405 protein-coding genes, 2 tRNA genes, 4 pseudogenes and 1 riboswitch (2 of these 412 cut by a window edge) are annotated in these 461,373 nt (G+C 47.5%); of the genes and pseudogenes, 190 read left to right on the top strand and 221 right to left on the bottom strand.

The genetic code is table 11. The annotated features are described in order from the left end of the window. Positions 1–139 carry the final stretch of a D-alanyl-D-alanine carboxypeptidase family protein gene (locus FH974_RS19055; RefSeq protein WP_207104077.1) on the top strand. It extends 1,073 nt beyond the left edge of the window, so only the last 139 of its 1,212 coding nucleotides appear in the window; its start codon lies beyond the left edge, outside the window; its stop codon occupies positions 137–139. 168 nt (positions 140–307) lie between these two features. Here FH974_RS19055 and FH974_RS19050 read toward each other — a convergent pair whose 3' ends face one another. Together FH974_RS19050 and sgrR are read right to left on the bottom strand one after the other, a co-directional pair. Next, positions 308–451, bottom strand: a complete 144-nt coding sequence (locus FH974_RS19050) for a hypothetical protein (RefSeq protein WP_157038311.1) — start codon at positions 449–451, stop codon at positions 308–310. Positions 452–708: 257 nt separating this feature from the next. Then, on the bottom strand, positions 709–2,415 hold the full coding sequence (gene sgrR / locus FH974_RS19045; protein ID WP_047884477.1) for an HTH-type transcriptional regulator SgrR: 1,707 nt from the start codon (positions 2,413–2,415) through the stop codon (positions 709–711). A gap of 317 nt (positions 2,416–2,732) precedes the next feature. On the opposite strand from sgrR, the gene FH974_RS19040 reads away from it, so the two are divergent. Beyond that, positions 2,733–3,200: a GNAT family N-acetyltransferase gene (locus tag FH974_RS19040; RefSeq protein ID WP_107193836.1), complete on the top strand. Its 468-nt coding sequence runs from the start codon at positions 2,733–2,735 to the stop codon at positions 3,198–3,200. A 155-nt stretch (positions 3,201–3,355) separates the two neighbouring features. On the opposite strand, the gene FH974_RS19035 is transcribed toward FH974_RS19040, so the two are convergent. The 4 genes from FH974_RS19035 to norV all read right to left on the bottom strand — a co-directional run bounded on the left by FH974_RS19035 (position 3,356) and on the right by norV (position 7,886). Continuing rightward, positions 3,356–3,775 carry a hypothetical protein gene (locus tag FH974_RS19035; RefSeq protein WP_047884478.1) on the bottom strand — a complete coding sequence of 140 codons (420 nt, stop codon included), beginning with the start codon at positions 3,773–3,775 and terminating at the stop codon, positions 3,356–3,358. A gap of 445 nt (positions 3,776–4,220) precedes the next feature. After that, positions 4,221–4,580, bottom strand: a complete 360-nt coding sequence (locus FH974_RS19030; RefSeq protein ID WP_047884479.1) for a hypothetical protein — start codon at positions 4,578–4,580, stop codon at positions 4,221–4,223. Positions 4,581–5,163: 583 nt separating this feature from the next. After that, positions 5,164–6,327, bottom strand: a complete 1,164-nt coding sequence (norW, locus tag FH974_RS19025) for an NADH:flavorubredoxin reductase NorW (RefSeq protein WP_207104076.1) — start codon at positions 6,325–6,327, stop codon at positions 5,164–5,166. 2 nt (positions 6,328–6,329) lie between these two features. After that, the gene (norV, locus tag FH974_RS19020) at positions 6,330–7,886 is read right to left on the bottom strand and encodes an anaerobic nitric oxide reductase flavorubredoxin (protein ID WP_207104075.1); all 1,557 of its coding nucleotides are present in this window, start codon (positions 7,884–7,886) and stop codon (positions 6,330–6,332) included. Positions 7,887–8,098: 212 nt separating this feature from the next. Here norV and norR point away from each other — a divergent pair, with 212 nt between their 5' ends. After that, entirely contained in the window at positions 8,099–9,694 is a 1,596-nt protein-coding gene (gene norR, locus FH974_RS19015; protein WP_207104230.1) for a nitric oxide reductase transcriptional regulator NorR, read from the top strand. Positions 9,695–9,902: 208 nt separating this feature from the next. On the opposite strand, the gene fdhF is transcribed toward norR, so the two are convergent. Then, on the bottom strand, positions 9,903–14,096 hold the full coding sequence (gene fdhF, locus FH974_RS19010) for a formate dehydrogenase subunit alpha (protein WP_207104074.1): 4,194 nt from the start codon (positions 14,094–14,096) through the stop codon (positions 9,903–9,905). Positions 14,097–14,485: 389 nt separating this feature from the next. Between fdhF and FH974_RS19005 the strand changes: the two genes are divergently transcribed. Then, on the top strand, positions 14,486–15,433 hold the full coding sequence (locus FH974_RS19005; RefSeq protein ID WP_047884483.1) for a chemotaxis protein CheV: 948 nt from the start codon (positions 14,486–14,488) through the stop codon (positions 15,431–15,433). Positions 15,434–16,014: 581 nt separating this feature from the next. Here FH974_RS19005 and FH974_RS19000 read toward each other — a convergent pair. Genes FH974_RS19000 through FH974_RS18990 form a run of 3 tightly spaced genes read right to left on the bottom strand, consistent with a single transcriptional unit; the run spans position 16,015 to position 17,423 of the window. After that, a complete protein-coding gene (locus FH974_RS19000; RefSeq protein ID WP_047884485.1) occupies positions 16,015–16,308 on the bottom strand; it encodes a hypothetical protein in 294 nt (97 codons plus the stop codon). Positions 16,309–16,356: 48 nt separating this feature from the next. After that, positions 16,357–17,112 (bottom strand): sortase-associated OmpA-like protein PdsO, encoded by a 756-nt coding sequence (gene pdsO, locus FH974_RS18995; protein WP_047884486.1) that lies wholly within the window; start codon positions 17,110–17,112, stop codon positions 16,357–16,359. After that, positions 17,109–17,423, bottom strand: coding sequence for a hypothetical protein (locus FH974_RS18990; RefSeq protein WP_157038313.1), 315 nt, complete (start codon positions 17,421–17,423; stop codon positions 17,109–17,111). Before FH974_RS18990 ends, pdsO begins: the two co-directional genes overlap by 4 nt. Before the next feature lie 66 nt (positions 17,424–17,489). Between FH974_RS18990 and pdsR the strand changes: the two genes are divergently transcribed. The 3 genes from pdsR (at position 17,490) to FH974_RS18975 (ending at position 21,697) form a co-directional block, all read left to right on the top strand. After that, positions 17,490–18,176: a proteobacterial dedicated sortase system response regulator gene (gene pdsR / locus FH974_RS18985; protein WP_047884487.1), complete on the top strand. Its 687-nt coding sequence runs from the start codon at positions 17,490–17,492 to the stop codon at positions 18,174–18,176. Between the two features lies 1 nt (position 18,177). After that, complete coding sequence (gene pdsS / locus FH974_RS18980; RefSeq protein WP_242551961.1) at positions 18,178–20,478, top strand: proteobacterial dedicated sortase system histidine kinase; 2,301 nt, start codon at positions 18,178–18,180, stop codon at positions 20,476–20,478. Positions 20,479–21,055: 577 nt separating this feature from the next. Continuing rightward, positions 21,056–21,697: a hypothetical protein gene (locus FH974_RS18975; RefSeq protein ID WP_047884488.1), complete on the top strand. Its 642-nt coding sequence runs from the start codon at positions 21,056–21,058 to the stop codon at positions 21,695–21,697. Positions 21,698–21,701: 4 nt separating this feature from the next. Here FH974_RS18975 and FH974_RS18970 read toward each other — a convergent pair whose 3' ends face one another. The 3 genes from FH974_RS18970 to FH974_RS18960 all read right to left on the bottom strand — a co-directional run bounded on the left by FH974_RS18970 (position 21,702) and on the right by FH974_RS18960 (position 24,550). Next, positions 21,702–22,118 (bottom strand): hypothetical protein, encoded by a 417-nt coding sequence (locus tag FH974_RS18970; RefSeq protein WP_207104073.1) that lies wholly within the window; start codon positions 22,116–22,118, stop codon positions 21,702–21,704. 304 nt (positions 22,119–22,422) lie between these two features. Continuing rightward, complete coding sequence (gcvT, locus tag FH974_RS18965; RefSeq protein WP_047884837.1) at positions 22,423–23,541, bottom strand: glycine cleavage system aminomethyltransferase GcvT; 1,119 nt, start codon at positions 23,539–23,541, stop codon at positions 22,423–22,425. 373 nt (positions 23,542–23,914) lie between these two features. Further along, the gene (locus FH974_RS18960) at positions 23,915–24,550 is read right to left on the bottom strand and encodes a helix-turn-helix domain-containing protein (protein ID WP_047884490.1); all 636 of its coding nucleotides are present in this window, start codon (positions 24,548–24,550) and stop codon (positions 23,915–23,917) included. A 579-nt stretch (positions 24,551–25,129) separates the two neighbouring features. Between FH974_RS18960 and FH974_RS18955 the strand changes: the two genes are divergently transcribed. The 3 genes from FH974_RS18955 (at position 25,130) to gcvP (ending at position 29,898) form a co-directional block, all read left to right on the top strand. Then, positions 25,130–26,425, top strand: a complete 1,296-nt coding sequence (locus FH974_RS18955) for a serine hydroxymethyltransferase (protein ID WP_047884491.1) — start codon at positions 25,130–25,132, stop codon at positions 26,423–26,425. 87 nt (positions 26,426–26,512) lie between these two features. Beyond that, positions 26,513–26,893, top strand: coding sequence for a glycine cleavage system protein GcvH (gene gcvH, locus FH974_RS18950; protein WP_047884492.1), 381 nt, complete (start codon positions 26,513–26,515; stop codon positions 26,891–26,893). A gap of 125 nt (positions 26,894–27,018) precedes the next feature. Next, complete coding sequence (gene gcvP / locus FH974_RS18945) at positions 27,019–29,898, top strand: aminomethyl-transferring glycine dehydrogenase (RefSeq protein WP_047884493.1); 2,880 nt, start codon at positions 27,019–27,021, stop codon at positions 29,896–29,898. 262 nt (positions 29,899–30,160) lie between these two features. Here the strand turns inward: gcvP and FH974_RS18940 are convergent, their stop codons facing one another. The 9 genes from FH974_RS18940 to FH974_RS18900 all read right to left on the bottom strand — a co-directional run bounded on the left by FH974_RS18940 (position 30,161) and on the right by FH974_RS18900 (position 37,566). Continuing rightward, positions 30,161–30,544: a VOC family protein gene (locus FH974_RS18940; protein ID WP_047884494.1), complete on the bottom strand. Its 384-nt coding sequence runs from the start codon at positions 30,542–30,544 to the stop codon at positions 30,161–30,163. A gap of 430 nt (positions 30,545–30,974) precedes the next feature. Then, entirely contained in the window at positions 30,975–31,349 is a 375-nt protein-coding gene (locus FH974_RS18935; RefSeq protein ID WP_047884495.1) for a GreA/GreB family elongation factor, read from the bottom strand. A 705-nt stretch (positions 31,350–32,054) separates the two neighbouring features. Next, positions 32,055–32,474: a GNAT family N-acetyltransferase gene (locus tag FH974_RS18930; protein ID WP_047884496.1), complete on the bottom strand. Its 420-nt coding sequence runs from the start codon at positions 32,472–32,474 to the stop codon at positions 32,055–32,057. A gap of 23 nt (positions 32,475–32,497) precedes the next feature. After that, the gene (locus FH974_RS18925) at positions 32,498–32,965 is read right to left on the bottom strand and encodes an OsmC family protein (protein WP_047884497.1); all 468 of its coding nucleotides are present in this window, start codon (positions 32,963–32,965) and stop codon (positions 32,498–32,500) included. A gap of 178 nt (positions 32,966–33,143) precedes the next feature. Then, positions 33,144–34,385: an NRAMP family divalent metal transporter gene (locus FH974_RS18920; protein WP_047884498.1), complete on the bottom strand. Its 1,242-nt coding sequence runs from the start codon at positions 34,383–34,385 to the stop codon at positions 33,144–33,146. A gap of 322 nt (positions 34,386–34,707) precedes the next feature. Then, positions 34,708–35,382 (bottom strand): P-loop nucleotide/nucleoside kinase family protein, encoded by a 675-nt coding sequence (locus FH974_RS26460; protein ID WP_047884499.1) that lies wholly within the window; start codon positions 35,380–35,382, stop codon positions 34,708–34,710. Positions 35,383–35,412: 30 nt separating this feature from the next. Continuing rightward, a complete protein-coding gene (locus FH974_RS18910; RefSeq protein ID WP_047884500.1) occupies positions 35,413–35,982 on the bottom strand; it encodes a pyridoxamine 5'-phosphate oxidase family protein in 570 nt (189 codons plus the stop codon). A gap of 292 nt (positions 35,983–36,274) precedes the next feature. After that, complete coding sequence (locus tag FH974_RS18905; RefSeq protein WP_047884501.1) at positions 36,275–36,943, bottom strand: glutathione S-transferase family protein; 669 nt, start codon at positions 36,941–36,943, stop codon at positions 36,275–36,277. Between the two features lie 11 nt (positions 36,944–36,954). Then, entirely contained in the window at positions 36,955–37,566 is a 612-nt protein-coding gene (locus FH974_RS18900; RefSeq protein ID WP_047884502.1) for a glutathione S-transferase, read from the bottom strand. A gap of 107 nt (positions 37,567–37,673) precedes the next feature. Between FH974_RS18900 and FH974_RS18895 the strand changes: the two genes are divergently transcribed. Next, the gene (locus tag FH974_RS18895; RefSeq protein ID WP_047884503.1) at positions 37,674–38,249 is read left to right on the top strand and encodes a TetR/AcrR family transcriptional regulator; all 576 of its coding nucleotides are present in this window, start codon (positions 37,674–37,676) and stop codon (positions 38,247–38,249) included. A 167-nt stretch (positions 38,250–38,416) separates the two neighbouring features. Here FH974_RS18895 and FH974_RS18890 read toward each other — a convergent pair whose 3' ends face one another. Further along, on the bottom strand, positions 38,417–38,947 hold the full coding sequence (locus FH974_RS18890) for an HPP family protein (protein ID WP_047884504.1): 531 nt from the start codon (positions 38,945–38,947) through the stop codon (positions 38,417–38,419). A gap of 268 nt (positions 38,948–39,215) precedes the next feature. On the opposite strand from FH974_RS18890, the gene FH974_RS18885 reads away from it, so the two are divergent. Next, positions 39,216–39,794 (top strand): TetR/AcrR family transcriptional regulator, encoded by a 579-nt coding sequence (locus tag FH974_RS18885; protein WP_047884505.1) that lies wholly within the window; start codon positions 39,216–39,218, stop codon positions 39,792–39,794. Between the two features lie 170 nt (positions 39,795–39,964). On the opposite strand, the gene FH974_RS18880 is transcribed toward FH974_RS18885, so the two are convergent. Next, positions 39,965–41,170: an MFS transporter gene (locus FH974_RS18880; RefSeq protein ID WP_047884506.1), complete on the bottom strand. Its 1,206-nt coding sequence runs from the start codon at positions 41,168–41,170 to the stop codon at positions 39,965–39,967. Positions 41,171–41,311: 141 nt separating this feature from the next. On the opposite strand from FH974_RS18880, the gene FH974_RS18875 reads away from it, so the two are divergent. Beyond that, a complete protein-coding gene (locus FH974_RS18875; RefSeq protein WP_047884507.1) occupies positions 41,312–41,899 on the top strand; it encodes a TetR/AcrR family transcriptional regulator in 588 nt (195 codons plus the stop codon). Positions 41,900–42,072: 173 nt separating this feature from the next. Here the strand turns inward: FH974_RS18875 and FH974_RS18870 are convergent, their stop codons facing one another. After that, positions 42,073–42,603: a GNAT family N-acetyltransferase gene (locus FH974_RS18870; protein ID WP_047884838.1), complete on the bottom strand. Its 531-nt coding sequence runs from the start codon at positions 42,601–42,603 to the stop codon at positions 42,073–42,075. 393 nt (positions 42,604–42,996) lie between these two features. Here FH974_RS18870 and FH974_RS18865 point away from each other — a divergent pair, with 393 nt between their 5' ends. Together FH974_RS18865 and FH974_RS18860 are read left to right on the top strand one after the other, a co-directional pair. Continuing rightward, positions 42,997–43,896: an EamA family transporter gene (locus FH974_RS18865; RefSeq protein ID WP_047884508.1), complete on the top strand. Its 900-nt coding sequence runs from the start codon at positions 42,997–42,999 to the stop codon at positions 43,894–43,896. 9 nt (positions 43,897–43,905) lie between these two features. Further along, on the top strand, positions 43,906–44,502 hold the full coding sequence (locus tag FH974_RS18860; RefSeq protein ID WP_047884509.1) for an NADPH-dependent FMN reductase: 597 nt from the start codon (positions 43,906–43,908) through the stop codon (positions 44,500–44,502). A 206-nt stretch (positions 44,503–44,708) separates the two neighbouring features. Here the strand turns inward: FH974_RS18860 and FH974_RS18855 are convergent, their stop codons facing one another. After that, positions 44,709–45,020: a hypothetical protein gene (locus FH974_RS18855; protein ID WP_047884510.1), complete on the bottom strand. Its 312-nt coding sequence runs from the start codon at positions 45,018–45,020 to the stop codon at positions 44,709–44,711. Between the two features lie 332 nt (positions 45,021–45,352). On the opposite strand from FH974_RS18855, the gene FH974_RS18850 reads away from it, so the two are divergent. The 4 genes from FH974_RS18850 (at position 45,353) to FH974_RS18835 (ending at position 48,623) form a co-directional block, all read left to right on the top strand. Further along, positions 45,353–46,057 (top strand): HAD family hydrolase, encoded by a 705-nt coding sequence (locus FH974_RS18850; protein WP_107193834.1) that lies wholly within the window; start codon positions 45,353–45,355, stop codon positions 46,055–46,057. Between the two features lie 358 nt (positions 46,058–46,415). Beyond that, positions 46,416–46,949, top strand: a complete 534-nt coding sequence (locus FH974_RS18845; RefSeq protein ID WP_047884511.1) for a cytochrome b — start codon at positions 46,416–46,418, stop codon at positions 46,947–46,949. A 1-nt stretch (position 46,950) separates the two neighbouring features. After that, a complete protein-coding gene (locus FH974_RS18840; protein ID WP_047884512.1) occupies positions 46,951–47,520 on the top strand; it encodes a YceI family protein in 570 nt (189 codons plus the stop codon). 353 nt (positions 47,521–47,873) lie between these two features. Continuing rightward, entirely contained in the window at positions 47,874–48,623 is a 750-nt protein-coding gene (locus FH974_RS18835) for a DUF2076 domain-containing protein (protein ID WP_047884513.1), read from the top strand. Positions 48,624–48,704: 81 nt separating this feature from the next. Here the strand turns inward: FH974_RS18835 and FH974_RS18830 are convergent, their stop codons facing one another. Next, entirely contained in the window at positions 48,705–49,148 is a 444-nt protein-coding gene (locus tag FH974_RS18830) for an Lrp/AsnC family transcriptional regulator (RefSeq protein WP_047884514.1), read from the bottom strand. 114 nt (positions 49,149–49,262) lie between these two features. On the opposite strand from FH974_RS18830, the gene FH974_RS18825 reads away from it, so the two are divergent. Next, complete coding sequence (locus tag FH974_RS18825; RefSeq protein WP_047884515.1) at positions 49,263–49,850, top strand: LysE family translocator; 588 nt, start codon at positions 49,263–49,265, stop codon at positions 49,848–49,850. A gap of 809 nt (positions 49,851–50,659) precedes the next feature. Then, a tRNA-Ser gene (locus FH974_RS18820) sits at positions 50,660–50,750 on the top strand. Between the two features lie 101 nt (positions 50,751–50,851). Here FH974_RS18820 and FH974_RS18815 read toward each other — a convergent pair. Then, positions 50,852–51,868 carry a manganese-dependent inorganic pyrophosphatase gene (locus tag FH974_RS18815; protein WP_207104228.1) on the bottom strand — a complete coding sequence of 339 codons (1,017 nt, stop codon included), beginning with the start codon at positions 51,866–51,868 and terminating at the stop codon, positions 50,852–50,854. 648 nt (positions 51,869–52,516) lie between these two features. Between FH974_RS18815 and FH974_RS18810 the strand changes: the two genes are divergently transcribed. Next, positions 52,517–53,830, top strand: a complete 1,314-nt coding sequence (locus FH974_RS18810) for a phospholipase D family protein (RefSeq protein WP_242551959.1) — start codon at positions 52,517–52,519, stop codon at positions 53,828–53,830. A gap of 213 nt (positions 53,831–54,043) precedes the next feature. Here FH974_RS18810 and FH974_RS18805 read toward each other — a convergent pair whose 3' ends face one another. From FH974_RS18805 to FH974_RS18790, 4 genes are all read right to left on the bottom strand, one after another. Beyond that, positions 54,044–54,940 (bottom strand): 6-pyruvoyl trahydropterin synthase family protein, encoded by an 897-nt coding sequence (locus FH974_RS18805; RefSeq protein WP_207104072.1) that lies wholly within the window; start codon positions 54,938–54,940, stop codon positions 54,044–54,046. Between the two features lie 71 nt (positions 54,941–55,011). Continuing rightward, complete coding sequence (locus FH974_RS18800) at positions 55,012–55,686, bottom strand: porin family protein (protein WP_146149681.1); 675 nt, start codon at positions 55,684–55,686, stop codon at positions 55,012–55,014. Positions 55,687–55,819: 133 nt separating this feature from the next. Then, positions 55,820–56,215 carry a SpoIIAA family protein gene (locus FH974_RS18795; RefSeq protein WP_047884517.1) on the bottom strand — a complete coding sequence of 132 codons (396 nt, stop codon included), beginning with the start codon at positions 56,213–56,215 and terminating at the stop codon, positions 55,820–55,822. A 384-nt stretch (positions 56,216–56,599) separates the two neighbouring features. Further along, positions 56,600–57,052 carry a methyltransferase family protein gene (locus FH974_RS18790; protein WP_047884518.1) on the bottom strand — a complete coding sequence of 151 codons (453 nt, stop codon included), beginning with the start codon at positions 57,050–57,052 and terminating at the stop codon, positions 56,600–56,602. A gap of 216 nt (positions 57,053–57,268) precedes the next feature. Here FH974_RS18790 and FH974_RS18785 point away from each other — a divergent pair, with 216 nt between their 5' ends. Continuing rightward, positions 57,269–57,787: a M48 metallopeptidase family protein gene (locus FH974_RS18785; RefSeq protein ID WP_047884519.1), complete on the top strand. Its 519-nt coding sequence runs from the start codon at positions 57,269–57,271 to the stop codon at positions 57,785–57,787. Between the two features lie 234 nt (positions 57,788–58,021). On the opposite strand, the pseudogene FH974_RS18780 reads toward FH974_RS18785, so the two are convergent. The 6 genes and pseudogenes from FH974_RS18780 to FH974_RS18755 form a co-directional block, all read right to left on the bottom strand. Then, a pseudogene (locus FH974_RS18780) lies at positions 58,022–58,411 on the bottom strand (methyl-accepting chemotaxis protein); the annotation flags it as partial. Between the two features lie 92 nt (positions 58,412–58,503). Then, positions 58,504–59,169 carry a PAS domain-containing protein gene (locus tag FH974_RS18775; RefSeq protein ID WP_207104071.1) on the bottom strand — a complete coding sequence of 222 codons (666 nt, stop codon included), beginning with the start codon at positions 59,167–59,169 and terminating at the stop codon, positions 58,504–58,506. Between the two features lie 385 nt (positions 59,170–59,554). Beyond that, positions 59,555–60,031 (bottom strand): nucleoside deaminase, encoded by a 477-nt coding sequence (locus FH974_RS18770; RefSeq protein ID WP_047884521.1) that lies wholly within the window; start codon positions 60,029–60,031, stop codon positions 59,555–59,557. A 128-nt stretch (positions 60,032–60,159) separates the two neighbouring features. Then, positions 60,160–60,681, bottom strand: coding sequence for a GNAT family N-acetyltransferase (locus FH974_RS18765; protein WP_047884522.1), 522 nt, complete (start codon positions 60,679–60,681; stop codon positions 60,160–60,162). 63 nt (positions 60,682–60,744) lie between these two features. Next, positions 60,745–61,188 carry a GNAT family N-acetyltransferase gene (locus FH974_RS18760; protein ID WP_047884523.1) on the bottom strand — a complete coding sequence of 148 codons (444 nt, stop codon included), beginning with the start codon at positions 61,186–61,188 and terminating at the stop codon, positions 60,745–60,747. Between the two features lie 27 nt (positions 61,189–61,215). Further along, complete coding sequence (locus FH974_RS18755; RefSeq protein ID WP_047884524.1) at positions 61,216–61,728, bottom strand: DUF2938 domain-containing protein; 513 nt, start codon at positions 61,726–61,728, stop codon at positions 61,216–61,218. Between the two features lie 173 nt (positions 61,729–61,901). On the opposite strand from FH974_RS18755, the gene FH974_RS18750 reads away from it, so the two are divergent. After that, the gene (locus tag FH974_RS18750; RefSeq protein ID WP_047884525.1) at positions 61,902–62,315 is read left to right on the top strand and encodes a helix-turn-helix domain-containing protein; all 414 of its coding nucleotides are present in this window, start codon (positions 61,902–61,904) and stop codon (positions 62,313–62,315) included. A gap of 110 nt (positions 62,316–62,425) precedes the next feature. Here FH974_RS18750 and FH974_RS26535 read toward each other — a convergent pair. Further along, a pseudogene (locus tag FH974_RS26535) lies at positions 62,426–62,521 on the bottom strand (DUF3820 family protein); the annotation flags it as partial. 123 nt (positions 62,522–62,644) lie between these two features. Here FH974_RS26535 and FH974_RS18740 point away from each other — a divergent pair. Next, positions 62,645–63,058 carry a VF530 family protein gene (locus FH974_RS18740; RefSeq protein WP_047884526.1) on the top strand — a complete coding sequence of 138 codons (414 nt, stop codon included), beginning with the start codon at positions 62,645–62,647 and terminating at the stop codon, positions 63,056–63,058. Between the two features lie 148 nt (positions 63,059–63,206). Here the strand turns inward: FH974_RS18740 and FH974_RS18735 are convergent, their stop codons facing one another. The 7 genes from FH974_RS18735 to FH974_RS18705 all read right to left on the bottom strand — a co-directional run bounded on the left by FH974_RS18735 (position 63,207) and on the right by FH974_RS18705 (position 70,410). Beyond that, positions 63,207–64,457 (bottom strand): DEAD/DEAH box helicase, encoded by a 1,251-nt coding sequence (locus tag FH974_RS18735; protein WP_047884527.1) that lies wholly within the window; start codon positions 64,455–64,457, stop codon positions 63,207–63,209. Positions 64,458–64,742: 285 nt separating this feature from the next. Next, complete coding sequence (locus FH974_RS18730; protein WP_047884528.1) at positions 64,743–64,958, bottom strand: DUF3820 family protein; 216 nt, start codon at positions 64,956–64,958, stop codon at positions 64,743–64,745. A gap of 203 nt (positions 64,959–65,161) precedes the next feature. Then, a complete protein-coding gene (gene cyaB / locus FH974_RS18725; protein ID WP_047884529.1) occupies positions 65,162–65,701 on the bottom strand; it encodes a class IV adenylate cyclase in 540 nt (179 codons plus the stop codon). A 44-nt stretch (positions 65,702–65,745) separates the two neighbouring features. Continuing rightward, a complete protein-coding gene (locus FH974_RS18720) occupies positions 65,746–66,384 on the bottom strand; it encodes a fumarylacetoacetate hydrolase family protein (protein ID WP_047884530.1) in 639 nt (212 codons plus the stop codon). Positions 66,385–66,741: 357 nt separating this feature from the next. Further along, complete coding sequence (locus FH974_RS18715) at positions 66,742–67,329, bottom strand: YceI family protein (protein ID WP_047884531.1); 588 nt, start codon at positions 67,327–67,329, stop codon at positions 66,742–66,744. Positions 67,330–67,375: 46 nt separating this feature from the next. Then, the gene (locus tag FH974_RS18710) at positions 67,376–69,343 is read right to left on the bottom strand and encodes an alkaline phosphatase D family protein (protein WP_047884532.1); all 1,968 of its coding nucleotides are present in this window, start codon (positions 69,341–69,343) and stop codon (positions 67,376–67,378) included. Positions 69,344–69,522: 179 nt separating this feature from the next. Then, on the bottom strand, positions 69,523–70,410 hold the full coding sequence (locus tag FH974_RS18705) for a LysR family transcriptional regulator (protein WP_047884533.1): 888 nt from the start codon (positions 70,408–70,410) through the stop codon (positions 69,523–69,525). A gap of 150 nt (positions 70,411–70,560) precedes the next feature. On the opposite strand from FH974_RS18705, the gene FH974_RS18700 reads away from it, so the two are divergent. From FH974_RS18700 to guaD, 6 genes are all read left to right on the top strand, one after another. Next, a complete protein-coding gene (locus FH974_RS18700; protein ID WP_047884534.1) occupies positions 70,561–71,913 on the top strand; it encodes an MATE family efflux transporter in 1,353 nt (450 codons plus the stop codon). Positions 71,914–72,142: 229 nt separating this feature from the next. Continuing rightward, entirely contained in the window at positions 72,143–72,874 is a 732-nt protein-coding gene (locus tag FH974_RS18695) for a GntR family transcriptional regulator (protein ID WP_047884535.1), read from the top strand. Positions 72,875–73,314: 440 nt separating this feature from the next. Then, positions 73,315–74,763: a xanthine dehydrogenase small subunit gene (gene xdhA / locus FH974_RS18690; RefSeq protein WP_047884536.1), complete on the top strand. Its 1,449-nt coding sequence runs from the start codon at positions 73,315–73,317 to the stop codon at positions 74,761–74,763. Continuing rightward, entirely contained in the window at positions 74,756–77,149 is a 2,394-nt protein-coding gene (gene xdhB / locus FH974_RS18685) for a xanthine dehydrogenase molybdopterin binding subunit (protein WP_207104070.1), read from the top strand. The genes xdhA and xdhB overlap by 8 nt, the downstream gene beginning before the upstream one ends. Before the next feature lie 128 nt (positions 77,150–77,277). Beyond that, complete coding sequence (xdhC, locus tag FH974_RS18680) at positions 77,278–78,129, top strand: xanthine dehydrogenase accessory protein XdhC (protein ID WP_207104069.1); 852 nt, start codon at positions 77,278–77,280, stop codon at positions 78,127–78,129. Between the two features lie 37 nt (positions 78,130–78,166). Further along, entirely contained in the window at positions 78,167–79,501 is a 1,335-nt protein-coding gene (gene guaD / locus FH974_RS18675) for a guanine deaminase (RefSeq protein ID WP_047884539.1), read from the top strand. 246 nt (positions 79,502–79,747) lie between these two features. Here guaD and FH974_RS18670 read toward each other — a convergent pair whose 3' ends face one another. Beyond that, entirely contained in the window at positions 79,748–80,722 is a 975-nt protein-coding gene (locus FH974_RS18670; RefSeq protein ID WP_047884540.1) for a zinc-dependent alcohol dehydrogenase family protein, read from the bottom strand. A gap of 168 nt (positions 80,723–80,890) precedes the next feature. Here FH974_RS18670 and FH974_RS18665 point away from each other — a divergent pair, with 168 nt between their 5' ends. Further along, positions 80,891–81,775, top strand: a complete 885-nt coding sequence (locus tag FH974_RS18665) for a LysR family transcriptional regulator (protein WP_047884541.1) — start codon at positions 80,891–80,893, stop codon at positions 81,773–81,775. Positions 81,776–82,118: 343 nt separating this feature from the next. Here FH974_RS18665 and FH974_RS18660 read toward each other — a convergent pair whose 3' ends face one another. From FH974_RS18660 to aldA, 4 genes are all read right to left on the bottom strand, one after another. Next, the gene (locus FH974_RS18660; protein ID WP_207104068.1) at positions 82,119–83,807 is read right to left on the bottom strand and encodes a GMC family oxidoreductase; all 1,689 of its coding nucleotides are present in this window, start codon (positions 83,805–83,807) and stop codon (positions 82,119–82,121) included. After that, the gene (locus tag FH974_RS18655; RefSeq protein ID WP_047884542.1) at positions 83,786–85,018 is read right to left on the bottom strand and encodes a mandelate racemase/muconate lactonizing enzyme family protein; all 1,233 of its coding nucleotides are present in this window, start codon (positions 85,016–85,018) and stop codon (positions 83,786–83,788) included. The genes FH974_RS18660 and FH974_RS18655 overlap by 22 nt, the downstream gene beginning before the upstream one ends. Positions 85,019–85,021: 3 nt before the next feature. Further along, positions 85,022–86,314, bottom strand: coding sequence for an MFS transporter (locus tag FH974_RS18650; RefSeq protein WP_047884543.1), 1,293 nt, complete (start codon positions 86,312–86,314; stop codon positions 85,022–85,024). 78 nt (positions 86,315–86,392) lie between these two features. Then, positions 86,393–87,817, bottom strand: a complete 1,425-nt coding sequence (gene aldA / locus FH974_RS18645; RefSeq protein ID WP_047884544.1) for an aldehyde dehydrogenase — start codon at positions 87,815–87,817, stop codon at positions 86,393–86,395. A 138-nt stretch (positions 87,818–87,955) separates the two neighbouring features. On the opposite strand from aldA, the gene FH974_RS18640 reads away from it, so the two are divergent. Then, entirely contained in the window at positions 87,956–88,714 is a 759-nt protein-coding gene (locus FH974_RS18640) for an IclR family transcriptional regulator (protein ID WP_047884545.1), read from the top strand. A 22-nt stretch (positions 88,715–88,736) separates the two neighbouring features. After that, positions 88,737–89,405, top strand: a complete 669-nt coding sequence (locus tag FH974_RS18635; protein WP_047884546.1) for a glutathione S-transferase family protein — start codon at positions 88,737–88,739, stop codon at positions 89,403–89,405. A gap of 228 nt (positions 89,406–89,633) precedes the next feature. Here FH974_RS18635 and FH974_RS18630 read toward each other — a convergent pair whose 3' ends face one another. The 8 genes from FH974_RS18630 to puuE all read right to left on the bottom strand — a co-directional run bounded on the left by FH974_RS18630 (position 89,634) and on the right by puuE (position 96,498). Then, positions 89,634–90,092, bottom strand: coding sequence for a MamS/MamX family magnetosome protein (locus FH974_RS18630; protein ID WP_047884547.1), 459 nt, complete (start codon positions 90,090–90,092; stop codon positions 89,634–89,636). Positions 90,093–90,474: 382 nt separating this feature from the next. After that, positions 90,475–90,849: a RidA family protein gene (locus tag FH974_RS18625; protein WP_047884548.1), complete on the bottom strand. Its 375-nt coding sequence runs from the start codon at positions 90,847–90,849 to the stop codon at positions 90,475–90,477. 33 nt (positions 90,850–90,882) lie between these two features. Beyond that, positions 90,883–91,857 (bottom strand): restriction endonuclease, encoded by a 975-nt coding sequence (locus FH974_RS18620; RefSeq protein ID WP_047884549.1) that lies wholly within the window; start codon positions 91,855–91,857, stop codon positions 90,883–90,885. A gap of 163 nt (positions 91,858–92,020) precedes the next feature. Beyond that, entirely contained in the window at positions 92,021–93,283 is a 1,263-nt protein-coding gene (locus FH974_RS18615) for a urate hydroxylase PuuD (RefSeq protein ID WP_047884550.1), read from the bottom strand. A gap of 2 nt (positions 93,284–93,285) precedes the next feature. Continuing rightward, positions 93,286–93,864: an ureidoglycolate lyase gene (locus tag FH974_RS18610; RefSeq protein WP_047884551.1), complete on the bottom strand. Its 579-nt coding sequence runs from the start codon at positions 93,862–93,864 to the stop codon at positions 93,286–93,288. 20 nt (positions 93,865–93,884) lie between these two features. Further along, positions 93,885–94,880 carry an allantoicase gene (gene alc / locus FH974_RS18605; protein ID WP_047884552.1) on the bottom strand — a complete coding sequence of 332 codons (996 nt, stop codon included), beginning with the start codon at positions 94,878–94,880 and terminating at the stop codon, positions 93,885–93,887. A gap of 134 nt (positions 94,881–95,014) precedes the next feature. Next, the gene (uraD, locus tag FH974_RS18600) at positions 95,015–95,530 is read right to left on the bottom strand and encodes a 2-oxo-4-hydroxy-4-carboxy-5-ureidoimidazoline decarboxylase (RefSeq protein ID WP_207104067.1); all 516 of its coding nucleotides are present in this window, start codon (positions 95,528–95,530) and stop codon (positions 95,015–95,017) included. Positions 95,531–95,562: 32 nt separating this feature from the next. Next, positions 95,563–96,498 carry an allantoinase PuuE gene (puuE, locus tag FH974_RS18595; RefSeq protein ID WP_047884554.1) on the bottom strand — a complete coding sequence of 312 codons (936 nt, stop codon included), beginning with the start codon at positions 96,496–96,498 and terminating at the stop codon, positions 95,563–95,565. 354 nt (positions 96,499–96,852) lie between these two features. Between puuE and uraH the strand changes: the two genes are divergently transcribed. From uraH to FH974_RS18570, 5 genes are all read left to right on the top strand, one after another. Further along, on the top strand, positions 96,853–97,206 hold the full coding sequence (uraH, locus tag FH974_RS18590; RefSeq protein WP_047884555.1) for a hydroxyisourate hydrolase: 354 nt from the start codon (positions 96,853–96,855) through the stop codon (positions 97,204–97,206). 242 nt (positions 97,207–97,448) lie between these two features. Further along, entirely contained in the window at positions 97,449–98,792 is a 1,344-nt protein-coding gene (locus FH974_RS18585) for an NCS2 family permease (RefSeq protein ID WP_047884556.1), read from the top strand. A 289-nt stretch (positions 98,793–99,081) separates the two neighbouring features. Beyond that, positions 99,082–100,557, top strand: coding sequence for a nucleobase:cation symporter-2 family protein (locus FH974_RS18580; RefSeq protein WP_207104066.1), 1,476 nt, complete (start codon positions 99,082–99,084; stop codon positions 100,555–100,557). Between the two features lie 201 nt (positions 100,558–100,758). Further along, complete coding sequence (locus FH974_RS18575) at positions 100,759–102,129, top strand: 8-oxoguanine deaminase (RefSeq protein WP_207104065.1); 1,371 nt, start codon at positions 100,759–100,761, stop codon at positions 102,127–102,129. Positions 102,130–102,640: 511 nt separating this feature from the next. After that, on the top strand, positions 102,641–103,258 hold the full coding sequence (locus FH974_RS18570; RefSeq protein WP_207104064.1) for an HAD family hydrolase: 618 nt from the start codon (positions 102,641–102,643) through the stop codon (positions 103,256–103,258). A 182-nt stretch (positions 103,259–103,440) separates the two neighbouring features. On the opposite strand, the gene FH974_RS18565 is transcribed toward FH974_RS18570, so the two are convergent. From FH974_RS18565 to gcl, 5 genes are all read right to left on the bottom strand, one after another. Continuing rightward, the gene (locus FH974_RS18565) at positions 103,441–104,061 is read right to left on the bottom strand and encodes a TetR/AcrR family transcriptional regulator (protein WP_047884560.1); all 621 of its coding nucleotides are present in this window, start codon (positions 104,059–104,061) and stop codon (positions 103,441–103,443) included. Positions 104,062–104,324: 263 nt separating this feature from the next. After that, a complete protein-coding gene (locus FH974_RS18560; protein WP_207104063.1) occupies positions 104,325–105,719 on the bottom strand; it encodes a glycerate kinase type-2 family protein in 1,395 nt (464 codons plus the stop codon). A gap of 244 nt (positions 105,720–105,963) precedes the next feature. Continuing rightward, the gene (locus tag FH974_RS18555; protein ID WP_047884562.1) at positions 105,964–106,863 is read right to left on the bottom strand and encodes a 2-hydroxy-3-oxopropionate reductase; all 900 of its coding nucleotides are present in this window, start codon (positions 106,861–106,863) and stop codon (positions 105,964–105,966) included. A 75-nt stretch (positions 106,864–106,938) separates the two neighbouring features. Further along, positions 106,939–107,715: a hydroxypyruvate isomerase gene (gene hyi / locus FH974_RS18550; RefSeq protein ID WP_047884563.1), complete on the bottom strand. Its 777-nt coding sequence runs from the start codon at positions 107,713–107,715 to the stop codon at positions 106,939–106,941. Between the two features lie 251 nt (positions 107,716–107,966). Further along, positions 107,967–109,760 (bottom strand): glyoxylate carboligase, encoded by a 1,794-nt coding sequence (gene gcl / locus FH974_RS18545; RefSeq protein WP_047884564.1) that lies wholly within the window; start codon positions 109,758–109,760, stop codon positions 107,967–107,969. A gap of 317 nt (positions 109,761–110,077) precedes the next feature. On the opposite strand from gcl, the gene aceB reads away from it, so the two are divergent. Then, the gene (gene aceB / locus FH974_RS18540) at positions 110,078–111,703 is read left to right on the top strand and encodes a malate synthase A (RefSeq protein WP_047884565.1); all 1,626 of its coding nucleotides are present in this window, start codon (positions 110,078–110,080) and stop codon (positions 111,701–111,703) included. 23 nt (positions 111,704–111,726) lie between these two features. Further along, positions 111,727–112,164, top strand: coding sequence for a GlcG/HbpS family heme-binding protein (locus FH974_RS18535; protein WP_047884566.1), 438 nt, complete (start codon positions 111,727–111,729; stop codon positions 112,162–112,164). Positions 112,165–112,309: 145 nt separating this feature from the next. On the opposite strand, the gene FH974_RS18530 is transcribed toward FH974_RS18535, so the two are convergent. From FH974_RS18530 to FH974_RS18495, 8 genes are all read right to left on the bottom strand, one after another. After that, complete coding sequence (locus FH974_RS18530) at positions 112,310–113,734, bottom strand: hypothetical protein (RefSeq protein ID WP_047884567.1); 1,425 nt, start codon at positions 113,732–113,734, stop codon at positions 112,310–112,312. 8 nt (positions 113,735–113,742) lie between these two features. Beyond that, a complete protein-coding gene (locus FH974_RS18525) occupies positions 113,743–113,979 on the bottom strand; it encodes a hypothetical protein (RefSeq protein WP_242551958.1) in 237 nt (78 codons plus the stop codon). Between the two features lie 603 nt (positions 113,980–114,582). Next, positions 114,583–115,110, bottom strand: coding sequence for an NADPH-dependent FMN reductase (locus tag FH974_RS18520; protein WP_047884568.1), 528 nt, complete (start codon positions 115,108–115,110; stop codon positions 114,583–114,585). A gap of 495 nt (positions 115,111–115,605) precedes the next feature. Further along, entirely contained in the window at positions 115,606–116,811 is a 1,206-nt protein-coding gene (locus FH974_RS18515; RefSeq protein WP_047884569.1) for a NupC/NupG family nucleoside CNT transporter, read from the bottom strand. A gap of 389 nt (positions 116,812–117,200) precedes the next feature. Then, the gene (locus FH974_RS18510) at positions 117,201–118,139 is read right to left on the bottom strand and encodes a LysR family transcriptional regulator (protein ID WP_169776017.1); all 939 of its coding nucleotides are present in this window, start codon (positions 118,137–118,139) and stop codon (positions 117,201–117,203) included. A 168-nt stretch (positions 118,140–118,307) separates the two neighbouring features. Next, a complete protein-coding gene (locus FH974_RS18505) occupies positions 118,308–119,873 on the bottom strand; it encodes a tripartite tricarboxylate transporter permease (RefSeq protein ID WP_047884570.1) in 1,566 nt (521 codons plus the stop codon). Positions 119,874–119,876: 3 nt separating this feature from the next. After that, positions 119,877–120,350, bottom strand: a complete 474-nt coding sequence (locus FH974_RS18500; protein ID WP_047884571.1) for a tripartite tricarboxylate transporter TctB family protein — start codon at positions 120,348–120,350, stop codon at positions 119,877–119,879. A gap of 243 nt (positions 120,351–120,593) precedes the next feature. Then, positions 120,594–121,577 (bottom strand): tripartite tricarboxylate transporter substrate binding protein, encoded by a 984-nt coding sequence (locus FH974_RS18495; RefSeq protein ID WP_047884572.1) that lies wholly within the window; start codon positions 121,575–121,577, stop codon positions 120,594–120,596. Positions 121,578–121,769: 192 nt separating this feature from the next. Here FH974_RS18495 and FH974_RS18490 point away from each other — a divergent pair, with 192 nt between their 5' ends. The 7 genes from FH974_RS18490 to FH974_RS18460 all read left to right on the top strand — a co-directional run bounded on the left by FH974_RS18490 (position 121,770) and on the right by FH974_RS18460 (position 129,075). Next, the gene (locus FH974_RS18490; RefSeq protein WP_047884573.1) at positions 121,770–123,449 is read left to right on the top strand and encodes an ATP-binding protein; all 1,680 of its coding nucleotides are present in this window, start codon (positions 121,770–121,772) and stop codon (positions 123,447–123,449) included. Between the two features lie 20 nt (positions 123,450–123,469). After that, on the top strand, positions 123,470–124,159 hold the full coding sequence (locus tag FH974_RS18485) for a response regulator (protein ID WP_047884574.1): 690 nt from the start codon (positions 123,470–123,472) through the stop codon (positions 124,157–124,159). A 237-nt stretch (positions 124,160–124,396) separates the two neighbouring features. Further along, the gene (locus tag FH974_RS18480; protein WP_047884575.1) at positions 124,397–124,972 is read left to right on the top strand and encodes a hypothetical protein; all 576 of its coding nucleotides are present in this window, start codon (positions 124,397–124,399) and stop codon (positions 124,970–124,972) included. Positions 124,973–125,015: 43 nt separating this feature from the next. Further along, entirely contained in the window at positions 125,016–125,513 is a 498-nt protein-coding gene (locus FH974_RS18475; protein ID WP_047884576.1) for a copper chaperone PCu(A)C, read from the top strand. Positions 125,514–125,691: 178 nt separating this feature from the next. After that, positions 125,692–126,603: a sensor domain-containing diguanylate cyclase gene (locus tag FH974_RS18470; protein ID WP_047884846.1), complete on the top strand. Its 912-nt coding sequence runs from the start codon at positions 125,692–125,694 to the stop codon at positions 126,601–126,603. A 340-nt stretch (positions 126,604–126,943) separates the two neighbouring features. Further along, entirely contained in the window at positions 126,944–127,693 is a 750-nt protein-coding gene (locus FH974_RS18465; RefSeq protein ID WP_207104226.1) for an MBL fold metallo-hydrolase, read from the top strand. Positions 127,694–127,840: 147 nt separating this feature from the next. Further along, positions 127,841–127,940, top strand: a riboswitch (purine riboswitch). A gap of 118 nt (positions 127,941–128,058) precedes the next feature. Then, positions 128,059–129,075, top strand: a complete 1,017-nt coding sequence (locus tag FH974_RS18460) for an adenosine deaminase (RefSeq protein ID WP_047884577.1) — start codon at positions 128,059–128,061, stop codon at positions 129,073–129,075. A 111-nt stretch (positions 129,076–129,186) separates the two neighbouring features. On the opposite strand, the gene FH974_RS18455 is transcribed toward FH974_RS18460, so the two are convergent. The 6 genes from FH974_RS18455 to FH974_RS18430 all read right to left on the bottom strand — a co-directional run bounded on the left by FH974_RS18455 (position 129,187) and on the right by FH974_RS18430 (position 133,858). Next, a complete protein-coding gene (locus FH974_RS18455) occupies positions 129,187–130,530 on the bottom strand; it encodes a sigma-54-dependent transcriptional regulator (RefSeq protein WP_047884578.1) in 1,344 nt (447 codons plus the stop codon). A 297-nt stretch (positions 130,531–130,827) separates the two neighbouring features. After that, positions 130,828–131,337 carry a hypothetical protein gene (locus FH974_RS18450; RefSeq protein WP_047884579.1) on the bottom strand — a complete coding sequence of 170 codons (510 nt, stop codon included), beginning with the start codon at positions 131,335–131,337 and terminating at the stop codon, positions 130,828–130,830. Between the two features lie 8 nt (positions 131,338–131,345). Then, positions 131,346–132,020, bottom strand: a complete 675-nt coding sequence (locus FH974_RS18445) for a C39 family peptidase (RefSeq protein ID WP_047884580.1) — start codon at positions 132,018–132,020, stop codon at positions 131,346–131,348. Positions 132,021–132,135: 115 nt separating this feature from the next. Continuing rightward, positions 132,136–132,702, bottom strand: a complete 567-nt coding sequence (locus FH974_RS18440; protein ID WP_047884581.1) for a hypothetical protein — start codon at positions 132,700–132,702, stop codon at positions 132,136–132,138. Positions 132,703–132,887: 185 nt separating this feature from the next. Continuing rightward, positions 132,888–133,223, bottom strand: coding sequence for a hypothetical protein (locus FH974_RS18435; protein WP_047884582.1), 336 nt, complete (start codon positions 133,221–133,223; stop codon positions 132,888–132,890). 44 nt (positions 133,224–133,267) lie between these two features. After that, complete coding sequence (locus tag FH974_RS18430; protein ID WP_047884583.1) at positions 133,268–133,858, bottom strand: hypothetical protein; 591 nt, start codon at positions 133,856–133,858, stop codon at positions 133,268–133,270. A 428-nt stretch (positions 133,859–134,286) separates the two neighbouring features. Between FH974_RS18430 and FH974_RS18425 the strand changes: the two genes are divergently transcribed. The 3 genes from FH974_RS18425 to FH974_RS18415 all read left to right on the top strand — a co-directional run bounded on the left by FH974_RS18425 (position 134,287) and on the right by FH974_RS18415 (position 136,337). After that, the gene (locus FH974_RS18425) at positions 134,287–135,309 is read left to right on the top strand and encodes a transporter (RefSeq protein WP_047884584.1); all 1,023 of its coding nucleotides are present in this window, start codon (positions 134,287–134,289) and stop codon (positions 135,307–135,309) included. A gap of 106 nt (positions 135,310–135,415) precedes the next feature. Next, a complete protein-coding gene (locus FH974_RS18420) occupies positions 135,416–135,811 on the top strand; it encodes a DUF2750 domain-containing protein (protein WP_047884585.1) in 396 nt (131 codons plus the stop codon). Then, entirely contained in the window at positions 135,774–136,337 is a 564-nt protein-coding gene (locus FH974_RS18415) for a HopJ type III effector protein (RefSeq protein ID WP_422894368.1), read from the top strand. The genes FH974_RS18420 and FH974_RS18415 overlap by 38 nt, the downstream gene beginning before the upstream one ends. A gap of 75 nt (positions 136,338–136,412) precedes the next feature. Here FH974_RS18415 and FH974_RS18410 read toward each other — a convergent pair whose 3' ends face one another. Beyond that, a complete protein-coding gene (locus tag FH974_RS18410; protein ID WP_047884587.1) occupies positions 136,413–136,745 on the bottom strand; it encodes a hypothetical protein in 333 nt (110 codons plus the stop codon). 425 nt (positions 136,746–137,170) lie between these two features. Between FH974_RS18410 and FH974_RS18405 the strand changes: the two genes are divergently transcribed. Together FH974_RS18405 and FH974_RS18400 are read left to right on the top strand one after the other, a co-directional pair. Beyond that, positions 137,171–137,959: a RelA/SpoT domain-containing protein gene (locus tag FH974_RS18405; protein WP_047884588.1), complete on the top strand. Its 789-nt coding sequence runs from the start codon at positions 137,171–137,173 to the stop codon at positions 137,957–137,959. A gap of 535 nt (positions 137,960–138,494) precedes the next feature. Further along, the gene (locus FH974_RS18400; protein ID WP_047884589.1) at positions 138,495–138,782 is read left to right on the top strand and encodes a Rho-binding antiterminator; all 288 of its coding nucleotides are present in this window, start codon (positions 138,495–138,497) and stop codon (positions 138,780–138,782) included. A gap of 192 nt (positions 138,783–138,974) precedes the next feature. Here FH974_RS18400 and FH974_RS18395 read toward each other — a convergent pair whose 3' ends face one another. Both FH974_RS18395 and mrcB read right to left on the bottom strand, forming a co-directional pair. Then, entirely contained in the window at positions 138,975–139,526 is a 552-nt protein-coding gene (locus tag FH974_RS18395) for an NUDIX hydrolase (RefSeq protein WP_047884848.1), read from the bottom strand. Positions 139,527–139,675: 149 nt separating this feature from the next. Then, on the bottom strand, positions 139,676–142,066 hold the full coding sequence (gene mrcB, locus FH974_RS18390; RefSeq protein ID WP_242551957.1) for a penicillin-binding protein 1B: 2,391 nt from the start codon (positions 142,064–142,066) through the stop codon (positions 139,676–139,678). 276 nt (positions 142,067–142,342) lie between these two features. Here mrcB and FH974_RS18385 point away from each other — a divergent pair, with 276 nt between their 5' ends. Further along, positions 142,343–142,795: a hypothetical protein gene (locus FH974_RS18385; RefSeq protein WP_047884590.1), complete on the top strand. Its 453-nt coding sequence runs from the start codon at positions 142,343–142,345 to the stop codon at positions 142,793–142,795. A 226-nt stretch (positions 142,796–143,021) separates the two neighbouring features. Here the strand turns inward: FH974_RS18385 and FH974_RS18380 are convergent, their stop codons facing one another. Next, the gene (locus FH974_RS18380) at positions 143,022–144,731 is read right to left on the bottom strand and encodes a phospho-sugar mutase (RefSeq protein WP_047884591.1); all 1,710 of its coding nucleotides are present in this window, start codon (positions 144,729–144,731) and stop codon (positions 143,022–143,024) included. A 313-nt stretch (positions 144,732–145,044) separates the two neighbouring features. Then, on the bottom strand, positions 145,045–146,973 hold the full coding sequence (locus FH974_RS18375; RefSeq protein ID WP_047884592.1) for a DEAD/DEAH box helicase: 1,929 nt from the start codon (positions 146,971–146,973) through the stop codon (positions 145,045–145,047). A gap of 762 nt (positions 146,974–147,735) precedes the next feature. On the opposite strand from FH974_RS18375, the gene FH974_RS18370 reads away from it, so the two are divergent. Then, the gene (locus FH974_RS18370) at positions 147,736–149,799 is read left to right on the top strand and encodes an exoribonuclease II (RefSeq protein WP_207104062.1); all 2,064 of its coding nucleotides are present in this window, start codon (positions 147,736–147,738) and stop codon (positions 149,797–149,799) included. Positions 149,800–149,993: 194 nt separating this feature from the next. Next, a complete protein-coding gene (locus FH974_RS18365; protein WP_207104061.1) occupies positions 149,994–150,557 on the top strand; it encodes a DUF1415 domain-containing protein in 564 nt (187 codons plus the stop codon). 832 nt (positions 150,558–151,389) lie between these two features. Here FH974_RS18365 and malG read toward each other — a convergent pair. From malG to malE, 3 genes are all read right to left on the bottom strand, one after another. After that, a complete protein-coding gene (gene malG, locus FH974_RS18360) occupies positions 151,390–152,280 on the bottom strand; it encodes a maltose ABC transporter permease MalG (protein ID WP_047884595.1) in 891 nt (296 codons plus the stop codon). Positions 152,281–152,293: 13 nt separating this feature from the next. After that, on the bottom strand, positions 152,294–153,847 hold the full coding sequence (gene malF / locus FH974_RS18355; protein WP_242551992.1) for a maltose ABC transporter permease MalF: 1,554 nt from the start codon (positions 153,845–153,847) through the stop codon (positions 152,294–152,296). Between the two features lie 117 nt (positions 153,848–153,964). Further along, positions 153,965–155,146 (bottom strand): maltose/maltodextrin ABC transporter substrate-binding protein MalE, encoded by a 1,182-nt coding sequence (gene malE, locus FH974_RS18350; RefSeq protein WP_047884596.1) that lies wholly within the window; start codon positions 155,144–155,146, stop codon positions 153,965–153,967. Between the two features lie 605 nt (positions 155,147–155,751). Between malE and malK the strand changes: the two genes are divergently transcribed. Together malK and FH974_RS18340 are read left to right on the top strand one after the other, a co-directional pair. Beyond that, positions 155,752–156,861, top strand: a complete 1,110-nt coding sequence (gene malK, locus FH974_RS18345) for a maltose/maltodextrin ABC transporter ATP-binding protein MalK (protein ID WP_047884597.1) — start codon at positions 155,752–155,754, stop codon at positions 156,859–156,861. Between the two features lie 403 nt (positions 156,862–157,264). Next, positions 157,265–157,444 carry a hypothetical protein gene (locus FH974_RS18340; protein ID WP_047884598.1) on the top strand — a complete coding sequence of 60 codons (180 nt, stop codon included), beginning with the start codon at positions 157,265–157,267 and terminating at the stop codon, positions 157,442–157,444. A 196-nt stretch (positions 157,445–157,640) separates the two neighbouring features. On the opposite strand, the gene FH974_RS18335 is transcribed toward FH974_RS18340, so the two are convergent. Then, on the bottom strand, positions 157,641–158,843 hold the full coding sequence (locus tag FH974_RS18335; RefSeq protein ID WP_047884599.1) for a potassium/proton antiporter: 1,203 nt from the start codon (positions 158,841–158,843) through the stop codon (positions 157,641–157,643). 1,014 nt (positions 158,844–159,857) lie between these two features. Here FH974_RS18335 and FH974_RS18330 point away from each other — a divergent pair. The 3 genes from FH974_RS18330 (at position 159,858) to FH974_RS18320 (ending at position 164,078) form a co-directional block, all read left to right on the top strand. After that, the gene (locus FH974_RS18330) at positions 159,858–161,099 is read left to right on the top strand and encodes a maltoporin (RefSeq protein ID WP_047884851.1); all 1,242 of its coding nucleotides are present in this window, start codon (positions 159,858–159,860) and stop codon (positions 161,097–161,099) included. A gap of 148 nt (positions 161,100–161,247) precedes the next feature. Continuing rightward, complete coding sequence (locus tag FH974_RS18325; protein ID WP_047884600.1) at positions 161,248–162,069, top strand: MalM family protein; 822 nt, start codon at positions 161,248–161,250, stop codon at positions 162,067–162,069. A gap of 62 nt (positions 162,070–162,131) precedes the next feature. Beyond that, positions 162,132–164,078 (top strand): glycogen debranching protein, encoded by a 1,947-nt coding sequence (locus FH974_RS18320; RefSeq protein ID WP_047884601.1) that lies wholly within the window; start codon positions 162,132–162,134, stop codon positions 164,076–164,078. Positions 164,079–164,340: 262 nt separating this feature from the next. On the opposite strand, the gene FH974_RS18315 is transcribed toward FH974_RS18320, so the two are convergent. From FH974_RS18315 to hppD, 4 genes are all read right to left on the bottom strand, one after another. Continuing rightward, complete coding sequence (locus FH974_RS18315; RefSeq protein ID WP_047884602.1) at positions 164,341–164,871, bottom strand: MltR family transcriptional regulator; 531 nt, start codon at positions 164,869–164,871, stop codon at positions 164,341–164,343. A 154-nt stretch (positions 164,872–165,025) separates the two neighbouring features. Continuing rightward, positions 165,026–166,171 carry a mannitol-1-phosphate 5-dehydrogenase gene (locus FH974_RS18310; protein ID WP_047884603.1) on the bottom strand — a complete coding sequence of 382 codons (1,146 nt, stop codon included), beginning with the start codon at positions 166,169–166,171 and terminating at the stop codon, positions 165,026–165,028. Between the two features lie 118 nt (positions 166,172–166,289). Further along, a complete protein-coding gene (locus FH974_RS18305; protein WP_047884604.1) occupies positions 166,290–168,293 on the bottom strand; it encodes a PTS mannitol transporter subunit IICBA in 2,004 nt (667 codons plus the stop codon). Between the two features lie 722 nt (positions 168,294–169,015). Next, entirely contained in the window at positions 169,016–170,092 is a 1,077-nt protein-coding gene (gene hppD / locus FH974_RS18300) for a 4-hydroxyphenylpyruvate dioxygenase (RefSeq protein ID WP_047884605.1), read from the bottom strand. A gap of 316 nt (positions 170,093–170,408) precedes the next feature. Here hppD and FH974_RS18295 point away from each other — a divergent pair, with 316 nt between their 5' ends. Together FH974_RS18295 and FH974_RS18290 are read left to right on the top strand one after the other, a co-directional pair. Further along, positions 170,409–171,380: a CHAD domain-containing protein gene (locus FH974_RS18295; protein WP_207104060.1), complete on the top strand. Its 972-nt coding sequence runs from the start codon at positions 170,409–170,411 to the stop codon at positions 171,378–171,380. A 903-nt stretch (positions 171,381–172,283) separates the two neighbouring features. Further along, positions 172,284–173,843, top strand: coding sequence for a methyl-accepting chemotaxis protein (locus FH974_RS18290; protein ID WP_207104059.1), 1,560 nt, complete (start codon positions 172,284–172,286; stop codon positions 173,841–173,843). A gap of 221 nt (positions 173,844–174,064) precedes the next feature. Here the strand turns inward: FH974_RS18290 and FH974_RS18285 are convergent, their stop codons facing one another. Further along, a complete protein-coding gene (locus FH974_RS18285; protein WP_207104058.1) occupies positions 174,065–174,547 on the bottom strand; it encodes a glutathione peroxidase in 483 nt (160 codons plus the stop codon). Positions 174,548–174,699: 152 nt separating this feature from the next. Here FH974_RS18285 and FH974_RS18280 point away from each other — a divergent pair, with 152 nt between their 5' ends. Next, entirely contained in the window at positions 174,700–175,326 is a 627-nt protein-coding gene (locus tag FH974_RS18280; RefSeq protein WP_053061771.1) for a hypothetical protein, read from the top strand. Between the two features lie 130 nt (positions 175,327–175,456). Here FH974_RS18280 and FH974_RS18275 read toward each other — a convergent pair whose 3' ends face one another. Next, a complete protein-coding gene (locus FH974_RS18275; RefSeq protein WP_047884609.1) occupies positions 175,457–175,909 on the bottom strand; it encodes a universal stress protein in 453 nt (150 codons plus the stop codon). A 93-nt stretch (positions 175,910–176,002) separates the two neighbouring features. Here FH974_RS18275 and FH974_RS18270 point away from each other — a divergent pair, with 93 nt between their 5' ends. Continuing rightward, complete coding sequence (locus FH974_RS18270) at positions 176,003–176,920, top strand: bestrophin-like domain (protein ID WP_242551956.1); 918 nt, start codon at positions 176,003–176,005, stop codon at positions 176,918–176,920. Positions 176,921–177,533: 613 nt separating this feature from the next. Here the strand turns inward: FH974_RS18270 and FH974_RS18265 are convergent. The 9 genes from FH974_RS18265 to FH974_RS18230 all read right to left on the bottom strand — a co-directional run bounded on the left by FH974_RS18265 (position 177,534) and on the right by FH974_RS18230 (position 188,513). After that, the gene (locus tag FH974_RS18265; RefSeq protein ID WP_207104057.1) at positions 177,534–177,854 is read right to left on the bottom strand and encodes a hypothetical protein; all 321 of its coding nucleotides are present in this window, start codon (positions 177,852–177,854) and stop codon (positions 177,534–177,536) included. 193 nt (positions 177,855–178,047) lie between these two features. Further along, positions 178,048–179,922: a propionyl-CoA synthetase gene (locus FH974_RS18260; protein WP_047884612.1), complete on the bottom strand. Its 1,875-nt coding sequence runs from the start codon at positions 179,920–179,922 to the stop codon at positions 178,048–178,050. Between the two features lie 43 nt (positions 179,923–179,965). Next, positions 179,966–181,156 (bottom strand): 2-methylaconitate cis-trans isomerase PrpF, encoded by a 1,191-nt coding sequence (prpF, locus tag FH974_RS18255; protein ID WP_047884613.1) that lies wholly within the window; start codon positions 181,154–181,156, stop codon positions 179,966–179,968. 11 nt (positions 181,157–181,167) lie between these two features. After that, on the bottom strand, positions 181,168–183,753 hold the full coding sequence (acnD, locus tag FH974_RS18250; protein WP_047884614.1) for a Fe/S-dependent 2-methylisocitrate dehydratase AcnD: 2,586 nt from the start codon (positions 183,751–183,753) through the stop codon (positions 181,168–181,170). Positions 183,754–183,870: 117 nt separating this feature from the next. Continuing rightward, positions 183,871–185,037 carry a bifunctional 2-methylcitrate synthase/citrate synthase gene (gene prpC / locus FH974_RS18245; RefSeq protein ID WP_207104056.1) on the bottom strand — a complete coding sequence of 389 codons (1,167 nt, stop codon included), beginning with the start codon at positions 185,035–185,037 and terminating at the stop codon, positions 183,871–183,873. Between the two features lie 223 nt (positions 185,038–185,260). Beyond that, the gene (locus tag FH974_RS26360) at positions 185,261–185,386 is read right to left on the bottom strand and encodes a hypothetical protein (RefSeq protein ID WP_273860389.1); all 126 of its coding nucleotides are present in this window, start codon (positions 185,384–185,386) and stop codon (positions 185,261–185,263) included. Positions 185,387–185,478: 92 nt separating this feature from the next. After that, positions 185,479–186,351, bottom strand: coding sequence for a methylisocitrate lyase (gene prpB, locus FH974_RS18240; RefSeq protein WP_047884616.1), 873 nt, complete (start codon positions 186,349–186,351; stop codon positions 185,479–185,481). Continuing rightward, positions 186,348–187,064 (bottom strand): GntR family transcriptional regulator, encoded by a 717-nt coding sequence (locus FH974_RS18235; RefSeq protein ID WP_047884853.1) that lies wholly within the window; start codon positions 187,062–187,064, stop codon positions 186,348–186,350. Before FH974_RS18235 ends, prpB begins: the two co-directional genes overlap by 4 nt. 558 nt (positions 187,065–187,622) lie before the next feature. Beyond that, positions 187,623–188,513, bottom strand: a complete 891-nt coding sequence (locus tag FH974_RS18230; protein WP_047884617.1) for a DMT family transporter — start codon at positions 188,511–188,513, stop codon at positions 187,623–187,625. A gap of 432 nt (positions 188,514–188,945) precedes the next feature. On the opposite strand from FH974_RS18230, the gene FH974_RS18225 reads away from it, so the two are divergent. Further along, positions 188,946–189,398 (top strand): hotdog fold domain-containing protein, encoded by a 453-nt coding sequence (locus FH974_RS18225; RefSeq protein ID WP_207104055.1) that lies wholly within the window; start codon positions 188,946–188,948, stop codon positions 189,396–189,398. Between the two features lie 132 nt (positions 189,399–189,530). On the opposite strand, the gene FH974_RS18220 is transcribed toward FH974_RS18225, so the two are convergent. The 3 genes from FH974_RS18220 to FH974_RS18210 form a co-directional block, all read right to left on the bottom strand. Continuing rightward, positions 189,531–189,980 (bottom strand): hypothetical protein, encoded by a 450-nt coding sequence (locus tag FH974_RS18220; protein ID WP_047884618.1) that lies wholly within the window; start codon positions 189,978–189,980, stop codon positions 189,531–189,533. 198 nt (positions 189,981–190,178) lie between these two features. Next, positions 190,179–190,739, bottom strand: a complete 561-nt coding sequence (locus tag FH974_RS18215) for a 3'-5' exonuclease (RefSeq protein WP_047884619.1) — start codon at positions 190,737–190,739, stop codon at positions 190,179–190,181. Between the two features lie 89 nt (positions 190,740–190,828). Beyond that, positions 190,829–193,693, bottom strand: coding sequence for a M16 family metallopeptidase (locus FH974_RS18210; protein ID WP_207104054.1), 2,865 nt, complete (start codon positions 193,691–193,693; stop codon positions 190,829–190,831). Positions 193,694–194,039: 346 nt separating this feature from the next. Here FH974_RS18210 and FH974_RS18205 point away from each other — a divergent pair, with 346 nt between their 5' ends. The 5 genes from FH974_RS18205 to FH974_RS18185 all read left to right on the top strand — a co-directional run bounded on the left by FH974_RS18205 (position 194,040) and on the right by FH974_RS18185 (position 197,301). Beyond that, entirely contained in the window at positions 194,040–194,552 is a 513-nt protein-coding gene (locus tag FH974_RS18205) for a GNAT family N-acetyltransferase (protein WP_047884621.1), read from the top strand. Positions 194,553–194,663: 111 nt separating this feature from the next. Further along, entirely contained in the window at positions 194,664–195,179 is a 516-nt protein-coding gene (locus FH974_RS18200) for a GNAT family N-acetyltransferase (RefSeq protein ID WP_207104053.1), read from the top strand. Positions 195,180–195,638: 459 nt separating this feature from the next. Then, positions 195,639–196,019, top strand: a complete 381-nt coding sequence (locus FH974_RS18195) for a YbbD-related protein (protein WP_047884622.1) — start codon at positions 195,639–195,641, stop codon at positions 196,017–196,019. Between the two features lie 85 nt (positions 196,020–196,104). Then, entirely contained in the window at positions 196,105–196,437 is a 333-nt protein-coding gene (locus FH974_RS18190) for a hypothetical protein (RefSeq protein ID WP_047884623.1), read from the top strand. A gap of 174 nt (positions 196,438–196,611) precedes the next feature. Continuing rightward, on the top strand, positions 196,612–197,301 hold the full coding sequence (locus FH974_RS18185; RefSeq protein WP_047884624.1) for a DUF4336 domain-containing protein: 690 nt from the start codon (positions 196,612–196,614) through the stop codon (positions 197,299–197,301). A 159-nt stretch (positions 197,302–197,460) separates the two neighbouring features. Here FH974_RS18185 and FH974_RS18180 read toward each other — a convergent pair whose 3' ends face one another. Further along, positions 197,461–198,444 carry a DUF4382 domain-containing protein gene (locus FH974_RS18180; RefSeq protein ID WP_207104052.1) on the bottom strand — a complete coding sequence of 328 codons (984 nt, stop codon included), beginning with the start codon at positions 198,442–198,444 and terminating at the stop codon, positions 197,461–197,463. A 247-nt stretch (positions 198,445–198,691) separates the two neighbouring features. Between FH974_RS18180 and FH974_RS18175 the strand changes: the two genes are divergently transcribed. The 3 genes from FH974_RS18175 (at position 198,692) to FH974_RS18165 (ending at position 202,441) form a co-directional block, all read left to right on the top strand. Next, a complete protein-coding gene (locus FH974_RS18175) occupies positions 198,692–199,483 on the top strand; it encodes an AraC family transcriptional regulator (RefSeq protein ID WP_047884626.1) in 792 nt (263 codons plus the stop codon). Positions 199,484–199,962: 479 nt separating this feature from the next. Continuing rightward, positions 199,963–201,918, top strand: a complete 1,956-nt coding sequence (locus FH974_RS18170; RefSeq protein WP_047884627.1) for an alkyl/aryl-sulfatase — start codon at positions 199,963–199,965, stop codon at positions 201,916–201,918. A gap of 46 nt (positions 201,919–201,964) precedes the next feature. Beyond that, positions 201,965–202,441 carry a hypothetical protein gene (locus tag FH974_RS18165; RefSeq protein ID WP_047884628.1) on the top strand — a complete coding sequence of 159 codons (477 nt, stop codon included), beginning with the start codon at positions 201,965–201,967 and terminating at the stop codon, positions 202,439–202,441. On the opposite strand, the gene FH974_RS18160 is transcribed toward FH974_RS18165, so the two are convergent. Continuing rightward, on the bottom strand, positions 202,438–203,406 hold the full coding sequence (locus FH974_RS18160) for a LysR family transcriptional regulator (RefSeq protein ID WP_047884629.1): 969 nt from the start codon (positions 203,404–203,406) through the stop codon (positions 202,438–202,440). The two genes, FH974_RS18165 and FH974_RS18160, sit on opposite strands and share 4 nt — an antisense overlap. 73 nt (positions 203,407–203,479) lie before the next feature. On the opposite strand from FH974_RS18160, the gene FH974_RS18155 reads away from it, so the two are divergent. Beyond that, positions 203,480–204,511: a DMT family transporter gene (locus FH974_RS18155; protein WP_242551955.1), complete on the top strand. Its 1,032-nt coding sequence runs from the start codon at positions 203,480–203,482 to the stop codon at positions 204,509–204,511. 263 nt (positions 204,512–204,774) lie between these two features. Here FH974_RS18155 and pepE read toward each other — a convergent pair whose 3' ends face one another. Both pepE and dcuC read right to left on the bottom strand, forming a co-directional pair. Further along, a complete protein-coding gene (gene pepE, locus FH974_RS18150) occupies positions 204,775–205,506 on the bottom strand; it encodes a dipeptidase PepE (protein ID WP_047884631.1) in 732 nt (243 codons plus the stop codon). A 191-nt stretch (positions 205,507–205,697) separates the two neighbouring features. After that, on the bottom strand, positions 205,698–207,065 hold the full coding sequence (gene dcuC / locus FH974_RS18145; protein WP_047884632.1) for an anaerobic C4-dicarboxylate transporter DcuC: 1,368 nt from the start codon (positions 207,063–207,065) through the stop codon (positions 205,698–205,700). Positions 207,066–207,533: 468 nt separating this feature from the next. Here dcuC and FH974_RS18140 point away from each other — a divergent pair, with 468 nt between their 5' ends. The 5 genes from FH974_RS18140 to FH974_RS18120 all read left to right on the top strand — a co-directional run bounded on the left by FH974_RS18140 (position 207,534) and on the right by FH974_RS18120 (position 214,263). Then, positions 207,534–209,462: an endonuclease/exonuclease/phosphatase family protein gene (locus FH974_RS18140; protein WP_047884633.1), complete on the top strand. Its 1,929-nt coding sequence runs from the start codon at positions 207,534–207,536 to the stop codon at positions 209,460–209,462. A 184-nt stretch (positions 209,463–209,646) separates the two neighbouring features. After that, entirely contained in the window at positions 209,647–210,216 is a 570-nt protein-coding gene (locus FH974_RS18135) for a sugar O-acetyltransferase (RefSeq protein ID WP_047884634.1), read from the top strand. 100 nt (positions 210,217–210,316) lie between these two features. After that, entirely contained in the window at positions 210,317–211,627 is a 1,311-nt protein-coding gene (locus FH974_RS18130; RefSeq protein ID WP_047884635.1) for a DASH family cryptochrome, read from the top strand. Between the two features lie 85 nt (positions 211,628–211,712). After that, positions 211,713–213,278: a cryptochrome/photolyase family protein gene (locus tag FH974_RS18125; protein ID WP_047884636.1), complete on the top strand. Its 1,566-nt coding sequence runs from the start codon at positions 211,713–211,715 to the stop codon at positions 213,276–213,278. A 136-nt stretch (positions 213,279–213,414) separates the two neighbouring features. Next, positions 213,415–214,263, top strand: a complete 849-nt coding sequence (locus FH974_RS18120; RefSeq protein WP_047884637.1) for a hypothetical protein — start codon at positions 213,415–213,417, stop codon at positions 214,261–214,263. Between the two features lie 221 nt (positions 214,264–214,484). Here FH974_RS18120 and FH974_RS18115 read toward each other — a convergent pair whose 3' ends face one another. Both FH974_RS18115 and FH974_RS18110 read right to left on the bottom strand, forming a co-directional pair. Next, entirely contained in the window at positions 214,485–216,581 is a 2,097-nt protein-coding gene (locus FH974_RS18115; RefSeq protein ID WP_207104051.1) for a prolyl oligopeptidase family serine peptidase, read from the bottom strand. Positions 216,582–216,905: 324 nt separating this feature from the next. Next, complete coding sequence (locus FH974_RS18110; RefSeq protein ID WP_047884638.1) at positions 216,906–218,417, bottom strand: CoA-acylating methylmalonate-semialdehyde dehydrogenase; 1,512 nt, start codon at positions 218,415–218,417, stop codon at positions 216,906–216,908. Between the two features lie 679 nt (positions 218,418–219,096). Between FH974_RS18110 and FH974_RS18105 the strand changes: the two genes are divergently transcribed. Beyond that, positions 219,097–220,269, top strand: coding sequence for a Gfo/Idh/MocA family protein (locus FH974_RS18105; protein ID WP_047884639.1), 1,173 nt, complete (start codon positions 219,097–219,099; stop codon positions 220,267–220,269). Positions 220,270–220,597: 328 nt separating this feature from the next. Here the strand turns inward: FH974_RS18105 and FH974_RS18100 are convergent, their stop codons facing one another. Then, a complete protein-coding gene (locus tag FH974_RS18100; RefSeq protein ID WP_047884640.1) occupies positions 220,598–221,431 on the bottom strand; it encodes a MurR/RpiR family transcriptional regulator in 834 nt (277 codons plus the stop codon). A gap of 451 nt (positions 221,432–221,882) precedes the next feature. Here FH974_RS18100 and FH974_RS18095 point away from each other — a divergent pair, with 451 nt between their 5' ends. Beyond that, positions 221,883–222,737: a MurR/RpiR family transcriptional regulator gene (locus FH974_RS18095; RefSeq protein WP_047884641.1), complete on the top strand. Its 855-nt coding sequence runs from the start codon at positions 221,883–221,885 to the stop codon at positions 222,735–222,737. Here FH974_RS18095 and FH974_RS18090 read toward each other — a convergent pair. The 8 genes from FH974_RS18090 to iolD form a co-directional block, all read right to left on the bottom strand. Continuing rightward, on the bottom strand, positions 222,728–223,453 hold the full coding sequence (locus tag FH974_RS18090; protein WP_047884642.1) for an exonuclease domain-containing protein: 726 nt from the start codon (positions 223,451–223,453) through the stop codon (positions 222,728–222,730). The genes FH974_RS18095 and FH974_RS18090 overlap by 10 nt on opposite strands. Beyond that, on the bottom strand, positions 223,450–225,312 hold the full coding sequence (locus tag FH974_RS18085) for a DUF294 nucleotidyltransferase-like domain-containing protein (RefSeq protein WP_207104050.1): 1,863 nt from the start codon (positions 225,310–225,312) through the stop codon (positions 223,450–223,452). Before FH974_RS18085 ends, FH974_RS18090 begins: the two co-directional genes overlap by 4 nt. A gap of 149 nt (positions 225,313–225,461) precedes the next feature. Further along, entirely contained in the window at positions 225,462–227,159 is a 1,698-nt protein-coding gene (locus FH974_RS18080; protein ID WP_207104049.1) for a solute:sodium symporter family transporter, read from the bottom strand. Between the two features lie 113 nt (positions 227,160–227,272). After that, positions 227,273–228,259, bottom strand: a complete 987-nt coding sequence (iolG, locus tag FH974_RS18075; RefSeq protein WP_047884645.1) for an inositol 2-dehydrogenase — start codon at positions 228,257–228,259, stop codon at positions 227,273–227,275. Positions 228,260–228,706: 447 nt separating this feature from the next. Then, positions 228,707–229,471 (bottom strand): sulfite exporter TauE/SafE family protein, encoded by a 765-nt coding sequence (locus FH974_RS18070; protein ID WP_084712516.1) that lies wholly within the window; start codon positions 229,469–229,471, stop codon positions 228,707–228,709. Between the two features lie 96 nt (positions 229,472–229,567). Next, positions 229,568–230,458 (bottom strand): myo-inosose-2 dehydratase, encoded by an 891-nt coding sequence (iolE, locus tag FH974_RS18065; protein WP_047884646.1) that lies wholly within the window; start codon positions 230,456–230,458, stop codon positions 229,568–229,570. A gap of 34 nt (positions 230,459–230,492) precedes the next feature. Continuing rightward, positions 230,493–232,403 carry a bifunctional 5-dehydro-2-deoxygluconokinase/5-dehydro-2-deoxyphosphogluconate aldolase gene (locus tag FH974_RS18060; RefSeq protein WP_207104048.1) on the bottom strand — a complete coding sequence of 637 codons (1,911 nt, stop codon included), beginning with the start codon at positions 232,401–232,403 and terminating at the stop codon, positions 230,493–230,495. 402 nt (positions 232,404–232,805) lie between these two features. Next, positions 232,806–234,740: a 3D-(3,5/4)-trihydroxycyclohexane-1,2-dione acylhydrolase (decyclizing) gene (gene iolD, locus FH974_RS18055; RefSeq protein WP_084712517.1), complete on the bottom strand. Its 1,935-nt coding sequence runs from the start codon at positions 234,738–234,740 to the stop codon at positions 232,806–232,808. Between the two features lie 434 nt (positions 234,741–235,174). Between iolD and iolB the strand changes: the two genes are divergently transcribed. Beyond that, positions 235,175–235,999, top strand: a complete 825-nt coding sequence (gene iolB / locus FH974_RS18050; RefSeq protein ID WP_207104047.1) for a 5-deoxy-glucuronate isomerase — start codon at positions 235,175–235,177, stop codon at positions 235,997–235,999. Positions 236,000–236,010: 11 nt separating this feature from the next. Then, positions 236,011–236,190: a hypothetical protein gene (locus FH974_RS18045; RefSeq protein WP_146149680.1), complete on the top strand. Its 180-nt coding sequence runs from the start codon at positions 236,011–236,013 to the stop codon at positions 236,188–236,190. A 9-nt stretch (positions 236,191–236,199) separates the two neighbouring features. On the opposite strand, the gene hemB is transcribed toward FH974_RS18045, so the two are convergent. Continuing rightward, positions 236,200–237,186 carry a porphobilinogen synthase gene (gene hemB / locus FH974_RS18040; RefSeq protein ID WP_047884649.1) on the bottom strand — a complete coding sequence of 329 codons (987 nt, stop codon included), beginning with the start codon at positions 237,184–237,186 and terminating at the stop codon, positions 236,200–236,202. Positions 237,187–237,445: 259 nt separating this feature from the next. Next, a complete protein-coding gene (locus FH974_RS18035; protein WP_053061773.1) occupies positions 237,446–238,345 on the bottom strand; it encodes a LysR family transcriptional regulator in 900 nt (299 codons plus the stop codon). Positions 238,346–238,516: 171 nt separating this feature from the next. Here FH974_RS18035 and FH974_RS18030 point away from each other — a divergent pair, with 171 nt between their 5' ends. The 5 genes from FH974_RS18030 (at position 238,517) to FH974_RS18010 (ending at position 243,271) form a co-directional block, all read left to right on the top strand. Beyond that, complete coding sequence (locus tag FH974_RS18030; protein WP_207104046.1) at positions 238,517–239,332, top strand: putative hydro-lyase; 816 nt, start codon at positions 238,517–238,519, stop codon at positions 239,330–239,332. 35 nt (positions 239,333–239,367) lie between these two features. After that, positions 239,368–240,123 carry a 5-oxoprolinase subunit PxpA gene (locus FH974_RS18025; RefSeq protein ID WP_047884651.1) on the top strand — a complete coding sequence of 252 codons (756 nt, stop codon included), beginning with the start codon at positions 239,368–239,370 and terminating at the stop codon, positions 240,121–240,123. Continuing rightward, complete coding sequence (gene pxpB, locus FH974_RS18020) at positions 240,120–240,893, top strand: 5-oxoprolinase subunit PxpB (protein ID WP_242551954.1); 774 nt, start codon at positions 240,120–240,122, stop codon at positions 240,891–240,893. The genes FH974_RS18025 and pxpB overlap by 4 nt, the downstream gene beginning before the upstream one ends. Then, the gene (locus FH974_RS18015) at positions 240,890–241,855 is read left to right on the top strand and encodes a 5-oxoprolinase subunit C family protein (protein WP_207104045.1); all 966 of its coding nucleotides are present in this window, start codon (positions 240,890–240,892) and stop codon (positions 241,853–241,855) included. Before pxpB ends, FH974_RS18015 begins: the two co-directional genes overlap by 4 nt. 138 nt (positions 241,856–241,993) lie before the next feature. After that, a complete protein-coding gene (locus tag FH974_RS18010) occupies positions 241,994–243,271 on the top strand; it encodes an NRAMP family divalent metal transporter (protein ID WP_084712518.1) in 1,278 nt (425 codons plus the stop codon). A gap of 118 nt (positions 243,272–243,389) precedes the next feature. Here the strand turns inward: FH974_RS18010 and FH974_RS18005 are convergent, their stop codons facing one another. From FH974_RS18005 to FH974_RS17965, 9 genes are all read right to left on the bottom strand, one after another. Further along, a complete protein-coding gene (locus FH974_RS18005; protein WP_047884653.1) occupies positions 243,390–244,010 on the bottom strand; it encodes a hypothetical protein in 621 nt (206 codons plus the stop codon). Positions 244,011–244,095: 85 nt separating this feature from the next. Beyond that, positions 244,096–244,869 (bottom strand): hypothetical protein, encoded by a 774-nt coding sequence (locus tag FH974_RS18000; protein WP_047884654.1) that lies wholly within the window; start codon positions 244,867–244,869, stop codon positions 244,096–244,098. Further along, the gene (locus FH974_RS17995; protein ID WP_047884655.1) at positions 244,859–246,160 is read right to left on the bottom strand and encodes a hypothetical protein; all 1,302 of its coding nucleotides are present in this window, start codon (positions 246,158–246,160) and stop codon (positions 244,859–244,861) included. Before FH974_RS17995 ends, FH974_RS18000 begins: the two co-directional genes overlap by 11 nt. Positions 246,161–246,181: 21 nt before the next feature. Beyond that, complete coding sequence (locus FH974_RS17990; protein WP_047884656.1) at positions 246,182–247,582, bottom strand: hypothetical protein; 1,401 nt, start codon at positions 247,580–247,582, stop codon at positions 246,182–246,184. Beyond that, the gene (locus FH974_RS17985; protein WP_047884657.1) at positions 247,564–248,742 is read right to left on the bottom strand and encodes a hypothetical protein; all 1,179 of its coding nucleotides are present in this window, start codon (positions 248,740–248,742) and stop codon (positions 247,564–247,566) included. Before FH974_RS17985 ends, FH974_RS17990 begins: the two co-directional genes overlap by 19 nt. Further along, entirely contained in the window at positions 248,742–249,434 is a 693-nt protein-coding gene (locus FH974_RS17980; protein ID WP_047884658.1) for a hypothetical protein, read from the bottom strand. Before FH974_RS17980 ends, FH974_RS17985 begins: the two co-directional genes overlap by 1 nt. 5 nt (positions 249,435–249,439) lie before the next feature. Beyond that, complete coding sequence (locus FH974_RS17975; RefSeq protein WP_146149678.1) at positions 249,440–250,288, bottom strand: hypothetical protein; 849 nt, start codon at positions 250,286–250,288, stop codon at positions 249,440–249,442. Between the two features lie 806 nt (positions 250,289–251,094). Then, positions 251,095–251,628: a hypothetical protein gene (locus tag FH974_RS17970; RefSeq protein WP_157038316.1), complete on the bottom strand. Its 534-nt coding sequence runs from the start codon at positions 251,626–251,628 to the stop codon at positions 251,095–251,097. Positions 251,629–251,719: 91 nt separating this feature from the next. Further along, on the bottom strand, positions 251,720–252,622 hold the full coding sequence (locus FH974_RS17965; protein ID WP_207104044.1) for a LysR family transcriptional regulator: 903 nt from the start codon (positions 252,620–252,622) through the stop codon (positions 251,720–251,722). Between the two features lie 157 nt (positions 252,623–252,779). Between FH974_RS17965 and FH974_RS17960 the strand changes: the two genes are divergently transcribed. Both FH974_RS17960 and FH974_RS17955 read left to right on the top strand, forming a co-directional pair. Continuing rightward, positions 252,780–253,499: an SDR family oxidoreductase gene (locus FH974_RS17960; RefSeq protein ID WP_207104043.1), complete on the top strand. Its 720-nt coding sequence runs from the start codon at positions 252,780–252,782 to the stop codon at positions 253,497–253,499. Positions 253,500–253,751: 252 nt separating this feature from the next. Continuing rightward, positions 253,752–254,729 carry a nucleoside hydrolase gene (locus FH974_RS17955; protein ID WP_207104042.1) on the top strand — a complete coding sequence of 326 codons (978 nt, stop codon included), beginning with the start codon at positions 253,752–253,754 and terminating at the stop codon, positions 254,727–254,729. 234 nt (positions 254,730–254,963) lie between these two features. On the opposite strand, the gene FH974_RS17950 is transcribed toward FH974_RS17955, so the two are convergent. Both FH974_RS17950 and FH974_RS17945 read right to left on the bottom strand, forming a co-directional pair. After that, positions 254,964–255,317: a VOC family protein gene (locus FH974_RS17950; protein WP_207104041.1), complete on the bottom strand. Its 354-nt coding sequence runs from the start codon at positions 255,315–255,317 to the stop codon at positions 254,964–254,966. Between the two features lie 151 nt (positions 255,318–255,468). After that, complete coding sequence (locus FH974_RS17945; RefSeq protein ID WP_047884665.1) at positions 255,469–255,864, bottom strand: H-NS family histone-like protein; 396 nt, start codon at positions 255,862–255,864, stop codon at positions 255,469–255,471. 680 nt (positions 255,865–256,544) lie between these two features. Here FH974_RS17945 and FH974_RS17940 point away from each other — a divergent pair. Both FH974_RS17940 and FH974_RS17935 read left to right on the top strand, forming a co-directional pair. Continuing rightward, on the top strand, positions 256,545–257,693 hold the full coding sequence (locus tag FH974_RS17940) for a trans-sulfuration enzyme family protein (RefSeq protein ID WP_047884666.1): 1,149 nt from the start codon (positions 256,545–256,547) through the stop codon (positions 257,691–257,693). A gap of 9 nt (positions 257,694–257,702) precedes the next feature. Next, the gene (locus FH974_RS17935; RefSeq protein WP_207104040.1) at positions 257,703–259,136 is read left to right on the top strand and encodes a Na+/H+ antiporter NhaC family protein; all 1,434 of its coding nucleotides are present in this window, start codon (positions 257,703–257,705) and stop codon (positions 259,134–259,136) included. 97 nt (positions 259,137–259,233) lie between these two features. On the opposite strand, the gene FH974_RS17930 is transcribed toward FH974_RS17935, so the two are convergent. Next, complete coding sequence (locus FH974_RS17930; RefSeq protein ID WP_207104039.1) at positions 259,234–259,719, bottom strand: putative signal transducing protein; 486 nt, start codon at positions 259,717–259,719, stop codon at positions 259,234–259,236. Positions 259,720–260,123: 404 nt separating this feature from the next. Here FH974_RS17930 and FH974_RS17925 point away from each other — a divergent pair, with 404 nt between their 5' ends. After that, positions 260,124–260,435, top strand: coding sequence for a hypothetical protein (locus tag FH974_RS17925; protein ID WP_047884669.1), 312 nt, complete (start codon positions 260,124–260,126; stop codon positions 260,433–260,435). A gap of 367 nt (positions 260,436–260,802) precedes the next feature. Next, on the top strand, positions 260,803–261,453 hold the full coding sequence (locus FH974_RS17920; RefSeq protein WP_207104038.1) for a DsbA family oxidoreductase: 651 nt from the start codon (positions 260,803–260,805) through the stop codon (positions 261,451–261,453). Positions 261,454–261,573: 120 nt separating this feature from the next. Here FH974_RS17920 and FH974_RS17915 read toward each other — a convergent pair whose 3' ends face one another. Both FH974_RS17915 and FH974_RS17910 read right to left on the bottom strand, forming a co-directional pair. Then, a complete protein-coding gene (locus FH974_RS17915; protein ID WP_207104037.1) occupies positions 261,574–262,476 on the bottom strand; it encodes a DMT family transporter in 903 nt (300 codons plus the stop codon). A gap of 207 nt (positions 262,477–262,683) precedes the next feature. Then, the gene (locus tag FH974_RS17910; RefSeq protein ID WP_207104036.1) at positions 262,684–263,667 is read right to left on the bottom strand and encodes an EamA family transporter; all 984 of its coding nucleotides are present in this window, start codon (positions 263,665–263,667) and stop codon (positions 262,684–262,686) included. 245 nt (positions 263,668–263,912) lie between these two features. On the opposite strand from FH974_RS17910, the gene FH974_RS17905 reads away from it, so the two are divergent. After that, entirely contained in the window at positions 263,913–265,337 is a 1,425-nt protein-coding gene (locus tag FH974_RS17905; RefSeq protein ID WP_207104035.1) for an aminotransferase-like domain-containing protein, read from the top strand. On the opposite strand, the gene FH974_RS17900 is transcribed toward FH974_RS17905, so the two are convergent. Next, on the bottom strand, positions 265,316–266,236 hold the full coding sequence (locus tag FH974_RS17900) for an AraC family transcriptional regulator (protein ID WP_047884673.1): 921 nt from the start codon (positions 266,234–266,236) through the stop codon (positions 265,316–265,318). The two genes, FH974_RS17905 and FH974_RS17900, sit on opposite strands and share 22 nt — an antisense overlap. Before the next feature lie 80 nt (positions 266,237–266,316). Between FH974_RS17900 and FH974_RS17895 the strand changes: the two genes are divergently transcribed. Continuing rightward, the gene (locus FH974_RS17895) at positions 266,317–267,075 is read left to right on the top strand and encodes a glutamine amidotransferase-related protein (protein ID WP_047884674.1); all 759 of its coding nucleotides are present in this window, start codon (positions 266,317–266,319) and stop codon (positions 267,073–267,075) included. A 97-nt stretch (positions 267,076–267,172) separates the two neighbouring features. On the opposite strand, the gene FH974_RS17890 is transcribed toward FH974_RS17895, so the two are convergent. From FH974_RS17890 to FH974_RS17865, 6 genes are all read right to left on the bottom strand, one after another. Further along, the gene (locus FH974_RS17890; protein ID WP_047884675.1) at positions 267,173–267,721 is read right to left on the bottom strand and encodes an META domain-containing protein; all 549 of its coding nucleotides are present in this window, start codon (positions 267,719–267,721) and stop codon (positions 267,173–267,175) included. Between the two features lie 255 nt (positions 267,722–267,976). Beyond that, positions 267,977–268,945: a Csu type fimbrial protein gene (locus FH974_RS17885; RefSeq protein WP_053061775.1), complete on the bottom strand. Its 969-nt coding sequence runs from the start codon at positions 268,943–268,945 to the stop codon at positions 267,977–267,979. Then, the gene (locus tag FH974_RS17880; RefSeq protein WP_053061790.1) at positions 268,942–271,296 is read right to left on the bottom strand and encodes a fimbria/pilus outer membrane usher protein; all 2,355 of its coding nucleotides are present in this window, start codon (positions 271,294–271,296) and stop codon (positions 268,942–268,944) included. Before FH974_RS17880 ends, FH974_RS17885 begins: the two co-directional genes overlap by 4 nt. A 118-nt stretch (positions 271,297–271,414) precedes the next feature. After that, on the bottom strand, positions 271,415–272,173 hold the full coding sequence (locus FH974_RS17875; RefSeq protein ID WP_047884676.1) for a fimbrial biogenesis chaperone: 759 nt from the start codon (positions 272,171–272,173) through the stop codon (positions 271,415–271,417). Between the two features lie 21 nt (positions 272,174–272,194). Continuing rightward, a complete protein-coding gene (locus FH974_RS17870) occupies positions 272,195–272,722 on the bottom strand; it encodes a Csu type fimbrial protein (RefSeq protein WP_242551953.1) in 528 nt (175 codons plus the stop codon). Between the two features lie 3 nt (positions 272,723–272,725). Next, positions 272,726–273,280 (bottom strand): Csu type fimbrial protein, encoded by a 555-nt coding sequence (locus FH974_RS17865; RefSeq protein ID WP_242551952.1) that lies wholly within the window; start codon positions 273,278–273,280, stop codon positions 272,726–272,728. Between the two features lie 361 nt (positions 273,281–273,641). Here FH974_RS17865 and FH974_RS17860 point away from each other — a divergent pair, with 361 nt between their 5' ends. From FH974_RS17860 to FH974_RS17840, 5 genes are all read left to right on the top strand, one after another. Further along, the gene (locus FH974_RS17860) at positions 273,642–274,727 is read left to right on the top strand and encodes a zinc-binding alcohol dehydrogenase family protein (protein ID WP_207104034.1); all 1,086 of its coding nucleotides are present in this window, start codon (positions 273,642–273,644) and stop codon (positions 274,725–274,727) included. Positions 274,728–274,802: 75 nt separating this feature from the next. Then, a complete protein-coding gene (locus tag FH974_RS17855; RefSeq protein ID WP_242551951.1) occupies positions 274,803–275,195 on the top strand; it encodes a putative quinol monooxygenase in 393 nt (130 codons plus the stop codon). 57 nt (positions 275,196–275,252) lie between these two features. Further along, positions 275,253–276,164, top strand: a complete 912-nt coding sequence (locus FH974_RS17850; RefSeq protein WP_242551950.1) for a LysR family transcriptional regulator — start codon at positions 275,253–275,255, stop codon at positions 276,162–276,164. A gap of 235 nt (positions 276,165–276,399) precedes the next feature. Then, positions 276,400–276,708, top strand: a complete 309-nt coding sequence (locus FH974_RS17845; RefSeq protein ID WP_207104033.1) for a DUF1330 domain-containing protein — start codon at positions 276,400–276,402, stop codon at positions 276,706–276,708. Positions 276,709–276,775: 67 nt separating this feature from the next. Further along, positions 276,776–277,618 carry an SDR family NAD(P)-dependent oxidoreductase gene (locus FH974_RS17840; RefSeq protein ID WP_047884680.1) on the top strand — a complete coding sequence of 281 codons (843 nt, stop codon included), beginning with the start codon at positions 276,776–276,778 and terminating at the stop codon, positions 277,616–277,618. Between the two features lie 206 nt (positions 277,619–277,824). On the opposite strand, the gene FH974_RS17835 is transcribed toward FH974_RS17840, so the two are convergent. Continuing rightward, positions 277,825–279,402, bottom strand: coding sequence for an alkaline phosphatase (locus FH974_RS17835; RefSeq protein WP_047884681.1), 1,578 nt, complete (start codon positions 279,400–279,402; stop codon positions 277,825–277,827). 548 nt (positions 279,403–279,950) lie between these two features. After that, positions 279,951–281,747, bottom strand: coding sequence for an amidohydrolase (locus tag FH974_RS17830; RefSeq protein ID WP_047884682.1), 1,797 nt, complete (start codon positions 281,745–281,747; stop codon positions 279,951–279,953). Positions 281,748–282,373: 626 nt separating this feature from the next. Between FH974_RS17830 and rsgA the strand changes: the two genes are divergently transcribed. Continuing rightward, positions 282,374–283,423 (top strand): ribosome small subunit-dependent GTPase A, encoded by a 1,050-nt coding sequence (gene rsgA, locus FH974_RS17825; RefSeq protein WP_207104032.1) that lies wholly within the window; start codon positions 282,374–282,376, stop codon positions 283,421–283,423. A 258-nt stretch (positions 283,424–283,681) separates the two neighbouring features. On the opposite strand, the gene FH974_RS17820 is transcribed toward rsgA, so the two are convergent. Further along, positions 283,682–283,852, bottom strand: coding sequence for a hypothetical protein (locus FH974_RS17820; RefSeq protein WP_207104031.1), 171 nt, complete (start codon positions 283,850–283,852; stop codon positions 283,682–283,684). A 352-nt stretch (positions 283,853–284,204) separates the two neighbouring features. Here FH974_RS17820 and FH974_RS26235 point away from each other — a divergent pair, with 352 nt between their 5' ends. The 3 genes from FH974_RS26235 (at position 284,205) to FH974_RS17805 (ending at position 288,572) form a co-directional block, all read left to right on the top strand. Then, on the top strand, positions 284,205–286,100 hold the full coding sequence (locus tag FH974_RS26235; RefSeq protein ID WP_242551949.1) for an SgrR family transcriptional regulator: 1,896 nt from the start codon (positions 284,205–284,207) through the stop codon (positions 286,098–286,100). A 235-nt stretch (positions 286,101–286,335) separates the two neighbouring features. Beyond that, positions 286,336–287,691: a DEAD/DEAH box helicase gene (locus FH974_RS17810; protein WP_207104030.1), complete on the top strand. Its 1,356-nt coding sequence runs from the start codon at positions 286,336–286,338 to the stop codon at positions 287,689–287,691. Between the two features lie 293 nt (positions 287,692–287,984). After that, entirely contained in the window at positions 287,985–288,572 is a 588-nt protein-coding gene (locus FH974_RS17805) for an AAA family ATPase (RefSeq protein WP_207104029.1), read from the top strand. A 56-nt stretch (positions 288,573–288,628) separates the two neighbouring features. Here FH974_RS17805 and FH974_RS17800 read toward each other — a convergent pair whose 3' ends face one another. Further along, on the bottom strand, positions 288,629–289,264 hold the full coding sequence (locus FH974_RS17800; RefSeq protein WP_207104028.1) for a LysE family translocator: 636 nt from the start codon (positions 289,262–289,264) through the stop codon (positions 288,629–288,631). A gap of 418 nt (positions 289,265–289,682) precedes the next feature. Between FH974_RS17800 and FH974_RS17795 the strand changes: the two genes are divergently transcribed. From FH974_RS17795 to FH974_RS17765, 7 genes are all read left to right on the top strand, one after another. Beyond that, positions 289,683–290,072: a universal stress protein gene (locus FH974_RS17795; RefSeq protein WP_207104027.1), complete on the top strand. Its 390-nt coding sequence runs from the start codon at positions 289,683–289,685 to the stop codon at positions 290,070–290,072. A gap of 439 nt (positions 290,073–290,511) precedes the next feature. Next, on the top strand, positions 290,512–290,862 hold the full coding sequence (locus FH974_RS17790) for a GlpM family protein (protein ID WP_047884687.1): 351 nt from the start codon (positions 290,512–290,514) through the stop codon (positions 290,860–290,862). Between the two features lie 207 nt (positions 290,863–291,069). Then, positions 291,070–291,864 carry a phosphotransferase enzyme family protein gene (locus FH974_RS17785; RefSeq protein ID WP_242551948.1) on the top strand — a complete coding sequence of 265 codons (795 nt, stop codon included), beginning with the start codon at positions 291,070–291,072 and terminating at the stop codon, positions 291,862–291,864. Between the two features lie 402 nt (positions 291,865–292,266). Next, positions 292,267–294,942: a PKD domain-containing protein gene (locus FH974_RS17780; RefSeq protein ID WP_207104026.1), complete on the top strand. Its 2,676-nt coding sequence runs from the start codon at positions 292,267–292,269 to the stop codon at positions 294,940–294,942. A 23-nt stretch (positions 294,943–294,965) separates the two neighbouring features. Next, positions 294,966–295,373, top strand: a complete 408-nt coding sequence (locus FH974_RS17775) for a hypothetical protein (RefSeq protein ID WP_207104025.1) — start codon at positions 294,966–294,968, stop codon at positions 295,371–295,373. Positions 295,374–295,622: 249 nt separating this feature from the next. Then, a complete protein-coding gene (locus tag FH974_RS17770) occupies positions 295,623–296,183 on the top strand; it encodes a prepilin-type N-terminal cleavage/methylation domain-containing protein (protein ID WP_207104024.1) in 561 nt (186 codons plus the stop codon). Between the two features lie 488 nt (positions 296,184–296,671). Next, entirely contained in the window at positions 296,672–296,869 is a 198-nt protein-coding gene (locus FH974_RS17765; RefSeq protein WP_047884691.1) for a hypothetical protein, read from the top strand. A gap of 179 nt (positions 296,870–297,048) precedes the next feature. Here FH974_RS17765 and phnP read toward each other — a convergent pair whose 3' ends face one another. The 9 genes from phnP to phnG all read right to left on the bottom strand — a co-directional run bounded on the left by phnP (position 297,049) and on the right by phnG (position 304,463). Further along, on the bottom strand, positions 297,049–297,864 hold the full coding sequence (phnP, locus tag FH974_RS17760; protein WP_207104023.1) for a phosphonate metabolism protein PhnP: 816 nt from the start codon (positions 297,862–297,864) through the stop codon (positions 297,049–297,051). Next, the gene (phnN, locus tag FH974_RS17755) at positions 297,861–298,406 is read right to left on the bottom strand and encodes a ribose 1,5-bisphosphokinase (protein WP_207104022.1); all 546 of its coding nucleotides are present in this window, start codon (positions 298,404–298,406) and stop codon (positions 297,861–297,863) included. The genes phnP and phnN overlap by 4 nt, the downstream gene beginning before the upstream one ends. A 49-nt stretch (positions 298,407–298,455) precedes the next feature. Further along, positions 298,456–299,586: an alpha-D-ribose 1-methylphosphonate 5-triphosphate diphosphatase gene (gene phnM / locus FH974_RS17750; protein WP_207104220.1), complete on the bottom strand. Its 1,131-nt coding sequence runs from the start codon at positions 299,584–299,586 to the stop codon at positions 298,456–298,458. A gap of 96 nt (positions 299,587–299,682) precedes the next feature. Continuing rightward, a complete protein-coding gene (phnL, locus tag FH974_RS17745; RefSeq protein WP_207104219.1) occupies positions 299,683–300,372 on the bottom strand; it encodes a phosphonate C-P lyase system protein PhnL in 690 nt (229 codons plus the stop codon). A gap of 11 nt (positions 300,373–300,383) precedes the next feature. Beyond that, positions 300,384–301,166: a phosphonate C-P lyase system protein PhnK gene (phnK, locus tag FH974_RS17740; RefSeq protein WP_207104021.1), complete on the bottom strand. Its 783-nt coding sequence runs from the start codon at positions 301,164–301,166 to the stop codon at positions 300,384–300,386. Between the two features lie 2 nt (positions 301,167–301,168). Then, the gene (locus FH974_RS17735) at positions 301,169–302,122 is read right to left on the bottom strand and encodes an alpha-D-ribose 1-methylphosphonate 5-phosphate C-P-lyase PhnJ (protein ID WP_207104020.1); all 954 of its coding nucleotides are present in this window, start codon (positions 302,120–302,122) and stop codon (positions 301,169–301,171) included. Positions 302,123–302,134: 12 nt separating this feature from the next. Beyond that, the gene (locus tag FH974_RS17730; RefSeq protein WP_207104019.1) at positions 302,135–303,310 is read right to left on the bottom strand and encodes a carbon-phosphorus lyase complex subunit; all 1,176 of its coding nucleotides are present in this window, start codon (positions 303,308–303,310) and stop codon (positions 302,135–302,137) included. 2 nt (positions 303,311–303,312) lie between these two features. Continuing rightward, the gene (gene phnH / locus FH974_RS17725; protein WP_207104018.1) at positions 303,313–303,987 is read right to left on the bottom strand and encodes a phosphonate C-P lyase system protein PhnH; all 675 of its coding nucleotides are present in this window, start codon (positions 303,985–303,987) and stop codon (positions 303,313–303,315) included. Beyond that, a complete protein-coding gene (phnG, locus tag FH974_RS17720; protein WP_207104017.1) occupies positions 303,987–304,463 on the bottom strand; it encodes a phosphonate C-P lyase system protein PhnG in 477 nt (158 codons plus the stop codon). Before phnG ends, phnH begins: the two co-directional genes overlap by 1 nt. 203 nt (positions 304,464–304,666) lie before the next feature. Between phnG and FH974_RS17715 the strand changes: the two genes are divergently transcribed. Further along, on the top strand, positions 304,667–305,674 hold the full coding sequence (locus FH974_RS17715; protein ID WP_207104016.1) for a LysR substrate-binding domain-containing protein: 1,008 nt from the start codon (positions 304,667–304,669) through the stop codon (positions 305,672–305,674). A 204-nt stretch (positions 305,675–305,878) separates the two neighbouring features. On the opposite strand, the gene FH974_RS17710 is transcribed toward FH974_RS17715, so the two are convergent. Further along, positions 305,879–306,778 (bottom strand): LysR substrate-binding domain-containing protein, encoded by a 900-nt coding sequence (locus FH974_RS17710; protein WP_207104015.1) that lies wholly within the window; start codon positions 306,776–306,778, stop codon positions 305,879–305,881. A 148-nt stretch (positions 306,779–306,926) separates the two neighbouring features. Here FH974_RS17710 and FH974_RS17705 point away from each other — a divergent pair, with 148 nt between their 5' ends. Both FH974_RS17705 and putP read left to right on the top strand, forming a co-directional pair. After that, positions 306,927–307,313: an ectoine synthase gene (locus FH974_RS17705; protein WP_047884700.1), complete on the top strand. Its 387-nt coding sequence runs from the start codon at positions 306,927–306,929 to the stop codon at positions 307,311–307,313. Positions 307,314–307,369: 56 nt separating this feature from the next. Next, on the top strand, positions 307,370–308,821 hold the full coding sequence (gene putP, locus FH974_RS17700) for a sodium/proline symporter PutP (protein WP_207104014.1): 1,452 nt from the start codon (positions 307,370–307,372) through the stop codon (positions 308,819–308,821). A gap of 374 nt (positions 308,822–309,195) precedes the next feature. On the opposite strand, the gene FH974_RS17695 is transcribed toward putP, so the two are convergent. After that, the gene (locus tag FH974_RS17695; RefSeq protein WP_207104013.1) at positions 309,196–311,961 is read right to left on the bottom strand and encodes an AAA family ATPase; all 2,766 of its coding nucleotides are present in this window, start codon (positions 311,959–311,961) and stop codon (positions 309,196–309,198) included. A gap of 536 nt (positions 311,962–312,497) precedes the next feature. Between FH974_RS17695 and FH974_RS17690 the strand changes: the two genes are divergently transcribed. After that, entirely contained in the window at positions 312,498–313,148 is a 651-nt protein-coding gene (locus FH974_RS17690) for an FMN-binding negative transcriptional regulator (RefSeq protein WP_207104012.1), read from the top strand. A 217-nt stretch (positions 313,149–313,365) separates the two neighbouring features. Here the strand turns inward: FH974_RS17690 and cyoE are convergent, their stop codons facing one another. The 6 genes from cyoE to FH974_RS26355 all read right to left on the bottom strand — a co-directional run bounded on the left by cyoE (position 313,366) and on the right by FH974_RS26355 (position 319,644). After that, entirely contained in the window at positions 313,366–314,232 is an 867-nt protein-coding gene (cyoE, locus tag FH974_RS17685) for a heme o synthase (protein WP_207104011.1), read from the bottom strand. A 6-nt stretch (positions 314,233–314,238) separates the two neighbouring features. Continuing rightward, positions 314,239–314,553 carry a cytochrome o ubiquinol oxidase subunit IV gene (gene cyoD, locus FH974_RS17680; RefSeq protein ID WP_047884711.1) on the bottom strand — a complete coding sequence of 105 codons (315 nt, stop codon included), beginning with the start codon at positions 314,551–314,553 and terminating at the stop codon, positions 314,239–314,241. Beyond that, a complete protein-coding gene (gene cyoC / locus FH974_RS17675) occupies positions 314,553–315,155 on the bottom strand; it encodes a cytochrome o ubiquinol oxidase subunit III (protein ID WP_207104010.1) in 603 nt (200 codons plus the stop codon). Before cyoC ends, cyoD begins: the two co-directional genes overlap by 1 nt. Further along, positions 315,145–317,184 (bottom strand): cytochrome o ubiquinol oxidase subunit I, encoded by a 2,040-nt coding sequence (gene cyoB, locus FH974_RS17670; RefSeq protein WP_207104009.1) that lies wholly within the window; start codon positions 317,182–317,184, stop codon positions 315,145–315,147. Before cyoB ends, cyoC begins: the two co-directional genes overlap by 11 nt. Positions 317,185–317,191: 7 nt before the next feature. After that, a complete protein-coding gene (gene cyoA / locus FH974_RS17665; protein ID WP_207104008.1) occupies positions 317,192–318,130 on the bottom strand; it encodes a ubiquinol oxidase subunit II in 939 nt (312 codons plus the stop codon). 1,028 nt (positions 318,131–319,158) lie between these two features. After that, positions 319,159–319,644: a type II secretion system protein gene (locus FH974_RS26355; RefSeq protein WP_207104007.1), complete on the bottom strand. Its 486-nt coding sequence runs from the start codon at positions 319,642–319,644 to the stop codon at positions 319,159–319,161. A gap of 368 nt (positions 319,645–320,012) precedes the next feature. Between FH974_RS26355 and FH974_RS17655 the strand changes: the two genes are divergently transcribed. Continuing rightward, positions 320,013–321,200, top strand: a complete 1,188-nt coding sequence (locus FH974_RS17655) for an acyltransferase family protein (protein WP_207104006.1) — start codon at positions 320,013–320,015, stop codon at positions 321,198–321,200. Positions 321,201–321,666: 466 nt separating this feature from the next. On the opposite strand, the gene FH974_RS17650 is transcribed toward FH974_RS17655, so the two are convergent. The 6 genes from FH974_RS17650 to FH974_RS17625 all read right to left on the bottom strand — a co-directional run bounded on the left by FH974_RS17650 (position 321,667) and on the right by FH974_RS17625 (position 326,127). Then, positions 321,667–322,080, bottom strand: coding sequence for a hypothetical protein (locus FH974_RS17650; RefSeq protein WP_207104005.1), 414 nt, complete (start codon positions 322,078–322,080; stop codon positions 321,667–321,669). 493 nt (positions 322,081–322,573) lie between these two features. Further along, the gene (locus tag FH974_RS17645) at positions 322,574–323,206 is read right to left on the bottom strand and encodes a glutathione S-transferase family protein (protein ID WP_207104004.1); all 633 of its coding nucleotides are present in this window, start codon (positions 323,204–323,206) and stop codon (positions 322,574–322,576) included. Between the two features lie 23 nt (positions 323,207–323,229). Then, entirely contained in the window at positions 323,230–324,273 is a 1,044-nt protein-coding gene (locus tag FH974_RS17640) for an NADP-dependent oxidoreductase (RefSeq protein WP_207104003.1), read from the bottom strand. Positions 324,274–324,365: 92 nt separating this feature from the next. After that, the gene (locus FH974_RS17635) at positions 324,366–324,953 is read right to left on the bottom strand and encodes a TetR/AcrR family transcriptional regulator (RefSeq protein ID WP_207104002.1); all 588 of its coding nucleotides are present in this window, start codon (positions 324,951–324,953) and stop codon (positions 324,366–324,368) included. A gap of 106 nt (positions 324,954–325,059) precedes the next feature. Beyond that, positions 325,060–325,572, bottom strand: coding sequence for a cyclin-dependent kinase inhibitor 3 family protein (locus tag FH974_RS17630; protein WP_207104001.1), 513 nt, complete (start codon positions 325,570–325,572; stop codon positions 325,060–325,062). A gap of 126 nt (positions 325,573–325,698) precedes the next feature. Beyond that, positions 325,699–326,127 (bottom strand): hypothetical protein, encoded by a 429-nt coding sequence (locus FH974_RS17625; protein ID WP_207104000.1) that lies wholly within the window; start codon positions 326,125–326,127, stop codon positions 325,699–325,701. A gap of 62 nt (positions 326,128–326,189) precedes the next feature. On the opposite strand from FH974_RS17625, the gene FH974_RS17620 reads away from it, so the two are divergent. Then, positions 326,190–326,396, top strand: coding sequence for a hypothetical protein (locus FH974_RS17620; protein WP_207103999.1), 207 nt, complete (start codon positions 326,190–326,192; stop codon positions 326,394–326,396). A 191-nt stretch (positions 326,397–326,587) separates the two neighbouring features. Here the strand turns inward: FH974_RS17620 and FH974_RS17615 are convergent, their stop codons facing one another. The 8 genes from FH974_RS17615 to FH974_RS17580 all read right to left on the bottom strand — a co-directional run bounded on the left by FH974_RS17615 (position 326,588) and on the right by FH974_RS17580 (position 333,371). Then, positions 326,588–327,163, bottom strand: a complete 576-nt coding sequence (locus FH974_RS17615; protein WP_207103998.1) for a c-type cytochrome — start codon at positions 327,161–327,163, stop codon at positions 326,588–326,590. Beyond that, positions 327,164–327,631: a cytochrome c family protein gene (locus tag FH974_RS17610; RefSeq protein WP_207103997.1), complete on the bottom strand. Its 468-nt coding sequence runs from the start codon at positions 327,629–327,631 to the stop codon at positions 327,164–327,166. It lies immediately after the preceding gene. Then, positions 327,631–328,140, bottom strand: a complete 510-nt coding sequence (locus FH974_RS17605) for a methylamine dehydrogenase light chain (RefSeq protein ID WP_047884723.1) — start codon at positions 328,138–328,140, stop codon at positions 327,631–327,633. Before FH974_RS17605 ends, FH974_RS17610 begins: the two co-directional genes overlap by 1 nt. Further along, positions 328,140–328,757 (bottom strand): redoxin domain-containing protein, encoded by a 618-nt coding sequence (locus tag FH974_RS17600; protein WP_207103996.1) that lies wholly within the window; start codon positions 328,755–328,757, stop codon positions 328,140–328,142. The genes FH974_RS17605 and FH974_RS17600 overlap by 1 nt, the downstream gene beginning before the upstream one ends. 1 nt (position 328,758) lies before the next feature. Further along, a complete protein-coding gene (locus FH974_RS17595; protein WP_207103995.1) occupies positions 328,759–329,295 on the bottom strand; it encodes a MauE/DoxX family redox-associated membrane protein in 537 nt (178 codons plus the stop codon). 2 nt (positions 329,296–329,297) lie between these two features. Then, on the bottom strand, positions 329,298–330,551 hold the full coding sequence (locus tag FH974_RS17590) for an amine dehydrogenase large subunit (protein WP_207103994.1): 1,254 nt from the start codon (positions 330,549–330,551) through the stop codon (positions 329,298–329,300). A gap of 21 nt (positions 330,552–330,572) precedes the next feature. Further along, entirely contained in the window at positions 330,573–331,997 is a 1,425-nt protein-coding gene (locus FH974_RS17585; RefSeq protein WP_207103993.1) for an aldehyde dehydrogenase family protein, read from the bottom strand. A 459-nt stretch (positions 331,998–332,456) separates the two neighbouring features. Beyond that, positions 332,457–333,371, bottom strand: a complete 915-nt coding sequence (locus FH974_RS17580) for a LysR family transcriptional regulator (protein WP_207103992.1) — start codon at positions 333,369–333,371, stop codon at positions 332,457–332,459. A gap of 83 nt (positions 333,372–333,454) precedes the next feature. On the opposite strand from FH974_RS17580, the gene aptA reads away from it, so the two are divergent. From aptA to FH974_RS17565, 3 genes are all read left to right on the top strand, one after another. Then, a complete protein-coding gene (aptA, locus tag FH974_RS17575; RefSeq protein WP_207103991.1) occupies positions 333,455–334,795 on the top strand; it encodes an omega-aminotransferase AptA in 1,341 nt (446 codons plus the stop codon). 24 nt (positions 334,796–334,819) lie between these two features. Further along, the gene (locus FH974_RS17570) at positions 334,820–336,316 is read left to right on the top strand and encodes a CoA-acylating methylmalonate-semialdehyde dehydrogenase (RefSeq protein WP_207103990.1); all 1,497 of its coding nucleotides are present in this window, start codon (positions 334,820–334,822) and stop codon (positions 336,314–336,316) included. Positions 336,317–336,734: 418 nt separating this feature from the next. After that, complete coding sequence (locus tag FH974_RS17565) at positions 336,735–337,253, top strand: RNA methyltransferase (protein WP_207103989.1); 519 nt, start codon at positions 336,735–336,737, stop codon at positions 337,251–337,253. A gap of 257 nt (positions 337,254–337,510) precedes the next feature. Here FH974_RS17565 and FH974_RS17560 read toward each other — a convergent pair whose 3' ends face one another. Then, positions 337,511–338,488 carry a sigma-54 interaction domain-containing protein gene (locus tag FH974_RS17560; RefSeq protein ID WP_207103988.1) on the bottom strand — a complete coding sequence of 326 codons (978 nt, stop codon included), beginning with the start codon at positions 338,486–338,488 and terminating at the stop codon, positions 337,511–337,513. A gap of 228 nt (positions 338,489–338,716) precedes the next feature. On the opposite strand from FH974_RS17560, the gene FH974_RS17555 reads away from it, so the two are divergent. The 5 genes from FH974_RS17555 (at position 338,717) to FH974_RS17535 (ending at position 343,246) form a co-directional block, all read left to right on the top strand. After that, a complete protein-coding gene (locus FH974_RS17555; protein WP_207103987.1) occupies positions 338,717–339,292 on the top strand; it encodes an RBBP9/YdeN family alpha/beta hydrolase in 576 nt (191 codons plus the stop codon). A 196-nt stretch (positions 339,293–339,488) separates the two neighbouring features. After that, positions 339,489–340,505: a sulfate ABC transporter substrate-binding protein gene (locus tag FH974_RS17550; protein WP_207103986.1), complete on the top strand. Its 1,017-nt coding sequence runs from the start codon at positions 339,489–339,491 to the stop codon at positions 340,503–340,505. After that, positions 340,506–341,354: a sulfate ABC transporter permease subunit CysT gene (cysT, locus tag FH974_RS17545; RefSeq protein WP_207103985.1), complete on the top strand. Its 849-nt coding sequence runs from the start codon at positions 340,506–340,508 to the stop codon at positions 341,352–341,354. Between the two features lie 41 nt (positions 341,355–341,395). Further along, the gene (gene cysW / locus FH974_RS17540; protein WP_207104218.1) at positions 341,396–342,226 is read left to right on the top strand and encodes a sulfate ABC transporter permease subunit CysW; all 831 of its coding nucleotides are present in this window, start codon (positions 341,396–341,398) and stop codon (positions 342,224–342,226) included. A gap of 3 nt (positions 342,227–342,229) precedes the next feature. After that, on the top strand, positions 342,230–343,246 hold the full coding sequence (locus FH974_RS17535) for a sulfate/molybdate ABC transporter ATP-binding protein (RefSeq protein ID WP_207103984.1): 1,017 nt from the start codon (positions 342,230–342,232) through the stop codon (positions 343,244–343,246). A 499-nt stretch (positions 343,247–343,745) separates the two neighbouring features. On the opposite strand, the gene FH974_RS17530 is transcribed toward FH974_RS17535, so the two are convergent. Beyond that, positions 343,746–343,820 (bottom strand) — tRNA-Gly (locus FH974_RS17530). A gap of 346 nt (positions 343,821–344,166) precedes the next feature. Here FH974_RS17530 and fhuF point away from each other — a divergent pair. After that, positions 344,167–345,057, top strand: coding sequence for a siderophore-iron reductase FhuF (gene fhuF, locus FH974_RS17525; RefSeq protein WP_207103983.1), 891 nt, complete (start codon positions 344,167–344,169; stop codon positions 345,055–345,057). 157 nt (positions 345,058–345,214) lie between these two features. Here the strand turns inward: fhuF and FH974_RS17520 are convergent, their stop codons facing one another. Together FH974_RS17520 and FH974_RS17515 are read right to left on the bottom strand one after the other, a co-directional pair. Further along, positions 345,215–345,394: a hypothetical protein gene (locus FH974_RS17520; RefSeq protein ID WP_047884738.1), complete on the bottom strand. Its 180-nt coding sequence runs from the start codon at positions 345,392–345,394 to the stop codon at positions 345,215–345,217. A gap of 123 nt (positions 345,395–345,517) precedes the next feature. After that, a complete protein-coding gene (locus tag FH974_RS17515) occupies positions 345,518–347,866 on the bottom strand; it encodes a glycosyl hydrolase family 18 protein (protein ID WP_207103982.1) in 2,349 nt (782 codons plus the stop codon). Between the two features lie 415 nt (positions 347,867–348,281). Between FH974_RS17515 and FH974_RS17510 the strand changes: the two genes are divergently transcribed. Together FH974_RS17510 and FH974_RS17505 are read left to right on the top strand one after the other, a co-directional pair. After that, positions 348,282–349,199, top strand: a complete 918-nt coding sequence (locus FH974_RS17510; protein WP_207103981.1) for a chemotaxis protein — start codon at positions 348,282–348,284, stop codon at positions 349,197–349,199. A 352-nt stretch (positions 349,200–349,551) separates the two neighbouring features. Further along, positions 349,552–349,860: a hypothetical protein gene (locus FH974_RS17505; RefSeq protein ID WP_047884740.1), complete on the top strand. Its 309-nt coding sequence runs from the start codon at positions 349,552–349,554 to the stop codon at positions 349,858–349,860. Positions 349,861–350,014: 154 nt separating this feature from the next. Here FH974_RS17505 and FH974_RS17500 read toward each other — a convergent pair whose 3' ends face one another. Next, the gene (locus tag FH974_RS17500) at positions 350,015–352,477 is read right to left on the bottom strand and encodes a response regulator (RefSeq protein ID WP_207103980.1); all 2,463 of its coding nucleotides are present in this window, start codon (positions 352,475–352,477) and stop codon (positions 350,015–350,017) included. 78 nt (positions 352,478–352,555) lie between these two features. Between FH974_RS17500 and FH974_RS17495 the strand changes: the two genes are divergently transcribed. Next, positions 352,556–353,305 (top strand): substrate-binding periplasmic protein, encoded by a 750-nt coding sequence (locus FH974_RS17495; RefSeq protein WP_207104217.1) that lies wholly within the window; start codon positions 352,556–352,558, stop codon positions 353,303–353,305. A 66-nt stretch (positions 353,306–353,371) separates the two neighbouring features. On the opposite strand, the gene ribA is transcribed toward FH974_RS17495, so the two are convergent. The 4 genes from ribA to hdfR all read right to left on the bottom strand — a co-directional run bounded on the left by ribA (position 353,372) and on the right by hdfR (position 356,923). Next, positions 353,372–354,424, bottom strand: coding sequence for a GTP cyclohydrolase II (ribA, locus tag FH974_RS17490; protein ID WP_084712523.1), 1,053 nt, complete (start codon positions 354,422–354,424; stop codon positions 353,372–353,374). Positions 354,425–354,859: 435 nt separating this feature from the next. Continuing rightward, positions 354,860–355,012, bottom strand: coding sequence for a restriction endonuclease subunit S domain-containing protein (locus FH974_RS17485; RefSeq protein ID WP_373689519.1), 153 nt, complete (start codon positions 355,010–355,012; stop codon positions 354,860–354,862). Positions 355,013–355,543: 531 nt separating this feature from the next. Beyond that, positions 355,544–355,702, bottom strand: a complete 159-nt coding sequence (locus FH974_RS17480; protein WP_169776019.1) for a hypothetical protein — start codon at positions 355,700–355,702, stop codon at positions 355,544–355,546. A gap of 360 nt (positions 355,703–356,062) precedes the next feature. Further along, positions 356,063–356,923, bottom strand: coding sequence for an HTH-type transcriptional regulator HdfR (gene hdfR, locus FH974_RS17475; RefSeq protein WP_047884744.1), 861 nt, complete (start codon positions 356,921–356,923; stop codon positions 356,063–356,065). A gap of 162 nt (positions 356,924–357,085) precedes the next feature. Here hdfR and FH974_RS17470 point away from each other — a divergent pair, with 162 nt between their 5' ends. From FH974_RS17470 to FH974_RS17460, 3 genes are all read left to right on the top strand, one after another. Further along, entirely contained in the window at positions 357,086–357,433 is a 348-nt protein-coding gene (locus FH974_RS17470; RefSeq protein ID WP_047884881.1) for a MaoP family protein, read from the top strand. 115 nt (positions 357,434–357,548) lie between these two features. Further along, positions 357,549–358,577 carry a glutathione synthase gene (gene gshB, locus FH974_RS17465; protein WP_047884745.1) on the top strand — a complete coding sequence of 343 codons (1,029 nt, stop codon included), beginning with the start codon at positions 357,549–357,551 and terminating at the stop codon, positions 358,575–358,577. After that, the gene (locus tag FH974_RS17460; RefSeq protein WP_047884746.1) at positions 358,561–360,543 is read left to right on the top strand and encodes a flavohemoglobin expression-modulating QEGLA motif protein; all 1,983 of its coding nucleotides are present in this window, start codon (positions 358,561–358,563) and stop codon (positions 360,541–360,543) included. The genes gshB and FH974_RS17460 overlap by 17 nt, the downstream gene beginning before the upstream one ends. 52 nt (positions 360,544–360,595) lie before the next feature. On the opposite strand, the gene FH974_RS17455 is transcribed toward FH974_RS17460, so the two are convergent. Further along, entirely contained in the window at positions 360,596–360,991 is a 396-nt protein-coding gene (locus FH974_RS17455; protein WP_047884747.1) for a VOC family protein, read from the bottom strand. A 207-nt stretch (positions 360,992–361,198) separates the two neighbouring features. On the opposite strand from FH974_RS17455, the gene FH974_RS17450 reads away from it, so the two are divergent. Next, positions 361,199–362,410 (top strand): YdcF family protein, encoded by a 1,212-nt coding sequence (locus FH974_RS17450; RefSeq protein WP_207103979.1) that lies wholly within the window; start codon positions 361,199–361,201, stop codon positions 362,408–362,410. Here FH974_RS17450 and FH974_RS17445 read toward each other — a convergent pair. Both FH974_RS17445 and FH974_RS17440 read right to left on the bottom strand, forming a co-directional pair. Continuing rightward, positions 362,407–362,862 (bottom strand): c-type cytochrome, encoded by a 456-nt coding sequence (locus FH974_RS17445; protein WP_047884748.1) that lies wholly within the window; start codon positions 362,860–362,862, stop codon positions 362,407–362,409. The two genes, FH974_RS17450 and FH974_RS17445, sit on opposite strands and share 4 nt — an antisense overlap. A 199-nt stretch (positions 362,863–363,061) precedes the next feature. Beyond that, entirely contained in the window at positions 363,062–363,901 is an 840-nt protein-coding gene (locus tag FH974_RS17440) for an isopenicillin N synthase family dioxygenase (protein ID WP_047884749.1), read from the bottom strand. A 402-nt stretch (positions 363,902–364,303) separates the two neighbouring features. On the opposite strand from FH974_RS17440, the gene FH974_RS17435 reads away from it, so the two are divergent. From FH974_RS17435 to FH974_RS17415, 5 genes are all read left to right on the top strand, one after another. Then, a complete protein-coding gene (locus FH974_RS17435; RefSeq protein ID WP_415721911.1) occupies positions 364,304–365,893 on the top strand; it encodes a methyl-accepting chemotaxis protein in 1,590 nt (529 codons plus the stop codon). A gap of 263 nt (positions 365,894–366,156) precedes the next feature. Then, positions 366,157–368,082 (top strand): RecQ family ATP-dependent DNA helicase, encoded by a 1,926-nt coding sequence (locus tag FH974_RS17430; protein WP_207103978.1) that lies wholly within the window; start codon positions 366,157–366,159, stop codon positions 368,080–368,082. 191 nt (positions 368,083–368,273) lie between these two features. Continuing rightward, positions 368,274–368,624, top strand: coding sequence for a DUF3316 domain-containing protein (locus tag FH974_RS17425; protein WP_047884751.1), 351 nt, complete (start codon positions 368,274–368,276; stop codon positions 368,622–368,624). 289 nt (positions 368,625–368,913) lie between these two features. Continuing rightward, positions 368,914–369,216 carry a YfcZ/YiiS family protein gene (locus tag FH974_RS17420; protein ID WP_047884752.1) on the top strand — a complete coding sequence of 101 codons (303 nt, stop codon included), beginning with the start codon at positions 368,914–368,916 and terminating at the stop codon, positions 369,214–369,216. A gap of 326 nt (positions 369,217–369,542) precedes the next feature. After that, a complete protein-coding gene (locus FH974_RS17415) occupies positions 369,543–369,707 on the top strand; it encodes a hypothetical protein (RefSeq protein WP_169776020.1) in 165 nt (54 codons plus the stop codon). Positions 369,708–370,152: 445 nt separating this feature from the next. Here FH974_RS17415 and FH974_RS17410 read toward each other — a convergent pair whose 3' ends face one another. After that, positions 370,153–370,437: a DUF1496 domain-containing protein gene (locus tag FH974_RS17410; protein ID WP_207103977.1), complete on the bottom strand. Its 285-nt coding sequence runs from the start codon at positions 370,435–370,437 to the stop codon at positions 370,153–370,155. A gap of 371 nt (positions 370,438–370,808) precedes the next feature. Here FH974_RS17410 and FH974_RS17405 point away from each other — a divergent pair, with 371 nt between their 5' ends. From FH974_RS17405 to FH974_RS17390, 4 genes are all read left to right on the top strand, one after another. Further along, on the top strand, positions 370,809–372,179 hold the full coding sequence (locus FH974_RS17405; RefSeq protein ID WP_047884753.1) for a glutamine synthetase family protein: 1,371 nt from the start codon (positions 370,809–370,811) through the stop codon (positions 372,177–372,179). A 77-nt stretch (positions 372,180–372,256) separates the two neighbouring features. Continuing rightward, entirely contained in the window at positions 372,257–373,678 is a 1,422-nt protein-coding gene (locus tag FH974_RS17400) for an aldehyde dehydrogenase family protein (protein ID WP_047884754.1), read from the top strand. A 21-nt stretch (positions 373,679–373,699) separates the two neighbouring features. Then, complete coding sequence (locus FH974_RS17395) at positions 373,700–374,458, top strand: glutamine amidotransferase-related protein (RefSeq protein WP_047884755.1); 759 nt, start codon at positions 373,700–373,702, stop codon at positions 374,456–374,458. 98 nt (positions 374,459–374,556) lie between these two features. Beyond that, on the top strand, positions 374,557–374,871 hold the full coding sequence (locus FH974_RS17390; RefSeq protein ID WP_047884756.1) for a DOPA 4,5-dioxygenase family protein: 315 nt from the start codon (positions 374,557–374,559) through the stop codon (positions 374,869–374,871). Here FH974_RS17390 and FH974_RS17385 read toward each other — a convergent pair. After that, positions 374,868–375,770, bottom strand: coding sequence for a DMT family transporter (locus FH974_RS17385; RefSeq protein WP_047884757.1), 903 nt, complete (start codon positions 375,768–375,770; stop codon positions 374,868–374,870). The two genes, FH974_RS17390 and FH974_RS17385, sit on opposite strands and share 4 nt — an antisense overlap. Positions 375,771–376,134: 364 nt before the next feature. Between FH974_RS17385 and FH974_RS17380 the strand changes: the two genes are divergently transcribed. Both FH974_RS17380 and FH974_RS17375 read left to right on the top strand, forming a co-directional pair. Continuing rightward, positions 376,135–376,407, top strand: a complete 273-nt coding sequence (locus tag FH974_RS17380; protein ID WP_047884758.1) for a hypothetical protein — start codon at positions 376,135–376,137, stop codon at positions 376,405–376,407. Positions 376,408–376,425: 18 nt separating this feature from the next. Beyond that, positions 376,426–376,965, top strand: a complete 540-nt coding sequence (locus FH974_RS17375; RefSeq protein ID WP_207103976.1) for a GNAT family N-acetyltransferase — start codon at positions 376,426–376,428, stop codon at positions 376,963–376,965. A gap of 278 nt (positions 376,966–377,243) precedes the next feature. Here the strand turns inward: FH974_RS17375 and FH974_RS17370 are convergent, their stop codons facing one another. The 4 genes from FH974_RS17370 to FH974_RS17355 all read right to left on the bottom strand — a co-directional run bounded on the left by FH974_RS17370 (position 377,244) and on the right by FH974_RS17355 (position 379,467). After that, positions 377,244–378,119, bottom strand: a complete 876-nt coding sequence (locus FH974_RS17370) for an aspartoacylase (protein ID WP_047884759.1) — start codon at positions 378,117–378,119, stop codon at positions 377,244–377,246. 108 nt (positions 378,120–378,227) lie between these two features. Continuing rightward, positions 378,228–378,671, bottom strand: a complete 444-nt coding sequence (locus tag FH974_RS17365) for a hypothetical protein (RefSeq protein WP_047884760.1) — start codon at positions 378,669–378,671, stop codon at positions 378,228–378,230. 100 nt (positions 378,672–378,771) lie between these two features. Next, positions 378,772–379,185: an alternative ribosome rescue aminoacyl-tRNA hydrolase ArfB gene (gene arfB / locus FH974_RS17360; protein WP_047884761.1), complete on the bottom strand. Its 414-nt coding sequence runs from the start codon at positions 379,183–379,185 to the stop codon at positions 378,772–378,774. A 114-nt stretch (positions 379,186–379,299) separates the two neighbouring features. After that, positions 379,300–379,467, bottom strand: coding sequence for a DUF2256 domain-containing protein (locus FH974_RS17355; protein ID WP_084712525.1), 168 nt, complete (start codon positions 379,465–379,467; stop codon positions 379,300–379,302). Between the two features lie 184 nt (positions 379,468–379,651). Between FH974_RS17355 and FH974_RS17350 the strand changes: the two genes are divergently transcribed. After that, positions 379,652–379,984 (top strand): DUF3392 domain-containing protein, encoded by a 333-nt coding sequence (locus FH974_RS17350; RefSeq protein ID WP_047884762.1) that lies wholly within the window; start codon positions 379,652–379,654, stop codon positions 379,982–379,984. Between the two features lie 75 nt (positions 379,985–380,059). On the opposite strand, the gene FH974_RS17345 is transcribed toward FH974_RS17350, so the two are convergent. Continuing rightward, positions 380,060–381,775 carry an NAD-dependent malic enzyme gene (locus tag FH974_RS17345; protein WP_047884763.1) on the bottom strand — a complete coding sequence of 572 codons (1,716 nt, stop codon included), beginning with the start codon at positions 381,773–381,775 and terminating at the stop codon, positions 380,060–380,062. A gap of 1,141 nt (positions 381,776–382,916) precedes the next feature. On the opposite strand from FH974_RS17345, the gene FH974_RS17340 reads away from it, so the two are divergent. Together FH974_RS17340 and FH974_RS17335 are read left to right on the top strand one after the other, a co-directional pair. After that, a complete protein-coding gene (locus FH974_RS17340; RefSeq protein WP_047884764.1) occupies positions 382,917–384,266 on the top strand; it encodes an endonuclease/exonuclease/phosphatase family protein in 1,350 nt (449 codons plus the stop codon). Positions 384,267–384,403: 137 nt separating this feature from the next. Beyond that, a complete protein-coding gene (locus FH974_RS17335) occupies positions 384,404–385,195 on the top strand; it encodes a TOBE domain-containing protein (protein ID WP_047884765.1) in 792 nt (263 codons plus the stop codon). 59 nt (positions 385,196–385,254) lie between these two features. On the opposite strand, the gene FH974_RS17330 is transcribed toward FH974_RS17335, so the two are convergent. Next, positions 385,255–385,500: a hypothetical protein gene (locus tag FH974_RS17330; RefSeq protein ID WP_146149677.1), complete on the bottom strand. Its 246-nt coding sequence runs from the start codon at positions 385,498–385,500 to the stop codon at positions 385,255–385,257. 346 nt (positions 385,501–385,846) lie between these two features. On the opposite strand from FH974_RS17330, the gene rbsD reads away from it, so the two are divergent. The 6 genes from rbsD (at position 385,847) to FH974_RS17300 (ending at position 391,999) form a co-directional block, all read left to right on the top strand. Then, positions 385,847–386,266, top strand: coding sequence for a D-ribose pyranase (gene rbsD, locus FH974_RS17325; RefSeq protein WP_047884766.1), 420 nt, complete (start codon positions 385,847–385,849; stop codon positions 386,264–386,266). Between the two features lie 42 nt (positions 386,267–386,308). Further along, positions 386,309–387,814, top strand: coding sequence for a ribose ABC transporter ATP-binding protein RbsA (gene rbsA / locus FH974_RS17320; protein ID WP_047884767.1), 1,506 nt, complete (start codon positions 386,309–386,311; stop codon positions 387,812–387,814). Continuing rightward, the gene (rbsC, locus tag FH974_RS17315) at positions 387,811–388,794 is read left to right on the top strand and encodes a ribose ABC transporter permease (protein ID WP_047884768.1); all 984 of its coding nucleotides are present in this window, start codon (positions 387,811–387,813) and stop codon (positions 388,792–388,794) included. Before rbsA ends, rbsC begins: the two co-directional genes overlap by 4 nt. A gap of 66 nt (positions 388,795–388,860) precedes the next feature. Beyond that, positions 388,861–389,739: a ribose ABC transporter substrate-binding protein RbsB gene (rbsB, locus tag FH974_RS17310; protein ID WP_047884769.1), complete on the top strand. Its 879-nt coding sequence runs from the start codon at positions 388,861–388,863 to the stop codon at positions 389,737–389,739. Positions 389,740–389,997: 258 nt separating this feature from the next. After that, positions 389,998–390,918, top strand: coding sequence for a ribokinase (gene rbsK, locus FH974_RS17305; RefSeq protein ID WP_047884770.1), 921 nt, complete (start codon positions 389,998–390,000; stop codon positions 390,916–390,918). 61 nt (positions 390,919–390,979) lie between these two features. After that, positions 390,980–391,999 (top strand): substrate-binding domain-containing protein, encoded by a 1,020-nt coding sequence (locus FH974_RS17300; protein WP_047884886.1) that lies wholly within the window; start codon positions 390,980–390,982, stop codon positions 391,997–391,999. A gap of 183 nt (positions 392,000–392,182) precedes the next feature. Here FH974_RS17300 and FH974_RS17295 read toward each other — a convergent pair whose 3' ends face one another. The 5 genes from FH974_RS17295 to FH974_RS17275 all read right to left on the bottom strand — a co-directional run bounded on the left by FH974_RS17295 (position 392,183) and on the right by FH974_RS17275 (position 397,982). Next, the gene (locus FH974_RS17295) at positions 392,183–392,503 is read right to left on the bottom strand and encodes an AzlD domain-containing protein (protein ID WP_047884771.1); all 321 of its coding nucleotides are present in this window, start codon (positions 392,501–392,503) and stop codon (positions 392,183–392,185) included. Further along, the gene (locus FH974_RS17290; protein WP_047884772.1) at positions 392,500–393,195 is read right to left on the bottom strand and encodes an AzlC family ABC transporter permease; all 696 of its coding nucleotides are present in this window, start codon (positions 393,193–393,195) and stop codon (positions 392,500–392,502) included. Before FH974_RS17290 ends, FH974_RS17295 begins: the two co-directional genes overlap by 4 nt. A 48-nt stretch (positions 393,196–393,243) precedes the next feature. Further along, positions 393,244–394,074 (bottom strand): helix-turn-helix transcriptional regulator, encoded by an 831-nt coding sequence (locus FH974_RS17285; protein WP_207103975.1) that lies wholly within the window; start codon positions 394,072–394,074, stop codon positions 393,244–393,246. A gap of 253 nt (positions 394,075–394,327) precedes the next feature. After that, positions 394,328–396,829, bottom strand: a complete 2,502-nt coding sequence (locus FH974_RS17280; protein ID WP_053061782.1) for a purple acid phosphatase family protein — start codon at positions 396,827–396,829, stop codon at positions 394,328–394,330. Between the two features lie 418 nt (positions 396,830–397,247). Then, complete coding sequence (locus FH974_RS17275) at positions 397,248–397,982, bottom strand: beta-ketoacyl-ACP reductase (RefSeq protein ID WP_047884888.1); 735 nt, start codon at positions 397,980–397,982, stop codon at positions 397,248–397,250. Positions 397,983–398,237: 255 nt separating this feature from the next. On the opposite strand from FH974_RS17275, the gene FH974_RS17270 reads away from it, so the two are divergent. Next, on the top strand, positions 398,238–399,206 hold the full coding sequence (locus FH974_RS17270; RefSeq protein ID WP_047884773.1) for a LysR family transcriptional regulator: 969 nt from the start codon (positions 398,238–398,240) through the stop codon (positions 399,204–399,206). A gap of 56 nt (positions 399,207–399,262) precedes the next feature. Here the strand turns inward: FH974_RS17270 and astB are convergent, their stop codons facing one another. The 5 genes from astB to FH974_RS17245 all read right to left on the bottom strand — a co-directional run bounded on the left by astB (position 399,263) and on the right by FH974_RS17245 (position 403,881). After that, positions 399,263–400,597, bottom strand: a complete 1,335-nt coding sequence (gene astB, locus FH974_RS17265; protein ID WP_047884774.1) for an N-succinylarginine dihydrolase — start codon at positions 400,595–400,597, stop codon at positions 399,263–399,265. A gap of 498 nt (positions 400,598–401,095) precedes the next feature. Next, positions 401,096–401,428 carry an SMR family transporter gene (locus tag FH974_RS17260; RefSeq protein ID WP_373689507.1) on the bottom strand — a complete coding sequence of 111 codons (333 nt, stop codon included), beginning with the start codon at positions 401,426–401,428 and terminating at the stop codon, positions 401,096–401,098. 114 nt (positions 401,429–401,542) lie between these two features. Then, a complete protein-coding gene (locus FH974_RS17255) occupies positions 401,543–401,929 on the bottom strand; it encodes a hypothetical protein (RefSeq protein WP_047884776.1) in 387 nt (128 codons plus the stop codon). A gap of 316 nt (positions 401,930–402,245) precedes the next feature. Next, positions 402,246–403,169, bottom strand: a complete 924-nt coding sequence (locus FH974_RS17250) for a cation diffusion facilitator family transporter (protein WP_047884777.1) — start codon at positions 403,167–403,169, stop codon at positions 402,246–402,248. 124 nt (positions 403,170–403,293) lie between these two features. Beyond that, the gene (locus FH974_RS17245; RefSeq protein WP_047884778.1) at positions 403,294–403,881 is read right to left on the bottom strand and encodes a DNA-3-methyladenine glycosylase I; all 588 of its coding nucleotides are present in this window, start codon (positions 403,879–403,881) and stop codon (positions 403,294–403,296) included. Positions 403,882–404,288: 407 nt separating this feature from the next. Here FH974_RS17245 and FH974_RS17240 point away from each other — a divergent pair, with 407 nt between their 5' ends. Then, positions 404,289–404,567: a hypothetical protein gene (locus FH974_RS17240; RefSeq protein WP_047884779.1), complete on the top strand. Its 279-nt coding sequence runs from the start codon at positions 404,289–404,291 to the stop codon at positions 404,565–404,567. Between the two features lie 155 nt (positions 404,568–404,722). Here FH974_RS17240 and FH974_RS17235 read toward each other — a convergent pair whose 3' ends face one another. Next, the gene (locus tag FH974_RS17235; RefSeq protein WP_107193830.1) at positions 404,723–405,223 is read right to left on the bottom strand and encodes a hypothetical protein; all 501 of its coding nucleotides are present in this window, start codon (positions 405,221–405,223) and stop codon (positions 404,723–404,725) included. Positions 405,224–405,352: 129 nt separating this feature from the next. On the opposite strand from FH974_RS17235, the gene FH974_RS17230 reads away from it, so the two are divergent. Next, the gene (locus FH974_RS17230) at positions 405,353–406,012 is read left to right on the top strand and encodes an HD domain-containing protein (protein WP_047884780.1); all 660 of its coding nucleotides are present in this window, start codon (positions 405,353–405,355) and stop codon (positions 406,010–406,012) included. Between the two features lie 122 nt (positions 406,013–406,134). Here FH974_RS17230 and FH974_RS17225 read toward each other — a convergent pair whose 3' ends face one another. The 5 genes from FH974_RS17225 to FH974_RS17205 form a co-directional block, all read right to left on the bottom strand. Further along, complete coding sequence (locus FH974_RS17225; protein WP_047884781.1) at positions 406,135–407,325, bottom strand: cystathionine beta-lyase; 1,191 nt, start codon at positions 407,323–407,325, stop codon at positions 406,135–406,137. Positions 407,326–407,554: 229 nt separating this feature from the next. Further along, positions 407,555–408,307, bottom strand: a complete 753-nt coding sequence (locus FH974_RS17220; RefSeq protein WP_207103974.1) for a hypothetical protein — start codon at positions 408,305–408,307, stop codon at positions 407,555–407,557. Positions 408,308–408,749: 442 nt separating this feature from the next. Next, the gene (secF, locus tag FH974_RS17215) at positions 408,750–409,649 is read right to left on the bottom strand and encodes a protein translocase subunit SecF (RefSeq protein ID WP_207103973.1); all 900 of its coding nucleotides are present in this window, start codon (positions 409,647–409,649) and stop codon (positions 408,750–408,752) included. Beyond that, complete coding sequence (gene secD / locus FH974_RS17210; RefSeq protein ID WP_047884783.1) at positions 409,649–411,472, bottom strand: protein translocase subunit SecD; 1,824 nt, start codon at positions 411,470–411,472, stop codon at positions 409,649–409,651. Before secD ends, secF begins: the two co-directional genes overlap by 1 nt. Positions 411,473–411,648: 176 nt before the next feature. Further along, positions 411,649–412,320, bottom strand: coding sequence for a hypothetical protein (locus FH974_RS17205; protein WP_053061783.1), 672 nt, complete (start codon positions 412,318–412,320; stop codon positions 411,649–411,651). 222 nt (positions 412,321–412,542) lie between these two features. Between FH974_RS17205 and FH974_RS17200 the strand changes: the two genes are divergently transcribed. After that, positions 412,543–413,424, top strand: a complete 882-nt coding sequence (locus FH974_RS17200; protein WP_047884784.1) for an NAD(P)-dependent oxidoreductase — start codon at positions 412,543–412,545, stop codon at positions 413,422–413,424. Between the two features lie 97 nt (positions 413,425–413,521). On the opposite strand, the gene FH974_RS17195 is transcribed toward FH974_RS17200, so the two are convergent. After that, a complete protein-coding gene (locus tag FH974_RS17195) occupies positions 413,522–414,730 on the bottom strand; it encodes a NupC/NupG family nucleoside CNT transporter (RefSeq protein ID WP_047884785.1) in 1,209 nt (402 codons plus the stop codon). Positions 414,731–415,589: 859 nt separating this feature from the next. On the opposite strand from FH974_RS17195, the gene FH974_RS17190 reads away from it, so the two are divergent. From FH974_RS17190 to FH974_RS17170, 5 genes are all read left to right on the top strand, one after another. Continuing rightward, positions 415,590–416,915 (top strand): S41 family peptidase, encoded by a 1,326-nt coding sequence (locus FH974_RS17190; RefSeq protein WP_047884786.1) that lies wholly within the window; start codon positions 415,590–415,592, stop codon positions 416,913–416,915. Positions 416,916–417,361: 446 nt separating this feature from the next. Then, positions 417,362–417,937 (top strand): hypothetical protein, encoded by a 576-nt coding sequence (locus FH974_RS17185; RefSeq protein WP_242551946.1) that lies wholly within the window; start codon positions 417,362–417,364, stop codon positions 417,935–417,937. 1,042 nt (positions 417,938–418,979) lie between these two features. Beyond that, a complete protein-coding gene (locus FH974_RS17180) occupies positions 418,980–419,426 on the top strand; it encodes an SRPBCC family protein (protein WP_047887725.1) in 447 nt (148 codons plus the stop codon). A gap of 144 nt (positions 419,427–419,570) precedes the next feature. Beyond that, positions 419,571–420,116, top strand: a complete 546-nt coding sequence (locus tag FH974_RS17175; protein ID WP_242551945.1) for a GNAT family N-acetyltransferase — start codon at positions 419,571–419,573, stop codon at positions 420,114–420,116. Positions 420,117–420,957: 841 nt separating this feature from the next. Further along, the gene (locus tag FH974_RS17170) at positions 420,958–421,269 is read left to right on the top strand and encodes a hypothetical protein (RefSeq protein ID WP_047887723.1); all 312 of its coding nucleotides are present in this window, start codon (positions 420,958–420,960) and stop codon (positions 421,267–421,269) included. A 53-nt stretch (positions 421,270–421,322) separates the two neighbouring features. Here FH974_RS17170 and FH974_RS17165 read toward each other — a convergent pair whose 3' ends face one another. Beyond that, a complete protein-coding gene (locus tag FH974_RS17165; protein WP_047887722.1) occupies positions 421,323–421,892 on the bottom strand; it encodes a hypothetical protein in 570 nt (189 codons plus the stop codon). Between the two features lie 299 nt (positions 421,893–422,191). On the opposite strand from FH974_RS17165, the gene ovoA reads away from it, so the two are divergent. The 5 genes from ovoA to FH974_RS17140 all read left to right on the top strand — a co-directional run bounded on the left by ovoA (position 422,192) and on the right by FH974_RS17140 (position 426,938). Beyond that, the gene (ovoA, locus tag FH974_RS17160) at positions 422,192–424,318 is read left to right on the top strand and encodes a 5-histidylcysteine sulfoxide synthase (RefSeq protein WP_047887721.1); all 2,127 of its coding nucleotides are present in this window, start codon (positions 422,192–422,194) and stop codon (positions 424,316–424,318) included. Between the two features lie 102 nt (positions 424,319–424,420). Further along, a complete protein-coding gene (locus tag FH974_RS17155) occupies positions 424,421–424,726 on the top strand; it encodes a DUF1289 domain-containing protein (RefSeq protein WP_047887720.1) in 306 nt (101 codons plus the stop codon). A 181-nt stretch (positions 424,727–424,907) separates the two neighbouring features. Next, positions 424,908–425,249 carry a hypothetical protein gene (locus FH974_RS17150; RefSeq protein ID WP_146149676.1) on the top strand — a complete coding sequence of 114 codons (342 nt, stop codon included), beginning with the start codon at positions 424,908–424,910 and terminating at the stop codon, positions 425,247–425,249. A 113-nt stretch (positions 425,250–425,362) separates the two neighbouring features. Continuing rightward, a complete protein-coding gene (locus FH974_RS17145; RefSeq protein ID WP_047887719.1) occupies positions 425,363–425,812 on the top strand; it encodes an META domain-containing protein in 450 nt (149 codons plus the stop codon). 73 nt (positions 425,813–425,885) lie between these two features. Beyond that, complete coding sequence (locus FH974_RS17140) at positions 425,886–426,938, top strand: hypothetical protein (RefSeq protein WP_047887718.1); 1,053 nt, start codon at positions 425,886–425,888, stop codon at positions 426,936–426,938. Between the two features lie 108 nt (positions 426,939–427,046). Here FH974_RS17140 and FH974_RS17135 read toward each other — a convergent pair whose 3' ends face one another. Further along, on the bottom strand, positions 427,047–428,810 hold the full coding sequence (locus FH974_RS17135; protein WP_047887717.1) for a lysophospholipid acyltransferase family protein: 1,764 nt from the start codon (positions 428,808–428,810) through the stop codon (positions 427,047–427,049). Positions 428,811–429,008: 198 nt separating this feature from the next. Between FH974_RS17135 and FH974_RS17130 the strand changes: the two genes are divergently transcribed. The 4 genes from FH974_RS17130 (at position 429,009) to FH974_RS17115 (ending at position 432,309) form a co-directional block, all read left to right on the top strand. Beyond that, positions 429,009–429,158, top strand: a complete 150-nt coding sequence (locus FH974_RS17130) for a hypothetical protein (RefSeq protein WP_207104277.1) — start codon at positions 429,009–429,011, stop codon at positions 429,156–429,158. 58 nt (positions 429,159–429,216) lie between these two features. After that, positions 429,217–429,693, top strand: coding sequence for a CreA family protein (locus FH974_RS17125; RefSeq protein WP_061898004.1), 477 nt, complete (start codon positions 429,217–429,219; stop codon positions 429,691–429,693). A 79-nt stretch (positions 429,694–429,772) separates the two neighbouring features. After that, the gene (locus FH974_RS17120; RefSeq protein ID WP_158108812.1) at positions 429,773–431,086 is read left to right on the top strand and encodes a type II toxin-antitoxin system HipA family toxin; all 1,314 of its coding nucleotides are present in this window, start codon (positions 429,773–429,775) and stop codon (positions 431,084–431,086) included. Positions 431,087–431,274: 188 nt separating this feature from the next. Beyond that, positions 431,275–432,309 (top strand): IS110 family RNA-guided transposase, encoded by a 1,035-nt coding sequence (locus FH974_RS17115; protein WP_031858084.1) that lies wholly within the window; start codon positions 431,275–431,277, stop codon positions 432,307–432,309. A 291-nt stretch (positions 432,310–432,600) separates the two neighbouring features. Here the strand turns inward: FH974_RS17115 and FH974_RS17110 are convergent. Continuing rightward, a pseudogene (locus FH974_RS17110) lies at positions 432,601–433,060 on the bottom strand (group II intron maturase-specific domain-containing protein); the annotation flags it as partial. Between FH974_RS17110 and FH974_RS17105 the strand changes: the two are divergent. Then, a pseudogene (locus FH974_RS17105) lies at positions 433,056–433,826 on the top strand (IS3-like element ISVpa4 family transposase); the annotation flags it as partial. The pseudogenes FH974_RS17110 and FH974_RS17105 sit on opposite strands and share 5 nt — an antisense overlap. A gap of 180 nt (positions 433,827–434,006) precedes the next feature. Here FH974_RS17105 and FH974_RS17100 read toward each other — a convergent pair. Further along, on the bottom strand, positions 434,007–435,383 hold the full coding sequence (locus tag FH974_RS17100) for a hypothetical protein (protein ID WP_158108813.1): 1,377 nt from the start codon (positions 435,381–435,383) through the stop codon (positions 434,007–434,009). A gap of 734 nt (positions 435,384–436,117) precedes the next feature. Here FH974_RS17100 and FH974_RS17095 point away from each other — a divergent pair. From FH974_RS17095 to FH974_RS17085, 3 genes are all read left to right on the top strand, one after another. Then, positions 436,118–436,993, top strand: a complete 876-nt coding sequence (locus FH974_RS17095; protein ID WP_207103972.1) for a UvrD-helicase domain-containing protein — start codon at positions 436,118–436,120, stop codon at positions 436,991–436,993. After that, positions 436,945–437,784, top strand: coding sequence for a 3'-5' exonuclease (locus tag FH974_RS26455; RefSeq protein WP_422894372.1), 840 nt, complete (start codon positions 436,945–436,947; stop codon positions 437,782–437,784). Before FH974_RS17095 ends, FH974_RS26455 begins: the two co-directional genes overlap by 49 nt. A 528-nt stretch (positions 437,785–438,312) precedes the next feature. Further along, on the top strand, positions 438,313–438,588 hold the full coding sequence (locus FH974_RS17085) for a hypothetical protein (RefSeq protein WP_242011104.1): 276 nt from the start codon (positions 438,313–438,315) through the stop codon (positions 438,586–438,588). Positions 438,589–438,811: 223 nt separating this feature from the next. On the opposite strand, the gene FH974_RS17080 is transcribed toward FH974_RS17085, so the two are convergent. Continuing rightward, on the bottom strand, positions 438,812–439,084 hold the full coding sequence (locus tag FH974_RS17080; RefSeq protein ID WP_207103971.1) for a hypothetical protein: 273 nt from the start codon (positions 439,082–439,084) through the stop codon (positions 438,812–438,814). Positions 439,085–439,099: 15 nt separating this feature from the next. After that, positions 439,100–439,471: a hypothetical protein gene (locus FH974_RS17075; protein WP_207103970.1), complete on the bottom strand. Its 372-nt coding sequence runs from the start codon at positions 439,469–439,471 to the stop codon at positions 439,100–439,102. Positions 439,472–439,651: 180 nt separating this feature from the next. On the opposite strand from FH974_RS17075, the gene FH974_RS17070 reads away from it, so the two are divergent. The 13 genes from FH974_RS17070 to pglZ all read left to right on the top strand — a co-directional run. Continuing rightward, positions 439,652–440,092, top strand: a complete 441-nt coding sequence (locus FH974_RS17070) for a hypothetical protein (RefSeq protein ID WP_207103969.1) — start codon at positions 439,652–439,654, stop codon at positions 440,090–440,092. A 575-nt stretch (positions 440,093–440,667) separates the two neighbouring features. Next, positions 440,668–443,010, top strand: a complete 2,343-nt coding sequence (locus FH974_RS17065) for a DEAD/DEAH box helicase family protein (protein ID WP_207103968.1) — start codon at positions 440,668–440,670, stop codon at positions 443,008–443,010. A 72-nt stretch (positions 443,011–443,082) separates the two neighbouring features. Further along, complete coding sequence (locus FH974_RS17060; protein WP_242011106.1) at positions 443,083–443,568, top strand: hypothetical protein; 486 nt, start codon at positions 443,083–443,085, stop codon at positions 443,566–443,568. Between the two features lie 155 nt (positions 443,569–443,723). Next, on the top strand, positions 443,724–444,152 hold the full coding sequence (locus tag FH974_RS17055; protein ID WP_207103967.1) for a hypothetical protein: 429 nt from the start codon (positions 443,724–443,726) through the stop codon (positions 444,150–444,152). 186 nt (positions 444,153–444,338) lie between these two features. Next, entirely contained in the window at positions 444,339–445,244 is a 906-nt protein-coding gene (locus tag FH974_RS17050) for a WYL domain-containing protein (RefSeq protein WP_043045765.1), read from the top strand. After that, entirely contained in the window at positions 445,237–445,833 is a 597-nt protein-coding gene (locus FH974_RS17045; protein ID WP_207103966.1) for a DUF1819 family protein, read from the top strand. Before FH974_RS17050 ends, FH974_RS17045 begins: the two co-directional genes overlap by 8 nt. Then, on the top strand, positions 445,833–446,420 hold the full coding sequence (locus FH974_RS17040) for a DUF1788 domain-containing protein (RefSeq protein WP_005444575.1): 588 nt from the start codon (positions 445,833–445,835) through the stop codon (positions 446,418–446,420). Before FH974_RS17045 ends, FH974_RS17040 begins: the two co-directional genes overlap by 1 nt. A 64-nt stretch (positions 446,421–446,484) precedes the next feature. Further along, the gene (brxC, locus tag FH974_RS17035) at positions 446,485–450,162 is read left to right on the top strand and encodes a BREX system P-loop protein BrxC (protein ID WP_207103965.1); all 3,678 of its coding nucleotides are present in this window, start codon (positions 446,485–446,487) and stop codon (positions 450,160–450,162) included. Between the two features lie 69 nt (positions 450,163–450,231). After that, positions 450,232–453,930 (top strand): BREX-1 system adenine-specific DNA-methyltransferase PglX, encoded by a 3,699-nt coding sequence (pglX, locus tag FH974_RS17030; protein WP_207103964.1) that lies wholly within the window; start codon positions 450,232–450,234, stop codon positions 453,928–453,930. A 58-nt stretch (positions 453,931–453,988) separates the two neighbouring features. Beyond that, a complete protein-coding gene (locus FH974_RS17025; RefSeq protein ID WP_025525719.1) occupies positions 453,989–455,917 on the top strand; it encodes a DUF262 domain-containing protein in 1,929 nt (642 codons plus the stop codon). A 16-nt stretch (positions 455,918–455,933) separates the two neighbouring features. Then, complete coding sequence (locus FH974_RS17020; protein ID WP_207103963.1) at positions 455,934–457,394, top strand: hypothetical protein; 1,461 nt, start codon at positions 455,934–455,936, stop codon at positions 457,392–457,394. Then, complete coding sequence (locus tag FH974_RS17015) at positions 457,381–459,165, top strand: acetate and sugar kinases/Hsc70/actin family protein (RefSeq protein ID WP_207103962.1); 1,785 nt, start codon at positions 457,381–457,383, stop codon at positions 459,163–459,165. Before FH974_RS17020 ends, FH974_RS17015 begins: the two co-directional genes overlap by 14 nt. Before the next feature lie 127 nt (positions 459,166–459,292). Then, positions 459,293–461,373: the 5' portion of a BREX-1 system phosphatase PglZ type A gene (gene pglZ, locus FH974_RS17010; RefSeq protein ID WP_207103961.1), read on the top strand. Its footprint extends 619 nt past the window's final position; the window shows 2,081 of its 2,700 coding nt (coding positions 1–2,081); the start codon lies at positions 459,293–459,295; its stop codon lies off the right edge, out of view.

The raw sequence follows: 461,373 nt of genomic DNA, 5'->3' as shown, positions 1-461,373 counted from the left end.
TGCTGAGCGTCCCTTACTGGCCAAGGAAGCATCGGAAAAAGCGCCGTGGTACAAATCCATGGTTGATGTGGTCTGGCGCCCCATCAACGAGTGGTTCAGCAGTCAGGACTGGGAGCCCAAACCTGTGACTGAACAGTAGTGATGAATAGTAGTGATGAATAGTAAACAGATGAATTGCGTGCAGCCACCCGTTAATGAACGAGCCGTGAATATGGCATTGACAAGGTGGCTGCCTGTGGACCACAAAGCCTACTTACTCAAAACGGATGCCAATAAACACACTCTACACTGAATCAGACCTGGAGCTTCAGTCCAGGTCGTCGTCAAAGTCTTCCGTATCAAACAAGTCGCTGTTAAACCGATTTTCGCAATCACTGTCCTTTCGGTATTCGTCCCAGGGTTCACCTTCAAGGGGCTCAATCTCACCGGGTTCAAGGTAATCAGGTAACATCCTACACCTCCTGTATGACTGTTGCAGCTAGCTCTTTCAAACTGTGCCAGATGCCATCGCATCTCTTGTCCCTTACCCTTTTTAAAAGCATGGCATGTCAATCAGGTGAATGCCGCATGGCGATTCAATGAAGGAGCACTTTCTCTGCCCTTTGGGTGCCCGTTTTGCGATGTTCTTCGAGCATCCCGCACACCAACTTAACCCGAATCTAAAAATCACCTATATAGCAATACCTTATTGAACTTCAGACGTTAGCCTCAGTGGGTATCCAGCTCAGGCTTCATCCACACAGATTTAAAGTCAAACCAACCCATTGAGTTAGACTGCATACCCTGTACGGCTCCGGTGTCATCAACCCCCAGCCAGTTGTGGAACAAAGGCAACACCTGACCAAACTCTACCAACTTCGCCCCCAATTGCTGGCACGGTGCAATAGTGTCACGAGACTGACGCCACAACGCGACTTCATTCTCCAATGCATCAAACTCAGTTTCCGGCATTGCCCGGGCAATATGGTCAAAGTTAAAGAACCAGGACAACAACGCATCATCACGGTGGTTCATCAAACTCATGCCCCCCAGCCAGATATCAATTTTCCCCGCATGTTTACCCAGTGCAATTTCCGTTGTGGTTAATTCCAGCATTTTCAGTTTAATGCCGTCTTCTGCCAGTAATTCCTCGATAGCAGTCGCCACGTGCGGATACACAGGATGCTGGCACGCAAATGCAATGGTGACTGATTTAGGCTTCGGCGGTGCAGGAACAGGATGGCGGCTTAACGGAACATGTGCCCAACCCGGTAATAAGCCATAAGCGTTAGTCAGGCGAAAATCGCCGATTTGCTCTTTATTGAGTCGCTGCAAAATATTCAATGCGTTCAGTTTGGCCAGAAAGTAAGTCAGCCATTCAGGATCACTTGCCAGTCCCTCGGTTCGGTTGAACAGCAGGAAGTTGCATCCTTCATCAAGTTTCAGGCGAGTCGATACACTCACATCCCCTACCTGAGAGATGTCTGAGGCCGGTTGAAGGTAACAAGAGGCCACTTCAGACAACATCCAGATATCCACCACGTCAATCAGTGCCCGGAAGCCAAAATACTGATCAAACGCTTCCAGTTTAAAACGCTTGGTATCGTTCTGAATCACCTTGTAGGGGCCGGTACCAATCGGAAACAACTCGTTGGAATTATCCATGTCGGCTTCTGCCGGTTGAATCATCGCAATCAGGTTACTGAGCAGATCAGGAAAACGGTGATCGTCGTAATGCAGGTGAAAATCAATGGTATGGTTAAACGGAGCATCGATTCGTTCAATGTGGTTGAACAGTCTGTGCCTTTTGACTTTATCGAATGTCGCGATGATATCCTCACTTTCCAGCAGGCTGCCATCATGAAATCGCACTGACGGACGAATATAGAACCGCCAGTGTCGTGGAGTCAGCGCTTCCCAATGATGTGCAAGATCCCCTTCGACTTCCTCTTTTTCCTCGTTTATCCGGGTCAGACCATTAAAAATTTGCCGGACCAGATGCTGCTCAGAACGGCGCAACGGCTGGAGCGGGTTCAGGTTGGTAAACTCACGATAATAAGGTAACCGTACAATTTGCTGGCCGTGATCCGTTGTATGACCCAGCTGCTCTTGAATAATCTGTGCCAGTTTATCAGCATTATAATCGAGGGCTTCCAGCGCCGGTTCCAGTTTGCCTTCCGCCACCAATTTTCGGGCATGAAGTTGCTGTAGCTCACTGTCGGTACTATGAAATGTGAGACGGGACAACTTACCCCGCCCCACCGCCGGATCCCAGTCAATCCAGCCGTTTTCGGCCATTTTATTCATCACCATGCGCACATTACGCCGGGTGCAGAACAGGACTTCCGAAATCTCTTGCAGGGTCGTGTCACTGTCTTGCCCATTAAAGTGACTGAAGAGGCGCTGGAACTGAGATTTTAGCCGTTGACCGCTCATAAAAGAGGAACCTTATTTTCTTATTTTTTCTGTTTTAGGTTTCCTATTTTAACGTAAAAATAGCGATGTACCCAACGGGTATGGGCGGCATAGGCAGAAGTTATTCCTACCAGGTGAGCGATAGCTCTTACCTGACAGATTCCCCCGTCTTAACTCCTGAGTGAGACTATGCCGCTCTTGTTTCCGCCGTTGTGTGGGACTCAGTCACAATAAGCGCGATAACACATATCCATATGGACTCTGATACGCTATCTTTCGCCCGCATGCTGCATAAACCCGCGTAGTACAATGCCTAGCAGCATAAGGCTTATCGACATATGCTGACAGGAAAACAAGAAGGACCTTCAGTGATCAGATTGCATCCATCCTCAGTGACTGAGATTGCCCAGTTCTGCACCTTTGAAAGCCTCTCTGATGTCCGAAATTTTATTATTCCTTACTCCCCTGACAAACATCTGGCGGAAATGGCCAATCCTAAGCGGGTTTACCTATCAATTTATAAACAAACTCAACTTGTTGGATTCATTATTCTGGCATTGGATGGTGAGAAAAGCGTCGAGTGTCGCCGTGTTGTTGTAGCAGAGCAAGGTCACGGCATAGGTCAGGCCGCTATGCTTGCCATGGAGGCGTACTGTACACAGCAGTTAGACCGACACCGAATCTGGCTGGATGTATTTGCCTTCAATACACGTGGTCAACACATCTACCAAAAAATGGGTTACAACCCTTTTTCAAAAACGGAATTCGACGGAAAGCCGCTGCTCCTGATGGAAAAAGAGCTTTGAAAGGCATGAGGGGGGATTTCTATGAATTGCTTATAGCCGTGATTGTGATAGCGAGGAAGCTTTAAGCTGATTGCAGCGTGAACACCAGATAACAACAATCATAAAAACCAATTTATAACCACCATGAAAACAGTCATGATGAGCCATAATAGTATTTAATTATATTTATCACCCGAACTAGGGGCCGCCAACTTCTTACTGTCTTTCAGACGAACGTGCTTGTATCCACCACTACCGTAATATTCCCGGCAGGATTCCAGTACCCAGTCACGATAGTTATGTAACTGCTCGCCATTAAACTGATGCGTTGAGATGATCCCTTCGGCCCAGGAAAGCGCCATAAAGGAGACCAGTTCCCACTGCGAACCTGCCAGCAATTTTGCCTGCTTTTTAAAATGTTCTTCCAGCCCCAGCAAGTTCTTAAATTCGCTCTCAGTGTAGTCTTCTTTGTCCACCAAATTAGGCGGTAAAACAATGATATAACAACGAGACAATTCTTTTGCCTGGCCAAAGTCATTAGCAACAGCGATGTGGCTAAAGAACAGTAGCATGAGCAGGGCAAAAGTGGTCTTCATTGGCTATACCTTTGCAAGTAAGAATCATGGGACACATCCACTTTCTTGTGTTCCCGTTCATGATGGCGGCTTTACACCTTCACTTCATGTAACGACTAATGCAAATACCACGCCTGAATTTGGCGGCACTTAGGCTAAGATTATTCAACAGCCACTTCGCAACGGCGTTCCTTATTATAAGAGCTTCCCAGAGTTTTATAAGCACTTCCACGCATAACAGCTGTGGCACGTCTGAATTTTCAGACTGCAAACACTAAAAATTCAGATGCAATTTGCAAATTGCATGGCCCGACACAGATCCCCTATCTCGATCTATTGATCCAGGTAACGTCAAGCCGCTAATTTGTTTCGAAAATAGAAGGATCCACACGATCACAAATGGCAGATATCAAAAAACGGGCCAAAGCCCGTTTTTTGTCAATACAATAGTGGATAAAGCGGCGCATTAAGCCGCTTTAGCTACAACCAGACGTGACATCTGGAACTCTCGCAGCTTGGCGTACAGATACGTCGCAACAATAGAGAAAAACAAGTACGACAAAGAGAATACAAATGGTGAGCTGATCAAGTTCGCTTCAAGCCCCCACATTACGCCAGTTACTGTTACACCAATTTTGGCCGCTGCTCCCATCATCAACATCAGCACCGCCAGTTGCGGGTAGCGTGTTGAACAGCGAAATGCCAGCCAGTAACCCGTACCGACAGCCAGAGCAGCAACACCGAAACCAACCATGAATGAGTGAAAATGCTCACCAGAAAGCACACCCGCTAGCGCGGACAACAACAAAATTGACAGAAATTTCATATCTACCTCACGACAAAAACAGGATAAAGCGTCCTTTCTCTGTGATTTAACTGCACAACGCTATTTTCCCACTTTTTGTTCAAGAAGCATACAGGTCAGAAATCTTGTTGCTTTCACGAAAACCTCAATATTTCATAAGTTTACATTTTGTAACACTCTAACTCCCTATCACCTAATGAATTACAACTTAATCGTTAAAACTTTGTTAAAAACAGTGTGTTTTGTAAGAAATGTTATCAAACCACAAGTTTCCAAATTTTTAATCTTTGTTTCCAAGTTTGGTATGAATTTACACGAAATTTAATCCATCGTTTTGATGCTTATTTAGCTTTAAATATGGAATTTAAGGTTGCTGAAATTAATTGATCTATTTTGTGATCCAACAAAAAAACCGGTATCACAATACTGAGTTTCTGGCCATGTTGAGTGTCACCCACGGTCATAAAACAAGACTCAGCATCTGAGTGATACCGGTTGTACTGGTGTGCCTAATTCATATTTATAAGATCGAGATTTCAGAGTGGCTTTCGTTTTTTACAAAAGTCCAACTTCTTCAGAATCAGCGGGTTGCCTGTCTATTTCGCTACTCAGTCGGTAAGGCTTTCAATAACGGCAAAGCCTGTGAAACATGCTCGCCCGTTACAACAAAACCTTTTATCTGCCCAGCGTCGTTCAACATTCTTGCCGTACAGCCTTGAGGATCGACGTCCATCTGCCAGCGCGCATTGTCAGGTAGTGTCCCACTGGATGGTTGCGCAGCACTCCCTAACTGAACAGGAAAATGCGGTGTTTTCACTTTTATCATCATCGGCGGCAGAGCCAGTCGGCCTGGCTGACCCAATAACGATTTTGCCAGCGCATTGGCACTCAGTAATGCAGGCTGTAAATAGGCCAGTACCTTCCCCTGTATTTCGGCACAATCTCCGAGGGCGTAAATATCCTGCGCCGAGGTTTGCAGGGTATCGTCCACGACAATGCCACGCCGAATATCCAGCCCGGCTTGGCTTGCAAGTGATACATTGGGCACTAACCCAGCCGCCGAGATAACAACATCGGCCTGTAGACAGTTACCGGAGGCCAGCGTTACTGTCATGCCATGACTCCCATTGCACTCCAACTCAATCACGCTGTCTGAAAGATACATATCAACATTCAGGTGTCGCATCACGGCCTGCATTTTCAGGGCGAGGTATTCCGGAAGTAAATTACCCATCAGGGTCTGGCTTGGCTCGACAATAACAACACTTTTCCCTGCCCCAGCTAAATCCATCGCCAGTTCAGTGCCGATCAGCCCGCCTCCCATCACTAATACCCGCTTCGCTTGATGTAATTGCTGCTGAGCGGCTTCGTACTCCGACAAGCTGTTCAGCGTGACAATCCGGTCTGCAGCACTCCCTGTAACATCAGGCACGAATGTACGGGCACCCGTTGCCAACACCAGTTTGCTATACGTCAATGCGCATCCTTCAGCGAAAACCTGATGAGCGTCGGGATCGATAGCTTCGACGCGGCAGCGGCTATGCAGTTCTATCTGGTATTCCTTTGCAAAGTCTTCGCCTGTCATACGAATCAAATCACCGGCGGTCTGCAGCCTGGTGAAGACGTGGCTTAGATCCGGCTTGTTGTAGTCATGGCCATCGTCCGCGGTGAAAACATGAATGGGAATCTGCTGATCGGCACGACGAATCGCTTTGACTAATTGGTAAGCGGCAAAGCCGCTACCAATAATAACCACTGGATATGTCATAGTTATACGCCTCGTACCGGCTCAAAAACCTCTTTCCCCAAACCGCATTCCGGACATAAAAAAGTCGCCGAAATATCAGACCAACATGTGCCAACGGCAACGCCTTGATTAGGTTCTCCCATCGCAGGGTCATAAACCCAGTTACACACGGTGCACACCATCTTCTGAGAGACCGTGGAGCTCGGTATGGCTGGTTTTACGCCACGTTCAGGTGTTTCACGGGCTGTCAAAGCCACGACAGCTACCTCATCTGACCTATTACTCGCGTGTGGTACGGCATAGCTACCAGTCTTCTCACTCATCACATCATCCTGGTGAGACGCCTGTGATATTCCAGGTGACGCTATTTCTGATATTGCTTTGGGGAACGCCCATTGTCTGGCTATCATCTGACCATGCGCCCGACATTCACGCATCGCTTTTCCGTCCGGCTTCCATTTAGTTTTCATGCCAATGGTGGTTTCAAATCCGGCATCGGTGAGACGGGAGTGAATGCGATCAACAGCGCCACCATTCCAGCCGTAGCTACCAAACGCCCCGGCCTTTTTATTTTTGAATCGCAAGCCGGTGATCTCTTCCAGCATACCGGCCACTTTTGGCATCATGACATTATTCATGGTTGAAGATCCGACCAGAATGCCTTTAGAGCGAAATACATTAGCGAGAATTTCGTTTTTATCCTGACGCGAAACATTAAAGACTTTCACCGCCACACCTGGGTCAACATCGTGGATGCCCTGAGCAATGGCGTCTGCCATCAAGCGGGTGTTATTCGACATCGAGTCATAAAAAATCGTAATGCGATCTTCCTGGTAATTGTTTGCCCATTCCAGGTACTGGTGAATAATCTGGGTTGGATTATCTCGCCACACAATACCGTGCGACGTCGCAATCATATCTACCGGCACATTAAAGCTGAGCACTTCGTGGATTTTGGCCGTAACCAGATTGCTGAATGGCGTCAGAATGTTGGAGTAATAACGCAGGCACTGCTCCATCAGCTCATTCTGATCCACCTCATCATTAAACAGGTGCTCATCACAATAGTGCTGACCAAACGCATCATTACTGAACAGTACCGCATCGCCTGTCAGGTAAGTCATCATGCTGTCAGGCCAGTGGAGCATTGGGGCTTCAATGAAGATTAGCTGTTTGCCGTTACCGACATCCAGTGTGTCACCGGTTTTGACCACGTTGAAATTCCACTCAGGGTGGTGGTGATGGCCGACAATCGAATCCACCGCATTCTCAGTGCAATAAATAGGTGTGCCGGGAATGCGTGCCATCAATGCGGTTAATGCCCCGGAATGATCTTCCTCAGCATGATTGATAACAATGTAATCAATGTCAGCCAGATCGATTTCCATCTCAAGATTTTGAATAAACTGTGCGCTGAAACGGTGATCCACGGTGTCGACCAGTACCGTTTTCTCTTCACGAATCAAATAACTGTTGTAACTGGTACCTTTTGTCATTTTGTATTCAGTACCGTGAAAGTCCTGTACTTCCCAGTCGCGTTGACCTACCCAATGGATGTTGTTCTTAACGTGAATTGTCATTTCAATACCTTTAGTGATTCCCAGAGCGAACAGCTTGCTCTGTCTTTGCTTTAGGTAATGCACTGACCATACCAAGTTTTCATCTCATTGTTTTTAAATCATTTAATATATTTATCGATAGGTTTATTGTCATTATGACAATCCATTAAAAGTGTCATAATGACAACTTGAGTGTCATAATGACTGTCAATGTATATATGGTTGAGGCATTCATGAAAAACACGCCAAAAGAACTCGCGCAGTTAGCACTGGATCTGACTCAGGTGCTCTCAAGTCAGGATCGTTTTGCACGGTTACTCAGCGTCATCAAAACCCTGTTCAGTTGTGATGCCTCGGCCCTGCTGGCCTTCAGGGACCAACACTTTTCACCTTTGGCCATTAATGGCTTATATGACGAGGTTATGGGGCGCCAGTTTTCAATTGCCGATCACCCCCGGCTGGAAGCTATTGCCCGAGCGGGTGACATTGTGCGTTTTCCTCACGACAGTGATCTGCCGGATCCATATGACGGCCTGATTCCCAGCCATCAGGGAAATCTGCATGTCCATGCCTGTGTCGGCTTACCCTTGATCGCGAACGATACCCTTATCGGTGCGCTGACCATCGACGGATTCGATCCTCACCAGTTTGATCGTTTCAGCAACGAGGAGTTGCGAATCATTAGTGCGCTGGCAGCGGCCAGCCTGCAAACAGCCCTGCTAATGGAGCAGCTTGAGCGCCAGGCGGTCGATGTCCCGCAAGCATCAGGAACATCTGCCCCCGGCAAAGGGGCCGTGAACATGATTGGTCACTCTGCGGCCATGCGTGAACTAAAAAATCAGATTCAGGCTGTGGCGGGTACAGACCTGACTGTGCTGGTATCCGGTGAAACCGGCGTAGGGAAAGAACTGATTGCCGCTTCCATTCACCAGTCGTCCCAGCGCAGTCAGCAACCACTGGTGTACCTCAACTGCGCGGCGTTACCGGAGTCGGTCGCTGAAAGTGAGCTATTCGGACATGTCAAAGGTGCCTTTACCGGTGCCGTCAGCGATCGGAAAGGAAAGTTTGAGATGGCTGATGGCGGTACCCTGTTTTTAGATGAAGTGGGTGAACTCCCGCTTGCCTTGCAGGCAAAACTGCTGCGGGTTCTGCAATACGGTGATCTACAACGGGTGGGTGATGACAGACACCTGAAAGTGGATGTACGCATTATCGCCGCGACCAACCGACAATTGCATTCTGAAGTGAAAGCCGGAAAGTTCCGGGCAGATCTGTATCACCGTCTGAGCGTATTCCCGATTGTTGCCCCTCCGCTGCGAGACAGAGATAACGATGTGGTACTACTGGCTGGATTTTTTATTGAACGCTGCCAGACCAAATTAGGGGTAAAAACGATCCGCCTTTCTGCTGATGCTCGTCAAATGCTGAAAGCCTATCACTGGCCGGGAAACATCCGTGAACTTGAACACGCCATCAATCGCGCGGCTGTGATTGCACGTGCCAGATTTGCCGCTTCAGCACGATCCACCGAGTCGCCCGTTATTGAACTGGTCCCTGAAGATTTTGATTTAGTAACCATGTACGCCGTCGCTGATTTAACAGGCACGCCACAGACGGAAAAAGCTGATTGCAAGTCAACGGCCACTGGCGATCTGGTCAATCGCCGGCTCAGTGATGCCAGCCTGAAAGATGCCACGGACTCATTCCAGAGTCAGCTCATTCTGGAAACCTATGAGCGCTGTAATCAAAACTGGGCGGCGGCGGCTCGTGCCCTGAAGCTGGACACGGGGAATCTTCATCGTCTGGCCAAACGCTTAGGCGTGAAATGACGTCAGCGGTCACTTTCCTCATCGTGCCAAGACGTTACGGTATGGCAACCTCAAAGCCGTAAACCTTTGCAAAAAAGCCCGGCGTACACATTCACTGGATATACATACGTACGTCGGGCTAATGCGTACATCGGACTTTGGTGTCACTTACCGTTTAACATGACAGATTAAATGCATCAGGCAAATGCTCAGGCACCACACTCGCACACTAACACGCCACGACTTCTGTTTGTGACAGTTTCTCGACCCTGACGGCAGCCACTTTAAATTCCGGGATCTTGGCATGGGGATCGGTTGCTGAAATGGTCAATTTATTTGCCGCAGACTCCGCAAAGTGGAATGGCGTAAACACCACACCGGGCTGCATCCGTTTCGTGACAAATGCTGGGGCTTCAATACTGCCACGACGGGTCACCAGGCGAATCATCTCGCCGTTCGTAATCCCTATCTTCTCAGCATCCACGACTGAAATCATCGCCCGCGGTCCGGCCAGATTATCCAAGCCTTTGGTTTTACGGGTCATTGTACCGGTATGGAATTGTTCCAGCAGACGACCTGTCGTCAGCACCAATGGGAAATCGGCATCCGGCATTTCTGCCGCGTAACGGAACGGCGTCACCACCATTTCAGCCTTGCCCCGCACAAATGTGTCCTGATGAAGCACTCGGGTACCCGGATGATCTTCATGCGGACATGGCCATTGCAAGCCATCAGGGCCGACACGCTCCCAGGTAATTCCGGCATATTGCGGAGTCAACTGGTTGATTTCACGAGTAATGTCCGCCACGGAGTGATATTGCCAGTCACTGCCCATGGCATTCGCAATAGACTGAATAATCTGCCAGTCTTCTCTCGCTTCTCCCGGCGCTTTTACAGCCGGTTGGAGCCGTTGAACACGACGTTCAGTGTTGGTGAAATGGCCTGATTTCTCCGCAAAGGCGAAAGAAGGCAGCACGACATCGGCTAGCTGAGCGGTTTCAGTCAGGAAAATGTCCTGCACCACCAGAAAATCAAGCGCATGGAGCCCTTGCAGTACATGGTGCTGATCCGGATCACTGAGTACCGGGTTCTCCCCCATCACATACAGACCACGCACCTGCTTCTGGCAGGCTGCATCAATGATTTCCGTCAGTGTTAACCCCGGTTGATCCGGCAAGTCAGAGCAATTCCATGCCTGTGCAAATTTCTGATGAACTTCCGGATTGGTCACTTTCTGATAACCCGGGAAATTGTCCGGCAAAGCTCCCATATCGCAGGCGCCCTGCACATTTGACTGCCCTCGCAGCGGGTTAATGCCTCCGCCTTCAACCCCAATATTGCCGCACAGCAGCTGCAGGTTGGCAATGGCCCGCACATTGTCGTGACCTGTTGTGTGCTGGGTAATACCCATGGCGTAATACACTGCCGTGTGCTTTGCCTGTCCGATCATTTCGGCCAGCCGCATCAGGTCTGCCTGTTTCACACCAGTCACCAGTTCCACTCTCTCCGGCGAATAAGCGTCACGCATCACTTCAGCTTCAAACGCCTCAAAGCCCGTAACACGCTCATGGAGATAGTGTTCACTGTGCCAGCCATTCACAAGAATCTGCTGCATAATGCCATTCAGCAGCATCACATCGGTTCCGGGACGCTGTGCCACATACAACTCAGCATGATCGGCAATGTCTACCCGTTTTGGATCGGCCACGACCAGACGCGCAGTGCCCTTGCGAATCGCCTGCTTGATATGTGATGCGATGATCGGGTGCGCTGCTGTGGTATCCGAGCCAATGATAAAGATCAGATCCGAATGGGCAATACTCGGAATATCATTGGTCATGGCCCCGCTGCCCAGCGATGCCTCCAGCCCAGTCACCGTACTGGCATGACACAGCCGGGCACAATGATCGACATTGTTAGTACCCAGCTCACGCCGGATAAACTTCTGGAACGCAAAGTTATCTTCGTTGGTGGTTTTGGCCGATGAGAATCCCGCCAGGGCATTGCCCCCAAACAAGGTTTTGATTCGGTTGAACTTACTCGCCACCAGCTCAATGGCCTCATCCCAACTGGCAGGCTGCAACTCACCGTTTTGACGAATTAAGGGTTGGGTCAGGCGCTCTTTGCTGTGAATAAAATCAAAACCGAACCGGCCTTTCACACAGAGCATTCCCTGATTAACCGGAGAGTCTTTAGCCCCTTGCACATACCGGATCTGATTTCGGCTTTCATCGACAAACAGAGTCACTTTGCAGCCGACGCCACAATAGGTACAGATGGTTTCTGTCGGCTTTAGCATCTCAATCCGCCCCTGCGATTTATCCCTCGCATCCACCAGCGCTCCGGTCGGACACACCTGCACGCAAGCCCCGCACTGTACGCAGGCCGAATCACCCATGCTGTATCCCTGTTCAAAACCGGGACGGCATTCCGGTCTGCTCGCACCAGAGCCATCCGGGTTGCGGGAAAAACTCAAAACACCATGTACCGCCTGCTCGTTACAGGCAGCCACACATTGGCCACAGCTGATACAGCGGTTGGCATCGAACACGATAAACTCTGCGCTATTATCCACGACGAATTTCTGGCAGTCAGCGGTATCCAGCTCCTCGCGCTGAACCCCGTATTCCGTCGCATAGTCCCGCAACTGGCAGTCGGTATTCGCCTGACACCCACACTCAAGGCAGCGTGCCGCTTCCACCATTGCATCACTGGTAGAAAAGCCTGTCTCCACTTCGGCAAAGCTCCCCTGCCGCTCATTGGCAGACAACTCCGGCATTACTGCACGCACCGCTTTCTGAATGGCAGTATATTGCGTCAGATCGATGTCTTTTACCCGCGATGCTTTCTTAGCATCAAAAGGGGCGACAGCAGCCGTCACGGACTGCCCTTGCAGGAACCGGTTTATCGCTTCGGCGGCCAGTCGCCCATCAGCGACGGCCTCAATGGCGGTCGCCGGCCCGCGTCGTAAGTCACCGATACTGAAGACGTTCGCCACACCGGTATACAAAGAGCGTGAATCCGCGTCCACGGTTTGCCAACGCGTAACGGGTAATTCAATGCCAGCCTGCTCCAGAAAACTGAGATCAGGTTGCTGAGAAACAGCGGCGATTACGGTATCAAACGCTTCAGTAACATACTCACCGGTTGGCTCAGGTCGGCGGCGTCCCGATGCATCCGGCTCCCCCAACGCCATTTTTTCCAGTTTTACGGCGTTGACCCGACCAGTCTCATCCGCCAGGTTCTCAACCGGGTTTGTCAGAAAGTGGAATTTCACCCCTTCATGCTCCGCTTCGACAATCTCATAGTCTTCAGCCGGCATTTCATCCCGGGTACGGCGATAAATCAGCGTGGTGTCGGCACCGGCTCTTATCGCCGTGCGGGCACAGTCAATCGCGGTGTTTCCTCCTCCAATCACTGCCACTTTCTGTCCGGTGGTGTAAGTTTTGTCGGTGACAAAATCTTTAAGGTAATCAACCCCAAGATAGCAACCATCCAAATCACTGCCGGGATAGGTCATTGCCACCGCTTTCGACGCGCCGACCGCAAGACACACTGCGTCATATTGCTCAATCAGTGCTGTCAGCGGCATGTCTTTGCCCAGTGCCGTATTGGTTTGAATCGTCATCCCGTTGCGGCACATCAGTTCAATTTCTTTGTCGAGAATCGCTTTCGGTAAGCGGTATTCCGGAATCCCATATCGCAGCCATCCGCCGGGCTGCGGCATCGACTCCAACACAGTGACGTTGTAACCTTCAATGCTCAGGTAATAGCCGCAGCTCAACCCGCCAGGGCCACTACCAACAATTGCAATACGCTTCCCCTTATCCGCCTTACGTGGTGGAATATATTGCTCCTGCGCTTCCAGATCGCAGTCTGCCGCATGCCGTTTAAGCTGACGAATTGCCACCGGCTCATCAACAATGCCCCGGCGGCATTCCGCTTCACAAAATGCCGGGCACACACGGCCAATAGAAAGCGGCATCGGTAGGGTGCGCTTGATAACTTCTACCGCTTTTTGATGATCGTTCTGGGAAATGTGATACAGGTAGGACTGAATATCGACGCCGGCCGGACAAGCCGTCTGACACGGGGCCAGGCAATCGGCATAATGATCAGACAAAATACGTTTCAGTGCCTGCTGGCGTTGTGTGCTCAATGCTTCGCTATGAGTCCGAATCGTCATACCCGGCTCCGGAACAACTTCACAGGCACGAACGGTAGTTATGGTGGACTGAAGAGAAGCCTGATGGTGTTCATGCTGGTACGCGACTTCGACCACGCACAGCCCGCAAGGCACTTTTTCCCCGTTTTTGTTTAATCCGCACAGAGATGGAATCTCAATGCCGTTCGCCTGAGCGACCTCAAGAATCGTCTGTTGGTTGTCAGCTGACAGCACTTGTCCGTCTATAGTGACATGCATCTTCATTGCCTCATTCTGTTGGTGTCACCGGGCTTTATTTTGTCTGACGCCATTATTTTTTTGGGGCTCTGGCCGCCTTTATTTATCTGGGAGCTGCTTCTAAAGCGACTGCCCATGCCCGATGCACGGAGTGATAACCAGTCTCCTGTCATGAACACATTCAGCAGGGACACGGAAAATCCTCTTTTTTAGGTATTCGGCTAGATTATCAGCCGCAGAATTTAATTCCTTGATTTGGAACATTCTGAATATTTATTTAGGAAATGAAGGAAGTTGTTGCCTATCAGGCAGTGCACTATTTTGCCTTTAGCGCTAAATCAGCGTGACATTTCTGAAAATCAGCTTATATAATCCACTGATAAATTTAATAATTAGGAGTACCGGGCAGTATGGCAACACTTCTCGATTCTGTCGATCAACGTACCCAGCTTGTGGGGGAAAACCGCCTTGAGCTGTTGATTTTTCGGCTGCATACCGGTCAGCTTTTTGCCATCAATGTATTCAAGGTTAAAGAAGTCGTAAAACTGCCCAAACTGAACATGCTGCCAGGCTCGCACCCCAATATCAGTGGGGTCGCCAACATTCGTGGTGCTTCTATTCCGGTCATTGATTTACGCCGTGCTATCGGGATGTCCGGCGGCAGCGAGGCCAGTGAACGAAATATCATTATTACTGAATATAACCGTACCGTGCAGGCGTTCATGGTGGGGGAAGTCATGAACATCGTTAATTTGACATGGCGCGATATTCAGCCGCCACCCGAGCAAGTTGGCAAGAATAACTATCTCACCGCCATTACCAAAGTTCAGCGTGACGGCATGGATCGGCTGGTCAGCATCATCGACGTCGAGAAAGTACTGGCAGACATCGTCAACTACAACGTGCGAATTTCCGTTGGTGTACTGGATACTGCGATTCTGAATCATTTTGACGGGCGCAAAGTGCTGATTGTCGATGACTCGTCAACAGCTCGTGCACAGATGCGTGAAACCCTGACCCAGCTGGGGCTGACTGTCATTGAGGCCCATAATGGCCGCAAAGCGTTAGAGCTGCTGAAACGCTGGTGTGATGAAGGCAAAAATGTGACAGATGAGATTCTGATGATGTTCACCGACGCCGAGATGCCAGAAATGGACGGTTATAAACTCACCCATGAGATCCGCGGCGATAGCCGAATGCATACCCTGCACATTGCGCTTAACACATCCCTGAGCGGCAGCTTCAACGAGGCAATGGTGAAAAAAGTCGGTTGCGACCGTTTTATTTCGAAATTCCAGCCTGACCTGCTGGTCGAAGTGGTTCAGGATCGTTTGCGGGACGTTCTCGGCACTTCATAGCCAGCGCCTTCACCGGACTCTCCCCCTGCCAGTGCCACAATACCGCTGCGAAAACTCGCCTTCTGGCGAGTTTTCTCTGTCTGCAACATCACGCCTCCTGTCTTCATGATCTCAGGCCCCCAAAAATCCAGCTTAGAAAGACGCCTGTATTGACTCACGTTAACCCACCTTCGTCAGGCCACTGTGATTGCCAGACTAAACATTCGATACACGACTTGTTGATAATTCAACTGATGAATAACTCTACGAATCAACAATACACCAGACTCAAGTGCAACACGGAGAGTTTAAACAGTGCTTCAATCCAGCGTGATTCATCCCACGTCTGAGCCTTCCAGCACCATGAGTCAGCATCCACTTTTTCAACATATCGTCTCGCAGAGAGTCTTTTCTCAAAGAGCCTCTTCTTAAAGGGCCCGTTCTTAAAGAAGTCATCAGAAAACCTGTTGAAGGTGTCCCTCTGTTCTGAAATCCAGTTTGTGACCAGACGGTGCGTCAATTGCACATGTCCCGATAACCCGTTAGCGAATACCCTTGTCATCCGTTATCCCCGTATTAGCTGTTTGTCTATTCATCCTGCGTTAAAAGCGATAATTGGCTGTTTGCGCTTTCATTGGCGGAATGTGGCGGTCTACATTGTTAGGGTCAGATTCCCAGTCGGCTTCCCGGCTTTGCTCCCAGTCACTTTCCCAGGCATAGAGCACCTGACCATCCGTTAATGTGATACTTGGAGCACCTGACGATTCCGGTCGGGCTTCACCCCAGGTTTCATCCGCTTTGACATTCACCTGTACGGTCAACATCAGAGTGAGGCAAAAGGCGAGCACCCAGCAAGGAGCCCCCTCACTGCGTTGTTGATTTATATATTTTGACATTCTCGAACTCCTGCTTTGTACATCTCGGTCCCGACAACAATCCTTGCCTTATGGATGTCCTGCGGTTTGTACTGATGCACTGCTGCTACGCAGGGTAACGCGGCGGTCGAAGAAATCGTCTTCAAAGTTCTGCTCTGTTTTCAATGGACTTTGATCACCATACGCGGCCACATCAAATTGCTCATGGTCGACACCACGCTCGATCAAATAATGTTGTACGGCTTCTACCCGGCTCTCTGACAGCGAAAAGTTGCGTTCGCTGCTACCACGGCGGTCGGCAAACCCTTCCAGTACCCATTTCACTTCCGGTGCCTGCTTCATGACTTCCGCCAGTTCATCCAGCTGGGCTTTAAACAAAGGTTCAATCTCCGCGGACCCCGTTCGGAAATGGACATTCATCTCCAGTGCCAAATCAACATCCGTTGGTTGAATATTCATCAGTTCAAATTTTTCCTGCTCCAGACGGGCGATTTCAAGCTGTGCCTGATTGTATTTATGGCTGATTCGCTCCAATTCTGTATTGCGGGCCGCAATTTCAGTGATTTCCTCATCCTGAGCCTGAATATGCTGGTCTTGCCCGACGGCTGTGCCGACAATTCCACCGACCATTGCCCCCACAACCGCGCCAATCGGGCCACCGACAATCGCCCCCAGTGCCGCGCCAGAACCCAATCCGACCAATTGTTCCTGCTGACCGACGGTGTAGCTGTCATCACCCAACTGAGTATCCGCCATTGCAGACGGCGTGCTGACAGATGCCAATAGTGATGCGGCGATAAGAGTGGTAATTAGCTGCTTTTTCATGGTGTTTTCCTCTGCTTATTTTTTGTGCTTATTTTTTGTACTTGTTTTCGATGATGGTTATTCGCAGCGACGTTTCCCGGTGCAAGCTTGTTGTTTTCAGCGCTATATCGTCGTATGCCGTATGTTCGCTGAACGTTGGGAATCGCCGTTTCGATGAGGTTATTAAACCAAGCAGTTCTGGCACTGGCAGGGACAAAAAAAGGCAATGTGATGGTCAATTGTGGCAAAAAAATGGCAATTGCCCGAATCCCCGAAAGTGGCCTTTCATCACTTGAGATTTCTTGTATAGTCACTGCATTAACAGTGTTCACAATCGTTTTTCTGCAATGAATCGCTTGGTGTTGTGACGCAGTATTGGATTGGCAGGAATACAACCTATGAAAAAAATTGTCATTGTCGAAGATGAAACCGCGATTCGCGAAAACTACATGGACGTGCTGAAAAAACACGGTTATGACGTCAGAGGCTACGAGAATCGTCCTGATGCACAGGCTGCATTTGAACAACAGCTGCCCGATTTAGCCATTATTGATATCGGCTTGCAGGATGAAATTGATGGCGGCTTCACCTTGTGTCAGTCACTTCGTGCTATGTCGCCGACCGTTCCGATTATCTTCCTGACCGCCAGAGACAGTGATTTTGATACCGTCTGCGGTTTACGTATGGGGGCCGATGATTATCTGACCAAAGACATCAGCCTGCCACACCTGATGGCGCGTATCGCAGCACTGTTTCGCCGCAGCGAGCTGATGGCCACCCCGACCGTACAGGACACCTTGCTAGAGCGAGGGCCCCTCACCATCGACAAAAACAAGATGCAGGTTTTCTGGCAGCAACAGCTGATTGAACTGACAGTCACAGAGTTCTGGATGGTTTATGCGCTGGCAAAACGCCCGGGCCATGTCAAAAGCCGTCATGATCTGATGGACGAAGCTCGAGTAGTGGTCGACGACAGTACAATCACCTCTCACATCAAACGGATACGCAAGAAATTTATGCTGTTCGATAACGATTTCGACTGTATTAACACCGTCTACGGTATGGGTTACCGTTGGGGAGCCTGATGTGAAAAAGTCTCGGTTAAATATGCCCTTCATCAGAGCAACGCCGCCACACGGTTCAGGGCTAAAAACCTCTCTGTTGAAACGCTTTCGGTTACTCATATCATCGTTAAAAGCGTGGCAGTTTAAGCCGGCATTTGGTCTGCGTACAAAAGTGATTCTTATCGCCAGTTTGCTGCTAGCTTTACCCTGGTTAGGTTACAACTATGTGCTGGAAATGGAAAAGCTGCTTCGTCAGGGACAGGAGCAGACACTGATTGGTACGACCCGAGCTGTGGCGACCGCACTGAATGAGCGGCCTAACCTGTTCAACGAACAAGCCAGCGCCTTGCAGTCGGTTCAAAAAGGCAGGGATCTCTACGCGTATGCGTTGACATCTCCTGTTACGCTCGATGGCGTTCTGGACGACTGGACAGACGGCACCGATAAACTGCTGTCTTATGGCCGGGATGATGTGCAGTTCAGCCGCGGTATTTATAACGCAAATAGCATCCGGTTCCGCCATGGAATTGGCCGGCATGGGGATTATCTTTATGCCGCGTTTGAGGTATCAGATCGACGCCCGGTTTTGCGCCGCCCGGATTCTGTTCGGATTGATCGCAATGATCACCTGATCGTCGCCATGACAACTCCGACGGGCGAACTACAGCGTTTTGCGGTGACGGCTCTCACCGAAGGGAAAGCTGAAATCTGGTCGCTTCAGGGCGAAATCAGTAATGCCGAGGCGGTGATTCCAACAGAGGAAATCAGTGGTTACTGGCGTCAGACCGATAATGGCTACAACATCGAACTGCGCCTGCCTTTAGCCATGCTGGGCAACAAACTCGGCTTTGCCTTTTATGATGTGAACAACAGCCAGAACCGCGAAGTGGAAACCATTATCGGCACATCCAATACCAATCACCTAAACCGATTGGGGACCGTCCTCGTACCTTCACCGGATATCGAAAACATCCTGAAAGGTATGGGGCATACCAGCACCCGACTTTGGGTTATTGACCGCCACCAGCGGGTATTGGCCAAATCCGGCGATATTCAGGAATCCAACGGTGTATGGTCTACCTCGGTCAAATATGGCAACAACGACAACTCCTGGTGGTCAGCGTTTGAAGAAAAATGGCTGCACCCAATTTATTACCGTTACCTGCTCAATGAGCCACAGGCGTTTGACGATCAGATTAAAGATTCGGCCCAGTTACAGGGAGTGCATATATACCAGGCTCTGCAAGGACGCGGCTATTCACAATGGCGGCGTTCCGAAGACGGAAAAGCGATGATTCTTGCTGCGGCCTACCCTATCTGGCTCAGTGACAACGTCATGGGCGCGGTAGTGGCAGAAGAATCTACCGTCGGCATTCAGACCCTCAAAAACCGTGCACTGGAAAAACTGCTGAACGCAATGCTGGCCGTGATACTGATAGGTACCGTGACCTTGCTGTTATTTGCCTCGAAAATATCGGGCAGAATCCGTCGCCTTCGTGACGAAGCAGAACAAGCAATAGATAGCCAGGGGCGGATCTGCCAGCCTATTACCCCTTCTGCAAACACCGATGAAATTGGTGACCTCAGCCGTAGTTTGGCGGCAATGGTCAACCGGTTAGGTCAATACAATCACTATCTGGAAAATTTATCATCGCGTTTATCGCATGAACTGAGAACACCGGTGGCTGTGGTTCGCTCGTCGATTGAAAACCTGTCGTTGCAAAATCAGGATGAAGACAGTCAACGTTATATTGCCCGTGCTCAGGAGGGTGTCCAGCGCCTGAGTACCATTCTTTCGAGCATGACAGAGGCAACCCGCATTGAACAAAGCCTGCAAGGTGCCGAAAAAGAAGTCTTCCCGTTCAATGAACTGGTGTCGGGATGCATGCAAGGCTATCAAATGGCGTATCCTGAACAGGCATTTTCAGTGCGAGCTGATGACGTTTTGATGATTGATGGCGCACCAGATTATCTGGCGCAATTGCTGGATAAGCTTATCGCTAATGCGGTTGATTTCAGCCAAAATGATCAGCCAATTAGGGTAACTTTGACCCGTCATGGCACGCAGGTCAGACTGGTTGTCAGCAACAAAGGCCCGTTACTGCCCAAAGGCATGGAAACCCAGTTGTGTAATTCAATGGTGTCGATCCGGACACAGGATAAACAGGACAAACCCCATCTCGGACTGGGGCTGTTCATTGCAGGGCTGATCACCAATTTTCATGATGGCCAAATTGTACTGCAAAATAATGTGTCGCTTAATGGCGTTGACGTTGTGGTCACCCTGCCGCTCTGTGATCACCACCGCTCAGACGTTGACTGACAAGCCCGTCAACACTTCCTCCCCGGCCTCTGCTGCCTCAGTCACGTCGCCGGGAGAGATAACTCTCATCACAGCGCGAACAAACAGCCGTCCAGGCAACGCGAAATCATAAACAAAAAAGCACCGCTAGGTGCTTTATGAAGATGCAATGACGGCGGAAAATAACCCTACCGCAGCTGCGATCGCTACTAGTGCTAGCGCTATTTCAAATATTAACTCTCGCATATCATTTCGCTCTCGGTCCACACGCTTGTCACCTGAATTACTTTCGGTCAATACCGCTACCTGTTTTGCTTTAACCTCAATAAACAACGAAATGGTAGCAGCATAAAATGGAATAGATCTGACCGGGAAATTTCATCATACATTTCTCGGCTAGATATAACCTGAACAATTTCGGCTCCGCCAGTTATAAATCCGCGGCTTCGATCATGTCCACATAACCTGAATAATCCTATGAAATAAAAAGATTTAATTGATGAACAGATCGCATTATTTTTCACCACCAATTGTGCTCACGTTCTTTCCCTTATAAATGTTCAGAGTTTGGTACAGGTGCGATTCAGGAATAATGGCGATGAAATGGCTGACAAGATTAAATGCAATCTGCTGTTTATTTTTTTCCGTCTCATTAATGAGTCAACCTTTACCCATTAATCAATTTAATGCCCTGCAAGTGTTATCACACTTCAATGTCAGTACCATTGAACTCCCCGTTTATATTGAGCGTAATGAAGCAAACCTCTATGGACAGGATGCCAACCACAATTCACTGAGAGATGATTTCGAACAATATATCCTGGAGCATTATCAACAACCTGAACATGTAGCGATGGCCATACTGGCTGCCCAGACCTGGAAACGGTTACTGGAAGTAACAGCATCACAGCAAAGCGGAAGCTTCACCCGATTGAAATTAATTTCAGAAATTCAGGCAATTAAGCAATGTTTTCGTCAACTGGAAACCCATCAGCCGGAGTTTCATTCCGCGTCGTTTGCCTATTTCAATACCCCGCAACGCGCCGATGCCAGAAAACAAGCCGAGCAGCACCTGTCCAGCTGGCGCCAGCAATACCGGCAGGTGAAATTAATCGAAGATTCTCAACCACCCTGCCAGGTATTTAAACGGCTCATGCAGCAATTTTTGCCCGCGACGCAAGAAACTCTACACCTGGCCGCAGACAGTGTAATGGAGCCAACGCCCCACCTCACGCAATAAATTGTCAGCGATTGTCCGGCTGAGACATTTCATCATTCTGACTGCGGTTCTTTTCACTCAATGAAGTATTGCCGTCCGATGAAATACGCTTGTTTTGAGAAGCTTGGGAGGGTGACGGTGAGGACATCTGTGTAGATATACCCGTTACGGACTGAGAAACCTCAACATGCGCCATGAGATCCTGTTCTTTTTTCTCAATGGCTTGAAACTGCGCATCGCACACACTGCGTGTCACTTTGTCTTCGCCGTAAGTGCTCATACAGCGATCCATATATTCTTCATAGGTCATGAGCAGCGGTTCAGCGGTCACCACGCCAGCGCTAAGGCATAACGCAGAGCATAAAGCAGAGTATCGCCCAGTGTTCGGCCATCGGAAGGGCACATACGCGGCCAAAGAATGGAAATTCAGGTGCAGGCTCATACTCATCACCTCTCAAAACAGGGTTCGGCTTTGCACATGACGCCTGAGACATCACGATATTGAAGCCTGTCTGTTAAGAAAAGCTGATTTCTCCCTCTTATGCCAACCTGAATCTGAGACAAAAAAGAGCCTGCTTAATGCAGGCTCTTTTGCGGTCTCTGGCTAACAGAACGCTCATCTTGACGTAGAAATACGTGTTTGAGGAAGCGCTTGACGGTCATGCCCATCCCCATAGGTTACTGGCAGTCAGTGGCTGCAGACCCACGTTCCACAAGCAACTCGGCAGTCAGCCAGAATAAAGGCATTAACCACGGTGGTAGTTTTGTGGCACAAATGGCATTTTTTCTACAACCATCGCCAGCTTCTTACCACGAACTTCGGCAAACACTTCGGTACCCAGTGCAGCCAGATCAGACTGAACATAGCCCATTGCCACAGGTGCCCCTTTAGTTGGGCCGAATGTACCACTGGTAACAATACCGATTTCGTTATCATTGGCATCGAACAGTTTGCTGCCTTCACGAACAGGCGCTTTGCTCAGACCAATAAGACCAACGCGTTTACGGGCAACATCTTTCGTCGCAATTTGCTCAAGAATAATATCCGCGCCAGGGAAACCACCGGCACGCTCACCGTCTGCACGGCGTGGTTTGCTGATACCCCACAGCAGGCTGGCTTCAACCGGCGTTGTAGTTGTATCGATGTCGTGACCGTACAGGCACAGACCACATTCCAGACGCAAAGAATCACGCGCGCCCAGACCAATCCATTCCACTTCTTCATAGCCCAGCAGTTCACGAGCCAGCGCTTCAGACTTATCAGCAGGCACGGAGATTTCGTAACCGTCTTCACCGGTGTAACCAGAACGGCTGATCAAACACTCCACACCCATCAGATCAAGCGTGATCGCATCCATAAAGATCATATCTTTAACGGCAGGGTTAAGACGAGCAAGAACTTCAGCAGCTTTCGGGCCTTGTAAAGCCAGCAACGCACGATCTTCGATCAGCTCTAGGGTCACATCTTCCGGCAGGTTCGCTTTCAGGTGCGCGATGTCCTGCTCTTTACAGGCCGCGTTAACCACAACAAACAGGTGATCGCCAAAGTTAGTGACCATCAGATCGTCAAGAATCCCGCCCTGCTCGTTCGTGAAAAAGGCATAACGCTGCTTACCAGTCGGCAGATCGATAATATCGACAGGTACCAGTGCTTCGAGAGCTTTGGCCGCATTTTCACCGTGTAAACGCAATTGGCCCATGTGAGAAACATCGAAAAGACCGGCAGATTCACGGCAGTGGATATGTTCTTTACGCACACCCAGCGCGTATTGCACTGGCATATCGTAACCTGCGAAAGGAACCATTTTCGCGCCCATTTCGATGTGTAGTGCGTGCAGAGGTGTTACCTGTAACTCTTGAGACATACTTTTATACTCCATACACCGCTGATATCGCGGCGATCTTCCTTATCAGATGTTTCAACTGTGTTAACTATAGTTTCTTATAGTAAACAAAGTTTCCAACCTTTCAAACCGTGCTTCATCACAGTTTGAGTGAATTCCATCAGCAGGGATTTTTACCCTGTCGTAACAAAAACACGTTCGTGACCGGTTTGCCTCAAATCACGTCATTCACGCAAACATTAACAAACCAACCATTTTATTAACCCAATTTGCACCCGTGATCCGCTCCTGGTCAGCGGACAATATACAAACGACACAATGTACGCATTCACATACATGACTTGAAAACAGGCTGCGGTTAACAGCTGTGCTAACAGTCAATCAATCGGAAAAATTAAGACGCCGTCACCCATAAAATATGGGCGTCCTCTTCACTGACCGAAACCAGCATATGACCCATATTGGCGTCGTAGTAAACCGAGTCCCCTTCTGCCAGATTGACCGGTTCATAAAATTCCGAAAAAAACGTAATCTCACCACCCAGCACCAGCAGGAACTCTTCACCGTCATGACGAATCCAACCAGAATAATCCTCAAATGCCCGAGCCCGTACCCGTGACTTAAAAGGCATCATCTTTTTATTCGTCAGCTGTGTAGCCAGGAGTTCATGTTCATAGGTCGTCGTCGGATGCGGCTTTCCTTGTTCGTTACGGGTAATGTCGCGACGCCCTGTTGCGGTAATTTGCTTAGGAGGAGCAAAAAGCTGAGGAATATCAATGTCTAAACCAGTTGCCAGCTTTTGCATCGCCTGGAAGGTCGGTGATATTTGTTCATTTTCAATCTTTGACAGCGTTGAGCGAGCTAGACCTGTACGCTTACTGGCCTCTTCCAGTGTCAAACCCAGTGTCATGCGAATTTCTTTTAATCGCTTGCCTAACTGTAACGGCTCAATATGTTCCGTTTTATCTGATTCCTGCTCTTTGACTACTGTCATGGACGGGTATACATCCACCCGTTGTTCCTCGTTCATACCATCCTTCCTTGGTTACTGCAGTCATTTCATTCTGGCATAGCCAATCGGAAACTCAAAAGCCGTCGCAGGGTAAAAATATGACCTGTGCGGCATTATTGAGAATTTGTTTCCTAAAGGAAACCTGACCATTTTTTGTCGCATTTTCCTTGCCTGAAATAGCATACAACCGCAAAGCCACTCCCTGAGCAAACCACTTCCAAATTCGGACTACATTTGTATAAATCACTTGCTATGCAAGGGGTAAGCAACATTTGTAACGTTTTAAAAACACCCTGACCAGCACACAATATTGTGAAAAAGTTAGCGCTATTGTAGAAATTCAGGTGACAAAAGGCAAACGTTTGCGTAAGATTGCCGCCATTAAAGTACATCGTATTCCACTATTGGAAATTTTTGTTTAATCGGCTATCTATAATGAAGTATGTTACGCAGTTGTAAGATCTCGGGGCCACACTCAACCGATACGGTCTACCCGGTACAGGCAACCCGCGGCAAACATTATCCATAACGAACAACACGCTTTGGCTCGGAACAAGGAACCTCCCTTACAAGAGCGCGATTAGAGGATAACGTGAAATGAAAGCTTCATATCAAAACCACGATTTAGAGATGTTTTTCTCCACCAACCTGGCACAGGTTGATGGTGCCGTGAATGCCGGGATTGCCGCAGAGCTTGACCGTCAGAACCAGCAAATCGAGCTGATTGCTTCTGAGAACATCGTCTCTAAAGCGGTAATGCAAGCCCAGGGTAGCTGCCTGACTAACAAATATGCAGAAGGCTATGCCGGACGCCGTTACTACGGTGGTTGTGAGCACGTTGACGAAGTCGAGCGCATCGCGATTGCCCGCGCCAAACAACTTTTCCAATGCGAATACGTAAACGTACAGCCACACTCAGGCGCACAGGCAAACGGCGCAGTAATGCTGGCACTGCTGCAGCCGGGTGACACGATTCTGGGTATGTCACTGGATGCCGGTGGCCACCTGACTCACGGTGCACGCCCTGCACTTTCCGGTAAGTGGTTTAACGCTGTTCAGTACGGTGTGGATAAAGATACCTGCGAAATCAACTATGAACAGGTTCGAGAGCTGGCACTGGAAAGCCAGCCTAAGCTGATTATTGCCGGTGGTTCAGCCATTCCTCGTCAAATCGACTTTGCTAAGTTCCGTGCGATTGCAGATGAAGTCGGTGCTTACCTGATGGTCGACATGGCACACATTGCCGGTTTAATTGCAGCAGGTGAGCACCCAAGTCCGATTCCCCATGCTCACGTCGTAACTACGACGACACACAAGACACTGCGTGGTCCGCGTGGCGGGATGATTCTGACGAATCACGAAGAAATTAATAAGAAAATCAACTCTGCGGTTTTCCCTGGCCTGCAAGGCGGTCCGTTGATGCATGTCATCGCGGGTAAGGCCGTCGCACTGGGTGAAGCGCTAGAGCCGGAATTCAAGCTTTATATCAAGAATGTGATCAGCAACGCGAAAGTCTTGGCCGAAGTGCTGCAAGCTCGCGGGTGCGATATCGTGACCGGCGGTACAGACACGCACCTGATGCTGGTAGACCTGCGTCCTAAAGGTCTAAAAGGCAATCAGGTTGAAGAAGCGCTGGAGCGCGCCGGTATCACTTGTAACAAGAACGGAATCCCGTTTGATCCTGAAAAACCGATGGTGACATCAGGTATCCGCTTGGGTACGCCTGCGGGTACAAGCCGTGGCTTTGGTCAGGATGAGTTCAAACAAATCGGTGAATGGATCGGTGATGTTCTGGACGGTCTGGCAGCAAACCCGGAAGACAACAGTGCGGTAGAGCAGCAAGTGAAGCAACAGGTACAGAAACTGTGCAGCCGCTTCCCGCTTTACCACTAAGTATAAAGAAACGGAATAACAACACCGGCTGGCTACCGGCCGGGAAAACTAACAATATCTGCGGAAAGATTGCGCAAGGAGTTATACATGGAAAATACACTGAAGTTCACTGAAAGCCACGAGTGGGTACGCGACAACGGTGACGGCACTATCACTATGGGTATCTCTGACCACGCTCAAGGTCTACTTGGTGATGTTGTATTTGTTGATCTGCCAGAAGTTGGTGACACAACGGAAGCCGGCGAATCTTTCTCACTGGTTGAGTCTGTAAAAGCGGCGTCTGACATCTATGCACCGGTTTCAGGTGAAATCGTTGAAATCAACGAAAACCTGGAAGACAGCCCAGAGCTGGTTAACGAAGAACCTTATGAAGGCGGCTGGATTGCTAAAATCAAGATCTCTGACGTTGCAGAGCTTGAAAAACTGATCGACGGTGAAAAATACCTAGCCACTATCGACGAAGATTAATTGAGTCACCGGTTTTTAGGCTTAGCCTGAAAGCCGGTCTTCCATCTACACAACTCAATTTTTCGATGACCCGTCTGATGCATGATGCTCACAAGCATCAGATAGTAACTGTTCAGGAAAGAACCATGACCGACATGACTCTTCTAAATGCACTGAGTGACGACAAGGAATTTGTAGCTCGTCACAATGGCCCGGATTCAGCACAACAAAAACACATGCTGGAAACCATTGGCGTCGCTAGTCTCGAGCAGCTGATTGCTGAAACTGTACCGGCTGCTATTCGTCTGCCAGAGCCAATGAAGCTAGACGCTCCACTGAGCGAAGCAGATTTGCTGTCATCGCTGAAAGCTATTGCCAGCAAAAATATCATCAATCGCAGTTATATCGGTCAGGGTTACTACAACACCTACACCCCTAACGTAATCCTGCGCAACGTGCTGGAAAATCCAGGCTGGTATACCGCTTACACACCATACCAACCTGAGATCTCACAAGGTCGTCTGGAATCACTGCTGAACTACCAGCAGATGGTGATGGATCTGACGGGCATGGAACTGGCCAACGCTTCCCTGCTTGATGAAGCAACCGCAGCGGCAGAAGCCATGACCCTGTGTCAGCGCGCCAGCAAGAACAAGAGCAAAGCGTTCTTCGTTTCTAACGATCTACATCCGCAAACTGTTGATGTTGTTCGTACCCGTGCCGGTTACATCGGCATTGAAATCATTTCCGGCAGCATTGACGAGCTGGATAACCACGATGTCTTTGGTGCACTGGTTCAATACCCAGGCACAACAGGTAACATCGTTGACCTGACAGAAATCATCGAAAAAGCGCACGCGAAGAAAACACTGGTTGCTGTTGCTTCCGACCTGCTGGCACTGACCCTGCTGAAATCGCCGGGCGAAATGGGTGCAGACGTTGTCATCGGTTCTGCCCAGCGCTTTGGTGTACCAATGGGCTTTGGTGGTCCACACGCTGGTTTCATGGCAACTAAAGATGCTCACAAACGTACAATGCCAGGCCGCGTTATCGGTGTCTCTAAAGATGCGCGTGATAACCAGGCACTGCGTATGGCAATGCAGACGCGTGAACAGCACATCCGTCGCGAAAAAGCGACCTCTAACATTTGTACTGCGCAGGCACTGCTGGCCAACATGGCTGCTTTCTACGCGCTGTACCACGGTCCGGAAGGGCTGCGTAAGATCAGCCGCCGTGTCCACCACCTGACAGCAATTCTGGCTGCGGGTCTGCGTAATACCGGTATCGAACTGGCAAACGACACCTTCTTCGATACTCTGACTCTGAACACTGGCAAGAAAACAAACGAATTCTACAAGAAAGCGTTGGATGCGGGCATCAACCTGCGTAAGTACGATACGCAACTGGGTATCAGCCTGGATGAAACAACCAAAGTTGAGCACGTTGAGGAACTGCTGGCTCTGTTTGGTGGTGACAACCTGAAAGCATCCATGTTCACAGCTGATATCGCGAGCGATGAGTTTGCCGCGATTCCTGAAAGCTGTCGCCGCAGCAGCGCATACCTGACGCACACTGTGTTCAACAAGTACCACAGTGAAACGCGCATGATGCGTTACATGAAGAAGCTGGAAAACAAAGACTACTCACTGACCCACGGTATGATCCCACTGGGCAGCTGCACCATGAAACTGAACGCGGCCGCTGAGATGATTCCAATTACCTGGCCTGAGTTTGGTGCGCTTCACCCGTTTGCTCCTGCAGAGCAAACCAAAGGCTACGCAGAACTGACCGACAAGCTGTCTGAAATGCTGTGTTCAGTGACTGGCTACGATGCATTCTCACTGCAGCCTAACTCTGGTGCTCAGGGTGAATATGCCGGTCTGGTTGCGATTCAGCGCTACCACGAAGCGAACGGCGAAGGCCACCGCAACGTCTGTCTGATCCCAAGCTCAGCGCACGGTACTAACCCTGCTTCAGCTGCCATGGTATCAATGAAGGTCGTTGTTGTTGGTTGTGATGCAAACGGCAACATCGACGTTGAAGATCTGAAAGCGAAGATTGAGAAGCACCGTGATAACCTGTCGTGCATCATGATCACCTACCCTTCCACTCACGGTGTCTACGAAGAGACCGTACAGGAAGTTTGTGAACTGGTACACGCAGCTGGCGGCCAGGTTTACCTGGACGGCGCGAACATGAACGCACAGGTTGGTCTGACTAACCCAGGTTTCATCGGCTCTGACGTTTCTCACCTGAACCTGCACAAAACGTTCTGTATCCCACACGGTGGCGGCGGTCCGGGCATGGGTCCAATTGGTGTGAAATCTCACCTGGCACCATTCCTGCCTGGCCACGTTGAGAAATCAGAAAGCGACAAGCCTCAGTACGCGGTTTCTGCTGCAAACTTTGGTTCAGCGTCGATTCTGCCAATTTCTTATGCTTACATCGCGATGATGGGCGAAGAAGGTCTGTCGAAAGCAACAAGCCTGGCAATCCTGAACGCGAACTACGTGATGGAACGTTTGCGCCCACACTACCCAGTACTCTACCGCGGTACTCACGGTCGTATTGCGCACGAGTGTATTATTGACATCCGTCCAATCAAAGAAGCGTCAGGTATCTCTGAAGAAGATGTTGCCAAGCGCCTGATGGACTACGGTTTCCACGCGCCAACCATGTCATTCCCGGTTGCCGGCACCCTGATGATTGAGCCGACTGAATCGGAAGACCTGACTGAGCTGGATCGTTTCTGTGATGCCATGATCTCAATCCGTCACGAAATTGCCCGTGTTCAGGATGGTGAGTGGGATCTGAAAGATAACCCACTGGTTAATGCACCTCACACTCAGGCTGACATTATGGATCCAGAGTGGAACCGCAGCTACAGCCGCGAACTGGGTTGCTACCCATCAGCACACACGAAAGAGTCGAAGTACTGGCCAACCGTTAACCGTGTTGACAACGTGTACGGCGACCGTAATCTGGTGTGTTCTTGCCCAAGCATCGAGAACTACATCGAAGATTAATAGATACTTTTTCTGATATACCAGAAAAACATAAAGGCGAACCTCAGGGTTCGCCTTTTTACTTTCTTCGGCAGCAAATTCTTAGACGGCCTGGCGTCAACATGCAGAATTCGGGATCAAAAAAGCGAACCGTTAGATTCGCTTGATCAATGACTTTACTACCCCAACGGGTTAACACGTGGTCACTATAAGGGTTGATACCAGCTTCTAATGCCTACATGTTGCCACTTATTGAAGGTTTAACGCTGTTGTCTACCGAGGTTCAGGCCTGAACACGGTACATGGCACAAAGCTTATTACCGTCCGGATCACGGAGGTAAGCCAGATAAATTGCGCCAAATGGGGTATCACGCACGCCTGGTGGCTCTTCAATAGACATGCCGCCATTCTCGACACCGGCAGCATGCCAGTTGTCTACGGCTTCCTGCGTCTTGGCATAGAAACCAATGGTGCTACCATTCGCTGACGTTGCTGGCTGGCCATCAATCGGGCGAGTAATGGCAAAGAAACCTTTGTCATTCGAATACACATAACGCTCATCGCCGACACTGACTCCTGAACGGTAGCCCAATGCGCCAAAAATAGCGTCGTAAAAGTGCTTTGATTTTTCCAGGTCATTGCTACCAACAAAAACGTGGCTGAACATGACGCTCTCCTGTTTCACTAGATTAATAATATTTTCACCTTATTACAGTTCTTACATGCTTAACGCTTGCTTAATAAGGCTGTCTTTAAGACGGGTGAATAATAACGCTAAATCAGTGAAAAGTTTATGATCGTCTTATCAATATATCATTTTCAACACAGCTATCATTTCCGCGTTGTTCAGTGCTTAACCGTTCATTACAGAATAAATAATAAAAAGCCAGTATGAAATCATACTGGCTATATGATGAAAATACGTATTTATAATTACTTTTTACGGCTTTTACGTTGTTTTTCGACAGTGTTTTCAGCGGCTTTCTCCTGTTTTGCTTTACGTTTTTCTTTTAAACTTAACTGCGGTTTTTTCAAATCTTTTTTACTCATTTTAACTCCTTACCAAAATGGTCTTGCTAAAAAGCTTATACAAGTTCTTAAATGGTTTTTTTCGGCATGACGGTAGTAACTTCAAACCGATGCACTCTGCCCCACACATAGATCTCAAACTGATCGCTTTGCGAAAGCCCGAGTAACATTCCTCCTAAGTACGAATACGATGATATCAAACCATGTTCCGGTTCACTGTGTTGTGATGAAACCAGGATGACATGAGAGTATTCGTTAGTGACTAAGTTTAAAAAACTGATTCTGTCACCAACCGCGATTTTTCTTCGGCAAGGTGACAGCTTATTTTTTTCATGTTTTTCCAGAAGATGTTGTAAAAACAGAGGGGACTGATAAGTCACCACATCACTGGTTAAAATAAAACGTTGCAATAATGCAGCAACAAGCTGAATTATTTTAAGCACTATTTCCTCTTAATTATCCATAAACTACTATTTAGTACCTTACGAAAATATCAACTTTATTTTTATCTGTTATAAATCGTATTTAATGCTTTGACTCTATCAAACAAAAAAGATAAATCAACTAGAGATAAAGCCCATTAAGTAGCAAGGACTTTAAATAAACATAAAGCAGCGCTAACAACTATTTAAATAAATCATTGTGAGATTAAAGTTCAACATCATTAACAAATTTAGACGAAAAAATGATTGTAACCAATTGCTTCATAATATTAAAAATGTACTAAAATATAATTCGTCTAATAGATTTTATATTCAAATTTCGTCATAAAATCAGATAAACAATACTAAAACATCAATTATAAAAATTAATATTAAGATATCGGCAAAATTAATGAATTTTATTTTCAACGGATGTTGGTCCACAAAAAAGCATCTCTGACAACTAAACATCATGCGTCAAAAACTGTGTAGTCATAGATAAAAAGAAAATTTGTCCTCCCTTAATCAACAGATACTGCGCGCAAAAATGGAAAAAATAAGCGTGCATGAGATAAATGAGTGTAGAAATAGTTTAAACAATCAGAAAAACAGGGAGTGGTGTCACTCCCTGTTTATTTTGTCGCAGCCAACGGATACGAACCAAACAGATCAGCACTGGCACTAAGCTCTTTTATACGCAAAAGTACCGGTGCGAGAAGATGGCTATCAGGTGTGAGGAGACTGAGGTAGAAATTTTTTTGTCATTCCCTCGCTTCGGGGAGCGGTTAGCCGATACCCCAGTTTTTCATAGAATGAGGGTTCGTCAGCAATCATCGAAACATACGAGCCTTCCAGCACTGTGCGCTGTAAATAACGGTCGATATGATGCATTACTTGTTTGCCAAGCCCCTGCCCCTGATATGCAGGGTCAACCGCGACATCGACAATTTCAAAATTGCATGCGCCGTCCCCAACGACACGCCCCATTCCTACCAGTTTGGTGTTATCACGAATACACACCATGTACAGTGAGTTGGGTAGCCCAATTTTTGCCGCTTCCAGGGATTTGGCTGACAGCCCGGCTGTCACCCTAAGCGCCACGTATTCTTCCGTTGCCGAAAGTGTTTCTGTAATTTCAAGATTCATGTTTCCACCGAATCAACCTTGGTTCAAACCAAAATTTCTGTTGTCACTTCCGTTTTCACGGAATTAGCAATAAAGCAGTTTTCGTGTGAAATATGATGGAGTTTTTCCAGTTGCTCAACCGTTGGCTGACGTTCCCCGGAAAATGTGATTTTGGGTCGTAAAGTCACTTTCGAGACAAAGGTCCGACCGTTTTCATCATCTTCCATGATACCAACAGCATTATCGACATAAGACTCGACCACATAATTCCGCTTGGCAGCAATCGATAAGAACACCAGCATATGGCAGCTTGATAATGCAGCCACCAACGCTTCTTCGGGATCCACATTGGCTTCCACAGAGTAAGGTAGCGGTACAACATGGGGAGAGGATGACGCAGGCACGGTGACACCGCCATCAAACGACCAGGTATGGCCGCGACTGTATTTATTGTCGCTGAAGGCTTCATCCTTGCCGCGTGTCCATTTCACTTCCGCCGTATATTCTGCCATCCTGGCTCTCCGTTAATGCGTTGATTGTTCGTTTATCCTGAGATAACGAGCAGAGACACGAAATCACAGGTCTAAGGCCCGCTAACCCTATCATAATTTTCAGATTTTACTCAACAGAAACAAAAAAGGCACACCATGAGGGCGTGCCTTTACATTTATTTAAACAAGCGCTTTAACTTTACGCGCCGAAGAATTTGCCGATGAAGTTACTGATGTTGGTCGCACTGGCAGCGCCCATGACCAATACAATCGCACTTCCCATCAGAGTCAGCCACATTGGGTGACGGTAATCGCCAACGATATCTTTACGTTTCGTTGCTACCAGTACTGTCGCCAACACAATCGGCAGAATAAGACTGTTCACCAGGCCCGCCAGCATTAACAGCAAAATCGGCATGTTCATGAACACCGTGCCTAGGCTGGTTACCAGAATAAAACCGACACACCAGGCTTTCTCATTACGGGCAATGGCCGGAAACAGGGTTTTCACCAATGAGATAGCCATGTAAGAGTTACCCACCACAGAGGTGATAGAGGCAACAAAGAGCACCAGACCGAAAATGAAATAACCCACCTCGCCAGCTCCGTGACGGAATGCATCAGCAGCCGGATTTTTCGCGTCCAGAGTAACGCCGGTTACCAGCACACCAAGAATCGCCATGAACAGCAGAATACGAATGACCACGGCGATGGAAATACCCGCCCATGCAGCACGTTTAATGTCTGCTACATTGGCTTCGCCTTTCAGGCCGATATCAACCAGACGTTGTGCCCCCGTGTAATAACCGCCCACAGCGCCACCAACAATGGTCAGTGTCGGCAGCAACAGGTTACCGTAATCAGAAGGGGCTACCGCAGCAATTGCTGTTGGCATCAGCGGCGGCAGACTGGTCATCGCAACATAAGCAATCAGCACAATCATGAATAACCCAAGGTAACGAGCCATTTGATCCATTCGTTTTGACGCATTATGGATAACAAACAGCAGGCTACCGATAATACCGGTAAACAGCGCTCCCCATCCGGTATCCACTCCCGTCAGTACCTGAATACCCAGAGCCGAGCCGCTGACATTACCAAAGTTAAAGGCAACGGCACCCAAAGCCAACAGGATACCAATCGGGTAACCCAGCCCCGGCGCGACGCGGTTGGCGATGTCCTGAATCCGCAGGCCGGATACGCCGACAATGCGCCACAGGTTCATGACAATACCAAAAGTGATGAACATGGAAGCAAACACAGGAAATGCCATGTCAATCTGATACATGTTGGTAAACACGGCAGTTTGCGTCAGGAATCCCGGCCCCACAGAGGTGGTTGCCATGAGAAACGCTACGCTGAGAATGGCTTTGGTCTGCCAGCTGGTTGACTGATTGACTGACTGGGCTGAAGATTCAACCGATGGTGTGACTGATGACATGATTCTGATCCTTTTTGTGTCTCCCTCTTTTAGAAAAAAAGAAAGACAACTGACAGAATCAGTTGTGCAATAAAGGTGGTCTGCTGACCGACTTTGTTTTTCGGAGCCGGATGATATCGATTACGCAAACGGTTGTCCAGTCTTAATGATAAATTTATTCATTTTTGTCAGACAAAAATGTTCATGCGTATTGTCCCTGTATCCCGGCCGCACCAAAACGCAGATTGGAGAGCCCTGTTTGAGCTTTGGAGGTATAACTTTGGAGGTGTGGCTGAGGTATAGCTTCGAGAGATGGCTTAAAAGTATGGCTCTCTTAACCAAATCATTTAACGTCTTTAGCAAGCTCCAATCCATGCTGAGCTAAAGCAGCCAATAAGCTCTGAAATGCTTCTTCCTCACTCCGATGGCTGGTGTCGATATGAATGACCTCTCCTGACCAGGGATGGTATTCCCGGTTCTGAATTTGCTCCCAATCCGGTAAGGAGAGATTATCGATCCAATGAATACGCTCACCAACCCGTTGTTCCACTCGGCGACGATGTTCGCCCTTGTCGGAACAGCAAATTTCGATATCGACAAAGGATATTCGGGCTTCGTCCTCTTCCCCATCAGCCATTCGTGCACCGAAAGCGACTTGCATATCGATTTCCGTTTCGATTTCAGGCGATGTACTGTCTTTAGGAGCCGATGTTGCCCAAAAGATCCGTTCTTCATCGGCATCAAGCGCTACCTGCTGCCACTCTTTTCGAGTCAACCAGATAGGATTGCAGGAATCGGCAACAACCGAATTCCCGAGCAACAGGTTGTCTCTGGCAATACGGTAACTGAGCCGATACCCTTCACCTTCGACCTGAATATGACAAAGGTCACGTAACCCTTGCTCAATAGTATCTATCCTCAAATAGGTAGCCTGACAATGCTGAGCCAACATCTTAGCAAGCGTCGTTTTGCCTGTCGCAGGCAACCCCGAGAATATAAACAGAATGGGAGCACGCAAAGAATCTGTCCTATATGGCGTGAATTACCGCTATTCCTTCGGACTTTGCAAACCGGCACGCTCGACAATCTCAGTGTCAAAACCGTCGATACTCTGCTGATTTTTTTTAACCCAGTAATCCTTGATACCGGCTTCACCGGTTCGTTCAAACCAGTTGTTTAATTCCTGCCGATCGCCCTGATAGTCGTAATAAGGCACAGACATTCCGCAAGACGATTGTACTTTTTCAATGTCCAGCACATACACTTGCCGCGCGGCGACACTGGGCGGGAACAAATCCAACAAACTCGACCAGGCACCGTCGCTGGCATGGACTACCCGCGCCTGCCCGTAAGCCCTCAAAATCAAAGGCTCTCCTTCAAAAGCACAGAACATGATGGTCATGCGGGGGTTACGCAGCACATGCGCAGCCGATTCATTGCCACTTCCGGTATGGTTGAGCCAGGCGATAGTATTTTCATCAAGTACACGCAGCGAATCTCCGCCTTTGGGCGAAATATTTACAGTACCAGTTTCTGCCGCCGTCCCGACAAAAAATATTTTCTGCTGTTCAATGAAATCAATCTGTTTGTCTGTCAGTTCTGAATAAAGTTTTCCCATACAGTGCTTCCTTAACGTCCTTTCGATTCGACTCGCATGCCAAGAGTGGATTTTATGCTTTTCACAGAGGGCAACCACATACGCTGGAAAACACTCACGCTCTCCCTTAAGTGATGTATTTAGTTTATCAACATGCTGCATGCCTTTCGTAAACATTCCATCAATCTCAGCAGCAAACACTCAAAATAAGAGTGATGTCTCATTCTTATGCGCCATATAAAATAAAAGCGAACCCTGGGGTTCGCTTTTGCAGACTCTGACAATTGTTTAGTCACGCCGACCAAGTCACCGATTACTTGGTCACCATTTTACTGATCTGTTTTGCTTTTTCTTCCGGATCAATATCTTCTGACGGCGGAGTGTTAATGCCTTTAATACACGCCGGACGCTCAGCCAATTCGTTCATCCAGCGTTGAAGGTGATCCAACCCTTCAATGTCAATCCCGCTCCAGTCATAGATTCGAACCCATGGCCAGGTCGCCATATCCGCAATGGTATAGTCCTCCCCGGCAAGATAGCGATGCTTAGCCAGCTGTCCGTTCATCACTTCAAACAAACGCCGGCCTTCCTTCTGGTATCGGTCGATAGCTGGCTGAATTTTTTCTGGAAAGTAGCGATAAAAGACATTCGCCTGACCCATCATAGGGCCTACACCTCCCATCTGAAACATCAGCCACTGAATAACCTGAGAGCGTGCTTTTTCGTCTTTAGGCAGAAACTTACCGGTTTTCTCGGCGAGGTACAGCAAAATAGCCCCAGACTCAAACACAACAAAATCGTCATTGCTTTTGTCGATAATCGCCGGAATACGGCCATTGGGATTGATGGCAATAAAGGCAGGCTCTTTTTGCACATTTGTCGACAAATCCAGAGCATGCACAGTATAGTCGAGCCCCATTTCTTCCAGTGCGATAGAAATTTTGTGCCCGTTCGGCGTTGCCGCTGTATAAAGTTCAATCATATCAGTACCTGTTACTGAAACGCGGGACGTGCTGCTACCGTTTCAAACCAGCGGGCAATATTTGGGTATTGCTCGAGCACGCTAAACGCCAATCCGTTGATTGCGAAGTTCACAAAAATAAAGGCCGTAATATCAACAATTGTGAAGCGGTCAGAAACCACATAAGGACTTTCTGCCAATTGCTTATCCAGTAGCGGTAAAAAGGCACCAACACGCTCTTTGGATTCCTGCCCCCACTCGGCAACACAGTTTTCCCGGTCACTGTAAATAGCAGTGATGTTCCTAAACGCCTGAAAAGCAGCGTAAAGCCCCTGAAACTCAACAACTCTGTGCCACATCTCTACCTTGGCTTTTTCCACAGCCGTACGGCCAAAAAGCGCCAGGTCATTCTCCACCGCTTCATCAAAATACCGGCAGATTGCCACACTCTCACAAATTGTTGTTCCGTCATCCAATTCCAGCAACGGTACTTTGCCATTCACGCTTTTGGAGCTGAACGCAGGCTGCAGGTTATCCCCTTCTCTGACATTCAACGCGATTCGGTCCACCTCAACCCCAAGTTCTTTCAAAAAAATTGAGACACGCTTACAGCTCGGTGTCATGGCCGTTTCATAAATCTTCATTTGCTGGTCCTTATGCTTTTTCTAACCGATCGTTTAGGTTATACTTTAGACAGTTTCAGAACGTTCGGTCAAGAATAAATTACAAGCTGTTTCAGAGTAGGTGTGCGATGGCAAGAAAAGCGAATTTCGACAGGGATGAAAAGTTGATGGAAGCGATGGCGCTTTTCTGGCAGAAAGGTTATGCCAATACCGCGATTTCAGATTTGGTGGATGCACTGAATATCAATCGCTTCAGTCTTTACAATGCATTTGGCGATAAGCAGCAGTTGTACTACGAAGCATTGGATGCCTACCTCAATAAAATTTCTTTTCCTTCATTGTCTGAATTAACAAAGGAAACATCTTCAATGCCGGATCTGGAATCTTTTCTGAAAAGGTTTGCGGCTATTCAACGGCAAAACACAAGCGGATGCTTTATGCAAAATGCGCTGGTTGAACATGCTGGTGAAGATCAGCACGTGCTGACAAAAGGCAACGCGTTGTTTGACCAGTTATTGCTTGTGATCACGCATGCAATACTAAATGCACAGCAAAGCAATGAAATAAAATCGTCTCTGCCTGCAGAGGATCTGGCTCGTCTGATTTTAAATCACATGCAGGGGATGCGAGTTCTGGGAAAAAGTAAACGTTATGACGACCTGGATACCGCACTGAATTGTCTGCTGACATTGCTTCGCAGTTAATCTCTTTATTGCGCGATAAATTGTGTAGCTCATCTGTTAACTGCGCAGATCTTTTGTTGACTGCACCGCCTCTCTACTGAGGGGGCAGCCCTTTCGATATCACGCCTCTGGCTATTTCCTGATTGACCAGCAAGCCAACAAACTGGCTTGCTGGTTTATCCAAACAATTAGCTCTTCTGCCTGGAAACACCATGCCAGTAAACCGGCCAGCGGTTTTCTTTGCCAAGATTATTAACAAAGGACGCGATTAGCACCAGCATCACACTACCCACCAGCACTGGTGTGATCAGAAAATCAAAACCGACGGCTTGCTGACCAGCAAGAATCACAGCTAATGGGTTTGCGCCCGCCGGCGGATGCACCACCCTGAAATATTGCATTAGCATAATGGCGACACCCACAGCAAGTGCCATTACCAGCATCGAATCCCCGAAAGTGTACAACGCAACCAACCCGACTGCCGCAGTAACAAAATGGCCACCAATCACATTTCTCGGCTGCGCCAGCGGGGAGTCAGGCACGGCAAACAATATGACGCAGGTTGCACCGAAAGGTGCCATCAGCCATGCACTTCCCGTCGTTTGTGTGAGTAATCCCAAGGTTAATATGCCCAGAAACCCACCTATCAGGCCTTTTAGTAGCTGAACATTACTTGGTTTTGGCGGCAACGATCCGCCTCCTTTTAGCTTTTTCATCATCATCTCCTGAGAATTTATCGAGCCAAATTTTTGAAGCTCTTCTGGCAGCTTTAATCAAAGCTTGTATCGCGAAACATTTGTAAACGTATTTCGTGTCATCCACATGGCTTAAAGACGAACCGTACAGCGCTTTCCACCCCTGAGTAGTGTAACCTCACGGGTGTACAGATCTGTACACAACAAAAAGAATACAGATCTGTACACCTGAGCGCAAGAATCTTTTATGATAGGCGTTAAATTATTTCGGAACGCCTGAGGAGGATGAGCCGTGAGTAAGAAAGATCACATCCTGAATATCGCTGAAGCGCTGTATAACGAATTAGGATATACCGCCGTTGGCGTAGATTTGATTCGGGATAAAGCCGCCGTATCGAAGACATCGATGTACCGCCACTTCGGTTCGAAAAACAAACTCATTGAAGCCGTCTTAATTCGCCGCCATCAGCGCTTTGAGGAAGAACTGCAAGCGGTGACAGATGCACAGCCAGAACCGTTTAGTAAACTTGATGCCTTATTGGACTGGCATTTTTCGTGGTTTCACGCTTCCGACTTTAAAGGCTGTATGTTCATGCATGCCCTGGCGGAGTTCAAAGGCCATGATCAGGCAATTGCCGAGCACGCACTTGCCCATAAAGCGTGGTTGAAAACATTAATGCAATCTCTGGTGCTAGCGCTAAATGATCGTAATGATCAAGAAGATCTCACCCACTGGGTCCATGAGCATGCCGAAATATTGCTGACATTCCTTGAGGGAATGATAGTGCGAGCAGAATTTGGAGACAGTACTTCTTATGAATCGTCATACCGGAAAACGATGAACAGCCTGCTTCGTCAATCCGTGAAATGATTAAACGCGCTTTTTATTTACGCATGATTGAAAAAACCAAGTTAGCGCCAAGCCCCTAACTTGGTTAGATAAAACCAGTACTCTCAACTGGCGTTTTGTCGTTCTGATCCCCTAAGAGGCTAAGCTCCTAAGAGTATGAGTTCCTAAACTTATAAGCAGCGAAAAGAAAATTAAAACTTCTGTGAGACTGTCGCAACGGCTCGATTCCTGCCAGTAAACTGATACAAAATCGCCAGCAAAAAGACCAAAATACCGGAAAAGACAGCCAGCAGAAAACCGGAAGATATACCGTGCTGATCAATAAACCAGCCACCTAAAGCCGCTCCCGTCGCAACGCCAATACTCAAACCGGTAATCATCCAGGTTAACCCTTCGGTGAGCTTGGTTTGAGGCACCATTTTTTCGACTATCCCCATCACAATAATCATGGTTGGTGCGAAAAAGATTCCTGACAGGAAAAGTACGCCAGCCAGCATCCATAAATTACTGACATACATCAATGGTAAGGTTGTTAACGCTGTTGCCGTTGCCGCGATGGCCAACTGATGATTCAAAGTTCGCTGTGGCTTCATTGCACCAAAAGCCAGCCCCGCCAGGCATGAGCCAATGGCATAAACAGAAAGTACAAAACTTGCCGCGACTTGCTGTCCTTGCTGCTCCGCAAAGGCCACGCTGATGACATCAATAGAACCAACAATTGTCCCTAGAGCAATCAACACCAGAATAAGTGTGATAAATGCAAATGATGTTAATAGTGGCGGGCTGTCATCGATTGGTTCAGGCGTAACTTTTGGTTCGGTTTTCTTCTGCATGACAAACGCCGTCACTCCAACGGCAAGAAGCAGGCTCGCAACCAAAGGACCAGCTTCCGGTGCGACGATTACACTTAATCCTACGGCCAGCGGCGGGCCAAGAATAAAACAGACCTCATCCAGTACTGATTCAAGCGAATACGCGGTATGCAAATCCGGTGTATCCCGTAAAATTTCCGTCCAGCGAGCTCTAACCATCGCAGGCATACTTGGCATTAATCCGGCTAAGGATGCCAGAACAAATAAAATCCAGTCCGGCACGCCCATCCTGACTGAAAGTAATAACAACCACATTGCCAGTACACTAACGACAGTGACATAAGGTAATACTGTAGATTGCCCCAAACGATCCACTGCCCGCGAAATTTGTGGAGCCGCAAATGCCATTGTGAGCGTAAAGGTCGCGGCTAACGCACCTGCTAACCAATAAGAATCGCGCAGTTGGGCCACCATTGTAATGATTCCAATGCCCACCATCGAAATTGGCATTCTTGCCACTAACCCTGCCAAAGTGAAAGCCACAGTCCCCGGCTTTTTAAACAATAATCGGTATGGATTGGCCATATTTTCTCCTTAAAAATCCATTTATCGAAATTTGCTGCATTCCCAACACATTCACATACGCAGCGTATATTAAAATATTTGACATACACAGCGTATGTCAAATATTTTAATACCCGACATTTGTTCAAAAAGGACTGCATGATGACACGCCGAACCCGTGCCGAAATGATGGAAGAAACACGGTTAAAACTGTTAAACACAGCTCGCCAGCACTTTGCGAATGCTGGCTTTTTTGAGACGGTGATGGATGATCTAACCGCACAGGCAGGACTGACACGCGGTGCTCTTTACCATCATTTTGGTGATAAGAAAGGGTTATTTTTTGCCGTATTACAACAAGTTGATGCGGAAATGGATGAGCGACTAGCGGCCATCGCCTCAGAGATTCAATCACCATGGGACGCCTTTCTGGCTCGTTGTCATGCTTATCTGGCCATGGCGACCGAACCTGAAATTCAGCGGATAGTGCTGCGCGATGCGTATTCTGTTTTAGATGCAGAACAATTACACAGCATCAGGCTCAATTGCATCAGCGCCATATCCGACAGACTGCGTACTTTAATGGATCTAGCCATTATTAAAGAAAGCGACCCGGAACTTCTGGCCCGATTTATAAACGGTGGATTGATGGAGTCTGCTCTCTGGATATCCAGACATGACCAGCCCGATGCAGCATTGCACCAAGCTATTGAGAGCACAAACCTATTTCTTGAAGGACTGCTTGCTTGAAGAGTTAATTGCTTAAAGATCTGCTTTCCCAGTGACAGAAATGAGCCTGATGCTGGCTGACTAACTCCGTGAACCGTTCTTCACGGAGTGTCAATCGCCTCTCGTACAACAATCAGTGTTATGCAGAGATAATTCTGGGACAATGCGGGAACTATGCTGGAACTACGCAGGAGCTATGCCGGCAATTTACAATAAATGAGGGTATTACCCAGTTCTCCGTTGGGTAACCGACGGGCATTGAGTAATGTCGCTTCATGGTTGTAACCGCAACGTTCTGCGATAGCGCGACTTTTTAGATTTTTATCTGCCATACAAATCTGAATACGGTTGGCATTTAACGTTTCAAATGCATAATGCTCCACCAGCTTAACCGCTTCTGTCATGTAACCTTTACCTACAGCTGAGTTTCGTAACCAGTATCCGATTTCAAACGAAGGCACGGTTTTATCCAGGATCGTTAACCCTAACACCCCCAATACACGCTCGGTCTCTTTGCAAATTAGGGTGTAACGCAACTCACCTTCAAACTTTTCTCTGTTTGTGATCGCTTGCTGCATGTTCTCAGCAATATCATCTAAAGATGACACAACATGTGGCCACGGCATAAACCGCCCCAGTACTTCCCGACTCTCTTCGAACGCCTCATACATGGATTCAACATGACACATATTGGGTAATTCAAGTCTTATTCGATGATTTTCCACCACTCCGGCCTCCGTAACGTTTTGTTTCTTTCCTTCCTCGTTGATGCAAAATCAAAGCCTGCATCATTACACAAACATCAAAACAAACACCGAAATGCATTGATTTGAATATAAAAATCATCTTACCAGACAAATCCATAACCTCCAGCGCCTATTTAACACCTTACTTCTGTGAATTATCCCTTAACTATCTTTAACAAAAGATACTTGACCATAACAAACCAACCCGCTAGATTAAAAGTATCTCTAATGTGAGATACTTTTAATCATCATATTCACGTTAACCCAGTCAGGACATCGCGATTAACTGCCTAGCAGATCGCTGGCAACAATTTAACTGCTCGCACTCAGTTAACTGTTCGCACTCAACAAGTGCGTCATCAAGGAGAAGTCATGGCCAAGCACACATTACTCTTAAATTTGCTGATTACAGCACTTGCACCGATGGTTTGGGGCAGTACCTACATTGTAACGACGGAACTGTTGCCGCCGGATATGCCCCTACTGGCTTCAACACTGCGGGCTCTACCTGCCGGATTGATTCTGTTAGCCTTGTGCCGGACGGCTCCCCGCCGTGGATGGTGGGTACGAGTGGCCATACTCGGCATCCTGAATATTGGCGCTTTCTTCTATTTTCTCTTTGTCGCTGCGTATTATTTGCCGGGAGGAATTGCCGCTCTGGTCATGTCATGCCAGCCATTGATTGTGATGTTCTTCAGCGTCATGCTGCTTAAAACCAGACTCAGTTTTCACCATGCGCTGGCCGCGGTGTTTGGTATCACAGGCGTCGCTATGCTGGTTCTCAATGCCAGTGCAGGAATCAGTTGGCAAGGCATTCTGGCCGGAGTTGCAGGCTCAATCTGTATGGCTGGCGGTATTGTGCTGACCAAATACTGGGGGCGTCCGGATGGACTGTCACTGCTCAGTTTTACCGGCTGGCAGCTCACTTTCGGTGGTTTGTTCCTGCTGCCTCTGACGTTGTTACTGGAAGGGCTCCCATCAAGTCTGACAGTGAATAATGTCTTGGGTTACAGCTACCTGGCATTAATCGGCGCAGTATTCAGCTATATGATCTGGTTCCGAGGCATCGAAAAGCTGCCGACAGTCACCACATCTTTCATTGGTTTCCTTAGTCCTGTTTCTGCCTGTCTGTTGGGGTTCTTTATCCTGGGTGAAACATTGTCTCAATACCAGTTACTCGGCGCGTTCAGCATTGTCATTGCACTGTATTTCTCCCTGCCCCGACCTCAGGCAGCAACCACAACCACTTTAACGACTCAGCTATCAAAATAGGACAATACCATGAATGTATTAATTATCTCTGGCAGTCAGCGCGAAGCATCTCAGAGCCTGCATGTGGCAAATTACTTAAAAACTCAGAGCCTGAAGCAAGGCTTTACACGCGCAGATGTTCTGGATCTACATGATCTGGCACTGCCTTTCTGGAATGAAGGATTTTGGTCAGGCTCCGAGGAGTGGAACGGCTGGCAGCCAGTGGCTCAGACACTCCAAGCAGCCGATGCAGTAATTCTCATCACGCCTGAGTGGCATGGTATGGCGACACCCGCCCTGAAAAATTTCCTGTTACTTTGTACAGATAAAGAGCTGGGACACAAGCCGGTGTTATTGACCAGTGTGTCTGCCAGTATCAATGGCGTGTATCCCATTTCGGAGTTGCGTATGACGGGTTCGAAAAACAATCACGCCTGCTTCATTCCTGATCACCTTATCTTCAGACAGTCGGAAGCGTTAATTACGCAGGATCTCCAATGCAGCGATCATCATTTTTCGGAACGCTGTAGCTACACCTTACACCAGTTGAATGCCTACGCTCAGGCCCTGAAAGATGTACGTCGCTCCCTTGATGGTTTATCAGAAAAATTCCCATACGGAATGTAACCAGCCACCATTAATTCAGCGATCGTTGCTACAACGATCGCTGCTACAGTGACCATCTGATACTAAACTGTCGGTATCTCTCTTTAACAAAAGTGCACGCTTTTATTCAAGTACTCTTTCTCGAATTGTGCCTTGTTTTTCTGCTGCTCTGAGTATCCGTGCACAGCCCTCAAAGAATACAGGTGAAATAGCGTTACCACAGAGAGTTACTGAGGGACCAAAGTAAACCAGCACACCAGTCCGCCACTGGCGAGACATGCTGACCAAGCATAAAAATGATCAAACTGCGCACTCTTAATGATGACTAAATAAGCAAGGCGCAGTACAAAAACCAGTTCCACCAGTAATTGCAATGGAAACAATGACATACCATATACATTTATCAGCAGTGAAGCCGAGGAATCACTCACCTCAGCAACATTTTCTCCTTGGGTATGTAACCAGAGAAATTTGTATAAAACCAGAAACAACACAAAGAGCAGATGGTTAGCGGTCAATATCAGCAGTGTCTTTTTCATTGTCCGCGCTCCTTGTTCCTAATAGTAAAACAATGCATGCCTGCGCGTAGAAAGGCATATAAGTAGATAGATATATTGTTGATTTATTAAATCTATAGGCAGAAATGGAACAAAGATCCAACTCCAGTTATCAGGTTTATGAAATACAAAGAATGAGGTGTCGGGAGGTTAGCACGCCCTCACCCTGCCCTGATTTTGACTTTCTCCTGCCGACTTAAAAAGTACATCTTGTCGCAACATAAGTGTCACACATCTTGCATAGGCTTGTTGCAAACTGAGCGGATGCCAGTAGAAACTGAATATTAGTACTCACAATAAAATAGGAACAGACGTTGATCTCCAGTATTCCTACAGCAAAAGCCAATCCTTACCTCGCTGTGTTTGACCTCGATGAAACCCTCATCGCCGCTGATTCCGCCAGCTTGTGGATTGCTTACCTGGTTGAGCAAGGTATCGCTCCCGCTTCACTGCTTGAGGAAGAGCAGGAAATGATGAAAGCCTACGCAAAAGGTGAAATGGATATGGATGCTTATATGGCAGCCACCTTAAAGCCAATCGCGGGCATGGACTACCAGGCTCTCAATGCCTTGGTTGACGACTTCATCGAGAAAAAAATCAAGCCAGCCTTATATGATGACGCCATTGAACGCATTCAATGGCACAAAAAGCGGGGAGATAAAGTGCTGATCATCTCAGCAACTGGCGAACACCTGGTCAAACCCATTGCTGCCATGATAGGCGCAGACGATGCCATTGCCATAAAACTTGAACATATCAACGGTATTTTAACCGGAAAGACCTCAGGAACTCTGACCTATCAACATGGAAAGGTGATAAGGATGAAAGCTTGGCTGGATGAGCAGGACACCCAATTTAAGGGCAGTTATGGCTACAGTGACTCCATTAATGATTTACCTATGCTGGATGCGGTAGACCGTCCTTTCGCGGTAAATCCGGATCCGGCACTGGCGCTCCATGCACAAATGAATGAGTGGACCATCATGGACTGGCGCCACGAAAATAACATTTTGCGTTAATGCGGATTGAGAAAAACATTCCGCGCAGAAAAAACGGTCTCCATGCAAAAAGTGCCCCTTGAAATAGAGCTTTCCGGGGCCACGCCAAAAACCATATCCAGAGCCGTAACTGCATTGCAGGTACGGCTCATTTTTTCTCACACCATTTTCAATGAGACTTCTATCTCATTCTGAAACAAATACTTTTCCGTCAAACCGATCATAAAATTTGTCTTTTTTACCGTCATATCGCTAACTTAGGCATCAAATGGAAAAGGTTCATTCAAATTATTCGATGTTGTTGTTCAACTACGACACCTTATATTCTTTTTCAGACAATCTAAAATAGTAATCATTCATAGTGATGAGTGTGCCGGTCATGAAACAAAAACAAGTTTACGACCCATTAACGGTCATTATCCATTGGCTGACGGCAATCGTTGTCATTGGGCTCTTTGCAGTAGGCTTCTGGATGGTAGATCTGAATTACTACTCAAAATGGTATCAAACCGCACCGTTCTGGCATAAGTCAGTCGGTATCTGTCTGGCAATTGTCACGGTTTTTCGTTTGTTGTGGAAATTATTAGCAAAATCACCCGTAATCGAAGGTGCACGCTGGGAAATAGTGAGCGCTAAAATCGCCCATTTTCTGCTTTACCTGATGATGTTTGGCATTTTTATGTCTGGGTATCTGATTTCGACTGAAGACGGGCGAGCTATTGACGTTTTTAATTGGTTTTCTGTACCCGCGATGGGCGAACTGTTTCCAGATCAGTCTGACATTGCAGGCGAAATCCACGAATACCTGGCATATGGCCTGATAGGACTCGCAGTAATCCATGCTTTGGCTGCGTTAAAGCACCATTTCATCAACAAGGACAATACATTGAAAAAAATGTTGGGAGTTAAATAATATGAAGAAACATTTGATTGCTTTGGGCTTAATGGCGGCAGCCTCTGTACCAACTATTGCCAACGCCGCTGACTACGTGATTGATACTAAAGGCGCGCACGCTTCAATCAACCTGAAAGTTAGCCACCTGGGTTACAGCTTCATTAAAGCACGTTTTAATAAATTTGACGGCTCATTTAGCTATGACCCGCAAGATCTGGCTGCATCCAAAGTAACAGTCAATGTTGATACTTCAAGTTTTGACAGTAACCACGCTGAGCGTGATAAGCACGTTCGCAGTGGTGATTTTCTTGACGTTAGCAAATACGGTACCGCGACTTTCACATCAACAAAAGTAGAGCCTAAAGCAGATGGTGAAATGACCATTTATGGTGATCTGACACTGCATGGCCAGACAAAACCTCTGGAAATTGATGCTAAATTTGTTGGTGCAGGTGAAGACCCGTGGGGCGGCTACCGTGCCGGTTTCACAGGCTCAACCCGTATTGAACTGAAAGATTTCGGTATTCAGGTAATGGGTACATCCAGCTATGCTGACCTTGAACTGCATGTTGAAGGTATTCGCCAGTAATACTGACGAAATCATGACTTGCCGTCACTTCTGCAAAGCTTTAAAAATCCGGCTAAGGCCGGATTTTTTATTCCATTTTCGGCTTTCGCCAGGTAGCCTTTGAGCTGTATTGCCTCTTACCCAGTAAGTCTGGCTGTGAGTTTTTGCAAATGCCAAACGCTAACGGAACAGTCCGCCCTGAACTTCTGGTTCACTCCTCCACCATACCGTTTGCTTCTCATCCTATTATCACTCAGTTACGTATAGTTACAGATTTAAATAGGAACCCTCGGCTACGATGGTGGTCATAAATCCAAATATTAACTAAAGTGCTACTTCAAGTGCAATCCGTACATATTTAGAGAAGGTAAACCATGACTCCACAAGAAAAAGAGCTCATCTTAAATGTTGCCAACAAACTGAAGCAAAGCCCGAAAAAGAACAAAGATGCTGATGCTGAAAGCCTGATCAGCAATGAAATTGCTTCACAGGAAGATGCCATTTACAAACTGACTCAGGCTGTACTGGTTCAGGAGATGGCGCTTAAAGAGCTCAAGCAAAAGAACGACTACCTGGAGCAGTGCGTTGAGCACCATAAAACGGAAGCTAATCGCGGTGCTCTGAGTAAAATGATGGGGGGCAGCCGCCCTGAGCCGATGCCACCTCGCCCTGTTCATCAACCAAGTGCCTTCGGCAGCTTCATGCAGACTGCTGCCAGCGTAGCCGTTGGTATGGTTGCAGGACACATGATCAGCAATGCCCTGTTTGGCAATGATGACCCAGCAGCAGAAACTGCAGCTGCGGACACGGCATCGGCAGATGCTGCGGCAGCCGATACCGCAACAGCTGATTCTGTCACTGAAACAGCATCCACTGATGCCGCACAGGAAAACACTGGTGGTTTCCTGGATGACAGCTCAAGCTTCGCATCAGATTACACCGATGGCAGCACAGGTTTCGGAAACGCCGGATTTGAAGAAAGTGGTTTCGGCAGCGCCGGTTTCGACGACAGTTTTGCCAGCGCGGATCCAACCCGATTTGGTGGTGATAACTTTGGTGAAGGCGGCTTTGGCGAAGATAGCTTTCTAGGCGGAGACGATTTCGGCTTCGACGAAGACGTGTAAATAAGACCACAGACTTAGATCTAGGCCGCCCTGCATAGCATACTGGGCATTAAAGATAAAAAGGCACCATTGGGTGCCTTTTTATCCTCGCTCATCTTTCGGCGTATCCATCACCACCATGGTCGTAATGGTGTTAACCTGTGGTATTTCACCGAGCTTTTCGGAATGAAAGCGCTTATAAGACGCCAGATCCGCAGTTTCAACCCGTATCAGGTACTCACTACTGCCTGTTATATTATGACATTCCACAACTTGCTCTGAATCCATAACCTGCAGTTCAAAATCACGCTGAGACTTGCGGCTGTGATCTGACAACCCAATTGACACATAGGCCACAAACCCTACTCCCAGCTTGTTTCTGTCGAGTACAGCTCGGTATCCGCTGATGACTCCTTTTTTTTCCAGTTCCTGTACCCGTCTTAATGTTGCCGATGGTGATAAACCCACCCGCTGGGCGAGGTCAACATTCGAGAGTCGACCATTGGCTTTTAGCTCATGCAATATTCTTTCGTCAAATCTATCCATAGCACAACTTCATTGTGAATTATTTCAGTTTCAAGCACATTCAGACAGATAATTTAATGAGATTTAAATTAATATTCAAGCATAGAAAAACACTTGAACGGGAAGATAATAACCATGGAATATCAACAGCTTGCAGCACTTGTCACTTTTGCCTTTGTTTCCTGCGCAACACCGGGACCGAATAACATCATGCTCATGACCTCTGGTGCCAACATCGGCTTCATGCGCACGATTCCACACATGTTAGGCATTATTTTCGGTTTTAGTTTCATGGTCATTCTAGTGGGGATCGGGCTGGTTGGCTTTTTTGAAGCCTACCCCGTGTTACAAGATATACTGAAAATCGCTTGCTCCGTTTATCTGGTATATCTTGCCTACGCCATTGCGAAAAGTAAGCCAAGCACCTCGCAAGCATCAGATTACCAACCTATGACATTTTTGTCAGCAGCCGGTTTTCAATGGCTCAACCCCAAAGGATGGTCAATGGCATTATCTACAGTGAGTGTTTTCAATCTGTCACAAAACTGGCAAGGCATTGCAATCATTGCTGCAGCCTATGCCTTCGTTAACGTGCCCGCGGTCAGTATGTGGACCTATGCCGGACAGAAAATGCAATCAGTCCTTAATGAAGAAAACAAACTACGCTGGTTTAACTACGGAATGGCGGCCCTGCTACTGGGCTCTCTGGTACAGGTGATTTGACCCGTACCAACGGTGCACTGAATGACAGAATTGCTTAAATCAAAAAGCCTCCGACATGGAGGCTTTCGTTACTTTGTTGACGTTACTATTTTTTCTTTGCATCTATACACTGCTTTAGATGTAATACTGAAAAGCCATCTGTTAAAAAGCTGTATTTTTGAAGATTTATATTAAAAGCTATCTAAACATTATATGTAGAAGCTTATCTTCAGCAAAGACAAGTCAGAATGAAATAGTCACTTCTTGGATTTTGCTTCATCCAAAATTTCACGGATACGTTTGTTAGAGACGCGTTTAGCCATAATATTTACTCCTTGTTAATATTTACTTACCTCGGACTAAATCTATGCCCACAACGAATTATGGGTACTTCTCTGGAACAACTACAGGAAGGCTAACTTCCAGAACCACAGTGTTGTTGGGCTCCTGAACCAATATACGCAACTTCACAGTGATGTGAAGAGTACAGAGTAAAAGAAACACGATTATCACTACTCTGTGAAATTAACAACCTCCAAAGAAAGACCTTTCATCCGAATATTTTCCTGCAACCATCAACGAATACCTGATTAAATTCATCTTTAATGCCACTAGTCATCACAATATTCACATTCAATAATTGTGATGTATGTCAATATTTAACACCTACATAACAAAATTTATTTTGTAAGCAAAGTATTTTAATGACACCTGAACGGTATTTTGCAGACTAAAAAGCACCAAACCTGATTGCTTTTTGAGTGAATGGTTGCGTTTTCTACATTATTGCTTTACAGCACATGCTAGTCTGGGTAATATTCGCGACCTACGGAGAGATGGCTGAGTGGTTGAAAGCACCGGTCTTGAAAACCGGCATACGTTAATAGCGTATCTAGGGTTCAAATCCCTATCTCTCCGCCACATTCAAAGCCCCAGCAGTTATGCTGGGGCTTTTTCGTAATACGCATTCAAACCAGAAGAGCAATATGAGTCACTTGTTATTCAACGAGTACAAGTGTGGGTTATTGTGCCTCAATGGATTTCTGAATGGCAGGACCGATTTGACGCTTGCGGGACGTCACGCCATCCATAACCAGAATGTCTCCTTTGATAGCAGTACCGAAAGCGTCCGCCAACACTTTTTTATCCTGACTGTCTACCCAAAGAATATTGGCACGCTTGTTTTTCGTATCTGTGATTGAAAAGAACAGATAATCGAGCCCCTGTTCTTTTTTGAAAGATGTCATTGCTGTAAGAAATTCTGATTTTCTGTCAATTAACTGCTGAGCGGTCAGCGTTTCTGCAACGCCAATGCCCACCTTCTTCCCGCCGAATTCGAAATTTTTGTAGTCCATCGTCAAAATACTTTCAGCAGAGAAATGACTGAGATCCGACTTCGCCACCAGCATTTGTTGGCCAAATTCCTGAATATCCTTAATACCTGCAATTTTTGCCAGTTTGTCGGCATAACGTTTGTCATAGTCCGTTGTGGTTGACGACTGAAAAACTACGGTATCAGAAAGAATAGCCCCAAGTCCCACACATGCTATTGCTTTCGGGATATCGACTTTTAACCTTTCTGCACTTTCAGTCAGGATCGTCGCGGTCGACCCCCACGCCCGAATATCCATACTCACAATTTGCGGTAAACGAATCGGGGAGCTTCCCAATGCATGATGGTCAATAATCGCTGTGATTGATTCCGGCTGAATAGAGGCAGCTAATTGCGTTGACTGATTAAAGTCCAGCAAACCTATTTGGTATGAAGAAAAATCCGTTTTTACCTGTGGAGCATCAATTCCACAATAATTCAGTACAAACTGACTTTCCGGGTTAGGATTTTCAGTGATCGCAGGAATGCCGCCATAGAGGTGTGCCGCCATAATTGCTGACGCAACACTGTCGGTATCAGGACTAAGATGTCCTACCCACACCAGGTTATCTGTATTGTTATTAGACAGGGTATGTAAATCCAATGCGCCTTCTGCAACGCAATTAAACGAAGCCAAAAGGGTCAAACCAAGTAGTGAGGGTTTCATTTTTGTCCTTACAATAAATCGAGTTAATTTGCAGTACAGTTTGCTGCCTGCAGAACGCAATTTAGTGTCGCCTGAAAATGAATTCACCTTATATTTGTAAGCGATTTTGTTTTTTTCGACAAACAACACAGTTAAGATATTTTCCTTAAAAATCATGACGTTTAATGATTTACAAATGTGTCAATGTTCACCTTTTTGCGATTCAGGTTGCAGCGTCAATGCAGCTGTTATAACGAAGGTGTAAGTGCATACGCAATGTTCGCTTTAAAACACCACTTTCCCTTTTTCCGTATCCCAATAACAGCTAAAGCTCAAAGCAAGCAATTGAAAACAAACCCTCTGCTGCATACACTGTTGGTATTCAGAGCAAAATGACACTTGTCTATGCCATTGATCCCTGCTTTTCTTCGGTCGAAAACAACCCGGGACTTTTCCTTGGTACCCTGCCGCAGACTACAATTAAACTTATTTTTAGCGACATCTTTGTTTATGTTTGGATGTAGCCATGCCCCAAGTAACGATAAGCATCCGAGCCAGGCGATGTCTGCTGACACCAACAGCAGACTTGCAAAGGTTGCTCAACCTTATGTGGACAGCCATCCTGAGTTAACCGGTTTTTACCCTCTAGCTGATGGACAGGAAGCCTTTTTGGCAAGACTGGCACTCATCCACAGCGCCGATAATAGTATCGACCTTCAGTACTACATATACCGCGACGATGCCACCAGCTCTCTCCTCACTTATGCCTTATATAAAGCGGCAGAGCGTGGCGTGCGGGTGCGGGTGTTACTCGATGACATGCAGTCTCGCGATGACGCTGTTATGGCCTCGCTATCCAGCCACCCGAATATTGAAGTACGGCTCTTTAATCCATTTCGTCAGCGTGTCAGTCGTGCTCTGGGGTTTATTGGTGACTTTGACCGTTTAAATCGTCGTATGCACAACAAAGCGCTTATTGTCGACGGGACTTTCGGTATCGCGGGCGGACGCAACATCGGGGATGAATATTTTTCGGCTAATGGGGAGGTCGATTTCGGGGATTTTGATCTCCTGATGCTCGGAAATATTATTCCTCAACTCTCCCTTGAATTTGATACTTACTGGAACAGTAAGCCAGCTTCACCAATCGAAGATTTGGTGGATAACTATGCGCCGGTTTCTCAGGCACAACTGGATAAATGGGAAGCCATGCTGCAACAGGCAATTGAAACTCAGTCGCCGTATGTCGCTCAACTGTCGGAATTACCTCTTGCAAAGAAAATTCAAGACAAATCCCTGTCCTTTTACTGGGGTGAAGCTGAACTACATTACGATCCACCAGAGAAAATCTATCAGAGCGCAAACAGTGACTTACTGCTCCATGAACTGGATGCCATTTTGTCGCAAACGCAATCTGAACTGTTTTTGGTATCCCCTTACTTTGTGCCAACGCGAAAGGGAACCAATGCATTAACCCGAGCGGCTAATAAAGGCATTACGCTCACCATCATTACCAATTCACTGGCATCTAACGATGTCTTTGCCGTACACGGCTGGTACGCAAAATACAGAAAATCGCTCTTGGAAGCCAACATCCGACTGTACGAAGTCAAAGCTGACCGCCTGCATAAGCGAGAACGATCATGGTTGGGGAGTTCCCGAAACAGTCTGCATGCCAAAACATTCATCATTGATAAACAGGATGTATTTGTCGGATCGTTTAACTTTGACCCGCGCTCTGCCTACCTCAACACCGAAATGGGTGTACTGGTGCAATCTCCTGCCTTTGCTGATGACGTGTACCAGGGTATAGAGCAACATATGCCGCAGTTTACCTATCGCCTTGAACTGAATGAAAGTGGCGAGATCGTCTGGTTTGATGATGCGACCGGCAAGCAATACTCAACCGAGCCTGATGCCAGCATGTGGCTACGGATCGCGGCATGGTTCTCCGGTATTCTGCCTATTGAGAATCTACTCTGATGCTCGCCCGTTAAGCCTGAACCACCGTTGAAAAGCAGCAAACTGTCATACTAAAAACAGCCGAGTTTAAGAGTTGCCAAAAAACGTAAGGCAAGAAAAAGCCCCTGTCTTGAAACAGGGGCTTTAGAAAACTATCGTTGAGCTGTGTGCGTTTGTAGTCGGAGCCCAAAGACAAGTAAGCTTCTGAACATCCACCTTGGGCGACAACCCGAATTACGCGCTTTTACGTCCGGGCATTGAAGCCATCGCACCTTTGCCTACACCTTCATATGCCACAACGTCCAGTACACTACTTTCATTGACTTGCAGACTAACCTGCTCGGCAATGTATTGTGCCAGTAACTCAACCGTTGTATCAGTCGGAATCATTTCCGTTTCACAACGAGCAATGGCCAGTTGGAACTCACCCTGAGGTGCGGTGTAGCGAAAAGCAAAATGACTTTCTTCTTTCGCGGCTTTTGCTTCCGGACTCAGATCAAGTTCATTCAACGAACAGTAATCTTCCTGAGTACCCAGATAAATGTCATGCCAACGCTCAGCCCACTGCTGTTCCAATGATGCATCACGCTCACCATCAACCAACAACTCAATCGGAGAACGATGACCATGGGCAATACGCTGACAGTTACCATCGTGCTTTTTCAAACCATGGCTGTAATGATAGAACGCCCCGGGAATCGCTTCATGTCGCAGTGTCAGTTCGAGACCCTGTACATTTTCCGGTAATTGACCTTTGAGCACATCATAAATGTGCTGAGTAACCAACTCAATCGTGACTTCATTGGCATCAATAAAGCAGTACGCCTCATCAGGACAGTTCAGGTAAATACTCTTTTCGCCGCGTAACAGGTCAACCGTTGAATAGCCCAATTGGCTTTCAGCAATGCGAATCGCCGCACTTTGACGAGGCACAATCAGTCGATGGTCAACAAATTCATCAACAAGCTGCTTGATACGTTTTTTCACGCGGCTGAAATCAAGCACCATGCTCATTTCATTCAGTTCGCCCGACATGACCACATCAAGAATCCAGCTCTCTCCTACCATTCCGCGCTGCTCACACAGGTACGAGGCATCGATAACGGTTAGATCTCTTACAAATAGCTTCAAAGTGAAGTCCTTATTGGTTCTGGTTGCGGCAAGGCATTATACGCAGCTATTTTTCTGAGTAAACCAGCGGCTTAAAATCGGTAACTTGCGCCCAGATACGCCGAAGAAACCCCAGTGAGTTGCGTTTCGACGTTAACAGGTTGACCCTGGCTGTCTTCTGCTGACCAGTTGGTGCGATCTGACGGTAACACACTATGTCGCAGACCCAGTTCAACAGCAACACTATCAGAAATTCTCCAGTCTACCCCTGCCTGAAAACCAAAAACGAATCCATCGTTTTCATATTTATCATTAAAGCGAGAATCCGATTTTGCAAACGCATAACCAAAATGAAGTCCCACAAACGGCTGGATACTTGAATCAGGCCGGAATATACGATCAGCACTCAGCATGTGTAGATGGGCGTTAATGTCGTACGCATCATCCCCTTCAAACTCTGTCGTCGAGGTGTGGTATTCATAACTGTAATACATGCGAGTGTTCCACTTTTGGCTGTACACTCCAAAGTCCAGACCACCAAAGCCTGCATAACTACTGTCATCAGAAGTAAAAAGCCCGCCATTCACAAGGGTCGCTTTATCATCATTACCCATTTGACTGGCACCAGCACGCAAACCAACAAAATACCGCAGATCTGAAGCAGGCTGAATGTCTGTCAATCCCTGACTCGCATTTTCACACCATACCGTCGCCGGAAACAGCGAAAAGATGAATCCGGCAAGGGTTATTCTTTTTCTCATGTCCACCACACCTTCAACGCAAGGCAAACGGGTTTTTGCCTTATTATTTTTTTGAGTGGTTATATTAAATCAATCTAATATTCAATACTATACACTCGGTTCCAAGACATTCAGTTCAAGGATACAAGGCTATAGTGAATCAGCTTGCAGATTTATCTGCTTCCCGAAGCCAGTTAATGGCTTCAATAGAATCTTCGAAATAGCGCACTTCACCACTGATAAACCAGCTTCCGACTTTGGACATAATCGATTGCCACCGTTCATTACCATAGAACGCTATTTTGTTAAATTTTCTCCCATGGCGCAGCCCGAGTTTAAGGTCGTCCCACGCAGCATGCAGATCCCAGCCTTCAAATTCTGTCCCATCGAAGAAAACATTAACGACAGGATCCGTTGTGCCTTCCAGGGCTGTTTCCAATAATGGGGTGATTTTTTCATAATCTTCATGAGTCAGCGTGCCGATTGCTTTCATTTCCATGAAAATTTGGTTCTCATTTTGTTCAATTTCAACATGCACACCATGTAAATAGCTCATTGTAATTCCCTCTTTTTTGCCTTTATCAAACAAGTGTAGACCGACGACGCCTATCGTCAGTGCCTTTATGAACGCAAACTGCCCCTGTACATTTCGAATAAGCACAACCATATTGCAGGGCGTGGATGCAAGTGCAAGTGCAAGTGCAAGTGCAAGTGCAAAAAATCAAAACAAGTGGAAAATCATGTCAGAAAAGATTCATTTGGCGGGAAAATAAAGCATTCAATGCAGGGAAATATCATGTCAGCGTGGTTTCATCATGCAATGAAACCACGCCTAAATATATGAATTCATTTTAATGAATGACCATTGCCTCAATAGCAATGAGTTGGGATGGTGCCAGTTCAGAGCAACTATTCAAAACCACGTCAACACAAAAAAACTTTAACACCAGCGTCTTACACGATGACAGTATTTCTCATACCGCTCACCAAACATGGCTTTCAGGACTGTTTCTTCCTGCGCAATCTGGAAATGGTTCATGTACATAACAAACACGCCGATCATCAGCACCGCTGATAGGGCCGAAAAGTAAATGAAAGCCGCCATGAGAAGACACAGTAAAGCGAGGTACATTGGGTTGCGAGAGATCCGGTAAATACCCGTTGTGACAAGGGCTGACGTTTTTGCGGGTTTATGTGGGTTAACCGTTGTTTTCGCTCTGGCAAAAGACATGACTGCAGCCAGTCCAATAAGCGTCCCCGCCAAACAGAACATTAGCATCAGCATACGCTGCCCGGCAAAGTGAAATTCGTACAAAGGCATTAATTGTGCCAGCAAATACATGCCAAAAACCGACAGCAGTAAAACTAAAGGGGGTGGCAGCCGTAAATACATAGTGCGCTCCTTATTGGTACAAAGCTCTGACTAATCAGCATTTTCGATTGCTTCTGCTTATAAGTATGGGCGAGAACTCTCAGTTCTGACAACGTCCATCGTTCTGAATTTATTGCACTAACAATTAAATGGCTACTGGCCACCGTACTTAATCCATTGCAGTCGCACTGCGCTCTGGCTAGAATCACCGCTTTGATCTGCTTCTGGTATTCTCTCATGCACGAACTGAAATATTTACAGGGTTATCCTTCACATCTAACTGACCAGATCAGCACCCTTATTCGAAATGATAAGCTAAAGGCTTACTTGTTGAATAAATACCCTGAAGCACATCAGGTTCAATCTGAGAAATCGCTGTATGATTTTGTTATGGCACTCAAAAATCAGTACCTTCGAAAATCTGCCCCCATCAGTAAAGTGGCCTACGACAGCAAAATTCATGTTGTTAATCATGCTTTAGGATTACACAGCTTTGTCTCTCGCGTGCATGGCAATAAAGTAAAAGCGAAAAATGAAATTCGGGTTTCGACCTTGTTTAAACAAGCCCCTGAGCCAATGCTTCGTATGATCGTGGTACATGAGCTGGCTCACATTCGTGAGAAAGAACACAACAAGGCGTTTTATCAGCTTTGTTGCCATATGGAACCGCACTACCACCAACTTGAGTTTGATACCCGTTTGTTGCTGACCCAGATGGATCAGGACGGATCGATATACTCAACCGCCGACTCTTAAATGTGACATTTTGGCCGTTTGATTTATAGCCGCGGCATTTATCCACTACGATTTTTGGCGCAGCTTTTGACGCAGCAGCAAGCCCAAACTGCATAGCAATACGGACACGCCCAACCTCGTCAAAGCAGTTGGGCGTGTCTGACTAAGTAGCAGTCGTTAACAGACTATCAAGATAATTGAACGCGAGTCAGATAAAAACCTGCGGAAGATCAGGACTCAAACAACCATGCTTTGCTATCCTGTCGCCGACAATCGTTGAATCGCTGCCACAACGTCATTGATACTTTTTTCAATATCCTGAATCGCCTCATTCGCCGCCTTAACCCTTTCCATACTGCTTCGGGCACTGGCAATGATTGTCGACATAGAATCCACGGCTTGAGAGGTCACTTGGCTGTTTTGCTTAACAACATCTTCAATTCTGACGGTGGATTCATTGGTACGAGCCGCCAACTGTCTCACTTCATCGGCAACCACTGCGAAGCCTCTTCCCTGATCTCCAGCTCTAGCCGCCTCAATTGCCGCATTAAGCGCTAATAAATTGGTTTGATTAGCAATCGCCGAAATAGTGTCTACCATACTGGTGATAATCTGGGACTGAGCCTCCAGTTGCGAAATCACGTCTGAAGTTGCATTCAGGCCAGCAACCATTTCGGACATTTTCGCAATTGCCTGATGCCCCGACTCACAACCTTCGGCCGACAGCTGGCAGGTTTTTACGGATAACTCGTAAGCCAGTTGATTATTTTTGCCCAAAATTGCTGATACTCCCTAGACTGAGCATATTCCGGTGAAACGAACATACGGTGATGATGTCCCTGTATTTCTTCCAGGCGGTATCCAACGGCCCCGAGAAAATTTTCGTTGGCAAACAGAATATTGCCGGACAGGTCGAACTCAATGATAGCCATCGATCGAGAAACCGCTTTCACCTGGCTTTCTAAATGGTGATGGGCCATAACCCGCTCGGTGACATCGGTCGCCACCTTGATGATTTTACACACCCGTCCTTCCTGATCATGCACCGGGCAATAACTGGCTTCTAGCCAGACTTCCCGACCACTTTTTGTTACCCGTTGGAATAATCCATTAATCGGGACACCCGACGCCAATTGGTGCCAGAACTCTCTGTATTCCTGGCTATTCCGGGTATGCTCAGTACAAAACATACGGTGGTGTTTACCTTCTATCTCATCAATCGAGTATTCCATCACGCTCTGAAAAAGTGGATTAGCCAAAAGGATCTGACCGGATGGGGTAAATTCAATAGAGGCAAATGAGTCTGTAATTGCAGTCAATAACTGATGAGATTCATGGTAAAGATGGGTAACGGATAAAAGTGTTTCCTGAGAAACCGTATTGCGTTTCAATAGACCAAACATCGGACATTCCCTGTCATCTATACATCTAAATAACAATATAGATGAACAAATGATTCCTTATGGGAATTTTATATAAAAGGAACGTGTTGAGATTTAATGACTCTTGGGATTTAAAATGCGTCTACTACAATATGGCTATGCTTTAAATCCAGTTATAAACATGATTTATCCTTATTGACACCTTTATTTTTAAACTGATTATCTAAAACCACATTTTTTGACCGAGAACTGGCTTACTTGCCGGCACGTTTAACTACCCAAAAATGCTTTAACCAGTTTTCATTTTTGTGACCTGTCACGAACTATCACATTAATCATAGAAATCGTTTCACAAAAAAAGCGCCATCATTTTGGCGCCTCATGCACTCTCTTTCTTTCAAATAAATTAAACCTGGTAAAAACGACGATGCAGTTCCTGGATATCATCCGCTAATTCCAGTACTGGGCCTTCCACTTGAGCACCTGGTACTACATCCTGAATGGGTAATGCTTTTACAGGCGCTGAGGGGACATTCCACTCCTGCAGCCATGTCGATAACTGTGCCGATGAACTGACATAGACAATACGTCCCAGCCCTACCCAGCCATGTGCTGCCGCACACATCGGGCAGTGTTCACCGGAGGTATATACTGTCGCTTTTTCTCGCGCTTCAGGCGACATGTTTGCTGCTGCCCAGCGAGCAATAGCAAACTCAGGATGCTGGGTACGATCGCCCCCGGCCACACGGTTACGATCTTCAAATAAAATGGTGCCATCTTCTGCCACCAGCAAAGAGCCAAACGGTTCATCTCCGGCGTCCAAGGCTTCCTTAGCTAAGGATATACAGCGTTGCAGATACAGCAGATCATTTCCCGTTATCATGTCTCTCTCCAGAGTTTAGGTAAGATGGTATAGGTATCAAAATGAAAGCCAACAACAGAATGAATGATGGCTGCTAGTGGAAATTGATAACTGGAATGACTATCCCAATCACGCCATTTACAAACCATTTAACGCTTCATACCATTAATTTGCTTATAAAATAGCACCGTCGCGTCGAGTTGTCCGTCAGAGCTTCGCGCAAAGGCCGGTATCTGACCTGCTTCGGTATACCCAAGCTGACGATATAGTGTGGAAGCGATATCACCGAGTCGGGTGTCCAGCACCAATAGTAGCAGTTCAAGCGATACAGCCACCTCTTCCAGTGACGCCATTAGCTTTTTGCTAATCCCTTTTCCTCGCGCTGAAGTATGCACCATCAACTTTTCTACTTCACCACGATGCGAACCATTCGCTTTGGAACACAACCCCAGCTGAACTGCGCCCACTACCATACCATTTTCTATTGCCACCCAGAGTTTTCTTGTACCATTCGCTAATCCGCCCTGAACATCCTGCCAGTAGCTGTTTGCTTCAGCATGTGCTATTGGCGCAATAAAACCCACAGATGCACCGCTGCCGACGCAGTCCTGTAATAACTCCCGTAGTTGATTTTCGTAACCATCAACGGAAGAAAGAGCAATGATATTCATGAAAACAGTCCTTGTTGTAATTGAAAGCGTAACGCTATTAAGAGCGACCATTGAGCCTGGCCATCAACAATATATCGATACGAACACGGCCTGTTTTTTCGCACCTTCAAGCTCAAAACCAAAGGTGTTATACAGTCCTAAAGCAGCTTCATTATTGGCATGAACTTCCAGTTCAATACGCCTCACATTCAGCCAGTTATCACAATAATCGATAAGGTGTTGCATGAGTTGTCGCACTACACCTTGCCCCCTACTGCGTTTAGAGACCGCGATTCCAAAAGACACAACATGTCGGGTCCTCGGCTTATTTGATCCGATGATAGCCAGATGACCCAGTATTTCACCATCATCAGCACAACAGACAAAATTGTATTGATCATCTATAAACATGGCTTCAAAACAATTGCGAGAGCTGTAAGGTAAAAAACGATTATTCGCGACAACCTCCAAATCTGAATAAATAGCATACAACGCGTCAAAGTCTGCTGGCAGCCAGCTTAAGTCCATCAGCTTTATCCGGCTGCAGGAACAGTATTAGAAACTATCAGATACATATTGCATCAGCAATGCTGTCAGATACAGACCCAAGCCATATATAACATGGGTGATAACACTTCTGATTCTGGCTTTTAAGGGAGATGGCATCTTCGCAGCCGCTACCCCTAATCCAAATGCGGGCTGCATAATCAAAAAAGGAGCCGACACACTGATAACGCCAGCCATCACAGCCGGCCACAATGTAGGGGCCGATAACCATTTTTCGCCGACCACTGCAATCAAAATTGCGGCGAACAAAATGCCAATCAGATAATGGGCTCCCCATCCGAGTACGGTTTCACCTTTCACATCTGACGCGTCAGCAATCGAAGCATGCGCAAATTCACCATAGGTCATTCTCCCCAGCCACCGCCCGACCATTGCATAGTTCAGCGTCGGAACGCCCAGCACATGACGCTGAAACAACGCCCATGCATCCATCACCACTGTCGCGCCCACACCCAGAATCACAGCCTGAACAATGAATTCATTCACCCCAGATATAACCATTCCCTGCTCCTTTGATACAGTGTTACCGTTGTAAGATTGATTCTGCAGCCATACCTCTCACCCGATTCTCAGCGAAACTGTCACGATCTATTCAATTAGATCTAACCATTGGGATCATGTGCATATCCTGCTACAGTTGCATCGTACAACTTAAAGTCAGATTGAGGTCAAGTATGGAATGGCTCGATATTGGTGAAGTCACCAAGCAGACAGGATTAAAACCCTCAGCTTTGCGTTATTACGAATCCCGTGGATTAATCCGGGCAGTTGGCAGAAAAGGATTACGAAGACAATATCACCCCAAAGTGATTCAGCAGCTATCGCTTATTTCACTCGGAAGAATGGGAGGCCTGACACTGGAAGAGATCCGTGAAATGTTCACTGATGACGGCCATCTGGATATTGATCGCGCCGTACTACTGAATAAAGCCAATGCACTCGAACAAGCAATCCGCCAATTAACCAAAATTCAGTTAGGGTTACGGCATGTTGCTGAATGCCCTGAAGAAAACCATTTACAATGCCCGTCTTTTCAAAAAATGCTGAAAGATGTGACTCATGCGGAAGACCCATTGTTCCTGAAATAAATTCAGTACTTTCAGCCCCCTTTCAATCTATCAGTTGTTGAGTCAGTGTGACTCTACGTGCAAGTTTCTTCTGAACGATAACAAATAGCCAGTAAGAAGAAACATCATACTCAACGTTTCAGCGATTTGACGACACTGTCAAGCCCTTCAATCTTAAGTGCCAGTGCCATCAGTAAACCCAACTCACCTTCCGAGAACCCTTTCTTTCTGAGCCCAAAGAAAGCAAATTTCTTCTGGCGTTTCTACTCAAACCATCGCGGCCTAACTATAGATATCTCTGCACTGTATACTTTGCTAAACTCCGCCCTTTGATGAGTAAGGCCCCTGAAATGATGACTGACGAAGAGAGAATCGAACTGCAACAAAACAACCCACTGCACGGGTTAAAGCTAGAGACTATGTTGCAAGAGTTGGTGGATTTTTATGGCTGGGACATTCTAGATACAGCCATGCGCTTTAATTGCTTTAACACTAAACCCTCGATTGCAAGTAGCGTGAAGTATTTGAAGAAAACCGAATGGGCGAGAGAAAAATTAGAAAACTTTTACCTTTATCGCTTTAAGCGCATGCCACGCGCGAGCGAAGAAGAATACAACTTACCACCGAGAGCTCGAACTTTTCCTCATGGTCTTGAACCTAAAGAGCCGATGCCGCTAACCGTTGACTCTATTCTTAAGTCACAAGCTAAAGCAGCATCCTCATTTAAAAAACGCTCATCTCGTGACCGTCCGACACGTCGCTAGTACACTTCCTTAGAAAGCAATAGAGCCCTGCTGACGGATCCAGCAAGGCTCTATTGTTCTTTAAACGGGTCAACGGCAGCGAGTGGCCAACTGGTTAATCTACGCCCAAGAAACTCTCGTAATTCGACTAACTTGTAGGTTACGTCTTCTACTGATTACGCTTTTTCTTCTTTTTACCCGTTCCTGCCGGCTTTGCACGCGGCTTCATCGGTAAAAAGTAGGCTTCACTTTGGTCGTCTTCCACTTCAAAGCCTTCTACCTGCTCGCGTTCAAGCTGGAACTTGTTTTTCTTTTCTATCACTTTAAAGTGGTGGTAGTCATCGTAATCGATAAGAGATAACCCTAGACCCACTTCACCTGCACGACCACTACGCCCGATTCGATGCATATAGTCGGCAGGACTGCGCGGAAGATCGAAGTTAATCACCACTGGCAATTTTTCAATATCGAGACCGCGCGCTGCGATATCGGTAGCAATCAGTACTTGAATCTCACCAGACTTAAAACCCTCAAGAACGCGAGTACGAGCGCCTTGCCCTTTATCGCCATGAAAAACTTCGGCAGTGATGCCGCGTTTTGACAGTTTCTGAGCTAGGTGGTTACAGGCATTCTTAGCATTCACAAAAATTAAAGTCTGGCGCCATTGATGCTGTTTGATTAGATGTGCGAGTACCGCCGTCTTTTCACCTTTATTGACACTAAACACGCGCTGCACCAAAGTGCTGGCTTCTGCACTCTGTAACTGAACTTCAACAGGATCGTTAAGTAAGTGCTGAGCCAAAGTCGTGACTTTCTCAGGGAAAGTGGCAGAAAATAGCAGCGTCTGCTTATTCTCAGGCAGTAAAGCAAGAATCTTATTGAGTTCTTCGGTAAATCCTAGGCTCAACATACGGTCGGCTTCATCAAGCACGAGCGTTTTTACTTGGTCTAGCTTAATCGCGTTACTCGATACCAGATCAAGTAGTCGTCCCGGCGTTGCAACAATGATGTCACAGCCACCACGCAGCGCCTGCATTTGTGGGTTCACGGATACACCACCAAATACGGCAACCGTTTTGATCTTATCTCTAAGATGGTATGAGTAGGATTTAACGTTGTAAGCCACCTGCGATGCCAGCTCACGAGTAGGAACCAAAATCAGATGAGAAACGAAGTTGCCACGACGAGCATTTGATTCACCTTGCTGAAGAATTTTCTGCAAAATTGGCAGCGAGAAAGCGGCGGTTTTACCTGAGCCCGTATTGGCTCCGCCTACCATATCCCTGCCGTCAAGCACATGCGGGATGGCATGAGATTGAATAGGTGTTGGTTGGCTATATTCTAACACTTCTAGTCGCTCGACTAAGGCTGGAATCAGGCCAAGGTCGGCAAATGTCGCTTGCTGTGTTTTATCTGTCATTACGATGAGTGGCTCAGTACTGGGTAAAGGCCGAGTATCTTATGCTATTTAGCGCGAGGGTGTTAGCGATAATGAGCCAAACAGAAGATTGGCTAGAGAAGAACTATCGGGTCAGGTATTTCCTTTAGCTAGCATGAGTTAATGTTTTTTATAACCAGAACTCTACTATTCACTATGGAGGCGGTCGCGACTCACTTTAGGGCAAAAAGGAGTCAGCCAGACAGTCTTACTCTTTTGAAGAAAAACACATTGTATAGTGGGAAAAATTAAGGTTACCGATGTAGGTCACATCCGCTTCAAAGGTTTCACGACGCTGTCCAGCCCTTCAATTTTCAACGCTAAACACAGCTTTAATAGGTCACCCAGCTCGCCACTCGGCCAGCCTTTTTTATCGAACCAAAGCAGATACTCTTCAGGCAGATCGATGATGACACGCCCGCTGTACTTTCCAAACGGCATTTTTACATTAGCCAGTTTTACTATTTGCTCTTTATCAAACATGTGAGTCACTACTTTTGCATGTTGTTTTCAATCGGTCTGATCATATCAGAAAAGACATCTTTAAGCCTTAGTATGCGGAATGTCACTTAGTGTCTTAACACAGTGCTTCAGCCTCAACACAGAGCCTCAACTTAGTGCCGTAACATGGAGCCTTAACATAGGCAACATATAAGCTGAAAAATGTAGAATTAGCCTGATAGGGCTCAGGCTTGCATGTCTCGATAAGAACGGCATTCCCGATCACTATCCTGCAACCCGAATTGCGCAGCCATAGTCGTCAGCTGTTCACGGTAACCATCCAGTTTGGCTTCATCGTCAGTCATAATGGCAAACTCCGCAAAGTCGCCAATACCCGCAAGACTGTCGACTGTAATATGAAACTCCCCCAGAAAATAAATACTGCGTGTTTTGCTGGTCTGAAGCACAGGATCAAGCCCCATCGTCAGGAGCATACTGCAGGCTTTATCGGCATCGGTAATATTGACCGCTTCACAGCGATCCGGCTCAGGCCCCTTCACAATCCATAGCTGAATACCGGAAGGCGACATGCTGCGGATAGACACCAACTTTCCCTGTTTAGCATAAGTCCGGGAAGGTGTATCAAAAAAGGTATCCGATTCAACATTTTCTTCCAGCATCACTTCATGTGGCATCTGTTTCAGCTGTGCCAGAAAAGCAGACTTGGATGCCAGTCGGTATTTTAACTCAACTTCGTATTTCCCTTGAAAATGCTCACTACTCACGGGATACCTTCTTTAAATTGTCGTTACTTAATGATTTGGTCAGGTTACGCTGCCGCAGTCCATTCCACAGATGTCAGTATGTGGTCACCACATACCACTGCTGCACTGAACACTGCGCCAGCATTAATTTTCCCCACCCCTGCCGGAGTCCCCGTCATAACGATATCGCCATTTTCCAGCGTCATGAATTTCTGTATCTCAGCCAGAACGACGTCAGGTTTGTAAATCATGAGGTCTGTTGTACCACTTTGCGTGAGTTCACCATCAATATGAAGCGTCAGACCCAATGGCGTTTCCTGCAATGCATCACTGCTCACTGCGGGACTGATAGAAACAAACGGACTGAACAGAGCCGCGCCGTCAAATGCCTTGCAACGATCCCACGGCAGCCCCTTTTCCTTAAGCTTGTTCTGCACTTCACGCTTAGTCAGATCCAGCCCCACGGCAACAGCAGAAAAAACACCATCCTGATAAAGGTAAGCCAGTTCAGCTTCGTAATGTAACTCATCGCCATTGTGAGAAGCGGAAAGTTGATTTGTTATTGCAGAATTTGGTTTGGAAAACAGCACCATTTCATCGGGGATATCATTGCCAAGCTCATGGATGTGAGCGACATAGTTTCGGCCAACACAAATAATTTTACCGGGGGAGACAGGTGTATTTTCAACGACTACTGTTTTCATTGGGCATCCTTGTTTACTAATCACAGTGCTAAATAATCCAGGCTCTGGATGATTTAAATATTCGAAATATCAGTATCTTGGAAGATTCACCCATGCACAGGTAGCCTCAAGTCTGGAAAACGACAGCTATCACTTCGGCTAAAACTACAGCAATAAAGCCTCAGGCATGGATCACGCCAAGCATGTAAAAATTCGCGGCGGTGACAGTTCTTGTTATCAAGTGCTATGAGCCAAGACAACCGTCAGAATCAATCCACAGTTGTCTGTTCACATAACTCAAGCTGCTAAAATCAGCAACGCCAAAAGCAATAAGGCCGGCATCGTGCCGGCACTTAAGGTTGTTTCGCTATTCTACTGTTACTCAGAGAGAAATACTAAGTTTGCATTCACAGGAACTGAAAGCAAGATAGAATTCAGTTTGGCAATATCACGTAGTTTGTCCACACCGCCATCCAGCCCAAATGCCCCTGCTTTTACTTCCACAGGTTTAATCGTCGAAACCAGTAAACCTCCATTTTCCAAACCGGTAATTTGTACTGATGCGACCAGGCGTTCATTTTTGCCATGCAGATCTAACGCAAATTCAACATCGGTCACTTCTGTTTTACCCGGCGCCAATGCTTTCAGCTTGGCGACGTCGACTTTCGCCATAGCTGTTGTGAAAGGGAATTTTTCAGTGTCGAACAGCTCTTTTTTCATCCTCTCATCGCGGATCTGAATATTGGTATCAACACTGTTCAGGTCAATGGTCAGTTTTACTTCGCCATCGTCAGAAATGGAACCGCTCAGGTTACGGAATCCGTGTTGCTCAAACACCGCGTCATTTTTAACGGAAGAGAAGCCAACGCTGGATTTGCTGCCATCCAGATTCCAGCCTGCAAACGCAGGTACACTGCCCGCCAGCATCAAACCAGCCACGGCTAACCCGCATATTGCCTTTTTCATCCCTAAAGCCATCATTCACCTCGTTTTTTGGTTTGCAATCCTAGAACTATAGGCCAGCTTTACCTCGTCGGTTAATGGGGGGGAAAGAAACTCGCTTCCCTTCTGCGGTTAAGATCGCAATATCAATCGGTTTCCCCTTGTCATCCAGGCGAACTTCTCCGATGGCGCTGCGGTTGATAAGGCGATGATCGTTATCCAGATCCGGATCGCGTTTGTATATTTTCAATCGCTTACGTTTGGTGAACCAGTTTAGTGGCGACCGCGGGCTGTACAGAATCCGATCCAGAAAGTCGCAGATACGTAACAGTCGTTCAGGAAATTCATTCTTAATGCCGCTGGCGGTAATCTGATAGATGTTCGGGCTACTTTTTCGAAAACGCAGCTTCACGTCATAGGCAAACGAGTAATGAACATCTCCGGACAAAATCACAAAATTCGTCGGCGTTTTTGAATGCGTAAATATGCTGATCATGGTATTGGCCGACCCCGGATGCGCCATCCAGTTTTCCGCATCCACGATTAGCGGACGCCCCAGCCAGGTCATCAGACGCTGTAACGTCTCGATGAATTTCACCCCAAACATCGGTGCCGCCGATACCACAATCACCGCCGACTCATCGATCAACTCCTGATGAAATTCCAGCAGCGCTTCCCAGTCCATCAGCCCCGAGGGTTTATTCATTGTTGACTCAGAGCGCCAGCGTCGGGTGCGGGTATCCAGCACCACCATTTTCGGCGTCGTGGCAACGGTATAGTGCCAGCCTTCAAAGCGATAAAGATAATCAATGAAGCTATCCTGATTATCACTGTCAGGCTCATCAAAATAACGCATAGCGTGAGTCAGAAAAGTCTCATCAAACTTCTCAGGTGCGTTCCCCCATCCCTGACATAACCAGTAACTGACCAGGCCATTCCCGATAATACGGCGGGAAAATGGATCGCTGTATGCTGCCTGTTCCCAACCCACTGTCAGGTTCCAGTCATCAGTAATGTCGTGATCATCGAAAATCATATATGTCGGCAAATGCGCCAGCAGTCGTTGAACCTGCGGCAAGCCTTCAACAAACGCGGTAATTTCCGGGGTTTCTTTCATCCAGAGCTGCTGCCATTGGGACGGCAACGTTTCTCCACCCCAGTTGAACTGGGATTCTTGCAGGCGCAGCGGATTAACACATCGCCATAAAACCGGCGACCAAACTAACAGATACATCGCCATGAATTCACTCAGCGAGATCAGGTGGTTCCCTGATTCGCGCGAGCTGAAAACCGGCACCCGGCGTCGCAGCCAGCGGCCAAGCGCTGGCAACTTATCAATAATTTCTTCTCCGCCTTCGAAATAATGCGGCAGAATTTTGTCACGCAGATAAAAGTTATACGGATGCTGGTACAACTCGGAGGCACTCTGAATTCTGGCTTTCTCAAACGTCTCATCATAGAGCCCCAACCGTTCAATGACTTGCTGGATTGCATCCAGCATGGCGCCTGCCACGTGATCGGCATAAATCTGATCGCCACTGAGCATCAGCAGTGATGGACGTTCTTCAATAGCCTGGCTTTCCAGTTGGGTATCCGCTGCCACCAAGCTGTCTTTACTTGGATAATGAGGGTTTCGGCAAGAGCCATGCAGAATATAATCTGCCCGCGGTTTGATGATGAAAGAAACCCGTTGCTCTGTACCATAAAGCAAAGAAGGTTGTAATTTCGCCAGTGAACCAGATTGCGTCAGCAAATCATATTCCAGTGGCGTGTTCGCCGGGAATTCGCCGTGAAACGTTACCTGATATATCCAGGCATGTTGCCCAATTCGAACATGATGTCCGGATGCCAGATCCGCTTCAAAACAGGCTTCCTCTTCACTGGCACGGTGAAGTGTAAACGTGCCATCCAGTGGGGAAGAAACGGCCAGCCACAGCGTTATTTCCTGCGGTGTCACTTTACGTAACACCGGGCCCGCAAGAATCAGCGGCAGATCAGATACAATCGTTTGTAGTTGTTCTTGTGATGTTTCAGGCATAACCAGATGACTCTTTTATTCTTTTTTAATCACAGTACCAATAATGCGCGTGACGATCTATCCTCTGCCTGGGCAGAATCACATAACTTGACACCGTTTTTACCCAGCAGCTTCACTCTGTGGATTGCTCGCAGATACTGTTGCTCAGTCTTAAGTGGACCTAAAGCAAATAAGTACACTTAGCGCCCATTTTGCTGAAACAAGCGTGCCAGTTCTGTGTACAACCAGTTCATCACCCGTCCCTCACCTTTGTCTCGACGTTTGACCACTCCCATCTCTACCATCAGAGGCTCAGGAATCGCTTCCGTTGACAGCTCAACCAGATAAGGCGCATACCAGTCCTCCCGAATCACATGTTCAGGCACCAAAGCCCATCCAATGCCTCGAATCACCATTGAGGAAATCAGATAGTAGCTATCGATATGCCAGTAATTCGCCGATAGTGGCTTACCTTGACTTCGTCCCATACGATCTCGGATCACCAACTGGCGATAGTCGGTCAACTCACTAATTGTAGGGGCTGGATTTTTCGCCAGCGGATGATGCGGGGCCACCACCAATGCATGTTTAAACTGGCCGATGGAGGTGAATTCCAGGCCGTCCGGTAACGCAGACTGATGGAACACCACTCCGATGTCGGCTTTTTTCTCCGCAACCCACTGTGCAATGTCCTGTTGGGAACCATTTATCACCGTTAGTTTCAGCAGAGGAAAACTCTCTCCAAGCTGCGCAAACAGGGATTCGAACACAGTGATCGGCACAGCTTCGTCCATCGCGATAGTGAACGCACTCTCCTCCCCTGCCGCCATGGTCAATGCCCGTGACTGTAACCGCTGACACTGGGCCAATACGGCCTGAGCTTCTACATACATGTCCTCGCCGCGTACCGTTAAAACGGGCAGCTTGGCACTGCGGTCAAACAGATCAAACCCTAAATCCAGCTCCAGATTGGTAATTGCTGTGCTGACACGAGACTGCGCTTTGCCTAACTTGCGGGCAGCAGCAGTGAATGAGCCTTGCTGTACCGCACTGACAAAGGCTTCCAGTTGGTCAAGAGTCCAGTTCATTCAGTATCTTAGCTCTATCAATTTGAAAACGACTGAGGTGAGTGTAGTGAAGTTTGCGCGCTTTATCCATCCGATTTTCGGATGGTAACTAACTTTGAACAATCCGATTTATGGACATAATGGCCGCATTGAAACTAACCGAGTACAAATATGCAATTACAAGAACACTCAATCGGCAAGAATTTCTGGCGTTTTGCCATTCCTTCTATGGTCGCCATGCTGGTTAATGGTATGTATCAAATCATTGACGGCCTCTTCGTTGGCCACTACATCGGCTATGAAGGCTTAGCTGCCATCAACCTTGCCTGGCCGGTGATCGGTATCTTGACCGGTATCGGCGTCCTGATTGGTATGGGCGCTGGCACGCTGATGTCGATTTTCCGCGGAGAGCAAAACCGCCATCAGGCACGTCATGCTTTGTTTTCCGGCATCGTGCTGACTGTGATTGCCGGACTGCTGATGACCGGTTTGCTCAGCATTACCCGCACTTGGTTAATGACTCAGCAAGGCGCTGAAGGCCACCTGCTAGCAATGGGTGAAGTATACCTAAGGGTATTCAGCACTGGCGCCATTTTCACTATCGCGGCAGGTGCGATGCCAATGTTGGTCAGAAACCTGGACCGTCCTAACCTTGCGACCGGGCTTATGGCTACAGGCGCCGTGTTGAACATTGCACTGGATTATGTGTTTATCGGTGTGATGCAGTGGGGACTAGAGGGCGCAGCGATTGCCACTATCATCGCGCAGGCACTGATTACCATCGCCGCTGTCGGCTACTGTTTTACCCGTCACTCACCGCTCAAATTGACTGCCTCGGCCTGCCGTTTCAAACTGCCTCTGGCGAGTCAGATTGTCAAACTTGGCGTATCACAGTTGTTTATGTATGCCTATTTCAGCTTCGTACTGGCCATCCATAACACCTTATTCATGAGTTATGGCACGCCAGTTCATGTCGGGGCATTTGCAATCATAGGTTACCTTGTCACGCTGTATTATTTGCTGGCAGAAGGTATTGCGATGGGTATGCAGCCACCAGTCAGCTACTATCTGGGTGCGAAGCAGCACGACCGTATCAAGGCCACCGTCATCCTTGCCAGCAAAGTCGTTGTATTCATAGGCATTGCCGCCGTCAGCCTCCTGAACCTTTACCCCGACTTACTGGCGAACCTGTTTGCGCACGGAGACGCGGCGCTGATGGCTGAAACGGTACACGGGATTCGTCTGCATTTATTCGGGTTATTTCTGGATGGATTCATTGTTCTGTCTGCCGTGTACTTTATGGCGATGAATCAAGGGGGGAAAGCATTGTTTATCTCAGCCGGTAATATGATGATTCAGCTCCCATTCCTCTACTGGCTACCAAAAATGCTGGGAATCGATGGGATCTGGCTTGCCATGCCGTTATCCAATATCGCACTGGCAATGATAGTAATTCCAATGATGTGGCACGATTTGCACCGAAAGCCCGCCGTGGTTGCACAAAGCACGTGCACGGCAAGCTAACCCGCCAGATCTGATTCAATTCCCCCAAACACAAGGCGTTAAACGGATTTTTAGTTTAGCGCCTTTCATGTGTACAAAACTTTCCGATTTAATTGTGCACAATAATGGTGATTTTTTTCATCAGGCTGTAAAATGCGTCACACTTCTGAATACCCGTCGCCATCAGTGAAAGCAAAGTCAGTATGATGGTTTTAATAGGGAAATAAAAAGGTTGAAGGTTATAGCGCTGATGGGAAGCCTTAAAAGTTCGATGAAACCAGCCACAAAAACTAAAACTGCCGGTCAGTCACAAGATGATGTCGTTTATTGCCACATCTTTGATGCCATTCTGGAACAACGTCTGCCACCGGCAACCAAGCTCAGCGAAGAAGCACTGGCTGAGATTTTTGGCGTAAGCCGCACTATCATCCGCCGTGCTCTGTTACGTCTGTCTCTGGAGCAGGTAGTTGTCATTCGCCCAAACCGCGGTGCAATGGTAGCCTCACCAACAGTAGATGAAGCAAGGCAAATCATCAAAGCCCGCGAAGTCATGGAACTTGCCATCACAGAACTGGCCGCCGAAAACGCCACCAAAGCTCAGATAGATGAATGCCGCAAGCTGGTCGCAAAAGAAAACAAAGCTTTTGAGCAGGGTGATTACGGCAGTGGTCTTCGCTTGTCTGGCGAGTTTCACATCAAGCTGGCTGAAATGGCAGAGAACGCACCATTACTGGCATTCCAACGCAGCCTGGTTTCTCAGACTTCACTGCTGATTGCCCAGTATGAAACCAGCAATCATTCAAACTGCTCGCAAGATGAACACAGTGCCCTGCTGAATGCCATCGAGTCCGGTGACAAGGAGAAGGCACTGGCTCTGATGCAGGAGCACCTGGATCATATCCGCTCGAAACTGAATCTGGATGGCCGTACAGCATCAAGCGACCTGCATGTGGTTTTCTCTAATGTACTGAAAAATCGCTGAGACTGAGATTTCCCCTTATCAAATCAAGCCACCTTTTTTGGTGGCTTGTTTTTTACAGCATCCTATCAGCCCCCCCTGACACAACTCTCGTAAACTTGCTCCCATCCAGTCTTTTCCTCATATTTACAACTTTTACCTACTCAAAACTGGTTACTTTCGTCCGCCATTTTCTGGGCTAGATTTGTGTCCCAACACAAATTTGAAACAAAATTGTATACAGTTATTGTATCCAAATTACTCAGAGACAGCAGAACATCCTCAAACTTCTATTGAGTGTATCAACAATAAAGATCTGCATTCAGCCCATTTCTTGGTTTTTCCACACCACCAAATGTTATCAACTTGTGAAAAATAAAGTTGACCAACAGGTCAGATTGACCAATTATTGACCCAAAGGTCAGAAAAAATCGAATTAGTGAGTCAATGTACAAGGAGGTCTCTTGATTACTTTTCTGCTCAATCAAGAAATCCGACAAGAAGAGAACTTGTCTCCCAATATGACCGTGCTGAATTATCTACGCACCGTCCAAAAGAAAACAGGTACAAAAGAAGGTTGTGGTTCAGGTGACTGTGGCGCCTGTACCGTTGTGTTAGGCGAACTGGTCGATGGTCGGCTGGAGTACCGTTCGGTCAACTCCTGCCTGACATTTGTATCAGCGCTGCACGGCAAGCAGCTAATCACCGTAGAAGATCTGCAAAACAAAGATAAATCCCTGCACCCGGTACAGCAGGCTATGGTCGAGTTTCACGGCTCGCAGTGCGGTTACTGCACCCCGGGTTTTATCATGTCAATGTTTGCGCTGAGCAAGAACAAGCCCGCCGCAGACAAAGCCGATGTCATGGAATCACTGGCCGGCAACCTGTGCCGTTGTACGGGTTACCGTCCAATTGTTGATGCCGCGTTGTCCCTGTCCTCCGATCAGCCATTGCGGGATCAGTTTGTAGAACTTGAGCGTGAAACCATTGCCAAGCTCAAAGCGATGCAAGCAACGCCTGCTTCCTTGACTGACGGGCGACTGAAAGCATTTTCTCCTCGCACGACCGAAGAACTGGCGAGCCTTTACCAGCAATACCCAGAGGCAAAACTGGTTGCCGGTGGCACAGATTTAGCGCTGGAGGTTACCCAGTTCCACCGCGAAATAGAGACGCTGATCAGCGTGAACCTGGTGCAGGACATGAAAGTCTGCGCTGAAACTGATGATGCATTGATCATTGGCGCTAACGTGCCGATCAGCGATGCTTATCAGCTTCTTGCTACGCATTACAGTGACTTTGGTGAATTGTTACATCGCTTTGCCTCTCTGCAGGTTCGTAACCAAGGCACACTGGGCGGCAATATTGCCAACGCCTCCCCCATTGGTGATGCACCACCGTTACTGCTGGCACTGGGAGCCAATATTAAACTGCGATGCGGCGCCAACACCCGAACCATTCCGCTGGAAGATTTTTTCATCAGTTACAAAGTGACTGCCCGTCAGACCAGTGAATTTATTGAACAGATCATCATTCCTAAGCCCGCAGCCAATACACAGTTCCGTGCTTATAAGCTGTCAAAACGTCTTGATGATGATATTTCTGCGGTTTGCGGTGCCTTTCAAATCACTATTCTGGACGGATCGGTTTCAGACGCCAGAATTGCCTTCGGTGGAATGGCCGCCATTCCCAAGCGAGCCAGTCACTGCGAGGCCAGCCTGACAGGTAAACCCTGGAACAGTGACACCATCAGCAAAGCCATGCAGGCACTGACTCAGGATTTCCAGCCGCTGTCTGATTTTCGGGCCAGCCAGGAGTACCGCACCCTGACAGCTGCCAACATGCTACGCCGGTATTTCATTGAGCAGCAGAACCAGGATAACCACATCGAAACAAGGGTAACGTCTTATGTCTAATGCGAATCACAACACCATGAGCCATGAAGAAATGGTCGCCATCGCGAAGCAGGATCTGAAAACCGGTGTCGGGAAAAGCGTGAAACATGACAGTGCCCCGAAGCAAGTAACCGGTGAAGCGATTTATATTGACGACCGACTGGAATTTCCAAATCAGCTGCACGTGTACGCGCGGCTGAGTACGCATGCCCACGCCAATATCACAAAGCTGGATGTTTCGCCTTGCTATGAGTTTGAAGGTGTTGCGATTGCAATTACCAGCAAAGATATTCCCGGTCAGCTGGATATCGGTGCCGTATTACCGGGCGATCCCCTACTGGCGGACGGAACAGTGGAATACTACGGTCAGCCAGTGCTGGCTGTGGCCGCCAATGATATGGAGACGGCCCGTAAAGCAGCGATGGCGGCAATTGTAGAGTACGAGCCGCTGCCCGCCATTTTGGATGTCAAAGACGCTCTGGCCAGAAAACATTTTGTCTCCGCTAGCCATCAGCAAAAGCGTGGGGATGCTGCCAGCGCGATTGCCGCGGCTAAGCATGTCATTGAAGGTGATCTGGACATTGGCGGTCAGGAACATTTCTATCTTGAAACCCAGGTCAGCAGTGTCATGCCAACCGAAGACGGTGGAATGATTGTCTATACCTCTACCCAGAATCCGACTGAAGTCCAGAAACTGGTCGCCGAAGTGCTCGGCGTTCCCATGCACAAGGTCGTCATCGACATGCGCCGCATGGGTGGCGGCTTTGGGGGGAAAGAAACCCAGGCGGCAGCACCGGCCTGTATGGCTGCAGTCATCGCCCACCTGACAGGACGCCCGACAAAAATGCGCCTGCCTCGTAACGAAGACATGACCATGACAGGTAAACGTCACCCGTTTTATAACCAGTACCGTATTGGTTTTGACGACAATGGTGTGATTCAAGGGGCGGAAATTACCGTATCCGGCAACTGCGGTTATTCGCCGGATTTATCCAATTCCATTGTTGACCGAGCCATGTTCCACTCAGATAACGCCTACTACCTGGGCAACGCCACAGTAACTGGCCATCGTTGTAAAACCAACACGGCCTCGAATACGGCGTACCGTGGTTTTGGCGGCCCGCAAGGCATGATGACGATTGAACACATCATGGATGAAATTGCTCGTTATCTGAAAAAAGATCCGCTGGAAGTACGCAAAGCCAATTACTACGGCGGTGAAGGTCGCAATGTCACCCATTATTATCAGACCGTGGAAGACAACTTTTTGCCGGAAATCACCGAGCAACTGGAACAGAACAGTGACTACCATCATCGCCGCCGCGAGATTGAAGCTTTCAATCGTACCAGCCCGATCCTGAAGAAGGGTCTGGCGATCACCCCGGTAAAATTTGGGATCTCATTTACGGCGACGTTTTTGAATCAGGCCGGTGCGCTGATCCACATCTACACCGATGGCAGTATCCACCTGAATCACGGCGGCACCGAAATGGGGCAAGGTCTGAACACCAAAGTGGCACAGATCGTCGCACAGGAATTTCAGGTTGACATTGATCGCATTCAGATCACCGCGACCAACACCGATAAGGTGCCGAATACCTCACCGACAGCGGCTTCATCCGGCACAGATCTCAACGGTAAGGCGGCTCAAAATGCAGCACAAAACATCAAGCAGCGCCTGATTGATTTTGCTGCCGGTCACTACAAAGTGACACCTGAAGAAGTCACGTTTAAAAACGGCATGGTGATCATTCGTGATGAAATAATCACCTTTGAGGCCTTTGTTCAGCAGGCTTATTTTAATCAGGTCTCGCTGTCTAGCACTGGTTTCTACCGTACCCCGAAAATTCACTATGACCATGAAAAAGCCCGTGGCCGCCCGTTTTACTATTACGCCTACGGCGCATCATGCTCAGAAGTGATCGTCGATACGCTGACCGGGGAATACAAGATCCTGAGGGTCGATATTCTTCATGATGTGGGGGCGTCCCTCAACCCAGCCATTGATATCGGCCAGATTGAAGGTGGTTTTGTTCAGGGGGCTGGCTGGCTGACCACGGAAGAGTTGGTCTGGAACCATGACGGACGCCTGATGACCAACGGCCCGGCCAGTTACAAAATTCCGGCCATTGCCGATATGCCGATCGATTTCCGTACCCATCTGCTGGAAAACCGCAGCAACCCGGAAGATACCGTCTTCCACTCCAAAGCCGTGGGTGAACCGCCCTTTATGCTGGGGATGTCGGTATGGAGTGCGCTGAAAGATGCCATTGCTTCCGTCGCTGTCAATGGAGCGATTTCGAAACTCAATACCCCCGCGACACCAGAGCGCGTGCTAATGGCTATTCAGGCTGTCAGCCAGGGGGCAACTGAGCCAAGCAACAAGGATGAAACCGTGGCGGCGTAACGGAGGAACATCACGATAGTGATTAACCGTGGGCATAACGTGACGTTACAAAAAGCCTCATACCGGAAATTCGCGCAACAGCAACAGCAACAGCAACAGCAGTAAACAGACACAACAAGGGGAACACTATGTTTAAGGACAACTGGATTCACGAGCTGGCAAAATGTGAAGCGAACTGCGAGCCCTGTGTCATCGTCACGGTCTTGGAGGATCGCGGTTCCGTCCCTCGGGATGCCGGTACAAAAATGCTGGTGACCCGCGATCGGGTTATCGCGACCATTGGCGGCGGCCATCTTGAGCATGTCGCTACCCAACAGGCCCGTGAAATGCTGTTGGCTGATGCAAGCACCCTGAAAATTGAGCGCTTTAATTTAGGCGCTCGGCTGGGGCAATGTTGCGGCGGGATGGCGACACTAAGCTTCGAACCCATCGGCACGCAGGAAAAACACCTTGTGCTGTTTGGTGCCGGGCATGTCGCCAAAGCTTTAGTCGCGATACTGGCTACCCTGCCGTTTCGCATCACATGGATAGATTCACGCGCCGAAGAATTTCCGGAAACCTTACCTCACGGTGTCACAAAAGTCGTCAGCGATGATCCGGTTGGTGAGGTCAACCAGCAGCCGCCCAATAGCTACTACCTAGTCATGACACATAATCACCAACTAGACTTTGAGTTAGCAAAATCGATTATCGACCGAGCCGACAGCCGCTATTTCGGCCTGATCGGCTCACTGACCAAACGTAAAAAATTCGACATGCGACTGGCTCAGCGTGGCTACACCCAGACACAGATTCACACCATGATCTGCCCTATCGGCATCAGCATGGTCAATGGTAAACATCCGGCTGAGATTGCCGTTTCTGTTGCCGGTGAACTGATCGCCCATTATCAGGGCCACCCACTTGAACAAAAACGCCCGCAGCCAGACAATGAATCTGAGTCAGTGAACGACGCTGGGCTGGAAGAAAAAATCGCCTAGCCCTTCCTTATGCAAGGAAGTAGAAGGAAAGACACATATGAACACCCATCGTAAGGCCTATCGAGCCAGTATTTTACACAGTCTTGCTGACCCCGCCGTTGTCGGGCAGGAAGCGTCTTACCAGTACTTTGATGACGGTATCCTGGTGGTGGAAAACGGCCACATCACCGACATTGGTGAAGCCGACGAAGTATTAGCAAGGCATCAGAACAATCTCAACGTAACCGAGTACCATAACAAGCTGATCACCGCTGGTTTCATCGACACGCACATTCACTACCCGCAAACGGGTATGATCGCGTCTTACGGTGAACAGCTGCTCGACTGGCTGGAAAACTACACATTTCCGGAAGAACGCCGATTTAAAAACCCGGTCTATGCCCTGAAAGTTGCCCGCCTGTTTTTTGATGAGCTGGCCCGCAACGGCACTACCACAGCACTGGTATTCGGGACCGTCCACAAATCGTCCGTCGATGTATTTTTTGAAGAGGCCGAAAAACGCAACTTGCGCATGATTGCCGGTAAAGTGCTGATGGACCGTAACGCGCCGGACTATTTAACCGATACGCCGGAATCAGGCTACGCCGACTCCAAAGCACTGATTGAGAAATGGCATAAACGTGGTCGCCTGCTGTATGCCGTTACGCCCCGGTTTGCACCAACCAGTACTGATGAACAACTGGCCATGGTCGGCAGACTGCTTAAAGAATACCCTGATGTTTACCTGCACACGCACCTGTCAGAAAACAAAAAAGAAATTGAGTGGGTACTGGAGCTATTTCCTGAACGGGAAAGTTACCTCGACGTTTACGATCACTATGGCTTACTGCACCAGCGGGCGGTGTTTGCTCACGGTATCCATCTTTCAGATTGTGAGTGCCAACGTCTCGCTGAAACCGATTCGGCCATCGCTTTCTGTCCGACGTCTAATTTGTTCCTTGGTTCGGGCTTATTCAACCTGCCAAAAATGGAAGCGTTTAAGATTAAAGTCGGAATGGGCACCGATGTCGGAGCCGGTACCAGCTTCTCACTGCTGCAGACCATGAGTGAAGCCTATAAGATCATGCAGTTACAACAGAAAAAACTGCATCCGTTCAAGTCATTGTATCTGGCGACACTGGGCGGAGCGCATGCTCTGAGCCTGGACGATAAGGTTGGCAATCTTGAGGTCGGTAAAGAGGCCGATTTTGTTGTTCTCGACCTCCATGCCACTCAGTTAATGCGCTTTAGAATGGAGCAGACAAAAACTCTGGAAGAAAAGCTGTTTGTTCTGATGAGTCTGGGCGGGGAACAGGCCGTGTACCAAACCTACATCTATGGCGATCTGGCCTATTCAGCCAATGCTGAAAAGACCAAACAAATCGCCAGCTAAGCACCGTGTTTTACCTCGGCGCTTCGTCTGTGTTCTCGTCTCCTTACCAGCGAAGCGCCACCTTCTGCAACCCAGCCAGCCAATATCCGTGTCCCTCATAAGGTCTAGGATTTAGGTATAGGCTGCGGCCTCAGAACCGTTTAACGTCACTCTCTTTGAAAACGATTGGTGTTCATTCAGCGAACGCCAACAACACTGAACGTAAAAAATCACAGGGCTTCTAAGACCGCGGTTTAACCACGAGCACTACACTTCCAGCACCACTTTGCCGATAGCTTTTTTCGACTCCAACCGTTCATGCCCTTTAGCCACATCCCAGATCGTGAAACGGGATTCATCCAGCAATGGTTTCAGCAACCCGCGATCAACCCAGACTGCGATCTGACGTAAGATCTCGCCATGACGAAATCGCTCAATGCCTTCAGTCATCGGAATTAGCATCAACACGCTGTGAAAACTCAGTCCTTTCAGCGCAACCGGTAAAGTATCGTTAACCGGCAGAATCGTCGCGACTTTGCCGTTAAAGCGCACGGCTTCAAAGCTATTTTGAATATGTTCGCCTGCGATGGTATCGAACACCGCATCAAACCCTTTTCCGTCAGTACACAACCCAACATAATCACTGACCGTCGTATCAGTAACATCAATCACGTAATCAGCACCCAGCGTCTGTGCATGATCGTATTTATGAGGACGAACCGTGGCCGCAACGGTTGCTCCCAGAGCCTTCCCGATTTGTACCGCAATATGCCCGACACCGCCTGTTGCACCGTGAACCAGCAGGGTTTCACCCGGCTGAATATTCATTTTTTCTACCAATGCTTCCCAGGCTGTAATGGCCACCAAAGGCAGAGCTGCTGCTTCTCGCATCGTCAGTGATGCCGGTTTTAGTGCAATCAGCGATTCATCCACCAGCATTTTTTCAGCCAGAGCGCCGTTCATGCCAGCGATACCGCCAGCACAGCCATACACCTCATCGCCAACTCTGAAACGGCTGTTTGGGCTGGTTTCAATCACCACACCGGCAAAATCACCGTGCAAAATTTCCGGCAAATTTTGCGACCAGGGTGTTTCCGAAGCGCGCAGCATCGTATCGATAGGGTTAACACTGGTTGCTCTGACTTCAACAATCACGTGTCCGTCAGTAATTATCGGATCCGGGCGATCTTGCTCTTCAAAAACAGTTACGTCACCCAGACGGGTAAGAATCATGGCTTTCATCGTTTACTCCTGTGGAGATTGCTCTTGAAAATGGCAATTGGAAATGGTTTCAGGAAAAGCTTTTAGGCACAGCTTCTGGAAACGGCTCCCTGCATTCTATGGATTGCCTGTGACGCAACAATATCTCTATAATCAAAACACTTTTGTCTTTTAAGCAAAACTGAATCCATGAGTTTATTTACCCGCCTAATGTACTTTAACTGTGTGGTTGAGCACGGCAGTATCTCGAAAGCCAGCCGTCAGTTCGATGTCCAACCTTCATCCATTTCCCGCCAGTTGGCTGCACTGGAAAATGATTTGGGGGTTCGACTGCTCGATCGGACAACGCGCAATGTCGGGTTGACCGAAGCCGGACAAACGTTTTACCAATATGCCAAACGCATTGTCAGTGAATTCGATGAAGCGCGGGAAGCTGTCAGTGATCTGCACCACAACCCGAGAGGTCAACTGAAAGTCAGTACCACAGTCGGTTTTGGCGAGAGTAAAATCTTGCCGCTGTTGCCACTGTTTCGAAAGCAGTATCCGGATATTGATGTGGCCATTGAACTGACAGAACGCGTGGTAGATATGATTGAGGAAAACGTCGATATCGCGATTCGCAGCGGTCACCTTCCGGACTCGAATCTGATCGCCAAGAAGCTGATGAACAACGATTTTATTCTGTGTGCCAGCCCCGGCTACCTGTCACACAGAGGAACACCTGAACACATTGATGATCTGGCCATTCACGACTGTATTTTGTATGGCTATAAAGGCTGGCACGACTGGTTCGTGATGAACAGCAAGCCGGTCAAACTGGATGTAAACGGCTACATGACCGTCGATTCAGTCAACGGGCAAAAACAGCTGATTCTGCATGGTGGCGGTATCGCCCTGATTCCATTCTGGGCGGTCGAGAAAGAGTTGGCTTCAAGTACGCTGGTGCAGGTTCTGGATAAACACACCTTCAGCCCCTGCGAACAACTGACCGCAACGTATGCGATTTATCAGCACCGTCATTTAGTCTCCAGCAAAATCCGGGCTTTTCTGGACTTTCTGTCCGGGCATTTTTGATGACTTCTACGAGTCCGCGACGTTGATACCACCTTCAGCCTTGCGCTGAAGAAGCGAGGAAACCCAGCAACAAACCAGCATTTACAGCAAAAGGCTCTGGAGCCATTTCGGCAACAGAGCCCGGCAGGAACATTTCATCCTTTGCTCTTTCTGGGAAATTGCCTTTATGCCCTCAAAACGATACAAATCCATGTACAAATAAAAAGGCACATAAAAATAAAACCACGCGAACATAAAAAGCCACATGTGTCTAAAAAAGCCATGCGTCAATAACGCATAGCTTTTTATATACGCCTAGCTTTTTATATCCGTATTGCTTTCGATGTTACTCCAGCACGCTGAATCAGGCACAGTCCTTCATGCTGCCACTTTGTTGGCCAGGAACAGGTTCCGCTGATGCCTGCAAAATTAAATCAGCACCTTTTTCCGCAACCATCATAACCGGAGCGTTGGTATTGCCGGAGGTGATATTCGGGAAAATAGACGCATCAACAACCCTCAATCCCTGAATACCATGCACTTTCAATTCATGATTTACCACCGCATCAACTTCGGTTGGCCCCATGGCACATGACCCACACAAGTGGTAAATCGAGCCACCATTTTCACGAAAATAGGCAATCATTGAGGCATCATCATGCACCAAACCGGCAGGCTTTACTTCTGAGTCGGACAAAGATTGCAGCGCAGGCGAACTCATTATGTTGCGAATCAGCTTGCTGCCCTGAATCACCTCTTGACGATCTTTTTCCGTGCTCAGGTATTTAGGCCTTATTACCGCAGCGTCTTCCGGGTTAGCCGATTTCAGCGCGATCTCTCCCCGACTGCTTGGGCGACAAGAGTTAAAGGCTACCAGAAAACCTGAATATGGATCAGGGACTAACTTCGCATTGGGATCTTTCGGAATCTCGTAAGACAATGGATTGAAGTACAGCTGAATATTCGGATGCTCTTCGTCTTCCCCACCTTTAAAGAATCCCCCCGCCTGATTTACACTGAGCGCCAGCGGCCCTCTGCGATTTAGCAAATACTGAACCCCGGCCTTTGCTTGTCCCCACCAGCTCGTCAGATCATCGTTAAGCGTTTTTTGGTTCGCGCGGTAAAAGAAGCTCACACACACGTGATCCTGCAGGTTCTGGCCGACTGCAGGCAATTCTTTAATAACGTTAATGCCCATAGTTTCTAATTGTTGGCGGTCACCAATGCCGGATAACATCAACAGCTTGGGAGAATCCACCGCCCCGGCAGCCAAGATAACTTCTTTTCGGGCATGAAACACTTTCCGCACGCCGCTGACGTCTACTTCAACCCCCGTTGCTCGCAAATGCCCATCAATGAGCACTTTACGTGTTTGGGTATGATGCGAAATAGTCAGGTTTGAACGTTTCTTTGCCGGTTCCAGGTAAGCGAAACTACTGGAATCTCGCATGCCGTTACGAATGTTAGTTTCGTAAATACCAGCACCTTCAAACTGCGCCCCATTGAAATCATCGTTTAACGGGTATCCCAGCTCTTCACATCCTTTCAGGTAATAATCGCAGATTTTATGCGCATCATGCTTCATCTGTGTGATACCAATCAGCCCTGTTGAGCTGTGATATTCAGTGTCACCCAATGGATGCTGCTCAAGTTTCTTAAAATAAGGCAGAACATCATCATAGCTCCACCCCGGATTGCCCTGTTGTGCCCAGTCATCATAGTCTTTGCGCTGACCACGAACATAGATCATGGCATTGATGGAGCCTGAGCCACCCTGTACCTTACCGCGTGGCGCATAGATTGACCGGCCAGCCATTTCCACTTCTGGCTCACTGTAGTACATGTAATTGTACTTAGGGTGATAATAGGTTTTGGCAAAACCAACCGGCAATTTAAACCAAGGATTGATATCTCTCCCCCCAGCTTCAATCAGCAAAACGGAGTGCTCCCCGGACTCACTCAGTCGGTTAGCAAGTATACATCCTGCCGAGCCTGCACCCACTATGATGTAATCGTACTGCTCCATATTCATTACTCCGGTTTCACTTTCCATGATGTTGAGGATTCTTGGGTGACATCGTAAGGTTTAGAATCCATCGATAAATGCAGTGCGCGCCCTTTGTATGGCGACATGGCTTTAACGACATCCATATTCAGCTCAACACCCAGCCCCGGTTTCTCTGATGGAATGATATAGCCCTTCTCCCAGCGAATGGGTTCCTGCAACACGTCGGCATGGAAACCGCCCCAGGTCATGATACTTTCCTGAATCAGGAAGTTAGGCGTTGCCGTCGCAAGCTGAATGCTGGCTGCGGCGCCTACCGGACCGTTATAAAGATGTGGCGCGATCTGGGCGTAATGCACCTCGGCCAACGCGGCGATTTTCTTCGCCTCCAGAATGCCACCCACACGCCCCAGATTCATTTGCAGGATTGAAGCGGAATGATTGCGCAAAACTTCATGGAATTCATATTTCGTTGTCAGACGCTCTCCGGTCGCAATGGGAATCGACGTTTTGGCGGCGACCCTAGCCATGGCCTCATGCTGACCCGGTGGCACAGGCTCTTCAAACCAGAGCGGGTCAAAAGGCTCAAGCCGCTTTGCAAGCCTGACCGCTGAAGAGACACACATCTGGCCGTGAGTGCCGAACAACAGATCACATTGATTGCCAACCGCTTCACGAATACGGGCACAGAATTGGGCGGACTTATCCATGGCCTCTAACGTCAGTTGATGACCGGAGTACGCGGAGTAAGGGCCTGCGGGATCAAATTTGAGTGCAGTGAACCCCTGCTCCATGTTTTTGATCGCACACTCTACGGCCAGATCTACGCTGTTGTAATCATATTCCCCACGCTTATTCTCCGGATAGAGATACGTATACGAACGCAGTTTGTCATGGACCTTTCCGCCAATCAGTTCATAGACAGGTTTCCCGGCGGCTTTACCTATGATGTCCCAGCACGCCATTTCCAGTCCGCTCACGACCCCCATCATGGTAAGGTCAGGCCTTTGCGTAAAGCCACTGGAGTAGGCTTCGCGATAGAAACGTTCAACATGGTGAGGATTGTGACCTTTCAGATATCGCTCAAAGACATCCTCAATCGCCATCTTCATCACTTCAGGATGGAAAGAGGCAGCGTAAACTTCACCGATCCCTTCAATGCCGCAATCTGTGCGGATTTGAACAAAAATCCAGTACATTCCACCAATATGAGGAGGTGGCGTCGCCACAATATGGGTTTCTAAATGTGTGACTTTCATAAATTAAGCTCCCTGCTTTGCATCAATCATTTGTTTCAATTTCATACAGGCAACCGCGCCAACAAAACCCATCACCGCGATATAGCCAAAATAGAGGTGGTAAACCGTCAATCCTTCGTAATTTTCTGCCAGGTAGCCGTTTAGCATGGGGAGGAATATATCCGGTGTATATGCAATCAGCGATATAACCCCAACAGCCAGACCGGTAACCTGTGGTGGCACTTCGCAGCCATCCAAAATGGCCCAGTACAGACCGCGGATTGCATAGGTCAACACACCAATAAACAGCACCAGCAACAGAAGGAAGAAGATACTTTGCATGCCGGGTAAGACAATCATCAGCAGCAAACCGCAAGATGAACCGACTAACGACACAGCAAGCACATTTTCAATGCGGTACCTGTCCCCAAGAAATCCGGCACCTATCCCGCCAATTGGACGCATCCATAACTTAGCCACAGTGATAAACCCGGCTGTCACGGCTGTGACCTCGTAACTTTGCTGCATGTAGGCTGAAAAGGAGTACGTTGCCCAGAACAGTTGGTAGCCACAAAAGATGACCCCGGCCACCAGCCACATTTCAGGAATTGACGCGAGAAACTTCAGGTTGCTCAGCAAATTGCCTTCGCGAACATTTTTTACTTCTTCGACTTCATTTTTGTTTTTGAAGAACAGGAAGATCACAACCGCCAGCGTCAGACAGGTATAGGCATACAGGTGAATAACCTGCTTTAAGGCCACAGTGGTGGAGTCACCATTGGTTTCAATCATATAGGCAAACAAACCCACGGCGATGGTGGCCAAAACTGCCTCAACCAGACCCCGTCCCCCATCAAGGATTCCAAAGAACCGGCCTTGTTCATTTTTACCGGCCAGCATTTTGACCCCTTTAATCAGTGATGCCCAAAAAGTAAGTCCGGCTGCCAGCCCCCAGCCTAAAAAGATGTAAGGCAAAACTGCTTTGGAAGGAATCGTGGCAAACCACAGGCCAAGTCCTCCTGTTGCTGCCATTGAAAAGGTAATAAGTAAACGTGGGGAAAACTTATCCGCCAGCCAACCGCTAGGCAGGTAGCACACCATGTACATCACGCCCAGAGCGGAGTAATAGCTACCAAGCTCTGAAATGGTGATATTGAACACCTCCAGAATAGAAACCTCGAAGTTTTGGCGCAGATACAACAGCGGGTAAATCGCTCCGCCCGCCAGTAACAGCAGAAGAAATTGAAAGTAGCGGCTAATGCGTTCTTTTTTGGATGTAGGAGTGCCTACAACGTTTTCTATCGTTGCATTTGACATGATTCAGTCCTTTTGTGTTTGCAGGCGCACTTTGTGTCTTTTTATCTGTCGTGCGCCTTTCCGGAGGTAAGCTAGCGATTAGTACTTCGCGATAACTAACCGTGTCTGGGTGTAGTCGAGCATTCCGTGCTTGCCGTCATCACCGCCCAGCCCCGAGCGCTTCCAGCCCTGGTGATACCCCTGATAGGGGTCGGCAGGAATCCGGTTAATGTAGAACTCACCGGCCTCGATGTTATTGGCAACTTTCATCGCATCGCGGTAATTCTCGGTATAGATGAGTGAGGCAAGACCAAACTGATGGTCATTGGCCAGTTCAATGGCTTCATCAATAGTTTTGTAAGTCAGAATTGGCAGCACAGGCCCAAAGATTTCTTCCTGTACGATTTCCATATCCTGACGGCACTGAGTCAGAATCGTAGGCGGGTAAAAATGCCCTTTTCCTTCAGGTATATAACCACCCGTCAGCAGATGCGCACCATCATCGATGGCACGTTCTACCATCTGATGAATATTCAGGCGAGCATTCTCATTCACTAACGGCCCCATGTTGGACGGCTTCAGAGAGCGGGCACCAAACGAGATACTTTCCATTTCCTGTTTCAGTCGCTGAATAAACTCAGCCTGAATAGATTCATGAACATATACACGTTCAACGGCAGTACATAGCTGTCCACAATTTGATGTTTTTGAAATCACAATCTCACGTGCCGCCTTCTCAAGATCAGCGTCAGGAGTAACAATTGCCGGAGTTTTCCCACCGAGCTCAAGTGACGATTTAGCGATGTTCACCTGAGAATATTCCAGCACTTTACGACCCGCCCCGACACTGCCGGTTAAAGTGATCATGCCCACTTTAGGATGTGTACACATGGTTTCTGCCGTGGTGTGATCCATGGTCAGGATGTTTACCACCCCAGCAGGGAGTTCCGCTTCCAAAATGGCCTGGGCAATGGCAAACGCTGAGCAGGGAGTATTATTGCTAGGTCTGACAACCACAGTGTTGCCTGTGATGAGTGCCGGCGCGATTTTACGCAGCAGCGTGTACACCGGGTAATTAAATGGAATGAGACAAGCAACCACCCCGATAGGCTCACGGTGCAACAACAGGTTTTCATCCGGTGTGTCGCTGGGAATAATTTCGCCTTCAATACGTCGAGCCCATTCTGCATGGTAGCGAGTGATATCCGCGGCATAGTGAGTTTCGTTTGTTGCATCTTCTACGCTTTTTCCTGACTCCAGCGCGAGAATCTGACCAATTTCGTCAGCCTTCTCCGCCAACTTATCCGCCAGTTTTTTTAAGTGTTCCCCTCTTTGGATACTCGTCAACTTACGCCAGGTCTTTTGTGCCTGGTTGGCAATGTTCACCGCTTCAAGCACATCGGCTGATGTTGCTGCCGTCACCTGAGCGATCGGCTCTTCGTTCTCAGGGTTGTACACCGTAATCAGATCACTGACGGATGTTTCCTGAAACTGATTGTTTACAAAGTTACGTTCCACTCGCATAAAGTCTCTCCAAGGTGTTTTCACGAATCTTATTGAGCTTTATATAAGTTGGTCAAATGTGAACAATGTAAAAGAATTGTTTTTCCATATATGGAAAAGTATCTGTGACTTCATCTGAACTTACGGGACACAATCTCGATGCCACACACCCACTCTAAAGCCCCTGCTGTTGATGGCGCCATCCAGGTTTTGCAGCTGCTGGCACGCTCATCAAGCTCGTTAACCTTGTCTGAAATTGCAGAAGAGACGGGCCTGGCATATTCAACCACACACAGGCTGATTGACTCTCTTCTGCAACACAACATGATTAGTCTCGACCCGAGTACTAGGAAAAAATACTGCATGGGTGCCACCATCTTTCAGCTGGCTTCAACCGTTTTCAGCCGACAAGATTCCATATCGATTTTTCACCCTATTGCTGAAATTTTGAAGAATGAAACCTACCAGTCAGTGTATTTGAACATTGAAGTAGGCAGCAGAATTGTCGTGATTGCGAAAACCGAATCTTCGATGGCGAAAGTATCCAATGTCTATATAGGTACGACATTCCCTGTTCACGACGCGGCAGCAGGGAAAGCGATTCTCTCCACACGCGATGAAAAATATCAGCGAGAATACCTTTCTCACATATTGCCTAAAGGACTGGATCTCAACAAACGACTGAACATCAAAATAGAAGAACTGAAACAGGCATACCGACTGGGTTATGCCATCGCTGAAGGCGAGTCTGAAAATGATCTTAATTTTATTGCTGCACCGGTTTTAAGCCAAAACAATACAGCCATTGCAGCTATCAGTTTAGGCGTAAATAAAACTGACTTTACTAAGCAAAATATACGCATGTTGTCAGCACATTTAATTCAGGCAACCCGTCAACTTTCGTCTCGATTACAGTGACCTTCACCTAACAGGAGATTTTATGTATCAGCTATATTACTACCCAAATAATGCCAGCCTGGCACCGCACTTTTTGCTATATCACATGGGGCTTGAGTATGAGCTGTTACTGGTGGATAAAAAATCCAATGCTCAGAAATCGGCTGATTATCTTAAACTCAACCCGGCGGGCCGTATTCCAACCTTAATAGATAATGGTATGGCCATTTTTGAAAGCCCAGCCATTTGTATTCACCTCTGCGAACAACACCCTGAATACGGATTGATTCCCCACCTGGGTACGCCAGAACGCCCACTTTTCTTCCAGTGGCTGGCTTACCTCAATAACACCCTGCAAGCCGAACTGATGGTACGTTATTATCCGCACCGTCATACGAATGATGAGTCAACCATTCCCAATATCATTGCCGCACAAGATGAACGCATTTCTGAAGCGTTGACCGTCATTGATGAACAGTTAGCAGGAAAGCCCTATTTACTTGGTGAACACCTGACCGCTTGTGACTTTTTCTTGTTTATGCTCGCCGAATGGTCGCTACCGGTTAAGAAGTCTCCGATGCATTTCCCTCACCTATCAGCTTTCCTGATGAAAATGGCTGCTCACCCGACCGTTCAGGCCGTATGTACGATAGAGGAAATGGATTTGACACCGTTTAATGGTGATGGAGGTGGTGATAGTGGTAAAAATTAAATTGCTTTCTATATGAACGAATTTAAAACTGCTTTTAGGATAAAACATCGCATAAAAACAATTTCCGCTTTCACAGCGGGGTGGTCATCAGCTGTTAAACATTAAACAAACTCCGGCTAATAGTCGGAAACGATTTCAGGAAGCGGATAACAGACGAGCATTGTCGTTATCCGCCTCCCCGAGCATTACCAGAAACCGGCGTTTCGCTGGCTTCAGATGATTTTAAGCCTATTGACGCTTCCATCCACTCCAGACAGGATAACCCTCAGGATCTCGCAATGTCAGCACTTCGTTGCCTTTTCGTACTTCAATCGCAATCATGGCCGGTTGCCCGTCAAACGTAATACGGGAACCTTTTATCGTGACTTTATCATTGGGGGTGATTTTCACATCCTGATTTTCAATGTACCACGCAGGACCAAGATGGACGGAGACGTTACCCTCCGCGGTTTTCACCGTCAGGTGAACACCATAATGCATCCCGTGCATGAGAGTGACTTTATCAACAGAGACTACATCACCGCTGATCGACTCTATAGTTTGCGGGTCATACATCATCCCATATTGAGAACCATGTCCCCATCCACCACTCCCGTGCCATGACATGCCCTGCTGGGCTATCGCTTCACTGGTAAAAGTCACATTCAACAAAATAGCCATTGATATCAACATCATGATGCTTTTCATTCCAGGACTCCTTTTACTGCATTTATCCCACGGTTTATAACAATGAAAGAACAAAACCAGCCCTCAGCACCTGCTTAAAGCAAGCGTCTATGCATGGCGGCCTTTCATTATCCTTGCAAGTTTAGTGGTTAATCTATACCCGCTAAGATCATAAAAATGTGATCAGCTGTACTTGATGAAGAATTAAACACCTTGCAGCGAGAATGAGTCAGCCTGATGCATTCACATTCTTGGCGCAATCTACAGTTAGCCAGGAATGCCAGCTCAGATGTTTCGGGTTAACCTGTCGGGTGTCTGCCTCACAAGTGCAGTTCGACAATAATGGGATAAAAATATCGTCCAAGAATATGCTGGCTGAAAAGACGGACTATAAGTATTTTCACTAAGACAGCGCGACAACCGCCTCGATTTCAATCAGTAGATCCGGATGAATCAGATTAGAGACTTCAACCAATGAACAAGCCGGTAAGAAACTCTCATAAAACCCAAAAAGTTGTTCGCGTATCAATGAGAGTTGACTAATATCCTTAACAAAAATGGTCAACTTGACCAAATCCTCTTTACAGCGTTTTTCGGTTTTCAGTATTTGAGCCAGTTGAGCAAGAATCACTTCGCTCTGTGCAATTAATGGGTCTGACTGCGCTGATGTACCAAAGGCGGTTAGCCCTGACACATACAAGGTATCCTTGTGCTTTACCGCATGCACATAAGGCCCTGCAATAGTCGGCAAATATTCATAGTTCACTCTTTCTGGCATAAAAACTCCTAGTTAAAAATAGTATTATTAATGTTATGCCAAAACACCCATATCAAAAATAAGGTCGGGAGCATACTTGATAACAAATCTAGCAACATCATCACCCGATAGTATATCTATTGGGCACCCAATATTATCAGAAACTTCCATTGCTTTTTTTTCCAAGCTTTCAGTTTTTTCACCTGTCGTAATTAATAGACCGATATCCCCATTATACTTTTCTAAACCTGTTCTAATTTGGTCAATTGCTGATAAGTCAGTATGGTCACCTGAGTACGACTTTATTTGAATAATCATTTTAGTTTCCATATCACTTAATACTAATTGTGACTTAACCGTTACAATGAGATCAGCCCCATAATCAGTACCCCAACCGAATCCGTTTTCTTCGACATCAATGACATTTGGCATTTTTCTAAATACCTTAGCAAGAAATCGTTCAAGATTCTTACTTTTATTCATAGACTGTATTAATACCGTCAGTTCTTTAAGATAGGAATATGTACTCTGCTTTAAATGATATTCTTCTTTGTTTTCTCCTTCAGACAGATTAACTTTGTTACTTTTTATATTATTTATTGATGTATAAAAATCTTCTTGAGCATGAATTCTGTGATATCTATATCGTGGATTTAAGTTAACAGTTGGTAAAACATTAGGATCACGACGTTCAAATTCAATAATTGATTCAATATCTATACTAAAAAAATGCCTAAAATCCGTTCCCCAAGAACATTCAAGCCCTTCGTCAAAACCATAGCGGCTAACAACCTTTGCAGCAACACATCTTCCCCAAGTTGGGACATTTATATGGACAATCCAATCATCTTCTTTTATTTCTAATAAAAATAGCTGTCGCGAGTGCCAATCTGTCCAATTATTTTTAATCAGCAGATTGTGGTTTTCATCTTGAGACCAACCAAATCTGGATTTCCCTGCTTTCAACGAACCTAGTAGCAACCCTTTTTCTTTATTTTCATTACATCCATTAAAAGCCCAAACTGTCATACATCCTGCTCCACAAAATATGAACTCAATATCTTATAACAGGGAAGATACAGTGTTAAGCATGGGGATCATTCATAAAAAAAGCCCCGGACAGGGACCGGGGCGAACACCTAACAGGCGATTAAGAGATTGTTGATTGCAATCTAAGTGGACACTAAGGGACTCATTGCAGTAACGCGCCTTGTTGTACCCATTTGCCGATGAGAGAGCGCTCATCATCTGTCATCTGGGTCAAGTTCCCTAATGGCATCACCTTGGTTTGTACCGCCTGAGCGACGATGCGAGGTGCGTTAGTCTGAATTTCTTCTGCAGTATCCAGAATCACACCGGCAGGTGCAGTTCTGAATGCGGCGTTGGTCGGTGTCGCTGAATGACATTCAGTACACCGGTTGTTTATAACGTCCTTCACTTCAGCAAAAGCAATCGCGTCAGCCGACGAAGGGGTTGCCGAATCCGTTACTGATGCCGAGTTTGAGTCTACGACATTGGATACGGTGGCAGCTTTAGCCGTTACCGACACACTTGGCTGATTGGCATATGGCGATGTCACAAACGCCAGCGCAATCATACCCAACGCGGCAACAGGCACAGTCCAGGCATATTTCTGGCCGTCATGTCGGGTGTTGAAGTAATGGCGCACCAGTACACTGAATACCGCCAGTCCCGCCAGAATTAACCAGTTGTATTCCGAGCCGTAGGTGCTTGGAAAGTGGTTACTGATCATAATGAACAGCACTGGAAGCGTCAGGTAGTTGTTATGGCGCGAACGCAACAGACCTTTTGCTGGCAACTCCGGATCCGGCTCGCGGTTTTCCTCAATCGCTTTCACCAGGCCACGCTGTGCTGGCATGATGACACGGAATACGTTTCCCACCATGATGGTACCGATGATTGCACCCACATGGATGTACGCACCACGGCCACTGAACACCTGTGCCAGGCCGTATGCCGCCCCAACTAACCCGAGGAACAGAACCAGTCCGAGCAGCGCTGGTTTTTTACCCAGTGGCGAGTCACACAAGAAGTCATACACCAGCCAGCCAGCAACCAGGGAACCGATACCAATTGCGATTGCAGTTGATGGTGCCATATCCGCACCCGGTGCAATCAGGTAAATCTTCGCGTTCAGGTAGTAAACGATGAACAGCAGGCAGATTCCAGATATCCAGGTAAAGTAGGCTTCCCACTTAAACCAGTGAAGGTTTTCCGGCATTTTGGGTGGTGCCAGTTTGTATTTTTCCAGGTGGTAGATCCCCCCACCGTGGATTGCCCAAAGGTCTCCGGAAAGGCCGGTTTTCGGATTAACCCTGTTAAGGTTGTTTTCCAGCCATACGAAGTAGAAGGATGCACCTATCCATGCAATCCCGACAATCATATGAATCCAGCGTACTGCCAAATTCAGCCATTCCGTGATATGTGGATCCATTTTTAACTCCTTGACAGCAACTGAGCCGTGTTTGCTTGATGCTGTTTAATGATGGTGTCGCAATGCGGTATGTCCTCTAAATGCAGTGATACCAGCTCGTTTTCAAAATAGACTTCGTCGCAGTTGTTCCCATTACCGGCACGGTCAACAATAAGGAACTGATCCTGTTCGGTCAGTGCCAGCACCGGGTGATGCCACACACCTTTGTGGTAGTTAACACCCTGGCGCCCATTGCTGAGAAACGCGCGGCTCTGGGAGAGCTGCGGGTCGTCTCCTTTAGGGGCAACCACAATTAAGTATGGTTGCCCGAGTAATGGAATAAACGCCTGTGAACCTAGCGGATGACGTTCAAGCATGGATATCGTCAGCGGGTATGTCAGGGGTGTTGCCTGAAAAATGCTGATGATAGCCCTGCCACCCTGCTCTGCTACATCGGCCTGCGCCAGCTGGTGATAACGGCGGGTTGAGCCATTGTTGATCATGAAGTAGTCACGGTTTTCCACTTCAATCACATCGCCAAACGGTGCGAAGGCATCTTGTGTCAGTGGTTCAATCGTTAAACGGCGTAATCCATTACTCATTCTTTATTCCTTCCTGATGGTTATGCTTTTGTCGTGGCTTTGGTGCCAAACAGACGCAAACGGCTGATACCACCATCAGGGAAGATGTTCAGTCGAACGTGTGTTACCGGGCCAATGTCATTGATCTCATTGCTGAATTCATGAATTTCATGCGCACTCAGCTTTTGAGATGGCAACAGTTCACGCCAGAACAGGCTCTGGGTCGCGACTTGCTCGTCAGTACCGCCCTTCACATAAGCAGCCTGGATTGAACAGCTGTCAGGGTAGTTCCCCTTAAAGTGTGCGGTATCAACGACAATACGGTCGATCGTACCGGCATGACCCAGCGCCACCAGCACCCAGTCGTTACCTGGTGTACGACGGCGCGCAGTTTCCCAACCGTCCCCCATGTTTTCGCCACGGCCCGGGCCTAAAATGTTCGATGTTTTACCGTAGTGCTCATCACTACAGGCCACAGCTCGACCACCATTTTCCACTGCTGCCAGATCAACCTGCTGCTGCGGGTCAATACGATCCCAGTCAACGGCTGGCTGGCCGTATACGCGCAGGCGGGCTACCCCACCGTCCGGATAGATATTCAGACGAACGTGGGTATAAGTTTTCTCGCTGCTGATTGCCTGCAGATGATGGCTGTTACCCTGAAGACTCAGTGACGGGACAATTTCGTCCCACTCAGTGCTGTCATCCGGTGTACCATCCGGGCTGTAGCAGGCATCCAACGATGCAGAAGGCGGGAAATTCCCGGTAAAGAAAGAGGTGTCGATATCCACACCGGCAATCACACCAGACAGAGCCAACTTCACAACGCAGTAGTCGTAACCTTCTGAACGCTTGCGGCGAGTTTCCCAGCCATCCATCCATTTACCGTTGTCGTCAAATACGCCTTCTTTCCACTCAGGCGCTTCACGGCGCAGGAGTCGGCTTTTATCTGCGAAAAAATCATCAGTTGCGAATAGCGCTTCTGCGCCCAGTTTTTCATCAGCCAGATTGACGTATTGCGAAAAATCTAAGGACATGTCTTGTCATCCTTTCCAATTAAGTAGTTAATCAATAAACAACTCAGTGTGTGTCTGGCTACCCCTGCAACCACCAGGTTTTCACCTGTGCATGTGCCAGAGAGGGTTCCGGGAACGGTTGTCAGCGAAGTGACTTACATATCCCAGAGACGTAAAAACGCGATTTTGTTAATTTCTTTGATGGCGGTTTCAAATTCTGTCTCACCGTCATTGGTCAGGCGCTTTTCAAACGCATCAAGGATCTGATGTCGGTTTGCACCTTTCACTGCCATGATGAACGGGAACTTGAAACGCTCTTTGTAGCGATCGTTATAGGTCGTAAACTTATCGAACTCTTCCGGAGTACACTGATCAATCCCGGCCCCGGCCTGCTCTTTTGTCGATGCTTCTGTCAGCTCACCATTAATTGCGGCACGTCCGGCTAAATCCGGGTGCGCATTAATAAGATCAAGCTGCGCTTGTTTGTCAGCCCCCAGCAGTACCGTCGCCATTTTCAGGTGCAGGGTTTCAATTTGATTGTCTTCAGCCTGAAGCCCTTGTTCGAACACGGCTTCCGCGACCCACGGACTGTGCTCATAGATATCGCCGAATGCTTCCACAAAGTGCTCGCGGCTCATATCAGAAGGCTTACAGAAACGAAATGCAGTCATAAAAAGGTTCTCCTTCCTTGGTCGAGCCGGCGTCAGGCACCGGATCCTTTCGTTGGTTTACCCCGGTAAGGGTGGTGTTCATGCCAGTGGCGAGCAATGTCGATGCGACGGCACAACCAGACGTCATCGTGACGTTTCACATAGTCCAGGAAGCGACGCAGTGAAGCGATACGACCCGGACGGCCAATCAGACGGCAATGCAAACCGACCGACATCATCTTTGGCGCCGTTGCTCCCTCGGCATATAGGGTGTCGAAGGTGTCTTTCAAGTACTGAAAGAACTGTTCGCCTGAGTTAAAGCCCTGAACCGTTGCAAAACGCATGTCGTTCACGTCTAACGTGTAAGGGATAACCAGCTGTGGCTTACCCACTTCCGTGTGCCAATAAGGCAGATCATCATCATAGGCATCAGAGTCATACAAAAAACCGCCCTCTTCCGCGATAATCCGACGGGTATTTGGCCCTGTGCGGCCGGTATACCAGCCGTAAGGACGTTCTCCGGTCACTTTACGAATGATGTCGATCGCTTTGAACATGTGATCGCGTTCTTCTGACTCATCCATGTACTGATAGTCAATCCAGCGATAACCATGACTACAGATTTCGTGCCCCGCTTCGACCATGGCTTTGGCGACATCCGGGTGACGTTCAAATGCCATTGCCACCGCAAACACTGTTAAAGGAATGTTATATTCCTCAAACAATCGTAACACCCGCCACACGCCAGCACGACTGCCATATTCATAGATGGACTCCATACTGATATGTCGCTCACCTTTTATTGGCTGTGCGGAGGGGATCTCCGACAGGAATGCTTCCGATTCATCGTCACCATGAAGCAGGCACCGTTCGCCCCCTTCTTCATAATTCAAGACAAATGACACCGCGACTCTGGCGCGATTTGGCCATTTCGGATCAGGTGGATTTGCCCCGTACCCGATCAGATCTCTTGAATATTCCGTTTCCATCCAAGTTCTCCTTACGCTCAGTCATGTATTTCTGTAATACATGAACCAATCATTTTGTACTAAACATTGTATACAATAAAATTCGATCTTGTAAAGAATTTGTTTCAACAAAACATCTTTATAACAACACACCCATTTTCAGTGGCTTAGCGGGATAGTGCAAATTGCCACAAGTTTTAAATGGCTCACGGTCTTGGAAATTCTGCAAATTCATAATTAACATTTTAGTAACAGTGTGCTTTACTAACCAAGTACATTGTGTACATATAAGATCCAAATCAAGGCAAGAGCCAACGGCACTTGTACACAAATAGGAAAGGAAAACACAAGGAGAACGCACAGCGTTTACAGCTTATGGGCAAACTGACAACACATGTTTTGGATACAATGAGTGGCTTTCCAGGCGCGGAAATTAAGGTAGAACTGTTTCGTCTGAATGGCGAACAGTGTGAAAAGGTAAAAACCGTCACGACCAATGCCGACGGCCGGACAGACGGTCCGATACTGGAAGGCGCGGCATTTAAAGCCGGTAAATATCAGTTGGTGTTTCATGTTGCTGACTATTTCACCCAAAAAGGGGTCACGCTTGACGACGTCCCTTTCCTGGATGATGTCGTGATTCGTTTTGGTCTGAATGATGAGCAGGCGCACTATCACGTGCCGCTGCTGGTTTCGCCATACAGCTTCTCAACCTATCGGGGCAGCTAAATCTGAAGCAACCGCTGTTCATCCATAGCAGATACAGCAAGAGGCCAGTGGCTCACAACCCGCCGTTAGAGGAACAGCATCCCGACGGCATGGCCTTCCATCCATAAAAACTATTACACGTTATATACACGCAATCGTTGCAAACACAGCCATTGCAAACACAACAATAAAACAGCAGATGGAGAATTGAAGTTTGGTTGTATTCAATTTGCTGAAACGAACATAGTAAAGGTTTGCTGAAAATGAGTGAAAGCAAAACGGAAGTACTCAATGAATCGGGATCGGAAGGGATCCTTGAGCGCTTTTTCCGATTAAAAGCGCACGGCACCAGTGTTAAGAATGAAATGATTGGCGGCATAACCACTTTTGCCACCATGGCGTACATAATTTTCGTCAATCCGAACATCATGGCCGTCTCCGGGATGGATAAAGGTGCCGTTTTTGTCGCAACCTGTATTGGTGCGGCGCTGGGCTGCCTGCTGATGGGCCTGTTTGCGAACTGGCCGGTTGGCCTCGCTCCGGGCATGGGACTAAATGCCTTTTTCTCTTTTACCGTTGTCAACGAAATGGGTTATAGCTGGGAGGTCGCTTTGGGGGCGGTTTTCCTGTCCGGCCTATTATTCGTCGGCATGAGTTTTTATAAGGTAAGGGAGTGGATTATCGACAGTATTCCCCCCAGCCTGCGGTTTTCCATGACTGCCGGTGTGGGTCTGTTTCTGGGCCTGATTGGTCTGAAAACAGCAGGGATCGTTGTCGATAACCCGGCGACGCTGGTCTCATTGGGCGACTTTACCCGCCCCGAGGCGCTGCTGGCAGCCATCGGCTTTCTGATTATCGCAGTACTGAGCGAGCGTAAGGTGTTCGGTGCCGTCCTGATCGGCATTCTAAGTGTCACACTCATCGGCATGATGCTGGGGCTGGTCACCTATAACGGCTTCTTTGCCGCACCGCCGAGTCTCGCACCGACCTTCCTTGCTATGGACATTAGTGGTGCGTTTCAGATCTCGATGATCAGCGTGATTCTGGCATTCCTGTTTGTCAATATGTTCGATACCGCAGGTACCTTGATGGGGGTGGCTGAGCGAGCTCACCTGATCAACCACGAAACAGGCAAAATTGAAGGACTGAGCAAAGCGCTCAAAGCCGACAGTGTTGCCAGTGTCGCCGGTGCCTGTGTGGGTTGCCCTCCGGTCACCAGCTATGTAGAAAGTGCGGCCGGTGTGGCGGCAGGTGCACGTACAGGCCTGTCGGCTCTGGTAGTAGGCGCCCTGTTTGTTGCCGCAATCTTTCTTTCTCCCGTTGCAGGCATGATTCCGGCCTATGCAACTTCCGGAGCCCTGATCTATGTGGCGTTTGTCATGATGGGCAGTATGCAGCATGTGAATTGGAAGTCGTTCACTGATTCTGCCCCGGCAGCAATTACCGCGTTAATGATGCCACTGACATTTTCCATTGCCAACGGAATCGCACTGGGCTTTATCACCTATACCGTGCTGAAAGTTTCAACCGGACACAACAAGGATGTTTCTGTCTCAATGTACGTTCTGACAGCACTCTTTATCGCCAAACTGGTCTACATCGGCTAGCCGCGGCACCCCTGAGACGGCAGTCCATATTTCGCCGCTCAGCACATAAAACGCAGTACGCAATACAGTCACACACAAGGTGCACGCACCGAGCACTGATAACCCGTCATAGAGGACAACGCCTGTCAGCTCTATCGGTTTCGTGCACCTTGTTTTCAGCCAACGCTGGTCCGGTCAGCAGAGTTTTTTCAGCGTTGGATGACAAGGATGGCCCTGCCCCGGATGTAGCGGTCGTTAAACTACAAACCACAATGAGCCCGGACGGAAACGGCTCTGAGAGGAACAGTCAATGAAACTACTGTATACCTTAAACGAACGACCACCTTATGGATTAACGTTTTTACTCGCTCTGCAACACATGCTGGCCTCAATAGGTGGGATCGTTGCAGTCCCCTTAATTGTCGGCTCTTCCATTGGCCTGCCCAATGGAGAAATTGTTTCACTCATCAATGCCGCCTTACTGGCTTCCGGCATCGTGACCATTGCCCAGTGTATCGGCTTCGGCCCGGTAGGCATCCGATTACCGGTTGTGATGGGCTCCAGTTTCGGTTTTCTGGGCGTCGCCATCAGTATTGGTAAAGACGGCGGTGTCGGCAGCATTATGGGGGCAGCACTGGTTGGATCCTTCTTCGTGATTTTTGCCAGTTTCTACATGGACAAAGTCCGCAAGCTGTTTCCCACCGTCGTCAGCGGAGTGGTAGTGACCTTAATTGGTCTGACTATCCTGCCCGTGGCCATGAACTGGGTCGGTGATGCGCCTGCCGTCAGTCAGGAATTTGCCACTCTGCCGAAACTCTTCCTGGCCGCGATCTCACTGGGTATTGTGGTTATCGTATCGGTGTACTGCAAAGGTGCAGTGGCAGCTTCAGCCATTGTGATTGGTCTGGCGGGTGGCTATTTGGTTGCACTGTCACTGGGCATGGTGGATCTGGAGCAGATCGCGGCAACTCCCTGGGTCGGTGGCCCTGAACCACTGAAATATGGCCTGACTTTCTCAACCGGAGCCATCATCAGCATGAGCCTTGTCTACATTGTGGTGATCGCAGAAGCCACCGGGGACTTCATGGCACTGGCCAACAACTGCCAGACCCGCATAGACGGTAATGACCTGAAACGTGGTCTGCTGGGCGACGGTCTGGGCAGCACTCTGGCATCTCTGCTAACCGCAATGCCTTTGGCATCATTCAGCCAAAATGTCGGTATCGTAGGTATCACCGGTGTTGCCAGTCGCTACGTGGTTGCAGCGACCGGCGGATTGCTGATTCTGGGCGGCCTGTTCCCGAAACTGGCAGCTATTGCCGTGACCATCCCGAAACCGGTACTGGGTGGTGTTGGCTTCATCATGTTCGGCATGATTGCCTACGCCGGTATCCGCATGCTGATTAAAGCGGCAGATACCAAACGTAACGCGCTGGTAATTTGTGTTGGTCTGGCATCGGGCCTGGCTGTGACATTTGAACCACGCCTGCTGCAGCACCTGCCGCATGACCTGTCGAACTTCCTGCACTCCGGAATTACGACGGGCACTATCGTGACAGTCATTCTGAACCAGCTGCTGCCAAGAGCTTCTCGTAAAGAGGAACGCGAAGCGCTGGTTGAGAGCCAGACCCAGGTTGAACTTGAACTGGCTGAGCATGACAGTGAACACCCTGCGCCTGGTTTGGCAAAAGAAGCGGGAGCAACAAAAGAAGCGTTACCGGTACAAGATAATAAAAAATCAGCGCGGGCTCCGCAGCCTCAGCAACTGAACATCCAGCAAGACTAAATCTGACAGCCGCTCTGCGATTTCGGTGATGAACACCCACAGATGGCAGATGAGGCTGACTACCCGCCGGTCACAAATAATATGCACGTGACCGGCACTTTTAACACCTGAAACACAACGCAAAAAACCTATTTTCAACCACTATCAAAACATCAAGACCCTCTCCCCTGCAAAGGCAGAGATGGCTAAGGAATAGCATGAATGGACACCATCTGGATTAAACATCCACTCGCCGTTTACACCGGCAACACTGACGATGCCCGTGGCGGTATCGTGGTAAAAGGCGATAAAATTGTTGAACTGCTCGCCCTCAACCAGTCCCCTTCCATCCCCGTCGATTACACGGTTGATGCCTCCCGGCATGTGATCACTCCGGGACTGGTCAATGCCCACCATCACTTTTATCAGACCCTGACCCGGGCCTACCCGGATGCTCTCAACAAGGAGCTGTTTCACTGGTTGCAAAGCCTGTACCCGGTGTGGGCAAACCTTGATGAAGAAATGATGCAGGTTGCTACTGAACTGGCCTTAGTGGAACTGATGATGTCAGGCTGTACCACCGCATCCGATCACCATTATCTGTTGCCCACAGGGCTGGAGCATGCCATTGACCTGCAAGTTGAGGCGGCAAAAAATTTGGGAGTGCGGGCTATTTTCACTCGTGGCTCGATGAGTCTCGGTGAAGACGATGGCGGCCTGCCGCCAAGACACACGATTCAGACTGAGCAGGCAATTATTGATGACAGTACCCGTCTGATCCGCGAATACCACCAGAACCATGACGGTGCAATGACCCAAATTGCGCTGGCTCCTTGCTCTCCGTTTTCTGTTACGACTGACCTGATGAAAGAAACCGCCTACCTGGGTAAAGAGTATCAGGTCATGCTGCACACCCATCTGTGCGAAACACTGGATGAAGAGGATTTCTGTATTGAACGCTTCGGCCTGCGTCCGGTGGACTATTTAGAAGAAGTGGGCTGGCTGAACGATCGCACCTGGCTGGCCCACGGCATCCACTTCAACAAGCAGGAAATCGAACGTCTGGGCAAGGCGGGCGTCGGGATCTGTCACTGTCCGACATCTAACATGATGCTGGCCTCCGGCATCTGCAAAAATCGTGAACTGGAAGCCGCTGGCGTCAAAGTTGGCCTCGGCGTTGATGGTTCCGCCTCGAATGACGGTTCCAACCTGATTGCAGAAGTCAGAATGGCCATGTATCTGCAGCGTCTGCAATACGGCTCGGCGAATGTGACCCACTTTGATGCCCTGCGCTGGGCGACATCCGGTTCCGCGCGGGCAATGGGACGTACCGATATCGGGGAAATTGCCGTCGGCAAACAGGCCGACCTGGCCATGTTCTTGTTAGATGACATCCGGTTTTCTGGCAGCCACGATCCGCTGGCCGCTTTGATTCTGTGTGGAGCGCAGCACGCTGACAGAGTCATGGTTGCTGGAGAATGGCGCGTGCTGGACGGTACTGTGCGAGGTGTCGACATGGAGTTGTTGCTGCACCGACACCGTGCAGCGGCCAAACGCCTGGCGCAAAAAGCACAACAGACCATTCGCCGATAAAGGTTCTTAATCGCAAATATGACTGCTGTATATCGCCCATTGGAAAACCGTCCCGAGGCGAACAGCACTCACCAATAACGTTTACTAACACAATAAAAGAACATGTCTAATTAAAAGACCATGTCACGATAAAGACTTTGTCCTTTCCGCCCTGACAGCTTCAACCTGCAGGGCGGTTTTTTTATTGTCGCTGAAAGTGCGATAGCGTTGCTTTTCCTGAGCGACCAATCCTGAATTTACCGCGCCGATGCAGCAAGATAAAAAACCATTCTGTTTATCGCTTTATCGCTTTATCGCTTTATCGGAAAGTAAATCGAAATCAGTGAGACTGGTCGCATATACCATCAATGTATGACTTTGATGCCAAGGCATACCTTCCAAGTCCCTCTTTGCCTGATACATACTATTTGCCAGATACATCCTAAAAGCGGCATCAAGACATACCTATCTGATGCAGGCCCATTAAATACGGTAACTTATTTTGCAAGCAGGCTAAGAGACAGGAGTAAAAATGGAACGTAGTAGCATTAAGAACGTGGTCTTTGATGTAGGCAATGTCATTGTCCGCTGGGCACCGCAAGAGATTGTGCGACTCACTTTTGGTGACGTAGAATCTCCCGAACAATTAGGTAGCACGATTTTCAGAAGCGATACGTGGCTAGACCTGAATAAAGGTCTGCTGACTGAAGCTGAAGCCAAACAGCATTACCAACAAACGATTGGTTTATCTGAATTAGAATGTGAACGCCTCTTTTACTACGTAAAACAAACCCAGATACTGCTTTTTGGCTCCGTAGACTTACTCCAGCGAGTTAAAGCGGCAGGCTATGGTGTTTACGCGCTCACAGATAACGTGACCGAGATTGTGGAATATCTCCAGTCAACTTATTCCTTCTGGGAACATTTTGACGGAGCCACAGTCTCAGCCGAGCTGGGACTGTTAAAACCTCAGCCTGAAATCTACCATTCCTTGTTAGATCAGCACGCCTTGTCAGCGTCGGAGACCGTTTTTATCGACGATATGCCTCATAATGTCAGAGGAGCAGAATCAGTCGGTATCACAGCCATTCAATTTGAGAACGCGGCGCAGTGTGAACAAGCATTGAGGGCACTCGGTTTATCGTTTTAACCAGTATTCCATGGTACGTTAAACCGCAGATAGCACGGAAACCATTGTCACGTTTTCAAATGTCGCTTTAAACGCTGAAGAACGGACTGGACTTAAAATTCAGCTTGAGAGATGGCTGGATTCCTGTATTGCCAGATTTTTTGCAGCCAGACTCTTTGTGGCTCGGCATGACTGAGCCGCACTCATACCTGAGTGTGGCTTTTCACTCCGCAGCCTTTGATGACTAATTGGGTCAGAAACTGCGCTGCGTCATCGTAATCGTCGTGAGTGAGTGCATTTTTGTTCATCACATTACAAATCTGCCAGCTGAAATCAGCATATGTCTGAGTGGCTGACCAGATCATAAACATCAGGTGATGAGCAGACACTTTATCCATCAGCCCCTGTTCGCTCCAACTGGTGAACTTTCCGATGATCATCTGAGACTGCAGAAACAGCTCTTCACGAATATCATCCGGCAATGCCTGACCGCCTGACATCACCTCACTGGCAAACACGCGGGATGCATGGGGATGATCACGGGAAATCATCAGCTTCGTCTGAATGTAACGGGTCAGAGCTTCAACCGGGTCATCCAGCTCTTCAATGGGGCGCGACGCTGCCAGCAAAGGTTTTGTCACGGTTTCCAGCACGGCAAAATACAGCTTATCTTTCGAACTGAAATAATAGAAAACATTGGCTTTCGGGATATCCGCTGCCCTGGCGATATCCACCATTTTGGTCGCTGAGTAACCGTGTGTTGCAAACTGCTCACTGGCGACCTGAATGATGAGCGCCTGATTTTTTTGCCTGATCCGGGTCATTGCCATGTCCTGGCTGAAACTTGATTCATTTAGTCTAAAGAAATCAACGATAAACACCAACGAGAGGGAAGTAAAAATGGTGCTCAGGTCAACTTTGCCTCTGTCTTTAATCAATGATGTCAGCGTGACAAACACACCGACATAAACATTTGGCAGAAGGAAGGGGCCAGGCCAGTTTGACAGGCGTAAACTCAGTGACTGAGGATGAGGTTACTCTGGCATAGCCCCTTAACTGGCGTGGCTCCCTCACCAACGAGGACGGGTTACACAATCAGAATGGCACGGAAATCGTTCACATTGGTTAACGTAGGCCCGGTAAAGATAAGGCTCTGCGTCTTTTCGAAAAACGCGTAGCTGTTGTTATTGTCGAGGTAACTGTCCAGGTTCAATTCCAGTGCCCGTGCCCTCGCCCAAGTTTCGGGGGTTACCCACGCACCAGCGTTATCTTCAACGCCATCGATACCGTCTGTATCAGCGGCAATGGCATAAACCCGATGTAACCCTTTTAACTCGTTAAGTAAGCTGAGCAAAAATTCACAGTTGCGCCCCCCTCGCCCTTCACCTTTTACGGTCACAGTAGTCTCGCCGCCAGAGATCAGCACACACGGTGTCTGAAAGGGTTGCTGGTGTGAGACAATCTGACGCGCTAACGCAGCATGCACTTTGGCGACATCCCGGGCTTCACCTTCCATACTGTCACTGAGAATATAAGCCGGAATCCCCATGCCTTCAGCATCTGCCGCCGCCGCTTCCAGCGCCAGCTGTGGGGTCGCAATCAGATGGTTCTGACACCGTGACCAACACGGGTCATTCGGTTTCACCGTTTCAGACTCCGGCTGATTAAGCCACTGAAACGCTGAAGCCGGAATGTCGATCTTGTAACGTTCCAGAATGGCCAGTGCATCAAAGCGAGTGGTATTGTCGGGCACTGTCGGGCCGGAAGCGATCACGCTCAGGTCATCACCCGGAACATCCGAAATCGCCAGCGTGATCACCTGAGCAGGATACGCCAGCTTCGCCACCCGACCGCCTTTCAGGGCAGACAAGTGCTTACGCACACAGTTCATTTCATCAATCGCCGCACCGGAACGAAGTAACGATTTGTTGATCGCCTGCTTTTCGGCCAGCGTAATGCCCGGAGCCGGTAAACTCAACAAGGCAGAGCCGCCACCTGAAATCAGGCAGATCAGGGTATCTTCTTCGTTCAGACCAGACACCAGCTCAAGCACACGCTCACCGACTGCCATCCCCATAGCATCCGGCACCGGGTGTGAGGCTTCAATGACTTCAATCATGTCACACGCAGCTGTGTGCCCATATCGTGTCACAACCAGCCCTTCCAGCTTGCCACCCGTTGACTCGACCACGGTCTCTGAATCATGGCTCTGCTTTGCAGCGGCTGAAAACTTTGACACTGCTTTTGATGACGCCTCAGACGACAGATTTGCTGGCACCTTCTGCCGCCAGATCAGTTCCAGCTCCTGTGCCATAGAAGCCGCCGCTTTACCGGCACCAATCACCACGGTTCGCCCGCGTTTGTTACCAGCTTGCGTAAAAAGTGTATCCGGCAGATACGCAGCCATATTGCCTTTCGGCAAAGCCTGCTTTACTGCACTGTCATAAAGTATGCGCAAAAACTGTTTTGCATCGATATCCATCTGCAACTCCTTGTCGACAGATAAAACGTGAGAGAGTGAGGAAAAGATCCCGCTGCCAGTCAGCGGCAGGCCTGCATGCCAGAGTCCTGCCAGTTTTCACCGACACCTGACCCCGTACCGTTCAGGACAGCGGGAACGCGCGATAAAGGAGACAAAAGCGCGCGGTTTAGTAAGAATTCTGATATCACCGAGATAGGCAGCTTAGCATGCCCCTGCTTAACTGCCTTTTAGCATAGTCAGGCTATCAGCCGCGAATCGAATGACCCGCACGCTTTTCAATGGCCTTAATCAATGCTGAGTGGTCCCAGTTTTCACCACCCAGTGCCACACACTCGTCGAACAAGACTTGTGCGGTCTCTGTATTCGGCAAAGACACACCCAATGCTTCAGCTCCGCTCAGTGCCAGGCGCAAGTCTTTCTGGTGCAGTGCGATTTTGAACCCTGGGTTAAAGGTGCCTTTAACCATACGATCACCATGCACTTCCAGAATTTTCGAACTGGCAAACCCACCCAGCAGAGCTTCACGCACTCGAGCCGGATCCGCTCCTGCCTTAGAGGCAAACACCAGTGCTTCCGAAACCGCTTCAATATTCAGTGCGACAATAATCTGGTTCGCGACTTTACACGTTTGACCGGCGCCGTTATCCCCCACCAGCGTGATGTTCTGGCCCATGATGTCAAACAGAGGTGCTGCTTTGTCAAACGCCGCTTGAGCACCGCCGACCATGATACTCAGCGTACCGTTAATCGCGCCCACTTCGCCACCGGATACCGGCGCATCCAGATACTGGGCCCCGCTTTCTTTGATGCGAGCAGCAAATTCTTTGGTGGCAATTGGGGAAATCGAACTCATGTCGATGACCAGCTTGCTGGTCGCATCACCACTGGCCTGAATACCCTGCTCAATGCCGTTTTCACCAAACAGCACCGCTTCCACCTGTGGTGTGTTTGGCACCATCAGAACGACCACGTCGGCAATCTTGGCGGCTTCGCTCGGTGTCCGGCAAACCAGTGCACCCGCGTCGACCAGATCCTGTGGTGGCTTACTGTAGTGATCCGACAGTACCAGTGTATGACCGGCTTTTTGCAGATTTTCCGCCATAGGTTTACCCATGATACCGGTACCGATAAATGCGATTTTCATCCCTAATTCTCCTTAATCTTGAATGTATTCCGAACTCACTGAAATCCGATGATGTACTGTGGCTGTATTGCCAGACTAGCGGTACTGATTCAGCCAGTTGAGTCCTTCCAGCGTGGTCGTTTTCGGTTTGTATTCGCAGCCGACCCACCCTTCATACCCCAGCGAGTCCAAGTGGCTCAGCACGAACGGGTAGTTGATTTCACCGGTACCCGGTTCATGGCGACCAGGGTTATCTGCCAGCTGTACGTGTCCAATCTGCACCAAGTTATCAGTCAGGGTGGTTGCCAGATCCCCTTCCATGATCTGCATGTGATATATGTCGTACTGTAGTGAAAGATTAGTACTGCCCACCTCTGCAATCACGGCTTTCCCCTGCTCAGTTGTGTTCAGGAAAAACCCCGGAATATCACGGGTATTAATGGCTTCAATCACCAGACGAATACCTTCGGCTTCCAGCGCCTGAGAAGCAAAACGCAGGTTGTCGACAAAAGTACGATGTGCCTCCTGTGCACTGACACCTTGCGGCACAATACCGGCCAGACAGTTGACCTGAGTGCAGCCCAGCGCTTTGGCATACGCGATCGCTTTTGGTACACCATCGCGAAATGCTTGTACCCGAGACGGGTCAACCGCTATCCCGCGCTCGCCGGCATCCCAGTCACCTGCAGGCAGATTAAAAAGCACTTGTTGCAAGTGGTATTCTGACAGTCGAGCTTTAATTTCTTCCGCCGGGAAATCGTAAGGAAACAGGTATTCAACCCCGTCAAACCCGGCTTTTGCGGCGGCTTCAAAGCGATCCAGAAAAGCATGTTCGGTAAACAGCATGGATAAGTTTGCAGCAAATTTTGGCATGGTTCTGTCCTTAAAATGTGTATCCATTTCTGTGGCTCTACCACTGAGCCACTGCTTCTAAGCAAGTCCGGTACTTTGCCGGTTATCGTGACCAGCAAAGTACGATATTGTCAGCGTGGGAACGCTATTTCCTGAGTTGGCCAGTCAACGTTAAGAGAGCCGTTCCTGGCAGCGGCTGCCCAAACAAAGAGTCCGCAGCCACTTACCTTTCTAACTTTCTAAACTTGCAATCCAACTCATATTCAGGCTGCTCAAGATGGGTCAGACGTCCCGGCCTGATGAGCCAGCGCAGTTGGAGCATCTGCAATGCTATCAGCCAGCGCTTCAAACTCATTGATGGCGTTAATCTCAACACCCATCGCGATATTGGTCACACGCTCCAGAATGACTTCCACCACAACCGGCACTTGGTGTTTGTTCATCAGCTCACGGGCTTCAGCAAACGCCGTCGGCAACTGATCCGGATCGGTGACACGAATGGCTTTACAGCCCAGACCTTCCACCACCGTGACGTGATCGACCCCATAGCCATTAAGCTCTGGTGCGTTCTGGTTCTCAAAGGCCAGCTGAACACAGTAATCGATATCGAACTGACGTTGAGCCTGACGAATCAGCCCCAGGTAGGAGTTATTCACCAGCACATGGATGTACGGCAGATTGAACTGCGCCCCTACCGCCAGTTCTTCAATCATGAACTGGAAGTCATAGTCACCGGAGATAGCCACCACATCACGGCTCGGATCCGCTGCTTTCACTCCCAATGCTGCAGGTGTTGTCCAGCCCAGCGGGCCAGCCTGACCACAGTTAATCCAATGGCGCGGTTTGTACACATGCAGGAATTGGGCTGCGGCAATTTGCGACAGACCGATTGTGCTGACGTAGCAGGTATCACGGCCAAAGACTTTGTTCATCTCCTCATAGACGCGCATTGGTTTAATCGGGGTATCAGTAAAATGGGTTTTGCGCAGCATCGTGGATTTACGCGCCTGACATTCCCCAACCCACTGACTGCGGTCAGCCAGTTTCCCGGCAGCACGCCATTCGCGAGCAACGTCCACCAGCAATTCAAGTGCGGCCTTCGCATCAGAAACAATCCCCAGATCCGGACAGAACACCCGACCAATCTGAGTGGGTTCAATATCAATGTGAACAAACTTGCGGCCTTCGGTGTACACATCCAAAGAGCCGGTATGACGGTTTGCCCATCGGTTGCCAATGCCCATGACAAAATCAGCATTGAGCAGTGTTTCGTTACCGTAACGGTGTGCCGTTTGCAGACCCACCATACCGACCATTAACTCGTGATCGTCCGGAATCGAGCCCCAGCCCATCAGGGTCGGAATAACAGGAACACCGGTAATTTCAGCAAATTGCTGCAAAAGATCAGATGCGTCCGCATTGATGATCCCGCCACCGGCGACAATCACTGGTTTATCCGCAGCACTCAACATCGCCAGGGCTTTCTCAACCTGCGCACGGGTAGCCTGCGGCTTATAGGCTTCTAGTGGTTCGTAACTGTCAATATCAAACTCAATTTCCGCCAACTGCACATCAATCGGCAGGTCAATCAGCACCGGGCCAGGACGGCCTGAACGCATCAGGTGGAATGCTTTCTGGAAAGCTCGCGGTACCTGAGCCGGTTCCAGTACTGTGGTCGCCCACTTAGTGACAGGCTGAGCGATAGACTCAATGTCCACGGCCTGAAAATCTTCTTTGTGCAGTCGGGCACGTGGTGCCTGGCCGGTAATACACAAAATCGGAATAGAATCTGCCGTGGCCGAATACAGACCGGTAATCATGTCTGTCCCCGCCGGACCTGACGTACCTATACATACACCGATGTTACCTGCTGACGTACGGGTATACCCTTCCGCCATGTGGGATGCCCCTTCTACGTGACGGGCCAGAACATGATCAATGCCCCCCAATTTTTTCATTGCCGCATACATAGGGTTAATTGCCGCACCGGGAACACCAAAGGCGATATCTACCCCTTCACGTTTCAGTACTTCAACCGCGGCTTCGATTGCTTTCATCTTTGCCATTCAGACCTCCATTTCATTGTATACAATTTTCAATCATTTTGTGTACTATGGCTGATATACAGAATTTCGCAACCCTCGAAAAAACATTTTCTTAACAACAACGCCATTTCTTTTTCACCCCAACAGCGGTAAGCCCCTGTCTTTGCAGCGATTAATTTTACATCTCGTTGATAAAAATATTTTTTGCCCTTTTTAAAATGAAACAAGATTGTTAAAATAACCTTTGATTGTTTACATAAATTCCAATATAAGTATTTACGTATCTTATTTTTTGTACACAAAATCGTAAGATATTGTTTAAAGGAGACGATAAAAACATGCTTACAGAAAATACGGACAGAGCCTTGAGTGCCTGCTTGGAAGTACGAGGATGTACCGCCGACAGTCAATACCAACAAATCCTCTCTTCAGAGGCGCTGAATTTTTTATGCTTGCTGGTGAGTGAGTTTGGCGAACGACGCAATCAGTTACTGACTGAGCGCGAACGTAAACAAAAACGATTTGATGCCGGTGAATTACCGGATTTTCGTGAAGACACAAAAGCAATTCGTGAAGATAAAAGCTGGAAAGTCGCAGCCCTTCCCGACGCATTGAAAGACCGCCGGGTAGAGATCACCGGTCCGGTTGACCGCAAAATGGTTATCAATGCCCTAAATTCCGGCGCCAAAGTTTTCATGTGCTGCTTTGAAGATGCATCTTCCCCGACCTGGCAGAACATGGTTGAGGGACAGATCAATCTGCGCGATGCCAATTTGGGTACCATCAGCTACTATGACAATCAGAAAGATAAACACTATTCGCTGAATGCCAACCCTGCGCTGCTGATTGCTCGTCCGCGTGGCCTGCACCTGCCTGAGCAATCAATTACCTTTAATGGCCAGCCAATTCCCGGCTGTCTGATGGATTTTGCCCTGTACTTTTTCCACAACTACCTAGTTCGTGCCGAAAAAGGCCTGGGCGTTTACTACTACATTCCGAAGCTGGAATGCATGGAAGAGGCCCAATGGTGGGATGATGTATTCCGCTTCACTGAAGATCACTTCAGCGTAGAACGGGGCACAATTCGTGCCACAGTGCTGATTGAAACCCTACCGGCCGTTTTCCAGATGGAAGAAATGCTGTATGCGATGAAGGATCACATCGTCGCCATGAACTGTGGCCGCTGGGACTACATTTTCAGTTACATCAAGACCCTGAAAAATCATACCGACCGGATCCTACCGGATCGCCACGGCGTTGGCATGGATCAGCCATTCCTCAAAGCCTATAGCCAGTTACTTGTGCGTACCTGCCATGAACGAGGCGCACTGGCGATGGGCGGAATGTCTGCTTTCATTCCGGCTAAAGATCCTGCTGAGATGGAAAAAGTCACCGCCAAAGTCATCGACGATAAAGAGCGTGAAGCCCGTAATGGCCACGATGGTACGTGGGTCGCACATCCGGCGTTAGTCGATCTGGCCATGTCCGTTTTCGACGCACACCTGAACGGACAGAAGAATCAGCTCAACTTCCAGAGTCCAGAAAGCCCGATTTCTGCCGAGCTACTGCTCCAGCCTTGCCAGGGTTCCCGAGATGAAGCTGGGGTCAGAAAAAATATTCGCATCGCCCTTTACTACATCGAAGCCTGGATTCAGGGCATGGGCTGCGTGCCAATTTACGGCCTGATGGAGGATGCTGCGACAGCAGAAATTTCCCGCGCCAATATCTGGCAATGGATCCATCACGGCGTAACGCTGGACGATGGCCAGCGTTTTACCGCAGAACTTTTTCACACCTGGCTCTACCAAGAGCTGGATACCATAAAACAGGAAGTTGGTGAGCCTCGTTATGCTGCCGGACGGTTTGAAGAAACCGCTGACCTTTTTTATAAACTGTCTACAGCTGACGAATTTGCCAACTTCCTGACTCTACCAAGTTATGCGCTGCTGAAAGGAGCAGCCTAAGTTAACAAAAATCAGGAGTTAACATGGGAAGTTTAAGTCTACAACAAGCGTTAGCCATTATTGATGGCACATTTCAGGCCGGTAAACAGTGCAACTGCGCACCACTTACCGTCGCGGTGCTCGACAGCGGAGGAAAATTGATCACTCTGCAACGGCAGGATGGGGCCAGCATGATGCGCCCGGACATTGCCATCGCAAAAGCCTGGGGAGCGCTGGCGCTGGGTTGCTCATCACGTAAGCTGGCGCAAGATGCAGACACTCGTCCCGCGTTTATTTCTGCCGTAAACGTTCTGGCTCACGGCAATATGGTGCCGGTACCCGGCGGTCTGCTGATTCGAGATGCCAGTAAAACGGTACTGGGGGCAGTTGGTGTAAGTGGTGATCTCTCTGACATTGATGAACAATGCGCCATCAATGGTATCGGATTTGCTGACTTGTACAGCGATGAAACAGCCGCCTGAGCCATTACGGAGGCACTTTCCGGATGTACAAGTTCGGCAATCATCAGATGCCAAGCAATCCGGCATGCCGAGTCCGTAAAACAGACGTACAAAAAAGGTCGCCTCGGCGACCTTTTTTGTTTCTGACTTAATCTCCGCACGCGTCTTAATACAGAATACTGTATGGCTCCGACCAACGAAACCGCTGACTCAACTCAGCTTTCAGTTCCTGATAACGGGATGAATTTACCAGTTGAGTCACCTCACTAGGTGTCAACAGCTCCTCTTCTCCCTGTGGATGCTGATTACGCACATACAAAATATCTTTGGCGCTCTGTTTATATGCCGTCACCGGAAACTCATCGCCGTTGCTGTTGATGAAATGGGTATACACTTTCGGCACCGTCCCGTTTTCATGCTGCTTACAATCATACATTGACGGTAGCCATGAACCTGTTCCGTCTTGGGTGAGATATGAGGTCACCGGGCGATCCTTGGCGATATCTTCTATCATGCAGTATGTCGGGCTGAAACTAACAAGATGGTGCGTGTTATTGAACGCATGGCTTACCCATTCACCGCTACTGGCAGCATCTGTGCCGCGTTCAGGATCATACGGGGTTTCATCCATATATACCCCGCTGTCGTAAGGGCCTGTCAGCGATTGATCTATTCGGAACGTTTGCGGATCAGACACAAAATACGCCGTTTTTCCATTTTCCAGAGTATATGCTTTTACGAAATCCCGGTTGATCTGGTAAGTCGGACTCGTTGTAACCAGATTGCGCCCACGATAGTCCGCATCCACAAGGCTGACGGTATAGAAACGGGTGTTAACTAAATGTTTTGCCGACGAACCTTGCGCAGTATCTTCTTCACTGTCTGAGAGATAGTACGGCGTTTCACTGTAAAGTAAGCTTTCGCCACCTGAGAGTATTCCTGATCGCGGGCCGGAATACCCATAACTAGCCACATCGTATGTGGGTGTCTTTTCCCCTGAACTAAGAGTTGTTTCGCTTTTGTTTATACGCACAACTGTACCAATCCAGCGCCCTTCAAATTGCAGCAGATAGTCCAGGGTCAATGTTTCAGACTGATCAGTGTAATCGTAACTTTGAATATCAAAATGCGGCTGATTATTGTCGAAATCCCAACGACGCATAAAAGACACTTTGTTGCCTTTTTTACTCATAGCCATTGGCTGCTGCTCATAATGTTCGGAGCAGTTATCACGACCATTAGCAAAATAAGCAACCTGAGTACCCTGACTATCGACCCGACAGACAGACTGATCCTGAAGACCATTCGGACTGACTTTAGTCAAAATCCGCGTAAACTCATCCTCGTTTACATCAGTATTGTTAGCCTGGAAATATCCCAACGCATCATTGGAGGTAATCCACAGCGGTTGTGACTGAGCCGGTTTCGTCAATGCAAAGTCGAGCATGAAAAATTCCGCTTTGTTCTGCTGAATTTTTTCCGTGGTATACGTAATCAGCTCTTTCGCCTGGTAATAACCTTGAACTGATGGAGCCGCATTGACTTGCGTGCAGACAGCCAATACTGCCGAGCCAATAATCAATTTTTTCATCATATTACCTATTTTTTGAAATTATCCGGCGTAGAGATCCCCGCACCACCATTGGAGGCATATTTCACGTTCTGCAGCGCCTGTAGATCATTCTGATCAATATTCAGCGTCATCTTATATCCATGCGGAGCACGTGATCCGCTGTCCACTGTAGGTTGCGAAGGTGTGTCATCTCCGCTCCCTCCCCCACAGGCGGTCAGGCCGAGTACTAAAACAGGCAGCAAGTGTAATTTCAATAATTTCATAATGGATTCCAAATCGCAGGCAAAGAACGACCTTCCGCTTTGACAAGCTGGAATAAAAATGGGGAATAGTGTTTAAAACTCTATCGTATAAAACAGTGTTGTGTACGGCGGAATTATATAAGGTTGACTAAAAGTCTCAACACACAACTGAGCAATATTTGGCCACAATGATGTTTGAGTTAGTCATTTGGTATGAAGAAACTGGTTTAAAATCCTTAATATTCAGACAGATAAATAAAAGTAAATAATTTAAAATATTTTGAAACCTTTTGAAATAAACTGTCAAATAAGAAGCAATTCGCATTCTGATAAATATATTTATTGTAATGAGTGTGACTGAATCAACGGTAGTTGTAATTATTTAACTTTTAAAAATAACAAAGAGAAAATATGACATATAAAATAGTTCTTATATTTTCCCGTTCCTCTTGTCGTAATTCGAGACTATGGATTGCTGCTCTTTATACCAACGGCTGCTATTCATCACCGCCGTCAACAGATGAAACTGAGGGGGTGAATCAAAGCAGCCGCTAAAGTTCAGCATCCAACACCTGGAACGGTTATGTCGTGATCATCGTTCACAACAGCGTGACAGGAATTGCATTAGGCTAACAGTTGTTGCATTGCAGAATGTAGTCGGTCATCCCATTCAGGATTGATCATGCGCTGGTTTTCGGTGTCGAAATTGTCAAAAAAATTCGGTACTGACAAGGACGCTTTCACCTCAGCCCCAAAATATGGCATTGAGCCATTTGCCGCCGCCAGTACACTCTGTGCACCACCCGCTCCCGGTGACGTTGCCAGCAGTACCATAGGTTTGCCTTGATACACCTTATGCTGAATACGAGAACACCAGTCAAAAACGTTCTTATAAGCCACAGAGTAAGATCCGTTATGTTCAGCAAATGAAATGATAATGGCGTCGGCATCATTCAGTTTGTTCAAAAACTGCTTGGCCAGTTCTGGGTGACCCGTCGCTTTTTCCCGATCTTCGCTGTATAGCGGCATTTCATAGTCATTCAGATCCAGCAGCTCCACCTCAACATTACCGAGGAGCGATACCGCATAGCTAACCAGTTGTTTGTTGATAGATGTCGTGCTGTTTGTTGCAGCAAAAGCAATAACTTTCATCCAGATATCCTTTTCATCGTTCCGCATTAATCTCTGTCTTGATTGAGCCACAGGCCCCGATTCAACCTCATTAACGCAAGGTGGTATCAGATAACCGGTACCCATTGGGAGCACACGGTTCGTTCCACAACGCTGTTGCAGCTCTTCTTAATACTCACGCTACCAAAACCCATCGATTAAGTAAATTTTTAAGTTTACTTAAAAGGAAATATGCAACACAGATTATATTTTCACTGTTGGAGCCTCTGGTTTGAGACATACTGCTGAACGGTAAGCTGACACGATTTACAGTGTGGCAGACGTAAGCCCTGGCTCCCTGTCCCCATCTGAACGGCTACTCCATCAGAATAGCTACTTCACCTAAGTACATAACGTAATCATTTAATCCAGCAGGCTTTGCGAACGCCTATCGGCTCAACACCCGTTCGAGAGGCACAAAAAAGGGCCCGAAGGCCCTTTCTGGTTTAACGTATTAACGGGTTGGAGCGGTGTAAATCAGAAAGACAAAATGGCTCCGGCCACCGCAGCACTCATCAGGTTAGCCAGTACGCCTGCCGCAATTGCACGGAAGCCCATTTTAGAAATGTATGAGCGACGTTCAGGAACCATACTGCCAAGGCCGCCAATCAAAATGGCCATCGTACCAATATTGGCAAAACCACACAGCGCGAAAGTCACAATTGCCTGAGAGTGCTCACTCAGCTGATCTTTCACTTCCATCATCTGAATAAATGCCACGAACTCATTGACCACAATCTTATTGCCAATCAGTGAGCCGGCAATGCTGGCTTCATTCCAGGGAACACCCAGTAAAAAAGCGACCGGCGCGAATACGTAGCCCAGCAACTTTTCAAAACTCAGAGACAGACCGAACAGATCACCGGCCGCTCCCAGTAACCCATTCAGCAGGGCAATAACACTGATGAATGCGAGCAGGGTCGCACCAACGGTCACCGCTAAACGAAGGCCTGCAATTGCGCCATCCGCCAGCGCTTCCACCACGTTGGTGGCGCGTGGAATCTCAACCGAGGTTACTTCGTCATCCCCGCTCTGTTCAGCGGATGGCGGAACCATCATTTTTGCCATTAGCAAACCTGCCGGTGCTGACATAAACGCGGCAGCGATCAGGAAATTCAGTTCAACACCCAGAGAGGCATACCCCACCAACGTGCCGCCGGCTACAGAGGCCAGACCGCAGGTCATGACAGCAAAAAACTGAGAATCACTCATTTTTTGCAAATACGGTTTGATCACCAGCGGCGCTTCTACCATACCGACAAAAATATTCGCGGTGGCCGACAGCGATTCGGCACGTCCGGTACCCAGAAAACGTTGCAGCCCGCCGCCAATCACATTAATGACTTTTGGCATCAGACCGATATGGTACAGGGCAGAGATCAAAGCGGAGAAAAAGATGATGATACCAAGAACATTAACGGCAAAAACGAACCCGACACTGCCTGTAGCCAGACCACCAAACAGAAATGAAATCCCTTGCTGACCATAATCGATTACGCTGGAGACCGCAGAAGTAACCTGGCTGAGTGCTTCCTTACCGGCGGGTACGTAAAGCACCAGTAAGGCAAACAACACCTGAAGGGTGAAAGCCAGACTGACCGTTTTCAGCGGAATATTCCGGCGATCTGTCGATAGCAGGTATGCAAACAGCAGAATCGCAGCAATACCGAAGAGGGAAGACATAGTAAAACCTTACGTTCAATGAAGAAGCGGCGCATTCTATAGCGCAAAGGTTTGCCTTCAAGATCCTTTTGCTGCCGGTTTGTTACTGAGTTTCTTACCTCACCTGTCGAGAGTCTTCAACAAATTGATAGTATTGAAAATATTGGAGTTCCAAAGGAAATTTTTTCCATATGGAAAAAATATTTCTGTCAGCGCGAACAATCTTTTCAGGGAGCTGCTGAAAAAAACCACACTGACCTGTATTTACTCTAACCACTGCCTGTTTTGTACTGATACGAATATGCTGAAAAGTCTCGTACTAAAAGCCGAGCCTAGAAATAGCTCTTAATCGTAGGATGCCCATCCTTGTCATTCACTTTGCTATTTTCGTATCTGGTTGGATCACGGCCTCAAAGCTTAACCCAAGGCATCAGCGCTTTATCCCAGTAAGGCTGTTCGCCGATGTGATGTTTGAAGAAGTCAATCGCCGCCGTGATCTTGCGCGGCAAATGCTTACGGCTCGGATAAACCGCGTAAAATGGCATACGTTGCGCTGCCTGCCAGTCAGGTAACAACTGAATCAACTTACCGTCCCGAAACTCATCGCGCAGCAAGTATGTGGCCAGATAAGCTACCCCCCACCCAGCCACGGCGGCATCTCGTACGGCTTCTGCCAGATCCACCCGATAATTGCCGGAAACATTCACCGTGGTAGCCTCACCGTCTTTTGCAAACTCCCAGCAACTGTAGTTTCGCTGTCGGCTCTGATAAGTCAGGCAATTGTGGTTGACCAACTCTGACGGGTGGTATGGCACTTCTCGCTTCAGCAGATACTTTGGTGATGCAGCAACAACAAAGCGAGTATCAGCCAGTCGCTGTGCAACATAGCCCTGCGGAATATTTTCATAGTTGGTGATCCAAAGATCCAACCCATCAGCCAGCATATCAGCCTGATGGTCAAACAAGCTCAGCTCAACCTGCAGTTCCGGATATTTTTGCTGCAGAATTTCAATGGCGGGAATGATGTGCATGGTGCCGAAAGACTGGGATAACCCTAGACGCAGCACCCCGGCCACGTCATCACGCTCGAACGCCATAGAGTCCGTGGCATTATTAACGGCTTCTACAACCTGGCGGGCATAAATGGCAAACTCCTGCCCCGCATTGGTGAGAGTAAATGTCCGGGTCGTCCTCTGCAGCAGCTTTACGTTCAACGCTTCTTCGAGCGCGCCCAACTGCTTGCTGACATGAGAGGTCGAGACACCCAGCTGTTTGGCGGCAGCGGTAAAACTTCCGGCCTGCAATAAGGTATCAAAAATCACCATTTGGCTGGCTTTGTCATGGGTCACTGGGCACTCTCCCGAAAGCGTTAACAAGGACTGAGTCGATCGGGAAAAAGCCTTTTAGCAAGGCTCCATCCCAATAAATCAACGGAGTGTAGCGACAATAAAAAATCCCGGCAAGTCACCGGGATTTTAAATGTGTATACCTTTTAAAGGGCTTGTCTGAACTACAGCTTATTCACCCGCTTTGAGCCTGGCTTCGCCATCGTTCAGTTCCGTTAAGGTCGCCTGAGCAGACTTTTGCTTGCGCTTCTCCAGCACCGCAGTTACCAACGGCATCAGCAGTGCCAGCGCCGCGATGATCATGATCGACAGTGTCAGTGGGCGCTCCCAGAGGAAAGAGTAGCTACCGTCACTCAATGTCAGTGATCGACTCAGGTTCTTCTCCAGAATATCCCCCAGAATAAAGCCAAGCAGCATCGGTGCCATCGGGAAATTCAGTAACTTCAGGAATGTCGCAATCACGGTAATGATAACCATCATATGAATATCAAACGCATTGAAGCTAACCAGATATACCCCTGTGATAGAGAAGAACAGGATCAACGGGATCAGAATCGGACGCGGGATCACCAACAATCTAGAAATGTAAGGGATCAACGGCAGATTCAGAATCAGCAGTACCAGATTGCCGAAGTACATCGAGATGATCACTGACCAGAATACATCCGGATTATCGACAAACAGACGCGGGCCCGGTTGAATCCCGTAAGCAATCAGCGCTCCCAGCATAATAGCAGTGGTACCTGACCCAGGAATGCCCAGTGTCAGCAAAGGGACAAACGAACCAGTAGAAGCCGCATTGTTCGCTGACTCCGGTGCTGCCAGCCCGCGAAGTGCGCCTTTCCCGAATTTCGCTTTCTCCGCTTTTGGTGCCAGGTTTCGCTCCATACCGTAACTCAGGAAAGAGGCGATAGTTGCACCAGCACCCGGCAGTACACCAACCAGAAAACCGAACACCGACGAGCGCGCAATAGTCGGCGCAACATGCTTCACCTCTTCTTTATTCAGCTTCATACTGCCGAGGGAATTCATGTCCATCTGCGGCTCTTCTTCTTTATGCTCGCCACGCAGTACCGTCATAATGACTTCTGTCAGGGCAAATGTTGCCATTGCCAGCAGCAGGAAGCTGATGCCATCAATCAAGTTGATATTATCGAAGGTAAAACGTGGGATGCCGGTCATCACATCGTTGCCGACCATCGCAATCATCAGGCCAAAAACCGTCATCATCAGGGCTTTCAGCACCTGCCCCTTCCCGGAAAAAGCCGCTACCGCCGTTAACCCCAGTACCATCAGTGCAAAGTAATCTGACGACTGAAAGCTCAGCGATACTTTTGCCAGAGCCGGTGCGGCAAACAACAGAATAATGGCGCCAACCGTACCACCGGTGAAAGAAGAATACGCCGCCAGTGCCAGTGCTTTGCCAGCCTGATTTTTTTGTGCCAGCGGATAACCGTCGAACGCAGTCACCACAGTACTCGCGCAGCCCGGCGCATTGATCAGGATCGACGAGGTTGATCCCCCGAAAATAGCGCCATAATACACCCCGGCCATCAGAATAATACCCGAAGAAGGATCAAGCCCGTAGGTAATCGGGATCATCAGCGCAATAGCAGAAATAGGACCCAGTCCCGGCAGCATGCCGATAAAAGTACCGGCAAAACACCCGACGACAACCATCAGTAAGTTGAAGGGCATAAACGCAGTTGTCAGCCCTGACATCATTCCATCAAACATGGTTTAGCTCCCCAACATCATTGTCCAGACCCGGCCCGGAGCCAGATAAATATCTAACAGTTGCGTCAGGACATACCAAAACCCGACAGCAAAAGGTACAGACGCCAACACGACAATCCTGATTCTTCGCTCACCCAGCAGCCAGTAGCCACCAGCCAGGAAGAAAATGGTTCCCACCATAAAGCCCAGCCATTCCAGTGACACGGCAAACAGCACCATCAGAACCAGTAACTTAGCCACCAGCGAAAAGTCGTAACCGGTTAGCTTCAGACATTCTTTCTCTTTTTTACTGGCCGTCAGTAGCTGACACACCGCCAGAACGGCTCCCATTAAAGCCAGGGCTGTTGGCATGGATCTGGCATTGAAGGGTTCAAATTCATCACCGGGAAACAACACGATTTCATTGGCGTAGTAGCCGTAGGCGATGGAAAAACATAAAAACACCAGACCGCCGATATGATCTTTCGTTATCGTCATTGGTGATCCCTCTTTTCTTTAGTTAAAACATGTCGTTAACTAAAACATGACCTGAGCAGAAACATGTATTTAGTGAGAACATGATCAGCACGTGAACTGAACAGGTTAGATTGATTTCGAACAGCGCCCGGACAAGGCACAAGGCGGGATGCCAACCTGTAGTAACGAACCAGCGCCGCAACAGATGGCGCCCCGGATAAATCTCTCATCGAAGAACAGAACATCCGGGTACGCCGTTGAAGATTACTTAAGGAAACCCAGCTCGCGCATCAGGCCGCCCACTTCTTTTTCCTGTTGCTCCAGGAACGCCATAAACTCTTTGCGAGGCTTGTAGATTTCAGTCCAGCCGTAGCGGTCACGAACGGTTTCCCAAGCTTTGGTTTCGTACATTTTCTTCAGTACATCAGCAAACTCATCGGCCTGCTCATCGCTCAGCCCCGGAGCACCGAAGAAGCCACGCCAGTTGACAAAGGTAGCGTCGTAGCCCAGCTCTTTCAGCGTCGGGACATCAGGTGCTGCAGTAGAACGCGCATCACCTGTCATCGCAAGAATGCGGATCTCACCGGCTTCAGCCAGGCTCAGCGCTTCACTCAGACCGGTAGAAAGCACTTGTGTTTCGCCAGACAGCAAACCCGCCATGGCTTTACCACCAGCATCGTAAGCCAGGTATTTCAGTTTACGTGGTTCACCACCTGCCGCTTTGAAAGCCAGTGCCGCAACCAGATGATCCATGCTGCCGCGAGCAGAACCACCAGCAACAGAAACTGAGCGAGGATCTTTCTTGTAAGCTTCCGCCAGTTCAGTGAACGAGTGGTAAGGAGAGTCTTTTGCCACGACAAACGCGCCGAAGTCGCCAACCGTCGCAGCGACAGGAGTCAGATCACGGAAAGACTGTGGAAACACGTTAGACAGAGATCGGATGATGATCGGTGTGGAGTTGACCATCAGCGTGTCTTGGGACTGTTCAGCGGTCTTGATCAGGTAAGCAATCGCTTTACCACCACCACCACCGGACATGTTTTCGTAGGAAACTTTATCAACCAGCTCCGATTTTGACAGGGCTTCGCCAATGCCACGGGCTGTGCTGTCCCAGCCGCCACCAGCGCCACCTGGAACCAGGAAATGAACCTCTTCAACTTTGGCCTGAGCGTGCCCAACACTCAATGCCGACGCCATAAATGCTGCAAGTACAGTAACACGTTTGCGGGAGATGAACTGAGTAAGCATAAGATGTCCTCTTAAAATAGTTATGTGTTCCTCCACCGCTAAAGTTATGCCAGCGTCATCCCGATTAACAGATTGTAAATTTATTGTGAATAACGAAGTTAAACATCATTTTGTTCATAATGTTCACAGCAAAGCTGAACAGAAAACGGTAAAGTAGTCCCCCTGCACGTTCTGGTGGAAGGATTCACCCACATGACCCAATTATTATCGCTGCGCCACCTACAGTTAAAAACACGTATGGTGTTGATTTTAGGCGTCATTGCGGTATCACAGACAGGTATTCTTGGCCAGTTCGCGATACGCTATCTCGATACAGTATTAGAAGAACAAATTGGCCACCAGGCCATGCGAGTCGCACAGGCCATTGCAGCCTCCCCCACGCTGATCGATGCCGTTGAAACAAGAAACACCGACATACTGCAACCTTTAAGCTACAAGATAGCAAAATCTGCCGAAGCAAAATTTGTCGTCATTGGAGACCGGGATGGCATCCGCCTCGCTCACCCATTTCCGGAGCGTATTGGGAAACCCATGTCTGACGATGACGGTGATACCAATGCACCAGCGCTTATTGGAGGAATACCTTATGTATCCAAAGCGTTAGGCAGTATCGGTTGGTCGGTACGCGGCAAAGCCCCGATTTTCAATCACACAGGCACTCAAATTATCGGCGTTGTGTCCGTTGGTTATCTACTTGATACCGTTGAACAATTAGTCAGTAATCATCGCTTGTCCATGATGCTGGCCATCGCCGCGGCCTTTGCTTTCAGTGTGTTCACCGCTATCTGGTTTGCCCGTCACTTTAAGAAAGCGATTTTTGATTTAGAGCCGGAGCAGATCGGACAGATGTTTGAAGAGCGGAATGCCACACTGGAAGCGGTGCGGGAAGGCATTGTTGCCATCAACCAGAAAGGCATGATTACCACCTTTAACCATGCGGCAATTCGGACGTTAGAACTACCGGAAAACGAGCAGTATATTGGTAAACATATTATGGAAGTACTGCCAGATACCGGCATGCTGCACGTTCTGCGAAGCGGTCAGCCACAGTTCGATCAAGAAATCTGGCTGCACAATCATCTGCTGATTGCCAGCCGCATCCCACTTCGCCAGGACGATAAGACCACGGGTGTCGTCACCAGTTTCCGACTGAAAAATGAAGTCGATCTGGTCAGCCGGAAGCTGACCCGCATCAAGCAATACGCTGACAGCCTTCGTAGTCAGGCACACGAATACAACAATAAGCTCCACACTATTGCCGGGCTCATTCAGATAGACGCTAAAGACGAAGCGTTGGCGGTGATCGGTCAGGAAACATCCAGTCATCAGGCTTTTATACAGCAGTTGATGAGCGTGACTTCTGACAGTGTGTTGGCCGGGTGCCTGCTGGGTAAATACAACCGCGCCAAAGAACTGGGCCTGACGCTACACATTGAGCAGGAAAGTCAGATGTCGGCACTGCCTGATGCCTTGCCGCGAGAGCAGTTAGTCAGCATTTTAGGTAACCTGATCGATAACGCGCTGGAAGCCACACTGGCACATTATGGTCGGGGCGGATCCGTGACATTGTCACTTTCTGATTATGGTAAAGAGTTGATTTTTGAAATCGAAGATCAAGGGCCAGGCGTCGCGGAAAGTGACCGTGAGAGAATATTTACTAGGGGCTTTTCTACCAAGTCTCAACCCGGCCATGGTATCGGGCTCGACTTAGTGAAAAGCCTGACCGATCATTTAGGCGGCATGATCACCGTCGAGCCTATTTCGCCATATGGCAGCCGCTTCACCTTATATTTACCGAAAGAACTGAGTGAGTTACTACGCGGTAAAGATTTAAATGCCGGTCCAATCCCCTTTTCAGGGCCAGCAAACTGATAGAAACGAAAGGAATTCAAATGACAACCCCAATAAGCCTGGTCATCATTGAAGATGATCAACAAATCGCAGAAATTCAGCGACGTTTTGTCGAAAGGATCGACGGCTTTCATGTGGTTGGTATCGCCCACAGTCTGAACGACGCACGTGATTTAATTGAGGTATTTCAACCTCAGTTGCTGCTGTTAGATAACCAGTTCCCGACCGGGACGGGGCTGGACTTGCTCCGGGAGTTACGCGCCGATGGTTGCAACACTGACGTGATTCTGGTTACCGCAGCCAAAGAAGTCGAGACCTTACGCACCGCAATGCGTTACGGCATTTTTGACTATATTCTCAAACCATTGGTTTTTGAGCGCCTGCAGGCGTCACTAGATAAGTTTCGTGGTCAGCTCAGCAAACTTTCCGACATGGAATCTCTGGTACAAAGCGATGTGGATGGCCTGCTTCAATCAGCGACAATCCAGCAAAATACATCTGGTGCCCCTCGCCTTCCCAAAGGCATTGACAGCATTACCCTGGACAAAATTCGAGCGGTATTCAAAAGCAGCCACAATGCCCTTAATGCCGAAGAAGTCGGGCAGTTAATCGGTGCCAGCCGGACGACAGCACGCCGCTATCTGGAATTTCTGGTCAGTACCGACGAGCTGAATGCTGAAGTGTCTTACGGCACTGTCGGTCGTCCTGAACGTCGATACCATCCGCTGTGAATCATCTGACTACGTTTAGGCAGCTGATACTTTTAATGATCACAATACACAGGCACGGGCACAGGCACAGGCACAGGCACAGGCACAGGCACAGGCACAGCAGGCTGACCCAATTATTCAGGTCAGCATAACAAGCGTTAGACAGATCTCAATTTCCCAACGTCTATGTAACAACTTTGATTACAAGTATATGTGTGACTGTTAATATTCACGCCCAAAAAGTCCTACACTGAAAAAATGTCAGTCAACCACCATACATTGTTTCCCATACCCAAAAGCCTGCACACTGGTCTTTGTTACCTGGTGGTGGTGTCGATCATCGTATCGGGTTTACTTTCTTCACTGGTGGTGTTCAATGTCGGCCTGCTACCGGGTGCCAGCGCCGGATACCAAGAAACTGGATACCAAGAGACTGGCTACCAAGAAGCAGTATCCCAAGTAAACGAGCATCAAAAAAACGCATATCTAAGCAACGTGCCACAAAACTGGCAGACACGGGACAAAGTGTTGATATGCACCAGTCAGGGACTGAAGTGGGTTTCACTCAGTAGCCTGCAATCCAGCCAGGCTGAATCAGATACAAAAACTGACCACCAGACTCTCCTGAAAAGCCACTGTCCGGTGTTTAAACTGCATCCTGGCAACCACTTCAATCTGGAAGGGGCATTTTTACTGATCATGGCGCTGGTCAGTTATCGTCGGCGTGTTAAGCCTGTTTCCTCTCCCTTTACGATTAGTAAACGTTTTTACCGCTTTGCGCCCAAACATTCTCCACCACTGGATCACGTTAACTCAACTCAGTATTCAATGTGATTATTACCGCTGGATTGACCTTCCAGCCTTAAGGAGAAAAATTATGACACTTAAAAATGCCTTCATCTGCGCCACAATGTTGCTTGCTACACAATTTACGTTTTCTGGTATCGCGTCAGCCCATGAATACAAAGGGGGAAATCTGAACATTGATCACCCGTGGTCAAAAGAAGTCCCACCGACCTCACAGGTTGCTGCCGCTTTCTTTACTATCGATAATCACGGCAAAGAAGCGGACACCCTGCTCAGCGCCAGCTCTCCGATCGCCGGAAAAACCGAGTTGCATGCCCATGTGAATGAAAATGGCATGATGAAAATGCGGGAAGTACAAGAAATCACCATTCCTGCAGAAGGCCAGCAGAACCTTAAACCCGGCGGACTGCACATCATGTTCTTTGATTTGAAGAAAACCCCGGCACTGGGTGAAAGTTTCCCGCTCACTCTGAACTTCCAACATGCCGGTACCGTAGAAGTTGAAGTGAAGGTTGAAAAAGCGACTTATCAGTCAGATGCGATGAAGATGGATCATAGCGGTCACTGATAGCGAAATAACAAAATCATAATTAAATAAGCTGCCAAGTTGGCAGCTTATTTTTTCATTCATAATATGAATTGTTTCACAAATTCATCCAGACAGAATAATTTAAACCCACATGCGTTAATTTGAGATATAGAATCTTACTATCATTCCCCCTATTTCATCCTTTCACATGGAAAAAATGATACAAATTGAAGATAGTGAGCTTACTATAAATAATGTAAACACAATATTTGAAAGTGTCTTAAATCATATGGGCGCATATGTGTATATTAAAGATGTTTATGGAAACTATTTATACGTTAACCAATTAATTTGCGATCTTTTTCATTGCACGCCAGATGACATTATAGGAAAAAGTGATGAAAGCTTTTTTACCTCCAGTCATTTACAGGGGATTTTAGACAGTGACAGGCGCGTTATTGAAAAGAAGCAATTGGTCGAAATTGAAGAAAGCGGTTACCTGATTTCCCAGCAAGTGCTTCGCGTCTTTAAAACAGTCAAAGCGCCAATCTTCGGCAAAGACAAACAAGTGATCGGCTTATATGGTGTATCAACCGATATCACTGCGTTGCATAAGCTGAAACTGAAACTCGAAAATCAAGCCAATACAGACTATCTGACCAAACTGGCCAACCGGCGCTGCTTCTTCTATCAGGCTGATAAAGCTTTCTCATTCTCCAAGCGCCATGGTGTTCCTCTCTCGCTGCTGATCGCTGACATTGACCACTTCAAAAAAATCAACGATACCTTTGGTCACCATGCTGGTGATGAGGTGCTGAAAGCCCTCAGTATTTTTCTGAGCAACAACATTCGCAATGAAGATACGATCAGTCGGATCGGTGGAGAAGAGTTCGCATTTTTATTACCCGGCACCCCGCTCGATGCGGCACATTTACTAGCAGATCGTTTATGTGAGGCCGTCAGCAAGCACTTATTCAACGTCGGTAAATCACATATCAATTTAACCCTGAGTATTGGTGTAACAGATCTGTCAAATGATGACACAAAGTTTCATGCACTATTTCACCGTGCTGATGATGCGCTTTACAATGCTAAAAACAAAGGACGAAATCAGGTTATCGCCATATAAATCTCTATTCTATATTTAACAATATTAAACGACATAGATACTTGGAAAATCTCATACATCAGTTGCCCCTAATGTAACCATTCTGCTTACCCTATTTCTACAATTTACAATGTAGACATTTATATTTTCTATTTATTTAAATGACTTATCGACGCGCTATAGTCAACCAAGGTGCTGAGCCGCAAATATCATCAAGCCGTCATTTCTGTTCTGCTGTCTTCCTTGTCCTTTCTGAGCGATTGACTCATTTCTCACCACCGCAACTTGTCGCACGATAAAAAATGGGCATAATTAAATTTAAACGGATGTTTACATAAGGACGCAGGACGTGTCATCAATGATCAAACTTCACAGAATTGAAGGCTACATACAGACCATTTATCTGGCGGAATACCGCCGCGGCCTGCTTCTCCTTGACGGCTGCTGCCGGGCAGATATCCCTCTTATCAGAAGTTACATCACCCACACACTGCAGCGTGCATTCAGTGATTTATCCCTGGTGATTGTCACGCATATGCACCCTGACCACGCCGGGGCTGCACACCGCTTACGAACACTAACAGGATGCCGAATTGCCTCGGCAAATGTTCCCGGCCAATGGTACAGCGGACTTGACGGACAGTTGATGCATTGGGCCGATCTGGTGCTGGCAGACTGGGTTGCCAAACGTATGGGCAAGCCGCGTCGTTTTCTCTGGTACTCCGCCAAACTCAAACCTGACTTTCTGCTAGATGACGGCGAAAAGATTCCCGGTTTTCCAGATTGGCAAGCCATTTCAACTCAGGGCCATACAGATCGTGACTTGTCTCTTTATCACCAACCATCAAGAAAAGTCTATGTGGCCGACTTGATGGTAAAAGTGAAGGGGCGCTCCATCCCGCCATTTCCCGTATTCTACCCTAACCGTTACCGCGCCTCAGTACAGCGTATTATGGCACTTGAACCGGATGCCATCATTCTTGCTCATGGCGGAGAAATTACACCGTCCCCAGAAGACTATCAGCATGTGCTGGAGCGCGCCCCACGCAAACCGATCACTCACTGGCGAGCCGTGAAAAGTAAAATTAAGCGAGCCCTACGGCGACGCTGAAGCTGGGTCTGACAGGCATCTAAAACCGCGTACGTATCAATCCACTATTGATAAACTACGTTGCAAGGTCAGCCACTTTATGCAATCATCGCCCGCCTGTATATCGTTATTGTTTTGCTATTCAGTAAGATCGATGTCTAGACTTACTCCATAGCTGGCAGAACACTTCGTATAACCCCATTAATAAGGTATGGGGGTTTCTACCAGAATCCGTAAAATTCTGATTACGAAGAGTGAAGCGCAAATGTGCTTTTCTCTTTGTAATTCTTTCACTACTCAGCAGAAAAGTACCTTAGCGCTAATCTCCTCCTTCTGGCCATGTACCGGAAACAGATTTAACTCTATGAGAAGAATAAGGGCTTACTATGAAAGACTTTATCAACGGATTACCTAAAGTTGAACTCCACCTCCATATCGAAGGTTCTCTTGAGCCAGAGCTGATGTTTGAATTGGCGACACGCAACCAGGTCAGAATTCCTTTTGAAAGTCCTGAAGCCGTTCGGGCCGCCTATCAGTTCACCAATCTCCAATCGTTCCTGGATATTTACTATCAGGGCGCCAATGTACTGATTCACGAACAGGACTTTTACGATCTGACCTGGGCCTACATGCTGCGCTGTAAGCAGGATAATGTGATTCACACAGAGATTTTCTTTGACCCTCAAACCCACACCGAACGCGGAATTCCTTTTGATACCGTCATTAACGGTATCAGCCGCGCCCTTGATCAGGCGAAGAAAGAGCTTGGTATAAGCAGCCAGATCATTATGTGCTTCCTGCGTCACCTCGATGAAACATCGGCGTTCAAAACCCTTGAAGAAGCATTGCCGTTTAAAGACAAAATCGTGGGTGTTGGTCTGGATTCATCCGAACAAGGCAACCCGCCAGAAAAATTTGCTAGGGTCTTTAAAACCGCATTGCAGGCTGGGTTCAAAACAGTGGCCCACGCTGGTGAAGAAGGTCCGGCACAGAACATTTATGACGCGATAGAAATGCTTGGCGTTTCGCGGGTTGACCATGGCGTACGCTGTATCGAAGACGAAACCCTGGTCAGCCAGCTGGCTGAATCGCGAATGCCACTGACTGTCTGCCCACTCTCAAACATTAAGCTCAAAGTGTTTAAGACCATGGCCGAACACAACATTACGGATTTACTGGATAAAGGGCTTTGCGTCACCATCAATTCTGATGATCCTGCCTATTTTGGCGGGTACATGACAGACAACTTTTTAGCCGTGGCGCAAGCCCATCCACTCAGCAATTCACAACTCGCGCAGTTTACCCTGAATGCGATTGAAGCCAGCTTTATCTCCGATGAGGATAAAGCCAACTATTGCTGGCGTGTAGAAAACTACCTGAGCCAGCATGTTCGTACCCATTAATTCATAAACTTCACAAAGGCCGCTTTCACGCAGAGCAGAGAACAGAACAAAGATAAAATAAAGAAGAAGCCCCCATTTGGGGGCTTCTGATTATCTGGGTATTGCCTCAGTTCAGTCTCTGATAAACCCATTATTGTAGTGACGGGAATCTGGCACAATGTTGTGTTTATTCAACAAGCGATACATTGTTGCTCTTGAAACCCCCAGGTCTTTGGCTGCAGAAGCGACCTGACCACGATGTGTTTCCAGTACCGCAACCAGAACATCTTTTTCAGCTTCATCTTTAATATTTCGCAGACTTTGCTTCAGGTTTGCCTTACTAGGCAGATCAAAATGTTCTGCTCGTACTTCGCTGCCTTCTGCCAGCAATGCCGCACGTTTGACCTGATTAATCAACTCACGCACATTACCCGGCCAGCTGTAGCGAAGCAGTAGCTGTTTGGAATCTTCCGAAAACGAAGCAGCCATTGTGCTGTACTCGCGAGCAAACTTGGTCAAAAACGTTTCTGCTAAAAGGAAAATATCTGACCCACGTTCACGCAAGGTTGGTACTTTGATATGGAACACATTTAACCGGTAGAACAGCTCTTTACTGAATTCTCCGCTTGCCACAGCCGCCTCTAGATCAGCACTGGAAGTGGCAATGATTCGTATATCAGCCGCATCTTCTCCATCCAGTGTTTCGCTGGCCGGCGCTTGTAAATAAGTCAGCAGATCTTCTTGTAAGTCTTTTGACAGTTCTTCCACGTTATCGAGCATTAATGTGCCGGTAAAACGCGTACCATCTTCCTGACGATATGAACCGTCCAGCAGTGACATTTTGTCATCGTCACGATTTAAAGAGGCACAGTTTACGACAGTAAATGGTGTATTTTTACGCTTGGACAGGTTGTGAATCGATTTTGCTATCAACTCTTTACCTGTACCGTTTTCCCCTGTCAGGAATACATTCACTTCGGTCATTGCAACACGACGAACCATATCCCGTAATTGTTTAATAGATTTCGATTCACCAAACAGGCCCATATCATGCTGTGAGGTTATCTCGACCCAGGTACGTGATTCAATTTCCAACATTCCTAACTGGTGTCCGACCGTGTCAAGCAAATGACTACCCGGAACCGGAACGGTGAAATAATCAACGCAAAAGTTATTGATAAATTGGCAGATGGCATCCGTTTTCAGCTGCTCTTTTTTAATAATCGCAATCCATTTAACTTGTTTAGTTTTATTTGCCCTCAAAGAAATGCTATTCAAACTAAAGTCGTTATTGCTTAAATCAACGACACAGATGCATGGACTGTACTCTTCAAGAATTGAATCTGCAGTACGCAGGTCATAACAACAATGTGTTTTCCAACCTGATTGTTCAAGCAGCGCAATCCAAGGTTCATAATTACATCCAATTGCAACTAAACGACCAGTCATTGATTTATTTTGACTTTGAGCCACCATCGAAGTCACCTTCTATCAATTTATACTTATTATCAATGTAATAAAAATATAGGCAAAAAATTCATTTTTGGTAGAGTTTCAAAATTAAGAAATGCTTAAAACCCTAAAACAAATAAACAATTAATTACTTAATATCAACATTATCATTAACTTATCAGTGGTGAAAAAAGACAAAAAAAACTGAACTTTTTATTGTTTACGCCAAAAGAGATGCAAATAAAAAAGGTATTGCATTAGCAATACCTTTAGAATGGACAAAAAAGTGATAATATGACAAATTTTTACTATAAGACTAGTTTAATATCCATTGTAAAGAATGGAGTTTTCCAATCGGGTTTTAAAGAGAGTTTGTTGATTAAAGCTTTTAATATCAGCTTCAATATCCAAAACAGTCTGGTTGTTAATAACGGTGTTATCTTTTGAGTTCTGGACAAAGACACCCATCACATCAGATCCTGGCTTACCTTTAACAATATTATTATAGCCATGAGAAATGATTTTTACCGGGTCACCGTAATCATAGGTGTCCCTGCCATCCCGGCTGGTCAATATACCATTATTAATCGTAAAATCGGCGATGTGAGTGGAGTATACAGTTTCGCCATTAATAGCGGTACTGATTGATAGCCCTATGTTGATTATGTTGTCGCTGATAGAGACAAATCCCCCTCTTAATGAGGACATTTCACTCTCACTCAAGGAGGTTAAGCCCAATTCATCAACGGATAGATAACTGATAGAAGCATGCGCTAACAGCGCAGTACTCCCAAATGCCGTAGCGACAAATAACCGAGTTAACCTTTTCATACTAGCCTCTAATATTCATTCGACCCAGGTAGAGTAATGCTGAATGTCGATAACGAGTCTCTGACAACCGCTTCTGACGAGGGTGAAGGTGTATAAATATTGTAATTATCTGCAGTAATAAAGCTTTCGCGACCAATTTTCGCTCGGTTCTTCACAAGTAGCACAGCGCCTTTATAATAGTTTTTGAAATCATCTATTGGCATCATAAGTGTACCACGAGATGGATCACCGAGAATCACATTCTTTTTATTCATCCCTTTAATAACAACAAAGTGCATATATCCATCAAAGTTCACAATTGTAATTGCTGGAATGCGTATTTTTTGAAACCGTTCAAGCGGGATATTATACCCGTTCGCATCAAGCCCAAGAGAATCCAGATATTTTTTCATGTCTAACATTGAAAATCCCTGTTTTTCAATTTTTTTCTTATCACCATTTTTAAACATGAAATCAAAAATCGTATTTTCCTGCGCATCAATACCATAATGAAACCTCAACAGCGATGCCAGGGCAGCTGAACCACAGCTAAAGTCATATTGTTGTTTAAAAACATCACCAAAAAGTTGTTCTTGATAACTCTTTACTTGAACGTTGTACCCGCCGCGACTAGGGAAATAGTCCAGTGCCAATACATGTGTTGATGTAAACAGGCCGATAAGCAATAAAGTTGATCTTTTCATACGCTTGCCGCCTACCTGAAAACTGAAGTTATAGTTACTATAGTGAATCTGCAGAAGTCACAAATATCAGATTTGATAACCCGAAATAAAAAGGGCCTTACGGCCCTTTATATTTTTAGTAGGAACCACCACTACCTGAGCCAACAAGCGCTGCGTTTGTGCTTGAAGTTTGTTGTACAAGGGAGTTGTTACCCACGTTCTGACCCGCGATGTTAATACCTGATGCACTACCGTAAGACATGTGCATGTTGTTCGCATGGTCAACCATGACATCAGTTGATGAGCCTTTACAGCATGCCCCACCGTAAGTAACACTCGTATCCATAACAGAACCATATAGTGTTGATTCTGCAAGGTATTTGTTGACTTCAACATCAATATCTACATCTTTTGAAGCATCCTTGTAAGAATTATCTTCATAGTCAAACTCGTGAGTATTACCCACATTTTTCATTTTCAGATAATCATCATCTGATGAACTGTATTTGCTGTAATTGACAGTCTTATCGTATGAAAGATCAACGTCAACATTTGTAGTTTTGTTATAGCTACCATCAATGGTGACGTTATCATAATCGTCATAGCCATTATCGTAACCGCCGTAACCACCATATCCGCCGTCAGCCAGTGCAAGAGGTGACGCAATAATTGCTGCTAGTAGCATAATTTTTGTATTACGCATGATCATACTCCAAATTAATTATATATATTTATTCAGATAAATCCGTTTCAAATGGTAATCAATTATCTTTGAGGATAATGATAAAAACCAAGATCTTAGAAGATTTGTTATGCCCTGCGAAACCAACATATTTCTATTGTTATTTGTTGGATACTAACTTTCAGTTAGCGTAGATAGACTAACAATTACTTCAATGTCAGGTTTACCACTGTTGCATTCTGAATTAACACATTGTTACCTGTGTTTTGGACTATATTAAACACGCCAGATGAATTACTTAATGAACCTGCATCAATCAGGTTATCACCTGTTGTATTGTTATAGGCCGCGTTTCCTGCAACATCACCATTCATTTCCGAACTGGCGTAAAGATTATCCAACTTCAGCTCATACTCCCCTCCCCTTGAAACAGACATCATTTCGGACGAGAGCTGTTCGGAATTTGCTAGAATATCCAACTCATCAGCAGCAAAAGCACTGGTTGTTGCTATCATTGCCGCTATCAGCGTTAAATATTTCATGACATCCTCCTGAGGGCTGACTTGCAGCCCTCAGTTATACTTGATTAATTACCTGCTAACATGGCGTTGGTGCTAGCACTTTGCTGAACCAAGGAGTTGTTACCCGCATTCTGACCAGCAATATTGATACCTGAAGCACCGCCAAATGCACCGGACATATCATTAGTGTGGTTAACAGTCAGTGTTGAACCTGAACCATAGCCACCACCGTAACCACCGCCGTAGCTGCCGTAACCATGGCCACTGTCACAGCAAGCACCGCCGTAAGTCACTTCACTGTAGGTGACTGCACCGTCTAGGTGAGAAACAGCCTGAACGTCGTTGTACTCTAAATTGATATTCCAATCCTGGCTGTAATCATGTGAGCTGTTATCAGTCCAGGTTTTTTTGTACGTGTTATTCACGTCGTACATTTTCAAAACATCGTCATCAGACTTGTAAGTCTTTTCGATGTTGTACTCTTTATTTACGTCTACATACAGACTGGCGTCTAAAGACTTGTTGTATGAGTCAGAAACTGTTTTATCACTGCTGTCATAACCACCGTATGGGTTATAAGGGTCATAATATGTATTTGCTAGCGCAAGAGGTGAAGCTACGACTGCTACTAATAGTGCGATATGTGTTTTACGCATGATAGTACTCCAAATATATTGAGAGTTATTTTCTTATAATCACTCGCACGTGTTTGCGAGATAACTTAACTATAGCGATGGCAAGTTTGGCTTCTGTATTATTTTTAATAAAAATAGAATCAATTAAATCATTAAATTTCCTTTTTAATTACCTCTATTTATATCGTAAACATATTGAAATTTTGTCTCACATTTTCAATTGTCAGAGCACCTTTTTATTTTTAAGAAAAATTTAACCTGTTTCTCATTTTATAGAAGGATATGGTTTGTTCTCATTACTAAGACTTATTCTGAGAATCTCAGTTACCACCTTATTCTCACCTCGACTATGATTTTCTTAACAGTTCGTTTCACTTTTTTATTCATAAAAGAAGCCTACTGCTTTTATACCTTCAGGGGTTAGCCGTTTAGTAATAAGTGAGGAAATCGTGACTACTTTCAATAACAAAAGCCTAATCGTGCTTCTTGCTTTGGTGTCCGGAGGTGTAGCAGCAGAAGAACCTGCTGAAACAGCTCCAGACAAAAAGCCGAAAAGGGTTCAAACGGTCGCTGACATTTTTGAACAGCCAGGCGTTCTGACCCCTAAAGGATCCTTTGTTCTGGATACCAGTCTTTCCTTTACCCAGAACTCATCCAATACCGTATCTGTCGTAGGTTACACCGTTTTGCCGTCTTTGATTGTTGGCCTTATCGAAGCCAATGACACTGACCGAACAACACTCACATTCGGTTTAACGGGCCGTTACGGGATCACCAACCGACTGGAAGTAGAAGCCAGAATTCCCTGGGTATATCGTTATGATTCGATTTCTCGTCGAAGCGTGAATGGCTCAGGCAGTGATGCGCCTGAACTCAGAACCTTTGATAATAGTGATCTTGGCGATATAGAAGCGGCCTTTAAGTATCAAATTAATATGCTAGAAGCGCCTTACTGGATCGCAGGTGTCCGTTTTAAAACAACCACAGGTTCATCGCCATATGATGTGCCTATTGACGATCAGTTCGGTTTTGCAGAACTGCCTACGGGCTCTGGATTTCCAAGTATAGAGCCGAGCATGACAATGATTATGCCCATCGACCCGGCGGTTATTTATGCCAACCTGAGCTACATCTGGAATATTGAAGATGATGTAACGGTTGAACAAGACGGTGAACGGACTAAAACCAGTATTGACTTAGGTGATACCATTGGTTTCAGCGCCGGTATGGGTTTTGCCGTCAATCCCCGTTTTTCATTCAGCCTGGGCCTTAGCCACAAAACCATCTTCAAATCAGAAGTGAATGGTTCTACCCCGGCGGATGCCAAATTGCTGCAACTGGACTCTATTTCGATGGGTGCCAACTACGCCATTAACCGAGATACAACACTGAACGTCGGTGTGACAGCCGGTTTAACCGCTGACGCCCCTGACTTCCAACTTTCTGTCCGCATTCCATATACGCTGAAATAACGCGCATCTGTTCCCCGTCAGTTCACTGGCGGGGAATCCTTCAATGACTAAAGTCTAATTTTCCTCTAAGCTATAACGCTATTACTATGAGTGACAGGAAAATTGCATGTCTACGCCACTAGACCCAAGCCAAATTGCGACAATCCAAAATTATGATTCAGAGAAACGCTACCAGTATCTGCTGAAAGAAGTGGTAGCCAATCGAGAAATTTGGATTCTGACTGACGAACATGGCTGCGTCATGCTGAATACAGAAGATGATGACTGTGTACCGGTTTGGCCTAACCGTGAGTTTGCAGAAGCCTGGGCAACCGGAGACTGGGAGTCCTGCAAGGCTGAATCAATTTCGCTGAATAAATGGCATAGCCGCTGGACTTATGGCTTAGCGGATGATCAACTGGCTGTTGTCGTCTTTCCGAATGTGGACGAAGATGGCTTAGTTATCGATCCTGAAGAGCTGGATTTTGAACTGCGTCAGCAGGAAAAGAAACAATCCCGCTAAGTTGCGATTATTGCTCCTGCGAATTTTTGGGCAACCCGCTCTCAAAATTGCTGACACCAATAAAGAGGGAGTGTTTGACTCCCCCTTTTTTACCATCACTTCCTACAGAAACTGCGTTAACTTTACGAGGAATGTTGCCATGGAGGCATTTTTTACCCAACTCAAACAGCAGCCGGAATCAGTAAGTTTCAGCCAGGTCATGCAGGTTATCAACGACAACTACGCATATGCCCCTGTGACCTTCTCAAACGGTTTAGGCAAAGAAACGTTGACTAATCCAGCCGGTACGAATGAAGGCTCCTGCCGCATCTTTGCCTTCGCTCAACTGAACAAACTGACAGAAGCTGAAACACTCGCCTGCTTTGGTGAGTTTTACCGTAATGATGTTTTGCAACACCCAGCTGGCAGCGATCATCAGAACATTCGCCATTTTATGAAGTATGGCTGGGCCGGGATTAAGTTTGACGACTGCCCTCTGACCACCAAACCCTTATGTTTCGAGCTTTTTATTACATCAACAACATAAGCAATAAAGCTTAAACAAACGCCCGCAAAAGAAAACGCCCGATCATCACTGAATACCGGGCGTTGTTTAGAATGCTTAATGCAGCGGCTTTTTACAGTGCGAGCACGTTGATGGCGGCTTCATAAAAAATGGGCTGCGGCTCGGGTGTGCGCAGGCATCACAAAAACGTGTTGAACGAATGGTAAGCCAGGTCAAAGGCACCATAAAAGCCAGCAATCCCAGCATCATGGTGAATGGCGGTTGCATGTAAACAATCACCGCAGCAATCACGACATTACTGACGATCGTGTACACCGGCCACAACTTACGTTTTTTCGCAACGTCTTTTCCCCGATGAAACAGCATAAAGCTGCCCAGCGCCATACCAAGCCATACGGCCGCAAAAATGATTAATAGATCTTGTTGCATATTTTACCCTGGCAGTTGTGCTCGCCTGTAGATGTTAAAAAAGCAGATGTAGCGTCTCATCTGCTCACGCCATTCCGATAGCGTCATAGCAGCCATATCTCGTGTGTAAGGCACTTATCCAGGCGCTTTTTCCTGACTCACCTCCCGCTATCAGGCCAAAATTTTATCATTAAACACGTCAGATCCTTTCGGAATGATAAGGAATGTTACAAATCACTTCACAGAATCGATGATTTATCACCAATGTGATCGATTTCACTTCACGCTGACGTAAAATTCATGTGTCGTTCAGATAAAGTTGATAATCTCATTACTGAAGAAAATCATTCGGCAACACAACTGGATACGTCGCTTTTGCATGGGGCTACCCATCATTTTAACGTTTTACGTATCAGCCAGAAATCTGGCGAAACAGGAGTTGTTTAATGGATATTAAAGGCGTACTACGTACCGCATTTATTCTGTTCTGTGTGATGGGTCGAGGCTCTGCCATTGCCTCCCCGACACTGAATGACTTTGACCGTCTGGATTATGAGGTCTCATCCAAGCAATCCGAGACTAGCAAGAAATCGTTTCAGCGCAGTCTGAGTGGCCTATATAGCATCAATAGTTGGCGCTCATCAGACATTCGACAGCCTTACAGCCACTTTAATGCGCTGTATCAGGTCGCTCCGCATGCACAAGAAGAGCTAAGCAACCTGATTAAAGAAGTGGGGATGATGACCGGGAACGACGTGATTATTCCTGATGTAAAATCCAAAGAACGCGCGCTCAGTAAAATTGAGACAGAGCTCAATGGCGATGCCAGCCAGATCACCGACCTGGCTCGTGCATCCATTGTTGCCCGTGATATTCCCAGCCTGGTACAGGCATTTGAACTGGTTGGAAAGGAGTCGACCCTGATTGCGGTTAAGAACCGTTTTAAAAATCCGGCCCCGTCAGGTTACCGCGACCTGAAAGTGTTGGTTCAATTGCCGGAAACCGGCATGATTGCTGAAGTTCAGCTTCACCTGGATGCGATTTCTACCGTCAAAAGCGGCCCTGAGCATGACATCTATGAACAGATTCAGCACATTGAGCGTCGCGCACAACATGAATCTCGCGACCTGAGTGAATTTGAACTGGCCCAAATCAGCCAACTTAGGGTTACTTCACAGGCTCTGTATCATGATGCCTGGCAGCAATACCTGCACCCTAACCGGCTGGCTAGCTAACCAGCCGTCAGGTTCACACCAGGCACTAACACTGATATTACTCAGCGGGATTGACTAAAAAGGGGTTTTAATCGACGGGTTTTAGTTTTCAGCATGTAAACTGCAGTTCTGGCCGCCGACCCACTGCTGTCGGATCCGTCGTCCCTATCTACTTATTATCAACCTAGCTATTATCAACCTATTTAACTATCCACCTATGTAACTATCTACCAATTTACCTCTCTAACCTAATGAGCGGCGGCCAACTTTATACCCGTAATCACAAACCATCGAAAGTGCAGCTTCACAGCATAATTACGACTTCTGTGAAAAGTGCTGTGAAGCGCCTATTCAAACACACAATCTCAGGGATAACAGGAATCAATTAGTCACGGTGGTGTCTCAAACTACAGACAGTTTTTCGATATTGAGTCTCAAAAGTCGCTCATGACGGTTTTGTGACACAGTGATGTTGTCTACGGTTAAATAACAGGTGTTTAGTTTTGCGTGTAAATTACCTGCGTTTGAAACGTGTCCACTACCAGATGAGGGAACCATGAGTGACCGCTACCAACCCATTGATTGCGCCCTGTATGACCATTTTGAGCTAGCCTGCCTGTATCATTACGATGTGCAGCTGGAATTACGGGATGGTTCTACTGTAGAAGGAAGGTGTATCGATACCGACATTCAGCCGGACAAATCGGAATGGCTGATCTGTAAAACACAGTATCAATACACCAAAATACGACTGGATTGCATTAACCGCATGAAAGCTTTGACCCCTAATGCCCGTTTTGATGAAGTCACCAAGAGTGAATTTGATAAAACCGTTGGTGTATGACAACGGCATCCAGCCTGCTGAAATCAAGTTCAGCATCAGACCAAATGCCACATTACGTAAAACAACGTAAAACAGGTTCAAGTACATAAATGAAAGGCTGCCCATTTGGCAGCCTTTCACAGATATAAGTCTTTGGGAGCCGCAGATGTTTTCGCTGCAAAGCATTAACATACTACGCTGGCTTCTGTATGCTCAGCTCGCAGCCTGAAGCACCGTTTCAGACGCCTCAGGCAACAACTCTTCGACAATGCGCTTGAGCAGGAACGTTTCGCGCTCAATCGACATGCCTTTCTTCTCACTGTTCGCCATGGTGTGTTCATTATGAGCGATAGCATCAAAGATATTGATCCACACAGGTTTCATCCCATTACTGACTTCATAGTCTTCCAAACGGGTCTCACCGAGTTCATCATCAATCGTACACACATAGCAGTATGATTCCATGTGCATGATATCGAAATCCGGTTTATACCAAGGGCGATATTCTTCATACAGACCAAATTCACGAATGTCGCGAATATTTCTGGCACCGGTTTCTTCCTGCAGCTCACGAATCAGCCCTTCAACAGCGTCTTCTCCATCATCCAGTCCACCACCCGGCAACGTGTAATCGTGATAACGTGCGGTATACACCATCAGGATCTCTTCGCCTTTCAGGATGATGCCACGTGCCGCTTTACGATGGAAAAGCGTGCCGTCCAAATTAGTCAGCTCGGGATGGACACTTGATTGGAGTAAACGCATGGAAGAAGTCTCTGCTACCGGATGAAAGAGCCGGGCATTGTAGCGGCCTGAAGCCATTTCGACAATGCCCGGCACCGATCCCCTTATCGGTACGATCCCCTATAGCAGTAAAGCCAGTGAGGATAAACCAGCGAATCAGTTTCTCAGGGTTACCAGGTAAACAGACGCTTCAGGAAGCCTTCAACCTGGCCGGAGCCTTTGCGAATCCCTTCCGAAATATCATCACCCAAGCCCTGATGGATACAGCCCTGCTTTAACGTTCCTTCCGGATCCCAGGCAGGCAGATGCGTTTGGCCGATACAGCTTTGTGCCAGTACGCCCTGGCGGTCTGTGTAATAATCAAAATCAACAATTTTTGACGGACGTTTCAGCACCAACGGTTCAGGATCACGGTGCTGGATATAGTCAGCATAAAGACGCAGTGGCCCGGCAGAACCTGTTAGCTTCACCGCCTTGTTGTCATCGCGCCCCATCCAGATCGTCACCACTTCACGACCGTCGACCCCCACATACCAGCTGTCACGGCCCTTATCTGAGGTACCGGTTTTACCAGCCAGACGGGAAGACGGCAATACAGAATTCAGATAACGCGCTGTACCTTCTGTCACCACGCGTTGCATACCGTACAGTGTCAGCCACGCCGCTTCCTCAGATACCACTTCTTTGGATGTCGGCAAATGCTGATAAAGCATATTGCCTTCTTTATCCACCACCGCATTCAGTGCCGTCAGCTTACTGCGACGACCGCCACTGGCGATGGTCTGGTACATTTGAGTAACTTCCAGTGGTGTCAGCGTAAATGCTCCCAGTAGCATTGAAGGTAATTTCGGGATTTCACCTTCATCGATTCCCAGCTTGGTCATGGTATCAATGACATGATCCAAGCCAACCGCCATCCCCAGGTTGACTGTCGGGATGTTGTAAGATTTAGCCAGTGCCAGATACAATGGCACTTCTCCTCGATACTGACGGTCATAATTTCGTGGCGTCCAGTTTTCACCTTTCTGTCCTTTCAGCGTCAGTGGTCGATCCTGCAAACTGGTCGCCAGTGAGAAACGCTTTGGCAACTCCAGTGCTGACAAATACACCGCAGGTTTCACCACCGAACCAATCTGACGTTTCGCATCAATCGCACGGTTAAACCCGTCAAAACCGGTACGAGAGCCTCCCACCATCGCGCGGATTTCACCTGTCAGGCGATCCGCCACAACCACCGCGGTTTCCAGCTCATTGCCAGCTCGTGCTTCCAATTGTGGAATAACCGAATTGACCGATCGCTCAGCCAGCTCTTGTGAGCGGGGGTCCAGCGTAGTAAACAGACGCAACCCTTTCCCCGGCTGGTAACCGTCGACTTTCGCTTGCAGTTCACGTTCCAACTGGCCAAAGTACGCAGGCTGTCGGTTAGCAATCTTACCTTTCGGTTGCAAATCCAACGGTTTATCTAAAGCCTTCTTGTACTCGTTTTCTTCCAGAACGCCATTATCTGCCATCAGCTTCAACACCAAGTTACGGCGTGTTTTTGCACGTTCAGGATAGCGCCACGGATTGTAGTAAGACGGTCCTTTGACCAGACCCACCAGTAATGCCTGCTGATCAACCCGCAGCTCAGACAGTGGTAACCCGAAATAGAACCGAGAGCCCAACTCAAAGCCATGCACCGCCTCACGACCGCTCTGCGCCAGGTATACCTGATTCAGGTAAGCATCGAGAATCTGATCTTTGGTGAATCGGTAATCCAGGATCAGAGCCATATAGGCTTCACGGAATTTCCGCCACAAGCTGCGTTCACTGGTCAGAAACATGTTTTTCGCCAGTTGCTGGGTCAGGGTACTGCCTCCCTGAACGGTACGGCCGGCTTTCAGGTTTGCGACAAATGCGCGCATAATCGCAGTCGGAGACACCCCTTCGTGCTCATAAAAGTCGCGGTCTTCGGTGGCAATCAGCGCATCAATAAGAGGCTGCGGCATTTCATCTTTTGGCTTGTAAATGCGATGCTCTTCGGTTTTCGCTTCCAGCATGCCAAGCAGTTTCGGTTCAACCGACAAGATCCCCATTTCTCGCTTGCTGGCGACATCGATAATTTTCTTTACACTGGAATAATCAAAGGTCACCTGTACATGGCGGGCATCCTGCTCCCCATCACGGAACTCAAACGGGCGGCGAATGAACTCGACCTTTAATCGACTGGTGGTGTACTCACCCGGTTGAGACGGTTTGTCCACTTTCCGGTATTTCAGTACCTTCAACTCATTGACCAGATCTTCGTAACGGATCAATGCGCCCGGCTGAAGTGTCAGCTCTCGGGCATAAACCACAGAAGGCAGCTGCCAGAGCTCCCCTTCAAATTTGGCGGTCACCTCATCGTTAAGCTGGTAGCCCATTTTCATCAGGCCAGCAGATGTGGCAATAACCGCTGCAATTGCGGTGTAAGCCAGCCAGCTACGCTTTTTTTCCTTCTTCTTTTTAGGCGGAACCATGCGTGAAGAAGGGGTGTTTTCAGGTGATTGCTTAGAATCGTCAGGTGTCTGTTGCTTTGTCATAGTCTGTTTCTGGTAGAAATAACGCGCAGACATTAGCGCAAGCATCATTTTGCGGTGTCAGAAAAATGTCAAAGCCTACATGAAAAGCGGCTAAACACTTGATTTTTGCAGATGGCGAGATCACAGCACAAGGTTGCAACCCGACTGGTAATCCGCGATAAAATCCCGCAGAATACCTGCCCCCACCGAATCATTCACACACCGCGTTTTTACGCGAAATAGTGATGATGTTAACGCGGGAATTCTATTTTTAACTGAACGATCAAGCCGAAAATTATGGAACGTGATTATAAACTCGAATGCCTGATGACCATGCCGCGTCATGAACTGGAAGAATTCAGCCACCGAGTGGTGAGCCGCATGGTGCCGGAAGATGTCATGCAGGAATTGTTTACGTTTGACAAAGAAGAAGTCGACAGTCAGGAGCGACTTATTTCGGCGCAATTTGATGCGATGTTACGTATGACAGCCATTGCGCTGGGCGAAGTGAAAGGTGCGTTTAGTGAGTCTGACAATGCGTCTCAAAATACCGAGCGCATGACGCGTTTGCTGCTTTGGCATTTTTACGCGATCTCTTTCAATCTGGAAGAGGCAGTGACACTGGAACAACATTGTGATCAGGTAGAAAAAATTCTTCCAAATGCACCCTCTGACGCGTTTGGCTGGATTAAAGTGCTGACCGAGCTGCTACATACCTACGCAGAACTTAACGAAAAACGCAGCCAATAACTTTTAAGCTGAGTGTTCATTGAACAAGCTGGTTTAGAACAGGTTGCTTATACGATGAGTTGTTTATCGGACAAAGGCAGCCAGTCACCGCAGCAACGCGTTAAAACAAAAGTCATTATAAAAATTAGCCGGGCGATTATGCCCGGCTATTTGTTATCCGCTAAAACCTATCGCGATCTTTGAAGCTTTCGCAGATACCAGTGTTCCATCTCGCTATTTCGGTAAACTATTTCGGTAAAGATGCCTGGTGTTTGGTGATCAGATCGTCCATCGCTTCAGCCGCCCGCTGCTGGACATGTTTGAGACAATCTTCATGGCCAATCGGCTCTACCACCTCGTAGTAACACTTAAGTTTTGGCTCCGTACCGGACGGGCGCACAACCACACGGGAATCGTCATCCAGCCAGTAAATCAGCACATCACTCGCAGGCAGGTCGATAGCTCCCACCTTACCATCAGCATACTGGCGCTGCGATGTTTTCAAATCGTCAATGCAAACCACAGCGCGACCTGCAATGGCTTCTGGTGGTGTGGTACGTAAACTGTCACCAACCGGTGGCGAGCTCGGATCCAGGGCAATACTCCGCTGCGCATTAAGGTAAAAACCGTGTTCACGGTAAATATCTTCCAACCGGTTCCAGATCGTTTTACCCTGAGCCTGTAATTCTGAGGTCAACTGTGCGAAGGCCACCAAGGCTGACAAGCCGTCTTTGTCCCACACGGTCTGCCCCACGGTGTAACCCAGCGCTTCTTCATACGCAAACAAGAACTGGTTGTCCCCGGTTTGCTTCTGCATGGCAATGTTGGTCAGCCATTTAAAGCCGGTTAATGTCTGGTAATACTTCGCCCCAGCGGCCTCAGCAACTTTCTTCAACAAGCTAGAAGAAACAATAGTGGTACCAACCAGATTTTGCTCCGGCGCAGCATGGGTAAGCAGGTAATGACCCAACAACACACCGACCTGATCACCGGTCAGCATTTTGTACTCGCCATCTTCCGTCCTGACTGCCACCGCAAAGCGATCAGCATCAGGATCGTTGGCACAAGCCAGCATTGCATCATGGGCTTTGGCTTCAGCGATCACCATATCCATCGCACCGGCTTCTTCTGGATTGGGGAAATTCACCGTCGGGAAAGTTCCGTCCGGCTCGCGTTGGGCTTTAACGCTGTACACATTTTTAAAACCAGCATCAGCCAGCAACTGCTCTGCCATGTCAGCTCCAACACCATGCATCGCGGTATACGCCAGACTAACCGCCTCCGGCTGCTGATGATTGGACAAAATCGCACTGTTATTGAGCGTTTTACGGTACTCAGTGTAAAAGTCACCGTTCAGCCAGGTCAACAGCCCTTGATGCTCAGCATCTTCCACACTCATCACCGGTAGTGGTTCAGATGCTGCAATATCAATCTGTGCTGCTATCCCTGAATCATGTGGAGGAATGATCTGCGCGCCATTGTCCCAATACACTTTAAATCCATTGTACGCTGGCGGATTATGGCTGGCAGTCACAACAATACCGGCAGCCGTTCCAAGATGACGGACACCAAATGCCACTAGCGGTGTAGGGGCCACTTTCTCAGTCAGGTAGACCTTAATCCCCAGTGAGGCCAGCATAGCGGCTGCATCACGGGCAAACTGTGAGGAGTCAGGACGACCGTCATAACCAATCACCACGCCTCGTGAGGCTGCGTCACTAAAAGTGGCCAGCAGGTACTTCCCAAGTCCCAGTGCCGTTTCCTGAATCACCAGGCGGTTCATGCGATTGGGTCCTGCGCCAACAATCCCACGCAATCCGGCAGTACCGAACGCCAGTCGAGATGAAAAGCGATCTTCCAGCGCATCACGGTCATTCGTATCAATAAGCCGTTGTAATTCTTCTCTTGTAACCGGATCGGGATCGCGTGCCAGCCAAGTTGATACTTCTGTATTCATATGGAAGTCCTACCATTTAAGAATGCTATTGAACCCGCCCTAACGGCGAAATTGTCAGGCCGTTTACGTGCTGCATCAGCACACCGTCCTTCCAAGGGTTCTGTACAGTTCAGAAACAACTGAAAAAAGTATAGAGGTTGTGCTACATGGGACAACGAAATCTGTCTCAATGTGGCGACCAAACAATCTAACTGATAACCATTATCAACTCAAATGTAAATATTGCTATATTCAACTGGCAGGGGCGTTTTACAGGCAAAAAAAATCCAGCCCCTAAGGGCTGGATTACGATTTAGTGCTTTACGCTAGACGATTAGTCTTCGAAGCGAGGCTTGCTACGACGCTGTGGCGCACCCGTACTACCGTGGTTACGTTCACCACGGAAGCTGCCACGGTTATCGCCGCCACGGTTACGGTCGAAACGACGCTCACCGTCACGACGTGGGCGGAAACCTTCACGGCTGCCATTATTGGCATTACCACGGTAACCACCACGGTTGCCTTCACGGCCTTCACCACGGTTGCCTTCGCGGCCACCACGACGGTGCTCACGCAGTACATCGTCTTCTACCACAACCGCTTTCACGTCGTTCTGGCGGATGCGCAGCTTCTTAAGCTGAGCTGCAACTTCGTTTGGCAGTTTCTTAGGCAGCTGAACGTAAGTGTGCTCAGGAGCCAGTTTGATTGCACCGATGCTGTCTTTGTTCAGGCCCAGCTCGTTTGCGATTGCGCCAACGATATCTTTAACCTGTACGCCTTGCTCACGGCCCACTTGCAGCTGGTAAGTATCCCAGTCAGCAGTGTTGTAAGTACGACGCTCACGACGCTCACCGCGTTCGCCACGTTCACCGCGCTCGCCACGGTCATCACGACGACGGTCACGACGCTGCTTGTCGCGCTCAACTGCAGCGATCATTGGGTCCGGACCTTTGTAGAACAGAGGACGGTTACCCTGCTGACGCTTCAGCAGCATTGCAGCCAGTGTTGCCGCGTCAACTTCGATGCTTTCTTGCAGCTTTTCTACCAGCTCAACGAAAGACTCCAGGCTTGCTTCTTCTTTCTGAGCTTCCAGCTCCTGGCCCAGACGGCTCAGACGGGCTTCAGCAACAGCATCACGAAGAGGAAGTTGGATTTCTTCCATGCGTGATTTAGTCACGCGTTCGATAGTGCGCAGCATACGAATCTGGTTGGTACGAACCAGCAGGATCGCTTTACCGTTACGACCGGCACGGCCTGTACGACCGATACGGTGGATGTACGATTCTACATCGAACGGGATGTCGTAGTTGAATACGTGCGTGATACGTGGCACGTCAAGACCACGAGCAACAACGTCAGTTGCAACCAGGATATCAATCACACCGCGTTTGATGTGCTCAACAGTACGCTCACGCAGTGACTGAGGAATATCACCGTGCAGTGCCGCAGCCTTAAAGCCACGCGCAGACAGCCAGTCAGCCAGACGCTCGGTATCCTGACGAGTACGTACAAACACGATTGACGCGTCAGTGTCTTCTGTTTCCAGCAGACGCATCATTGCTTCATCTTTTTCTACGCCTTTTACAACCCAGAACTGCTGCTCAACTTTAGCAACAGTACGGTTTTCACCGGCTACGTCGATACGCGCTGGATCACGCAGGAAACGATCAACGATTTCCTTAACGATTGGAGGCATAGTTGCTGAGAACAGAACACGCTGTGCCGATTCAGGCGCTTGTTCCATGATCCAGGTTACGTCATCAACGAAACCCATCTTCAGCATTTCATCTGCTTCATCCAGAACGAAAGTGTGTACTTCGTCCAGGTGCAGACGATCACGAGTGATCAGGTCTTTAACACGACCAGGAGTACCCACAACAATGTGAGCGCCTGATTTCAGAGCACGCATCTGGTCAACGATAGAAGCACCACCGTAAATTTCCAGAACTTTCAGGCCCTTGATGTTTTGACCAAGAACTTTAATCTCAGCTGCAACCTGAATAGCCAGCTCACGAGTCGGCGCCATAACGATGGCTTGTGGCTTGTGCTGGTTCAGATCAAGTTTGTTCAGCAGCGGCAGTGAGAATGCAGCTGTTTTACCCGTACCTGTCTGCGCTTTACCCAGCGCATCATTACCGGCAAGTAGAAGAGGAATAGACGCCGCCTGAATTGGAGTCGGCGCAACGAAGCCCATTGAGTCAAGTGCGGATAGTAGTGTGTCGGCCAGGTCTAACTGGCGAAATTCTGTAACAGATTCTTGCATTGGGATCCCAATAAATAATCGAACATAAAACGGGGCCCCTAAGGCTATAAAACGGTTCTGCAACAGCAACCACAAGCTTGGGCCTCGACAATAGTGAAGGCGCGCATTGTGCGCCATTACTCGATAAAAAGCCAGAAAAAATTGAGCGCTGTCACAAATTAACTTTCAAGAAACTACTATTTAAACAATTCGCCCAATGACTTGCCGTTTTTTGTTTCTTTTCGACGCATTTTCTATGCAAGTGATAGCGTCTGAAGTCCCACCTTGGCAAACCTGACCGCCCCGTTCAGTGCCTTACAAACACAGTAATTTCATGGCTTTCCCTAAATAACGGCGCCGAATACACCGTTCTGCTTCGCTCCCACGTCGGCTTTTCACAACCCGTCTTAAAAACAACGCATCTGGCTCAATTATTACGTTCTACAGCTCACAAAACCGTTACGTTTAGCCCTCTTTATGCCTATTCCGACATTCCTAAGCCGATTGCTTCAGCTAGCCACTTACTGCTTATTGCTGGCTGAAACCAAAGCTATATCGCTGGGTTTCTTCGCCCGCAACGTGTCCCTTCCCCCTTGTTCCTTACCCTTTATAACGGATACATATATAAGCAGCCTTATCGGTCACAATTTTTATACCATCCGCTATTTGAGCCTCTTTTCAGTATATCTTTCTGTGACATTCCTGTGTCTTCCTCCCGAGAAACTTGGTTTTAGCGGCCGAAAACTTTATAGTGTCCGAGTTAACAACCTGAGACCGGGCATAATGTTTCAAGATAATCCTTTACTAGCACAACTTAAAAAACAGATTCAGGAAACGCTTCCTAAGAAAGAAGGCAGCATCAAAGCCACTGACCGCGGTTTCGGCTTTCTTGAAGTCGATAACAAAGAAAGTTATTTCATTCCACCGACCTATATGAAGAACGTGATGCACGGTGACCGTGTTATCGCTGTGATTCGTACAGAGAAAGAGCGTGAAGTTGCTGAACCGCAAGAACTGATTGAGCCTTTCCTGAGCCGTTTTATCGGCCGCATTAAACTGATCCGCGACCGCCTGCATGTCGTGCCGGATCACCCGCAACTAAAGGACGCTATCAAGGCTCGCCCTGTTAAAGGTCTGAATCCTGAACTTCTTAAAGAAGGTGACTGGGTAGTTGCTCACATGACCCGCCACCCGCTGGTCGGTGATAACAAAACTTTCTTCTGTGAAGTGAAAGAGAAAATCACTGACAGCAATGACAAAATTGCGCCTTGGTGGGTAACTCTGGCACGTCACGATCTGCCAAATGCAGAACCAGCCCCACAGGAAAGCTGGAGCATGCTGGAAGAAGGCCTGGAGCGTCAGGACCTGACTGATCTGCCATTCATCACTATCGATGGTGAGTCAACCAAAGATATGGATGATGCCATCTATACAGTTGCTCACGAAGACGGCAGTTTTGAACTGACGGTCGCTATCGCGGATCCAACGTCTTACATCACCGTTGGCGACAAGATGGATGATGAAGCCCGTCAGCGTGGTTTTACCATCTACCTGCCAGGCCGCAATATCCCAATGCTGCCACGTGAACTGAGTGACGAACTGTGTTCTCTGATGGAAGGTGAGACCCGTCCGGCTCTGTGCTGTCGTGTCACCATCGATAAAGACGGTGTTATTCAGAACGATATCAGCTTCTTCGCAGCGTGGATCAAATCTCATGGCCGCCTGGCTTATGACGATGTGTCTGATCTGCTGGAAAATGGCCAGTGTGAAGGCTGGGAACCGTCTGACGTCGTGATTGAACAGGTTAAAGCCCTGCATGGTTTGGCCAACGCACGCAGCGAATGGCGCGCCAAGCATGCCGTGGTTTTCCCGGATCGTCCTGATTACCGCTTTGAGCTGAGCGAAGATAACGATGTCATCGCGATTCATACCGATCCTCGCCGTACTGCAAACCGCATGATTGAAGAAGCCATGATCACAGCTAACATCTGTGCAGGCCGCGTGTTGCAAGAAAAATTCGGTCTGGGTGTGTACAACTTCCACAGCGGCTTCAATCCGGAAAAATTGGATGTAGCGATGGAATTCCTGACTAACGCTGAAGCTCCGTTTGAAAAAGACGATCTGCTGACGCTTGAAGGTTTCAGTGCGCTGCGCCGCTGGCTGAACGATCAGGACACTACCTATCTGGACAATCGTCTGCGTAAGTTCCAGGCATACAGTGAAGTGGGCAACAAGCCAGCTCCACACTACGCAATGGGTCTAGATGTGTACGCGACCTGGACATCGCCTATCCGTAAATACGGCGACATGATTAACCATCGTCTGCTGAAAGCGGTGATTTCAGGTCTGGAGCCGGTACAAACGCCAGATGACAGCGTAGGTGAAGAAATTGCAACGCACCGTCGTAACCATCGCATGGCTGAACGTGATGTGGCTGATTGGCTATACGTTCGCCTACTGAAAGATGCTGTTAAAGAAGGTACCGTCTTCACAGCTGAGGTATTCGATATCAACCGTGCCGGTATGCGCGTGCGTCTGCTCGAAAACGGTGCTGCGGCCTTCATTCCTGCTCCGCTTATCCTGGATAACAAAGAGCGTATCGAATGTAACGGCGATCTGGGTATCATTAATATCGACAAAGTGCGCGAATACCAACTGGGTGACCACTTCGAAGTGGTTATTGCTGAAGTTCGTGCTGCTACCCGTCAGCTGGTTGCGAAACCAGTGAAGCAGTACCCTGATCTGCCATCAGACAAGCCAGAAGCTGAAACAACTGCCCCTGCGGTGGAATCTGCGGCGACTGAAGCGTCTGTAACATCAGAAACAACAGAAGCTGAAAAAGCATAATTCGCTGATTCAGAAAAACTGTTCAGAATAATAAGGGTCAGCAGATGCTGGCCCTTATACTTTGTTCAGGGCACATTGATTGTTTTGCTTACCTGAGTTTTCAGGCTGTCATTACGATCCGCAGTGCAACCAATCTGCTTGCCTGCAAACATGATTAAACGAATACGTACAATAACTACGAAAAGAAGTCAGCTATGTCATCAACAACATCAGATCACAACACGGTTCATACTGCCGTCCAGCAATGGCTGGACAACGTCGTGATCGGACTGAACCTGTGTCCGTTTGCCGCTAAGCCACAGCGCAATAAACAAATTAAGATTCACGTCAGTGAGGCTTCAACAGAAAATGATGCGCTAGAAGACATCTACCGCCAGATGCAGGAACTTGATACGACGCCTGTTGAAGACCTTGAAACGACATTGGTTGTCACCCCGAATCTGTTTGAGAGTTTCGATGACTACAATCAGTTTCTCGATATTCTTGATGGCCTACTTATTCAAGCCAGTTATGATGGTATTTATCAGATTGCCAGTTTCCACCCGGACTACTGCTTCTACGGCACGCACCCAGATGATGCAGAGAACCTGACCAATCGCTCGCCCTACCCGATTTTCCATCTGATCCGTGAAGACAGCATGGAAAAAGTTCTGAAACACTATCCTGACCCTGAAGGGATCCCGGAGCGAAACATTGAACGGGTAGAAGCCCTGACACCAGAGGAAGTGGCAACGCTGTTCCCGTTTCTTAAAAAGTAATCCGTATTGATTTGCATAAGCGCCTGTTGGGTTTTATCTCAACAGGCGTTTTTTGTCCCTTGGCTTAGGGCATTGCCTTAGCTGTCTTGACTTAGCTGTCCTGAATAGCGGCTTAAGTGACTTGGCATCTAGGGATCGAGAGCGCATTGCGAGGAATCCACTCAGAAAGCCATTATAAATAGAAGCTCATAAATGACGTTCACAAAAGAAGCACACAGAAAGGCAACACAGAAAACGCGAGCGTGAAATTACAGATATAAAAAAACCCGACCATGGATATCGGGTTCGGTTACTAAGGTCAACTTGCCTTCCCGAAAGAAAACAAGCCCAGCTATGCAGCAACGCCAATATAGATAAGCGCGAATTATTGCTGACGGATCGGCGGCCAAACCAACGTCAGACTCCGGCTTAAAACACTTGCCTAAGTGAACCGACAAGCGTGTTATTATTAAGGTTATTAGATGAGGTACTCAACATACCCCACACAAATTATAATAACAGTCTCAAGCTGAATGGGAAATAAAAAAGACTACAAAACTCATCAAATTTAATACGTTATATTATCAATTTCCTGATAAATCTAATAATAAATCAGCCATCGCCTAACGTTTCATATAATATCGTTTGACCGTATTCATTCTCGTCAAACATTCACTTCAAACACTGAAATCTCATTTTTCAAAACCTGATAGTGACTCAGTTAACTCGCCAAATATAAGCGAATAAACACATAAAAAAGGGCCTGCATATGCAGGCCCTGATGTGCTTTACTTTTTCGCTATTTATTCCAGAAGCCACTCGCTTTACGGAAGACTCGGTTCAAAGGCTGCCGTTAACCTTTCACGCCGCCCGCTGTCAGGCCACCAACCAAGAATTTCTGTGCCAGGAGGAATACCAGGGTGATTGGCAGCGCCGACAATACCGCAGCCGCCGCGAAGTCACCCCACAAGTAGTTCTGAGGGTACAGATACTGTTGCATACCAACAGCCAGCGTGTAGGTGTCGACTTCACGCAACAGCAGCGATGCAACCGGCACTTCCGTTACCGCAGCAATGAACGATAGGATAAAGACCACCGCCAGAATAGGCACTGACAACGGTAGCAGCACCAGACGGAATGCCTGCCATGGGGTTGCCCCATCCAGCGCAGCGGCTTCTTCCAAAGAGTTATCAATCGACTCAAAGTAACCTTTGATTGTCCAAACGTGAAGGGCTATCCCGCCCATATATGCAAATACCACCCCACCATGTGTATTCATACCCAGGAACGGCACGTAGGCGCCGAGACGGTCGAACAGCGCGTACAGAGCAACCAGAGCCAGTACAGCCGGGAACATCTGGAAAATCAGCATCGAGCGCAAAATCATGGTTTTACCTGCAAATTTCATGCGGGCAAATGCATAAGCACACGTGGTAGACAGCGCCACAATACCAATTGCGGTCAAGCCAGCCACTTTCACCGAGTTCCACAGCCAGGTCAGTACCGGGAACGGGGGTGGCGTTACAGAGCCATCAGCATTTTGTACAGCGATACCCAGCGCCAGTTTCCAGTGCTCCAGAGATGGATTGCTTGGGATCAGCTCACCGGATGCGTAGTTACCTTCCCGGAAAGAAATCGCAATCACCATCAGCAGCGGGAACATAATCAGCGCCAGGAAACACCACATACCAATATGGGTTGCCCAAATACGATATTTAAGCGATTTAGGTTGAACCATAGCCATTTTTCAGCACTCCTTACTCTGATTCCAGCTTGGTGAACTTCATGTTGAGCAGTGACAGACCACCAACCAGCAGGAAGATAATTGTCGCGATTGCCCCGGCCAGACCAAAGTCCTGACCGCCTGCACCTTCGAATGCGATACGGTAGGTGTAGCTTACCAGCAGGTCTGTGTGACCAGCAGGAACACTGGTACCAATCATATCCGGCGCACCATTGGTCAGCAGTTGGATAAGCACGAAGTTGTTAAAGTTAAATGCGAAACTGGCAATCAGTAGAGGAATCATCGGCTTGACCAGCAATGGCAACGTAATCTTGAAGAAGTTATCCAGCGGGCCGGCACCATCCATCGCAGAGGCTTCGTACAAGTCATCCGGTATCGCCTTAAGCATACCCATGGCCAAAATCATCATGTACGGGTAACCCAGCCAGGTGTTCACGATGATGATCATAGTTTTCGCCAGGAACGGGTCCGTAAACCACGCCGGGCTCAACCCGAACAGTCCTTGCAGTAGCTGGTTAATTTCACCGAAGCTCTGGTTGAACAGCCCCTTGAAAATCAGAATCGAAATAAAGGCCGGTACCGCATAAGGCAGAATAAGCAAGACACGATAAACACCACGCCCTTTCAATGCTTCCCATGAAACAATCTGAGCCAGAATCACACCAACAGCCAGTGTCAGCACAACGGTCAGCGCCGAGAAAATAACGGTCCAGATGAAAATCTTGAAGAATGGTTGCTGGATACCCGGGTCCGACATAATGCGGGCGAAGTTATCCATACCGATATTCACAATAAAGCCCGGTGCGATCGGTTCACCGACAAAGTTACCGTTATCATCAACCTGCTGGTAGAAACCAATCTCGTAGTTTGGTTTCAGTGTCTTGTCTTCACGGGTGTTGTATAGCGTCTCGCCATCTTCTTGCAACACATACAGCGGCTGGATTTCCGCAAACTGACGCAGACCAGACATTTTCAGCTCTGTACCACCCGGCGTGGCAAGCACCAGGCCACTGATACCGGTCCGGTTCTGAATCACGGTCTTCAGTGGTGCTTGTTCGCCAGCTGGCACATCCACCGGGCGCAGTGCCACATCTTCATCAGTCGGCAGTGCTTTCAAATCATAGAAATCAGTGCTGTACCACTGATCGCCATCTTTCAGGGCGATGCTGAAATTGCCATTCTGCTCATACAGGGAGAAGTTATAGCTGTCGCCGCTCTGGTAAGTGCGCTGCATCAGTACATTCTGCGCACGCTCCAGGTTCAGCTGGTTACTGCCGCTGTAGTTGGTGAATGACAAGCCGACGGTATATAACAGCGGGAAAATGATGAACAAAATCATCCCGGCCACGCCAGGAAAGATATAACGGTGAGCGTAGGTTTGCTTACGGGCAAAAATATACACGCCCAGTGAAGTCAAAACGAGCGTTAACAGGGCGAATGCATACTCACCGCGAGCATACATAAGAATGGTAGCGTAGCCGTTTATAAAACTGACTAACCCTAACGAAGCCCACTTCAACCAGGATTTATGGCTGGCACTTAATTTTGGCTTTGATTGATTTGCCATATCGGTCTTCACAACTGACATATCGGCCGCTTGATGAGACTGCATTAGAGATCCTCACAGTACTTCTGAACAGGGGGAGTCCCCTCCCCCTTTGTGACGGTATAACTATGGAAGCAATTACTTCGTCATACGCTCGGCAACAGTATTCAGTGCATCATCCACTGACTGACGACCTGTTACTACGTTGGTGATTGCCGCTTTTTCGGCATACCAGAAGGCAGACATCTGAGGAATGTTTGGCATTACCTCACCGTTCATTGCGTTATCCATAGTTGCAGCAATACGCTTGTCAGAGCTCAGTTCTTGCTGGAAGGATTTCAGAGCGACCGCACCCAGAGGGGTGTCACTGTTCACTTTAGCCAGACCTTCGTTAGTCAGCAGGTAGTTTTCCAGGAACTCAACAGCCAGATCCTGATTTGGCGACGCCGTGCTGATGCCCGCAGTCAGTACGCCAACGAAAGGCTTGGACGGATTACCGTTCAACTTAGGCAGCAGCGTTACGCCGTAGTTGATACCGGCTTTATCAATGTTTGACCAGGACCAAGGACCGTTGATGGTCATTGCCACATTGCCCTGATTGAAGCCAGACTCAGCAATAGAATAGTCAACATCTGCTGCAATCACACCTTTGTCGACCAGGTTTTTCACGAAGTTCATGGCACGTTTGGCACCTTCGTTATTCACGCCCACGTCTTTGGCATCATAGCCATTCGCTGTGAACTTGAACGCGTAACCACCATCAGCTGCCAGAATTGGCCATGTGAAGAACGGTTCTTGAAGGTTCCACATAATGGCGCGCTTGCCTTTTTTCTGAAGTTCTTTGTCCAGAGCAGCAATGTCTTCCCAGTTCTTCGGTGGGTTGGCAACCAGATCCTTGTTGTAAATCAGAGAAAGTGCTTCAACTGCAACCGGGTAACCCACGTACTTACCACTGTAAGAAACGGCATCCCAGGTGAAATCAACAAACTTAGCTTTGAAATCATCAGAAGGTTTGATTTCAGCCAGCAGGCCAGCCTGCGCATAACCGCCAAAACGGTCATGTGCCCAGAAAATGATGTCTGGGCCGTCACCTGTAGAAGCCATTTGCGGGAATTTCTCTTCCAGCGCATCAGGGTGTGACACGGTTACTTTAATACCCGTGTCAGCTTCAAACTTTTTACCCACTTCTGCCAGGCCGTTATAGCCTTTATCACCATTAATCCAGATGGTCAGTTGACCTTCTTCAATCGCAGCGTGCGCCTGAACGGAGCCAAGAGCAGCAAGGGTACATAAAGTGACTGTGCTGAGGACTTTCTTCATTATTAACATCCTTCGTGATTGTTATTTGCAATGTTGCAGAACCTGACTGCAACAAAATTGTCAGGGTCTATCATCCATATTCAAAAGGCACTGAACATCATCCTGTGCCCTACGCCCCCATCCCCTCTAAGTTGAAAGCGTGATCTTGGTCATCTCGGATGGTGACGCAGATCTAATTATGAGGTGCATTTGTGATTATGCGCACATGGTAACCTGCCGTTTTTTCATTATCGGTGTACAGGTTTATAAAGTGTGATCCATGTACTCCTCCCCCCCTCATCCCCCTTTTTATTTATCAATAAGGAGGATGTTCAGCTTGCCCGTCTGGGTAAAATTGGTTCCATACTCATCGGGGTAGTTGAAGACGCTTTTGACGATTTATTTTTGTTTTCACTGTGACCACTTTATTGGAGACGACAGGGCTACTTTATTTCTTGGGGAAGTAAATGGAGTAGATTGAGTCAGGGTAGCGCTTCATTTCACGTCAGCGATGTGTGATGACGCTACCCCTTTTTTCAACTGCCGTTCAGGATTCTTTACCGGTAAGGTGCAAGCTGAATATCATTGCACCTTGCAGGCAACAACAAACTTAGAGGATAAGCTCGATGACGAGTGTGACTTTACGAAACGTTTGTAAAGCGTATGGAGATAACCTGATTTCCAAGAATGTCGATCTTGACATCGCTGAAGGGGAATTTGTGGTATTTGTTGGTCCATCGGGCTGCGGTAAATCAACCCTGCTACGTTGTATCGCCGGTCTGGAAGACATCACATCAGGTGACCTGTTTATTGGTGAAGAACGCATGAACGACGTGCCGCCCTCTCAGCGCGGAGTCGGCATGGTTTTCCAGTCTTACGCTTTGTATCCTCACCTCAACCTGTTTGACAACATGTCATTCGGGATGAAACTGGCCAAAGCCGATAAGGCTGAAATCAAACGTCGTGTTGACCACGCGGCAGAAATTCTTCAACTCGGACATCTGCTAGAGCGCAAGCCAAAAGCCTTGTCTGGCGGCCAACGTCAGCGTGTGGCCATCGGTCGTACACTGGTTGCACAACCTAACGTCTTCCTGCTTGATGAACCACTCTCTAACCTCGACGCTGCCCTGCGTGTGCAGATGCGTATCGAACTGGCCAAGCTACACAAGCAGCTGGGCTGCACCATGATTTACGTTACCCACGATCAGGTTGAAGCCATGACTCTGGCAGACAAGATTGTGGTACTTGATGGCGGATTTGTGTCTCAGGTCGGAAAACCACTGGAACTATACCATTATCCGCAAAACCGTTTCGTCGCAGGTTTCATCGGTTCACCGAAGATGAACTTCATGAGCGTATTCATTGAAGAAGTGGAAAGTGACCGAGTGATGGTACAAATGGCGAACGGCAAAGCATTCTGGATTCAGGTTGATGGCACGACGGTGACCAAAGGTGACCGCATGTCTTTAGGGGTTCGCCCTGAACACCTGGTGCCTTGCGACGACGGTGATGCCTGCATTGAAGGCCGCGTTTTGGTTGTCGAGAAACTGGGCCACGAGACACAGGTTTACCTGGAACTGGAAGGTGTGGATGCAGACTTCATCTACCGTCAGTCAGACACTCTATCTATCGATTCCGGCGCACGTTTTTCGGTTGGTATTCCTGCGCATCGCTGCCATCTGTTCCATCGTGATGGCACTGCCTGCCGTCGCCTGTATCAGGAAGATGGTGTCTAACGCAGCTAGAGCAGCCTTTATGGTAGATGCCTTGCAAGCACTCGGGTAGCAGGCATTTATCGTTGAACACTGAGTGCTTTAAGCTGTCGGGTCTTTAATTAAGCAACTAAGACCTAATATGCTAGGCCTTAATAGTCCTAGACCTCAATACTCCAAGAGATAAATAATCCAAACGGCCGTTTTTCTAACCGGCCGTTTTTGTTTCGTTCACCTTGGCAGAGTCACTCCGTCAGGTTTACCTCTTCCCCTATCGAGTCCCCAATACAGGATCAACATGGAGCGTACAGTGAACCAATTCTACACTTAATACGTACCCACTTAGGATAATGGGTCTGCCCGTGTCACCATTTTACACCCGGGCTGAGCCCCCCTGATGTTGGTCACTTTGATTGAGGAGCGAGCTATGAACCATCGTGACAGAATCGAAGATCTTGAACAGCGTATCTATTTCGCCTACCAGGAAGGCGACTATCAGCAGGCAAAAATGCTGGAAAATGAAGTGAAAAAGCTTAAAGGTCAAAAAAGTCTGTTTGATAGCAGAGAGCCGTACTCAATTGAAGGAAGGATTTACCCTGACGAATAATGATCCTCCCCAGATAGCGCTACCCGCGTTATAGGTACAAAAAAACGGGCACGTTCAAACGTGCCCGTTTTTTCAGCGTTTTGCTTTCTGTTTATCTAACGTCTTATCTGACTTTACCTTAATGGCCGAACAGTCAACGATCTGCAAAGCGTGTTTTACCTCGCCGTCTCCCGCCACTGCCAACAGGGACAGAAGCTCAGGCTGAGGTTTCCTCATCCTGACGTAGCCCCAGCTTGTCTGCCAGAGGCTCCAATGCTGCGCCCTGCAAGACAACAGAAATCAGAACAATAAAGAACACCATATGCGCCATTTGTTGTGCGCCTTCTACACCCGCCGCAGCCGGAATCAACGCAAACACAATAGGCGTTGCGCCTTTCAGGCCAATTGCGGAAATAAACAGCTTCTTATTGCGCTCAACCTTACGAAACGGCAGATAACTCAGGAATACCGCGGCCGGACGAGCCACAAAAATCAGTGCTATCGCAGGCAAAATTGACGCCAGGGCATCACTGAACAGCTCCTTCGGAAAGAACTGCAAACCCAGAATGATGAACATCAGAGCCTGAGCCAGCCACGACACGCTGTTGAAGAAGTGTCGGCTGACTTCCCGACCCCTTTGCAAATTATTGCCAATCATCACGCCTGATACGTACGACGCGATCAGGATGTTGCCGCCCAGCAACTCGCCGCCATAAGTAGCAATAAAGAAGCAGGCCATCACAAACACCGGTATAAGACCGTATTCTTCAAGTTTGATCGCATTTAGCAGGCCGACACAGATTTTTCCGACAGCGTAGCCCACCAGCAATCCAACCACGACTTGCTGCAGTAGCGTGACCGTGATGGATCCGACGGTAACAGGATCACCAGACATCGCCAGAATACCGGTCAGGATAGTCACCATCAGCAACGCCACCGGGTCATTCGTCGCAGATTCGAACTCAAGTACAGTGTCTGTGTTGTGCTTCAGCTTGAGCTTTTTGGATTCAAGAATCGAAAATACCGCCGCCGCGTCAGTTGATGAAACCACGGCAGCAAATAACAAACAGGCCAGGAAATTGAAATCCGTAATAAAGTACAGCATGCCGCCAAGCAGCACTGTCGTTAGCAGCACGCCAATGGTGGACAGAATACCGCCTTCTTTAAACGCCACCCGAATCGCGCTGGTCGAAGTATTCAGGCCACCCACAAATACAATTACATTCAGGGCAATTGAGCCTATCAGTGAGGTCAGTGCAAGATTATCGTAAATAAAGTTAAATTCCCCGTTACCGAACATCAGTCCGACACCAATGAAAATCAGCAACGAGGGGATACCCAGTGTTTTAGATGGCTGATGCAGCAGGATGCCTAACGCCACCAGACAAGCCATAAGTACAAATGCAATTTGTAAGGTCAATAGAGTTCTCCTAGCCAAGGAAAGTATTTGCACTAGTATATGCTAATAGTGTTAATTTCCGGCAAAGAAATAGACCAAATAATCATTTCAACCTGTTAAAAAACAACTAATTTCGCGCATATTTTTACCATTCGATAATCGGGGAAAAGTCTTACTGGGACTGTCTGACTGTTTCTGTGTCTCTTCGCCTTTTCATCGACTTTTTTCGCTCTTACTCTTCTCAGAGATATTCATCGGTTCAACAATCAGGGGCACTTTTCTCTGTTCTTAATAAACGTGGTGTCTGATGTGATCACGGCAATCATGCTTTAACGTTTTTCTCTCAGTTTCATGCTCCTCTTTCATACTCATCTTAGATGCTCGATTCGCAGACTTGCTGAAAATCCCCTTTATCCGACAAAAGAGCGGCATGATGAATATAAGTCTGGGTTTCCCTCTGAAAACACGCCTGATTTATCCCGTATTTGATCGTGATGAACATCAAGTTTCCACACATTGAACCACAAAATTTTTATGCGATTTTCATCACGATAATTTGCAGTTTGTGACAATGAGCCCTTATCAGACGGCGCCTTACGCCACTTTCTACGCCTCTAAACCTGTGATAATCGTCATGTTAAATTTCTTTCAGCCCGCCTCAAAAGGTTTCAAATTTTGATCTGCACCACAACTTAACCCTAATTTATGCCTCCACCCCATACCAAGGCTACAAAACGTGATCTGGACACTCCTCCTCCCTCCTATCCTCATAGGGAGGAGGGAGGAGGAGGATGTTTATGCGTCAGATGAGGCTCAATATAAACGCATCAGGTAAACACTATGAGTTTCACTGTCGAATTCACGCTTATCTCGGTTTATTTGAGAACGTGACCCTACTGGTCCGGCGGGTTTGAACACAACCCGCCCATTTTACAAATGGATTTCAGGCGGCGGGTTGTATCCGTAAGAAGCCCACCACCTTTTATAAGCAAATAAAAAAATATAACGTTCCATGAAGGAGTTTCAGTAATGAAATTGAACAAGATTTGTCTGACTGCCGCGGCAGTGTCTGCTGCACTGATGTCCACTGCGACATTTGCTGAAAGCGGTGTAGATTTCCATGGTTACATGCGTGCAGGTGTTGGGATCAGCGGTGAAAACGGCGCAAACCTTTCTTACGAGAAAGCCAAAGTTGGCCGTCTGGGTAACGAAAACGACGTCTACGGCGAAATTGGTCTGGGCAAAGAAGTGTACAACCAGAATGGTAAGTCTTTCTACGTTGACTCTATGCTGGCTGTAACATCAAACGGTTCAAACGACTGGGAAGGCACTGGCTCAACGTGTGAGTTCGAATCATCAAACTCCACCATCAACTGTAAAGACGACCTGGGCGTTGCACTGCGTCAGTTCAATGTTCAGGCGAAAGGCCTGTTCAGCGGCGACAAAGAGGCGGTTCTGTGGGCAGGTAAGCGCTACTACCAACGTCATGATATCCACATTTCTGACTTCTACTACTGGGATACGTCTGGTGCAGGTGCCGGTGTAGAAAACCTTTCTCTTGGCGCAGGTAAACTGTCTGTTGCATGGCTTCGTGACGATTCTGGCGATGTGAACGTCAACAATTTCGACGTGCGTTACGCCGGCATCGGTCTGTGGTCTGATGCCAGTCTGGAACTGGGCGTCAACTACGCCATGGTTAACGAAACAGACGCTCAGAAAGTCGGCAACAACTACAACGATGGTGTGATGCTGACAGCAGAAATGACTCAAGGTAACTTCCTGGGTGGTTTCAACAAAACTGTTCTGCAGTACGGCACAGAAGGCTTTGGTGAGCAAATGGCAGGCCTGGGTGCCGGTCACTACTTCAATGCTTCGTCTAACGACGATGCAGAAGGCTACCGTATCATCAACTGGGGTGTGATTGCGCCAGCTAAGAGCTGGGAAATCGGCCACCAGCTGGTTTACGCAAATACCTCATTTGATAACGCTAAAGACCACTCCATCTTCAGTGCTGTGGTTCGTCCAATGTACAAATGGGATGACAGCATGAAGACTATCTTCGAAGCCGGTTACTACGACGAAGATAAATCAGGTGAAGACAAGTCTGGCAGCAAGTTCACTATCGCTCAGGCATGGTCTGCCGGCGACAGCTTCTGGGCACGTCCTGAAATCCGTGTTTACGCTAGCTACCTGTCTGACTACGACAACGACAATGCGTTCGGTGCCGGTAACGACACTGAGTACAACGTAGGTATCCAGGCTGAAGCTTGGTGGTAATCGACTGTCTGGTGGTCACCATCTTGTGATAACTGACCACGACACGTAATACCACAGCCAGTCTCTCCCGAGACTGGCTGTATTTGATTTCATGCTCTATTTCACCGCATGAGCTCAAATACAGCCACATAAAAGGTGTAAAGATAATATGAAAAAACTGCTTCCCCTCTGTATTGCTGCCGCTCTGCTAGGTGGCTGTGCCAGCAATGAGAATATTGTTGATACTTCAGCGTCTGCGGCCCAAGCTGCGCAACGCAATGCCTCACTGGCACAAATTGACTGGAAACCTCTATCGCTGCCATCAGATGTCGCTTTTGAACTTAATACCAAGAGCCAGACCTACTACGCCGCTGACAGTGCCGGCCCGATAGCGGCCTTCAAGGTGCCCGCCAACCGTGGGGCTATCACCCTGAAGCTAAAGAGCTTTGCTAACAACACCATTTATGCTCCGAACATCAAGATTCTTGATCAGAACAACAAGGAACTGGAGAACTATCGCTTTGACCAGTTCGCTTACCAGCCAGCCAAGTTGCTCGACGGCGACCGTGTAGAAGGCGATTTCAGTTTTGTGCCTGCCTACAATACCGATGAAGTCCGTATTTTGGTGTACACCACCCCGCAAGATGTTCAGCAGTCGACTGAGATGCTGCACCCGGCTAAAGCCTATGCCCGTGCGCGCCACACCGTTGAGCCGGATATCCCGAATCCCTACGCACAACACAGTCCATATGGACGGTTTGCCATGCGTATCTCCTCGCCACAGCTCGATAATGCAGCCGTAACCTTCAACAAACCCATCCCCGATCAGGCTCCGGCGATGGAAGAGAGTCGCGGCTATTACTTGAATTCGATCGAAAACGCTGTCATTAATGGAGATATAGATAAGGCAATGAAGCTGCTGGATGAGGCTGAACGCCTGGGCATTAAAGACGCCCGTTCTACCTTCATCAAGGCAGTTGAGAAGCACTAAGCGATGTCTTTGCTGTAATAAAAGGCTGCTTTGGCAGCCTTTATTCGTTGTTCGAGGGAAACATGAACTGGCAATTCGAAACAGGTTCACCACATGATTTAGGTGTGACCCTATCGGAAGAAGGCTGTAATTTTGCTATTCACGCGCCTTCACACCTCCACCTGAATCTGATTATTTTTGATCACGACGACCAGCCCTGCACTATCCCACTATTTGCACATAATCACGGTGTTCACTCTGTCTTTATCCATGACCTTGGCAATGGCGTGAAATACGCGTACCAGGGCAAACAAGGCAATGACATCGTCTGGATTCTGGATTCGTACGCCACTCGCCTGGCAGAGAATCCATTCAGTACGCAAGTACCGGCTGCCGTGACCTATTATCAACCCTTTGACTGGGGCAATAGTCGCCATCCACGCATTCCGCGTGCCAGCACCATCATCAATGAAGTCCATGTCAGAGGCTTCACCCAATCGCACCCTGGTATTCCTGAACATATTCGTGGGACATACCTTGGCCTCTGTCACCCGAGCATTCTGGCGCATTTCAAAACACTCGGGGTGACTACACTGCAACTTCTGCCGATTGCGACCAGTTACGACGAGCCGCATTTACAGGAAAAAGGGCTGACTAATTTCTGGGGATACAACCCACTCAGCTGGTTTGCACCAGATGCCCGCTTCGCATCAGAAGACCCGATTGCTGAGCTGAAACAGCTGGTGAAAACCTACCATGAGCACAACATTGAAATCATTCTTGATGTGGTCTTCAACCATACGGCTGAAGGCGGCGAAGAGGGGCCGGCCTTCCACCTGAAGTTGCTGGACAAGAAGTATTACCTGCTGAACCATGACAAGTCTTTCATCAACTATACCGGCTGCGGGAATACGGTCGATCTTACCTATCAGCCCAGCCTGAACATCGTGTTGGATAACCTCCGGTACTGGGTAAATGAGTTCCAGATTGACGGCTTCCGCTTCGATTTAGCGGCCACACTGGGACGTCATGGCCATTACTTCGCACCCGACAGCGCGTTTTTTAAAACAATAGCGCAGGATCCGGTGCTTAAGCGTATCAAGCTGGTCGCCGAACCCTGGGATATTGGCCCAGACGGCTACCAGCTTGGCCATTTTCCGTCACCGTGGAATGAATGTAACGACAAATTCCGAGATACCGTGAAAAGCTACTGGCTCCGTCGTGACAATAATGTCAGAGAGCTGGCTACGCGAATCATGGGTTCCCGTGATCTGGTCAGTGCGGGGCTCTGGCCGCATAAACTGCCAGTCAATTATATTGCCTACCATGATGGTTTTACCCTGCAAGATCTGGTGTCTTACAACCATAAACACAACATGGCAAATGGTGAACACAACCGTGACGGCCACGGTGATAACCGCTCCTGGAACCACGGCATTGAAGGTGACACCGATAACTATGCCGTACGCTTTCGCCGTGAACGCCAAAAACGAAACCTGATGGCCACCCTGCTCTTCAGTTTTGGGATTCCCCATATTCTGGCGGTTGATGCCTTGTCGCATACCCAAAAAGGGAACAACAACGCATACTGTCAGGACAATGACATCAGTTGGGCTGACTGGACACCGGGTGAGGACAAAGAAGACTTCAAGCGTTGGTTGTCGTGCATGGTTGACGCCCGACAAACCTACATGACACCGTTTATACAAGCCTTCAGCGGCCACGATCGCGGTCGTCACCGGGTGAACTGGTTGCGTTCAAACGGAACGCCAATGAATGCCGATGACTGGCAACACATCGAAGCGTTTGCATTAACCCTAGGACTGGATAAACACGGTGATGAATTGATGTTTCTGTTTAATGGCTCTGAGATTCCGACCCGGTATCGTCTGCCCGAAAACAGCCGTTGGAAAATTATTTGTGATACCTCTGAACTGGCAGTGTGCAGCCGGGAGATTCAAACCACCTATATGCAAAGCGCCCATTCGATGACGATACTTTGTCGGCAATCTGCTTCAATAGACACCTGATGGAGATGTGCGGTAAAACGGTATCAAACAGAGCAAGCTGACACAAAAGAAGCCTGTTCCTGCTCTGATGTCGTCAAGTCCCTCAAAACATCAGTCCGGCGTTACTCGCCGGGCTGATGGCTGATGAGAAACACTACCTGGTTCATACTTCCTGATTGATATCTGAGGGAGTCATCCGTCTTTGTGCTAAGCGCACAAGATACGACGGGATGCAGGCTTCAGAGCCATTGAAGAAAAGAGATTGTAACACCGTTTTCGCCGATCAGAACGGACTGTCTTTGTCGAGCTCAGTACAAATACTGGATACGGCCAACGCCAGCGCCGAGCGGATAACTTGCTCTTGTCGTGCCAGTTGCATCTGATAAAACGCAATATCAGTATCATCATCCGGCGGCAGAATATCGAGCTGCACCACGCCCATCTTATGTACCACTTTGAGCGTTTTAATCGGCTCCAGAATAGCCGGATCAGTAAATCCGTAGTCCTGACTTTCCTTATTGAGGAAATCCCGCAAGCGGATGATTGCATCCATGTCATCGTAGACATCATGGGAAACGACGCCAAGACCAAACAACAGTTTCAGTCTGACGGTCAATTCCCCTAACGGCCCTGCACTCCCGAGCAACGGTTCGACGACAGATTTCACCGCGAAATCATCCTTCCGAAAAATGCGCTGCACAAGGGCATCAACAGCTTCTTCGAAAATTTCCACCGTAGAAATGAAAAATCCCCGAGCTGTCGGCGCCTCACTTAGCCTTTCAAGAATGTCTGATTCCTGGTCACTCTGTGCCATAACAACTGTCTTCTCTAAATAAATCAGGAGGGTAACAGGGGAAGGACCTGCGCCCTTCCCGGCCTTCCTGATGCGTTTCAATGTCACGTTGACAAATCAGGGTGAAATATCGAACGCGGTTATCTACCAAGCAGTTAACTACCAAGGCAGTTAATTACAAGGTCTGGTAAATCGCTTCGATTTTTTCTGCCTCCTGACTGTCAGCAGACAATCCCGTGTACTGTGCCAGTGCGGCTCGCAACCCTTTTTCCCGAATAACCGTCTGAAGCTCTACTGCTTGCGGATCGGTGTTATTGGTGTATTTCAGCGCGGCAGCAATGCCTTTCAGCAACGTACCGTTTTCCGTACCGTATTCAATTGTACCGAGTAATGGTTTGATTAATCTATCATTTTCTCCGAGTTTACGAATAGGTTGACGACCGACCCGATCAATTTCATCTCGCAAGTAAGGATTGGCAAAACGGGACAAGATTTTTTCGATATAAGCATGGTGCAGTGCTCGGTCAAAACCGTAGCGACGAATCAGCACTTCTCCGCTCTCCTGCATGGCTGTTTTTACTTCAGCTCTGATCTCAGCATCTTCGATAGCATCACGTATTGTCTGATGCCCTTTCAATGCACCGAGGTAGGCGGTAATAATATGACCGGTATTGAGGGTAAACAGCTTACGTTCGACAAAAGCCATCAGGTTATTCGTGGTTTCCATGCCCTCAATGGCCGGAATCTCGCCTTTAAACTGATCTTTATCGACAATCCACTCGCTGAAGCTTTCTACAGTCACCTCCAGCGGGTCATCATTGGCCGCTTCAGCAGGCGGAACAATACGATCAACCGCTGAATCTACGAACCCAACACACTCATCGGCCTGCTGGTGATAGATCTTATTGAGATGCTTGTACACCTCCAGCTTGAGATGGCTGGTGCCACGAACCATATTCTCGCAGGCAATAATGTTCAGCGGCTGGTTGTTACCGGCCTCAAACCTATGGGTCAATCCCGTCGCAATGGTTTTTGCAATCAGATCCAATACGTTTGGGCCGACGGCGGTGGTCACCAGATCGGTGTGAATGATCTGCTCAATCACAGCCGGACTGGCCGAGTTGACCGCGGTTACATGGGTAACCGTGTCAATTTTACATTCACTGCCTACTACTTTCACTTTATAGGATTGCTGGTGAGAAAGTTGATCCACCAGCGGCTCATTCACGTCAGCAAAGGTGACCGCGACATCCGCATCTGCCAATAATTTACCGATGAAACCTCGACCAATGTTACCTGCGCCAAAATGTACTGCTTTCATATTCAAATCCTTCCACATCAATGCATTTGTCATCACTCTCAATCTGCTAGAGAGTGAGTGAGGTCGGACAGCAACAGGGGCCGACCTCAGATTTACTCAATTAACCGTCAACAGCCGATCAGGCAGCCTGCTCACCCGCAAGAATGCGCAGTACTTCACTGGCATCACGGGTCTGAGTCAGCCTCTCGATGGCATCTGGGTCGTCCAGAGCATTGGTGATGGTGGTAATAACTTGAATATGTTCATCATTTTTTGCGGCAATACCAATAACCAGTTTGGCGACGTCGTCTTCATCCTCGGTGAAGCACACACCTGATGGGTACTGGCAAATTACAATACCGGTTTTAATGACACGGTCTTTAGCTTCGACGGTACCGTGTGGCACGGCAATGGACTCGCCAAGGTAAGTCGGCACCATTTTTTCTCGTTCGAACATCGCGTCCACATACTCTGGTTCCGCGTAGCCTAACCGAACCAGTTGCTCACCGGCATAGCGAATCGCGTCTTCCTTGTTGCCAGCCTGCAACCCAAGGTGGATGTTTTCCGCCTGAATCTGGAAGACCTGCGGCTGTTGTGCCTCATTGCCGCTATGTTGCTCAGCGCTGTCAGCGTTAAAGCCGTCATCCTTGTTAAAGCAATCATCATTGGCGGCGACCGGTGAAACATTCACCATATTGGCATCATTCGCCGCTTCTGGTCTGGTAGCAGCCAGAATGCTGGTCACTAGGTCATTGTATACCTGGCTGTCCAGGAAGTTTGTCAAAGAAAGGTGTTTGGCATGGGCCGCATGCTTACGCGCGCGATCCGTCAGATCTTTATGAGTAATCACGATATCTACCTCTTGCGGTAAGCTATTAATGGCACAGTTAGTAACGCTGATGTTCAAACCGGCTTCCTGCACTTTTTTACGTAGCAGGCTTGCCCCCATCGCGCTGGAGCCCATCCCGGCATCACACGCTACAATAATGCTGCGCACATGAGCCAGATTGATATCGTCTTTTCGATTAGCCGTTACATCGGCTGGTTGTCCTTTAGCACTTTCTTTCATGCCCTTCATTTGTGAGGTGGCTTTCGCCAGTGACGTCCCGTCATCTTCTTCAGACTCACGTTGCGTTTTCAGCAGTACCGATGCAACAGTGAAAGACACAGTGGTAGCGGCAATAATTGACGCAATCACTCCCACGAATGAGGCCTTGGGTGTCATCAGCAGTACCGCAAAAATAGAGCCCGGTGATGCCGGTGACACGATACCGGCGTTGAACATTGTCAGGGTAAACACACCCGTCATCCCGCCCGCAATAACCGCCAGAATCAGACGTGGATTCATCAGAATGTACGGAAAGTAAATCTCATGAATACCACCAAAGAAGTGGATGATGGATGCACCGCCAGCGGTTTGCTTCGCCGTGCCACGACCAAATACCATGTAAGCCAGTAACACACCCAGACCAGGCCCCGGATTTGCCTCAATCAGGAAGAAGATAGACTGGCCCATCTCATTGGCTTGCTGGATACCAAGTGGAGAGAAAATTCCGTGATTGATGGCATTATTCAGGAAAAGGATTTTTGCCGGCTCAACAAAAATGGAGGTCAGTGGTAATAATCCGGCATCAACCAGGAAATTAACACTGGCCGCCAACCCGCCTGACAACACTTTCACGAACGGGCCAATCATGAAAAACGCAACAATGGCGCAAATCATCCCTATCAGACCCGCAGAGAAGTTGTTCACCAGCATTTCGAAACCGCTTCTGACCTTCCCTTCAATAGCTCGGTCAAATCGTTTGATGGCCCAACCGCCCATCGGGCCGACAATCATGGCTCCCATGAACATAGGGATGTCTGTTCCGACAATCACCCCCATGGTGGTTACGGCACCGACAACAGCGCCCCGTTCGCCACCCACGAGTTTACCACCGGTATAGCCGATCAGCAGGGGCAGTAAATAGGTAATCATCGGACCGACAAGTTTGGCTAACGTTTCATTCGGCAGCCAGCCGGTAGGAATAAATAGGGCGGTGATAAAGCCCCATGCAATGAATGCCCCGATATTGGGCATGACCATGTTAGATAGGAATCGACCAAAATTTTGTATTTTGATCTTGGCATCTGGTGATATCATAGTGAACCCCCCGTTTGATGTTCTGTTTTGTCTTCTGTTGTAGGAAACGGTTCGCCAAAACCGTCGGTTGCTTCGAACACACCCAATCTACCACAGAATTTCAAAGCGGAACTGATAACGGGTTTTTCGTGACACCCGCCTCACTTTCACCCTCTCCAAGCCATTTTTTAGCGACCACACTTACAAATCCGAAATGAAACTTTCATACATTTAAAACCAATCAAAAATGTCAACATTAAATTAAAAACATAGATCACACTTAATGAAAGTACACACATTAATCACCTAGTGATGTAAATCACATTAACTGAATTTCAACACCCTTACAGAAACCAATAAAGTGATCGTTATCACTATCAATGATTATTTCACGGCTCGAAGTAATTGATACTCTTATCAGAGAGTGACGATATGTAAATTTATTACATGAAAGGACGGGACATGATTCAGGAAGAAATTCAGACTAGATTACGAAGCATAGAATATGATTTATAAATCGAAGTGCATTACACGCAATTATTTACAGGCTCGCAATGCCTGCGAAGCCCCTCCCCCTCCTCTGCCAGCGCGAACAACGAAGATAGCGCAGACCCCATAAAATACAGAAACAGCCCAAATAAAAAAGCAGGCATTTCAATAACACCTGCTTTGTTAGATGAGTTTTTATCTTATGACATTAAGCGTTGGCTTTACCGCTTATCTTGTGGCTATGGATAAGCGGCTTATTTACTTTCCACATCCAGTACACCACGACGAATCTGATCCAGTTCGATCGATTCAAACAGTGCCTGGAAGTTACCTTCACCAAAGCCTTCGTTACCTTTACGCTGGATAATCTCAAAGAAGACAGGGCCGATAACGGTATCAGTGAAGATTTGCAACAAGATACCGGTTTCATCACCATCAATCAGGATTTTCAGGTTTTTCAGTTTAGCCAGATCTTCATGATGACCAGGGATGCGCTTATTCACAGACTCATAGTAAGTATCAGGTGTATCCATAAAGAGCATTCCGCCCTCTTTCAGCTTGGATACTGTCGCAAAAATATCGTCAGTGCTCAGTGCAATATGCTGAATGCCCTCACCATTGTATTGATCCAGATACTCTGCAATCTGCGATTTGTCGTCACTTGATTCGTTGATTGGAATACGAATTTTTCCACATGGTGCCGTCATAGCACGCGACAGCAAGCCCGTCACCTTACCTTTAATGTCAAAGTGGCGAATTTCACGGAAGTTAGCAATGCGCTCGTAAAAGCTTGCCCACAAATCCATGTTGCCGCGTTTCACGTTATGGGTCAGGTGATCAATTGTCTGAAGCCCTGCGCCAACCGCCTGTAAACGTTCTTGGTAATCCGGGTAATAATCAAAGTCAATTTCATAGATATCATGTTGACCATAACGATCAACCAGATAGATCAACGATTCACCAATACCGTAAATCGCAGGGATGTTCAGTTCCATCGGACCTGCTTGTGCTGCACAAGGCGTTGCACCCTGAACAACTGCGTATTCAAGCGCAGCCTGAGAATCAGCAACCCGGAAAGCCATTGCGTTGACGCTTGCACCATGCACACCAGCAAAACCTGACGCCTGAGACTGCTCTTCACCATTGATGATGAAGTTGATGTCTCCCTGACGGTAAAGCCATACCGATTTATGTTTGTGCTTGGCGACTTCAGCGAACCCCATTTGCGAAAACAGATGTTTAAGGTTTGCAATTCCTTCAGGAGTTGGTGCTGTGTATTCCACAAACTCAAAGCCGTCCGTTCCTAGTGGGTTCTCGATCATCTCATTCATCCTTTTCAGAGTTAATGCTACGGGCTTTAACTGCCCTTCTTCTCCTATAGGATTAGCAGCAACCCAATTGGAAGAGAAATCTGAGCCCGCAAATGATGTTAATTATTTGTAAACACCTTTCGTAAACCCACCTTGCCAAATAATCTGGACTCAGCGCTATTCCACGTACGGCGTTGTAAATAACTGCCTGATCACAAAACAATCATCCTGTTCATTCTCTCTCACAGTTTGCCTTTCCACTTGTTAACAAAACCATCTAAATTTATAGGTACCTGTTCTTTTTCAGTATCCGACAGGCGAACATACGAGGTCAGCAATGTCAGTCAAAAAGCGCGATCAACTTCGGCTTCCCAAACAGAAAAAGCCCGCCACTCCTCTTACCCCTTCGGCGGAAATTTACCTGCCTACCTATCACTTTTTATTGAATGAATTTCAGCACGCCCGTCGCCACGAAAAAGGCATTCTGGAAGACAGTGATGAGGAGTTTATCCATCAGTACCGGATTGCTTTGCGCCGCTGCCGGGCTCTGATCAGCTTACTGAAACCACTGTTTTACAAGCCGCAACGCGATATGCTGAAAAACGAACTGAAAACGCTGATGCTGCGCACTAACTTGATCCGCGACCTGGATGTTTTCCTGCTTAACATGGAAAACTATTTTTTCCTGTTAGATCATAAGTATCATAAAGGTTTGATTAGCTTTTTTGACGGCCTACAGGATAAACGTCTGAACAGCCTGACAGAGCTCAAAGTATGGTTGCAGTCAGAAAATTATGAACAACAATGTCAGCTAATTATTGGACTGCTGAAAGAAATGAAAGAGCAGCCCCGTGACGCCGGAAAAGTCGAAACCCACACCATTGCCCACGACACTCTGTGGCTGCACTTTAAGCAGGTCGAAAGTTATTGCCTGGAGATAACGCCAAAGTCACCGGATACCAACATTCATGCTTTACGCATTGAATGTAAAAAGCTGCGCTATTTGCTGGAGTATTTTGCCCCAGTTCTGCCAAAGAAGGCCGCGAAACAACAAATTACCCATTTAAAATTACTGCAGGATACGTTAGGCAATTTCAATGATTCCTCAGTACAGCTGGCTTTTTTACAGCATTATAACCGCAGCCAGAAATCACCGGCATTTCAGCACAAGGCCATCGACGAACTAATCCGGGAAACGGAAAGCAAACACCAGCATGATAAAAAGGAAACCATTGAACAGATTAATATTTTTCGTAAATCCAAAAATCTCGACCTTTTCTACCAGCTGTACGAAAAACACAAGAAGTAAATTTCAGTTCATTTAGCTGTCGCTTCGCATATTTCGTCATACACGTTACTTCGGAGAACGACTTATTTGGTACGCAATGGTTAGGGTGTCAATTTCAAATCCTAACTCACCATAGCGTGTGTTTCTGTCAAAACTATTTTACGGTTGAAATGATCCTTTAGTCACAATGGTTGCCGAGATAATCTTTTTTTCCTTGTATCAAATAACTGATGCTTACATCAACAGCCAACCTAGCTGTACATAGCTTTTTTGCTCTGGGATTTTTTTGCACTCGGTTTTATTTAAACGTATCTTTATTTACACGTAGCTTTATTCACACAGCTTTAATTAAACACAGCCTGTGTTTTACACGTCTTAGCTATCGTCAGTGTGTACTTAAACCGCTCCGGCTCCACTCTCCCAGATTCTCAATTCAACATTGTAACTATCTTGATATTAACGCATTCAGTACTGCACACACCGACCAACTTACTAACATTGACTCACGCACTAACGACAGCCAGTTAGCCAACAGCATGATGAGATCGATATCACCGTTAGCCCAGAAGAAAATACCACTTTAGAGTTAGCCTCTATTACTGACTTATTACACATTAAAAGCCAGTATTTCCCATTCCTTCCTCATGTTGACACTATGTGTCAGATTAACTTGAAAATTATTTCAATTAATTCTTCAAATTTATTCCTGATCATGATCTGATTTCATTTGAAAATGTAATATTGCACATAGCAACGTGTTATACCCTGCACAATTATTATAAAGGGAAATATGCGCTGTCGGTTGTTTGCTTTACACTCTGCGGCAACAACAACTTAACAAAAGCTATAAGGGATGACGCCTGAATTTCATCTCCCGAACAGCTATAAGAAAAATTTATTACAAGAATTACATTTGAGGTATTCATGCGTAAAGATTCGCCTTCAACCGCAAAAGAAGTTACTTATCCGAATACATATAACCTCCTTTCCGTTACCGAACTCAGTAGTCATATCACTTATGTAAGTAACGAATTTTGTGAGGTTGCCGGTTATACAAAAGAAGAACTGATTGACCAACCACACAATGTAATTCGGCATCCGGACATGCCGCCTGAGGCATTTAAAGATTTATGGACGCATATTAAAAAGGGCAAATCCTGGATGGGACTTGTCAAAAATCAGTGTAAAAACGGTGACTATTACTGGGTCGATGCGTTTGCTTCCCCTATTATTGAAAACGGCACCATCACTGAGTACCAGTCGGTCAGATTTCTCCCTGAACGTCAGCATGTCGAACACGCCGACAAAATCTATGCTCAGATTCGTGCTGGAAAGTCCCTGCGCAGCCTGACCGGTGTTCGCAGTCGGTTATGGCAGCGCATCACATTTGCGTTGTTGCCGATCGCCGCACTCTCTAGTGCCATTGACGGGTTTTGGCTGCCAGGAGCTGGCGTCTGGTTCTTTTTGGCTGGCACGGTAGCGTCAGTATATGGTCTGACTCGGCGACTGGAATCATTGTCCAAAGATGCCCGCGAGATCTTTGATAATCCCCTGATGGAGCGAGTGTATAACAAGCATGTGGACGACCTGTCAGAGATTAAACTGGCAATGAAAATGCGCCAGTCAGAACTCAATGCCGTTGTAGGCCGCATTCAGGACTCAAATGATAAGATTGCGCGTACTGCCCGTTCGATTTCTGAAAACAGTCACGCGACATCCGGCAATCTGGAGCGACAAACGGCAGAGACCGAACAGTTGGCCGCAGCTATCAATGAAATGCATTCTACTGCCAATCAAATTGCGCATAATGCCCAGAATACCTCAGGGGTAACCGACCAGGCTAAACAAGCGGCGATCGAAGGCATGCAGTCAGTTAACAGTACGGTCGAATCGATTCAGATGCTGGCCACTCAACTTGATGATGCCGCAAATATCATCTCTCAGCTTGAAGGACACGGTAAAACCATCGGTGAAATCTTGGCGATCATTCAAAGTGTTGCCGACCAAACCAATTTACTGGCACTCAATGCGGCGATTGAGGCTGCACGAGCCGGTGAGCAAGGTCGAGGCTTTGCTGTGGTCGCCGACGAGGTACGCGCACTGGCACAACGCAGTCAGACTGCAACGCTGGAGATTCAGACCGCGATTGAGCAAATCCAGACCAGCACCACCCATGCTGTGCATTCGATGCAGGAGGGCACAAAATCGTCGGAACATTGTGTCAGCAGTGCCGAATTATCCGGCGATAAACTCAATGCCTTGCTGCATCAGATTAACGACATTTCCGATCGTAACGGAGAAATTGCCGTAGCCGTCGAGGAAATGGCAAGGGTTTCCGAAAGCATGAACATGAATGTTCAGTCAATCACTGAAGCCTGTATTGAAACGAACCATCTGGCAAATGATGTACTGACTGAATGCAATGGGCTTGTCAGCAATCTAACTTCTCAGGGTAAGCTGGTCAGGCAATTCCGCAGAGCATGACCTTCTTGGGGCAATGTGTGAACAAAACGAACACCGATTCACTCATTGCCCTCAGACTGCCCCACCGCGGAACAGTCTTCAAGAGAACAATCCCATCCGGCCATTTACCTGAGCCTTACCTTAACAATGAAGTAAAAGGCCGGAAGTGCTGCTGAGATCCACCGGGTCAATCGTTCAAGGGGCTCCTCTCTTATTCAGGGTTTGTCTTTTTCTGATGTATGTCAGGCTCTCAAGGCCCGAATAATGTCTCGTTCCAACACTTGCGGTTTTTTTGTCGGCGCAAACCGTTTTATCGGCTTTCCGTCCCGGCCAATCAGAAATTTCGTGAAATTCCACTTCACCTGGTTACCTAATAATCCGGGCAACGCTCTGGTAAGAAAACGAAATACGTCATGGCTTTCCGGCCCTTTGACGTCCACTTTTTCAAACATCGGGAATGACACCCCAAAGTTTAGCTGACAACTTTCGGCTATTTCCGCATTCTCGCCCGGTTCCTGACCACCAAACTGATTGCAGGGAAAGCCCAGAATGACCAATCCTTGATCGTGATATTTTTCGTACAGTTCCTGCAACCCTTTGTACTGCGGGGTAAAACCACACTCACTGGCGGTATTCACCACCAAGACCACCTTACCGGCAAAATCAGCCATTGATACATCTTCGCCATTAATTTTCCTGGCAGACAATTCGTAAAAAGCAGCCATGTCTTTCTCCATTTACTCTGTTCTGTCCGGCGTCGTTCCCTAAGCACTCATTTTACACCAGACTCTGACCTGCCATTAGTGTAAGCCATTCTTTTAGAAACCTGCTTCTAATTCACGTACACTCTCAAAAACTCTTTAAGACACCAGTTACCATGACATCACTACATTCAACGCTTAACCTGTTCGGTCTGCCTCAACTTCCACTGTCAGAAGAAGAAAGAGACTTTGCCCAGCAGTTCATTAACCAACGATCGGCATTCTTCTCTCAAGCGTGTACACAGAGACAAAAACCGCAGGAAGACATTGCGCTGGGTTTACTGACCCAATCTTACCAGCAATGGCTGGAAGTCTTTATCTCAACGCAAACCAAAACTGCTGAAATGAAGTCGCTTTTTTCTGCCCACGTTGGGAGTCAACATGCTGAGAAATTTAAAAGTAATGATGAGTTGGGGCTGATTGTGATCACTAAATTATGGTTATTAGCTCAGGGTTACCATGGCATTGATTTCAGCTACGCGAACGAGCAAGCATCAACAGTTTCAGGACTAGCCGTCTGCAACCAAAAATCCCATACCGAAATCACCAGCAACGAAACCGATGCCGACTCACAGTCAACAGGGCTAACTCCCGAGCAGCATGCTCTCCGTCAGCAGCTCATGAAAGCCTATTATGTGGGCCTTGAAGCGAGAAAGTCTCAATCTGCCGAGAAAATTCATGACGATAAGCACAACGCATCCCTACTCGATACGTTAACGCGTTTTATCAAGCGGCTGTTTTAAGAAGTAGCATGCCCGAGCAGGACACGGTTTAGGTAGTGGCACGCCTCACTATGCTTGGCGATGTTTGAACGCAGTTCGATGACAACCAGCAATATGCCATGACGCGATAACTAAAGAGGCTTGTAACTCTTCACGACTCACGCGGTTTAGGATCACGTTCAACTCGCATAAACAAGATGTCACAGGGCATTTTTCTCAGTAGCGGTTCACTGGCTGATAAAGCCAGTTGACGAAAAACGCTGGATTCGTGGTGACCAATAATCAGTAGATCCACATCAAACTCGTTGATGGCCCTGATGATCTGGTCTTCCACATAACCGGCATAGAACACATGCTTGTAGATCGGATAATTGGCACCTTGCAGTAAACTCAGCATGGTTTTTATCGACGGACTTTGATTTTCTTCATCAAAGTCTTCCGGCTCAAACTCTCGAACCCCCTCATACAGTTCTGAAAAATCCGGATCTACATGAATCACACTGAACAATGCATGATTGATTTTGGCCTGCTCCGCCGCCTTGGTCACCAGGTATTCGGCATTCCGATCAAAATTGACCGCTAACATGACGTGTTTGTATTTCATGTTTACTCCTCGTCAGGTCATCAGGCTGTTTATGGGAATCAATTTATGTCTAATCAATATAGATGAGTTCGAAATCAATGGCGGATTTTTACGATGATTTCCGTTGCAGCAGATAGTCTTGAAAAGGTCGATCAAACAATAGAATTCAGTTCCATACTTATAGAAAATAATGTCCCCGGAGGGTATATGTCTCTGTCTTCCCGACTTGACTCGTTGTCTATATTCCTCGTTCTGCTCCTGATCTTTTTTGTGATCTGTCTGATCTTTGAAATCGGCTATCGCGTAGCGGGGAAACTCTCCGACAAGACTTTTCATGAGTCGATTGGCCCTATGGCAACAGGGTTAGCCAGCCTGCTAGCTTTTATATTGGCTATTACATTCAGTATGGCGGCAGGCAAATCTGCCGACCGCAAACAAATCATTTTGACGGAAGCGAATACCATAGGTACTACCGTTCTGCGCACATCGCTCCTTGCTGAACCTTACCGCACTCGCAGCCGCGAATTATTACGTGAATACGTTTCATTGCGTATCGTCAAAAATACAAAAGAAGGCCAGGCCTACGTGCCAAAGGCAATTCAACGCAGCGAACAGCTGCAAGTCGCGTTATGGCAACAAGCCGTCGCGGCGCATAAAACGACGGCACCCGAACTGCTGCTGCTCTACATCAACTCACTCAATGACATGATAGATATTCACTCAGAGCGTGTTAACAAAGGGATGCGAGGGCGTATACCCGCCAGTATCTGGTTCACGTTAGGATTACTGACATTCCTGACTATTTCACTGAATGGGATTCAGGTTGGTGCTCAACACAGAGGCCGGGCAATGGTTGCCGCCATCCCGTTTGCTTTAGCCTTTTCCCTGGTACTGACGTTGATCGTGGAGCTGGATCGACCTAATCGCAGCATTATCGTGATTAGCCAGCAGCCATTGATCGATTTGGAAAACAGTCTGAGCAGCCTGATTACTCCCGTCGAGCTCGATCCACTCCCGACAAGACCTGACTAGCACTAATACCGAAATCATGATCTGAAGTAGCGGCTCGAAGTAGCGTTTAAAAACACCAGTCCTAAACAGAGGTTCTCACAGAGGCTCTTCGCGCCCGGCGATTGATTAATAATTTCTCAATTTGTCAGGGAGCCAATATTCCCTTTGTGACACATTTCACATAAGAGATTGGTTTTATAAAAAAATTCCGGTCACTCGTATGAACTCTTTTGTCAATACGATATATTAAAAAGGTGAATTCTGGGAGTAGAATCACACTAAATAGTCATACAATTATCCATCAAGAACAATAAGAATGGAGTACAGGGTCGTTACAATGAGTAAAGACACTAAACAGGTTAGGTATAAGCTCAAAGCAGAAAGCCGTACAGTACTGCTTCGGACAAAGGTTGCTTTCCTTAAAACGTATAATAAAGCCGCATGATGCGGCTTTTACGTTTTATGTGGGTTCACTGTTGAGTAACATGAATTATCGTCTAAAGAAAGACATACGTGTCATCCAAAGACCCCCTGCGCCACTCAAGCGCCACTCAAGCGCCACTCAGTGACGAAACGTCAAAACAATTGTTTGAACACGCACCTTCGCGGAACACCCCACAACTTCGCCCTGACATTAGGGTGATTCGTTTTCAATCACAACGCCGCCCAGCACAACCCTGTTCATGTTTGGAAACATCCGCTGCTCGAATAAGTCGCTACTATTTGTTTCTCCCGGCAAGGTGGCGACTAAGACAGGCTTATCAGTCTCGTTTCTTTGCGTAATATTAGCCTCTGCTCCCTGTGAGATTGAATCAGACACGACGGTTACACCTGCTCTCTCTGACGACCAAACCGGCGCATTCACGTAGGCATGCGTATCATTTCCTATCAGGTTGAATTTATCGAACCCCAGCGCCAGTACCGCCAGCGTGACCACCAATACATTCAATCGCATGGCATCCTCCTTTTTTGCCTCTACGCGCTTTCATTGATAGTGCATGTCCTGGTTTTGAGCAAGATCACAAAATAAAAAAAGGAGGCTAAGCCTCCTTTAATGTTAATTTTTATTTTCAGTTTGTAGGTCGTCCGCGTCACAGTTCACCCAATCCGTCGTACTTAAACGTGATACTTAGCCTCAGTACCCGAACTTAACGCAGCACACGTTCGATTTCCTGCAGACTGGATGGATCATCAATAGTGGATGGCACTACGTATTGTTCGCCATCCGCAATCTGACGGATCACACGGCGCAAGATCTTACCTGATCGGGTTTTCGGTAATCGATCTACGATCAGTGCCTTGTTAAAACAGGCCACAGCACCGATTTCCTGACGCACTTTTTGCAGCAGCTGGGCTTCAATCTCCCCGTTTTCGGAGAAGTAGCCATCTTTAAGAACAACCAGCCCGAGTGGCAACTGCCCTTTCAGTTCATCATGAATACCGATCACAGCACATTCCGCAACGGCTTCATGGGCACCGACCACTTCTTCCATTTCACCCGTCGATAAACGATGCCCAGCCACATTAATGACGTCGTCGATACGCCCCATGACAAACAGATAACCGTCTTCATCCAGATATCCCCCGTCCCCTGAAACGTAATAACCCGGGAACTGGCTCAGATAGCCGGTTTCAAACCGATCGTGGTTACGCCACACAGTAGGCAGACAGCCAGGAGGTAAAGGCCGTTTAATGGCTATATACCCTTGTTGATTCGCCCCAAGGGGTAATCCCACTTCGTTGAGCACTTCAACCTGATAGCCGGGAATCGGTTTTGTTGATGAGCCGGGTTTCACCTTAAAGGTTTCGATGCCAAGTGGATTACCGGCAATCGCCCAACCGGTTTCAGTCTGCCACCAGTGATCCACCACCGGGCGACCGGTTTTCTCTTTCACCCATTCCAGAGTGGGCGGATCCAGTCGCTCTCCGGCCATGAAGATCGTTTTCAGCGATGCCATCGGATAATCCTTCAGATGGCTCCCCTGAGGATCCTCTTTTTTGATGGCACGAAACGCGGTCGGGGCAGAGAACAGAATTTTCACCTTGTACTCATCACACACTCGCCAAAAAGCGCCCGGATCCGGCGTTCTTACAGGTTTGCCTTCGTACATGATCGTCGTACAGCCATGGATTAAAGGTGCATATACGATGTAAGAATGTCCGACCACCCAACCCACATCTGATGCCGCCCAATACACATCTCCCGGGCTGACGTCATAAATGGCTTCCATACTGTAGCGCATTGCTACGGCATGACCACCGTTATCTCGTACCACCCCTTTGGGCTTTCCGGTTGTACCCGACGTGTACAAAATATACAGTGGATCCGTTGCTTGAACCGGCACGCACTCATGAGGTTGAGCCGATTTCAGCATTGAACTCCAGTCTCTATCCCGCTCATGGTGCAAATCAGCCAGACATTGCTTGCGCTGATAAACCACCACATAATCGGGTTTCCAGCGGCTGTCCATTACAGCCTGATCCACCATCGGCTTGTAGGGGATGACTTTATTGACTTCGACGCCGCAACTGGCCGTCAGTACCACTTTGGGCTCCGCATCTTCAATGCGAACGGCCAGTTCGTTGGGTGCAAAGCCACCAAACACCACCGAGTGAATAGCCCCTAAACGCGCACAGGCTAACATCGCCATCGCCGCTTCAGGGATCATTGGCATGTAAATCACCACCCGGTCCCCTTTTACAACACCCAGCGATGCCAACATGCCAGCGGTTTTCGCGACTTGATCACGTAACACCTGATAGGTATAGCGGGCTTTCTGACCCGTAACCGGCGAGTCATAGATCAACGCGGTCTGATCACCTCGCCCCTGCTCAACATGATGATCCAACGCCAGATAACAGGTATTGAGTTCTCCATCAGCAAACCAACGATCAATACCGTGTTCATCTTTACTCAGAATGGTGTGCGGAAATTGGTACCAAGCGAGTTTTTCGGCTTGTTGTTTCCAGAAAAGCTCCGGTTGTTCCACCGAAGTGGTAAATGCTTCCTGATATGAAGACATATTGCTTCCTCCAGTATGTCCTGACATTGCTTATTTAAAAGCGCTACGCAAAGACAGTGGAGGGAACACGGACAAAGCCCTCCATCAAGATACGAGCACTGCGGCTCATGATTGCTTTCTCTATCACCCAGTCCTGTCCGGTCTGTTTAGCCTGGGCTCCGACTTTTAACGTCCCTGAAGGATGGCCGAACGTCACTGACTCTTTTGCGCCGCCTCCGGCCGCCAGATTGACCAGTGTCCCCGGCACACAAGCAGCAGAGGCGATTGCCACCGCAGCCGTCCCCATCATGGCATGGTGCAGCTTACCCATTGACAGCGCACGAACCAGCAGATCCACTTCGTTCTCAGCAATGATTTTGCCACTGGAAGACTGATAAGTTTTAGGTTTGGAAACAAAGGCGACTTTCGGTGTGTGCTGACGCGTTTCTGCCTCTTCCAGATGTTGAATCAGCCCCATTTTCAGGGCGCCATAAGCACGGATCTTTTCGAACATGGCCAGGACGTTTTCATCATTATTAATATCATCCTGACGCTCAGTACCGGTAAAGCCAATGGCTTCAGCCTCAACAAAAATGGTCGGGATACCGGCATTGATCAAAGTGGCATTGAAGGTGCCAACACCCGGTACGTCAAGATCATCAATCAGGTTACCGGTCGGAAACATAGCGCCTTCGCCATCAGCGGGATCCATGAAATCCACCTGAATCTCCGCGGCCGAAAACGTCACGCCATCCAGCTCAAATTCACCGGTTTCCTGTACAAAGCCATTTACGATAGGAACATGAATAAGAATGGTTTTCCCGATATTGACCTGCCAGACCCGGACGGTAACAACGCCATTTTCCGGCAACCGTTCCTGGGGTATCAGACCGGCATGAATTGCAAAGGGCCCCACAGCCGCAGAGAGGTTGCCACAATTTCCACTCCAATCCACAAACGGCTTATCAATCGACACCTGACCAAACAGGTAGTCGACATCATGATCGGCTTTCTGGCTTTTAGAGACGATCACCGTTTTGCTGGTGCTCGATGTGGCTCCCCCCATCCCGTCGATCTGCTTGCCATAAGGATCCGGACTGCCAATGACCCGCAACAGCAGGTTGTCCCTATCTTTACCGGGAATCTGAGCCTGAGGTGGCAAATCAGCCAGATTAAAAAATACGCCTTTACTGGTGCCGCCACGCATATACGTGGCCGGCACTTTCATCTGCGACTGAGACATTATCCCTGTCATGGTTCCTCCCCTTACTGAGCCAGAAAGTCTTGCGCAAATCGCTGCAGGACACCGCCTGCGGCGTACACATGCACTTCATCTGCGGTATCTAGACGACATGTCACCGGTACATCGACTTTTTCACCATTGGCGCGGGTAATCACCAGAGCTAACTCGGCCCCCGGTTTGATTTCACCGACGACGTCGTACAGCTCAGTCCCATCCAGCCCTAAAGTATTGCGATTCACGCCATTTTTGAACTGCAACGGCAATACGCCCATCCCTACCAGATTGGTACGGTGGATACGCTCGAAGCCTTCCGCCACAATGGCTTCAACCCCTGCCAGCCGGACGCCTTTGGCAGCCCAGTCGCGGGAAGAACCCTGCCCATAATCGGCCCCGGCCACCACAATCAGCGGCTGTTTGCGATCCATATAGGTCTCAATGGCTTCCCACATACGAGTGACCTTACCTTCTGGCTCGACTCGTGCCAGAGAGCCCTGCACCACGTCGCCATTCTCTTTCACCATCTCATTGAACAGTTTCGGGTTCGCGAGAGTCGCGCGTTGCGCAGTCAGGTGGTCACCGCGGTGAGTCGCGTAAGAGTTGAAATCCTCTTCCGGTACGCCCATCTTCGCCAGATACTCCCCGGCAGCACTGGAGGCCAGAATCGCATTAGATGGCGATAAATGGTCAGTAGTTATGTTGTCGCCAAGGATTGCCAACGGGCGCATTCCCGATAGCGTTCGCTCACCGGCTAACGCCCCTTCCCAATAAGGAGGACGGCGAATGTAAGTACTCATCGGACGCCAGTCGTAAAGCGGATTGCTGTTTCGGGCTTCGTCATTCAGTTTGAACATTTGAATGTAAACCTGATTGAACTGCTCCGGCTTCACATACTTGCCGACAACCGCATCAATTTCTTCGTCACTTGGCCACAAATCATTGAGGTAAACCGGATTGCCCTGACTGTCCGTGCCCAGTACGTCACGTTCAATATCAAAGCGGATGGTTCCTGCAATGGCATAGGCAACCACCAGCGGCGGTGACGCCAGGAAAGCCTGTTTGGCGTATGGGTGAATACGACCATCGAAGTTACGGTTGCCGGACAGTACAGCGGTTGTGTAGAGATCACGGTCGATGATTTCTTGCTGGATAGCAGGATCAAGCGCCCCACTCATCCCGTTACAGGTAGTACAGGCGTAACCCACAATGCCGAAGCCCAGCTTTTCCAGTTCAGGCAACAAACCGGCCTCTTCCAGATACAATCTGGCGACTTTGGATCCCGGAGCAAACGACGATTTCACCCAAGGTTTGCGAACCAGGCCCAATTCATTGGCTTTCTTGGCAAACAAGCCGGCAGCCACCACGTTGCGAGGGTTACTGGTATTAGTACAAGAGGTGATAGCAGCAATGATTACCGCGCCATCCGGCAGTTCGCCCGCTTTCTCTTCCCACTTGCCAGAGATACCACGAGAAGCCAATTCTGACGTTGGTAAGCGACGATGCGGATTCGAAGGGCCCGCCATATTGCGCGACACTTGGGAGATATCAAACTCCAGTACTCGCTCGTACACCGCATTATCCAGAGCATCTGCCCACAAGCCGGTCTGTTTGGCATATTGTTCAACCAACTTAACCTGAGCATCATCACGGCCAGTCAACTTCAGATAGTTGATAGTCTGCTCATCGATGTAGAACATCCCCGCCGTCGCGCCGTATTCCGGCGTCATGTTAGAGATAGTGGCGCGGTCGCCAATCGTCAGATCTTTGGTCCCTTCGCCAAAGAATTCCAGATAGGACGACACCACGCGCTCGTTGCGCAGGAACTCAGTCAATGCCAGCACAATATCGGTAGCGGTAATGCCCGGTTGGCGTTGGCCGGTGAGTTTCACCCCGACAATATCCGGCAGGCGCATCATCGACGGCCGTCCCAACATGACTGTTTCCGCTTCCAGCCCACCCACGCCAATAGCGATAACGCCCAGAGCATCAACATGCGGCGTGTGGCTGTCGGTACCGACACAAGTATCAGGGTAAGCAATACCGTCTTTGGCCTGAACCACAGGCGACATTTTTTCCAGGTTAATCTGGTGCATGATGCCATTCCCTGCGGGAATCACGCTCACGTTCTCAAAAGCAGTTTTGCACCAGTTAATAAAGTGAAACCGGTCTTCGTTACGACGTTCTTCAATGGCTCGGTTTTTATCAAAGGCGTCCGGGTCAAAGCCGCCGTGTTCCACCGCCAATGAATGGTCAACAATCAGTTGAGTTTCCACCACTGGGTTCACTTTGGCCGGGTCACCGCCTTGATCTGCGATAGCATCCCGCAAACCGGCCAAATCGACCAGCGCGGTTTGGCCCAGAATGTCGTGACACACAACACGCGCCGGGTACCACGGAAAGTCCAGATCCCGCTTGCGTTCGATAATCTGTCGTAAACAATCAGTTAATGCGTCTGGGTCACAGCGTCTGACCAACTGCTCTGCGAGTACACGAGAGGTGTAAGGGAGCGTTTCATACGCACCAGGTGAAATATCATTAACGGCTTTTTGGGTATCAAAATAATCAAGTCCGCTTCCAGCCAGAGGCTTGCGGTATAGTGTGTTTATGCTCATTGCTTCCCTCCGTGAAACTTCCGCTCACAGACCCTATTCGGCAATTAAATCTCCCCCCATAAACAGGGGGAGTGAAAGGAGGGACTCCTTTGGTTCGGAGTCTGCTGTTATTAACGCTTAATCGCGCTGTTCGATCGGCACCCATTCCTGATGCTCAGGACCGGTGTAATCCGCACTCGGACGAATGATTCGGTTATTCGCACGCTGCTCAAATACGTGTGCAGCCCAGCCTGTTACGCGACTCATCACAAAAATTGGCGTAAACAGCTTGGTCGGGATGTCCATAAAGTGATATGCCGAGGCATGGAAGAAATCGGCATTACAGAACAGATCTTTTTCCCGTTTCATCACCGCTTCGACACGTTCTGACACCGCATACAGATGAGTATCACCAACATCTTCAGACAGCTTCTTCGACCAGGCTTTGATCAGGGCATTACGTGGATCAGACTCACGGTAGATGGCGTGACCAAACCCCATGATCTTCTCTTTGTTCTCCAGCATTTTCATGATGCCGGCTTCCGCTTCGTCCGGAGACTGCCATTGCTCGATCATTTCCATCGCGGCTTCGTTTGCCCCGCCGTGCAGCGGACCACGCAAGCTACCGATAGCCGCGGTAACACAAGAATGCAGATCAGACAGGGTCGACGCACACACGCGAGCAGTAAAGGTTGAGGCATTGAATTCATGTTCTGCGTAAAGAATCAGCGAGCAGTGCATCACTTTCTTATGCAGTTCAGACGGTGCTTTATCGGTCAGCATTTCCAGGAAATAGCCGCCAATGCTGTCCTCTTCACTGCTGGCGGTATCAATACGTACACCATCGTGAGAATAGCGATACCAGTAACAGATAATCGCGGGCAGCATGGCCAGCAAGGTATCGGTTTTCTCGGCCTGTTGTGAGAAATCACGCTCTTGGTCCAGATTACCCAGCATTGAACAACCGGTACGCATCACATCCATCGGATGTGCATCCGCCGGAATGGCTTCCAGTACCAGACGCAGCGCCTGTGGCAATCCACGTGCCTGTTTCAGTGTTGCTTTATAGCCATCAAGTTCAGCTTGGGTCGGCAATTTGCCTTTCAGCAGCAGGTAAGCCACTTCTTCAAACTCAGCGTGGTTCGCCAAGTCAGTAATATCATAACCACGGTACGTTAGGCCGGTACCGGTTTTACCTACTGTACACAACGCGGTGCTGCCGGCGCTTTGTCCGCGCAGTCCAGCGCCGCTTAGGGTTTTGTTCTTCTGATCCTTCTTAACATCAGCTACGGCTATCGCAGTCATAGCAGACTCCTTATTTTGAGTTTCACGTTATTGAATGATTCAGATTGGAACAACTTCTGGCACCTGCAGGACGAGTCCTGCCGACCATCTCCAACCCGTTATCTTTATAGTAATAATTTTCCTGGGCTGCCCTTTGCTTCAGCGGAAAGACCTCTGCTTAGGGGAAATACTTTTGCGTTTCGGTGTTCGTTCTGCGTTTCTACTATTCTGTGTCGTTTCTTAGTTAACGCCTGTTTTTGCTGGTCTGTTTACTGCTCTGCTGTTTAATGCCCGGTATCTTGTTCGACGATTTTTTGTCCATCAGTTCGTATTCCGGTTCGTACACCAGTTCGTTCACCAGTTCGTTCACCAGTTCGCTCACCAATGAGGCGATGGTTTATTCAGAATCCGCCCGCCTCATTGCCGCCGGTATGACAGTTAAAATGTGCAAGATGCACTGGGTTATTTTTCTTGTTTAAACAGCTGATCCAGTTTTTGCTCGTAATCGTGGTAGCCCAAATAGTGATACAGATCTTCACGAGTCTGCATTTGATCCACAACATTACGCTGATGGCCATCTTTGAGCAGATGCTCATACACATTCAATGCGGCTTTGTTCATCGCGCGGAACGCCGACAATGGGTACAACACCATATCAACACCGCATTCAGCCAGCTCTTCACCACTGAATAACGGTGTTTTGCCGAACTCCGTAATGTTGGCGAGAATTGGCACCTTCACGGCTTCCGAGAATTGCTTATATTGCTCCAGGGTGTTGATCGCCTCTGGAAAAATCATGTCAGCCCCGGCTTCAACACAGGCGATGGCACGTTCGATTGCTGCATCCATGCCTTCAACAGCCAGCGCATCGGTACGAGCCATAATGACGAAGTTCTCATCAATTCGCGCATCCACAGCGGCTTTAATGCGATCCACCATTTCCTGCTGACTGACAATGGCTTTGTTTGGACGGTGTCCACAACGCTTTTGTGCCACCTGATCTTCCATGTGTACCGCTGCTGCACCACTGCGTTCCATCTCTTTAATGGTACGGGCAATGTTGAAAGCCCCACCGAAACCAGTATCAATATCAACCAGCAATGGTAGTGACGAAGCGGCTGTAATGCGGCGTACATCTTCGATGACGTCATTCAAGGTCGTGATACCCAGATCCGGTAACCCATACGAAGCATTAGCGATACCGCCACCAGACAGGTAAATGGCCTGATGGCCAACCTGCTCAGCCATCATGGCGCAATATGGGTTGATCGTTCCGACGATCTGTAGCGGATGATTTTTGGCAACGGCCTCGCGAAAGCGTTTCCCTGGGCTCATGAGACTTTCTCCTTATCCTGAGTGAGTTTTTGTTCAATCAATTGGCGGCTGCGCATAATGTGGCGCCGCATAAGTAATTCAGCCAACTCTCCGTCCCGCTCTTTCAGGGCGTTGAGCAAATGGAAATGCTCTTGAAGTGCTTGTTGCGGGCGGGAATGTGAACGTTGTGACTGATAGCGATACATTCGTAGCAAATGGTACAATTCACCACACAGCAGGCTGATGAGCTTACTGTTTCGACTTGCCTTAATGATGCGGTAGTGAAAATCAAAATCTCCCTGCTGGTGAAAATAGGATTCCCCATCGACCTCTTCGATATGTTGCTGGTGCGTTTCCAGCAGCTTCTCTAATGCCAGAATTTCTTCATCTGAAATGTGCAGGCACGCAAGCCGCGCTGCCATTCCTTCCAGCGCTTCACGCACTGCATAGATATCAATCAGCTTTTCCTGACTGAGTTCGACAACGCGTGCCCCTACATGAGGAATACGCTCAACCAAACCCAGAGCTTCAACCCGCATCATGGCCTCACGCAGCGGACCGCGGCTTACGCCAAAACGCTTTGCGACATCGGCTTCAGAAATTTTACAGCCAGCCGGATACTCCCCTTTAACGATCAAGTCGATTAGCTGTTCGGTCAGACTGGCAGACTTGGTGCCTTCTTTCTCAGTCGCTAGGTTGTCGACACTTTGTAGTTTTTGACTAAGTAGGCTCATCATTATTGTCAACAATTGGTTAACTTAGTCTCAAATTTAGTCCAAACTACGACCACAAACAAGCATATTGTTTACAATTGGCACTAGACCTTAGTCTGCATTGTCGACAATGTGATCTAATCAGTAGGTTGAAATGTAACCAGATTAGATTCGTTTCATTGCCGCTCAAAAGAAAGGATATAAGATGACAAGCGATAAGTAGGCGGCGCGCAGTAAAACTGCCCTTAGCCTTACTGCAAAGCCCAAAGGTTCGCGAATGATGACTGAAACAATGAATACATTGAACGTATCCAAAAGGCGAAATAGGAAGACTAAAATGGAAATGGAAATGGAAATGGAAATGGAAATGGAAATGGAAATGGAAAAGTAGCTATGAATGAGATAGGAAAATAGCAATACAGGGAAAAATAGAGGATAAAAAAAGCGAAAGACAGTCACTCCTGTCTTCCGCTTTACGGCTTCACTGGCTGTAATACAGTGCACCAACATTCGTTTAGTCCCATACGCTTAGAATCGATATCATCTAAGGATACGTTACAAAGCCTCAGGCTATCGCACTCATGCGGTAGCGACCGATTCGGTTGTGAGAGGTTTGGGTTTACGCTGAGCGAGTGCCACACCGGCCAGCACCATAAGCCCACCGACATAATGATACGCCTGGAGTTGTTCGCTGAGCATGACACTTGCGATCAACGCCGTTAAGACCGGCATCAGGTTCATGAACATTGCACAGCGATCCGCGCCAAGCAGCTCAATCCCTTTTAACCACCCCCATGGTGCCAGCACCGAAGCAGGTAGAGCAGCGTACATGATCAGTGGCAAACTCTCGCCCGTAATGGCGATTCGCTCACTGCTGAGCAGCATCGGCGTCAGCATCATGACCGCAAACAATCCCTGAACATAGACAGATTGCCAGTTATTGATCGGCATTCGCCAGCGTTTTAGCAACACACTGTATAGCGCATAGACAAAGGCTGCGAGCAGAAGCAATCCGTCACCCTGGCTGATTCCCTGATCTGCAAGATTACTTATCTCACCATGACTTAGCATGAACACCAGCCCAGCCAGCGACAGCACGGCGCCGACAATCGCCATTGGCAGCAAGCGTTGTGCGAGCAAGGGTACACTCAGAAACATACTCATCAGCGGTACCAGTGAAACAATCAACGCCATGTTCGTGGCTGTGGTTGTCGATGCGGCAAAATAGCCCAGAGACTGGTTCAACACCATGCCCAGTAAAGCCAGAAATGCCAGCTTGCTCAAATGAGGTTTAATCACATGACGCATCCGCCATACTGATGGTAGAACAAACGGAGTCAACGCCAGCATGGCAAAAAACCAGCGATAAAAAGAGATCGCTCCCGGATCAATCACACTGGAAGATAATTTGTTTACGATGGCATTCCCTGACCATATAAAGACAGTAACAAGCGGAAAAATGTAAAACATGGTTTGCCTTATTATGGAGAATTGTGTGATGAAATCATCAACTGACACTTATTGTTACACGTCAGTTTAGAAATAAATATCGGTAAAAAGACATCATGAATTGATGGTCGGACATTGCCACATAACAGTGCCCAGCACATCCTCTTAGGAAAAACCGAAAGGAGTTTGTGAAGAGTCATAACCGTCTGATTTATAGTGGAGTAAAGAATATATACAGAGCACTGGCAGACCATTGAACACATTCATTCCGCAAAAGAAAGAGTGCGCCTTCTAACGGGAAATTTGACAAAGATTACAGGATCACACTTTCAGCATCCCGCAATTGACCCGTCCCTTATATCCTTCTAACTTTCAACCTGGTCTGACCAGAGTGCATATTAACGCATCTCCCTACCGGCCATGAGCTGTACCTCACTGAAAAAGGATATTTCAATGCGTAAAAACCTGAAAACTTATCAACGACTTTCCCGGCTCCCCATGGGGAAACAATTGTTTTCATTCATCGTCTGTCGTGTCGCCCCTTATTTTGCCAGCATTCGCCCTCAAATCACGTCGCTGCGTCCCGGATTCGCAGAGGTACAAATCAAAAAACGCCGCCGAGTGACCAACCACATCAACACGGTTCATGCAATTGCGATGTGTAATATGGCGGAACTAGCCGGAGGGATGATGACGGATGTTTCCGTCCCGATAAAAAGCCGCTGGATTCCGGTCGGTATGACGGTGGAATACCTGAAAAAAGCCAAAAGCGATCTGACAGCTCACGCTCAGGGCGAACATATTAACTGGGAGACTGAGGGTGATAAAATTGTGCCAGTCGAAGTCAGAGACCAAAACGGAGAAATGGTTTTTCGCGCTGAAATTACGATGAACGTCAGACATTAACACGAGAAACGTATCTTTCAGGAAGAGTTACTGCCCGGGGTTTAGCACCCCGGCAGAAAACAGACTTTTACATGGTGCGAATCTGTATAACACGCATTAAAATCGAGTGGGGTTCGTCGGTAGACCTACTATTTAGCCGACGATTTTGACTTTGTCTTTCGCGTCAGACTCCGGCAACCATGAAAACATGTGAGAAAACAGTTCTTCTTTTGACGGCTTTTTCAGTTTGCCATGAATCAGCGGACTCATATCCATCAAATGTTCAATGCGGGCTGTCGGCTCATAGGGCTCGTCAAACTTGCGCCAAAGCGGAGAGTGTTTGACATAAAATCCAGCGGCCGATACCGCCTCATCAAACGAGTCATGCTCAGAGATTTTACGCGGATTATCCCAGGTGGAGCCATCAAGCACGAACACGCCGATGGCACCGGTTTCTTCATAATAAAGTTCGTCTATGTAGGGTACGTTCCACCAGCGTTTAAGTTCTTCTTTTGAACGTTGTTCATTCAACCTGTCGTGACAGGGAAATTCGGGTTCGGTTTCCTTATTCTTCACCGGAATACGGTTTGTGGTAAATTCCATAGCCAACCAAATGCATATTTTTATTTTGTTAGAAGTGTTATGCACTTGATAAATAATGTCAATTGTTAAACCTAATTTTCCGAATTTGTCATCTGGCTGTCACAAGTGCCTGTTTCGTAGGAATTCCTCGATGGGCAAACAAAAAACAGGTATCACATTGCTTGGCAGAAGTGAGTCCTTACCATCACAGTTGAGGTATTATTTGTTCGCTGATGGGTTCTGATCGGGCAGGAACATGGTTCTTGCCAGCCTTGCCAGGTTATAGGCATCGTCATAACCCGAATGCTGACGCCCTTCCCACTCCAGGCCGGCCATTTTCATCGCAGCGCGCTGACCACAACGGCGATTGGTGACATGGCGCTGTAACCTGAACATAGTGGCCAGATTGATGTACTCATGGAATGGAACATTTAGCCCTTTTTCCTCGCACTCCTGACGCAAGATCAAATCATCCCGTCCCCAGGCAGCATAAATCTTATGTCGGCCACCAAACTTCTGCTCAACCGACTTCAGAATTGTTGCCAGTGGCTTACCATTTTTTGCAACGACTTCCGGTTTAATACCTGTCAGCTCGGTGCAGAATGGCGAAATTTCATCATGTTCTGGTAAAACGAAATGTTGAGCTCGCCGGACAATCTCACCGCTCGACAGATCCAGTTCGGCAACACCGATCTCTATTATCTCTCCTGTTCTCGACTCGCGGCCATCATTCCAACAACACATTTCGAGGTCAAAACAGACAATACGGTTAAAATTCATCTTACTTCCGGACATCAGACAAAAACTGGCACGAAGGATAGCATTTAGGGGCGTTTTCGCCAAAGGTGACCGCCCCTAATGCTCAGATATTATCCTTCAGGCAGAACTTTTACTTTCATCATTGCCTCCAGCGGAATGATCTGTGCTGCCGCCTGAATATCCTTCACCGTCAATGCTTTCAGTGCAGGCATCACCAGCTTCTCATTTTCCACTTCGTCAGGCGCACTGTAAGCCGTTGAGGCAACACTTAGCCAGTAGCCATTATCCTGCTGCATCAGAGCAAACTTCTCCAGCAATGGACCCAGAGCACGGGTCAGCTCATCTTCCGACACCTTACCCTGACGAATGTCCTGCAAAATCGTCGGATACGCAGAGAGAATATCATCAACCCGGCTTAGCTCAGTATTGCTGTGCAATGCCAGGTAACCAAAGTTTTTAATGGAGCCAGACTGAAAGCGTTCGACCCACGGTGAGTAAGACGCCCCCGCCTGCTCTCGGACGGTTTTATTGAGTTTTAGCTGCGCCACTTCCTGCAGAGCCTGGAACACCAACAATTGCTGGAAATCCATTGCATCCGGAATTGGCCAGTAAGCCGAAGCCAGCGCAGTATGGCTTTCTCCCTGATGGTACAATCGCTGCTCATCGACCAGATAAGGACGAAGCGTTTGATTCACCTGATGTTTAGGTTCCTGCGCCTTCACCTTGAGCGCACCAAATGTTTCCCCAACCAGCTTCACCGCACGGGCTGGAGTAATATCACCGACCAGCGCGATTTCAATCGGCCCTTCAGTTAGCGAACGACTGACAAACTCTTGCAGATCAGAGAGTTGCTTACCTTCAAGTTCTTGCGGCGTCGCCACGCCAATTCTCGGATCATTCTGGCGCATCAGCTGGCTGATCGCCGCCATCTCCAGAGACTCAGGGGACTGATACAGTCCCTGCCAGTAAGCACTAACATGCTGCTCCGCAAAATCCATCCCCTCCTGGCGATACGCCGGGTGAGTAAAGAAAGCCGCGTAGAGTTTCAGTTGCTCACTAATCGCTTCTCGCGTTGAACGGTAGCTACCGACAATCGCATCCTCATTGAGATTCAGGTTCATGCCTAACGACTTACCCGTCAGCATTCCCCTTAACTCATTCATATCATGTGCCTGTAAGCCCCCGGTAACAAAACCGGTATTGAACAAGGTGATCAATGCAGCTTGCTCCGGTGGCAATTCCTGCCACCCTCGGCCAACCCGAACATTCAGGTAAACCACGTTCTTTTCCAGATCCGTTGGCTTCACATTCAGCACCACACCATTGTCGAAACGATACGACACGATGTCTCCGAATGCTGACTGTTTTACCTGCTTGGCTTTACCGGGCTTACCGAAATACTGGTAGGCAAATTCAGTGGTCTGCTTTTCGCTGAACGAGGTGACTGGCTGAGCCTGACTGTGCTCATAAGCGGCAAGCATTGCCTTTTCCAACGCGTCTCTCGGGTCCTGACCTTCCTGTATTTCTCCCGCGACGGAATCAGCAAGGTGAAGACGGGCCGGTGATGCCGTCAGCATCTGGCGCATCATCTGGTTCACGGCTTCCGTCGTGATACGATCCTGATGCTGCTCAAACAGTGCCAGTTCATCCTCAGTACTGATAATCACCCGGCGATTATTCAAACCGTTAACAATTTGTTCCGCATAACTCAGGCTGGAAAAATCGTCTGACTGACTGACGTTGTTTTTCAAGTCCTGCTGTAGGCTGGTGATCTGTCGGGCGATTTCCTGTTGCGTAAAACCATGCTGTACCACCTGGCGGATTGTCTGCTCCAGCAATTGCAGACCGGCGGCCCATTCGCCGGGACGCGTGCCGACCGAGACGGAAAACACATCATTCATGGTCAGCTCTGTCATGTTGCTGACATCCGGGTCCATCAGACGCCCCTGACTGGTCAATGTTTGAGTTTCCAACCGGTACATCAGTGCATTCATCCCGATAAAACGAACAAATTCATTGACCCGACGCTCGGTGTCATCGGTAACGGAGCGTGCTGAGTCAGCCGTGCCCGGCTGTATCAGGTTGATACCGATTCGCGGTGTGACAGCCGAATCCAGAAATGCCAATGCTTCAACGTTTTCAGGCAGCATAGCGGCTTGCAGTGAACTGCTATGCTGGAACGGCTGTTCAGGCACCCAACCCGAAAAATAATGGCGAATACGCGCTTGCAGGGCCTTTTCGTCGAAATCACCGGCAATAACCAGCGTCATATTTTTCGGGTGATAATTTTGCGCGTAAAAGTCACGCAGGTTTTTCTGAGTGGTACTGCGAATGCCTGCCTCCGTGCCAATCGGCAGGCGATCGTATAATCCCGCGTCCTGATAAATATACTGTCCCCACTCCACCAAATTCGCCAGACCAGCCGTGTTGCTTTCCCGGTGTTCGGCCAGAATAACCGGCTTCTCACGTTCAATGGCTTCAGGACTCAGGGTCAGTTCGGACGCGGTTTCACGCAGTAAAAACAACGCTGTATTCAGGCTTTCTTGGTCATTTTTCGGCAGTTCTAATTTATAAACGGTGTAAAACAAATCAGTGGTTGCGTTGGTATCGGCACCAAATGCCAACCCGTGTCGCTCCAGCATTTCGATCATCTGACCTTCCGGCACATTGGTTGAGCCATTGAACGCCATATGTTCAAGGAAATGAGCCACGCCCGGTACATTCCCGTTTTCCTGTAATGAACCGGCATTGACCCATAAACGCATCACAACTGACTGCTTGGGCTTGCGGTTTGGCACCAGCACAATACGCATGCCATTGGACAACACATAACTTTGTACTTTTTTGTCCAGCTTCAAATCAGTCTGGGTATACCAAAGCGGCGATTGAGACTCAGCAGCGGCCTGAGTGATTCCGCCAAACAGTGAAGAAACGATGAGGAGGAGGCAAGCTCCTCGCCTTGGTGAAAATTTCATGAGGCTCCTTGAAGACATGGTGGTGACAAACTTGTGACCACAAAATTTTAAACACCGTTCAAATAAGAGCATTATCTTACCCTTATGCCAAAAGTCGAGTAACTTTTTGTATGGATTTTTCCCCTTCAATTAAATTAATGGTCACAATCAACAATTGCGCTTGCCAAACTATGCTGCCGGTGTCATAACTTAGTCATTGCAGGTCTTCGGACTGGTTTTTTATAGTGACAATTACCTTATTTTTTATTTTGTAATCAGTAAGGTAACAATAAAAAATGCCAAAAAGTGGATGCTTTTTGGTCTGATTTATCAATAGCGGCTTTATCCGCAATCGGTTCACGGAAAGATGGATATAAGAAAAGCGATACCCGAAGATGCCAGCAGGATCAGTGAGTTACTCCAATCCTTAGCTAAAAAGTTCATCCTTCCAACGTGTGAACCGCAAGTGCACGCTCACCTTTTAGCCTCCATGTCTGAACAGGCCATCCAACAGAATCTCCAAGACGGTTTTTTATACCTGGTAATAGACGGCCCTGATCAACAGCTTATTGCCACTGCGGGACTCAGAGATCGCTCGCACCTATATCACCTTTTTGTTCACGAAAATTTCGGTAAACAGGGTATTGCCCGTCAACTCTGGCAAGCCATACTCCATGAAACGCTGACTTCTGAGCATAACGGTGAATTCACCGTGAACTCTGCCCTGCACGCTGAAGGGCTATATCGCAAGTTGGGCTTTGCTCGCACCGAGGGCATTCGCCATCGTCACGGCATGGTGGATATACCGATGAAACTGACCATTGATCTCCGACAGTGGCGCACTGAGCCATCAGACACACACCAGCTAACCAGCATTTAGGCATGCACAGCCAAAGGCACTAACAACGATGACGCCGTAACGGACGTCAACTGGAAATCAGCACACAAATGATGGGAACCGGCTGGATGCCGCCATACCTGACAGGACGACATGAAACTCTCGATTTCTCAGACACTGACATTACAGCCATTAAATCTCCGCCATGCTCAACCCTTGCTGGCTGCGGTCAACGCCAGTCGAGAAGATCTTGGCAAGTTTCTGCCTTGGGTAAATACCGTCAAAGCCCCCTATCAGGCTCAAGCCTACATTCTGGCCAGAACACATTCGAATACCGCGGGTGCACTTTGGTTTGCTATTTATGATGGTCAGACATTTTGCGGAGTTTTCGGTATTAAAGGGATTCACCCGGTGAAAAAGGTCGCTGAAATAGGTTATTGGTTGACTATCGAAGCCAGAGGGAAAGGCATTGTCCGCCAGATTTTGAAAGAGGCTATTGCGTATCTGACTCAACAGACAACGGCAAAAATCGTAGAGCTGCGCTGCCATGATGAAAACAAGGCCAGCATTGCCGTTGCCCTGCATGCAGGAGCCCGCTTCACCGGATACGATGAGTCACAAACAAAATTGGGTAAATACCAGATTTCCTTAGTTGATGCGGTTGATTGAAGTAACTAAAAAAGCAACTGATTAAAGCGGCCAGGAAAAGCGGAGATCTCACGCGACATATAGGTGTCCTGACCAACCTAAAAATCGCTGGCTACATGAAGGTAGCCGCAGCACAAACGAGCGGCGTCAGATGCCATTTGTCAATTTTTTGACAGAAAAACGAAATGTAGTTGTAACGGTATAGCGAAAACACGGTGTTTACGACATATTCATGAAAAGAGGCTCAGGACTCCGCCATGAAGTGAGCTAGCAGTCGATTTCGATGCCGACTTGCTGATGACTAGGTACCAACTAGCTGAATCTAGTGTTTCGCGTTGACGCTCACAATGGAAGAGGCTACGTGTGAAGACAGGCATACCATTGAAAATTTAAGAGTTATCGGTGAGAAAACAACTTTTTAGTCAGCGAGACGATAGAAAAATAGTGGGCGTGGCAATACGCACTTTATGCTGGTTGTGCATGGCTCTTATTATTGGCTGCAGCGACGTTGTTAACGAGCACTATGACAACTACACCGACGCGGTTCAGGCTGGCTTATTTGAACGGGGTTGGTTACCCGGCATTTTGCCTGACAGTGCGACAGAGATACATGCGTCCAATCAGCTCGATAAGAATACTGCGGAAGGGTATTTTCATCTTCCTGAACAGGCTTTAACTGAATTCATCAGCCGGTTAACACCGGTCGCGGATCAAGCAGCATCTGACGCGTCACCGCAAACGAGCAACAACGGTAAAAGCTTTCAGTATTTTATCAATAATGATATCTGGACGTTTACTATTTATGACAATGGCAACGTCAGCTATACCCTGAAACAGACTGATACAAGCAACAATAAGTAACCACCTAGCGTAGTGCCTGTCCCTGACCACAGAAGACACCAGAAACTGACGCTTCACATATTAATGACAATAGAAGGGTCCCTTTATGGAAAACTTATCAAGTTACATCCTTGCCATTCATCAGCCAGACGCGCGCTTCGCGATCACCAACGCTGTTTCTCATACCCGAATGGAAAAAGAGGCAGACATTGAAGTCGAAGAGCAGGAGACTGTTTACACCTTCGAGAACGGGGTTGTCATTCGCTACACCATTGAAAACAGCACAGAATTAACGGAGCAATCCTGTGATGAATGCTGGGTCACCTATGAAGTGCTCGACAACCTAAACCTGGTTTCGCCTAAACGCAAAACTTTTTATAACCGTTGTCAGGAAACATTCTGGCTGGAAACACATCAGCTGCGAGCTGCCCTGGACTAACCGCTTCCTTTCATGAGACCGGCATTGTACAGATGGGCTCATTATTGTCTGATGGAAACATAAAGTCCGATGGAAGCATAAAACCTGATGAAAGCAACGCGTCAGTATCAGACTCGGTGAGACAAACAGGATGTGACAGCCGGAAGGGTAACATCCGGTAGCAGGAGAGAAGACATGGAAGCGCTCGACGAACGAATATGGATCGCAGACGGCGGAACAGTGCCGTTTTTTACGCTTCCCTACTCCACTCGCATGACAGTAGTGAAGCTCGACGACGGCAGTCTCTGGATTCACAGCCCCATCAAGCTGTCCGCAGACCTGTATCAGGCTCTGAATGAGCTGGGAGACGTTCGATATCTGATTGCGCCCAACCATTTACATCACCTTTTCCTGGAGGAGTGGCAAACGGCTTTTCCTCAAGCCGACACCTATGGCACACAGGAAGTGATAGCAAAACGGCAGGATCTTTCTTTCACCGGAGAACTGGTCACCAAGGAAACGTACCCGTGGTCACAGGAAATCCACCAAGTGCTGTTTACCGGCTCCCCTGTCATGCAAGAGTGCGTGTTTTTTCACTCCCCCAGTCAAACCCTTATCGTTACCGACCTCATTGAAAACTTCTCACCAGACGCGTTTAATGCCTGGCAGCGAATACTGGCAAAAGGCACGGGTATTTTGGCCCCAAACGGTAAAATGCCCATCGACTGGCGGCTCAGTTTTATGTGTCGAAAACAGGAAGCCCGTGCTCATATGCTGCACATTCTGGCCTGGCAGCCGAAACGTATTGTCCTGGCCCACGGCGAGATCATCCTAGATAATGCCACCGCGTTTTTAAAACACTCTTTCAGCTGGTTAAAGGTGTAACGAGTTATTGTTAAGGCCCGCATTTACTCTTCTACCCTACAAAGCACAAAAGCGCCCGAAGGCGCTTTTTTACATGTTTCAAGCCGTTTGAATTGGCTGCCGACGTTTTACCGGCTACCGTCAAACGAGTCCAAAATCCACTGCGTGACCCTGCATCCGTTACAGCAGGCTGTCCGATTCCACAAAGTTCAGCTCGGTTTCCTTCATCGGATCCAGCGTGATTTCTTTACGTTGCCCTTGCGGATTCTCAATGATGATGTTTTCGTCATAATTCACCGGATCATCATCTTCGGCATTACAAGTGAATGCGACGGTGTAGTTACCGCCCGGCAGATAACCGAAGGCATAAGAACCATCCACATCAACGCTGGCCGACGCATATGGCATTACAGCGTTGTCAGGCAACGGACGGGCTGAATCGAAATACTCATCGTTAGGATCCATATTGTCGCTCAGCATGCTATCAGTATGACCATGCCCTTCGTACAGGTAAACGTAGTTACCGGACTCCGCCAGACATTCCCCCATAGAAAACAGGTTAACATCGACTTTACCCCACAAGGAAGCCGCCGCCTGATTATCAATAATAGTCACGCCATGTGGTTTCAGGTTAAAGCCGCTGTTGTTTGACTCGTTGCCACGTAACACCAGAGATTTGCGCAGATCAAATTCAATCGTGAAGCTCTGAACAGCTTCGGCATCAACTTCAAACCCACCCAGACGAAGCTTATTACTCGGAATTTTTAAATCATAGTGGCCATCGCCACCATCAACCCAGTTCATATTTCCTGGTTTGGTATGAATAATCAGCTCTTTGTAAGTACCAACCGGCAGTTCTTGAGAGGTAATAATCAGCTTAGAGTCTGTCCCCTGGTAATCCAAAAGATTCAACTGCTGGTAATCGTTGCCATCGCTGTCCGTGTCAACATCGATGAAATAGGACTGGCCATTTTCATGTTTGAGTTCTAGCTGGTCAAACGCGATAGTCACATCCCATAGCGAGTCAACCGGGGCATCTGAGACACTAAAAGACACTTTAGCGGTTGAACCCCCAGCCGCGGTCGCGCCATCGCCACCATCACTGCCACACGCTGAAAGCAGAAGGGCCGTTGCAAACACAGGTACTGTTTTGTAGATATTCATCAATCAATCTCCTTTTATGATGAAAGTCTAAAGGCTCTCTGTTTCCGTTTTCAAATACGCCAGATTGAATTAACAAACAAATGACACAATAAGTGATATCTCTGGCAAAAAATGCACATTGAAGAAAGCAACTGACTCACCGCTTATTCAACCAGCCGCAAAGACCAAAAGCGCATAATAAAATGCACTTGCCAACCTCATATTCGAGCAGTAACGTACCAGTGTTTCCTCTCATCTTTGGTTCATTATGAGCAACGTTTACCAGCCACTTTACGATAATCATTGCCCGCCCGGAGAAGTCTTCTTCGGCCATGAGGTGTTTTTACCTAACACATCAACGCCGAACCACAGCCATCCGTGGGGACAATTGCAGATCATCAACGGCGGCATTCTAGAACTAAAAGCTGAGAGCAAACGCTTTCTTTCACCTTCTCAGTATGCCGTTTGGGTGCCTGCGGGTATTCCGCATGAAAGCTACATGCGACGCAGCCTGAATTACTGCTCGATGAATATTTGTGAAGCTCTGTCAGCTCCCATGCCGTCATATACCTGCCTGCTGGAAGTCAGCCCGATTATGGAAGCCATTATTACCGATTTGAGCAACCGACGTATCCGAGTGCCGGAAACAGAACAAGACAAGCGCTTGGTGAGTGTGCTGTTAGATCAGGTTTATCAGGCGAAAGAACACGAGCAGTTTTTACCTACCAGTGACGATAAATTACTCCAACCCATTTTGAACGAACTGGAACGTCACCCGACCACGGATAAAAACCTGAAAGACTGGGCAGATGAGCTTCATACGACCGAACGCACTCTGGCTCGCCATTGCAAGGATAAATTGGGAATGAGTTTTACTGAGTGGCGTCAACGGCGCAAGTTTCTTTATTCGCTACAGCTATTACGCAAAGGGTTGTCTGTAAAAGAAATTGCACTGACGCTGGGCTATCATCAGGCCTCCCCTTTCATTACGCTTTTTAAGAAACATGCCCAATGCACACCGGAGCAGTACAGGCAAAAGTTCGCTCCGACAAAAGGATAATGTTGGCCGTTCCTGCTCTGATCCGACTACGTTCTTAACTGACTACGTTTTGAGCCGACAAAGTTCTAAAATGACAAAGCCCTAAGATGACAAAGCTCTATGTCAACTGAGCTCTGAGCTAGCAATATCTGAGCCAATCAGGTTCCTAACAGTCAGATTCCTAACAGATAGCGCTTTGGGCTGTAATAAAATGCCCCCCAGTGCGTGAACGGCAGTAAAGTAAACGAGGGATAAGACGACCTCAAAGCGCACACTCATCAAAAAGCATCCTCACCAACAGAACATCCCCACAAACGTTTTCTCGGGAAGTTTCAGCTTGTTTAAAGCTGCCACAACACAGACTGAATCGCGAAGTATCAACGTAATTATTCCAGACACTTATCAGAAACAAATAATACGTTCTGGGTACACAATTTCAATTTTCGACTAGGTTTAATAAACAGCGTTAAAGCTCTCCCTCTTTTAAAGGAGTTTTGATAATGAAACGATTCCTAGTGGCGACCTTGGTAACGGCTATATCAACAAGCCTTTACGCCGCCGACCCCAAGCCTGCAACAGACACTACAAAACAGGTTAATCAGTCGTTACTTGAGTCACTTCCGTTCAGTGATAAAAAGGATTTTGAGAATGCCCAAAAAGGCTTAATCGCCAAGCAAGATACAGTCACAATTAAAAATGACAAAGGTGATGTAGTCTGGGATTTAGAAGCCTACAAAAAATACATCAGTCTGGATAAACCTGCCCCGGACAGCGTCAATCCCAGTTTGTGGCGTAATGCCCAGCTCAACATGATTAATGGCCTGTTCGAAGTCACCGATGGCATTTATCAGGTTCGTGGCTACGACTTATCAAACATCACCTTCATTAAAGGCGAAACCGGGTGGATTGTGTTTGATCCCCTGATTTCTCAGGAAACCGCCAAAGCCGCACTCGATTTCGTCAATGAGCAACTCGGCGAGCGTCCGGTCGTTGCCGTCATTTACAGTCACAGTCATATCGACCACTTTGGCGGCGTGCGGGGTATCGTGAACGAAGAAGATGTCGCAGCCGGTAAAGTGCAGATTCTTGCCCCCGACCATTTCACTGAACATGCGGTATCAGAGAACGTTATCGCGGGTAATGCCATGGGGCGACGGGCGATTTACATGTACGGCGCATTGTTACCCCGTAACGAATTCGGTGGTGTCAACGGCGGTCTAGGGCAAACCACCTCAACCGGCCTCGCCACTCTGATAAAGCCCACTGATACCATCACCAAAACCGGAGATGAACGAACAATTGATGGCATCAAAATGGTATTCCAGTACACCCCGGGAACTGAAGCTCCCACCGAAATGAATACCTGGTTCCCAGATAAAAAAGCACTATGGATGGCAGAGAATACCACTAATACGATGCATAACATTCTGACGCTGCGTGGCGCGCAAGTTCGTGATGCCCTGATTTGGTCCTCATTCCTGAACGAAACCATCGAAAAGTGGGGCGATCAGGTTGAAGTCAAATTCCAGAGCCACCACTGGCCTATGTGGGGTAAGGAAGACATTGTTAACTACTTCAAAAAACAGCGCGACATGTACAAATATACCCATGATCAGACCGTACGACTGATGAACATGGGGTATATCGGTTCTGAAATTTCGGAAATGATCGCCTTCCCGGAATCATTAGACAAAAATTGGAGTACCCGGGGTTATTACGGCACGCTTCGCCACAACAGTCGCGCCGTGTATCAACGGTACATGGGCTGGTATAACGGTAATCCCTCTGATTTGAATAACCTGCCTCCTGCCGATGCGGCCAAAAAATACGTTGAATACATGGGAGGAGAAGACGCGGTCTTACAAAAAGCCCAAAGTGACTTTGATAAAGGTGAATACCGCTGGGTAGCCGAAGCGCTTAAACAGGTCGTGTTCGCCAACCCTGACAGTGAGAAAGGCAAAGCCTTATTGGCTGACACCTATGAACAGCTTGGTTATCAGGCTGAATCCGGCCCATGGCGCTCCGAATACCTACAAGGGGCCTTTGAGCTTCGCAACGGTGTTCCTAGCACCGGTGGGGTCGTTACCGCTTCACCAGACGTTATCAAAAACATGCCACCTACCATGCTGTTTGATTACCTGTCTGTGCGAATCAATCCGGAAAAAGCCGCCGGTAAAACATTCTCCATCAATATCGATTTCACCGATTTGAAAGAGAAATATACACTCAGTATGGAAAACTCAGTGCTGAACTATACCAGCAAAGTCGCAGATAAAGCCGATGCCAGCCTCACCCTGTCGAAGTCGACCCTGGATGATATTCAGCTAGGCAATATCACCCTCGAAAAAGCCATCGCAGATGGGGATGTTAAAGTGAACGGTGACAGCCAGGTATTCCAGGACTTTGTGGGCATGTTGGATAAGTTCGATTTCTGGTTCAACATTGTGACACCGTGAGAAATTCAATGACCAACCCATCTCTATTGGCAACAGAAGCGCGACAATGAAAACACTGACCGCAGTGCTTACTATCGCCTTACTGTCAGGAGCAGGCCAGACTCTGGCTTGCTCCTACGACGGGCAGATGAATAATCCGTTTACTCAAAGTTATCCGGGCTCACTAAACATAGCGCTCGCCACCCGTGCAGCGATTGAAAACGGTACACTGACTCCTCCTGAATCACTCCGCGGGCAACCAGGGCTGCGTCGGGCAAGCTGGTGGTTAAATTTATTGGCCAGAGAGCTGAGCGAACACTATTCAGCAGACATCTATGTCTATCTCGTTGATAGCCACCTTTGGTCCCGAGTCTCACCCGATCTTCGTCACCCGCAGATTCATAGTGACCCAGCGCCAACAGGCAGCCAGGTGCTACTGCTGAGTGAAGCGACGCTACATGAACTGGTGAACAACCGCCTCAGCTTATCGCAGGCTGTAGACATTGGCATCGCACAGTTTTCTCTTGGTGCCGGTAAGGTCTAAAGTTCAGAAAATTGCGTTTTCAGCCAATTCCGCAACGTCATCACACTCTCATGTTTCAGCTTGTCTGGTGAAGAGACAAAGTAAAATGCTTGATGAGGATTCAGCACTGGCTGACCCACCTGCACCAACATGCCATGCTTAATGTCATCCCTCACAAACTGTTTATGACTGATTAGCACTCCCAACCGCCGTATGGCCGCCTGCACGGCATGCACAGAAGCTGCAAACGTTAAGTTTTTCTGTTGCCGAGGAACCGCCATTCCTTTCTCGTCACACCAAACCTGCCAGTCGGCTTGGCGGCGGGGATTACTGACAAAAATCGCCGGATACGCTTTCAGCAAACGGGCCGCTATCACCCCACTCTCATCTTCAATCATCGTACTGACGCTGTTAATTTTCCCGTCGTCAATCCTAGATACAGCGTCAACCGCATTCAGATTTTCGAGTAACTGAGGGCTACACACCATGATCAGCTCATCATCCCCCAGCTTTTCACAATAATAATCGGGCCACTCGTCAGCCTTCCCATGCAACAACGCCACGTCAACACCTTCTTGTTCAAAATCAAAGATATGAGCAATGTTGGAGATACGAATATCAATATGCGGTGCATACGCCTGAAATTCAGTGACACGAGGGATCCACCAATGCAATGCCAGGGAATTCACCATGTTCAGCGTCAACCGGTTGCTGAGCGGCGAACGCGCAATTGACTCGCTGGCTTCCACAATCTGCATCAGGGCAGGCGCGACTTTACGATAATACCGCCGACCGTCCTGATTCAGCTCCACACGCCTGCCCACCCGCCGGAATAAGGTCACATTCAGTTGTGATTCCAGAGACTTTATGGCCTGGCTCACTGCCGAATGGCTGACATTCAGTACTTCAGCCGCTTCGGTCATGCTGCCGGTCTCCGCCACGGCAACAAACGCATAAATTGATTTTAGGGGTACGAGCTTTCTCATTGGTAAGTTTTTCTTACAAGTTTGGTTAATATTATTCGCTTTTTTCTCAGTAGCAAACTCCCTAGACTCAACCTTGTCAGGAAACAAACAATCATCCTCTAGTTCTGTACATTGCCATCAGAACATACTTTTTCTACCGCAATTTAGGAGCCTTTCTATGCCCAGCGACCTCAGACCTGTTCTATTTATGCTTGTCTCAACATTTAGCTTATCCGCCAGCGGAATGTTAGCCAAAGTATTAAGCGACGTTCTGAGCATTGAAATGCTGGCCTTTTTACGCTTTTTGCTTCCTGCAACTATCATGCTTGGCATGCTCACATTCACCGGCTGGGTGTTTCCAACCGGTCGAACTCTGAGACCTGTTATTATTCGGGCATTATGTATAGTTGGCAGTCAAATCTGCTTTCTTACTTCATTAAGCAAACTGTCACTGGTTGAAAGCATTGTGCTGTTCAGCACCGGACCTTTATTCATTCCGGTGTTAGAAAAGTTGATAGATAAAACCCCTTTTAATTCGCTGACGGTCTTTAATCTGGGATTAACCTTTGTGGGAGTCGTGTTACAGGCTGGCAGCCCAACGGGTATTGATCTTCGCCCTGAGCTGCTTTTTGGCCTGGCTGCGGGTCTGTTTAATGCCGCTTCGCAGGTTACGATGTTTCGGGGAGCTAAATCAGACCTGCCATCTGCGGCATTCAACGGTTGGTGCTTTATGCTGGCCGCCGTTATCCTGATGCCTGTGGCAGCGCTAAACATGATGCAATACGGTTTTCTTCCTGATGATACGGCAGCACAAGCGCTGACTTTCGCAAACCTGAACGTACCACAAACCACACTGGTACTGCTGCTCACCTTGGCTTGCAGCACGGTATCAACCCAAATGTTTCGCTCAAAGGCATACCGTTTAGCAAAAACCGGTTCGGAATTAGCACCGCTCATCTTCACGAACCTACTCTTTGCGGTCATCTGGCAGGTGTGGCTTTTTGATGAGTCGCTGGCTGCTCATAAAATATGGGGCATTAGCCTGATAGTTCTGGCGACACTGATCAACACCTTTGTCCCTCGCTGGCTGAATCAAGGCAAGGAAACCTCGCCAGCGCATTCTTAAATCAGTGTGGTTTTACATTTCCCCAGTATGCCAACGCTGGCATTGACAAAAACGGATTAGGAAAAGCTTCACATCACAAAGCCATATTTAACAGGCTATGTTTTCCAAAGCCACATACCCCAAAGATATGCGGCACTACAATTCACAAAAAAGGCGCTACGATAGACACGTAGCGCCCTGTGACCGGTCAAAGAATCACTCGATGCCAGTTTATTGACATGCGGTGACGCTGACAGAATAAAAAAGCCTGATTAGTTAGCGCATCAGCAACCGTGCTCCATCAAAAACTGGATCGATTCATCTTGCCGGTAATAACAAGGTTCTTGCGCGGCACGGAACAGCTTCATCGGTTTACCGTTCGCCGAGAAGTAACGCAGTGTACGACCGCTGACCTGCAACATCGTGCCTTCAGGGATACCTGCAACCACTTCGTGCGGGTTCACGACGAGAAACTCCTCGATTCGCTCATCACGGGTTTCACCCATGTGTCCTTCAATTGTCGCCTCAATATAGTGAGGATTTATCTGGAAAGGAACCAGGTTAAGCGAAGGCAGGATAGCCGCAGTGACAATCGGCATGTCATTCGTAGTTCGAATTGTCGGCGCGGCAATATTCGTTCCTGCACTCCAACCGATATACAGTTTATTGTGCATCAGAATTGCTTTTCGCAGGGGGCGTACCAAGCCAAGATCATGCAGCATTTTATTGAGTACCCAGGTATTACCACCGCTCACCAGAAAACCGTCTGCCTCTTCGATGGCTCGTACCGGATCACTCACAGTGTCAATGCTGGTGACGTCACATCCAAAACGGGCAAACGCTTCGCGCAACTGACTGGCTCGCTCATCATAACTGCTCCGAATCATTGCATACGGTATGAACAGCAGCTTTTTGGCTTTGGTCCGCTCCATCGCCGACTCAATCCATTCGTACCCGTATTCCAGTAGCTCCGTGTTGCCTGCTACCTTACCATTGCTAAACAGCATTATTTCCATGAATCATTCCTTCGCATTCGATTGAAAACCTCATGTACTGACAACCAACCTGGCTCTCTTCGGTTGTCGGTAAAGTCACACTTTCTTATTGAGCCGGCGATTTATCGCTTAAATGGTGGTTTGGTCAGAAATGGGTCTGGCACCATCGGCTCAAAGCGGTGCCAGTTTTATGCGGTTTTAAAAAATCGCCGTTAACTGTACATAGGCACCAGAACGACGGTACCTAAGATCACAGTTATCAGACCGCAAAATACAGGGACGGAGGTCCGTTTCACGACTTCAAACGGACTCACCTGCCCCATACCGGATGTCGCCACAATAACGCCAGATACCGGAGAAATGGTGCGTCCAAGGTTAGACGCCTGCAGCATAGGGATGATCAGGAATGCCGGACTGATACCCATCTTACCGGCCAGCATAGGTGCCAGCTCAACAAAAGCGTAAAATGGCGCGTTACCAGAACCGGTGGCAACCGCTGCAGCAACCGTCAGACCTGTCAGCAACATCATCAGAGCAAAGCCACCAGCCCCGGCAGATTCAGCCAAACCGATCAGGTTATCAATCGCGCCAATTGACATCAGACCCTGAGCAAAAACCCCGGCAGCGACCAGCAGCATGACAACCCCTTTAAAGGCATCTGCCATTCCCTGATAACATGACTCTAAATCTTCTAGCGTTTCCTTGCCCTTGAACCCTTTGGTTGCGAAATCAACCGCAGCACCAGCCACAATTGACATCACCACAATGGTATAAATATCCAACGTTAACCCCGGGATGGTTTCGCCGTTAAACACGAACACCCCGACAATCGGTAGAAAAGGCAGAAAAGCGTAATAAGCGGGTGCTTTCACGTCGATTTCGGAAAGATCAACTTTTTCCATGGCAATGTTTTCTTTCTGATCCAAATACTTGTTCCAGAAAAAAGCGGCAGCAGCCATCACTAAAATGGCACAAATAGATACCGGCAAAACAGTCTCGACCGCAAATACATGCAGCGGCAGCCCGGATTTTTCAGCGGCAACAATGACATCGCCTGACGTCGGGGAGAGAATAATCGCCGCCGGAGACGCACAGACAGCAACAGCGGCCGGGCGGGAAATACCCATCGCCGTCATCATCGGGAACAGGGTTGCCATCAGCAATACCCCAAGGCCCGTCGCTGAACTCACCGCCAACGACATCAGACAGGCAACAATGTAAGCAGCAACCAATAAAATATACGGGGATTTAACGACAGAAAGGGGTTTGGAAAACTGCTTCACCACAACATTGTTAGCGCCGATATGAGTCATGTACGAAGCAAACCCGCACAAAAGCATGATTTGCATACCCAGACCACCGCCACGGTTTTGCAGCATAAATTTGATATATTCCATTGAGTCAGTGACAAAATTGCCGGTTGACTTAATACTGTCGGGTAACACCTGATGACCGATAATGCCGGTCAGAAGCAGCAGTAATAACCCTGCAGTCAGCAGCACTCCGGCTGCTTTATATCCTTTAATAATGAAGTAGCCGACGACAAGTGTCACGGCAAGACCAATGAGTAACTCCAGCATAGTAATTCCTCTACATACGCGCACATTTGCGGGAAACCCGACAAAATAAAAATTCACCTCTTAATGGGTAGCATGGTTAATTTACTCAACATAAAAGCAAAACATCAGCACTAATAACCACCTTAATGATCTAAGACAGTTTTTAAGAACCAGCGTTAAATCACGGATAATGAAATGTGTCTGCATTGTTTATGCAGATGTGAATTTATTGGGGTGCAGTGGTTGATTTGCGTACTGGCTATCTTTCCCTTCTCACTCCAATCTCATTGCCATAACGTTTAATCGGTTAACCACGAAAAAGAAGATAGGGAAGGAAAAGAAGGAGGTAGAGATAGAGAAAGTAATGAAGGTGGACAAAGATTTTCTAAACACCGCCATAAGTTAATGTTTGGTCAAGACGAATCAAAGAGACACATTTTTTAAGCATGATATCGACCATCGACTTTCCCCGACAATTAAGGAAATATCATGTTAAAAAGGACTGCTATTACCCTGCTTGCATCAGGTTTGTTGTTTGGCTGTAACGACGACGATGCAACAGTCGACATCCCCAAGCAACCAGAGCAACCACAGATACCGGAAACACCGGAAACCCGCACAACTGATGTCACCATTATTTCGGCCAACCTCTGGCTGAGCCTGTCGCAGAATTTAAGTGGCGGCAGCGACTTTCATCGCGCAATTGAAGAGTTCAAACACGCCAATGCAGATATTTTATTGTTATCCGAGGCGTCAGGCATTACCGCCCGGATCGCAGAAGCACTGAACATGTATTACTGGCAAGGTTACGATGCCAATACTACCACTGGGATTGTGTCGCGCTATCCGATTAAATCCGTTCTGAATGCAGAAAAAAACACAGAGGCTGAGAACAATAACACCGGTGGCATCGGTGTCGTTGTTGACATCAATGGCCGTGATGTGGTCCTGTGGGTTAACCATCTCGACTACACCCATTACCACGTCTACGATGCGCGAGGCGGTGATGGTGTCACCTGGCAAGCCAGGAATAACTGCCAACCTCTCAGTGACAGCTCCGAACTTGAAGCGCTTAACCAACAAAGTCAGCGCCCGGCTCAGGCACAGTTTATGCTGAACCAGCTGACGCCATATCAGACCCAGCAGACGGCCACATTTATCGGTGGTGACTTCAACGAAGCATCAGGGTTAGACTGGACGGCCGACACCGCCAATATGTTTGATCACCGCGGTACCATTCATGATTTTCTGACCCACCGTTTAATTCGAAATGCCGGGTATGTTGATTCATACCGCGTTTTATACCCTAACCCGGTTACTCACCCGGGAATTACCTGGCCGTTTCATGCTGACGATTCATGGACTCGGGGAACTTCTTACCAAACTGAATGCGGGCGCGGGCTGGATGACAGGGATCGTATTGACTTCATCTATCATGCTCCGGTCGATGGTGTTGAACTCCTGAACGCATCTGTTATCGGGCCCCGCCCGACAACCTACTTCGACAGCCCACATGGCGAAGACAACACTTACACTTGGGGCGATCCACACTCTGGCCTGATGGTGAATGAGTTGGGCGAACCGACATACGGAGAACGTGATTTTGTCTCCGATCATCTGTGGTACAAGACCACTTACCGCCTGAAGACGACGTCTGAAGCACCGACCTCCACCAGTTTAGATCTCAACCCGGCATTCAGTGATGTCACTCTGGCCGCCGATGGCGACAATCTGGTGATCAGTTTCACTCTGGGCAACTGGCCACTGTGGGACGAGGCACTTGACTATCAACTGGTGATTGCCGGTGATTCCACCAGCTCACGTACTCTTGGTTGGCAAAATCAACCTCTTTCCAGCCAGCCTGACAACACCCGAATGACAGTGACCGTTCCCCCTGAAGTACTGGCGAAATTAAAACAGGAAGCCCCTCTTCATCATGGTCTTCAACTTCGCACGGTTGCCAGAATCCACGGCTGGTGGAAACAGTTTGCCGTTAAAACAATTTCTATTGAGGAAATCGAGCACGTTATCAACATCCCTGACGCTGCACCTTCTACTCAGTTAGCCATTGCCGATGCCGACCACCTTGATTCGGGCATGCCGATCACCCTACAGTGGCAAAACGGTACGACTCACCCGTCCCAATGGATCGCCATTTATCCTGAAGGTCAAGTCTCCGGAGCATCCTGGGGATGGGTATACGCAAGAGATGATTTATCACCGGCTGATTCGCTGTCACTCTGGCAGTCAGTGCCTGCGCAAGGCGTCACGGAGGGTAATACCCAGCTACCGAGTCTCGGTACGCTGCTCGCCCAGCGAGGGCATACCGCCCAATCCGGTGACCGCTTTCAGATCAGCCTGGTAGCAACGGACAGTATCAGTGATATACAAGCCTTCCAGATTGTCACGGTTAAATAGTGGCAGGAATCAGGGTAAATTAAATCACTGAGACAGTTTTCATTGAGCCTGCTACTCAAGTAAACCCAAATAAATCACACCGGTATTTATCCGGTGTGATTTTTTGTTCGCTGTCACTTCAGGCGATTTGTCTTACGATTTACCTTACAATGGCCTGTCATTCCAACACAGAGGACGGCTCGCCGTGACAGAATTCGAAAAAATGTGCAACGGACAAGACTTTGATCCCAGCTCGCCGGATATTGTCAGTATTCGGGACAATGCCTACCGACTCAAACAGCTAATAAATCAGTACCCCGGAGAAGCGCCTAGGGAATACCTGTCCGAGTTATTAGGCAGCATTGGCGAAGACAGCTTTATCACACCACCATTTTTGTGTGAGTTTGGCAAAACCATTCACATCGGCCATCACACCTTCCTCAACATGGGCGTCACTATGCTGGATAATGCTGAAATCCGAATCGGTGACAACGTTTTGATTGGCCCCAACGTACAGTTCTACACGCCAAGTCACTCACTGGATTACCGCAGCCGCCGAAAATGGGAAACCTTCAGCCGGCCCATCACGGTGGAAGATGATGTCTGGATCGGCGGTCAGGTGGTTATCTGCCAGGGAGTGACCATAGGAGCGCGTTCCGTTGTCGCAGCGAATTCAACCGTCACACACGATGTCCCGCCTGACACGCTGGTCGGTGGCTCGCCAGCCAAAGTCATACGAGCACTCCTTCCGGGAGAAAAGCCCTCCAGCGCGTAACGATTATTGGCTCTGACATCACAGGCTGACGACTGAACTTTTTGATTTCCCCACAGATTACCTATAGTTAATCAAAGACAATTATTGATTGGGGCTTGTAATGACCGTCGGCCTGTTTCTGTTTCAGAACGATCTTCGATTGCATGACAACGCAGCGCTAAAACTGGCTGCCGAAGACGTTGATCGTCTTATTTGTGTATATTGCCTGCCGCCTGATCGCGCCAATCAATACCCTTACACCATTCACCGCCCCGGTTACTACCGCACGCAGTTCCTGTTGCAATCGCTGGAAGATCTGTCGCAACAACTTGAGCGGCACAAACAACATCTGCACGTTTTACTTGAGCACCCACTGAATGTGCTTCCCACCCTGATCACCCGATACAACATCAGTAATGTGTATCGCAGTGAGCATACCGGTGTTTACGAGCGAAGAATCTGGCAAACCCTCAAAGGTCGCTACCCCTACATTCGTTTCACCGAAGTGGCCACGCATACTCTGTTTGATAAAACTGAGCTGCCCTTTCCGGTGACGGAGCTTCCTTCAACGTTTTCCCAGTTTCGTAAACTGGTGAGCGACACCGAGATCAACCCGCCGGTTGATACCATCAGTTACCTGCCTCCGCAACCCGGCATGGTCGCGCGGTTTGATGTGCTCAAACCTTTAATCAACCGACGGATGGCCTCCCTGTTTCGCGGCGGGGAAACTGAAGGGCTGTCTCACCTGAAAGGATATTTTCTGTCACGGGCGCCAGGCTCTTACAAAGAGACCCGCGACAGCCTGGACGGCTGGGATTCGTCGACCAAATTCTCGCCCTGGCTGGCTCTGGGTTGCTTATCGCCGAAAAAGATTGTGGCCCAGCTTGAATACTATGAACAAACCATCGAAAAAAACATGTCAACCGAGTGGATTTTGTTTGAGCTATTATGGCGGGAATATTTCCAGTGGTACGCCCATTGTCATGGCGTGAAGTTGTTCCAGTTCAAAGGCATTAAGCCTCATGGCCCGAAAACCGCTTTTTATCCCGAAAGATTTCGGCGCTGGTGCGAAGGCAACACGCCGTTTCCTCTGGTGAATGCCCTCATGAATCAACTCCGGCAAACCGGTTATATGTCCAATCGGGGACGCCAGATAGTCGCCAGCTGTCTGGTGAATGAACTGAGCCTCGACTGGCGCTACGGAGCCGGCTATTTTGAAGAGCACCTGCTTGATTATGACATCGCCTCAAACTGGGGGAACTGGCAGTATCTGGCGGGCGTCGGGGCCGATCCTAAGGGACCCCGCCATTTCAATATTGAAAAACAAACCGAGTTGTTTGATCCCGACGGGATCTTCATCCGTAAGTGGGGCGGCAACAATCACGATGGCAATATTGACTCTGTTGATGCTGCTGACTGGCCGGTCATTTAGCCTCACCGCGCTATAGGGCCATTCACTGAAAGGTTCAAAGGCTGAATAGCTGAATGGCTGAAAGCTCGCCCGCTTAAGGATTGACATGACAACACCGCATTACCAAACACTTCGTCTGATTTTGGGCGATCAGCTCAATGCCCGCCACAGTTGGTTCCAGACCAAAGACGAGACGGTTCTCTATCTGATTGCCGAGCTGCATCAGGAAACCGGGTATGTTACCCATCATATCCAGAAAGTCTGTGCATTCTTTGCAGCAATGCAAGCATTTGCCGGAGCCTTACAACGCGCCGGACATCAGGTTTGTCATCTTACGTTGGATGAAACAAAGGAGGATAACGATTTGCCGGATCTGTTATTGCGACTCATCAGGCAGCACAACATTTCCACGTTTGAATTTCAGCGACCTGATGAATATCGCCTCTATGATCAGCTACATACGTTTGCCGGGGAACTCAGTCAACTGGGTATCACCTGCCGGGAATACGACTCAGAGCATTTCCTGCTGCCATTTTCGGACATTGCTGATGCCTTTCCTCAGGGAAAATCCGTTCTGATGGAACACTTCTATCGTCGGATGCGCAAACGCTTCAATATTCTGATGGATGGCGACAGACCAATTGGTGGCAAATGGAATTATGATCAACAGAACCGCCAATCCCTGAAACCCCGTGACATCGAAGCGATACCGACCCCGATGGTCTTTCACAACCCGGTCACGGAGATACTCGCACGCCTGCAACGACATCAGGTGCGAACAATCGGCACCTGCGGCGATACACTGCTCTGGCCGGTAAATCGCCGTCAGGCCAAACAACTGCTGACCCACTTTTGTGAGGCCGGGCTGCCCTTTTTCGGCCGTTTTCAGGATGCGATGACAGAACAGTCACCCCACGCGTGGAGCCTGTATCACTCTCGGCTCTCTTTTGCCATGAATACCAAAATGTTACACCCGATGCAGGTCATTCGGGCCGCGCTGGAGGCCTTCGAGGCAAATAACGCCATTGATATCGCTCAGGCAGAGGGCTTTGTGCGCCAGATCCTCGGCTGGCGAGAATTTGTACGGGGAATTTACTGGGGCAATATGCCGGGTTACAAAACCCAAAATGCCCTGAATGCCCAGCGAAAACTACCGGATTTCTTCTGGACGGGTAATACACGCATGGCTTGCCTGCGCGCCGCTATCCGACAATCCCTGGATTTTGCTTACGCCCATCATATACAGCGCCTGATGGTGACCGGAAACTTCTGCCTACTGGCTGGCATTGAACCGGATGAGGTCGACAACTGGTATCTGGGCATATATGTGGATGCCATTGAATGGGTCGAAATGCCAAATACCCGTGGTATGACGCAATTTGCTGACAACGGTATTGTGGCCACAAAACCGTACGCTGCCAGCGGCAATTACATCAATAAAATGAGCGATCACTGCAAAAACTGTCACTACGATGTAAAAACCAAAACCGATAAAAACGCCTGTCCACTCAACAGTTTATACTGGTACTTTCTGGAACGGCACCAAAGCAGGCTTACCCGAAACCCAAGGGTCGGCATGATTTACCGCAGTTGGGACAATCGCAGTGAAGATGAACGGCAAGCCATTTTGCGCCATGCTGAACATCTGCTGGCTAATCTGGATGCACTGTAAGCCGACACGATAACCTCACTGTCTCCTGAGACAAAGCGCGATTGTTTCAACTCTGCTACTGGCAGCGAACTTTCCGTTTATACCAAAGCCGGCTTATATACTTATGGTTATTCGAAGTGTGAATATCAGATTGAATATGCGACCAATGCCCATGAAACCCGTCCTGATTTTCCTGGTCACTACGCTGGCAGGTTGCAGCACAATGTCAGATACTGCCAGGAAGACCGGGGAATACAGTATTTACGATTCAACCCAGAGCTTTATTGCCCTGACAGACACTCGACGTAACGGTGCAGTGGTGGATAAAGGGTTGTTTTATCCCAAAAACACCTACTCTTTTTCCTACCGATACTGTTCATCTGGTGAAGCCAGTGCAGCCAAGGATATCGCTGAATATCAAACGCTCGCCAAACGGGTGTGCGACGTCAACAACGGACAGCTCATTCATCAGGACACAGGTACCTGGTGCGTGGCCAGACCCAATACACACGATGAAAGACCCATTTTTTACGCGCGGATCTCCAGCACTGAGTTATGGGCAGATTTGTGTCTGGATGGCCCATTCGTGACGCTGAAACTGATTGAAAACACCACCGCACCAACACAGGAATGGTACGAGTCAGCCCAGGTGCTGGGTTATGAACCATACAGTGCAGTCCGTTTACTGGTGCCCCGTACCGAAGTCGCCACACCATTACAACAAACCCCCAGAGTAATGAATGCTTCTCACGCCTCAGGAGAAGAGAGTCAGTACATTTCGTCCAATGTCGGCACAACTGTCTGCCTCTATAGTCAGCAGCCATCTGAACTGAGCGGTTTCACCTATCGGGGTCAGGTTTACAGTGTAAAAGACGGGATGATAAAAGTGCTGGTACAGCAAAAACTGAAGGGAGACATTCGCAGTGCACCGGCAATGGAAAATGTTCCCTGGTATGACAAGGCCTATATCACAGCATCTGCCAATTCGTGGTTTGTCTGCACCTAAGCCTCAGTGAACTGCGGTTGTTACCAATAGCGGCGTAACCAAGTCAGGCATCAAACTGGCACTCAGGTGCAGCAATAACGATGTAAAACGGCCTTCTGTTTGACGGGTCAAATGCAATAAAAAAAGGCCTGTATTGACAGGCCTTCTCATGCTGGACGTATCACCGTTCAGCGTCTTCTCTTTTTGCGATAACCGCACCCGATTTTTAAACATGCGCTACATTACATCAGACGATCGGCCAGATAACTGTAGATTTGTGCATACATATCGGCACGGCTGTTATTATTGGACGCTCCGGCATGACCGCCTTCCATGTTTTCAAAGTAGATCACGTCATGTCCCTGAGATTGCATCAGTGCAACCATCTTACGGGCATGCGCCGGATGCACCCGATCATCACGGGTTGAAGTCGTAAAGAAGACTTTCGGGTATGACACGTCTTTCTCCACATTGTGATATGGCGAATATGTTCGGATATATTCCCACTCATTATCAATATCCGGGTTCCCGTATTCTGCCATCCAACTTGCACCAGCCAGCAGTTTGTTAAAACGTTTCATATCCAGCAACGGAACCTGACATACCACCGCGTTGTAAAGCGCCGGGCGACGAGTCACAGCAGCACCAACCAGAAGACCGCCATTACTGCCGCCCTGAATACCCAAATGCGCTGAAGAGGTGATTTTCCGGGCAATCAGATCTTCCGCAACCGCTTCAAAATCTTCATAAGCTTTATGGCGATTTTGTTTTAATGCGGCCAAATGCCAGCCAGGGCCATACTCACCGCCCCCACGGATATTCGCCAGCACATACACACCGCCTTTTTCCAACCAGTTTTTCCCGGTAAGTGCGCTGTAATAAGGGTTCAGACTAACTTCAAATCCGCCGTAGCCATACAACAGGGTCGGGTTTTTACCATTGAGAGCCAGAGATTTTTTGCGCACAACAAAGTACGGCACTTTCGTCCCGTCAGTCGATGTCGCAAAATGCTGTTCCACCAACATATCGCGGTTATCAAACTTCGCTGGCGTCGATTTCAGCGCCGTCACCTTATGGGTCACTGCATCCACCTGATAAATAGACGGCGGTGTCAGAAAACCTGAAAAATCGACAAAAAAGTCATCGTGTTCAGCCGACGTGTTGAATACCGACAAACTGCCGTTGTCTTTAATCTCAATCACTTTAGATTGCCAGGTTTTCTCTGGTGTCAACGAGAACACTTCCACCTGACTGACAACGTCCTTGAGCCAGCTCACAACCACATGATTGGCGGTAAAGTTAAGCCACTCGATGCTGGCGTGTTCAGTTGGCGTCGCCAGCACCTGAAATACTGGATTACCCTTAACCAACGCAGCAACGGGCGCATAAATAATACTCCCCTGCTTTAGCACCTGGCCTTGTTGTTGCAAATCGGTTTTTAGCTGAATAAACAGATCACCATTAAAATACCCCCCAATATCGCTGTCTTCAGGCAACGATAAGGGTTTTAACGTCCCGCTTTCCAACAGGAAGGTTTTATTGGTGTAAAAAGTGAGTCCTTCACGCACTAACGTAATGCGTTGCTGCTTGTCTCGCAGGATGTATGCGCCCACAGAAACAGACGATTGTTCGCCCTCATACAGTGTTTTCGCCTCTGACAGTGGCGTATCGCGCTTCCATAGCTTCAGTACTCGAGGATAACCGGAATCGGTCAGGCTACCTTCCCCAAAATCGGTGCCAACCAGCAGGTGATTTTCATCCAGCCAGGTGACACCACTTTTCGCTTCCGGCAGTTCAAATCCACCAGTGACAAATTGTTTAGTATCAAGGTCGAATTCGCGCTGAACCGTTGCATCAGCCCCACCTCGCGACAACGCCACCATACAACGTTTATAATCGGGTGCGTAGCAATCCAGTCCTTTGAAGACCCAATCCTGATTCTCTGCTTTTGCCAGGGCATCGACATCAATCACGGTTTCCCATTCAGGGTCGGCTTTACGGTAGGATTCCGGGCTGGTTCGACGATATACCCCTTTAACGTGAGTACCATCCTGCCAGAAGTTGTAATAGTAATTTCCGCGGCGGGTTGGATACGCAAGGCGATCCTGAGAATTCAGTATCGTCAGGCTATCCTGATAAAACTCATTATAAGAAGGCACTTTTTTCAGGTAGTCGATAGTCTTGTCGTTCTGGGCTTTTACCCACTCCAGAGCCTGCTTGCCTTCAACATCTTCAAGCCACAGAAACGGATCTGTTGACTCTACTGCCTGCGCTGCACCAGCCGTCACTGCCAATGCAGCCGCAGTGGCGGCTAATACTTTTTTATTCATGTCTGTCATAACATTCCATGCCATTCCTTATTGGGAAATAACACCCCTTATTTATTCCCTATTGGAAAATAATATACCCACCAGAATAATCTGTTACTTCATCTTATAAATCAGATAACTAATGGCATTTTTATCCTTGGACATGCTATTACAGCAACCGTTCATTGTGAAGGTGATTTAGGTTTTCGAACGTTGCAACCGAGGCTTCGCAACTGATAAACAGGCAACCAAGAGCTTTCTTGGATACACAGCATATTATCTTGCACATAGAAAAACCCCAGTCATTTGACTGGGGTAACAGGACCATGCGAGACGCGATGAATTTGTCTCTGCTCAATCCATGGTCGGCATGGTAAATGAGCTGGTGTGCTGCTCCAAACGAACACTTGCTGGCCAGCGACTGGTCACGGTTTTCATGCGCGTGTAGAAACGTACACCGTCATTACCGTGAACATTGAGCGGGCCAAATACAGAGCGTTTCCAGCCACCAAAACTATGAAACGCCATTGGTACAGGAATTGGCACGTTAATACCTACCATGCCTGCCCACACATCTTCGCTAAACTGACGTGCGGTTTCACCATCACGTGTAAAAATGGCCGTGCCATTACCATATTCGTGATGATTGATAAGCTCCAGCGCAGTTTGGTAGTCAGGTACACGTACAACAGCCAACACTGGTCCAAAGATCTCTTCTTTGTAGATCGTCATCGCTGGGGAAACATTGTCAAACAGGGTCGGCCCCACAAAATACCCGTTCTCATACCCGGGCACAGACAAGCTGCGACCATCGACCAGCAGAGTGGCACCTTGCTCGATACCCGATTGAATGTAATCACAAATTTTCGCCTTATGCGGAGCTGAAATCACCGGTCCCATATCATTTTCCGAACCATCGACGATTCCTGGCCCAACACGCATGGCATCAATATGTTTGCGGAGTTTCGCAATAAGCTTGTCTCCGGTTTCATCACCAACAGCGACGGCTACTGACAATGCCATACAACGCTCACCTGCCGCACCGAAGGCTGCACCCATGATCGCATTAGCAGCCATGTCCAAATCGGCATCCGGCATCAGAATACAGTGGTTTTTTGCGCCACCCAGAGCCTGACACCGTTTTCCGTGCGCAGAAGCCGTTGAGTAGATGTATTCCGCAATCGGTGTAGAGCCAACAAAACTGACGGCCTGTACACGGGAATCAGTCAGAAGCACATCGACCGCTTCTTTGTCGCCATTTACCACATTGAAAACACCATCTGGCAGGCCGGCTTCTTTCAGCAACTCACCCAGAACAATACCCAGAGATGGATCCTTCTCAGAAGGTTTCAAAACGAAGGTATTCCCGGTTGCCAGCGCAATTGGGAACATCCACATCGGTACCATTGCAGGGAAATTAAAGGGGGTAATTCCCACACACACACCCAGCGGTTGCATTAATGAATGACTATCAACACCAGTACCGACATTGGCAGAATGCTCTCCCTTTTGCAGATGAGGAATACCACAAGCAAACTCAACAACTTCCAGGCCACGAGTCAATTCGCCCACCGCATCAGAATAGACTTTACCGTGCTCACTTGAGATCAAGCGAGCCAACTTGTCCATATTCGTTTCCAGCAGCGCTTTAAACTTAAACATGATACGTGCGCGCTTAAGCGGTGAGGTTTTTGCCCAAGTCGGAAAAGCTTTATCCGCAGCAGTAACGGCTTCCGCTGTCTCTTCAGCAGAACTTAGCACAACCTGGCGGGTCTGCTCTCCGGTCGCAGGATTGAATACCGGAGCAAAACGCTGGGTATGGCTTTCGCTGATTCGACCGTTGATAAAGTTCTGAACTGTTTCCATTTATTCGCTCCTAATTCACTATTCTAGCTTCCAAGCAGCCCAGCATGACCTTGAGCCATTGTGGTTACCAAACCGTAAGCTGTTTGAATACTCACTTCATTCACTCTGCGACAAAGACAAACCGTCTCAGGCCACAACCTGAAATCAATATACGAAATATTTATTTCATAATCAACATAAAACAAAACAAATAAAGCAACCAATATTCAATTAACTTCACAAAACACGAAACATCTGTTCTGAAATCAACGATACTATGAGGGATAACCCTCAACAGGAACATCAAACTGTGCAACCACCAGAAAGTCACTTTGTGAAAGATAAATTCCACAAAAATACCTTACTGTTTGAGCTGTAATCACCCACGCAAATGTGACTTGGCTCCGCATCGTTTAATGATCACACTAAAACAGATATAACTAACTGATAAACAAACAACAAAACAAGAACTCACGAGTAAGGGAGAATCCACTTTAGTCACCTTTCCCAGCCAACTTTTCTCCATCTCTCCAATACAAAACCATTCCAAAATCACATTCAATGAAATATTCATTTCACAAAAATAGATTGGAAGGCTATATTGCAACCATCTTATCGATACCGTTACAACCAGCTTTAAATGCCAAAAGCAATGTTGTGAACACATTCGAACACACGGTACAGTCACGGAGATTTCAATATGTTTAATGAAGAACGTCGATTCGAGCAACCTATCCGCTGGGGCATGGTTGGTGGTGGCAGAGGCAGCCAGATTGGTTATTCTCATCGCAATGCCGCTCAGCGTGATGGCTTGTTCAAATTAGTGGCTGGTGCCTTTGATTTAGATCCTGCCCGCTGTCAGGAGTTTGGGATCAATATTGGCCTTGAGGAACAGCGTTGTTACCCAAACTACCAAGCGATGTTTGAAGCCGAGGCACAACGTGAAGACGGTATTCAAGCAGTCTCAATCGCAACACCGAACTCTACTCATTATGAGATCTGTAAAGCTGCGTTAAAGGCAGGGCTGCATGTTGTTTGTGAAAAGCCTATAACATTCACCTCTGCTGAAGCTGAAGAGTTAAAAACATTGGCAGCAGAAAAGCAGCGTGTCATTGGCGTAATGTATGGTTACACCGGATTTCCAATGATCCATCAGGCCAGAGAAATGGTTGCCCGGGGTGATTTGGGAGACATTCGCGTCGTTAATATGCAATTTGCTCACGGTTTTCATAATGAAGCCTATGAAGAAAAAGAGCCGGGCCTTAAATGGCGTGTTAGTCCTGAAGTTTCAGGCCCCACTTATGTGATTGGCGACATTGGCACGCATGCTTTTTATCTTTGCGAGATGATCACCGGCATGCAGGTCAGCCGCCTGTCTTGTATGCGTCAAAGTTTTATTCCGTCTCGCGCACCATTAGAAGACAATGCACACGTCATGATGGAGTTTGAAGGCGGCGCAGTTGGAACGCTATGGGCCTCAGCGGTTAATGCGGGCTCAATGCATCAACAAAAAATTCGCGTTGTTGGCTCAAAAGCATCTATTGAGTGGTGGGATGAGCACCCTAACCAGTTGCGTTACGAAATTCAGGGAGAGGCACCACGTATTCTGGATCGTGGCATGGGCTACCTGTATCAAGATAACGAAGGCGTTGCGGCCAGCCATATTGGTGGTGGGCATGCAGAAGGATATTTTGAATCTTGGGCGAACCTGTATCACCGGTTCGCACTTGTGTTTAACGCCACTGAGCGTAACGATCATGCCACAGTCGACAATGTCTGGATACCAGGGATTGATGCCGGCATTAACGGTGTACGCTTATGCGAGAAGTGTGTTGAGTCTGCAGACAATCACTCAGCTTGGGTTAACTTTTAAGTTTCGCTCAACGCTGCACTGAAGACTCAATCCGGAGATACCACCGGTTCCCCCGAAAGCGGCAGTATATCCAAACCTCAGGCAAGCCTGACTATACAATTCAGTCCTTGCTGGCTCTATCTTTAAAGTCCTTTCGTTTTTCTCTGAGTGAGTGGGTCGTTGCATGGGAATGTTAAATCAGCCTTAGCAAAGTACCCGAATACAGAAACGCCTGACTATGTCAGGCGCTTTTTTCTATTATTCCACCCACTGGAGTGAAAAACCTGATCGTCTCTCCCCCAGAAGCCTGGCAGTGTTCAACCAGCAAGCATTACCTCAGTCAGTAGACTTATTCACTGTTCCCATCTCTGAACGCCAGCGACACCGCCAATGTTTGCGCCAGACATAAAGAAGCAGCCTGCGATCGAAAAGCATCAACCTGTGCTTCTTTAACCACAAAGCACACATCACTGAATGAGGCCAGTGGACTTATCTGACTATCAGTAATAATGATTTGCTTGGTTCCCAGCTGTGACGCCACCTCGCTAAGCATTAACGTTTCTTTGGCATATGGGGAGAAGCTGACAGCAATGACAGCATCATTAGAGCCAATCATGCTGATTTGCTCTTTAAACATACCGCCAAGGCCATCAATCAAAAAAGCGCGACGATTCAGGTGACGCAGCGCATACGTCAAATAAGAAGCCACACTGAACGAGCGGCCCAGACCAATCAGGTAGATATTCTCTGCATGACTGAGAATATCTACAGCCAAATCTAGCTTTTTAGGCTCCGTCTGTGCGGCGAGTTGCTGCATCGCCTGAGCATTTGCCCTGGAAAAAGCCTGAAGGATATCAATAGGTTGCTCTGGAGGGGTGGTATCATCATCCAGCTCTTTCAGAAGACGTATACGATCTGTGTAATTTGCAGTTTCCTCGAGCAAGTTTTGGCGAAATAGTTGTTTCATTTCATTGAATCCGCTAAATCCAAACGCATTCGCAAAACGGATTAATGTCGAGGGCGGTACTTCAGCATGTTGTGCAATAACCGCAACGGTATCAAAGGCTACACTGTTCGTGTTATCAAGAACATAGCCAGCAACTTGCTGTAACCGCTTACTTAAATCGTCATATTTTTCACGAATTTGCTCTTGCAGTTCAGTCAGACTGTTAGCAGCATCCATATAAAGCTCCCCAATAGGCGTACCTGACTCATTGTATTAACTTTTCATTCTTATATGAAATGATTTTTCCAGATATAGGTCGCAAGTAATGTAAACATTCAACCCTTTACTGCCGCACCACCGGCATACCTAAGCGGGGAATTATCCATAGACGGCTTGATACATTTTTTCCTTACTTCTTATAAATACTGATAGAAAGGTTTCTATGTTCAAGACATGTTGCTATTTGTCATTCAAATAACGTTTTTATTCTCAAGCAACTGGGTATTGCTTCTGAGAGCTCTGAACGCTTCACTGCGTCTACATACTGACTTATTGTAATAATTGGGCGACATACAACTTAAATTATTCATACAATCGTGAACCTTGATGGAATTTTCATTTCACACAATTGCTTCCAACCTTCACTTTAACGATAATAAATGAAATAAAAGTTTCAATGGAGTCATGTATGAGTAACGTGTCAAACCTCAGTCAGCTTCAAAATACGATCAGGCAGCGTTACCCCAGCTTGAGCAAACGGCTGCAAGAAGTCGCAGGATTTGTTCTTGATAACCCGAATAGTGTGGCGTTTGACACCGTAGCGGCTATCGCCAAAGAGGCTAACGTGCCTCCTTCAACATTAATTCGTTTTGCCAATGCATTTGGCTTCAGTGGCTTTAACGAAATAAAACAAATTTTTCAGCTAAACCTGATTGAAGAAACGTCAAGCTACTCAGAAAGAGCCAGTCTTTTCCGTCAGCTTGAGGGAGATCAAACGGTTAACGAGCGTCCCGAAAATATTCTGTATGAGTTTACCCGAGCCAATACCTTGGCAATGGAACGACTCGCAACCCACATTCCCCCCAAAGACCTACAAAAAGCTGTAGATATTCTGAGTGAAGCAAAACATATCTATGTTGTTGGATTAGGACGTTCGTTTGGGATCGCTTCTTATCTCACTTACGCATTACGCCACCTCGACCGAAAAGCATCACTGGTCGACGGGACCGGTGGCATGTTCAAAGAGCAGATTAGTATGATTGACGCCAATGATGCCGTCATTGCAATTAGCTACTCTCCCTATGCGGAAGAAACGATACTCACCAGCACCATAGCAGCAACGAAAGGAGCTCAACAAATTGTTCTGACAGATAGCCAGATCAGTCCATTGGCTTCCTTCAGTGATGTGTGCTTTGTGGTCAAAGAGGCTCAGGTTGATGCATTTCGTTCTTTGTCGGCCACACAATGCCTGGTTCAGGCATTAGCCGTTGCGCTGATATTCAAGCAACAAGCCAATCACGACAAACTGCCCGCTCAGGCATAACCTTTCAGCGAACGCTGTACCAAAGGCCCCAGCACTGGGGTTTTTCCGGCAAAGACTTCCCTGACCAGTACCAGCAATAATTCACCGGTCGCCACAGCATCAGCCAGAGCATTATGGGCCAAATATGGCGGCAGCCCTTTTTCTTCACGAATATGGCATAACCTGAGGTCTGGATTGCTTTTCCCTCTGTTAACAGAGAGTGACTTTTCCAGCATAAGGGTATCAAGCCAGACAAGGGGAAGCGGCACGTCTTGCGGTAATCGAAATGCTCGTCGTAAGAAGGCTTGCTCTATGGCAGCGCCATGTGCAACAACCACTTTACCCGCTAAGTTAGCCACCACAGTACTGACACATTCTTGCTCGGTCATTCCCCCAGCCAACGTTTCCGGTACAATATGGTTTATCACCGCCGTTTCCGGTTTAACCGCATCAGCGGCTAGCAAATAGTAATGTTTGCCTGTCGACAACGACAATATTTGCTGACGTATCTCTACCATCCCTACGGACAAAATCGCGTCAGTATCAGGGTCAAGACCAGACGTTTCGAAATCCAACACCACCAGTTCCAGGTCTTCAAATGGTATATCAGGGGGAGGGATCGGCGTTTGATACAGAGGCTTCAGGTGATCTGGGACGGTTCCTTTCGACCATTCAGACATGCGTTGCTTCTCCAACTGCTCCAGTGGATGAAAGGACTGAAATAATCGTTTTATCATCGTAACACTCCTTTCGCATGAAACCGCTGTTGTGCCGCTTCCTGATAACGAGAAATAATTCTGAATGCATCTTTAAGGTGGTTTCTCTCGAACTGCGTAAGCAGGGACGGAGCGATATTATTACTGGCTGGCTCACCACGCTCATGTGCTAAGCGTTGATGGCGAAAACGAACTTGGTTAATAAAATTACACGCCTCAATCAGCTCTTGCTGACTGGCAGCGCTGATTATTCCCCCTTTAACTGCTGCCTCAAGACGTTTCGACATTTCTGTTTCCTGACTCTCCGCAGCCAACGCATAAATTCGAGTCAGTTCAACCAATAAATTTACAGCCTGCTTCTTTATATTAAAGACACTGCGGTTTTCGCCATCTTTTGCTAACACAAATTGTCGAAACATTCCCAGAGGAGGATGTACCCGCAACGAGTTGGCAACCAACATCGCCAAAAAACGCTGATTCCCCCGCATATAAGCTGTTAGCTTGTGCTGAAGCGCTTCTACCAGCTCCTGTTGGCCAAACAGAAAACGAACATCTAGAAATACCGATATATTTAACAGCCCCTGAGAATCCGGGTGAATGATCCAGTCTCGATAATACTCCAACCATTGCTCCAAAGAGACGCACCACTTGGGATTGGTCGCCATCATATGTCCCGGACAAAGAATATAGCCACACTCTGCCAAACCATAACAGACGAACTCAGTCAGACGACGAAAATACTCTTTTTCTTCCGAATCAGGCTGTCGCGCAAGAATTAAGCCATTGTCCTGATCAGACAGGTTGTGGATTTCATTTCGAGCCTGAGAACCTGCAACAAACCAGGCATAGGGTATTGGTGCAGGCCCCAGTTCACGCTCGGCCAATTGCAACAGCCGCTTATTAAACGCATCCGCCACCAACGTCATTAATTGCTGTACTGATCGGGAGTGCATACCCGTATCCACCAGGGTTTCAAATACAGCATGTCGTTGCGGGATCAACGCTTTAAGGTCTTCCAGGCTTTCCTGACGGTATATACGGCTAATAAGAAAAACGGCCTGAACCTGACTTTTTTCCACAAGGCTGGTCGCAGTCAATACCCCGATGACGTTCCCTTTATCCATCACCGGTAAGCTGCGAACGTTATGCTGCATCATAGATTCAATGGCTTCGATCATCGACGATTCCCCATCGATTACCTGTGGATCACGTGTCATCACCACAGCAACCGGTGAGGTTAGAGGAATGTTTTCAACAATGACTCGCTTGGTCATATCCCGATCAGTCACTATACCCAGCAGCTTATCGCCATCCATCACTAAGGCACTTGAACGGTGCTTTTCAACCATGGTTTTCGCCACCTCATGAATGGAAGTAGACGCCGAAACCAAGGCCATATTTGTGTTTGCAACGTCTCTGACTGGCTTTAGATACAACGCTTCATCTGCAGCTTCCGCCATTGTCGCGGTCGTTGCCAACCGCACTGATTCCTGCGAAGCAAAATGATCCCGAACAGCTGGTATTTCCTCAATCAGCTGCATCAAGACTTGCTTTGGAATTCGGTACAGCAAAGTATTTTCAATTGCGGTCAGGGTATAGTCACAGTGCTCGCTTTTATGTAACTGGCTAAAACCAAAGAGATCACCATCGGCCAGCCGGGCTCTGAGTGACCGATCGGGGTTACATTGCTCTACGGCCCCAAGACGGACAATAAAAAGCCCCTGCCCGACGATTTTTTGCCCTGCCAGCTCATCGCCTTTCATAAGGTAAAGAATATCGACTGATGCCGCGAGAGCATCACGTGCTGCAGGGGTGAGGTGGTCAAAAGGATCTACAGTGGAAAGGTAATCAAATATATTTGGTAAAAGTGACTGTTCCATATTATTTCCATTCGCATATACCGAAATGACCTTTGCTTTCTCATCGAGCCTGGTTCGGCAGACAATTCAGCACAAGGTCATTTCGGTATAACCCCAGCAGAGCTCACCGGGGTTTCAGTTTCATGGTTGTGTCATGTTTTGAGCGCGATTTAATCGGCTTGTGCTCGAGCAGCAAGACGCGGGCTTTTCATCAATTCTCGACCGATTGACCAGAACACATAGCCGAGAGCAGAAGCTGCCAACACGTAGTAACCCGTCATTAGCCACCCCGGAACATTGTGCGCAAGGTAAATGTACATTGAGACAGAACCAAGCGTGATAAGAACCGACACAGGCAGGGACATAGACCAAGGTTCAATATTAACTTGCTCGGTATACACCTCTTGATACGCTTCTTGTGGATAGAAGTAGCCAACGACCAACATGAAGACAACGTTGATGACAAACAGCATCCCGACCAAATGGAAGAAGTGAATATCAATCTTGATGACAAAATTGAACAGAATATACGCTGACATACCAAAGACCAGACCCAGCTTGGCAGCAATTGCTGGCACACGCTTCGTTAACAGGCCGACAAGCACCACGCTGAGAATTGGCGAGTTGAAAATACCCTGTAGCTGTTGAATGAGATAGAACAGGCCATCCGGGGCATTTGCTACCAATGGAGCAACAATCATTGATACCAGAGCTAATCCCAATCCAAGGAACTTACCGACTTTCACGGTTTGTGCCTCTGTTGCGTCAGGCTTTAGTGATTTTTTGAAAATATTGACCGTAAATAGCGTGACGGATGAATTCAGGCCACCACTGAATGTAGAGAAAACCGCCCCCACAACCACAGCGGCGAAGAAACCCACCAGTACTTCAGGCAGAACCAGTTGTACCAAGTTCGGATAAGCATGATCAGGGTTATCAATTTGTCCCTGAAACACATGGAACGCGATAATGCCGGGCAGGATGATAATGGAAGGTATCATCAGCTTGAAGAACGCACACAGCAATACCCCTTTCTGGCCTTCCGCCAGGTTTTTCGCTCCCAGCGCTTTTTGTACAATCGACTGGTTAGTACACCAGAAAAACATATTGGAAATGATCAGCCCGGTAAACAGCGTCGAGAAAGGAACCAATGAGTCTTTGTCACCAATCGAGTTAAACTTGTCAGGATTACTTTCATACACCTCGAGAAGGCCAGACCATACATTTCCATCACCGACGTAGGCCAGCGCAAACAGCGTCACCATCAAACCACCGGTAATCAGCCCTACCCCGTTGATCGTATCAGCTACAGCGATCGCCTTGATCCCACCAAAGACGGCATACAGCGCCCCCATACCACCAACACCCCATACCATGATCCACATTGCCGTATCTTTATCGACGTTGAATACATGAGAAACCTGGAACAAGCTCTCCAGTGCAATTGCACCGGTATAGAGCACGATAGGTAACAGCGAGATGACATACATACTCAGGAAAAGGATGGAAGTAATGGTCAGAGTCTGCTTATCAAAACGTCTTTCAAGGTATTCCGGTATAGTGGAAATACCTAATTTCAGGTAACGCGGCAGAAAGAACATCGCAAACAGCACGATGGTCATCGCAGCCATTACCTCCCACGCCATCACTATAAAACCGGTTCGGAATGACAGCCCATTCAACCCCACCAAGTGTTCAGTTGACAGGTTCATCAGAAGCATAGAGCCACCAATGTATACGCCCGTCAGAGAACGACCTCCCAGAAAATAACCTTCGGCTGAATCCGTAAGGTGCGCATTTCGTGTTTTATAGTAGGCAACCCCTGCCACAAACAAGGTAAACCCAACAAACGAAAGAAAAGCTAGCATGATACCTCCAAACTTTGTATTACACGCTTTTCCAGAGCCAGAATCCGTTGGCACTGGTGTTATTGGATAGCAAAATAAAAAGCGAGCTACGCAAAGCAGCCCGCTTGATAGAGTTATAATTTGACTTCTTTACCGGTCTTCAGCGATTCAAGGGCTTTATCAGCCATCAATAACGCAAGTTCACCATCGTACCCACTGCATTCTGGTTGTGCGCGGCCAGCCAACACATCGACGAAATGTGTCCATTCTGCTTTATATGCAGCATCATAGCGCTGCAGGAAGAAATGCTCTGGTTTGGCAGCCACACAGCCAGCTTCGCCCCATTGCTCAACAGCATTTTCGTGAATGTTCTTCGCAGTCAGCAGCCCTTTTTCACCATGCAGTTCAATACGCTGGTCATAACCGTAACCAGAACGTCGACTATTGGTGATTGTCGCCATTGCACCAGAAGGGAACTTCATCACAATAAATGCGGTATCAATGTCACCGGCCTGGCCAATTGCAGGGTCAACCAAATTACTACCCTGAGCATAAATGGAGACAGGATCTTCCCCCATAATGAAACGCGCCATATCAAAATCATGGATAGTCATGTCTCGGAACATGCCACCAGATACTTTTACATATTCGGCAGGTGGTGGAGATGGGTCACGAGAGGTGATCAGTAACGATTCTGCTTTGCCGATACTACCCGCACTCAGCATCTCACGTACTTTTCTGAATTGAGGGTCATAACGACGGTTAAACCCGACAAACAACGGAACCTGATACTGTTCGACGATGGCCAGACAACTGCGAACTCGCTCAATGTCCAGATGAACAGGTTTTTCACAGAAGATGGCTTTACCGGCTTTCGCAGCTAATTCAATCAATTCAGCATGTGTATCCGTTGCTGACGCAATCAGCACACCGTGTACATTTGGATCAGCCAAAGCCTCTTCAGTACTCTGTTGTTTGGCGCCGTATTTTTCTGCAAGCGCTGCGGTTCCTTGAGAGAATGGGTCAATGACAGAATACAGTTGAGTTTCCTTATGATCTGCGATATTCACAGCATGAACCTGCCCAATACGCCCTGCGCCGAACAATGCGATGTTGTACATAACTACTCCTTTTAAACAGAACCCAGTTTGTGTTGTCCGTTTCATCACCGGCTCCTCTCAGTGCCAGACAGCTATGCCATAGGCTGAACCGCGCTGAACTCACTTCATTACATATGAATGCTGGTGATGCATCAGTTGATAGAAAAAATATACCACAAGAAATTTTTATTTCATGAAAAACAAAAACGAAATATTCATTTTTGCTCACTGTGTAACAAAATTCTCAATAAATTCAGAGAATGAAAATAAATCAATGTGAAACATCACAAAAACATTGAGAGTAGAGGGAAATTTGGATACCGAAGAACCGTTTATCGACGAACAAAAACAACAATAAGTTCGCCTAACTGAATCATACGTTTCAAAATATAATAAGCGAGGTAAAGATAAGAAGAGATGAGAAGAGAAGTACAACGTAAAAATGTATTTCACCGAGAACACTGAAGGTTACAGCCCGCTTATCATGCCATCAGCGAACAATTTCACGCCGGATAAAAAAAGAAATACGTAACACAGTCGATATACCCAGATTTGGCTCACCCGGTGCAGTAACCAGATCCCAAGTTTGACACCTATAGGAGCGAGGGGGATCAGGACCAGAGCAGTAAGCATATTCGTTGTGTCAAACTTACCTAATACAGTGAAAGGGATTAATTTTGCCAGGTTAATCAAGCCAAACAGCACTGCCATAGTGGCTATCAACGTCACTTTCTCCAACCTCAGTGGCAGCAAATATATACTGGCGGGTCCTCCTCCGGCATGAATGGTGGTACTGGAGAACCCGCACAATAGACTCCAGAATCCAGCGCGACCAAAACCTCTCCAGCCGCTAGAGCGAGTTGGTTTACTTTCACGATTCAGGAGGTACTGCAGGCAAAACAAAAGTGATAAAGAGCCAATCAGCAGCTTCAGCACATTTTCAGATGCATACCCCATCAGTAGCCCAGCCAGTGTAACGCCAATGATTGATCCCGGCAGCATGAGTTTGAGTTGACGACGATCGGCATGATGAAAGTGCTCCCGCACGGCGAAAAAATCCATCACACACAAAATGGGCATCATGATGGCAGCGGCCTGTACAGGGGGAATGGTCAACGCCATCAGAGGGACGGCCACAATGCCCAGAGCCCCACCCAACCCACCTTTTCCGATACCATAAATCAATACCGCGGGAACCGCTGCGACATAAAACCATGGGTCAGTCACTATCATTTTTCCCTCACCGGATATACAGATTGTTCAACGTTCAGAAATAATAAAAAAGCGCCCATACGGGCGCTTTCATGCACAGTTCAAATTGTCGCCCTTTTACAGCAGACCAGCATCTGAGGCAAATTTATGCAGGTTGTTATACCCCATTGTGGCGTATGTAAGCGGGTGAGCCACAGCTGGGTCTTGCTCAGCTTCTACAACTAACCACCCACTGTAGTTAGCCGCTTTCAGCACTTTGAACACCGCTGGATAGTCAATGCAACCATCACCAGGCACGGTATACACACCATTTAAGACAGAATTTAAGAAGCTCAACTTACGGTTCTTACAGTCGGCCAATACATCCGCCCGGATATCTTTACAGTGAACGTGATTGATACGATCTGCCCAACGTTCAGCGACCGCAATCGGATCAGCGCCAGCAAACGTCAGGTGCCCCGTGTCTAACAACAATCCCACTTCCGGACCAGTGTGCTTCATCAGGTTATCAACGTCTTGTTCCGTTTCAATCACTGTTCCCATGTGGTGGTGATAGGCAATTTGCACTCCCTGGCTTTGTGTGTAACGAGCAAACTCTGTCAGTTTCTTACCGTACTCCTCCCAGCGCTCTGCCGGAAACTCAGGACGCAGGTGCACGGGTGTCTCCTGTGCCCCATGAATACAGTTGGTCACTTCGCAAGCCACCATGACGGTCGCACCCAATTCACGCAACAGGGTCAAGTGGCTTTGTACTGCCTCAATTTCCTCTTCTACAGATCGTGTCAGCAATTCCAGCGAATACCAGCCCGATACCAGTTTCAAATCATGCTTTGCCAGAATTGGTCCCAACACACTTGCTTCACGCGGAAATTTATTACCTAACTCAAAGCCAGCGAAACCGGCTTGTTTACCTTCCGTCAGGCAAGTTTCCAACGGTGTTTCCGCGCCCAGAGTTGGCAGATCATCGTTAGTCCAGGTAAGAGGATTGATTCCAAGTTGAACAGCCATTGTGATACTCCTTAATCCATAAATAGTGTTGGTACTAGCCGCGCTGACGCCATAAGGTAATCAGATTGTGGTAGTTGACCTTGATGTGCTTCACTAATGTTTCATCATCTATTTTTCCGGCTAGCCACTCTCGGGATGGCTGGCCAAACAGGGTACGACCGACAGCAAAACCTTTGACAATGGATTGGGTTGCTGCCGCTGCGAATCCAGCTTCCAATTCTTCCTGTGGAGCATCGAGCCCAAGCAGAACAACTCCCCGACAATAAGGATCGCGCTCTTCAATCAACGCCGCCGCTTGGCTCCAGCTCTGGCTTGATAGTGGCGGCAGTTTCCACCAGTCGGGTTTCACGCCCAAGTTATAGAAACGTTTCATGGCACGAAGATACAGGGCATCACTAATCTCCATGTCGGCAGGAAGAATAATTTCAAGTAACAGTTCATGACCTGACTTACAGCATGCCTCGTAAACTTCTTTGACCTTCGCTTCCTGGCGCAGACGTGTCGGGTGGTCATCTTCCGGATGGAAGAAAACCAGACATTTCACAATGTGTTCCAACGGCCAGTCGATCAACTGTGAGCCGATATTGCCATGTTCAAGCTCCAACGGGCGTGAGCCTGGCTGCTCAATAGGGCGTCCAATCCACCACCCCTGCCCGGTAATTTCATTCAGTACATCCTGACCAAACGTACTGTCGCACAGCAAACCAACTTTGCCGTTCAGGGCCGCTTCTTCCGCCACTTCCTGGCTGGCTTTGAGAATAAGTTTCTTCAGTGGTTTGATTCTGGATATATCCGCCCCTGCGGCTCGTGCCATATCGACAAACTGGATGCGATGATCGAAGGCCAGCACACATAGTTCTTCCCACACGTTATTACGCGTTGTCACTCGATGCAGATGGTTCAACTCTGAATCCACATCTGGGCGAGGTACAACGTTCGCTCGAGCCAGATAATTATCCAGTTCAACTTTTGTCGGCATTGCAGGTGCACACCCATGGCGAGAGACCACCAGTGCACCACAAGCGTTGGCGTACGCGCATGACTGCTCCCAGGAATCACCATTAAGGTAGCCGCGCAACAGACCGGACATAAAGGCATCCCCGGCGCCTAGTACGTTAAGTACATCGACTCTCACTCCGTGAACAGTGATACCTTCATCCAGTGTTTCCGGGATCTCATCAGTAAAGACAGAGCAACCCAACGGCCCACGCTTACAAACAAATTCCGCCTGAGAAATTTTACGCACATTACGCAGTGCTTCGACGGTATCCGTCGAACCACCAGCAATATGGAACTCTTCTTCTGTCCCAACAATCAGATCGAACAACCCCAGAACCTCCTGCAACTGTTCGGTGACGCTGTCAGACTCGATGAAACGGGTTTCGCCATCACCCAACGACGTTAGTCCCCAAAGCACCGGACGGTAGTCAATATCAAGGGCTGTTTTCACACCATTTCGACGGGCATATTTCAGAGCAGTGAGTACAGCTTCGCGTGTTTTCGGATGTGAAAGATGAGTACCTGTAATCGCCAGGCAGCGTGCCGATGCAATATATTCTTCAGAAAAGTCATCTCCGGTTATCGCCATATCCGCGCAGTTGTCGCGATAGAAGATCAGTGGGAAAGTCTCTTCATCTTTAATACCCAGAATGACTAATCCGGTCAGACGATCTTTATCGGTGATCAAATGAGTGGTATCACAGCCAACACGAGTCAGCTCTTCACGCAAAAAGCGCCCCATATGCTCATCACCAACTCTTGCCAGCATTGAAGACTTCAATCCCTGACGCGCTGTTCCGTAAGCAACATTCCCTGATGAGCCACCCAGATATTTACGGAATGATCCCATATCTTCCAGACGAGCACCGATTTGCTGGCCATATAAATCGACCGCGATACGACCCATGCATATCACATCAAATTTCTTTTCAGTATTCACTTCCATAGCTCCTTACCAGCTCCTGCCTTACACCAGCGATGTGAAATATTGAATGCCTATCAGAACAAGCAATGAAGTTGCCTCTGTTTCACGCTGGGTGACTGCAAAGCACCATTTGTTTCGATAACTCATTTATACGAAATATTTGTTTTATTTTCAATCAATATAAAAACAAGTATTTCATTATGTGATCTCCGCAGAGTTTCCTTTTAAAGACAGGGGAATAGCGCCACAGCTCGTTGAGCAATATTGCCTGTCATCAAATGTGAACAGGGAGGAGAAATGAGTTTCATTGATATGAGTTAAAACTGAAATGAAATTTTCATTTCAAAAAAACAGCCCTGTACAATGCATACAGGGCTGTCGCTTTGAAAGTAAGAATCTTGCGAGTTCTGGAGTAATTGACCGCTAGTACTGTCTTGCCTGCTCGGAAAGCACTCGCTTAATATCGTCAGCCGCTTCAACAATTCTTGGATCATCAGCAACCTGCGCAGTACCGGTACGCCACCATGCCTCGTAACCATGAGTCATTGTCTTCGGCAATACTTTGATATCGATAAGCGAGGAAACCGCCTGCTTACGAGCATCTTCCAATGCGGCGAGTAGTTCCGCTTCGGTGTGTACCGTGTACCCCTTGCAACCATAACTTTCTGCGTTCTTGGCAAAGTCGACTTTCACTAAGTTACCGGTCATCCCGCCTGTCGCAGGGTCTCGATAGCGATTCTCTGTACCATAACTTCCCATCCCCTGGCTCATCTGTAAATTGTTGATACAGCCAAATCCGGCATTATCAAATAAGAGCACCGTTATCTTCAGCCCTTCCTGAATAGCGGTCTGCAGTTCCGAGTGCAGCATCATATAAGAGCCGTCTCCGACCATCGCGTACACCGGTTGCTCAGGGCAGGCAAGCTTCGCTCCGACTGCCGCCGCCACTTCGTAACCCATACAAGAGTAACCATATTCCATATGATAAGTATCAGGCTGCTTTGGCTGCCACACACGTTGCAAATCCCCCGGTAACGAGCCAGCGGCACCAACCACGATAGCATGATCTTCAAGGTGCTCATCCAACAGCCCCAATACGCGAGTCTGAGTCAGACGAGTTTGAAGTGCGTCGCTGTACTCCGACAACTTATCATCGAGATGACCAGCAATTTCAGGTGAGAATCCGTCCTGATATTCAATTGCAAACAGTCGCTCCAGCTCTGTTTTCCATGCTGACTTCGCGAGCCTGATTTCATCAACATACCCGCTGCGGTATCCCACCTGTTCCAATTGATCGCCAATCGCAATCAATGCCTCTTTGGCATCAGCAACGACCGCAGAAGCATCCAGTTTATAAGCATCAAACTCAGCAACATTGATCGTCAGAAACTCAACATCCGGATGCTGGAATAAGGATTTCGAGGCCGTCGTAAAGTCGGTAAAGCGGGTACCAACCCCAATCACGAGATCCGCTTCTTTGGCAATCAGGTTAGCAGCCAGACAACCCGTGGTGCCGACACCCCCCAGATTCAATACATGGTCATAAACAACAGCGCTTTTACCCGCTTGTGTTTCCCCAAACGGGATATTGAAGCGTTCAGCAAACAGACGAAACATTTCATGAGCTTCACTGTAACGAACCCCACCACCACACACCAACATTGGCTTTTTCTTGCTGCGAATCAGCCTCACGGCGTCTTCAATCATGGCTGCGGAAGCCGGACGACGTTCAATCCGATGTACTCGTTTTTGAAAAAAATAGTCTGGGAAATCGTACGCTTCGCCCTGCACATCTTGAGGCAAACAGATTGTGACAGCACCAGTGTCAGCCGGATCGGTGAGCACACGCATGGCATTAATCATCGCACTCATCAGTTGCTCAGGACGGGAAACTCTATCCCAGTAACGGGATACCGGACGAAAACAGTCATTCGTACTGATAGAACAATCATGATACTGCTCAACCTGCTGCAACACAGGATCGGGCTGACGCGAGGCAAATACATCACCAGGCAAAAAGAGAACAGGGATACGATTAGCAGTGGCGGTAGCAGCCGCTGTCACCATATTTGCCGCGCCAGGACCAACGGAAGATGTGACCGCGTAGATTTTTTTTCGCTTTTGCTGCTTGGCGTAACCCATGGCAATGTGAGCCATTCCCTGTTCATTACACCCCTGATGAACCACCAAGTCACCAGCATCCTGCTCCAGAGCCTGACCCAAACCAACCACATTGCCATGTCCAAAAATAGTAAACACACCATGAATAAATTTTTGCTGTTCACCATCGACGTCGACGTATTGCTGGTTCATAAACTTCACCAGCGCCTGGGCGGTTGTCATTCGTAAGGTGCTCATAACCACTGTCTCTCCAATCAAGCAGGCCGTTGCAGAATCCATTCTTATTGAATGTGTCGCTTTATATCTGCCCCACCCTAAGGGGTTTTAGTCTTACAAAATAATATATGGAACATTTTTTTCATTTCAAGACAATTATGAAACGATATGGTCTTTTGTGATCTTGGTATAAATCCACAGCGCTTCATAAACAGCGCCAATTATCCTGACATCCTTTTTAATTAATTAAAATCATATAGATACACCAATCTATATAGAAGAGCCCTGCCGCCAATAACCCCTGTCATCACAAAACACGAAAAGAGGAACAAGCAGAATGAAACTATTGAAATAAAAATTTCACGTGATAGATTTAATGAAAGTTAAAAATCAATAGAGTTTTACTTCACAGGATGCAAGACACCGGCGGGTGTCATCATAAGCAGAGGTCTAGGATGTCAAAGCTACTCTCAAAATATCATGCGCCTGACGCACATCACCGTACACAGCAGATCACACCGGAATCAGCCGGTTGGAAGTATGTGGATTTTCAGGTCGTTGAACTGGAAGCTGGTCAGCGTGTTGAAATGCCAGCCTCTGAAAATGAAGTTTGTCTGGTATTAGTCGCCGGTAAAGCCACCGTCTCAACGCCAACAGCCACGTTCGAAAACATTGGCGATCGTATGGATCCTTTTGAACGCAAGAAACCTTATGCCGTTTACGTTACCCAAGGAGAAAGCTACTGCGTGGTGGCAAACACCGCACTTGAGCTCGCCATTTGTCAGGCTCCGGGAAAAGGGAATTACCCGACCCGACTGATTGCTCCGGCAGATATTAATGCAGAACACCGTGGTAACGGGAATAACCAACGCTATGTCCACAATATATTGCCAGATGATAAAGAGGCTGACAGTCTGCTGGTTGTTGAGGTGTATACCAATGAGGGGAACACGAGTTCCTATCCAAGTCATAAGCACGATCAAGATAATGAGCCACATGAAACTTATCTGGAAGAAACCTATTACCACCGTCTGAACCCGCCTCAAGGCTTCTGCCTACAACGCGTGTATACCGATGACCGCTCACTGGATGAGTCGATGGCCGTTTATAACAAAGATGTGGTCATGGCTCCTAAAGGCTATCATCCGGTAGCAACCATGGCTGGGTATGACAACTACTACTTAAATGTTATGGCCGGCCCGACCCGTAAATGGTTATTTACCTGGGAAGAAGAACATAGCTGGATAAACAGCGAAGAGTACGCAGCAAAACACCGTTAACCGAGTTCTCTTTGTCTTTATTGGATAATATTGCCCTGTTTGACCTCACTCAAGCAGGGCTTTTTTGTCTGCTTCAGCATGCCTTAACACCAAACAAATCAGCCCATCCGAACGGCTGGGCTGAAAATGGTTTTTCACACGCAGTTTCTAAACCGACAAAAACACTGCCAACAAAAACACTGCGACTTTAAGGTAGGGAGTTAGCGGCTTTCAGACAGCCATTGTGCCACCTGTTTGGTGTAATAACTGACAACCAGATTGGCACCAGCACGTTTAAAGCCGGTAAGAGTTTCAAATACGACCGCTTTCTCATCCAGCGCACCGGCCATTGCCGCAAATTTGATGGACGCATACTCGCCCCCGACCTGATAGGCCGCCAGCGGCAGGTTAGTTTCTTTTTTCAGGTTAGCCAATACATCCAGATAAGGTGTACCCGGTTTTACCATCAAAATATCGGCGCCTTCTTCTTCGTCCAGCAGCGCTTCCACCAGCGCCTGACGGCCGTTCGCGTAATCCATTTGATAGCCTTTACGATCGCCGTCCAGTTCACTGTCAACAGCCGCGCGGAAAGGGCCATAAAATGAAGAAGCAAATTTTACGGCGTGCGCCAGAATCGCCACGTGCTCAAAACCAGCGGCATCCAAGCCGGTACGAATAGCCTTCACCTGACCATCCATCATCGCGGAAGGTGCCAGCATATCAGCGCCGGCTTTCGCAGCGGTAACACTCTGCTTCACCAGATTTTCCAGTGTTGCATCGTTATCGACACAGTTGTCGTGGACAATGCCGCAATGGCCGTGCGAGGTGTATTCACAGAAACAGATATCAGGAATGACCATCATATCCGGGCAGGCTTCTTTAATCGTTCGAATCATCCGCGCCAATAGACCATTGTCGCTCCAGGTATCGCTCCCTTCCTCATCCTTGTGGTGAGAAATACCAAATGGCATCACGTAACGAATGCCTAATTCATACAGAGCTTTTGCTTCTTCAGCCAACTGGCTTTCCGGTAAGCGGACAATACCCGGCATGGTCGAAATTTCAACCGGTGCCGTGATGCCTTCTTCGATAAACAACGGATGGATTAAATCGGTGAGTTTGAAATCATGCTCACGGACCAGTTCGCGCATGTTTGCTGTATGACGTAAGCGACGCAGGCGCTTAAACGGAGTTGGAAGGGTTGTCATGGACGTCTTTCCCATTGGATACATTTTGTGTGACAAAACTTATCACTGTTTGGCACAAAAGTTTAGGGAATATTCCCCACTTTTGTCGCGGGAGTTATGGCGCTCGGCGTCACCGCCCACACAAAGAAAAACAAACCATTGATTTTAATGGCTTAAAATACCAATGGCAATATCATCGCCTCTCTGGCTGCCTGCCTGACCGGTTATCAGCATCACGGTACATGCCTGAAATTTATACAGATAAAAACCAACAAAACCATTAGCCCGAGCAGGTTTGCTCATACTCATCGCGCGCCTGAATAACCAGATTTACAGCCTGCTCAATCAGCAAACTGGCAGGGGCATTGATATACGATACCGTAAATCGCAACGGACTGGGTTGCCAGTCAGCGTCAAGCAGCACTAAGTGACCACTGGCCAGTTGATCGCAGATCACTTCTTTAGGCAGTGAAGCAATACCGACCCCTTTTTCGACCAGCCGTACGCTGGCTGACAACGAGCTGGCAGAGTAAAAACGCACAGCTAGCCCCTCATCTTGCTTAAAATGACGCGATATTTCATGGTACGGGGCAGTATTACGGGCGTAGGTAATAATTGGCCACTGAGCAAAATCTTCTGCTTTAGCCTGCTGGCTAGTCAGTAAATCAGGGTTGGCCACCCAGTAAAGCGGATAATCACAAATCACCTGATTGATAACAGAAGGCTCCGCTATGGGCCCAAGTAACAGCGCAATATCCACATTGCGTGCCAGCAATTCTTTGCGCAAATTCACCGTTGCATCGACAATCAGCTCGACTTCCACATCCGGTAACTGCTGTTGTATTAGCTTCAGGCAATCCGGCAACCAGGTATGAACCAGCGTCTCGGACACACCAATACGCAGCATACCGGATAACGCTTTTGCCGAGTCAGCTTTGTATTTCAGCTTTTCAGTGTTGGCGAGGATTTTCTCTGCCAGAGGCAGCAACTCTCTTCCTTTTGCTGTCAGCGACACCACTCCTCCTTCACGATAAAACAGCGTGGTATTCAGCGCCTGCTCCAAATTCGCAATCCGGGTAGAAATGGCCGGTTGTGTGGTACACAGATGCTCCGCCGCCTGTCGAAAACTGCCGAGATTTGCAATCCATACAAATGTTTCTAGCTGTTTCAGGTTCAACATAGCCGCTTCTCCTTCGCGTAAAATCCCTATCAGTAACAAGTAAATACAGAATAAATCTCTGACCTATAAATTTTATTTATCAGGTAAGCCAAAAAATCAAGAATAGACATTATCGCAGGAAGCCTTATTGTTACCAAGTATTTACATAATAAGAACCAAGGAGTGGTCCAGATGTTAATCTCAGGAGAAAAAGAGTCCGTTACCCTGCAAACGCTTTCCCTGGCCGAGCTGCGCCAGAAAATACGCGTGAATGCTTATACCGGCTCAACCAGCGGGTTGGCGCCCGGCTACCTGCAGGCCAACCTGGTCATGCTGCCAGCTCACTGGGCGAATGATTTTCTGCTGTTTTGCCAGAAAAACCCGGTTGCTTGTCCACTAATTGGTGTCACAGAACCCGGCAGTCCGTTTTTGGCCGAAATCGGAGCCGATATCGATATCAGCCGTGACGTACCGGAATACCATGTGTTTTATAACGGCCAGTTTGAAACCTCGGTTTCGGATCTGAGCGAGCACTGGCGTGATGATCTGGTAATTTTTGTTCTTGGCTGCTCATTCTCTTTCGAAGAAGCCCTTATTCAGTCTGGCCTGACCGTTCGTAACATCGAACAGGGTCGCAATGTATCAATGTATGACACCCAGATCGCCTGCCAGCCTGCCGGTCGTTTTTCGGGCAACATGGTGGTCTCTATGCGCCCGTTCACGCCTAAAGACGCGATCCGAGCGATTCAAATCACTAGCCGTTATCCGAAGGCACACGGTGCGCCTGTTCACTTCGGCGACCCGGCAGCCATTGGTATCAGAGACATCAACACGCCAAATTACGGGGAAGCGGTTGATATCTTCGACGGTGAAGTACCGGTGTTCTGGGCTTGTGGAGTAACGCCACAGAATGTCATTCGCCAAAGTAAACCACCGATCTGCATCACTCATGCGCCGGGCAAAATGCTGATTACTGATTTGCTGAATAATGCACTGTCAGTGCTTTAACACACGTCAAACAGTCAATTCAGGGAGGAAACCGCATGAAAATCAATTGTGATATGGGCGAGAGCTTTGGCATCTGGAAAATGGGCAGCGATGAGCAAGTCATGCCTTATCTGGATATGGCGAATATTGCGTGCGGTATGCATGCATCTGATCCCACGGTAATGCTCAATACCGTCAGGCTGGCCAAGCAACATCAGGTCAGTGTGGGGGCGCATCCCGGTTATGCTGACCTGCAAGGGTTTGGTCGCCGTCAAATTGCAATGAGCCAAGATGAGTTGTCTGCCCTGTTCATCTATCAGGTTGGAGCTCTGGCAGCCATTTGCCAAGGTGAATCTGTCTCTCTCGATTACGTAAAGCCTCACGGTGCACTTTATAACACCATGATGAAAAACGATGAGGTTTTTATCACTCTGGTTGAAGCGATGAGTAAAGTCGCTCCGTCTCTGCCACTGGTTGTTATGGCGGTACCCAATCATGAGAAATACCAAGCCCTTGCCGCTGATTACGGCATTCAGCTGTGGTTTGAAGCCTTTGTGGATCGTGCTTATGATCAGGATGGGCGACTGGTACCACGTACTGTGCCGGGCTCAAGTTATCACGAACTGAACCAGATCCGCCGTCAGGCTCGCCAGATGATCGAGGAAAGAAGCGTTACCACCCTTGATGGTCAGGTTATCCCTGTACATGCCGACACCTTGTGTATCCATGGGGATGGTCCATTGGCACTGCCCACCGCCCAGCTGCTTCGCGATTTATTACCGCCAAGTAACCCATACGGAGGCGCCTTATGACTATCTCGATGGCTATCACCTCAATCACTATCACGCCAGTTAATGAAAGCTCTTTGATGGTGTACTTTGCCAATCAGGCCAGTCCGGAAACCGCTGATCATATCGCCGCAGTGCTGCCAGTGTTACGTGCAGAGTTAGGACAATATCTGGTTGATCTTGTCCCTTCGTATACCTCCATCCTGGTGACATTCGATCTGATGGCTATTGGCCAGCGTGATTTCACAGCCCTTCTCAAACAGGTGCTGTCAACCGCTGAACAGCGGCATTCCGAGACCGAATTAAGCCCCATGATCGAGCTGCCTGTTTACTATGGGCCGGAAGTTTCACTTGATGCCGATGAGATCTGCCGCCACACCGGACTGGATTTTGATCAGATCATCTCGATCCATGCCAACACGATTTACCGAGTCTATGCGATCGGTTTTGCACCAGGATTTGCTTATCTCGGCAATACGGACTCACGCATTCATATACCGCGCAAGCAAACGCCACGCGCCAAGGTTCCCAAAGGCAGCCTGGCACTGGCTGATCAACAAACTGCAATCTATCCGAAAGCCTCCCCGGGCGGCTGGCAGATCATAGGTCGTACCCCAATCGATTTGATCGATTTTCAGCGGGAAAATCTGACCGTGTTCGAGATGGGTGCCAAGGTCAAGTTTACCCCGATTACCCGAGATGAGTTTCTGGCATTGGGTGGGGTCATTGAAGAGGAAGAATATCGCCGCGCAGAAATGCGCGCAGCGGCTGAACCGGTCAGGGAGGTGGCATGACATTACGTATATTAACACCGGGGCCATTGAGTCTGGTGCAGGATTTGGGTCGCCACGGTCATCAGCATATTGGCGTCAGCCCTGGCGGGCCAATGGATGAACATGCTTTTTTATGGGCAAACCGTTTGCTGGATAACGCGTTAAATGCAGCACAAATCGAGATTGCAATGGGGCAATTCAGTTGCGAGTTTCATGCTGATACGACAATTGCATTGACCGGAGCAGATATGAATGCCCGCCTTAACGGAAAACCTGTTGCCTCTTGGCAAAGCCTCCGCGTTCGATCCGGTGATCAGCTGTCATTGCGCGGCGCACGAAACGGTATTCGTTCGTACCTGGCCGTTAAAGAGGGATTTAAAGTCACTGGCGTTCTCGACAGCTGTGCAACGGTTATGCGTGACGGGCTGGGCGGTTTCAGCCGACAAGGTGACAAGCTGATGGCGCAGGATCGCCTGCGGTATAACGTGACTACCCCAATGCCAACGCGCAGGGTACCGGAGCAATTCATTCCCGACTATGGTCAGTTAATTACCCTTAGCGTCATTCCCGGCTACCAATACGATCTGTTTGACCAAGCCGAGCGCGAGCGTTTTTTCAGCAGTGAATTTACAGTAACGCCGCAGATTGATCGCATGGGTTATCGCCTGTCCGGGGCTGCCATTGCATGCCAAACCACCAGTTTGATCTCTGAAGGGATCGCGCTGGGTGCAATCCAGATCCCCGCCGACGGACAGCCGATCATCCTGATGAGGGATCGTCAGACGATCGGAGGCTATCCCAAAATCGGCTGTGTCACGGCAAGGGATCTGAGCAAGCTTGCCCAGTGCCAGCCGGGAGCGACCGTTCGTTTTATTGAAAAGGATCTCTATCAAGCCGAAGCCGAGCGCATGATTGAGCATCATTTTTTTCGCGGATACGTCGGTAAAAAACATGCCGAACAACTACTGAATCAAGCGAAGTAAAAGAATCCCCTAACTGTCAGTGGTAAGTGAGATCACTTACCACAGGGAGACGCACGCAAAGATAAACATCATAACAATCATATCAACAAGACATACATTGCCCAGCGGATACGGGCTTTTCAATACAGGAGTAGACTTATGGCATCAGAAAAAGTGATCACTCAGACAGGCGGATCGTCAGCATCAGCGATGTCTGCCACTGCCAAACCACGTTCAGGATCAAGTTCAGAATCACGTTCCGGTTTTAACTGGTCGCTCATCATGGGCGCCGCTTTCCTGATGGCAACCTCTGCCGTTGGCCCCGGCTTTCTGACCCAAACTACCGTCTTTACCCAAACCCTTGGGGCCAGTTTTGCCTTCGTCATTTTAGTTTCCATCCTGCTCGATATTGGTGCACAACTTAACATCTGGCGGGTAATCGTTGTGGCCAGAAAACGGGCTCAGGATATTGCCAATGAGCTGCTACCGGGACTGGGTTTTGCTATTGCAGGTGCCGTTGCCCTGGGTGGACTGGCATTCAACATCGGTAACGTTGGCGGTGCAGGAATGGGCATGAATGTGCTATTCCCTTCCCTGTCACCGATTGTCGGCGCTGCAATCAGTGCTGTTATTGCGGTAACTATCTTCCTGCTGAAAGACGCCGGTAAAATCATGGACCGCTTTACCATTCTGATGGGTGGTGCACTGATTGCCATGACACTGTACGTGCTATTCTCCACCGAACCGCCTGTGGGTGAAGCGCTGTATCGCTCTGTCTGGCCAGAAAATGTGGATGTGATTGCTATTGTTACACTAGTGGGTGGTACGGTTGGTGGATATATCACTTTTGCCGGCGCACACCGCCTGATTGATGCCGGAGTCACCGGTCAGGAAGCCCTGCCACAGGTCAACCGTGGCTCGATTTCAGCAATCAGCCTCGCCTCTCTGGTTCGTATCGTCCTGTTTCTGGCCGCGCTGGGCGTCATCAGCCAGGGCGTGACACTGGATCCAAGCAATCCACCGGCTTCTATGTTCCAGCATGCTGCAGGTAATGTCGGGTACAAACTGTTTGGTCTGGTGCTTTGGGCGGCAGCCATCACCTCGGTTATCGGGGCGGCGTATACATCTGTATCTTTCCTCAAGACCCTGCACCCGGCTATTGAAAAACACTCAAGCGCCTGCATCATCGGTTTTATTGTGACTTCCACCATGATCTTCTGTTTTGTGGGCAAACCGGTCGCGCTACTGATTATTGCTGGTGCGCTGAACGGTTTCATTCTGCCCGTTACCCTTGGCACTATGCTGGTTGCCGCTCGTAAGAAAGCCATCATCGGCAACTATGAACACCCCGTCTGGATGTCGGTTGTGGGCTGGTTGATTACAGCAATGATGGCCGCCATGAGCCTGTATACGCTTTACAACATGTTCATCAAATAACGCTGCATACCAGACGTTGGACACATTAAAAACAAATCGTCTAATGCGTCATGATAATCAGGTGTTGCATAGAAAAAGACCGCTCATTAGAGCGGTTTTTTCTTACTAAGTAATGTCATTACCCTTCAGCTGACATATTTTGTACTGCAGAAACTGCCTGTTCACTGGACAGTGATTTTACTTGAGCTTCCAGCTCTTTTGCTGTTTTCTGGCTGACAAACTCTTTATACAAATGATCCTGAGTCATTGGATTCATGCCTGGAACTTTCATCATTGCAGCTTTAAACTGTTGTTCAGCTTCTACTTTCGGAATTGTCACCAGAGCACAAACCTGATCTTTGCCAGCAATGTTCACGATAGCGACTTTCTCAACCTGGCTTTTTGTCAGTGAAACACTTGCCACTTGTTTCGCAACTTGCTCAAACGAAGTACCGGATGTTGTCATGCCAGATGCACTTTCCATCTTCTGGTATGACTTTTCAAGTATGCTGGCTTTCAACTGCATATTCTGCGCCAGGGTATTACGAGCCAACGAAATCGCATGGTTACGATCAATAGAAAAGTTACCAGAACTTACGACACAGTTCGAAGCGGCAAAGCCATTAGCCGATACCGGGTTCATCACCCATTCAGGCATATTCGTGATGTTACTGTTATTTGCCTGATTAGCATCATTTGAAGCACAGCCTGCCAGAGTCATCGCCAGTACCGCTGTGGCAAATACGTTTGTTTTGTTCATATTGTGTTCCTAAAAGTAATACGCCGTCAGTAAATCGTTAGAAAGCAGGCATGGCTGAACTTATCGTTCACCCGCCAGTTCAATGTCAAAAATAAGAAGACAGATCAGCCGCTGATGCCTGTTCTTTTTCGAGTAGCCGTTCTTCGATATCCAACGACAGTTCTCGACAATGCGTGCTTTGACATTGCTCTGTAATCTCCAGTGCAACATCATAGTTCTCATTCCGAAAAAGCCAGGATGCCAGCTCAAGCTGTATCCGGTCATCTTTCATAGCAGAAACGTCAACATATTTTTCAAAGTAGTGAACGGCTTTCGGCTGATCATGTTTGCTTAGTGCCAGTGCTACCAAGCTAGCCGCATCCATTGAGACATCAGGTTGTTCCATCAGATAAGGCAGCAATCGGTATAAAGATTCAGATTGATGGCTCTGAAAATACACAAAAGCATAGTTCAGTGCCGTCAGGTGCAAATTTACCCCTTCGCCGGTATCCGCTACCGTCGCAGAACAGCCCGCCATTTGGGTTGATACCTGCTGATAGTGAATGTCGGAGATGCGGTAACGGAGATTCGCCATTGGCCAATCGCTTAGCGTTTCAGTGATTAATCCCTTTGCCAGTAATTGCGCTTCATACCGTTGCCTGAGCGTTAACCCTAACCCTTTCCGGCACAACGATTTCATTTGATCAATCGCTAAACCGAACTCTCGTTGCGCAATCACAGACACCTTTTCATTGCTGCTCAAAACACGGTAACGGGTACCCGCAAACTGCCAAGAGGATTCACTTAAATCAGGCGAAGCGCTAAGCCATGTTGGCAGGCACAAAATGCCTACCAACATGATTCGGGGATTACAGATCATTTACACGACTAACCTGACCTGATGGCCCTTGAGAATGGTTTCCATCTTCTGTTAAACCACCGGATGATTGAATACGGTGGGTCGTGCCAACGGTTTTACCTTCGCGGACTCGCTGGTCATTTTCTGCCGCCGCTTTTTTTGCAACAGCCTCCAGTGATGGCGCATACACAGCAACCGCCAGCATCCAGTCACCATCAGTACTTTTAAAGGTTTTCACCGAAACACCCGGCGGCACTTTACCGGCGGCAAATGACTTGTAAGATTCTGCATGTTTTAGGTTATTCATGAACGTGTGTTTGTCTTCCGCAAGCACTTTGGCATCAGCAGGGTTAACGCTGTCTACCGGATATTCAAACTGTTCATTCTGCTCCAGTTGATTTTCCGTAAACCCACCCTCCCAATAAATTTGCTCACCTTTCATCACCGCAATCAGGCCATTTCGGGCTTTTGCCTGCGCTTGAGATTTCGCAACCCCCAGCAGCTTACGTTGTACGGACTTGTTCTTGTTTTCGCGAATAATGGATGAGCCAAACCCAAGCACAAAAGACTCACCAGTTTCCATATTAGTAATAACTTTGGCACCAACAGGTGGCATCACTCCAGCCTGCAGATCAGCAATGATTTGTTTGAAGATGGCATTCGGCTCAGTAGTCTGCGTTAATGCTCCAACCTTCCGCTTTGTTTGCTCCCGAGTTTTTGGTGTCGAAATCAAACTGACTCGTACCAATTTTTCAGTGGGATCGTCATAAACATCAAACGTGACATATCCGGCCAGTGCCCCTTGCACCGATTCAGCACAATTATCGCTGGACAGGCTGGTGGTATTTGCAACACTTTCAGTCGCCGTATCAATGGCATCAGTAACTTCAGTCATGGCAGTCGCACATGCGTTGTTCATGCCATCCATGTTCTCTACCAGTTGCTTCTTCGCAATTTGAAATGCCTTCATATATGCGGCACGTTTTGACAACAAAGTCGCATTACGGTTTTCATACGTTTCGTAACTGGCAGAACCGGTTGACAAAATGCCCACACCTGAGCTGACAGCGATCATTTTCACACCGTCTTCCTCATCTTCGATTAGGCTCTGGTGCGCCAATAAAACAGCAGCCTTAGGATTTTCAGCAACAATCACCCCAGCAACGTCTTTTACGTCACTGGTATCAACCGCCTGAGTAGCTTCTGCTGAAGCTGTCGCCGGTACCAAATCGTCGAGATCAAAATCTACACTGGCATTGGCAAAGTTCATTGAACTTGCCACTACCAGTGACAAAAACGTTTTTTTAAACATGATTAATCCTGTGTGATTACATCACAGCACACTGAGTTGATATTCATTCAGAACGGTCATTCGGGATTGGTAACCAGGCTGATGGGTTTGTAATGACGGTTCTATATATTGAGCCAAGTCTCCGGCATCGCTCATTGAACGCAACTGAACCACCACCTTTCCGGACTGACTTTTTAGCTTCACATCAGACACACCATGAATCGCACTTAACAAGCTGTAGAGCCTACCTTGCTGACCAGCAGCCTTTTGAGAGAAAATCAACTCACGTACAGGCCCACCTTGCATAGCCATTTTTTGCACTGCCTGATGCAACTGTGCTTTAAGCGCATGCTGATTGTCTTCCACTGCAAGATGAATTGCTGCCAGTTCATTGAGCATGCCGGGCTTATTGGGCAAGGTCATAAATGTCGGATCATTTCGCCAGGAACTGTACTGATTACCGGCCCTGTCTACGACAGACGCAGCCATTTCGAGCTGTAAACCTGAAGGAGTGACTTTCTCCTGCTCTCTCACATTGAGAATAATGCTGGCCTGAGCAGGCTGTGACGACAGGTTAAAACCCATATCGGCTAACGCTGTGCTAAAGGTCGTTTTCACCACCGGCAGCCGAGCATTAATGTAGACTGACGGACGCCCAAGGCTACTGATCAACCGAGCGATACGACTCTCAACCTGTTCACGTTCCACAGTCACATCCAGCGTTACAGTGACCGTTCCATTCGCTAAACGCTGTTGTGAAATCTCGCTCCACCCAGTGATCATTCCCTGCGACTGCATTGACAAAGACTGGCGCGCCACTTCAACAAGGTTGAAATCATCACTAGCAGATGTGGCCGACATCTCGGAATAAGACTGTTGTAAGTACCCGGACTTCACCATAACGCCCAGCACCTGACTAATCGCGCGCCGAAAAGCATCCTGCTCTGCCACTTGCCTTGCTGTCAGTCCAGTCTGGGCATCATGCTGCCCTTCGCCGGTAACAACAACTGACATCGTTGGTGCGTCAGACCATTCAACATCATCGCCAAAATCATCCTCATTATTAGACGCTGTCGGTGCAATACGAACGGTCACGCAAGTATCATCGCCCTGAATTTCAGGTTGACCAAAGTCCGCCTTAACAAGACCCTGAGAAATTCCAGAGACCAGTGTTTCGCGCTGAGATTCGCTGTAACTGTCATTAAACAGTTCATTATCAGAAGATGATAGAGAGAGGGAAGATTCACCCTGAAGAAACAGCCGTAATTGGTTTAGGCCATCTGCTTTTGCGGCTTCAACCGCCGCCGCGCCGCGCCCATAGGCACAGCCCGTTTCAATAAGAGCCAGTGTAGACTGGCTCTTATCAAGTTCAATCGCAGAGGTACTCATGCACACAAATAAGCTACTCAGGGCAAAGCCTTGCGTCAGCTTTTTGGTGCCCATGTACTACGTTCCTTCATGAATTCCATTGGAACACCCACGCTGACAGCGAACAATCGACGCTGACGATCTGGGCGATAGATGCCTTTTTCTGCTGAGTCCCGAACATCATCAGCGGTATCACTGTCTTTCCAACGCACCATTTTGCCTTGGGCACTTTGCTTGCTCGGATTAACAGTTGCCACACCAATAGGTTCAACAAAACCGGCGCTGTATTCAAACACAACCATGGTTTCATTTGGCAGTACACCCGCATTCTGACCACGATCCAGAGAAATACGATCCCCTTTCACGCCCATAACCTGTGCAGTAGCCGGCATCTCTTTAAGCAAACGCGTTAGCATGATATCAAAGCCACGAGAGGCCATTTCATTCATCACCGCGTTGACGTCCTTACCGCTTTCGTAGTTGAAGCCGCGATAGTAACTACCATTTGCAATGACGGTGGTATAGCTGTCACGATCGCGAACGTCAAAGTTAGAAACGCGGATTTTGCCAAGGTTCGGGTAACTAACCTTCTCTTTGGTATAAGGATCAATCACACCCGTCGACATTTCCATGGATGTCTGAAACAGTGATTGAGTCGAACCAAACAACATATCACCGGTTTTCAGCACATCCACTTTTATTAAATAATCTGTCGACAAGCGCCCGAGAGCTGACTTTTTCCGAGCAACATTCACCGCCCCTTCATCAGCCAGAATTTCTTCCATAGCCAGATTTACCGCATCGTTGTCACGCGTCACAATTCGAAAACGGTTCACGCCAGCAAACTGGTTTTCCAGTGTATTTTCCAGCGCCTTTGAACTGAATTTGGCAATGTTTGAGTGCATACTATTAAACACATCAGCAGACTTGCCGCGCAAACTTGCGCTCACGTCTGTTTTCACATCACCGAAATACATACGGATAGTTTTCTTGGCTAACGGGCAGCGACTGTCTTTTTCAGTCGCCTCATACGTGCAGAACTGCAGCCCCTGCGTGTTGAAAAAAGCAGGGACTTCAATATCGCTGTCAGTAAAGTCGTGCGCAGATTTACCAATGATCAACGAAGAATTACCAGCATTACTTTCGACCGAATAACTCTGGCTTCCCTGGTTAGTCTGACAGCCGGCCAAAGCGAGCGCTACTGTCATCAAACCTGCTAGTTTGGTCACTTTCATTACGATCTCGCTTTGTCAGCTACCACGCTATCCAGTTTCTCAAGTTGATCGATAGTGCTCTTATCCATCATGATCAGTTTGTTAGCATCAACAACCAGATCCATACGCGCTTTCATTTCATTGTAAGCTTCGACTACAGGAACAACTTCGGCCTCTTCTGCTGCTGACATCAGGTTCGTAATAACACTTGTACCTGACTCTTTTGCAATCAGCGTCGCGTGATCTTTTGCGATCAACGCAATTTCACCAGCCTGAAGGGCAATATCTGCCGCCAGTTTTACGTTCTTTCTGAAGATACCATCGGAAGCTTTTTTGTATGCTTCAACCTGCGGACGGATTTTCTTACGCTGAGGTTTACCTTTGTCGAACTCATCCATTGCTACACGCAGTTCTTCATCAGATTTATCTGCATTCACTTCAAGGAAACCCGCTACATCACCGTGCTTGTTCGCCATAGTGCGGTAGTCAGACAGCACATCACACTGGCGCTCCTGAATAGACACCATGACTTTAGAGACATTATCTACGGCATAAGAGACTTTAGTGAAATCTTTACCCAGCTCTTTACAGTTTGTTTTCAGTTCCTGATTCAGCTTTGTGCGGTCTACCGTTGCTGTTTCAAAACCCGGGATTGAAGAACAACCCGCCAGAACCGAAACCATAAAACCAGCCACTAATGTCTTTTTGAACATTACCTTTATCCTTTGTGTAACAGTGAATATATTGAGTTATTTTTTATTTGTATCATCAGTTTTTGTCGGGCATGGCGAATGGCATGCTCAACACTCTGCGGAGAGTCACCTATCTCCGTCAGCGTTTTTTGCCCAACAACCACTCCAGGGTTATTGGCTTCAAAAACTTGAAAAGTCAGCGCTAGCTTGGCCATGTATTTATTATTTTTATGCCCTTGCTTTTGCTTACTTTTAATGTAAACAATCAGTTTTCCTTTGCCTGTAGCTTCCAATAGCTGCGACAGTGTTTCTGCTGCCTGTACAGATAATAAATCTGCTGAGGAACGAATTTCGACCGGAATTCGTTTTTCTAATTCATAAGAAAGCTGAGTCAGTTCCGACTGGTCGGATAGAAGCGGCGAAGAAGTATTCCCCGACAGCGACCCCAGTACTTTCAACCACATTTTAGTTTGCTGTAACTTTTCCTGTGCATGTTTAATACGCAATAATGACGACCATAACTGGTTGTCATTTACAGTTAAAAAGTCTCGGATTAACACATGGTTTGCGGCAACTTCATGCTCTAAGGCATTTATCCACTGCGTCTTATTAACTTTATATTGGTACTCACAACCCAAGTTATCGCATTCCTTATTAATAACTTGCATTAAACCAATTTGGACAGGCAATGACTTCACACTGGATTCGAAAGCATAACTGCTTTCAACCACATCGTTCAGTTTCACCTGAGTATTTCGCTCTGCAACTTCAACTTGGCTATAGACCTGAAGAGCTAATTGCTCCCTTGCATCTGATATAGCTTCTTTCTCATTTTCCCCTATACCTTTCACGAACAAATAGTCATCTGCGATCACCGGTGTATTCGTACCCAGGAGGCATAAAGAAATTAACGGCAGAAATAGCCGCTTTATTAAATGCTTCACAATTATTATTACTCAAGGAGATAGCCGCAGAAAAATGTACCTAATATTCAACGACACTGCAAACAACTATCTTCATGATTATCAATAGATAATCAGCATAATCATTCACCAACAAACGCCAAAAGTTTGACATCGCTCCCATAACCAAGAGGTCAAACCACGTCATTCACATCTCTCAGCACAGAGTAAAAGCGGCTTTAAGTGATATTTCATCGTGACAATAAAAACTATGTTCATTAAAAGTTAATCGCAACTTTATGAATACCACTTAGGGTATAGGCTTATTATTGAATAAATCATTTTTGTGATCTAAATTTACTTTAATCAAAAAAACATCATTCAAAAGTTCAAATAAAGTACAGCTTAAGTAAGATGCTTTAAGAAAATGTCTAATATTTTACGATTCATCATTAAATAAACGGGCAAAAATTATCCGATAATAGTTCTACACTACCGCCTTTTAATTTTTCCTATGGGGTAAATTTAAATTTGTTCTTCACACAACACCTATTTCTATCCATCACAGCAGTTACTTACCATTAACAACCATATTTAACAGGGAAGAATATGTTCGATACAGAACAGAAAAACCATGAGAATAGACTAAGACTCTGAGTATGTGCCGGTGAGTAAACAAAGCCATCGCAAGTTTTCCCTTGCTGAGGGAACCGGCCATGACTGCATGCTGATAAAATAAAAATCCACTGAAAAAAAGTATGAATAGGTAGCTATATCACTCACTGACCCGAAGATATAAACGGGTCAAAGAAATTGGTCACCAGCAAAAACAGTAGTGAGATAGCAATCAGCCATGCTGAAAAAACAATTTCGTGATACGCCATATTCAGCAATTGCATGCGTGCTGCATTGCCTTTCCGGGTTTGCTGCCAAACTTCATAGCAACGAGCCAACGCTAACTCAGCATTGGCCTCATAACCATATTGCTTAATTTCGTTCAGCCAGGTTGGTGGTAGATCTAACCCATAATCACATCTCGGCCTGAGCGTGCGAAACAAAAAGCTCCATGCTGAAAGCAGTGCCGCATAGGTAAAAACAACTGTAATGGTGGCCACCCAACTTAATACGTCAGATGGAGGAAAGAAGACCGCTGCAGCCAAAAACACCAGCACAGTGAAACCTGCAATAACGGCGGAGTGCACCCCCAACAATCCTGCGGCTTTCTTGTCCAGGTGCAGTTGGTATTTCAGCTCATCATCCAGCGCCTGACGCGCATGTTGATAAAGCACCGCGAGGCTGTCTTCCGGCATCAAAGGGCAACCCTCTGTTTTTTCTCCTGATGCCTGAGAGTATAGCCTGACCTCGTGTTCTCGGTTTCCTTTTGCTGGTCTCCTAAAAGTGGCATTACAAGAGGGGATGGCGTTCAAAGTACGACTTGGTAAACGCAATAAATGCCCGCAACCGTGTAGGCTGATATTTGTCCTGATGATAAATAGCAGAAAACTCTACCGTCGGAATCGTCCATTTATCAAACACTTCCACCAGCTTTCCTGCATCAATCTCCTGCTGGCAATAGCAACTCGGGACACGGATAATCCCATTACCGGCTAATGCTCCTTTCACCAGGATGCGCCCGTTTCGGCACAATAGCGGACCATTGACCGTCACTTCAGTTTGCTGTCCTGTATCGCGGCTAACGTAGCTCCATCGCTTTACGGTACCGGTCAGGCAACGATGATGTATCAAATCTTTAGGGTGCGTTGGTCGACCATATTGGCGGATATATTCGGGACTAGCGAGCGTGTTCATACTCACATCCAGTAATTTTCTGGCAACAAAACCGGCGTCGTCGAGTTTTCCCATCCGAAACGCAATGTCGAAATCATCTTCAATCAAATCTACGCGATGACTGCTGAAATCCAGATGAATATCCACATCCGGGTGCAGCAGCATAAACTCTGACACAATGTGCGCGATGACATCTTCTCCGAGATACCCCCCGACACAGTTGATTCGGATTTTACCTTTAACTTCGTTGACATCATCAACCGCAGCCAAGAGTGCCTGATCAATGTTGTTCAGCGCCCCTTCGCATTGCTGATAAAAATGCCTTCCTGCATCAGTCAGTTTGAGGGTACGTGTTGTCCGGATAAGCAATGTCACCCCCATCTCTGTTTCCAGCTGACTTATTTGCCGGGAAACATGCGACCGGGAAACATTCAGCACTTCTGCCGCCTTAGTAAAGTTTCCCAATTGTGCAATAAGCACAAAGGATCGAATGTCCGCCAGATTAATGTGATTGATCATCTCAAGATACTCCCTAACTGCTCTGATTGTTGCAGTTGAACAACAGTGTTTCAACCTATGCGATATATATCAACAATGATGATTTATCTACACTTCATTTATTGCAGCCAACATGCTGTTCAGGCTGATAAATCATCAAAATGATTAAGGACACTAAATGAAAGCATTGATCGTTATCACCGGCGCAAGTTCAGGTATTGGTGAAGCTATCGCGCGCCACTTCAGCACACAGGGGCATCCATTGCTGTTGCTGGCTCGTCGTGTTGAACGGCTTCAGGCCATGGGCTTGCCACATACCCTCTGCGAGCAAGTAGATGTCACTGACCAAGCCAGTTTCGAGGCTGCTATTCAAAAGGCAGAAGCGCAGTATGGCCCGGTAGATGCTTTAATCAACAACGCTGGCGTGATGTTACTTGGCCAGATTGATTCGCAGGACGCATCTGAATGGAAACGCATGTTTGATGTCAATGTCCTGGGTCTGTTGAACGGTATGCAGTCGGTGCTTGCTCCTATGAAAGCCCGCAACAGAGGGACCATCATCAATATCAGTTCCATTGCCGGTAAGAAAACCTTCCCAGATCATGCTGCCTACTGCGGCACGAAGTTCGCTGTCCATGCCATTTCAGAAAACGTTCGGGAAGAAGTCGCCGCCAGCAATGTGCGCGTAACAACAATCGCCCCAGGCGCAGTTGAAACCGAGTTGCTGTCACATACATCCTCACAGTCGATCAAAGACGACTATGATGCGTGGAAGGAAGAAATGGGGGGCGTTTTAGCGGCCGATGACGTGGCTCGAGCTGTCTTGTTTGCTTATCAACAGCCACAAAATGTCTGTATCCGTGAGATAGCACTGGCACCAACGAAACAACAGCCTTAAACACAAATCTGCGCTCTGGCAGCCTTTAATTGGTATGCCAGAGTCTTTGTAACCATGATTCATGCCAAATCTAACCCGGCGTCACTCTGATGGATAACAGAAGATACTGCGTTTATCTCATCGAAAGCTTCACAAATCCCCACACCAATTTTCACAAATTATCACAACCACGTGACCATCATCACGGGATAGCTCCGATAAACGCGATACCATGCCGTTCTCTGTACCTGAACATAAAAGCTAACATCTCCTATGAGTAAGAAAATTATTCTAGATACCGACCCGGGCATCGACGATGCAATGGCCATCCTGTTTGCCGAAGCGCATCCTGATATTGATTTAGTCGGCATTACAACGGTTTACGGTAATGCTACTATCGAAAACGGCACCCGTAATGCGTTGTACCTGAAAGAACGATTTGGTTTCCGTTGCGATGTCGCCAAAGGCGCAGAAAAAGCTTTAGTTCGTCCACCTGTGGGTCCGACAGTTGTGGTTCATGGTGAAACAGGATTTGGGGATCTGAATGCCAGCGAGCCTCAACATACCAAGGCCGATCCTCGTCCGGCATATCAGTACATCATTGATACCGTAAAAGCGTCTCCGGGAGAAATCACGCTGGTCGCAGTCGGCCCTTTGACCAACTTCGCCTTAGCACTGGATGCCGCGCCTGAAATCACCACCCTGGTTAAAGAAGTAGTCATTATGGGTGGGGCTTTTGGAATGAACGATCACCGTGGTAATGTCACCCCGTTCGCTGAAGCCAATATTCACGATGACCCGCATGCTGCGGATAAAGTGATGACAGCCGACTGGCCAGTGGTCGTGTTGGGGCTGGATGTCACCGAAGAAAGCTTTTTCTCCGCTGAGTACCTGGATGCACTCAGGGATGAAGGCGGTGAGGTGGGTCAGTTTATCTGGGATGTCAGCCGTTATTACCTGCGTTTCTACGCCAATAAACTGGGGCTCAATGGCTGCCACGTGCACGACCCTTCGGCGATTGCCTATGTGATTCAGCCTGAGCTTTTCACGTTACGCAAAGGACCGATTCGGGTGATGACAGAAGGTCCGGGCGAAGGAATGACACTGCAAAAATTTGATGGTCGCCGTTATCAAACCGATGATTGGAAAGACATGCCGAATCAGAACGTAGGCGTTGGAGTCAATGAACCAGCGCTGTTAAACCTATACCGCGAAGCCATTATTGGCTATGAAAACAATCGTCAGGGGTAGCAGAGCTAATCACGTTCAACAGGGGACATAGGTTCCCTGTTTTACTTTACTGCCATATCAAGCATCGCCTTAACTGCGGTGTCTATTTTCATTTGTTTCTATTATCCGCCGGTTTCTCTTTTCACCTTTCCCTATTCTCAGTATCACTTCTTATCTTTCATCCCTATTTCCCTTCTCGTCTGCCGTTTCAAAACGCATGATGACCAACGAAGAGAGTAAAACTAAGGCACTAAATCAACTGAGTGTTCCACGTAAACCAATCAAATTCCCGAATGGATCCAGCACCTGACACATCGACAATCCGTTTTCAATGCACATTGGTCCCCGATACACAGTCGCCCCCAACGACGTAAAATGTGCAATCGCCTCATTGAGTGAAGAAACGCGCCAATAGAGTACGGTTCCCATTTTTCCATTCCCCACTTTTTCATCCGCCTGCACAATTTCCAAAGAAAACCCGCCCAGGTTGAGTACCGTAAAGTCAAATTCGGGTAAATAAATCATTTCGGCTTCGGGAAACGCCTGCTGATACCAGACTAATCCGGCCTGAACATCCGGAACATGAATTAATAAAGCTGAAGGGATCATGATTCTCCTTAATACGCTAAGGACAACATTCAAATAGAAAAACAATCAAGTTTTAAAAAGGCGTGATTGCACCGTCTACTACCTGTGTAGGTACTAAAGTATATGCAACGAGACAATAGAATAAAGCCCCTGAGAAAGGGGCTTTATGAAATTAGATCAGGAAATCGTCCAGCGACTTACCTTCTTTTTCGATTGCTTCTTTCAGTGGTGCTGGCATACGACCCTGGCCAGTCCAGGTACGCTCTTCGCCATCAACCATAAATTTGTATTTTGCAGGGCGTGGCGCACGCTTTGATTTTGGTGCTTCGTCCAGCATTGCCAGAAGCTCTTCAGGAGAAATACCTTCAGCAGCCAGCATATCGCGGTACGCTTGCAGTTTCTGCTCGCGCTCTTTATTTTTTGCGCGCTCTTCCGCTTCCGCTTCTTCACGCTCAGCGACAACAGACTGAAGCTTCTGTAGGCCCTCTTGTAACTCTTCTAAGGTCATTTCACGAGCGGTCGCACGAAGGGAACGCAGGTTTAACAATGTTTGGATAACGTCGCTCATTATTATTAATTCTTTCAGAAAGGAAAATGGTATTATAACGATAGTTCACTCTGACGACTATTATCTTTTTCATTTCACCGTTAATTAAATTTCCCCATTATTTTTTCATTATTCTCTGAACTATTAATGTGTGATCTTCTCACGTTGCCGTTGAACCGTTTTCTCTTTGTTCAGGACACAATGGATTCCACCACCTTACCAATTAAATGACTTGATGCGTCGGTTCCGAACTACTGCAGATGTTCCTTGATGTCAGTTGAGCTATACAAAGTCTGCATGGAATACAATTTGCGGAGTTCACTTTCGCTTACATGCTGAATGAAGCCCCAGAAAAACACCATCGTTCAAAGGAAAGAACAAGTGCTTTCCCTATTGAACTCACACATTCTGATGGACAAAAATCAAGTTGATAGTTTCTGCACCTGCTTTTCTTAATTCAGGAGTGGCTTAACATCACATTCTCAGAACGGAATTGATACTCCCTTACGTTCATAAAACCCCATATTTGTGTGATAATTGAACGCATAATGATTACTTTCTATATTAGAACAAAATGCTATTTAAGCCCTTGATGCTCAAAATAATATGATTGAATATCTCACCTAACTGCTTATCGTTGTCCGCGGCGACAACTTCGTTTTTCGCAATCGATTAAGATTCAAACCACAGGTTTCCCAGTCATGAAAAGTAAACATATTTCTACCCTCGCGGTCCATGGTGGCCATCAACAAGACGCTGGTCATAACGCTTTATTCTCACCCATTTATACAGCCAGCAGCTTCATTCAGCCAAACCTGCACGAAGGGGGAGAGTTCGCCTATTCTCGTGTCAGTAACCCGACCCGTCATGCCTACGAAACCGCGCTGGCTGATTTAGAGCAAGGCTGCTATGCCACGGCTACGGCTTCAGGGATGGCGGCAACCGCGCTGGCCATCGAACTCCTGCCTCATGGTTCCCACATTATTGCAATGAAAGGAGTTTATGGTGGCACCTATCGTTTGTTTGAGCGACTGCGCAAACAGAATAATCAGCTCAGTGTTGACTATATCGACCTGAATGATCTGGATCAGGTCAAACAATCCATTCGCCCTGAAACAAAAATGATCTGGATTGAAACCCCGACCAACCCACTACTAGAGCTGGTTGATATTGAAGCTGTATGCCAGTTGGCTAAACAGCATGATCTGCTGACCTGCGTCGACAACACCTTTGCCAGTGCCTGGAACCAAACGCCACTGACGCTGGGTGCGGATATCGTGATGCTTTCCACCAGCAAGTACATTGGCGGACATTCGGATTTGATTGGCGGTGCCCTGATTACCAACCGCGACGATCTGGCGAAAGAACTGGACTTCATCAAAACCACCGTCGGGGCCATTGCCTCACCGTTTGATGCCTATCTGGCACTGCGTGGTATGAAAACCCTAGCATTGCGTATGGAGCGTCAATGCAGTAATGCGCTGGAGGTTGCTCGTTTTCTGGAGTCTCACCCAAAGGTGGCGGATGTACATTATCCGGGTCTGGAAAGCCATCCTCAGCATGCACTGTGCAAGAAACAAATGCGATCCGGTGGTGCCGTAGTCACAGTACGCCTGAAAGGCGATGTGGAAACAACGAAACACTTTATTGGTAAACTGCAGTATTTCGTGCTGGCAGAGTCACTCGGAGGTGTGGAAAGCATGCTGAACCATTCAGCTTCCATGTCCCATGGCTCAATGACACCGGAAGAGCGAGAAGCCATTGGCGTTTATGACACCACTCTGCGCCTGTCGGTCGGCATTGAAGATATTCAGGATCTGCTGGCTGATCTTGAAAGCGCACTGCGCTGAGGGTAAGTCATGCAAGATTACGGAATCTGGACCGTTATCACCCCACTGGTAACCATTACCCTGGCAGTGTTAACCCGTCAGGTCATTCTCTCATTATTGGCGGGGGCATTGGTCGGCTATACCGTCATGGCGGGCTTTAATCCGCTGGTTGGCGTTCAGCATACCCTGGACAATATCATTGATGTGTTTGCATCTGCCGGAAATACACGCTCCATATTGTTCTGTTTCATGGTTGGCGGCATTATTCGGCTGGTTCAGGTAACCGGTGGTACACAAGGCATGGTGCACTGGCTGACAGAGAAGGCTAATGTCATCAATAACCGCTACGCTGTCCAGCTACTGGCAATGATCACCACAATGCTGATCTTCATTGAAAGCTCCATATCACTGATGTCAGCAGGCACGGTTACGCGGGATCTCGCCAGCCGATATAACATTTCCCGAGAGAAAATGGCGTATATCATTCAGTCATCCTGTGTATCGAGCTGCTCCAGTGTCATGATGAATGGCTGGGGTGCCGCTATGATGGCCATTATCGGGGTGCAGATCAGCAATGGTTTCCTACAAGGTGAACCTTTCAACATTCTCCTGCATTCCATCCCGTATAACCTAATGGCGTGGTTTTCACTGGCCAGCGTTCTATTTTACATTTTCAGTCAGAAATCCTGGGGGCCAATGGCCGTGGCCGACCGCCGTGCTGCCAGCGGCAAAGCCCTGCGGGATGGTGCATTTCCGATTGCCGGGCACGATGACGTGGAACTTATAACGTCAGACAGCCGTGGCCATCCACTGAACTTTGTCATTCCACTGGCCACCACCATCATCATGGTACCCATTGGGTTATATATCACCGGTGATGGTAATATTGCCCATGGTTCAGGTTCAACGGCGGTTTTCTGGGCAGTAATGGCTGGAACGGCAGTATCTTTTGTCTACTTTCTCTGCCGTAACATCCTGACTGTGGATGAGTTTTTCACACACCTGCTGGCCGGATACTCCTCGATGATGCCACTGGGTGCGATCATGACACTGGCCTTTCTGATGGGTAATCTGTCAGCCGAACTGCACACCGGGCAATACATCACTCAGAGCATAGAGGGAGTACTACCCGCCGGCTTTTCGGCCAGCTTTGTATTCCTGATTGCTGCACTGATGTCGCTGGCAACTGGCACGTCATGGGGTACGTTCGCGATCATGATCCCTATCGGCGTGCAGATCAGTGCTGCAACCGGTATCGACCCGCATCTGATGATAGGCGCGGCGATTTCAGGCTCCATTTTTGGTGACATGACATCCCCTATCAGTGACACCGGGATTGTTTCATCCATGGCGACCGGTAATGACCATATCGACCACATCAGAACTCAATTCCCCTATGTGCTGTTGACCGGTATGGCCGCTACCCTCTGCTTTGCGGTATTTGGCTGGATATCGCTCGGGTAGCCACCGAATTTGGCAGATGTCGATGGATTGCAGTATTACATGCAGATATAGGGCAGAACTCACGTTGCAGAGCCGCTCTCCATAGAGAGCGGCTTTTTTATGACTTATCCAAGACCTTTGAGAACGCCCCGCAAGACTTGCATTGATAACCGTGCTGATAGAAGAAAAGCGGAAATCCTAACAACAGAAAAACGACAAAGGCCGGTTTTTTACCTTTAGTGTATGGAACAAGCTGAGTGCTGCCACAACAGGGGCAGCTGTCACGTTCATCTGACACCCTCTGCCCTGAAGCTCTTACCCCGGCCGCCATAACACCTGATGTATCAGCCCCAAACGCATCAACCTCAAACGCATTGGCTCCATCATCCAGACATTCAGAAAAGTCAGCCTGTAAGATGGTCAATGCCGCTTCGGCGTCAGAATCTTCCACCAACAAGCGAACCCCGCCAATGGCGTCAGAATAAAGCCATTGCATATTAACCGTATGCTCATCTGCCAGGGTACTTTCTATGCCAGCCGCCTCCAGATTCGTCTTTGCGAGGTGGGCTTCATGAGGAAATGAAAAACGGGCAACCACTTTCATTGGTTTTTCTCCGTGCCGAAATGACTAATCGTAAGCTTATCAGGGATCTACTGCTGATACACAGGATATCTGTCCGCTTATACTTTAACGAGGTGCTGCCCCTACTTTTTCGGTCACATTATGTTTACGGCGTAACCGGCATTTTTCCGTGAACCTTTATTTTTCTCTAACTATCAGATTCACAACAATTAAATGATTTTCATATGAAATTATGAAACGTGATTAACCCTACGTTCAATATTATTGTTCAAAAATTCAGAACGACTTGATTCAAATATTGACCTTTATCACAGCGACAAACAGGAATAATATAAATTTCAGACAGCGATATGAGAATGAATAAACTCAACCATTCTGAACACTCGCTGAATATAATAACCTAAAGCAATATTGGAGAAATTATTATGAAAAAAGTTAGCCTAACTCTTGCTGCTGTATTACTGTCTGTTTCATCACTGTCTTATGCTGACATTCAGGTGACAGATAGCGAAAACGGCGCCTGGATTAAAGTCACCGAAAATGGAAAACCTGCTGCAAATTCAGTTATTTCGGTAGAAAACCAACCACAAAGTCTTTCATCATTCAATACCGATGAAACGGGTCGCGTATTTATTCCACTTGCCATGAACCACTCAAGCTCAGTGAAATTTAAAGCTGTGACCACAGATGGTAATGAATATACCCGAACGGCTTTCCACAGCGTAAATAAAAAATAATCATGATGTTAGCGCCTGTAAATATGCCTTTTCATGGATGAAAAGGCGCAATTAACCCTAATATAAAATGGGATTAATAAGATAAAATCTTAACCTAAGCTGAACAATTTATTTGTTTTTTGAACCTCTTTAGGCCGCCCAGAATCCATTCGCCTACATCAAGTGATCCTTTCAATTTTATGTCGTTACAGGCATGATGGTGTAACAATATGGCAACCCCGTATTTCAACGCCAAAACAGAAAAACTAATATGGCAAAGACAAAGGGGTCCCACTTATCCGCTTATCCGCGTAGCGCTTATGTTGCGAGCACGTACAGGTCACCGAGACCCTGCCCCCTTCCCAATAAGATAAAGGAATCGTATTAAATGGCTGAAAAACTCCGGATAGACATCATTTCCGATGTCGTTTGCCCTTGGTGCATCATCGGCTTTCAACGCCTGACACGGGCTATAGAAGAACTGGGTGCTGAGGATAAGGTCACCATCGTCTGGCAACCTTTTCAGCTTAATCCGCATATCCCGCCGGAAGGGGAAAACTTGCGTGAACACCTGGCCAAAAAATATGGGACCAGCACGGCGGAAAGTGTGCATGCCCGTAGTCACCTGACCCAACTGGGAGCAGAAGTCGGTTTTCAGTTTGATTACTTTGATGAAATGAAAACGGTGAATACTCGCGACGCACATATCCTGCTGGGCTATGCCAGCGAGTTCGGCAAACAGACGGAGCTGGCAATGCGCCTGTTTTCGGCCTTCTTTTCCGAGCGCAAAGATATCTCTAACCGCTCAGTTTTAAGCGAAGCACTCACCGCTGTTGGTCTGGATACCCTTTCGGCTCTTTCAAAGCTGGATGACCCACAGAGTATCAATGAGCTGGAGGCCACTGTGGAGCAACTCCGTCAACTTGGTGTTTCTTCAGTCCCGACTGTGGTATTTAATCAAACCGATGCCCTGACTGGCGCGCAGCCGGTTGAGGTCTATAAGCGGTTGCTCGAAGAATTCCTGTCAACTTCAGAGTAGTAACGGCTTTAACAGTACCAACAGCTTCATATCCCGAGCCGAAAGCAACGCGCTAACCGTATTTATCAGAAAGGGCAACCACGGTATAACCCAAGGTATTCAGTGCCCTTTCTTTCTGGTTTAGAGCTGACTTGCCCGGGTACTTCGCCAGATATCGAGCACTTTAGATTCATGGATGACAATCGATAAAAGAATCAACCCGCCTCCCAACATTTGTGGCCCGGTGACCAGTTGTCCCAGAAAAATAAAACCAATGATTAGTGCAAAAATAGGCTCAGTTAGTTCAATCAGCTGAACAGACTGACTGCCGATCAACGTTAGGGATTGTGTGGTACACCAAAAGCCGCCAATCGTCGGTAGCAGTGCAAGCATCATCAGGAAATACGACCCTGAACCTGTCGGAAGACTCCAGCCTTGCAACGTAAAAGGAACAAACAGGTACACCACACCGAAAATCAGTAACGTACCTACCGGTATCAGGCCACCGCCTAAGCCAAGTTTTTTGGTCAGAACCAGAAAACAGGCATACCCCAGCCCCGCGACTACCGCGAGAAATAACCCATATTCCCCATGCTCTGCCAGCGCACGAGTATCAACAAACACAAGATACAGCCCCAAAATTGCCAGTAACATCGCTATCATTTCATGTCGGTTAATCCAACGACGTTCCAGCGCAGCATTAAGCAAGAAGGTTGCAACTGTAGACGCGCCAAATAAACAGAACACGACCACCGCGACGTTGATGTACTGGTAGGCGGCCGTTTCAAAGTAGTAGAGTACAAAAAATCCAAAAAACGCGCAGATCGCCGTGTGCTTCCAGTATTGTCTGATGTACCGTAACCAAGCTCGGAATTGACCGGTGACTAACAGCAGACACCCGATGGTTATCAATGCAATCAAGCATTTATAAAAAGCCACCGCTTCTGACGGCATCCCCATTTGGAACAAACTGACACTAAACAAACCCACTGTGCCATTCAATATGGCCGCCAGCACCGCCAGTAACGCACCGTATACTTTCATCTTTTCTTCCCTGTCTTATCTGCCTTGATGCCGATTTCCTACTGAGTCACGACGCTTCGAAAATAGCATTTGTTCATTATCATCATTGTTTTCTATCCATTACCCGATACTCACAGGGTAATGTTCAAATCCGTCGTGTTCGCAGCGTCTTACGTCCAGTTTCCCGGCATCGGCAAAGACACCGGGAAACGCTCAGTTATACATTGCTTAATCACGGGCGATGGCTTGCGCCAGGCTGGTCTTGTCGCAACTGGCTTTGTCATAACTAGCCTTGTTATAAATAGACTTGTTATAAGTAGCCATGTCGTCATCCGTTTTAGCCGGAACAGTCCTTGCTGCTTTTGGCTTAAGGGTGATCAACAGAATACCGGCCAGGAACACGCACGACGCCGCAATTTGTGTTACCGACAACACCTCGTCATAGATCAGCCAGCCACTGAGCACACCAAACACCGGCACCAATAAGTTCAGCGGTACCACTGTGCTCATCGGATATTTCAGCAGCATCCTGTTCCACAACCAGTAACCAAACAAGGTGGTCGGGTAAGCCTGAAACAACACAGCCACTGTCGTCGAACCATCCCACGCCTGGTAGGCTTGAGCCAGAACGTCAGTACCGTTTAATCCGATGCTGAGCCCGACCAACGGCAGCGGCGCAAACAGCATCCCCCACACATTAAAAGCAAAAACCTGTTTCACATTGGCTTTCTTCACTATCATGCTGACGATAGGCCAGGAGATACTGGCCATTAATACCAGTGCCAGACCAAATGGGGTGATATTCCCCTGAGTCCCGATAATGGATATCACCAATCCCGCCATCGCCAATACGCTTCCAATCGCCTTGTTACGACTCATGGACTCTTTGTAGACGAGAACCCCAACTAAAATACTGAACAGCACGTTGGACTGAAGAAGTACCGATGTCATGCCAGAAGAAACGCCGGCCGTGATTGACCACGACGCCATTCCCCAGACACCCACACCAAACACCACACCGTAGCTGAACAAATACCGCCACGAGACATCTGGCTTGGGAATAAAAAAGATGATTGGAAATACGGCCAATGCAAAACGCGCGGCCACCACCAGCAAAGGATCAACATCTGTCACCCCCATTTTGATCATGGAGAAGTTGAACCCCCATATCAGCATTACCAACACCACCAAACCTAAATCTTTACGAGCCATACTCCCTCCCTTTCTCTGCATTTTTATTGTTGGAATAACGGTAGTGTGGCTTGTTCATATCAACCGGTACAGATACAATTTTTAGAAACAAAACCAGTACAGTTGCCAAACTGTGCACTAAAACCAGGATGTACTTCCATGACAACGAACGGGTGACACACTGGTTGCCGCTACCTGGCACGCGGCAAAAAACACGCCAAAGCAAACATGATGAGATAGGGATAAAACACGTGATGAGTGACGTAATGAATGAACAATCAGGCGCAAAGACACCGAGATACAAGCAGTTAGCTAACAAGTTTGTTGCCGACATTCATGCCGGACGCTTAAAGCCGGGAACCCGAATGCCCTCGCTACGTCAGTTTGCCCGACAACAGCAGGTCAGCATCTCGACGGCTGTCAGCTGTTATGAAGAACTCAAGTCATTGGGTTGGATTTCAGCCCGTCCTCAGTCTGGCTTTTACATCTCCTCAGCCGAATTACCCCAAGATTCGTCGCATCCCTATCCGCAATGGAGCCAGTTTGTCAGCCAGGTCTCCACCCCAAAACCGGCACAAACCGTCTTTGAACATGGTCCTCTCGGCGTCTCGTTTTCTCCACTGGATGAGCAGGCGGTACGTGAAATGGAAACCAGCTTTCGCCGTGCGATAAGACGGATCGGCGACCGATTGTCCCGCTACCCCGACTATCAGGGCGAAATCTCACTGCGTCAGGCACTGGCCAACCACTTTACCCAGCAAGGCTTTCCTTTTCAGGCTGGAGAGCTGGTCATCAGCCATGGCTGTCTGTCGGCAATCAAAGCCGCGCTGGAAACCTGTACCCGGCCTGGTGATGCCGTAGCCATCAACTCCCCCTGTTTCAATGGCCTGCTGGAGTTGCTGGCGCAAATGTCACTGAACATTGTCGAAATCCCGTCATTGGACGAAGGCATTGACTTGGCACAGTTGGAATTTCATCTGAAAGCGGGAAATGTTCAGGCGGGGCTGTTCAGCACAACATTTATGAATCCGCAGGGCATCACCATGTCCGTTGAGCAAAAAAAGCACCTGGCAAAACTCGCGAATCACTACCAAACCCCCATTATTGAAGACGATGTCTACCTGGAGTTATCGCACATGGGTGAGTTTGTTCTGCCAGCCAAATATTATGACGACGAGGGGTATATTCTGTGGTGTGGGTCGGTGTCTAAAACCTTGTCACCTAGCTACCGGTTGGGCTGGTGTCTGCCGGGAAGGTATCTTGAAATATATCTGGCTAAATTTTCTGCCGGATCGTTTGGCGTTGCCACTCAAATCCAGCTGGCGATTGCAGATGCTATCGAAACCGGTGCCTACACTCGTCTGCTCAGGAAAAAACAGATTCAGCTTTTAGGCCAAAAGCAGCGATACAGCGACTTCCTTCGCCAGCACCTGCCGAAAAACAGCCGTATCAGCCAACCGCAAGGAGGCATTGTACTCTGGTTACAAATCCCGGGGCTGGATGTAAAGGCAATGGAGCAGGATCTCCAAAAACACAAGGTCGACATTCGCCTTGGGCCGTTGTTTACTTCGCTCTCGCTCTATCAGGATTGTCTCCGGATTAATATCGGATATCCGCTCAATGAGGCGGTCAAAGAAGAATTGCAGACACTGATCGCGATTATTCGACGTCACATTACCTCAGACGACTGACAAAACTGGCCGGGGGTTATTCCAAATCGGATCTTAAATGCTTTGATGTAGGATGAGTCATTCTGATACCCGACCTGATGTGCAACAGCCTGTACCGGCACACCGGCATCTAGCAAGGATAAGGAATAAATCAGACGCAGCTGCTGTCGCCACAGGGCAAAAGAAGTATTGAATTCTTTAACAAAAAGACGAGACAGTGTCCGCTCTGAGGCGCCAACAACCGCCCCCCATTTGGCCAACGACCAGTCCAGAGAAGGGGCGTCAGTTAACTGGTCAAAAATCTGTCTGATTCGCCTGTCTTGGGGGATGAGCAAACTGTAGGAATATGACTCTTCCTGATGAACCTGATCATACAGCACATCCAGTAAACGCAGCCGCTTATCGCGTTCTTCATCGTTCTGAGAGTGTAACCCGTTGTCCCACTTCTGGCATTCCTGATGTAATAGCAGAATCAGCGACTTCAAAAACGGCGTCATCGAAACTGGTTTTAGTCGATCACTGTAGCGGCGACCAAACGACGGATTAATATACAAGCCAATAAAGCGTGTTTCTGTCAGCGCCACTGACTCATGACGAACCCCTGCCGGAACAAACAGCGCCGACGTATGCGGCACCAGAAATTGCCGTTTCTGTTGCAGATATGAAGATAAAGGTGAATAGCACCCGGCGGCTTCAGTCGCTTTTGTTGCTTCTGTTATTTGTGCTGATTTTATAACTGAGGTTACATCTGTTGCTTGAGTCTGCACGACCCCTTTTACCGGAAAAATCAATTGATGCCAGGTATGGTGATGCCAACTGTCTACCCAGCCTTTCGGCATCCCTATCACTTTGGCCCACACAACCTGATCGGGTTGGCTGGCTATAAATTCATTCGCGGGCACATCTTGGCGGGTTAGCATGGTTTAGTGTCTTTACAGCCTTATACGGACATCAAGTGCAAATTGTAACATGTCTTTGTTTTCAAAGCAGAGAGGCCAATATGCACATTCATTTTATCATTCACGAGTCATTTGAAGGGCCAGGCTATTTTAGCCTGTGGGCGCAGAAGCACCAGTACACCGTGTCTACCAGTCGGGTCTATCTGAGTGAGCCGCTGCCAGATTTAGATAACGAGACTCAAAGTCGTTTTGATCTGTTAATCGTCCTGGGAGGACCTCAAAACCCTGCCACATCCCAAGATGAATGCCCACACTTTGACACTTACGCCGAACAGCGACTGATTCGTGACGCAATCAGCAGGCAAAAAGCTGTCGTGGGCGTTTGTTTAGGCGCGCAACTGATCGGTGAAGCGCTTGGCGCAACGTACTCAGCCAGCCCGGAGAAAGAAATCGGCTACTTCCCTGTCAGACTGTCGGATCAAGGGCAATCAGATCCCAAGCTCTCCACCTTCAAGGCAGAAGAATTAGTCGGCCACTGGCACAACGACATGCCGGGGCTGACTGCTGACAGCCAGATACTGGCCACCAGCGAAGGCTGCCCACGACAGATTGTTCGCTACTCCAACCTGGTTTATGGCTTTCAGTGTCATCTGGAATTTCTGCAGGAACAGCTGCAGCCACTGATTGAGCACGACGCACCAGTTTTTTGTCAGCAGGAAACCGCCCGCTCTCCGGCACGTTTTGTCCAGATGCCGGCAGAAATACTGGCTTACGACACGACACGCATGAATCAGCTACTTGGTGATTTTCTCGATAAATTGGTAGCAGACTACAAGAAGGAACAAACAAAAACGAAGTGACCGTCACTTCTGGGTAACAAACCAATAAAAAGCCCGCCGGTTTATTGTATTAGCGGGCTTGTTATATCCATTGCCAGATAAAACTCAGACGATTGGATTATTCCAGTTCAAGCTGCACATATGAGGTTTTGTAAGGCGATATTGTGAAAACCCCTGTCGTATATGATTCTTTCCCCATCCCATTACTGGAAACTTTCATATAGTAGCTCCCCGCCGGGATTACGATTTCATTATGGTAATCAGCCGAGCCAAAACTGATGCTCTTGGAGACTAACCAACCATCCGGAGATACCTGATATAAATACCCACCACATGCAACTTTTCCAACCCCTGGATGCGCGCAGTAATCCATCGCTAGCCTGGTCTGTCCTTTGGGGTTTTTTCCCTGTTTGACAACTTTGATCGCACCATAATCACGGGAGGTTTTTTCCGCCGCTAGAATATTTATTCTCTCAGAGTTGACAGAATACGATTTTTCCGTTCCCGAGCTTGGTAGATTCGTTTTCGCTGTTATTGCTTTTTGTGATGATCCAAATACACCGTTAATTGCGCCATTAATACCATCATTCACAACAGTCTCAATATCATTGCTGGCACAACCAGACATTAGAAACAGCAGTGCAGATACAGCCGTAAACTTTTTCATTCATCACATCCTAAATTGTCATGAAATAGACTCTAAAAATAAACTCAAGCCATTACATAACAACCTAATATGCAACAAGCCTCGCAGCTATTATTCACATTTTTAACATTCGGAAAAGTTATTAAAACGCTCGACCTCACAGTTTTAAGAATCGAAGGATAACTTTTGCACGAAAAAGCAAACATTCAACACTTCAGGTACAGCTGCACTCACTTTAAATTCAAACAAAAGTCAGCTGTGTTGTCATAAAGGGCCTTAAAACTGAACATCAACCACAATGGAATCCGTATAAATACCAGGAGGTGGAGTAGCTTGATCAGTTAAAATGGTAGCGGAGTAATTAAATGTCTGTGGTGTTATTCCATCAGGGGAACCCGCCCCACCATCGGCATCACCAGAACCACGCCGTTCACCGTTTGTACTTCCCCATCTATCCGTCCCTGAAGACTTATAAATTTCATAGGCCAGGTAATCGCTGCCAAAAGCCATTCGGCGTTGACCACTGACACTGTTCTGCCCATCGCTTAGTCCAACGGTATACACGCTGCCTTTAGTACAAGTTAACGAAATGGTTTGGTTAACAGGATCAAAGCCGGCTACAAGTGGGGCAGTACCAAAATTAAGGTCTGGTGCTGTAATAATACAATCAGGCGTTACTGTCAGTTCCAGGGTAATGGTACTTTGTGCCGAACCGCTATTACTACCGATACATATTTCGCCTACACTCACCACGCAGTAGGCCCACACCCATGAAACAGTGATGTGGTCGGTATATACGCCTGCTGACAGGTTGCTGTTTGCTTGGGTGCGAACATATAACGGAAACTCTGCCGATTTGCCAAAAAGATCAAATAGCTCGATCAAACCAGCGTCGAAGAAATTATAAGTCTGATCAAACTCGTACTTAAAGCTCAGGGCTGAGTCCGCAAAAATCTGATAAGCAAGGCTCGATTCAGAGTCCGCCTTAGTTTTCATTTGTCCGGCACCATTACTGGTAAACCTAACTGAAACTTTATCCCCGCTTAATACCGACAAAACAGAAACAAAATCACAGGTGATCCCCGCATGAGGCTGCGCGGAGCTTTGCTGCGGTGCCGTATTTACTGTCAGTGACGAGACACTACCAAACTGAACAAGGGGTGTTGGAGCTGTCAATTCACAGGCTATGCCAGGCATTGCCATTAACAGTAATAACCAAACACAACACACTCGGCTAGCTGTCATTGCAAACGCTCTCCATGTTCAGTTACGCAGGTTTGCTCACCAAGCATTTGTATCTCATGGCCTGATTGTTGATAAAGAGACTGGATGGCCACTCGGCAAGGTAAGCTATCCTGGGGATAAAAAGTAATAAACTCTCCGGGATTGCTCCCTTCGAAATAGGAAAAGCCATCCCACCCAATTTGGCTGGACAGCCCCGTATCAGAAACGCCATATGTACCTAGCGGGAGGTACTGGCCGTGTGAATCCAAAACTACCATGCTCAGCGCAACCTGCAAACTAACGGGGAAGCGCATCAGGTAACCATAGCCGGCATAGACAGATGCAAACTGCTCTGTGGTTGTAATCCGAGCATTGGCCGGCAAATTAAGGGGATCAATTTCATACTTCGCGGTGTAATAGGCCGTTGTCCAGGGAATGAGTAAATAGCCATTATCATTAGTCAACCCAACCACCTGATTTTCATACTTAACCGGAATATCACTGAAACCATCGGTACTGATTACGACAAAGCTGTCACTCACCTGATTAGCAGGAAATAACGTCCCGTCCATTAGGGCAATCGAGCCCGTGAATTCTGCATACTTATCATACTCACCGTTGACTCCGGATAGCCCGGTACGAAACTGAGCCCAGGAGGCTCGATAGGTAAGGTCGGCCTGCTTTCGATTGTCAGGTTTTTCATTGAGATCATGGGCAAGACTAATCCCCCAGCCGCCATCTAACGGCGCAAGTCGACTATAGCCTAACCGGCCATTCACATTGCCTTTTTCTTCCCTGCGAACCGTAAGCCCGACACTTCCGTTTTCAGTCCCGAGCGGTAATGAAAACTGCGCAAATGAAACAGATTCACCGTCGAAATCACGATTAAATGACAGTGACATATTGATATTAAACGGCAGGGGATAACTGTAAGTGATATTCAGGGTTCGTGAGCGAGCATCAGGCTGCTGAATATCAAAGTAACCTCCAGAAACCGATCCCCACACCCCTAGGCGAACACCCGCATTGACCTGAGTGACACGTTTTGGCTTATCGGGAAAAGAGTCAGGTTTATTGTTACCTGCTGGCAAAACAGTGCTCGCTAATGTCGAGAAACTGGCTTCTTCCTGCTGGGTGCGAATACCAAAGCTGTAACGTCGGGATTGATAGCTATAACCGATTGAATGTGCATAAGCGCGGTCATGAGCATTGCTCACTCGTACCGATGCATCGACCGTACCCAAATCAAAAACATTCATCACCACACCTGCACCAGACACCATCAGGTTATCAGTGATTTCCGTTTGCGTTTCAACAGTCAGACGCTCTGTTAATCCGAATCGCAATGCAGCCGTCAGGGCACCATCGCCGTAGTCATTTGAGTCATTGCCATAATTTTCCCTCAGTACGCCAAGACTAATGTTGTAAGAGGCATAACCCGGCTTCAATAACTGGGGGGACAGAAAGAATGGTGTGGTAATGGCCGTTTGACGCCCTTGGGCATCCGTCACAATCACGGTTGCTTCTCCAGCACCGGAGATCATCGGAATATTATTGATAACGTACGGCCCGGCTCCGACCATTATCGAATCCGTTTTCTGACCGTTCACAAACAAGTCCAGCGTGGTAGGAACGGTGGTTTCCCCATAAAACGCGGGTAACGGAGCGGTTACCACATCAGGTCTCATAGAAAAATCATGTGACAACTGAACCCCTGCCATGCGGGCAGGCTGCGTCCAGGACAGTGGCCTGACGATAAAGTCACCGGCCTCTAAACGCAGTAATCTCCCCTGATCCGCATACTCATAGCGTGTCTCAAAACGGGTATATTGACTGTCGGATAACTCTGTAGAATTGTGATTAACAACAAATTGATACAACCCTGTGGTCGTCAACACCCCCAGCTCTGAGAATGCTCGCAAATCATGATTCAGGGAAAAATTTGTTTGGTGCGTCTCATTGCCGCTCAAACCAAAAACAGAGTAATTCAGCAGCCCTCCCCGGCCATATTGTGCAGGACGGAACCGATTAGCATCATGCGCCGAGACATTCTGAACCGGTAACCAGTGAGCAGGCACATTGATCGCTAACTGCTGTGTGAGCTGAAGATAGTTCACACTTACTCCCGGCAAATTAGATACGTCCAGCAGTGCCGATCTCATCCCCGCTGAATCAGGCAAAGCTTGCTCAAGAACACCGACAGCAATCAAATCGTCTGAAGCAATAAAATATGAGCGTCCGTTACGTTTCACATCCACGATCACGCCTGTTTCAACCTGATTAATTACCAGCTCCAATTTAAGATTCATCTTTTGAAAATACTCTGCGGAGTAGTGTTCCGGTTCAGGCAAATTCTGTAGCGGCAGTGCCATTTGTTCACAGTGACCCGATGCGTGAAAAAAGCTAAGAATTACCCCCGAACTGACCTTAATAATGAGCTTCAGACTGGTGTTTAGGCTGTTCTTCAAAATCAAAAAATATTCAGCCATTTTATAACAAAGCTATGGCAGAGCGTTTCCCTTCAATGCTGGCACTAATACTGGGTTTAGCGGAAATGGGACGCGATACCGGCCACTGTTTAAACTGGCCCGGCATGATATAACCCGCTAGCCCCGGCATTAATGGTTTTGTTTGTAGCCCCGGCGTTTCGAGCTGAACATCAACCAGCCTCACCGTACGTAAACCACGATTTGTAATCCTTATGAATACCTTTTTATTCTCAGTAACAAACTGTGCCTGGAGATCTTTCCAGTGATCTTCGTCTGCATTCATGGTCGGTTTTGCCGCTAAACCGTTACCGTAAATAAATAACGGCAGTGAGTACCTCATTCGGATTTTTACGGCCATTGCCATTGTTTCTTCAACTTGCATTGGTGGTTGAGCAGGAGGTAATTCATCAATGATGATTCGATATGCGGATTCCTGACCAGCCGGGATATTGGCCTGTACCAGCACCCTCACTAATTGTTTCTGCCCACCTGGAATTTGAACAAAAGGTGGGGTTGCGATGACTTGGTTTTGAACGGTATACGTATCCTGCCCATTATGTTGTTCCCAACGAAATATCCGCACTTGAAGATAGGCATCATCCCGGCCTTTATTTTCTATCCAAACTGATGTCGCTTTTTTATCTGCTGTAATCGTTGGATAGATTGGCCAAAGTAATAATGAATTTGCAGCCACACAGGGGGCTATAAGAACAAAAGACAAGACCGTCGAAAGTAACATCCTTGTTACTATAGTACGCATCGAAACTCTCCTTTTGATGCATTACCACTCTAAAGTGAGTGTGAAAGTATCCGAATAAAAGCCGGTGGTTTCATTACCGGTTATTGTAGCCAGCCCCCAGATGGGAACCTGAATATCATTTGGTGAATCAGTGGTATTCACCGGATAAAGAACGTCAATATCAAAAATTGTTGTTCTGGCTAAGTCCTGAAACAATAAATAGGTCACCTTGGCATCTTCGCTGACATGCTTCATTTGCCGCAACCCATCTTCTTGATACAAGCCCCCATTCAATGCGACATTCATTGCCACTCCCGGAGTACAACTTAACATGAGAGACGAATTGTAGGTCACCGTGCTCTCTAGTTGTGTCGCAGAGAGAGTTGCCACTCTTCCAAAATCAAGCGCCCCCATTTGCCCGACTGTCGTTGACGAGCCACTAACTGAACCATTCACCAGACACCCGGTATCAATGGTTGCTGTTACCTTAAATGAATCCGAGGAGGCAGTAACCATTGGTGCAGAAAAAACAAACAGTGCAATGATGGATACGGCATGACTAATTTTCACAGCCTACCAGCTTAACGTCACATTCAATGTATCAGAATAACTGCCGGCAACATTGCTGGTTCCATATGCACGCCCATATAATTCAATGGTTTGTGGTGTTGTATCCGTAAACTCTGCCATTAGAATTGAGGTATTGTTTTCGATTCTGTTACTTCGAGCGGGATCGCTAAAAATAGCGTAATCAACGTAATTACCAGAGCTATCACTCATTGTATGATTTCCATTTCCAACACCACCAACAATACTGCCATCATTGTTCCCGCTTGCAATTGCAAATGATGGCGTAACACCACTGCTACACACCACCGCGATTCCATTAGCGGCCCCACCAGTTACGGCAGAATCTTGCTGGACAAAAACAGTAGGTACACTACCAAAATCGAGCGTACCAAAGTCAATAGCTGAGTCACCGTCCAGTGTGTTGTTTCCATTAATAACACACCCGGCTTCCAGTGATATATTGACATTAATGGTACCGCTGACACTCGCAGAGAAACTATTAGAGGACAAGCATAACAAAGCCACGGTTAAAACAGTGAAACGATAAGGTTTGGCCATATTCAACTCCATTGATTGCCGCGATAAAAGTGTCACCCACTCTTAAAGCTAAGTTTCTGTAATAGTTATAGTTGAACATAGACCACAAGATGCATATTCATTGTAAAAAACATCGTGCATCTTCCACAAAGCAACAAAACCAGAGGCTATTAACAACAGTAACAATAAGCCAGATCGCCTATTTGCAAACAGCAAAGTCACGCTAAATTCGCCTTGATACTTTACCTCAGCTGAAAGCCATTCCATGATTTTCAATTTTTCGTTGAAAGTCTTGTTTGCTTTGCCGTATTTATCAAAATCACCAGATGGTTACACTTCTTTCTGTCCACACTATTAACACCAGCTTTAGAGAGAATTAGCCATGTCTGTACCATCACCTGCAAACGAGAAAAGCACCATGAAAGCCATTGGTTACCAACACGCCCACGCACTGCCAGATGTTTTAGCAAACAATCAAGTCTCAGATCCTGCGGGGTCACTTCAGGGCATCACTCTGCCGATGCCAACGGCTATCGGCCACGATATTTTGGTGGAAGTGAAAGCGATTTCGGTCAACCCGGTTGATACAAAAATACGCCAGCATCAGTCCGCTCAAGACGGCGAATGGAAAGTGCTGGGTTGGGATGCAGTTGGCACTGTCAAAGCCGTAGGCGATGAGGTCAGCCTATTTTCAGTCGGTGATCGTGTCTGGTATGCCGGTGATTTATCTCGCTCCGGCAGTAATGCTCAGTACCAGCTGGTTGATGAGCGTATCACCAGTCTGGCTCCGGTTAGCCTTAGCGATGCTGAAGCTGCGGCATTACCGCTGACGACAATTACCGCCTGGGAAATGTTGTTTGATCGCCTGGAAGTGCAACGTTCAGAACACATCGAAGGTAACAAGCCCGCGATTCTGATCATCGGCGCTGCCGGCGGTGTCGGCTCCATCATGGTGCAACTGGCTCGTCAGCTGACAGATCTGACTGTTATTGGTACGGCTTCCCGCCCTGAAACCACCGCGTGGCTGGAACAGCTTGGTGCGCACCATGTTATTAATCACCGCAACCCGCTGAGCGAAGAACTGCAAACCATCGGCTTTGATAACGTTGATTACGTGGTTAGCCTGAACAATACCGATGAACACTATTCGGAAATCATCAAATCGCTCAAGCCTCAGGGCAAATTCGGGCTGATTGATGACCCCAAAAATCTGGATGCGATGCCGCTGAAACTAAAAAGCCTATCACTGCACTGGGAGCTGATGTTTACCCGCTCGCTGTTCCAAACTCACGATATGATTAAGCAGCATCAACTACTGGGCGAAGTCGCTCGCCTTATCGACAACGGTGAACTGAAAACCACGCTGGGTAACAACTTGGGGGCGATTAATGCAGATAACCTTCGCAAAGCCCACCAGCTGATCGAATCTCAAACGGCCAAAGGAAAAATTGTTCTTGAAGGCTTTTAATGCTTATTCATAAACATTAAACACCAAAACCAGGACAGGACAGGAAAGTGGCGGGTGTGAGTACGGAACACATGCATGTACAACAGCGTGAGTAATAAACACTCGGATAAGCACAGCCACTTTCCATTCAAAAAGACGAGCACCAGAATGAACGCCAATAACAAAAAGGCCACTACCATGATCAATTTACACGCAGAAATTATTGCCAACCCGGATAAACGAGACGCTTTGCAGATAGCCCTTCAAAACCTGCTCGAGCCGACACGACAAGAAGAGGGCTGCTGCCAGTACGAGCTCTACCAGGACACTCAGGCACCGGATCGGTTTTTGATGCAAGAGGTTTGGTGCTCACAAGCATCTCTTGATGCTCATCAGAAAAGCCCTCACCTTGAAGCGTTTCGGCAGCTTATCACCCGAAATAATCTCGTGAAACAATCAACACTCAGCTACTTACGTTTTATCGGCTAAATGCTACCCTTACGTCAAAATCATCACGAACAGCTGCTGTAACTGCCAATGAAAACCATGCAAGATTTTTACGTGTTTCTGGAGACAGCCAAGCAAGGCAGTTTTTCTAAAGCCGCCAATGTATTGGATCTGACGCCAGCCGCTGTCAGCGCCACCATTAAACGCTTAGAAACCCAGCTCGATACCATGCTGTTTGTGCGCTCGACACGTAACTTACGAATTACCGCTGAAGGTGAGCGATTCCGGGAAAAATGTCAGATCGCGGTCGACGCCATTGAAGAAGGCATTCAATTACTGAACCAAAAAGAAGATGTGCTGCAAGGTGACATCAAGCTGTCGATGCCATCCGACATTGGACGCAATCTGATCCTTCCCTGGATCGACGAATTTATGGATCAGCATCCTCAGATCAGCATTTCCGTCGTGCTGTCAGACTCACTCACCAACATGTATACCGAACCGGTAGACGCCGCAATCCGTTATGGTATTCCTGGTGATTCCACCATGGTGGCTCTGCCGATTTGTCAGGAAAACCAACGCGTCGTTTGTGCGTCACCTCATTTCCTGCAAACCAGCAGAGATATCCGCCACCCTACCGATCTGGAAGCCCTGAATTGCCTTAGCTTCATGTTATTCAGTGCTAACCATTCGCGCTGGCGTTTTTTTCAGGGGCAAGACTGGACAGAAGTCAAAGTTAGCGGAAACCGTAAAGCAAATGATGGGGATGTCGTAAAGCGCTGGGTTGTTGCCGGGAAAGGCATTGGTTATAAATCTCTGCTGGATGTCAGCGAAGAGTTATTGGCCGGAAAATTGATTCGTCTGCTGACTGACTGGCATGGCGAGCCGGCCCCTTTGTATCTGGTATGCCCGGACAGGCGGCAGCTCACCCCCGAGTTACGGATATTAAGGGAGTTTCTGGCAGAGAAGTGTCAAAATCAGTGGATACGGTGTGAGAAGTTACCGCGTTAATGTCGCGGTCCAGACTATAAAAATGTGCCAACGTAGCGATGTCAAAGTAACCAAGCACCTGCACCAGCTTAATAACGTAAACTCACTAACCCAATGCTACGTTCTCTCTAATTCGTATGAGTATTATCAACAAGATCTAAAAACTCATTCCAGCATGGGCCTCATTATCATTTCTCAGCCATGAAGTAGACTGTAGTTACGTTATCTAACAGCCTCAACAATAGGGAGAGCAACTATGTCTACCTATTATTCCGGGCTAGAGGTCACCCCGACAGTGCAGGACTGGATTCCAGAATACATTGGCCCTGCCAGCCGACTAGTTGCAAAATATGGCGGGAAATACTTAGCTCGTACCAACAGTTATGAACGTCTTGAGGGCGACACTAAATCTCCTGCAGTGCGTATTATTATCGAGTGGCCTTCCCATAAGGCAGCGATAGACTTTATGAATGACCCGGAATATACCCCCCATTTGAAAGCACGGACTGCGGGCTCTGTCAGCCATCACGCTTTGATTGAAGGTAAAGACGATCTGGGCCGTTAACCGTTAACCGTTAACCGTTAACCGTTAACCGTTAACCGTTAACCAGAATCGATAAGGAATTTCTGTTATGCAAAACGTTATTTTGATTACTGGCGCGACGGATGGCATTGGTTTTGAGACTGCAAAAATGCTGATAGCACTCGGTCACCATGTCATCGCTCATGGGCGCAACCCTTCAAAAGTTGCGGCTGTGATTAATCAGTTGAACAACATAGCAGGGGAAGGCAAAGCAGAATCGGTCATAGCAGACCTTTCTGATCTGAAAACCGTGACCGCGATGATTGAGGAAATCGCACAGCGCTTTAGCAAAATAGATGTACTGATAAACAACGCTGGGGTATTCAATGCGCCTCAGACGATCACTCCGGATGGTTTGGACATTCGCTTTGTTGTAAATACCATTGCGCCGTATCTGCTTACTACTGCATTACTGCCTCTGCTGCCCAAGACAGGCCGAGTGATAAATCTTTCGTCTGCGGCTCAGGCGCCAGTCAACATCGAGGCACTGGATGGCCGGGCTGGTCTAACTAAGACAGAGTCATCCAACAAAACTGGCGCATTGAGTGACAGCGATGCTTATGCGCAGAGCAAGCTGGCCCTGACAATGTGGTCTCGCTATCTGGGACAGAAATACAAACCGGAAGGGCCCGTGATTGTGTCCGTTAACCCTAAATCATTACTGGGCAGCAAGATGGTCAAATCAGCCTTTGGCATCGCAGGCGGCGATCTCAGACTCGGCGCTGATATTCTGGTTCGAGCAACCCTGTCTGAAGAGTTTGCCCATGCGCATGGCTTGTACTTTGATAATGATCTAGAACGATTTACTGAACCACACGGTCAGGCGCTTAACGATGACAAGGTAAAGCAAGTGGTCAACAGCATTGAAAGGCTTATCAGAGAGTTAACGTGAGCAACAGATTAGTGTTGGCTGCTGGGTAAACAGAAGAGACAAAGACAAAGGAAAAAGAATACACACTGAAAAACTCATGCACTTGCCACAAACAAAACAGCCCTGAGCAAACGCTCAGGGCTGTTAGTCTTAGCCACGATTACATCATCAGGCTTAATTCAAAGCTCGCCTAAGTGGCAAACAAGTGACAAACAAACGACAAACGCTTATTTCACCATGCCCTTGATGTATTCACCCAATTCTGAGTGGTGCATAATTTTTGAAACCGGCACAATCTCTTTCAACGGTCCCCAGGCAAAGACATTGACAGGAGTATGCGTGTGGGTGCCCGTTCCCCAAACTGTGTTCTGACCGGTTGCATGCTGGCGCGCCAGTACGTTGCCGCGATCGTTGTACGGGAAGAAAGCATCAAAATCATTGATGGCTGGTACGTCCTCAGCAGACAGGTAACTGTGGTTATCTGCATGGTAAGGATTCTTTTTCATCTTCAAAACGTCAGCAGCCTGAGCCACTGTGATTGGAAAATCGCTGTTGGCATTTACGATTTCAGCGAGTTTTTCAGGCGTTTGCTGTTTTTTATCCAGCTTATCGAATTCGCCGAACATCGCAGCATAACTGAGCTTCTGGTTGTAAAGACCATCTAAAATATCAAACTTACCGAAGTTGAAGTTAGGCTCATAATTCTGCTTCTGAAACGCTTCACCTGAACGTTTTTCCGGTTTTGGCAGATCAGCCGATGAATAGCTGAAGCCGAAGGAACCGGTTTCATGGTCAGCCGTAACGATGATTAGCGTGTCGTCACGATCTTTCGCCCAGTTATAAACGGCATTTACAGCTTCATCGAACTTAAGCATTTCATGCAGCATTGTGCCTGCATCGTTGCTGTGACCAGCCCAATCAATCTGACCACCTTCAACCATCAGGAAGAAACCATCTTCGTCTTTTGAAAGTACGTTAATAGCCTTCTCAGTCATCTCTTTCAGTGATGGTTGAGTACGTTCCGGGTCATTTTTCGTATTGCTGTAGGCAATACCGTCATTCATGCCTGAATCAGAGAACAGCCCCAGTAACTTATTACCTTGTGCCTGTTCCAGCATCTCTTTGTTGAATGCCAGACTATAGCCATCATTTTTTGCTTCAGTCAGCAGATTGCGCTCATCCTTACGCTTCGACGTCAGCTTCACATCACCGTGAGTCAGTGTTGCAAGCGCTTTATAAGTGTCGCCTTTCTCGTTGGTTGATTGTGGAATCCAGTGACGAAGACCACCTGACAACATGACATCCGCGCCCGTAGTCAGCATGTCCGATGCAATGTCGTTTTCCAGTGAACGGTGCGGCTGGTGTGCGGCAAACGCCGCAGGTGTCGCGTGGGTCAAACGGGTATCGGAAACCAGACCAGTGGCTTTGCCGACACGTTTGGCTTTTTCAAGAACGGTTTCAACATGATCGCCGTTCGAGTTAATGCCAATCACTTCAGAAGCCGTAGGTAAGCCCGTAGCCAGCATGGTTGCTGAACAGGCTGAATCGACAACAATCGACTCTTCCGGGTTCGTCATGGATGAGCCGATCACGCCATCCTGAGCGAGTTTATACAGTGCGGTAGTGTCGCCTTTGTAGATTGAATGCGGAGCATTCTTTGCGTAGGCTTCCAGCAGACCAACTTGCTGCGGGCCCATGCCATCACCGATCATCAAGATAACGTTTTTTATCTCTGCCGACAGTGCTGAAAAGGAAATAGTAGAAGTGGCTACAGCGAAAGCGAGAGGTTTAACTAAGTGTTTCATCTTGGTTCCTAATGTATAAATGCGGCGCTAGTTAACCAATCTTTTTTTACGTTTTTATTGCAGCCAGCAAAAGTTTTTCTAAGGACAACGATCACCGGCATCCAATCCACAATCATTTAAACAACCAGCTTTGAAATCAGGCCGGGCGCAAACATCATCAGGTTTAAAATAAATTAAGCCTTAATAATTAAATATTTATCAACAAGCACTTCCCCTAAAAAATGTTAGGGAAAAATCGAAACCATTACGCTTACTTTATGATTTGAAAGGCTAATAAAGCGTTAAATTTTCGTCTTGTTATATCAACAGGGCTGCCGAAATTTACAGAAAGACGATGCTCGAATACCACGGCATGAATGGGAAAATAACTCGCAAATGAGTCATCTAAATATTATTTTCATAACTCATTCCATTATCCAATAAGCGGCTTTCACAGAATATCCAAATTACCCCCTCCCAAAAAAACAAAAAGCAAAACCGAAAAAAACAAGGGCAATAGCTTGCCCTTGAGGATAGGTATTGTTAACCAAAGCCTTTAGACCATCGACCTAATGCGCATGATGCATCAAACCAGATTCAACCATCGCGGTAGTGGCAACAGCACTGCACCGCGCGGATTCTATACATCCTCCGTTATTGGCTTGCTCATCGCTGCGATAGACGGTGACCCCTTCTTTGATGGTCTCTTCAACACGGATATCGGCCAGTTTTTCAGGTTCCACTTTCAGCGGATTGGCAGAAAGAACAACCAGATCCGCCAATTTACCGACCTCAAGTGAACCTTTGTTTTGCTCTTCCTTGTATTGAGTCGCCGCCCACAGAGTTTGTGATTTCAGCCCTTCAAGCGATGACACCCGCTGATCCGGCCCGATAAGGCGACCTGTCCGGCTCACACGGTTGACCGTAGCATAATAAACTCGCATTGAGTCAGGTAACGCCACCGGAGAATCGTGGTGAGAGGTAAAGATCATGCCTAATTCACGCGCCCACCCGGTCGGAGAAATGTTCTGCGCCCGCTCTTTACCCAGCACGGAATCACTGTGCCAGTCTCCCCAGTAAAAGGTATGCATCGGGAAAAATGCCGGGAAAATACCCAGGCGTTTAAACGCCCCCACCTGATCTTTTCGGGCAGTCTGAGCATGGATAGCCACAAAACCACGGTCCGGCTTGCCATGTTTTTCTTCACTGGCTTCGACTCCTTTGATCAACTGGTCAATCGCCGCATCACCGTTGACATGAGTAAGCAACTGCCACCCCTTACTTTGAGCGAGTTCGATGTATTTTCCGGCCTGTTCATCACTCATACTGGAATAGCCTTTGTAACCCGCCTCTTGTCCTTCTGGCGGAACCAGATACGGCTCGGTCAGCCAGGCAGTCTTACCCTGAGGAGAGCCATCGAGATTAAGCTTGGCCCCTGCAACGCGAAAACCGTTCATGTATTCGCTGGCGTAATAGGGTGGAACAATAACATCACGGGCTATCTGAATATCGGCATAGGCTGCCACATCAATTGGCAACTTGGCTTTTTGTGCCAGCTCATACATGGTTTTAACGGCAGAAGTAGAGGCACGTCCCTCCTGAGCGGTGGTGTAACCAAAGCTGGCGTACAGCGCCATGCCCGCTTTGAAGATAGCCTCGTTTTCTGTCGGACTCAGCTTGGCAAACATGGGAAGTAATGAGCCAAAGAAAGCCGTTTCTTCTAAAACACCATTAGGTGTTTTACCGTCAGCTTCCCGACGGATTTTTCCCCCTTCAGGATCTTGGCTGTCAGGCCCAATACCTGCCAAGGCTAACGCCTTGCTATTGAGTGTGGCCAAGTGACCCGACTGATGGATGATGATCACAGGGAGATCTGCTGACACCGCATCCAGTTCTTGCCGGGTAGGATGACGCCCTTCTTTAAGTTGTGAGTCGTCATATCCAAAGCCCAGAATGATGCCATGCTGCTTGTTTTGCGGTTTTGATGCCCATGCGTTCAATGATTCCTGCAACGCAGATATGCTGTCTACAGACCCATCAGGCTCAGCCAGCAGATTCGCGGATAAAGCCTGAATCCCGGTATTAAAGACGTGGCCATGGGCATCAATGAATCCCGGAATCAGTGTTTTTCCATGCAAATCGACGATTTTAGTTTCTTCATCTTGTAACTTCATCACGTCAGCTTCACTACCAAGCGCCAATATTCGGCCATTTTTAATCGCCAGTGCCTGCACTGATGGCGCGCTATCGTTGACAGTGACAATATCACCGCCGAGATAGATGGTTTGTGCTGTGGGCTTCGGAGGACTGACAGCATAAGCGGAACTGGCTGCTAGCAAGGAGATAACAATGGGAGCAATTCTCATAAGGGGTCTCCAGATAATGAAAAACACAAGTCACGGCATTACACTGCGCGAATACAACGGCACGAACGCAACGTATCGCTGAAACGAATTGCTGAAACGTATTACTGAGAAGGATTCTTTATCAGAGTAAGACAGATTCATTGTATAGGGTGAGATTCCACTATTAATGTGAGTGCATATACGAAATTGATGGCCGATTCACACAACATGACACACAACTTGGTACACGAAGAAGTGACCATGGTCTTTCGCCGTATGTGAAGCGAGACCAACTCTAAAAACACGACTCAGAGCCAAAACGCCTATTTTTCCTCTGGCGCCGAATATTTTCTGTGCTAGTATCTTCATCACATTCGTGTTTTAAACCACCAAAACACGTATTGACAACAGCACTATTTCACTACAGCACTATCTCATTACAACATAAGGAGAACACGATGATTGTATTCAAAACCCACCCGGCAACGATGAATCGCTGAGCGGACGTTTTTCCAATATAACTTTCTGACTTCCCTCAACGCCCTTCTCTTTGCCCGGTGCTCTTAACCGGGGTTCATCTGTATTCATTTGACCCTCAATATTTTGTTTCTGCATACAGAGCGATTCTGCATGCTTAGGGAAAAGTAATGAATTCCAAAATTACACTCAGCCAACTGGGTTGGCAGCCTGTATTTCAACAACAACTGACACTTGAAGACTTAGAACAGACCCGCATTGGCCGAATACTGGCGCATCATCGCAGCGGATATAGTGTCCAAACCGAACAGGGTGACGTTCACTTGCCGATGCACCATGCCATGCCGCCCATGACTGTGGGTGACTGGTTGCTGCTGGATCTGAATCAACAATTCGTCCGCCTGCTGGAACGCTCGTCGCTGTTCAGCCGCAAGGCAGCCGGGAGCAAAGTGGCCGAGCAATTTATCGCCGCCAATGTGGATACCCTGTTTATCGTCAGTTCGCTGAATAATGACTTCAATCTCAGCCGGATTGAGCGCTACCTGGCGTTAGCACGTGAAACCGGTGTTGAACCGGTGATCGTCCTGACAAAACAAGACTTATGTGATGACCATGACAAGAAACGGGCGGAGGTTCAGCGCCTGAATCCGCTTCTGATGGTAGAAACAGTCAATGGGCTGGATCCGACCAGTTGTGACGTCCTTAATAACTGGTGCGGTACGGGCAAAACCGTGGCTTTCATGGGGTCGTCCGGTGTGGGGAAATCCACCTTGGTGAACACCCTGATGGGAGATGACATTCAGCAAACCGGCGGCATTCGCGAAGATGACAGCAAGGGTCGGCATACCACGACATCCCGCTCGCTGCATTTTATGCCAAGCGGCGCGATTCTGATCGACACCCCCGGAATGCGCGAGCTGCAAATTGCAGACTGTGAAGCCGGGTTAAATGCACTGTTTGCTGATATCGACAGACTGGCAGAACAATGTCGCTTCAGTGATTGTCAGCACCAGAGCGAACCGGGCTGCGCGGTACTTCAGGCGATTGACAGTGGCGAGCTCGATCCTCGACGGGTGAAGAACTATTTCAAGCTGCTCCGCGAGCAGGCAAGAAACAGTGAGTCACTCAACAAGCAACGTGAACGTGCGAAATCAAAACAGTTGGGGCGGCATTACAAGTCGGTTCAGTCCGAATCCCGACTTCTGAAAAAAGGGTATTAAGCGGATACCTTATAGCCAAACAGGTACTGGAATAAAAAACGCCTGATATGAACAAAGCCCGCTATTTGGCATGAGTTACGGCCAGATAGCGGGCTTTTAACGTTGGTCAGGCTTATCCTCAACAGACTGGCCTCTTCGTAAAAATCGACATTGCAACAGGAAACGACGTTTCAGAAAGAAGCGATATCTGACAGAAAGCTCGTGGGGGTATCAGGCATGACTGTAAGCCGTTTACCCTGCCAGACATCGCTATGTTGATTACCCGTTCAGCAAATCAAGCATCGCTGACAGGGCGATTTTTTCTAACCGACTATTACTGCGCATTAATTGCCGGCGAAAGTAGACTGTCATAGTTCTGGCGTCAGTTCTGGCGTCGTTACAGAAGACACTCTGCTGTTTTTGTTGGGTTTTATCTGGATTTTTCATCATTTTATCTCCCTTTTCTCGTCATCAGTGTCGCGCCGAAACCGGAAAGTAAAAAGAGAGCAAATACGGAAAAACCTTGCCGCATAACTGCCTTCTGACACAAAAAACTCGCCTGAAACAGCGATAAAAAAGGAAATACGGAACAGATAGAATGAAACATTGCTTCTTTTTGTTTCAGGAATTTCGCTATCATGAAACTAAGTGGACGAAGCTATATGAATAGAGCTCTGCAAATGAGCGATATGAATAAAGCTATGTAAATAAAGCGATGAAAATAACGCTAGGTAAATAAAGCGGTACCACTCAATCTATTCACCAAACTTACACGCCACTGGGCCTGTGATAATTTAACGCTGTGTCTGACCTCAATTTATTGCGCTATTATGCGCGGCTGACTCCCATGGGTGTGGGGGAAGCCATTAAAACATCGTTGCCTGACATTTCTGACAGCCTGTTTACCAGCTTGCGCCATGCCCGAAGCCTGCTTGCCCAGATGCAAGAGGCCGGATGGCTGCTCTGGCAACCCAAAGTTGGCCGAAACCAACGCTCTACCCTATTACTGAACCGGGATTTGGGTGATCTCAAACAAGAGCTGGCGGCCGAACGGATACGGGAAGGCAAATACGAAAAAGCGCGGGCAATCCTGGATGATGACAATCTGGCCTTTAGCCGTTTACTGCAAAATACCTCCGGTGCCTCTATGCGCGAGGGGCGGCTGCATATCCAACTGACCTACAAGCGCCCCTTTGAGCGCCTTGTTCCGCATCAGATACAGCGCTCCAGTGAACGATTTTTCCTGCGCCAGATATACTGCTGCCTGGTGTCCAGCGATCGTGAGGGTCACCTTAAACCCGAACTGGCCCATCACTGGCATTATGATGCCGACAATTTGCAGTGGACCTTTTATCTGAGGCCGGGGCTGGTTTTCCATAACGGGACGCCCATTGATGCCGATACCATTGCGACGCTGTTTACCCGTCTGAGCAGCCTGACGGAATACCAGACTGAGATGGCGCATGTGATCAGTGTCAGTGCGCCACAGCCTCAAACTGTGGTCTTTACCCTGTCAGAGCCGGATCTGGGATTTGGTGGCATGATCTCTGGCGTGCGCTATTCCATTCAGCCGCCGGGGCAGGTGAATCATGCACAAACACCCGCCGTTGTAGGATGTGGCCCATTTGAGGTTATTGAACATACCGCGACTCAGCTCCGCCTGCAGGCGTTTGATCGCTATTATGGCTGCCGGGCATTGACGGATCAGGTCACTATCTGGCTGATCGACGAGCAGGATCAACGGCAACCCCACATCCGGACAAACCACCCGGATATCCCCTATCCAGATGCGAATATCCCTCCGGCTGAAACATGCAAAGAGCTCGAAGGAACAGCCCCTGTCGGGATGCCTGGCTCACTGGACAGCACATCAGGAAACACAACCAAAAACACAACTCAACCATGGGCTGACTCAGCCAATAGTGAGGCGGCCTGCAACTACTATCTTGCCCCTAAACTGAGTGACCCAACCTGCGAGGAAAACCTGCATTCTCAGGTCGAAGACGGCTGCATGTTCATTTTGTTCAACCAGCAAAGCGCCCATGCCCTCACCAGCGCTCAGCGACGTTATCTTTCCAGCTTTCTGTCTGCAGACAAGCTGGCCGAGCACCTAAATCAGCGTGGCGCGCAGTTTGGTTCAGTGCTGGCGGGCAACCTGCTTTCGCACTGGCACGTTATTACCCGGCCTCAAGCCCCGTTCAGCAAACTGCCGAAACAGCTTTCGATCGCGGTGTACGATTATACCGCCCTGAAAAACTGCGCCTATGGTATTCAGGCATTGCTGGAGCTGGAAGGGATCCGTGTCAAAGTCAATGTCTACGCATATCGTGACCTAATTGAACGTTGCCAGCAGCATTTGCTGACGGAAGATATGGTGGTGACCAATATCAATCTTGATGATAACCGCCACGCCTCCGCATTCAGCAACCTGTTTAACAATGCGGTGCTGCATCACTGTATCGGCGAGCAAGCCAGCCAATGGTTCCAGCATTCCCTGCGACAACTACGAGCCAGCACACCACTGGAACACTATCTGGATGCACTGGAGCCCATTGCCTCAACGTTGATCACCGAGTACTGGCTAACGCCCCTGTTTCATCATCGCCAGACGCTACGATTTAAGGGTGTGCTGAAAGATGTGGAGCTGACCAACTGGGGCTGGCCTGACATCAAAAACGTCTGGTCCACAAGCGAATAGGATTTTTAGTTGGCTGCGGCAGTAAGCTGGGGCTGTACAATACCAGTGCGTTCGCTTAAAAAACCCAGTCGCCATGATTTCCTGCCGATAAATGCCGGTATCCGCAATGGTTGTATAAGTCGATTTACCTCACATTTAATGTCTCTTATGACAAAGGTTCGTGATAGAATCGCGCGCTTCATGTAAGGCAGAGATAACTCTGCCTTATCGCATTCAGTACATACAGAGACGATTCATGCCATTCTCTAAACTTGGATTAAGCGAATCACTGACTAAAGCAGTGAATGAGCTCGGATACAGCGAACCGACCACCATTCAGGCGAAAGCGATTCCTGTTGTTCTGCAGGGACAAAACCTTATCGCTGCGGCGCAAACCGGTACTGGTAAAACCGCTAGCTTTGTCCTGCCGATTCTTGAAAAACTGAGCAAAGGCGAAACCAAGCGCAAGAAACGTATTCGTGCTCTGATTCTGGTACCGACCCGTGAGCTGGCCATTCAGGTGGAAGAGAAAATCACCCAGTACGGTAAACACACCGGGTTGACGTCTCTGGCGATGTACGGTGGTGTGGATGAACAACAGCAGAAACAACGCTTGATCGAAGGCGTTGATGTACTGGTTGCCACCCCGGGCCGATTGATTGATATGTATGGTCGCCGCGCTGTCTACTTCGAAGAAGTGGAAATGGTGGTGCTGGATGAAGCCGACCGCATGCTGGATATGGGCTTCATTGATGACATCGAAAAGATTCTTGATCGTTTGCCTGAAAACATTCAGTTCCTGCTGTTCTCTGCAACTCTGTCACGTAAAGTCCGTGATTTGGCAAAATCCGTGGTCGAAAACCCGCATGAGATCACTATTGCGGCAAATCAGGCGTCAAAATCAAACATTGAACAATGGCTGATCACCGTCGACAAAGACAAAAAATCCGCGCTACTGAGCCATTTGATTCAGGAAAAACAGTGGGATCAGGCACTGATTTTCATCGAAACCAAGCATGGTGCAGCCAAACTGGTTTCTCAGCTGGAAAAACGCGGCATTGCAGCCGAAGCATTCCACAGCGGTCGCAGCCAGGCGATTCGCGCGCAGCTGCTGGAAGATTTCAAAGCCGGATCGATCAAATACCTTATCGCAACAGGTGTGGCAGCACGTGGTATCGACATTGAAGACCTGTCGCGCGTAGTGAACTATGATCTGCCTTTCCCGGCTGACGAATATGTACACCGTATAGGCCGTACAGGCCGAGCCAATGCCACGGGTGAAGCGATTTCGTTTGTATCCAAAGACAACTTCAAGAACCTGTGCATGATCGAAAGCCGCCTGGGCCACCTGATTGAGCGCCGTGAAGTGGAAGGCTTTGCGCCGAAAAAGCCTGTCCCGGTAACGATTCTGAACTACGTGCCGAAAACTAAGCATGTCGATCAAGACCCAACGGACAAACCGCAAAAGCGTGCGAACCCAGGTAATAGATCTAACCGCAACAACACAAATAACCGAAAACCTCGTTCTGCCTCAAAAGCCAAACCTAACACAGGCAATAGGACTGACGGCAGAAAAGACAGCAGACAAGCCGTCAGAAAAGCCGACAAATAACGGCACGACCTGAACTTGCCAAAGCCTCTTCCCTTGGAAGGGGCTTTTTCATCTCCCCGCGCTACGGTTGCCATCACCAAGTTCACCCAAAGTATTGCCCCTATCGCCAAATCGCCAAATCGCCAAATCGCCAAATCGCCAAATCGCCAAATCGCCAAATCGCCAAATCGCCAAAGATTAAATCCCGGCACACAATTCGCCAGCCAGCCTAACACCTACCTTAACTCAGCTCGAACAAGCTCCTTTTTCTTTTTTGGCTAAGCTTTGTTAATAACAGTCAGTCAGAGGCCGAGATGAAAAAGCAGTTGCAAGTTGTCGTAACAGGCGGCCCCGGTGGCGGCAAAACCACCGCACTGGATCTCTTTCGCAGAGAGCTGTGCCATAAAATTGCGGTGGTTCCCGAGGCCGCCACAGTACTCTTTTCCAGTGGCATAACACGCTCGGACAATGAACAGTTGATAAAAATGGTCCAGAAAACCATTTTTCATCTTCAGAAGAATTTGGAAGACATCTACAAAGTACAATACCCGGAGAGGCTGCTGGTCTGCGACCGAGGGTCACTCGACGGATTGGCATACTGGCCCGGAACGGAAAGTGATTTTTTTAAAGAAGTAAACTCAACGTTTGAAGAAGAAATCGCACGTTATGACGCGGTGATTTTTTTTGAATCAGCGGGCGCCACCGGGCACGATATCAGCAGCAATAACCCGGTCAGAAACGAGTCGTCTGAGCAGGCTGCCCTGATAGACGTCAAACTGCAAAAAATTTGGTCGAGACACCCCCAGTTCTATTTCGTTGGCAGCTCAGAATCTTTTGTCCGAAAAATCATGTTTGGCATCATGACGCTGGAAAATGTGATCAACCGATACCAAAGGCCATAACCGTCATAAATACCGAGCGATAGATACATGACGGCACTACAGAATTCCCGTCACTGTTATGGCCTGAAGCCATCCATGACAAATTTGCTTCCTATCGAGCCCATTAACAAGCCCGCCCCTTTATTGATATGGGACTTAAAGCGTAAATATCCTCTTTGTGCTTTCGCGCTGGAAAGCAGAGTCGCCACAAAGGCATACCATGAAAAGTTCAGTAAAAACACACTGAATGCTAATATCCAGGTTGTGTGTTCTGGCACGTCAGCAGGTAACAACGCGGCAAATACGCTGCTAAAGACAATGGCTGTTTTGGGATTGCTCAGTTGCGTAATTAGACCCAGCGACATCGCTTTCAGAGGCTTAGGGCGACCGGGCTCCGTAGCTGTGTTGGCGGGCAGAGAGTCTTTGCTGGTACGCCACATTTTCGCACCCAGGTAGCAAAGGTACAGGCCACCTAACACCTTAAATGTCATGTACAGTTCGGGGACCACCTTAAATAAAGTGATGAGACCCGATGAAGCCAAAAAGGCAAAGATCGTCGCCCCAAGACCTAAACCCAGAGCTATCGATACCGCTTCTATTCTCGACTTCGACATAGCTGTTTGGGCAACTAAAACAAATGACGGGCCCGGTGTCATCGCACCAAAGAGTAACAAGGAAACCATAGGCAACACAAAGAGGTACTGCTCAACCATGATTAAAAATCCCTTTCAGTTTAGATGCTGACTTAGTGACCTAGACCTGACACCTGTTATAGTCATTGGGTACGGGTTAATCCCGCAGGAGAAAATACATTTCATCTTAACGCGATATCGCCAGAAAACCAGAACAGCATGAAACTGTTTCAACCATGTTCAAAATCCAATGACCCAAGTTCAAAATCCAAATACGCGATTTATAGTTACTCTTCAATACGTTAAACACCACTCCTCACGCCCTGTTGCCAGATTTCCCATTGTATGAACACAGAAACCGATGGGCACAATGAATACCTCTCGTAATATTCTGAAAAATAAAGTTATTTATTTTCACCGAGTCATTGACTCCACTCAAGTCAGGTTCTCCGGTGCTAGACTTTACGATAGGCACTTAGCCATTAATAGGAGGACTGGAATGAACTATCAGCATATATTAGTGGCGGTCGATCTCACGCCATCGAGCCAGGTAGTCATAGATAAAGCGATTTCATTAGCGAAAGGCACCAACTGTAAAGTTTCTTTTGTGTTTGTGGACGTAAATAGCGTTTTTATTGCCCCCAGAGAAGAACATAAAATAGAACATGAGCTGCAAGTACTGGCAAAAAAAAGTGGTTATCCGATTACAGATACTTTGGTCGTCATGGGTGACCTCCACATCAAACTCTCCGGAGTCGTTAAAAAGATGGGGATCGATCTGGTCGTGTGCGGTCATCACCATAATTTCTTGAGCCGATTATTCTCCTCCGTCCCCAAATTGGCCAATGCTGTAGAAGCTGATTTATTAGTGGTGTACCTCAAACCGTGATGACGTTAAGGCTCGATGCGCCTTAGTTCTTGGTGATTGGTGATTGGTGATTGGTGATTGGTGATTGGTGATTATGCAAGCAAAGAACTGGAAACCAACTGTCATACAACATGCTAACCGCCAAACGACAGAGAAGTTTGAATTTTCAGTAGATTCCAGCTTCTCTGCCTTCTGGTGTTAAAGTTCAAAACGGCCAACAACCATCCATATAAAATCTCACCATATAAGAATTAACCGGGTTAATTATCTCAAAGCCAGAAAAGCCCTTGTCTACCCCGCAATGACCGTAATAATCCAAGCATGACCTCGCATATGAACAGTGCTCAACACCATATCAGCGGTTCAAAAACGTACGCGGGGATAAATATCAAGCGACTATCTCATTCGTAGAGAGCATCACGTCAGGGACATTCAACAGATTTTTCAGGGAGAGAAAATCGTGGTTGCATTATTTCTTAAATGCTTGCTGGGCGCGGCGGCCGTGCTCCTGATTGCATTATTGTCGAAAAGCAAAAGCTTCTTCATTGCCGGGCTTGTCCCCCTGTTCCCCACTTTCGCGTTGATTGCCCATTATATTGTGGGAGTAGAACGCACCATGGAGGAGCTCAGAACGACTGCATTGTTTGGTCTTTATTCCTTGATTCCCTACGCAGCCTACCTGATAGCCGTGTATTACTTGAGTTATCGCTTCAGCTTAACCTGGACGCTATCGCTGGCAACAGTCACCTGGTTGTGCTGCGCCTTCGTTTTGCTTCTGGGATGGATGAAGCTGAATCCTGCAATGGCCTGATCATACATGGCGTTAGCTCTCATGTTTCTGGGCATGTATATAGGTATGGTGTATTTAAGTAGCAGTGACTTCATAAAAGTTGACGTCGCTCTAAACCGCAGCAAACAGTGTTTATAAACACCAGCAGTTGCCTTTCTTTTGTTTAATTAAAACGACAAAATTCGTGTCTTCCAATGATGAATAGTTGAATGAACAAGGAGTGATTCATTGACCAAGCACACACCAGAGGCACTCCAGGGCGGCCGAGATGGCGTCATATTTCGTAAACAAAACACTGTGATTCGACCGATGAATCCATGGTCTCACACCGTCCATTTACTGCTTACCCACCTGCATAGCCAAGGTTTTCATCAATGCCCTGCCGTAGTGGGGATAGATGAAAGTAATGAGGTACTCAGTTACCTTGAAGGCGATACATTCAATTACCCGCTTCGAGGCGCCATTGCAACTGAAGAAGCGCTGTTTTCTGCAGCTCAGCTATTGCGGCAGCTCCATGACGCCAGTACAACATTCCTGAACGCCTATCCCGACTTTTCGTGCCAGTGGATGCTACCTGGTCGCACACCACCCGAGGTCATCTGTCATGGTGATTTCACGCCGTATAACGTGGTTTTGAAAGGCAACAAAGTGGTTGGCATTTTTGATTTCGATACTGCCCATCCCGCTCCGCGTCTGTGGGATTTAGCCTATTCGATCTATTGCTGGGCTCCCTTTAAGACCCATAAAAATGACAAAATGGGTAACTTACAGGATCAGATACAACGGGCCTTGTGCTTCTGCGACGGGTACGGTGCAGACCTTCAGCAGCGTTCACAGTTGGTTGAGACTATGATTATCCGCCTCCAAGCGCTGGTCGATTTTATGCAAGCTGAAGCAGACAGTGGCAATCCACAATTTCAGGCGCATATTGCCGAGGGGCATCGTCTGAGTTATCTCGACGACATCGTGTACTTACAGCGTAATCAGCACGCCATTACCTTAGGGATTGCCCCTCATTCCTGATCCTATAACTGGGCCCATTATTTTCCCGCTTATTTAGTCGGACGATTAGCCGCGAGGCAGTTCGGAAATATTGCGGGCTGTTGCCAGGAATCGATTCCCTGTACAAATAAATGTTCCGCCATGAGCGCAACATCGCTCAATAAAATCGATTTCATTCAAATATTTTCACCCTTCAGGCAAAGCATTTTTGTGACACCACTTCCATATCATGATTTTTATGAGGCAGTTTTATGCACAAAAAACATGAGCAAACGCATGATTAATTCCTGAAATCAATATGTTAAAAGTATCAGTGCATCGAAAAGCATAAACTCCCCAAACTCATCACTATCACATATAGTTACGCACTTAAAATGCAACCCGATGAATATTAAAATCACAAACTGACAATGGAGTGTTTGAATGCGTGAAAAAGCCTACCTTGCGGCTTGCCTGTTTATGTTGTCGGCCTGTGGCGGTGATGATACGAAATCCTCTCCCACAGACAACAAGCCCAACATCTACGCTGGTGCAGACGTGTCTGCTTACGGCAAAAAATCTGTTCAGTTAACACCGACGTTTTCAACTGACGTTAGCAACCTCTCCTCCGTCAGGTGGACTCAGGCTGAAAGCGACCCACTGCAAGTTTCCATCAAGACTGACAGCGAGAATAATGCCTCCTTTATCGCCCCGGATATCTACGACAAGGTTACGTTGCACTTTACGGTGACTGCTGCATTTTCCGACGGGACAAGCAGCAGCGACGACATTGAGGTGACACTGATCCCGGCTGAGCATTCGCTGTCACTGGCTCTGCAAGGGTTAGGGCAAAGCATTAAAATAACGGATCAACACCTAGTCGTGATTGGCGGCTCTGTGACTTCAGATCATCCGCTTAAATCCATTAAGGTCATTAACATGACCACAGGTATCACTTATGACGCCGGTATTGCAGATAGCTGGCAAGCAGAAATCGCTCTATCAGAAGGTGATAATACCATCGATATCTCAGCGATCTCTGACGACGATACATCCCTTTCCATCTCCACAGACATCACTTATTACCCGAACATTGATTTTATTACGCCCCTACAGTTTGATACGACCACTCTTTACTTAGGGCAAGATCCGAAATCTGTCATTGTCACGATTGGTACGAATAATCCGAACAACCCGACCATTACGTTGGTCGATAGCGCCAATCAGGAGATTGCGACTCTTTCTGACGATGGTGTTTTACCCGATGAAATCCAGGGTGACGGTATCTTTACTGCGAAATTTGACGCACAGGCGACGAATGTTGGCAGCATCTGTTATCGCGCCAAACTGACGGACACAAACGCTGTCAGCTACCAGTCTGAAAAGCTGTGCCTCTGGGGTGCTGACAGCTATGATAATGCGGATGTAACCAGTGCAGTCATGTTGGCAGATTCCGTCAAACTGCTAATTGATAACAGTCTTGAAGCCGGCAGTGATGTCAAAGCCGCCGCACAAGCCGCTTATGAAAAAATGCAGACCAACCCGGCGATTGGAGCTTCGGGCTTATCGCCTGACAGCGGGTTGTGGTGGGTCGATGACAAAGGGATATTGGGCCTGTACCATCCGGTGATTGCCGGCTCAAAATCCGGGGTGGAGCTTCGCAGAAATGAGGGACAACCTCCGGTTTTGAAGGCCACTTTCACCACACAATATTACAGCTATGACGATCAGGCACGTCACAGCCAATCCGTTACAGCAATTCATACCAGTATCAACCAATCTAAGAGCGCTATCTCTGGCTTAAAAGCGGCAGAAGATAACCGGATAAAAAGCTCCCGTGCCGTCATTGTCAGCCCTTTCATCAATAACCCGAATGTCAGTCCAGCCAATAACTTTGGCTCTACCGATGATTACCATTCAGTGTGGCAAACATTGAAATCTGCAAATTCCTGCCAGTTATCTGCGGATAAAGAGCTGATCAACGATGGGACTGTCAACGTAACCCTGGACAGCTACAAAGATTTCAGCCTGTATGGATATATTCACCTTTCCACGCATGGGGACAATTATTACAACGGCCTACTCAGCTTATGGAAAGATGAATGGGGCCCAAATGATTTTCTGAAAGGAGCACTCTCACTGGTCGCTATTTATACCGGTATTGCGTTGCCGCAAAATGACGACGGTTCTTATAACATCAGCGGATATGAAGAAGACCTGCACATGAAGCGACTGGCTATTGGCCCTGGTGGCTTGCTGGTTGTACTGCCGTCTTTCTTTGATCATTATTTAACGACATTGCCAAATAGCTTGGTGGCACTGTCAGCTTGTCGATCTATGCATAACAACTCCCTGGCCAATGTCCTTATGGCAAAAGGGGCCGGAGCCATTCTTGGATACGATGACTACGTGTTATCGACTTACGCCCAAAACACCACAAATACCATTTTGCAGGAAATGCTAAACAATGATTCTACCTTCGGCGAAGCAGTGACGGTGGCCAAATCCACATACGGTGCCAGCGACGGCAGCGCAACGGATGCCAAGCTTGTCACTACGGGCGCAGATAACCTGAAACTGCCGTACGGCTCGCTCACTAACCTGGACTTTGAAGACGGTGTGCTTGGCGTATGGTCTAAAGACGGCGATGGCAGGGTCGTGACACAGTTAGGCGTGACGAAACCCACTGGCGGCAGTTTTATGGGCATTGTGTCAACCGGACTGGGTTTCACCACCACATCAGGGACCATCGAACAAACAGCCTGTCTGGCATCAAGCGCAAAAACGCTGCGGTTTAACTGGAAAATGTTCTCCGAAGAATTCCGTGAATACTGTCATACCGAGTATGATGATTCCTTCAGCGTTACCGTATGCAATGAAGATTCCACGACATGTAAAAGCTTCAAAACCAGTGTAAACCAGCTTTGCACCGAAGGCGGGCTGCTTCCTTCTGACATCCACTTTGATCAAGGGGATGTTTATAAAACAGAATGGAAGAATGAATCTATCGATATATCGGAACTGGCAGGTCAGCGCGTCACACTGTCGGTTTACTCTTCCGATAAAGGTGACAGTATTTACGATACCGCCATACTGGTTGATGACATCACGGTCGAATAATCACTGACGCCAAGGAGCATCATATGAAAAAAAGGCACGCTTTTCTGCACTGGTTTATTCCGGGTTGGGTCTGTTCGCTGGTAGCCTGCAGCGCAGAAGAACGTCTCCTTTTTGAAGATGATGCTCTGGGTAGCGTGTATTTAATTTCGCAATCCCAGGGTTGTCAGCTATCGCATGAATCGTTAAAAGAGAAGCTGACAATCCTTATCAACAGTGCCGAGAAGGATCTTGCGCCATTAAAAACCATTTTTCACCCTACCCATCCCTTTGTGCTGGAAAACAGCCAGCCACCTTTGCTAAAAATACAGCAAACAGCCACAACAGGCTGGCAGGTTTCTCTAACGGAATCCGCTTCCTGGCTGTTTCGCTTTGACCATGACACAGTGACGGCCTACGAATATCCTCAGAGTCTCAAAATTAGCTGTGAGTAATGGTTTTTCCGCCTTAGTTTCGAACTGAGTCCATATACCTAACCTCCTTCGCACTATTGATATTTAACACTAAAGAGATATTACTATCCCAGTGACAAATACCTTTAGAGCATTATCAGAGGCGGATTCCATCTTAATATTGTTCTACCTTCACATTTTTGCTCTCCGTTCCAAAATTGCGTTGACGGCACACCCTTCCGCCATTAAATTGACGCCAATAGAATAATTACTCGACGGAACGCCAACAATATGAATAGAAATGGTTTTACCCTGATTGAACTGGTAGTCGTGATTGTCATTCTGGGTATTATTGCCGTAACAGCCGCCCCTCGATTTCTCAATGTGCAAAATGATGCCCGAAATGCGGCCCTGGAGGGTCTTAAAGGTGCCATTCACGCAGGTCTTAGCGTGGGTTACGGTAAAATGGCCGTTGCTGGGCTGGAAAGTGTCACATATATCACGAATAAAGCGACTGATGACGGTAACTATAAGGCAGAATCAATTCCAATTCCTGGTTGTGAAAAAGGCGGAGCTGAGCGCTGTATTTTCCGATATGGCTATCCGGAATCAGATTTTCACACACTAACAACGCTCGTTGATGGGATTAATAAACACTATTATCAGGATAAAGATTGGGGCATTACTCGGATTGATAATGACGACGCACTCATTATTACAGAAAAGAACAATCTGGATTATGCTGCTCAGCAACGTCCCCCGCTGATGATTCGTGATAACTGCTACATCCGTTATCAGCACCCGGAAAGTGCTAATGCAGGCTACACACTGGAAATCATTCCTTGCGAATAATACCGGCTGAGCCCAATCACTGTTCGTATGCGCTAAACAGATAAACATGAAAACGGCGACCTTACTGGTCGCCGTCTTTTTTAGAGCTTGGCTCACGCACGCAATCTAGCCTGACTAAGCCAAGTCTGCCGCAAAGGGTTTGCCGCAAAGGGTTTGCCGAGCAATGCATGGTAAAAGTCATTATCAGGCTCCCCCCCTTCAAGACGTTCTTTCGTTCCGAGTAATACCAGTTGTCCGGTTCGGTACCGAATTTCCAACGCATCGCGCAGACAGGCATGTTGTTAAAAACATATACCCACGAGAGCAACCATTCCCTAAGTACCTAAAGTATGAGGATCCGGTTGGTTTTAGGTTTGAATTTAAGGTATTTTCCAAGTTTGCTTATCAGGCTGACGTTTTTGCCTATGCCATCAAATGCAATACATTGATCAGACCTAATAAAAAGCCTTATTGTTGCTATCCATGATAGCCATAATGTGAAGTGAACTATGAACAGAAAAGTTATCGATTTCGCGGTTATCTTTTTAGCCGTCTTTCTGGCAATTACCCTGAAGAATTATCTCGTTAATATGTTCTTCGAACAGCAGCAGATCTCTTTCCTGCTGGATACCCTGCTGCTTATCGTTGTCTATCTGCCGATTCTCCTGATCCTGCGAACCATAGGCAAAAAAATAGCGCCAAAATAGAGAAATAAAGCCTTCAGATAAACAATATCTCTGTAGGATAAGATCTGCCCAGTCAGAAGTGTGCGCTGCCTGGGCAGTGACAAATTGTAATATCCGATAAATACCTGACTCTGCATCTGATGTTCAGGTGCGTCCCTTTCCCAATCAGTTCAGAACATATCGGTTTAGAACATGTCGAATTAGATCGCAGAACAGATACCGGATTGATTATCAGATTGGAACGTCACACACAGTCCATCTTGAGCCAGAAACAGGTTTTCACTGAAACAATGAGGCTGGCTAAGCGCCCAGTTTTCCAGCTCATGTCCGATGTGAATCAGCCCAACTTTTACAGGCTGGCACTCTTTTTTAATCGCCAGTATTTGTTCGACGGTACTGTGATTTCTCACTGCACCATCACCCCGAAATGCTTGCGGCGGATACCCACAATCAATAAACATCCATTCTACCGGATTCATTTTCAGCCAGTTTTGAGCCAGTTCGCTTAGCCCAAATGTATCAGTCAGATAGGCCAGTCGTCGTCCCTGCCATTCAAAGACATAACCCAGGCATGGCTTGGAATGATTCAAAGGCAGCGTGGTGATACGGATGCCTTCCCATTCAAAAGTCTCAAACGGTTTAAATGGCGGCTGAAAGGCCAATAAACCGGGATGTTTGTAGAGGTCGTCACACCCCAGTGAGTCATGGGGGCCATTGACCGGAATCCGCTCTTCCTGTGTGCGGAAAAAGCCAAACCTAAGGTCAAACAAGCTGTGTACATGATCCATGTGATAGTGAGTCAGCAGGATTCTATCAATCGACTTTGGCGGAAAACGTTCCAGTAAATTCGGTAAATTGGCGTCAATAAGCAGCGTTTTGCCATTGTTATGCACCATCGCCGAGGTTTTGTTACGACGATACTTCGGTTCATCCATCGCCCGGCGGCAAGCGGTACACTCACAACCGTACACCGGCAACATCGCGCTGTTACCTGTCCCTAAAAGTGTAAATTTCATATCAGCTGTTCTGCTACCTGAGTAAACTGATTCACAGTCTGACGGAGTGAGCCACTGTTATCCAGCACAATACTGTTTTGCGGACAAGCCCCCAGAAAAGCTTTTGCCCTAGCCAGCCGCTGCTGAATCATGGCATCGTTTTCACGGCCTCGCGCCCGAAGTCGCTGTGCCAGTACCTCCTCTGGTACATAAATCACGACCGGCACCAGTTGCTTACCGTATTTTTCCAGTGCCTGAGGCAGATATTCCCGCGACCCATTAACCATCACATTGATACCTTTCGTCAGCCAGTCATCGACTTCAGCGCCTATACCGTACTGAAATCCGTTGGCTTCCCAGTCCATGGCAAACAGTGCCATGGACTTACGCACCTCGAATTCCTCCGGCGTCAGTTCAATGTAGTTTTCTCCCCCGGCATGTGCCGGCCGGGTAATATAACGATGGGCCACCAGCAGACTTTCTGGTTGCTGCACCCGAATCAAACTCATCACGCTGTCTTTACCGGCACCTGACGGACCCGTCACATAAAATAACTTTGCCATTATTTTCCACTCTTATAATTAGCAAATAGACTGTCGCGGAATAATAAAATCAGTATATCTGCTGGCCGTTTTTATAGACTTGCTTAACCATAGGAAATCCCTGATCCAGTTCAACACGCACGACGTCAGCCATCCGGCCTGCCTCCAGCTGACCACGGTCCCGCATACCCAGCGCTTCTGCCGGATTGGCCGTAACCAGTGCAATAGCACCTGCAAGATCGTAGCCATTTTCCATGTCTGCAATCTGGAAGGCCGCCTGAAGCAAGCTTGCCGGATAATAGTCGGATGAAAGAATATCCAGCACTCCCAGCTCTGCCAGTTTGTAGGCAGCAATATTGCCGGAATGCGAACCACCACGCACAACATTTGGCGCGCCCATCAGCACCTTCAGCCCCTGTTGATGGGATGTCCGGGCGGCGTCCAGCGTGGTCGGAAACTCGGCCACCACCATACCGTCCTGTTTAGACTCCATCACGTGGCTTTCGAGGCCATCGTCATGGGAGGCCATCGGTACCCCCGCCTCACGGCATTTTGCCACGATAGCTTGGCGATTGACCGCCGAATACAGACGCGCGCTTTCCGTTTGCTCAGCTTCAAATTTTGCCATCGTGCTGTCATCCCAGCCGTATTTCTTCTGATAGTAGGCACGGTATTGAGCTAAGGTGGCAAACTGACGCTGACCCGGAGAATGATCCATGATCGACACCAGCTTCACGATGTCCGGATCAAACAAGGATTCGAACAGCTCGACGGTACTGACATTCGGCACTTCACAGCGCAAATGCAGCAAGTGATCGACCCGGCAACGGTAGTCTGCGGCATGTTTTACTGCCTCCACCATGCGCGACAGGTTAGCCAGTCGGGTGCCGCCATCATTCACATAACCCACCGTCACCGCATCCAATACTGTGGTGATGCCACTGGCTGCACACACAGCATCGAATGATGTTAATGCCGAGCGCGCCGGCCATTCAGCATTCGGACGTGGGTTGAAGAACTTCTCCATATGATCCGTATGCAGTTCGACCAGACCGGGGATAAGATAATCCCCCCGGCAGTCGATGGCCTCGTCACGTTCACACCGCCCCGCTTCAATGCGGGAAATCTTGCCGTCTTCAATATACAGCGTGCCATCCATTACTTCGTTGAGCAGAACCAGTTTTGCGTTTGTCAGAATCATCACTTAGTACACCTGAGTCTCAATTTGTCTAGTCGCTGTTTTTCGCAATGCGTTTGTATGAAAACCAACCCATATCAATACGTTAAGCTCAAATCATTACTTGCCGGCTGACAGGGTATGAAGGCGATCGGCCACCGCGTCACGGGCGTAAGGGTCATGGAAAATGCCCACGATGGCAGCGCCGCGTTGTTTGGCCTGATGAATCAAATCAATCACCACATCGCTGTTTTGTTTATCCAGTGACGCGGTCGGCTCATCGAGCAATAGAATTGGGTAGTCCAGCATAAAACCTCGGGCAATGTTGACTCGTTGCTGCTCCCCGCCGGAAAAAGTCGCCGGCGCCAGCTGCCAGAGGTGTTCTGGAACATTTAAACGAGTCAGCAATTGAGCGGCTTTCTCATAACAGGTCGTCGGGCACACGCCGGTATTCAGCAGTGGCTCCATCACCACATCAATTGCTGACACGCGTGGAATAACCGACAGAAACTGACTGACATACCCCATCGTTTGCTGCCGCAGGCGGACAATCTGACGCGGTGAAGCCTGTGCCAGATCCACCCAGTCGGTTTCGCCCCGGCCATAGCGGATTTCAATCGCACCGTTGTCGATTTTGTAGTTACCGTACAGCGAGCGCAGCAAGGTGCTTTTTCCCGATCCCGAATGACCGTGCAAAATAACGCACTCACCACTGTTTACAATCAGGTTAGCCCCTTGCAGCACAGGCAGTTTCACACCATTTTGGTTATGCAGAATAAAGGTTTTACAGACATTGCTGGCTTTGATCATTTCCATCTCGGTTACCTCACGATCGATGAAACAAGAAGCTGGGTATAGGCGTGTTGCGGATCGTCAAGGATCTGATCAGTCAGCCCCTGCTCTACCACTTCGCTGCGGCGCATCACCAGCAGGCGATCAGCCAGCAGCCGTGCCACTCCCAAATCGTGGGTAACGAAAATCACCGCAATATTCAGCTCCATCACCAGACGGCGCAGCAAATCCAGGAATTTAGCCTGCACCGAGACATCCAGTCCGCCGGTCGGCTCATCCATAAACACCAGACGCGGACGAGTCACCAAATTACGGGCAATCTGCAGGCGCTGCTGCATGCCGCCGGAAAACTGTTTAGGCTTGTCGTCAATACGATCGGCTGCCAGCTCAACGGCTTCCATCCAGGTCAGACTTTCGTCACGAATATTGCCGTAATGACGTTCACCAATGGCCATCAGGCGCTCTCCGATGTTGCCACCGGCTGAAATGTTCATGCGCAAACCATCTTGCGGATGCTGATGCACTACCCCCCACTCAGTGCGCAGCAATTTACGCTGCTCACTGACCGGCATATCAAACAAAGAATGCAGCTTGGCTGCGCGGTCGATATACAAAACCTCGCCACCATCAGCGGCAATTTGCCCTGAAAGCAGCTTTAGCAACGTCGATTTACCCGAACCGGACTCACCGACAATACCCAGCACCTCACCGGCAAACAGATCAAAGTTAATGTTCTGGCAGCCTTTGTTTTCGGCATACAACCGGGTGACATTGTTCACCTGCAAAAGTGGTTTTTCATCAAGAAGTATCATACTTACTCACTCCCGGCCTGGTTGTGTGACGGACTGTGTCGATGGGCGACTTGGACTGGCTGTTCAGACCTGTCTGTGCTGATCTGGTGGCCCTGAAACGTCACGAAGTCCACCTCCGCTTTACCTTGTTGAGCCAAACTCTGACGGCAGTAATCGGTATCTGAGCAGATAAAAGTACGGTTTCCCGCTTCATCCACCACCACTTCATCCAGGAAGCTGTTTCCAGAGCCGCAAATCGCACAGGATTCTTCCCACTGCTGCACCTCGAACGGGTGGTCGTCAAAGTCCAGACTCTCAACCTTGGTGTAAGGCGGAATCGCATAAATGCGTTTCTCGCGTCCCGCACCGAACAGTTGCAGTGCCGGACTCATGTGCATTTTCGGGTTGTCAAATTTCGGGATGGGCGACGGACTGGTCAGATAGCGTCCATTAACGATAACCGGATAGTCGTAACTGGTCGCGATCTGGCCATATCGTGCAATATCTTCATATAATTTCACGTGCATCACGCCATATTCCTCTAAGGCGTGCATGGTGCGTGTTTCAACCTCGCTCGGCTCGATGTATCGCATCGGCTCTGGAATCGGCACCTGATAAATCAGGATCTGATTTTCCTCCAGCGGCGTTTCCGGAATACGGTGCCGGGTCTGGATCAGTGTCGCTTCTGAGGTCACTTCCGTGGTGTTAGCCTCCGCCACTTTGCGGAAAAACTGGCGGATACTCACTGCATTCGTGGTGTCATCCGCTCCCTGATCAATCACTTTCAGGGTATCGTCCGGGCCAATCAACGCGGCCGTGAGCTGAATTCCGCCGGTTCCCCAGCCGTAAGGCATCGGCATTTCCCGCCCCCCGAAAGGCACCTGATAGCCGGGAATGGCAATGGCTTTGAGCAGCGTGCGGCGAATCATGCGCTTGGTGGACTCATCCAGATAGCCGTAGTTATAGGTTTGATTCATGGTGCCCGATCCTTATTTCGCTGCCCGCATCTGACGCAGCATATGCAGTTCTGACTGGAAATCCACGTAGTGCGGCAGGCGGAAGTGAGAAACAAATCCGACCGCATCCACGATGTCGCTGTGATACAGAATGAATTCCGGATCCTGTGCCGGAGAGCTTTGCTCTTCGCCGTATTCCTCGGCCTGCAAGGCACGATCAACCAACGCGACGGCCATGGCTTTGGTTTCGGCACGGCCAAAGGTCAGCCCGTAACCTCGGGTAAACTGAGGTGTTCGCTGAGCCGGAGAATAACCGTTGATCATCTGGCATTCAGTCAACTGAAGTTCGCCAATGCAGATCTCAAATCCCAGCTCTTCCGGTTCAAACCGGATTTCTGTCTGTCCGGTGCGCATTTCGCCACAAAACGGGTGTGAGTCGCCGTAACCACGGATGATGGAATAGGCAATCCCTATCAGGAAACCCTCGTCACCTCGGATCAGGTTTTGCAGACGCGTCGGGCGCGTTGCCGGAAAAGCCAGCGGTGATTCGGTCAAATCATAAGGCTCTGCACCACTGTCATGCTCTTCCACCAGCAAGCCCGCTTTGGCGATCCAGTCAAAGGCATTGCCGCAGGTTAACGAGCTTGCTTCAAAATGTTCTGTCGGTTCGCTTACCGGTTGCTGGCTGCCCTGGCATTGGCTCTCCTGACACTGGCTTTCCTGAAACTGGCAGTCCTGATTGCGGTTCTGTTTACCGCTCTTGGCTTCTGTCGCTGCCAAATTAGCTGCCACCTCAGGGCAGCCCGCCAGCAGTGAGAAATCCAGCAAACGGTGGGTGTAGTCATACGTCGGACCCAGAATCTGCCCGCCAGGCAGGTCTTTGAATGTCGCCGACACCCGACGCTCAATCTGCATCGTCGCCGTATCAACCGGGTTTGCGATGCCAAATCGCGGTAACGTCGTGCGAAAGGCACGCAACAGGAAAATCGCCTCAATCAAATCGCCACTGGCCTGCTTAAATGCCAACCCTGCCAGTTCGCGATCATAAATCCCCCCTTCATTCATGATGCGGTCTACCACCAGCGGCAATTGCCCGGCAATTTGTGCCACAGACAGCCCGGCAACCGTGGTGTCCCCCCGGCGTTGTTTCGCCAGCAAGTCGTGCGCGGCATTGATGGCGGTTTCACCGCCTTTTACGGCAACGTACATACTCAGGCCTCCTTCACTTGGGTGGTACGGGGTAACGCCATCACTTTGTTCCGGGTGATGAACACCATATCCAGCCCGGCAGGGAACACATGCTGACGGTTGGTAAGATAATCCAGCGCGCTGGGATGCAGTCCTGTAACCCGAACCCGGGTTTCGGTGGCGATTCCCGGCCCAGACAGTAATAAGGTCACCGGGTGTTCAGCTCCCCTTTTAATCTCTTGACCAGCATCTTGTGACGAAACAGTCGTCTGCCCATCGTTTGCTGCCAGAGTGTCCTCCAGCTGCTCAACCTCAATCAGTAGCGTGGTGCTGTGATGCGGGTTTTCATTGGTGCCACCATTAAACAACAGCCCGTTAAATGGCTGATGACCGTCAAGTAACGCAAACTCTGCCTGCGCAGGCAGACTGTGATACTGCGTATTGCACTGACAGTGAAAAGCGATATTGCGCATGATAGTTTCATGACGGAATGATTCCGCCAGATACAGTGAAGATTTGGCGTCCAATAGCGTCAGCAGCACACCAAAACTGGCAGGATGCATGCCATCGAGCGGCACACAATATGGCAGGCTGGCAATCGTACCCGGACGCGCCATGGCATCCAGCAGGACACGAAAGTTCTGTTGACTGTCAAATACCGGCGATGAAAGACCGGCAATCAGTTGAGCTGGTGCCATCAGTCATCCTCCCCACGGACTAAGGTGAAAAAATCCACCTTGGTTTTCAGGGTGTCTGCAGTGGCAGCCGCGCGTTTCGCCTGCTGAGTGGCGACCAATGGCTGCAGGATCTGATCATCTGTCGCGGCAGCCCGCTCACTTTGCATTAAGGCGTCCACCACGGCGGCGATGTCGGCATGGGTTTTATCGCGACCCTGAATGTAGGCGAAGCCATTCAGCCCGCTCTCCAGCACAACCGACGCGCGGGTAACGGTCATATCGCCCATATTGAAGCGATCACCGGTATTACCCAGACGGCCCCGCACCTGCACCAGCCCACTTTCGGTCGGACGCAGATAAGAAAAATCGGGTTTGTCGGGAAACTGAGTCCAAAGTTGCTGTAACTGTTCACCGCTGGCCAGCGCCAGCGTTTTCATCCAACGCTGTCTGTCCTGGCGACTAAAAGCCGGGGCAGACATAGGTTCCGGAGTTGTCATGGTAGGTTCCTGAGATAACCAATCGATAGGCTCACTTTACCCATCAGCGACACTCAGAAATATCGAGAAGAACTTCCGCTTTACCTTAGTTTTTCTTAGTGAAAACCGGCGTTTTTACCGTCAGAGAAAACACAATTGTCACAATCTTCAGTTAGAAACAATCTTCAGCTAGAAAAGGTTATCTAAAAAGAATGAGATAGATTGTGAAAAAGAACCGTCGCCTGCCCCCGCTCAATGCTCTGAAGGCATTTGAAGCTACAGCCAGACACCAGAGTATTACCAAAGCAGCCGAGGAGTTGTGCGTCACGCAAGCCGCAGTCAGCCAGCAGGTCAAATTACTCGAAGCGCATCTTGAGCGGCAACTGCTGCACCGAAATGGTCGGCATATCCGTCTGACTGATGAAGGTCGCCAGTATCTGCCGGTTTTAAACACCGCATTTGACGCTCTGGCAGCTCAGACTCACGAGCTGTTTGGCCGCGGCAATACCACGGTGTTGCGCCTGCGCTGTACTTACAGTTTTGCCCAATGCTGGCTGACACCAAGGCTGGGCGATTTTGTCCGGCAATATCCGACAATTCGGTTGCGGGTGATACCGTCAAATACACCAGTGCCGGAAACCGACCACAATGAGCCTGATTTAGAAATTCTTAATGGCTATGGCAATTGGCTGAATAAACAAGTCGAGCAAATCACGGAAGATGAGTGGGTTGTGGTCGCCAGCAATACCCTGCTTACCCATTACCCGATGCCGGCCCCTTTGGGGCAGTTTGCCCAGTATCCGAAAATTGCCTCGATAGGCTATCGGGAAAGCTGGCAAGACTGGTTCTCGCTCGCAGCCGACACTGGCGACAGTACTGGCAGGAAAACAAACGTCACACAAAGTGAAGCAGATGCTGTGGATCATACACACGCCGTTGAATTCGATGGCCAGTTGACTCCGCCACAACTGGAAGCCTGCAGCACATCGCTAGCCATTCAAATGGCTGAATCCGGAGCGGGTTTTCTGCTGGTAAAACGCATTCTGGTGCAGTCTTCACTGGATGCCGGGAGGCTGCGCATTGTTCACCCGGTCACCATGCCTAGTCGCGGTCATCACTACCTGCTGACCAAAAGTAGCAATCCCGATCAGGTTGCGATCAAGCTGTTCAAGCAATGGCTGTACCGTAAACTGACGACGCATGATAAAGCGCGAAATGACGCTCTGGCGTGAATCGCACCTTAGGTCAGTGAGAATCTGTCAGCGAAAAACTGTCATCAAGTAACCGTCATCAAGTAACCATCATCAAGTAACCATCAGTGAGAAAAGCTATCAGTGAGAAACGTCTCTCCCGTCAGCCAGTTCATGCAGACAAGTTAGGCAACGGGTGAGAAGCGGATTCTGAGGCCTGATTTGAAAACAGGTTAAGTGGGCTAATTACTCGGATAACGACATGGAATCAACGGTAGCCTGAGCCAGTTCCAGAATCCAGTCCGTAAAAACGTGCTCCCCTTCGTCGCGAACGCCATTCATACGTAAGTAATACTGGCGCTGTCGGTTTCCGGCCAAAGGCGAGAGCTGTACCAGTTCCCCCGAATCCAACTCTTTGGCGATCAGCGCTTTAGGGCATAAAGCGATACCATTGTTGTTCATCGCCGCGATACGCATCATATTGAAATCGCTAAACACTGTCCCGCGATTTACTTTCGACACACTCGCACCCGCAGCAGGCTGGCTGGCGTATCGGTCATACCAACGCTGCCACGCCTGTGAGTCACCGTCATGCAGGAGCTCATACTGATTCAACTGGTCTGGCGAAAAGTGGCTAATCTTCGCCGCATATCCCCGGCCACAGACCGGCACGGTCGAACCACTGAACAAGACACGTTCGGAGTCCGCCAGCGCGTTATCGGTAAAACCCAACACAATATCTGCGTGATCATCCCGCCCTGACAACTGGTAGTGCAGTTCCAGTTCTATCTGGGGAAAACGGTCTTTGAAGGCATGTATATTGGGCAGCAAAAAACAGGTAGCCAGTGATGGCAGGCTGTAAATCACCAGTTTATTCCTGACCGGACGCTTCCTATTGTCCGCCACTGCCGCGCGCAACTGGGCAAAAGGGTCAGTCAGCTGCGCCGAAAACTTGATCCCGTCTTCGGTTAAGGTCACCCGGTTTTGCTTGCGGTAAACCAGCTTTTTACCCATCCATTGCTCTAAGCCTTTGATTTGACTAATCACTGCCGCATGAGTCACGAACATCTCTTTAGCCGCCTCAGAGTAACTGCCCAAACGCGCCACAGCTTCAAAGTAATAAATTGATTTCAAAGGCATTTTCATAGTCAGCATCTTTCAGGTGTAAGTTTTTCTTACATTCTATGTGAGATTTAATGAGTTGTTAACCAATAAGCAACAAACCTATCATTCAGGGACTCTGATTAGCGCTAACAGAGATTTCGATGAACGTGTTTTTTTGAAGGATATTTTTATGTTTATCAGATCGTTGAATGATGTCGAAGGCTCTGAGCATTACGTGAACTGGGGCAATGGTACGAGCCATCGCCTGCTTACACTTGCGGACAAGATGGGCTTTACCGTGTGCCACACCGTTGTGACCCGTGGCACTGAGTCGCTGCTTGAGTACAAAAACCATCTGGAAGCCTGCTACTGCATTGGTGGCGAGGGCGAAGTTGAAACCATGGCTGGCGAGCGATTCCGCATTGTTCCGGGAACCATTTATGTTCTTGATGAGCATGACAAACACTATCTACGTGCCAGTGAAGACAAAGATCTGATTCTGGTCAGCGTGTTCAATCCCCCATTGAAGGGAACGGAAACCCACAACCTAAATAACGGCGATTCATCCGCTTACTAATAACGAAGAAGGTGAGCCGCACAGGGTCACTTAGCCCAAGGAAAAGGAGGCAGGTTATGTTTTATCTTCATGGATCTTTCTTACTATATTTGCTCAGTATGTTGCTGATTGGTTTCTATTTTTACAGACGCACCACCAGCACCTCAGACTATATCTTAGGATCGCGTAACCTGCCCCCCAGCGTTGCTGCACTCAGTGCCGGCGCCTCAGATTTAAGCGGCTGGGCCTTGATGGGCCTGCCGGGGGCTATCTATATCGGTGGCCTGAGTAACCTCTGGATTGTACTGTTTACGCTGATGGGCGTTTACGTAAACTGGAAATTCATTGCGCCTAAACTGCGGGTAATGACTGAAAAACTGGGCGATGCTCAGACGATTCCGGAGTACCTTCAAAACCGGTTCAACGACCAGTCCAACATTCTGCGCCTGACTTCGTCGGCCGTCACTCTGGTGTTCTTTACCTTTTATGTCGCTGCCGGGCTGAGTGGTGGCGCGGTATTGTTTGAAAACACCTTCGGGATTGATTACCACACCGCACTGCTCGTCGGCGGAATAGTGATCGTGTCTTACACTTTCCTGGGCGGTTATCTGGCGGTCTGCTGGACGGACTTTTTCCAAGGGTTGATGATGGCGTTGTCTTTACTGGTTGTCGCCCTGGCACTGTTTTTTGTATCCAATGGTGATTCGGGAACCGCTTCATCGGCGGCAACATCGGCAGCCATGGTAAATGCCATTACCCTCAGCGATCTTCGTCCGGATCAAGGTTGGTTCTGGGGACTGCTGTCACTCAGCGGCTGGTGTATCGGCTATCTGGGACAGCCTCACGTGCTGGTGCGCTTTATGAGTGTCCGCAGTGTCGAAGATATTAAAATTTCCCGTCGAATTGCGGTAATTTGGACCAGTATTACGATGATTTCCGCAGTACTGGTGGGCTTTTGGGGACGCAGTTACTTTGCCGATCCGCTGGAAAATGGAGAAACCATTTTTATTGCGCTGTCTCAGGCTATCTTCCATCCGTTTGTTGCAGGACTGATTATCGCCGGTGTACTGGCATCCATCATGAGCACAATCGACTCACAGCTGCTGGTATGCTCGTCGACATTATCGGAAGATTTCTATCGCGCTTATGCCCGACCAAACGCATCAGACAAAGAAGTGCTGAATGTGGCACGCCTGGCGGTACTGGTTGTGGCGCTAATCGGGTTCTATCTGGCCTATCAGAAAGCAGACTCTACGCTATTGAGCATGGTCGCTTATGCCTGGGGTGGTTTCGGTGCTTCTTTCGGGCCAGTCATCCTGTTCAGCCTGTTCTGGAAAAAAATGACGAGTCTGGCCGCCATTTCAGGGTTGATTGTCGGCTCTGTTGTGGCGCTTATCTGGAATCAGAATCAGGGCGGAATCTTTGATTTATTCGGTGTTGTGCCAGGCTTTATTACCGCCAGCCTAACCATCATCGCCATTACCCAATACCAAACAATGAAAGCGACAAACACAGAAACAGCCTACTAAGCACGTTATTGGATATTAGTATTGGGTTCAGTAAATTCGTATCAAAGCCTAAACCTTAGAACACATCAATCTTTCCAAGGCATCCATTCTGGATGCCTTTTCTCCCGCCCTTTGCCAACAATACAACGCATTTCGCAATTTAACGGAGAGACCTCACCGTTCGCCAAAAAGTCACTTCAATTCTGGCAAGAAGATCGCTTCTTATGCATTGTTTGTTCTAACTCACATTTGCCCCATTGCGCGTTAGATCTTTTACTCATTCGCATCTTGCTCATTGGCTTTTACCCTACTAAAAGTTATCTGTTCTCCTAATACTGTTAGCTGAACCCCCGTGATGTATCACGGGGGATATTCGACCAAGCATTCGTCTATAGCTAAACTTGTTCTAAGATCTTATTCAGCAACCTTAACTCTCTATTAGCTCGCTCAAGGCGGTCTCTGCAATCTTGAACAAGCTTCTGATCAGCATTATCTACAAAACCTTGATTTGCTAATTGACGGGTAGTTTGTTCCCTGATTCTTTCATGTTCTGCTTTTTCACTATTCAACTTCTCGACAGTTTGCTCTTGATTTAACTGAGCCTCCAATACCCATAACTTCTCATAGATAGTCTGAACTTCTAAGCTAGTCGTTGCATGAGAAAAGTTATAGTTATACTCATCAAATGCGTGGTGTTCTTGATTCTGACCACCCCAGTTTATTAGATCGTTTTTCAGGTAGTTAAAGGTGTCGACATTACCGTTCAATGATTTCGCAAACTCGCGATAAGTTGCTTCTAAGCTGATTTCCAACCAATTGTCTTTTTTGAGTTGTCTGCTAGAAAATGTTGTCGTTATTTCAATTTCATTTCTAACACAATACTCATTGACCATAGTCTCAAACCAAATTCGTGAGTAGACCAGTGCTTGACGAATATCGTATACCTCAAGTGCTTCTTTAACCTTTTGAGAGTAATTCACACCGAAGTTTTGTATAACTATCCCCTTTGGTGTCGATTTCAATATTTGACTTGAAAATGTGTCCGCATCAGTTGCTCTTTTATGTCTGTTGGAAATCTTTTCCCAGAACATTCTGTCATGCGTTGTAATTATTCTTTGAACTGTTTTTAGATAAACATCATCACTAAACATATCAATAATATTTGACCTATGTTCAGTATCAATTGCATTGACTACATCATCGAAAACAATCACTGGATGACAGTTTTTCTTTGCTACAGATAATAGTAAGGCAAGTCCTAACCCTCTGAGGTGTCCTTCACTTAACACACAAAACGCGTCATCTTCACGACCATCTTGCATCTTAAGAATAATTCTATATGTTCCGCCATTTTGCTGAAATTTGACTTCCGACACTAGTTCATCCGGGGTGTCATGCTTATTGATTTGGTTGTAGTAGCTCAGTGTTGATAGTTCTATTCCATTTATATTTGTAGACTCTACTCCTTGCTTGTACTCATTAAGTTTTGAAAATAATTTCTTGTAACTATCTTCAAGCTGCCTTGCAAAGTCGTTAAACTTCTCGTCAAGCAGTATTTGACTCGCATGAGTTTTACTTCGTTTAAAAAGACGAACTATTTCTATTTGCGTTTCCAGTAATAGCTCAGATTTCGCCTCAATATTTGTCTCAAAAACTGTAGCAGAATCAAGTTTTTTCTCGATGTCGTGAATTTTAGCGTTAAGAGACTCGAGGCGTTTAGCTTGATTTGCTACTCTCTTGTTTCTTGCTCTAATATCATCATTCAGATTTTCAATTTCAGTTGAGAACCCGTGTAGTGTCGATAGCTGTTTTAAATACTCCGCTGGCTTAGATGTGTCTGACGATAAAACATTGTTGATAGCTGAAACCAAACCTTTCGTTAGAGCATCTCGGTGTAGCTCTAAGCACGCTTGTATATAAGCAAAGGAAACAGTTATTCGTTCTTTTAATTGATGCTCTATCTTTTCGCAGCTTATAGATACTTGCTCTAAGAACGCCAGCTTTGGTAACTCGTCTTCAACTACTTTTTGTGGATGTTTTCGAACCTCTTTAATAGGGGTTTCACAAGTCGGGCAGATTTCAATTTCGGACATATCACCGAAGTTCTTCATAGCCTTATACAAATCTTTGTAGTTAACTTTACTAGCGTTATTTGCTAAGACTTCTCTTCTACTTGCTAACAAATCAATTAACCAAGTGATTGACTCGATATATTTATCTAAGGAGTTTAGCTGAACTTCTTCACTAGCAACTTCAAATTTCTGAGTACTTAGCATTAGGTGTTTTTTCAACCTGTCGAAGTAATTCTTCCTTGTTACTACATGAGCATGTTCATATTTTTCTAATCCAAATAGTTCAGATAAGAGCCGCTGCTCTTTTTGGATTTCGTCGTTTTTTGTTTTTCTCAAGCGCCTTTTATCAGCGAGTTGTTGGGTCACATCTTCATAACTGTCTTGACCAGATGTTCTAACAAACTCAGCAGCTTTGAATGAAGCTGGCTTAACCATTCCATTTACAATGTCGTCGATTTCTTCAAGCTCAAACAATGTAGCCAGAACATCCGCCTGTCTGACGTTCGTATCCTTCGAACCCAATAGTGAGAATTCTTGTAGTCTGTTTCTATCAATAAAGCAGCTATTCCAAAAGGGGGATTGGGAGACGGTTCCATTAACCAATTTGCAGTTAATGCTTGGTGCCCCTCCATTCTTTATGTAGCTTTTTAACGGTGTATTTCTTCTACTCGCTTCTTTTACGTTATCAGTAAGGCTATATTCTATAGCTTCACATAATGATGTTTTACCTCCACCGTTTGGTGCAAAAAAGACATTAACACCCTTGCTAAATGGGATTAACGTCCCTTCGTCATTGTCGTTAAGTGAAGAAAACCCTCTAAAGTTTTTGACTTGTATTGATTTCAAAGGTGTCAGGACTAAATTGGATCCGTCACGTGCTAAAGCCATATTTTGGTCTACAATTCGCCTGTACCTTTCTACATTCTTTTTCACTCTCCTCTTTATCTTATCTATGTCACCAAGCTCTGAAAAAATCACTTTTGTCAGTTTTTTGTCTTTTTGATTTTTAATGAGGGACAATAGATATAGATAAGTGACATCATCATCTAGAATCTGACTTTTTAGAAAATTATTTAAATGATAACTCATGAAAGGTACACCTGTGCAACTGGTTGTAAGGGAATGCTACATGTTACCCAAAGTTTTAGTCTTAAACAGTTAGATTGATCTATGTAGTTGTTAGAGTGTTTTGAAAAAAGCGAACTTAATGAGATCGGCTTCTTTCTCCTTGATATGACCAAAGAGGAGGAGTTAGCGGCTTTCCCTATCTGTAGTTATTCATGAACTTCTAATTTAGAAAAGCCACTAACACGTTTCTGTCCAAAACCGTGTTGAGTGTTGCCAACACCCCAAACGAACAAAACAGCATCCTTAGAGGATGCCTTTCACTGAGCCAAGTTTGTTGCTTTTCGCCGGGTCAGATTAAAGCCAGGCCGCCGTTCAGGCATATGTGGGATCTGTATTTGCGAGCTACGTGAAGGCTGTGTTGAATATAGCGAGGAACCATTAAAACCGGTGCCTGAAAACAAGACCTCCGGTGTTGCGCCCGCCCTACAGGGAACGTCGTGCTGGGAATATAACAGGATAAATTCAAATCAATTAAGTTGCCGAAAAGGAGCTGAGGCATGTTTCAACCATCCATTTTTCGCGAAGAACGTATAGCCGTTTTGCAGGAAATGATTCGTATGAATCCCTTTGCGAGTTTGGTTTCCATGCAAGAAGGTGAAATAATCGCCGATCATCTTCCCATGGTCATTCATCCAGAATTATCTGAGCGAGGAATCCTGCGTGGACATGTGGCACGAGGTAACCCAATAGGGAAGAAGCTGGACGACACAATCCCGGTACTTGTCATGTTTCAAGGACCTCACCACTACATTACGCCATCATGGTATCCATCAAAAGAGGAGCACGATAAAGTCGTACCGACGTGGAATTATGTTGTTGTCCATGCCCGCGGCAAGATCACACTTCACCATGACGAAAACTGGATTCTTTCCCATCTGAATGAACTCACCAACCGAAACGAATCGGGACGAAAAGAACCCTGGAAGATCGCTGATGCGCCTGACGATTTCATCGCTCGCCAACTGAGGGGAATCATCGGGATTGAAGTCGAAATCACCGCGTTACAAGGAACCTGGAAAGTCAGCCAGAATAAAAACAGGGAAGATAATCAAGGCGTGGTCAAAGGGCTGAGAATGGAATCCTCTGAGGTGGCGAGTACGATGGCTGGTTGTGTTGCTGAACACTTTGATAAGCCAGGCAGCCGTTAAGCCTGCTCAGTATCCAAAAGCACAACGTTACGACAGGCGAACGGAGTGCTGGGTTCGCCAGATGGTAGCCGTTAAGCATCATCAAAGGGGCATGCTTTATCAAAGGAGCACGCTTCATCAAAAGAGCATACCTCAACACATGTTGATACAAAGGAACAAAAAAAGGCATCCCGAAGGATGCCTTTTCATTGAGCCAAGTTTGTTACTTTGCGCCGGGTCAGATTGTCAGCGGAATCAGCTCGACACCCAGCACGGTGCTAATTCCCATTACCACCAGCAGTGACGTTTTGAATACCGCTTTCGACCAGTCAACATAATTGTCAGCCGTCATTTTGCGGAATGTCACTCGGGTCCACATCAGGCAGACAGCCGAAGCGACCGCCAGGTACTCATACCCCCCGTTGCCCAGCAGGAACAAGCCCAACGCAACAACGCTGAAGGCCACCACATAAGCTTGCATGTGCTTGCGTGCCTTATTGATGCCTTCCACCACCGGCAGTACCGGAATGCCGGCCTCGCGGTAGTCTTGCATGCGGAACATGGCAATCGCATAGGAATGCGGCATTTGCCACAGGCAGAACAGCGCAAACAACAGCACCGCATCCAGGCTGATGTAGTTAGTCACCGCCAGGTAACCAACCAAGGGCGGTACTGCGCCGGATACACTGCCTACCAGTGTGCCGTACACCGACGTACGTTTGTACCACATGGTGTAAAAGAACACGTAAAACACGTAACCCAGCAGTACAACGACTGCCGACAACGGGTTTGCCATACGGTACAGCACTGCCGTACCGCCCAGCAGCAACGCAACCGCGTAGATGAACACATGATCAATATTCAACCCATCCTGAACCAGTACCCGGTTACGGGTACGGTCCATTTTGCTGTCGATATCACGATCAAAAATATTGTTCACCACACAGCCGGAGGCAATCACACAGGCCACACCCAACAGGGTGTAAGCCAGCAACGAGGCACTGGCTGCTTCTGTTTTGGCAGCGAGGAAAAACCCCGCCGCCACAGAAATCAGGTTACCAATGATGATGCCCGGCTTGGTAATGGAAATGTAGCTTTTGATCATGACGCCCTACATCATCATATTGACGTTCAGGTTCCACATAATCCAGATGGAACCGGCAATCACGATAAATACCACAAGGGCAGTAAACACCAGGGAAATCATGTTCCACTGGCCATCTTCAGTGCGAATTTCCATGTGCAGGAAGTACACCAGATGCACCACCAGCTGAACAATGGCACAGCCAAACATCAGCGCGTAGGTAATGGTGTCTGGCAGGCTCTGCGTCGCCACGAAGTAAAACGGAATAATCGTCAGGATCAGTGAGGCAACGAAGCCTTTGATGTAATCCTGTACTCCGGTATCAGCGTGTTGTTGGCTCATTACATTACCCCCAGCAGATACACAATGGTGAATACACAAATCCAGACGATGTCCAGGAAGTGCCAGAACAGGCTCAGACAGTGGAAACGGGTTTCCATCATCTCGTTCAGGCCTTTAGTGTTCAGCTGCCAGTAACACACCGCCAGCCAAATCAGGCCAAAGGTCACGTGCAGACCGTGGGTACCAACCAGCGCAAAGAACGCTGACAGGAAAGCACTGCGCTGAGGACCAAAACCTTCTTCAATCAGGTGATGGAACTCGTAGATTTCCATGATGATAAAGCCAAGGCCCAGCAGGAAGGTAATCCCCATCCAGCGTTTCAGACCAACAATATCTTTACGCTTCATCGCAATGATACCGAAGCCGAAAGTGATACTACTGAACAGCAGCATCATGGTTTCAGTAAATACGAACGGCAGTTCGAAAATGTCTTTACCGCCTGGGCCACCGGCAGTGCCGGTGACCAGTACTGCATAAGTTGCAAACAGGCTTGCAAACAAAATGCAGTCACTCATCAGGTAAATCCAGAAGCCAAACAGCTTGTTACCTGCCGTGTCGTGGTGATCATGACCATGATCATGCGAAATGGCATTAGTTTGCATACGTCACCTCCAGATCATCGTCGTTATCTTCGTTACCGGACGTCACTTGCCCTTTCGCTTGCTTCAGCTTCGCTTTGTGCGCTGCTTCAATCGCTTTGATTTCTTCAACTGTCACGTAGTAGTCCACGTCTTCGTTAAAGCTGTGGCGAATACAAGTCACGATCATGCCTACAAAGCCGATCGCTGCCAGCCACCAGATGTACCAAATCATGGCGAAACCAAACACCAGAGACCATGCTGAAACATACATCCCGGTTGGGGTGTTTTTCGGCATATGGATAGGCTGATATTCTGCTTCCTGATCTTTGTTGTGCTCGCCGCGCTCTTTCTGGTACCAGAAAGCATCCAGCTCGTTGCCTTTTGGCAGCACGGCAAAGTTGTAGAACGGTGGTGGTGAAGACGTTGCCCACTCAAGAGTACGGCCATCCCATGGGTCACCGCTCAGGTCAACATTCTGGTGACGGTCACGGATACTCACGAAGATCTGGATGAACTGACACAGTACACCCGCAGCAATAACAGCCGTACCACAAGCAGCCACAGCCAGCAGTGGGAAGAACTCAGGGTTGATATCCTGGCTCAGACGACGGGTCATGCCCATGAAGCCCAGTGCGTACAGTGGAACAAACGCGAGAATGAAGCCGATGATCCAGCACCAGAATGCGCGCTTACCCCAGGTTTCATTCAGGGTGTAACCCGTCATTTTCGGGAACCAGTAAGTCAGGCCCGCGAAACAACCGAATACCACACCACCGATGATGACGTTGTGGAAGTGCGCGATCAGGAATACTGAGTTATGCAGTACAAAGTCTGCCCCCGGAACCGCCATCAGTACGCCTGTCATCCCGCCGATAGAGAAGGAAATCAGGAAGCCGATGGTCCACAGCATTGGCGTGGTGAACGTAATTCGGCCTTTGTACATGGTAAACAGCCAGTTGAAGATCTTCACCCCTGTCGGGATAGAGATAATCATAGTCGCGATACCGAAGAAGGCGTTTACATTCGCGCCGCCGCCCATGGTAAAGAAGTGATGCAGCCATACCACGAACGCCAGAATGGTGATAACAATCGTTGCCCAAACCAGTGAGGTGTAACCAAACAGCTTCTTACGTGCAAACGTTGCCGTTACTTCTGAGAACACACCGAATACCGGCAGCACCAGAATGTACACTTCCGGGTGACCCCATGCCCAAATCAGGTTGACATACATCATCATGTTGCCACCCATGTCATTGGTGAAGAAGTGTGTACCGACGTAACGGTCCAGCGTCAGCAACGCGATGGTCACGGTCAGAATCGGGAACGAGATAATGATCAGGATGTTCGAGCACAGAGACGCCCAGGTAAATACCGGCATCTTCATCAGAGGCATCGACGGCGTACGCATACGCAGAATGGTGGTAAAGAAGTTCACACCAGACAGCGTGGTACCCACACCAGAGATCTGCAGTGCCCAGATCCAGTAATCGACCCCTACCCCCGGGCTCGCGTCAATGCCGGACAGCGGCGGGTACGCCAGCCAACCGGTACGACCGAATTCACCCACAGCCAGTGACATGTTGGTCAGGATCACACCCACAACAAACAGCCAGAAGCTCAGGTTGTTCAGGAACGGGAACGCCACATCACGCGCACCAATCTGCAGCGGAACGATGATATTCATCAGACCGATGATCAGCGGCATGGCTACGAAGAAGATCATGATCACGCCGTGCGCGGTAAAGATCTGATCGTAGTGATGCGGCGGCAAGTATCCGGCTTCACCCGCAGCAGAAAACAGCTGCTGGCTTCGCATCATTACGGCATCCGCAAAGCCGCGAAGCAGCATGATCATCGCCACAGCGATGTACATAAAACCGATTTTCTTGTGGTCTACGGAAGTAAACCACTCATTCCAGAGGTATTGCCATTTCCCAGCGCGGGTGATCATCGCTGCAACAGCGATACCGACCAGAGCGATCACCCCAAGCGTCACCATAATGATGGGCTCATGGTAAGGAATGGACTCTAACGTTAGTCTTCCAAACATAATTTCATTAACCTTCGTGTTCAGCCATGTGCATTTGACCGTGGTGCATCTCACCATGGGCCATATGGCCTTCCTCAGACATCGGCAAGTGCATGCCACCCTCGAATTGGGTCACAATGTCGGAGAACAGGGTGTGCGGAACTTCTGAGAAGTAGGTAACAGGTGCATCAATACTTGGCTTCGCCAGTGTACGGTAGTCGCTGAAGTCACGAATCACCTGTGGCTCCGCTTTCACCTGCTCAACCCACTGGTTAAAGCTGTCACGATCTGACAGGGCAACCGCCTTAAACTTCATGTGGGAGAAACCTTCACCGCTATAGCTGGCTGCAATCCCCTTATACTCACCCTCATGGTTCGCAATCAGGTGAAGGCGCGTCACCATGCCAGGCATGGCATAGATCTGACTTCCTAAACGTGGGATAAAGAAGGAGTTCATGATGTTGTCAGACGTGATTTTGAAGTTCACCGGTACATCTTTCGGGAAGGCGACATAGTTCACTGTGGCGATGTTCTGTTCCGGATAAATGAACAGCCATTTCCAGTCCAGTGACACCACCTGGATCTCAACCGGCTTCACATCACTCACGAGTGGTTTGGATGGTTCCAATTCGTGCGTAGAACGCCAGGTGATCACACCCAGAATAGCGATAATGATGATTGGAATTGTCCACACCACGACTTCGATTTTGGTCGAGTGGGCCCATTCCGGCGCGTATTCTTCCTGGGTGTTATCAGAACGGTACTTGTAGGCAAAATAGATTGTCATCAGGATCACTGGGATGACGACAATTAGCATCAGGAGCAAAGCTGTAATGATCAGCTCCTTTTCCTGAACGCCAACAACCCCTTTAGGATCCAGCAGCGCAGATTTACACCCGGAGAGCAGTAAAATTGCCGTAAACAACCCTACCCTCGACAAGATGTTTTTATATCTTGAGGCTTCCATTTACTTTCTCGATTGTTTTGCAACATTCCTATACAAAAGTCGGCACTTTCAGGCTGTTGCTGTTAGTTCTAATAAGCGTTTTAGGTGTTGAGCATTGCACAATTGTTCCCGGTGTAGCGAAATTGCTGCCTGGCAAACAGAGCAGAAACACTCTCTTATCCACACAATCATTACGGTTACATTTAGAAACAAATTGTTACAAGCAGCGCATTATGCGGATCTTAAAAAGGAAGCTCACTAGCTCTAAATGAAATCTTACGTTTCATAAATGAGATAATGGTCAATTAAAAAACCATTTAAAAACAAAGGATAATACCTTCAAGGCATTGTTATTGCAGAATTGTTTGAGAAAATAGAGAAGATAATGATAATAAGTTGCAAGCACGTTATTGCTGACTTTATCAGCAAATATTTTTACCGATAAAGTTGTAAATATTGGCAATGGATCACAAATATAGAAAAGTGTGATCTGAGTATGGTGGCAATTTATTGCTTACAGAAAGCCAAAAATGAAGAAAACCCATATAAATAGGCATTTATACTGAATTAGACAAAAAGTTAGGCAAAATGACAAATAAGTGGAGCCAATATTCCCTTGTTGGGCTCAAGAAAAAATGTAGCCTGACTAAATAATCACCAAACAATGAGGCCATTGTTTTCCGAAGACAGTAAAAGGGAAACGGTTCACGACACCGACCTGCCAAATTGCTTTCGTTCCACTGAGAAGCAGCCCTCGAATCATTTAGCCAGGTCGGTTGGTTTACAGTTTTATGATAACCATCATTCACAAATAAGTTAAAACAAACAACCATTCGCTCGATATGTAAGTCAATAACTGCCATACATTCGTCATGACACTATTTTGAACAATGCCAGTTATTAACGATGGCTGTTTTTAACAATAATAGCTATTAACGATGACTGCTATTAACAATGACTGGTATTAACAATGAGAGTTGTTTGTGATGACAACAATTAATAATGACAGCTATTTATCACGTCTGTTTATGTATTAAGAATCAGAGAAATCAGCAGTCCCGATCATATATTTTCACTACGGGTGCTTTTTCCATAAACGAAACGCCGATGAAACACTGTCGAATATCACTTTCTTGCGGAAAAGCATCACGATAATACCCCTTCAGGCCAATTCGGTATTCATTGCCGCCCAGATCTAACAGGGTATAAGTCGTCCACTCATCATCATCCAAGGTAACAAGGCGTTTCATGCTGTCCGAAGACCAAGCAGGATAGCCGTACTTCACCGGAAGGGGTGCTGTATCACCGGCATAGAGAGGCAATCTGGCTTCTTTCTGGTTTTCAACACCCGCCAGCGTTGCTTTACCATATACCATGCCATTTGCACTGTTGATGGCCCCTTTCATGGCTTGTAATGTTGCTTTCCGACTATCGCTCTGGAGCGACATAAATTTTGGATACGCTGTGACTGAGAGTATTCCCAATATAACAATCACCACCACCATTTCTATTAATGTAAAACCACGAACTTTCATACGCACTTCTTTTTATGTTGGAATCGTGAGAGGAAGTATATTCGCGTCCCCGAAGAAACATTGTGCGGATGCGTATGGATCCGCTTGGCCCAAACAGACAGTTGTAAAAGATTGTTTCACAAATTACGTGTGCGATTCCTTGCTCGTGTCGTTTAGCTTCAAACCTTGGTTGTAATTCATGAAATAACAATAAAAGTCTGTGCATTGGCGTTCGAATCTTGATGTTTTTACTATGATTGCCAGACCAAAATGATAAGAATCCGTCATTCCGTTGCCACCATTCCAAATATCGTCAACGCTCACTCTGCTCACGTTCAGAGGTGCCTTTTCAACCGCGCTATGTGGCACACTGACAGAAGGATCTCTTCATGGTTCGCTCGCTCCCCATCTTGACGCCTCTGCGTGGTATCGCGGCTCTGATTGTCGTTTTATTTCATGCTCGACTCATACTGTTCCCTCAGTGGCAGCCCCTTCTCGCCAGTCAGACACAGTTCATCGAAAATGGCTATGTCTGGGTCGATCTGTTTTTCATTTTGAGTGGCTTTGTGATGTTGCACGTGTATCGTGAGCAGTTTGCTCGCCCATGCACGTTTTCTCAATGGCGGCACTTTGTATGGCTGCGTTTTAGCCGTATTTATCCGCTGTTTTTCATTACCTTTGTGGTCTTTCTCAGCTGGGAACTGGTTAAATACAGCCATCAAATTGGGTTTTATGGCGGTATGTTGCTGGAAAGCTGGGGGCTAAAAGACATCCCCGCTTTTAGCGGGCCGTTTAATCGGGCTGATGCCATTCTTCCCAATGTATTGCTGTTACAAGGCCTCACGGAAAGCATGCTCAGCTGGAACATCTCCTCTTGGTCACTGAGTATCGAATGGCTTTGCTACCTGATTTTCCCGCTGATCGTTCCCTTGCTGAATCGTTCTGCGAAGAAGACACTGTGGCTACCCGGCTTGGTTTTACTGGTGATCTACGGATTGATTGAGCACAAAGGCAATTTGGATATCACCGGTGGTGCCGGAGCGTTTCTGCGGGGGATGTGTGGCTTTGTACTTGGCATCTGGCTCGCTTCACTGCCTCTATCGGCAACGGTTCAGCGCCATCTCAACCGGGACTGGGTATTAGTCGTTCTGCTGGTTTGTATCGCACTTGTCCTGCATCATTCAACCAGTATACCCAGCCTGATTGCGGTCTATGTTCTCTTCGCTGCGTTGGTCATTACCGGAGCAAGGCAAACTCCCCGAAACAGCGTTGGTTTCCGGTTACTCAACAATCGCGTCACACAATATCTTGGCGATATCTCCTACTCGATGTACCTGTGGCATACCGTGTTACTGTTAATCGGCATTGAAGCCTTACAACAACTCGCACCAGACCTCCTCACCTGGTGGTACGCCCAGCAAAGTATCGTGCTGGCCGTAATGGCGATAGGTCTGTTTTTGGTGCTGACGTTCTCGGTTTCCACGGTGAGCTATCACTGTATTGAGCGTCCAGCGATGAAAATGCTGCGAAAACAAACACTCTCAGAGCCCGTTATCCGTTCAAGCCCCGCCGAATAAACGGTTGTCTGCCGGCTTAAACATGTCCGTTTTGTATTGGTCATGCGTTTGGCCGGCGATTTCTTCGCGATTGGCTAGTAGCATGTTAGCTATTAGCTAAAATGCCAGGAGGGAAACCGGTTACGATGGAAGACGGGCTATTGTCTTGTCGATTTCATCACGCAGTAACAGCAAGGTTTCCAATTGCTCCTGACAACCAACTATCGCATTGAAAACCTCTGCAAAGGCCGTTTTGCAGACTGGTGGCCTATCCTCTGCGTGATCCTCTGTTTGTTCAAGCATTCTGAGCAATATGGCGGCCTGATCACAGACAATTGAGAACTCTTCACAGGGAAACAATAACTGGCCAATCCCGGCTCTTTGCCTTAAGTGATGTAGGCTTCGTAGCATAGTTTCCGGTGAATCAGCCTGCGACATAGGGCTAAACCGGGCGGAACATCGGCTGGATTCTTTCTTCATGCAATCTTTAGCAATCCAGGTGATTCACCCGGACCTCCGGTACACCGTTTCCCTGACGAATCGAAACAAAACAGCGATAACCGTTTTGTTCCACATTTTGTTCATCTCGGTCTCTCAGGCTGATACGCACTTCCGTGACATGTTGGTCAAGATGAGGGGCCAGATGAGAGCCAATAAGTGGCTCAGCATCGCTTTGCACCACACGCCACACCCAACTGGAATCATCCAGTGAAATAACACGCACTGACAATGCCGCTCCCCAGTCCGGGTAACCAAACTTCAATGGGATGGGCAACTTGCCCGTTGTAGACGGAGGTAAAGCCGCAGAGGGTTCAGTGGCAATACCGGCCTTTGTTGCTCGGGTAAAAATCATTTTATTGGTGTTATCAATGGCTTCTTTCATACCATCCAGCGCTGCCACCCGGCTACCACTTCGTAACGCTGTCAATTGGGGATAAAGGATCATACAAAGCAGAGTTAAACAAATGATCCCTAGTAATACGCCAGACAAACCGCTTGGCAAAATGCCAATCGATACACGCCTTTCCGCGAACTGAACTACTTTCTTGCAGGGCCAAACAATGCGACTTTTCATACGCCTTATCGATAAGTAGATAATGAAATGAAGCCGGAATTATAAATGTCATGACTTCATGACATTGTTTGGAACTGTATGGATGCAAGGCATTGTGATGGACAGTTGTTACTAAGTATGACCACTGATTTTCAGTGACTTAAATTTCTTTGTTCCCACCGGTTCCTGACCGTGGTTCCTTGTCTGGTTATTCCGTTACATCCAAACTCCAATATTCGGCATTCGGGGTCTGAAAACAAAAAAGCCGCTGAACAATCAGCGGCTTAATGACTTTGTTCGCCATCACAGAAAGCGGTAACGACAATCGGTTGAGACGGATTTAAACAGTCTCAACCGCGTCAAATTTCGCCTCCAGCTCATCGGCTTTCTGGAAAGCTGTATGCTCAGCCAGTTGGGCCGCATAGCGCTTAATATGGATGAACTGATCCAGCAAACCAAACTTACCGAGCAGGTCCACAATGAAAGACATCATGATATCAGCCCCGGTCAGGCGATCTTCTACCAGGTACACCTTTTCTTTCAGGCAGGTATCGAAGTAACTCATCACTTTTTGCGTTTCAGAGTCGGCATAACCGTCCAGAAAATTCATCTTTGCGCCGTCCTTATTGACGAACACCTTCAGCAACAACGGCAAAATTGCCGAGCTTTCCGCAAAATGCAGCCACTGCAGATACTCAGTGTATGCCTGAGTTCCCCGTTGAGGTGCCAGCTTTTCAGCACCGTATTTTTCAATCAGATACTCAGTGATTGCGCCGGACTCCGTAATCACCAGACCGTCATCTTCAATCACTGGTGACTTACCAAGTGGATGCACACTTTTCAGCTCAGGTGGTGCCAGGAATGTCACGCTGTCACGCTGATAGGGAACAACCTCGTATTCCAGCTCGAGCTCTTCCAGCAGCCAGATAATCCGTTTCGATCGCGATTGATTCAGGTGATGAAGTTTAATCATGCCGTCTTCCTTTCTGTCATGCCTTAAAGCGGATCGTTGGTTTTAATGACCAGCTTACCGAAGTTTTTCCCTTCCAGCAGACCGATAAACGCTTCCGGCGCGTTTTCTAAACCCTCTACCAGCTGTTCTTTGTATTGGATGCGGCCTTCCGCCAGCCACTGAGACATGTCTTTCGCAAACTCACCATAGCGATGAGCGTAATCATCAAAGATAATAAAGCCCTGCATCTTAATGCGCTTCACCAGCAGTTGCCCCATAAGCATCGACATACGATCCGGACCTTCCGGCAATGCCGTGGCGTTGTACTGTGACACAAGACCACAAAGCGGAATTCGGGCACTGGTATTTAGCAATGGCATGACGGCATCAAAGACTTTACCGCCCACGTTTTCAAAGTAGACATCGATGCCCTTATCACAGGCAGCCGCCAGTTGCTCGGCAAAGTCCTCCGCGTAATGGTCGATACACTCATCAAAACCCAGCACCTCTTTGGCATAACGACATTTTTCTGCGCCGCCTGCGACACCAATCACCCGGCAACCTTTGATTTTGCCAATCTGGCCCACGGTCGCACCTACCGGTCCGGTGGCTGCAGCCACAACCAGTGTTTCACCGGCTTTAGGTTGGCCAATATCCAGTAACCCCATATAAGCGGTAAAGCCCGGCATGCCCATGACGCCCAGCGCGTAGGAAGGGTGTACCGGCGTTTTGCCCAATTTGATCAGCCCTTCCCCATTGGAAATGCCGTAATCCTGCCAGCCTGTGTATGCCAGCACCCACTCACCTTCTTCGAAATCAGGGTGACGGGTTGTTTCAACCTGACACACAGTACCGCCAACCATCACCTCATCAATTGCGACAGGCTCAGCATATGATTTTGCATCACTCATGCGGCCACGCATGTATGGATCCAATGACAGATACACACTGCGGAGTAACATCTCACCTTCCTGTGGCTCGGGTTTTTCAACACTTTCCAGACGGAAGTTCTCTGGCTGTGGTGCACCATGCGGGCGAGATGCCAGCACAATACGGCGGTTCAGTTGACTCTTTTCTGCAGGGGTCATGTTGTCTTCCTCTTTCATTATTAGACCAGTCGTCTAGTAAGATTTTCAAAAAAACCGCCAATAAGTATGGCGGCAATTTGTACACGATAGTGCTACTGACCTTTCAATAGCAGTTTTGTATTTTCCAGGCACTGTTTCAACCCGGACTGATCCTGATACAGTTTATTCAACAGGCTTGCGCCTACCCAGACATAGTAAATCTGGTGGGCTGCCTTCTGACTGTCATTGACCTTGATTGATCCATCCGTAATGCCTTTTTCAATGCACCCGGCAATCGCATCAATAATTCTGTCTGCTCCGCTTCTGAGCGCGAGACGCATCGGTTCAGAGAGATCCGAGACTTCTGCACTCAACTTTACAATCAGGCACTTATTAGCATTACAGCACCCGTTGTTCACTTCAATCCAGCGCTCAAAATAGGCAATCAGGCATTCATAACCCGTCTGAGCGGGATGGTGAAACAACTCCGCCAGATTGACAAGATAGTGAGTAAAGTAGTCTTGGATCAGCGATTCACCAAAGTGCTCTTTCGACTTAAAATAGTGATAAAAAGAGCCCTTCGGCACATTGGCCGATTTAAGCAGTTCAGATAAGCCGACACTGGTAAAGCCTTTGGTCACGATCAGCTCGTAACCGACTTCCAGAATATGTTGGCGTGTGTCATTCGTCTTTGCGTTCATGGGGCGCATCTTAACGCCAATTAGACCAGTCGTCTAGCCATGCAAGAAAGAAATATAAAAAGAGCTGCCACAGGCAGCTCTCTCATGTCTCACCGCAGGGCTTTGATTATTTCGCAACAGCCTGAATATATTCAACCTGAACAGGTTTAGTGAACGCACCTGGGCGCAGCGCCTGCACCTGTTCAATAATGTCCGTCAACGTCCAACCCTGTTCAATTAGCACATGTGCTGCCAATAAACCGGTGCGGCCAGAACCGCCCATACAGTGCAGCGCAATCTTACCGCCACCAGCCAAAATCTCATGAAGCTCCGTATTGAACGTCGACCAGGTTGCGGCAAACTCAGCCCCCGGCGCACAATCATCTTCAATTGGAGCATAGAACCAGCGGATACCCAGCTTTTCGGCTTCCTCACCCAATGACTCAACGCCCTTTGACTGCATTTCATCGTGGTTAATGGCAGTCACAATCGCCTTAACGCCCTGAGATGCAAACTGCGCAAGCGTATCTATCAGGGAAACACCTTTCGTTCCCGGACAAGGCGTTAAAACAAGTGCGCCCTTTTCCTCTTGGTTATCAGCAAGTTGATTGACAGGCAGTTCCCATGTCGGATGGGTCATCGTACGGTTCCTTACGCAATGGGCTTGTTACAAGCCATATATATGAATATCCGCATATATTACGATTACCCAATCTGCCGTCAATCTCCCCAAGCAACTGTCATAAAAAGTTCACAAAGAATTCTATCAATTACCGCTGATAATCATCTCCAGTCGGTAATCCGCGACCTCATCACGCCGAGCTGCCGAACGCATCATATAAACACGTATTTTGTAATCGCCGGATGCCGGTAGCGTACCTTCATACTGATTACCACTGGTGGAGCCAACAAACATCGCCACTTCATTCTCACCCGGTGCCATGATGTTGAAGTACGTCGCGGTATGCTTCGTGGCCATGCTCACATTCATGCTCTGGCCAGCTTTGGCACCCAAGACATAATCAACAATTTCATAGCCTTTGATTTTGCCTTCAACCACGGCACTGCTTTCACCCTTCTTGAACTGTACCCGTTCGGTACGGATATCATCAGCAGCCATTACACTTCCGACGAAAAGTAGCATCAGACATTGCAGCAACCACAAGAAACGTTTGCTCATCACATCTAATTTCATGGGATTTCTCCTTACACGATGAACCAGGTAATACTCGATATGGTTTTGAGTATGGATGCTGAATGAAAAAGCTCCACTTTAATCTGTGTCTGTGCAATCAGCTCTCCCTGTCGGATCAGCTATCACTTGCCACCATGAGTTGTTATGGCAAGACAGGAGCGCCCTCTGGTTATCAATGCTCAGGGCTTGATTTAGAAAGAGACAAGTTTTGTGGCGCTTTGAGGAAAGACGCCTTTATTCGGCAGGAGAATCTGTACAAGCATTTTTAATAAAAAAGTTATGCTGCTTTCATTTCAATCCGTGTGGGTTGTGTATGATTGTCAGTTTATACAAAGGGGTAAACATTATCGGTCATAGGCACCCATATGACCCATTCCTGTAATCTATGGGATGCCTATGAACCGCATGAATAGTCTAGGGCCACTCATGTCCTGACAGCTGTTTCGATGAGAAAGAATGATTACTCAGTTCTGCTTTGCTGATCATAGTAAACAGCGACTAACTTTCTTTGCTCAGGTGTTAACTCGTTTGCTATCTGCTCCATAATGACAGACTTACGCTCCCCGTTTGCAAAGCTGTTCAGCTGATTAAGAATATAACCGCTGTTCTGACCCTGTAAGTTAGGCCATTCTGTATTGACGGTATTGCCTGACAACCCATGGCAAGAAACGCAACGCGCCCTGACGTCAGCACCGCGTCTGTCTGATGCCACCTTCCCAGCTTTTATAAACTTTTGCTCCGAGTAATGCTCCGCTAACGCTTGAATTTCATGATCACTCAGATTTTTTACTATTCCCGACATCACCTCGTTTGTTCGGCTTCCGTCACGAAAGGCGATCAGTTGATTCTCAAGGTAGCCTTGCTTTTGACCATGCAAAATTGGGTAGGTCGTCACCTGAGTGACAACATTTTCACCATGACAACTTTCACATGTCTCCAGTGCTTTTAACTGTGCAGACGCCAAGCCCACAACGCTAAAATTAATCACTACCCCGCCCAACAAAAACAATGGCCACTTCCTCTGTAAAAAATTCATTTATTCCCTCTCTTCCGTCACATTCCCATTGTTCAGCGCAATTTTTTGGAGCAACATTTTTCGGTAATCAACCACTTCGGTTAATGGGGATTTTCGCAACTCACCCACCTCTTCACCGGTGTAGGGGATAAAATCATCCGGTGTGCTGCTTCCCCCGAATTCGGTGACAATCCAATTCATAAGATTCGCCAGATCTGCATCACCAATCGCGGCATTAGCAGATCCAGGAACCTGAATAAGGTAGCGACGGCCATCCGGAATCGATAAAAATGTCCCAATATGATTTCGCATGTCAGGCACATCCTTTCCGCCACGACCATCACCAACATGGCACCCCTGACAAAACATCTGATATTGAAACCGAATTTTAGGTAACGCGTTGGGAGACAAAGCCGAGCTTGCCATCGACTGATGGCTTACTGAGAAAAGTGCTGCCAATACACAGATCTTTGTCACTATGTGCTTCATTATTCGAAAGCCATCCCTACTACTATTGCTGTTGAGCAGTGGTAGACAGAGCTACTTGCACCTAAACACCAGTTCACGTCATTCGACTTATCAGAGCGGTACAACGGGCGATCCCCCTGATCACGCTGACATAAACACGTTCCACACTGTGATTTTCCGCAGCAGTCATTGTAGGAAATGACATAATTTCTCCCATCTACCGGGTTACGGCAGGTACCAATCCAGGTGATCGGCGACATTTCCGTGCCGGGAGGACATGAGTTAGCTGATCCACCACAGCAGTCACACAAGAAACCATCAATGGCGCAATATCGCCAGTAATCACAGGATGAAGGGTCCCCGATTTCGGTGGGTGCTGACGGCTTTTCAGCCGCCCGGGCGACAGGAAGCAATGGAATGGCTGCCCCACCGACCAGCATTCCTCCCAGCTTTTTCATTGCACCACGACGGGAGCTGGTTTGAGCAGCACTACGAGCAGACTTTTCAAAAAACTTGTCAAAGAAACGCATTATTTCACCTCCACAAATTGGTTCTCAGTCGTTTTTCCTTGCATATAGTCCTGAATTGAAGCAACGCGGCGTTCTTTTGCTTCAAATAAGCTGTCTAAGTGCTCTCGGGAATTAATGATACCCATCGACGCAATCATCCCTTTTTCGTCAAGAAGTACGGCATATGGCAGTTTTGAAACCCCAAAACTTTTCCCCAGCAGTTCTGATACCACGTAAGGAAATGCGCTGAGCTGAGACCTATCAATGAACGACTGATGGTCTACTTTGTCACCGTCACTTGCCAGTACCACATCAAGCCATTCAGACTCATGCTTAGACGCCGACTTCAGTGCCGGAAGCAATGTTTTACAGACAGGGCAATCTGGCGACAAAAAGAAAACCAACTGGGACTTTCCGCTCTGACTGCCACCGATGTTAATCAGTTTTTTGTTGATGGTTTGCAATGACATCTCCGGCGCTTTTTGGCCGACTTCGAGCTTTTGATTCATTGCAAGTGCCCCGGCAGGTGCAACACGCTCAAACAAAATACCCACCTGACGTAATAATGCGTAGATGATCAGGGATTGTGCAATAACAACAATCCACAACAACACCATTGAAATATCCATAATGTCCATTTTATCTTCCCTGTAATAATTTCGATTTTTGTAAGTTAGAAATTGTTTTTTCAGCACTCAGATAAGTCAGCGCCATAAATAGTGATAAGCAGAGCGACAAACCAAAGGTTAAATAAAAATCACCGACAGCCGGTAAAGCACATAACGCCGCTATGCCACATAACACAACGTTCCTTGTTATGGTTTCAATGCCTACCTTGATATTGGAATGTGGTCCTGCACAACCACAATCCTGATTAACTTTCCCTTGGTATATCTGATAAATCATTAATGACAGATAGGCAGCTAACAGAATCAAGATGAAAGCCGTACCGATATGTCGAGTAGCTGGCGATAGCATCAGAAATCCGGATACTATTTCCAGGCTACCAACCAATAAAACAATGAAACCAAACTTCTCACCCACTGCGCCAAAATAATCGGATATCAGTGAAGAATAATATTGTCGATTTTCTGGTTTTAATTTTCCGAAGCCCGCACTGGCAAACAACCAAAATAAAAAGAGCGCACTGCTATCTGATAACACTTTTTCAATCATGGTTAATACGCCTTATGCACAACGAGCGGTGTGATATTCCCAAAATCAGACAGCGTTTGGATTAGTGCGCCAGTTTTGGAGTCAATAACATCAAGATTCATCTCACCGTTCGTCACAACAAGGGCTGGATTTTCACCGCGGGTAACTGACATCGATACCGCCCAATTAGGTGCATCTATCGTTCTGATACGCGCTTTGGTATTCACATCGAACACCCAAACTTGTGAACCGCCGTGGGTTTGAGAGCCATCAAATCCTTCCGGATTCATGATCACGTAAAACAAGCCCTGGTCATCTGAGTCGGTTAATGCCAATCCGCCCGGACGCCAATTGGTGCCCTGCTCTGTTACCAGATTCCACTTTCCTCGGTATCGAGCCACTTCACCCGATAAGTCCACTTCATGGACTTCACCTTTAAAACCAGGGAAATAAGCGATGCCATCAATAATGGCGGGTCTTTCAAAAATAGGCGTTTTGTCGGTGTCAAAAAACGGGGCCACAAACTCTTGTCGCTGTTTACTGCCGTCTTTATTCAAAACCGTTGTCAATAATGCGCCATTACTACATAGCGAGGTAATGCTGCGTTGCCCCGTAGCAAAAGTCAGCACACACCCTGGTGTATCAATAGAGCCGACAATTTTGCGCAGTTCTAAGTCATAGACGGTAAAAGATGCCGCCGGGCTGAAGTTTGCGATATAAAGAAAACGCTCATCAGGCGACATTGCCATCGCGTGTCTTCTGGGTAGAGCCATCAGACGCGTCTTCGTTAATTGCACTTCTTTCACCGGTGCCAATGTCTCTTTATTGTAAATAACTAACCAGTCTGTCTTCTTTCCCCGACTTCCTCTCTCATGGAAACTTTCCACCACGTAGAATTCATTTCTTTTCTGTGCCGTGAGAAAGTTACCAATCAGACTTTTATCGACCATCCCTTTAATACGCTTACTATGCGTTGGCTCAAGGGCATCCATCAAAATCATTTTGCCGCCAAACATACTCGAAAAACTGGTTTCGTCGACATAGATCCAGCTCTCCGGAAAGGCTTTTGGCAGCCTTTCTACTTTACCGACCGTCTCAATCGGTAAGCTAGGCAGGGAGCTATTTGGCGTGACCGGTTGTGTGACTTGGTGTGTGGCCTGCTGGGTAGCCGAACTTTCGTCACTACCAGCACTGACTTCTTGGTTACTGCTACACGCTGCAAGTTGCAGAGCCCCAAGAAGACATAAACTCCATTTCAGTAAATTACTTTGGTTCATTTCATTCTTCCCTGAATAAAATTATGCTTTACACACTTTGACGGTTTTCAAAGAAACATATTCATGCAACCCATACTCACCAAATTCCACGCCTAAACCTGACTGTTTAACGCCACCGAATGGCGCATTCGGCTGAATCGCACCATGGTCATTAATCCAAACGGAACCACTTTCAATGTCTTGAGCAACACGTTGAGCCTGCTCCACATCACTGGTCCAAAGTGATGCGCCAAGCCCATACGGAGAGGCATTGGCAAACTGAATCGCCTGTTCAATATCTGAATATTTGATGATGGGCAGTACAGGACCAAACTGTTCTTCATCAACAATTGGCATCCCGTTATGTACATCGATAAGAATGGTTGGCTCAAAGAAGTAGCCTTTCCCTTCGATTGGCTTCCCGCCTGCAAGAACCGTCGCGCCATTCTCAACGGATTCCTGAACTAGCTGACAGACTTTATTGAATTGAACTTCATTTTGAAGTGGACCCAACTGAGTCTCATCAAGCATTCCATCGCCGACTTTCACTGCCTGTGCCATTTTGGTAAGCGCTATACAAACGTCATCGAAAAGGCTTTCATGCACATATAAGCGCTTCAAACAGGCACAGGTCTGGCCATTATTATGAAAAGCCGCAGTGAACAGCTTCTCGGCAATGTTCTCGACCTTCGCATCAGGGAAAACAATACCTGCGTCATTGCCGCCGAGTTCAAGTGTCAGGCGCTTTAGACTGGCTGATGCCGACTGCATGATGTGCTTACCCGTTTGGGTTGAGCCAGTGAACACAATTTTGCTGACACCAGGATGTGTCACCAGTGTCTCACCCACGTCGGCATCACCAGTAATGACGTTTAGTACGCCTGGAGGAAGAATGGAGTTTGCCAGTTCAACAAAGCGCAGCGTCGCAATTGGCGTCAGGGGTGAAGGCTTCATCACCACGGTATTACCGGCTCGCAATGCAGGAATGACATGCCAGATAGCAATCATCAACGGCCAGTTCCAAGGTGTAATCGATGCTACAACGCCTAATGGCTGGCGAACGACTTCGACTTTAGCAATTTCAGAATCTTCAATGATTTCATTGCCAAGAGACAAACTGCCGGTATATTGCGTCCAGGCGACAGACGCTCCGACTTCCATGATGGATCCAATTCCATTCAATCCATTAACAGGTTTACCCGTTTCCTGAGTCACCAGCTGTGTCAATTCCGCCATGTTTGCTTCAAGCAGCGATGCAAGCGCATTAATTTTATCCACGCGAACGCTATCTTCCAGAGCACTCCACGGCTTAAACGCGCGAGATGCCGCCTGTACGGCCAGCTCAACATGTTCCCGACTGCCCAGCGCACAACGTGCAAATGCCTCTTCTGTTGCAGGATTTATCACAGACAATGATTCTGTAGCAGAAACCTGTTCACCATTTATTGTCATAGAAAAATTTCGCATTACTTCATCCCATATGAATCCGATTTAACGACTTCAGCATGATTCTTAAAAACCATGCACTCCCTGTACACAAAGGCATCATAAGAAGAAAAATTATCATTCAGCCTAAAACAAAAGTAATTCGCATCATTTCAAAAAACAACAAAGATGTATCACTTTTGTTATAAAAATGTTTCCAGTGTGATTTTTGTGGCAGTATTTTGGGGATGTTTGGAAGTGAAATAAGTGTAGCGATTCATATTAAAAGCTTTAGATGCCAAGAGGCATATGCAAAGCTTTGTATGGAAGAATTCAGATACAATGACAGAAAGTATTGCTTTGCCAGTAGGTGACAGGCGACAGTTAACGTTTGTGCTGGTCATGGCTGGTACAGAACTTCTCAGACATTCAGCACACGCGCCACGCCTCTAGACGTTATTCATTAAAAACATTCCCTCTGTTTCTCACTATTATTCTTTATTACTCAATGAGTTCTATGAACTTATTGATGATTTGGTTGTGCTTTAATCCGCTTTTGGTAACCAGTGAAATATCAGAACTGAAGTTAAAAACCTCAGGAAACAAGGGACGCATTTGCCCTTTCGCACACCAATAGTCAGCATAGTGTTGCGGAAGAAAGCCAATATAAGTGCCTGTTAATATGAGAAATGCGATGCCTTCATGGTCAGACGCCGTGGCCGTGCATTTTAACTGCTGATACAGATCGCTGACTTCTGGAGACATTCTGTGTCGCGTTATCACTGCATTGGTGTGCTTAAGGCATTCAATTTCCTGATCGCTTTCAGAAAAAAAAGGATGCTCATGGCTGCAGTACAGGAAATAGTTTTCGCTATACAAGGCTCGGTAGTCAAAGTTGTTACTTTTGTTATTGGTCGGGAATGCGCCCACATGAAACCGGCCATCGATTAACCCTTTTTCTATATCTGCCGGCATCGACATCGTGATGTTGATGTTTATTTTTTCACTCATCTTGCGGATGTGCTTGAGCGCGCGGGTGATTTTCATATGAGGCTGGGTCACCAGATTGTTAACCAGTGCGATATTGAGTTCACCACGCAGTTCATTATTGATTTGGTTAACGTCATTTCGGAACTGTTCAATCGAAGCAAGGAGGATGTCGGCAGACTCCAGTACCGCTTCGCCTTCATCGGTCAGAGTAATGCCCCCTCTGCCTCGATGACACAGCTTCATGTTCAAGCGTTTCTCAAGGTCACTCATTTGTAGCGATATCGCCGACTTAGTAATACCGAGAACAGGTTCTGCTGCGGTATAGCTGCCACACTCAACCACCGTTTTAAAAAGGCGGATCAATTTGACGTCAAAGTCGGTGATCTGGTTAATGATGCTTTTGCTTCTATTGTTGAGTTTTTTCATAACCAACGTACAGTATATTTATAATTTTCTAAACATACTCATGTGATAAAAATAAGTCCAGTCAATACAAGGACGACATAACGATGAGTAAATATAAATTTGCACAAGATGGACTAGAGACAGATCTTTCTGCTCATTGGATGGCCTTCACTTCCAATCGCAGCTTTCACCAAACCCCACGCATCATCACTCAAGCCCAAGGGTCTTGGCTGAAAGATGCAAGTGGCCGAGATATTTACGACTCGCTATCTGGATTATGGACATGTGGTGCCGGACACGGTCGCCAAGAAATTCAAAAGGCGGTCTCTGAACAAATGGGCACGCTGGATTACTCACCTGCGTTCCAATTTGGCCATGAGCTTTCCTTTAAGCTGGCAGAGAAAATCGTCGAGAAAATGCCTGAGGGATTAGACCATGTTCTGTTCACCGGTTCAGGCTCGGAATGCGCTGATACGTCATTAAAACTGGCCAGAGCCTATTGGCGTGTAAAAGGCAAAGCATCGAAAACTAAACTCATCGGCCGGGCGCGTGGTTACCATGGCGTTAACTTTGGTGGCACCAGCTTGGGCGGTATCGGCGGTAACAGAAAAACCTTCGGCCAGTTAGTCGATGCTGATCATATTCCCCACACATTGCAGCCTGATTTAGCCTTCACAAAAGGCTGTGCGGACACCGGTGGTGTAGAACTTGCAAATGAGTTTTTGAAACTCATTGAACTGCATGACGCATCCAATATCGCAGCCATTATTGTTGAACCCATGTCAGGCTCAGCAGGCGTAATTGTACCGCCGACAGGTTACCTACAACGTCTGCGTGAAATTTGTGACCAGCATGACATCCTGCTGATCTTTGATGAAGTCATTACCGCCTACGGGCGAATGGGTTGCTGGAGTGGTGCGGAGTACTTTGGCGTGACGCCGGATATCATGAACACAGCCAAGCAGCTGACCAACGGTGCAATCCCGATGGGCGCAGTGATCACATCCCATGAAATCTACCAGGCCTTTATGGAGCAGGATTTACCGCCTCACATGATTGAATTTGCACATGGTTACACCTACTCCGCCCATCCGGTCGCGTGTGCCGCAGGTTTAGCCACATTGGATCTGTTAGAAAAAGACGCACTAATTCAGCAGTCGCGTGAACTTGCGCCTATTTTCGAAAACAAGTTGCACGCCATTCAAGGCGCTAACCATGTTATCGACATCCGAAACTGTGGCCTCGCCGGCGCAATTCAGATTGCCCCAAGAGACAATGATCCAACCGTTCGACCGTTCGAATGTACATTGTCACTGTGGGAAAAAGGATTTTATGTTCGCTCAGGCGGCGACACGATTCAATTTGGTCCGACGTTTAATGCTAAAGCCGATGACCTTGAGCGTTTATTTGACGCGGTTTACGAAACATTGAATCAACTAAATTAAAAATTAAGCAAAGGAAGTCAGATCATGGACGTTATTTCGCATTTTATTGCCGGAGAGACAGTTTCCCACTCAGGCACAACCATCGATGTTTATAACCCTGCGACGGGCGAGTCAATTCGCCAGATTGAAATGGGCACGACAGAAACAGTTCAGCAGGCGGTAGTAGCGGCGAAGCGTGCCTACCCGGCATGGAGCAAAACGCCACCGCTGAAAAGAGCGCGAGTCATGTTTGCATTCAAGCAGCTATTGGAAGAAAACCAAGACCAAATCGCGCGTTTGATCAGTGAAGAACACGGTAAGACAATCGAAGATTCGCTGGGCGAGCTTCAGCGTGGGATTGAGAATGTTGAATACGCCTGTGGCGCACCAGAGCTGCTAAAAGGCGAATACACCAGAGGAACCGGGCCGGGTATTAACGCGTGGAGTGACCACAAGCCTGTCGGTATTGTTGCCGGTATCACGCCATTTAACTTCCCGGCGATGGTCCCGCTTTGGATGTACCCACTGGCGATTGTTTGCGGTAACTGTTTCATTCTTAAGCCGTCAGAGAAGGTGCCAGCGTCAACCCTGTTCATTGTTGAACTATTACATAAAGCAGGGCTGCCAAGTGGCGTGTTGAATCTGGTTAATGGTGGAAAAGAGGTCGTCGATGCTTTAATCGAGGCACCAGAAGTAAAAGCGATGAGCTTCGTTGGCTCAACCCCTGTTGCTGAATACATTTACTCTGAAGGCACCAAACGCGGCAAGCGTGTTCAGGCACTTGGCGGGGCTAAAAACCACGCGATCATCATGCCGGATGCAGAAGTCTCGAGTACCGTCAATGCCCTCATGGGTGCGGCATTTGGTTCGTGTGGTGAGCGCTGCATGGCGATTTCTGTTGCCGTCTGCGTGGGTGATGAAGTGGCAGATAATCTGGTGAAGGAACTGACGCCTTTGATTCAAGAACTGCGGGTCGGTGCTTATACACAAGATTCTGTTGATATGGGTCCAGTGATTGCCAAAGAGCATCTGGCGAAGATCTCTGGTTATATCGCAGGCGGTGTTGAGGCAGGCGCTGAACTAGTCGTGGATGGCCGAGGCCTGTCGGTCCCTGACTTCTCTACCGGCTACTTCATTGGTGGCAGCTTGTTCGATAAAGTGACGCCCGATATGAAGATTTACACCGATGAAATTTTTGGCCCTGTGCTGTGTGTGGTTCGCGTGAAGTCCCTTGAAGAAGGTATTCAGCTCATTAACGAACACGAATTTGGAAACGGAACCTGTATATTTACACGCGATGGTGAAACGGCAGAGATCTTCTGTGATGAAGTGGAAGCCGGCATGGTAGGCGTTAATGTGCCGCTTCCGGTGCCTGTGGCTTACCATAGCTTTGGCGGCTGGAAACGTTCGTTGTTTGGCGATCTGCATGCCTATGGCCCTGACGGTGTGCGTTTTTACACGCGCCGTAAATCCATTACTCAAAAATGGCCAAAGCCACAATCTAACGAAACCGCGCAATTTGCTTTCCCTAGTAATAAATAGCGTTTGTATCCTTGGCTATTCACACTTCTCCCAGCGTTGGCGCTGGGGGAAGTGCGTTTAGTTATGACGTACTAACTGAGCCTCACTCAGAAGAGGCTCATACTTTTAGAAAGGCTGTGCCAACGTTTGACTCGTTGTTCGCTATGAGGGTTTTGTTGAGCGATTCTGTGCACCAGCATGTTGGTGAAACATGTAGACCAATTTTTTAGTGTGTAACCTAGCGCTTAATTGACGCTTATTAATTGCAGTTTAGTCAGCAAAGCCGAACCCTTCAGGCTTAATCCGCTCCTTTTAAGAGCCTTTAACTGGAAGCTTCCTAGTTAAAGGCTCTTTTGTCTTTGTGTTAAAAAGAGCGATAATACCGCCACTCGCGAGTTTATGACTCTAACCAAAGAAAACCATAAGTAGCACAACAGCAATGACAACACAGTCAACGGTCATTATTGGACTGTACAACCCGAAAAGCCCGACCAACGTTGGAGCCGTGATGCGAGCCGCAGGCTGTTATGACGCCACACAAGTGCGCTATAACGGCACGCGCTACAACCGCGCAGCAAAATTCCAAACCGATACACAAAAAACGCATGAACGCATTGAGTTAGTTGAGATGGATGATCTCACTGCCGGACTTAATGAGGACGTAGAGATCGTGTGTGTAGAACTGGTTGTCGGTGCCACCGCACTGCCTTCGTTTACCCACCCGAAAAAAGCCATCTATCTGTTTGGCCCCGAAGACGGCTCTTTGCCGCAAGAGGTTGTCGATAAAGCGACGCATGTTGTGTACGTACCGACCAACGGCTGCATGAACCTCGCCGCGACCGTCAATGTTTTATTGTATGACCGCTTAGCTAAAACAGCGGGTATGGTTGATGACCACCAGCAAGTTATCGCCAACCGAGACAACAAGAACAGGTTAAAAGTCAGAAACGACGCCTAAAAATACAGCGATGTAGTCGCGACATCGCTATTAGGGGGCAACCATTTCCGCCCCCTTCTGTTTAACACCGATAAGCACCCAAGGGATCACAGAGCTATTTATCTGTTTATCTGTTTATCTGTTTATCTGTTTATCTGTTTATCTGTTTATCTGTTTAATGGTATGCCGTTTATTTAAAACCCAAATGTTTTTATCCCGTTGATAGATACCCTGAATTTAATCAATCACATCAACACCGGAGTTTATGAATAGATTTACTACCGTATCGTTGCCTTATTAATGCCTAACGCCTTAATTTTTGAACGCAGTGTATTTGGGTTAATAGCCAATAATTGTGCGGCACCAAATGGTCCCTCAACACGCCCACGACAATGAACCAACGCTTTCGTTATATGCAGTTTTAATGCTTCATTTAATGTCAGAAATTCCGTTGAAACTTGAGTTCGACTGTAAACCTGAGGTACAGCGCAAGCGCCACGGTCCAGTGAAGGCAGAGGAAGCACCAACGATTCTTCAATCGCCAGAAAATTACCCTGCCCCAGTATTGCAGCTCTCTCGACAATAACCTGAAGCTCACGGACATTACCGGGCCAATTGTATTTTTTCAGGTAATTGATTTGCTGCGCCGTGGGTAACGCTAACGGTAAACCGAGCTTTTCTGAGGCTTTTCGGGCAAAGTGTTCGGTTAAATCGGCGATATCTTCTTCTCTTTCCCGCAACGATGGCAACCGAATAGGAAATACATTGATTCGAAACCAGAGATCTTCACGAAATTGCCCCTCTTTAACCGACTCTTCTAAGTTTCGATGCGTTGCAGCCACAATCCTGACATCAACGTCAATCTCCCTCTCGCCACCCACACGGGTCAGCGTGCTTTCCTGAAGTACCCTGAGTAAACGAACTTGCGCTGCTAAGCTCAGCTCACCGATTTCATCTAAAAAAAGTGTCCCGCCAGTGGCTCTTTCAAACCAGCCTTTCTTTTGAGATGCCGCCCCTGTAAAACTGCCTTTTTCATGCCCGAATAACTCAGAATCAATTAATTCGGCCGGAATCGCACCGCAGTTAACACGAATAAAACTGCTGTGACCCCTTGCAGAGTGTTGATGGATATAACGGGCGATAAGCTCTTTACCTGACCCGGTCTCACCCAGTATTAATGCCGTAGAGTCCGTTTGCGCAACTAAATCGACCTCACGGATTGCACGTTTTAGTCCCTTGTCATGGCCGACAATCATGATTTCCCTTTATAAAAAAACTCATGGCTTTTCAGTTAGATTAAAAGGGATAAATGTTATTTATAAATGATTTTTTATTACTTTATTGAATAAATGGTTATATGAACGCTTTTGAGTTATAAAATTTTCATTGTATTTCAATACCTTGAAAATACCCCTTGGCGATACTCAATCAATGGCACACATTCTGATAGCTAACAGGCTCAACTCATTATCAGGATACGGCTTATGAAAGGTAAAATTCTTATCGTCCCGGGATATAAAGGAAGCCCTGCAGGCCACTGGCAAACATGGCTTGAGGGGCACTATCCGAATAGTGACAGATTGAAATCAGTAAACGTCAATCAACCTATACTCTCAACCTGGTCCGAAGAAATTGAGCGCTATCTGGTTCAACAAAACGAACCTGTCACTCTCGTGGCCCATAGTTTTGGCTGTCTTGCTGCTGCGCATGCCATTGCAAAACATAAGAGACAGGTGAATGCCGCTTTGCTTGTTGCCCCCGCTTCACCTCACCGTTTCACAGAACAGGGACATATCACTCACTACCCAACATCACCTTCAATTTCAGATAGTCTACCAAGCTCTCCGCTTGGGGTGACAGGGCTGATCATCGCTTCCCAAAACGATCCCTGGCTAGCTTATCCGGATGCCCATGAACTCGCAGTACGGTGGGGAGTGCGATTCCACAACGCTGGTTACGTGGGACATATCAATATTGAATCCGGGCACGGTCCATATCCCAAAATCAAAAGCCTGCTAGATAACCTCATTGCTACTACAGAGACAACAGCAACTAAGTAGAGTCACGCGACTGCGCTCCTTTTTCAGTGAAAAACTACGATATCTCACTGTTTTTTAGTTATAAAAATTTAGCACTTATAGAACCAAACTATTTTTTCTATTGTATTTCAACAACTTAAATTTTGGCATATTTCTTGTTTTGTATGTGTGGTGTCGACATTGTCGACACCACATCATTAGAAAAGAAGGAATTGTTATGAAAAAAGTAGTGGGAATTGCTTTACTTGCTGCGTTAACCGGATTTAGCGGACAACTTTGGGCTGAAACAAAAACACTGTTGAATGTGTCTTACGACCCAACCCGGGAATTTTATCGAGAGTTTAACCAAAGCTTCAGTCAGGATTACAAAGCCAAAACCGGGATAGATGTGCAGATACGCCAGTCTCACGGTGGCTCAGGGAAACAGGCTCGTGCGGTGATTGACGGCCTGAAAGCCGACATCCTGACGCTTGCGCTGGCCTTCGACATTGATGCTGTTCAGGAGCGAACAGATTCCTTCTCGCGAAACTGGCAGGCCAAACTACCTCATGCCAGCGCGCCTTACACATCAACGATTGTTTTTCTGGTCCGTAAAGGCAATCCCAAAAACATTCGGGACTGGGATGATTTGATCAAACCCGGCGTCGCCGTAGTTACTCCCAACCCTAAAACATCGGGTGGCGCGCGATGGAACTACCTGGCAGCGTGGGCATACGCTGCAAAACAGTATGCAGGGGATGAAACCAAAATCCGCCAATTTGTCGGTGACCTATACCGACAAGCGCCAGTTCTCGACTCCGGTGCACGGGGGGCGACCAATACATTCGTTCGTAACGGTATTGGGGATGTGCTGCTTACCTGGGAAAACGAAGCTCTGCTGACGACCGAAAAACTGCAAGGTGCCAGTGACTTTGAAATTGTGGTGCCGTCAATCAGTATTCTTGCCCAACCTCCTGTTACCGTTGTCGATAGCAATGCCGAGCAACATGGGGTAGCTAAGGAAGCGCAAGCTTACCTTGAATACCTATACAGCCCGCAAGCACAAAAGCTCGCAGCGGCACATTTCTACCGTCCGGTTAACCCTCAATATGCAGATAAGCACGATTTAGCCCGTTTCCCTGATGTGCATCTCATCACTATCGATGACGAATTTGGAGGTTGGCAAAACGCACAGAAAACACATTTCAGTGATGGTGGGATATTTGATGAAATTTATCAGCCAGGGCAGAAATAAATGAAAGGTTTCAAGCAATATTCGGTGATTCCCGGGCTTTCTCTGAGCCTGGGGTACACCCTGTTTTATCTGGGGCTGATTGTTTTACTCCCGATGGCCGCTCTGGTCAGCAAAACCATGACACTCAGCTGGTCACAATTCTGGGACGTGGTCTCTCATCCGCAGGTCGTTGCTTCATATCAACTGACGTTCGGCGCGGCTTTTGTGGCTGCGTTGATCAACCTGTTATTCGGCTCATTAGTCGCGTGGGTATTAGTCCGCTACTCCTTCCGCGGGAAACGCATTGTTGATGCGCTGATTGATCTGCCTTTTGCCTTGCCGACCGCTGTCGCGGGCATTGCATTGGTCGCGATTTATGGCCCCAATGGGCCAATCGGTGCGCCTTTACTCCAAGCGGGGATTAAAGTTGCCTACACACCTTTGGGGATCACGCTGGCATTGATCTTCATCGGTTTTCCCTTTGTGGTTAGAACCGTGCAGCCAATTTTGGAAGATTTTGAGCAGGAGCTGGAAGAAGCCGCGGCCGCATTAGGCGCAAATCGTTGGTATACCGTTCGCCACGTTATTCTTCCTCATTTATTTCCCTCGCTGCTGACTGGCTTTGCCTTAGCCTTCGCCCGCGGAGTGGGTGAATATGGCTCGGTCATTTTTATCGCCGGTAATCTCCCCTTCGTCTCCGAGATTACCCCATTGCTTATCGTCACCAAACTGGAACAGTTCGATTACCCCGGCGCGACAGCTATTGCCTGTGCCATGTTGAGTTTTTCGCTGGTGATGCTGTTTGTCATCAACAGTCTGCAAAGCTGGCTGGAACGACGAGATAAAAAACATCAGGGAGTCATGGCATGACACAGAACACGACTCAATCTCTTATTTCTCCAAGACCGACGATGAAGGTGCACCCGTCAGCAATAACCGAACAGAACTGGGTAAGAACAACTTTAACGACCATCGCGTTGGTGTTTGTGACCGCCACCCTCATTCTGCCCCTTTTGATGGTGATGTATGAAGCGTTCCGTTCCGGATGGCATGTCTATCTGGCCTCAATCACAGAACCGGATGCGCTGTCAGCCATCAAACTGACTCTGCTCGTTGCTGCCATTGCTGTGCCTTTAAACCTGATATTTGGTTTAGCTGCTGCTTGGTCGGTAACCAAGTTTGAATTTGTAGGTAAACGTCTGCTGATGACATTGATTGATCTACCATTTTCCGTTAGCCCCGTCATTGCCGGCCTGATCTTTATTCTGCTGTTCGGCAGTGAAGGCTGGTTTGGCGATGCACTGGCAAGTGCGGGGATTCATATTGTGTTTTCTGTTCCTGGTATTGTCCTGGCAACGGTTTTCGTCACTTTCCCGTTTATTGCCCGTGAACTGATCCCATTAATGCAATCACAAGGGACCGATGAGGAAGAGGCCGCCAGAGTATTAGGCGCTTCTGGCTGGCGGATTTTCTACAGTATTACGTTACCCAATATCAAATGGGCCCTGCTTTACGGCGTCATTTTGTGTAACGCACGTGCGATGGGGGATTTCGGTGCGGTTTCTGTCGTTTCCGGCCATATTCGCGGCTTAACAAACACGCTGCCGCTGCATGTTGAAGTGGTCTACAACGAATATCAGTTCACCGCGGCATTTGCCTGTGCCTCCTTACTCGCGTTATTAGCGATCGTCACCCTTGTCATCAAAGAAATTTTGCAAAGAAACCAGCACCGGGAGAAGTAATTTATGAGCATTCAAGTTTCAGGACTGTACAAACATTTTGGTCAATTCACCGCATTGAACAACGTCAGCATCGAGTTTCCCAGTGGCGGGCTGGTGGCATTGCTTGGCCCTTCCGGTTGTGGCAAAACCAGTTTATTAAGAGTAATCGCCGGTCTGGAACGTCCCGATGCTGGCACCATTACTATCCATAAGCGTGATGTTTCAGGGTTGGACATTCGACAGCGCCAGGTTGGGTTTGTGTTTCAACATTATGCGCTGTTCCGACATATGACCATTTTTGAAAATGTTGCCTTCGGTCTGCGCGCCAAACCCAAAGCGACCCGCCCTGATGAAACAACCATCAGGCAAAAAGTCAACCGACTGCTCGAACTTGTGCAGCTGGAATGGTTAGCCGATCGCTATCCTGCACAGCTCTCTGGTGGTCAGCGTCAGCGCGTGGCATTGGCAAGGGCACTGGCGATTGAGCCGCAAGTATTACTGCTGGATGAGCCTTTTGGTGCTCTGGATGCCAAAGTGCGTAAGGAATTACGCAGGTGGTTGCGCCAACTGCATGATGAGCTGCACATTACCAGCCTGTTCGTTACCCACGATCAGGAAGAAGCACTGGAGGTCGCTGATCACATTGTGGTGATGAACAAAGGACAAATAGAGCAAATTGGTACGCCGGAAGAAATTTATCATGCACCAAAAACAGAATTTGTGTACCAGTTTGTAGGTTCATCAAACCGTATTTATGCCGCTGACCGGGGATACACCTTCACCAGAAACGAAAACACCTTGAACAAGCTGTACTGCCGGCCACACGACTTTAACGTACATACCGAGCCTCAAGAACATGGGATGCCGGTCAACGTCGTTCGTAAGCTTCCGTTAGGTAACATCATACGTTTAGAAACATACAGTCAGGCCCCACAACAATTGGTGGAGGTGGAACTGGCCAGCCACGACCCAATCATCAACTTGATTCAACCAGCTGATGAAGTGTGGCTGGTACCCAAAAAAGTATCGCAATTTGCCTGATGTCATTTGGTATTGGCCGCGACGCACCCTGCGCGCGGCTAAACCGTCGGGCAATCTGGAAGCTCTCTCATTTTTTAATGATATTCAAAAACGCCACTATTGGCTTTCATTCAAAATGATTTAAAAATTAACAATCGTTCACACAAAATCCCTTAAGAATCCATGACCTTAAGGTTGGTTCACACTGACATTAGAAAAAATCAATACTTCGTGAGACTCCCTTAATGCTTCTGTTGATGAACGGTTCGCGTTTCAGCAAGAAGGGAATGGTTAGTTTTACTCATATTTAGCTGATAACTAGTCGAGTGAATGGCTAATGGTGTTTACTGAGCCAATCATTTTCCACATGGAAACAACACACAGTGGACACCATTCTGGTCACAAGTTGGCCACAGCGCAAATTTGCAGCCATTACCAGCATAACGCTAGATACGCCAAAACACGCCATTAAGCGCATTAATTTCAAGTAGATATGTGAAGTTTACTTAGAGAAGAAACTTGGAGCGGGCAGCGGGAATCGAACCCGCATCATCAGCTTGGAAGGCTGAGGTAATAGCCATTATACGATGCCCGCAAATGATTGAGCGAAGCGCTCTGCATCAGTAAGGCCGCTTCATAATGTCACATCATTGGATGAATAAAAGTATTCGCGGCAAGGTTGTGAACAAAATCACACAATTATTATTCACCTGTATTAAAAACGCTCAAAAATACAGTTCTACACACCTATTTTTATCCGTCTGACAATCTCTAGGTAGATTTAAGTCCCTGACGCTAGACACGTTATTCTGAGAACACGCCTTCTCAAGCTACGCAAACAACAATGATAATGATTTCTATTTATTACTCTCCGTGATATTGTCTCCCCTGCTTTGGTACCGGCTCTGCCGTTCAATTGCGTATGAGTGAGACTTTAATCAATGAACGCCATCAACCTCATCCAACCAGCCACTCAAGCGGCGCTGTGTGATCGTTTAAATGCCGAGCTGGCTGAACATGCCCCTTTTTATGCGCAACATTTAACAGCGATTCCCGCTCAACCTTCCGGGCATGGCGCAAATGTGTTGAATATTGAGCAACTCTTGCAGCAAGACACTTATTTTTCACTGATTGACGAGTTTGCAAGAGACTATGCAGCTCAAAGTGATAACAATGAAAAGCTTCGGGAGCGACGCGGGACTGTTCATGGTGTAGACACGAAAGCACTGCATTCCATGTGGAGCCAATGGTTTTTTGGGTTACTTGTTCCCCCATTGATGTACTGGTCTTTCGCATCCCATTTAAAGGCGAATTGGTCGCCAGAGTTGGTTTGGCTGCGTCCACATGACAGCGGGCGGCCAGAACGTTTCTTCATCGAAATCAGTCAACCCGTTTACATGCATGCGCCACTGAACCTTACTACAACCTTCTCGCAAGGCTCACTTTGTCAAAAACTGAAATCTCCGATCAAACAGATAGAGTCTTTATTAACCGACTTGCTTGCACCAATGGTTGATAGGCTAGCGTCCCTTTCTCCTATGGCGGCGAAACTGCACTGGAGTCATGCTGGTTACATTATTCACTGGTATTTAGGCCAGCTGTCACTTTCCGACGATGAACAACATTTTTGCCGGCAACAACTTTTTAATTCACCAAACCTGGGCACGATCCCGCACCCACTATGGCGAACCATAAAATTGGAAAGCCAGGAACCAACACCCCGTATAGCATGCTGCCTTCGCCACCAGCTCCCGGCGACGACAAAATGTGGAGACTGCCCGCTCCACTACCGAGGAAAGACGCCACAAGCAGGGAAAAATATCGCGAAGTAACAAAAAAGCCAGCAGAGGCTGGCTTTCTGATAAAGATAGGATGGTTAACGCCATATGACTCGTCAGGGTATCTTATGTCGCATAGGGTTTACGACGGCTGCATGATATCTATGCCTGACCAGATGAGCTGATGTGCTGGCCGAATGAATATCGTACCCTACTTTTCAGGATATTCTCCCTGATGGCCTTTTGGCTTAGTACCTTTCACTTTCCAATGTTCATTTGGATCATAAGCTTCATCACAAATATCCAGCGAGAAGCCCATATCCACGATTTCTTTCAACGTTAAATTGTCAGCCAATTTCGCTACTTCACCTGATTTATTACGTAGTTCCATTTGATCACCTTAGCTCCGCATTGCCTCTCCACCCCTTAACTATAGTGGCGCCACACCAACTTTTCCTGAATGCAAATAGCCCGGCACAAGGCCGGGCTAAGTTACATATGCAGATTACGGAAATTATAGCTGAGTCCAAGGACCACTGGTGTTGCCAGGTTGATCACCCTGAGTCCACCATTTGGCACGGTAGTTCTGGCCGTTGAAAATGACTTCTTCGCCACCCGTATAGGCTGTCACTGAACTCCACTCATTAGCGCCAGCGGCTGTTACCGCTTCCCATACCGAACTGGTTCCTGGTTTTTCACCTTTCGTCCACCACTTGGCTTTGTACTGTACGCCTTCAAACCAAACCGTGTCACCTGCGGTATAAACCTGATTCGCATCCCAAGTTGTTTCACCACCGGTGCTGCCAGCCTTCACCGTTACAACAACTGTTGAGGTTGCTTCAGACTGACCGTCAGAAACGGTGACGATCAAATTAACGTTCGTATCCGCCGTAACTACTGGTGCAACGAGTGTAATGTCAGCCCCTGATGCCGTATTACTAACTGTTCCTGCCGAAGCGGTGAAAGTCAGCGTATCGCCATCCGCGTCCTGAGCAGAGACAGAAATCACCACAGACTCCCCGCTGTTAACAGTAGCCGTTGCTGGCGCATTCAGTACCGGAGCAGTATTGCCTGCCTGCCCTGAGCCCTTAACGTTAACAACCACAACAGACGTCGTGGCTTTGCGACCATCAGATACTTTTACGGTGATGCTGTCTTGCAGATCAACCGAAGTATTGGGGGCCTGGTAAGTCACCGTCGCAGTACCATTACCATGGTCAACAATCGTTGCATTGGTGGCGCTAAATGCTAACGCATCGCCATCGGCATCGGTCGCAGAGACCTCAAAACTGATCACCTGACCGGAAGTTGCCGCCTGAGTCCCTGGTGCAGTCAGCACTGGGGTCGCATTAGGGGTAGTACCCTGAGTGAATACGCGGTCAATGGCTTCTGCCAATGGTGAACTCAATTTGGTACATTGTTTCAGCTTGCTGCCGTAGTTGATGAAACTCCCTTCACACTGAATGTCACCGTGTACCTGCCAGACAATCACACCACCCAAGTTGTTATCAACAATGTACTGAGCCTTTTTCTCAATAGCCGGTACATCGTCGTAGCTCAGGAAATACTTTCCTTTCACTGCGTAAGGCACTTCAGCATTGGCATCCCACATGTGCTGCCAGCCGGGTGCTTTCATGATGTAGTTGTAGTTTGGCTGGCCTTCAAATACTTGCCAGTTATTCAAATCTACCGCCGACTCTGTCGGGCCATCAACACTGAAATTGACCGTACGTTTGTCAGTCGGCGCGCCCACGTATGCGGTTGCTTCTGTGGTTTGTACGCCACGTCCGTAAAACGCTGCGCCAAAGTTAATCTTGTTCGATGGAATCCCCTTGGCTGCCATCCAGTTTTTCAGGTGATCCAAGTTCAACCCCTGGAACTCTTCTTCCGGATATGGGTAAAGAGGGGCATTGTGACCTGCAACATTTGACCAACCACCGTTAAGGTCGTAAGTCATCATGTTGAAGTAATCCATTGACGCAACCAGACGAGGCCAGTTGTAACCTTCCAGTTTCGCCGTTGATGCTGAGAATGCGGCAGTCAGTAGCTTATTAGGGCCAATTCGCTCGCGGATGTCTTCCATCAACTGTTCAAAGTTTGCATAATCTTCCGGATTGCCCTGGAAGTTCATACCGCCGGTACCTGGGTATTCCCAGTCAATATCAATCCCGTCAAATCCCAGTGCCATCACCTTATCAATATCTTGAAGGAAACGGGCTTTTTTCACCGGATCAGCGGCCATTTCAGGGAAGTGTTTAGACATGCTCCAACCACCCAGAGAAGCCATGACCTTCACCCCTTTCTGATGCGCCAGGTCAATCAAGCCCGGTGCACCACCCGCTTTTTTCAGTGGAATTGGCATCTGCCCTTTCACACCGGAAGGGGTGTGCAGCCAGCCATTGCCATCTTTGACGAAGCCCTGCTCCTGCACCTTGCGCAGTTGCTCAGCTTCCCAGGCTTCATTTCCAGGGAATTGGTGTACATACTCCAGCTCACCCCAAAGAATGTGGAAGTCCCAGCTTGAGTACACATCAGGGTGTAGCAGAGGACCCGGCTCCTGCACCGAACCCGGCTGATAAATGTTCTTATTGCGTAAATCACCGCTGTGCAAAGAACCATCTTTTGCGACACCAAAGAAGGAGAAGTTCAGGATAGAATAAATATCCATATTAACGTTGAGATGGGTCGCCTCACCTTTGACAGAAAAGCCTGCATCTGCGCCTTTCCAGGCCTCCCACTGAGTAATATAACCAATGACGTTCTTGTCATGAGTTGGCGCAGCGAAAGCATTTGCGGTGGCGCCAGCCATCAGCATTGCAGCCATCGCCCCGGCGATTTTGCTCAGACGTAATCCCTTTTGCATGTTGTTCTCCACTAATGTTGAAGTCATGTTATTGGCAGAATTGGTTGGGCATTTTTTGCACAACCAAAAAAGACTCCATAAGTCTTAGCGAAGTTTTTTTGACACGCGAAATGTGAATTCACTTTTTTGCTGTCAACTCAAAGCATTCTGTGAAAAGTATGTAAATGTAACAAGATAGTTAGCCAGAGGCTCAAAGTTTCCGGTCACCTCAATGACTCTTGTCGCAGCCGTAAATTGCGACTTTTCTGTCCTTCGATTTAGCGTGGGTGTCCATTTAATCACCTAAAACTCAATAACTTCCTTCCCTCCCTCCCCTATAAAAAGCTACTATAGTTGCTAAAGATACCAATCCAGCGCCTTTGACATTTTTTGCGGCGCTGCTGAGCTTAACTTTCCGTAAAAAAGGGACTGCCGAATGATCAAATCAGCCACCAATCAGTCGCAAGGCATGCTGCTTTTTCATTTAACGCCATTGCAGACATTTGCGATTGGTACGTTAAAAGTGAAAGAGATTGTTCCCTATACCCCACTGACGGTCATTCCTCATTCTCACCCTACTGTTCTGGGGGCGGCCAGCCTGCGCGGTGAAACGCTTCCAGTGATTGATATGGCAAAAGCCGTTGGCTATCCTCCCTTACAGCCGGATGAATTGAAAAACTGTTACATCATTATCACCGACTGCCGCCGGATGCTGGTGGGTTTCCTGGTACGCGGAATTGATAAAATCACAGAATGTAACTGGCATAATATTGATGCTCCACCAAGCTCCCTGGGTAAACATGTGTTCGTCACCGGGGTCACCACGGTAGAAAACAAGCTGATTCAACTGCTGGACGTAGAGCTGTTACTGTCAAAAGTCTTTCCTGATGCTCCAGGCAGCTTGCATCCGGTACTGACTGATATTGAGCGAGAGATTCTTCGCCCGCTGAAAATTCTGCTAGTCGACGACTCTGCCGTTGCCCGGCGCCAACTGTCGCAAGCACTGGACAGTATTTCAATCCCTTATTTCATAGCTACAACCGGCAGTGATGCCCTCGAGATGCTCAAGCACGCAGCAGATGCTGGCGCGCCATTTGAGATTCTGGTCAGTGATATCGAAATGCCGGGGCTTGATGGCTATGAATTGGCCTTCGAGGTTCAAAACAACCCGCGCCTGAATCAGGCCTACATTATTCTGCACACTTCGTTGTCCAGTGAGATCAGTGTCTCTCAGGCGCACCAGGTGGGGGCGCATGAAGCCCTGACCAAGTTTGAAGCCAATGAGTTGATTCACGCCATGCTGAGGGGAGCAGAAAAAATCAAAGTTAATCAGCCGGCTGCACAGCGCGCCTAATATCCGTTTCTCTCACAGCACACATTTCCAAGGGAAGACGACGGCTACCCGCTAAGCTTCCCTTTTTATCGCTGCTCAGGCACTAGTTGCCGCACCTGAGAACACATGTCTTGGTTCCTCATTAGTAGCGCTTCGTTTTAAGCCATTCCTCTCTGGCTTTCGCTGTCAGTGATACACGGGGAATAGTAAGCTTCAACTTTTCCATCATTTTCGATTTTGATGCTCGGGCGGCTCTTCTCGTTACTGCGGGAGAAAAGTTTGCTTTTTGACGTCCATTTGACAATCAGAAACACCCGCATGGCAAAGTAGAACCGTATTCATTTTCTCTGTTACGAGCAAGATCCAAATAGCTATGATTAAGCAAACTTTGACCGCATTTTCCCTTCTGGCCCTCTCCACTGTTGCACACGCCACTCCGGAGCTTCTGGCACCGACGGAGTTGGAATATGGGCAATTTGAACTTGTCGAAACGGTAGAGATAACCGGCAATATTAATGACAGTCTGCTGATACTGGTTGACGACTCACTGAAACATAAAAGCAGTGATTTTTACGTGATTGAAGACATTACCGAAGACACCAGTGAAGAAACACTGACCGTCACAGTCAATCTGTACAACCTGCCAGATAATGAACTGGCTGACGATTTCCAGGTTTCCTGAGTAGATTAGACAGATTCACGCACCCGGGATGCGATGCCTTCTTACGGCAAGGGCATACCCTTATGCTAAGACCATAGTGGCAGAGCCTTACTGAACAAGGCAGATCGCACACTTAGTCGAACCCTGACATAAACGGCCACTGCTGGTGGCGATCTTAATCGGTCGTCACCACTTTGCCCGGTGTGTACTGAATCAGTTTTTGCCTTAATGTAGTCTGGCTGACAGGCTTTGAAACAAAATCATCCATACCAGCCGCCAGGCATTTATCCCGCTCCTCCTTCATAACATTTGCCGTCAAGGCAACTATCGGTATGTGTTCACCTTCTTTCTCGAGCAGCCGAATCGCCTTCGTCGCCTCAAAACCGTCTAACACCGGCATCTGGCAATCCATGAAGATCAGATCAAAATGAGCACGTTTGAAGGCTTCAATCGCCTCCTGGCCATTTTCGGCAATAGTGACTTCAGCGCCCAATTTCTCCAGCATCATTTTCGATACCTTCTGATTGATCATGGTATCTTCGACAACCATGACTGATGTTTTCACCAACACTGGCTGCTCGTTTGTTTTCTCAGCCCTGTCTATACCTGCACTGGAATGGACAGGACTTTCCTGAGGGTTGGTTTCAGTAAGAATGGGCATGCCAGGCTCATTAAGCAATGAACGGAAATACCCTTCCGGCGTTGTTTCCGATGGCTTAGGTGTAGCCGGAACCTGTGTAGCACTATCGTTATCGTTATCGTTATGTAGTGTTGCCGGGGAGAGGGACTGCGTTCGGAAAGCAGCCAGTTGCTGCACTGCCCATTTGAGATTACTTTCTTTGTACGGTCTGGCCAGGAAGCCCCCGACACCCACCTCCCGGGCTCGCTTATCATCGCCGACATCAGGTGCAGCGGAAATCATCATCATTTTCGGGCAATTCTCACCAAATGTCGTTTTAAGCTGATGAGCAAGCTGGAAACCATCCATTTCTGGCATTACCTTATCAATGATGACAATATCAAACGGCGCATTAGCAACGATAGCCTCATTAACCATACCTGCTGCACAAGCAGCGTCGTCACAACTGACGGCCGTCGCACCAAAGGCATTGAGCTGAGACGACGTTATTCGCATATTGAGCATGCTGTCATCCACCAGCAGAACGCGTAAGCCGTTCAGAACATCTCTGTCATCGGCTACCTGATGACTTACATTTTTAGCCAAATCCAGCACAAAATAAAAACGACTGCCTTTCCCTGCTGAGCTGACAATTTTCAGCTCTCCGCCCATCAGCCAGACCATCTCTCGGCATATTGCCAGCCCTAACCCCGTACCTCCATATTTGCGGGTGGTACTGCCGTCGGCCTGACGGAATTTTTCAAAAATAGCTTCGTGCATCTCCTCAGGAACCCCAATCCCGCTGTCAATTACTTCAAACTGAATCCGGTGACTGTCTTGCAGCTCCTCAAGATGCTGTATATGAAGATGAACGTAACCAGAAGCGGTAAACTTAACCGCATTACTGATCAGGTTGTTCAGGATCTGACGCAGTTTGGTGGCATCCCCCATTAGTAACGGGCTAACCTGCTTGTCTACCGTGCAACGCAGGGCCAGCCCTTTTTCAGCGGCCCGAACTTTGAACAGGGATTCCACTTCCTTGTTCAGCTCAAACAGGTTCAGCGGCATGGATTCCAGCTCTAGGCGACCGGCTTCAATCTTGGAAAAATCGAGGATATCGTTAATCAAATCGAGCAAGGATAACGAAGAGGTATGAAGCATATTGATGTATTCTTTCTGCTCTGCGGGCATATCCATGTCCCGCATCAGGCCGGATAAACCAATGATGCCATTCATTGGGGTTCGAATTTCATGGCTCATATTGGCCAAAAATTCGCTTTTCTTGAGATTGGCCTCTTCTGCATATTTACGGGCTTCTTCCAGTTGTTGGTAGTTCTCACGAATTTGATTCACCGATTTGTTGTACTGGCGGGCAAGGATAGAGATTTCATCTCTAAACCAGCGATGAGGTAATGTCAGCGGTGTGGGGACGTTTTTTTCGTCAAACTGCGTAACGGCATGGGACATATCCGTCAGAGGCTTCACCACTAACCGGTAGGTCACCAAAAGAATAAACACCGACAGCACAAAAATCTGTAACGTTTGCCCAATAAGCAGCAGCAGAAATTTATTCCATAAGTTTTGATACACCACACTCAAATCTGAGTGAATGATAATTTTGCCTAATTCATACGTCCGATTGATAGCTGTGTGAGTCATCCTCCACTCATGCTCAAGCATGGCTGATGTAAAAGGTTTGCCCAACTCAACAATGTCATCAAACCCGTCATTGATCCTCAAGTAGGAAATTGACGGTAACTTCATAATCCCTTCAGCCTGGGTTTTCAGTTGCTCTCGGTCTTCAACCCATAAGCTGGCTGTCAGACTTGAAAGATAGCTTTTTTCGATTTCATCAAAGCGCTTCTGAATTTCATTCAGTTCCTGCTGATAATCGACATAAAGGCTTAATCCGGTCGTCAGCACGGTAAATAACACACTAAGCAGTGTGATCCAGAGCAATAGCTGTTTTGACAGGCTGAGGCTCCGTTTTTTGTGTGATGGTTGAAGCGTTTTGTCCATCCTTAAACTCGCATCTTCAATATCCTTTACTACCATAATAGTAGACGGATTTACTCTATGATTGGTAAGGAAAATATAATGACAAAGCTGTTACCCCTCCTTACTTTGTTCGCTCTCCCTGCACTGGCCGAGCACGGTAAGGTCATCAATTACTATGTGATTGCGAAACAAGCAGCCCCATTTCAAATCGAAGATCACAATCAACACTCAGGTATAGTTACCGACATTGTCAAAGCTGTTTTTAGTAATAGCGATTATCAAATTGAGTATCATACTTACCCGTTCAATCGCATGATCTCGTTGCTCGAAGCCGGAGGCGAACCCAACTGGATCACGTACGGCAGCCCTGAATGGGGCAGCGTTCAGGCCGATAACCTGTCGGCAGAGCCAATTTACAATGTTCGCCATGTACTGGTCAGCAGTCATAAAAAGCCTTTTCAGTTCAATACGATTGAAGACATCAGAAATAAGGTCGTAGTACTACTTCATGGCTTTGACTACCCTCAACTGCTTCCTTACATCAATAACGGCACTGTCGAAGAACTCAGGGTTAAAGATTACGGGGCCGCTTTTCGCGTGATTCACAAACTGCCCGGCGATGCTACGTTTGTCGAAATGGAATCACGTGTTCGCTATAACATGAATATTCAGCATCTGGATGACGATCAATATGATATTCAGCCTTTTGGTGCCGTCATTCCCGATTATCCTATCTACCTGGCTTTTGACCCGCTGATGGATCCAAAACTCGAAACCTTTATTAATCAGCGCCTGAAAGAATTAAAAACGGCCGGAACCATTAACGATATTATCCAAAAGTATTATTAACCCCCCTTAGCCAGACGGGCAAAAAAGAAAAAGCATAACCACAACATTGATGGTTATGCTTTTTTTCTAATCAATAAACGAGGAATCGAACATATGTCCCAGCTTCTTCGCTTTGGTTTTTAAATAACCTTGATTATGCGGGTTATTTCCTTCTTGCAGTGGTACGCGCTCTGAAATATTAATACCCGCTTTTACCAATGCTTTAACTTTTCGTGGGTTGTTCGTCATCAGCTTCACGGATTTGATATTCAGGAAGCTCAGCATACCGCGGCAGAAAGAGTAATCACGCATATCAGCAGCAAACCCCAGCGCCTCATTCGCCTCCACGGTATCAGCGCCTTCATCCTGCAAATGATAGGCCCGAATTTTATTGATGAGGCCAATACCACGCCCTTCTTGTCGCAGATAGAACAGCACCCCATTCCCGGCTTCTACAATATTCTGCATCGCGCGGGCCAGTTGGAAGCCACAGTCGCAACGGGCGCTGAACAAAGCATCCCCGGTCAGACACTCAGAGTGAAGACGGATCAGAGGGGGTTCATTCTCTTTAAGCTGACCATACACCAACGCCAGATGTTCTTTTCCGGTAGCTTGTTCGATAAACCCGTACATCTGAAATGTGCCCCACTGGGTCGGCAGTTTGGCACTGTCAACAAAATGCACCAGATTGTAAGGTTCGCGCTCAGCAAAATGGTCCCTCACTTCCATCAGAATTTTACCCAGTTCGTTTTGCCCGCTCCCGTCGCCGCCATCTCCCCAATAAGGATCCTTATGGGAATGTTCGGTCAGCATCTTATCGCCGGTGCTGACCAACAAGTGCGCCAAGCGAGTGTTCTGACGAAATTTTTCAAAGACCACATACCGCATAACAGCATGACGAACGTCCACCCAGTCAGCTTTGACGTGGTCTTCATAGTAGCGGCTCAAGGCAAAAGCTTCATCTGGAGTAGCGGCATGAAGTATCTGCTGTTGTATTTCAGGATCACTGAATTTCTGCGCCTGATAATAATGTTCACTGGTAGGCCAAATGACGCCGCCTAATTCGATAGGGCTTGCCGCAAAATTGGACAAAAAGCCATTTGCATCGTTAGGCTCGTAAAATTGAATTTCCTCAACCATTCATCTCACTCCATTAGATAAACTATGAATACTCCGTTATCAGTTAATTCATTACTCCTGTCTTAAAACCGATACTGATAAGTATAGCTAAAAGGATAGCTTCGCAATTGAAGACTGCACTTTTTTGTCCTAATAAAAATGACAGTTAATTAACATTATTTAGTGAAATTTATAGTACTCAGCCTTAATCAAGGCTATTCCAACCCCCTAAAGACAAATAAAAAGCGGCGCCTTTAAAGACACCGCTTTTTATTTGAGGTTTTAAACTCAGTGAGATTAACGCGTTGGAACTAACCAGTTATTGCGTGACGTTATTTTGACGGTAATCATCAAGACATTCATCAGCTACGCACCCTGCACTTCAGTATCAATTTACTGATACACGATTCAACCATACGTCAACCCAACTCACCTCAGGCGCTATCAACCTGAGAATCAGCTTTCCTGACCCGGTGTTTTCTTACCGGTCATAAAGGCTTCCAGAACTTCTGGCGTCAGCTCACCAGCGTCTTCCAGGCGCTTGAGTTCTGCCACAATGGCTTTTTGCTCTTCCAACGTAGGAATAGGCAATTCAGGCTCTTTCTCCATCCCCTCAGGGATATTCAGATTCTCAAACATAAAATGGTATTACCTTTTATCTAAACCAGACAACTGGCCACAGTATACATCATAAGAATAGAGAAATGTTGATCAGACACCGTGACAGCTTGCAACGTAAGCTTCTGGTTCACACAGACAGCCTTAGCGAGAATTGCACGTAGAAAAAGCTACAGGCAATCGGCGGCAGACATGGCGCAGCTGTACAAGACATAGCTATACAAGACGTAGCGATACAAGACGTAGCGATACAAGATGCAGCTATAATAGACGAAATAAAAAGAAGGAATGATATGCAATAGGAGAAAAGCAAGCGTATAAGAATGTGTATCCTGAAAGAGGCGCTGGCTTCAGTCCGTTGTTTTGACACTACAACAGCCGCTCAACGCTTCCAGACAATTTACATTGCAACTCTAGAGCAGAGGCCTGAACAGCTGTCGTGGAAGGAAAATCAGTCACAAAAATGCCAAAACAAAAAAGGGTGCCCTGTCGGCACCCTTGGCATTCATACTTCAAGCAAAATCAATAACTGTCGTCATACTCCGGATATTCGTCGCGGTGACGTGTAGTTCGGCGTTTCTTCTTCCTTGATTGTTGATTGAAGTCCGAAAATTCGTCTTCAATATCAAATTTGTCTTTTGACTTAGACCGTTTAGAAAACTTTTGATCTAACTTAGCCATAGCTGTTTCCTGAAACTATTCCAGAGTAAGTAACATATACAGGTTAGTTGAACAACAGCAACCATTCCAGACATAAACAGAATGCCGTTGCCTATTGAAACTGAAGTGTATTTTTTGATTATGACAGAAATACTAAAGACCAAAAGAGCGGTACAGGATAGTAAGGCTGCTATCAAAAAGAAAATGCCATTTGTGATGTACATCAGGTTTTTCTTATACCCATCCCCCTAATACAGGGGATATTCGGAGCATAGGAGAAATCGGCATTTTCTGTACAACGAGATATTTTTCTCGTTACGATAAATAAAACTTCTCGTTCAGAAAAAGCATAGCCCACTGATTATTAGGTGGGCTATTTTTTTACAGACTTTCGATAATCTGGTTAAACGGCACGGTGAGCAGTGCCTCTAACATGTCCAGTTTTTCGCTGTCCTCTCGCCAAACTAAGTACAACGATTGCTCCATGATCGGAGCATCAATGACAGGATGCAAACGCCCCTCCTGAACACATTGCGCGACGACCGGAGAAGGTAAATAGCCGACACTGTCACTGCTCAGTAAAAACTCCATCGCCATACGGCTGGAGTGAGTGTGCATGATCGGTGTTTTCTGCATTTCAGTAATACGGCTTTGTTCCATCGAAAAACGCGTGCCCCAGTCCAGATACACTAATGGCTTCGACATCACCTGCTCCAGCGTGCAGTTCGGGTGGCTTGCCATCAACTGCAACTGAAAGTCGCGCACTCTTGTCACATGCAGATTTTCAATCTTCGGCGGTTCACTGGTAATCGCGACATCGATGGTTTTGTCCAGCAGCTGTTTGGCCAGACTCTGACGAGGAACAGACTCAAGGCGCAATGCCAAGCCTTCAACGTGACGATAGATACGGCTAACCCAATCAGAAATGCCATCAAACTCCCAGAATAAAGCAGAAGCACCAATCGTAATCTGTTGGTTCAGACTGTTACTCAGGGCAACATCCTGCTTCGCCCGTCCCCAGGTTTGCAGAATCGCTTCTGCATAAGGCTGAAGGCGTTCACCGGCAGCGGTCAGATGGACGTTGCCTCGTTGACGAGAAAAAAGCTCATTACCCAGCTGCGATTCCAGCTGGCGAATGCGGAAACTGACAGCAGACTGCGTGAGGAATAGATTGTCTGCCGCCCGTCCGAAGTGGCGGGTTTTTGTGACCTCAAGAAAGGTTCTGAGTAGTTCGGTATCCACTAGCGTTCTCTATAACGAAGAAGAAGATAAAACAGCGATAGTATCTCAGTTTAGAGACATAGATTAATCAATGTTTCTTATCGTAACAAGTAAAAATATTTGTTTTACAACAGCACAACTCTGAAAGAATATCATCGCAAATTTCGTCTGGAAGCATATCAAATGAGAAGTGTAGGTAAATTTTACGACGATAAAAATTTCCCACGAGGCTTCAACCGTTCTGGTGTTTTTACCGTCAGCGAAGCTCAGATCCTTGAAAACTATGGTCGTACCATGCGCGGCCTCATCGACGGCTCTATCGAGCCAGAATCCGATGAAGAAAAATTCTTCCTGGCCGAACTCAGCGGTAAGCAGGAAATTACCTCCAGCTTTGCAAAATGCTGGACGAAATACCTAAATAAAACCACAAACAAAGTTCGAAGCTATACTCTGTGCGTATCACAGCGAAAAGCAAGCAGTAGCTTCGACGAAGATGACGATGTGGATAACGATTCCGACCTGGACATCTAAGCCACACAGCTTAACCAGCTAATATTAAGTCAAACCGGTAAGCCATCCACTGTTGTGCGATGGCTTACGTTTTTTTATAACCTGTCTAATTGATGACAGCTAATAGGCAACAGCTATGAAAATTTGTTTTGTTATGTATCCGTGGAGCAAAGTTGAGCCAGAAAATGACTCAACCTTGCGCCTGATCCATGAAGCCGCATCGCGTGGTCACACGGTAGCCATTACAACTCCAAATAACCTGACCATGCGCCACAGCACTGCTATCGCATTCTGCCACGTTCTGAAACAGGGTGAAGTTTCCGCGAACATCCCCAGCTTCTACCGTAAGGCCGAGTTCCGTAAAGCACAGCTACCTCTGGCCGGGTTTGACGTAATTTTCATGCGTGCCAACCCGCCACTGGATACCATGGCACTGAACTTCCTGGATTCTGTTCGTGACCAGACCTTCATTGTTAATGACATTGATGGCCTACGTGTTGCAAACAACAAACTGTACACGACTTCACTGCCAGATCCGGGTAACGAATTTATTCCAGCGACTCACGTATCAAAGAACCGTGACTACCTGGAACGTGTCCTGGAAGAAAACCCTAACGAGCGCATGATCCTGAAACCGCTGAATGGTTACGGTGGTAAAGGTGTGATCCTGGTAGAGAAAAGCGCAAAATCAAGTGTGAAATCTCTGCTGGACTTCTACATCGGTGACGACAAGAACTATGTGATCCTGCAGGATTACATTGAGGGCGCGGAAGAAGGCGACGTGCGTATCATGATGCTGAACGGCGAACCCATTGGTGCAATGCGCCGTGTTCCTGCTCAGGGTGATGTCCGCTCGAACATCCATGCCGGTGGTAAAGAAGTGAAACATACACTAACGAAGCAAGAGCTGCGTCTGTGTAAGCACATTGGTCCAAAACTGGTTCGCGATGGTCTGTACTTTGTCGGCTTGGACGTAATCAAAGGTAAACTGGTTGAAGTTAACGTACTCAGCCCTGGTGGTATCACCCGTATTAACCGCCTGAACCGTACAAAACTTCAGGCTCAGGTTATTGATTTTGTTGAAACCGTAGTCACTGCTAAAGAAGTTAGCATTGCACGTAAAAACGAATTCCGACAGGTAATTGCCGATGCTACAACTTTCTGAAGCAGAAGTGCTGGACAGAATCCAGCAACAAATCCCGTTTGAGGCTCAACTGCCGGACGGGAGTCTGACGATTCGGATTAGTGAGTATCAGCCTTATATTGCAACTGCCATCCATCACGGTCACCGCCTGCGCGGTGACCTGATCCCTAAGTGCTTGCTCAATGAGGATGAACGCTACTACGAAGAAGATCCATTCACCGGGGACTTTATTTCATCTCTGCCAATCGTGCTGCAAGGTGAAGATTCCCGTTACGAATACGATCTAAACCGCGCGCCGGATAACTGTATTTACGAAGAAGCCTGGGGCAAGCCGGTATGGGCCGAGCCTCTGACAGATTCTGAGCGTTCAACCTCACTGGCGAAGCACAACTGTTATTACCGTATTCTGGCGTGTCTGGTTGATACACTGGAAACGCGTTTTGGCCTGTGCCTGCTTTATGATGTTCATTCCTATAACTACCAGCGAATTGAACGCGATACCCCGGTATTCAATTTGGGTACCAAGCAGGTCAATACGCGCCGCTGGCGTAAAGAAATTGATAGTTTCCTGAAAGGGCTGGACGCCATTGAGTTACCGAACATTAATGTTACGGCTAAAAACAATGACGTGTTCATGGGCATGGGTTATCAGGCAAGTTTCATTAAAGCGAACTTCCGTAATACCCTGATCCTGCCGCTGGAAATCAAAAAGGTTTACATGGATGAGAGCCGCGGGGAAAGTTACCCGCTGGTGATCGAAACCCTGAAAGCCGCCATGAAAACCGCGCTGAGTGAGCACGCCGCCGAAACGATTTTGCGTCGCACCAAAGTGAAAAAGCTGACCAGCAGCCACGTTCTGGCTTCTCGTCTGCCACGAGAAGTGCTGAAACTGGATCGCCAGCTGTACACAATTGCGCGTGGCGTCAATACGCTGAGCTATATCAACCCGCTGAACCTGAAGCAGGAAAAGCGCCGGTTCTTGCACCGTCCGCACGATTATGAGCCGACGTTCACTTACCGTCAGCTGGATCTGGACCCGTATAAGTTCCGCGAGCAACTATACCGCCTGCCGGTAGAAGATATTCGTGATGCGGATATTCAGCAGATGTACCGTAAGGTCATTGATCAGCTGGCAGTACGTATTGACCTGCTGACCAGCATCGGCCGCGATGAGTTCCTGTATAACTCGCTGCGTTACTACGGTCAGCCGGACGCTCAAGACATTGCCAATGCCAACTTTATTCTGCATGCGAGCGAATACAATACGCCGGAAGCAGAAACCATCAGTGCTGAAGAAGCCATTCAGGCTTTCAAAGTTGCCGCTGATGAGTATGGCATGAAGTGCAAGGTAACAGGCTCGAAGCAGCTAATTGCCCGTGCGATGGTCAGCGGCAGAGTTATCAAGGTTAACCTTGCCAGCAAGTTTAACCAGAAGGATCTGAATGCGCTGATTCACCATGAGCTTGGGGTCCACTTGGTTACCAGTGCTAACGCTGACTTGCAGCCGCTTAAAGTACTGAAACTGGGTCTGCCGGGTAACACCCATACTCAGGAAGGTCTTGCCATTTTGTGTGAGCATCTGTCCGGCAGTTTCCCGCTGCATCGTCTGAAAACTCTGGCGCTGCGTGTAATTGCGGTTGACATGATGGTGCGTGGTGAGAGCTTCAGCGAAACGTTCCACCTTCTGAAGCATAACTACAACCTGAGTGATAACCTGGCCTTTACGATTACGGCTCGCGCGTATCGTGGCGGTGGTTTCACCAAAGACTACCTCTACCTGAAAGGGCTAAAGGATGCGCTGCAAAGTTACGCCGAGGAAGATCTGACTTCACTGTTTGTCGGCAAAACCGGTTTTGAATTTAAGCCACTACTGGATGAGCTAATCACCCGGGAGATCTTAAACAAACCGACTCATCTGCCAAAAGCATTGGCGATGAAGGCCAATGACGACCCTATCATCGATTACATGCTGCACAGCATTAAGTAATTCGGACTGACAAAAAGACCGCCTCAGGGCGGTCTTTTCATCTTGAGTAAGACTACTCACAATCCCTGGCTTCGTAAGTGATAATCGACACAACCGCACCCTGAGGATCCCTGACAGCACACATTCGCCCGACTCCCGGTACTTCCATCGGCTCGTACACGGCACTCCCCCCAGCAGCCGTAATACTTGCCAGCGTTTCATCCACATCGGCTACGGTAATGTACGTCCCCCAGTGATTCGGTATATCCTGATAACCGTCAGGTTTTCCCATGATACCGCCAACCGGCTGACCGTTTGCCTTCAGGACATAATAAGTCCCTTCCGGCATCGACATTGCCTCCGCTTCCCAGCCAATCACTTTGGTATAAAATTCCACGGCTTTCTCCGGCTCATCGGTCAGTAGTTCAGACCAACTGAAGGCACCGTGTTGCTCGAACGCATTGCTCATTGTCAGTTCCTCTTTCGTGATGAAAAAGCGTTTTCTAACCTTAGTTCAAGGCGAGCCGTCTAAAGACGTAAAAAGCAAATATTGTGACGAACATGTCGACTTTTCCGGGCATTTGCATTCCTTTACTTAGCCTCGGTCAGTAGGATATTCAGCGCCCAGAATATAATCCGTACACTTTCACGCTATCATTCAACAGGAAGTTTCTCGATGCCTGCCATTGCCGCCAATGCAATGTTGAACAAGTACCTTGAGCAGGCAAGTGCCGCCTTCTACAGCCCAAACCGTTCTCAATACCCATTCAAGGACAAAACAGAATCGAACCTGGCCGTAGCCACCTATTATCTTTATCAGGCCCTGAATGAATCCAATCCAACCCCGTTGGATGATAAACTGCGTTGCAATATATTGCTGACACTGGCCAACATCAAAACGTTTCAGGGCCGACTCTCAAGCGCCCTGTCTTTGTATGCAGAGGCATTACCGCTCGCTACCCGGCAACAACGGCAAGACATACTGTGCTACCTTGCGGTCTGGCACCATGCAACCGGTCAGCAGATGTTGAGCCGATGGTATCAGCATCAGTTGGCTGAAAACTCTCCCAGTTCGCTGTACCAGTCAAACCATCACGCCCCACCTGCTGTGCTTCTTAACCGCTCGCTGGAAATACTTAATCGATGTCTGGCACAACCCGTCCGCTACCTGACGGATATCTCAGAAAAGACACCCGATAGTTCTCAGAGAATCAGTTCGTTGTCATCTTCATCATTGCCATGTTCATCATTGTCATATTCATCATGGCGGGCTTCGTCATTGGAAGCATCTTCAGCACATGCGTTTGTTATTCTGGGACACACACTTAATGCCGATGGGTCGATGTCCGCGAGACTACTGAATCGGCTTGCATTAGCGCTTCAACTGGCAACACGTTACCCAACCAGTAAGATATTGGTCAGTGGTGGATTGGCCAAGCAAGGGATGAGCGAAGCAGAACGAATGGCTCACTGGTTGTCGCAACAAGGGGTCAGCCCGCAGCGACTCTTAGTAGAATCTCAGTCTGCAAACACGATAGAGAATCTTCGGTTCAGTTTACCGCTGTTACTGCAAGCTGGCATACGGCATGCGACATTGCTAAGCACCGCAGACCACGTGCATCGAGCTCAGATAGTTGGAGACATTTTGCAGGCGCAGCATTCGGATTGTGACTCGACTGCGGCACCGGACGCTGAATACGCCACCAGCGACAACCACGCCCTGAGAACGACGGGCAGCCAGATCCACTTGGATCATATTGCTGTGCAGAATCAGCTAGACCGTGCTCACCCTTATCCTCCTGAAGGGCAAACCCGCCTGAATTGCTACATTGATGCACTTCAGGCCATGGGCATGCCCGCATTCCGAGTCAGTATCCAATGCGATTAACGGTACTTACCGTAAGTGGTGTACTCATACGGTTCAAGTTCATACTTCGCTTCGAGGAAAGTAATGAGGTCGACCAAATCCGTTACTGTCATCACGTCGTTATAACTTGGCATAATGGATTCGCCAGAATGCGTGACTTCCTGAACATCATAGCCGGGGGCGATGGAGTGGGAAGGGTTGATGACCGATGTAACCAGCTCGGCATACGTTTTCAATTTCGGTACACGCCCGCCCAGCTCAACACTTACACCGGATTCATCCAGGACTTCAGGCCGTTCATAACCTTCCATCGTATGGCAGCTAAGGCATTGATATTTTTCAAATAGCTGTTCGCCACGTTGAGCGTTCCCCTGCGGCAAGGTAAAAGAAAGGGTATTGCCCCGCTGATTTGGCTCACAGCCTGTTGTCAGCAACAGCGAACTCAAGGCAATGATTGTCAGAACCGATTTCATCACACCACTCCTTCTTTTTTGCCCGCCTGACGGCAGCGCAATGATTATGTCAACGTTGTTAAGTGTAGTTGGCATAGCCAATGCGGCAGATGAAAATGGAAGAGGCAGAGGGGGAATCGGCGGATTTGTGGCAGGTTGATTGATATTCATCAAAAAAAAAGCCAGCACACCGGCTGGCTCTTTCAGTTTATAGATAAGATTAAATCACACCCAGCTCACGCAGACGCTCCATCAAGTAGCTATCGGCAGTGTAGCGCTCAGACAAGACGACTTCCGGTTTCGGGTGCAGGAACAGCGGCAGCGAAATACGCGCTTTAGTTTTATCCGTCCCTTCCGGGTTGACAACACGGTGTGTCGTCGACGGGAAATAGCCACCCGACGCTTCCTGCAGCATATCGCCAATGTTGATGATCAGGTTGCCAAAGTCACAAGGAACATCCAGCCAGTCACCCTCTTTGGTCTGTACCTGCAAGCCCGGCTCGTTGGCGGATGGCAGAACAGTCAGCAAGTTAATATCTTCATGGGCACCCGCACGAATCGCTCCCAGCTCTTCTTCACCGTTTAGCGGCGGATAATGCAGCACGCGCAACAGCGTTTTATCACTGCCGTCGATCATGCTCGACAGAGACTGCGAATAGCCTTCAGACACAGAAGCTGGAGAATGATTTTCAACCCATGCCAGCAGTTCGCCAGCCAGCTTATTGGCTTCATCGTAGTAGCGTTGCAGCTCGTCTTTCAACTCTGCCGGACACTGACCCCATGGGTAATAGTGGAAATATTCTTTAATGTCTTTCTTGGTGTGACCTTTAGCCACTTCAGACACTTCTGATGGGAAGAAACCGTCCTGCGTTTCTACGTTAAAACGGAAGTTTTCCTTTTCTTCGGTATTAAAGAATCGGTGCCAGTTGTCATAAATAGACTGAACCAGTTCCTGCTGAATCGGGTGGTTTTTCAGCACACCGAAACCTGTCGTACGTAGGGATTCAACGAAAAGCTCAGCGGCATTTTCGGCGTTATAATCGACTGCTTCCAATTTCATGGTCAAGATATCTTTTAGGCTGACTGTTTGAATGTATTATTCCGACGTAATCGGTTGCGCATAATTTTATCGGTTGTTGGCTCTAAGAAACACAGTTCATTCAGAAACAGTCTGTTTACAGCAGGAAACACAAGCTCAGACCAGCGGTGACGTATCGCCAAACATTTCGAAACATTTCCGTTCCCGCATCGTTTAAATGCTCCTTGAATACACCAAGACTGACACACCCCGTTCACATTCTGACACCACACGCAAAAAACACCGACAAATATGATGGTTTATTAGACATTTGACTTTCAGGTTTAACAAAACTGTCAAATTATCCGTTAACATATTGATATCCATAATAACAATGTGCTTTTATGCGCGCATAAATAACAAGACAATAAAAAAGGAATTGTCGTGTCAGCTCAAAATATTCCGACTTCTATATTTGCTCAAGAAAGTGACAAGGAAGTAACCTTCGCCGAAGGTGAACAACTGGTATCAACAACGGATTTAAATGGTGTTATAACCTATTGTAATCCTTCGTTTTGTCGTGTGTCCGGCTACACCATGGAAGAACTGCAGGGACAACACCACAATATTATCCGTCACCCGGACATGCCAAAAGCCGCCTTCCGCGATTTGTGGTCACGCCTTAAAGCTGGCAATGCATGGCGGGGCATGGTGAAAAATCGCACCAAAAACGGAGGTTTTTACTGGGTCGATGCTTATATCACCCCACTTTATGACAAGGGTAAGATCACCGGATATCAGTCAGTCAGAGTGAAACCTGACCCAGAAATGGTCCATTCTGCCAAGCAGGCGTATCAGCACTTATTGAAAACAGAAGGAAATAGCAGCTCACTTCAGCTCTCTATTCCCCCAGCTTTCAAGTACAGCCTACTGGCTCTGGCCTGCGTAGCACCATTCATCGCCAGTCTGAATAACGATGGATTGACAGCACAAACCTGGTTATCTCTCGCGCCGGTTACGGCTCTGGCACTGTTTTTCCGTAACGAACTACTGGATACTCCCACACGGCTTAACAAACTGAAATCCCAGTATGACAGTATCAGCCGCCTCATTTTCTCCGGTAAGACCCCCTTCTCAGTGGCTGATTACCACCTCAAGATGGCATCCGCGCGTATCCGCACTGTGCTGGGTCGAATGACCGATGCTGTCGCGCCGCTCAACGGCCTGGCCGATGAACTGAATGATTCCGCCAGCCGTGTCAGCAACGCGATCACGGAGCAGAATCACAACATCCAGCACGTGGCAAATGCAATGGACGATATTTCAGGCTCAGCCCGCACCGTAGCTGAACATGCCAACAACAGCCAAATTCTATTGGACCAAACGCGCAATCACTGCGCGCAGACTCGCCAGCATTTAGATACCACGCAAACCAGCCTGTGCCACCTTGCCGAGCAAGCGGAACAGGCAACAGAAGCAACCCGTCAATTAAGCCAGGAAGCCGGGAAAGTCAGCTCTGTCATGTCTGAAATCAGTGGCATTGCCGACCAGACCAACCTGCTGGCGCTGAACGCTGCCATTGAAGCTGCCCGCGCCGGAGAGCATGGCCGAGGCTTTGCCGTTGTTGCCGATGAAGTTCGAGCCCTGTCATCCAGAACCCAGTCTGCGACCGAACAGATTCAAACCAGTATCAACCATATGTTGGCGACCATTGAAAACTGGCAATCACTGATTGAACGCAACCGCGATGATACCAATGCCTGTGTTGAACTGGCAGAAGCCGGGGTGAGGGCCATTCAGGAAGTCGAAACCAACATGCTAGAAATCAATCAACTGATTGAACAGGTGAGCTCATCAGCAGCGGAGCAGGAAACCTTGTCTGAACAAACAGGTCAGCATGTTCATGCGATTGCCGCCACCTCCCATCAGAATCTGGATGAAGTGACTCAGGTGGAAAACAGCAGTGCCATCCTGAAAGCCCGGGTCGATGAGTTTTACCATCTGGCGTACCGCTTCAACGAGAGCCGTAGCTAACCTTTGGTGTTTATTTGAGCACTTCAATATCAAAGACTTGCCTTCATAAGGTGCGATAGTTCGGTTTACCATCCGAGATGTCTTAACGCTCAGCTATCATCTGGCATGCCTACGCGCAGGCATGCCACTTCTCGTTTTGAGACAGTAGCAGGCGCTGATGGCGCAGAGGGATGCGATCTATCCGCTATTTTTTCCCTCTGGCTGGGTAATTCAGTCCGAATTCGCTATGATCCGGCTTACGGCAACTTACCTCACAGCTCTCTATGTATCTGCACAATCTGAAACACTACTTCGGCTTTGACTCGCTGCGACCAGGTCAGGAAACAGTGATTAAACAGCTTCTTGATGGCCACTCGTCAGCAGCCATATTTCCAACGGGCTCCGGCAAATCATTGTGCTATCAGCTCCCGGCACTGGAATTACCCCATCTGACTCTGGTCATTTCCCCTTTGCTCGCGCTGATGAAAGATCAGCTCGATTTTCTCCATAGCAAGGGAATTCCGGCGGCATCTATTGATTCCAGCCAGAGCTGGGAAGACAGCCAGCGCGTCATGCAAGCCGTCAGAGCCGGAGAGATCAAAGTGCTGATGATCTCCGTCGAGCGGCTGAATAACGAGCGTTTCCGGCATTTTATCTCACAAGTCCCCATTTCTCTGTTGGTGGTTGATGAGGCACACTGTATTTCAGAGTGGGGACATAACTTCCGCCCTGACTACCTCAAACTGCCTCAGCACCGCGCCGATCTCAACATTCCGCAGGTGCTGTTGCTGACCGCCACGGCAACACCGGCCGTGATAGATGACATGTGTGCCAAATTTGCCATTGAAAAACAGCATATTGTCATCACCGGTTTTTACCGCCCCAATCTGGACATTGCGATTACCCCGGCCTCAGCCGAGAGTAAAAACCCGCAACTACTTGAGGTACTGAACCACACTCCGGGGTTACCTACAATTGTGTATGTTACCTTGCAAAAAACCGCCGAAGATCTCGCTCACTGGCTAAAAGCACACAACTATGAGGCCTCCGCCTACCATGCCGGTATGGACAGCGAACAACGCCAGCAGATTCAGCAGGATTTCATGTCCGGCCGGCATCACTGCATCATCGCCACGATCGCGTTTGGCATGGGCATAGATAAAGCGGATATCCGCAAAGTGATCCACTTTGATCTGCCTAAATCCATCGAGAATTACAGCCAGGAAATCGGTCGTGCCGGCCGGGATGGTTTGCGGTCTGAGTGCGTACTGCTGGCAGATCGGAGTGGGATGAATGTGCTGGAAAACTTCGTCTACGGTGACACCCCGGATCGTTCCGCCATCCGTGCCGTACTGAACGAGATTCAGGCTCACCCCCAGCAATGGGAAGTGATGCTCAACCGGTTATCCAAAACCGTCAATATTCGCCTGTTGCCGCTGAAAACCTTGCTGGTCTACCTTGAAATTGAAAGCATCATTGAGCCGCAGTACACCTATTTTGCAGATTACCGATTCAAACTGTTGGTTGATGAAACCCTCGTCGTTAACAGTTTTCAGGGGGAACGCCAAACCTTTGTCCGCCAGATTTTTGCCTGCTCGCCTAAAGCACGCACCTGGCATACCGTCGATTTTGACGCGTTGTGGCATACCGCCAGGGCGGAACGAAAGCGTGTTGTCGCAGCCATTGATTATTTCAGCGATAAAGGCTGGATCACGCTGGAAAGTAAACAAATGACCGATGTGTACCGGGTATGCCAACAGCACTTTGATCCCGAGCAACTGACAGAACGCTTGTATCAACTGTTCAAAACCAAAGAGCAAAGCGAGATTAAACGACTGGCAGACATGCTGGCCCTGTTTGAAAATGAGCACTGCCTCAGCCACACCCTGGCCGGTTATTTCGCCGATCACAACGCGCCAACCGAGTGTGGTCACTGCTCGGTTTGCCGTGGCAATGTCGCCCAATTACCGGCACCCAATGCGCTACAACCGGTATCCGACAACTTGCTGAAGACCTGGTGTGATCCGTTTATTGATGCATGCCCGACCCCGCCATCCGCACATGCCATAACCCGCTTTTTGTGTGGTATGGCCATGCCGTTACACACTCAAATTAAAGCGCGGCAAATTAGCGGCTTCGGCAAACTGGAGGCGCACCCTTTCGCAAAAACCCTGGAACAGGTACGAACATTGTTTCCGCATACCAGCTGAAAGAAAAACGTCATCTAAGTTTGTTTCATCTTTCATGGCGTTAGCATCTGGTATAGACCTAATTGCATAATTTTTAAGGAAAAACAGCTAAAATTGAAAGTGGCGACAGCCTATGAGGGTCAACTGTCAGTAGCACTGGCAGTCAGGCAGACAGCGACGCCTGCATGACCTGCAATCAAGAGGGTTCAATCATGAACAAGCTGCTTATCACTTTGGTTATGCTTGATATCAGTACAGGAGCAAATGCCTTTACCCGGGATATGAATCACGAAAGTCGCAACATTGTTGCCGGCGTCAGTGATTCTCGTGAAGGCGCTATGCGTAAGGGGCAGGATTTTGCCACCAACCTCAAATCGGAATCTCCTTCAAGGTTAAAAAGAACATTAGGGATTTACGAATACGGCATGAAAACCAACACGATCAAGGTGGATGATTCCCGTATTAAGATTGATGAATTTTCGACAGCTTCCGGTCAGGTCAAATACCGTGCTGTCGTAAATGTGGATTACAGCTACGACAAGTATCTGTCAGACAATCGCTGAACTCCAGATTACCGCTGTCAGGGGAAGAGAGCCTCTTCCCCTGCTTTTCGTATTCCAAGTGACACTAAAGCACATTTCCAGTGCTTTGCCCCTGCCCTTTGCCCCTTTATTCAATTTTTATTCTTACTCCAATTTGTCATCATACTCCAACGTGTATTCTCGATGTTGGTTGCCGGGTATCTATCTTCTCTTTGATTTTTGTCATACGAAAACCGTGTTCGTATATAGCGATCTCTGTCACAACGCTTTAGAATGACCCTATAACAATAGTGGAGATAGAGTTAACGCCATGACCAACGAAAGCCAAGAATACCAGACCTGTGAAGCCTGCGGTGTGTCTGCAGAAATGGGGTTCATCATCAAAGAAGGTGATGAAGTTGCAGAAGTACACATCTTCGGAGGCGATAAGCCAGCCCTTGAGGCCGAACTGGCTAATTACGTATCACTGGCCAAAACAGTCAATGCTAACGTCAAACATGAAGTCAGTGAGCTCAGCGAAGACAGTACCGAGTTAACCGCTCGCTTCCAGTTTGAATGCAGTGCTGAAAAACTGATTTTCGAACTGAAGACTCGCTCTCTGGCACGCAACTGAGATACCTCCCAATTCAGTGCATTCTCATCAAAGTTGCGAATTTTCCTGAAAAGCCAATTCTTCGCCAGAATTGGCTTTTTTATCGCCTCAAAACAGACTAAGGTTAGGGATGGAGTTACTGAACAGGACTGATGCAGTTTTATGCATCCATTCTGGTCAGATCTGCAATGTAATCCATTGCTTTATAGATAAAATCGCTATTTCAGTTATACCCTGTACCAATTTATTGCTGGCATTCCCCTACAAATTGTATGAGAATGAAGCTCAGTATGAATCACAGGGCACATGATGACAATTCTCATCATGACAGGAAAAGGAAATGTTCTATGAATAGCAATAAAGCAAGAGTGATCTCAAACTGGAAACCGGTCAATGAACGTGAAGCGGCTGCAATGAAAGAGTTTCTCATGCAGGAAATGGGCGCAACCACTCCGCATCATCAAGGTGGTACCGGCAGACTGGCTCCGAACTCCGGCCGTATGGTGCGTTAGTCGTTACCTAAGTCTTCGCTGGTTGGTATGTTAATCAGTATTGACCAGTACAAGCATGACTATCCCGCCATCGGAGTGATTGAGCGCCGGGTTGTGCACTGATTTTTGGCTTTAACTTGTGGCTGAGTGTGACTCACTTTCACAGCAACAATGTAAAGCATGACATCGGAATCATACATATTCGCCGGGTACTGAAATCACTCTTAATCGTTGTACTGATGCAGCCCTCGTGGCTGCATTTTTGTTTACCAAGATCACATTTTACGTCGTGACTCGCCATCCCAGTCAAACCATACCAACGAAGCTATACCTACGGAGCCATACCTACAACGCCATACCAACAAAGCCAAAGCGCCAGTCAAAGAGTGAAGACCCGAGAAACCAGCACGCTAATGCAATGAGTTATCTTACGATAATGCTACTGGCCGGTAAGCCTGCGCAGCGGCTATTTCGCCTTGGTTTCCAACGTTTGCCAGCGCAGTTTACCGTTCGTTTCAAATGACTTTTCTGGCACGCACTCCAGCAGCACAGCCCCCACACTGATTACGGCTCCCAGGGAATATTTCTTGCCGTCATAGAAACAGGCGCGATGCTGGGTCAGTTCACCTTCCAGCGTAATTGCCGGTTGTGGCTTCATCGATACTTCGTTTACCTTCGCTATCGCAGGGGCACTGAACGCCGCAGCCACACTAATCCCCAGCACCACCCTGTGCATAAACACGTTTCGCATATTTTCTCTCCCATCCTCTTAAAGCAGTTTTTAAAGGCGACCCTGGCATTAATTTTATTTAACGCACAGAAATTAGAAACCAAATGCATATGGTACAACCGCTGTTATTTTTACTTTTTTATATCAATTGTTTCAACAGGGTGTCTCATGCATCGCTCACTCTCCTGACGAGCTTATTCCCAAACAACGATGAGCAATTGTATGGACATTGCTTTTTGCCGCTAACGCACAGTTGACGAATTCACCTCTCCTTCCTACGTTTATTATCAATAACAAAAAAATCCTAGTTGATCACAGAATCGTGATTTTGTTGATTCCGTATCGACATCTTGATGTGAGCTGAACACTCGTTGTTGAGGATACCTGCCGTTATGGTTCCGAGAGAGGTACGCAGTATTGATGATGCGAAACGCATCATTGAAGAGCGCAAACTAACCCATATCAAAGTCGGTTTATTTGATAACGATGGCGTTATGCGCGGTAAATACATGTCAAAAGCGAAGTTCTTTGCTTCCCTGGAACACGGTTTCGCATTCTGTGATGTGGTTCTGGGGTGGGATGTGAAAGATCAACTCTATGACAACACCCGTTACACCGGCTGGCATACTGGTTATCCTGATGCGCCGGTTCGGATTATTCCTTCCAGCTGCCGGGACGTTTTGGATGAAGACGGCATGTTATTGTTCATTGCGGAATTTGCCGGTGAAGCCGAAACGGTATGCCCTCGCGCGACCCTCCGCCGTGTTATCGACAAAGCGACAGCAATGGGATTTAACGCCCAGGCGGCTTTTGAATATGAGTTCTTCCTGTTTCGGGAAACGCCCCATTCCGCGCGTGAAAAAGGATTCCGTAACCTGGAAACCATCACGCCGGACTGGTTCGGTTACTCCATGATCCGAAATTCCACCTATTCCGGTTTATACAAGGCCATTCTGAGCATGGCGGAAACCATGGACTTCCCCATTGAAGGCATTCATTCCGAAACCGGGCCAGGTGTCATTGAAGCCGCCATCGCCGTTGATCAGGCCGCAGATGCCGCAGATAAAGCCGCATTATTTAAGACTTACATGAAGGTACTGGCACAGAAAAATGAGCTGATGGCGACATTTATGGCCAAGTGGAGCAATGACTATCCGGGCCAGAGCGGGCATATTCATTTGTCCCTCAACCATGCCGCAGATGGCAGCAGCGCTTTCTATGATGCCAGCCAGCCCCATGCCATGAGCCCTCTCCAACGCCATTTCCTGGCAGGTCAGCAGCGCCTGATGCCCGTGCTGTTGTGCATGGTTGCGCCTTCGGTCAACAGTTACACCCGAATGATTCCAGGTTACTGGGCCCCCACAGACGCCACCTGGGGAGTAGAAAACCGTACCACCGCATTACGGGTCATTCCCGGTTCCGCGAAAAGCCAGCGGGTTGAGTACCGCATCGGGGCAGCCGATGCGAACCCATATCTAGCACTGGCTGCAGCATTAGGCTCGGGCTTGATCGGCATCGAGCAGGGCTGGGAGCCCAGCGATCCGGTAACCGGGAATGCCTACCAGCAACCGCATGATGATGCGCTGTCACTGCCTCGTACCCTGTGGGATGCCACACAGGCGTTCAAAGCCTCTGATATCGCCAAATCTCTGTTCGGAGAGGCGTTTGTTGAGCATTTTTCTGCCTCACGGGAATGGGAAGACCGAGAGTTTCGTAAACACGTAACCGACTGGGAACTAAGTCGTTATTTTGAAATTATTTAGGGGAACAGCGCGCCAGAGCGTTCCATTGCTCCGGCCGGCACCACCTATGACGTTTCTTTCTCTGACAGGTGTTCGTTATGATTAATACCGCGGCTGTTTCTCACCAGGATACCCCGGCCCTCCGCCACACTTGTTCGCCAGTGGACGGCAGTGTTATCGCGTCTGTCTCTCTTCACAGCTTGCGGGATGTCGATCGTTCACTGGACATCGCAAACCGTGCCCAGCAGCACTGGCAACAGATGCCTCTCAGCTTACGCCAGCAGTTTTGCAGCGATGCTATCAGGGCGCTGCTTGAGCACAAAGAAATGATTGCCTGCGAGATCAGCTGGATGATGGGACGCCCTATCCGGTTTAGTAGCAATGAATTACGTGCCGTTGAATCGCGCACCCAACGGATAATCACACAGAGTGAGCAAGCACTTGCTCCTATGACTCAATCTCGGAAAAATGGCGTCAGCCGATACATCACCCGCGCCCCTATCGGCACTGTGTTGGTGATTTCCCCCTGGAACTACCCCTATCTAACAGCCATTAATGCGATCATTCCGGCACTGCTGGCAGGGAACAGTGTTATCCTGAAGCATTCCTCACAAACACCGCTTTGCGCTGAACGCCTGCAGCAGGCATTCAAAACCGCAAAGTTGCCTGCCGGTGTGTTTCAATATCTTCACCTCGATCACCCTACAACGCACCGCTTGGTTGCAAGTGAGCGCTTGCACCATGTTTCGTTCACCGGTTCAGTCGCAGGCGGAGCCATGATCGAACAGGCCGCTGCGGGGCACTTTCACAGCATCGGGCTGGGGCTTGGTGGCAAAGATCCGGCTTACGTTCGCGCCGATGCCAATCTGGATCATGCTGTCGCCACTATCGTCAACAGTGCCTTTTATAACTCCGGTCAATCATGCTGCGCCATTGAGCGGGTGTACGTTGATAGCCGTGTTCACGATCTTTTTGTCGCCAAGGCAAGAAATCTGATCAACCGTTACCGCCTGGGTTCGCCGCTGGATGATGCGACTACCCTGGGACCCATGATAAGTACCAGCGCCGCTGACTTCGTCCGGGAGCAGATCCGTGAAGCCATTGATCAGGGTGCCAAGGCCCATATTGTCGAGTCCAACTTCCCTATGAGCCGGGAAGGGACACCATACCTTGCCCCACAATTGCTCTCAGATGTCACCCACCATATGCGGGTCATGACAGAAGAAACGTTTGGTCCGGTGCTGCCCGTTCAGAAAGTCGGTTCTGACGAAGAAGCAATTTCACTGATGAACGACAGCGAATATGGTCTGACCGCCAGCGTGTTCAGCAACGACGTTCAGAAAGCCACTGGTATCGGCACACACCTTGACACAGGCACCTTCTGCGTGAACCGCTGTGATACTCTGGATCCCGCGCAGGCCTGGAGCGGGGTGAAACATTCCGGTCGCGGCTGTGCCCTGTCGGATCCGGGATTCAGCAACCTCACCCGCCCTAAAGCGTTCTGTATAAACCATGTGTAGATCACCGTTTGGAGTCGACCTATGAGAATTGGGGTATTGCTCTGTGACGATGTCAGGCCAGAATTACAGCTTAGGCATGGTAATTATCCGGAAATGTTCAGCAAGCTATTTGCACAGGTCGACCCGACGATTACCCTCGTGTTCTACCGTGTGACAGACGAGCAATATCCATCGCAACTGGCGGAGTGCGACGGGTATCTCACCAGCGGCAGCCGTTTTAGTGTCTACGATGACCAGCGCTGGATTCGGGTCTTTCAGGGGTTTATACAACAGCTATACTCTCAACGCTGTCCGCTGGTCGGTATCTGCTTCGGCCATCAGATGATCGCTTGGGCGCTCGGGGGGAATGTTACCCCTGCCTCCACAGGGTGGGGACTGGGTGTACAACATGCCGAGCTCTATCAGGCTGCCGCGCTTGAACACAGCTGGCTGACGAATCCACGCCGCCAGATAGCTCTTCTCAGCAGCCATCAAGACCAAATCAGTCAATTACCCTCTGACAGTCAGGTGCTGGCAGGCAGCACATTTTGCCCATATGCAATGTGTCTGACCGGCAAGCATTTTCTGGGGATACAAGGACACCCGGAATTTACCCCGGCCTACCTGGAGGATCTGATCCGGCTTCGAGCACCGCAGCTACCTGAGCCGACCATTCGTACAGCCCTTCGTTCGCTTTCCTCTCCGACGCAACATCTGCTGATTACCCGCTGGATCATTCAGTTCATCAAGCACTACCGTTTCCAAGTTCATCGTACAGATGATCACCACCAGCGGACATAATCCCATCATTCAAATTATCTGAACGACATAATCGACCTTTACTGCTCGCGTTTTTTTTACCGTGAATTACACTGTGCGATATGAAAGGAGGGAACATTATGTACCACGCTCATATTTATTTTGAACTTGAACAACAAGCACTTGCATCTCGTATTCACGAACTAATCCGTACTTCGCGTTCAGATATTACGGCCATTTTCCCACTGGTGAACCGACTGGTCGGGCCGCATACCAAACCTATGTTCGAAGTGCATTTTAACGATAACCGTCATGGCTTCATCGAATGGCTGGATGCGCACCGTGAAGGGCTGTCAGTCCTGATCCACCCTGTGACGCCGGATGAACTGGCCGACCACACCCTGCATGCCAAATGGCTGGGTGAAGTGCTGCCGATTAAAGAAGAAATCTTCTAACCGGATTTTCTGTCGCGCCTGAGCACCAGCGCAATGCCCCCCAGGATAGCGACAGATGCCAGTGCCAACCTGACCGTAAGGGTCTCATCAAGCAGGACAACACCGCCGAGTGCAGCAATCACTGGGACACTGAGCTGTACCGATGCCGCCGCCGTCGCGGGTAAAAATGGCAGCACGCTGTACCACAGAACGTAACCCACGCCAGATGCCAGCGCACCCGATGCCAGCGCATACCCCACCCCAGCCCAATCCAGCGACTGTCGACTCCACATCATGACACTCAGCAAAACCGTAAACGGCACAGCACACAAAAAGTTCTTTGCGGTGGCTTCAATCGGCTGGGTCACGCCCTTACCACGCAACGAATACACTCCCCAGGCGATACCAGCGGCAATCATCAATACGGCTCCCCAGAATGACGGCGCGGACACACCTGGCAGCAGCAACACCACCAGCCCAGCCAACGCCAACAGCAATCCGGCACTTTGGGCCGTATTCAATCGCTCGCCTCGCCACAATCCGGTGCCCAACATGGTCGCCTGCACTGCAGCAAACAAGAGTAAAGCACCGGTCGCCGCTGTCAGGCTGACGTACGCAAATGAAAACGCCGCCGCGTAAACAAACAAGGCTAAAGCCGATGTCCAGTTAGCCGCAAGCGATGCCGGCCCACCTTGCTTGCCGTGATGCCTGTCCGTGCCGTGACTGCTGTTAAATCCGGTTTTGCGATGACGTGCATTGACAATGAGCCATAAAATAGCAGCTCCCGAGACCAGACGGATGAAGGTGAAGCTGGCAGGATCGATGGCGGTATTCAGTAATGCTTCCCGGTTGAGCAGAGAATTAGCTGCAAAAGCCATCATCGCCAGCGCCGTCACGCTCAAAATCTTCCATGTTGTCATCGTGTTACCTTCCCCTCAGTAGTGATTTATTTGCCTCGTCACGGCTCACGGTCTTTCCTCTTTACACGCCCTGCATTTCACGCATAATCAATCCATATCATAACAACACCAAATCGCTTACACATCTGTAACCAAGTCATTTTCATTTATAGGCGACAAACTGAACAGCGTGAAGTTTTTACTTGCAACGTCATTCACTTACGCGGCTGATATGCAGGTAAGCAGGTAAGCAGGTAAGCAGGTAAGCAGGTAAGCAGGTAGTTATAAAATACCCAAAGTGTGTTTGCTCTGTTTTCCCAACCGGATATTGAATGTGATGCCCCCCGTTTCTGACACTATTTTGGTTATCACAGGAGTTGTAAACATGGCTAAATATCAGTTTTTCTGTCTGCCAGAAACAGAACGACGTAACTTTACTTTTCTGGATATGGCCAGCAGTACCTTCCAAGAAGAAAAAGCCCAGCTGTTGCAAGCCGGATTCATTGTTGATGACGATGTGATCTATGCTGATACCCCAAAGGAAGCCACAGATAAATTTCGTTCCCACTTCACCCATGCTGTCGGCGATTACGCGCATGCGCATGTTGCGGGAGGAATGGCTGCCGGGCTTATGAACCTGCTGCGGTGGTTCAAATAATCATCATAAGGAGTGGTAATGCTTATCGAGTTGCGTAGTGTCCAATTAAATCAGCAAGGTAAAGAACCAGAGCCAGTAGTATGTACAGCAGCAAAACCTGAACTTGCGGCGGCAGACTATGCCGCCAGGCTGACCCAAACCAACATGGTCCCCTATTACGCCAGCCGGAAATTAAGCTGGCAACCGGAGATGTTTGCACAAAGCTGGCTGACATATGATAACTATGAAATTTATTACGATAAGCGCCGCGTCGGGGTTTTGCGCTTTTCCTATTTGGAAGACACAACCTGCATCCGGGATCTCCAAATCGAACCGGCATTTCACGGCAAAGGCATAGGGACGGAATGCCTACGATTTGCCTGTCGTCACGCACGTGAAAAACAACATAATTGGCTGGCATTGCGAGTATTCAGTGAGAATCCAGCCAGAAACTTGTATCAACGCTTTGGCTTTAGGACGCAGCCAATGACCCCTGCCAGCAGCAGCGGGGACCGAGCTGTTACGCCACTTGACCCCTTAGAAATGCGCTTAAATCTGCGCTTAGCCCATCGGGAGTAATTCCGCCGGACACACACAGGGCGTTTTGTGAAAAAGCAGTCTGTCTTGATGCTCGTAGCAGTTCTCGCTGTATTTCTCAGAGCGTATCTCGCTATTTTCTTTTCGGCGGCCTATCAAAAACGCCACACGGATTTCTCCGAATGGCGTTTCTTTGTTTTAAACATCTATGTCGCGTTTTAAAAATCTATTATGTAGCGTTTTAAAAAACCATGTCGCGTTTAAAAAGCTATGTAGCGAGTCCGTATTGCAAGTCCATGTTGCAGATACAAAACGAAAAATTACACCTCAACCAGTACCTTCTTTGCCAGCGACATCGCCAGGTTATTATCGTAATACGCCGCTTCATTAATAAAGTGCGGATACGCCTCGTAGTCCCCGTCCCAGCATACTTCAGTACCGTCAAACAAGGTGTAGATAGGATCCCCGTTACGCAGCGGTTTAAAGTCAGCGTCCTGAACATTTTTATGTACCATGCCGATACGCTCACCGTTTTCATCTTCCGGCAATTTCAGTGTTTCATGGTACTTGTATGCCTCAAAACTGCTAGGCAGTTCAGGCACCTCATCGCGGTTATACAAGTCGACGAAATCAAGAATATGACCCGTCATCGCTTCCATCCAATCCAGAACGTCCTGACGCACAACAGACTGCGGCTGAGGCCCGACTTCCACGATTACGCCTTGCTCGGCGATTGAACACAGGAAAGTATGCTCGACCATCTCGATCTGATCTTCCAGAACGATAACAGCGTCAGGCATATTGGATTTGACATACGCCGCCATCTGACGGTTGAAAGCATCTGATTTCAGCAGGATCAGTGACGGTCCCATATTGCTGGTGGTATTGTGCAAATCAATAATAAAATCACTTTGCGCCTCCCCTTTCGGCCCCAGTTGCGCATTGATCGCTTTCGCCCGACTTTGTTCATAATTGGCCAGTTCAGGATTGTTCAGATCATTGAGGCCAAACTGGCGATTCATATCGCAGTCCAGGTAACGTTTATTGGCTTCAAATGCTTGCGGGTTGGCAAAAACCGTCTGAATTTCGAAACTGTCGCGCTGAATCTTCGCCGGGTTCTGACGCCATTTTTTCAGTAAATAAATACCACTAAATTCGTTACCGTGGGTACCACCAACAATGGCAACTTTATTCATTTTCTTCCTTGTAGTCACAGCTTGGGCTCACTCTTTGTTGACGTAGATATTACTCTTCCAATGAATACCAGCTCGCAGCATAACTTTCCAGAAAAATCACATAGAAAATCACAACTGACGTGTTTGTGCCACTTTCAGATAGGAATATACCTGGCCATTTTTCGCTTCAATCGCCGAATGAATGCTGCTGAGCTTATTGGCCACGACAGTAGAAACGTACCGGTCGCCATCTTTCTGGACGGCCAGCGTGAGCAAACCATCCTTCAGTTGCCACTCTCCGGTGGCACGGGTACGTTTGAATAGCGCATACTCTTCCAGTGAACCATCGGGGTGCAGGTAAATCTCCGTGGTATTTCCGGCACAGCAGGTTTTCACCCAGGCCTGAGTAGCAATTTCATCAACCGTAAAGCTGCGCTTGGTGGCCAGCCAGTCCTGCATCACCTTTCGCTCTTCTCCTGTCGGCTCAGGCAAGGTGTCCAGTTCCAGCAACCGTACCCGATCAGACTCACGATAGAAAAGCTGTAGTAGGTGTTTGTTCTTCAATTCTGACATCCCTATCCCCGATAAACACAATTAAAAAACGATGTAAAAACAAACTGTAGCGCTAAATATCAACAAAGAGCAGCAGCCGTAAGAGAATTTGTTAAGCGCTTCAAAACTTCACTTTTCCGCGCAGCACTTTGGTTTGTCCCCGTTGCGATTTCTTGTCCATTCGGCGCTGCTGAGAGGATCGCGTGGGCTTGGTTTCCCGCCGCGATTTATGTTGCACCGCCGCAGACTGGATCAAAGCCACCAAGCGCGCCAGGGCATCCTCCCGATTTAGCTCTTGTGTCCGGAACTGTTGCGCCTTGATGATGATGATGCCGTCTTTGGTTATGCGACTATCACTGAGTGCCAGTAAGCGCTCTTTATAAAAAGCTGGTAATGATGACCGGTTGATGTCAAAGCGCAGATGAATCGCACTGGACACTTTGTTGACGTTTTGCCCACCGGCACCCTGGGCACGGATTGGGGTCAGCTCGATTTCCCAGTCACCCAGCTGAACTGTGTTTGAAATTGTTAACATCTTGAATAGATTATCTTCGATACAGACTTATCGTGCCTTGAGACACACCTTCAGTATACCTACCCAGGCACTGAAGGCGAACTCCTCGTGTTCGCATCCCTCTCTCTGGACATTTCATGCCTCAAAAGCGTCTTTCGGATTCTGCCTGTCACGCACACGGGCACGACGACACCGCTCCGAACAGTATTTAACATCTTCCCAGCAGCGACGCCACTTGCTTCGCCAACGAAATGGCCGCTGACAAACAGGGCAGATTTTTTCCGGTAAATCCGATTTATTCACTCACGCCTCCCGGCCGCATATTGACTACAACGAGTTTGAGCTTGTCGGTTCAACGCCATGTATCCAAGACGCTTTTCACAATAGCGACCATACATAACGCAGGTAAGTACTGATTCGCAAGGCGCAGAGCAAGCCCATAACTGTATTTTAAGCCATTGACGAATATTAGGGAGGAGCCAAGAAAGTGGAGATTATTCTAGGGTGGATAGCCGATTTCGGTCTCTGGCTGCGGCCATGGCTGGGAGAGATAGCAACGGCGATCATTGCCTGCCTGCTGGTGATATTCGGCGCAGACATCAATCGGTTTATGCGCAATCAGCTTGCCAGTACCCATTTCATTGTCCGCACGCTAGCATTCATATTACTGAATGCATTTGGTTATGGTTTTATGATTGTCAGCGTTGCCCCATACCTCGCCAAACAGCTTCATCGGTTACCCGCCCTCTGGTTGGCAGCCGCCGTGACCGCGGTCTTTGTGCTGATCGGGCTCTGGGCTCAACGTCACCGCCATGTCTGAACTCAAATAAAAACAGCCCGGTGGAACCGGGCTGTAAACACAAGATCAGATTTGATCGTGAAGATCTGTAGCAAATCAGACGCGACGGTACGGCAGGTAAACCGGTTCCCAGATATGCTCTGCCAGTGACTGACGAATATCCTGACCTGCAACCAGGCTGTTCGGATCCGTGGCCTGAATATTTTCAAGGATTCGCGTGGCAACATGCAGCGACACCGCTTTCAAATCACTGATTCGCGGATAAACACAGCCTTGCTCGATGTCTTCCTCACTCACCATTTCAGCCAGCGCGTACGACGCGGTCGTGAACATGTCCATGGTGATCTTTTCCACCTTCGCAACAATGGCAGCCAGACCCACCCCCGGGAAGATGAAAACGTTATTCCCCTGGCCGATGCGGAATTCTTCGCCGTTGTGTGTCACGTTGTCAAACGGACTACCCGTTGCCACGATTGCCTGACCGTCACTCCAGCGGTAGATATCTTCCGGCAACGCTTCACAGTTTGCCGTCGGGTTAGACAACGGGAAGATCATCGGATGTTTGGTGTATTCCATCATCTTCTGGACATGCGATTCTTTGAAGGCACCGCCAATGCCGCTGGTTCCCAGCAGTACAGTTACCGGGTAGTTATCAATCAGCTCACTGAGTGATACTTTGCCCTGCTCGGCCACCTGCCAGCCTTCAGCGATCGCTCTTGGCTTGGCGTAGCGTTTTTTGTACTCATCCAGGCCATCACGATCGTCAAAAACCAGCCCTTGCGAATCCAGAATGAAAATGCGCTCACGAGCTACGGCATGTGAACACCCTTCCTTCAGCAGACCGGCATAGATTTGATCAGCCACACCCACGCCGCCCGCACCGGCGCCGTAGACCACATACGATTGATCAACCAGCGACTCGCCTTTGCGCTTCACTGCACCCAGAATACCGGCCAGCACAACGGAGCCTGTGCCCTGAATGTCGTCATTGAAAGACGGGATGTACTCTTCGTAGTCACTCAGGTTGTCAAAAGCATTGGACTTACTGAAGTCTTCCCATTGCAGCACCGCTTCCGGGAACTGACGTTTCACCTGAGTCACAAACTTCTTGATAAAGGTTTTATATTCCTCACCACGCATACGACGTCGAGGGATACCCAAATACATAGGATCATCCAGCAGATCCTGATTATCCGTACCGACATCCAATGCGATAGGTAGGCAGCGTGCAGGGTGAATACCGGCTCCCAGCGTGTACAGTGACAGTTTACCGATTGGAATACCCATACCACCAACGCCCTGATCACCCAGTCCCAGGATACCCTGACTGTCAGTCACCACGATAATTTTGATGTCTTTCCCGGCGAACTGGCGCGCCATCTCATCCATCTTGTCTACGTTGTCTGCGGTAATATACAGGCCACGTGCTTTCTGGTAACGGTGGCTGAATTCCTGGCACGCCTTGCCCACTGTCGGGGTGTAGATGATTGGCGTCATTTCTTCGATATGGCGCGATAATAAGGCATAAAACAGGGTTTCGTTACGATCCTGAAGGGCACGCAGGAACAGATACTTCTCAATATCCGTTGAAGCGCTACGGAAACCGTCATAAACACGGTTTAACTGATCGTCAAAAGTCTGGACTCGAGGCGGCAGCAGCCCATCCAGTTCAAATTCTTTTCGTTCTTCGTAGGTGAAGGCTGTACTTTTATTGAGGGTACGATCGTTGAGTAGTGCCGTTCCGGTCAGGGAAACCGGACGAAAGGCATTTCCTTTTTCATCTTTCCAACGTAGGTATTTTCCTATCGTCATTCATTCCTCCGTTCACATTTGTCATTGTTATTATTTGGCATTTTGCCTTATTCATCGTTGATAGCTTTCGTTGAGAGTAAAATATCAATAGAAAGCTACACGAGTGTAATAAAGTTGTATGACAAAAAATGTGACCCTCGGTCTCTTTGCGGAAAAGAATATTATTTTCCAGCAAGCCGGTTAAAAACAGCCACCATCTCCTGTGAACGGAGGAACATCAACAGTTATCACTGTTATGAAAAATGAGGACGGACTCCTTCTTCGGTGATTTGCGTCTTTCGCAGCAACTCAAGATGCTTCTGGCGTGTTTTGGCAATTGCCCGCATACTTCCTGTAGTTACGATTTTTCTCACACGCTGGTTATCTCTCATAGTTTGACCTCCTGTCCACAATCGATACATTTCCAGATAGAGCGATACTTAAGTTTTTGAAACCAGTTACGACGAACCTGAATCATTCGCCCATTACATTTTTCACACATACACCTAGCCTGTTGTAACCACCGCTACTTAAAAACATCTTGGTCAGTAGCGATTTCAAGGCGTAAAAAACTGTAAACAGGGAAGATTAATCCACATATTTACAGACTTTTCGCACTTATCTTTTTTATTTTGCGATAGAGAAAAAATTATTAACGCCCAAGTTAAGGAAGTCATAAAACACTCCTCAGACCAGCATCACATTTCATCCATATCTTTTAATGTTTATTCAATCACTGTCGCCATTATCTGGATCAAGTGTTCCCGTTTTATTAAATTCCTGTCAATTTTGAGTCAGGGAAAAAATTGACATAAATTTTTGGGACCAATCCCAAACAATGTGATGATCGTTATTCTCTGTTTTCATCACTCATTCATTGATGTTTTAATTTAGTGCTTTCATCCTGATGAAATTCTCACCGCATTATTGAATATTAAATATCCAACAACCTATATCTGGTTTCATTACAGTTATGTCATTTCTGGCGGCTTTTTGTTTATTGCTGGTGTTGTAAACATTTTTCGAACCTACCTCGGCAGTACATTCATCTTTGTTTAAGCTATTTTCATGACATTGATCGCAAACTATTGTTTATCAACAGAAGTGTAATATTGCTTTTGTATAACCTATGTCACTCTTTTTAAGTCCATGAACACAAAACATGCATTTTAAACATTCTCTGATTGCCGCAACTCTGGCTTTGTCAGCACTGGCAGGTTGTAACAGTAATAATGCCGAAATCACTCACTCCCAGGCCAGATTTGCCACGTTTAACCTGTCATTTGACCGCGCGACCTACGAAACGCTGGTCAGTGAAATGTCATTTACCCACGGTGAACAAAATGCACTGTTACAACGTTATCAGGCTAACGACAGCACATTAACGACGGAAGAAACTGAGACGGCTAAAAGGATTATTCAGATTCGGAACGTTGCCGAGACTATTCAGCGCGTACGCCCCGATACTTTTGTATTGGCCGAGTTTAATAATGACGGTAGTGGCGAAGATATGCAGGCTCTGGATGGTTTTCAGAATAACTACCTGTCGCACAGCCAGAATGGGCAGTCACCCATTGAGTTCGCTTATCGCGAGAATTTTGCCACCAACACCGGCAAGCCAAGTGGTCAGGATTTAAACCTGGACGGAAATAAATCAGACCAGGGTGATGATGCTTGGGGATTTGGTTTCTACCACGGCCAGTACGCCTTTGCCGTGTTTTCACGGTTCAAGATTGATGAGCCCAATATCCGCACTTTCCAGGACTTTAGATGGAAAGATATGCCGGGCGAAAACAACCTGAAAATTGTCAACTGTGACAAAGCGCTTCCGGAAGGTAAAGCGTGCGGCGATAGCTGGTACAGCAATGAAGCCTGGGAGCAGTTCCCGCTTTCCTCCAAAAACCATGTGGATGTACCGGTGATCATCCCGACGAAATCCGGCGAGCAGGTGGTTCACTTTCTGGTCTCGCACCCGGCACCACCGATTTTTGATAACCCGGCAAAACACAACACCGAGCGAAACCGGGCTGAACTGAAATTCTGGCAGGACTACATCGAAAACCAGACCTATATCTATGATGACAATGGGCTGACCGGCGGCTTACCGCTTGGCAGCCATTTTGTCATTGCCGGTGATCTGAACGCAGATCATCAGATGGGCGACGGCGATCGCGCCACCATTGCCGGCCTGCTCAGTCACACTCAGATGAATGTCGAAAGCACGCTTGGTAGTTTGGCTCCGGCCAGCAACGGCGGTGAGTACTGTCTCAGCGAAGGCATTTGCCAGCGAAACCAGGATACGCCGCATCCGGCAAACATTACCAGTACCAGCGGCCTGCGCCTTGATTACGTCATTCCGTCAGCCACCCTCGCGGTGAAAGCGTCAGGCGTGTTCTGGCCATCGGGCAGTGAAACCGGCTATCACCTTGTCTATGATGCTGCGCTAGGTAACAGTAAAGGGGTCTCTTCAGACCATCGCATGGTATGGGTGGATATCGATTTCAACCAATAATCTTTTCTCGCAACTTGCGCTGAACAGTAAAACTCCGATGAAAGCCTCTTATGAGGCTTTCATCGCTTTGCTATACTCCCACACTTACCGTCTTGTCCAAGACTGGCTTAACCGCCTGTTTTCATAGGATTCTTAGAATGGATGTTGAAGCACAGCTGACCCTTTCCCAAAACGGAAAGCTCTTCGCCAATCCCAAGCGTATTGCCTTGTTGAAAGCCATTCAGCAAACCGGCTCGATCAGTCAGGGAGCAAAGCTGGCCGGAATCAGCTACAAAGCCGCCCATGATGCCGTCAAAGACATGAACAGCCGCGCGGAAGCACCGCTGATTGACAGTGAAAAAGGCGGTAAAGGAGGGGGCGGCGCGTCACTGACCCGACACGGGCTGCGCATGGTGCAAATGTACGAACTGCTGGAAACAATCCAGACAATGGGGTTGCAAGCCCTCAACGATGAGAATGTCCCGCTGCACAGCCTGCTCGGTATCATGAGCAGAATGTCGCTGCAAACCAGTGCTCGCAACCAGTTGTTTGGTACGATTACCGATATTCAGCCCCATTCCCTGCATGATCTCGTTACCATTTCTCTCGACGACCAACAAACACTGACGGCCAGTATCACTCGTGGCAGCACACGACGGCTCAAACTGGATATCGGCAAAGATGTGGTCGCGTTGATAAAAGGTCCAGCTGTGAGTGTGACAACACAGCCTCTACCATCGGAAAAGGGCTTTATCAATCAGCTCAAGGGAGTCGTTGAGTCGGTAAGCACCGATGAAGATGCAACGGAGGTAGTGATAAAAATCAGTGACAATGATGCAGTGTATGCCTTGATGGATCACGAGGCGAAAGCACCGGCGACAATCAAAACCGGTATGACCGCTTATGCAAGCTTCTCTCCGGCTCAGGTCATTGTTGCAACCCTAACCTGACAGGCTACCAGCATAGCGACGACGGTCATCCCGATTTTTACCGATGCAGGCTGAAGGACTCAGTTAAACTGAATACAGATATTGTGAAAAGGGTTATAACCCTCCCCCTTCAGCAGGCAGTTTTCAAAATGCTTATAGTCAAGATACTGAAACAGCATTAAAAAAACGACCATCAACACCATACCTGCCAGTGCCAGCCTTACTAACCAGAGTTTTTTTCTGTTTAAAGCAAACATTAACATCATCACTAAGACAGGGATGATGCTCAATATAACAGGCTGAAGATTTAGAAGTGAAACCGTCACAACGCTTCCCGCTACAACAACTATTGTTCACAGGGGGCGAATAATACGCTGTTTTACACCCTGATTTCAAAGCTAATCGCTGCTCTTTGCACAGCTTTACATAAAAAAGGCTTGCATTATTGATAAGAGTATCGACCCGGTCACATTTCATTCATTGAAAGCATATTTCATCTGAGCTAAGTCACAAAATACAGGTTTGACGAGTGCGCATCGAAACGTTTCGCTCTACATTTACAGCCATCGAAACGTTTGCGTAAACGTTTCGATGTACAGATTTCAACCAGGCGGTATATTTCCTGGTTTCCCAAGAAAACGCTCTTAAAGCATAAGTACTCAAGGTTCAAGCATGAAAAAAAGCGCACTAATCAACGCTGAACTGTCCTATCTGGTGGCAACCCTCGGCCATACTGATGAAGTGACCGTCTGTGATGCCGGTCTTCCGATTCCAGACGCTTCGCAACGCATCGATCTGGCTTTGATTCCAGGCGTACCGACTTTCATCCAAACGGTAAAAGCGTTACTGGGCGAAATGCAAATTGAAGGGGTGGTCATGGCTGAAGAATTTAAGCAAGTCAGCCCTGAACACCACGATGAACTGCTAACGCTCATTCGTGCCGAAGAACAACAGTCGGGTAAAACCATTCAGCTGACTTATGTTTCGCACGAAGCGTTTAAAGTGCGCACCCAAAACAGCAAAGCGGTGATCCGGACCGGTGAGTGCACGCCTTACGCGAACGTGATTTTCCAGGCCGGTGTGGTGTTTTAACCCTCAGGTAGTGTAAGGCAAGTCGACAAAGCAGGCGCAACGATGAATCAGCCAATACTAGAACTTAAAGACATTGAGAAAGCGTTTCCCGGCGTTAAAGCGCTGGATAAGGCCAGTCTCAATGTCTACCCAGGCAAAGTGATGGCCCTGATGGGCGAAAACGGTGCGGGGAAATCCACCCTGATGAAAGTGCTTACCGGTATTTACACGCTCGATGCCGGTGAAATCCGTTATCAGGGAAAAGCCGTTGCCTTTCAGGGCCCTCGCCATTCTCAGGAAGCAGGGATCAGCATAATCCATCAGGAACTGAACCTGATTCCGGAGCTGACAATTGCAGAAAACATCTTTCTGGGACGCGAAAAAACCAATGCTTTTGGCGGCATTAAGTGGTCAGAAATGTACCGCGAGGCCGATGCGCTGCTCCAGCGCCTGAATGTCAGACACAGCTCCCGCAAGCTGTTGGGCGAACTGAGCCTGGGTGAACAACAGATGGTCGAAATTGCCAAGGCCCTTTCGTTTAAATCTCAGGTCATCATCATGGATGAACCTACTGACGCCCTGACGGATACAGAAACGGAATCCCTGTTCAAGGTGATCAATGAGCTGCGCGCGGAAGGCACCGGGATCGTGTATATCTCGCACCGCCTGAAAGAAATCTTCGAAATCTGTGATGACATCACCGTACTGCGTGACGGTAAGTTCATTGGCCAACGTGCAGTGGCTGACATCGATGAAGACACCATGATCGAAATGATGGTTGGCCGTCGTCTGGATGAACAGTACCCACGCGTAGATGTCCGACACGGTACAACCTGCCTGGAAGTGAAAAACCTGACCGGCGGCGGCGTCAACGACGTCAGTTTCAAGCTGGATCGCGGCGAGATCCTTGGTATTTCAGGCCTGATGGGCGCCGGTCGAACCGAACTGATGAAAGTCATTTACGGCGCGCTGCACCGTGAATCCGGTGACGTGATACTGGATGGCAAGGTAATTAATCCTGTCAGTCCGCAGGATGGACTGGCAAATGGGATTGCCTACATTTCTGAAGACCGTAAAGGTGATGGCCTGATTCTGGGGCTGTCAGTGAAAGAAAACATGTCCATCTGTTCGCTTGAACAACTGTCCAAAGGCGTACAACTGGATCATCAGGAAGAAGTCACCGCTGTCGAAGACTTTATCCGTCTGTTTAATATTAAAACCCCGAGCCGCGACCAGATCATCGGCAATCTCTCCGGTGGTAACCAGCAGAAAGTGGCGATTGCCAAAGGCCTGATGACTAAGCCGAAAGTGCTGATTCTGGATGAGCCAACCCGTGGCGTGGATGTCGGGGCAAAGAAAGAAATCTACCAGCTGATAAACCAGTTCAAGCAGGAAGGCATGAGCATCATTCTGGTCTCTTCCGAAATGCCGGAAGTACTTGGTATGAGTGACCGCATTCTGGTCATGCATGAAGGGAAAATCAGCGGCGAGTTTCAGGCCAAAGACGCCGATCAGGAAAAACTCTTGGCCTGCGCGGTAGGTAAATACATTAATGAGGTAGCAGCATGAGCAGCAACGCTATGACCAAACAACAAGATTCCGGCAGCGCAAAGCTGTTTAGCAAAGAGTGGCTAATCGAACAAAAATCGCTGATCGCTCTGATCTTTCTGATTGTTGTCGTGTCATTCCTGAACCCGAACTTTTTTACCGTCGACAATATTCTGAACATTCTGCGCCAGACTTCCGTCAACGCCATTATTGCTGTGGGGATGACGCTTGTCATTCTGACCGCCGGGATTGATCTGAGCGTCGGTTCGGTACTGGCCCTCTGCGGTGCATTCGCCGCCAGCCTGATTGCGATGGAAGTCCCGGTTCTGGTGGCCGTGCCGACTGCCCTGCTGGCAGGTGCGGCGCTGGGTGCCATCAGCGGTATGATTATCGCCAAAGGTAAAGTTCAGGCTTTCATTGCCACGCTGGTTACCATGACCCTGCTACGCGGTGTCACTATGGTCTACACCGATGGTCGACCTATCTCAACCGGCTTTACTGATGTGGCGGACAGCTTTGCCTGGTTCGGTACTGGTTATGCTCTGGGTATTCCGGTTCCTATCTGGCTGATGGCTATCGTGTTTGCCGCGGCCTGGTATCTACTGAATCATACTCGCTTCGGTCGCTATATTTACGCGCTGGGCGGTAACGAATCGGCGACCCGTCTATCTGGTATCAACGTTGACCGCGTGAAAATCGGGGTGTATGCCATCTGTGGTCTGTTGGCCGCGCTGGCAGGCATCATCGTCACCTCACGCCTGTCATCGGCACAGCCAACAGCGGGCATGGGCTATGAACTGGATGCGATTGCCGCTGTCGTTCTGGGTGGTACAAGCCTGGCCGGGGGTAAAGGTCGCATCATGGGTACCCTAATTGGTGCACTGATTATCGGCTTCCTGAACAATGCCCTGAACCTGCTGGACGTATCGTCCTACTACCAAATGATTGCTAAAGCGGTGGTTATCCTGCTGGCAGTCCTTGTAGATAACAAAAATAAGTAAACAAACCTCTGAGCGCGGGCATCACCCTGCCCGCCAACACCCGACAAATGTAGAAAGGAATACAGAATGAAAAAGTTAGCAACCCTGATCTCTGCCGCAGTGATGTCTGCTTCATTCAGCACAACCGCTGCCGCACAGGATACGTTGGCGATGGTCGTCTCCACCCTGAACAACCCGTTCTTTGTAACCATGAAAGAAGGTGCTGAAGCGAAAGCGCAGGAACTGGGCTATAACCTGATTGTTCTTGATTCACAAAACGATCCAAGCAAAGAGTTGTCGAACGTGGAAGATCTGACAGTGCGTGGCGTGAAAGCCATCCTGATCAACCCGACTGACTCTGATGCCGTGTCAAATGCTATCCGTATGGCTAACCGTGCTAACATCCCGGTACTGACGCTGGACCGTGGTGCAAGCCGTGGTGATGTTGTCAGCCATATCGCGTCTGATAACGTTGCCGGTGGTGAAATGGCCGGTAAATACATCATGGAAAAAGTGGGCGAGAAAGCTCGCGTTATCCAGCTGGAAGGTATCGCCGGGACATCAGCAGCCCGTGAGCGCGGCCAAGGCTTCATGAACGCAGTAGATAACAGCGGCATGGAACTGCTGGCCAGTCAGCCTGCTGACTTCGACCGTACCAAAGGTCTGAACGTGATGGAAAACATGCTGGCAGCGAACCCGAATGTTCAAGCCGTCTTTGCGCAGAACGACGAAATGGCTCTGGGTGCCCTGCGTGCGGTACAGGCTTCAGGTAAACAAGTGCTGATCGTTGGCTTTGACGGTACTGATGACGGTATCGCTGCCGTAAAACGCGGCAAACTGGGTGCGACTATCGCTCAGCAGCCTGATCTGATTGGCGCGCTGGGTGTGGAAACTGCAGATAAGATGCTGAAAGGCGAAAAAGTGGAAGCGAATATTCCGGTACCACTGAAAGTGATTGCTGAGTAATAAATTCAGTCATCAACCAAGTAAAAAACCGGAGCCTGATAACCCGTGTTTCCCCCTGGCACCCTCGTCAGGGGAGAAACACGAGTCAGTTCCCCAGATATCAGGCTCCTCACTTTTTGCGAAGATACACCGGAACGCTGACAACCTCTGAAAGCCCTCAGTATCAACGCCCGTTTGTCCAGTCTGCATTGCTTAGCAGCTTCTTCAAGCAGATGTTAAGCCATACATTTTGGCCGTTAAATTTCAAAAGGTTCCACAATGAATAAACTTGTCGTATTAGGCAGTGTGAACGCCGACCATGTTCTTCAGGTTGCATCTTTCCCTCGTCCGGGCGAAACACTGCATGGCCACAGCTACTGTGTGATTCCGGGAGGAAAAGGGGCAAACCAGGCCGTCGCGGCAGCCCGTCTGGGTGCGGATATTGCGTTTATTGCCTGTGTCGGCGACGACAGCTTTGGCCACCAGATGCGCGACACGTTCGCCCGCGATGGGATGAATACCGAAGCAGTGATGATTGAAGATAATATGCCAACCGGCATTGCCATGATTCAAGTCGCCGCCACCGGCGAGAACAGCATCTGTATCTCAGCGGAAGCCAACGGTTGCCTGACACCAGAGCGTCTGGCTCCCCATCATCATCTGATTGAGCAGGCAGATACCCTGCTGATGCAGCTGGAAACGCCGATGGAAACCATCGAAGCGGCCGCCAAGATTGCCAAGCAGGCAGGCACACGCGTAGTGCTCAACCCGGCTCCGGCGCAACCACTTTCTGATGACTTACTGCAACACCTTGATATGATTACGCCTAACGAAACGGAAGCAGAGTTGTTGACCGGAGTTAAGGTAGACAACGTCACCACCGCTCAGCAAGCTGCCGATGCGTTGCATGCCAAAGGGATCAAACAGGTAATGATCACGCTTGGCAGCCAAGGCGTCTGGCTGAGTGACAACGGCAAAGGCCGCCAGGTACCGGGCTTTCGGGTGGATGCCAAAGACACCACCGCCGCCGGTGATACCTTCAATGGCGCACTGCTGACGGCACTGCAGGAAGGGCGTGAGATGGAAGAAGCCATCCGCTTCGCCCATGCGGCCGCGGCTATTTCAGTCACCCGTTTCGGCGCGCAGACCTCAATTCCGCATCGTCGCGAAGTTGAGCGTTTTCTGATGGAACACCAGTAACAGCAAGGATGTCACCGTGCCTGACGGGCACGGTTCAGGGAGTCAGCACACAGGGGAAACCATGGCGACCATAAAAGATGTAGCAAAATACGCCGGAGTCTCAACCTCCACCGTCAGCCACGTTCTCAATAAAACCCGCTTTGTCAGTGAAGACATTTCGGTACGTGTGATGGCGGCGGTTGAAGAGCTCAACTATGCGCCTTCAGCGCTGGCGCGCAGCCTTAAGGTCAACCATACCCGTACCTTCGGGATGTTGCTGACAACCTCAACCAACCCGTTTTTCGGTGAAGTGGTCAAGGGCGTTGAACGTCGCTGTTACCAACAGGGATATAACCTGATCCTTTGTAACACCGAAGGAGATCTGGATCGAATGCATGACAATCTCGATACCCTGCTGCAAAAGCGTGTCGATGGCCTGCTGCTGATGTGCAGCGAAATGGAAGGCAGTGTGTTTGATCCGTTTTCCCGCCATCAGCCGGTGCCGACCGTTGTAATGGACTGGGGGCCAGTTGATTTTCCGAGCGACAAAATTCAGGACAACTCCCATCATGGTGGGTATCTGGCGACCCGCCACCTGATCGAACAGGGCCATACCCGAATCGGCTGCCTGACCGGCCCGCTGGATAAACTTCCGGCACAACAACGTCTGTCCGGATTTATTCAGGCCATGGAAGAAGCCGGGCTGGAAATCAATAAGCAGTGGATCGCCTCCGGCAACTTTGAATGCGAAGGTGGTGAGCTGGCTTTTAATGAGGTCTTTGAGCGGGGCGAATTACCGACCGCTCTGTTTGTCTGTAATGACATGATGGCAATGGGCGTGATTAACACGGCCAATAAAAAAGGCATCAAGGTGCCGGAGGATTTATCTATCGTCGGCTACGATGACATAAAGCTGGCGAAGTACATCACGCCGTCACTGACCACCATTCACCAGCCTAAACATCGGCTGGGGCAACAAGCCGTGGATACGCTGCTGGATAAGATCCACAGTAAACGTGCGACCAATACCGTTATCCAGCTGGAGCCGACCCTTGTTGTCCGCGACAGCGTGCTCAACCTCAACCCTACGGATACCATTTGATCAGCGTGGCGGTTGTTCAACCATCCCGCACAGGCTACCGCTCAACATGATCATTTGACCTGAGCACACACCCAATGAGCACACTAAAAGGCTGCGAGGATTCGCAGCCTTGATTTACGTAAAAAACGGTTTTGCGAGGATCAACTGTTTTTCCGTGATTCGCCCCGACTCAGACGCCGCATTTCAAGACGCAAACAGCCACAGCTTTAATACCAGAAAGATCCCCATGCTGGTCAATACCGTCGCCAGCACGTTCTTTGTTTTCCATGCCAACAAAATGGCAAACGTGGCAGCCAGCAGATACGGAGCGTTGTCGCTTAGTACCAGCTCTCCTTTAGGCATAAAGACAATCGGCCCCCAGATCGCGGTCAGCACCGCAGGGCTGGCATAACTCAGAAACCGCTGGGCATTTGCCCCCATTTTCAGCGGTAATGACGGCTCGAGAAACAGATACCGACTGAGAAACACCACGGCCGTTAGCGCAATTATCGTCAGAAAAATCATGGCTGTACCCTCCGTGTTTCCAGCAGATACCCCGTCAGCATTCCTCCCAAGCTGGCAATCACCAACCCGCTTTCAATGCCGAAATAGCTCATCATCACAGACAGAATCAATGCCACCAGCGCCGCGCACAACATGGGCACATTCTTCAGCGTCGGAATCACAATGGCGATGAAAGTCGATGCGATGGCAAACTCCAGACCGTATTCATTCAGCGACGGAATGTTGGTTCCGGCGACAATGCCGGCAAACGTGGCCGCGTTCCAGATCAAATAAAAACTCAGTCCCGCCCCCAGCGCGTACCAGGGGTCAAACCGCGCTTTATCCTGATTGGCACACACGGCAAATAGCTCATCGGTCAGCAGAAACCCCAGCACCACCCGCCAACGAACATTCAGCGGACTGATCCGATCCCGCATCGCCAGCCCATATAAGAAATGGCGCGACGTCACAAAGAAAATGGCCACCAGCATACTGAACAGACTCGCACCGGTTTTAATCATCCCCATGGCCACCAACTGTGCCGCCCCCGCAAACAAGATGGCAGACATGGCCTGCCCTTCCAGCGGATTTAACCCGACATCCACAGCAAAAGATCCGGCGAGGATCCCCCAGGGCACCACCGCAATACTCAATGGGGAAATAGCCAATGCGCCCTGCGCTGCTTGTTGTAAGCGGTTCGATCCTACTTCCATCGTTAATATTCCGTCTTTTTCCACACAAACTCCTTACTTTTATAATTTTTAATGACGGCTCGCTTTTACATACTGTCCGGGGGTTATCCCCATCGCCTTTTTAAAGTGGCGATGAAGATGGCTCTGATCATGAAAGCCGGATTCGACGGCGACATCCGCCAACGGCAAGCCATGCTTGAGCATGGTTCTTGCGCGTTTCAACCGCACCTGGATCTGATACGCATGAGGCGGCAAACCAAAGGCTTTGCTGAACGCTCTCACTAAGCCAAAAGGGCTCATGCCTGCTAATTGTGCCAGCTCTGCCAACGTCACATTCCAGGTTGCATACTCATCGAGAAAGGATTTGACCTGTGACAACGCCTGTTCAGAAGCCTTGGCAGGTGCGGCATACAACCGGGATTGACCGTGACGCAGCATCAGACTGCTCAGGGCAGAGTACACCAGCGTTTCCCGTTGTAAGGGGTTGTCTGAAACCTCCAGAACGTCAAACACCTGCTTGAGATGGGCTGCCAGAACATCGTCTTTCACGACAGGTTCAGGAAAATAAGGTGCGCCATATTCTGGCATCCCTAAATCCCGGCTCAGCTGAACAAAATGCTCCGGCAGCGGATACATTGCGCGATAAGCCCAGCCGCCCTCAGTGGCCGAATAGCCACTGTGAATTTCATCGGCATTAACCAAAATAATGGTGTTCTGTGGCGCGGTATGTTCCCCCCCAGTTCGGTAAAACCCCTGCGCACCGTGTTCGATAACGCCGACGGTGTAACCTTCGTGGGAATGCTTGGAAAATGTCTGCTCGATGTAGCGCGCATTGAGAAACTCAAGCCCTTCCAGTTCAGCCACATCTGAATAATTGACCTGAATTTTTCGTGGCTGCATATGGCACTCTCTGATGATTTTCCCTGGTCATCAACATATCGCAATCATGACGATTTGTTTTGTACAAAATTGCACATTCAATAATCTGGGAGATTCTGAGAGTAACAGAAATCTGCATACTGTCATCAGCAAAAAGCCCCCGGCAATTACCGGGGGCCTGATAAGCGACGCTAGCCGTCAATAAAACGCTCAATATACATATGAATCACTTGAGGCCATATTGCGCGCAAAAAAGCGTGATTAATCACCAAGGTTATGGTGTGGTCAATGACACACGGAAGTTATCCAGGTGCACATCAGCCATGTTCCCCGACAATTTTACCGCACGCACCGTTAGCTTTAGGTTGTCAGTGCCTGTCGGCAGCAACCCGACCGCTTCATTATCGAGCCATTGCTGCTTGCGGCTGAGGGTTTTCACCACGATAGGCTCTCCGACAGTTGCTCCCTGACTGTCTTGCGGCTGCAGGGTAACAACCGCATGATCCCCGTCGCCCCAGCCATTGCTGCTGAAGGTTAGTCGGACAAAAGCTGCCGACTGGGAAATGGCATCATTGAAACCGCTGACATCGATGATCTGGCTCATTTCATCGTAAGGATCACCGCCGGCGGCGTTGTTATTCGGGCGGGCACTGAAATAGTAGGTGCCTTCACTAGCAAGAATATCGTCCATATCTGATGCTACTCGCCAGTATCCCATATCAACCGACCAGCCTGTCAGGGCATTCAGTTCGGCTCCGGCATTTTCCATGTTCAGCGATGATGTCGAACCAGCGGCAATGGCCAGCGTTGCCTTGTCACTCCACTCAGACCAGCTTAGGTGTTCATCTCGAACTCGGGCTCGCCAATACCAGGTTTCGCCCGGGAATAGTGTTAGTACTGGCGCAGAGCTGCCGTTGAACGGATCACGGTAAGAATCATGGGAATACTCAGAAGCCCGCTTCTGCCATTTATACGATTCATCCCCCCCCATCATCACCTTGCCGGAAAAGTCGGCCAGGTCGATTCGGGTCAGATCAACGCCCGCCTGAGTATCCACTGGCATCCCCTGAATGGTGCCATCCTGCATTGGCCAGATGTTGTGACGACGAGTCTTATTCCCCCAGATATCAAACACATCCTGTTCGAAACTTGGATCTTTGCTCAACTGCCACTGCACTTCATACACACCATCACTTTGCGGGTGAGTAATCGCCAACTTCATATTATTGAAAGCAACGTTACCGTTCCCTTCCAGCACTTGCGGTGCATCCACCGAGGCACGTTTCATGGTCAGCGTATCTGACACTGTGAATGTCTCTTTTAGGCTAGCCAGTCCCTCTCCTTTCGACGCCACTTCCGCACTGTAACGGGTCAGTGAAATAGACGGTTCCTGTTGCTGATTGAATGTCAGCAGGTTAAAACCAAATTCGCTCTGGCTGATGGCAAAGGTGTCATAATCTCGGGTATCTTTGTTGTAATAGTTATCATCGTTGATTTTTTCTCTGTATCCCGCTGCGGTGGCCGCATTCAGCCACAGGTGGTTGGTATCCATTGACTGGCCACGGGAGTACGCATGCGTGTGACCGAAGAAGTGGCCTGACATCTTACCGCTGCGACGGGTGAAATCTTCCATCTCCGCCACCATTTCACAGCTACCAATACTTTCCCCGGACAGCCACAATTCCGACAAACACGGATGGTGGAACATGCTAACGACATAGTCTACGTTGTTATCTGTTTCCGTGGCCGCCAATTGTTCACGCAACCACTGGCGCTGAATCCCAAGAATCTCCGCCTGGAATTTGCCGTGATTTTTTGAGATTGGGTAGCTATCTAGGCCAATCATCCGCAAGTTGCCGTAATCCAGGAAATACCACTGCTCTTCATATCCCATCGAGCCGTTTTCAGGCTGCTGGAAAAAATGGCGGTAATTCGACAGCTCAGGGTTGCCGTAATAATCGTGGTTGCCCGGCACAGCAACCAAAGGGACATACGGCGTAATCGCTTTAAGCTGGTCGAAGAAATCCCGACGCCATTGCAACAAGCTTTCACCGTTATTAACAATGTCACCAGAGATAGTGATCGCGGCAATATTCGATGCACACTGCTCAGCCTCGTTGGCACAAACATGGGCGACAATCCCTTTGCTGACCAGATCGCTCAATGCCCCCAGCGTATTGTTATTTTGTGTATCGCTGATAGCGATTACATTAAACGCTTCCGGTGTCCGCCCCGCTTCGGGGTACGTTTTGAACGCATAACGGGGAGAGACCGCGGTAATCCCGCCCTCACCTGCAACCACATAGTACTCATACAACGTATCTGCCTTCAGCCCGGTCAGAGACGCGCTGTAAAGTGTGGTCTGGTCCACGGCAACAGGTTCAGCAAGCTGGAATTCCCCCTGACTACCGGCAGGCCGTGCCCAGACGGTCAGCTTACTCTCCTCTGATTCAAACAACACCGCCATATGATCAGCAGACGGTTGTTGCAAATACGGATGGATCGTAAAGGTGACAGCGGTATCCGACTCGGGCGCAGGTATCACCACCGCCGGTGGCTCAATCACTTCACCACTGCCTGAATCGGTATTGCCTTCTTTACCACCGTTATCGACATGATCATTGTCGTTACAGCCTGCCACTAACAACGCTGACATGAGTAAAGCGACGACTTTTTTCATTGGCAGTGTTTCAAACGAGGGGGAAGCGAAGGGAGACACTGCGGGTGGCATAGTGAGATAAAGAATCGTGCCGGGCTGCTCTGTTTTCGTAGACATTCTTACATCCTTTTATTTTAAGGCTTACTGACCGTTTTTTACTGGACTAGTCCAGCAAGGTTCGCAAGCCATACTAGGGACGCTATGTGACAGGAAATGACAGAATGGATGACAATTAGGTAGCAGAAAATTGACAACGAGGCATGGCTTTCTGGGCCGAGAATAGAAAACAGCAATCAAATACGCAAAAGGCCGCCCCCAAACCAGGAGGAGATATTCAGATCATCCATAAGATGGACTAGCCCAGAAGTCGTTCAGGAAGAAGACAAGACAAGACAAGACAAGACAAGACAAGAATTTGCGATGATACAAAAATAAGCAAGGCCATCATAAATGATGACCTTTGACATGGTACCTGCTGAGATCGGCTTTGCTGACTCAAAACATGCAACAGAATCGCTGTATGAATTGAATACGATTAAATCACCAGGCCACCATCGACTTTCAGCGTCTGACCGGTAATGAACGCCGAGTTATCACTTGCCAGAAACAGCGCAGCATTAGCGATGTCTTCCGGCTTGCCCATACGCCCCAGAGGCGTTTTGCTGCGCATGTAGTGCAGCACTTTTTCCGGCAAATCAACGGTCATCGGTGTTTCGATGAACCCTGGGGCAATGCAGTTCGCCCTGACCTGCGCCCCTTTACGTGACAGTTCTTTAGCCCAGCCTTTCGTCATTGCAATCACACCGCCTTTAGTCGCCGCGTAGTTGGTTTGACCAATATTGCCGTCAGTACCCACGACCGAGGACATAGTAACAATAGAACCTGCGCCATTTTCCATCATGACCGGTGCAACCGCCTGCGTCATATTGAACACCCCTTTGAGGTTCACATCACAGACAAAATCCCACTCTTCTTCGGTCATTTTCTCAATCAGGTTATCGCGCGTTACCCCGGCGTTATTGACCAGTACATCAATTCTGCCATGTTCGCTTTTTACCTTTTCAACAAATTGCTGAATGGACGCCCGGTCGCAGACATTCAACTCCACCACAGTAACATTCGGATACTTGGCTTCCAGCGAAGCCATTGCAGCCCCATTCATATCGCAAGCATACACCTGTAATGCATCGTGTTTTGCAAATGTTTCTACAATGCAGCGACCAATTCCCTGCGCCCCACCGGTGACAATACAGACTTTGTTATTTAGCATCATTTCTTCCCCTTTCTGAATACCAAACTGAAAAACGCCAAACAGATACATAATGGTATTTGCAATAGCGACTACAGTTGCGTCGGGTACCACAACTCACTGTATGTCCCTATTGTAGTTGAGCCATGCAAAATGATTACCAACATTGCTGCAATTCTCCTTTGCGAATATATGCAACTGTCATCGTTCTTTCGTGGTTCTCTTTTTTCAGGTTTGCTATAAAAGGACAAAGGAAGCGGCGAATCAGGATTGATCATGCTGGACAAGGTTGTTTTTTTTCTACATGTGGTGCGCACGGGCTCGATCAGTGAGGCCGCCAAGCTGAATAATATGTCAGCATCGGCCGCCAGTCGCTGGCTCAACGAGCTGGAAGAAGGGATGGGGGTCAGTCTGCTAAAGCGGACAACACGCAAAATTACCCCCACCCAGGCAGGTCAGCGTCTGTATGACAGGTTCAGTCTGCTACATACCGAAATTGATGACGTATTCAATGAAGTTCAGAACATGAGCAGCGAAGATCGCGGCACAATCAAAATTGCCAGCACGCCGCTGTTTGCCAAGCATTACCTCAGCCAAATCATCGGTGAATACCTTCAGCAGCACCCGTCACTCAATTTCGTCGTACTGGAAACCGCGTTTGAAGTGGATCACGTGCATGACGTAGATTTCGCCATTCGAGCCAATGCCACATACCGCGGATTTCAGGATAAAGACAGTTTACTGGTCAAGCGGGCGTTACTGAAAGAGCCACTGATGGCTTGCTGCGCCCCGGCCTACATCGAAAAATTCGGCAAACCTGTCATTCCCGATGATCTGAAACATCATCACTGCCTCTATGCGACAACTCTGGTGGGCGGGAACCGTTGGATCTTCGAGCAAAACGGAGAATACTCTTCCGTCGAGATACCCCAGACGGTCGAAGCGGATGACAGTGAAATCCTGCGAAACATTGCCATTGCCGGTGGTGGCGTTGCTTACCTGCCCTACAGCCTGATAAAGCGGGATCTGGAGCTCAAACGCCTGACCCCCATTCTGGAAAACTATGTCAGTAGCCAGTTTGAGCTTAATCTTTATTTCAAACCACGCAAATACATGCCGGCTCGCTGTGCAAACTTCAAAGATTATCTGATCAGCCGGGTGGCTGATATACAGCCTCTGAAACAACAGGGATGGTCCCGCCAGCAAACCGTTAAAGCCGTTATTGAATCAAGCGGAGCAGAATGAAAAAAGCCCCGACAGAAAACCCGTCGGGGCTGCATAACAGGAAGCAAAGAAAGGAACTAGCGCTGGAACGGGTACACTGCACCCAGGCCAAGAATCCGGGTCAGTTCGTCCAGTGCCGTGCGGGATTCAACCAACAGCTGTGGATCAGCCAAATCCGCCTCAACCAGGCGATCGCGGTAATTGCGATCCACCCAATCATTCAGGGTTGCGAACAAGGTATCGTTCATCAAAGTATTCGGGTTAACGGCAGCCTGCTCCGCTTCGTTCAGAACAACACGCAGGCGCAGACACGCCGGGCCACCGCCATTTGCCATGCTCTGTTTCAGGTCAAAGACCTTCACTGCGTCAATGCCGCGTTTTTCTGCCAGCAGTTGCTCAATGTATGCCCATACATTCTGGTTATTGAGGCATTCTTCCGGCAGAACCAGAACATTATCACCGTTAGGCATCGCCAGCAGTTGCGAGTTAAACAGGTAGCTGGTAACGGCATCATCAACTGAAACCGCGCTGGTCGGCACTTCAATCACTTTGAAATCACCGCCCAGTTTCAGGCCAAGTTCATCGTACACTGCTTGTTGATTCAGGAACGCCTGCTCGTGACAGAACAGAATATTCTTGTTACCCACAGCGATAACGTCGTTGTGGAAAACGCCGGCATCAATCACCGATGGATTTTGCTGGGCAATTACCACTTTGTCATCATGCAGTTGGTGCAGACGCGCAACGGCTTCACACGCTTCAAAGGTGTGACGAGCCGGGAATTTCTGCGGTGCCGGGAAACGGCTGTCGAACGCGTGACGACCAAAAACAAAGAATTCAACGCCTTGCTCGCCGTATTCGTGGCAAAAGCGAGTATGGTTTGCTGCGCCTTCATCACCAAAGTGCTCCACACCCGGCAGAGCTGGGTGGTGGACAAAGTGACCTTCATCCGCAAACGTCGCTTTCAAAATACGGCCAGTCACTTCATGCTCAATTGAGCGATGGAATTTGTTTGTCAGGTTTGCTGGCGTGAAGTGAACTTTACCGTCAGCGGTATCTGCCGAAGGAGATACGGTTGCAGCATTTGCCGTCCACATGCTTGATGCCGAACAGCAGGCCGCCAATACTTTAGGCGCTTGTTTGGCCGCCGCAGTAATCACATCCTGATCACTGCCGGTGAAGCCAAGGCGACGCAGAGTATAAACATCCGGACGCTCTTGCGGCGCGAGTACGCCTTGCACCATTCCCAGATCCGACAGCGCTTTCATCTTCGCCAAACCTTGTTTGGCCGCTTCTTTCGGATTCGATGGGTTAGCCTGGTTTTTTGCCGAGGCTACGTTACCAAACGACAGACCACTGTAGTTATGAGTTGGGCCAACCAACCCATCAAAATTTGCTTCAAGTGCTTTCATAGACATTCCATGTTTAATTTCCACATCGACACAATAACAAAACCATTACATTTCCAACAACCTCAGCACATCGCATTAAAATTCATGATATTTAAGATAGAAATCTCTGCATCGAGCATGACTATGCACCTCTCCGGTCAAACCCGATGTCGTCTACTGGTTCCTTTTCGGCACGATAGACCTTTTAATCTTTATCTCAATTCCGGAAAATTTCCTGTCTGATTACAAACAATCGCGAACAGGCCGCGACATATTTACGCGTTTCAAGATCACAAAAAGCCAGCTTTTTTAAGGCTGGCTTTTTGTCTTTTTTGTGCTCTGGATCAGGATTCAAGCATTTTGAACCTCTTAGGTACGTTGCTTTTTTGTACGGCTACGAACGCCTGCAGGGTACTTTCATCATTGATCTTTCATTTTTCATCAGCAGCCATCCGTTTTTACGGATACCCTATGCCAGATAAAAAATACAAGTGAAACCATGCACAATAAACCGGGGATTCAGTGACTCACGGCGCCAGAGAACAAGTTAATCACCAGCGTACCGGCCAAAATAAGCAACATACCTATCACCGCCGCCAGATCCAGCTGCTGACCATGCCATAACCAGCTAATCATCGCGACCAGGACAATACCGGCTCCACACCAGATGGCGTAAGCAATGCCAATGGGTACCGATTTCACTGTTACTGACAGCAGGAAAAACGCAGCGGCATAGCCCACCAGGGTGACAACGGTTGGTAAAGGTTGGGTAAATTGCTGGGTTTTCGGCAACATAGATGTGGCAATTACCTCGCAGATAATCGCTATGGATAACGCCAGCATCGGGGGCATAGACGCAAGAGACTTCAGCATCAATTACACTCTTGTGAGAAGAAAACGAAACCCGCGGAGTGTAATCGAGAATCATGAAAAATTCATGAAGAATCCGCTACATATCCCATTCAATTACATATCCCACTCGACAACGTGCCCTTCATCAAACACCCCATCGCTGTAAGCCGGTGAGTAATTAATGAAAATATTACTCTTATCAATTGGCAACTGTTCAGACAGGCTTTCAGCAATCAATTCCAGCATATCGGCAATGTCATTCTCCGTGTTGAAATTGGGAGCCACCAAATGAACCAGAATCGGATGCGTTTTCGCTGGCTGGCAATCGACAACCTTGCCGTTATGGGCATAGTGATGCGGGGTCAGGAAGTCCCAGGTTGCCATCACATGCTGTAGCGAGATCCCGCTGACTTCCGCCAGGGTACGAGATAACTGGCTCAAGACGGTTGGAATATCCACTTCCTGGGCAAAAGGCAGCGATTTTATACGGACTAACGGCATACATCCCCCGATTGATATGCGGCACCAGCCGCCCACTGTCTGCTCTGGCTTTTGTCTGCCTCAGGCCTGGTCTCACAACAGCCTTTGGCAAGCACAATCCCTGCCTGTTGTCGCTCCTGATTGGTCGCAACAACAGGCAGAGACTATTAAGCCGATTGCATGTCACCTGTTAAGAAGATAGTTAATAAGAACGGTCACGTATTATCTTAAAAATGAGACAGAAACAAAAAAGTGACAACATAAAGTGCAAATTTTTTACACTTTCATGAAGTCACTTCTCATGGTCACTTGAAGGGTGATCAGCTATTCGCCGGTTTTAATCGCAGCTTTTATCGTCGCAGCATGGGTTCACAATGCGCTCTGCACAGGTGAATGGCTCAATGTGGATAATCACATCCACCACTTCTGCCATTTCATTGAGAAGGTGCGATTTGAACTCTTCACTAATAGTGTGGGCATCTTCGACCCGCATATCCGGGTCGACCAGCAGGTGGAAATCGAGCAAAATCGTGCTGCCGGTACGGCGACTGCGGATCGCATGTACTTCTTTGATTTCCGGCACCTCTGAAGCGTACTTCTGTATTTGGCTTTCAACATCGGTATCCGCTTCAGCTTCGGTCAGTTCCAGAATTGCCGGCCAGAGAATATCAAACGCTGCTTTCATGATCATGGCGGTAACAATCAGTGCGGCCACCTGATCCAGATAATGCAGCCCCGGCACCATCCAGTTCACAATCACAGCGATCGCTACCGGCAACGAACTGAGTGCATCGGACCGATGATGCCAAGCGTTCGCATGCAATGAGCGACTGTTGATGCGCTTGGCTTGTACCACAGTCCAGCGATACAGAGCTTCTTTCACCAGAATCGATGCCAGTGCTGCCCAAAATGCCATCATGCCAGGAATGGTTGGCGCGGTATGACCAAGTGCTGACGCCGCATCCCAGCCAATACCAATCCCGACCGCGGCCAGGAGAACACCGATAAAAATATTGGTGAGGGTTTCAAAACGGCCATGCCCATACGGGTGGCCTTTGTCGGCCGGTGCGGTCCAATAACGGGAACCAATCAGAATCGCGGTATCAGTAACCAGATCAGAAAAACTGTGGACACCGTCAGCAACCAGTGCCTGGCTTCCGGTCATCTTACCCACGGTGATTTTCAGCAACGCCAATCCGACGTTGGCAATCGAGCCAATCCAGGTTGCACGATGAATGATTTTAATTGGAGTATCGGACATTGTTCTCCACTCGGAAACATACAAATCTATCTTGGCATGATACGCTCGTTACCCGGCACCAGCCAGCACAAATGCCTTGCAGATACAAAGGGCTGGCGTAAAAAACAGAGATTTTACAGTCACGTTACGGCTGTTGTACCTCACGGTGACAATAACAAGTAACAAGATGATCATTCACCATGCCCACCGCTTGCATAAATGCGTAGCAAATCGTTTCACCGACAAAGGTAAAACCGTGTTTTTTCAGAAATCGGCTTAGCGCTTTGGACGTGTCAGTAGAGGCCGGCACCTCAGACATAGCTTGCCAGTGATTAATGACAGGCTGGTGATCAACAAATTGCCAGAGTGCCTCAGCCAATGAGCCATATTCACCAATCAGTACCTTGGCGGCACGGGCATTCTGAAAAACCGAGCGGATCTTACCGCGATGTTTAATCACATCGAATTGCTCAACAATTTGCTCTACCCGCTCATCCAGGTCGGCATCGTCATAGGCGGTAAGCTTGTCCAAGTCATAGTGCTCAAACGCAGTACGGTATGCATCCCGGCGTTTCAGGACGGTATACCAGCTCAAACCCGCCTGCGCGCCTTCCAGTGTCAGAAATTCAAACAGATATTTATCACATTTATTCACCCTTCCCCACTCTGCATCGTGGTATTCACGTTCGAGTGGCTGTTTCATTGCCCATGCACATACTGTTTTTTCTGACATTTTTCCTCCTTTCAGTCCAGCCCAGGCCGGAGCAATAACGCCCGACCTATTGATCCATTAAAAAATTGAAGACTGATAGCCGCAGCCTCAGAGCTAGCCTATCCCAGCCGCTGTTTCATTGCACAGTTCAAGAGATCAGTAAGGGGTAAATAAACAGTATTCGGGAAACAAGAACGAATGTCACGAGCAAAACAGTGCCTGGTTTATCCGACAGTATTCTTATCGGATGGACTCTCAAACTGGAACCCACACCGAAACAATGTAACTGACATACAAGACATTTACATTTTTAGATAACCATAATCACAGTTAGCAAAGTCAGCAGCTTATTTGAAATTGAAAAATACAGCCTTCGTTCCATAATGGGCTCATCAATACATTGCTATTGATTTTATAAAAGGACTTTTATGAGACATATCGCCGATTTTATCGAGCAGTTAGAAAACGGAACCGACCCGTTCAACATTTGGGTCTACTCCAGTAAAGGTCAATACAGTCAGTTTGGCAAAGAAGGCAAAAAAGTTCGTACTCCGGCTTTACAGCGGGCACTGGACAAACATTTGCAGATCATTGTCGAAATGAACAGCGATGATAGTGCTTACCTGCTTTTGCCGGAAGTACATGCCGTGGTACCCGTGTCATTCAGTAATGGCCAAGTACATGCGTTGACCCGACCAACCGCCTGAGTCGATTTTCGGTTTACAGCAAAGAACGATTAATAATGATACCCGGCTAGGTTCATATATTCTTGCTGATAACAGTCTCTCGACATCAAAACAGACCAATTGCTGGTCTGTTTTTTTATGCCTGCTTTCCGGCAGCAAATGGAACCATAAACGTGCTACATTTTCGGGTAGCTGCCCCCAGTGCTGTCACCGTACGTCGACATATCCCTTGGCTGATATTCAGCGCCCGTACCATAACTGGCGCTGCTATAACGTGATGCTCCGGAATAAGGCGGCGGACCTGCGTAATTCAGCCTTTTGGCATAACTGAACTCTTTGTCCGGATTAATTTTTGACGTTGGCATAATAACCCGCAAGCCATTACGACAAGCCAGGTTCCCGGCATCCCACCCGGCATTAAAACGGGTGTTGGTACCATCTAACGTTTCATCCTTCACCATGCCGTTGCCGGTTTGCTGCGCACGAAGGGCGCTGGCGCATCCCTGATTGTACCCATAATGGTAAATGCTGTTATAAGGGACATCGTACTCGTAATCATCCGGCACCAGTTTGTATTCATCTAGCGCATAGTCATATTTAGGCCAGGGTTCATTGGCGCATCCGGACAGAAGTACCAATGCAGCACTCAGGCTCCCGGCTACCCATATCTTTTTCATAGTAACGCCTTTAGTATGGAGTGTGGCTTTTCTAAATAGTAGACAACATATAGAAACCTGTTGAATTTTCAGTGACCTCTATGGCATCACATGCCACAGCAAATTTCTCAGACCAAGCGAAAGAGCCTTATGACATCATTTGCCCCTGATACTTTCACTCCGCAATTTGAACAGTTCATCCGACGCCAGGCCGCAACCGATCCGGCGCATGATCTCACCCACATACAGCGTGTGGTGGCAGCCGCAAAACAGTTTTGTTATGAAGAAAAAGCGAACCTCGCCGTCGTGCTACCCGCTGCATGGCTACATGACTGCGTCACGCTGCCGAAAAACCACCCTGAACGTCACCATGCCTCAGCCATGGCCGCTCAGGCTGCAATCGCGTTTCTGCAAAGCATCCACTACCCTGCTCACTACTTCCCGGCCATTACTCATGCGATTGAAGCGCACAGTTTCAGTGCGCAAATTCCGGTGCAGACGTTAGAAGCGGCAATCGTGCAGGATGCCGACAGGATTGATGCACTAGGAGCGATTGGTATCGCCAGATGTATTCAGGTCAGCGTCGGGTTTCAGGCCGCCTTGTATTCAGCCGATGACCCATTCGGCGAACATCGGCCACGTGATGACAAAGCCTTTTGCATCGACCATTTCTTTACCAAGCTATTTCGGCTCGAAGCAACCATGAACACAACGGCTGGTAAGCGCGAAGCCCGACTCCGCACTGAGTATATGAAGGGCTTTCTGGCCCAGCTCGGGCATGAAATCAATGTGCCTTTCCATCCCGATTGATCCCGTGAACAGCAGATATAGCGATCAAAAAAGGCCCCGACGGGGCCTCTCATTTACATACCAAACGCCAATAAGGCAGACGGCTTTCTGACAACCGATAACTCTGACAAACCGATAGCTACTCAGTCGCGAGCTAAAACTGCGTTGAAACGCTCAAAACCCCGCTCCAGATCTGCTATCAAATCATCGGTATCTTCCAGACCGATGTGCAGCCGCAATAACGGCCCGGCAAACTCTTTCTTCTTCGCGGTTCTCAGGCTGTTAATATTTTCATTCGCCAGAATCAAACTCTCAAAGCCTCCCCACGAATATCCCATACTGAAATGATCCATCCCGTCCAGTAATGCCGTCAGCGCTTCCGTATTACCGCGATTAAGGACTACCGAAAACAGTCCGTTACAACCTTTAAAATCACGCTTGTAGAATTCGTGCCCTTCGCAGCTCGGGAACGCAGGATGGCGAACATGATCCACTTCAGGGCGCTCAGCCAGCCACTGTGCCACTTTAAGGCTATTCTGTTCATGCTGGCGCAGGCGAACTCCCAAGGTGCGCAGGCCTCGCATTGCCAGATACACATCATCCGGTGACGTACATTGCCCCATCAGGTAACTGTGCTCACGCAATTGATCCCAGCAGCGTTCATTGGCTACTGCGGTCCCCAACATGACATCAGAGTGGCCGACGATATATTTTGTCGCAGCCTGAATAGAAATATCAACGCCGTGCTCAAACGGCTGAAAGTTGATCGGTGAAGCCCAGGTATTATCCAGCATCACAACGATGTCATGCTCATGTGCGATACGAGCGAGTGTCGGAACATCCTGCACTTCCATCGTGATGGAACACGGTGACTCCAGAAACAGCACGGTGGTATTCGGACGAATTAAATCGCGGAGACCGTCCCCGATCATGGGATCATAATAAGTAGTTTCGACTCCCATTTTGTCCAGCACTTTGTCACAGAAGTCTCGGGTTGGTTCATACGCACCATCCACCATCAGAATATGGTCACCCGCTTTGACAAAAGAAAGGATGGCGTTGGTAATTGCCGCCGTGCCACACGGATACAGTGCGCAGCCAACACCGCCCTCAAGTTCCACCATGGCATCCTGAAAGGCAAAATGGGTATTAGTGCCACGACGTCCGTAAAACAGCGTTTTATTCGCACGATTAGCCGTGGCATGTTTCATGTCCTCAACCGAGTCAAAAACCACCGTTGAGGCTCGGCTCACCGGTGGATTAACCAGAGACTGAGTCCACTTCTTGCTTCGACCCGCGGTGACAATTTGAGTATCCAGTGCTTTTTTTCCCATGATGCTTCTCGCTTCCTCCTGAGATAATACCTTGGAGGACTTACCTCCCTGTTGGTAGGAAGTTATCACAGTTTTCAGAAGCTTGAACAGTCACCAGGTAGAATCACCAGTTATAAGCCATTCCCCAATAAACACCGGTGGTTCCTTGCTCTTTATTGTCGATACCAGCCCCATATTCGGGAACACTCAAGCTATCCCAGCTTTTCACCGCAAAAGGTTTCTACCGCCACTATATCGCACTGGCCACAAGTGTCGGATTAGGTACATATTCCGGCTTCGAACGAGACACCTGAGGTTCCATTTTCGTAGCTAGCGGATCAATCATTTCAAGGTGCGCACGATAGTTAAGACAAGCCCGCATTATTGCTTCATCACCGGCCACTTTCGCCAGTAACACCGCAAGCAGCACACCTTTATACGCAAAATGCTTGTGCAGCTCGATGGCGACTTCGACCAGGCACGGTTTGCCCGCATGCGGACGGAGCACCTCTAGCGCCTGCTTCTTTGGATAGAGCTGAAACACATTGTGGTTAATATGGGTAGCCTTGCGGATCATACTTCGCATTTCACAGCGAGAAAGCGGGCTCAAGCCACACAATCCGTCCAGATCCGTTCTGGTTTCCAGATACTGACGATGGAGATTGCTAAGCTGACCATTTTGCGAAGGCAAACTCAGAAATATCATCTCCTCGTAATCATCTCCGAGGGTCTGAAAAATACCGCGGGTCTGAGAAACGAAGCCCTTTTGCAACAGGCAACTGATTGCCCTTAACCCTTCCATATACTGCTGCAAAGACGTTTCCATTGCCGTAAGGATGGTCGCCATGGCATGGCTGTCGGCGTGTTGCGAAGCCTGGTATGGTGCATTTACCCCGGTTACACCACGGTCAGATTCCGCCATAGACTCAACCAGCGTCTGCATCTGGCTTTCCACAAAGTGCACGATTTGGTGATTAAGCTTCATTTCAGTGTCATACATCATGTCGCCCTCTTGTCTGGTTTTCCTGACCCCGGTGTGATCGGTGACCAACTTATGTGTGCGTCTTGTAAGAGGAAGCAAATTTGATGCCTGACTTTTCGCACACTCACGTAAATCGTGAAAACAGCCTATTATTCGATAACTTACTCAATAGTGATGACTGGATTACACTGCCACAAAACAATACCAATCACATTTTGCGCTGCAAAATTGTTAATAAATCCGTCAATTTTGCGAATTGCGACCAATATTGCGAAAGTGTCTTACCAATGAACCTCTCGCATTACCTGCAAATATTCAGGGGTTGCCAGACATAAAAAGGCCGCAACAGCGGCCTTGTAAATTCAGTTTAAATGCGTGCAAACCGTTACGTTACTGGTTACGGAATAACGCCTCACATTTCCCTGGTCACGCATCTCCTTGTGAAGCAGAGCGAGGGACAGGATTAAGGCTCTTCTGCAATTGGTTTTGGCAAGTAATGCTCAGACTTCAGCTTGAGCAGTTCCGGTAGTACCGTACCGACTGAAATTGATGACCAGGTACCGGTAAGAATCCCGATAAACATAGCCAACGCAAAACCTTCCAGCGGACCGCCGCCCATAATCCACAGCGCCCCAACGGTCATCAGCGTGGTCCCGGATGTCACCAGCGTCCGTGAAATCGTGGCAGCCAGCGCCTCGTTGTTGACTTGCTGAATGCTGGCGTTGGGTTTAGCAATCAGCACTTCACGGATGCGATCGGCAATAATAATGGAGTCGTTCAGCGAGTAACCCAAAATGGCCAGCACCGCAGCCAGTACCGTCAGGTTAAACTCCATCTGCGTTGCCGCGAAGAAGCCAAGCACAAAGATAACATCGTGAGCCAGTGCGAACACTGAACCGGACGCCAGACGCCATTCAAAGCGGTAGCTGAGGTAGCCTAGAATACAGAGCACCGCGATCAGCAGCGCCAGCCCCCCCTGATCCGCCAGTTCCTGACCGACCTGCGGTCCTACCATACTGGTGTTGAGCACCTGAACATTAGCATCAAGCTGATGCAGCACGGCTTGCACATCTGGCGCGGTATCTGACTCAGGAATCGCATATCGCAGTACCCAGCGCCCCGGCTCCCCAGCCGCAATCACACTAACATCCTGATGCAAAGCCGTGTCCAGTGCCGTCCCCAGTTCGTGGCTGGTCACTGAGCTGCTCAGAGAAACCTCCGTCACAATCCCGCCGGTAAAGTCCAGCCCCCAGTTCAGACCGCGAACACCGATGGTCACCAGCGATGCAACTAGCAGAACAAGCGAAATCACACTGGTGAAGTAGCGCCACTTGGTGGCATTTTTCATGGTAATAAACATCATTAAATTCGCACCTCACGTCGTGCATCGCGACCCCACACCAAATTGATAATGGCGCGGGAAGCAAAAATACCGGTAAACATACTGGTCAGCAGACCCAACCCCAACGTCAGCGCGAACCCCTGAATCGGTCCGTTACCAATGGCGTACAACACTACCGCGGTGATCATTGTGGTAAAGTTGGCATCGAAGATGGTGCTGAACGCACTGCTGAAACCCCGGTCAATGGCCTGCGCCATGCTCCGTCCTTCTTTAAGCTTGTCGCGGATACGTTCGAAAATCAGCACATTGGTATCCACCGCCATGCCGACGGTCAGCACCAGACCAGCCATCCCCGGCAGGGTCAGTACCGCGCCCGGAATAAGGGCCAGCAAGCCAAACAACATAACCATGTTGCATACCAGAGCGACATTCGCGACCCAGCCAAGACGGCGGTACCACAACGCCATGAACACCAGCGTCATACCCAATCCTAAGCCCAGTGCCGCAAAACCGTTTTCAATGTTCTCTGCCCCCAGTGTCGGGCCGATTGTACGTTCTTCGACGATGGTCACTGGTGCTGTCAGCGACCCGGCGCGCAACAGCAGAGCCAGCTCCTGGGCATCCTGAATCGAACCCGCGCCGGTGATACGGAAGCGGTTCCCCAGCTGACTCTGAATAGTCGCCACACTGATGATTTTGCTTTCCTGTACCGCTTGGCCTTGCGCATTTCGGCTGTACTCGCTGAACGCAGTCGCCATTGGTTTACCGATGTTCTGACGGGAGAAATCAGACATAATCTTACCGCCCGCGCTGTCGAGCGTAATGTTTACTTCTGCCATTCCCATTTCACCGAAGCTGGCTCGGGCATCAATGATATGGTCGCCGCTCAACACTGGCTTACGTGCAACACGTACCGGCTCCCCCTGCTCATTCGGGATCACCATGGTGCTGCCAACACCTTGCTCTCTCACCGGATAGAACGCCAGGCTGGCCGTCGCACCAATCACACTCTTAGCAGCCGCCGGATCCTGTACCCCAGGCAACTCAATACGAATCCGATTCTCACCCTGACGCTGAACCAGCGCTTCGGTGATCCCCAGCTCTTCAATACGACTGCGCATCGTCTGCAGGTTCTGCTGCACCGTTAAGTTACGCAGCTGTGATTTTTCGTCCTGCTTCAGCTGCAGGCGCAGATTGTTGCCAGACTCATTGGTGGCCTGCCATTGTGGCGCTTCTTTGCGGATATACTGACGAATTTGACTGTTTACCTCGCCAGATGGCAGGCGCACAATCACGCTGTCAACGTCGGTCATTTCCACTCTGGCCAGACGAATACCTTGTTCACGAAATGCCCGGCGCAGATCATCCTGAAGTTGCTCGGTTTGCGCTTTGAAAACCTGATCGACATCGACATCAAGCAGGAACTGTACCCCACCGCGCAGATCCAGCCCCAGCTTGATTGGCGCAAAGCCCATTTCCTGTAACCATTCGGGAGCGGCCGCTGACATTGCCAGCGTCAGACGCGCATCACCGGCTTTGGCACCGATGAGATCAGCCAGAACCGCACGGGCTTTCGACTGTTGTGCCTCGTCCTGCAATACCACCAGCGTTTTATCAGACAGCTGATCAATACGCTTCACCTCAATGCCCTGGGCAGACAGTTGCTTTTGAATCTGCACGACATCGGGCATCGGGCCACCTTTCGCGGCAATCTGCACCGCAGCATTTTCACCGTACCAGGTAGGAATTGCACTTAGCAACATCACGACCAGCGTGATAATCAACACCACATATTTCCAGGCCGGATAGTGGTTCAATAACCGTTGTGATTGTTTCTTTCTCATTGTTTTTCGCCATTTATGAGACTCCGGCTAAGATGACGATCAACCGGAACCTGTTGCTGAAAACACAGCAACATTGCTACAACCCGCCCTGCTGACCGATAACCGGCCTCAAGGCGTGTGGGGCATGCAGGTGCAGCGCAGTGGCAGCCACCCGCGACGCATCAACTCAGATGCGCTCAGCTAACAAGAGAAAGAGAATAATGGGAGGGCTGATAGAGCTGGTTGCTGTCTTTCCAACCGGCAATACGGCCGGCTGGCGGGATCACCCGCAGGGTCCAGTCCAGCACTGAATGGAAATCGATACTGTAGTTTTTGGCAAAACTTGGGGCAGGTTCAATCGGCCACTCAATCACAAGTTGATAGAGAGGCTCCCAATCGTCGGCATCGTGACGCACCAGATTTGCCGCACGGGACGAACCGGTAATTGCCGGGTCAAGCTGACGATCATGGACAGAGTGTTGGTTTTCACCCGAATCCGACGGCAGACGCGAAGTCAGACTGCAATCAGGGAAGTGCCACACCAACTGGCCAGGTTGCCCCCCAACCACTGTTGAGTGCAAAGCTGTCTCACCCGGATGGGCGGAAACAAAGGATGTATTCAATGAAGAGGATGCTGCCACATGATCAGTCACAGCGCTTGGAAGGATCTGTGCTACCGCAGTCAAATCAGAATGAATGACCGATGCGACATTCGCTACATGTGAACTGTCTGCTGACAAACTGTTTACTGATGCACTGTTTACTAATGCCTTGGCTGCTGGTACAGACGTGAGTGCTCCGGCCTGGCTAGACCATCCCATTCCCACACACAGAACCAACAAAAAAACACGTAACAGTGCTCGTAGCATAAAATCAGCGACTCCTCTCAACTCTCCGCATAATAGGAGGAGTATGGTGCAGAAACAAGAAATTATTTGCGCTCTACCACATTTATTTCACTCCAAATTGACTTTGACCCAGTTTGCAGTGATGACATGATTAATAGAACTTTTTTACGTTGCTGGCAGGTTAACGGTTCATTATAGTGAATCTGCAAACACCGACTTTTATAACAGACAGGGAAGCATTCAATGACATCGTATCGTATTGCTTTTATTGGACTTGGCACCATGGGCTTCCCCATGGCCGGTCACCTTGCTAATGCCGGTCACCAAGTGACCGTTTATAACCGTACCACTGCAAAAGCACAGCAGTGGGTAGAAACTTACAAAGGGCACTACGCTGAAACACCAGCCGCCGCCGTTGAAGATGCGGACTTTATCTTTAGCTGTGTCGGTAATGATGATGATTTGCGCGAGGTGTATTGCGGCCAGGATGGCATCCTGTCAACGGCCAAAGCCGGTGCCATTCTGATTGACAATACCACAGCATCCGCCGAGGTTGCTCGTGACATTTCAGCCAAAGCCGTTGGCTTAGGTCTGGATTTTCTGGATGCCCCTGTATCCGGTGGCGAAGCTGGCGCTGTAAACGGTTGTCTGACCGTAATGGTGGGTGGCAATCAGGCTGTTTTTGATAAAGCCAAGCCAGTAATTGACTGTTTTGCTAAAGCGACCACCCTGATGGGCGACATCGGGTACGGCCAGATTACCAAAATGGCCAACCAAATCTGTATTGCCGGTATTCTCCAGGGACTGTCAGAAGCCATTACGCTGGCAAAATCTGCCGGGCTGGACATTGAGAAAATGACAGATGTACTCAAACATGGCGCAGCCGGTTCGTGGCAGCTGGAAAACCGCGCCGGCACAATGGCGGAAGGAAAATTTGATTTTGGTTTTGCCATCGACTGGATGCGCAAGGACTTGGGAATCTGCTTCGAAGCGGCCGAGAAGCTGGGGGTTGAACTGCCGCTGGCTCGCCAGGTTGACGAAAAATACGCCGAGCTACAACAGCGGGGCTACAACCGTGCTGATACTTCAGTCTTAATAAAGCAGTTTGATCAGGACAAAGCCTGAGCTGAAAAGTAAAAAACCGCCGTAAACGGCGGTTTTTTTCTAATGAACACTGACTTTCAGCGGCAATGTGTGGTGATTAAAGCACCACACACTGTTCTTACAGGCTGATAAAGATACCAGCCAGCGCAGCACTCATCAGGTTCGCCAGTGTTGCCGCGATTACCGCTTTCACACCCAGGCTCGCTACTTCACTGCGACGCTCCGGTGCCATCACACCAATCGAACCAATCTGGATAGCAATCGAACCGATATTAGCAAAACCACACAGCGCAAAGGTAATGATCACCTGGCTGTGCTGAGACAGTGTCTCTTTGATGCTGACAAAATCAAGGAAAGCGACAAACTCATTCAGAATCATCTTCTGGCCGATAAATGCACCCGCCTGCAGCATTTCACTGACTGGCACACCAATAATGAAAGCCAGTGGCGAGAACAGATAACCCAGCATCGCCTGCATTGTCAGTCCCTGAATGCCAACCAGCTCACCCAGCGATTCCAGGCCCGCATTGGTCATGGCAATCACACTGACAAACGCAATCAGCATAGTACCGACCGCGACCGCAACACGCATACCGTTCATGGCACCAGCTGCCAGTGCGTCAATCGCATTACTGTGATCGCTCTTCGACATTTCAATGTCAGTCTGCTCAACCGCAACACTCTGCTCTGGAACCAGAAGTTTTGCCATCAGCAGGCTACCCGGAGCCGCCATAAAGCTGGCTGCAATCAGGTATTTCAAATCCACACCCAGACCGGCGTATCCGCCCAGCACACTACCCGCAACCGACGCCATACCACCAGTCATCACGGCAAACAGCTCTGAACGGGTCATTTGCGGCAGGAACGGTTTCACCAGCAGTGGTGATTCACCCTGAGACAGAAAGATATTACCGGTTGCTACCAGGGATTCTGCACGGCTGGTACCCAGAAGACGCTGGATACCACCACCGATCACTTTAATGATCCACTGCATGACACCTAGGTAGTAAAGAAGAGAAATGAGGGCACTAATGAAAATAACGAGGGGAAGAACGCGAACAGCAAAAATAAAACCAGAAGAAGCAAGATCACCAAAAAGGAACTTGATCCCTTCATCGGCAAAGCCGAGTACGCTAGCAACACCACTACTCATTGCTCCCAGCATTTTTTGCCCAACCGGTATATACAGTACCAAAGCGGCAAAACTGGCCTGTAACAATAACGCACCGCCTACCGTCCGCCAGTTAATGGCTTTACGGTTTTCAGAAAGCGCGTAGGCGCACAATACCAGTACCAGAATACCGGCCAAACTAATCAACAACTGCATTATTTCGTCCTGTTGTTTTGAATCTGTGTTGGGATGTCGAAAAATGAAGGTGTTACTGCCTGCAATACAACGGGGGACAATGCCTTCGGGGAGAAAGCAAAAAAGGAAGGAGCCACGCAAGAAAGCGTCGGCATGAAAGATGTGTCCGCCCAAGTGTAAAACATACAAGTCACCTAAATTAACAAGCTCAAAAATTGCCGGTCCAACTCCGTGGGTCGTTCACTTATCCATGGTGACAGCTTGTAACTAAGGTGGCTGAACTCGATGGTTCTGGCCGGAGGCGGAGTATATAGAGATCAGTCTCACATAATCAAGAGTAATAGCATTTTTTTTCATGACAAAATGCCAACTGAATACATTTAAAACAATACGGCCCTGGTTTTTAATCGTTTTCCAACAGAGCGCTAACACTTCTGTGGGATTTTTATGACACGACGAGCCTAATTTATAGGCAAAATTTCCAGGTTGTATCACAAACCCGCCACTCAGCTACTGACGAAGTACATTTTTGCCTCTACGGTTAAATCCGTCATCTTATCGAATCACTGCGAAGTATGTTGCTGAGTCAACCCTCGGGCGGATGCTAACCTTATGATGAAACTGAATCATTTATGGCCACCGTTCTTATGGCACAAATGGTTTGACCATCGGCGGTGCTACACAGTGCAAAGAATGATCAACCGTCAATCACAACAATTGAACCCTCGGCTGATGAAGAGGAAGTACTAGTACTTCGGGTTGCCCTACCTCAGACTCGTTATTGACTGGCCATTTACTGACTGTGTGACACATTGCTGTGAGATATTGCTTTAACGTGCTGTTTTGACATATTGCATTGACTAATTTTCAGGCCTCTCCAATGAAGAAAATTCTGGCTTTAACACTCTTCTTTTCCGGTTTACTCTCTGGTTGTGGGGTGGCGCAAAAACAAGCACCTTTCAATGGTGCGGAAGCCTGGCAGGAGCTGGAACAAGCTTTGCGTCAGCATTACGCTTATCTGCATCGTTCCGATCTGGACACCGATGCACTCTTCCAAGAGTTCGGCGCCCGCGCCACAAAGGCGACGACCCCTCAAATGTTTGCTGATATCAGCCAGCAATTCCTGCGTCACTTTACCGATCCTCACCTAAATCTGGGTCCATACAACAGCGAAGATTACAGTGTGTATCCAACAGGTTCAGACATTTATGCCGAATTTGTCCCTACCTCCCAAGCAGAAAGCACAAACAAAAGCGATACGCTGAAGTTAATGGTGCTCGATGTAAAAGCCGGCTCGGCTGCAGACATCGCCGGAATCCTGCCTGGCCAGGAAGTATTAACCATTGATGGCTTATCAGTAAAACACGCGGTCGAAAAAGTGTTTGGTGAACACTTTGGTCAGCTCACCGCAGCGCAAGTCAATTATGGCGCAAATATCAGTCTGGGGGGCTTTCGTAATCAGCCTCGCCAACTCACCCTCCGGCGGGATCAGCATCAACAGGCACTAACACTGGCAGCAAGCTACGATGCCATCAACACCCTGAAAGATGGTGCGACTGTAACGGTCAGACAGTTTGGTGAAGTCGGCTATATTCGTTTCAATAACTCGCTGGGAAACAATGAAACACCGGATGCATTTAAGGCTGCGCTGAATCAGTTACCCGAATCAACATCACTGATCATCGATCTGCGCAATACCCCAAGCGGTGGAAACACCGGTGTGGCGGAACCGATCCTGGGCCACTTTGCACAGGCTAAATCGCCTTATCAACGTTATCAGGTACAACAGAAAGGAACGCCATACTCGCAGGCAACGATGCAGACCGCTTATGCGACACCCACAGCGCCAGCCTATCCTCATCCTTTTGTCGTTCTGGCTGGCCACTGGACTGGCAGCATGGGTGAAGGGATGACGATAGGACTGGACGCACTGGGAGCTAAAGCGGTGGTTGGTACGCCAATGGCTAAACTACTGGGTGGCATAAAAACGATTCAGCTAACGAAAAGCCAGACCTGGCTGGAAGTCGGGTTTGAGCGGCTGTATCACATCAACGGTATTTTTCGGGAAGATTACCGGCCCACGATACTGACTCAATCTGCCGACCGGGATCCGCAGGGGAATGATCCCGCCCTGACAGCAGCAATCAACATTCTTATGACATCCGGAACACTTAGCACGTCTGCTCTTCATTCAGAAATGCACTAAGCCGGGCTTGGCGTTAAACGTTTGGAGTAAAAATAAGAACCAGATAAAAAAATGGGCGCCTAAATAGCGCCCTAAAAGGAAGTTGTGTGCAAATTAAACGGTTGAACCTTTCATAACCTCACTCATGAGATCGCATCGGGGGTCACTGTCTGGACAGTGCACAGTTCAATCGCTCAACCTTTAAATAGCAACCGGCAGGCCAACAATTGAGACAGAAACTCAAAAAAGAAAAAAATCACAGTTTCCATGCCAAATATCCTAAAAGATTTCATCTTTACTCAATGTGTCCGCAATAATTCAGCATGAATCACTTATTCAATGACGATTTCATGAAGGCTAATAATAGTATTTAATCGTCATTGACTGGATTAACCCGCTAACTTGCACCAAAATAGTCCACCCAATCCCCATTTCAGATCGGCTTTCTTTCCGGAGAATACGTACATATGGCCTTTTTATCAGGCACCCTGAAATCAACTCTATTGGCAGCAAGCGTATTCATTGTAGCCGGTTACACCAATGGTTCTCAGGCCTTTGAATTAAGCCTGTCGCAAAGAAACCTACTGAATTACACCGATACTTACGGCAATATTACCCTTCGCCATGCCCCTGACGTCCGTCTGCCCGATCCCTTGACCGTTGAAGGCAACTTAAATCTGGAACAAAGTAAAATCACTCAGTTACCCCGTGCACTAACAGTGGAAGGGAATCTCAACCTCGCATACAGCCATGTTACTCAGCTGCCGCAAGACCTGAACGTGAGTGGTTACATTAACTTGGCCCACTCTAAAATCAGACGTTTGAACAATGGCCTGCGAGTAAATGGGGACTTGAGCCTCATGGGCACCTCCGTCACAGAGCTACCACCTTACTTGTATGTTGGAGGAAACCTCTATCTGGCTAATTCCGCGATTCAGTCGCTCCCCCCATTTCTGGTGGTCGGCGGCAATATATATCTAGGCGGACTGGCTATTCACGACATTCCTGACGGCGTCAAAGTCGGCGGTACCATTTACCAATAAAGACGAATACTTCTGTGGTGAACGGCATCACCTCTGACGAAGATGCTGGCCGCTTTATCAATTTCTCAATATTGAGAGAAACTCATTTATTAATATATGAGTTAGTAAATTAAAAAGGGTTATTCAGCAGAAATGGATTCGAGCTCATCAAGGCCGATAACTGGGGTAGCTATGGCTGTAACGAGATTAATACGCTAACAAATTTGCAGTAAGAGCGATTAATTAAGAGCTAGCAAGAAAAATAAACCAGAAAAAAGATATTGCCAGAAACACTGGATCACTGTGTGCTTCTGGCTTTTCACATATACCATTCAAAGCAAAGCTAGAGTTAGCTTCAGAATATTACTTTGACTTGGTTTTCAGACTGTTTGCCTGAGACTTATAGTAAAACCATTGACGGCGGTTTCTATTAGACATTTTACACCTCTCATTTTCCTAAACGAGTAAGGCTGATATTTCACAACTTTTATATAATACCGTGCTTACTCAACCAACATTTTTTACTTAACCAATTACCTGTGACATCCCTATGACAGTTTGGTAAAAGAAAAACGTCACAACTCTCTGATAAAAAATCCACTAGGTCACCAACATGAAAAGTTACAGGTGGTAGTGCTCAGGAGTATAAGGCTTGCGATCGTACAGAAGTGAATGGGTATGCTCCTTAATTGACGGATTAAGGAATCCTCTGCTTACGTTTGCACCTCTGTTCGATCAACAACAAAATTCAATATAAGAGGCTAATTCTCATTTTGCAATACTATTTTTGCAATTTTTTTGTGATTCACATCACCTAATAAATGTAACAACGCATGAATTTCAAGATTAAGCCTCTGAATTTGAACAACGATCACACTGAAAGCCTGGTGAAAAAACATTCAACGCCTATCAGTTTTTTCTGTCTTGCCTTTGCCTTTGCCTTTGCCTTTGCCTTTGCCTTTGCCAAAAATCAAAATCACAATTAAAACACAAATGCAACATCTTATTGACACAATTGTGATCAATGATATGATGGCATGATGGTTTGCCAGAGGTGGTTGCTATGGGTATTCACACTATAACACTTGAACAAACCGCAAAAGCGCCGAAGAAACTCCTGTTTCAGCTCCTTTCTGATCATCAAAATCTGGGGCGTTTCTTCGATGGCAAGTATCGTCTGATCAAAGCCGGAAAACCCGAACAGAACGGGATCGGCGCTGTCAGAGAAGTCGATAGCGGACCTTTCACCATTCAGGAACAGATTATTGATTACAAGGAAAATGAGCACTTACACTATAAAATCATCCAGGGCGTCCCGGTCAATGAACACGGCGGCTGGATAAAATTCACCAGTCTGAACGCAGACCAAAGTCTGATCCATTACCGTATTAAGTTTTCTCCCAAATTTATGGGTACAGGCTGGATCCTACGCTATCTGTTTGAAGTTAAATTAAAAAAAGCATTAAGCAACGTAGCTGAATACAGTGAAACGACCTGGAATAAAGAGTAGCTGTTCCCGTGTCCTGACTTTATTGCATCATATTTATGTACCAAATCTTTCATATTCATCCGTTATTTTGATCTAGGCACTGGTCAAGCGCCTCCGTTAACGATTTACTACAGAACGGTTCGATACTGGATGAGGATTTTGATGATGCAACAACCGTTACTGACAACTTCCCGCCTGATTTTGCGCCCGTTTCAGCTTTCGGATGCAAATAAGGTACAAAAACTGGCCGGTGATGAACGTATCGCCAATGGTACGATCAATATTCCTCATCCATACGCCGATGGTATGGCAGGTCAGTGGATTGGAAAGTTACTGGCGGAATGGAACAACGGGCAGTCAGCAATTTATGCCATCACACTAAAAAGCACCCTGGAATTAGTGGGCTGTATTGGCTTGCGCAATATCTGTGACGGAAAAGCTCAGCTCGGCTATTGGATTGGCGTTCCCTACTGGGGCAATGGGTATTGCACCGAGGCAGCCGAACGAATCAGCGAATTTGGCTTTAAACGCTTAAAGCTCCATACGATTTACGGGCAGCACTTTAGCCGCGAGCAAAATCCGGGCAAGGTGATGAAAAAAATTGGGATGGCCCATGTGATGACTAAACCTGACGCTGTCCGGGTCAACATGATCACAGAAGATGTGGAATATTACGAAAAAAAGTGCCCGGAAACGGAAGCGGTGAGTTAAATTCACCGCTTATCTCTGACCCTTAACGTTCTAATGTCGACTGCTCAGTGCTGCACCAAGCAACCTGTTGACCTTCACTGCTCAAACACATAGTTCTAAGCGAACGCGGCCAGCCCATTCATGAACAACGTCAAATGAAGTACAGCGCCTGTTGAGGCCCCGAGGGATATAGCCATAAACCATATAGCCCTGAGCCCTGAGCCCTGAGCCCTGAGTCCTATAGTCCTATAGTCCTTAACAATAGATGAGCCTGACTCATAGAAACGAGGTTATTGAGAGTTGATTGCTCGTAATGCAGGTTATCAATGCAACATGCCCCATATAGGAATGAAATAACAGCGGCCAGACAACGTCAGTTTCATAATAAGAAGGCAAATTGGGCACTCTGATATGCATTATTTTATAAATTCATGAACAGAATAGGCCAACTTGGATAACAAAATCCGCTAAATCACGTTTCAGTGTAATTAATCTCTACTTTATTTGAATTTATTATAATCTTATTTCCCTTTTTTATTAATTACTTAATCAATATCACTACGAATTGTGCCACTTCTATCAGTGACATATAGCTATACTGTGATAGAGAAAGATCTGCTTATAAGTGATCTTCTTGATATCAAATGACGTTATACAATTTGTTATTAAGCGATGTTATCAATCGAAAAAACTGTAAATTGTTATATAAGCGTTTGATTAGTATTAGATTAAGCAAATAATGATAATCTTGTTGAAATAAATTATTCGATGGCAGGTCTTATAATGTGATTGTGGACTGTATGCACTCATAACTATATGCAGATACAACAATGAGCAAGCCACTGATAATGAGGTGAAGATTATGTCTAGCTTAAAAGTAATTACTGCTAGTGCTGTACTGATAATGTCATCATCTGCGATGGCGGATATTCGTGTAGCGGATACTCAAAATGGTGCATGGGTAACAGTGACAGAAAATGGTCAACCTGCTGCCAATGCCAGTGTGAGCGTCGCAAACGTCCCTCAACAACGTAAAATGTACAAAACTGATGAGAACGGTAGGGTATTCATTCCATTATCACTACAAAGCTCTCGTTCAGTGAAGTACAAAGCAACAACTGAAGACGGTAAACAGTCTTCACGCTTTGCTTTCCATTCGACCAATAATAAATAGTATGAATTAGTTAGTCAGGCCCTCTACGAGGGCCTTTCTTATGTTTCAACGGTTTAACGTTCACTACGGCGACTCAAATCGCGTGCAAGGACAAATGCCAACCCCAGCATTTGCAGAAACAACGCCAAATTTCGCATCCGTGATATTGACGCCATTTGCTCCCCGTACTCCGCAGTCAGTTCCAGGTTATCCAGATACAGTTGGTCAATTCTTTCTCGCTGGCTGTCCTGATACTCATTCAGAGCGGCCATCAGCTCTGGGACGTGGGCGGTTGTCAGCTCGGCGGGCAAGTCGGACAACCAGTAAGTGAGCGTATGTGTCAGTTGCTGTTGTACTTCAGACGGTAAAGGTTGTCCGGCCAACTCACTGGCCGTAACCAATGCCAATACCAATTCTCGTTTTCTTTCTACTGTTTCGATCTGCGTCCAGATAAGAGTAATAAGCTTTTCATGAGTTTGCTGTTGCTGAATCAAGCCATTCGCCTGCCGAGTCGCATCATCAATATAAAAATTGGTCAGTAGCGCGGATATAATATTGAGTAACAACCCAAATCCAACCAGCAACCAGGTCGGAACACGCCCTCTCCTGACACGACGCCCCCTGTCGATAGTCCGATTTGCCATTTGTCCCTCATATCAGTGATGCCTTATTGCCTGCGGCTGTTAGTTGCTTGTTCTGGCGGCCAGCTATGATTGCTCACGGCACACCTCAACGCAGTTTCGCTCACCTGTTCATTACTATCACCTATCCAGAACCTAATTAAAGTATGGCAGAAGTCATCGGTAGCAAGCTTAAGTGCGTATAAACAAAAAGCGGTTGTCATCACCCATTTTCATAGATGAAACAAAACCTTATTGGTTAACCCTATAAACTCTGTCTATCTTTAAAGTTCAGGGTTCGAATGAGAAGGAAGTAGAACAACATGGAATCTAACCGACAGTATGCAACACGAACAGTGCCCCTGACGGGCCAGGATCCCAACGCCAAACGGCACGCCATTAAAAACGCCTTCAATCAAACCTGGCAACTCTATGAATCTCTGTTTGATGTTATGAATAACGATCAGGCATACTTCATCAAAGCAGAACCATTACGTCATCCCCTCATTTTTTACTTTGGCCACACCGCCACGTTTTACATCAACAAACTCAAACTCGCCAAACTGATCGATGAGCGTGTTAACGAACATTTCGAATCCATGTTCGCTATCGGCGTAGATGAAATGTCATGGGACGACCTTGATGAGAATAATTATGACTGGCCGACAGTCGACGCCGTAAGGCACTACCGACAACAAGTCAATGCCCTGATCAACCAGCTCATTGATACTATGCCCTTACAACTACCGATTACCCCGCATTGCCCGGCGTGGGTAATACTGATGGGTATTGAGCATGAAAGAATTCATCTGGAAACCTCATCCGTTATTATTCGTCAGCTGCCGTTGTCTGAGGTCACCCCCCACCCTGAGTGGTCCCCTTGTGACGCCACAGGCAGGGCTCCGAGCAACTGTTTACTGTCGGTATCAGGCGGTCACATCAGCCTTGGTAAATCGGATGCCGAACCAACCTACGGCTGGGACAATGAATATGGCCAGCAAAGTTTTCATGTTGAAGATTTCAAAGCCTCTAAGTATTTGGTGTCGAATCAGGAATATCTGGAGTTTATTAATGCAGAAGGCTACCGCCATACGCGATTCTGGAACGAAGAAGGAAAAGCGTGGCTCGCCTACACCAAAGCCACCATGCCGCGTTTTTGGCGCTATCATGACGGCCAATGGCTGCAACGCAACCTCACCGAAGAAATCCCGTTGCCATTGAACTGGCCGGTGGAAGTCAATCAACTGGAGGCCAAGGCGTTCTGTAACTGGAAAGCAGAGCAAACTCAACGCAATATCCGGTTACTGACAGAAGCGGAATGGTATTTATTGCGCCACAATATAGAAACTGATTCACCTGACTGGGACGAGCCGCCGGGTAACATTGAGTTGAGCTACTTTGCCTCTTCCTGCCCGGTTGACCGCTTCGAACATGAGGGCTTTTGCGACATAGTCGGCAATGTGTGGCAATGGACAGAAACCTGTATTGACGGATTCCCCGGCTTTCAGGTCCATCCGCTCTACGACGATTTCTCCACCCCCACCTTTGACGGCCAGCATAATCTGATCAAAGGAGGCTCGTGGATTTCAACCGGCAATGAGTCCATAAAATGGTCACGCTACGCCTTCCGCCGCCACTTTTACCAGCACGCCGGTTTCCGCTACGTAGAGTCCCGTCAGGCACCAGAAACGATGGCCTCGCTCAACATTTATGAAACTGATGAGCTGATTTCCCAATATCTGGAATTCCATTACGGTGCCGAGTATTTTTCAGTGCCTAATTTCTGCGTTAACGGCGTGAAGCAATGCTTACAGGAAATTCAGCTAAGCCATACCGCCAGGGCCCTAGACATCGGCTGCTCCGTCGGACGCGCGTCCTTTGAATTAGCCCGGACCTTTAAACACGTCGATGCTATTGATTTCTCTGCCCGTTTTATTCAGCAGGCTTACTCCCTCACCGAGCAGGGCGAAAAACGCTACACTATCAAAACGGAAGGGGAACTGGTCGAGTTCAAAAGCATCACCCTTGAGGATCTGGGGTACACATCCATCGCCGATAAGATCAATTTTGTGCAGGGCGATGCCTGTAACCTCAAACCACAATTCACCGGATATGACCTTGTCTATGCTTCTAATCTGGTTGACCGGTTGGGAGATCCGAAACAGTTTTTATCTACCATCCACCAGCGAATCAATGATGGCGGTTATCTGGTCATCGCTTCACCTTACACCTGGCTAAGCGAGTACACGCCAAAAGAAAAATGGCTGGGCGGATTCAAAGTTCATGGGGAGAACTTTACGACGCTGGATGGCCTGACTGAAACGCTGATCCCACACTTCGAGCTGATTGCGGTAAAAGAAATCCCGTTCGTGATTCGCGAAACTAAACGGAAATTTCAGCATACGGTGTCGGAAATGACCATCTGGCGCAAGCGAGAGGGAAACAGCTAGCCCAATATCGTCACTGAAGAGTTATCAGGCTTGCATAAAGACAGCCAAAAGGCTCTGTGGTACTGTACGGCTTCGTTGTCGTACTGTATCGCAGAGTAAATTGTGAAAACCCCTTGTGTCGCTAAATGCAAAAATAATGAAGGTATCTGTAGCGGATGCCACCGTACCATGAGTGAACTAACGGCCTGGCGTGAAATGGGTGACGAACAGCAAGAACAGCGTATTGACGAAATTCAAGGCAACTGCTCAACCCACCGCTGCAGCCAGTGTGGTGAACCTGCGTACTGCGACATCAGTGCCGGAAAAAGTACCTGTTGGTGTTTCGAGCTAACCAAGCGAGATACGTCTGGTATTGCACCTGGTCTTTGTCTGTGCCGAAAATGCCTTGAGAAACTGCCTTTGCTTTAATCCTGACTCCGATTCATAGATCCATTTAACAGCTTTGGCTTCGAATCAACGTTCAAGTAATGCCACCCCTCGACGGCTGGCTTTTTACTCCATCGCCACGTTTAATTGATCTATGCACATTGTCGCCTAGTAATACTGTCACCTATAATCCCCCGCTTGAATTGGAAATGCCGGTATTCATATGGTTTCTCTTCGCTCCATGATTGTCTTGCTGCTTACGACCAGTTTTGCTGCATCAGGCTCTCCCCTGAATCAGGGCAACAACGTGCTACCTGATAATGAAAAAATATGCCTCGAGTCCGTGGAGGCTCTGCTTGGTCAACAGCAGATACTGTTTAGTGATCGCCATGCTGATCCAGAGGTTCGCCGTCATGCTGAACGGACAATTGATGCCAGCCGGGATGCTTATGCCAGACACGGCAGTTATTGCGATGCACAGAAGGCCCTGCAAGCACACAGTCAAGAAAGTGACACTCGTTCCAAACCCGGTGAAATCAGCGTGTTCCGAAGCCAACAAAGTTAACTTCCAGCCTAATAGTTAAGATTCTGATTCGAACGACAAAGTGCTACTATTATACAAAACCGCCGACCGTCAAATGTCTGACTGTACGGACAAATCCGTCTAAGGTGATGTATATGAAAAAATGGCTCATCCCTTTCAGCGTCGTTCCTTTCTTAGTGATGGGCTGCGACACTGAAATGAAACAGGGATTTTCGGAACAAAAACTGCAACAAAGCTGGGTGCTCACCAAAGTAGACGGTAAAGCAATTACAATTACTGAACCCCGAACCGTACCGGGCATGTCGATTGATGCCAACTTGAAAGTCTCCGGATTCAGTGGCTGTAACCGCTTTTTTGGTCAGGCTGAAGTGAAAGAAGGGAATAAGTTTCGCCTGACGGGGATGGGGTCTACCAAAATGGCCTGCATTCAGGAAGACCAGGCAAAAGTGGAATCCGTCATGACCAAATCCCTGCAAAGCTGGAATAACGCTGCGCTGGAAAACAATATTCTTACGCTCACTTCAGAACAGCATATCCTGACATTCATGCCGGAAAATGTTGTTGAGGAAAAGGCGACGCAGTAACGTCCTAATTTTTCATTCTTATTCAGACACGCAGCCATTTTGGCTGCGTGCTGCTTTTGGAAAACTGACCACCATGAAACTAACCAAACGACAGGCAAAAGCGGTCAATCATGCCCTCACCCACTGGGAATCCGAAGGGATGATTCAGGCCGACCAAGCCAGTGAATTACGACAAAGTTACGAAGTTGTCGGCTTTGACTGGAAACTGCTGGCTGTCTACTCATTCTGGATTGCCATTACCTGCTTTATTATTTCCATCGCCGTTTTACTGGCTGATGACTATCTCATGGAGCTGCTGGCCAAAATTATTGATACCCCTGCCAGCGTACTCGCTGTCATCAGCGCAATACTGGCGGCTCTGGCATTCCGCCTTGGATTTCAGCGCCGCCAGCGTTTTCCGGACAAAGCCATCAGTAATGAGGCAATTTACTTTTTTGGCGTATTACTCAGCGCCGTGTCTGTGGGCTTTCTGCGCGAAACCTCGCTCTTGGAATCACTCCATATAGTCTGGTTCCTGCTCATTCTGACAGTACTGTATGCAGCACTTGCTCTACGCCTCAGCAGTATGTTGATCTGGATGTTTGCTTTGCTGGGGTTCGCTGCCTGGGGGCTGGAACTCATCAGCCTTCTGGCTGAACCCGGTGGCTACTTTCTTGGACTGAACCTGCCTTGCTGGATGATTGTGATAGCCCTTATCGTACTCGGTGGTTCAAAGTGGCTGGGCCGCTTATCTCAATATGTGACTCTGTACGAACCAACACGCTTTGTGGGCCTGTTGTACCTGTTGTCGGCACTGTGGCTAGTGTCTATCTTCGGTAATTACGAAAATGCAGCCGAGTGGTCACAGGTTTCTCAGCTGCGTATGCTGCCATGGGCTTTCCTGTCGGGAGTGGTTTGCGTCGCGCTGCTGGTCTTTGGCATTCGTCAGGAAGATAAACTGGCGCGGGGCTTTGGGATCACCTTCTTACTGATTAACCTTTATACCCGCTACTTCGAGTACTTCTGGGATGCCATGCACAAGACCTTGTTTTTTGCCATTTTGGCACTCAGCTTCTGGGTCATTGGCTCTCAAGCCGAAAACTTATGGCAGCTCAGCCGTCGCGGTGAAAACCGTTCTGCGGATTAACTGACCACGAAAAACGCGGCAGCCTTATCGGCTGCCGCGTTCCGTTAATACCCTCTTCCATACCCGCACAGCCAAATCATCGATCCGGCTTTGGTACCAGGCTCCGTCTTAGGCCTGATGACTAAGCAGGTAGGCATCCGCCTCATCTTTCCCCATGTAACGACCCAGCGTTTTAGCAGGCACATTACGTAAGTCCACGACAATCAGGCCGTCCAGGGCATCATTAAAATCAGGGTCAACGTTAAAGCACACCAGCTTTCCGTTCAGTCCCAGATATTGACGCAACAACACCGGCACTCCTTTTCCGCCGTCCAAGCGTCCAATCACCCGTGACAGCAGTTGGATATCCGCCAGAGCCGCCAGCATGTCCGGTTGCCAAAATGTATCGGCACCTTTGTCCAAAGGGTTGCTCGGCGCCACCAGTTTGGCATTGGCCGTGTCATAGTGGTGAAACGCCATACTGTCAGCCAGGAGATGACGCGCTTCCGGGCTGTAGTCGTTGCTGATACTTACCGGCCCGAACAGATGAGTGTAACCCGGGTGACGGGAAACAAACGTGGCAATCCCTTTCCACAACAGCATCAGCGCACTCAGGCTTTTCTGGTACTCACCGGCAATCACCGAACGCCCCAGCTCAATAGACTGCCCCATCTGACGAATAAATCGCTCATCGTATCGGAACAGTGTACGGGAGTAGAGCCCGTTGATTCCCTGCTTGGCGAAAATTTGATCCACCAGCCCCAAGCGGTATGCTCCAACCAGGCATTTTGCTTCAGAATCCCAGACAAACAGGTGATGATAGGCAGCATCAAACTCGTCAATATCCGTCGCTTTTCCGGTACCTTCACCAACAGCCCGAAAGTTAATTTCCCGTAGCCGTCCAAGTTCGGCCATTACCGCTGGGATCCGATCTGCGGTGGCGCAATATACCTCAAACGCACCGGAAGAGAGCAAGTGCTCACTGGCCGTTAACTGTTTGATATCGTTTTCGAGATCCGAGACAGACATAGGTGCAACAACCGGTTCTTTCTCGCCCGCGTCCAATATTGTCTCTGCCCGAAGATTGGCTTTTTTAAGCTGGCACCCCAGCAAATAAGTATTCAGGCGCAGATAATTCACCAGCTGACGTTCTTCCAGCCCTTTTATTTCGCCGTACCCAATGTTCTCTCCAATCGCCAGATTAATCTGCCGGTCACGTTTGTTGAGCAACTCACGCCCCAGCATCAGAGTACGCAGCAACGGGTGAATTCGCCCCGCCATGTAAAAACGGTGACTGTTACGACCATCAATGTACACCGGCACCGTTACGGCCTTATTTTTACAAATCAGACGGCTAACCGAATGGCTCCAGGTTTTATCTGTAATCTGCCGGGTCGCCTTGTCATAACCGGACACTTCACCGGCAGGAAACATCAGCAACAATCCACCTTCCGCCAGATGGCGATTGGCTTCCCGCAGGGCGCGGATATTAGCCTTGATCGCTTTTTCCCCTTCGAATACGTCCACACCGATAAACAGCTCATCCAACTCCGGCACCGTTTTCAGATACTGGTTAGCCAGAATTTTTACGTCATGGCGGACCGCTCGCAGAATCTCTGCCAGTATCACGCCTTCGACACACCCGAGCGGATGATTTGCCACCACTACCGTCGGGCCGCTTTGTGGAATATGCTGAATATTACCTTGCTGCACCTGATACTGAATGCCAAGCACATCCAGGGTAAAGCGCAAGAACGCCGACACATCCCCACCTGCGGGGCGATTGGCATAGAACTTATTCAGTGTTTTCAGGCCTGTTGCCCACTCAGCAACATGCTCTCCCATTCCAAACGGGGTTTTCCTTGGCAATCGAAAAGGGCTCGCTATGTCCATAATGTTTCCTGCAAAACCTAACCTGTTGTGGGAAAAATTATGAGAGTTCGACATGACTGATCTGTGTCACTTTTACGGCAGAACAATGAGAGAAAAAAGACGGTTTAATGAAAGCGACATCCTGCTCCGGCAGGATATGAAATTAGGGTATGCCCCGGATAGCTGCTATCATCAGCAAAAATAACGGAGAAAAAGACAATGAAATCAAAACGCTTTCTTGCCGCTCTGCTGGCCGCCGCAGCGTTGTTGGCTGGCTGTTCCGATGATGAAGTGGGCGACGTCAGCCTGGGTATGTTTACCTTGAAAGATAAACCTATGTTTACCAACACTATAACACAACAATTTTAACTGATGAAATCAATGTATGATATAATGTCATAAGTCACATAAATACAAGGACATACAAATGAATAATATGCTAAAAGTGGTATTGGTCACTGCTCTTCTAGCTGGGTGCTCTGATAGCGAAGTTGGTGACGTATCACTTGGCGTTTTCACCTTAAAGGACATAAAGGTATCGAATTTAGATGATGAAAAGATCCCAGGGGTGACTTGTCACATTGCTTCTATTGAGGCCGATTTTAGCCTTTCTGACCCTAGTGACAGTTCTATATCTTGTCGTCAAACGGGTGATATTACTCCTGAGATGATTGCAACTATCGACAAAAGTAAATCTGGTGAGGTTGTATTCAAACAATCGAAAAGTATTTTCTTCAAATCGATGAAAGTAAGGCGTATTTATGATGCGGATAACCAAACATTACTCTACCTCTCATACACCACTAAAGAGACTGATGGTAGTTTCAAGCATAGCCTTTCTACTGTACCACTTTGGGGAACTGCTGCTTATGTTGAACCAGTTAAAGCAAATAGTGCCAATTAACCACCGAGCACGTCTGACTATTTGTAATAGTTTATTCAACATCCCCAATGTATACGCTCATGTACGACTGTAAGTACGAATGCCTTCGCTAATCGTATATATCAACAACACCAAACTTGGCCATCTAACCAAAGTTACCGATGGCCGAATGCAATTTTGCTACGACGAGAAGTGGCTGGCACAGTCGGACGCGAACCCTATTTCGATATCTCTTCCACTTCAAATCCAACCGCACAGAGGTGACCATGTAGCAAATTACTTTGAAAATCTATTGCCTGACTTAACTTCAGTACGCCGAAACATCCAGAATCGCTATCAGACCACTTCAACACACGTGTTTGACTTATTACACGCAATCGGTCGAGACTGTGTAGGCTCATTATCATTAGTGCCTGAAACTGAAATTGTGGATAGTTTAGCTCCATCCATGTTGGAGCCACTTCCAATTGACTGCTTACACGACATATTATCTGCACATAAGCATGACATCCCACTTGGAATGCTCAATGAGCTAAGTAATTTTCGTATCACAGTATCTGGTGCTCAAGAGAAAACCACACTGTTGAAGATGAAGAATAATTGGTATTTACCTAACTGCAATTATCCCAGCACTCATATTCTCAAGTTCCCAATCGGTTTTATTCAGCAACCATTCGCGACGCTAAACATGACTGAGAGCGTTGAAAATGAGTACTTCTGTATCAAACTAGCAGAAGCAGTGGGCTTTAAAGTGCCTCACGTGGAGATATTAGACTTTAATAATGTGAAATCTTTAGCTGTTGAACGATTTGACCGAGTTTGGTCTACAAGTGAAAGTGTCCCTATAAGGTTAACTCAAGAAGATATGAGCCAGGCAATGTCTTTACCGACCAACTTGAAATATCAGAGTGACGGAGGAATCGGTATTACAGAAATAATGCAGCTATTGAACGGTTCAACAAACGCACAAAAAGACCGTGATGACTTTATGCGCTTTCAAGTTTTTCAGTGGTTAATTGGTGCGACTGACGGTCATGCAAAAAACTTTTCAATTTTTATTGAGGCCAATGGTGCTTATAGACTAACCCCCTTCTACGACATTATGTCAGCCTTCCCCGCATCAAGTGGCAGAGGCATTAACACACGTAAACTAAAACTAGCGATGGCTCTCAAATCCACTTCAAGCGGCAATAAGTGGCATTTAGAAAAAATCTATCCGCGTCACTTTATTGCAACAGCAGAAACTGTTGGTTTCTGCACAGTTCGAATGCAAGAGATACTTGACGAGTTTGTTGTCACATTTCCTAACGCCATTGAACAAGTAGTTAACCTGCTACCTAACGGCTTTCCTGCTCAAATCATAGATTCCATTGCCAGCAATTCGCTTAGAATCCTTGGTAAAATAAAACTCTAGCCGATCAGGGGATAGCGGTTTTGGCAAAAAATGAGTTGGACAAACCTGATCTAGCTACAACCAGCTAGCTCGAAGATGTCGGATAGGCGACACCTGTTACCAGATGCCGCCCTCCTAAGATGTATGGACTCCCTTTCCTCAGGGAGCTACGGTTGAAGTTGACCAAAACCTAACCAAGAGTCCATACAATGCAAAAATATAACGTTATAGCGATTGATTTGGCAAAAAATGTCTTTCAGGTTTGTAAATTAAGCCCACAAGGAAAAGTTATATACAATCGCGAAATTAGCAGAACGAAGCTCAAAGAACTTCTAATTAAAGAGAAGCTTTCATTAGTGGCCATGGAATCGTGTTCAAGTGCTCATTATTGGGCGAGATATGCAAAAACCGCTGGTCATCAAGTCAAAGTGATCAATGCTCGTGCGGTTAAGGGATTTCAAACAAAACAAAAAACAGATAAGAACGATGCTCTTGCTATTGCCACCGCAGCATCACTTGAGCATATCTATAGTATTCGAGTTCAATCTGTGGATGAGCAAGCAATGCAATCAATGGAACGAGCCAGAAATTTAGCTCTCACGCACCAGATAGCTCAAAGTAATCATATTCGTGGATTACTGTCAGAATTTGGGATCATTCTTCCCCAAGGATTAACTTCGTTAAGAGAAGGGATTCCATTTGTTCTTGAAGATGCACAAAATGGATTACCTGATCGGTTCAGAGCCGTACTTCTTCGGTTGTGGGAACATTTGCTTGTTCAGATAGATCATCTGGATGATCTGACTAAACAGCTAGAGATAGCAATTAAAGATAATGATGTGTGTCAAAAGCTAATGAAACTTGAAGGTGTTGGTCCTTTAGGGGCTTTAGGTCTTGCCCTGCGATTAGGGAAAGGCGAGAACTTCTCAAGTGGAAGAAGTGCCTCAGCCAGCATAGGCTTAACACCAAAACAGCATAGTTCTGGCGGTAAAGAACGTATTGGGCATATATCAAAGAAAAGTGCCGACATGCGACTCCGTTCAACTCTTTTTCAAGGAGCGCTTTCGGTCGTTAGCCTGGTAGTGAATCGCCCAGCTAGAACAAATAAAGAACAATGGTTAAAAGCTTTAGTAGAGAGACGTGGGAAGAAAGTTGCTGCGATTGCGTTAGCAAATAAAACCGTGCGAACAGCTTACGCTCTTTTAAAGAATGACTCAGTGTACCAGCTAGAAAAATTAGCTTGATATACCGAGCATAATCAACATAGAACTATGGTAAAACAGGTAAGACCGACCAATAGAAGCTAGTTGGGTTCTAAGGCACAATGATGCCGTTCCTAAGACTTAGCCTATTGGTGCGACTACATTTTAGGGCGAGGTAGCTCCTCAAGAAAGCCCGTATATAAGAGCGCATCTATACTTGTTTTTATTTTGTTTTTTGTTGATTTTCCGAGGGAGTCCATATAAGAACCGTACGTGCAACTTTCACTGCATACGGCTCAAGCCTCCACTAAGGCGTTATTGTTACCCAGCAACTCACAAAGCAGTGGCGACAGGATCAAACCATGAGTTACGACCTGTATTTTTCACCTTACGTTCATTGAGAAAACCTTCCCAAAAAGGATCGAACAGGGTCGCTTGACTCATGATTTTTTACATGTCGCTTGATTGGCACTTGACCGATTTGAAACAGTCGGATCACGCCCTACAGTCCATCCTTTTTAAACCAGCCATGGAAAATCCATTGCCCTTGATAGTTTAGAAAGTACTTGTGTGCGATCCATTTACGTCCCTTGTTTGGGTGACGCCTGACTGACCATCGCCATAACGCTAGAAACATCTGATGACCAACATAGCCGAAGGTTTGTTTAGCAACACAGTGGCGATAGTAATTCGCCCATCCTCGTAGCTTTGGATTCATCATCTTAATGAGATCGGCTACTGGGATTGTTGCGTGTTTTCTAATGAGGTCACGCATGTTTCGTAAGAATGATATTGCTCGCTCTACCGCTTACTATCAGCCCATCGGACTCTCTGCTGAGGAGATCACGTTACGACGTATGATTGACGAAATTCATCTGCAGTATCCGTTTATGGGCAGTCGGCGCATTCGAACTGAGCTGGCTAAAAAGGGCCATAGCGTTAATCGTAAGCGTGTTGTTCGACTCATGCGCGATATGGGGATTGGGGCGATTTATCCCAAGCCCAAAACGACGCTGGCTAACAAAGCACACAAGGTGTATCCCTACCTGTTGCGTGATATCGAAGTCACTTACCCAAACCAAGCTTGGGCGATTGATATCACGTACATCCCGATGGCGAAGGGATTCCTGTACCTCGTTGCGATTATCGACTGGTATAGCCGCAAAGTGCTGGCTTGGCGACTATCCAACACCATGGACACGAGTTTTTGTATCGAAGCGCTTGAGGAAGCGCTGAAGCATTATGGGCCACCTGATATCTTTAACTCAGATCAAGGCAGCCAGTTTACCAGCACAGAGTTCACACAGAAGTTAATTGAACATGACATACGTATAAGCATGGACGGGAAAGGCCGCTGGGTTGACAATGTTTTCATTGAGCGATTATGGCGAAGCCTGAAATATGAGGAGGTTTACTTAAAGGCTTATACCACGCCCCGTGAAGCCGAGCTTGAAATCGGCAACTACATGGTGTTTTATAATGAAGAGCGTAACCATCAAGGACTGAATAACCTCACTCCTGATGAGGCCTACTTCGGTAGGCAAAGATACGCAGCATGAGCTGGGTCAACCACTTAAGAAATGAGCTTATGTGTCCAACCAGCGGGGTCCACTTCTATAACACCGACGACGCCGTTGCGATAATTACAGGAACTACATCATGTAAAAAGTTAGACAGGATAAGCCTTAGAGCGAGATTACAGGGCAAGTCTCGTGTAACCGACCCATCGATCTAGGATTTTAGTTTAGTATAATTAAATTTTTTAATCTATTCGCGTACTCTAAATTGAGCCAAGGTTCCTGTATTAGCTCCCATTGAACAGATGATTCAAGCTTGAAGTTAAGAACCCCTAAAATAACTCTTTCAATGAGTATCGTTAGATGTAAAGTTGCAACTGCCAATCCTTGATGGTCAACATTATGATTACCTTCATGTGCTAAGTGATTTCTAATATTAAGCAATCCACTTTTTCCTCGGATTGACCAAAGATCTTCTTTAAAAACTCGATGTTTAGATAAAAAATTATCGATTGAGTCAGCAGCAGAAGTTTTTTTAATGTCTGAAGTTAGGTTCATTAGCATTTGGTATACTTCATGGTCGACTTTTTTATGTGGCTTTGCCGCTTCTTTTATTAATTGAATGGATTTTGACCTTGTTTTATCTAGCTCTAATGTAAGGCTCAGTTTTTTAGCATAAGACTCCAAAGCTGTGAATAAGGCCATATATTTAGCATCATCTCTACGTTGCACTGATGAACAAAGATCAAAGCTAAGTTTATGTACCATATCCTGCTCTGATTCTTCCAATCCATAATAATTCGATAAACCTATATTGATCATTTTTTCTAGCTCATCAACTTTACGGCTCACTAAATAAGATCGAGGCTCATATAAAGCATAATTAGTCTGTATCGCATTTAGTGGATACTTCCAGTGTCTAATATATTCATTTCCCGTTTGATGTTCCCAACCTAAAACCAATACTCTTTGGCGTGAAACAAAAGACAATATATCAAGTAAGGGCTGGATTATATTAATGATAGATTTAGGGCTAGTATTAGGTCTGCAATATTCAACTTCTAGCCTATAGCCATGTAACTTTAATGAGCCACTATCATTAAGCATTGCGGATTCAATACTATATTTTTGTAAAACAATTTCGCCAAGAGTTGGGTGACTGAACATAGCTATTTGGCCAATGCCATTTAGACCATCTTCCAAACGTAATGTATTAAAATATTCAGTATCAGATATGTAAATTGAAAAGCTATAATCAGACGACTTAAGAGGCATTTCTATAGTCAAACTTTTTATATGACTCAGACCTACTGGGGTTGAACCAAGTTTTCTTTTTAAAAGGGTATCGGTAGTTAAGCTTCGGTAATGAACATCTTCTAAAGTAATTATTTCAGTCCCTTGAAGAGTTTTAATCTGCCAAGGAGTCTTGAGGTTCGGTATAGGCATTGTCTCATTTGGAATTCCAACTCGGACCTCTGCAGGCTGACCAAAAAGCAAGGGTAATGTAACAGAGCAATCAACCATAATCGATTTACCATCTTGATCAGTAAGTTTTGCGTCTGCTGATATTTTCTTTCTATAACAATCCAAGTTATTCACTTCCTCTGTTAGCTACTAATATGCTCAAGGTATAACATAATGTAACATTGATTGATGCTCACCAGATACCTACAAATCCTTCCTCAAAGCACCAAAAACAACGAGCGTTATACCCACTGTTTTCAGTTCTACCCGTGACTAACTCCACTAACCAACGCAGCCACATTAGTACTTGCCTATATCAACGATGTGCGTAATGAGTCGAAGTTTTAGGACTCTGATGCCCTAACAAATACTGAACATTGAATAGCCACCGAGTCAGTAGAAACTTAGTAGTACTACTGAAATCTGTGTGCAGCTGGACGCTTATTTGAACATTGCTAACTGACTGACCGAAACACACAATGGGGCAAAGGCGTGTTTACCGAGAACTGTACCAGTACATCCTTGGGCAGAGAGCAGTTTCGGATAAGCGAATATTCACAAACTATAAATTAACTTAAATACAGAAAAATCAAGTCATTGTTCTGGTTATGTGGTGGTAGTAAACTCCTACACCACTATGCAACTTGTAGTCATGCATTGCACTCCGAATGCAGCTTTGTAAGACACTTAAATCTGACTACGGGGTCATGCTTAAACTAAAAATTAATCATAAAAAGATGATATTAAAAACGAACTTCATTGGAAAACTACTTGGTGTTGAGTCATTCTCAATCGAAAACAACGCAATCTATAAAAACACGAAGGATGGACGTTCTTAGTACCCTTTACTAAATTCCCAATCCTTTGCCGTGCTTGAAAAGTCATTCCTTGGCTCAAAGATAAGCCTTAAAGTTGGTGGGCAATCAATAAAAATCAAATATCTGGCAAAAAATGGGGCTGAAGAGTTCCTCGACCAGATTAACAACAGTATCGCACAGCAAGTTATTGATTACATTAAGCCTATTTTCTCAGAGTTTAGTAATAGTGTCATGAAGCACTATCCAAGGGACTCTTGGATTGAACAAATTACAGACGTGTGTCAAAGCTTGAATGATAGTTATCAAGCACAACCTGATAAATGGAAGCGATATCTTCCCGATGAGCACATCATTAGAATCGAGGAAATCATCAGTTTTCATCCCGTTAATGCTGCTAAAATTCGAGCGCATCATGAGGCATATCAGCTTTCCCAGCGTCAGGAATTCTTCGATGTAGTCGAATCTAATCCATTAACCCAGGAGCAACGTCTTGGTGTTCTGCGTTCAAATGATCGCAACATGGTCTTAGCCGCGGCTGGTACGGGCAAAACATCGGTAATGGTAGCAAAGGCACTAGATCTCATCGATAGAGGACTGGCAAAGCCTTCCGAAATATTGGTCTTGGCCTACAACCGAGCTGCCGCTGAAGAGCTTAAAGAGCGCCTCGCAGACAAAGCTACTAAAGGAAATATTTCTCTAGACTCATCACCTCACATCTCGACATTCCACGCCCTCGGTCGTCATCTACTTCGTGAAGCTGGCATACCGACACACATGAGTATCTTTACTGAGGATAGCTTTGCCTTACAACAGTGGGTAACAAGTTGGATACACTCATATATCAGTGAAGACCCTACCCGCATCTTTGATCTTATTGAATTATCCAAACCCATACTGTTGTTGACCAATCGCAAGTTTTCCTGCTAGATGATAAGGTCGGAAAGCAAGATGGTGTCTACGACAGAGTTGAAGAGGTCGTAAAAAAAATTAGGGCCAATGATGTCAATGGCAGCATTGCCATAATTGCGCGATACAACTATTTGCTCAGCGACACAAGAACGGCTTTATCAAAGGCCCAATTAACTGACAACGTCTACTTTTGGAGTTTCCACAAATCCAAAGGGCTTGAAGCTGACTATTGTGTTCTGATTGGTTTCTTCCAAGGTAAGAGTGGATTCCCGAACGAAAACCGAGATGACGCAATAATCGAAGCTCTACTACCATCATTAGACTCCTATCCACACTCTGAGGAACGCAGGCTACTCTATGTTGGTATTACCCGAGCGAAGAAAAAATGCTACATCATTGCGAACCCCTCGGCACCATCAGACTTTATAACAGAGTTGTTAGCTCCCAAATATGAGCTAAACATTGCTTCCACTGCCTTTCAAGAGCAATACCGAAGGATTTTCAAATGTCCAAACTGCGAAGATGGATATTTAAGGCTTATTCAAGGTAAGTTTAGTGAATTTTACTCGTGTAGTTCTGGTCTCGGCTGTGATGTAGGTAAGGCGCGAGTATGTAGTAAATGCAGAGCACCTTCTATCGACACAAGAGATGCAAGTATCTGTAATAACCCAGCCTGCAACAACAAACTAAAAATATGTAACAAATGTGGGCGTCCAATGAAAAAACGTCAAGGGAATTTTGGTGAATTTTGGGGATGCTCAGGTTACGGTATAAAAAACGACCAATGCACAAATACATCTAAATTTTAAAACCGAAAGGATTTGCTCGGGAGCAAAAGCTCCATAATGCAAGGCCAAGGCCTTGCATTATGGATGCGAAACCTGCGGACTCAACCTAACCCAAATACTTTTTCTTGGTTTAATAAAATAATTAATCTAATGCGCATTTACATCAAAGCGACATTCATCGCACATAAGCTTTATAATACTTTGCATAAGCCGTTAGTATTTTTAGGTACAAATCTGGCCACTATCTAGAAGAACCGTCTAGCTCAAAACTCACAAAGGGGCAAAAGTGCGTTGCAGTTATTAAATGGGGAAGTGTTTTTCCTCATACTCTTCAACCAATGCAGCGAGCCTTTCAAGCTCATCACCTTCAGGGGTGCTAGGTTCGGCTGCATCAAACAGTGATTGCTCTTTGCTATGGCGTATCGAGGAGCTGCCATTTTCCCTCAATAAACATAGCTGCGATGTTACAAGCCCACTTCCCGAATGCCCAAACTGCGGTAATTATGCGCGGCCTGCTATCCACATGTTCAATGATGCTCAAGGAATGGCGTGCGTACAAGCCTTCAATGGGATAGATTTGACGACTGGCAATATTCAATCGAAGCGAAGCATTTAATCGTTGTAGAAATTGGCGCAGGGCAAGCTATACCCACTGTTCGAATACAATCAGAAAAGCTTGGTGTGCCGATCATACGTATCAACACTGCCATCGAAGATGCTTATGTCGAAAATGGAGTGTCTCTGCCAGTAAGCGCCCTAGAAGCCCTCGAAGGAATCCAGAGACATTTAGTAAAACGCGCCCCCCAATATGCCTCAGCTGTTTGAAACAGTTCGCCATCTCGAACTAGAGGGCACCCATGAGACCTGCTTACTGGCGACTGGTCAAATTTCCTTACCCAACTTACTACCCCAAGTTAGTTATCTTCATTTTATGCTTTTCACCACAGTTATAACCATCCCAGGCAATCACTTCGAAAACGTTTGAAATGGTTTGACTAAGGTGGTTAAAGTCATGCCTTGCAGCATGACAAATACAAATGTAACGCTTCTAGATAAGTTTATAGTTAATGGCTTTATGAAAGTGGGGGCTGCCATTATCTACGTTTTCTAATTTCATACCGCAATACGGGCAATGAATGATGTTAAAGGCAGTTTGCCACAGCAACTCCCCGACTTCATTAAGTTCATGACTCAGTTCCAAATCCATTTCTGATGCAGATTCAGAAATAAACAAAAACCATTGCTCATTCGTCGTGTAGTGATCTGTGTAGTACACTTGAACATCTGACGGAAGATTTTCACAGTGATGTCGCTTTGCCATTAGGCTTCCCCATTTTTAAAAAAAGCAAAAAGATTCAGTTTCTCTCACACGTGCGATTTCTTTCGATTTCCAACGATTACAACCATAAAGCCCAGGAACTCGATTACCCTTCTTATCTACGCTTGTAAAATCAATTGTAGAAGCTTTGCTCTCTGAACGATTTGTTCTAGAGTGACAATGTTCATTAAATCTTTTGCCAAAATGAGATCTTCTAAGTTTGAGTGTGCTATTCTGTTCTTCGACGGTCAATTTATTTGCTTTTAGCATAGCTTCCTCGTCTGAGATCTCATCGTTATCAAAAGTTTTTAAATCATTTTTATACTGTTTGTTCGAAACATTTAAATTTGGATTTTCATATACGTACTTGCTGCGATTAGTTAAAAGCATTTAAATTCCTGCATCGTTGTTTAAATTGACATTACTAAACCACATTTAAATGAGGTTGTAAATATATAAAATGAAATATAAACAAAGTTTATAATATTTAATTATTAATTACTTTCACACTTTTTAAAACTGTTTTAAAATTGACATTCTATGAACGTAACAGCCTATGAGAACAAAACGATGACACTTACAGAAAAGCAACAAGCAGCAATGGAAATATTTAATAGTCGCAATAATATCAGAGGCTTAGATCTAACTCTAAGTGAGCTAGAGACGCTCCGAGATAGAATAAGCTTCATTATTGAAGAACTTAGCAATGAGCAAGAGTTGAAGAATGTAGAAGCAGCGATACAAGCTTTACGTCTTGTTAATGTTGAAATTCCAGACGAATTATCAAATAAAAAAAAGGCATTAAGTGGCTCAAAGCCACACTTGGCCACTCAACGCAAAAAAGCACCAGCTGCTAGATTTCAAATTGGCGATCTATTTTTTGAAGAAAGATCACAAGGAAAACCATCTCGTGAATTGGCGGCAGCAATTCAAAACTATAATAATGAACACGGAACTAGTTTAAAAAAGAAAGACTTTAAAACTGATGACGCTGTAGAGAAAGTTGATTAAACCGAGTTAGATTTTAATAGATTGCAAACTAAGTCTATAGTTAAACTGATTTAGTTTGCAGACTAATCAAGCATTTAAGATTAGATAGTAATCTATTAAAAAATTAATAGCCCTGTCCACTTTACAATCGTCTTTCTGACTCGTAGAGTCAGTTAATAGCATGCTAGCGCATGCAAATAACGAGTATTGCAACATTAACTTCATATGGGACATAGGATTTAATTTATTATATAATATAAACATAATCCTATGTCCCCTAGAATATTAATATAACTACATAATTAATAAGTTCATTTTCTATTTCTAACTATCGATAGAGATTAATCACTCTCTTTTATCACCTTTCGTATAACGTAGATGCAATAATTTCATGACTTTAACAATCAATTAACCTATAATAGCGATAAATTATTTAATAATTAATGATAATGCAATTTGGATATTTAAGTCACACTCCTCTGATTTATATAGATTAATTGTTTGACTTGAAAATTACTTTTTATTATTACTTTATTTTTATATATTTTTCCTTTAGGGGTGGATATAATAATAAAAAACATAAAAGTGGTTCCATCATGCTAAATTTAAAACCCATAAAAAACATAAAAAACCCATATAATAAAAACTGTGTACTCTTAGTGGGAACTCCTAGCGATTTGTCACTATATGAAGCATATAGAATTGATACTGCATTAACATCGGCTTCGATGGCCTCAAAATTTTACGAAGGTAAGGAAAATGTTCTAACTTGTATTCAATTAAGTAACGATGTCTCCGACGAAGACCTGATTGATGCGGCAAAAGTGGCTTGTAAAAAAAACATTGATATTCGTTTCAAAGGTCAAACATTCTCTAATTGCCCTATCACTTACGGTTTTAGCATTTTTTCTGGTATTTATCAAATCAAGCCAATCAAAGAGTTAAAACAGCTAGCGATCGACGAATTAATGTGCGCAGTACCTTTTTCATTAACTAAAGAAGCTGCTGCATCAATGATCTACCAAAAACTTAGTATGCACTATGTAGAAGCACAAGAAGCAGTCAATCGGTATAAAGACCCAATTCATAAAACCGTGCTTGAATTGACTAACTTAAAAAGTGCTAAAAATGTCTCATCAATTCATGAAATAGATTTTGCTCTAAATCGTGTAAACCTGCTTCGAGCACCAATGTCTCTGGGTAAAACCACTAAGACAATTGATATTGCAATAGATTTACTTTTCTCAAAATCCGATGCTAAGATTGTTTATATTTCTCATCTTGAAATTTTAGGAAAATCTTTTAGAAATAAAATTCAATCAAAATGCCCTAGAAACATATCTATCTGTGATCATACTGAAAGAAACATTGGAAGCCAAGAGTCAGCGTCAGTATTGACAACAACAGTCAACAGTCTCCCAGCTTTACTACCTGAAGTTTTAGAAGCAGATCTAATTATCTTTGATGAATGCGAAAAAGGAATACTTGCGACAAGTGGTGATCATTTTCGAAGTATCGATAGTAAGCATAGCAGTTATGATGCACTAAAGTATGTGGTTGAAAATGCAAAATGGTTAATTATGATGGATGCGGATATTTCTGAAAATATAAGCTGTAATTTTATTAAAAGCACTGAGATAACTGACTATGCTATCTATAACGTTGAAGACTATTCTGCTTATAAAAGTAAACGTGTATTAATAAAAGATCGCTCAACTGTTCTTATGTCTCCGTTTAAGAATCGTCTATATGCTTTTGATAATTTGAAAATGATGTACCGAAAGCTAAAACTTATGGGTTACCACAAAAATAAGAGAGGTTGTTACAAAAAGGCATTAGAAGCTGGAATATTAGTAGTTTGCTCTGATACGAAATCACAGCCTGAAGTGATGGCTTTTGTTTCAAATCCGAATATTGAAGCGAAAAATTATGACAAAATTTTCTACTCACCGTACATAGGATGCGGTGTGAGTATAGAGACTCTTTATTCTGATGTTATCACGATTATAAGCAATAGCGTGCTTAATCCGAATGATCTAATTCAATTAGCTCTAAGATTTAGAGCAGTGAAGGAAATCCACTTTGCGGTATCTAAAGACCGCAATGCTAGCCTGTTGCCATCAAAACCAAGGCTTAGTAATAAATTCACGTTTGATGATATGCTCACTGTACACGAGGTGCAATCAACTATTCTGCGCTCTAACATGCCTCTTGCATTAATTAAAACCCTTGAGGCGTTAGAATTTGTTGATGTCACTATCGAGCCAAGCGATTCCTATAATCACCACATTAATAAACAATCACTAGCGACTAGAAATCGTTTCGATTCCAGAGAAGAAGCTATTGCTATAGTTGAAGCCAAAGATATCTCTGAGCCTGAAGCCATTGCCATTTCTGAGTCAGGTAAGGCTACTAATGAGGAAAAAGCATCTGCTGATAAAGCCATTTTGGCCAAGGAATTTGGTATCTCGTCAGAAAGTGTAAGTGTTGAGTTAGTTAAGTTCGACTATGTATTTAAACTAAGAAATGAGTTGCTTTCGTTAAAAAATAGCGAATCATATAAGCGAACAGTATCTCCGAAATCCAAAAAAATCATCACCTTGGCAAGCTCCGTCATTAAAATACTTGGTTTAAGTTTTACAGATAAAGTTGTCATATCTAACGAAAGCTACTTATCTGCTTACTCACTCATGAAGAATAAAGATAATCAAGTTATTTTATCCGATTTTAATGGGGTATCATTAAGGGTGGATAAAAAAATAAGTGAGATCACGCAGATAAAGAGAAGTGTTAATCAATTCCTTAAGATCCTAGGTTTCAGTTGCAAAAATGAAGGAAGATCTAGTTCTAGGAAAAGTACCGCCGAACTTCATCCTTTCTCAAAGCTTTATTTAGACAACGCTTTAAATAAAAATTTTAATGGGTTCAACTTGAATTAAGACAATATTTTATGCAATCATCACTATTGTTTAAATAACATCTAATTTTAATCTATGAAAATGATTTTCGAAATGCAGTACCGCCGTACAGAAAAGTTCATTTATAAACGTGAAGAGATCTGCTCAATCTTTAGATGTGATGATATTGAGCAGATCATTGCAAAACACGTCTATATCGTGAGTATTGATTTTGAGCGATTTGTTTACTTGCGTTCAACATTGCCGCCTGATTTTTTTGACCAACTAGCTTTGTCACTGCGAGATGGCGAAATGTGTTACATTTCTTTCGAAGATGCCCTCTCAAGGTGGAGTGTTATCTCTCAGATCCCGATGATTTTAATTCTTGGCACCACTGGGAAATCGGGTTTCTATAAGACTAGGTTTGGCAGTATTGAGTTTGTCCATGTTCCTCATAGTCATGAGATAATACTTGCCAATACGACTGAACCTTATTACACCATTCGCTTAGCTAAGAAGTTTTTTGCTTTTGATGATTTAAAACGGATTGATAGGAACATGCATCTTATCGATTACGAAGAACTCTATTGTGATGATTAAATAATTAAAATGATAAACCTTCACTTTTTATAGAATTTAATTGACTTTAATCATCATCAGTTATAACTTAAAAACAGACCCGTTAAACACCCCGCGTGTCACTTAATAAATCTACAATAAACGAAGTTTTGGGGTAAGTTTATTAAGGATTTATTATGCAAAATTTGAAGAAGTATCAAGAACAGTCAAATAATCAAATTTCTTTGATTAACCACCCCCTGCTCACTAGTCATGACATTCGTTTAAACGGCAGAAAGTTACATATCACTTCGCCACTAGACCTATGCCTTACTTTTGCACAATCTATGGAGCTAGTACTCCTTTCGTATGTAAAATTGAATGATGGTTCTGCTATTATGGCAACCTTTTCAAGCTTGTTTTTAAGTCAGATAGAAAGTGAGGAGGACATTTTAAACGTAGTGTTTGCTCTCAATAAATCTCACTTTAGAAATGTAACTGATAATAGGCAACTTCAACTTTATCTTTTTGATGATGTCGATAACAACTCCGAAATGGATGATTTCTGTTACTCTTTCTCAATTAACGACTGGCTCAAACAAGTTAAGACCCATCAAATCTCGTAAAACCATATTTTTACTCTATGTTAATCTTTCCCCAGATTGATTGTTGCCAGCGTGTTAACGCTGGCTTTTATCGTCTGTGCCTACCTCACATTTATGCTCAATAAAACATCCATCAACACTATCTGGATTGATGTCAGACCCAAAATGGTTCATACTTCAAACATTAAATAATTCACGATAATTGCTATGGACCAACTTAGCTACGCTCAAAAACAACGATTGTCTTATATAGATTTCCGTTTGATGTTTGTGGGCCATTTTTCGCGAGCTGAAGTCGTCGCACATTTTAAGATGGGGCTTTCCAATGCCACTCGGGACATTAACCTGTATAAAGAACTGGCTGGAGAGAATCTTGTGTACGACAATGCCGAGAAGCGTTATTTCCAAACGTCATCTTTTAAGCCACTTTTTGACTATGATGCACAAAAAGCGCTGAGTCAGCTTACGCACAACTTCAGTGATAGCATCGACATAATGGAAGATGTTCGTTTCCCTGTTGAAACACCGAGTCAGCTTGCTGTACCCAATATCCACATTGTTTCTAAGCTAACCCAATCAGCACTCAACAACAAAGCGGTATCGATTGAATACATTTCTCTAGATAGTGGCCCAAGCAAAAGAACGATAGTACCACACACATTAGTGAACAATGGTCTTCGATGGCATGTACGTGCCTACGATATGAAGAGCCATGAGTTTCGTGATTTTGTTATTACTCGTATAACTAAAGCCAAACTGCTGGATCTAGCGGTATCAGAGTCTCAATCAAAGATGTCAGATAACCAATGGTTACGTATCGTTCCATTAGAGCTAGTACCCCATCCCAACAATATTAAGCACCCCAAAGCCATTGAGTTGGACTACAACATGAATGATGGTGTTTTATACCTCGATGTTAGAGCCGCTATTGCTGGCTATTTATTACGAAGACTCAATGTCGATTGTTCTGATAGTGCCAGACTACTGTCTCCAGAACACCAACTATGGCTGCGTAACAGTCCAACACTTTATGGTATCGAAAACCTACACTTAGCCGCAGGCTATGAGGGAAATCGAACTCAACTTCATTCTTTAGGAAACATCGATGTCTGAACACAAACGCTACCTAGGCGATCTTATTGGTGGAAGTCTAATGCTCCGTGAAAGCCAAATCATTGCCGACTTGCTATTAACAGAACCAACCCTAGAGGATTGGAACAAAGCGATTGTAGAAGAGAACATCTTGCAAAAGCCTTCAGCTGCGTCAGCTAAACGCAATGCCGCGACGATCAAAAAGCGTCTGGAGTCGTTAAACAACGAGTATCTTCAAAAATTAGCTTATAGCGGTACAGAAGAAGCAACACAGTTAATGTTCGCTGCAACATTAATCAACGCCCCTATCCTAGCGGATTTCATGCGAATCGTAGTAACAGACGCAAAGCGTATGTATAGAGAAGCATTGAGTGTAGATGACTGGCAGCATTTTTGGCAGGAGCGCGGACGCTTATACCCAGGTTTACTTGAGATGTCAGAGGCATCTACATATAAAATATCCCAAGTCGCGTTCAAAGTTTTAGCAGATGCAGGTTATATAGACTCCACCAAACACAAAAAACTCATGAATATCTTTGTCTCACCTGATGTACGCATTCTCCTATCAGAGATGGATAGAGATGATATCGTCAGAGCAATGGAGCCATAATGCAAACAGTACAGCAACTCCAGCAACGTTTGGAAAAAGTGCAAGACAGACTGGAAAGTGATGAATTTCTTACCAATAAAGAATTAGGCGGTGAGATAGGCTTCTACATTTTCGACTACCCTGCTGAGCACGAGATTATCGTTCGAGAGCATATCGACTTTTTGACTAAAAAACTGGCATCACGCAGCGAAATCACAGGTAAACGCTTCGCAAGTATCAATTTGTATGAAATGGTTGTCGAGTTACTGAAGTCTCGTAAGCTACTCGATCGAGCTTACAAGATGCAATTTGAGAAAGGTGATGATGCCTTATTCAAAGCACTGAAAGGCCCGCTTGAACAAAATCGGTTTGCTGAATTTATTGTAAAACAGGCTAATGTACTTGAATGTGATTTCATCATCTTACACGGGCTAGGCAGTGTCTGGCCCATCATTCGCGGGCATGGTCTTCTCAATGCATTGCATGCCAAAGTGGGGAACGTGCCTACCGTAATGTTTTATCCTGGTGAATACGATGGAGCGACATTAAAACCATTCGGCCGTATCGAATCAAATAACTATTACCGTGCGTTCAAACTCGTCCCATAGCTCAGTAAAAAGTATATGACGATGAACTTGCAAACTTACAATAAGCATGTTGGTTAGAAAAAGAATGAATATTAAACAACTTTTTACGAAAGATATCGCTCGCCCTATCAATGGCGTTGTTAAAGCAGATCAAACCGAAAATGAAACCGTCTTCGTCGAACTCGATGAATACGTCATCACGAATGAACTAAAAGAGCATATAGAGAACTTTTTTAAATTTTATATGCCCTCTGTGTACGACCCAGAACATGCTGCGATCACTGGCAAATCAGGGATTTGGGTTTCTGGCTTTTTCGGTAGCGGTAAATCGCACTTCATCAAGATTCTGTCATACCTTTTGAAAAATGTGTCAGCTACTGATGGAAAAACGACTCGCACAGCGTTTGATTTTTTCTCTGAAAAATTGAAGGACGATGCATTCCTAGTTGGTGACATTGAAAAAGCGATCCAGAAAGACAACAAAGTTATCTTATTCAATATTGATAGCCGAGCCGACACTGATGACAAAGAAGATGCGATTCTTAAGGTCTTCCTAAAAGTATTCAATGAAGAAATGGGCTACTCAGGAGATCATGCGCATATTGCCCACTTGGAGCGAGAACTGGATTCTCGTGGTCAGTTTGAAGACTTTCAAACAGCCTTTGAGTCAATCACAAGTGAAAGTTGGCTAGAACAACGGGATTCCTATGATTTCTACCGTGATCACATGGCAGAAGCACTGGCACAGGTTACGGGTCAATCATTAGATTCCACTAAACTGTGGGTCGAAAAAATTGAAGAAAACTTCCCTCTGGATATTGCGAATTTCTGTAAGTGGGTAAAAGAATACCTTGATGGGAATCCCGATCGCCGCTTGCTCTTCTTCGTCGATGAAATCGGTCAGTTTATTGGTAAAAACACCCAGATGATGCTCAAGCTACAAACTATCACCGAGAATCTCGGAACAATTTGTGGTGGTCGCGCTTGGGTAATCGTGACTTCTCAAGCCGATATCGACTCCATTGTTGGCGGTATGCAAGGCTCAAAAAGCCAGGATTTTTCCAAAATCCAAGGTCGATTTGAACGTATTTCCCTTTCTAGCTCCAACACAAATGAAGTCATCGAAAAGCGTCTACTCAGTAAAACAGAGGAAGCCAAGAGTCACCTGTCTGAACTCTATGATGCCAAAGGCGATATCATTCGTAGCCAGTTGAGTTTTGAACAAAGCAATGCGGCTGAAATGGCGAACTATCAAAGTAGCGATGATTTCATCAATACCTATCCATTCGTGCCGTACCAATACAACTTGGTACAAAAGATCTTCACAGGTATCAGTCGTGCTGGTGCTTCAGGGCAGCACATGAGTCGTGGTGAGCGTTCGTTGATTGACGCCTTCCAAATCGCCTCAAAAGAGTTTGCCGATAAAAACGTGGGTCGCTTGATCCCAATTCACAGTTTTTATCACTCCATTAAGAAGTTTCTTGATGATGCTGTCGTGCGTGACATTAATCATGCCGCAGACAAAACTTCCATCGATGAATTTGCAGTTCAAGTTCTGCAAACCTTATTTATGATCCGTTACGTCGATGAAGTGAGATCCAATATTGATAACTTGGTAACCCTTTGCATCAGCGAAATTGATCAGGATAAACGCGCGCTGCGATTGGCTATTGAAGCTCGTCTCGAGGTACTGGAACGTAACAACTTAATTGCTCGACAAAACGATGAGTACATTTTCCTGACTAATGAGGAAAAAGAGATCGAAGAAGCGATTAAGAAGACCGATATCGAACCTTCAGATGAGACTACCGAACTGAGTAACATCATCTTTAACGAGATATTGCGTCGCAACAACAACTACCGTTACCCAGAGAACAAGCAAGATTTTCCAGTGGCTCGTTTTTGTAACGGTGTTCCTTTTGATCGCAATTTAGACAGTGATATTTTGCTGAAAGTCGTTTCGCCTATCGACAACAGTTACGACGAATACAACGACGCTACCTGTGCAAACTTTTCATCAGATTGCATTCTTGTCAAACTGAATGATAACCCTCGCCTATTCGATGATCTTCGTACTTATATTAAGACGGAAAAATTCATTCGCAAAAGCAGTAGCGCCTCAGGCTCGAGTCAAGAACAGATCCGCCGCGATAAAGCCAACGAGAACATGAATCGTCGCAAGCGATTAGTCGGAGATCTCGAAGAACTCATCAAAGAGTCTGATTTTTACACGCTTGGCTCTGGCTTTGATGCAAAAGGTAGCTCACTTGCTGTCATGCTAGAGGGAGCCTACCGCTACATCATTGAAAATACTTTCGGTAAGCTCAAACTGATCAAACCATTCCCTGGAAACATCCTAAGTGAAATCCAGCAAACTTTAGCCGCTGGCGATACGGCACAGATTGGCCTCGACTTAGCAGGTGAAGAAGCCAATCCACTCGCAGTTCTTGAAATAGAACAGCACGTTTCATTAAGTGACGACCATGGTTACGCAGTCACAGCGGCCGATATCATCAAGAAGTTCTCAAAGCGCCCTTATGGTTGGAACACCGATGAGATCATCCTAATATTGGCACGTCTTGGTCTTGCCAATAAACTTGTGTTTCAGGCTAACCAACAGGAAGTCCCGTTAAAAGGCTTATATGAACATCTAAGTAAGTCTCAAAAAAGAGCGAACCTGCGTATTCGCCGTATCAAGCAACAATCTGAAGCTAATCTGAAAAAAGCAGCGAAGCTGTATAAAGATCTTAGCTTTGGCACCGCTCCTAGCGCCGAAAAAGAGTTATTTAACTCAGCAGTTGAAAAGTTAAATCAATGGCTGACTAAATTGAGACGATTCAAATCTATGTCATCGACTGGCCATTACCCTGGTGGTAACGAGATCGATGATGGCGTTATGTTGTTATCAGGCTTAACGGAAATCAAAACCAGCTTCCAGTTCGTTGATGAATTCATCGCTAAAACCAACGACCTGCTCGATTTTGAAGAAGAGTATGAGTTACTGGAAAACTTCTACGAAACTCAGTTTACAAGTTGGCAAGGGCTAGAGCGTGCTTTAAATATCACCTTCTCCGCGAACCGTGCGTTCCTTGAAAAGAATGCGGAGGCAATGGCTGCACTTGATAAACTTACTGCTATTTATCACAACGCATCACCGTATCGAGATATTCGTAATATTCAACCTCTGGTTGAGACGCTGACCTCAATCAATAACCAACTGATTGAAAAACAACAGACTTATACCATTAAAAAGCTCGAACAACGTATTGGTGAAGTTAAAGAACTGATTGAAAACGCTGGAGCAAGTGCAGAGATCAGCAATAGAGTATTATTGCCATTCCAGAATGCAATTAAACGCGTACAACGTGAAAACAGCGTTTCGCAGATTAAGCACGAGCTTATTGAAGCGGATGATTGGTTTAACGATGCGGAAAAGGTAGTGAACGACTACATTCTTCAGCAGCAAGCACTAGCGAAAAAAACGCAAGAAGCACAATCTCCAAATTCAGAAGCCACCGACTCACCATCATCAACGAGTCAGTCTGCTGCGAACTATGGTTCATCGACGACAGAAGCAATGCCTGTCCGCGAAAAAGCGCCCAAGGCAAAGCCTACTCAAGCAATTGATGCGATGGAAGTCTACAGAGAAGTCTCTGAGGCGACTTATATGGAAACCGTCGAAGATGTTGACAATTACCTGAAGGCGCTGCGCGATAAACTGGTCACTCTCGTTGAGAGTAACCATAAAGTACGCATTAAATAGCAGTGAAAAACGACAACCATTGAATTTCTGCCTGAGCGCAAGCTCAGGCTAAACCATCGAGTTATATAAATGAATACCAACAAACTCAAAGCTTATGCTCCGAAAGCCCGTTTGGCTTTTATGGATGCAGTAAAAAAACGCGCTGCCGTACTCGGCATTTACGAAAATAAAATCAGTGAAGCCACAACACAAGGAACGGATACCCTTATTGAAGGGCGTATCTTTACACGCAAGCAAGGTCAACAGCGTCAACAGTTAGTGAATCGCATCGAAGCGCTTGGTGGTGGTAAAGATGGCTACAACCAATTTATTAACGAAATGGCGTTTACCTGGTTTAACCGTTTTACAGCCATTCGTTTCATGGAAGTGAATGGCTATCTTGACCATGGCTTCCGTATGCTGAGTAAAGAAGAGGGTTCAGAGTTTGGCAAAGGCTTTGAAATCTTAGCTCATGCCGCTGATGTGGCAGAGGATTTGGGATTAAATAAATCCGACATCGTACAAATGCTATTAGCTGGCGACAAAGAAGAAGAGCTGTATCGTGAATTATTGCTCGCTCAATGCCACCAGCTCAGCAAAATCATGCCATTTATGTTCGAAAAACTAGATGACGCCACTGAGTTGCTACTACCAGATAACCTGACTAAAACCGACTCAATTCTCAAAGAACTGGTTAATGACGTACCTGAAGATAACTGGCGCGAAATCGAAGTCATCGGTTGGCTGTACCAGTTCTACATTTCCGAGCACAAAGATGCGGTTATAGGTAAAGTTGTAAAAAAAGAAGACATTCCAGCTGCAACACAGCTTTTTACTCCAAATTGGATCGTAAAGTATTTAGTTCAAAACTCACTTGGTCGCCAGTGGCTAGCCACTTACCCCGACTCTGAGCTGAAAGAGAAAATGGAATACTACATCAGTCCTGCCGAGCAAAGTGATGAAGTAATTGAGCAACTAAAAGCGATAACGCCTACCAGTATCGATCCAGAGCAAATTAAAGTCCTCGATCCTGCTTGTGGTAGTGGTCATATTTTGGTGGAAGTGTACGAGGTTCTTCGTGAAATCTATCTCGAGCGCGGCTACCGCTTGCGAGAAATCCCAGAGCTAATCCTTACTAAGAATATCTATGGGTTGGATATTGATGATCGTGCCGCACAAATGGCCGCTTTCGCTGTACTAATGAAGGCTCGCGAAGATGACCGCCGTATCTTTAGCCGCGTTGAAGATAATCACATTAAACTTAATATTCACGCAATCCAATCAACAGAACATATTAATATCAACAAACTCTGGTCAGATCTTGATCTTGATGAAAACAAACAAGCAGGTTCTATTGATGACCTGTTTGCGGCGTCCCAAATTGAGATAGCAGCACCATCAACTGAAAATAAGAAATACCTTGATCTACTTCGATACCTAAAAAAACAGTTTTTAGATGCCAAAAACCTTGGCTCTTTGGTTGAAGTTGATCATGAGTATAATGATGTACTTGCAAACTTTTCAGCCATACTTGAAGAGAAAGTACAAAATAGTAACCCATCAGTACGCCATGCTTGCCGTTTACTATCACCAATTGTTGAGCAAGCATCAGTGTTAGCAAAAAAATACTATACGTGCATCGCAAACCCCCCTTACATTGGAAGTGGTGGTATGAATGCAGATCTAAAATGCTTTGCAAAAGACAACTATCCTGACTCAAAGTCTGATTTGTTTTCTATTTATATAGAACGCTGCCTTGGATTCACATCTAAAATAGGAAAAACTGCGTTAGTCACACCTTATGTTTGGATGTTTATTGGGTCTTACAGCAAACTTCGTACTAAACTACTGACCCAAAATACCCTTGAATCTCTTGTCCAACTTGAATACAACGCTTTCGCACCAGCGTGCATTCCAGTTTGCACTTATATAATTAACAAAGGTCACGTTAAGAACTTTACTGGTTCATACATACGTCTATCTGAGTTCAAAGGTCATGAGAATCAAGCACCGAAAACAAAAGAAGCAATCCTTAACAAAGATTGTGGTTGGTTTTACACGACAAAACCAGACAACTTTTCAAAAATAGCAGGCTCTCCAATTGGTTATTGGCTAGACGACAGAATATTTGAATCCTTCGAAAAAAACATCTCTTTTAAAGATAAATGCTATGCAGGTTTTGGGATTAAAACAGGTAATAACGACCTCTTTATGAGAGAGTGGCATGAAGTGAGTTTCTCAAAAACCAATTTAGAACAAAGTCAAGATGAAGTCATACAAGGTAAGTGGTTTCCGTGTGCTTCTGGTGGTTCTTTTAGAAAGTGGTATGGAAACCAAAACCTTGTTGTTAACTATGAAAATAGTGGCAAGGATATTGAACTGCACGCAAACCAAAATGGTAATAGTTATGGCTTCAATGGCAAAAAATACTATTTCAAACGCTCGATTACTTGGCCTAAGCTTACATCCTCAATAAACTCTTTTAGGGCAACACCTCAAGGTCACATATTTGATGGTGTCGGCCTATCTGCGTTTTTTGATGATGACGAATCATATTATAACGCGCTAGGACTATTAAACAGCAATTTATTCCAAGAGCTAATAGCTGTGGTTGCACCTACACTATCTTTTACAACTGGCGACTTCCTTAAACTACCATACGTTTGGATAAGTGAGTTACCACTAATTGTAAAAGAACTCGTAGGTTTACATCAAAAAGACTGGGATGCACAAGAAAGATCTTGGAACTTCAAAAGAAGCTCTCTTGTTTCTGAAGTAAAGACTCTATCGACTTCTTACGATTACACTAAACAAGTCAGCACCGATACTGTTGAAAGAGTATCCACACTCGAAAGGCGGTTAAACGAATTGGTTAACCAAGCCTTTGGTGTTGAGGATATTATAGAGAGCCGATGTAGAGAAGAACAAATAAGTATCAACTCAAATCCAGAGTATTCCTACAAAACAAATGAGGAATACTCTGTGAAACAGAGCAAATCAAAATCATCCACATTAGCCCAGCTTATTAGCTACTCAATAGGCTGCATGATGGGTCGCTACTCCCTAGATCGTGAAGGCTTAGTCTACGCACACGCTGGCAACCAAGGCTTTAAAGAACTCGTTGCTGAAGGCGCATACAACACCTTCCCTGCTGATGAGGATGGAATCATTCCATTGGCGGCCGAAGACTGGTTATTTGAAGATGACGCCACCAGCCGTTTCCGAGATTTCGTCAAAACGGTTTGGGGTGAAGAACATCTACAAGAAAACCTTGACTTTGTAGCAGAAAGCTTGTGCTTAGATGCCATCAAGCCGAGGAAGAACGAAAGCTCGATGGAGACGATTCGTCGTTACTTCTCGACTCAGTTCTACAAAGACCATTTAAAAACGTATAAAAAACGCCCTATTTACTGGCTATTTAGCTCAGGCAAAGAAAAGGCCTTTGAATGCTTGGTGTACTTGCATCGTTACAATGAAAGTACCCTTGCCCGTATGCGTACTGAGTATGTCACCCCACTGATGGGTAAACTGGAAACTCAGCACTCGGTCTTAACGGAAAGCCGCACAAACGCGAGTAGCACAGAGCAGCGACGTATTGATAAAGAGTTGAAATCAATCGAGAAGAAACAATCCGAACTTCGTGCCTTCGATGAAGAGTTGAAGCACTTAGCAGAAATGAAGATTTCTATAGACCTAGATGACGGAGTAAAAGTTAACTACGGTAAGTTCGGTAACCTACTCGCAGATGTCAAAGCGATTCATGGTAAAAATCCAGAAGAAATAAAATAGTTTTAAGTAGAAGAGCAGGCATAACCCCCTGCTCTTTTTTGATAAAAAGAGCAATAAAATGAAACTACAAAACCTTAATGAAATATTTAAAGGACGTCTGTTACGCATTCCCGATTACCAACGTGGGTATGCATGGCTAGAGCATCAACTTGAAGACTTCTGGGAAGACCTTTTACAACTTGACCCAGAACGCGTCCACTATACTGGAGTGATCACCCTAGAATCTGTTAACAAGCAGCAATGGTCACTTTGGGAAAATGACTTGTGGGTAATTGATGGTGTTGGATATAACCCATATTACGTTGTTGATGGGCAACAACGCCTAACAACATCAATGATCCTCATTCAGTCAATACTTGAATCTGTCCCTACTGACACTCAGTTAAACTATCAGTCAATTGAAAGTATAAAAAAGCAATATGTACTATTCGCCGCAGATGACGGTCAACGTCAAAGTTTCCTCTTTGGGTATGAAAAAGACAATCCAAGTGATGAGTACCTTAAAACAAAAATATTTGGTGAACATTCTCATAGCAACGACTTTAAAGAAACGCTTTATACCCAAAATTTGTTGAATGCTAAAAATTATTTTAAATCTAAGCTATCAGTATTAACTGTAGAAGAGATTGCTATCCTCTATAAGAAACTAACTCAAAAATTCAAATTTAACTTGTATGAAATTGATGACGAAATAGACGTATTTGTCACATTTGAAACCATGAACAACCGAGGCAAGCCACTGACTAGCCTTGAACTGTTAAAAAACCGTCTTATTTATCTGTCTACGCTCTTTCATGATCATGCGGGACATGATGTGTTAAGAAGGAAGATTAATAATGCATGGAAAACCATGTATGAATACCTTGGGAAAAACCCTGAAGCCCCGCTCAATGACAATTTATTCTTAAGAAATCACTGGACAATGTACTTCAAGTACACTCGTCAAAAAGGTGATGACTACATAAAATATTTGTTAGATGAAAAGTTCACATCTCAAAATGTGACTCATCCCAAAAATGAGCACAACCGATTAACGGTCGAAGAAATCGAGGCTTATGTTACCAACTTACAACAATCTATTCGTCCTTGGTTTTATATGCATAATCCATATTTTCAAATATCTGACTATGATAATGAAGAGAATCGACTATTACTTGACCGACTTCATAGATTGAGCTTTCGTGCTTTTAAGCCACTTATTCTTGCTGCATTTGTATCAAAACAAAGTTTCGAAGATATTAATCAGTTACTGAGATCAGCGGAAAGGTATAACTTCACTCTATTCACTCTCAGCCAACGTAGATCAAACACTGGAGACACTGAATTCTTTTCTATGGCAAGAGAGCTGATGACAAAGACAACTACCATACCTTTGGTAGTTGATAAAATAAATGCTTGGGTCGAATACTATTATGATCCAGAAAAGTTCTATAACTACATTGCAGAAAAATACGAGCTTGGTAACGGAGGATTCTTCCGCTGGGATGGTTTACGTTACTTCTTGTATGAGTATGACCAATGGCTCACATATCGAGGTAAACAGTCTACGAACAAGCTGTCTTGGCATCACTTATCCTCGTCAAAGAAAGATAGTGTAACTATTGAACATATATATCCTCAAACTGCCACCAACGAATACTGGCAGACTCGTTTCGGACATATTGACAAAGAGCAGTCTGTTCTGCTGACAAACTCATTGGGGAACCTTGTTCCACTTAGCCGTTCCAAAAACTCGAGCCTGCAAAATGATGGATTTGATCTAAAGAAAAATAATGGTCATGGCGTGGGTTACTACAATGGATCCGCCTCCGAAAATGAGATTGCACAAAAAGACGAATGGGTACCAACCTCGATACTCGAAAGAGGCCTTGATCTGTTAGCGTTCATGGAGGAAAGATGGGCAATCTCTCTAGGAGATTTAGATTTTAAATATACACTTCTCCATTTGAAATTTTTGCGACAAGACATAGAAAAAAGTGAAGCTTAGCTGTTGAGGTTAAAACTTGAATACTGAAGATATACTAACGTCAATTGAAGCCGCCGACTCAATTGTTGATGTTAACGCCATTCTTACGAAATGCATGGCAAATAAATCGATTCAAAGCATTATTAAAGATAGCAATCTTATTAGAGTTATTGAGGTCATTATCGATTTGGGTACTGAGGATGATGACCCACTCTCTATCGACAGACTTCGTGCCGCCGCCAGTTTAGGGAGATTGGCGGCCGTATCGAGATCAAGACAAAGCGAGGTATTCGCCCAACTATCAGAAGTTCTTATTGACGAACCATGTGATATTGAAAACTTGAACGATGGCGATGAAAAGCATTATGCAGCTCAAGCATTAAACCATATAAATGCAGACTGGGTTTTTGAATACGCTTTAAGACAAAGCACTCTCACAGATACATCTGAAAATGCTCGACGAGCATTAATACAACTAGCACTTCAACGTTGTGGAAGCCTATCTTCTGCCTGGCAATCTTCTAGCGATTCGTTAATGTACTTAGCAACCGTCGAAAACGTCGATGCACGAATGAAGAGAGCAAGACGTATTAGCCGAGCTTGGTCAGAAGTGGTGAAAGACTGGTATAAGGATATTGGTTCAGAGGGTGGCTTGGCGCTAGCGAATTGGCTACGAGCAATATTAAATCATTCATCTCCTTCAGTAGAGCACGATGTCTTGATTGATATTGTCGATGATGCTTTTGCAATGTTAATCAGAATGATTGAAATCCGATTTTCACACGCTCTGCTGTCTAGTAGCTATCAAGTATTAGAAGTTGCTCGCAACAGTTTAAGTAGTAGTGCTTGGAGTGAACTGAATCGCGACTCAATCATGTTGCCAAGAATCAAAACCAATCTTAAAGAAGCGGCCCTGGTTTTAGCTCGTCAAAACCGTACAGATAATGCCATTTTGAAACTACTCTCAAAAGCCTACTATTCTAAAGCACAAGTAATTCCTGCCCTTAAAGCTCATTTCGATGATTCCAAAGAGTTAGATCCTGACGTTAAAGAATGGTGGTTACAAGGTGGTAAGCAAACCAGTAGTGAACGTGAAGTGACACACAATATCGGAAATTCTGAAGACCAACAAATCGGCTCTCTGCTGATACAGGTAGAAACCAGCCAAACGGTTATGGAAAAACTTCAAAGAGCAGTTGTTCCATTCCTTGAAATATCAGATCCACCACTGGCTTCTACTGTTAAAAAGGCGTCTAGTGGTTTTATTGATATGTCGAGGATAGCAAGACAATTAGCACGGATGCGTAAACTCACTCACACAAATATGTTGGGTCAAATTGTTGAATATAACCCAAGACAACATGAGATGCTTGGTGGCCACAAGTATGGTGTACGTAACGTACGCGTAGTACGCGATGGTATCCAAAAAGAATTTGGTGGAAAAATCAAGACTCTCGTGAAGCCATGGGTAGAGGTGATATCAGATGACAATAAGTAAATCTACACAAACCACTATTCTACTGACAAACTTATTAGATAGGTTTAAGCCTGTTGCAAACGGAGGCTATACCCTTTCTGGTGAACTGACTGAAAGAGAGATGGACGCTCTTAAATTTGCGTTGAATCAATTGTCTGCTGGTGAAGCGTCTCCAGAGGCTTCGATAACGGATGACACAGCAAGCAAAACTGAACATCTACCTAGCCTACCTGAATCTAACTCAGAAGAAACCTCTGACTTCAGTCATAGAGAAAACGAACAAACTGGGCTAGAGGAGCAAGTTGCTCCATCGGTATTACCGTCTACAGATCAAAAAGATAATCAACATGTTGATTATACTGCTTTAAACACTAGTATTTTTGATTTACCCCTCGGACACTCAAATTCGAGAGTTTGTTTAGACTTCGGTACGGCCATGTCCAAGGCAACCTTAGTTCACGAAGATGAACACGATGACGAAATCGAAGATATTGAAGTTATAACGCTTGGTATTCCTGGTGATCAGGAAGAAATAAGTGAAAATATGCTCATCTCTTCAGTGTTTATTGATGATGAAGGGTACGTTTGGTTTGGCAAAGCTGCCGTCGAGATGTCTCGTATTCAAACTGGCATTGAGCAAAGGCAACGTATCGATAACATAAAAAGATACCTCTCTGAAGAGGGCTTAGGTGAACGAGTTCCAAAATTATTCAACCCTACAAACACTGAATTGTCTTTTGAAGACATGGTATTAGCTTACCTTGCTTATTTCACATGGACAATGAACGAAGCGATTTTTCCAATGGGGTACAATCGAAATATTTCAAGAAGATATGCGATGCCGTGTCTTGACCGATTTAAGCACACGTACGTTTCCGAAAGATTGAAACTGCTTCTTGGTCAAGCACAAGTTTTGGCTGACACCTTCGCAACTCAGTTCAACGATGGTATCCATTTAGATAACCTTGTAAATGCGATAAAGCAAGTGCGTGAATTACCAAATGAATATTTATTTGTTAAAGAAAACGTGACAGAGCCACTTGGAGTAGCAGGTTCTCTAATAAGTTGGCGCGACAACGTAAACTCGTTGGTAATGGTTGTTGATGTGGGTGCTGGTACAAGTGATTTTAGCTTATACCGCGTAAAATATGACCAGAAGAAGCAGCAGAGTATCGCCCTTGAAGTGAAAGGAGCAAGCCGTGGTATCACCGAGGCTGGTAATTACCTAGATAAATTGCTCCAAGGGATGATCTTAAAACAAGCAAATATTAACTACGAGAACCCGTTATACGCAAACACGGTTGGTGCGTTGAGCTTGAGTTTGCGTGAATACAAAGAATCTCTCTTCAAAGATGGGTTTGTGAATGCAACATTATTTAATGGTGAAGTTATTGAAGTTTCACTTGACGAGTTTTTATCGTTACCTCAGGTCGCTGCGTTCTCTACTTCGCTTAAAGAATGTATGCAAAACATCCTAAATGAGATAGATCCTAGCTTCGTCAAAGGTGCTCCTATGGGGGTTTTAGCTATCGCATTAACAGGAGGTGGAGCTGAATTACCCATGGTTAGAGAGCTTGCACAAGGCCAAATTCAAGCTCATGGTACAACTTTAAAATTAGTACAAACGGACTCTTTTCCTAAGTGGTTGGAGCTTGATTACCCCCATCTAGAGCAAGAATATTCTCGAATAGCGGTATCACTTGGTGGTGCTCGCAAGCGCATTCTCTTTGCTTCAGGCCCTGCGACGGTCACATGTGACCCTGTTGGGGAGTACAGTTTAGAAATGTACTGAAGGTTCACTACCATTGGGGGCAGCATTTTAGAATGCAACCCCCTTGCGTATTGATACTAAAAACGGTTGTGGAATGGTATAATTCTGTCATTTTTGTATAAGCAACATAGCCCTATCGGAATCCACAATGAACATAGACCAAATATCTCAGGGCCTTTTAAACAAATTTGAACATAGCCGTTTGGTATTTTGGCAAGATACCGACAAAGAGTTCATTGATCAGCTTGATGAGCTTTCTATTGACGGCATTGAGATCATCCATTTAGATGATAAGTCCCACTTCGAAGTAAAAACACGTGTCGAGCTACTTGAACCAGCCACCCGATTTGTTCTGTACAGCAACACTGAAACCAACAAACCAGAACGCGATTGGTTATATGACATACGCCTTTACTCCGAGGATTTCTATGCTGACTCAAGCTCAATGATCCTTAATGAGATTGGCATGAGAATGGAGTTTCGTCAGGTTATTTCCCATTACCGCGCCTTTTTTACAGCTAAGGTTCGCCGTGAACGCCTGAAGAAGTTGCTGCCTCACAGTGCAAATAAGGAAGAGCTGGAACTAGCACTACTCGCAGCGACACTTAAAGTTGAGTCTCCAACCTTCCCTGCTATCTTGAACCATCTGTTATTAAAGCTTGCAGATGGCATCGATGTTAATACTATTTTCAGTGATCTAGAAAAGTACAACTTGGTTGATACTTTCTGGCGCTTTGCTTTCGATGTGATGGGATATCAAGTTGAAAAATTTGATGATACAGAGCAAATTCAACCTCATCTAAACGATTTGGTGACCAAACTTCTATTCACAGAGTGCTACCAGTCTTTACTTAATAGTGGAATCAACGGCAATCACGAGGTCTTTGCAAGGTTCAAGCAGCACCTGCTACCAATCAATTTAGATGAATCAGGTAAACGCGATTATACCGAGCGAAGAACATTTAACTCCTCTAAACGAGCGACAGCGATCAGTTTTATTAAGGGTATGCGAGAAAATCGAAATTTATCAAATGCATATAACACCCTTGCAAAACAAGTAGAGCAAGAATTCGAGATAAAGCACATCTTGTCGATGGTTAAGTCTCCTACGCACCTTCATCGTGTCGATACTTTTGAATATGCAGAGCAATATTTTATTATCTTACTCGCTCAACAATTGAGCGACCTCGATCAAGTTGAAGTCGATTCGTTGATCTCTCATCGCTTAACGACACATTGGACTCATCATCAGCCAAATTACGCAGCTATCTTAAAAGCAATTAGAGCTGCCAAACAGTTTTATGCGTTAAAGCAGCAGTATATTGATGGCTTTAAATTTTCGTCTGCCAAAGAAATGTACCGAGCGTATGAAACTGACTTGTATAAGTTCGATTCTGCATACCGACGTTTCTGTGAGCATGCTTTAAAAGTCGCTCATAATGGCTCTGATATATTGAAAAAAACAGGGTTGGTTTCTGATATCGAAACACTCTATGTGGACTGGTACTTACACGACCTAGCGATCGCTTGGGGTAAACTCGTCGATGAAGAGTCTTTGTTAGAAAACTGGAAGATTTCAGGCGTACCAAACCAAAATGAGTTTTATAGACGACAAGTCGAAGGCATTTTTAATACAACACAAGTCAAAAAAGTATTTGTCATTATCTCTGATGCACTTCGTTATGAGGTTGCACATGCAATAAGTGACCAAATTAGTAATGAAAAGCGCTTTCATTCCGAGATTAAATCTCAACTTGGTGTCGTACCTTCATATACTCAGCTTGGTATGGCTTCTTTGCTACCACACAATGAAATCTTTACACACATCAACTCAACCGTCGAATACAAAGTCGATGGTATCAGTGCTCGTGGTACAGACAATCGAAATAAGATTTTGGCTAAGCGCAATGGGATCGCGTTTAAAGCCTCAGAAGTGCTGAACTGGACTAATGAAGAAGGCAGAGAAAAAGTTCACGACGCTAGAGTGATCTATATCTACCACAATGAAATTGACAAGGTTGGAGATAAAGGCGAATCAGAGCATCAAACGTTTGAAGCCTGTGCGACAGCTATCAGTGAAATCAAGCAGTTAATTGAACGTATCATCAATCGCTTAAATGGTAGTCGTGTGTTGGTTACCGCTGATCATGGTTTTATTTTTAAATCCAGCGATGTTGTCGATTCAGATAGAACGGCTTTAACCATCAAACCAAAAGGCGCTGTTGAAGC

Source organism: Photobacterium ganghwense, from assembly GCF_017329545.1.
GTDB classification, from domain to species: Bacteria; Pseudomonadota; Gammaproteobacteria; order Enterobacterales; family Vibrionaceae; genus Photobacterium; species Photobacterium ganghwense.
The sequence above is the reverse complement of the archived record's forward strand: the minus strand, read 5'-3'. Positions and strand labels throughout refer to the sequence as shown.

What these genes read in the sequence shown, in the direction of transcription:
- FH974_RS18775 (WP_207104071.1), bottom strand. Translation starts at nt 59,169, where the DNA reads ATGTTTGGTCTATTGAAACGCAATACGGTTTCTCAGGAAACACTTTTA.
- FH974_RS17050 (WP_043045765.1), top strand. Translation starts at nt 444,339, where the DNA reads ATGGACCAACTTAGCTACGCTCAAAAACAACGATTGTCTTATATAGAT.
- FH974_RS17340 (WP_047884764.1), top strand. Translation starts at nt 382,917, where the DNA reads ATGCATTTTAAACATTCTCTGATTGCCGCAACTCTGGCTTTGTCAGCA.
- FH974_RS17510 (WP_207103981.1), top strand. Translation starts at nt 348,282, where the DNA reads ATGATCAAATCAGCCACCAATCAGTCGCAAGGCATGCTGCTTTTTCAT.
- phnM (WP_207104220.1), bottom strand. Translation starts at nt 299,586, where the DNA reads ATGATTCTGACAAACGCAAAACTGGTTCTGCTCAACGAAGTAATGGAT.
- FH974_RS19005 (WP_047884483.1), top strand. Translation starts at nt 14,486, where the DNA reads ATGGCAACACTTCTCGATTCTGTCGATCAACGTACCCAGCTTGTGGGG.
- cyoB (WP_207104009.1), bottom strand. Translation starts at nt 317,184, where the DNA reads ATGTTTGGAAGACTAACGTTAGAGTCCATTCCTTACCATGAGCCCATC.
- FH974_RS18160 (WP_047884629.1), bottom strand. Translation starts at nt 203,406, where the DNA reads ATGAGAAAGCTCGTACCCCTAAAATCAATTTATGCGTTTGTTGCCGTG.
- hppD (WP_047884605.1), bottom strand. Translation starts at nt 170,092, where the DNA reads ATGAATGAGATGATCGAGAACCCACTAGGAACGGACGGCTTTGAGTTT.
- FH974_RS17600 (WP_207103996.1), bottom strand. Translation starts at nt 328,757, where the DNA reads ATGGACATTATGGATATTTCAATGGTGTTGTTGTGGATTGTTGTTATT.
- pepE (WP_047884631.1), bottom strand. Translation starts at nt 205,506, where the DNA reads ATGGAAATAATGCTGTTTAGCAATGGTAAGGTAGCAGGCAACACGGAG.
- FH974_RS17055 (WP_207103967.1), top strand. Translation starts at nt 443,724, where the DNA reads ATGCAAAATTTGAAGAAGTATCAAGAACAGTCAAATAATCAAATTTCT.
- FH974_RS18000 (WP_047884654.1), bottom strand. Translation starts at nt 244,869, where the DNA reads ATGATCTGTAATCCCCGAATCATGTTGGTAGGCATTTTGTGCCTGCCA.
- FH974_RS18290 (WP_207104059.1), top strand. Translation starts at nt 172,284, where the DNA reads ATGCGTAAAGATTCGCCTTCAACCGCAAAAGAAGTTACTTATCCGAAT.
- FH974_RS17285 (WP_207103975.1), bottom strand. Translation starts at nt 394,074, where the DNA reads ATGCAGCCACGAAAAATTCAGGTCAATTATTCAGATGTGGCTGAACTG.
- FH974_RS17910 (WP_207104036.1), bottom strand. Translation starts at nt 263,667, where the DNA reads ATGGCTCGTAAAGATTTAGGTTTGGTGGTGTTGGTAATGCTGATATGG.
- FH974_RS18815 (WP_207104228.1), bottom strand. Translation starts at nt 51,868, where the DNA reads ATGAAACCCTCACTACTTGGTTTGACCCTTTTGGCTTCGTTTAATTGC.
- gcvP (WP_047884493.1), top strand. Translation starts at nt 27,019, where the DNA reads ATGACCGACATGACTCTTCTAAATGCACTGAGTGACGACAAGGAATTT.
- FH974_RS18955 (WP_047884491.1), top strand. Translation starts at nt 25,130, where the DNA reads ATGAAAGCTTCATATCAAAACCACGATTTAGAGATGTTTTTCTCCACC.
- FH974_RS18225 (WP_207104055.1), top strand. Translation starts at nt 188,946, where the DNA reads ATGCGTAAAAACCTGAAAACTTATCAACGACTTTCCCGGCTCCCCATG.
- FH974_RS18715 (WP_047884531.1), bottom strand. Translation starts at nt 67,329, where the DNA reads ATGAAAAAGGCAATATGCGGGTTAGCCGTGGCTGGTTTGATGCTGGCG.
- FH974_RS17605 (WP_047884723.1), bottom strand. Translation starts at nt 328,140, where the DNA reads ATGCGTTTCTTTGACAAGTTTTTTGAAAAGTCTGCTCGTAGTGCTGCT.
- FH974_RS17450 (WP_207103979.1), top strand. Translation starts at nt 361,199, where the DNA reads ATGCCTGCCATTGCCGCCAATGCAATGTTGAACAAGTACCTTGAGCAG.
- FH974_RS18785 (WP_047884519.1), top strand. Translation starts at nt 57,269, where the DNA reads ATGCACGAACTGAAATATTTACAGGGTTATCCTTCACATCTAACTGAC.
- FH974_RS18010 (WP_084712518.1), top strand. Translation starts at nt 241,994, where the DNA reads ATGGCATCAGAAAAAGTGATCACTCAGACAGGCGGATCGTCAGCATCA.
- FH974_RS17925 (WP_047884669.1), top strand. Translation starts at nt 260,124, where the DNA reads ATGAAAAAAGTTAGCCTAACTCTTGCTGCTGTATTACTGTCTGTTTCA.
- FH974_RS18325 (WP_047884600.1), top strand. Translation starts at nt 161,248, where the DNA reads ATGAAAAAACTGCTTCCCCTCTGTATTGCTGCCGCTCTGCTAGGTGGC.
- FH974_RS18375 (WP_047884592.1), bottom strand. Translation starts at nt 146,973, where the DNA reads ATGCAAGAATCTGTTACAGAATTTCGCCAGTTAGACCTGGCCGACACA.
- cyoD (WP_047884711.1), bottom strand. Translation starts at nt 314,553, where the DNA reads ATGAGCCAACAACACGCTGATACCGGAGTACAGGATTACATCAAAGGC.
- aldA (WP_047884544.1), bottom strand. Translation starts at nt 87,817, where the DNA reads ATGCGAGTGGAACGTAACTTTGTAAACAATCAGTTTCAGGAAACATCC.
- FH974_RS18280 (WP_053061771.1), top strand. Translation starts at nt 174,700, where the DNA reads ATGACATCACTACATTCAACGCTTAACCTGTTCGGTCTGCCTCAACTT.
- FH974_RS17280 (WP_053061782.1), bottom strand. Translation starts at nt 396,829, where the DNA reads ATGTCTACGAAAACAGAGCAGCCCGGCACGATTCTTTATCTCACTATG.
- iolG (WP_047884645.1), bottom strand. Translation starts at nt 228,259, where the DNA reads ATGTACAACATCGCATTGTTCGGCGCAGGGCGTATTGGGCAGGTTCAT.
- FH974_RS17145 (WP_047887719.1), top strand. Translation starts at nt 425,363, where the DNA reads ATGAAAAAATGGCTCATCCCTTTCAGCGTCGTTCCTTTCTTAGTGATG.
- FH974_RS18895 (WP_047884503.1), top strand. Translation starts at nt 37,674, where the DNA reads ATGGCAAGAAAAGCGAATTTCGACAGGGATGAAAAGTTGATGGAAGCG.
- FH974_RS17445 (WP_047884748.1), bottom strand. Translation starts at nt 362,862, where the DNA reads ATGAAATCGGTTCTGACAATCATTGCCTTGAGTTCGCTGTTGCTGACA.
- FH974_RS18770 (WP_047884521.1), bottom strand. Translation starts at nt 60,031, where the DNA reads ATGATAACGGGAAATGATCTGCTGTATCTGCAACGCTGTATATCCTTA.
- FH974_RS17065 (WP_207103968.1), top strand. Translation starts at nt 440,668, where the DNA reads ATGCTAAATTTAAAACCCATAAAAAACATAAAAAACCCATATAATAAA.
- rbsA (WP_047884767.1), top strand. Translation starts at nt 386,309, where the DNA reads ATGAATCAGCCAATACTAGAACTTAAAGACATTGAGAAAGCGTTTCCC.
- FH974_RS18875 (WP_047884507.1), top strand. Translation starts at nt 41,312, where the DNA reads ATGACACGCCGAACCCGTGCCGAAATGATGGAAGAAACACGGTTAAAA.
- FH974_RS17945 (WP_047884665.1), bottom strand. Translation starts at nt 255,864, where the DNA reads ATGAGCGACGTTATCCAAACATTGTTAAACCTGCGTTCCCTTCGTGCG.
- FH974_RS17405 (WP_047884753.1), top strand. Translation starts at nt 370,809, where the DNA reads ATGGTTCCGAGAGAGGTACGCAGTATTGATGATGCGAAACGCATCATT.
- FH974_RS17140 (WP_047887718.1), top strand. Translation starts at nt 425,886, where the DNA reads ATGAAACTAACCAAACGACAGGCAAAAGCGGTCAATCATGCCCTCACC.
- FH974_RS17125 (WP_061898004.1), top strand. Translation starts at nt 429,217, where the DNA reads ATGAATAATATGCTAAAAGTGGTATTGGTCACTGCTCTTCTAGCTGGG.
- FH974_RS17875 (WP_047884676.1), bottom strand. Translation starts at nt 272,173, where the DNA reads ATGCGTACTATAGTAACAAGGATGTTACTTTCGACGGTCTTGTCTTTT.
- FH974_RS18235 (WP_047884853.1), bottom strand. Translation starts at nt 187,064, where the DNA reads ATGAGCCTACTTAGTCAAAAACTACAAAGTGTCGACAACCTAGCGACT.
- FH974_RS17645 (WP_207104004.1), bottom strand. Translation starts at nt 323,206, where the DNA reads ATGATTAAACTTCATCACCTGAATCAATCGCGATCGAAACGGATTATC.
- FH974_RS17915 (WP_207104037.1), bottom strand. Translation starts at nt 262,476, where the DNA reads ATGAAAGTATACGGTGCGTTACTGGCGGTGCTGGCGGCCATATTGAAT.
- FH974_RS17840 (WP_047884680.1), top strand. Translation starts at nt 276,776, where the DNA reads ATGCAAAACGTTATTTTGATTACTGGCGCGACGGATGGCATTGGTTTT.
- FH974_RS18930 (WP_047884496.1), bottom strand. Translation starts at nt 32,474, where the DNA reads ATGAATCTTGAAATTACAGAAACACTTTCGGCAACGGAAGAATACGTG.
- FH974_RS18180 (WP_207104052.1), bottom strand. Translation starts at nt 198,444, where the DNA reads ATGAATATCTACAAAACAGTACCTGTGTTTGCAACGGCCCTTCTGCTT.
- FH974_RS18170 (WP_047884627.1), top strand. Translation starts at nt 199,963, where the DNA reads ATGAAACGATTCCTAGTGGCGACCTTGGTAACGGCTATATCAACAAGC.
- FH974_RS18650 (WP_047884543.1), bottom strand. Translation starts at nt 86,314, where the DNA reads ATGTCAAATGCAACGATAGAAAACGTTGTAGGCACTCCTACATCCAAA.
- arfB (WP_047884761.1), bottom strand. Translation starts at nt 379,185, where the DNA reads ATGTTAACAATTTCAAACACAGTTCAGCTGGGTGACTGGGAAATCGAG.
- FH974_RS17250 (WP_047884777.1), bottom strand. Translation starts at nt 403,169, where the DNA reads ATGTCCGATACTCCAATTAAAATCATTCATCGTGCAACCTGGATTGGC.
- FH974_RS18455 (WP_047884578.1), bottom strand. Translation starts at nt 130,530, where the DNA reads ATGGTGGCTCAAAGTCAAAATAAATCAATGACTGGTCGTTTAGTTGCA.
- FH974_RS17190 (WP_047884786.1), top strand. Translation starts at nt 415,590, where the DNA reads ATGAAGAAAATTCTGGCTTTAACACTCTTCTTTTCCGGTTTACTCTCT.
- FH974_RS17710 (WP_207104015.1), bottom strand. Translation starts at nt 306,778, where the DNA reads ATGAAAATGCCTTTGAAATCAATTTATTACTTTGAAGCTGTGGCGCGT.
- FH974_RS17225 (WP_047884781.1), bottom strand. Translation starts at nt 407,325, where the DNA reads ATGGGAAAAAAAGCACTGGATACTCAAATTGTCACCGCGGGTCGAAGC.
- FH974_RS18110 (WP_047884638.1), bottom strand. Translation starts at nt 218,417, where the DNA reads ATGGAAACAGTTCAGAACTTTATCAACGGTCGAATCAGCGAAAGCCAT.
- cysW (WP_207104218.1), top strand. Translation starts at nt 341,396, where the DNA reads ATGAAGGTGCACCCGTCAGCAATAACCGAACAGAACTGGGTAAGAACA.
- FH974_RS17965 (WP_207104044.1), bottom strand. Translation starts at nt 252,622, where the DNA reads ATGATCAATCACATTAATCTGGCGGACATTCGATCCTTTGTGCTTATT.
- FH974_RS18470 (WP_047884846.1), top strand. Translation starts at nt 125,692, where the DNA reads ATGATACAAATTGAAGATAGTGAGCTTACTATAAATAATGTAAACACA.
- FH974_RS17905 (WP_207104035.1), top strand. Translation starts at nt 263,913, where the DNA reads ATGAATGAACAATCAGGCGCAAAGACACCGAGATACAAGCAGTTAGCT.
- FH974_RS18380 (WP_047884591.1), bottom strand. Translation starts at nt 144,731, where the DNA reads ATGAATACAGAAGTATCAACTTGGCTGGCACGCGATCCCGATCCGGTT.
- FH974_RS17535 (WP_207103984.1), top strand. Translation starts at nt 342,230, where the DNA reads ATGAGCATTCAAGTTTCAGGACTGTACAAACATTTTGGTCAATTCACC.
- secF (WP_207103973.1), bottom strand. Translation starts at nt 409,649, where the DNA reads ATGATGTTTATTACCATGAAAAATGCCACCAAGTGGCGCTACTTCACC.
- puuE (WP_047884554.1), bottom strand. Translation starts at nt 96,498, where the DNA reads ATGGAAACGGAATATTCAAGAGATCTGATCGGGTACGGGGCAAATCCA.
- FH974_RS18880 (WP_047884506.1), bottom strand. Translation starts at nt 41,170, where the DNA reads ATGGCCAATCCATACCGATTATTGTTTAAAAAGCCGGGGACTGTGGCT.
- FH974_RS18585 (WP_047884556.1), top strand. Translation starts at nt 97,449, where the DNA reads ATGAGTGAAAGCAAAACGGAAGTACTCAATGAATCGGGATCGGAAGGG.
- FH974_RS18570 (WP_207104064.1), top strand. Translation starts at nt 102,641, where the DNA reads ATGGAACGTAGTAGCATTAAGAACGTGGTCTTTGATGTAGGCAATGTC.
- FH974_RS18265 (WP_207104057.1), bottom strand. Translation starts at nt 177,854, where the DNA reads ATGCGATTGAATGTATTGGTGGTCACGCTGGCGGTACTGGCGCTGGGG.
- FH974_RS17495 (WP_207104217.1), top strand. Translation starts at nt 352,556, where the DNA reads ATGACAAAGCTGTTACCCCTCCTTACTTTGTTCGCTCTCCCTGCACTG.
- FH974_RS18315 (WP_047884602.1), bottom strand. Translation starts at nt 164,871, where the DNA reads ATGGCACAGAGTGACCAGGAATCAGACATTCTTGAAAGGCTAAGTGAG.
- FH974_RS18130 (WP_047884635.1), top strand. Translation starts at nt 210,317, where the DNA reads ATGACCGTCGGCCTGTTTCTGTTTCAGAACGATCTTCGATTGCATGAC.
- phnL (WP_207104219.1), bottom strand. Translation starts at nt 300,372, where the DNA reads ATGATCAAAGCCAGCAATGTCTGTAAAACCTTTATTCTGCATAACCAA.
- FH974_RS17260 (WP_373689507.1), bottom strand. Translation starts at nt 401,428, where the DNA reads ATGCCCCCGATGCTGGCGTTATCCATAGCGATTATCTGCGAGGTAATT.
- FH974_RS18490 (WP_047884573.1), top strand. Translation starts at nt 121,770, where the DNA reads ATGACCCAATTATTATCGCTGCGCCACCTACAGTTAAAAACACGTATG.
- FH974_RS17570 (WP_207103990.1), top strand. Translation starts at nt 334,820, where the DNA reads ATGGACGTTATTTCGCATTTTATTGCCGGAGAGACAGTTTCCCACTCA.
- rbsD (WP_047884766.1), top strand. Translation starts at nt 385,847, where the DNA reads ATGAAAAAAAGCGCACTAATCAACGCTGAACTGTCCTATCTGGTGGCA.
- FH974_RS18790 (WP_047884518.1), bottom strand. Translation starts at nt 57,052, where the DNA reads ATGTATTTACGGCTGCCACCCCCTTTAGTTTTACTGCTGTCGGTTTTT.
- FH974_RS18310 (WP_047884603.1), bottom strand. Translation starts at nt 166,171, where the DNA reads ATGAAAGCAGTACATTTTGGCGCAGGTAACATTGGTCGAGGTTTCATC.
- FH974_RS17120 (WP_158108812.1), top strand. Translation starts at nt 429,773, where the DNA reads ATGCCTTCGCTAATCGTATATATCAACAACACCAAACTTGGCCATCTA.
- FH974_RS17300 (WP_047884886.1), top strand. Translation starts at nt 390,980, where the DNA reads ATGGCGACCATAAAAGATGTAGCAAAATACGCCGGAGTCTCAACCTCC.
- phnG (WP_207104017.1), bottom strand. Translation starts at nt 304,463, where the DNA reads ATGACAACTCCGGAACCTATGTCTGCCCCGGCTTTTAGTCGCCAGGAC.
- FH974_RS18030 (WP_207104046.1), top strand. Translation starts at nt 238,517, where the DNA reads ATGTTAATCTCAGGAGAAAAAGAGTCCGTTACCCTGCAAACGCTTTCC.
- xdhB (WP_207104070.1), top strand. Translation starts at nt 74,756, where the DNA reads ATGTCTAATGCGAATCACAACACCATGAGCCATGAAGAAATGGTCGCC.
- FH974_RS17865 (WP_242551952.1), bottom strand. Translation starts at nt 273,280, where the DNA reads ATGGCCAAACCTTATCGTTTCACTGTTTTAACCGTGGCTTTGTTATGC.
- alc (WP_047884552.1), bottom strand. Translation starts at nt 94,880, where the DNA reads ATGTCCTTAGATTTTTCGCAATACGTCAATCTGGCTGATGAAAAACTG.
- FH974_RS18740 (WP_047884526.1), top strand. Translation starts at nt 62,645, where the DNA reads ATGATGACTGACGAAGAGAGAATCGAACTGCAACAAAACAACCCACTG.
- aceB (WP_047884565.1), top strand. Translation starts at nt 110,078, where the DNA reads ATGCTTACAGAAAATACGGACAGAGCCTTGAGTGCCTGCTTGGAAGTA.
- FH974_RS18905 (WP_047884501.1), bottom strand. Translation starts at nt 36,943, where the DNA reads ATGATTGAACTTTATACAGCGGCAACGCCGAACGGGCACAAAATTTCT.
- putP (WP_207104014.1), top strand. Translation starts at nt 307,370, where the DNA reads ATGTTTTATCTTCATGGATCTTTCTTACTATATTTGCTCAGTATGTTG.
- FH974_RS18865 (WP_047884508.1), top strand. Translation starts at nt 42,997, where the DNA reads ATGGCCAAGCACACATTACTCTTAAATTTGCTGATTACAGCACTTGCA.
- FH974_RS19030 (WP_047884479.1), bottom strand. Translation starts at nt 4,580, where the DNA reads ATGAAATTTCTGTCAATTTTGTTGTTGTCCGCGCTAGCGGGTGTGCTT.
- FH974_RS17345 (WP_047884763.1), bottom strand. Translation starts at nt 381,775, where the DNA reads ATGACGATAGGAAAATACCTACGTTGGAAAGATGAAAAAGGAAATGCC.
- FH974_RS18115 (WP_207104051.1), bottom strand. Translation starts at nt 216,581, where the DNA reads ATGACAGACATGAATAAAAAAGTATTAGCCGCCACTGCGGCTGCATTG.
- FH974_RS17455 (WP_047884747.1), bottom strand. Translation starts at nt 360,991, where the DNA reads ATGAGCAATGCGTTCGAGCAACACGGTGCCTTCAGTTGGTCTGAACTA.
- FH974_RS18475 (WP_047884576.1), top strand. Translation starts at nt 125,016, where the DNA reads ATGACACTTAAAAATGCCTTCATCTGCGCCACAATGTTGCTTGCTACA.
- FH974_RS17920 (WP_207104038.1), top strand. Translation starts at nt 260,803, where the DNA reads ATGGCTGAAAAACTCCGGATAGACATCATTTCCGATGTCGTTTGCCCT.
- FH974_RS17780 (WP_207104026.1), top strand. Translation starts at nt 292,267, where the DNA reads ATGCGTGAAAAAGCCTACCTTGCGGCTTGCCTGTTTATGTTGTCGGCC.
- FH974_RS18165 (WP_047884628.1), top strand. Translation starts at nt 201,965, where the DNA reads ATGAAAACACTGACCGCAGTGCTTACTATCGCCTTACTGTCAGGAGCA.
- xdhC (WP_207104069.1), top strand. Translation starts at nt 77,278, where the DNA reads ATGTTTAAGGACAACTGGATTCACGAGCTGGCAAAATGTGAAGCGAAC.
- FH974_RS17025 (WP_025525719.1), top strand. Translation starts at nt 453,989, where the DNA reads ATGAAACTACAAAACCTTAATGAAATATTTAAAGGACGTCTGTTACGC.
- FH974_RS17255 (WP_047884776.1), bottom strand. Translation starts at nt 401,929, where the DNA reads ATGCCGTTAGTCCGTATAAAATCGCTGCCTTTTGCCCAGGAAGTGGAT.
- rbsK (WP_047884770.1), top strand. Translation starts at nt 389,998, where the DNA reads ATGAATAAACTTGTCGTATTAGGCAGTGTGAACGCCGACCATGTTCTT.
- FH974_RS19000 (WP_047884485.1), bottom strand. Translation starts at nt 16,308, where the DNA reads ATGTCAAAATATATAAATCAACAACGCAGTGAGGGGGCTCCTTGCTGG.
- malK (WP_047884597.1), top strand. Translation starts at nt 155,752, where the DNA reads ATGACGAGTGTGACTTTACGAAACGTTTGTAAAGCGTATGGAGATAAC.
- FH974_RS17820 (WP_207104031.1), bottom strand. Translation starts at nt 283,852, where the DNA reads ATGATGAAAAATCCAGATAAAACCCAACAAAAACAGCAGAGTGTCTTC.
- FH974_RS17365 (WP_047884760.1), bottom strand. Translation starts at nt 378,671, where the DNA reads ATGTCAGAATTGAAGAACAAACACCTACTACAGCTTTTCTATCGTGAG.
- FH974_RS17690 (WP_207104012.1), top strand. Translation starts at nt 312,498, where the DNA reads ATGTTTCAACCATCCATTTTTCGCGAAGAACGTATAGCCGTTTTGCAG.
- malE (WP_047884596.1), bottom strand. Translation starts at nt 155,146, where the DNA reads ATGAAGAAAGTCCTCAGCACAGTCACTTTATGTACCCTTGCTGCTCTT.
- iolD (WP_084712517.1), bottom strand. Translation starts at nt 234,740, where the DNA reads ATGAGCACCTTACGAATGACAACCGCCCAGGCGCTGGTGAAGTTTATG.
- FH974_RS18480 (WP_047884575.1), top strand. Translation starts at nt 124,397, where the DNA reads ATGTCAGTCAACCACCATACATTGTTTCCCATACCCAAAAGCCTGCAC.
- FH974_RS17590 (WP_207103994.1), bottom strand. Translation starts at nt 330,551, where the DNA reads ATGAACCAAAGTAATTTACTGAAATGGAGTTTATGTCTTCTTGGGGCT.
- FH974_RS18340 (WP_047884598.1), top strand. Translation starts at nt 157,265, where the DNA reads ATGAACCATCGTGACAGAATCGAAGATCTTGAACAGCGTATCTATTTC.
- FH974_RS17625 (WP_207104000.1), bottom strand. Translation starts at nt 326,127, where the DNA reads ATGAAATTAGATGTGATGAGCAAACGTTTCTTGTGGTTGCTGCAATGT.
- FH974_RS18670 (WP_047884540.1), bottom strand. Translation starts at nt 80,722, where the DNA reads ATGAAAGCCATGATTCTTACCCGTCTGGGTGACGTAACTGTTTTTGAA.
- FH974_RS17935 (WP_207104040.1), top strand. Translation starts at nt 257,703, where the DNA reads ATGCAAGATTACGGAATCTGGACCGTTATCACCCCACTGGTAACCATT.
- FH974_RS17500 (WP_207103980.1), bottom strand. Translation starts at nt 352,477, where the DNA reads ATGGACAAAACGCTTCAACCATCACACAAAAAACGGAGCCTCAGCCTG.
- gshB (WP_047884745.1), top strand. Translation starts at nt 357,549, where the DNA reads ATGAAAATTTGTTTTGTTATGTATCCGTGGAGCAAAGTTGAGCCAGAA.
- FH974_RS18205 (WP_047884621.1), top strand. Translation starts at nt 194,040, where the DNA reads ATGGATATAAGAAAAGCGATACCCGAAGATGCCAGCAGGATCAGTGAG.
- brxC (WP_207103965.1), top strand. Translation starts at nt 446,485, where the DNA reads ATGAATATTAAACAACTTTTTACGAAAGATATCGCTCGCCCTATCAAT.
- FH974_RS17900 (WP_047884673.1), bottom strand. Translation starts at nt 266,236, where the DNA reads ATGCTAACCCGCCAAGATGTGCCCGCGAATGAATTTATAGCCAGCCAA.
- FH974_RS18620 (WP_047884549.1), bottom strand. Translation starts at nt 91,857, where the DNA reads ATGACAGTTTGGGCTTTTAATGGATGTAATGAAAATAAAGAAAAAGGG.
- gcl (WP_047884564.1), bottom strand. Translation starts at nt 109,760, where the DNA reads ATGGCAAAGATGAAAGCAATCGAAGCCGCGGTTGAAGTACTGAAACGT.
- rbsC (WP_047884768.1), top strand. Translation starts at nt 387,811, where the DNA reads ATGAGCAGCAACGCTATGACCAAACAACAAGATTCCGGCAGCGCAAAG.
- FH974_RS17655 (WP_207104006.1), top strand. Translation starts at nt 320,013, where the DNA reads ATGGTTCGCTCGCTCCCCATCTTGACGCCTCTGCGTGGTATCGCGGCT.
- FH974_RS17180 (WP_047887725.1), top strand. Translation starts at nt 418,980, where the DNA reads ATGGGTATTCACACTATAACACTTGAACAAACCGCAAAAGCGCCGAAG.
- FH974_RS17370 (WP_047884759.1), bottom strand. Translation starts at nt 378,119, where the DNA reads ATGAATAAAGTTGCCATTGTTGGTGGTACCCACGGTAACGAATTTAGT.
- FH974_RS17170 (WP_047887723.1), top strand. Translation starts at nt 420,958, where the DNA reads ATGTCTAGCTTAAAAGTAATTACTGCTAGTGCTGTACTGATAATGTCA.
- hyi (WP_047884563.1), bottom strand. Translation starts at nt 107,715, where the DNA reads ATGCCAAAATTTGCTGCAAACTTATCCATGCTGTTTACCGAACATGCT.
- FH974_RS17555 (WP_207103987.1), top strand. Translation starts at nt 338,717, where the DNA reads ATGAAAGGTAAAATTCTTATCGTCCCGGGATATAAAGGAAGCCCTGCA.
- FH974_RS17240 (WP_047884779.1), top strand. Translation starts at nt 404,289, where the DNA reads ATGAGACATATCGCCGATTTTATCGAGCAGTTAGAAAACGGAACCGAC.
- FH974_RS17205 (WP_053061783.1), bottom strand. Translation starts at nt 412,320, where the DNA reads ATGCTACGAGCACTGTTACGTGTTTTTTTGTTGGTTCTGTGTGTGGGA.
- FH974_RS17615 (WP_207103998.1), bottom strand. Translation starts at nt 327,163, where the DNA reads ATGAATTTTTTACAGAGGAAGTGGCCATTGTTTTTGTTGGGCGGGGTA.
- FH974_RS17185 (WP_242551946.1), top strand. Translation starts at nt 417,362, where the DNA reads ATGGCCTTTTTATCAGGCACCCTGAAATCAACTCTATTGGCAGCAAGC.
- FH974_RS18200 (WP_207104053.1), top strand. Translation starts at nt 194,664, where the DNA reads ATGAAACTCTCGATTTCTCAGACACTGACATTACAGCCATTAAATCTC.
- FH974_RS17440 (WP_047884749.1), bottom strand. Translation starts at nt 363,901, where the DNA reads ATGAAATTGGAAGCAGTCGATTATAACGCCGAAAATGCCGCTGAGCTT.
- FH974_RS18565 (WP_047884560.1), bottom strand. Translation starts at nt 104,061, where the DNA reads ATGACCCGGATCAGGCAAAAAAATCAGGCGCTCATCATTCAGGTCGCC.
- FH974_RS17430 (WP_207103978.1), top strand. Translation starts at nt 366,157, where the DNA reads ATGTATCTGCACAATCTGAAACACTACTTCGGCTTTGACTCGCTGCGA.
- FH974_RS18395 (WP_047884848.1), bottom strand. Translation starts at nt 139,526, where the DNA reads ATGCGTTTACTCCAATCAAGTGTCCATCCCGAGCTGACTAATTTGGAC.
- FH974_RS18175 (WP_047884626.1), top strand. Translation starts at nt 198,692, where the DNA reads ATGAGCAACGTTTACCAGCCACTTTACGATAATCATTGCCCGCCCGGA.
- FH974_RS17635 (WP_207104002.1), bottom strand. Translation starts at nt 324,953, where the DNA reads ATGAACGCAAAGACGAATGACACACGCCAACATATTCTGGAAGTCGGT.
- FH974_RS17595 (WP_207103995.1), bottom strand. Translation starts at nt 329,295, where the DNA reads ATGATTGAAAAAGTGTTATCAGATAGCAGTGCGCTCTTTTTATTTTGG.
- gcvH (WP_047884492.1), top strand. Translation starts at nt 26,513, where the DNA reads ATGGAAAATACACTGAAGTTCACTGAAAGCCACGAGTGGGTACGCGAC.
- FH974_RS17270 (WP_047884773.1), top strand. Translation starts at nt 398,238, where the DNA reads ATGCTGGACAAGGTTGTTTTTTTTCTACATGTGGTGCGCACGGGCTCG.
- FH974_RS18555 (WP_047884562.1), bottom strand. Translation starts at nt 106,863, where the DNA reads ATGAAAATCGCATTTATCGGTACCGGTATCATGGGTAAACCTATGGCG.
- FH974_RS18695 (WP_047884535.1), top strand. Translation starts at nt 72,143, where the DNA reads ATGGGAAGCCTTAAAAGTTCGATGAAACCAGCCACAAAAACTAAAACT.
- FH974_RS17855 (WP_242551951.1), top strand. Translation starts at nt 274,803, where the DNA reads ATGTACAACAGCGTGAGTAATAAACACTCGGATAAGCACAGCCACTTT.
- FH974_RS18210 (WP_207104054.1), bottom strand. Translation starts at nt 193,693, where the DNA reads ATGAAATTTTCACCAAGGCGAGGAGCTTGCCTCCTCCTCATCGTTTCT.
- FH974_RS17805 (WP_207104029.1), top strand. Translation starts at nt 287,985, where the DNA reads ATGAAAAAGCAGTTGCAAGTTGTCGTAACAGGCGGCCCCGGTGGCGGC.
- malF (WP_242551992.1), bottom strand. Translation starts at nt 153,847, where the DNA reads ATGGCAAATCAATCAAAGCCAAAATTAAGTGCCAGCCATAAATCCTGG.
- FH974_RS17075 (WP_207103970.1), bottom strand. Translation starts at nt 439,471, where the DNA reads ATGCTTTTAACTAATCGCAGCAAGTACGTATATGAAAATCCAAATTTA.
- FH974_RS17415 (WP_169776020.1), top strand. Translation starts at nt 369,543, where the DNA reads ATGAATAGCAATAAAGCAAGAGTGATCTCAAACTGGAAACCGGTCAAT.
- aptA (WP_207103991.1), top strand. Translation starts at nt 333,455, where the DNA reads ATGAGTAAATATAAATTTGCACAAGATGGACTAGAGACAGATCTTTCT.
- FH974_RS17845 (WP_207104033.1), top strand. Translation starts at nt 276,400, where the DNA reads ATGTCTACCTATTATTCCGGGCTAGAGGTCACCCCGACAGTGCAGGAC.
- FH974_RS17885 (WP_053061775.1), bottom strand. Translation starts at nt 268,945, where the DNA reads ATGACAGCTAGCCGAGTGTGTTGTGTTTGGTTATTACTGTTAATGGCA.
- FH974_RS18405 (WP_047884588.1), top strand. Translation starts at nt 137,171, where the DNA reads ATGGATATTAAAGGCGTACTACGTACCGCATTTATTCTGTTCTGTGTG.
- FH974_RS17380 (WP_047884758.1), top strand. Translation starts at nt 376,135, where the DNA reads ATGGCTAAATATCAGTTTTTCTGTCTGCCAGAAACAGAACGACGTAAC.
- FH974_RS18195 (WP_047884622.1), top strand. Translation starts at nt 195,639, where the DNA reads ATGGCTCTTATTATTGGCTGCAGCGACGTTGTTAACGAGCACTATGAC.
- FH974_RS18970 (WP_207104073.1), bottom strand. Translation starts at nt 22,118, where the DNA reads ATGAGCCTGCACCTGAATTTCCATTCTTTGGCCGCGTATGTGCCCTTC.
- FH974_RS18890 (WP_047884504.1), bottom strand. Translation starts at nt 38,947, where the DNA reads ATGATGAAAAAGCTAAAAGGAGGCGGATCGTTGCCGCCAAAACCAAGT.
- FH974_RS17520 (WP_047884738.1), bottom strand. Translation starts at nt 345,394, where the DNA reads ATGGAACTACGTAATAAATCAGGTGAAGTAGCGAAATTGGCTGACAAT.
- FH974_RS19050 (WP_157038311.1), bottom strand. Translation starts at nt 451, where the DNA reads ATGTTACCTGATTACCTTGAACCCGGTGAGATTGAGCCCCTTGAAGGT.
- hemB (WP_047884649.1), bottom strand. Translation starts at nt 237,186, where the DNA reads ATGACAACCCTTCCAACTCCGTTTAAGCGCCTGCGTCGCTTACGTCAT.
- FH974_RS17275 (WP_047884888.1), bottom strand. Translation starts at nt 397,982, where the DNA reads ATGCTAAATAACAAAGTCTGTATTGTCACCGGTGGGGCGCAGGGAATT.
- FH974_RS18080 (WP_207104049.1), bottom strand. Translation starts at nt 227,159, where the DNA reads ATGCTAGCTTTTCTTTCGTTTGTTGGGTTTACCTTGTTTGTGGCAGGG.
- FH974_RS19040 (WP_107193836.1), top strand. Translation starts at nt 2,733, where the DNA reads ATGCTGACAGGAAAACAAGAAGGACCTTCAGTGATCAGATTGCATCCA.
- FH974_RS18830 (WP_047884514.1), bottom strand. Translation starts at nt 49,148, where the DNA reads ATGGATAGATTTGACGAAAGAATATTGCATGAGCTAAAAGCCAATGGT.
- FH974_RS17460 (WP_047884746.1), top strand. Translation starts at nt 358,561, where the DNA reads ATGCTACAACTTTCTGAAGCAGAAGTGCTGGACAGAATCCAGCAACAA.
- FH974_RS17375 (WP_207103976.1), top strand. Translation starts at nt 376,426, where the DNA reads ATGCTTATCGAGTTGCGTAGTGTCCAATTAAATCAGCAAGGTAAAGAA.
- FH974_RS17295 (WP_047884771.1), bottom strand. Translation starts at nt 392,503, where the DNA reads ATGATTTTTCTGACGATAATTGCGCTAACGGCCGTGGTGTTTCTCAGT.
- FH974_RS17420 (WP_047884752.1), top strand. Translation starts at nt 368,914, where the DNA reads ATGACCAACGAAAGCCAAGAATACCAGACCTGTGAAGCCTGCGGTGTG.
- FH974_RS17580 (WP_207103992.1), bottom strand. Translation starts at nt 333,371, where the DNA reads ATGAAAAAACTCAACAATAGAAGCAAAAGCATCATTAACCAGATCACC.
- FH974_RS17195 (WP_047884785.1), bottom strand. Translation starts at nt 414,730, where the DNA reads ATGCAGTTGTTGATTAGTTTGGCCGGTATTCTGGTACTGGTATTGTGC.
- FH974_RS17290 (WP_047884772.1), bottom strand. Translation starts at nt 393,195, where the DNA reads ATGGAAGTAGGATCGAACCGCTTACAACAAGCAGCGCAGGGCGCATTG.
- FH974_RS18655 (WP_047884542.1), bottom strand. Translation starts at nt 85,018, where the DNA reads ATGAAAGTCACACATTTAGAAACCCATATTGTGGCGACGCCACCTCCT.
- FH974_RS17230 (WP_047884780.1), top strand. Translation starts at nt 405,353, where the DNA reads ATGACATCATTTGCCCCTGATACTTTCACTCCGCAATTTGAACAGTTC.
- FH974_RS18630 (WP_047884547.1), bottom strand. Translation starts at nt 90,092, where the DNA reads ATGAAAAGCATCATGATGTTGATATCAATGGCTATTTTGTTGAATGTG.
- FH974_RS17150 (WP_146149676.1), top strand. Translation starts at nt 424,908, where the DNA reads ATGGTTTCTCTTCGCTCCATGATTGTCTTGCTGCTTACGACCAGTTTT.
- FH974_RS18755 (WP_047884524.1), bottom strand. Translation starts at nt 61,728, where the DNA reads ATGGTTATATCTGGGGTGAATGAATTCATTGTTCAGGCTGTGATTCTG.
- sgrR (WP_047884477.1), bottom strand. Translation starts at nt 2,415, where the DNA reads ATGAGCGGTCAACGGCTAAAATCTCAGTTCCAGCGCCTCTTCAGTCAC.
- FH974_RS18090 (WP_047884642.1), bottom strand. Translation starts at nt 223,453, where the DNA reads ATGATAAAACGATTATTTCAGTCCTTTCATCCACTGGAGCAGTTGGAG.
- FH974_RS18530 (WP_047884567.1), bottom strand. Translation starts at nt 113,734, where the DNA reads ATGAAAAAATTGATTATTGGCTCGGCAGTATTGGCTGTCTGCACGCAA.
- FH974_RS18085 (WP_207104050.1), bottom strand. Translation starts at nt 225,312, where the DNA reads ATGGAACAGTCACTTTTACCAAATATATTTGATTACCTTTCCACTGTA.
- FH974_RS17990 (WP_047884656.1), bottom strand. Translation starts at nt 247,582, where the DNA reads ATGGGCACCAAAAAGCTGACGCAAGGCTTTGCCCTGAGTAGCTTATTT.
- FH974_RS17895 (WP_047884674.1), top strand. Translation starts at nt 266,317, where the DNA reads ATGCACATTCATTTTATCATTCACGAGTCATTTGAAGGGCCAGGCTAT.
- FH974_RS18825 (WP_047884515.1), top strand. Translation starts at nt 49,263, where the DNA reads ATGGAATATCAACAGCTTGCAGCACTTGTCACTTTTGCCTTTGTTTCC.
- FH974_RS18420 (WP_047884585.1), top strand. Translation starts at nt 135,416, where the DNA reads ATGTCTACGCCACTAGACCCAAGCCAAATTGCGACAATCCAAAATTAT.
- FH974_RS18460 (WP_047884577.1), top strand. Translation starts at nt 128,059, where the DNA reads ATGAAAGACTTTATCAACGGATTACCTAAAGTTGAACTCCACCTCCAT.
- FH974_RS17165 (WP_047887722.1), bottom strand. Translation starts at nt 421,892, where the DNA reads ATGGCAAATCGGACTATCGACAGGGGGCGTCGTGTCAGGAGAGGGCGT.
- FH974_RS17640 (WP_207104003.1), bottom strand. Translation starts at nt 324,273, where the DNA reads ATGACCCCTGCAGAAAAGAGTCAACTGAACCGCCGTATTGTGCTGGCA.
- FH974_RS17130 (WP_207104277.1), top strand. Translation starts at nt 429,009, where the DNA reads ATGAAATCAAAACGCTTTCTTGCCGCTCTGCTGGCCGCCGCAGCGTTG.
- FH974_RS18275 (WP_047884609.1), bottom strand. Translation starts at nt 175,909, where the DNA reads ATGAAATACAAACACGTCATGTTAGCGGTCAATTTTGATCGGAATGCC.
- FH974_RS17115 (WP_031858084.1), top strand. Translation starts at nt 431,275, where the DNA reads ATGCAAAAATATAACGTTATAGCGATTGATTTGGCAAAAAATGTCTTT.
- FH974_RS18730 (WP_047884528.1), bottom strand. Translation starts at nt 64,958, where the DNA reads ATGTTTGATAAAGAGCAAATAGTAAAACTGGCTAATGTAAAAATGCCG.
- FH974_RS17550 (WP_207103986.1), top strand. Translation starts at nt 339,489, where the DNA reads ATGAAAAAAGTAGTGGGAATTGCTTTACTTGCTGCGTTAACCGGATTT.
- FH974_RS17940 (WP_047884666.1), top strand. Translation starts at nt 256,545, where the DNA reads ATGAAAAGTAAACATATTTCTACCCTCGCGGTCCATGGTGGCCATCAA.
- iolB (WP_207104047.1), top strand. Translation starts at nt 235,175, where the DNA reads ATGTCAAAGCTACTCTCAAAATATCATGCGCCTGACGCACATCACCGT.
- FH974_RS17235 (WP_107193830.1), bottom strand. Translation starts at nt 405,223, where the DNA reads ATGAAAAAGATATGGGTAGCCGGGAGCCTGAGTGCTGCATTGGTACTT.
- FH974_RS18485 (WP_047884574.1), top strand. Translation starts at nt 123,470, where the DNA reads ATGACAACCCCAATAAGCCTGGTCATCATTGAAGATGATCAACAAATC.
- norR (WP_207104230.1), top strand. Translation starts at nt 8,099, where the DNA reads ATGAAAAACACGCCAAAAGAACTCGCGCAGTTAGCACTGGATCTGACT.
- FH974_RS17135 (WP_047887717.1), bottom strand. Translation starts at nt 428,810, where the DNA reads ATGGACATAGCGAGCCCTTTTCGATTGCCAAGGAAAACCCCGTTTGGA.
- rsgA (WP_207104032.1), top strand. Translation starts at nt 282,374, where the DNA reads ATGAATTCCAAAATTACACTCAGCCAACTGGGTTGGCAGCCTGTATTT.
- FH974_RS17610 (WP_207103997.1), bottom strand. Translation starts at nt 327,631, where the DNA reads ATGAAGCACATAGTGACAAAGATCTGTGTATTGGCAGCACTTTTCTCA.
- FH974_RS18575 (WP_207104065.1), top strand. Translation starts at nt 100,759, where the DNA reads ATGGACACCATCTGGATTAAACATCCACTCGCCGTTTACACCGGCAAC.
- FH974_RS18095 (WP_047884641.1), top strand. Translation starts at nt 221,883, where the DNA reads ATGAGTAACGTGTCAAACCTCAGTCAGCTTCAAAATACGATCAGGCAG.
- FH974_RS18505 (WP_047884570.1), bottom strand. Translation starts at nt 119,873, where the DNA reads ATGTTTGATGGAATGATGTCAGGGCTGACAACTGCGTTTATGCCCTTC.
- FH974_RS18515 (WP_047884569.1), bottom strand. Translation starts at nt 116,811, where the DNA reads ATGTCTTCCCTCTTCGGTATTGCTGCGATTCTGCTGTTTGCATACCTG.
- FH974_RS17040 (WP_005444575.1), top strand. Translation starts at nt 445,833, where the DNA reads ATGCAAACAGTACAGCAACTCCAGCAACGTTTGGAAAAAGTGCAAGAC.
- FH974_RS18855 (WP_047884510.1), bottom strand. Translation starts at nt 45,020, where the DNA reads ATGAAAAAGACACTGCTGATATTGACCGCTAACCATCTGCTCTTTGTG.
- FH974_RS18285 (WP_207104058.1), bottom strand. Translation starts at nt 174,547, where the DNA reads ATGGCTGCTTTTTACGAATTGTCTGCCAGGAAAATTAATGGCGAAGAT.
- prpC (WP_207104056.1), bottom strand. Translation starts at nt 185,037, where the DNA reads ATGACTGCGATAGCCGTAGCTGATGTTAAGAAGGATCAGAAGAACAAA.
- dcuC (WP_047884632.1), bottom strand. Translation starts at nt 207,065, where the DNA reads ATGCTGGAGTTACTCATTGGTCTTGCCGTGACACTTGTCGTCGGCTAC.
- FH974_RS18900 (WP_047884502.1), bottom strand. Translation starts at nt 37,566, where the DNA reads ATGAAGATTTATGAAACGGCCATGACACCGAGCTGTAAGCGTGTCTCA.
- pdsR (WP_047884487.1), top strand. Translation starts at nt 17,490, where the DNA reads ATGAAAAAAATTGTCATTGTCGAAGATGAAACCGCGATTCGCGAAAAC.
- FH974_RS17070 (WP_207103969.1), top strand. Translation starts at nt 439,652, where the DNA reads ATGACACTTACAGAAAAGCAACAAGCAGCAATGGAAATATTTAATAGT.
- FH974_RS18430 (WP_047884583.1), bottom strand. Translation starts at nt 133,858, where the DNA reads ATGCGTAAAACACATATCGCACTATTAGTAGCAGTCGTAGCTTCACCT.
- FH974_RS18835 (WP_047884513.1), top strand. Translation starts at nt 47,874, where the DNA reads ATGACTCCACAAGAAAAAGAGCTCATCTTAAATGTTGCCAACAAACTG.
- FH974_RS18710 (WP_047884532.1), bottom strand. Translation starts at nt 69,343, where the DNA reads ATGCCTGAAACATCACAAGAACAACTACAAACGATTGTATCTGATCTG.
- FH974_RS18305 (WP_047884604.1), bottom strand. Translation starts at nt 168,293, where the DNA reads ATGATATCACCAGATGCCAAGATCAAAATACAAAATTTTGGTCGATTC.
- pglX (WP_207103964.1), top strand. Translation starts at nt 450,232, where the DNA reads ATGAATACCAACAAACTCAAAGCTTATGCTCCGAAAGCCCGTTTGGCT.
- FH974_RS18125 (WP_047884636.1), top strand. Translation starts at nt 211,713, where the DNA reads ATGACAACACCGCATTACCAAACACTTCGTCTGATTTTGGGCGATCAG.
- FH974_RS18500 (WP_047884571.1), bottom strand. Translation starts at nt 120,350, where the DNA reads ATGACGATAACGAAAGATCATATCGGCGGTCTGGTGTTTTTATGTTTT.
- iolE (WP_047884646.1), bottom strand. Translation starts at nt 230,458, where the DNA reads ATGGCTGTTCAACTTGGAATCAATCCTCTTACCTGGACTAACGATGAT.
- FH974_RS17505 (WP_047884740.1), top strand. Translation starts at nt 349,552, where the DNA reads ATGATTAAGCAAACTTTGACCGCATTTTCCCTTCTGGCCCTCTCCACT.
- FH974_RS18035 (WP_053061773.1), bottom strand. Translation starts at nt 238,345, where the DNA reads ATGTTGAACCTGAAACAGCTAGAAACATTTGTATGGATTGCAAATCTC.
- FH974_RS17560 (WP_207103988.1), bottom strand. Translation starts at nt 338,488, where the DNA reads ATGATTGTCGGCCATGACAAGGGACTAAAACGTGCAATCCGTGAGGTC.
- FH974_RS18215 (WP_047884619.1), bottom strand. Translation starts at nt 190,739, where the DNA reads ATGAATTTTAACCGTATTGTCTGTTTTGACCTCGAAATGTGTTGTTGG.
- astB (WP_047884774.1), bottom strand. Translation starts at nt 400,597, where the DNA reads ATGAAAGCACTTGAAGCAAATTTTGATGGGTTGGTTGGCCCAACTCAT.
- FH974_RS18960 (WP_047884490.1), bottom strand. Translation starts at nt 24,550, where the DNA reads ATGAACGAGGAACAACGGGTGGATGTATACCCGTCCATGACAGTAGTC.
- FH974_RS17770 (WP_207104024.1), top strand. Translation starts at nt 295,623, where the DNA reads ATGAATAGAAATGGTTTTACCCTGATTGAACTGGTAGTCGTGATTGTC.
- FH974_RS17735 (WP_207104020.1), bottom strand. Translation starts at nt 302,122, where the DNA reads ATGAATCAAACCTATAACTACGGCTATCTGGATGAGTCCACCAAGCGC.
- FH974_RS18860 (WP_047884509.1), top strand. Translation starts at nt 43,906, where the DNA reads ATGAATGTATTAATTATCTCTGGCAGTCAGCGCGAAGCATCTCAGAGC.
- FH974_RS17200 (WP_047884784.1), top strand. Translation starts at nt 412,543, where the DNA reads ATGACATCGTATCGTATTGCTTTTATTGGACTTGGCACCATGGGCTTC.
- FH974_RS17850 (WP_242551950.1), top strand. Translation starts at nt 275,253, where the DNA reads ATGCAAGATTTTTACGTGTTTCTGGAGACAGCCAAGCAAGGCAGTTTT.
- secD (WP_047884783.1), bottom strand. Translation starts at nt 411,472, where the DNA reads ATGAGAAAGAAACAATCACAACGGTTATTGAACCACTATCCGGCCTGG.
- FH974_RS18450 (WP_047884579.1), bottom strand. Translation starts at nt 131,337, where the DNA reads ATGAAAAGGTTAACTCGGTTATTTGTCGCTACGGCATTTGGGAGTACT.
- fhuF (WP_207103983.1), top strand. Translation starts at nt 344,167, where the DNA reads ATGAACGCCATCAACCTCATCCAACCAGCCACTCAAGCGGCGCTGTGT.
- FH974_RS19035 (WP_047884478.1), bottom strand. Translation starts at nt 3,775, where the DNA reads ATGAAGACCACTTTTGCCCTGCTCATGCTACTGTTCTTTAGCCACATC.
- FH974_RS18015 (WP_207104045.1), top strand. Translation starts at nt 240,890, where the DNA reads ATGACATTACGTATATTAACACCGGGGCCATTGAGTCTGGTGCAGGAT.
- FH974_RS18700 (WP_047884534.1), top strand. Translation starts at nt 70,561, where the DNA reads ATGCAATTACAAGAACACTCAATCGGCAAGAATTTCTGGCGTTTTGCC.
- FH974_RS17400 (WP_047884754.1), top strand. Translation starts at nt 372,257, where the DNA reads ATGATTAATACCGCGGCTGTTTCTCACCAGGATACCCCGGCCCTCCGC.
- FH974_RS18230 (WP_047884617.1), bottom strand. Translation starts at nt 188,513, where the DNA reads ATGTTTTACATTTTTCCGCTTGTTACTGTCTTTATATGGTCAGGGAAT.
- FH974_RS18400 (WP_047884589.1), top strand. Translation starts at nt 138,495, where the DNA reads ATGAGTGACCGCTACCAACCCATTGATTGCGCCCTGTATGACCATTTT.
- FH974_RS17985 (WP_047884657.1), bottom strand. Translation starts at nt 248,742, where the DNA reads ATGAAAGTGACCAAACTAGCAGGTTTGATGACAGTAGCGCTCGCTTTG.
- cysT (WP_207103985.1), top strand. Translation starts at nt 340,506, where the DNA reads ATGAAAGGTTTCAAGCAATATTCGGTGATTCCCGGGCTTTCTCTGAGC.
- FH974_RS17470 (WP_047884881.1), top strand. Translation starts at nt 357,086, where the DNA reads ATGAGAAGTGTAGGTAAATTTTACGACGATAAAAATTTCCCACGAGGC.
- FH974_RS17480 (WP_169776019.1), bottom strand. Translation starts at nt 355,702, where the DNA reads ATGGCTAAGTTAGATCAAAAGTTTTCTAAACGGTCTAAGTCAAAAGAC.
- FH974_RS18410 (WP_047884587.1), bottom strand. Translation starts at nt 136,745, where the DNA reads ATGCAACAAGATCTATTAATCATTTTTGCGGCCGTATGGCTTGGTATG.
- phnH (WP_207104018.1), bottom strand. Translation starts at nt 303,987, where the DNA reads ATGGCACCAGCTCAACTGATTGCCGGTCTTTCATCGCCGGTATTTGAC.
- FH974_RS18635 (WP_047884546.1), top strand. Translation starts at nt 88,737, where the DNA reads ATGTATCAGCTATATTACTACCCAAATAATGCCAGCCTGGCACCGCAC.
- FH974_RS17860 (WP_207104034.1), top strand. Translation starts at nt 273,642, where the DNA reads ATGTCTGTACCATCACCTGCAAACGAGAAAAGCACCATGAAAGCCATT.
- FH974_RS18495 (WP_047884572.1), bottom strand. Translation starts at nt 121,577, where the DNA reads ATGCTTACTCAGTTCATCTCCCGCAAACGTGTTACTGTACTTGCAGCA.
- cyoC (WP_207104010.1), bottom strand. Translation starts at nt 315,155, where the DNA reads ATGCAAACTAATGCCATTTCGCATGATCATGGTCATGATCACCACGAC.
- FH974_RS18580 (WP_207104066.1), top strand. Translation starts at nt 99,082, where the DNA reads ATGAAACTACTGTATACCTTAAACGAACGACCACCTTATGGATTAACG.
- rbsB (WP_047884769.1), top strand. Translation starts at nt 388,861, where the DNA reads ATGAAAAAGTTAGCAACCCTGATCTCTGCCGCAGTGATGTCTGCTTCA.
- FH974_RS26355 (WP_207104007.1), bottom strand. Translation starts at nt 319,644, where the DNA reads ATGAAAGTTCGTGGTTTTACATTAATAGAAATGGTGGTGGTGATTGTT.
- FH974_RS18100 (WP_047884640.1), bottom strand. Translation starts at nt 221,431, where the DNA reads ATGGATGCTGCTAACAGTCTGACTGAACTGCAAGAGCAAATTCGTGAA.
- FH974_RS17015 (WP_207103962.1), top strand. Translation starts at nt 457,381, where the DNA reads ATGACAATAAGTAAATCTACACAAACCACTATTCTACTGACAAACTTA.
- FH974_RS17335 (WP_047884765.1), top strand. Translation starts at nt 384,404, where the DNA reads ATGGATGTTGAAGCACAGCTGACCCTTTCCCAAAACGGAAAGCTCTTC.
- FH974_RS18840 (WP_047884512.1), top strand. Translation starts at nt 46,951, where the DNA reads ATGAAGAAACATTTGATTGCTTTGGGCTTAATGGCGGCAGCCTCTGTA.
- FH974_RS18615 (WP_047884550.1), bottom strand. Translation starts at nt 93,283, where the DNA reads ATGGATCCACATATCACGGAATGGCTGAATTTGGCAGTACGCTGGATT.
- FH974_RS17705 (WP_047884700.1), top strand. Translation starts at nt 306,927, where the DNA reads ATGTTTATCAGATCGTTGAATGATGTCGAAGGCTCTGAGCATTACGTG.
- phnN (WP_207104022.1), bottom strand. Translation starts at nt 298,406, where the DNA reads ATGGCAAAGTTATTTTATGTGACGGGTCCGTCAGGTGCCGGTAAAGAC.
- FH974_RS18750 (WP_047884525.1), top strand. Translation starts at nt 61,902, where the DNA reads ATGGAATGGCTCGATATTGGTGAAGTCACCAAGCAGACAGGATTAAAA.
- FH974_RS18435 (WP_047884582.1), bottom strand. Translation starts at nt 133,223, where the DNA reads ATGAAATATTTAACGCTGATAGCGGCAATGATAGCAACAACCAGTGCT.
- FH974_RS18025 (WP_047884651.1), top strand. Translation starts at nt 239,368, where the DNA reads ATGAAAATCAATTGTGATATGGGCGAGAGCTTTGGCATCTGGAAAATG.
- FH974_RS17485 (WP_373689519.1), bottom strand. Translation starts at nt 355,012, where the DNA reads ATGGAGAAAGAGCCTGAATTGCCTATTCCTACGTTGGAAGAGCAAAAA.
- FH974_RS17390 (WP_047884756.1), top strand. Translation starts at nt 374,557, where the DNA reads ATGTACCACGCTCATATTTATTTTGAACTTGAACAACAAGCACTTGCA.
- FH974_RS18920 (WP_047884498.1), bottom strand. Translation starts at nt 34,385, where the DNA reads ATGTCATCAGTCACACCATCGGTTGAATCTTCAGCCCAGTCAGTCAAT.
- FH974_RS17950 (WP_207104041.1), bottom strand. Translation starts at nt 255,317, where the DNA reads ATGATCCCTTCAGCTTTATTAATTCATGTTCCGGATGTTCAGGCCGGA.
- FH974_RS17960 (WP_207104043.1), top strand. Translation starts at nt 252,780, where the DNA reads ATGAAAGCATTGATCGTTATCACCGGCGCAAGTTCAGGTATTGGTGAA.
- FH974_RS18220 (WP_047884618.1), bottom strand. Translation starts at nt 189,980, where the DNA reads ATGGAATTTACCACAAACCGTATTCCGGTGAAGAATAAGGAAACCGAA.
- FH974_RS18845 (WP_047884511.1), top strand. Translation starts at nt 46,416, where the DNA reads ATGAAACAAAAACAAGTTTACGACCCATTAACGGTCATTATCCATTGG.
- pxpB (WP_242551954.1), top strand. Translation starts at nt 240,120, where the DNA reads ATGACTATCTCGATGGCTATCACCTCAATCACTATCACGCCAGTTAAT.
- FH974_RS18705 (WP_047884533.1), bottom strand. Translation starts at nt 70,410, where the DNA reads ATGAACTGGACTCTTGACCAACTGGAAGCCTTTGTCAGTGCGGTACAG.
- FH974_RS17830 (WP_047884682.1), bottom strand. Translation starts at nt 281,747, where the DNA reads ATGAGAATTGCTCCCATTGTTATCTCCTTGCTAGCAGCCAGTTCCGCT.
- FH974_RS17980 (WP_047884658.1), bottom strand. Translation starts at nt 249,434, where the DNA reads ATGTTCAAAAAGACATTAGTGGCTGGTTTTATGGTTTCGGTTCTGGCG.
- FH974_RS17835 (WP_047884681.1), bottom strand. Translation starts at nt 279,402, where the DNA reads ATGAAACACTTAGTTAAACCTCTCGCTTTCGCTGTAGCCACTTCTACT.
- FH974_RS18445 (WP_047884580.1), bottom strand. Translation starts at nt 132,020, where the DNA reads ATGAAAAGATCAACTTTATTGCTTATCGGCCTGTTTACATCAACACAT.
- FH974_RS18260 (WP_047884612.1), bottom strand. Translation starts at nt 179,922, where the DNA reads ATGTCTTCATATCAGGAAGCATTTACCACTTCGGTGGAACAACCGGAG.
- FH974_RS17565 (WP_207103989.1), top strand. Translation starts at nt 336,735, where the DNA reads ATGACAACACAGTCAACGGTCATTATTGGACTGTACAACCCGAAAAGC.
- FH974_RS17890 (WP_047884675.1), bottom strand. Translation starts at nt 267,721, where the DNA reads ATGAAAAAGTTTACGGCTGTATCTGCACTGCTGTTTCTAATGTCTGGT.
- FH974_RS18060 (WP_207104048.1), bottom strand. Translation starts at nt 232,403, where the DNA reads ATGGAAGTGAATACTGAAAAGAAATTTGATGTGATATGCATGGGTCGT.
- guaD (WP_047884539.1), top strand. Translation starts at nt 78,167, where the DNA reads ATGAACACCCATCGTAAGGCCTATCGAGCCAGTATTTTACACAGTCTT.
- FH974_RS18270 (WP_242551956.1), top strand. Translation starts at nt 176,003, where the DNA reads ATGATTTCCGTTGCAGCAGATAGTCTTGAAAAGGTCGATCAAACAATA.
- prpF (WP_047884613.1), bottom strand. Translation starts at nt 181,156, where the DNA reads ATGACAGGGATAATGTCTCAGTCGCAGATGAAAGTGCCGGCCACGTAT.
- cyoE (WP_207104011.1), bottom strand. Translation starts at nt 314,232, where the DNA reads ATGATCAAAAGCTACATTTCCATTACCAAGCCGGGCATCATCATTGGT.
- FH974_RS17880 (WP_053061790.1), bottom strand. Translation starts at nt 271,296, where the DNA reads ATGGCACTGCCGCTACAGAATTTGCCTGAACCGGAACACTACTCCGCA.
- norW (WP_207104076.1), bottom strand. Translation starts at nt 6,327, where the DNA reads ATGACATATCCAGTGGTTATTATTGGTAGCGGCTTTGCCGCTTACCAA.
- FH974_RS17765 (WP_047884691.1), top strand. Translation starts at nt 296,672, where the DNA reads ATGAACAGAAAAGTTATCGATTTCGCGGTTATCTTTTTAGCCGTCTTT.
- uraD (WP_207104067.1), bottom strand. Translation starts at nt 95,530, where the DNA reads ATGACTGCATTTCGTTTCTGTAAGCCTTCTGATATGAGCCGCGAGCAC.
- FH974_RS17695 (WP_207104013.1), bottom strand. Translation starts at nt 311,961, where the DNA reads ATGAGTTATCATTTAAATAATTTTCTAAAAAGTCAGATTCTAGATGAT.
- FH974_RS18665 (WP_047884541.1), top strand. Translation starts at nt 80,891, where the DNA reads ATGAGTTTATTTACCCGCCTAATGTACTTTAACTGTGTGGTTGAGCAC.
- FH974_RS18525 (WP_242551958.1), bottom strand. Translation starts at nt 113,979, where the DNA reads ATGAAATTATTGAAATTACACTTGCTGCCTGTTTTAGTACTCGGCCTG.
- ovoA (WP_047887721.1), top strand. Translation starts at nt 422,192, where the DNA reads ATGGAATCTAACCGACAGTATGCAACACGAACAGTGCCCCTGACGGGC.
- FH974_RS18660 (WP_207104068.1), bottom strand. Translation starts at nt 83,807, where the DNA reads ATGGAAAGTGAAACCGGAGTAATGAATATGGAGCAGTACGATTACATC.
- FH974_RS17060 (WP_242011106.1), top strand. Translation starts at nt 443,083, where the DNA reads ATGCAGTACCGCCGTACAGAAAAGTTCATTTATAAACGTGAAGAGATC.
- FH974_RS18185 (WP_047884624.1), top strand. Translation starts at nt 196,612, where the DNA reads ATGGAAGCGCTCGACGAACGAATATGGATCGCAGACGGCGGAACAGTG.
- FH974_RS18365 (WP_207104061.1), top strand. Translation starts at nt 149,994, where the DNA reads ATGTCATCAACAACATCAGATCACAACACGGTTCATACTGCCGTCCAG.
- FH974_RS17045 (WP_207103966.1), top strand. Translation starts at nt 445,237, where the DNA reads ATGTCTGAACACAAACGCTACCTAGGCGATCTTATTGGTGGAAGTCTA.
- FH974_RS18910 (WP_047884500.1), bottom strand. Translation starts at nt 35,982, where the DNA reads ATGGGAAAACTTTATTCAGAACTGACAGACAAACAGATTGATTTCATT.
- fdhF (WP_207104074.1), bottom strand. Translation starts at nt 14,096, where the DNA reads ATGCATGTCACTATAGACGGACAAGTGCTGTCAGCTGACAACCAACAG.
- FH974_RS18320 (WP_047884601.1), top strand. Translation starts at nt 162,132, where the DNA reads ATGAACTGGCAATTCGAAACAGGTTCACCACATGATTTAGGTGTGACC.
- FH974_RS18765 (WP_047884522.1), bottom strand. Translation starts at nt 60,681, where the DNA reads ATGAATATCATTGCTCTTTCTTCCGTTGATGGTTACGAAAATCAACTA.
- FH974_RS18140 (WP_047884633.1), top strand. Translation starts at nt 207,534, where the DNA reads ATGTTAAAAAGGACTGCTATTACCCTGCTTGCATCAGGTTTGTTGTTT.
- FH974_RS17800 (WP_207104028.1), bottom strand. Translation starts at nt 289,264, where the DNA reads ATGGTTGAGCAGTACCTCTTTGTGTTGCCTATGGTTTCCTTGTTACTC.
- FH974_RS17620 (WP_207103999.1), top strand. Translation starts at nt 326,190, where the DNA reads ATGAAAAAGCTCCACTTTAATCTGTGTCTGTGCAATCAGCTCTCCCTG.
- pdsO (WP_047884486.1), bottom strand. Translation starts at nt 17,112, where the DNA reads ATGAAAAAGCAGCTAATTACCACTCTTATCGCCGCATCACTATTGGCA.
- FH974_RS18625 (WP_047884548.1), bottom strand. Translation starts at nt 90,849, where the DNA reads ATGCCAGAAAGAGTGAACTATGAATATTTGCCGACTATTGCAGGGCCT.
- FH974_RS17930 (WP_207104039.1), bottom strand. Translation starts at nt 259,719, where the DNA reads ATGAAAGTGGTTGCCCGTTTTTCATTTCCTCATGAAGCCCACCTCGCA.
- FH974_RS18735 (WP_047884527.1), bottom strand. Translation starts at nt 64,457, where the DNA reads ATGACAGATAAAACACAGCAAGCGACATTTGCCGACCTTGGCCTGATT.
- FH974_RS18105 (WP_047884639.1), top strand. Translation starts at nt 219,097, where the DNA reads ATGTTTAATGAAGAACGTCGATTCGAGCAACCTATCCGCTGGGGCATG.
- FH974_RS17515 (WP_207103982.1), bottom strand. Translation starts at nt 347,866, where the DNA reads ATGCAAAAGGGATTACGTCTGAGCAAAATCGCCGGGGCGATGGCTGCA.
- FH974_RS18120 (WP_047884637.1), top strand. Translation starts at nt 213,415, where the DNA reads ATGCGACCAATGCCCATGAAACCCGTCCTGATTTTCCTGGTCACTACG.
- FH974_RS18005 (WP_047884653.1), bottom strand. Translation starts at nt 244,010, where the DNA reads ATGAACAAAACAAACGTATTTGCCACAGCGGTACTGGCGATGACTCTG.
- FH974_RS18720 (WP_047884530.1), bottom strand. Translation starts at nt 66,384, where the DNA reads ATGAAAACAGTAGTCGTTGAAAATACACCTGTCTCCCCCGGTAAAATT.
- FH974_RS18925 (WP_047884497.1), bottom strand. Translation starts at nt 32,965, where the DNA reads ATGGCAGAATATACGGCGGAAGTGAAATGGACACGCGGCAAGGATGAA.
- FH974_RS18975 (WP_047884488.1), top strand. Translation starts at nt 21,056, where the DNA reads ATGAAATGGCTGACAAGATTAAATGCAATCTGCTGTTTATTTTTTTCC.
- FH974_RS18640 (WP_047884545.1), top strand. Translation starts at nt 87,956, where the DNA reads ATGCCACACACCCACTCTAAAGCCCCTGCTGTTGATGGCGCCATCCAG.
- ribA (WP_084712523.1), bottom strand. Translation starts at nt 354,424, where the DNA reads ATGGTTGAGGAAATTCAATTTTACGAGCCTAACGATGCAAATGGCTTT.
- FH974_RS17410 (WP_207103977.1), bottom strand. Translation starts at nt 370,437, where the DNA reads ATGCGAAACGTGTTTATGCACAGGGTGGTGCTGGGGATTAGTGTGGCT.
- FH974_RS18070 (WP_084712516.1), bottom strand. Translation starts at nt 229,471, where the DNA reads ATGATAGTGACTGACCCATGGTTTTATGTCGCAGCGGTTCCCGCGGTA.
- FH974_RS18520 (WP_047884568.1), bottom strand. Translation starts at nt 115,110, where the DNA reads ATGAAAGTTATTGCTTTTGCTGCAACAAACAGCACGACATCTATCAAC.
- FH974_RS18440 (WP_047884581.1), bottom strand. Translation starts at nt 132,702, where the DNA reads ATGCGTAATACAAAAATTATGCTACTAGCAGCAATTATTGCGTCACCT.
- FH974_RS18795 (WP_047884517.1), bottom strand. Translation starts at nt 56,215, where the DNA reads ATGAGCTATTTACATGGTGTGCATGTTGAAATTGAACAAAATGAGAAC.
- prpB (WP_047884616.1), bottom strand. Translation starts at nt 186,351, where the DNA reads ATGAGCCCAGGGAAACGCTTTCGCGAGGCCGTTGCCAAAAATCATCCG.
- FH974_RS18295 (WP_207104060.1), top strand. Translation starts at nt 170,409, where the DNA reads ATGTCAGTCAAAAAGCGCGATCAACTTCGGCTTCCCAAACAGAAAAAG.
- malG (WP_047884595.1), bottom strand. Translation starts at nt 152,280, where the DNA reads ATGGCTATGGTTCAACCTAAATCGCTTAAATATCGTATTTGGGCAACC.
- FH974_RS17425 (WP_047884751.1), top strand. Translation starts at nt 368,274, where the DNA reads ATGAACAAGCTGCTTATCACTTTGGTTATGCTTGATATCAGTACAGGA.
- FH974_RS17995 (WP_047884655.1), bottom strand. Translation starts at nt 246,160, where the DNA reads ATGTTTAAAAAAACGTTTTTGTCACTGGTAGTGGCAAGTTCAATGAAC.
- FH974_RS18940 (WP_047884494.1), bottom strand. Translation starts at nt 30,544, where the DNA reads ATGTTCAGCCACGTTTTTGTTGGTAGCAATGACCTGGAAAAATCAAAG.
- FH974_RS17385 (WP_047884757.1), bottom strand. Translation starts at nt 375,770, where the DNA reads ATGACAACATGGAAGATTTTGAGCGTGACGGCGCTGGCGATGATGGCT.
- FH974_RS17395 (WP_047884755.1), top strand. Translation starts at nt 373,700, where the DNA reads ATGAGAATTGGGGTATTGCTCTGTGACGATGTCAGGCCAGAATTACAG.
- FH974_RS17775 (WP_207104025.1), top strand. Translation starts at nt 294,966, where the DNA reads ATGAAAAAAAGGCACGCTTTTCTGCACTGGTTTATTCCGGGTTGGGTC.
- acnD (WP_047884614.1), bottom strand. Translation starts at nt 183,753, where the DNA reads ATGAGCATAAACACACTATACCGCAAGCCTCTGGCTGGAAGCGGACTT.
- FH974_RS18535 (WP_047884566.1), top strand. Translation starts at nt 111,727, where the DNA reads ATGGGAAGTTTAAGTCTACAACAAGCGTTAGCCATTATTGATGGCACA.
- FH974_RS17630 (WP_207104001.1), bottom strand. Translation starts at nt 325,572, where the DNA reads ATGACCCATCCGACATGGGAACTGCCTGTCAATCAACTTGCTGATAAC.
- FH974_RS17080 (WP_207103971.1), bottom strand. Translation starts at nt 439,084, where the DNA reads ATGGCAAAGCGACATCACTGTGAAAATCTTCCGTCAGATGTTCAAGTG.
- phnP (WP_207104023.1), bottom strand. Translation starts at nt 297,864, where the DNA reads ATGAAATTTACACTTTTAGGGACAGGTAACAGCGCGATGTTGCCGGTG.
- phnK (WP_207104021.1), bottom strand. Translation starts at nt 301,166, where the DNA reads ATGATACTTCTTGATGAAAAACCACTTTTGCAGGTGAACAATGTCACC.
- mrcB (WP_242551957.1), bottom strand. Translation starts at nt 142,066, where the DNA reads ATGACAAAGCAACAGACACCTGACGATTCTAAGCAATCACCTGAAAAC.
- FH974_RS17795 (WP_207104027.1), top strand. Translation starts at nt 289,683, where the DNA reads ATGAACTATCAGCATATATTAGTGGCGGTCGATCTCACGCCATCGAGC.
- FH974_RS17245 (WP_047884778.1), bottom strand. Translation starts at nt 403,881, where the DNA reads ATGTCAGAAAAAACAGTATGTGCATGGGCAATGAAACAGCCACTCGAA.
- FH974_RS17955 (WP_207104042.1), top strand. Translation starts at nt 253,752, where the DNA reads ATGAGTAAGAAAATTATTCTAGATACCGACCCGGGCATCGACGATGCA.
- FH974_RS18560 (WP_207104063.1), bottom strand. Translation starts at nt 105,719, where the DNA reads ATGGATATCGATGCAAAACAGTTTTTGCGCATACTTTATGACAGTGCA.
- FH974_RS17810 (WP_207104030.1), top strand. Translation starts at nt 286,336, where the DNA reads ATGCCATTCTCTAAACTTGGATTAAGCGAATCACTGACTAAAGCAGTG.
- FH974_RS18610 (WP_047884551.1), bottom strand. Translation starts at nt 93,864, where the DNA reads ATGAGTAATGGATTACGCCGTTTAACGATTGAACCACTGACACAAGAT.
- FH974_RS17175 (WP_242551945.1), top strand. Translation starts at nt 419,571, where the DNA reads ATGCAACAACCGTTACTGACAACTTCCCGCCTGATTTTGCGCCCGTTT.
- FH974_RS17220 (WP_207103974.1), bottom strand. Translation starts at nt 408,307, where the DNA reads ATGATGTATGACACTGAAATGAAGCTTAATCACCAAATCGTGCACTTT.
- FH974_RS18760 (WP_047884523.1), bottom strand. Translation starts at nt 61,188, where the DNA reads ATGGACTTAAGCTGGCTGCCAGCAGACTTTGACGCGTTGTATGCTATT.
- FH974_RS18370 (WP_207104062.1), top strand. Translation starts at nt 147,736, where the DNA reads ATGTTTCAAGATAATCCTTTACTAGCACAACTTAAAAAACAGATTCAG.
- FH974_RS18385 (WP_047884590.1), top strand. Translation starts at nt 142,343, where the DNA reads ATGGAACGTGATTATAAACTCGAATGCCTGATGACCATGCCGCGTCAT.
- FH974_RS17730 (WP_207104019.1), bottom strand. Translation starts at nt 303,310, where the DNA reads ATGTACGTTGCCGTAAAAGGCGGTGAAACCGCCATCAATGCCGCGCAC.
- FH974_RS18190 (WP_047884623.1), top strand. Translation starts at nt 196,105, where the DNA reads ATGGAAAACTTATCAAGTTACATCCTTGCCATTCATCAGCCAGACGCG.
- cyoA (WP_207104008.1), bottom strand. Translation starts at nt 318,130, where the DNA reads ATGGAAGCCTCAAGATATAAAAACATCTTGTCGAGGGTAGGGTTGTTT.
- norV (WP_207104075.1), bottom strand. Translation starts at nt 7,886, where the DNA reads ATGACAATTCACGTTAAGAACAACATCCATTGGGTAGGTCAACGCGAC.
- uraH (WP_047884555.1), top strand. Translation starts at nt 96,853, where the DNA reads ATGGGCAAACTGACAACACATGTTTTGGATACAATGAGTGGCTTTCCA.
- gcvT (WP_047884837.1), bottom strand. Translation starts at nt 23,541, where the DNA reads ATGTCTCAAGAGTTACAGGTAACACCTCTGCACGCACTACACATCGAA.
- FH974_RS17585 (WP_207103993.1), bottom strand. Translation starts at nt 331,997, where the DNA reads ATGCGAAATTTTTCTATGACAATAAATGGTGAACAGGTTTCTGCTACA.